General features: G+C 34.3%; 439 protein-coding genes and 5 pseudogenes (2 of these 444 running past the window's edge). 220 read left to right on the top strand and 224 right to left on the bottom strand.

Going from position 1 to position 461,373, the window contains the following annotated elements:
- The 4 genes from QLQ95_RS18520 to QLQ95_RS18505 all read left to right on the top strand — a co-directional run.
- Positions 1-843 carry the 3' portion of an exonuclease domain-containing protein gene (locus tag QLQ95_RS18520; protein WP_095927684.1) on the top strand. Its footprint begins 519 nt before the window's first position, so the window shows 843 of its 1,362 coding nt (coding positions 520-1,362); the start codon falls outside the window, past its left edge; the stop codon is at positions 841-843.
- 30 nt (positions 844-873) lie between these two features.
- Positions 874-1,713, top strand: coding sequence for an ion transporter (locus QLQ95_RS18515; protein ID WP_095927685.1), 840 nt, complete (start codon positions 874-876; stop codon positions 1,711-1,713).
- A 151-nt stretch (positions 1,714-1,864) separates the two neighbouring features.
- Entirely contained in the window at positions 1,865-2,794 is a 930-nt protein-coding gene (gene miaA, locus QLQ95_RS18510; RefSeq protein ID WP_320492646.1) for a tRNA (adenosine(37)-N6)-dimethylallyltransferase MiaA, read from the top strand.
- Between the two features lie 8 nt (positions 2,795-2,802).
- On the top strand, positions 2,803-3,549 hold the full coding sequence (locus QLQ95_RS18505) for an acyl-[acyl-carrier-protein] thioesterase (protein ID WP_482501042.1): 747 nt from the start codon (positions 2,803-2,805) through the stop codon (positions 3,547-3,549).
- Between the two features lie 242 nt (positions 3,550-3,791).
- On the opposite strand, the gene QLQ95_RS18500 is transcribed toward QLQ95_RS18505, so the two are convergent.
- The 18 genes from QLQ95_RS18500 to QLQ95_RS18415 form a co-directional block, all read right to left on the bottom strand.
- On the bottom strand, positions 3,792-4,334 hold the full coding sequence (locus QLQ95_RS18500) for a hypothetical protein (RefSeq protein ID WP_320492643.1): 543 nt from the start codon (positions 4,332-4,334) through the stop codon (positions 3,792-3,794).
- A 74-nt stretch (positions 4,335-4,408) separates the two neighbouring features.
- A complete protein-coding gene (gene prfH, locus QLQ95_RS18495) occupies positions 4,409-5,098 on the bottom strand; it encodes a peptide chain release factor H (RefSeq protein ID WP_482501041.1) in 690 nt (229 codons plus the stop codon).
- On the bottom strand, positions 5,086-5,691 hold the full coding sequence (locus tag QLQ95_RS18490; RefSeq protein ID WP_482501040.1) for a hypothetical protein: 606 nt from the start codon (positions 5,689-5,691) through the stop codon (positions 5,086-5,088). Before QLQ95_RS18490 ends, prfH begins: the two co-directional genes overlap by 13 nt.
- A gap of 12 nt (positions 5,692-5,703) precedes the next feature.
- On the bottom strand, positions 5,704-7,095 hold the full coding sequence (locus QLQ95_RS18485; RefSeq protein ID WP_482501039.1) for an RtcB family protein: 1,392 nt from the start codon (positions 7,093-7,095) through the stop codon (positions 5,704-5,706).
- On the bottom strand, positions 7,085-7,846 hold the full coding sequence (locus QLQ95_RS18480) for a hypothetical protein (protein WP_482501038.1): 762 nt from the start codon (positions 7,844-7,846) through the stop codon (positions 7,085-7,087). Before QLQ95_RS18480 ends, QLQ95_RS18485 begins: the two co-directional genes overlap by 11 nt.
- 515 nt (positions 7,847-8,361) lie before the next feature.
- Positions 8,362-9,078 carry a response regulator transcription factor gene (locus tag QLQ95_RS18475; protein ID WP_095927693.1) on the bottom strand — a complete coding sequence of 239 codons (717 nt, stop codon included), beginning with the start codon at positions 9,076-9,078 and terminating at the stop codon, positions 8,362-8,364.
- Positions 9,079-9,081: 3 nt separating this feature from the next.
- Entirely contained in the window at positions 9,082-10,668 is a 1,587-nt protein-coding gene (locus QLQ95_RS18470) for a sensor histidine kinase (protein WP_095927694.1), read from the bottom strand.
- Positions 10,669-10,727: 59 nt separating this feature from the next.
- Positions 10,728-11,324: a dephospho-CoA kinase gene (coaE, locus tag QLQ95_RS18465; protein ID WP_482501036.1), complete on the bottom strand. Its 597-nt coding sequence runs from the start codon at positions 11,322-11,324 to the stop codon at positions 10,728-10,730.
- Between the two features lie 2 nt (positions 11,325-11,326).
- A complete protein-coding gene (locus tag QLQ95_RS18460) occupies positions 11,327-12,325 on the bottom strand; it encodes a glycosyltransferase family 2 protein (protein WP_095927696.1) in 999 nt (332 codons plus the stop codon).
- A gap of 126 nt (positions 12,326-12,451) precedes the next feature.
- Entirely contained in the window at positions 12,452-13,642 is a 1,191-nt protein-coding gene (gene fabV / locus QLQ95_RS18455; RefSeq protein ID WP_095927697.1) for an enoyl-ACP reductase FabV, read from the bottom strand.
- Between the two features lie 21 nt (positions 13,643-13,663).
- Positions 13,664-14,185, bottom strand: a complete 522-nt coding sequence (locus QLQ95_RS18450) for a tetratricopeptide repeat protein (RefSeq protein WP_095927698.1) — start codon at positions 14,183-14,185, stop codon at positions 13,664-13,666.
- Positions 14,186-14,193: 8 nt separating this feature from the next.
- Positions 14,194-15,846, bottom strand: a complete 1,653-nt coding sequence (recN, locus tag QLQ95_RS18445; protein ID WP_482501035.1) for a DNA repair protein RecN — start codon at positions 15,844-15,846, stop codon at positions 14,194-14,196.
- 58 nt (positions 15,847-15,904) lie between these two features.
- Positions 15,905-16,789: a type IX secretion system protein PorD gene (porD, locus tag QLQ95_RS18440; RefSeq protein WP_320492636.1), complete on the bottom strand. Its 885-nt coding sequence runs from the start codon at positions 16,787-16,789 to the stop codon at positions 15,905-15,907.
- Positions 16,790-16,858: 69 nt separating this feature from the next.
- On the bottom strand, positions 16,859-18,073 hold the full coding sequence (gene coaBC / locus QLQ95_RS18435) for a bifunctional phosphopantothenoylcysteine decarboxylase/phosphopantothenate--cysteine ligase CoaBC (protein ID WP_482501034.1): 1,215 nt from the start codon (positions 18,071-18,073) through the stop codon (positions 16,859-16,861).
- Between the two features lie 7 nt (positions 18,074-18,080).
- On the bottom strand, positions 18,081-18,398 hold the full coding sequence (locus QLQ95_RS18430; protein WP_008463064.1) for a DNA-directed RNA polymerase subunit omega: 318 nt from the start codon (positions 18,396-18,398) through the stop codon (positions 18,081-18,083).
- A gap of 9 nt (positions 18,399-18,407) precedes the next feature.
- A complete protein-coding gene (locus tag QLQ95_RS18425; protein WP_095927702.1) occupies positions 18,408-19,202 on the bottom strand; it encodes an outer membrane protein assembly factor BamD in 795 nt (264 codons plus the stop codon).
- A 141-nt stretch (positions 19,203-19,343) separates the two neighbouring features.
- Positions 19,344-20,225, bottom strand: coding sequence for a 4-hydroxy-tetrahydrodipicolinate synthase (gene dapA / locus QLQ95_RS18420; protein ID WP_320492634.1), 882 nt, complete (start codon positions 20,223-20,225; stop codon positions 19,344-19,346).
- Positions 20,226-20,237: 12 nt separating this feature from the next.
- The gene (locus tag QLQ95_RS18415) at positions 20,238-20,750 is read right to left on the bottom strand and encodes a DUF6913 domain-containing protein (protein ID WP_320492633.1); all 513 of its coding nucleotides are present in this window, start codon (positions 20,748-20,750) and stop codon (positions 20,238-20,240) included.
- A gap of 47 nt (positions 20,751-20,797) precedes the next feature.
- Between QLQ95_RS18415 and QLQ95_RS18410 the strand changes: the two genes are divergently transcribed.
- Both QLQ95_RS18410 and QLQ95_RS18405 read left to right on the top strand, forming a co-directional pair.
- Positions 20,798-21,577: a 5'-nucleotidase C-terminal domain-containing protein gene (locus tag QLQ95_RS18410; protein ID WP_250835674.1), complete on the top strand. Its 780-nt coding sequence runs from the start codon at positions 20,798-20,800 to the stop codon at positions 21,575-21,577.
- Positions 21,578-21,623: 46 nt separating this feature from the next.
- Positions 21,624-22,535, top strand: coding sequence for a bifunctional metallophosphatase/5'-nucleotidase (locus tag QLQ95_RS18405; protein ID WP_095927706.1), 912 nt, complete (start codon positions 21,624-21,626; stop codon positions 22,533-22,535).
- On the opposite strand, the gene QLQ95_RS18400 is transcribed toward QLQ95_RS18405, so the two are convergent.
- The 9 genes from QLQ95_RS18400 to rpsF all read right to left on the bottom strand — a co-directional run bounded on the left by QLQ95_RS18400 (position 22,525) and on the right by rpsF (position 41,723).
- Entirely contained in the window at positions 22,525-23,214 is a 690-nt protein-coding gene (locus tag QLQ95_RS18400; RefSeq protein WP_095927707.1) for a hypothetical protein, read from the bottom strand. The two genes, QLQ95_RS18405 and QLQ95_RS18400, sit on opposite strands and share 11 nt — an antisense overlap.
- The gene (gene ligA, locus QLQ95_RS18395) at positions 23,204-25,207 is read right to left on the bottom strand and encodes an NAD-dependent DNA ligase LigA (RefSeq protein WP_095927708.1); all 2,004 of its coding nucleotides are present in this window, start codon (positions 25,205-25,207) and stop codon (positions 23,204-23,206) included. The genes QLQ95_RS18400 and ligA overlap by 11 nt, the downstream gene beginning before the upstream one ends.
- 243 nt (positions 25,208-25,450) lie before the next feature.
- Positions 25,451-27,388, bottom strand: coding sequence for an OmpA family protein (locus QLQ95_RS18390; protein ID WP_482501030.1), 1,938 nt, complete (start codon positions 27,386-27,388; stop codon positions 25,451-25,453).
- 11 nt (positions 27,389-27,399) lie between these two features.
- Positions 27,400-28,332: a PorP/SprF family type IX secretion system membrane protein gene (locus QLQ95_RS18385; RefSeq protein ID WP_095927710.1), complete on the bottom strand. Its 933-nt coding sequence runs from the start codon at positions 28,330-28,332 to the stop codon at positions 27,400-27,402.
- Between the two features lie 47 nt (positions 28,333-28,379).
- The gene (locus QLQ95_RS18380) at positions 28,380-38,792 is read right to left on the bottom strand and encodes an Ig-like domain-containing protein (RefSeq protein ID WP_482501028.1); all 10,413 of its coding nucleotides are present in this window, start codon (positions 38,790-38,792) and stop codon (positions 28,380-28,382) included.
- Between the two features lie 1,171 nt (positions 38,793-39,963).
- A complete protein-coding gene (locus tag QLQ95_RS18375; RefSeq protein ID WP_095927712.1) occupies positions 39,964-40,437 on the bottom strand; it encodes a DUF6495 family protein in 474 nt (157 codons plus the stop codon).
- A 133-nt stretch (positions 40,438-40,570) separates the two neighbouring features.
- Positions 40,571-41,011, bottom strand: coding sequence for a 50S ribosomal protein L9 (gene rplI / locus QLQ95_RS18370; RefSeq protein ID WP_095927713.1), 441 nt, complete (start codon positions 41,009-41,011; stop codon positions 40,571-40,573).
- 68 nt (positions 41,012-41,079) lie between these two features.
- Positions 41,080-41,376 carry a 30S ribosomal protein S18 gene (rpsR, locus tag QLQ95_RS18365; protein WP_002987043.1) on the bottom strand — a complete coding sequence of 99 codons (297 nt, stop codon included), beginning with the start codon at positions 41,374-41,376 and terminating at the stop codon, positions 41,080-41,082.
- A gap of 5 nt (positions 41,377-41,381) precedes the next feature.
- Complete coding sequence (gene rpsF, locus QLQ95_RS18360; protein ID WP_068842999.1) at positions 41,382-41,723, bottom strand: 30S ribosomal protein S6; 342 nt, start codon at positions 41,721-41,723, stop codon at positions 41,382-41,384.
- A gap of 177 nt (positions 41,724-41,900) precedes the next feature.
- Here rpsF and QLQ95_RS18355 point away from each other — a divergent pair, with 177 nt between their 5' ends.
- Complete coding sequence (locus tag QLQ95_RS18355; protein WP_008463025.1) at positions 41,901-42,599, top strand: LytR/AlgR family response regulator transcription factor; 699 nt, start codon at positions 41,901-41,903, stop codon at positions 42,597-42,599.
- A gap of 9 nt (positions 42,600-42,608) precedes the next feature.
- On the opposite strand, the gene priA is transcribed toward QLQ95_RS18355, so the two are convergent.
- From priA to nadC, 5 genes are all read right to left on the bottom strand, one after another.
- A complete protein-coding gene (priA, locus tag QLQ95_RS18350; RefSeq protein WP_428237419.1) occupies positions 42,609-45,059 on the bottom strand; it encodes a replication restart helicase PriA in 2,451 nt (816 codons plus the stop codon).
- 23 nt (positions 45,060-45,082) lie between these two features.
- Positions 45,083-45,841, bottom strand: a complete 759-nt coding sequence (gene bla-B1-FLAV, locus QLQ95_RS18345; RefSeq protein WP_482501025.1) for a subclass B1 metallo-beta-lactamase — start codon at positions 45,839-45,841, stop codon at positions 45,083-45,085.
- A 10-nt stretch (positions 45,842-45,851) separates the two neighbouring features.
- Positions 45,852-46,280, bottom strand: coding sequence for a DUF2147 domain-containing protein (locus tag QLQ95_RS18340; protein ID WP_250835664.1), 429 nt, complete (start codon positions 46,278-46,280; stop codon positions 45,852-45,854).
- Between the two features lies 1 nt (position 46,281).
- Positions 46,282-47,205, bottom strand: coding sequence for a YihY/virulence factor BrkB family protein (locus tag QLQ95_RS18335; protein WP_095927719.1), 924 nt, complete (start codon positions 47,203-47,205; stop codon positions 46,282-46,284).
- 80 nt (positions 47,206-47,285) lie between these two features.
- Positions 47,286-48,143, bottom strand: coding sequence for a carboxylating nicotinate-nucleotide diphosphorylase (gene nadC, locus QLQ95_RS18330; protein WP_095927720.1), 858 nt, complete (start codon positions 48,141-48,143; stop codon positions 47,286-47,288).
- 205 nt (positions 48,144-48,348) lie between these two features.
- Here nadC and QLQ95_RS18325 point away from each other — a divergent pair, with 205 nt between their 5' ends.
- From QLQ95_RS18325 to rlmH, 7 genes are all read left to right on the top strand, one after another.
- Positions 48,349-49,449 carry a DNA alkylation repair protein gene (locus tag QLQ95_RS18325; RefSeq protein WP_482501022.1) on the top strand — a complete coding sequence of 367 codons (1,101 nt, stop codon included), beginning with the start codon at positions 48,349-48,351 and terminating at the stop codon, positions 49,447-49,449.
- Positions 49,450-49,683: 234 nt separating this feature from the next.
- Positions 49,684-50,565 carry a pirin family protein gene (locus QLQ95_RS18320; protein ID WP_095927722.1) on the top strand — a complete coding sequence of 294 codons (882 nt, stop codon included), beginning with the start codon at positions 49,684-49,686 and terminating at the stop codon, positions 50,563-50,565.
- A gap of 2 nt (positions 50,566-50,567) precedes the next feature.
- Positions 50,568-50,963, top strand: a complete 396-nt coding sequence (locus tag QLQ95_RS18315) for an OsmC family protein (RefSeq protein WP_095927723.1) — start codon at positions 50,568-50,570, stop codon at positions 50,961-50,963.
- Between the two features lie 6 nt (positions 50,964-50,969).
- Positions 50,970-51,254: a GNAT family N-acetyltransferase gene (locus QLQ95_RS18310; protein ID WP_427873153.1), complete on the top strand. Its 285-nt coding sequence runs from the start codon at positions 50,970-50,972 to the stop codon at positions 51,252-51,254.
- A 251-nt stretch (positions 51,255-51,505) separates the two neighbouring features.
- On the top strand, positions 51,506-52,921 hold the full coding sequence (locus tag QLQ95_RS18305; protein ID WP_428237424.1) for an adenosine deaminase: 1,416 nt from the start codon (positions 51,506-51,508) through the stop codon (positions 52,919-52,921).
- 90 nt (positions 52,922-53,011) lie between these two features.
- The gene (locus tag QLQ95_RS18300) at positions 53,012-53,314 is read left to right on the top strand and encodes an antibiotic biosynthesis monooxygenase family protein (protein WP_095927726.1); all 303 of its coding nucleotides are present in this window, start codon (positions 53,012-53,014) and stop codon (positions 53,312-53,314) included.
- Positions 53,315-53,524: 210 nt separating this feature from the next.
- Positions 53,525-53,998: a 23S rRNA (pseudouridine(1915)-N(3))-methyltransferase RlmH gene (rlmH, locus tag QLQ95_RS18295; protein WP_095927727.1), complete on the top strand. Its 474-nt coding sequence runs from the start codon at positions 53,525-53,527 to the stop codon at positions 53,996-53,998.
- Positions 53,999-54,027: 29 nt separating this feature from the next.
- Here the strand turns inward: rlmH and QLQ95_RS18290 are convergent, their stop codons facing one another.
- The 3 genes from QLQ95_RS18290 to folP form a co-directional block, all read right to left on the bottom strand.
- A complete protein-coding gene (locus QLQ95_RS18290; RefSeq protein ID WP_095927728.1) occupies positions 54,028-54,660 on the bottom strand; it encodes a hypothetical protein in 633 nt (210 codons plus the stop codon).
- Complete coding sequence (locus QLQ95_RS18285; RefSeq protein ID WP_141248103.1) at positions 54,657-55,055, bottom strand: hypothetical protein; 399 nt, start codon at positions 55,053-55,055, stop codon at positions 54,657-54,659. Before QLQ95_RS18285 ends, QLQ95_RS18290 begins: the two co-directional genes overlap by 4 nt.
- 76 nt (positions 55,056-55,131) lie before the next feature.
- Positions 55,132-55,956, bottom strand: coding sequence for a dihydropteroate synthase (folP, locus tag QLQ95_RS18280; protein WP_482501020.1), 825 nt, complete (start codon positions 55,954-55,956; stop codon positions 55,132-55,134).
- 226 nt (positions 55,957-56,182) lie between these two features.
- Here folP and QLQ95_RS18275 point away from each other — a divergent pair, with 226 nt between their 5' ends.
- From QLQ95_RS18275 to QLQ95_RS18195, 17 genes are all read left to right on the top strand, one after another.
- Positions 56,183-56,725: a DUF1599 domain-containing protein gene (locus QLQ95_RS18275; RefSeq protein ID WP_482501018.1), complete on the top strand. Its 543-nt coding sequence runs from the start codon at positions 56,183-56,185 to the stop codon at positions 56,723-56,725.
- A gap of 72 nt (positions 56,726-56,797) precedes the next feature.
- Positions 56,798-57,898 (top strand): BT_3928 family protein, encoded by a 1,101-nt coding sequence (locus QLQ95_RS18270; RefSeq protein WP_320492624.1) that lies wholly within the window; start codon positions 56,798-56,800, stop codon positions 57,896-57,898.
- A 117-nt stretch (positions 57,899-58,015) separates the two neighbouring features.
- The gene (locus tag QLQ95_RS18265; protein WP_320492623.1) at positions 58,016-59,044 is read left to right on the top strand and encodes a hypothetical protein; all 1,029 of its coding nucleotides are present in this window, start codon (positions 58,016-58,018) and stop codon (positions 59,042-59,044) included.
- Between the two features lie 56 nt (positions 59,045-59,100).
- Positions 59,101-59,760: an alpha/beta hydrolase gene (locus tag QLQ95_RS18260; RefSeq protein ID WP_095927847.1), complete on the top strand. Its 660-nt coding sequence runs from the start codon at positions 59,101-59,103 to the stop codon at positions 59,758-59,760.
- A 324-nt stretch (positions 59,761-60,084) separates the two neighbouring features.
- Positions 60,085-60,582 (top strand): TlpA family protein disulfide reductase, encoded by a 498-nt coding sequence (locus QLQ95_RS18255; protein WP_320492622.1) that lies wholly within the window; start codon positions 60,085-60,087, stop codon positions 60,580-60,582.
- Positions 60,583-60,673: 91 nt separating this feature from the next.
- Positions 60,674-61,426: a triose-phosphate isomerase gene (gene tpiA, locus QLQ95_RS18250; protein WP_095927734.1), complete on the top strand. Its 753-nt coding sequence runs from the start codon at positions 60,674-60,676 to the stop codon at positions 61,424-61,426.
- 206 nt (positions 61,427-61,632) lie between these two features.
- Positions 61,633-62,466: a 50S ribosomal protein L11 methyltransferase gene (gene prmA / locus QLQ95_RS18245; RefSeq protein ID WP_095927735.1), complete on the top strand. Its 834-nt coding sequence runs from the start codon at positions 61,633-61,635 to the stop codon at positions 62,464-62,466.
- A gap of 36 nt (positions 62,467-62,502) precedes the next feature.
- Positions 62,503-62,778: an ATP-dependent Clp protease adaptor ClpS gene (locus tag QLQ95_RS18240; protein WP_095927736.1), complete on the top strand. Its 276-nt coding sequence runs from the start codon at positions 62,503-62,505 to the stop codon at positions 62,776-62,778.
- A gap of 175 nt (positions 62,779-62,953) precedes the next feature.
- Entirely contained in the window at positions 62,954-64,225 is a 1,272-nt protein-coding gene (locus QLQ95_RS18235) for a sterol desaturase family protein (protein ID WP_320492621.1), read from the top strand.
- Between the two features lie 8 nt (positions 64,226-64,233).
- Complete coding sequence (locus QLQ95_RS18230; protein WP_095927738.1) at positions 64,234-64,920, top strand: lysoplasmalogenase; 687 nt, start codon at positions 64,234-64,236, stop codon at positions 64,918-64,920.
- Positions 64,921-64,940: 20 nt separating this feature from the next.
- Positions 64,941-65,387, top strand: coding sequence for a 2-dehydro-3-deoxyphosphooctonate aldolase (locus QLQ95_RS18225; RefSeq protein ID WP_482501015.1), 447 nt, complete (start codon positions 64,941-64,943; stop codon positions 65,385-65,387).
- A gap of 21 nt (positions 65,388-65,408) precedes the next feature.
- Positions 65,409-65,741, top strand: a complete 333-nt coding sequence (locus tag QLQ95_RS18220) for a hypothetical protein (protein ID WP_482501013.1) — start codon at positions 65,409-65,411, stop codon at positions 65,739-65,741.
- Between the two features lie 239 nt (positions 65,742-65,980).
- On the top strand, positions 65,981-66,799 hold the full coding sequence (kdsA, locus tag QLQ95_RS18215) for a 3-deoxy-8-phosphooctulonate synthase (RefSeq protein ID WP_427873133.1): 819 nt from the start codon (positions 65,981-65,983) through the stop codon (positions 66,797-66,799).
- A gap of 22 nt (positions 66,800-66,821) precedes the next feature.
- On the top strand, positions 66,822-67,727 hold the full coding sequence (locus tag QLQ95_RS18210) for a hypothetical protein (RefSeq protein WP_320492617.1): 906 nt from the start codon (positions 66,822-66,824) through the stop codon (positions 67,725-67,727).
- Between the two features lie 99 nt (positions 67,728-67,826).
- Positions 67,827-68,504, top strand: coding sequence for a YiiX family permuted papain-like enzyme (locus tag QLQ95_RS18205; protein WP_482501010.1), 678 nt, complete (start codon positions 67,827-67,829; stop codon positions 68,502-68,504).
- Between the two features lie 90 nt (positions 68,505-68,594).
- Entirely contained in the window at positions 68,595-69,047 is a 453-nt protein-coding gene (locus QLQ95_RS18200) for a hypothetical protein (RefSeq protein ID WP_095927744.1), read from the top strand.
- A 5-nt stretch (positions 69,048-69,052) separates the two neighbouring features.
- The gene (locus tag QLQ95_RS18195; RefSeq protein ID WP_320492614.1) at positions 69,053-69,355 is read left to right on the top strand and encodes a hypothetical protein; all 303 of its coding nucleotides are present in this window, start codon (positions 69,053-69,055) and stop codon (positions 69,353-69,355) included.
- Positions 69,356-69,410: 55 nt separating this feature from the next.
- On the opposite strand, the gene QLQ95_RS18190 is transcribed toward QLQ95_RS18195, so the two are convergent.
- The 15 genes from QLQ95_RS18190 to corA form a co-directional block, all read right to left on the bottom strand.
- Positions 69,411-70,802 (bottom strand): M20/M25/M40 family metallo-hydrolase, encoded by a 1,392-nt coding sequence (locus QLQ95_RS18190; RefSeq protein WP_095927746.1) that lies wholly within the window; start codon positions 70,800-70,802, stop codon positions 69,411-69,413.
- 252 nt (positions 70,803-71,054) lie between these two features.
- Positions 71,055-72,215 (bottom strand): hypothetical protein, encoded by a 1,161-nt coding sequence (locus QLQ95_RS18185; protein ID WP_482501009.1) that lies wholly within the window; start codon positions 72,213-72,215, stop codon positions 71,055-71,057.
- An 11-nt stretch (positions 72,216-72,226) separates the two neighbouring features.
- The gene (locus tag QLQ95_RS18180; protein WP_482501007.1) at positions 72,227-74,326 is read right to left on the bottom strand and encodes a TIGR02594 family protein; all 2,100 of its coding nucleotides are present in this window, start codon (positions 74,324-74,326) and stop codon (positions 72,227-72,229) included.
- A 285-nt stretch (positions 74,327-74,611) separates the two neighbouring features.
- Positions 74,612-76,531 (bottom strand): discoidin domain-containing protein, encoded by a 1,920-nt coding sequence (locus QLQ95_RS18175; protein ID WP_320492612.1) that lies wholly within the window; start codon positions 76,529-76,531, stop codon positions 74,612-74,614.
- Between the two features lie 29 nt (positions 76,532-76,560).
- Positions 76,561-77,334: a glycerophosphodiester phosphodiesterase family protein gene (locus QLQ95_RS18170; RefSeq protein ID WP_482501005.1), complete on the bottom strand. Its 774-nt coding sequence runs from the start codon at positions 77,332-77,334 to the stop codon at positions 76,561-76,563.
- 91 nt (positions 77,335-77,425) lie between these two features.
- Positions 77,426-79,726, bottom strand: a complete 2,301-nt coding sequence (gene bglX / locus QLQ95_RS18165; protein ID WP_482501003.1) for a beta-glucosidase BglX — start codon at positions 79,724-79,726, stop codon at positions 77,426-77,428.
- A gap of 92 nt (positions 79,727-79,818) precedes the next feature.
- Complete coding sequence (locus QLQ95_RS18160; RefSeq protein ID WP_482501001.1) at positions 79,819-80,532, bottom strand: carboxylesterase family protein; 714 nt, start codon at positions 80,530-80,532, stop codon at positions 79,819-79,821.
- 6 nt (positions 80,533-80,538) lie between these two features.
- Positions 80,539-81,915, bottom strand: coding sequence for a glucoamylase family protein (locus QLQ95_RS18155; RefSeq protein WP_482501000.1), 1,377 nt, complete (start codon positions 81,913-81,915; stop codon positions 80,539-80,541).
- 75 nt (positions 81,916-81,990) lie between these two features.
- Entirely contained in the window at positions 81,991-83,469 is a 1,479-nt protein-coding gene (locus tag QLQ95_RS18150) for a RagB/SusD family nutrient uptake outer membrane protein (protein ID WP_095927756.1), read from the bottom strand.
- 4 nt (positions 83,470-83,473) lie between these two features.
- Positions 83,474-86,488 carry a SusC/RagA family TonB-linked outer membrane protein gene (locus QLQ95_RS18145; protein WP_320492607.1) on the bottom strand — a complete coding sequence of 1,005 codons (3,015 nt, stop codon included), beginning with the start codon at positions 86,486-86,488 and terminating at the stop codon, positions 83,474-83,476.
- Positions 86,489-86,732: 244 nt separating this feature from the next.
- Complete coding sequence (locus QLQ95_RS18140) at positions 86,733-89,477, bottom strand: helix-turn-helix and ligand-binding sensor domain-containing protein (RefSeq protein WP_482500998.1); 2,745 nt, start codon at positions 89,475-89,477, stop codon at positions 86,733-86,735.
- A 101-nt stretch (positions 89,478-89,578) separates the two neighbouring features.
- Positions 89,579-90,235 carry a hypothetical protein gene (locus QLQ95_RS18135; protein ID WP_482500996.1) on the bottom strand — a complete coding sequence of 219 codons (657 nt, stop codon included), beginning with the start codon at positions 90,233-90,235 and terminating at the stop codon, positions 89,579-89,581.
- A gap of 9 nt (positions 90,236-90,244) precedes the next feature.
- Positions 90,245-91,429, bottom strand: a complete 1,185-nt coding sequence (locus QLQ95_RS18130) for an acetate/propionate family kinase (protein WP_095927759.1) — start codon at positions 91,427-91,429, stop codon at positions 90,245-90,247.
- Between the two features lie 68 nt (positions 91,430-91,497).
- On the bottom strand, positions 91,498-93,591 hold the full coding sequence (gene pta / locus QLQ95_RS18125; RefSeq protein ID WP_482500994.1) for a phosphate acetyltransferase: 2,094 nt from the start codon (positions 93,589-93,591) through the stop codon (positions 91,498-91,500).
- 66 nt (positions 93,592-93,657) lie between these two features.
- Positions 93,658-94,731, bottom strand: coding sequence for a magnesium/cobalt transporter CorA (gene corA, locus QLQ95_RS18120; protein ID WP_320492603.1), 1,074 nt, complete (start codon positions 94,729-94,731; stop codon positions 93,658-93,660).
- 873 nt (positions 94,732-95,604) lie between these two features.
- On the opposite strand from corA, the gene QLQ95_RS18115 reads away from it, so the two are divergent.
- Entirely contained in the window at positions 95,605-96,912 is a 1,308-nt protein-coding gene (locus QLQ95_RS18115) for a site-specific integrase (protein WP_482500992.1), read from the top strand.
- Positions 96,913-96,952: 40 nt separating this feature from the next.
- Here QLQ95_RS18115 and QLQ95_RS18110 read toward each other — a convergent pair whose 3' ends face one another.
- The 22 genes from QLQ95_RS18110 to QLQ95_RS18005 all read right to left on the bottom strand — a co-directional run bounded on the left by QLQ95_RS18110 (position 96,953) and on the right by QLQ95_RS18005 (position 114,563).
- A complete protein-coding gene (locus QLQ95_RS18110) occupies positions 96,953-97,273 on the bottom strand; it encodes a hypothetical protein (protein ID WP_482500991.1) in 321 nt (106 codons plus the stop codon).
- On the bottom strand, positions 97,260-97,535 hold the full coding sequence (locus QLQ95_RS18105; RefSeq protein WP_056253946.1) for a MerR family transcriptional regulator: 276 nt from the start codon (positions 97,533-97,535) through the stop codon (positions 97,260-97,262). The genes QLQ95_RS18110 and QLQ95_RS18105 overlap by 14 nt, the downstream gene beginning before the upstream one ends.
- Positions 97,536-97,618: 83 nt before the next feature.
- Positions 97,619-97,906, bottom strand: a complete 288-nt coding sequence (locus QLQ95_RS18100) for a hypothetical protein (RefSeq protein WP_056253943.1) — start codon at positions 97,904-97,906, stop codon at positions 97,619-97,621.
- 22 nt (positions 97,907-97,928) lie between these two features.
- Positions 97,929-98,960 (bottom strand): hypothetical protein, encoded by a 1,032-nt coding sequence (locus tag QLQ95_RS18095; protein WP_482500988.1) that lies wholly within the window; start codon positions 98,958-98,960, stop codon positions 97,929-97,931.
- 27 nt (positions 98,961-98,987) lie between these two features.
- Positions 98,988-99,791 carry a hypothetical protein gene (locus QLQ95_RS18090; RefSeq protein WP_223704640.1) on the bottom strand — a complete coding sequence of 268 codons (804 nt, stop codon included), beginning with the start codon at positions 99,789-99,791 and terminating at the stop codon, positions 98,988-98,990.
- A 27-nt stretch (positions 99,792-99,818) separates the two neighbouring features.
- Positions 99,819-100,649: a conjugative transposon protein TraN gene (gene traN / locus QLQ95_RS18085; protein ID WP_482500986.1), complete on the bottom strand. Its 831-nt coding sequence runs from the start codon at positions 100,647-100,649 to the stop codon at positions 99,819-99,821.
- 17 nt (positions 100,650-100,666) lie between these two features.
- A complete protein-coding gene (gene traM / locus QLQ95_RS18080; RefSeq protein ID WP_482500985.1) occupies positions 100,667-101,953 on the bottom strand; it encodes a conjugative transposon protein TraM in 1,287 nt (428 codons plus the stop codon).
- Between the two features lie 4 nt (positions 101,954-101,957).
- On the bottom strand, positions 101,958-102,353 hold the full coding sequence (locus QLQ95_RS18075; RefSeq protein ID WP_482500983.1) for a hypothetical protein: 396 nt from the start codon (positions 102,351-102,353) through the stop codon (positions 101,958-101,960).
- Between the two features lie 53 nt (positions 102,354-102,406).
- The gene (gene traK, locus QLQ95_RS18070) at positions 102,407-103,030 is read right to left on the bottom strand and encodes a conjugative transposon protein TraK (protein ID WP_482500981.1); all 624 of its coding nucleotides are present in this window, start codon (positions 103,028-103,030) and stop codon (positions 102,407-102,409) included.
- A gap of 12 nt (positions 103,031-103,042) precedes the next feature.
- Entirely contained in the window at positions 103,043-104,209 is a 1,167-nt protein-coding gene (gene traJ, locus QLQ95_RS18065) for a conjugative transposon protein TraJ (RefSeq protein ID WP_482504068.1), read from the bottom strand.
- A 46-nt stretch (positions 104,210-104,255) separates the two neighbouring features.
- A complete protein-coding gene (locus QLQ95_RS18060; protein ID WP_482500980.1) occupies positions 104,256-104,891 on the bottom strand; it encodes a TerB family tellurite resistance protein in 636 nt (211 codons plus the stop codon).
- 11 nt (positions 104,892-104,902) lie between these two features.
- A complete protein-coding gene (locus QLQ95_RS18055) occupies positions 104,903-105,520 on the bottom strand; it encodes a hypothetical protein (protein ID WP_482500978.1) in 618 nt (205 codons plus the stop codon).
- Between the two features lie 15 nt (positions 105,521-105,535).
- A complete protein-coding gene (locus tag QLQ95_RS18050; protein ID WP_482500976.1) occupies positions 105,536-106,225 on the bottom strand; it encodes a conjugal transfer protein TraI in 690 nt (229 codons plus the stop codon).
- Between the two features lie 12 nt (positions 106,226-106,237).
- Complete coding sequence (locus tag QLQ95_RS18045) at positions 106,238-108,706, bottom strand: TraG family conjugative transposon ATPase (RefSeq protein ID WP_482500975.1); 2,469 nt, start codon at positions 108,704-108,706, stop codon at positions 106,238-106,240.
- Positions 108,687-109,337 (bottom strand): DNA cytosine methyltransferase, encoded by a 651-nt coding sequence (locus QLQ95_RS18040; protein ID WP_482500973.1) that lies wholly within the window; start codon positions 109,335-109,337, stop codon positions 108,687-108,689. The genes QLQ95_RS18045 and QLQ95_RS18040 overlap by 20 nt, the downstream gene beginning before the upstream one ends.
- A 34-nt stretch (positions 109,338-109,371) precedes the next feature.
- Positions 109,372-109,680 carry a DUF4133 domain-containing protein gene (locus tag QLQ95_RS18035; protein ID WP_482500972.1) on the bottom strand — a complete coding sequence of 103 codons (309 nt, stop codon included), beginning with the start codon at positions 109,678-109,680 and terminating at the stop codon, positions 109,372-109,374.
- Between the two features lie 11 nt (positions 109,681-109,691).
- Positions 109,692-109,955 carry a DUF4134 domain-containing protein gene (locus QLQ95_RS18030; RefSeq protein WP_281631635.1) on the bottom strand — a complete coding sequence of 88 codons (264 nt, stop codon included), beginning with the start codon at positions 109,953-109,955 and terminating at the stop codon, positions 109,692-109,694.
- Between the two features lie 203 nt (positions 109,956-110,158).
- A complete protein-coding gene (locus QLQ95_RS18025) occupies positions 110,159-110,644 on the bottom strand; it encodes a hypothetical protein (RefSeq protein ID WP_482500970.1) in 486 nt (161 codons plus the stop codon).
- Between the two features lie 242 nt (positions 110,645-110,886).
- Positions 110,887-111,453: a hypothetical protein gene (locus QLQ95_RS18020; RefSeq protein WP_482500968.1), complete on the bottom strand. Its 567-nt coding sequence runs from the start codon at positions 111,451-111,453 to the stop codon at positions 110,887-110,889.
- Positions 111,454-111,469: 16 nt separating this feature from the next.
- On the bottom strand, positions 111,470-112,672 hold the full coding sequence (locus QLQ95_RS18015) for a hypothetical protein (protein WP_482500967.1): 1,203 nt from the start codon (positions 112,670-112,672) through the stop codon (positions 111,470-111,472).
- A 29-nt stretch (positions 112,673-112,701) separates the two neighbouring features.
- Complete coding sequence (locus tag QLQ95_RS18010) at positions 112,702-113,586, bottom strand: helix-turn-helix domain-containing protein (RefSeq protein WP_482500965.1); 885 nt, start codon at positions 113,584-113,586, stop codon at positions 112,702-112,704.
- Positions 113,587-113,882: 296 nt separating this feature from the next.
- On the bottom strand, positions 113,883-114,563 hold the full coding sequence (locus tag QLQ95_RS18005; RefSeq protein ID WP_482500964.1) for a hypothetical protein: 681 nt from the start codon (positions 114,561-114,563) through the stop codon (positions 113,883-113,885).
- 315 nt (positions 114,564-114,878) lie between these two features.
- Here QLQ95_RS18005 and QLQ95_RS18000 point away from each other — a divergent pair, with 315 nt between their 5' ends.
- Positions 114,879-116,579, top strand: a complete 1,701-nt coding sequence (locus QLQ95_RS18000; RefSeq protein ID WP_482500962.1) for a helix-turn-helix domain-containing protein — start codon at positions 114,879-114,881, stop codon at positions 116,577-116,579.
- A 69-nt stretch (positions 116,580-116,648) separates the two neighbouring features.
- Positions 116,649-116,825 carry a histone H1 gene (locus tag QLQ95_RS17995; RefSeq protein ID WP_482500960.1) on the top strand — a complete coding sequence of 59 codons (177 nt, stop codon included), beginning with the start codon at positions 116,649-116,651 and terminating at the stop codon, positions 116,823-116,825.
- A gap of 103 nt (positions 116,826-116,928) precedes the next feature.
- Here the strand turns inward: QLQ95_RS17995 and QLQ95_RS17990 are convergent, their stop codons facing one another.
- The gene (locus QLQ95_RS17990) at positions 116,929-117,162 is read right to left on the bottom strand and encodes a helix-turn-helix domain-containing protein (protein WP_223704623.1); all 234 of its coding nucleotides are present in this window, start codon (positions 117,160-117,162) and stop codon (positions 116,929-116,931) included.
- 500 nt (positions 117,163-117,662) lie between these two features.
- Between QLQ95_RS17990 and QLQ95_RS17985 the strand changes: the two genes are divergently transcribed.
- Genes QLQ95_RS17985 through QLQ95_RS17975 form a run of 3 tightly spaced genes read left to right on the top strand, consistent with a single transcriptional unit; the run spans position 117,663 to position 124,761 of the window.
- Positions 117,663-120,686, top strand: coding sequence for a SusC/RagA family TonB-linked outer membrane protein (locus QLQ95_RS17985; RefSeq protein ID WP_482500958.1), 3,024 nt, complete (start codon positions 117,663-117,665; stop codon positions 120,684-120,686).
- 9 nt (positions 120,687-120,695) lie between these two features.
- Positions 120,696-122,084, top strand: coding sequence for a RagB/SusD family nutrient uptake outer membrane protein (locus QLQ95_RS17980; RefSeq protein ID WP_482500956.1), 1,389 nt, complete (start codon positions 120,696-120,698; stop codon positions 122,082-122,084).
- Positions 122,071-124,761: a S9 family peptidase gene (locus tag QLQ95_RS17975; RefSeq protein WP_482500954.1), complete on the top strand. Its 2,691-nt coding sequence runs from the start codon at positions 122,071-122,073 to the stop codon at positions 124,759-124,761. The genes QLQ95_RS17980 and QLQ95_RS17975 overlap by 14 nt, the downstream gene beginning before the upstream one ends.
- Before the next feature lie 59 nt (positions 124,762-124,820).
- Here the strand turns inward: QLQ95_RS17975 and QLQ95_RS17970 are convergent, their stop codons facing one another.
- The 3 genes from QLQ95_RS17970 to QLQ95_RS17960 form a co-directional block, all read right to left on the bottom strand.
- On the bottom strand, positions 124,821-125,099 hold the full coding sequence (locus QLQ95_RS17970) for a hypothetical protein (RefSeq protein ID WP_482500953.1): 279 nt from the start codon (positions 125,097-125,099) through the stop codon (positions 124,821-124,823).
- Between the two features lie 106 nt (positions 125,100-125,205).
- The gene (locus QLQ95_RS17965; protein WP_482504067.1) at positions 125,206-126,900 is read right to left on the bottom strand and encodes a MauE/DoxX family redox-associated membrane protein; all 1,695 of its coding nucleotides are present in this window, start codon (positions 126,898-126,900) and stop codon (positions 125,206-125,208) included.
- Positions 126,901-126,935: 35 nt separating this feature from the next.
- Entirely contained in the window at positions 126,936-127,217 is a 282-nt protein-coding gene (locus QLQ95_RS17960) for a hypothetical protein (RefSeq protein ID WP_482500951.1), read from the bottom strand.
- Positions 127,218-127,505: 288 nt separating this feature from the next.
- Between QLQ95_RS17960 and QLQ95_RS17955 the strand changes: the two genes are divergently transcribed.
- Genes QLQ95_RS17955 through mobC form a run of 3 tightly spaced genes read left to right on the top strand, consistent with a single transcriptional unit; the run spans position 127,506 to position 131,155 of the window.
- Positions 127,506-127,901, top strand: coding sequence for a plasmid mobilization protein (locus tag QLQ95_RS17955; protein WP_482500950.1), 396 nt, complete (start codon positions 127,506-127,508; stop codon positions 127,899-127,901).
- Positions 127,886-129,151: a relaxase/mobilization nuclease domain-containing protein gene (locus tag QLQ95_RS17950; protein WP_482500948.1), complete on the top strand. Its 1,266-nt coding sequence runs from the start codon at positions 127,886-127,888 to the stop codon at positions 129,149-129,151. Before QLQ95_RS17955 ends, QLQ95_RS17950 begins: the two co-directional genes overlap by 16 nt.
- Before the next feature lie 15 nt (positions 129,152-129,166).
- Positions 129,167-131,155 (top strand): conjugal transfer protein MobC, encoded by a 1,989-nt coding sequence (gene mobC / locus QLQ95_RS17945; RefSeq protein ID WP_482500946.1) that lies wholly within the window; start codon positions 129,167-129,169, stop codon positions 131,153-131,155.
- A 350-nt stretch (positions 131,156-131,505) separates the two neighbouring features.
- Here mobC and QLQ95_RS17940 read toward each other — a convergent pair whose 3' ends face one another.
- The 7 genes and pseudogenes from QLQ95_RS17940 to QLQ95_RS17910 form a co-directional block, all read right to left on the bottom strand.
- On the bottom strand, positions 131,506-131,739 hold the full coding sequence (locus tag QLQ95_RS17940) for a hypothetical protein (RefSeq protein WP_482500945.1): 234 nt from the start codon (positions 131,737-131,739) through the stop codon (positions 131,506-131,508).
- Between the two features lie 73 nt (positions 131,740-131,812).
- A complete protein-coding gene (locus QLQ95_RS17935) occupies positions 131,813-132,814 on the bottom strand; it encodes a hypothetical protein (protein WP_482500944.1) in 1,002 nt (333 codons plus the stop codon).
- 7 nt (positions 132,815-132,821) lie between these two features.
- Positions 132,822-133,307 (bottom strand): Mov34/MPN/PAD-1 family protein, encoded by a 486-nt coding sequence (locus tag QLQ95_RS17930; RefSeq protein ID WP_482500942.1) that lies wholly within the window; start codon positions 133,305-133,307, stop codon positions 132,822-132,824.
- The gene (locus QLQ95_RS17925) at positions 133,304-135,085 is read right to left on the bottom strand and encodes a ThiF family adenylyltransferase (RefSeq protein WP_482500940.1); all 1,782 of its coding nucleotides are present in this window, start codon (positions 135,083-135,085) and stop codon (positions 133,304-133,306) included. Before QLQ95_RS17925 ends, QLQ95_RS17930 begins: the two co-directional genes overlap by 4 nt.
- Positions 135,086-136,240 (bottom strand): SMODS domain-containing nucleotidyltransferase, encoded by a 1,155-nt coding sequence (locus QLQ95_RS17920; protein WP_482500938.1) that lies wholly within the window; start codon positions 136,238-136,240, stop codon positions 135,086-135,088.
- A 7-nt stretch (positions 136,241-136,247) separates the two neighbouring features.
- Positions 136,248-137,777 carry an SAVED domain-containing protein gene (locus tag QLQ95_RS17915; RefSeq protein WP_482500936.1) on the bottom strand — a complete coding sequence of 510 codons (1,530 nt, stop codon included), beginning with the start codon at positions 137,775-137,777 and terminating at the stop codon, positions 136,248-136,250.
- Positions 137,778-138,132: 355 nt separating this feature from the next.
- Positions 138,133-138,570: pseudogene (locus QLQ95_RS17910) on the bottom strand (DUF1810 domain-containing protein).
- Between the two features lie 578 nt (positions 138,571-139,148).
- Here QLQ95_RS17910 and QLQ95_RS17905 point away from each other — a divergent pair.
- From QLQ95_RS17905 to QLQ95_RS17890, 4 genes are read left to right on the top strand one after another with little or no spacing between them, the layout of a single operon-like run.
- Positions 139,149-140,378: an ATP-binding protein gene (locus QLQ95_RS17905; RefSeq protein WP_202703891.1), complete on the top strand. Its 1,230-nt coding sequence runs from the start codon at positions 139,149-139,151 to the stop codon at positions 140,376-140,378.
- Position 140,379: 1 nt separating this feature from the next.
- Entirely contained in the window at positions 140,380-141,393 is a 1,014-nt protein-coding gene (locus QLQ95_RS17900; RefSeq protein WP_202703890.1) for a hypothetical protein, read from the top strand.
- Positions 141,393-143,234, top strand: a complete 1,842-nt coding sequence (locus QLQ95_RS17895) for a metallophosphoesterase (protein WP_482500933.1) — start codon at positions 141,393-141,395, stop codon at positions 143,232-143,234. The genes QLQ95_RS17900 and QLQ95_RS17895 overlap by 1 nt, the downstream gene beginning before the upstream one ends.
- Positions 143,235-143,239: 5 nt before the next feature.
- A complete protein-coding gene (locus QLQ95_RS17890) occupies positions 143,240-143,740 on the top strand; it encodes a CinA family protein (RefSeq protein ID WP_482500931.1) in 501 nt (166 codons plus the stop codon).
- A 221-nt stretch (positions 143,741-143,961) separates the two neighbouring features.
- Here the strand turns inward: QLQ95_RS17890 and QLQ95_RS17885 are convergent, their stop codons facing one another.
- Both QLQ95_RS17885 and QLQ95_RS17880 read right to left on the bottom strand, forming a co-directional pair.
- Positions 143,962-147,543, bottom strand: coding sequence for an NACHT domain-containing protein (locus tag QLQ95_RS17885; RefSeq protein ID WP_482500929.1), 3,582 nt, complete (start codon positions 147,541-147,543; stop codon positions 143,962-143,964).
- 2 nt (positions 147,544-147,545) lie between these two features.
- The gene (locus QLQ95_RS17880) at positions 147,546-148,637 is read right to left on the bottom strand and encodes a metallophosphoesterase family protein (protein ID WP_482500927.1); all 1,092 of its coding nucleotides are present in this window, start codon (positions 148,635-148,637) and stop codon (positions 147,546-147,548) included.
- 496 nt (positions 148,638-149,133) lie between these two features.
- Between QLQ95_RS17880 and QLQ95_RS17875 the strand changes: the two genes are divergently transcribed.
- The 3 genes from QLQ95_RS17875 to QLQ95_RS17865 are packed head-to-tail and all read left to right on the top strand — an operon-like array spanning position 149,134 to position 151,386.
- The gene (locus QLQ95_RS17875; protein ID WP_482500925.1) at positions 149,134-149,460 is read left to right on the top strand and encodes a DUF3892 domain-containing protein; all 327 of its coding nucleotides are present in this window, start codon (positions 149,134-149,136) and stop codon (positions 149,458-149,460) included.
- A 46-nt stretch (positions 149,461-149,506) separates the two neighbouring features.
- Positions 149,507-150,514, top strand: a complete 1,008-nt coding sequence (locus QLQ95_RS17870; protein WP_482500924.1) for a hypothetical protein — start codon at positions 149,507-149,509, stop codon at positions 150,512-150,514.
- Positions 150,511-151,386: an S-4TM family putative pore-forming effector gene (locus tag QLQ95_RS17865; protein WP_482500922.1), complete on the top strand. Its 876-nt coding sequence runs from the start codon at positions 150,511-150,513 to the stop codon at positions 151,384-151,386. Before QLQ95_RS17870 ends, QLQ95_RS17865 begins: the two co-directional genes overlap by 4 nt.
- 693 nt (positions 151,387-152,079) lie before the next feature.
- Here the strand turns inward: QLQ95_RS17865 and QLQ95_RS17860 are convergent.
- Positions 152,080-153,555 (bottom strand): ComEC/Rec2 family competence protein, encoded by a 1,476-nt coding sequence (locus QLQ95_RS17860; protein WP_482500920.1) that lies wholly within the window; start codon positions 153,553-153,555, stop codon positions 152,080-152,082.
- A 340-nt stretch (positions 153,556-153,895) separates the two neighbouring features.
- Between QLQ95_RS17860 and QLQ95_RS17855 the strand changes: the two genes are divergently transcribed.
- From QLQ95_RS17855 to QLQ95_RS17830, 6 genes are all read left to right on the top strand, one after another.
- Positions 153,896-154,282 carry a single-stranded DNA-binding protein gene (locus QLQ95_RS17855; RefSeq protein WP_482500919.1) on the top strand — a complete coding sequence of 129 codons (387 nt, stop codon included), beginning with the start codon at positions 153,896-153,898 and terminating at the stop codon, positions 154,280-154,282.
- Positions 154,283-154,324: 42 nt separating this feature from the next.
- Entirely contained in the window at positions 154,325-154,684 is a 360-nt protein-coding gene (locus QLQ95_RS17850) for a DUF7222 domain-containing protein (protein ID WP_482500917.1), read from the top strand.
- Positions 154,685-154,710: 26 nt separating this feature from the next.
- A complete protein-coding gene (locus QLQ95_RS17845; protein ID WP_482500916.1) occupies positions 154,711-155,097 on the top strand; it encodes a PcfK-like family protein in 387 nt (128 codons plus the stop codon).
- Positions 155,094-156,416, top strand: a complete 1,323-nt coding sequence (locus QLQ95_RS17840; RefSeq protein WP_482500915.1) for a PcfJ domain-containing protein — start codon at positions 155,094-155,096, stop codon at positions 156,414-156,416. Before QLQ95_RS17845 ends, QLQ95_RS17840 begins: the two co-directional genes overlap by 4 nt.
- 160 nt (positions 156,417-156,576) lie before the next feature.
- Positions 156,577-157,368, top strand: coding sequence for a hypothetical protein (locus tag QLQ95_RS17835; RefSeq protein WP_482500913.1), 792 nt, complete (start codon positions 156,577-156,579; stop codon positions 157,366-157,368).
- Positions 157,369-157,399: 31 nt separating this feature from the next.
- Positions 157,400-158,269: a hypothetical protein gene (locus tag QLQ95_RS17830; RefSeq protein ID WP_482500912.1), complete on the top strand. Its 870-nt coding sequence runs from the start codon at positions 157,400-157,402 to the stop codon at positions 158,267-158,269.
- 577 nt (positions 158,270-158,846) lie between these two features.
- Here the strand turns inward: QLQ95_RS17830 and QLQ95_RS17825 are convergent.
- The 10 genes from QLQ95_RS17825 to QLQ95_RS17780 form a co-directional block, all read right to left on the bottom strand.
- Complete coding sequence (locus QLQ95_RS17825) at positions 158,847-159,263, bottom strand: helix-turn-helix domain-containing protein (RefSeq protein WP_482500910.1); 417 nt, start codon at positions 159,261-159,263, stop codon at positions 158,847-158,849.
- 591 nt (positions 159,264-159,854) lie between these two features.
- On the bottom strand, positions 159,855-160,223 hold the full coding sequence (locus QLQ95_RS17820; RefSeq protein ID WP_482500908.1) for a helix-turn-helix domain-containing protein: 369 nt from the start codon (positions 160,221-160,223) through the stop codon (positions 159,855-159,857).
- A 375-nt stretch (positions 160,224-160,598) separates the two neighbouring features.
- Positions 160,599-160,889, bottom strand: coding sequence for a GNAT family N-acetyltransferase (locus QLQ95_RS17815; RefSeq protein WP_482500907.1), 291 nt, complete (start codon positions 160,887-160,889; stop codon positions 160,599-160,601).
- A 61-nt stretch (positions 160,890-160,950) separates the two neighbouring features.
- A complete protein-coding gene (locus tag QLQ95_RS17810) occupies positions 160,951-161,997 on the bottom strand; it encodes a proline iminopeptidase-family hydrolase (protein ID WP_482500905.1) in 1,047 nt (348 codons plus the stop codon).
- A gap of 42 nt (positions 161,998-162,039) precedes the next feature.
- Entirely contained in the window at positions 162,040-162,978 is a 939-nt protein-coding gene (locus QLQ95_RS17805) for a ring-cleaving dioxygenase (protein ID WP_482500903.1), read from the bottom strand.
- Positions 162,979-163,150: 172 nt separating this feature from the next.
- The gene (locus QLQ95_RS17800; RefSeq protein ID WP_482500901.1) at positions 163,151-163,765 is read right to left on the bottom strand and encodes a pyridoxamine 5'-phosphate oxidase family protein; all 615 of its coding nucleotides are present in this window, start codon (positions 163,763-163,765) and stop codon (positions 163,151-163,153) included.
- Between the two features lie 23 nt (positions 163,766-163,788).
- Positions 163,789-164,772, bottom strand: a complete 984-nt coding sequence (locus QLQ95_RS17795) for a type I glyceraldehyde-3-phosphate dehydrogenase (protein ID WP_482500900.1) — start codon at positions 164,770-164,772, stop codon at positions 163,789-163,791.
- Positions 164,773-164,789: 17 nt separating this feature from the next.
- Positions 164,790-165,548, bottom strand: coding sequence for a sulfite exporter TauE/SafE family protein (locus QLQ95_RS17790; protein ID WP_482500899.1), 759 nt, complete (start codon positions 165,546-165,548; stop codon positions 164,790-164,792).
- 5 nt (positions 165,549-165,553) lie between these two features.
- Positions 165,554-166,435, bottom strand: a complete 882-nt coding sequence (locus tag QLQ95_RS17785; RefSeq protein ID WP_482500897.1) for an alpha/beta fold hydrolase — start codon at positions 166,433-166,435, stop codon at positions 165,554-165,556.
- Positions 166,436-166,810: 375 nt separating this feature from the next.
- The gene (locus tag QLQ95_RS17780) at positions 166,811-167,329 is read right to left on the bottom strand and encodes a RidA family protein (RefSeq protein WP_482500895.1); all 519 of its coding nucleotides are present in this window, start codon (positions 167,327-167,329) and stop codon (positions 166,811-166,813) included.
- A gap of 553 nt (positions 167,330-167,882) precedes the next feature.
- On the opposite strand from QLQ95_RS17780, the gene QLQ95_RS17775 reads away from it, so the two are divergent.
- The 8 genes from QLQ95_RS17775 (at position 167,883) to QLQ95_RS17740 (ending at position 174,169) form a co-directional block, all read left to right on the top strand.
- Positions 167,883-168,803: a helix-turn-helix domain-containing protein gene (locus QLQ95_RS17775; protein WP_482500893.1), complete on the top strand. Its 921-nt coding sequence runs from the start codon at positions 167,883-167,885 to the stop codon at positions 168,801-168,803.
- Between the two features lie 127 nt (positions 168,804-168,930).
- Positions 168,931-169,863 (top strand): helix-turn-helix domain-containing protein, encoded by a 933-nt coding sequence (locus tag QLQ95_RS17770; protein WP_482500891.1) that lies wholly within the window; start codon positions 168,931-168,933, stop codon positions 169,861-169,863.
- Positions 169,864-169,998: 135 nt separating this feature from the next.
- Positions 169,999-170,931, top strand: a complete 933-nt coding sequence (locus tag QLQ95_RS17765; protein WP_482500889.1) for a helix-turn-helix domain-containing protein — start codon at positions 169,999-170,001, stop codon at positions 170,929-170,931.
- Positions 170,932-171,128: 197 nt separating this feature from the next.
- Complete coding sequence (locus tag QLQ95_RS17760; RefSeq protein ID WP_482500888.1) at positions 171,129-171,710, top strand: Crp/Fnr family transcriptional regulator; 582 nt, start codon at positions 171,129-171,131, stop codon at positions 171,708-171,710.
- A gap of 83 nt (positions 171,711-171,793) precedes the next feature.
- Positions 171,794-172,219, top strand: coding sequence for a hypothetical protein (locus QLQ95_RS17755; RefSeq protein WP_482500886.1), 426 nt, complete (start codon positions 171,794-171,796; stop codon positions 172,217-172,219).
- 12 nt (positions 172,220-172,231) lie between these two features.
- Positions 172,232-172,591: a VOC family protein gene (locus tag QLQ95_RS17750; protein WP_482500884.1), complete on the top strand. Its 360-nt coding sequence runs from the start codon at positions 172,232-172,234 to the stop codon at positions 172,589-172,591.
- Between the two features lie 219 nt (positions 172,592-172,810).
- Positions 172,811-173,029 carry a hypothetical protein gene (locus tag QLQ95_RS17745; RefSeq protein WP_482500883.1) on the top strand — a complete coding sequence of 73 codons (219 nt, stop codon included), beginning with the start codon at positions 172,811-172,813 and terminating at the stop codon, positions 173,027-173,029.
- Positions 173,030-173,095: 66 nt separating this feature from the next.
- On the top strand, positions 173,096-174,169 hold the full coding sequence (locus tag QLQ95_RS17740) for a redoxin domain-containing protein (RefSeq protein WP_482500881.1): 1,074 nt from the start codon (positions 173,096-173,098) through the stop codon (positions 174,167-174,169).
- Between the two features lie 87 nt (positions 174,170-174,256).
- Here QLQ95_RS17740 and QLQ95_RS17735 read toward each other — a convergent pair whose 3' ends face one another.
- From QLQ95_RS17735 to QLQ95_RS17665, 15 genes are all read right to left on the bottom strand, one after another.
- On the bottom strand, positions 174,257-175,123 hold the full coding sequence (locus QLQ95_RS17735; RefSeq protein ID WP_482500879.1) for an alpha/beta fold hydrolase: 867 nt from the start codon (positions 175,121-175,123) through the stop codon (positions 174,257-174,259).
- A 56-nt stretch (positions 175,124-175,179) separates the two neighbouring features.
- Positions 175,180-175,593, bottom strand: a complete 414-nt coding sequence (locus QLQ95_RS17730) for a nuclear transport factor 2 family protein (RefSeq protein ID WP_482500877.1) — start codon at positions 175,591-175,593, stop codon at positions 175,180-175,182.
- Between the two features lie 407 nt (positions 175,594-176,000).
- Entirely contained in the window at positions 176,001-176,384 is a 384-nt protein-coding gene (locus QLQ95_RS17725; RefSeq protein ID WP_482500875.1) for a DoxX family protein, read from the bottom strand.
- Between the two features lie 62 nt (positions 176,385-176,446).
- Entirely contained in the window at positions 176,447-177,061 is a 615-nt protein-coding gene (locus tag QLQ95_RS17720) for a hydrolase (RefSeq protein WP_482500873.1), read from the bottom strand.
- A gap of 191 nt (positions 177,062-177,252) precedes the next feature.
- Entirely contained in the window at positions 177,253-178,224 is a 972-nt protein-coding gene (locus QLQ95_RS17715) for an alpha/beta fold hydrolase (RefSeq protein WP_482500871.1), read from the bottom strand.
- A 94-nt stretch (positions 178,225-178,318) separates the two neighbouring features.
- The gene (locus tag QLQ95_RS17710) at positions 178,319-180,121 is read right to left on the bottom strand and encodes an amidohydrolase (protein WP_482500869.1); all 1,803 of its coding nucleotides are present in this window, start codon (positions 180,119-180,121) and stop codon (positions 178,319-178,321) included.
- 147 nt (positions 180,122-180,268) lie between these two features.
- Entirely contained in the window at positions 180,269-180,928 is a 660-nt protein-coding gene (locus QLQ95_RS17705) for an alpha/beta hydrolase (protein ID WP_482504066.1), read from the bottom strand.
- Positions 180,929-181,378: 450 nt separating this feature from the next.
- Positions 181,379-182,320: an alpha/beta fold hydrolase gene (locus tag QLQ95_RS17700; protein ID WP_482500867.1), complete on the bottom strand. Its 942-nt coding sequence runs from the start codon at positions 182,318-182,320 to the stop codon at positions 181,379-181,381.
- A 49-nt stretch (positions 182,321-182,369) separates the two neighbouring features.
- The gene (locus QLQ95_RS17695) at positions 182,370-183,719 is read right to left on the bottom strand and encodes an alginate export family protein (RefSeq protein WP_482500865.1); all 1,350 of its coding nucleotides are present in this window, start codon (positions 183,717-183,719) and stop codon (positions 182,370-182,372) included.
- A 17-nt stretch (positions 183,720-183,736) separates the two neighbouring features.
- A complete protein-coding gene (locus QLQ95_RS17690) occupies positions 183,737-184,357 on the bottom strand; it encodes an SCO family protein (RefSeq protein ID WP_482500863.1) in 621 nt (206 codons plus the stop codon).
- Positions 184,335-185,756, bottom strand: a complete 1,422-nt coding sequence (locus tag QLQ95_RS17685; protein WP_482500861.1) for a tyrosinase family protein — start codon at positions 185,754-185,756, stop codon at positions 184,335-184,337. Before QLQ95_RS17685 ends, QLQ95_RS17690 begins: the two co-directional genes overlap by 23 nt.
- A 17-nt stretch (positions 185,757-185,773) precedes the next feature.
- Positions 185,774-186,223: a DoxX family protein gene (locus tag QLQ95_RS17680; RefSeq protein ID WP_482500859.1), complete on the bottom strand. Its 450-nt coding sequence runs from the start codon at positions 186,221-186,223 to the stop codon at positions 185,774-185,776.
- Positions 186,224-186,242: 19 nt separating this feature from the next.
- Positions 186,243-186,719 carry a Dps family protein gene (locus QLQ95_RS17675; protein WP_482500857.1) on the bottom strand — a complete coding sequence of 159 codons (477 nt, stop codon included), beginning with the start codon at positions 186,717-186,719 and terminating at the stop codon, positions 186,243-186,245.
- A gap of 29 nt (positions 186,720-186,748) precedes the next feature.
- Complete coding sequence (locus QLQ95_RS17670) at positions 186,749-187,168, bottom strand: hypothetical protein (protein WP_482500855.1); 420 nt, start codon at positions 187,166-187,168, stop codon at positions 186,749-186,751.
- A 56-nt stretch (positions 187,169-187,224) separates the two neighbouring features.
- The gene (locus tag QLQ95_RS17665; protein WP_482500853.1) at positions 187,225-187,524 is read right to left on the bottom strand and encodes a phosphoribosylpyrophosphate synthetase; all 300 of its coding nucleotides are present in this window, start codon (positions 187,522-187,524) and stop codon (positions 187,225-187,227) included.
- Between the two features lie 946 nt (positions 187,525-188,470).
- Here QLQ95_RS17665 and QLQ95_RS17660 point away from each other — a divergent pair.
- The 6 genes from QLQ95_RS17660 to QLQ95_RS17635 all read left to right on the top strand — a co-directional run bounded on the left by QLQ95_RS17660 (position 188,471) and on the right by QLQ95_RS17635 (position 193,031).
- The gene (locus QLQ95_RS17660) at positions 188,471-188,761 is read left to right on the top strand and encodes a GNAT family N-acetyltransferase (protein ID WP_482500851.1); all 291 of its coding nucleotides are present in this window, start codon (positions 188,471-188,473) and stop codon (positions 188,759-188,761) included.
- Positions 188,762-188,855: 94 nt separating this feature from the next.
- A complete protein-coding gene (locus QLQ95_RS17655) occupies positions 188,856-189,476 on the top strand; it encodes an alpha/beta hydrolase (protein ID WP_482500849.1) in 621 nt (206 codons plus the stop codon).
- Positions 189,473-189,832, top strand: a complete 360-nt coding sequence (locus tag QLQ95_RS17650; RefSeq protein WP_482500848.1) for a cupin domain-containing protein — start codon at positions 189,473-189,475, stop codon at positions 189,830-189,832. The genes QLQ95_RS17655 and QLQ95_RS17650 overlap by 4 nt, the downstream gene beginning before the upstream one ends.
- Before the next feature lie 272 nt (positions 189,833-190,104).
- Positions 190,105-191,046, top strand: coding sequence for a helix-turn-helix domain-containing protein (locus tag QLQ95_RS17645; RefSeq protein ID WP_482500847.1), 942 nt, complete (start codon positions 190,105-190,107; stop codon positions 191,044-191,046).
- A gap of 68 nt (positions 191,047-191,114) precedes the next feature.
- A complete protein-coding gene (locus QLQ95_RS17640; protein ID WP_482500845.1) occupies positions 191,115-192,083 on the top strand; it encodes a helix-turn-helix domain-containing protein in 969 nt (322 codons plus the stop codon).
- Positions 192,084-192,095: 12 nt separating this feature from the next.
- Positions 192,096-193,031, top strand: coding sequence for a helix-turn-helix domain-containing protein (locus QLQ95_RS17635; RefSeq protein WP_482500844.1), 936 nt, complete (start codon positions 192,096-192,098; stop codon positions 193,029-193,031).
- Positions 193,032-193,057: 26 nt separating this feature from the next.
- Here QLQ95_RS17635 and QLQ95_RS17630 read toward each other — a convergent pair whose 3' ends face one another.
- The 4 genes from QLQ95_RS17630 to QLQ95_RS17615 all read right to left on the bottom strand — a co-directional run bounded on the left by QLQ95_RS17630 (position 193,058) and on the right by QLQ95_RS17615 (position 197,159).
- A complete protein-coding gene (locus QLQ95_RS17630; RefSeq protein ID WP_482500842.1) occupies positions 193,058-194,035 on the bottom strand; it encodes an AraC family transcriptional regulator in 978 nt (325 codons plus the stop codon).
- A 171-nt stretch (positions 194,036-194,206) separates the two neighbouring features.
- Positions 194,207-195,205 carry an AraC family transcriptional regulator gene (locus QLQ95_RS17625; protein WP_482500840.1) on the bottom strand — a complete coding sequence of 333 codons (999 nt, stop codon included), beginning with the start codon at positions 195,203-195,205 and terminating at the stop codon, positions 194,207-194,209.
- A 334-nt stretch (positions 195,206-195,539) separates the two neighbouring features.
- A complete protein-coding gene (locus QLQ95_RS17620) occupies positions 195,540-196,268 on the bottom strand; it encodes a YoaK family protein (protein WP_482500838.1) in 729 nt (242 codons plus the stop codon).
- Positions 196,269-196,463: 195 nt separating this feature from the next.
- Positions 196,464-197,159, bottom strand: coding sequence for a Crp/Fnr family transcriptional regulator (locus QLQ95_RS17615; protein WP_482500837.1), 696 nt, complete (start codon positions 197,157-197,159; stop codon positions 196,464-196,466).
- A gap of 127 nt (positions 197,160-197,286) precedes the next feature.
- Between QLQ95_RS17615 and pckA the strand changes: the two genes are divergently transcribed.
- The 9 genes and pseudogenes from pckA to QLQ95_RS17570 form a co-directional block, all read left to right on the top strand.
- On the top strand, positions 197,287-198,894 hold the full coding sequence (gene pckA, locus QLQ95_RS17610; protein WP_482500835.1) for a phosphoenolpyruvate carboxykinase (ATP): 1,608 nt from the start codon (positions 197,287-197,289) through the stop codon (positions 198,892-198,894).
- 11 nt (positions 198,895-198,905) lie between these two features.
- Positions 198,906-199,121: a GDCCVxC domain-containing (seleno)protein gene (locus tag QLQ95_RS17605; protein WP_073411039.1), complete on the top strand. Its 216-nt coding sequence runs from the start codon at positions 198,906-198,908 to the stop codon at positions 199,119-199,121.
- Positions 199,122-199,124: 3 nt separating this feature from the next.
- The gene (gene gcvH / locus QLQ95_RS17600) at positions 199,125-199,505 is read left to right on the top strand and encodes a glycine cleavage system protein GcvH (protein ID WP_482500833.1); all 381 of its coding nucleotides are present in this window, start codon (positions 199,125-199,127) and stop codon (positions 199,503-199,505) included.
- A 1-nt stretch (position 199,506) separates the two neighbouring features.
- Positions 199,507-200,616: a glycine cleavage system aminomethyltransferase GcvT gene (gene gcvT, locus QLQ95_RS17595; RefSeq protein ID WP_482500831.1), complete on the top strand. Its 1,110-nt coding sequence runs from the start codon at positions 199,507-199,509 to the stop codon at positions 200,614-200,616.
- An 11-nt stretch (positions 200,617-200,627) separates the two neighbouring features.
- On the top strand, positions 200,628-200,999 hold the full coding sequence (locus QLQ95_RS17590) for a glycine cleavage system protein H (RefSeq protein ID WP_056205520.1): 372 nt from the start codon (positions 200,628-200,630) through the stop codon (positions 200,997-200,999).
- A complete protein-coding gene (locus QLQ95_RS17585; protein WP_482500830.1) occupies positions 200,996-201,592 on the top strand; it encodes a methyltransferase domain-containing protein in 597 nt (198 codons plus the stop codon). Before QLQ95_RS17590 ends, QLQ95_RS17585 begins: the two co-directional genes overlap by 4 nt.
- A gap of 179 nt (positions 201,593-201,771) precedes the next feature.
- Positions 201,772-203,022, top strand: a complete 1,251-nt coding sequence (locus QLQ95_RS17580; RefSeq protein ID WP_482500828.1) for an aminotransferase class I/II-fold pyridoxal phosphate-dependent enzyme — start codon at positions 201,772-201,774, stop codon at positions 203,020-203,022.
- Positions 203,023-203,032: 10 nt separating this feature from the next.
- Entirely contained in the window at positions 203,033-203,314 is a 282-nt protein-coding gene (locus tag QLQ95_RS17575) for a hypothetical protein (RefSeq protein ID WP_482500827.1), read from the top strand.
- Positions 203,304-204,244, top strand: a pseudogene (locus QLQ95_RS17570) (acetyl-CoA C-acyltransferase); the annotation flags it as partial. The gene QLQ95_RS17575 and the pseudogene QLQ95_RS17570, both read left to right, overlap by 11 nt.
- Positions 204,245-204,369: 125 nt before the next feature.
- Here the strand turns inward: QLQ95_RS17570 and QLQ95_RS17565 are convergent.
- The 3 genes from QLQ95_RS17565 to icd all read right to left on the bottom strand — a co-directional run bounded on the left by QLQ95_RS17565 (position 204,370) and on the right by icd (position 206,682).
- Positions 204,370-204,756 carry a DUF983 domain-containing protein gene (locus QLQ95_RS17565; protein ID WP_482500825.1) on the bottom strand — a complete coding sequence of 129 codons (387 nt, stop codon included), beginning with the start codon at positions 204,754-204,756 and terminating at the stop codon, positions 204,370-204,372.
- Between the two features lie 316 nt (positions 204,757-205,072).
- Positions 205,073-205,369 carry a DUF983 domain-containing protein gene (locus QLQ95_RS17560; protein ID WP_255357690.1) on the bottom strand — a complete coding sequence of 99 codons (297 nt, stop codon included), beginning with the start codon at positions 205,367-205,369 and terminating at the stop codon, positions 205,073-205,075.
- Between the two features lie 92 nt (positions 205,370-205,461).
- Entirely contained in the window at positions 205,462-206,682 is a 1,221-nt protein-coding gene (gene icd / locus QLQ95_RS17555) for an NADP-dependent isocitrate dehydrogenase (protein ID WP_073411031.1), read from the bottom strand.
- 181 nt (positions 206,683-206,863) lie between these two features.
- On the opposite strand from icd, the gene QLQ95_RS17550 reads away from it, so the two are divergent.
- From QLQ95_RS17550 to QLQ95_RS17540, 3 genes are all read left to right on the top strand, one after another.
- Complete coding sequence (locus tag QLQ95_RS17550) at positions 206,864-207,565, top strand: Crp/Fnr family transcriptional regulator (protein ID WP_073411030.1); 702 nt, start codon at positions 206,864-206,866, stop codon at positions 207,563-207,565.
- A gap of 170 nt (positions 207,566-207,735) precedes the next feature.
- Positions 207,736-208,209, top strand: coding sequence for a thiolase family protein (locus QLQ95_RS17545; RefSeq protein ID WP_073411028.1), 474 nt, complete (start codon positions 207,736-207,738; stop codon positions 208,207-208,209).
- Positions 208,210-208,339: 130 nt separating this feature from the next.
- Positions 208,340-208,540, top strand: a complete 201-nt coding sequence (locus QLQ95_RS17540; protein ID WP_073411026.1) for a hypothetical protein — start codon at positions 208,340-208,342, stop codon at positions 208,538-208,540.
- A gap of 205 nt (positions 208,541-208,745) precedes the next feature.
- Here the strand turns inward: QLQ95_RS17540 and QLQ95_RS17535 are convergent, their stop codons facing one another.
- The 3 genes and pseudogenes from QLQ95_RS17535 to QLQ95_RS17525 form a co-directional block, all read right to left on the bottom strand.
- Positions 208,746-209,324 carry a PhnA domain-containing protein gene (locus tag QLQ95_RS17535; RefSeq protein ID WP_073411025.1) on the bottom strand — a complete coding sequence of 193 codons (579 nt, stop codon included), beginning with the start codon at positions 209,322-209,324 and terminating at the stop codon, positions 208,746-208,748.
- A 116-nt stretch (positions 209,325-209,440) separates the two neighbouring features.
- Positions 209,441-210,037 carry a class I SAM-dependent methyltransferase gene (locus tag QLQ95_RS17530; protein WP_073411023.1) on the bottom strand — a complete coding sequence of 199 codons (597 nt, stop codon included), beginning with the start codon at positions 210,035-210,037 and terminating at the stop codon, positions 209,441-209,443.
- A 522-nt stretch (positions 210,038-210,559) separates the two neighbouring features.
- Positions 210,560-210,964 (bottom strand): annotated as a pseudogene (locus QLQ95_RS17525) (IS6 family transposase); the annotation flags it as partial.
- Positions 210,965-210,983: 19 nt separating this feature from the next.
- On the opposite strand from QLQ95_RS17525, the gene QLQ95_RS17520 reads away from it, so the two are divergent.
- Both QLQ95_RS17520 and QLQ95_RS17515 read left to right on the top strand, forming a co-directional pair.
- Positions 210,984-211,448: an IS3 family transposase gene (locus tag QLQ95_RS17520; RefSeq protein ID WP_482504065.1), complete on the top strand. Its 465-nt coding sequence runs from the start codon at positions 210,984-210,986 to the stop codon at positions 211,446-211,448.
- Between the two features lie 504 nt (positions 211,449-211,952).
- Entirely contained in the window at positions 211,953-213,386 is a 1,434-nt protein-coding gene (locus QLQ95_RS17515; protein WP_482500822.1) for a DUF1254 domain-containing protein, read from the top strand.
- 67 nt (positions 213,387-213,453) lie between these two features.
- On the opposite strand, the gene QLQ95_RS17510 is transcribed toward QLQ95_RS17515, so the two are convergent.
- Together QLQ95_RS17510 and dinD are read right to left on the bottom strand one after the other, a co-directional pair.
- On the bottom strand, positions 213,454-213,894 hold the full coding sequence (locus QLQ95_RS17510) for a hypothetical protein (protein WP_286969005.1): 441 nt from the start codon (positions 213,892-213,894) through the stop codon (positions 213,454-213,456).
- A 37-nt stretch (positions 213,895-213,931) separates the two neighbouring features.
- Complete coding sequence (gene dinD / locus QLQ95_RS17505; RefSeq protein WP_482500820.1) at positions 213,932-214,801, bottom strand: DNA damage-inducible protein D; 870 nt, start codon at positions 214,799-214,801, stop codon at positions 213,932-213,934.
- Positions 214,802-215,053: 252 nt separating this feature from the next.
- Here dinD and ppsA point away from each other — a divergent pair, with 252 nt between their 5' ends.
- The 5 genes from ppsA to QLQ95_RS17480 all read left to right on the top strand — a co-directional run bounded on the left by ppsA (position 215,054) and on the right by QLQ95_RS17480 (position 222,152).
- Positions 215,054-217,459 carry a phosphoenolpyruvate synthase gene (gene ppsA / locus QLQ95_RS17500; protein ID WP_286969002.1) on the top strand — a complete coding sequence of 802 codons (2,406 nt, stop codon included), beginning with the start codon at positions 215,054-215,056 and terminating at the stop codon, positions 217,457-217,459.
- A 115-nt stretch (positions 217,460-217,574) separates the two neighbouring features.
- Positions 217,575-218,765, top strand: a complete 1,191-nt coding sequence (locus QLQ95_RS17495) for a PAS domain-containing sensor histidine kinase (RefSeq protein WP_482500818.1) — start codon at positions 217,575-217,577, stop codon at positions 218,763-218,765.
- Positions 218,758-219,807, top strand: coding sequence for a response regulator (locus QLQ95_RS17490; RefSeq protein WP_482500816.1), 1,050 nt, complete (start codon positions 218,758-218,760; stop codon positions 219,805-219,807). Before QLQ95_RS17495 ends, QLQ95_RS17490 begins: the two co-directional genes overlap by 8 nt.
- 157 nt (positions 219,808-219,964) lie before the next feature.
- Entirely contained in the window at positions 219,965-220,795 is an 831-nt protein-coding gene (locus tag QLQ95_RS17485; protein WP_482500814.1) for a restriction endonuclease, read from the top strand.
- Position 220,796: 1 nt separating this feature from the next.
- Positions 220,797-222,152 (top strand): MBL fold metallo-hydrolase, encoded by a 1,356-nt coding sequence (locus QLQ95_RS17480; protein ID WP_482500812.1) that lies wholly within the window; start codon positions 220,797-220,799, stop codon positions 222,150-222,152.
- 8 nt (positions 222,153-222,160) lie between these two features.
- Here QLQ95_RS17480 and QLQ95_RS17475 read toward each other — a convergent pair whose 3' ends face one another.
- Positions 222,161-224,653 (bottom strand): cation-translocating P-type ATPase, encoded by a 2,493-nt coding sequence (locus tag QLQ95_RS17475; RefSeq protein ID WP_482500810.1) that lies wholly within the window; start codon positions 224,651-224,653, stop codon positions 222,161-222,163.
- Positions 224,654-224,752: 99 nt separating this feature from the next.
- The gene (locus tag QLQ95_RS17470; protein WP_482500808.1) at positions 224,753-225,190 is read right to left on the bottom strand and encodes a hypothetical protein; all 438 of its coding nucleotides are present in this window, start codon (positions 225,188-225,190) and stop codon (positions 224,753-224,755) included.
- A 258-nt stretch (positions 225,191-225,448) separates the two neighbouring features.
- Here QLQ95_RS17470 and QLQ95_RS17465 point away from each other — a divergent pair, with 258 nt between their 5' ends.
- The 6 genes from QLQ95_RS17465 (at position 225,449) to QLQ95_RS17440 (ending at position 229,342) form a co-directional block, all read left to right on the top strand.
- The gene (locus QLQ95_RS17465; RefSeq protein ID WP_286968995.1) at positions 225,449-225,976 is read left to right on the top strand and encodes a hypothetical protein; all 528 of its coding nucleotides are present in this window, start codon (positions 225,449-225,451) and stop codon (positions 225,974-225,976) included.
- A gap of 51 nt (positions 225,977-226,027) precedes the next feature.
- Positions 226,028-226,696: a BON domain-containing protein gene (locus QLQ95_RS17460; RefSeq protein ID WP_482500806.1), complete on the top strand. Its 669-nt coding sequence runs from the start codon at positions 226,028-226,030 to the stop codon at positions 226,694-226,696.
- Positions 226,697-226,911: 215 nt separating this feature from the next.
- The gene (locus QLQ95_RS17455) at positions 226,912-227,082 is read left to right on the top strand and encodes a hypothetical protein (RefSeq protein WP_157849131.1); all 171 of its coding nucleotides are present in this window, start codon (positions 226,912-226,914) and stop codon (positions 227,080-227,082) included.
- A gap of 29 nt (positions 227,083-227,111) precedes the next feature.
- On the top strand, positions 227,112-227,591 hold the full coding sequence (locus tag QLQ95_RS17450) for a hypothetical protein (RefSeq protein WP_482500804.1): 480 nt from the start codon (positions 227,112-227,114) through the stop codon (positions 227,589-227,591).
- A gap of 67 nt (positions 227,592-227,658) precedes the next feature.
- Positions 227,659-228,489 carry a universal stress protein gene (locus QLQ95_RS17445; protein ID WP_286968991.1) on the top strand — a complete coding sequence of 277 codons (831 nt, stop codon included), beginning with the start codon at positions 227,659-227,661 and terminating at the stop codon, positions 228,487-228,489.
- A 205-nt stretch (positions 228,490-228,694) separates the two neighbouring features.
- Positions 228,695-229,342, top strand: coding sequence for a hypothetical protein (locus QLQ95_RS17440; protein WP_286968989.1), 648 nt, complete (start codon positions 228,695-228,697; stop codon positions 229,340-229,342).
- Positions 229,343-229,416: 74 nt separating this feature from the next.
- Here the strand turns inward: QLQ95_RS17440 and QLQ95_RS17435 are convergent, their stop codons facing one another.
- The 3 genes from QLQ95_RS17435 to QLQ95_RS17425 are packed head-to-tail and all read right to left on the bottom strand — an operon-like array spanning position 229,417 to position 231,523.
- Positions 229,417-230,145: an LOG family protein gene (locus QLQ95_RS17435; protein WP_395414787.1), complete on the bottom strand. Its 729-nt coding sequence runs from the start codon at positions 230,143-230,145 to the stop codon at positions 229,417-229,419.
- A 20-nt stretch (positions 230,146-230,165) separates the two neighbouring features.
- Complete coding sequence (locus tag QLQ95_RS17430; protein ID WP_289058566.1) at positions 230,166-230,837, bottom strand: BON domain-containing protein; 672 nt, start codon at positions 230,835-230,837, stop codon at positions 230,166-230,168.
- 26 nt (positions 230,838-230,863) lie between these two features.
- A complete protein-coding gene (locus QLQ95_RS17425) occupies positions 230,864-231,523 on the bottom strand; it encodes a BON domain-containing protein (RefSeq protein WP_482500801.1) in 660 nt (219 codons plus the stop codon).
- Positions 231,524-231,843: 320 nt separating this feature from the next.
- Between QLQ95_RS17425 and QLQ95_RS17420 the strand changes: the two genes are divergently transcribed.
- From QLQ95_RS17420 to QLQ95_RS17375, 10 genes are all read left to right on the top strand, one after another.
- Positions 231,844-232,278: a thioredoxin family protein gene (locus tag QLQ95_RS17420; protein ID WP_286968983.1), complete on the top strand. Its 435-nt coding sequence runs from the start codon at positions 231,844-231,846 to the stop codon at positions 232,276-232,278.
- Between the two features lie 40 nt (positions 232,279-232,318).
- Positions 232,319-233,212, top strand: coding sequence for an FAD:protein FMN transferase (locus QLQ95_RS17415; RefSeq protein ID WP_395414790.1), 894 nt, complete (start codon positions 232,319-232,321; stop codon positions 233,210-233,212).
- Entirely contained in the window at positions 233,209-233,442 is a 234-nt protein-coding gene (locus QLQ95_RS17410; protein WP_056191669.1) for a DUF4266 domain-containing protein, read from the top strand. The genes QLQ95_RS17415 and QLQ95_RS17410 overlap by 4 nt, the downstream gene beginning before the upstream one ends.
- A gap of 17 nt (positions 233,443-233,459) precedes the next feature.
- Positions 233,460-234,644, top strand: a complete 1,185-nt coding sequence (locus tag QLQ95_RS17405) for a DUF3570 domain-containing protein (RefSeq protein ID WP_395362947.1) — start codon at positions 233,460-233,462, stop codon at positions 234,642-234,644.
- A gap of 153 nt (positions 234,645-234,797) precedes the next feature.
- Positions 234,798-235,256 (top strand): hypothetical protein, encoded by a 459-nt coding sequence (locus QLQ95_RS17400; protein WP_219071338.1) that lies wholly within the window; start codon positions 234,798-234,800, stop codon positions 235,254-235,256.
- A gap of 301 nt (positions 235,257-235,557) precedes the next feature.
- Positions 235,558-235,920 carry a hypothetical protein gene (locus tag QLQ95_RS17395; protein ID WP_482491161.1) on the top strand — a complete coding sequence of 121 codons (363 nt, stop codon included), beginning with the start codon at positions 235,558-235,560 and terminating at the stop codon, positions 235,918-235,920.
- Between the two features lie 432 nt (positions 235,921-236,352).
- Positions 236,353-238,146, top strand: coding sequence for a chloride channel protein (locus QLQ95_RS17390; RefSeq protein ID WP_482500798.1), 1,794 nt, complete (start codon positions 236,353-236,355; stop codon positions 238,144-238,146).
- Between the two features lie 206 nt (positions 238,147-238,352).
- The gene (locus tag QLQ95_RS17385; RefSeq protein ID WP_482500796.1) at positions 238,353-239,405 is read left to right on the top strand and encodes a M14 family metallopeptidase; all 1,053 of its coding nucleotides are present in this window, start codon (positions 238,353-238,355) and stop codon (positions 239,403-239,405) included.
- Positions 239,406-239,560: 155 nt separating this feature from the next.
- Positions 239,561-239,779: a hypothetical protein gene (locus tag QLQ95_RS17380; protein ID WP_095954559.1), complete on the top strand. Its 219-nt coding sequence runs from the start codon at positions 239,561-239,563 to the stop codon at positions 239,777-239,779.
- 107 nt (positions 239,780-239,886) lie between these two features.
- A complete protein-coding gene (locus tag QLQ95_RS17375; protein ID WP_482500794.1) occupies positions 239,887-241,197 on the top strand; it encodes a TIGR00341 family protein in 1,311 nt (436 codons plus the stop codon).
- A gap of 25 nt (positions 241,198-241,222) precedes the next feature.
- Here QLQ95_RS17375 and nhaA read toward each other — a convergent pair whose 3' ends face one another.
- On the bottom strand, positions 241,223-242,404 hold the full coding sequence (gene nhaA, locus QLQ95_RS17370) for a Na+/H+ antiporter NhaA (protein ID WP_482491158.1): 1,182 nt from the start codon (positions 242,402-242,404) through the stop codon (positions 241,223-241,225).
- Positions 242,405-242,909: 505 nt separating this feature from the next.
- Between nhaA and QLQ95_RS17365 the strand changes: the two genes are divergently transcribed.
- From QLQ95_RS17365 to QLQ95_RS17300, 14 genes are all read left to right on the top strand, one after another.
- Positions 242,910-243,299: a hypothetical protein gene (locus QLQ95_RS17365; RefSeq protein ID WP_482491157.1), complete on the top strand. Its 390-nt coding sequence runs from the start codon at positions 242,910-242,912 to the stop codon at positions 243,297-243,299.
- A gap of 158 nt (positions 243,300-243,457) precedes the next feature.
- On the top strand, positions 243,458-244,540 hold the full coding sequence (locus QLQ95_RS17360; RefSeq protein WP_095927849.1) for an efflux RND transporter periplasmic adaptor subunit: 1,083 nt from the start codon (positions 243,458-243,460) through the stop codon (positions 244,538-244,540).
- A gap of 21 nt (positions 244,541-244,561) precedes the next feature.
- Positions 244,562-247,768: an efflux RND transporter permease subunit gene (locus tag QLQ95_RS17355; protein WP_482500793.1), complete on the top strand. Its 3,207-nt coding sequence runs from the start codon at positions 244,562-244,564 to the stop codon at positions 247,766-247,768.
- Positions 247,758-249,194, top strand: coding sequence for a TolC family protein (locus QLQ95_RS17350; RefSeq protein WP_482500791.1), 1,437 nt, complete (start codon positions 247,758-247,760; stop codon positions 249,192-249,194). The genes QLQ95_RS17355 and QLQ95_RS17350 overlap by 11 nt, the downstream gene beginning before the upstream one ends.
- Positions 249,195-249,552: 358 nt before the next feature.
- Positions 249,553-249,885, top strand: a complete 333-nt coding sequence (locus QLQ95_RS17345) for an ArsR/SmtB family transcription factor (protein WP_219071321.1) — start codon at positions 249,553-249,555, stop codon at positions 249,883-249,885.
- 10 nt (positions 249,886-249,895) lie between these two features.
- Positions 249,896-250,381 (top strand): GNAT family N-acetyltransferase, encoded by a 486-nt coding sequence (locus tag QLQ95_RS17340; RefSeq protein ID WP_320492520.1) that lies wholly within the window; start codon positions 249,896-249,898, stop codon positions 250,379-250,381.
- A 31-nt stretch (positions 250,382-250,412) separates the two neighbouring features.
- Complete coding sequence (locus QLQ95_RS17335; protein WP_482500789.1) at positions 250,413-250,886, top strand: DUF6428 family protein; 474 nt, start codon at positions 250,413-250,415, stop codon at positions 250,884-250,886.
- A gap of 42 nt (positions 250,887-250,928) precedes the next feature.
- Positions 250,929-251,543 carry an arsenate-mycothiol transferase ArsC gene (locus tag QLQ95_RS17330; protein ID WP_482500787.1) on the top strand — a complete coding sequence of 205 codons (615 nt, stop codon included), beginning with the start codon at positions 250,929-250,931 and terminating at the stop codon, positions 251,541-251,543.
- Position 251,544: 1 nt separating this feature from the next.
- Entirely contained in the window at positions 251,545-252,630 is a 1,086-nt protein-coding gene (gene arsB / locus QLQ95_RS17325; RefSeq protein ID WP_482500785.1) for an ACR3 family arsenite efflux transporter, read from the top strand.
- 6 nt (positions 252,631-252,636) lie between these two features.
- Positions 252,637-252,768, top strand: a complete 132-nt coding sequence (locus QLQ95_RS17320) for a hypothetical protein (RefSeq protein WP_320492516.1) — start codon at positions 252,637-252,639, stop codon at positions 252,766-252,768.
- Positions 252,769-252,802: 34 nt separating this feature from the next.
- Complete coding sequence (locus QLQ95_RS17315; protein WP_320492515.1) at positions 252,803-253,375, top strand: Crp/Fnr family transcriptional regulator; 573 nt, start codon at positions 252,803-252,805, stop codon at positions 253,373-253,375.
- 73 nt (positions 253,376-253,448) lie between these two features.
- Entirely contained in the window at positions 253,449-254,012 is a 564-nt protein-coding gene (locus QLQ95_RS17310; RefSeq protein ID WP_482500784.1) for a hypothetical protein, read from the top strand.
- A gap of 33 nt (positions 254,013-254,045) precedes the next feature.
- The gene (gene sigZ, locus QLQ95_RS17305; protein ID WP_320492513.1) at positions 254,046-254,609 is read left to right on the top strand and encodes an RNA polymerase sigma factor SigZ; all 564 of its coding nucleotides are present in this window, start codon (positions 254,046-254,048) and stop codon (positions 254,607-254,609) included.
- Positions 254,610-254,737: 128 nt separating this feature from the next.
- Positions 254,738-254,911: a hypothetical protein gene (locus QLQ95_RS17300; protein ID WP_320492512.1), complete on the top strand. Its 174-nt coding sequence runs from the start codon at positions 254,738-254,740 to the stop codon at positions 254,909-254,911.
- Between the two features lie 768 nt (positions 254,912-255,679).
- On the opposite strand, the pseudogene QLQ95_RS17295 reads toward QLQ95_RS17300, so the two are convergent.
- From QLQ95_RS17295 to QLQ95_RS17270, 6 genes and pseudogenes are all read right to left on the bottom strand, one after another.
- Positions 255,680-255,763, bottom strand: a pseudogene (locus QLQ95_RS17295) (IS1 family transposase); the annotation flags it as partial.
- Positions 255,764-256,150: 387 nt separating this feature from the next.
- Positions 256,151-257,806 carry a S41 family peptidase gene (locus tag QLQ95_RS17290; protein ID WP_320492511.1) on the bottom strand — a complete coding sequence of 552 codons (1,656 nt, stop codon included), beginning with the start codon at positions 257,804-257,806 and terminating at the stop codon, positions 256,151-256,153.
- The gene (locus QLQ95_RS17285; protein WP_320492510.1) at positions 257,803-260,661 is read right to left on the bottom strand and encodes a lantibiotic dehydratase; all 2,859 of its coding nucleotides are present in this window, start codon (positions 260,659-260,661) and stop codon (positions 257,803-257,805) included. The genes QLQ95_RS17290 and QLQ95_RS17285 overlap by 4 nt, the downstream gene beginning before the upstream one ends.
- A gap of 46 nt (positions 260,662-260,707) precedes the next feature.
- The gene (locus QLQ95_RS17280) at positions 260,708-261,877 is read right to left on the bottom strand and encodes a lanthionine synthetase LanC family protein (RefSeq protein WP_456892018.1); all 1,170 of its coding nucleotides are present in this window, start codon (positions 261,875-261,877) and stop codon (positions 260,708-260,710) included.
- Positions 261,878-262,007: 130 nt separating this feature from the next.
- Positions 262,008-262,175 (bottom strand): TIGR04149 family rSAM-modified RiPP, encoded by a 168-nt coding sequence (locus QLQ95_RS17275; RefSeq protein WP_320492508.1) that lies wholly within the window; start codon positions 262,173-262,175, stop codon positions 262,008-262,010.
- 835 nt (positions 262,176-263,010) lie between these two features.
- Positions 263,011-263,454: a recombinase family protein gene (locus QLQ95_RS17270; RefSeq protein WP_482500781.1), complete on the bottom strand. Its 444-nt coding sequence runs from the start codon at positions 263,452-263,454 to the stop codon at positions 263,011-263,013.
- A 351-nt stretch (positions 263,455-263,805) separates the two neighbouring features.
- On the opposite strand from QLQ95_RS17270, the gene QLQ95_RS17265 reads away from it, so the two are divergent.
- The 3 genes from QLQ95_RS17265 to QLQ95_RS17255 all read left to right on the top strand — a co-directional run bounded on the left by QLQ95_RS17265 (position 263,806) and on the right by QLQ95_RS17255 (position 265,926).
- Positions 263,806-264,681, top strand: coding sequence for an AraC family transcriptional regulator (locus QLQ95_RS17265; protein ID WP_320492506.1), 876 nt, complete (start codon positions 263,806-263,808; stop codon positions 264,679-264,681).
- Between the two features lie 151 nt (positions 264,682-264,832).
- Positions 264,833-265,498, top strand: coding sequence for a hypothetical protein (locus tag QLQ95_RS17260; RefSeq protein ID WP_320492505.1), 666 nt, complete (start codon positions 264,833-264,835; stop codon positions 265,496-265,498).
- 80 nt (positions 265,499-265,578) lie between these two features.
- Entirely contained in the window at positions 265,579-265,926 is a 348-nt protein-coding gene (locus QLQ95_RS17255; protein WP_320492504.1) for a carboxypeptidase-like regulatory domain-containing protein, read from the top strand.
- A 283-nt stretch (positions 265,927-266,209) separates the two neighbouring features.
- On the opposite strand, the gene QLQ95_RS17250 is transcribed toward QLQ95_RS17255, so the two are convergent.
- On the bottom strand, positions 266,210-266,653 hold the full coding sequence (locus QLQ95_RS17250) for a nuclear transport factor 2 family protein (RefSeq protein WP_320492503.1): 444 nt from the start codon (positions 266,651-266,653) through the stop codon (positions 266,210-266,212).
- Positions 266,654-266,778: 125 nt separating this feature from the next.
- On the opposite strand from QLQ95_RS17250, the gene QLQ95_RS17245 reads away from it, so the two are divergent.
- Positions 266,779-267,141 (top strand): winged helix-turn-helix transcriptional regulator, encoded by a 363-nt coding sequence (locus QLQ95_RS17245; protein ID WP_320492502.1) that lies wholly within the window; start codon positions 266,779-266,781, stop codon positions 267,139-267,141.
- Between the two features lie 323 nt (positions 267,142-267,464).
- Here QLQ95_RS17245 and QLQ95_RS17240 read toward each other — a convergent pair whose 3' ends face one another.
- Positions 267,465-267,656 (bottom strand): cold-shock protein, encoded by a 192-nt coding sequence (locus QLQ95_RS17240; RefSeq protein ID WP_320492501.1) that lies wholly within the window; start codon positions 267,654-267,656, stop codon positions 267,465-267,467.
- A 213-nt stretch (positions 267,657-267,869) separates the two neighbouring features.
- Here QLQ95_RS17240 and QLQ95_RS17235 point away from each other — a divergent pair, with 213 nt between their 5' ends.
- A complete protein-coding gene (locus tag QLQ95_RS17235) occupies positions 267,870-269,363 on the top strand; it encodes a PAS domain-containing sensor histidine kinase (protein WP_482504064.1) in 1,494 nt (497 codons plus the stop codon).
- A gap of 467 nt (positions 269,364-269,830) precedes the next feature.
- On the opposite strand, the gene QLQ95_RS17230 is transcribed toward QLQ95_RS17235, so the two are convergent.
- Entirely contained in the window at positions 269,831-271,084 is a 1,254-nt protein-coding gene (locus QLQ95_RS17230; protein WP_482500780.1) for a S41 family peptidase, read from the bottom strand.
- Between the two features lie 216 nt (positions 271,085-271,300).
- Between QLQ95_RS17230 and QLQ95_RS17225 the strand changes: the two genes are divergently transcribed.
- Both QLQ95_RS17225 and QLQ95_RS17220 read left to right on the top strand, forming a co-directional pair.
- Complete coding sequence (locus tag QLQ95_RS17225; protein ID WP_482500778.1) at positions 271,301-272,419, top strand: sensor histidine kinase; 1,119 nt, start codon at positions 271,301-271,303, stop codon at positions 272,417-272,419.
- The gene (locus tag QLQ95_RS17220; protein ID WP_320492497.1) at positions 272,416-273,120 is read left to right on the top strand and encodes a LytR/AlgR family response regulator transcription factor; all 705 of its coding nucleotides are present in this window, start codon (positions 272,416-272,418) and stop codon (positions 273,118-273,120) included. Before QLQ95_RS17225 ends, QLQ95_RS17220 begins: the two co-directional genes overlap by 4 nt.
- On the opposite strand, the gene QLQ95_RS17215 is transcribed toward QLQ95_RS17220, so the two are convergent.
- Together QLQ95_RS17215 and QLQ95_RS17210 are read right to left on the bottom strand one after the other, a co-directional pair.
- Positions 273,115-273,819, bottom strand: a complete 705-nt coding sequence (locus QLQ95_RS17215) for a LytR/AlgR family response regulator transcription factor (protein ID WP_320492496.1) — start codon at positions 273,817-273,819, stop codon at positions 273,115-273,117. The two genes, QLQ95_RS17220 and QLQ95_RS17215, sit on opposite strands and share 6 nt — an antisense overlap.
- Positions 273,819-274,649 carry a sensor histidine kinase gene (locus QLQ95_RS17210; protein ID WP_320492495.1) on the bottom strand — a complete coding sequence of 277 codons (831 nt, stop codon included), beginning with the start codon at positions 274,647-274,649 and terminating at the stop codon, positions 273,819-273,821. The genes QLQ95_RS17215 and QLQ95_RS17210 overlap by 1 nt, the downstream gene beginning before the upstream one ends.
- Positions 274,650-274,853: 204 nt before the next feature.
- Here QLQ95_RS17210 and QLQ95_RS17205 point away from each other — a divergent pair, with 204 nt between their 5' ends.
- Entirely contained in the window at positions 274,854-275,741 is an 888-nt protein-coding gene (locus QLQ95_RS17205) for an ABC transporter ATP-binding protein (RefSeq protein WP_482500776.1), read from the top strand.
- A gap of 63 nt (positions 275,742-275,804) precedes the next feature.
- The gene (locus QLQ95_RS17200) at positions 275,805-279,113 is read left to right on the top strand and encodes an ABC transporter permease/M1 family aminopeptidase (RefSeq protein WP_482500775.1); all 3,309 of its coding nucleotides are present in this window, start codon (positions 275,805-275,807) and stop codon (positions 279,111-279,113) included.
- A gap of 491 nt (positions 279,114-279,604) precedes the next feature.
- Here QLQ95_RS17200 and QLQ95_RS17195 read toward each other — a convergent pair whose 3' ends face one another.
- The 5 genes from QLQ95_RS17195 to dnaK all read right to left on the bottom strand — a co-directional run bounded on the left by QLQ95_RS17195 (position 279,605) and on the right by dnaK (position 284,698).
- Complete coding sequence (locus QLQ95_RS17195; RefSeq protein WP_320492492.1) at positions 279,605-279,946, bottom strand: helix-turn-helix domain-containing protein; 342 nt, start codon at positions 279,944-279,946, stop codon at positions 279,605-279,607.
- Between the two features lie 107 nt (positions 279,947-280,053).
- The gene (locus QLQ95_RS17190; RefSeq protein WP_482500774.1) at positions 280,054-280,803 is read right to left on the bottom strand and encodes a hypothetical protein; all 750 of its coding nucleotides are present in this window, start codon (positions 280,801-280,803) and stop codon (positions 280,054-280,056) included.
- Positions 280,803-282,059 (bottom strand): tyrosine-type recombinase/integrase, encoded by a 1,257-nt coding sequence (locus QLQ95_RS17185; protein ID WP_482500772.1) that lies wholly within the window; start codon positions 282,057-282,059, stop codon positions 280,803-280,805. Before QLQ95_RS17185 ends, QLQ95_RS17190 begins: the two co-directional genes overlap by 1 nt.
- The gene (locus QLQ95_RS17180) at positions 282,056-282,610 is read right to left on the bottom strand and encodes a helix-turn-helix domain-containing protein (RefSeq protein WP_320492489.1); all 555 of its coding nucleotides are present in this window, start codon (positions 282,608-282,610) and stop codon (positions 282,056-282,058) included. The genes QLQ95_RS17185 and QLQ95_RS17180 overlap by 4 nt, the downstream gene beginning before the upstream one ends.
- A gap of 204 nt (positions 282,611-282,814) precedes the next feature.
- On the bottom strand, positions 282,815-284,698 hold the full coding sequence (gene dnaK, locus QLQ95_RS17175; protein WP_482500770.1) for a molecular chaperone DnaK: 1,884 nt from the start codon (positions 284,696-284,698) through the stop codon (positions 282,815-282,817).
- Positions 284,699-285,063: 365 nt separating this feature from the next.
- Here dnaK and QLQ95_RS17170 point away from each other — a divergent pair, with 365 nt between their 5' ends.
- The 5 genes from QLQ95_RS17170 to QLQ95_RS17150 all read left to right on the top strand — a co-directional run bounded on the left by QLQ95_RS17170 (position 285,064) and on the right by QLQ95_RS17150 (position 288,771).
- Positions 285,064-286,341, top strand: a complete 1,278-nt coding sequence (locus tag QLQ95_RS17170; RefSeq protein ID WP_482500769.1) for a Na+/H+ antiporter — start codon at positions 285,064-285,066, stop codon at positions 286,339-286,341.
- A 41-nt stretch (positions 286,342-286,382) separates the two neighbouring features.
- The gene (locus QLQ95_RS17165) at positions 286,383-286,850 is read left to right on the top strand and encodes a hypothetical protein (RefSeq protein WP_482500767.1); all 468 of its coding nucleotides are present in this window, start codon (positions 286,383-286,385) and stop codon (positions 286,848-286,850) included.
- A 55-nt stretch (positions 286,851-286,905) separates the two neighbouring features.
- A complete protein-coding gene (locus QLQ95_RS17160) occupies positions 286,906-287,361 on the top strand; it encodes an SRPBCC family protein (RefSeq protein WP_482500765.1) in 456 nt (151 codons plus the stop codon).
- 65 nt (positions 287,362-287,426) lie between these two features.
- On the top strand, positions 287,427-288,212 hold the full coding sequence (locus tag QLQ95_RS17155) for a TlpA disulfide reductase family protein (RefSeq protein ID WP_095927814.1): 786 nt from the start codon (positions 287,427-287,429) through the stop codon (positions 288,210-288,212).
- Positions 288,213-288,333: 121 nt separating this feature from the next.
- Positions 288,334-288,771 carry an acyl-CoA thioesterase gene (locus tag QLQ95_RS17150; protein WP_057122622.1) on the top strand — a complete coding sequence of 146 codons (438 nt, stop codon included), beginning with the start codon at positions 288,334-288,336 and terminating at the stop codon, positions 288,769-288,771.
- A 94-nt stretch (positions 288,772-288,865) separates the two neighbouring features.
- Here the strand turns inward: QLQ95_RS17150 and QLQ95_RS17145 are convergent, their stop codons facing one another.
- Positions 288,866-289,558 (bottom strand): hypothetical protein, encoded by a 693-nt coding sequence (locus tag QLQ95_RS17145; protein ID WP_250835625.1) that lies wholly within the window; start codon positions 289,556-289,558, stop codon positions 288,866-288,868.
- Positions 289,559-289,840: 282 nt separating this feature from the next.
- Between QLQ95_RS17145 and QLQ95_RS17140 the strand changes: the two genes are divergently transcribed.
- The 7 genes from QLQ95_RS17140 to QLQ95_RS17110 all read left to right on the top strand — a co-directional run bounded on the left by QLQ95_RS17140 (position 289,841) and on the right by QLQ95_RS17110 (position 295,842).
- A complete protein-coding gene (locus tag QLQ95_RS17140; protein WP_482500763.1) occupies positions 289,841-290,830 on the top strand; it encodes an alpha/beta fold hydrolase in 990 nt (329 codons plus the stop codon).
- 137 nt (positions 290,831-290,967) lie between these two features.
- The gene (locus QLQ95_RS17135) at positions 290,968-291,357 is read left to right on the top strand and encodes a DUF1398 domain-containing protein (RefSeq protein ID WP_095927817.1); all 390 of its coding nucleotides are present in this window, start codon (positions 290,968-290,970) and stop codon (positions 291,355-291,357) included.
- 14 nt (positions 291,358-291,371) lie between these two features.
- Positions 291,372-292,229, top strand: a complete 858-nt coding sequence (locus tag QLQ95_RS17130; protein WP_482500761.1) for a ThuA domain-containing protein — start codon at positions 291,372-291,374, stop codon at positions 292,227-292,229.
- 56 nt (positions 292,230-292,285) lie between these two features.
- Positions 292,286-293,086: a hypothetical protein gene (locus QLQ95_RS17125; RefSeq protein WP_482500760.1), complete on the top strand. Its 801-nt coding sequence runs from the start codon at positions 292,286-292,288 to the stop codon at positions 293,084-293,086.
- 34 nt (positions 293,087-293,120) lie between these two features.
- Complete coding sequence (locus QLQ95_RS17120; protein WP_482500758.1) at positions 293,121-293,969, top strand: sulfurtransferase; 849 nt, start codon at positions 293,121-293,123, stop codon at positions 293,967-293,969.
- Positions 293,970-293,985: 16 nt separating this feature from the next.
- A complete protein-coding gene (locus QLQ95_RS17115) occupies positions 293,986-295,209 on the top strand; it encodes an ATP-binding cassette domain-containing protein (RefSeq protein WP_482500757.1) in 1,224 nt (407 codons plus the stop codon).
- An 18-nt stretch (positions 295,210-295,227) separates the two neighbouring features.
- Positions 295,228-295,842, top strand: coding sequence for a 3-keto-alpha-glucoside-1,2-lyase-like domain-containing protein (locus tag QLQ95_RS17110; RefSeq protein WP_482500755.1), 615 nt, complete (start codon positions 295,228-295,230; stop codon positions 295,840-295,842).
- 178 nt (positions 295,843-296,020) lie between these two features.
- Here QLQ95_RS17110 and QLQ95_RS17105 read toward each other — a convergent pair whose 3' ends face one another.
- Positions 296,021-297,064, bottom strand: coding sequence for an RluA family pseudouridine synthase (locus tag QLQ95_RS17105; protein WP_095927823.1), 1,044 nt, complete (start codon positions 297,062-297,064; stop codon positions 296,021-296,023).
- Positions 297,054-297,674: a PASTA domain-containing protein gene (locus QLQ95_RS17100; RefSeq protein ID WP_095927824.1), complete on the bottom strand. Its 621-nt coding sequence runs from the start codon at positions 297,672-297,674 to the stop codon at positions 297,054-297,056. Before QLQ95_RS17100 ends, QLQ95_RS17105 begins: the two co-directional genes overlap by 11 nt.
- A gap of 428 nt (positions 297,675-298,102) precedes the next feature.
- Between QLQ95_RS17100 and QLQ95_RS17095 the strand changes: the two genes are divergently transcribed.
- The 6 genes from QLQ95_RS17095 (at position 298,103) to QLQ95_RS17070 (ending at position 302,674) form a co-directional block, all read left to right on the top strand.
- On the top strand, positions 298,103-299,074 hold the full coding sequence (locus QLQ95_RS17095; RefSeq protein ID WP_095927825.1) for a D-alanine--D-alanine ligase: 972 nt from the start codon (positions 298,103-298,105) through the stop codon (positions 299,072-299,074).
- Between the two features lie 97 nt (positions 299,075-299,171).
- The gene (locus QLQ95_RS17090) at positions 299,172-299,825 is read left to right on the top strand and encodes a zinc ribbon domain-containing protein (protein ID WP_141248108.1); all 654 of its coding nucleotides are present in this window, start codon (positions 299,172-299,174) and stop codon (positions 299,823-299,825) included.
- A 45-nt stretch (positions 299,826-299,870) separates the two neighbouring features.
- Positions 299,871-300,563 carry a DUF421 domain-containing protein gene (locus QLQ95_RS17085; protein WP_482500752.1) on the top strand — a complete coding sequence of 231 codons (693 nt, stop codon included), beginning with the start codon at positions 299,871-299,873 and terminating at the stop codon, positions 300,561-300,563.
- 128 nt (positions 300,564-300,691) lie between these two features.
- Entirely contained in the window at positions 300,692-301,150 is a 459-nt protein-coding gene (gene coaD, locus QLQ95_RS17080; RefSeq protein ID WP_026729362.1) for a pantetheine-phosphate adenylyltransferase, read from the top strand.
- 64 nt (positions 301,151-301,214) lie between these two features.
- Positions 301,215-302,006 carry a hypothetical protein gene (locus tag QLQ95_RS17075; RefSeq protein ID WP_482500750.1) on the top strand — a complete coding sequence of 264 codons (792 nt, stop codon included), beginning with the start codon at positions 301,215-301,217 and terminating at the stop codon, positions 302,004-302,006.
- Between the two features lie 89 nt (positions 302,007-302,095).
- The gene (locus tag QLQ95_RS17070; protein ID WP_095927829.1) at positions 302,096-302,674 is read left to right on the top strand and encodes a PhnA domain-containing protein; all 579 of its coding nucleotides are present in this window, start codon (positions 302,096-302,098) and stop codon (positions 302,672-302,674) included.
- A 286-nt stretch (positions 302,675-302,960) separates the two neighbouring features.
- Here the strand turns inward: QLQ95_RS17070 and QLQ95_RS17065 are convergent, their stop codons facing one another.
- Positions 302,961-303,404 (bottom strand): hypothetical protein, encoded by a 444-nt coding sequence (locus QLQ95_RS17065; RefSeq protein ID WP_095927830.1) that lies wholly within the window; start codon positions 303,402-303,404, stop codon positions 302,961-302,963.
- Between the two features lie 179 nt (positions 303,405-303,583).
- Positions 303,584-304,948, bottom strand: coding sequence for a DEAD/DEAH box helicase (locus QLQ95_RS17060; protein ID WP_482500748.1), 1,365 nt, complete (start codon positions 304,946-304,948; stop codon positions 303,584-303,586).
- A 292-nt stretch (positions 304,949-305,240) separates the two neighbouring features.
- Between QLQ95_RS17060 and QLQ95_RS17055 the strand changes: the two genes are divergently transcribed.
- Positions 305,241-306,968, top strand: coding sequence for a M14 family metallopeptidase (locus QLQ95_RS17055; protein ID WP_482500746.1), 1,728 nt, complete (start codon positions 305,241-305,243; stop codon positions 306,966-306,968).
- 161 nt (positions 306,969-307,129) lie between these two features.
- A complete protein-coding gene (locus tag QLQ95_RS17050) occupies positions 307,130-307,630 on the top strand; it encodes a hypothetical protein (protein WP_482500744.1) in 501 nt (166 codons plus the stop codon).
- 186 nt (positions 307,631-307,816) lie between these two features.
- Here the strand turns inward: QLQ95_RS17050 and QLQ95_RS17045 are convergent, their stop codons facing one another.
- Positions 307,817-308,236: a helix-turn-helix domain-containing protein gene (locus tag QLQ95_RS17045; protein WP_428238213.1), complete on the bottom strand. Its 420-nt coding sequence runs from the start codon at positions 308,234-308,236 to the stop codon at positions 307,817-307,819.
- Positions 308,237-308,460: 224 nt separating this feature from the next.
- Here QLQ95_RS17045 and QLQ95_RS17040 point away from each other — a divergent pair, with 224 nt between their 5' ends.
- The 6 genes from QLQ95_RS17040 (at position 308,461) to QLQ95_RS17015 (ending at position 313,289) form a co-directional block, all read left to right on the top strand.
- Positions 308,461-309,888: a hypothetical protein gene (locus QLQ95_RS17040; protein WP_482500742.1), complete on the top strand. Its 1,428-nt coding sequence runs from the start codon at positions 308,461-308,463 to the stop codon at positions 309,886-309,888.
- 11 nt (positions 309,889-309,899) lie between these two features.
- Positions 309,900-310,286: a hypothetical protein gene (locus QLQ95_RS17035; RefSeq protein WP_482500741.1), complete on the top strand. Its 387-nt coding sequence runs from the start codon at positions 309,900-309,902 to the stop codon at positions 310,284-310,286.
- A 303-nt stretch (positions 310,287-310,589) separates the two neighbouring features.
- On the top strand, positions 310,590-311,510 hold the full coding sequence (locus QLQ95_RS17030) for a hypothetical protein (RefSeq protein WP_482500740.1): 921 nt from the start codon (positions 310,590-310,592) through the stop codon (positions 311,508-311,510).
- A 119-nt stretch (positions 311,511-311,629) separates the two neighbouring features.
- The gene (locus QLQ95_RS17025; protein WP_095930836.1) at positions 311,630-311,860 is read left to right on the top strand and encodes a DUF4287 domain-containing protein; all 231 of its coding nucleotides are present in this window, start codon (positions 311,630-311,632) and stop codon (positions 311,858-311,860) included.
- Between the two features lie 55 nt (positions 311,861-311,915).
- Positions 311,916-312,656, top strand: coding sequence for a DUF6882 domain-containing protein (locus QLQ95_RS17020; protein ID WP_482500738.1), 741 nt, complete (start codon positions 311,916-311,918; stop codon positions 312,654-312,656).
- A 231-nt stretch (positions 312,657-312,887) separates the two neighbouring features.
- The gene (locus QLQ95_RS17015; RefSeq protein ID WP_095930839.1) at positions 312,888-313,289 is read left to right on the top strand and encodes a hypothetical protein; all 402 of its coding nucleotides are present in this window, start codon (positions 312,888-312,890) and stop codon (positions 313,287-313,289) included.
- Between the two features lie 95 nt (positions 313,290-313,384).
- Here QLQ95_RS17015 and QLQ95_RS17010 read toward each other — a convergent pair whose 3' ends face one another.
- Entirely contained in the window at positions 313,385-314,023 is a 639-nt protein-coding gene (locus tag QLQ95_RS17010; protein ID WP_095930840.1) for an NUDIX hydrolase, read from the bottom strand.
- A 7-nt stretch (positions 314,024-314,030) separates the two neighbouring features.
- On the opposite strand from QLQ95_RS17010, the gene pyrE reads away from it, so the two are divergent.
- Positions 314,031-314,675, top strand: a complete 645-nt coding sequence (gene pyrE, locus QLQ95_RS17005) for an orotate phosphoribosyltransferase (protein ID WP_095930841.1) — start codon at positions 314,031-314,033, stop codon at positions 314,673-314,675.
- A 180-nt stretch (positions 314,676-314,855) separates the two neighbouring features.
- Positions 314,856-315,248 carry an orotate phosphoribosyltransferase gene (locus QLQ95_RS17000; protein WP_095930842.1) on the top strand — a complete coding sequence of 131 codons (393 nt, stop codon included), beginning with the start codon at positions 314,856-314,858 and terminating at the stop codon, positions 315,246-315,248.
- A 195-nt stretch (positions 315,249-315,443) separates the two neighbouring features.
- Here the strand turns inward: QLQ95_RS17000 and QLQ95_RS16995 are convergent, their stop codons facing one another.
- A complete protein-coding gene (locus QLQ95_RS16995; RefSeq protein ID WP_095930843.1) occupies positions 315,444-316,172 on the bottom strand; it encodes a biotin--[acetyl-CoA-carboxylase] ligase in 729 nt (242 codons plus the stop codon).
- Between the two features lie 92 nt (positions 316,173-316,264).
- Here QLQ95_RS16995 and rsfS point away from each other — a divergent pair, with 92 nt between their 5' ends.
- The 8 genes from rsfS to QLQ95_RS16955 all read left to right on the top strand — a co-directional run bounded on the left by rsfS (position 316,265) and on the right by QLQ95_RS16955 (position 323,014).
- Positions 316,265-316,636: a ribosome silencing factor gene (rsfS, locus tag QLQ95_RS16990; protein WP_095930844.1), complete on the top strand. Its 372-nt coding sequence runs from the start codon at positions 316,265-316,267 to the stop codon at positions 316,634-316,636.
- A gap of 15 nt (positions 316,637-316,651) precedes the next feature.
- Positions 316,652-318,577 carry an ATP-dependent zinc metalloprotease FtsH gene (gene ftsH / locus QLQ95_RS16985; protein WP_095930845.1) on the top strand — a complete coding sequence of 642 codons (1,926 nt, stop codon included), beginning with the start codon at positions 316,652-316,654 and terminating at the stop codon, positions 318,575-318,577.
- Positions 318,578-318,693: 116 nt separating this feature from the next.
- Entirely contained in the window at positions 318,694-319,299 is a 606-nt protein-coding gene (locus QLQ95_RS16980) for a lactate utilization protein B/C (protein ID WP_095930846.1), read from the top strand.
- A gap of 1 nt (position 319,300) precedes the next feature.
- Positions 319,301-320,191 (top strand): phosphatidate cytidylyltransferase, encoded by an 891-nt coding sequence (locus QLQ95_RS16975; RefSeq protein ID WP_095930847.1) that lies wholly within the window; start codon positions 319,301-319,303, stop codon positions 320,189-320,191.
- Entirely contained in the window at positions 320,181-320,834 is a 654-nt protein-coding gene (locus tag QLQ95_RS16970) for a phosphatidylserine decarboxylase family protein (RefSeq protein WP_095930848.1), read from the top strand. Before QLQ95_RS16975 ends, QLQ95_RS16970 begins: the two co-directional genes overlap by 11 nt.
- Positions 320,835-321,104, top strand: a complete 270-nt coding sequence (locus QLQ95_RS16965; protein WP_095930849.1) for an acyl-CoA-binding protein — start codon at positions 320,835-320,837, stop codon at positions 321,102-321,104.
- 6 nt (positions 321,105-321,110) lie between these two features.
- Positions 321,111-321,890 (top strand): superoxide dismutase, encoded by a 780-nt coding sequence (locus QLQ95_RS16960; RefSeq protein WP_095930850.1) that lies wholly within the window; start codon positions 321,111-321,113, stop codon positions 321,888-321,890.
- Between the two features lie 65 nt (positions 321,891-321,955).
- A complete protein-coding gene (locus tag QLQ95_RS16955) occupies positions 321,956-323,014 on the top strand; it encodes a glycoside hydrolase family 130 protein (RefSeq protein ID WP_095930851.1) in 1,059 nt (352 codons plus the stop codon).
- A 172-nt stretch (positions 323,015-323,186) separates the two neighbouring features.
- Here QLQ95_RS16955 and QLQ95_RS16950 read toward each other — a convergent pair whose 3' ends face one another.
- Positions 323,187-325,058 carry an alpha-amylase family protein gene (locus QLQ95_RS16950; RefSeq protein ID WP_095930852.1) on the bottom strand — a complete coding sequence of 624 codons (1,872 nt, stop codon included), beginning with the start codon at positions 325,056-325,058 and terminating at the stop codon, positions 323,187-323,189.
- Positions 325,059-325,343: 285 nt separating this feature from the next.
- Here QLQ95_RS16950 and QLQ95_RS16945 point away from each other — a divergent pair, with 285 nt between their 5' ends.
- From QLQ95_RS16945 to QLQ95_RS16915, 7 genes are all read left to right on the top strand, one after another.
- Positions 325,344-327,023, top strand: coding sequence for an OstA-like protein (locus QLQ95_RS16945; protein ID WP_371611544.1), 1,680 nt, complete (start codon positions 325,344-325,346; stop codon positions 327,021-327,023).
- A 192-nt stretch (positions 327,024-327,215) separates the two neighbouring features.
- Positions 327,216-328,409 (top strand): aspartate aminotransferase family protein, encoded by a 1,194-nt coding sequence (locus tag QLQ95_RS16940; protein ID WP_095930853.1) that lies wholly within the window; start codon positions 327,216-327,218, stop codon positions 328,407-328,409.
- Positions 328,410-328,673: 264 nt separating this feature from the next.
- Positions 328,674-330,068 (top strand): tetratricopeptide repeat protein, encoded by a 1,395-nt coding sequence (locus tag QLQ95_RS16935; RefSeq protein WP_095930854.1) that lies wholly within the window; start codon positions 328,674-328,676, stop codon positions 330,066-330,068.
- A 2-nt stretch (positions 330,069-330,070) separates the two neighbouring features.
- A complete protein-coding gene (locus tag QLQ95_RS16930; protein WP_095930855.1) occupies positions 330,071-330,823 on the top strand; it encodes a shikimate dehydrogenase family protein in 753 nt (250 codons plus the stop codon).
- A 68-nt stretch (positions 330,824-330,891) separates the two neighbouring features.
- Positions 330,892-331,638 (top strand): lipid A phosphoethanolamine transferase, encoded by a 747-nt coding sequence (locus tag QLQ95_RS16925; RefSeq protein WP_095930856.1) that lies wholly within the window; start codon positions 330,892-330,894, stop codon positions 331,636-331,638.
- 250 nt (positions 331,639-331,888) lie between these two features.
- Complete coding sequence (locus tag QLQ95_RS16920) at positions 331,889-333,868, top strand: DUF349 domain-containing protein (RefSeq protein WP_095930857.1); 1,980 nt, start codon at positions 331,889-331,891, stop codon at positions 333,866-333,868.
- Positions 333,869-334,289: 421 nt separating this feature from the next.
- The gene (locus QLQ95_RS16915; protein WP_095930858.1) at positions 334,290-334,709 is read left to right on the top strand and encodes an OsmC family protein; all 420 of its coding nucleotides are present in this window, start codon (positions 334,290-334,292) and stop codon (positions 334,707-334,709) included.
- A gap of 63 nt (positions 334,710-334,772) precedes the next feature.
- Here the strand turns inward: QLQ95_RS16915 and QLQ95_RS16910 are convergent, their stop codons facing one another.
- Together QLQ95_RS16910 and gyrA are read right to left on the bottom strand one after the other, a co-directional pair.
- Positions 334,773-336,041, bottom strand: a complete 1,269-nt coding sequence (locus QLQ95_RS16910) for a tetratricopeptide repeat protein (protein ID WP_095930859.1) — start codon at positions 336,039-336,041, stop codon at positions 334,773-334,775.
- Between the two features lie 39 nt (positions 336,042-336,080).
- Positions 336,081-338,720: a DNA gyrase subunit A gene (gene gyrA, locus QLQ95_RS16905; protein ID WP_379801392.1), complete on the bottom strand. Its 2,640-nt coding sequence runs from the start codon at positions 338,718-338,720 to the stop codon at positions 336,081-336,083.
- A 257-nt stretch (positions 338,721-338,977) separates the two neighbouring features.
- On the opposite strand from gyrA, the gene QLQ95_RS16900 reads away from it, so the two are divergent.
- The 3 genes from QLQ95_RS16900 (at position 338,978) to QLQ95_RS16890 (ending at position 343,650) form a co-directional block, all read left to right on the top strand.
- Complete coding sequence (locus QLQ95_RS16900; RefSeq protein WP_095930861.1) at positions 338,978-341,524, top strand: ATP-dependent Clp protease ATP-binding subunit; 2,547 nt, start codon at positions 338,978-338,980, stop codon at positions 341,522-341,524.
- Positions 341,525-341,664: 140 nt separating this feature from the next.
- Positions 341,665-343,032 carry a 30S ribosomal protein S6--L-glutamate ligase gene (gene rimK, locus QLQ95_RS16895; RefSeq protein WP_095930862.1) on the top strand — a complete coding sequence of 456 codons (1,368 nt, stop codon included), beginning with the start codon at positions 341,665-341,667 and terminating at the stop codon, positions 343,030-343,032.
- Positions 343,033-343,131: 99 nt separating this feature from the next.
- Positions 343,132-343,650 carry a DUF421 domain-containing protein gene (locus QLQ95_RS16890; protein WP_320492455.1) on the top strand — a complete coding sequence of 173 codons (519 nt, stop codon included), beginning with the start codon at positions 343,132-343,134 and terminating at the stop codon, positions 343,648-343,650.
- A 13-nt stretch (positions 343,651-343,663) separates the two neighbouring features.
- On the opposite strand, the gene QLQ95_RS16885 is transcribed toward QLQ95_RS16890, so the two are convergent.
- The 4 genes from QLQ95_RS16885 to hutH form a co-directional block, all read right to left on the bottom strand.
- The gene (locus QLQ95_RS16885; protein WP_320492454.1) at positions 343,664-344,071 is read right to left on the bottom strand and encodes a hypothetical protein; all 408 of its coding nucleotides are present in this window, start codon (positions 344,069-344,071) and stop codon (positions 343,664-343,666) included.
- Between the two features lie 348 nt (positions 344,072-344,419).
- Positions 344,420-345,760 carry an inorganic phosphate transporter gene (locus tag QLQ95_RS16880; RefSeq protein ID WP_320492453.1) on the bottom strand — a complete coding sequence of 447 codons (1,341 nt, stop codon included), beginning with the start codon at positions 345,758-345,760 and terminating at the stop codon, positions 344,420-344,422.
- Positions 345,761-345,790: 30 nt separating this feature from the next.
- On the bottom strand, positions 345,791-346,435 hold the full coding sequence (locus QLQ95_RS16875) for a DUF47 domain-containing protein (protein ID WP_008462731.1): 645 nt from the start codon (positions 346,433-346,435) through the stop codon (positions 345,791-345,793).
- A gap of 49 nt (positions 346,436-346,484) precedes the next feature.
- Complete coding sequence (hutH, locus tag QLQ95_RS16870; protein ID WP_428237255.1) at positions 346,485-347,999, bottom strand: histidine ammonia-lyase; 1,515 nt, start codon at positions 347,997-347,999, stop codon at positions 346,485-346,487.
- A gap of 649 nt (positions 348,000-348,648) precedes the next feature.
- Here hutH and thrA point away from each other — a divergent pair.
- The 3 genes from thrA to thrC all read left to right on the top strand — a co-directional run bounded on the left by thrA (position 348,649) and on the right by thrC (position 353,897).
- Positions 348,649-351,096 carry a bifunctional aspartate kinase/homoserine dehydrogenase I gene (gene thrA / locus QLQ95_RS16865; protein ID WP_482500728.1) on the top strand — a complete coding sequence of 816 codons (2,448 nt, stop codon included), beginning with the start codon at positions 348,649-348,651 and terminating at the stop codon, positions 351,094-351,096.
- Positions 351,097-351,246: 150 nt separating this feature from the next.
- The gene (locus QLQ95_RS16860) at positions 351,247-352,167 is read left to right on the top strand and encodes a homoserine kinase (RefSeq protein WP_482500727.1); all 921 of its coding nucleotides are present in this window, start codon (positions 351,247-351,249) and stop codon (positions 352,165-352,167) included.
- Positions 352,168-352,607: 440 nt separating this feature from the next.
- On the top strand, positions 352,608-353,897 hold the full coding sequence (thrC, locus tag QLQ95_RS16855) for a threonine synthase (protein WP_482500725.1): 1,290 nt from the start codon (positions 352,608-352,610) through the stop codon (positions 353,895-353,897).
- Positions 353,898-353,957: 60 nt separating this feature from the next.
- On the opposite strand, the gene QLQ95_RS16850 is transcribed toward thrC, so the two are convergent.
- From QLQ95_RS16850 to QLQ95_RS16835, 4 genes are all read right to left on the bottom strand, one after another.
- Complete coding sequence (locus QLQ95_RS16850) at positions 353,958-354,521, bottom strand: hypothetical protein (RefSeq protein ID WP_482500723.1); 564 nt, start codon at positions 354,519-354,521, stop codon at positions 353,958-353,960.
- A 6-nt stretch (positions 354,522-354,527) separates the two neighbouring features.
- Entirely contained in the window at positions 354,528-355,739 is a 1,212-nt protein-coding gene (locus QLQ95_RS16845; RefSeq protein WP_482500721.1) for an AAA family ATPase, read from the bottom strand.
- Positions 355,740-355,900: 161 nt separating this feature from the next.
- Positions 355,901-357,267 (bottom strand): IS3 family transposase gene (locus QLQ95_RS16840; RefSeq protein ID WP_414655674.1). Its coding sequence is split into 2 segments (ribosomal slippage): positions 355,901-356,799 and positions 356,799-357,267, totalling 1,368 coding nucleotides; the frame shifts between segments, so codons are not numbered across the junction.
- 84 nt (positions 357,268-357,351) lie between these two features.
- On the bottom strand, positions 357,352-357,735 hold the full coding sequence (locus QLQ95_RS16835) for a helix-turn-helix domain-containing protein (protein WP_482500719.1): 384 nt from the start codon (positions 357,733-357,735) through the stop codon (positions 357,352-357,354).
- Positions 357,736-357,926: 191 nt separating this feature from the next.
- Here QLQ95_RS16835 and QLQ95_RS16830 point away from each other — a divergent pair, with 191 nt between their 5' ends.
- Together QLQ95_RS16830 and QLQ95_RS16825 are read left to right on the top strand one after the other, a co-directional pair.
- Positions 357,927-358,433, top strand: coding sequence for a GNAT family N-acetyltransferase (locus QLQ95_RS16830; RefSeq protein WP_482500717.1), 507 nt, complete (start codon positions 357,927-357,929; stop codon positions 358,431-358,433).
- Between the two features lie 247 nt (positions 358,434-358,680).
- Complete coding sequence (locus tag QLQ95_RS16825) at positions 358,681-359,229, top strand: HutD family protein (protein ID WP_482500716.1); 549 nt, start codon at positions 358,681-358,683, stop codon at positions 359,227-359,229.
- A gap of 283 nt (positions 359,230-359,512) precedes the next feature.
- Here QLQ95_RS16825 and QLQ95_RS16820 read toward each other — a convergent pair whose 3' ends face one another.
- Positions 359,513-360,085 carry a Crp/Fnr family transcriptional regulator gene (locus QLQ95_RS16820; protein WP_482500714.1) on the bottom strand — a complete coding sequence of 191 codons (573 nt, stop codon included), beginning with the start codon at positions 360,083-360,085 and terminating at the stop codon, positions 359,513-359,515.
- A gap of 238 nt (positions 360,086-360,323) precedes the next feature.
- Between QLQ95_RS16820 and QLQ95_RS16815 the strand changes: the two genes are divergently transcribed.
- Complete coding sequence (locus tag QLQ95_RS16815; RefSeq protein WP_482500712.1) at positions 360,324-361,439, top strand: pectate lyase family protein; 1,116 nt, start codon at positions 360,324-360,326, stop codon at positions 361,437-361,439.
- A 343-nt stretch (positions 361,440-361,782) separates the two neighbouring features.
- On the opposite strand, the gene QLQ95_RS16810 is transcribed toward QLQ95_RS16815, so the two are convergent.
- From QLQ95_RS16810 to QLQ95_RS16800, 3 genes are all read right to left on the bottom strand, one after another.
- Entirely contained in the window at positions 361,783-362,166 is a 384-nt protein-coding gene (locus QLQ95_RS16810) for a DUF3037 domain-containing protein (protein ID WP_248726265.1), read from the bottom strand.
- Positions 362,156-362,938 (bottom strand): HipA family kinase, encoded by a 783-nt coding sequence (locus QLQ95_RS16805; RefSeq protein ID WP_095930882.1) that lies wholly within the window; start codon positions 362,936-362,938, stop codon positions 362,156-362,158. Before QLQ95_RS16805 ends, QLQ95_RS16810 begins: the two co-directional genes overlap by 11 nt.
- Positions 362,939-363,248: 310 nt before the next feature.
- A complete protein-coding gene (locus QLQ95_RS16800; RefSeq protein ID WP_482504063.1) occupies positions 363,249-364,097 on the bottom strand; it encodes an NAD(P)H-hydrate dehydratase in 849 nt (282 codons plus the stop codon).
- Between the two features lie 280 nt (positions 364,098-364,377).
- Here QLQ95_RS16800 and gcvT (QLQ95_RS16795) point away from each other — a divergent pair, with 280 nt between their 5' ends.
- The 8 genes from gcvT (QLQ95_RS16795) to QLQ95_RS16760 all read left to right on the top strand — a co-directional run bounded on the left by gcvT (QLQ95_RS16795) (position 364,378) and on the right by QLQ95_RS16760 (position 371,236).
- On the top strand, positions 364,378-365,460 hold the full coding sequence (gene gcvT, locus QLQ95_RS16795) for a glycine cleavage system aminomethyltransferase GcvT (RefSeq protein ID WP_428237239.1): 1,083 nt from the start codon (positions 364,378-364,380) through the stop codon (positions 365,458-365,460).
- A 199-nt stretch (positions 365,461-365,659) separates the two neighbouring features.
- Entirely contained in the window at positions 365,660-367,696 is a 2,037-nt protein-coding gene (locus tag QLQ95_RS16790) for a S41 family peptidase (protein ID WP_250835565.1), read from the top strand.
- Between the two features lie 277 nt (positions 367,697-367,973).
- Positions 367,974-368,687, top strand: a complete 714-nt coding sequence (locus QLQ95_RS16785) for a YebC/PmpR family DNA-binding transcriptional regulator (protein WP_012024626.1) — start codon at positions 367,974-367,976, stop codon at positions 368,685-368,687.
- Positions 368,688-368,970: 283 nt separating this feature from the next.
- Positions 368,971-369,465: a hypothetical protein gene (locus QLQ95_RS16780; RefSeq protein WP_320492435.1), complete on the top strand. Its 495-nt coding sequence runs from the start codon at positions 368,971-368,973 to the stop codon at positions 369,463-369,465.
- A gap of 21 nt (positions 369,466-369,486) precedes the next feature.
- Positions 369,487-369,876 (top strand): hypothetical protein, encoded by a 390-nt coding sequence (locus QLQ95_RS16775; protein WP_482500711.1) that lies wholly within the window; start codon positions 369,487-369,489, stop codon positions 369,874-369,876.
- A 3-nt stretch (positions 369,877-369,879) separates the two neighbouring features.
- Complete coding sequence (locus QLQ95_RS16770) at positions 369,880-370,452, top strand: SUKH-3 domain-containing protein (RefSeq protein ID WP_482500709.1); 573 nt, start codon at positions 369,880-369,882, stop codon at positions 370,450-370,452.
- Between the two features lie 67 nt (positions 370,453-370,519).
- Entirely contained in the window at positions 370,520-370,924 is a 405-nt protein-coding gene (locus tag QLQ95_RS16765; RefSeq protein WP_482500708.1) for a hypothetical protein, read from the top strand.
- Between the two features lie 105 nt (positions 370,925-371,029).
- On the top strand, positions 371,030-371,236 hold the full coding sequence (locus QLQ95_RS16760; protein ID WP_482500706.1) for a hypothetical protein: 207 nt from the start codon (positions 371,030-371,032) through the stop codon (positions 371,234-371,236).
- A 53-nt stretch (positions 371,237-371,289) separates the two neighbouring features.
- Here QLQ95_RS16760 and QLQ95_RS16755 read toward each other — a convergent pair.
- From QLQ95_RS16755 to QLQ95_RS16735, 5 genes and pseudogenes are all read right to left on the bottom strand, one after another.
- Positions 371,290-371,834: pseudogene (locus QLQ95_RS16755) on the bottom strand (DUF6939 family protein).
- 28 nt (positions 371,835-371,862) lie between these two features.
- The gene (locus QLQ95_RS16750) at positions 371,863-372,774 is read right to left on the bottom strand and encodes a LamG domain-containing protein (RefSeq protein ID WP_482500704.1); all 912 of its coding nucleotides are present in this window, start codon (positions 372,772-372,774) and stop codon (positions 371,863-371,865) included.
- A gap of 357 nt (positions 372,775-373,131) precedes the next feature.
- On the bottom strand, positions 373,132-374,028 hold the full coding sequence (locus QLQ95_RS16745) for a LamG-like jellyroll fold domain-containing protein (RefSeq protein ID WP_482500702.1): 897 nt from the start codon (positions 374,026-374,028) through the stop codon (positions 373,132-373,134).
- 349 nt (positions 374,029-374,377) lie between these two features.
- Entirely contained in the window at positions 374,378-375,418 is a 1,041-nt protein-coding gene (capA, locus tag QLQ95_RS16740; RefSeq protein WP_095930895.1) for a cysteate synthase, read from the bottom strand.
- A gap of 72 nt (positions 375,419-375,490) precedes the next feature.
- Positions 375,491-377,551 (bottom strand): S9 family peptidase, encoded by a 2,061-nt coding sequence (locus tag QLQ95_RS16735; RefSeq protein WP_482500700.1) that lies wholly within the window; start codon positions 377,549-377,551, stop codon positions 375,491-375,493.
- 144 nt (positions 377,552-377,695) lie between these two features.
- Here QLQ95_RS16735 and QLQ95_RS16730 point away from each other — a divergent pair, with 144 nt between their 5' ends.
- On the top strand, positions 377,696-378,016 hold the full coding sequence (locus QLQ95_RS16730) for a YbaB/EbfC family nucleoid-associated protein (protein WP_095930897.1): 321 nt from the start codon (positions 377,696-377,698) through the stop codon (positions 378,014-378,016).
- 87 nt (positions 378,017-378,103) lie between these two features.
- Here the strand turns inward: QLQ95_RS16730 and QLQ95_RS16725 are convergent, their stop codons facing one another.
- Positions 378,104-379,123: a threonine aldolase family protein gene (locus QLQ95_RS16725; RefSeq protein ID WP_427872990.1), complete on the bottom strand. Its 1,020-nt coding sequence runs from the start codon at positions 379,121-379,123 to the stop codon at positions 378,104-378,106.
- Between the two features lie 151 nt (positions 379,124-379,274).
- Between QLQ95_RS16725 and prfB the strand changes: the two genes are divergently transcribed.
- The 3 genes from prfB (at position 379,275) to lpxD (ending at position 382,254) form a co-directional block, all read left to right on the top strand.
- Positions 379,275-380,373 (top strand): peptide chain release factor 2 gene (prfB, locus tag QLQ95_RS16720; protein ID WP_482500697.1). Its coding sequence is split into 2 segments (ribosomal slippage): positions 379,275-379,337 and positions 379,339-380,373, totalling 1,098 coding nucleotides; the frame shifts between segments, so codons are not numbered across the junction.
- Between the two features lie 103 nt (positions 380,374-380,476).
- Positions 380,477-380,923 carry a peptide-methionine (R)-S-oxide reductase MsrB gene (msrB, locus tag QLQ95_RS16715; protein WP_095930900.1) on the top strand — a complete coding sequence of 149 codons (447 nt, stop codon included), beginning with the start codon at positions 380,477-380,479 and terminating at the stop codon, positions 380,921-380,923.
- Between the two features lie 332 nt (positions 380,924-381,255).
- A complete protein-coding gene (lpxD, locus tag QLQ95_RS16710) occupies positions 381,256-382,254 on the top strand; it encodes a UDP-3-O-(3-hydroxymyristoyl)glucosamine N-acyltransferase (RefSeq protein WP_320492427.1) in 999 nt (332 codons plus the stop codon).
- A gap of 50 nt (positions 382,255-382,304) precedes the next feature.
- Here lpxD and QLQ95_RS16705 read toward each other — a convergent pair whose 3' ends face one another.
- From QLQ95_RS16705 to QLQ95_RS16690, 4 genes are all read right to left on the bottom strand, one after another.
- Positions 382,305-382,511, bottom strand: coding sequence for a hypothetical protein (locus tag QLQ95_RS16705; RefSeq protein WP_095930902.1), 207 nt, complete (start codon positions 382,509-382,511; stop codon positions 382,305-382,307).
- A 4-nt stretch (positions 382,512-382,515) separates the two neighbouring features.
- A complete protein-coding gene (locus tag QLQ95_RS16700; protein WP_095930903.1) occupies positions 382,516-382,827 on the bottom strand; it encodes a DUF3817 domain-containing protein in 312 nt (103 codons plus the stop codon).
- A gap of 2 nt (positions 382,828-382,829) precedes the next feature.
- Positions 382,830-383,288, bottom strand: a complete 459-nt coding sequence (locus QLQ95_RS16695; RefSeq protein WP_095930904.1) for a hypothetical protein — start codon at positions 383,286-383,288, stop codon at positions 382,830-382,832.
- Between the two features lie 69 nt (positions 383,289-383,357).
- Positions 383,358-383,948, bottom strand: coding sequence for a TetR/AcrR family transcriptional regulator (locus QLQ95_RS16690; RefSeq protein ID WP_482500694.1), 591 nt, complete (start codon positions 383,946-383,948; stop codon positions 383,358-383,360).
- A gap of 187 nt (positions 383,949-384,135) precedes the next feature.
- Between QLQ95_RS16690 and QLQ95_RS16685 the strand changes: the two genes are divergently transcribed.
- The 5 genes from QLQ95_RS16685 (at position 384,136) to hemN (ending at position 388,822) form a co-directional block, all read left to right on the top strand.
- Positions 384,136-385,764, top strand: a complete 1,629-nt coding sequence (locus tag QLQ95_RS16685; RefSeq protein WP_095930906.1) for an acyl-CoA carboxylase subunit beta — start codon at positions 384,136-384,138, stop codon at positions 385,762-385,764.
- Between the two features lie 123 nt (positions 385,765-385,887).
- Complete coding sequence (locus tag QLQ95_RS16680) at positions 385,888-386,310, top strand: DoxX family protein (RefSeq protein WP_095930907.1); 423 nt, start codon at positions 385,888-385,890, stop codon at positions 386,308-386,310.
- A 95-nt stretch (positions 386,311-386,405) separates the two neighbouring features.
- Positions 386,406-386,753, top strand: a complete 348-nt coding sequence (locus QLQ95_RS16675) for a hypothetical protein (protein ID WP_250835544.1) — start codon at positions 386,406-386,408, stop codon at positions 386,751-386,753.
- Between the two features lie 107 nt (positions 386,754-386,860).
- Positions 386,861-387,337: a hypothetical protein gene (locus QLQ95_RS16670; RefSeq protein WP_095930909.1), complete on the top strand. Its 477-nt coding sequence runs from the start codon at positions 386,861-386,863 to the stop codon at positions 387,335-387,337.
- A 120-nt stretch (positions 387,338-387,457) separates the two neighbouring features.
- The gene (gene hemN / locus QLQ95_RS16665) at positions 387,458-388,822 is read left to right on the top strand and encodes an oxygen-independent coproporphyrinogen III oxidase (RefSeq protein ID WP_320492423.1); all 1,365 of its coding nucleotides are present in this window, start codon (positions 387,458-387,460) and stop codon (positions 388,820-388,822) included.
- 20 nt (positions 388,823-388,842) lie between these two features.
- Here hemN and QLQ95_RS16660 read toward each other — a convergent pair whose 3' ends face one another.
- From QLQ95_RS16660 to QLQ95_RS16625, 8 genes are all read right to left on the bottom strand, one after another.
- Complete coding sequence (locus QLQ95_RS16660) at positions 388,843-389,544, bottom strand: sulfite exporter TauE/SafE family protein (RefSeq protein ID WP_482500692.1); 702 nt, start codon at positions 389,542-389,544, stop codon at positions 388,843-388,845.
- A gap of 6 nt (positions 389,545-389,550) precedes the next feature.
- Entirely contained in the window at positions 389,551-390,000 is a 450-nt protein-coding gene (locus tag QLQ95_RS16655) for a FixH family protein (protein ID WP_320492421.1), read from the bottom strand.
- A 12-nt stretch (positions 390,001-390,012) separates the two neighbouring features.
- Positions 390,013-391,431: a cytochrome c oxidase accessory protein CcoG gene (gene ccoG / locus QLQ95_RS16650; RefSeq protein WP_482500690.1), complete on the bottom strand. Its 1,419-nt coding sequence runs from the start codon at positions 391,429-391,431 to the stop codon at positions 390,013-390,015.
- Between the two features lie 10 nt (positions 391,432-391,441).
- Positions 391,442-392,377, bottom strand: coding sequence for a cbb3-type cytochrome c oxidase N-terminal domain-containing protein (locus tag QLQ95_RS16645; protein ID WP_482500688.1), 936 nt, complete (start codon positions 392,375-392,377; stop codon positions 391,442-391,444).
- Between the two features lie 2 nt (positions 392,378-392,379).
- On the bottom strand, positions 392,380-392,574 hold the full coding sequence (locus QLQ95_RS16640) for a cbb3-type cytochrome oxidase subunit 3 (protein ID WP_095930915.1): 195 nt from the start codon (positions 392,572-392,574) through the stop codon (positions 392,380-392,382).
- A gap of 7 nt (positions 392,575-392,581) precedes the next feature.
- Positions 392,582-394,768, bottom strand: a complete 2,187-nt coding sequence (gene ccoN, locus QLQ95_RS16635; RefSeq protein WP_482500686.1) for a cytochrome-c oxidase, cbb3-type subunit I — start codon at positions 394,766-394,768, stop codon at positions 392,582-392,584.
- Between the two features lie 2 nt (positions 394,769-394,770).
- Positions 394,771-394,962, bottom strand: a complete 192-nt coding sequence (gene ccoS / locus QLQ95_RS16630; protein WP_095930917.1) for a cbb3-type cytochrome oxidase assembly protein CcoS — start codon at positions 394,960-394,962, stop codon at positions 394,771-394,773.
- A 115-nt stretch (positions 394,963-395,077) separates the two neighbouring features.
- Positions 395,078-397,465 carry a heavy metal translocating P-type ATPase gene (locus QLQ95_RS16625; RefSeq protein WP_482500684.1) on the bottom strand — a complete coding sequence of 796 codons (2,388 nt, stop codon included), beginning with the start codon at positions 397,463-397,465 and terminating at the stop codon, positions 395,078-395,080.
- Between the two features lie 202 nt (positions 397,466-397,667).
- Here QLQ95_RS16625 and QLQ95_RS16620 point away from each other — a divergent pair, with 202 nt between their 5' ends.
- The gene (locus tag QLQ95_RS16620; RefSeq protein WP_320492417.1) at positions 397,668-398,351 is read left to right on the top strand and encodes a Crp/Fnr family transcriptional regulator; all 684 of its coding nucleotides are present in this window, start codon (positions 397,668-397,670) and stop codon (positions 398,349-398,351) included.
- Here the strand turns inward: QLQ95_RS16620 and mazG are convergent.
- The 3 genes from mazG to def form a co-directional block, all read right to left on the bottom strand.
- Positions 398,348-399,118, bottom strand: coding sequence for a nucleoside triphosphate pyrophosphohydrolase (gene mazG, locus QLQ95_RS16615; protein WP_111424177.1), 771 nt, complete (start codon positions 399,116-399,118; stop codon positions 398,348-398,350). The genes QLQ95_RS16620 and mazG overlap by 4 nt on opposite strands.
- A 99-nt stretch (positions 399,119-399,217) precedes the next feature.
- Positions 399,218-399,703, bottom strand: coding sequence for a DUF5606 family protein (locus QLQ95_RS16610; protein WP_320492416.1), 486 nt, complete (start codon positions 399,701-399,703; stop codon positions 399,218-399,220).
- Between the two features lie 60 nt (positions 399,704-399,763).
- Entirely contained in the window at positions 399,764-400,354 is a 591-nt protein-coding gene (gene def / locus QLQ95_RS16605; protein WP_482500681.1) for a peptide deformylase, read from the bottom strand.
- 199 nt (positions 400,355-400,553) lie between these two features.
- Here def and QLQ95_RS16600 point away from each other — a divergent pair, with 199 nt between their 5' ends.
- On the top strand, positions 400,554-402,776 hold the full coding sequence (locus QLQ95_RS16600) for an FUSC family protein (RefSeq protein WP_482500679.1): 2,223 nt from the start codon (positions 400,554-400,556) through the stop codon (positions 402,774-402,776).
- Between the two features lie 39 nt (positions 402,777-402,815).
- Here the strand turns inward: QLQ95_RS16600 and QLQ95_RS16595 are convergent, their stop codons facing one another.
- The 3 genes from QLQ95_RS16595 to QLQ95_RS16585 all read right to left on the bottom strand — a co-directional run bounded on the left by QLQ95_RS16595 (position 402,816) and on the right by QLQ95_RS16585 (position 405,639).
- A complete protein-coding gene (locus QLQ95_RS16595; protein WP_320492414.1) occupies positions 402,816-404,309 on the bottom strand; it encodes a malate:quinone oxidoreductase in 1,494 nt (497 codons plus the stop codon).
- 126 nt (positions 404,310-404,435) lie between these two features.
- Complete coding sequence (gene ruvX, locus QLQ95_RS16590; protein WP_482500677.1) at positions 404,436-404,849, bottom strand: Holliday junction resolvase RuvX; 414 nt, start codon at positions 404,847-404,849, stop codon at positions 404,436-404,438.
- A 157-nt stretch (positions 404,850-405,006) separates the two neighbouring features.
- Complete coding sequence (locus QLQ95_RS16585) at positions 405,007-405,639, bottom strand: PAS domain-containing protein (protein ID WP_095930926.1); 633 nt, start codon at positions 405,637-405,639, stop codon at positions 405,007-405,009.
- Between the two features lie 263 nt (positions 405,640-405,902).
- Here QLQ95_RS16585 and QLQ95_RS16580 point away from each other — a divergent pair, with 263 nt between their 5' ends.
- A complete protein-coding gene (locus QLQ95_RS16580; protein WP_248726233.1) occupies positions 405,903-406,718 on the top strand; it encodes a 2,3,4,5-tetrahydropyridine-2,6-dicarboxylate N-succinyltransferase in 816 nt (271 codons plus the stop codon).
- Between the two features lie 69 nt (positions 406,719-406,787).
- On the opposite strand, the gene QLQ95_RS16575 is transcribed toward QLQ95_RS16580, so the two are convergent.
- A complete protein-coding gene (locus QLQ95_RS16575; protein WP_320492715.1) occupies positions 406,788-407,534 on the bottom strand; it encodes a glycosyltransferase family 2 protein in 747 nt (248 codons plus the stop codon).
- A gap of 126 nt (positions 407,535-407,660) precedes the next feature.
- On the opposite strand from QLQ95_RS16575, the gene QLQ95_RS16570 reads away from it, so the two are divergent.
- Both QLQ95_RS16570 and QLQ95_RS16565 read left to right on the top strand, forming a co-directional pair.
- Positions 407,661-408,725, top strand: coding sequence for a glycosyltransferase family 9 protein (locus QLQ95_RS16570; RefSeq protein ID WP_320492411.1), 1,065 nt, complete (start codon positions 407,661-407,663; stop codon positions 408,723-408,725).
- A gap of 18 nt (positions 408,726-408,743) precedes the next feature.
- Positions 408,744-409,514 (top strand): glycosyltransferase family 2 protein, encoded by a 771-nt coding sequence (locus QLQ95_RS16565; RefSeq protein ID WP_320492410.1) that lies wholly within the window; start codon positions 408,744-408,746, stop codon positions 409,512-409,514.
- Here QLQ95_RS16565 and QLQ95_RS16560 read toward each other — a convergent pair.
- Complete coding sequence (locus QLQ95_RS16560; RefSeq protein ID WP_428237446.1) at positions 409,495-410,259, bottom strand: lipopolysaccharide kinase InaA family protein; 765 nt, start codon at positions 410,257-410,259, stop codon at positions 409,495-409,497. The genes QLQ95_RS16565 and QLQ95_RS16560 overlap by 20 nt on opposite strands.
- 121 nt (positions 410,260-410,380) lie before the next feature.
- Between QLQ95_RS16560 and QLQ95_RS16555 the strand changes: the two genes are divergently transcribed.
- Positions 410,381-411,478 (top strand): glycosyltransferase family 4 protein, encoded by a 1,098-nt coding sequence (locus tag QLQ95_RS16555; RefSeq protein WP_095930933.1) that lies wholly within the window; start codon positions 410,381-410,383, stop codon positions 411,476-411,478.
- Here QLQ95_RS16555 and QLQ95_RS16550 read toward each other — a convergent pair.
- Positions 411,475-412,260: a DUF5672 family protein gene (locus tag QLQ95_RS16550; RefSeq protein WP_320492408.1), complete on the bottom strand. Its 786-nt coding sequence runs from the start codon at positions 412,258-412,260 to the stop codon at positions 411,475-411,477. The two genes, QLQ95_RS16555 and QLQ95_RS16550, sit on opposite strands and share 4 nt — an antisense overlap.
- A gap of 174 nt (positions 412,261-412,434) precedes the next feature.
- Between QLQ95_RS16550 and QLQ95_RS16545 the strand changes: the two genes are divergently transcribed.
- On the top strand, positions 412,435-412,995 hold the full coding sequence (locus tag QLQ95_RS16545) for an L-threonylcarbamoyladenylate synthase (RefSeq protein WP_320492407.1): 561 nt from the start codon (positions 412,435-412,437) through the stop codon (positions 412,993-412,995).
- Between the two features lie 208 nt (positions 412,996-413,203).
- Here the strand turns inward: QLQ95_RS16545 and QLQ95_RS16540 are convergent, their stop codons facing one another.
- Positions 413,204-414,328 carry a cysteine desulfurase family protein gene (locus QLQ95_RS16540; protein ID WP_482500673.1) on the bottom strand — a complete coding sequence of 375 codons (1,125 nt, stop codon included), beginning with the start codon at positions 414,326-414,328 and terminating at the stop codon, positions 413,204-413,206.
- 87 nt (positions 414,329-414,415) lie between these two features.
- On the opposite strand from QLQ95_RS16540, the gene QLQ95_RS16535 reads away from it, so the two are divergent.
- On the top strand, positions 414,416-415,405 hold the full coding sequence (locus QLQ95_RS16535) for a hypothetical protein (protein WP_320492405.1): 990 nt from the start codon (positions 414,416-414,418) through the stop codon (positions 415,403-415,405).
- A gap of 149 nt (positions 415,406-415,554) precedes the next feature.
- On the opposite strand, the gene QLQ95_RS16530 is transcribed toward QLQ95_RS16535, so the two are convergent.
- Positions 415,555-416,106, bottom strand: a complete 552-nt coding sequence (locus tag QLQ95_RS16530; protein ID WP_482500671.1) for a Smr/MutS family protein — start codon at positions 416,104-416,106, stop codon at positions 415,555-415,557.
- Between the two features lies 1 nt (position 416,107).
- Positions 416,108-416,281: a hypothetical protein gene (locus tag QLQ95_RS16525; RefSeq protein WP_008462622.1), complete on the bottom strand. Its 174-nt coding sequence runs from the start codon at positions 416,279-416,281 to the stop codon at positions 416,108-416,110.
- A gap of 108 nt (positions 416,282-416,389) precedes the next feature.
- Between QLQ95_RS16525 and QLQ95_RS16520 the strand changes: the two genes are divergently transcribed.
- Positions 416,390-416,674 (top strand): DUF2752 domain-containing protein, encoded by a 285-nt coding sequence (locus QLQ95_RS16520; RefSeq protein WP_320492401.1) that lies wholly within the window; start codon positions 416,390-416,392, stop codon positions 416,672-416,674.
- Positions 416,675-416,748: 74 nt separating this feature from the next.
- On the opposite strand, the gene QLQ95_RS16515 is transcribed toward QLQ95_RS16520, so the two are convergent.
- On the bottom strand, positions 416,749-417,450 hold the full coding sequence (locus tag QLQ95_RS16515; protein WP_482500669.1) for a DUF1003 domain-containing protein: 702 nt from the start codon (positions 417,448-417,450) through the stop codon (positions 416,749-416,751).
- Between the two features lie 191 nt (positions 417,451-417,641).
- On the opposite strand from QLQ95_RS16515, the gene epsC reads away from it, so the two are divergent.
- The 3 genes from epsC (at position 417,642) to QLQ95_RS16500 (ending at position 420,411) form a co-directional block, all read left to right on the top strand.
- A complete protein-coding gene (gene epsC / locus QLQ95_RS16510) occupies positions 417,642-418,433 on the top strand; it encodes a serine O-acetyltransferase EpsC (protein ID WP_095930983.1) in 792 nt (263 codons plus the stop codon).
- 1 nt (position 418,434) lies between these two features.
- Positions 418,435-419,322: a cysteine synthase CysM gene (gene cysM, locus QLQ95_RS16505; RefSeq protein WP_095930941.1), complete on the top strand. Its 888-nt coding sequence runs from the start codon at positions 418,435-418,437 to the stop codon at positions 419,320-419,322.
- 102 nt (positions 419,323-419,424) lie between these two features.
- Complete coding sequence (locus tag QLQ95_RS16500) at positions 419,425-420,411, top strand: aldo/keto reductase (protein ID WP_482500667.1); 987 nt, start codon at positions 419,425-419,427, stop codon at positions 420,409-420,411.
- A 70-nt stretch (positions 420,412-420,481) separates the two neighbouring features.
- On the opposite strand, the gene QLQ95_RS16495 is transcribed toward QLQ95_RS16500, so the two are convergent.
- Positions 420,482-421,531, bottom strand: coding sequence for a sensor histidine kinase (locus QLQ95_RS16495; protein WP_482500665.1), 1,050 nt, complete (start codon positions 421,529-421,531; stop codon positions 420,482-420,484).
- A gap of 156 nt (positions 421,532-421,687) precedes the next feature.
- Here QLQ95_RS16495 and rlmD point away from each other — a divergent pair, with 156 nt between their 5' ends.
- Genes rlmD through QLQ95_RS16480 form a run of 3 tightly spaced genes read left to right on the top strand, consistent with a single transcriptional unit; the run spans position 421,688 to position 424,461 of the window.
- Positions 421,688-423,100 (top strand): 23S rRNA (uracil(1939)-C(5))-methyltransferase RlmD, encoded by a 1,413-nt coding sequence (rlmD, locus tag QLQ95_RS16490; protein WP_482500664.1) that lies wholly within the window; start codon positions 421,688-421,690, stop codon positions 423,098-423,100.
- Between the two features lie 7 nt (positions 423,101-423,107).
- Complete coding sequence (locus QLQ95_RS16485) at positions 423,108-423,644, top strand: DUF6452 family protein (protein WP_095930945.1); 537 nt, start codon at positions 423,108-423,110, stop codon at positions 423,642-423,644.
- The gene (locus QLQ95_RS16480) at positions 423,616-424,461 is read left to right on the top strand and encodes a DUF6048 family protein (RefSeq protein WP_095930946.1); all 846 of its coding nucleotides are present in this window, start codon (positions 423,616-423,618) and stop codon (positions 424,459-424,461) included. Before QLQ95_RS16485 ends, QLQ95_RS16480 begins: the two co-directional genes overlap by 29 nt.
- Before the next feature lie 144 nt (positions 424,462-424,605).
- On the opposite strand, the gene QLQ95_RS16475 is transcribed toward QLQ95_RS16480, so the two are convergent.
- The 3 genes from QLQ95_RS16475 to QLQ95_RS16465 form a co-directional block, all read right to left on the bottom strand.
- Positions 424,606-425,298, bottom strand: a complete 693-nt coding sequence (locus tag QLQ95_RS16475; protein WP_482500662.1) for an aspartate/glutamate racemase family protein — start codon at positions 425,296-425,298, stop codon at positions 424,606-424,608.
- 12 nt (positions 425,299-425,310) lie between these two features.
- Entirely contained in the window at positions 425,311-425,547 is a 237-nt protein-coding gene (locus QLQ95_RS16470; protein ID WP_095930948.1) for a hypothetical protein, read from the bottom strand.
- A 187-nt stretch (positions 425,548-425,734) separates the two neighbouring features.
- Positions 425,735-426,892 carry a THUMP domain-containing class I SAM-dependent RNA methyltransferase gene (locus QLQ95_RS16465; protein ID WP_095930949.1) on the bottom strand — a complete coding sequence of 386 codons (1,158 nt, stop codon included), beginning with the start codon at positions 426,890-426,892 and terminating at the stop codon, positions 425,735-425,737.
- Positions 426,893-427,029: 137 nt separating this feature from the next.
- Between QLQ95_RS16465 and QLQ95_RS16460 the strand changes: the two genes are divergently transcribed.
- Together QLQ95_RS16460 and QLQ95_RS16455 are read left to right on the top strand one after the other, a co-directional pair.
- Positions 427,030-427,794 carry a class I SAM-dependent methyltransferase gene (locus QLQ95_RS16460; RefSeq protein WP_095930950.1) on the top strand — a complete coding sequence of 255 codons (765 nt, stop codon included), beginning with the start codon at positions 427,030-427,032 and terminating at the stop codon, positions 427,792-427,794.
- 81 nt (positions 427,795-427,875) lie between these two features.
- On the top strand, positions 427,876-428,544 hold the full coding sequence (locus tag QLQ95_RS16455) for a ZIP family metal transporter (protein ID WP_095930951.1): 669 nt from the start codon (positions 427,876-427,878) through the stop codon (positions 428,542-428,544).
- A 230-nt stretch (positions 428,545-428,774) separates the two neighbouring features.
- Here the strand turns inward: QLQ95_RS16455 and QLQ95_RS16450 are convergent, their stop codons facing one another.
- Both QLQ95_RS16450 and QLQ95_RS16445 read right to left on the bottom strand, forming a co-directional pair.
- On the bottom strand, positions 428,775-431,153 hold the full coding sequence (locus QLQ95_RS16450) for a TonB-dependent receptor (RefSeq protein ID WP_482500660.1): 2,379 nt from the start codon (positions 431,151-431,153) through the stop codon (positions 428,775-428,777).
- Between the two features lie 156 nt (positions 431,154-431,309).
- On the bottom strand, positions 431,310-432,443 hold the full coding sequence (locus QLQ95_RS16445) for a helix-turn-helix domain-containing protein (protein ID WP_320495151.1): 1,134 nt from the start codon (positions 432,441-432,443) through the stop codon (positions 431,310-431,312).
- 168 nt (positions 432,444-432,611) lie between these two features.
- On the opposite strand from QLQ95_RS16445, the gene murQ reads away from it, so the two are divergent.
- From murQ to QLQ95_RS16400, 9 genes are all read left to right on the top strand, one after another.
- On the top strand, positions 432,612-433,424 hold the full coding sequence (gene murQ / locus QLQ95_RS16440; RefSeq protein WP_482500658.1) for an N-acetylmuramic acid 6-phosphate etherase: 813 nt from the start codon (positions 432,612-432,614) through the stop codon (positions 433,422-433,424).
- 181 nt (positions 433,425-433,605) lie between these two features.
- Entirely contained in the window at positions 433,606-433,827 is a 222-nt protein-coding gene (locus QLQ95_RS16435) for a DUF6095 family protein (RefSeq protein WP_095930955.1), read from the top strand.
- Between the two features lie 30 nt (positions 433,828-433,857).
- Positions 433,858-434,430: a pentapeptide repeat-containing protein gene (locus QLQ95_RS16430; RefSeq protein ID WP_095930958.1), complete on the top strand. Its 573-nt coding sequence runs from the start codon at positions 433,858-433,860 to the stop codon at positions 434,428-434,430.
- A gap of 2 nt (positions 434,431-434,432) precedes the next feature.
- Positions 434,433-435,008: a DUF1572 family protein gene (locus tag QLQ95_RS16425; RefSeq protein WP_095930959.1), complete on the top strand. Its 576-nt coding sequence runs from the start codon at positions 434,433-434,435 to the stop codon at positions 435,006-435,008.
- An 85-nt stretch (positions 435,009-435,093) separates the two neighbouring features.
- Positions 435,094-435,465 (top strand): DNA topoisomerase IV, encoded by a 372-nt coding sequence (locus tag QLQ95_RS16420; RefSeq protein WP_095930960.1) that lies wholly within the window; start codon positions 435,094-435,096, stop codon positions 435,463-435,465.
- Between the two features lie 182 nt (positions 435,466-435,647).
- Positions 435,648-437,567 carry a DUF294 nucleotidyltransferase-like domain-containing protein gene (locus QLQ95_RS16415; protein WP_482500655.1) on the top strand — a complete coding sequence of 640 codons (1,920 nt, stop codon included), beginning with the start codon at positions 435,648-435,650 and terminating at the stop codon, positions 437,565-437,567.
- 2 nt (positions 437,568-437,569) lie between these two features.
- Entirely contained in the window at positions 437,570-438,202 is a 633-nt protein-coding gene (locus tag QLQ95_RS16410) for a 3'-5' exonuclease (RefSeq protein ID WP_095930962.1), read from the top strand.
- 158 nt (positions 438,203-438,360) lie between these two features.
- Positions 438,361-439,836, top strand: a complete 1,476-nt coding sequence (locus QLQ95_RS16405; RefSeq protein ID WP_320495157.1) for a PhoX family protein — start codon at positions 438,361-438,363, stop codon at positions 439,834-439,836.
- A gap of 68 nt (positions 439,837-439,904) precedes the next feature.
- Positions 439,905-441,689 carry a cytochrome-c peroxidase gene (locus QLQ95_RS16400; protein ID WP_482500653.1) on the top strand — a complete coding sequence of 595 codons (1,785 nt, stop codon included), beginning with the start codon at positions 439,905-439,907 and terminating at the stop codon, positions 441,687-441,689.
- 67 nt (positions 441,690-441,756) lie between these two features.
- Here the strand turns inward: QLQ95_RS16400 and QLQ95_RS16395 are convergent, their stop codons facing one another.
- The 19 genes from QLQ95_RS16395 to QLQ95_RS16305 form a co-directional block, all read right to left on the bottom strand.
- The gene (locus tag QLQ95_RS16395) at positions 441,757-443,598 is read right to left on the bottom strand and encodes a type VI secretion system baseplate subunit TssF (protein ID WP_095930964.1); all 1,842 of its coding nucleotides are present in this window, start codon (positions 443,596-443,598) and stop codon (positions 441,757-441,759) included.
- A 105-nt stretch (positions 443,599-443,703) separates the two neighbouring features.
- The gene (locus tag QLQ95_RS16390) at positions 443,704-444,045 is read right to left on the bottom strand and encodes a hypothetical protein (RefSeq protein ID WP_482500651.1); all 342 of its coding nucleotides are present in this window, start codon (positions 444,043-444,045) and stop codon (positions 443,704-443,706) included.
- A 4-nt stretch (positions 444,046-444,049) separates the two neighbouring features.
- Entirely contained in the window at positions 444,050-444,880 is an 831-nt protein-coding gene (locus QLQ95_RS16385; RefSeq protein ID WP_482500649.1) for a WG repeat-containing protein, read from the bottom strand.
- Positions 444,881-444,985: 105 nt separating this feature from the next.
- The gene (locus QLQ95_RS16380; RefSeq protein WP_482500647.1) at positions 444,986-445,765 is read right to left on the bottom strand and encodes a DUF7738 domain-containing protein; all 780 of its coding nucleotides are present in this window, start codon (positions 445,763-445,765) and stop codon (positions 444,986-444,988) included.
- Positions 445,762-448,179, bottom strand: a complete 2,418-nt coding sequence (locus tag QLQ95_RS16375) for an HET-C-related protein (protein WP_482500645.1) — start codon at positions 448,177-448,179, stop codon at positions 445,762-445,764. Before QLQ95_RS16375 ends, QLQ95_RS16380 begins: the two co-directional genes overlap by 4 nt.
- Positions 448,180-448,182: 3 nt before the next feature.
- Positions 448,183-449,991 (bottom strand): type VI secretion system Vgr family protein, encoded by a 1,809-nt coding sequence (locus QLQ95_RS16370; RefSeq protein WP_482500644.1) that lies wholly within the window; start codon positions 449,989-449,991, stop codon positions 448,183-448,185.
- Between the two features lie 38 nt (positions 449,992-450,029).
- Complete coding sequence (tssD, locus tag QLQ95_RS16365) at positions 450,030-450,425, bottom strand: type VI secretion system tube protein TssD (RefSeq protein ID WP_095930969.1); 396 nt, start codon at positions 450,423-450,425, stop codon at positions 450,030-450,032.
- A 151-nt stretch (positions 450,426-450,576) separates the two neighbouring features.
- Complete coding sequence (tssD, locus tag QLQ95_RS16360; protein WP_012025247.1) at positions 450,577-450,963, bottom strand: type VI secretion system tube protein TssD; 387 nt, start codon at positions 450,961-450,963, stop codon at positions 450,577-450,579.
- Positions 450,964-451,145: 182 nt separating this feature from the next.
- Positions 451,146-451,577, bottom strand: coding sequence for a GPW/gp25 family protein (locus QLQ95_RS16355; RefSeq protein ID WP_095930970.1), 432 nt, complete (start codon positions 451,575-451,577; stop codon positions 451,146-451,148).
- A gap of 11 nt (positions 451,578-451,588) precedes the next feature.
- The gene (locus tag QLQ95_RS16350; RefSeq protein WP_482500643.1) at positions 451,589-452,302 is read right to left on the bottom strand and encodes a hypothetical protein; all 714 of its coding nucleotides are present in this window, start codon (positions 452,300-452,302) and stop codon (positions 451,589-451,591) included.
- A gap of 58 nt (positions 452,303-452,360) precedes the next feature.
- Positions 452,361-452,888 (bottom strand): hypothetical protein, encoded by a 528-nt coding sequence (locus QLQ95_RS16345; protein ID WP_095930972.1) that lies wholly within the window; start codon positions 452,886-452,888, stop codon positions 452,361-452,363.
- A gap of 97 nt (positions 452,889-452,985) precedes the next feature.
- Complete coding sequence (locus QLQ95_RS16340) at positions 452,986-454,356, bottom strand: DUF5458 family protein (protein WP_095930973.1); 1,371 nt, start codon at positions 454,354-454,356, stop codon at positions 452,986-452,988.
- A gap of 21 nt (positions 454,357-454,377) precedes the next feature.
- Positions 454,378-454,827: a hypothetical protein gene (locus QLQ95_RS16335; RefSeq protein ID WP_095930974.1), complete on the bottom strand. Its 450-nt coding sequence runs from the start codon at positions 454,825-454,827 to the stop codon at positions 454,378-454,380.
- A 51-nt stretch (positions 454,828-454,878) separates the two neighbouring features.
- A complete protein-coding gene (tssO, locus tag QLQ95_RS16330) occupies positions 454,879-455,391 on the bottom strand; it encodes a type VI secretion system TssO (RefSeq protein WP_095930975.1) in 513 nt (170 codons plus the stop codon).
- Positions 455,392-455,415: 24 nt separating this feature from the next.
- Positions 455,416-456,585 carry a hypothetical protein gene (locus QLQ95_RS16325; RefSeq protein WP_482500641.1) on the bottom strand — a complete coding sequence of 390 codons (1,170 nt, stop codon included), beginning with the start codon at positions 456,583-456,585 and terminating at the stop codon, positions 455,416-455,418.
- Between the two features lie 206 nt (positions 456,586-456,791).
- Positions 456,792-457,607: a hypothetical protein gene (locus QLQ95_RS16320; RefSeq protein WP_482500639.1), complete on the bottom strand. Its 816-nt coding sequence runs from the start codon at positions 457,605-457,607 to the stop codon at positions 456,792-456,794.
- A 191-nt stretch (positions 457,608-457,798) separates the two neighbouring features.
- Positions 457,799-458,947 (bottom strand): hypothetical protein, encoded by a 1,149-nt coding sequence (locus tag QLQ95_RS16315; RefSeq protein ID WP_482500638.1) that lies wholly within the window; start codon positions 458,945-458,947, stop codon positions 457,799-457,801.
- 288 nt (positions 458,948-459,235) lie between these two features.
- Positions 459,236-460,318 (bottom strand): hypothetical protein, encoded by a 1,083-nt coding sequence (locus QLQ95_RS16310; RefSeq protein WP_482500637.1) that lies wholly within the window; start codon positions 460,316-460,318, stop codon positions 459,236-459,238.
- A 101-nt stretch (positions 460,319-460,419) separates the two neighbouring features.
- A protein-coding gene (locus tag QLQ95_RS16305) for an SH3 domain-containing protein (protein WP_482500636.1) crosses the window boundary here: on the bottom strand, positions 460,420-461,373 show its 3' portion. 162 nt of this gene lie beyond the right edge of the window; 954 of the gene's 1,116 nt are visible here — the last part of the coding sequence; its start codon lies beyond the right edge, outside the window; its stop codon occupies positions 460,420-460,422.

Genomic DNA, 461,373 nt, shown 5'->3' with positions numbered 1-461,373 from the left:
ATAAAACTCGAAGTCGAAAAAGGAATTTCTCCAAAACTCTTAGATATCTTAAATCAAATGCCAGCCAAAACCGGCGTTTATTATATTTATAACGAAGGGGGAACTTTGATTTATATTGGCAAAAGTCAAAATATCAAAAAAAGAGTCAATCAGCATTTTACTGGAGTTACAACCAAAAGCAAAAGAATTCAGGCTGAAGTCTTTACCATAACTTACGATGAAACTGGAAGCGAATTAATCGCCCTTTTAAAAGAAAGTCAGGAAGTAAAAATAAATCGTCCGAGATACAATCGTTCGCAAAAGAAAACTGTTTTTCCTTTCGCCTTATATGCCGAAAAAGATGAAAACGGATACATCAATTTAAAACTTGAAAAAGCAGACGGACGTAAAAAAGAAATAACCTCTTTTGCTTCTTTGCAAGAAGGTAAAAATGCACTTTTTAGGTTTACAGCAAAATATCATTTGTGCCAAAAACTAACCGGTTTATATCAAACCAAAAAAGAGTGTTTTCAATACAAAATCAAAGAATGCGATGGCGCTTGCGTTGGCGAAGTTACACCAGAAGTTTACAATTTAAGAGTACAGCAGTTTATCTCCGAAAACAGTTTCGAGAATAAAAGCATGATCTTAATAGACAGAGGCCGAAATGTAAACGAAAGAAGTGCGATTTTAATAGAAAACGGAACCTATCAAGGTTATGCTTATTACGATTTGAATCATCAGATCACCAATATTGATATCCTCAAAAACATTCTTATTCCAATGCCGCACAATCGTGATGTGAAAAATATCATTCAGAATTACATCCGAAAAAGCAAATCACTAAAAATACTTCATTTTTAACAAAACAAAACTTTCATTATCTTTAGTGATATGAAAAATAAAAAATCACAATACGAAATCTTCAGGGAAAAAGTCAAAATTATTCTATATGGTACCAATACCATTTTAGGACGAATGTTCGATTTAGTATTATTGGGTTTAATCCTGCTGAGTGTTCTCCTAATAATGCTCGATACTGTTGAAGGAGTCAGTTCTAAATATCATGAACAATTATTGATATGCGAATGGATAATTACAGTTTTTTTCACCATCGAATATATACTGAGAATTATTTCTATTCAAAAACCAGTTAAATACGTTTTCAGCTTTTACGGAATCATCGATTTGCTTGCCGTATTACCCATGTATTTATCGATCTTTTTTCCTGGTGCGAGTATTCTATCCATTGTAAGAGCACTGCGTTTTCTTCGATTGTTCAAGATTTTGCATATTCCGCAAATTAATCATCAATCTTTACAATTAAAAGAAGCTATAGAAGCTAGCAAAGAAAAAATTCTAGTTTTCATTTATTTTGTCTTAATCAGCACTGTTATAATCGGCACAGTCATGTATTTGGTTGAAGGCAGAGAATCAGGATTTACAAGTATCCCAATGGGAATTTATTGGACAATTGTTACTTTAACAACCGTTGGTTATGGCGACATTTCTCCTCAAACTCCTTTAGGACAATTTATTGCAGCATTTGTAATGATTTTAGGTTACGGAATAATTGCTGTTCCAACAGGAATTGTTACAGCCGAATTTGCAAAAAGCAGCCTAAGAAGCAATTCAGTAAGCGGAAAAAAAACATGCCGAAAATGTCAGTCGCAAGTTCATTTTGACAATGCAAAATATTGTTACGAATGCGGAACAGAATTGCCAAATAATTAATTTAGAAGCTAATCCAGCTGTACATTGCAACTCCTCCTTATATTTGTAATTTTTTAAGGCATAAAAGGAGCTTCCGTTGGTCGCTCTTTTACACCAAAAAAATGCAACAAATATAAGTCCGGGGTTTCCATTTCCATCTGGGCTAAAAAATATGAAATATCTAATTACCATTGTCGGACCAACAGCTATCGGGAAAACAGCCCTGAGCATTGCTTTGGCACAGCATTTTAAATGCGAAATTGTTTCTTGCGACAGCCGTCAATTTTTTAAAGAAATGACAATTGGAACCGCTGTTCCCAGTCAGGAAGAATTAAGTGCTGCAAAACACCATTTTATTCAAAACAAATCCATTTTCGAAAATTATACCGTTGGCGATTACGAAAAAGAAGCACTTTCAAAACTAGAAGAATTATATCAAAATAATGATTTTGCAATTTTAATTGGCGGATCAGGTTTATACGTCGATGCCGTTTTAAAAGGTTTTGACGAATTTCCAGAAATTGCTCCAGAAATTCGTACCGAAGTAAATTCAAACTATGAAAAATTAGGAATCGAATATCTTCAAGAACAATTACAAAATTTAGATCCAGATTATTATCAAAAAATAACAATCCAAAATCCGCAGACCTTACAAAATCCGCAACGAATGATGCGTTTTGTAGAAGTTTGCATTGGATCGCAAAAACCCTATTCTTCATTTCTAAATTTGAAGAAAAACAACAGAAACTTCACTCCTATTTTAATTGGCTTAGATGCCGACAGAGAAATCATCTATAGCAGAATAAACCAACGTGTCGATATTATGATGGATATGGGATTATTGGAAGAAGCCAAATCACTTTATCCTAACAAAGAGTTAAATGCTTTACAAACGGTCGGTTATAGAGAATTATTTAGTTATTTTGACGGAGATTTCACTTTGCCATTCGCAATTGAAGAAATAAAAAAGAACACACGTCGATTTTCTAAAAGACAATTAACGTGGTTCAAACGAAATGAAAACACGAAATGGTTTGATTATTCGACTAATAGAAATGAGATTATTCATTACATCGAAGAAAATCTAAAATCTAAAATCTAAAATTAGCAATGCCTATATCACCAAATTTCACATCAGTTTTAAGTAAAGACTGGGAAATTAATTTTACACAATGTACGCCAAACGGTTACTTAAAATACACCGATTTATGCAATCTTTTACAGCTTACAGCTGCTGCACATTCAGAAGTTGGCGGAATCAGTTTTACAGATATGCAGGAATTTGATCAGGCTTGGGTTTTAAGCAGAATGCGTGTAGAAGTAACTGCTTTACCAAAATGGCAAGATGTTGTAACGGTAAAAACTTGGATCAATAGCCTCGAAAATTCACGTTCGGTTCGTGCACTTGAGATGTATGTAAATGGGAAAAAGATTGTTGGAAGCGAAACCTATTGGGCCGTTTTTAATACCAAAGCACGTCGTCCAGAAGCTTTAGCTTTGCCTTATGAACATTTCGAATTGTTCCCAGAAAAAAGAGCAACAACAGAAGGCTTTTCTAAAATAAATATCAACCACGAAAAAGAAGCTGTTTTCGAAAAAACAGTTTATTTATCAGATTTAGATATTGTAAACCACGTTAATAACGTAAAATACTTAGAGTGGTGTCTGGACCATGTCGATCCAAGAAGAATTATAAAACAAGAAGTAAAAAGCTTCGAAATGAATTTCATGAAAGAGCTTTCATTACAAGATAATGTGGTAATTCACGAAAGTGAAGACGACGATCGCACAACAGCAACATTCAGCATTACGAAAGATGATAAAACTTGTTTTGCTTTGGAGCTGCACTGGAAGTAAAAGAAGTTTATAAACAAGTTTTCTTTCCTATTTTCCCGCAATATTGTCATTTCGACGAAGGAGACCCGAGCGATAGCGAATAGGCGAAGCAAATCTCCACAAGAAGCTCTACAAAGATTGGACATTCGTTGCGGAGTTACTCGCGGAGATTTCTCCTTCGTCGAAATGACAAACTTTATCTAAATATTCTTCATAGAACACAAAAAAAACGATGCTAAATTGCATCGTTTTTTGTTTAAAAATTACTTTGATTTCTTTTTAGAGCCTTTCTTAGATTTATCCTCTTTCTTCTCTTTCTTCTTTTTCAACAAATCAACTTTACCTTTAATTCTTTTCTCAACTTCACTAATTCCAGAGTCATAATCATGCTGAATAGAATATAATTTTGCTTGCTTTATTTCTTTTAAAGCTTCTTCAAATTTATGTTGTACTTCTAACAGAATTGTTTTTTTGATGTAAATTTCAGACTTGTTTATTCCTTTTACAGTTAAAGCAAAATCAATTAGTTTTTGAGCTTCTTCATAATCTTCATTCACAATCAAGGTTTGCAAATAATACGGATATACTTCAAGAGCATGAATATTAATAGATAAAGCTTGCTGAAAATAAGATTTCGCCTCTTCATAATTCATTAATTGTTCTGCCTGAATTCTTCCGTATAAACACAAAACCATTGTATTCTTTGAATCATAAGAAAAAGCATAATCCAAAGATTCTATAGTTTCTTCAAGCGAATAAGGATAATTATCCAACGCTTGAAAAAGGTATTTATCAATTGTTTTCATTTTATGTGTCTATTTATTGTTTTTTTTGGTCGCATACAATTTGCATATCATCATTCTTTTCTGCGACCAAGTTTTTAATTATGCTCATTTCGTAAATCGTTTTTTAATTTCTGACGAGTCCCTTTATAACTTTTTTCCACTTTATTCTTTTTAAAATCACTTCCGGTAAAAACTCTCACTGGATTTCCTCGTTGTACATTAAGCTGATTTTCCCATTGTTGTCCCACATGATTTTTAAGCTGAATCAGTTTCTCGTCTTCTAGTTTTTTACGTAACCTTTCTGTTGCCAATTTTTTATTTTGGTGCTGCGAACGGCTGTCCATAGAAACTACTGCAATTCCGGTTGGAATATGCGTCGCTCTGATTGCCGAACTTACTTTATTTACGTGCTGACCACCCGCACCAGAACTTCTCATGGCCTGATATTGAATATCATTTTCAGAAAATAAGTTATTTTTCTGTTGTTCAATTTCAAAGATTCCAATAAACCAGTTTTTGCGTTTGTGCATTTTCCTAAACTGACTTTGGCCAATCCATTGAACTGTTCCTATCCAAGAATTCACAAACTGATCAGTGTTCTTTCCTTTTATAGCGATTGAAGCTGTTTCTACAGTTCCGTTTTCAGTTCCTGCTTCTCTTTGCAGCAAAACAGTTTCCAATTGCTGTTCTTGTGCTTCTTCAAGTACTTTTTTAAGCACTTGGGCAACTACCCAAGTGCATTCTGCAGGTCCGCGACCCGCTGTTATCTGAATTATTCTTTCCATTTTTCTAATATCTTAAGAAGCTTTTCTCTGTTTTTTGCTTCTTTAATAAATTTTGGAAGTCTTGAAACCATTGTTCCATTACTACTTCCATTATTATTTCTTTCTCTTAAGTCGGCTTTAATATATTTTTCCAAGTACATTAAATGTTCATAATTGTAAACCCAAAAAATATTTCCTTTTATTTCTTTTTGAAACCAAAGAAGCAAATTATGCCATGGCTCTCTTACTAAACCGTCTTTTTTAGCTTCTTTTCTAATTCTAGAAACTCCTGGCTTTATTCCTTCCTGAAAACTGCAATGCGGGCATTTAACCTGATAGGTTGCTGGAATCTCTTTAAAAATCTGAGATTCGTAATCGAATTTTTCAAAGCAATTACCACAATAATGCTTTCCATATGCTTTGTATTGATAAACAGGTTCATCAATCTTATAAAAACACGTTTTGCATTCGAAAGCCATTGTAGTGCATTTTCCACATTCACAATTTTCAGGCACTTCTTTTAAAACTCCTTTAGATTCACATTTGGGGCATCTTACGAAAATCTCGTTATAAAAATTTCCCAACCATTTATTTTCGTCTTGAAATCTTTCCATAATTTTTAATTTTTAGCGGTCCATCCTAACAATTTTAGGCGTAAATGTTCCTAAAACTTCAACTAATTCTGTTTGGTTAGCCATCACTTTTGTAATGTCTTTGTATGCCATTGGAGCTTCGTCAATATTACCGCCAATTAAGGTTACATCGTTCGCTTTCAGAACCTTTTTTATTTCACTTTGCGTAAAAGTACTTTTGCATTTGGCTCTCGAAAACAAACGTCCAGCACCATGCGAAGCAGAGTTTAAACTTTCAGGATTTCCTTTTCCTTTTACAATAAAACCTGGCGCTGTCATAGAACCTGGAATAATTCCCAATTGTCCTTCACCCGCAGGTGTAGCTCCTTTTCTATGTACAATACATTCCTTACCATTTACCATTTCTTTCCAAGCAAAATTGTGGTGATTTTCTATTGTTACTACAACTCTTTTTCCAATCGCTTTGGCAATTCTTCTATGAATGTCATCGTGACAAGCTTTTGCATATTCTCCAGCTAAATTCATAGCCAGCCAATATTCCTGACCATCATGTGTATTCAAGTCTAGCCAAGCTAAATGTTGCACATTTTTGGGCAACGGACATTGTTTTGTGGCCAAATAAGTGTAATGTTTCGCAATATTAGCACCCAATCCGCGGGAACCACTGTGTGATAAAACAGCAAAATATTCTCCTTTTTCCAATTTCCATTCATTCTCAGGATTATCAATTTTTGCAATTCCGAATTCTACGAAATGATTTCCTCCGCCTGAAGTTCCCAATTGTTTGTAAGCTTTTGGTAAAAGATTCTTTAACAACGGAATATCCATGAATTCACTTTTATAAAATACTTCATGATCTACTCTTGAAGCATGCGTCTCGTACATTCCGAACTTTGTATTGTCTTTCAAAATAGCTTCTAATTGATGTTCTTTTCCTTTGAAATGAGAAGCTGGCAAATCAAAAATGGAAAGACTCATTCTGCATCCAATATCAACACCAACTCCATACGGAATCACGGCATTGTCTGTTGCTAAAACGCCTCCAATAGGCAATCCATAGCCTGAATGCGCATCTGGCATTAAAGCTCCAGCAACTGATACTGGAAGTTTTAACGAATCGTACAATTGAAATTTAGCCTGTTCATCTATTTCATTCTCACCAAAAATTCTAAAAGGAGCTCTTGTATTTTTAAGCTGATGCATTCTTACCTGAACTGGTTTAATTAAACCCTCAGCTACTTTACCCCAAGTTCCATTTCCTTCATATTTTTCAGGATTTAACAATACATCCTTTGCTTCTGTCAGAATAAATTCCTTTTTTTCTCTTTTTCTATATCTGTTTATCTGCCCTAAGGCGATATTTATTGAATTGTTTTTTGGAAAACCTAATTTAATCAGGTCTTTTCCAGATAATTTATTTCCCATGATTTTCTATCATTTCATCTGCATATTGCTGATATAAAGCATGCAGACTTTTATTTTTAATTGGGCTTATCTCTTTTGGATTCTCCTTTTCATAGTAACTCCATTTATGAGAACTGCCGTGTATTAATCTATTTATTTTATCTCTCAGATTATGATTAACAACATAATTGTCAAGAAGCTGAATTTCACTTTCCAAATCCGAATCGACCATCTTAGTATGTGTTATCATATAAGGGCTTACGCGAAGAACATATCGCCATGGTTCGTTAAATACATAATGAATTTTGTATCGTTTAAAATTGCTGCACCAACGTTCCCTTTTATAAAAATGTGCTTTTTCTTTTTCGGTCAATTCTAATTTTGAACTTCTCCATTCCCATTCCGAAAATTCTTTTACAGTCTGGAGTTTTTCAACATACAGATGTCTTCTTTTTCTTTTTTTCTTTCTTTTAAAAGATTTTTCAGGAGAAAACTGCCATGTATTTATTTTTTCCAATAATTCTCTGTAAAATGGTGCTTCACTTGATCTAGCAATATCATCTCTTAATTTAAAATTACGTTGCCAGCCTTTTTGATACGGAATTTCCAAAGGAACCAATGGTAAGTCTTTACGCTTTTTCCAAAGGTCGATTTCAAGTTTTCTTAACTGGATTAATTGTTTTTCAAAATCTTCTTTTACTAATCTTTTCTTTTTTCTTTTACTTTTAAAACGAGTACATAATGAATACTCGTCTACCGTATAATTTTCCATAAAAAAATTATCGTGCATTAAATTAATAGCCCCAAAAGGCCAAACTATTTATCCTGACGGATAAATTCTAAAAATCGATTTTCGGGAAAATTTTGAAGAGTCTAGAATAAAAAAAAGCCCGAAACTTATTGTCTTCGGGCTTTTTTATATATCTAAAAATATATTTCTAGGATTGAAATAAGCCACGAAGAATTGCTTCACCAAATACGTTTGGTGTAAAGCTCTGAGATGTCAATGTAAGTACAAACATTTTTTCTTCGTTTTTAAAGGGTTATTATTTTTTTCGTGTGCAAATATTCATAATACTTTTTTGATTTTCCAAATTTATTTAAAGAAAATTCTTCAAAATAAATTTCACCAATATATTTTGAGCTTTTAAAACCAACACTATTGTTTTTAGAATCAAACAATTAAAAGCAAATCTATATCACAAAAAACAAATCAAAATATTTTAATTTAATGCATAAAAAAAGCCCTGATTTCTCAGAGCTTATCTATTTTTTTTTGCTGAATGATTATTCAGAAACTTTGCTTTTTATTACCAATCTGAAACCTTCACCGTGAATGTTTAAGATTTCAACATCCTCATCTGCTTTTAGATATTTTCTCAATTTAGCGATGTAAACGTCCATACTTCTTGATGTAAAGTAGTTATCATCTCTCCAGATTTTTGTTAAAGCTAATTCTCTTGGCATTAAATCATTTTCATGAAGAATAAGCATTTTTAACAATTCATTTTCTTTTGGAGACAATTTAATTGGCTCTTCATCTTGGAAAGTCAAGAATCTTAGTTTTGAATTTAAGTGGAATTTTCCAATATTAAACTCAAACTGTACTTGTTCTGCTTTTGTATCAGCTGATTTTCTCTGAATGATTGCTTTAATCTTCATCAAAAGCACTTCTGAATCAAAAGGTTTATTTAAATAGTCGTCTGCACCAGCTTTATAACCTTTTAACACATCTTCTTTCATAGATTTTGCTGTTAAAAAGATAATTGGCACTTCACTGTTCTTCTCTCTAATTTCTTTGGCCAAAGTATAACCATCTTTATAAGGCATCATTACGTCAAGAATACATAAATCGTACACATCTTTCTTGAACTTCTCGAAACCTTCCATACCGTTTTTAGCTAAAGTAACTTCAAAGTCATTTAACATTAGATAATCTTTAAGAACCGCCCCAAAATTTAGGTCATCTTCTACTAAAAGTATTCTTTTGTTAGTATTTTCCATATTTTAATTTATTAATGGTATTTTTATTATAAAGGTGCTACCTTTTCCTTTTTCGCTTTCTACATATACTTGACCATTGTGATCCTCTACTATTCTTTTCACGTAAGCAAGTCCTAAACCGTGTCCTTTTACATTATGAAGATCTCCAGTGTGTTCTCTGTAAAATTTCTCAAACACTCGCTTTTGAGCTATCTTACTCATTCCCAACCCATGATCTCTCACTTTTATCAAAATCATATCTTTAATATTTTCAGTAAAGATTTCGATCTCTGGTGCATCTGGAGAATATTTAATGGCGTTTTCCAAAATATTAACCAGCACGTTTGTAAAGTGAACTTCGTTTATCAAACAAGTTGTTCTTGCTGCGTTATAATGCTTTACTACAGAACCGTTTCTGTCTTCTAAAATAAGATTCACATGCTCAATAGCATCGTCAATTATATCTGTAACTACAGTTGGCTCTTTCGTTATGTCAAGTTCTCTTTTTTCTAATTTTGAAATACGAAGAACATTCTCAACTTGAGCGTGCATTCTTTTGTTTTCATCTCGAATCATTTGAAGATAACGATACACTTTTTCTTTATCTTCAATAACTTTCGGACTTCTAATAGCATCTAATGCTAGATTTATAGTTGCAATTGGAGTTTTAAACTCATGCGTCATGTTATTAATAAAATCTGTCTTGATTTCAGAAATATGTTTCTGACGCAATAATTGATTTAACGCACTTGTGTATGCAACTATTATAATTAATGTAAAAACTATTGATAAAATAGTAATACTTAATAATTCAGATAATAAGAATTTCTTTTTGTGGGGAAAAGTAACTGATAACTCATATTTGCTATTCCCTTCATTATCTGTATAAATTGGAATATCGTATGTAGATTCTTTATCAAAATGAAATCCATCGGATTTAATCTTTGTTGGAACACCACTACTATATATTCCGAATTCAAATTTGGTTTTTACACCATATTCTTCAAGCTCTTTTTTTAATAATTTATAAAGCTTCTCCTTTGATATTCTTCCTTCAATTGGAGTCAAAGACGCGATATCTTTGTATTGAATCTGCTGCTGAACTTTATTTAAAATATCTAAACTTCCTGATTTTTCAATTTTAAGATCAGGAATAATACTTTGTCCTAAACCATTATTATCAATTCCGCTGTTGTTATTATAAACTTCTGTTACTCTTTTTGAACTAAAATTTTTAAAACGTTCGCTACTGAATTTTTTGTTAAAAACTGAGCCATTAATATCGTAATCTTCCGATGTCAATGTGCTTGAATAAACGATTGTTTTATTCGTTTTTGTGTTTCTTTGTACATAAAGTACTTCTAGTAAATCTTCTTTTTTTGGAATTTTACCCGTACTGTCTTTAATACGGTTGTATTTGTCGTAGAAACTGTACTCTTCTTGTTGTTCCAGCTTATCTGCAACATTTCCAATTACTTGAGTAACGTGGTATTTAAATTGCTCTTCATTATTTTTGAACGAAGAATTGAACCAAAACACTTGCACCAGAATTATCCCTATCAAGGACAAACTCATCAATAAAACAAGTATTCTAAAAAATAATTTATTCATCGAAACAAAATTAATATTTTAACAATATACTAAATAATACATTAACCAAATATTAACATTTAAGACTGTTTTTGTTTTATATTTAAAATTTTAAGAATTTTAACAACTTCTTCTTTAGCATTTTTAAGATTATTGTTATTAATCACGAAATTGCTCTTAGAAATTCGTTTTTCATCATTCCACTGCATTTTCATTCTACTTAAAACTTCTTCGCGGGTGGTTTTATCTCGTTTTATAACCCTATCAATTCTTACCTCTTCGGGTGCTGTTACGGTTATAATTACGTCACAATCTTTATATCGGCCGCTTTCAAATAAAATAGCAGCTTCATACATTACATAATCATTATTTGTGTGCTCTTTTACCCAATCATCAAAATCTAGTTTTACCGCTGGATGCACAATCGCATTTAATTTTGCCAATTGTTCTTTATCATTAAAAACAATTTGAGCTAGTTTAGCACGATTTAAAATATCATTATCAAAAATATTGCCACCAAATGCAGCTTTTACTTCTGCCAGAATGTTTTTTGACTGCATTACTCTTTTAGCACCGTCATCGGCAATATAAACAGGAACGCCCATTTCTTGAAAATAGTTTGCAACAGTCGTTTTCCCACTGCCAATTCCTCCTGTAAGACCAATAACTTTTGTCATTCTTATAATTTAAAAAACATACGCGGAAAAGCCTCTTGTGGTTTTTTCTTTAATAAAATTACTTTAATGTAGGATTTTAAAAATCCTGTTCCGTAACCAAAAAACTGTTTCCACACTGCAATTACAGATAGATATCCAATTTTGATACTTTTATTTTGAATACTGGCTGTAAGAAAAATTATAACGAAATATACGAAATATAATTGTAATAAAATATCGATATTGAAAATTAACAATAAAAAAGCTAATAATAATCCGAGTATAAAGAAAGTCGGAAAGAAAAAAGTTAACTTATTATGTTCTGGATACCAGCTATTTAAAATCGGTCGAGCAATCCCAAATTTGTTTACTTGGATCGAAAATTTTTCCCAATCGATTCTTCTTTTATGATACACATAAGCTTCTTTAAAAAGCCTTGTCTCGAAGCCTAAATTCCATAAACGAATTGATAAATCTGGATCTTCACCCGGATGAATGTTTCCAAATCCTTTTGATGCCTCAAAAGCCTTCTTAGAAATCCCCATATTAAAACTGCGTGGCTGAAACTTGTTTATCTTCTCCGAACCACCTCTAATTCCACCTGTCGTCAAGAAAGAAGTCATAGCAAAATTGATGGCTTTTTGAATATCAGAAAAACTATCTAATGCTTTATCTGGCCCTCCAAAACAGTCTACATAATTTGCATCTAATTCTTTACGAACTTCAGTTAAATATTGTGATGGAATAATGCAATCTGAATCAAAAATGATAAAATAATCACCTCTAGCTCTCTGCATCCCAAAATTTCTAGAATCTCCAGGACCAGAGTTTTCTTTAAAATAGTATGATATATTTAATTTTCCTTGATAATTCATCACTACATCCCGACATGGAATAGAAGATCCATCTTCGACAAGAACAATTTCAAAAGCTTCATTATAATCAGATTTTGAGAGACTTTCCAAAAGCTCATCAACTTCATCAGGACGATTATACACGGGTATAATTAAAGAAAAAATCATAGCAGAATGTGCGTTATTAAAGGGTATATTTTTATTGTTTTAAAATTTTAACAAAGATATGGTATATTCACAAAAAAACCATCAACTTTTGGCTGATGGTTTTTCGTTTTACTAAGTAAAAATATATTATTTGATACTTTCAATCTCAACAACTTCGTTAGTGTCTGCGTTGTAATCAACACCAGGAACCTCGAATCCGAATAAATTTAAGAAATCACTTCTGTAACCAGCTAAATCACCAATTTCTGGTAATGTTTCAGTTGTTGCTTCCAACCAAAGTTTAGCCACTTTTTCCTGAACATCTTCACGCATTTCCCAGTCATCAATTCTGATTCTTCCTTTTTCATCAACAGGAACTTCAGAACCATTATACAATCTGTCTTGGAATAAACGTTGAATTTGCTCAATACAACCTTCGTGAATCCCTTCTTCTTTCATGATTTTATACAAAAGAGAAATATACAATGGAATTACTGGAATTGCAGAACTTGCTTGAGTAACTAAAGCTTTATTTACAGAAACATACGCTCTTCCTCCAATAGATTTTAAAGAATCTTCGATAGTAAATGCCGTAGCCTCTAAGTGATCTTTTGCACGACCTATTGTTCCTTTTCTGTAAACCGCTTCAGTTAAAGCTGGCCCGATATAAGAATAAGCAACTGTTGTAGCTCCTTCAGCTAATAAATTTTCAGCTTTCAAAGCATCAATCCACATTGCCCAATCTTCACCTCCCATTACCGCTACAGTATTTTCAATATCTTCCTCATTTGCAGGATTAATAGAAACATCTGAAACTTTTCCTGTGTGAAAATCAACAGTTTTATTCGTAAAAGTTTGTCCTATTGGTTTTAAAACTGAACGATGCGTAACTCCTGTATTTGGATTTGTACGTACTGGAGACGCTAAACTATAAATTATAAGATCTACTTGTCCTAAATCTGCTTTAATCAAATCTAAAGTTTCTCTTTTGATTTCGTTTGAAAACGCATCACCATTGATACTTTTTGCATACAAACCTGCTTTATGAGCTTCTTTTTCGAATGCTGCAGAATTATACCATCCTGGAGAAGCTGTTTTTCCTTCAACTGGTGGTTTTTCAAAAAACACTCCAATTGTTGATGCACCAGAACCAAAAGCACTAGTAATTCTTGAAGCCAATCCGAAACCTGTAGAAGCACCGATTACTAAAACTTTTTTAGCACCAGCGATTTCTCCTTTAGATTTTACGTATTCGATTTGATTTTTTACATTTTGTTCAGCTCCCGTTGGGTGGGCAGTCAAACAAATAAATCCTCTCATTCTAGGTTCTATAATCATCTTGCAATTATTTTTTTTGTATTATTTCAATTTCAGTTTTAATTTTTCAAAAATAGACATTTTATCCTTAACCCTTTTCATATTAGCCTTCATATTGTCAATAAAATTTGGGTTTAATGCATTCCTCTTTGCTTCTTTATAAAAATTAAATGCTTTAGTATATTGGCTTTCATACTCCGCCATTCTCCCTAATTCACTGTTATACGTAGAGTTATCTGCATTTTCTAAATTAGCCAATGTAAAATTAATATGTTCTTTTGCTTCTGCATATCTCCCTATATCAATGAGCAGATAGGTATAATTTAAATATGGAGCTGGATATTTAGAGTCAAACTTCATGGCCAATTTATAATGATAGATCCCTCTTTCGAAGTCACTTAATTTATTATAATAAATCCATCCCAAATGATTGTGAGCTTTACCAAAATCAGGATACTGAGATAAAATTTCTTCCAGCAGCTCTTTTGCATCTGCTGAATTTCCTTCAGAAATTAAAGCGTCTGCCTTAATAAATTGATTTTCGTAAAAACTCAAACTTTCCATTCCTTATTTTAATTCAATAATTCTTTTGCGTGATTTAATGCTGAGTCAGAGATGTTTGCTCCTGATAACATTTGAGCTATTTCTATAATTCGGTCTTCTTGCGATAAAAGTTTCAATTCCGATTGTGTGTCGTCGCCAACTGTAGACTTAGAAACTTTAAAATGAGAATCTCCTTTTGCCGCAATTTGAGGTAAATGCGTAATGGCAAATATCTGCATTGTGGCACTCATTTCTTTCATGATTTCTCCCATTCTGATCGCAATTTCTCCAGAAACTCCTGTATCGATTTCATCAAAAATTAAAGTTGGAAGTTTTGAATATTTCGCTAAAATCGCTTTCACAGCCAACATAATACGAGACATCTCTCCACCTGATGCTACTTTTTTAAGCAAGCCAAAATCGGTTCCTTTATTTGCTGAGAACAAGAATTGTAATTCATCTTTTCCGTTTTGAAAATACGTTTCAGAAGGCTGTAATTCCATATTAAAACGTGCATTAGGCATTCCTAAAGTCTCAAGAATTGAAACCAATTGCGCTGATAGCGTTGGAATTGCATCTAATCTATTTTGATGTATTTTTGATGCGTAAATATCAAGCTGTGTTGCTTTTTCCTCGATAATTTTAGTCAGCGAAGCTATTTCTTCATCCATATTATCAAGTTCAAGCAAAGAATTTCCTAAATCGGACTGAATTTGCAATAATTCGTCTACAGTATTTACCTGATGTTTTTTCTGTAAATTATAAATCGACTGCAATTTTTGGTTGATCAATTCTAATTGTGCAGGATCGTTTAATAATTTTTCTGAGCAATTTTCCAATTCTTTAGAAACATCATCAAACTCTATAGTCAAACTTGTTATTCTTTCAAACAAATTTTGGTATTCTACAGAGAAAGGAGCCACTTTTTGCAAGGCATTTTTCATTTCATTTAAACTATGAAAAACACCAAATTGCTCTTCATTGGCAATTGTCAAAGATTTATCTAGAGATTCTTTAATTATTTCGACGTTATTCAGTTTTTCGTAGTCTGCTTCTAACTCTTCCTGCTCTCCAGATTTCAATTGAGCCGCAACCAGTTCATTCAATAAAAATGTATGATATTCCTGCTCTTTCCCAGCATCACTTTGTTTTTTAAGCAAAGCATTTAACTTCGATTTATCTGACTTATAAGATTTAAGCAACTTCTGATACTCAGCAATTATGTCATTATTGTTTGCAATGGCATCAATAATTTTAAACTGAACATTTTCATCTGACAATTCTTGAGTTTGCTGCTGTGAATGAATATCAATCAAATACAAACTCAAATCTTGCAATTCTTGAAGATTTACCGGACTATCATTTATAAATGCACGAGATTTTCCAGAAGGTAAAATTTCCCTCCTAATGATCGTTTCATCTTCATAATCCAAATCATTAGCTTCAAAAAACTCCTTTAAATTATATTTTCCAATTTCAAATTGTGCCTCAATAACACATTTTTCTTCTTTATTTTTTAATGAAGTCAGATCTGCTCTTTTACCCAAAACAAGACCAATAGCCCCTAAAATAATTGACTTTCCCGCACCTGTCTCACCTGTAATTATAGAAAAACCTTTAGAAAAATCTATAGCTAGTTTTTCGATAAGAGCATAATTTTTAATTGACAGTGATGTAATCATAGGTCGATTTGTAAAATATAAGGTTAAAAAGTAGCGAAGATAAAAATGAAAAACGAGATTAGTATTTAATCTGTGACCATTTTGTAGAATTTAACGGCGAAACTCTATTTAAGACATCGGTTAAATCTGTAATTGTGATACTTGGGCCTCCAGAAAAAATAGAAACAATTTCATCTGATTTTGCATCAAAGAAAACTCGGGTTATAAAAGCATTTGGTTTAACAGAGTTTAATTTACCAATAAGCATTAATGCATTTTTGATTTTTTCCTTAGCAGCTTTTGTATCCAATGTCATTGCATCCAATCCTGTATGATATGCATAAGTAGTCTGACGCAAATCGCTATAGGTTGGAGCAATCATATCATTAATTAAATAGTATCGATTTTGAAGTCCGTCAGATTGGTTCCATCCTTTAAAACCTCCTTGTTGTGCAACATTGGCAATATTTTGCGCGGTTTGAAGATATGGATTTCCTGCTCCCATCTGAAAGGTATCAGCATCCATTCCTAAAATCACATAACAGTAGAAAGATATTACAGAAACCAAGTTTGACTCGTAAGTACTTGGGTTAAACAACAATGGTTCATACTCTGTATATCTAAAATTAAAATCTTTATCGTTGTAATTTAAAACTGGAGAAGAATAGGTTGAATTAAAAATCAATCTCGAAGACTGAACTTGAATGGTTCCCGTGAATTGATCTGAACTGTTAGATGATAAAGTAATATACATTGAACAGTTTATTCTCTCATTTTGTTTTAAAACAGAACCTGTCCAGTCTGTTTTATTCACAAACTCAGCCAAAGAAGTCTGAAGCGTTTTAAAAACCTGATTATTTGGGTTTGTTAATCGTTCTGTATTAATAGTCACTGTACAATTTAACTGCTGAGCTTGTACAAAACCAAAGCTTAAAAATACTAATAGCGTAACTATCTTCTTCATAATCGTCTAGATATTTAATTTTATAACATAAGTTGTTTCCAATTTATGTTTTCGGCGTATATTCTAAATTTATGATTTTGAAAAATGCAGAATAACTTTATTCAAAATATCAGCCGCAACAGATTCTTTTGATTTTAATTCCATAGGTTCGATTTCAAAATTTTTATCAATAAAAGTAACTTTATTGGTCTCTTTTTTAAAACCGGCACCTTTATCTTGTAAGGAATTTAAAACAATCAAATCTAAGTTTTTTTTCTGAATTTTCAGCTTAGCATTTTCAATTTCATTTTCAGTCTCTAATGCAAACCCGATTAAAAACTGATTTTTTTTGATAGCACCCAAAGAAGACAAGATATCTTTTGTTTTCTCTAAATCTATCGAAAATTCTACAGTATTCTTTTTAATCTTTTGATCTGCAACAAATTTAGGTCTGTAATCTGCAACAGCAGCAGCAGCGACTGCCGCATCAACTTCATTAAAATACAAATGACAAGCATCGTACATTTCTTGAGCCGAAACAACATCTACCACTTTTATCAGACTATTTTTTGCTTTTAAATGAGTTGGTCCCGCAATCAAGAACACTTCTGCTCCTAAGTTTGCCGCTTCATTAGCAATATCAAATCCCATTTTTCCTGACGAATGATTCCCTATAAAACGTACAGGGTCTATCGCTTCGTATGTCGGTCCTGCTGTAACTAGTATTTTTTTTCCTTTTAAAGGCAATTTACTTTCTAAATCAGCTTCTAGAAAAGTTACAATATTCTCAGGTTCAGCCATTCGGCCCTCACCTGACAAACCACTTGCCAATTCTCCGCTTTCAGCAGGAATCATAATATTTCCGTACTGTTTTAAAGCTGTAAAACTTGATAAAGTTGAAGGATGTTTGTACATATCCAAGTCCATTGCTGGTGCAAAATAAACTGGACATTTTGCCGATAAGTAGGTTGCAATTAAAAGGTTATCACAATTTCCTGTAGCCATTTTAGACAAAGTATTTGCAGTAGCAGGCGCAATCAACATAAAATCTGCCCAAAGAGCCAATTCTACGTGATTGTTCCAAACTGCCTCTTCATCATCCTGATTAAAGAAACTTGAATGTACTGGATTTTTTGATAATGTAGATAATGTAAGTGGGGTTACAAAATCCTTAGAAGCAGGTGTCATGATCACTTGGACATGTGCACCTGCTTTTATAAAAAGTCGTACTAAAGTGGCTGTTTTATACGCTGCGATTCCACCAGAAACACCCAGTAAAATCTTTTTCCCGTTTAAAACTGACATTGTACTATTATTTGTTTGAACTTCTGTGGTAAGTTTTACCGTCTAACCATTCTTGAACAGCTAAAGCGTGTGGTTTTGGTAATTTTTCGTAAAATTTAGAAACTTCAATTTGTTCTTTATTTTCAAAAACTTCTTCTAGACTATCATTGTAAGTAGCAAACTCTTCTAATTTTTCAGTCAATTCTTTTTTAATCTCTGAATTAATTTGATTTGCTCTTTTAGCCATAATGGTAATTGCCTCATACACATTTCCTGTTGGCTCTTCAATAACTGTTTTATTGTAAGTTATTGTGTTTACAGGAGCATTCGTCTTTTTTAAATCCATGACTTTATTTTATTTAGTAAATTTTTGTAAATCTGTTTCAACTCTGGCATTCATTTCTTCTGCCTCTTTTTTATATTTCGTATCGCTTTTAAACTTCAATAAGTTAGCATAACATGTTTGTGCAACATGTAAACGATCTTCCATTTTTGAAGGAACACTGTTAATTGCCAATTTATATGCAGAATCGTATTTATAGAAAAGCGCATCTTCTTTAAATGGTGTTCCAGGAAAATCAGCAATAAAGTTATCAAAAGCTATTAAAGCCGATTTGTAATCTGATATTGTATTATATCCTTTAGCATTCTCGTAAGCTTTTTTCTCCAATTTACCATTTAGCTTCTGTACCGTCTCATTTGCCTGAGGAATATATTCAGAATTTGGATAATTTTCAATAAAAGTCTGTAATTTCTCTAATGCCTTTACCGTATCTGCTTGATCTAAACTATAAACTGGCGACAACTTAGAATAACTATAAGCTCCTAAAAACGCAGCTTCCTGCACTTTTTCACTTCTTGGATACCCCGAAACAAAAGCTTCAAACTGATAACCAGCTAAATAATATTGTTTTGTTTTATAATATGATTGCGAAAACATGTAAAACAGTTTTTCTGCTTGTGGTTTTCCTCTGTATGAAGTGGCTAGTTGCTCAAAAAGACGAATCGCCTTTGTGTATTTACCAGCATCATACATTTTTGTTGCCACTTCAAATTTTGCTGCAACATCATCATTTTTCAACGCTTTTTGATATTCTCCACAAGAATAAAAAAGAGTTACAACAATTAATAGCGATACTATTTTTTTCATTTTCTTACTGTTATTACAATCTCTCAGACAATTAATTATGCCAAAGTGAAATCGCACCGAAGTTTCGGTGGCAAATTTAGTTATTAATTTAGCTACTGCAAAATAATTTTTTAGTATCTTAAAATACTAACACTTTAACAATTATTTAATGCTGTTTTTCACAAAGTCATTTAGTCTTGTTGCTAGAGATTCATCAACAGAAACTAATGGTAGACGAACAGTATTCTCAGCAATTCCAAGGGCTTGGAAGATTTGTTTGATTCCAGCTGGATTTCCCTGCTCAAAAATCATATCAATACTGTCTGACAAAAAGTAATGTGTTTTGTAAGCGTCAGCCGCTTTTTTATTTAGTCCTAAACGGATCATTTCTGAAAATTCTTTAGGAAAACCTTGTCCAATTACAGAAATAACACCTGCTCCTCCCGCCAAAACGATCGGCAAAGCCAACATATCGTCTCCAGAAATCACTAAGAAATCTTTTGGAGCATTTTTAATAATCTGCATTGCTTGAGCCATATCTCCAGCCGCTTCTTTAATAGCTACAACATTTTTAAAATCGTTAGCCAAACGCACAACTGTCGAAGGAAGCATGTTACTTGCCGTTCTTCCCGGAACATTATATAGGATTACTGGAATTGGAGAAGCTTCAGCAATTGCTTTAAAATGCTGATAAATTCCTTCCTGAGTTGGTTTATTATAATATGGAGAAACCGATAATATCGCTTCAAAAGCAGAAAAATCTCTTGTTTTTAACTCCTCAACAATCTGCATAGTATTATTTCCTCCAACTCCTAAAACTAGAGGCAATCTTCCCTTATTCACATCGATTACAGTCTTTATAACCAACTCTTTCTCATCTGCTGTAAGGGTTGCATTTTCTGCTGTTGTTCCCATCACAACAAGATACTCCACTCCGCCATCTATAGAGAAGTTTACAACTCGCTGTAAAGCCTCAATGTCAACTGAAAAATCTTTTTTAAATGGCGTCACAAGCGCAACACCAGTTCCTATCAATGATTGCATATTATTATTAATTTATTTTATATTTTTTAAATACCTAAACAACTCTGAAACGAATAGTTTATAGCTTCCTAATTCTGTACTAATCATCCAACGATTTAGCCTCTGGTCTACAGCAGAAAATCCGACTTTAAATTTAGCTTTTGACTTACTCGTGATTAACATCAAAATACTATTCTCGACATTATAATAACTCAGCAAAAGATCAAATTCTGAATTTACAAAATCATTCAAGAAACCTTCTGTAATTTCTCCGTTCCAACTGATGTGTTTTTTACCAAAAGTTGGGCGAGGATAGGCTTCTTTTTCCTTAAATTTTCCTTTGTACGCCAGAACTTTTATGTTTTCTAAAGCAATTCCGTGGAGCGTTAACTCCTTTATTAGTGCTTTCGAATATTCAAAATCGCTCTCATCTATCAATAAACCAATCGATTGGACGTTTTTAGTAAATACTTCGCTTTTTTCTTTATTTAAATTATTATTTAATGATTTTTTTACAAAAAATTCCTTTATATAATTCAAAAACATAGTACTTTTACTAGATTACAAAATTAATTATTTAAGTTGCATTTAAAATGGTAAAACTAAAAAAGTATAACGGATTTTTAAAACTTTTTGTTATATTCTTAACACTTTTTTTAATCTCTTCCTGTAGTAAGAATAACTACAATTTAACTAAAATTGAAGGAAAACAACTCCCAGTTACTGAAAAAGCTGCAGAAACTCCTGAAATTGAAAACTTTATTAAGCCTTATCGCGATCACATCAATAAAGATTTGGATAATGTATTGGCTTATTGCCCAGAAACTCTTGACAAAAGCACTGGAAAATGGCAAACTGGCATTGGAAGCTTGATGGCAGATGTTTGCGTACTAAGAGGAAACATTGTTTTTAATGCTCGCGAAAAGAAAGATATCGATTTATGTCTTTTAAATCATGGCGGTATTCGTGCTATCCTTCCAAAAGGAAATGTTACAACAAGATCGGCTTTTGAAATTATGCCTTTCGAAAACAGTTTGGTTGTTCTCGCTTTAAAAGGTGAGCAAATCTCAGAAATTGCTGCTTATATTATTAAGGAGAAAAAACCTCAGCCATTGTCTGGAATGACTTTCACAATTACAAAAGACAATAAGGCAAAAAACATCATGGTGCAAGGTAAACCGCTTGATTTAAACAAAACGTACTATGTTGCTACAAACGATTACTTGGCAAATGGCGGAGACAGCATGACTTTCTTTGCAAAAAGCACTCAAAAGTTTGACTTAAACTACAAGCTTAGAGATGTATTGATTGATTATTTTAAAGAAGTTGACACTGTTGTTGCTCCAAAAAATATCAGAATCACAGAGGAATAAAAAATTATAAAAAACAAGCAAAGCATTTCGGCAAAAAATATATAAAATGAAAAGAAGAGAGTTTATCGAAAAAACAGCAGCGAGTACTGCCCTATTAAGTTTAGGATTGTCTTTGAGCAGTTTTGAAAGTAACGAGATTAAGCATTTAACGATTCTACATACTAATGATGTGCATAGCCACATTGACCCTTTTCCTGCTGATGATCCGCGTAACCCTAACAAAGGTGGTGTTTCTCGTCGTGCAACATTAATTGAAACTATTCGTAAAGAAAATCCGAATGTGCTTTTATTGGATGCTGGTGATATTTTTCAAGGAACGCCATATTTCAATTATTACGGAGGTGAATTAGAATTCAAATTGATGAGTATGATGAAATATGATGCTTCTACAATTGGAAATCACGATTTTGATAATGGTCTTGACGGATTATATGCTCAGCTTCCGCACGCAACTTTTGACTTTATCAACTCTAACTACGATTTTAAAAACACGGTTATGGACGGACATGTGAAACCGTACAAAATCTTTAATAAAAATGGAATTAAGGTTGGTGTTTTTGGTGTCGGAATTGAATTGCAAGGTTTAGTAGACAAAAAACTATACCTTGAAACGGTTTACAATAATCCAGTTGAAGTTGCTCAGGATATGACAAAACTTTTAAAGCAAGAACAAAAATGCGATTTGGTAATTTGTCTTTCGCATTTGGGTTATAAATACAAAGATGATGCAACAAAAATTAGTGATTTGACATTTGCAGAACAAACGCAAGACATTGATTTAATTATTGGAGGACATACGCATACTTTCTTAGACAAACCTACAATTGTAAAGAATAAGGCTGGAAAAGAGGTTCTTGTTAATCAAGTTGGGTGTTACGGAATTAATTTAGGCCGTATCGATTTCTATTTTGATAAAAACAAAGCGCATACAAACCAAAGTGCAACTATTATTGTATAGTCTTTTTTTGAATTCTAGCTTTTTCTAAAAAGTATTCTACCATAAAGAAATAAGCTAGAATTTGAGTTGTATCTCGTATTAAAACTAAAACAATAGAATACGAGAAATATTCATTAAAAATATAAAAAATATCTGAGAAAATGTAACTTATAGCCATGAGCGACATCAGTAGCGCTATATGTGTTCCTTTTGTGATGTAACTTACAAAACAGAAATAGCTCAATATACTCAGAACTATTCCGTACACGGTGTATATTACAATAAATTTTCTCATACTGTCGAGCTGCAGGCTCAAAACAGAGATTAACAAATAGACGATAAAAACAACTACAATAGAAATTGGCAGAATATCGCGTTTGGTTAATCTGATTCTTTCGTGCTGTCGAATAAATATAGTGACGATTAAACTATAAACAACTAGAAAACTGAGTACTCCTCCTAATTCAGAGCTCTCAACATCCATTAAATCATAAACTTGTCCAACAAAACAGAATAAAAAAATCAATCCTTCTGTTTTCCCCATTTGAAACTCACTGCTAATTAAATAATAAATAAAAATAGCAGGGAGAACAATGGCTTTTGCATATGTCGCAAAAACATCTTGTTCTGTCCAATCAAAAATGATGGTACAAAACAAGCCGAAAAAGAACAAAATTAATGATGGTTTATTAGGCTTCATTCAATTTGTTTATAAAGTCTTCTTCTGATAATATAGTGATGTTCAACTTTGTTGCTTTCTCTAGTTTTGCTGGTCCCATATTATCTCCCGCGACTACAAAATCTGTTTTTGCAGAAATTGAGCTTCCTACTTTTCCTCCGTTATCTTCGATAGCCTTCTTTAATTCATCTCTAGAAAATTGACTAAAGACGCCAGAAACTACAAAAGTTTTTCCAACAAATTTATCAGTAGCATTTGGGTTTATTTTTTCTTCAATTTCAAATTGAATTCCATAACTTTTTAATCGTTCAATAATTTTTCTATTTTCTTCATTTTCGAAGAATTCGATAACACTTTTAGCAATTCTTTCTCCAATTTCATCAACCAAAATTAAATCCATTAAAGAAGCCTGTGCTAAAGCATCTATGTTTTTGTAATGTTTGGCTAGTTTTTTAGCCACTGTTTCTCCAACAAAACGAATTCCAAGTGCAAACAATACGCTTTCGAACGGAATTTCTTTTGATCTCTGAACTCCATTTACCAAGTTTTCAGCAGATTTTTGAGCCATTCTTTCCAAGTGCAGAATATCTTCAACTTTCAATTCATACAAATCGGCATAATTGTGCACTAGGTTATTTTTGAAAAGCAGCGCCACCGTTTCTCCTCCAAGTCCTTCAATATCCATTGCTTTTCTAGAAATGTAATGCTGAATTCTTCCAATAATCTGCGGAGGGCATCCGTAAAAATTAGGACAATAATGATTGGCCTCTCCTTCATTTCTCACCAATTCTGTCTCACATTCAGGGCAATGCGTAATATAATGCGTTTTTTCTGAATCTTCTGGTCGTTTCTCTAAATCTACTGCAATGATTTTCGGGATAATTTCTCCTCCTTTTTCAACAAAAACAGTATCATTTATTCTAATATCTAATTTTTCAATTTGATCGGCGTTATGAAGAGAAGCTCTTTTTACAATAGTTCCAGCTAGTTGAACAGGTTCTAGATTGGCAACTGGCGTTATAGCTCCAGTTCTTCCAACTTGATACGAAATTGATTTTAATTTAGTTGAAACTTGTTCTGATTTAAATTTGTAAGCAATTGCCCAACGTGGCGATTTTGCTGTATACCCCAATTCTTCCTGATGCTGAATGCTGTTGACTTTTACAACAACTCCATCTGTTTCATAAGGCAAATTATGACGGTGAACATCCCAATAATCAATGAAGTCAAAAACTTCTTGCATACTATTAACTAGTTTTGCTTCTTTTGGAACTTTAAAGCCCCAGCTTCTGGCTAATTCTAGTCCTTCATATTGTGTTTTAAAAGGCAGATTGTTTCCTGTTACAAAATAAAGCAAGCATTCTAGCGGGCGTTTGGCTACCTCAGCACTGTCTTGTAATTTTAAACTTCCCGAAGCGGTATTTCTTGGGTTTGAATATGGAGTTTCGCCAATTTCTATTAATTCTTGATTCATTTTTTCAAAACCAGCAAACGGAAGAATAATTTCTCCACGAATGTCAAACTTATCAGGATAATTTCCTTTTAAATGCAACGGAACTGATTTTATGGTTTTTATGTTGCTCGTTACCTCATCTCCTTGAAAACCATCTCCACGCGTTAAGGCCTGAACTAATTTTCCGTTTTCGTACGTAATACTTATTGAGGCTCCATCGTATTTTAATTCGCAGGTATATTGCAAGTTTACGTTTCCTAAAACTTTCTGAATGCGGTTTTCCCAATCTAAAAGATCTTCTTTAGAATAAGAATTATCCAAAGAATACATTCTGTATTGATGCGGTATGGTTTTGAAATTTTTGGTTACTGTTCCTCCTACTCGCTGAGTTGGCGAATTTTCGTCAAAAAACTCTGGGTGTTTATTTTCTAAATCCTGAAGCTCTTTTAGCTTAATATCAAAATCATAATCTGAAATTGTAGCATTGTCTAACACATAGTAATTATAGTTGTGTTGATTAAGTTCATTTCGTAATGCTTGAATGGTCTCTTGAATGCTCATAAATAGTAAAATATTGCAGATTATAATAATGTAAAACTGAATATCAAAATTAGAATTTATTTTTGTTCCAATGCAGAAAAAATAAAAGTTTTAAAAAATCAAAAATCAGACTGCAAATCCATGCAGTCTGATTTCCTCCTTGTCCATTATTCTTAAAAAAGAATTAAAAAAACCAACTTCCAAATGGTTTCGACGTTTTATATTTTTAACTGAAAATCAATACTTTACAGTACAAATATAGAACTATTTTTGAATAATGATAAAATCTGAACGTCTATTTAGCACATGCTCCTCTTCAGAACATTTTACACCATTTTTACATCTGTTGATTAATCGGGTTTCTCCGTAACCAATTGCACTTTCAATTCTAGAAGCATCTATGCCTTGAGAAAGGATATAATCTCGAGTTGATTTTGCTCTATTATCTGAAAGTTTCAAGTTGTACGAATCCTTTCCGCGTGAATCGGTATGCGATTCAATTTTGATTCTGATGTTTGGAAACTTCTGCATGATGAAGACCACTTTAGACAATTCTTCTACAGCTTTTGGTGTAATGTCATACTTGTCATAATCGAAGTAAATTGGATTTACATCCACTTTTTCAACTCCTTGTTTTTTAACAACTAAGTCATCATAATTGCTCAATTCAAAATTTACATCTTTTATTTCGCCACCATTTTCACCAGTTGTTTCTACTGTTTTATCATCACTACTGTAATTTTGTTTTGCGGCAATCATTTTTACCACTTTGTTGCAAGGAACTTCAATAGCATATTTTCCGTCAAAGTTTGTTTTGGTTTCGCCCAGAACTTCACTAAAAGAGTTATACGCCATTATCGTAACATCTGTTAAAGGCTTTTTTGTTTTATGATCGATAGCCATTCCAGAAATACTTTGGTTGCAAACTGGTTTTCCTTTTACAAAAGAGTAAATATCATCATCGCCCTTTCCTCCTGCTCTGTTGGAAGAAAAATAGCCATAAGCATCTGTTCTATCAATTATAAAAGAAAAATCATCTTTGTTACTATTGATAGGAGCTCCAAGATTTCTTGGGATAGAAAATGTTCCATCGGGTAAAAGTTTACTTTCATAAACATCTAAATCACCCCAGCCATAATGTCCATCAGACGAAAAGTATAAAACTCCGTTTTGGTAAAATGGAAATACTTCGTTACCAATCGTATTAATATTAGATCCTAGATTTTGAGGAGAACTCATGGTTCCGTCGGCCGCAATTTTCACCATGTACAAATCTGTTTCGCCTTGACCTCCAGGCATGTCTGAAGCAAAGAAAAGCAATTGTCCGTCTTCGCTTAATGATGGATGTCCAACAGAATAATCGTCGCTATCAAAAAATACTTTTTGAGGATTTTCTAATTTATTATTGACAATTGATCCTTTGACAATCTGGAAATTGTTTACTCTGGCCTCATCAACAACCAATTTATTTTTCTTTACAATATTGGTCGAATAATAAATAGTACTTCCTTTACTATCAAAACTTGCCGTAGCTTCATGATATTTGGTCATTACGTTTGGAAGAAAAACCGTCTCGTTGAATAAACTTCCGTCTGCCGGATTTCTTTCTGCAATGTACAAATTAAGAAAAGGCTGATTGTTCCAGGTATACAATTTTTCACTAAACTTTGTTGTATCACGAGCTGACGTAAATACTACATTATCTTTAAAAAATGTGGCTCCAAAATCTGATTTGCTGGTATTGATATCCAAATTTTTAATAGTGTAAAGCGGTTTTGCTTTTGCAACGCTGTCCATATATTTTTTCTGGGCAACATATTTATTAATCTCTGCTTTATCACCTTTTTTATCTAGATATTCTTTTGTGATTTTATCTGCCTCATCATAATCCATAACTGCTTTCATAGATTGAATATAACGCAGGTAGTAAATATCAGTCAGATTATTTCCTTGCACTTCATACAATTTTCTATACCATTTTAGAGCATTTCTAGAATCTGAAATAAAATAGTAGGAATCTGCCGCGTTCTTCAAAGTCTGTGCTGACGGATCTTTTATGTTTTGCAAACATTCTTCGTAAGCTTTGGAAGCATCCAAATAAGAGAAGTTTTTAAACAAAGCATCAGCTTTCTTTAAGTTAGTTTTTTGAGCGAAACTAAACGTAACGCTCAAAATTAAACATAGGATATATAGTTTTCTCATAAGTTTTGGTTTTAGAAGAATCGAGGAGATTTAATTTTGCTTTGGTTTTTCACAAATTGATAACGCAAGATGATCTCGTGTGAGCCATCATTGTATTTATTCAATTGGCTTACAGTATAATCAAAAGCATATCCAAGATAGAAACTTGGTGATATTTGAAAACCTGCCAGTATGCTTATCGAATCATCTGTTCGATACGCTCCTCCTATAACAAACTTTTCTTGAATCATGAAATTTGCTGATATATCTGCGGTAAGCGGTGCTCCACTTACTGCTTTTACTAAAAATGCCGGTTTAAATTTCAAATTTGGATTCAAATCAAAAACATATCCCCCCATTAAATAGTAGTGCAAACGATCATAGTCTATAGATTCTTTTACATCGTCATAGTAATCATTCTGAATAAAACTTGGAATAGAGAATCCTACATACCATTTTTCTGTATAGTAGTAAATACCCGCTCCTACAGCTAGTTTCATCTGATTGTTAATGTTCTGATTTAACAAAACATCATCATCATCGTAGTATCTTCCTTTAGACCAATCGATGTTTAACATTCTCGTACCGGCTTTTATACCAAAAGCTAATCTTTTTTCATATCCGAGAGGTAATGAATAAGAGAAGTTCCCATCAAGATATAGCTCATTTGAAGGTCCGATTTTATCATTTACAATACTTAGACCTACTCCCAATTTTTCATTTCTAAGAGGAGCATGAATAGAGAAAGATTGTGTTTCTGGAGCTCCAGGCATTCCGACCCATTGAGAACGATACAAAAGTGCTGCTTCTATGGTTCCGGTAGATCCAGCATACGCTGGATTTACCGCCATAGTATTATACATATACTGTGTATATTCGGGATCTTGTTGTGCCGAAGCGCAAACCGTAATAAAAGAACATATTAAAATGAAATATGTTTCTAATGATTTTATATATAGTTTCATAACGATACTTATTTAGTTTAATTAATTAGATGATTAATAGAAGTGGATTATCTCATAATAGATAACCAGCCTTTTTTAACCGTTCCATCTCCAATGGTAATCACATAAAAATAAGTACCTGTTGGCAGCATATCTCCTCTATTAACTACACCGGATACATTTGCTGTACCGTTCCAATCATTTTCATAACGTGTTTTACTATACACTAATGCTCCGTATCTGTTAAATACTTTCAGTTCGTTGTTTGGATAAGACTCAATACAGTCAATTCTGAACAAATCGTTTTTACCATCATTGTTTGGAGTAAACTCATTGTAAACAGTTAGACAAATTGGTTCTATTGTAACCGAAGCTGAATTATTTGATGCATCAACATCTAAAGGAGTCGAAGTTTCTACAGTTGCTACACTTGTATAATTACCATTTGGCAATACTTCTGCAACAATTGTCAATACTACACTCTGACCTGCATTTAGCGTTGGTATTGTCCAAAGCTGTGTTGCTGGATCATATGTTCCTGATGTAGCAGATGAACTCACTAATTGTAAACCACTAGGAAGTAAATCACTAACAAGTGTGTTAATGAAATCGCCTTCACCTACATTATTTACTGTAATCGTAAACGTTACTTTATCTCCAAAGTTCGGTGTTGGATTATCTACAGTATGCGTAATAGTTAAATCTGAACAGCTTGCAACAGTAACATCTAATGTTTTAATTGTTCTTTCGTCGCAATTATTAACATAAGCTACAGTTACTTTTCCTGGACCAATATCTGACCAAGAAACTGTTACAGAACCATCGTTTGTACCACCGCCTGAAACAATTGTACCTCCATTAATAGTCCATACATAATTAGATTTACCATTTGCAATTGAATACGTTACACCTTTGAATACACAAGGAGTATCATCTGTAGTAGCAAGCTGAACGGCAGCATCATTTTCGAATGCAATTGTAACTCCTAATCTTGGTCCGTTATCACAACCGTTAAATGTGTTGGTCAATGCTCCTGCATAATAAGTCGTTGCTGTAAGCGGAGTTGTATTTGCTAGTGCTATTCCGCCAGTTGCAGATGCGTACCAAACTACATTTGTTTCGTTTACAAAAATACTAGCCAATGTTGGCAAAGCTGATAAACAGAATGTTTGTGTAGTTCTTGGTGTTGTAATTACGCTTGGCGAATTAACATTTACCATAACAGCTAATCTAGCTGGGTTTTCGCATCCAATCGCACTTGAAACTGCACCATAATATGTACCTGTTACAAGAGCTGTTGTTGGCGCAATTGCTGTTCCACCTGTAGCTGTGCTATACCAAACAACATTTGCTTCGTTTACTTGAATATTTGCCACTGTTGGCGAATTTAAAGTACAGAAGTTTTGTGTTGTGTTAGCTGTAGTAGGTGTTGGACTTGGATTAACTAAGGTAACAGTCACCTGAAGACGAGTTGAACTTTCACATCCTGATGGATCAACTATATTTCCGAAATAAATTCCTGAAGTAAGCGCTGTTCCTGCTGGAATTACTGTTCCTCCTGTCGCTGCTGTAAACCATGTTACATTGCTTTCGTTTACCTGAATATTGGCAATAGTTGGTGCATTTGCAGAACAGAAAGTCTGTGATGTACTATTTGTCGTTGGATTTAATGTATTACCAACTGTTACAGCCACTTGCAATCTGACACTGCTTTCGCAACCTGTTACTGGATCTTTAATTGCTCCGAAATAAGTTGTTGTAGTTAGCGCAGTTGTCGCAGCCAAAGCAGTTCCTCCTGTTTGAGTTGTGTACCAAACTACATTACTCTCATTCACTTGAATATTAGCAACTGTAGGATTTGTACCTGTGCAGAAAGTTTGTGTAGCAGCAGTTGTTGTTGGTGTTGCAGGGTCAGTCACATTTATATCAACTGTTAATCTTGAAGCGCTTTCGCATCCTGTTACAGGATCTAAAATTGCTGCAAAATACTGACCTGTTGTTAAAGCTGTCGTTGGCGTAATTACTGTTCCTCCTGTTAAAGCTGTATACCAAACAATATTTGTTTGATTAAACTGAACACTTGCAAAAGTCGGTGCATTAACCAAACAGAAGTTTTGTGTTCCTGCTGTTACTAAAGTCGGTGTTCCTGGATCGTTTACAATTACATCAACTGTTAATCTTGAAGCGCTTTCGCAACCTGTTGCTGGATCTAAGATCGCTGCAAAATACTGTCCTGTTGTTAAAGCTGTAGTTGGAGCAATTACTGTCCCACCTGTTAAAGCTGTGTACCAAACAATATTAGTTTCATTAGTTTGGATACTTGCAAATGTCGGAGCATTAACCAAACAGAAGTTTTGTGTTCCTGCAGTCACCAAAGTCGGTGTTCCCGGATCGTTTACAATTACATCTACCGTTAATCTTGTACCACTCTCACAGCCTGTTGTTGGGTCTGAGATTGCTGCAAAATACTGTCCTGTTGTTAGAGCAGTTGTCGATGGAATCAATGTTCCGCCTGTTATTGCTGTATACCACACAATATTAGTTTCGTTTGTCTGAATGCTTGCAAATGTTGGAAGATCTTCTTTGCAGAAATTTTGTGTTCCTGCTGTTACTAAAGTTGGAGTTCCTGGATCGCTTACAATTACATCAACTGTTAATCTTGCAGCACTTTCACATCCTGTTGTCGGATCGCTAATCCCCGCAAAATACTGTCCTGTGGTTAAAGCTGTAGTAGATGGAATCAATGTTCCGCCTGTTAGAGCGGTGTACCAAACAATATTCGTTTGATTAAACTGAACGCTTGCAAATGTCGGAGCATTAGTCAAACAGAAGTTTTGCGTTCCTGCTGTTACTAAAGTCGGTGTTCCTGGATCGTTTACAATTACATCAACTGTTAATCTTGAAGCGCTTTCACAACCTGTTGTTGGGTCTGAGATCGCCGCAAAATACTGTCCTGTTGTTAAAGCTGTTGTTGATGGAATCAATGTTCCGCCTGTTATAGCTGTATACCAAACAATATTAGTTTCATTTGTCTGAATACTTGCAAACGTAGGAGCATTTGCCAAACAGAAGTTTTGAGTTCCTGCAGTCACCAAAGTTGGCGTTCCTGGATCATTTACAATCACATCTACCGTTAATCTCGCAGCACTTTCGCAGCCTGTCGCTGGGTCAGAGATTGCTGCAAAATATTGGCCTGTTGTCAGAGCCGTAGTAGATGGAATCAATGTTCCGCCTGTTATAGCTGTATACCACACAATGTTAGTTTCATTCGTCTGGATACTTGCAAATGTTGGAAGATCTTCTTTACAGAAAGTTTGTGTTCCTACTGTTACCAACGTTGGAGTTCCTGGATCGCTTACAATTACATCAACTGTTAATCTTGCAGCACTTTCACATCCTGTTGTCGGATCGCTAATCGCCGCAAAATATTGGCCAGTTGTCAGAGCTGTAGTAGATGGAATCAATGTTCCGCCTGTTAAAGCTGTATACCAAACGATATTTGTTTGATTAAACTGAACACTTGCAAAAGTCGGCGCATTAGCCAAACAGAAGTTTTGTGTTCCTGCTGTTACTAAAATCGGTGTTCCTGGATCGTTTACAATTACATCAACTGTTAATCTTGAAGCGCTTTCACAGCCTGTTAATGGATCTGAGATTGATGCAAAATACTGGCCAGTTGTCAGAGCCGTAGTAGCTGGAATCAATGTTCCGCCTGTTAAAGCCGTATACCAAACAATGTTAGTTTCATTCGTCTGGATGCTTGCAAACGTAGGAGCATTTGCCAAACAGAAGTTTTGCGTACCTGCTGTTACTAATGTTGGAGTTCCTGGGTCATTTACAATTACATCAACTGTTAATCTTGTAGCGCTTTCACAACCTGTTGTTGGGTCTGAGATTGCTGCAAAATACTGTCCTGTAGTTAGAGCCGTAGTAGATGGAATTAATGTTCCGCCTGTTATAGCTGTATACCACACAATGTTAGTTTCATTCGTCTGAATGCTGGCAAATGTAGGAAGATCTTCTTTACAGAAAGTTTGTGTTCCTGCTGTCACCAACGTTGGAGTTCCTGGATCGCTTACAATTACATCGACTGTTAATCTTGAAGCGCTTTCGCAACCTGTTGCTGGATCTGAGATCGCTGCAAAATACTGTCCTGTGGTTAAAGCTGTAGTAGATGGAATCAATGTTCCACCTGTTAAAGCCGTATACCAGATAATATTAGTTTCATTAGTCTGAATGCTGGCAAATGTAGGCTGATCTACCTGACAGAAATTTTGTACTCCTGCTGTTACTAATGTAGGTGTTCCTGGATCGTTTACATTTACTGTTACTTCCAATCTCACTGAACTTTCACAGCCTGTAAGTGCATCTGTAGCTGCTCCGTAGTAAATTCTGCTTACTAAAGGAGTTGTTGAGGCAATTACATTTCCACCTATCGCTGCATCATACCAAATAACATTGCTCTCGTTTACTTGAATATTTGCAACTGTAGACGCAGAAGATAAACAGAAATTCTGAGTATCGTTTGTAGTTGTTGGCGTATTTGGATCGCTAACTATAATTACTGCATCTTGTAATGTTCCTGCTAAATTTTCACACGTATTAGTGCTTGAAACCGCTACATAATAGGTTATCGGACTTACTGCTTTTGTTAAACCTGTAGCAGTTAAAATACCAGCCCCATCTATTGCATAAGTAACCCCTGCTATTACAGCGCCATTTGTAATTGGTTGCGTTTTAGCAGCGTCTAAATACCAAGTAAATACTGAGCTAGTTAATGCTGGTGCAGTCGGAGTTAATGATGCTGATAAGCCTGGGCAAACCGTTACATCATCAACCAAAATATCACTTCCTATTGAAGGAGGCAAAATTGTGAATGTGATTTGTTTTCTATCTGCTGCTGCAGTTTCACACAATTCATCTGAACTCACTCCAACGAAATAAGTATAAGTTCCCGGAGCCAATCCGTTTACTATCAACTGTGCAGTTAGTTCACCAGGAATTAACTGACTTGTTGTTCCATTAAAACTATACCAATGGTATACAGGATTTGTTAAAACAGGAGTTCCGCTTAAACCTGTTGCTAAAATTACAGTTCCAGAAGCAGAACAAATTGATGTTGCTGTTCCTCCGTTTAACGTAATATCTGTTAAAGCATTTACTGGGGCAGAAGCTTTTACTTCAACAGTAACTTCTCCTCTTGCATAATTTTCACAACCATAACGTACTGGTTGTATATAATATTTGTAAATACCTGCAGTTAAATTATCTGGTAGCGTAAAAGTAGGTCCGCTAGCCACCAAGTTCCCTCCTGTCTCTGCATCGTACCATCGATAGGTCGAACAGGCGACTTCAGGAATCTCGAGTTCAATTTCGCTGCCCGGACAGACCGTAATTTTATTCTGCGGATCTGCTCCAATAACGGTGGTGTTAGCTGTTCTTTCTACAGTATGAACTCTTAAGAAATCTAATACTCCAGCAACACCTCCTAAACGAATTCTAACTCTATCATAAATCTCTGTTGGAGAAGACACTAATACCATTGCCAAAGAATTTCCTGGCAATAATTTTATACTCAATAATGTACTTGTATTTTGAATTGGAGCACCAACTGCCACATTTCCTAAATAACGCTGAATTGAGAATCCTGTAAGCAGATTCACGCTTAAAAGACTGCCTGGTTTTGAAACCACAATTCTTAAAGTATCACTAAGAACAGAAGGTGTTTTAAATTGCACCGTTAAATCTGCTGCTGCCGCAACTCCAACTCCACTATACATTGTAGCAAAAGTTGTTACGTCATTATCAGCAACATTCCAAGCATCACTTACACCTATTAAAGCAGTTGCCGCGCCTATAGGAAGGTTTATATCTGTAGCGCCATAAAAAATATCCTGAATATCTCCTGGAGTACAAGTTACAGCAGTAACTGGTTTATTATAATGAGCTTCAAATACTTTTGTATTTTGAGCAAGACTTAAAATTGAAGAAGATACAATACGAATACCATCATAATCTTGCGGACCTGATGCATCTGAAGGAACAAAAGTAAACTCATAAGTATTGTCTCCTGAAATTAGTTTTAATAGCGATCCCGACACAGGCTGCATTGCTCCAATAAGATTACCTCCAATAGTTCCTACTACCGATAAGTTCTCTCCAACAGCCAACAAACTATATTCAGATCCTAATTTAACTGTAACAGGAGTACCTTTAGTAATAGGAGCTGACCAGGTTAAATTCTGCCATGTTGTGCCAATTCCTAAAAGTCCTAAACCTGTAGTAATTGTTGAGAATGTCTGAGGATTTCCATCAATTGCATTTGCATTGTTTGAAACACTCCCAGTAAGTATAAAGCCTTCACTTTCTCCTGATGCATAAACTCGTTCTGTCAAGTTTTGACAGCTAGTAAGATCTATCACATTGATTACCTTAGTTGCAGTAACACTACAAGTTCCTAAAGTTGCAACAGCCGTGTAGGTGTAAACTCCCGGAACATTTAAAGAACCTGTTGTAAATGGAGGACCTGCAAGCGCAACACCTTGTGGATTAAACCATGTTACAGTTCCTGTAGAAGTAGCATTTAACGCAACATCAGCTCCAACATTTACAGATTCTTGCGGATTAGTCACCACTAAAGTTGGTACCGCATTAATTGTTACGGTCACAGATTGTCTAGCTGACGGGCAAGTGCTTGTCGCGCCCTGTGCTTGTATAGAATAAATACCACTTACTGTTACATTTGCAGCAGCATCGGCGGTCATTACATTATTTAAAGGATCATAAAAAGTATAAGTAGCTGCTGAATCAAAATTAGTGATTGCATTAGCCAAATTGGCGCTACCACAGGCTACTAATGGAGTAGTGATAACCGTTAAAGGCGTTGTTGAAGGGAAATTAACCGTTACTAGTTTTAAATCTCCATTCACATTCTCACAAGTACCTCCATTAACTGCAGATATATATAAATTGTAAGGAGAATTTAAAGTTGTTAAACCAGTTAATGAAAGAACACCAGTAATAGGATCTTTTGCAAATGTTATGCTTCCATCTACACTTCCATCTACAATTTCTGTTACTTTATTTTGATCTCTATAATACTTAAACTGAACACCAGCAATATCAGAAGATGGAGTTAAAACTGCCTCTCCAGAACAAGTAGCTTCAACTGGACTTGTAATTAAAATATTTGCCGCAGTCGGAATTGGTAAAACATTAACAGTAACCGCTTGGCGTAAGCTGTTAACACAACCTCCTCGTGTTGCTTCTAAGTAGTATGTAGTTGTAGTTGTTAATGGAGCTGTTGGAGCTACGCTTACAACATTTCCTAAAGTTGGAGAATCATACCATTGAAAGGTTTCTCCTCCTGTTGAAGTTGCAGATAAATTAGCTGTTTGACCAGCACAAATTGGTACCGCTGCTCCAGTTATTGTGGCATTTGGAAATCTATAAGAAGCTCCATAAATGTTTACAGTTGTCAATAAACCAACCAATGCTCCCAATCTAATATCCACTCTATCAAATGCAGCAGTTGTTGGGTAACTAACTTTGAATTTGTTTCCTGATAATACCTGTAAGTTCAATAAACTATTGTTTACTGCAAGTCTGCCTGGGTTTTCAACTCCTGCTAAAGAAGTTCCAATGCTTACAGATCCCAGCAATGCAATATCAGCAAGACCGCCTGGTAATTCTAATTCAACATCAATAATATCCCCCGCCTGACCAGGTGTTAGAAAATTTAGTTGTTGTTGTATGTATGAATTAAGTACTCCCGCAGTTATTGTCAAAGAAGAAAATGTATTTGGATTTCCGTCAACAGCGTTAGGTCCGTTCACACCATTACATAGAACACATAATAAACCAGGGTCAACCGTTATGGCTTGTGTACTTGGTTGCAAACAAGTGCTAACTGTATTGGTTACGATCACATTTATAGCAGCTCTTGAAGTACTTCTACAATCTGATGCCGTATTTACAGCTTCAACATAAAATGTTTTATTTGCCGTTAAAACCGGATTAGGTATATAAGTATTACTACCAGAACCTTGCAAAAGATTTCCTGCTGTCGGCGCATCATACCATAAATAAGAAACTCCAGGGCTACTTACAACAGACAGCTGTACATTCTGGCCTGACTGAATAATAACGCTAGAAGATACAGGGACTGGTGCCGCTGGTCTAGGATTTACATTTACATTTACCGCTGTACGAGCACTTAAACAAGTTCCAATTACTGCTTCAATATAATAAGTAGTTGGAACAGTTAGATTTGAAGTTACAAAAGAAGTTCCTGTAAATACCAAAGTTCCTCCTGTTGCAGCATCATACCAATTATACGTTGTGCCTGCAACTGGAGATTGAATTGTTATCGTTGTCGTTTCTCCACTACATAAATTTGCAGGAACAGTAGAAATCGCGGTAGGTGCAACTGGACTATCGACTGTAACAGTAAAAGGATTTCTTACACTATTAACGCAACCATTACGAGTTAATTCAACATAATAAGTTGTATTAGCTGTCAAGGCTGGAGTTGTAAAAGAAGTTGTACTGCTTAATAAATTTCCGCCAGTTAAAGCATCATACCATCTAATAGTTTCCCCTAAAGCCAGATTAGCATTTAAAGTAGCTGTTTGTCCACTGCAAATTGTAGTATTTCCAGAAACAACTGGAGCTTTATATCTATAGGCCGCTTGGTAAATATCCAAATTAGTTAAAAGACCAAGCACACCTCCTAAACGAACTTCAACACGGTCAAAATTTGCACCAGCCGTAACGCTTGCTCTATATCTAGTACCACTTAATAACTGTAAAGTAATAAGAGGATTATTAATCGTAACTCTATCATTATTATAAGTCGCACCATTATAAGTTGCTAAACTAATCGCACTTAACAACTGAACATCTGCCAAACCTCCTGGCAATTCTAAGTCAACATCTACAATATCACCAGCTTTTCCTGGATTTGTAAATTGTAATGTTTGCTGCATAGATCCTAATACATTGGCAGGAAGAGTAAGTCTTGTTGCTGTTGCAGGATTTCCGTCTACAGAAAAATTCGGATTTGTAGCATTACACAATAAACATACACCAACTTGAGAAGTTACCTGACTGCTGGCTTCAAGACATCCGCCTAAAGCGGCTGGCTGAACCGTTACAGTAACCGGTACTCTAGTTGCACTAACACAATTTCCGTTTGGACTTTGTGCTTCAACGTAATACGTTTTAGTAGCTGTTAAAATTGGTGTTGTAAAAGTGGCTGTATTTGTTGCAACAGCTGTTCCTCCAGTTGAAGTTTCATACCAGTTTAATTGAGCTCCAACCTCTGTAGTAGATGCGTTTAACGTTGCATTCTGACCAGATTGAATAGTCACACTTTGCGTTAAAACTGTCGGAGTTATTGGAACGGCTGTAGAAACAACACTAACTGGCGTACGAGAACTAACACAGCTGCCAATAGCAGCCTCCACAAAAAATTGAGTAGTTCCTAATGGTACTGTTGGCGAATAAGTAGTTCCACTAGCTAAAGCAGGACCACCAGTTGCTGAAGAGTACCAGTTGTAAGTTGTCCCTGGCGCCACATTTACAACCGATAAAGTTGTTTGCTGAGTTGCACCTGTAGAACAAACTGTTGTTCCAACATTACTAATTCCTGGAATCAATGGATTAGAAACATTCAAGACCACAGGTACACGAACATTTCCTTCGCAGCCTGCAGCTCTAGTTATTCCTATATAATATGTTGTATTTGCTGCTAAAGCAGGAGTTGTATACGTATTTCCTACTGCCAAAGCTGTTGTAGAAAATTCAGAACTGTACCATGCCAGCGAAGTACCCGCTGCAGGTGTTGCTGTAAGAGTGGTTGGAACTCCCGCACAAACTGTTTGCGATAAACCTCCAGATACAGTTGGCTGTGCAAATTCTAGCCTAACATCATAGACTCTTAAGCTTACCAAAAGACTTAAAAGGCCTCCACCAACTTGAATTTGAATTTGGTTGGTGTCACCCGTAATAGGGAATTTTGCAACAGCAACCGTATTGCCGCTTAGCAAATTCAAATTCAAAAGCGGATTATTTAAAGCTACACTTGAACCTACATTGGCTCCAGAATTTTTAGCTTGAACTGTTGCATTTGATAACAAGGTTAAATCAAGCAATCCGTTGCCTGTACCAAAGTATATCGCAACTTGGTCACCGGCTCGAGCCGTTTGATTTAAGGTCAATGTTTCTTCTGCAAAACATCCAAGTACTGCAACACCATTTGTTAAGGTTGCATAAGTGGATAAGCCAGCGCTATCATAAGCATTGGCAGGACTATTAACATCTACTCCTAAACACAAAAGCCCTCCTCCTGCACTATTTGTCTGAGACACAGGTCTACAAATAGTCTGAGAGAATGCATTGCTGCATATAAAGAATAACGTTAAAAGTCCTAATAATCTCATTTGAGGATTGAGACTACAAAAAGTAAATTTTTTTTTCATAATTTGGAAGATTAGAAAATGGACAATAAAACACCTCTTGCAGTAAGTGCAAGCACCTACACAATTAAACAATCAGTTAAAAATCAAATAGTTAAAACAAACAATAGTAGCCTATAAAAAAAGCTGCTAAATTCTGTTTTAATAAAAAAATTATGTTGAATTCGGTATATCAAAGTATACCGTAGAACAAATTCTATCTCTGTGAGACAAAATAAGTTCTGCATTTTTAGAGGAAAAATGATTGTAATCAATTTTCCAAGAGGAGTGATTTGTTGCAGGCCTAATTTTCATAATGAAAATTTTAGTTGAAAGTAGAACTGGGGTTCTTTATATATGTTGATTCATTTTTTTCAGAAAGTTGATTAATCTTTTCTAAAATTAACTAGCTGTAAAAAACTAGTTCGAATCTATTTATATCCAATAAAATTATTCTCCCTCATAATTAGCCCGCCAAATGGGGTAATTAAAAGACAGCAAACTAAAATGTAACACTTTTGAAAAAAAATTAAGTATTGGGTAACGATCAAATTTATCGTTGAAACGAAGTAAGCGAAATAGGTTAAAAAATAAAACTAAAACAAAATGTACGATTAAAGTAAATTTGATAAAGAAAGTAATTGTCAATTCCATACGCAGACTTATTAGGTTGTGGTATAATTTCTCAATTTTCAATCTTAACAACATGGCATATAATTTTCTAACCAGTATGTCTTGAAAACCAAAAGAAAAATTTTGTTTAACTTTTGTTACCTAAAATTAGGAAAAACAAAAACATAAAACAAACATAAAATTCTTATAATTTATTCATAAAACTTTAATTTAAAAATTATAGACACATCAAAACATCAAGAAAATAGCTACTTTTAACATAATTAGCTTATAAATTTCACATTAAACAAAATATTAAACAAAATATGTTAAATCGATTTAAACAAAGAATAATCTTACATTTTAAATAATTTTATCGACAAAACTATCCGTATTGAAGACCAATTGCTACAAAACTGTTTCACGAAAATTAAAAATCTAAAAAAGATGAAGGGTTTTAAAAAAACAAGTAGAAATACGGGGTTAAAACTTTTAAAAAGATTAAACACAAGTTAAAAAACAAAAAAAAAGCAGACAATTGCTAACAACTGTCTGCCTTATTAAAAACCTTATAAAAATTATTTTAAGATTCTATAATTGTATTAATTTGATTAAACAACTGTCCGTCACTTAAAAAAGCACCTTGTTTAATCAATTCAAAGATCGAAGAATTACGTTCCTCTGTAAACACTTTCTTTCCAACTTTCATTTCAATATTGTCTGTAAACATATTATCGCTTAACCATTGAAGCCCCTCTTTAGTCAAAAAGTCTACCTCTGGAGAAAAAGTTTTCAAAACAATTGACTTAATATAAGTATCAAAACAATGAAATAGAAAAATATGGCTTTTAGAAAAATGTTCCAAATATTCTGCCCTACCTAATACGCCTTCCCAAATCAAATCTGAAAAAACATCAAGTTCCTGTTCAGCAACTTCTGGCTTATTGACCTTAAGCTCTTCCCACTCTTTTCTATCTATTGTTTGTGTTGCCAAAAAACTTGCAAATTCAGCATGTAATTCGTCAAACTGCTCTTTTGTTAATCTTGCGTATTTCATTTCTTTTTTAGGCTTTATGCTTTACGCTGTGAGCTCTAAGCCAACAGCCATAAGTCTAATTATTACTATTAATCTTGTCTTAAACAAAAAAATCCCGACTTTCATCGGGATTTTTGTATAGATCTAAAAACTATTACTTTTCAGCAACAATTTCGTAAGCTAATTCAACGATTACATCTCTGTGTAAACGAACTGTAGCATTGTATTTACCTAAACGTTTTACAACACCGCTAGTGATGAATTTTCTATCGATAGCATTACCAGATTTCTCTAAAGCTGCAGCAATATCGATGTTAGTGATAGAACCAAAAAGTTTCTCTCCACCAGCTTTTGCAGTAAGTTTAATTTCAAGAGCTTTTAAAGTTTCAGCTATTGCTTTAGCATCAGCTACAACTTTAGCTTCTTTGTGTGCTCTTTGTTTTAGGTTTTCAGCTAAAACTTTTTTAGCAGAAGGAGTTGCTAAAGTAGCAAAACCTTGAGGAATTAAAAAGTTACGACCGTAACCAGGTTTTACAGATACTACATCATCTTTAAACCCTAGGTTTTGTACGTCTTGTTTTAAAATAATTTCCATGTTGTTGTCCTTATATTTTAGAAGTTAGGTTCTGATCAAACAGAAACCAGCGACTAGATTTTTTTATACTATTTTAATAAATCGGCCACGTATGGCATTAAAGCTAAGTGACGAGCTCTTTTTACAGCTACAGAAACTTTTCTTTGGTATTTTAATGAAGTTCCAGTTAAACGACGTGGAAGAATTTTTCCTTGCTCGTTAACGAATTTCAATAAGAAATCAGCATCTTTATAATCGATGTATTTGATTCCTGATTTTTTGAAACGGCAATACTTTTTAGTTTTGTTAGTTTCAATGTTTAAAGGCGTTAAATATCTGATATCTCCGTCTTTTTTTCCTTTTGCAGATTGCTCGATTGTAGACATAATAATTACGCTTTAGTAGATTTTAATTTTGCTCTTCTTCTCTCAGCCCATGAAATAGCATGTTTGTCTAAACTTACAGTTAAGAAACGCATAACTCTTTCATCACGTCTGAATTCAGTTTCAAAAGCTAAAAGAACTTCTCCAGCTACTTTGAATTCGAATAAATGGTAAAAACCACTTTTTTTGTTTTGGATTTCGTAAGCCATTTTTTTAAGACCCCAATCCTCTTTCGATACCATTTCAGCTCCTCTACTAGTAAGAAATTCTTCAAATTTCGTTACTGTTTCCTTCACCTGAACCTCAGATAAAACGGGATTTAAAATGAAAACAGTTTCATAATGATTCATAAATAAAAATTTTATTTGTTAAAATTGGGTGCAAAAGTAAGCATTTAATTTACATATCCAACATTTTTTTTCTTTTATTCGTCATAATGCAAAAAAGATGCCTCAACCTTAGTTTTTTTTACAAAAAAATAATACATTTACTACTGCTATCCTGAATTTATTCTAAATATAAATGTTATGAAACTAAACTGTGTTGTTGTAGATGATAGTTCTATACAAAGGACAATTATTGCCAAATTGGTCAATAATCACCCAGGCTTGCATTTAATCGGGGATTTTTCTAATGCAATTGAAGCAAAAAGTTGTATCTCATTAAATAATATTGACTTAATATTTCTTGATATAGAAATGCCAGTTATTAACGGATTTGATTTTCTTGACGGATTAAAATCAAAACCGCAAATTATATTTATTACATCTAAGGCCGAATATGCCCTCAAAGCTTTCGACTATGACGCTACCGACTATCTTCAGAAACCTATTGCAGTAGATCGTTTTAATGCCTCGGTAAAGAGAGCAATTGATATGCATTTGCTTAAAAAAGATATCAAAGAAGAAGAAGGCGAACATATATTCATCAAAAGTAATCTAAAAAAACTTAAAATCTTCACTTCAAAAATAAAATGGATTGAAGCTTTTGGAGATTACGTAAGAGTAGTAACCGAAGACGACAGCAATTTGGTTCTCTCTACTATGAAGTCTTTTGAAAATGATTTATCCAAAGACAAATTTATTCGTGTTCACAAATCGTATATTATTAATATCGATAAGGTTGAACGATTCAATAGTAAATTTGCCGAAATTGGCATTACCAAAATACCGCTAAGCCGCAATAAAAAAGAAGATCTAGTAAAAGCACTTTCAACTTCTTCTTAAATTGTCGTTTTAATAAAAATCAACGTTTACTACAACTTTTATAGCTCTATATTGAGCCACAGCTTCAAAACTATTCAGCATTTTCTGAATAGTTTTTTTTGTGTTTCCTAAATGAAGATTATGCGGAATCTTTATTAAAATAGTTCTGATATATTCATTTCGTATTCTACTTATCGCTGGCTCTTCTGGCCCTAAAACAGGCATTCCTAAGTTCTGACTTAAAACCTGATACAGCCACATAGCTCCTTCCTTCAATTTATCAAAATCCTTATGCTTTAGCGTAAGCTTAATAATCCTGAAATAAGGCGGATATCTATAGATTTGCCTATCATACAACTGTTCTTTATACATACCTATATAATTATGGTTTGTAACCTGTTGAATTGTATTATGATTCGGATTATAAGTCTGAATGACAACTTTTCCTTGTTTTTCAGACCTACCTGCTCTTCCCGCAACTTGAGTCATCATTTGAAAACTACGTTCAAACGCTCTAAAATCTGGATGGTGGAGCATATTATCCGCATTCATGATTCCGACTAAACCCACATTATCAAAATCAAGTCCTTTGGCCAGCATTTGCGTACCCACCAAAATATCAATTTCGCGATTTTTAAACGTATCGATTATCTTTTCAAAACCAAATTTACCTCGAGTCGTATCTTGATCCATTCGAGCTGTTTTTGCTTTCGGAAAAAGTGAAGCCAACTCCTGCTCTATCTGCTCCGTTCCAAATCCTTTTGTAGTTAAGTCAATACTGGAGCAGTTATGGCAATTTGTAGGTTTTGCTATAGAATAACCGCAATAATGGCATCGCAATTGGTTCTTATGTTTATGATAAGTCAAACTTACATCGCATTGCTGACAATGCGGAACGTGTCCGCAAGTCAAACATTCTATTATAGGCGAATATCCTCTTCTATTTTGAAACAAAATAACTTGTTCGCCTAATGACATCGATTCTGCAATTTCTTCGATTAAAAGATCGCTAAAATGCCCCGTCATTTTTTTTCTGAAATGCTTGTCTTTTAAATCAACTAAAAGGACTTCAGGCAAACGGACATTTTTGTAACGTTCAGAAAGTGTTACCAATCTGTATTTATCATTTTGGGTATTAAAATAGGTTTCAATGCTAGGCGTTGCAGAACCCAATAACACTTTTGCTTTATGAAAATTAGCCAAAACAATTGCAGCATCTCTCGCATGGTATCTTGGTGCAGGATCTGTCTGCTTAAAAGTCTGCTCGTGTTCTTCGTCAACAATTAATAATCCTAAATCATTAAAAGGCAAAAACAAAGCCGATCTTGCTCCAATTACAATTTGTGCTTTTGGAGAGTTTTCAAGCGTTTGCCTCCAAACCTCAACTCTTTCATTATTACTGTATTTGGAATGAAAAACAGCTACTTTGTCTCCAAAATGAAAACGCAATCTCGAAACCAACTGCGTAGTAAGAGCAATTTCTGGCAACAGATACAAAACCTGTTTTCCTGTCTCTAAATACTCTTCAATTAACTTGATATAAATCTCAGTCTTTCCGCTAGAAGTTACACCATGAAGCAGACAAACCTCTTTCTCCAGAAAACTATTTTTGATTCCAGAAAAAGCACTTTCCTGAGCCTCACTAAGCTGCAATTGCTTATCTGATACTTCTCCATTAAATGTAACACGATCATGCTGCAAATAATATTCTTCGAAAATTTCTTTTTCAACTAAAACCTTTACAACTGCTGCTGTTACATTTGAAACTTCCGTAAGTTTTTTGACCGTAATAGGCTTTTTCTCCGAAGCATTCAACTGAAAATAAGTTAAAACAATTTCTTTCTGTTTATTAGCACTTTTCAGCACTTCGAGTAATTCAGCCAAGCCGTTATCCGATTCGTACTTTGAATGCAATTTAACATATCGAACCAATTTTGGTTTGTATGTTTCTTTTATTTCTTCATCCAAAAAAATAATATCTTTCGCGATTAGCTTTTGCAGAATCGGAAGTATATTCTTTTTATTTAAAATCGAAGTAATCTCCTGAATCTTTAATGAACTTTGATGATGTAACGCTTCATAAATCAAGAATTCATCATCAGAAAGTTCGCTGTCATTTACCACAACATCAGGTTTATGCGAAATGATTGTTTCACTTTCCAACAATAATCCACTCGGAAATGCGCCTCGATACACATCTCCAATTCCGCACATATAATAATTTGCAACCCAAAGCCAATGTTTAATCTGGATTTCGGTCGCAATGGGTACTTCATCTAAAATTTGATGGATTTCTTTAGCTTCGTATAATGTTGGAGCATTTTCATGAACGTCCAGAACAAGCGCTGTATATATTTTACTTTTACCAAATGGCACAGCAACACGCATTCCTTTTTTTATGAAATGAAATTCGGCTTCAGAAATTCGGTATGTAAATGTCTTAGCTAAAGAAAGCGGTAAAATAACTTCAATGAAATGCATGGATTTTTATTATAAGTCAGTTATTATTTCTGACCTGATTTAGAGGAAGTGTCATTTGAAAGATTATAATCCTGAATCAGCTTTAAAGTATGCACAACAGATTCATTTGTCGTTCCTCCATCGTGCCCCGGAATAACAAACTTCGGATTCTTAAATTTTGACTGAACTTTTTTTATGGATTTCTCCCATTCCTTAACATCAGCATCGCCTAAATACCCTAAATCTTGTGCTTCAACACTCTTTATAAAACAACCTCCATAAAGAATTTTCTCTCTCCCAAACCAAACTACAATATTATCTGGTGCATGGCCTTTACCCGGATAATACACTTCAAAATTATATTGCCCAACTGTAAAAGTCGCATCATCTGGAATTACAAATTCTGCTCTTCCTTCTTTATTCCCTTTAAGAATTTCATCTGTCAATTTACCTGAGTAGGTTTTAATTCCTTTTTTTCTATAAAAATCCAATCCACCCGCGCGATCTTCATGCGAATGCGTTGCAAAAACCATCACTACCTTTTTATTGTGTTTTGCTTCAATACTATCCAATAAAGACTGAAACTGCGTTTTATCCCATGGAGCATCAAAAAGAACAACACCTTCTTTTGTAACGACATACATAGCATTAGCAGAAATCTTTACCCCTTTGTATTCGTTAAAAGTTTTATAAACATAAAAGTCACCCGTAAGATGACTTATTTGTAATGGCGAGTTCTTAGATTGTCCAAAGCTATTTGAAACTATAACTAAGAATAAAATTATTGAAGCAATTTTTCGCATTATATTTTAATTAGTTTTTTACTCTGGTCCAATATTGCGTTCTTCCCATCAAAGAAATCCCAACATAACCGCGAAGTTTTAATTTGTCTGCAGATTCTAAAGTAACATAACATTTATACTTTTTACCACTTGTAGGATCCAAAATTGTTCCTCCATTATACTCTGAACCATCTTTCTTAAGACCATTCATGATTACCATACCTAAAATTGGCTTATTTTTTTCGGCTCCATCACACTTTACACAAACATCTTTTTTGTGGCTGTCGCGAAGGATATCTACTACTTTACCATATATTTTTCCTGATTTCTCATAGATTTCTACTATAGATTTAGCTTCTCCTGTTTCATCGTCAATTGTTTTCCATTTTCCAATTACACTTTGACTTTGCATGGTCAGCGCAAAGAAGAACACTCCGATAGTTAGCATCAAATTTTTCATATTATTTTTCTTTTTTTTGTTTTAATTTTCTGATAGAAGCATTCAATTCGAACCCTAAAAGCAGAATCATACAGTTTATCCAAATATAAAACATTAGAATTAATAATGTCCCAATTGAACCATAAAGTTCATTGTATTTTGAAAATTTTATAACCCAAATCCCAAAAAAGAATGAAGATATAACAATTAAGACCGTTGTAAAAACAGAACCAATGCTTATAAAAGGCACTTTATTGTACTGTTTTGTACCATAACGCAATAATATTGAAGATGTTATCAAAATCATTAAAACAACAAACAGATATCTTCCTAAAATGATCAACGGAATTCGATCACTCAGTACATCCTGAATTATTGTTTTTTGAATAAATACCTCAAAAACCACAATTGTTGCTACTGTTACAAACAGAATAACAGTCATAACAATAGAGATCGCTAGCGCAACTAGATATTGTCTAAAAAAACCGCGTTTATCAAAAACATGTTTGGAAGATTCAAAACCGCTTAGAATTCCATTAATACCATTTGCCATTAAGAATATCGAAAGCAAAAAACCTGACGATAACAATCCTGAGTGACTATTATTTAAGATATCGCTGATGATTTTACTAATAGCATCGAACGTATTCGGAGGAACACTCTGTTGCACAAACTGCAAAAAATCTTCCTGAAAATTGTCTATAGGAATAAACGGAATTAAGTTTAAGATAAACAGCGCAAAAGGAAATAAAGCCATAAAAAAGCTAAAAGAAACCGCACTTGCATGATACGAAAAAGCGCCATCAATAATCCCGATGGTGTACATTTCTAATAAATCGTACAATGAAAATCCTTCCAGCCAAGGCAGTTTTATTTTCTTCAAAAGTCGGGCTAAAGTCCGCACCACAGGCAGTTTCTCAATCCGATCTTCTATCTCTTGCGACATATTTTTTTGATTTTAGATTTTAGAGTTCTGATTTTAGATTTACAAAACTCATAACTTATAACTCAAAACTTATAACTTCCTTAAAACGCTTTCAAACTCAAATCCATATTATAAACAGAATGTGTTAAAGCTCCAGACGAAATATAATTTACACCGCACAAAGCATATTCGCGAACTGTTTTTTCGCTAATATTTCCTGAAGATTCTGTCTGACATTTTGTACCAATTAAAGCAACAGCCGTTTTGGTATCTTCATAATTAAAGTTATCAATTAGGATTCTATGAACACCATCACTCAATAAAATTTCTCTAATTTCATCTAGATTGCGGGCTTCAACAATAATCTTTAAATCCAGATTATTTTCCTTTAAATATTCTTTAGTTTTAGAAATAGCGCGAGTAATTCCGCCAGCAAAATCGATATGATTGTCTTTCAACATAATCATATCATACAAAGCATAACGATGATTTTCTCCTCCGCCAATTTTTACAGCCCATTTTTCTGCAACTCTAAAATTTGGAGTTGTTTTACGTGTATCTAATATTTTTGCATTTGTCCCTTCCAAAAGTTGCATTAAATGGTTTGTTTTTGTTGCAATTGCAGACATTCTCTGCATAGTATTTAAAACAACTCTTTCTGCTTTTAGTATAGATTGCGAGCTCCCAGAAACTTCAAAAACAATTTCGCCATACTCTACACGCGTTCCATCTTCGATAAAAGTTTTCACTTTCAGTTTCGGATCTACATGCTCAAATATCATTTTAGCCAATTCAACACCAGCAATTATTCCTTGATCTTTTACCAATAATTTAGCCTGACCGTGTGCTGTATCTGGAATACAGGCCAGCGAACTATAATCGCCTGGACCAACATCTTCTCTAATGGCATTACTGATTAAAAGTTTTAATTCTGCTTGAAATTGAGCTTTGCTTATCATTTTTCTGTTTTTAATAATAATGCTAAATTAGGATATATTTTATGGATTTGAAAGTTCTGACAACATGAAAAATCACATAAAACATTAAATATCTCTTTTTTAACCATTAAGATATTCCGAAAAATAAAGTTACAATTCTTAACAAAACTTAATCTACTAATAAGCGTTCAATTAAATATCTTTGAAGTTCAATCAAACAAAATTTATGGGATTAATTAAAGATATTTACTCGGTTTCTTTTTACGAAAAATTTGGTCAAGCTGTGGCCGAAGTGCATCCTTCATTCAACAAAAAGAAATTCATCGATACCATTTATGAAGGTGATTTTATTCAAAAAGAATGGAAAGAACGAATGAAACATACTACAGTTGCACTTCATCAATTCATGCCTCAAAATTTCGTAGAAGCCACTTCTTTAATTGATAAAATCATCGAAAATTTAAAGAGAAATAATTTTGCAGACAGCAATTTGGCTTTCATTTTCTTTGCCGATTATATCGAAATGTATGGTTTAGATGATTTTGAAACTTCAGCGAAAGCCTTTGTTTCCATAACACAATTTATAAGCTGCGAATTTGCCGTTCGTCCTTTTATTTTAAAATATAAAGAACAAATGATCAACGAAATGATCCAATGGTCATTGCACGAAAATCATCACGTCAGACGTTTAGCCAGCGAAGGTTCTCGCCCAAGATTACCTTGGGCAATGGCAATTCCGTTTCTTAAAAAAGACCCCTCGTCCATTCTTCCAATTTTGGAAAATTTAAAGAATGATCCCTCAGAATATGTCCGCAGAAGTGTTGCCAATAATTTAAATGATATTGCAAAAGATAATCCGCAGATTGTATTAGAAATCGCCAATAAATGGAAAGGACACAGCAAAGAAACCGACGGAATCATCAAACACGGATGCCGAACTTTATTGAAACAAGGACATCCTGAAATTTTAGGCCATTATGGTTTAGAAAGTACCAATATTGAGCTTTCTTCATTTGAAATTAAAACGCCAATTGTAAAAATTGGTGATTATTTGCAGTTTCAATTTCACTTAAATAATAAAAACGAAGAACCAAAAACAATCCGTTTAGAATATGCGGTTCATTATAAAAAAGCAAAAGGGCATTTGGCGAAAAAAGTCTTCAAAATCAGTGAGAAAATTTACCAGCCGAATCAATTAACCAAAATCGAAAGAAATCAATCTTTTAAATTAATTACGACGCGAGTTTTTCATACTGGAGCACATCAGTTGTCGATTATTATTAATGGAACTGAGAGTGAGGTTTTGGAGTTTGAATTGATTGATTAAACAAAAAAAGTATTGTGATCAGTTTTGTCAGACTGAGCGAATTCGAAGTCCCGCAAAGTGATTCAGCATGTGTGACTTCGACTTCGCTCAGTCTGACAAAAAATGCTTCACTTATCCAGCATTTTCCTTACTTTTATAATTCAAAAAAAATCAAAAACAACTTTTCTTAATCTAAATTAAGTTACAGAGACGCATCACAACTGTAATTTTGTTTTCAAATCAAATAAAAATACCATGTCAAATATCAGTTTAATTATCGAAGAACGTGCTGCCAATATTGGCAATTTTATGGTAGGGCGATTATTGCCTTTCCGTGAAAAAAGAGCTGTCGGACCATTTGTATTTATCGATCATATGGGACCTGCGCATTTAAGTGATCATGAAAATATGGATGTTCCTCCACATCCGCATATCGGACTTTCTACTCTTACGTTTTTGTTTGAAGGAAGTATTATGCACCGCGATAGTTTAGGAACAGAATTGGAAATAAAACCAGGCGCTGTAAACTGGATGACAGCGGGTAAAGGAATAGTTCACTCCGAAAGAACTCCTGAATATCTAAGACATTCAGACAAAATGCTTCACGGATTGCAAATTTGGGTTGCGCTTCCAAAAGAATTGGAGCAAATGGAACCTAATTTTACGCACGTTGAAGCAGATGATATTCCGGCTTGGGAAGAAGATGGCGTTTCATATAAATTAATTGCTGGTGAAGCTTTTGGCAAAAAATCTCCAGTTCCTGTTTATAGTCCGCTTTATTTTATTGAAATTAAAAGCAAAGAAGCGAAGAAAATCAATATTGGAGAACATTTATTTGGCGAAAGCGGTTTATATATTTTAGATGGAAGCATTAAAAATGGCGAACATACTTACGATCCAAGACAAATTCTGATTACAACTGAAGCTTCTCTTTGCGAATTCGAAATTGCTGCCAATTCAACTGTATATATCTTTGGAGGACAGCCTTTTCCTGAAGAGCATTTTATCTTTTGGAACTTCGTTTCATCTGACAAAAACCTCATCGAAAAAGCAAAAACAGATTGGACAAATCAAACTTTCCCGAAAGTTCCAGGAGAAACTGAATTTGTGCCATTACCAGAACCAAGAATCAAATAAATATGGATACAGTAAAAGCAACAATAGACACCCGAAAATATCGTACAGAAATAACTTCTAAAACAGGCAATATTCTAATTGCTGACGAACCGCAAGAAATGGGCGGAAAAAATTTAGGCTTTAGTCCGTTTGAACTCCTAGCTTCTTCGCTCGCTTCCTGTACTTTAATTACATTGCGAATGTACATTGACCGCAAAGCTTGGGATGTTTCAGAACTTACAATCTGGGTAGATTTTGAAAAGAATGAAGAACATACCGTTTCTTTATTTTCAACCAAAATCTTAATTACAGGAAATGTAGACGATGCTCAAAAACAGCGTATTTTGAAAATTGCTAACAGCTGTCCTGTTCATAAAACACTTATAAATACAATTAAAATAGAAACTTCTTTAGTATAAAACAATATGGAAATTCAACAAATAAACGATACAAGAAAAGGCTATTTTGAAGCCATAGAGGATGGAAAAGAAGCCGGAAAAATGACTTACACTTGGGCGGGAGATTCAAAATTCATCATTGACCATACCGAAGTAAGCCCAGATTTTAACGGAAAAGGCGTTGGTAAAAAATTAGTTATGGCTGCCGTAGAATATGCAAGAGCAAACAACTTAAAAATTATTCCGCTTTGTCCGTTTGCCAAAAGCGTTTTCGATAAAGTTGAGGAAATTCGTGATGTACTTTTTTCTTAAAAAGGCTAAGGTTCTGAGATTCTAAGTTTTTTTTAACCGTAAAGTTCGCGAAGGATTACGCAAAGTTCGCAAAGTTTTTTTCACAAAGCTTTGCGAACTTTTTCGCTTATATTAAGTTAAGCTTGTAATAAAACCTTGCGAACTTTGCGATAAATCTTTGCGCTTTTTGCGGTAAAACTCACCACAACAAAAAACAAATTTTCAAAATTCTCCGAAAACTCGTATATTTGCGCGTAATTTAATCTTAGAGTATGACAAGAATAATTACGCTTTTCTGTATTTTTATAGCACAAATCGGCTTTTCTCAATCGGCTGAGAGTTATTTAGAAAAAATCAGAAATAATGAAGCTCTCTTAACAGCTTTCTTTCAACAAATGCCTAAAGGAGGCGATTTACACCACCATTTTTCAGGATCAGTTTATGCAGAACCTCTTTTAGAAAGAGCTATTGCAGAAGATTTTTATTTAAATTTGGAAACTATGGCAGTTTCTAAAACCAAACCCGAAAAAGGAAACTGGGAAAACTTCTCTTCTCTTAATAACAAAGGAAAATTAGAGTATTACGAACAGCAGATCATGCAAACTTGGTCGGTAAAAGATTATAATGGTTCTGTTCCTTCGGATGATCAGTTTTTTGATTCTTTCATGAAATTTGAACCCACTATCGCGGGGCATTTTGCAGAAGGAATGCTTGAACTAAAAAAACGCGCGATTGCAGAAAACGTTACTTATATTGAAACGCAATTATCAACAATTCCATGTGATATGAATGTTTCTGACTTAGCTGATTTCAATACGAAACTTCGTCAAGCTTCAGAACAAAAAGACGAAAAAGCGGTTCTGAAACTTTTGGATGAATTGTATAAATCACTTCAGAAAAAAGAGGCTAAAAAATATGCTGACGATTTCAACAATAATTTCATTGCCAAGCTACACAAGGATTTAAAAATGGATGACGATAAATTCACGATGCGTTATCAAAACTTTGTGCTTCGTTTTATGGAACCGGTAGATTTGTTTAAAAATCTGGTTATTGCTTTTATTTCGTCAAGCGAAAGTAAATTGACTGCTGGTGTAAATATCGTTTCGCCAGAACACGGACAGACTTCTATGAAAGATTATTGGTTGCACATGGTGATGTTTAAATACTGTCATTCCAAATTTCCTGACGTAAAATATACGCTTCATGCTGGTGAATTGACTTTAGGTTTAGTTCAGCCCGAAGAATTGACTTGGCATATTAATGACGCTATTTATGTAGCAGGTGCCAACAGAATTGGCCACGGAGTTGATATCGCTTATGAAGCCAATTCTTATGATTTATTGAAATATATGGCTCAAAAAAATATTCCGATTGAAATCAATTTAGTCAGTAACGAATTTATTTTGAAAGTAAAAGAAAACAGACATCCGTTTACGCTTTACAAAGAATTTAATGTGCCAATTGTGATCAGCACAGACGATGCGGGAATTTTAAGAAGCAATATGACCGAACAATATGTTTTACTGGCAAAAAGATATCCTGATGTGAATTACGAAACAATTAAAAAATACGTTTACAATAGCATCAATTACAGTTTTATTCAAGACGCATCAGTAAAAAAACAATTAATAAAAGATTTAGATAACCGCTTTAAAACTTTTGAAGCAAAGTTCTCAAAAAACTAGTAAAAATAAAATCTATCAGATCTGCTAAATCTGCGGGAAAAATATACTCTCGCAGATTTGGCAGATTAAGCAGATAAAATTCCTTTAAATATGATACTAGAGGCAGCATTTCTTTACGTAAAACCAGACTTAGCAAATCAATTTGAAGTCGATTTTGCAAAAGCAAGTCAATACATTTCTTCAATTGATGGTTATTTAGGGCATCGATTAGAGAAATGTCTGGAAGTCGAAAACAAATATCTTTTATTGGTCGATTGGAATACATTAGAAGATCACACAGTAGGTTTTAGAACTTCTGAAGCGTATCTCGAATGGAAAAAGATTTTACATCATTATTACGAACCTTTTCCAATTGTAGAACATTTTGAAACGGTTTTTGAAAATAAAAAATAATGTTTTTATTTGCCACAGATTAAAAGTATTAAAAAGGATTTTCTATTTGCTGTTTTTGTCAGGCTGAGCGAAGTCGAAGCCTACGTCCAATTGGAACGCCCTTCGACTTCGCTCAGGGTGACAATCTAAAGAAATCATTCTAATCCTTTTAATCTGTGGCAAAAATAAATTCGTGCGAATTCGTGCAATTCGTGGCAAAAAAATTAACCAATGAACATCAAACTTATAGCAATAGGCAAAACAGATAATAAATCGCTTCAAACTTTGATTGACGATTATACCAAACGTTTGTCCTTTTACATCAAATTTGATCTGGAAATTATTCCCGATATCAAAAACGTAAAAAACTTATCTGAAAGTCAGCAAAAGGAAAAAGAAGGCGAATTAATTCTGTCTAAACTTTCAGCAACCGATCAATTGATTTTGTTGGATGAAAACGGAAAGACATTCTCAAGCGTTCGTTTTTCTGAAGAACTACAAAAGAAAATGAATTCTGGTGTTAAAACTTTAGTTTTCGTAATTGGTGGTCCTTACGGATTTTCTGAAACCGTTTATAAAAAAGCGCAAGGAAAAGTTTCGCTTTCGCTAATGACGTTCTCGCACCAAATGGTTCGTTTGTTTTTTATAGAGCAATTGTACCGCGGATTTACCATTTTACGAAATGAGCCGTATCATCATCAATAGTTTTTTTGTTTCAGGTTTAAAGTTTCAAGTTAGAAAATAAATTCTACGGGAAGTGTGTCAAGATTATAAGTCACGTCTTTTTGAAGTAGAATTTTATATTGAATATATTCTTCATAACTCATGTTCTTATCAAATAAAAATACTAGATCTGGTACTTTATCAAACTTTATACTATAAAACTGCTTTAGTATTTCTGATATTTTTATTTCCTGATTTCCCATAAAAACCTGTTTTTTACCTTTTCTAAAGTAAACCACAAAACTTCCTGCTGTAGGTTTCTCCATTTTATAAAACACTTTCGTGAAAGGCAAAAAGGCTAGATTTTTCCCAATAGAATCTGCGTAGGAATAATAATTTTCGGCATTTTCATTTTTGTGAGCACTGTCAGCTCGCTTTTTTTCCTGCATTTTGATTACCTGCGGAATTACAACTTTTAATGGCAAACGCTTGTCAATATTTAATATCCAATTGGTTGAGATAATCGCACTTTTTCTATTCAAATCGGCGATGGTATCTTTTCCTTCTTTTTTAAAGAAAATGTAAATCGGCGAATGATCTTGTACATCTTTTACAATCGAAACATTTGATTTTGGCAATAAAACGTCTTCTTTTTTTCCACAGGAGAAAAGAAGGAAAACTATAATTAGAGTAAAGTATTTCATTGCATTTTTTCTATTAATAATGAATAATATCTTTTTTCTAGTTTCATATAATCTGTTTTCCAATCTTGCATTGTTTTTTCAACGTTATATTTTTTATAATTTAGAATCAGAATTTCGTCATCCAAATCATCAAAATAATTCCACTGTTCCTCATAGTCTGTTATTTCTCCACGCCATAAGCTTATAAAATTGTTTTCAACAGTTATAAAAGATCTTTCCCCTATATATCTGTGAATTTTCCAATATAAATCAACTTTATCTGAGTATTCCAGATCGAAATTTACTTCTACAACTTCATAATGATCTACAGATTCTCCAATATTATAAGAAAAATCATTTTGATTCCAATTAGGGATATTTCCGAAATATAGTAAAATTGTTGAGTTTTCACCCATTTCAACTTTTTTGAGAATATTCAGAGTATTTAAAATGTTTGGCTTTTCCATAAATCTATCTACAATAAAATGAATTCTATTTATTCAGTTTATTAAACAAAGTAACACATTCCACCGCTTCTTTCACATCATGCACACGCAGAATTTTTGCGCCTTTTGTCAAAGCAATTGTATTCAGAAAAGTTGTTCCATTTAAGGCTTCTTGAGGCGTAATATCAAGTGTTTTATAAATCATTGATTTTCTTGAAATTCCAGCTAAAACGGGCAATTCTAAAAGATTAAAAAGTTCCATTTTTTGCATGACTTCATAATTCTGATCGGTTGTTTTGGCAAAACCGAAACCAGGGTCTAAAATCAAATCGTTGATTCCTAAAGCTCTCGCTTTTTTAACTTTTTCAGAAAAATAAAAAAGAATTTCTTTAATGATATCGTCATATTGGGTCAAACTCTGCATCGTCTGCGGGTTTCCACGCATATGCATCATAATATACGGAGCGTTATAATGCGCGATTACTTCAAACATTTTTTCGTCCAATTCGCCTGCAGCAATATCGTTTATAATAGCCGCACCACTTTCGATACTTGCTTTTACAACCTCAGCCCTAAAAGTGTCAATAGATAATAAAGTCTTTGGAAAGTGTTTTAAAATCAATTCGATTGCAGGGACAATTCGGTCAATTTCTTCTTGTTCGGTTACAAACTCAGCGCTTGGTTTGCTGGAATACGCTCCAATATCAATAAATGTTGCGCCTTCAGAAAGCATTTTATCTACTTGCGAAATTATTTCGTCTTCGTTTTTATATTTTCCTCCGTCAAAGAAAGAATTCGGCGTAACATTCAAGATTCCCATTACTTTAGGAATCGATAAATCTATAAGTTCACCTTTACAGTTAATCGTCATGCGTTTTGTTATTTTTGTTTCATGTTTCATGTTTCAAGTTGATGCAGATTGCGTAAGTTCGAAAAGTTAAAACTTGAAACCTAAAACTTGAAACATTTTTTAGTTTCAAGTTACTACTGTTAACACTTTGTTTAGAAAAAACTTGAAACAAAGAAAACCTGAAACTTGAAACTCTTTAATTTAATCCTTATTTTTGAAGAAATTTTAGCAAATATACAGCATATAAATGAAGAATACTTCCCAAGAATTTGATAATGTTATCGAGGTTTGCAGAACCTTATTCATCAATAAAATGAAAGATTATGGTAGCGCGTGGAGAATCTTAAGATTGCCATCGCTAACAGATCAAATTTTTATAAAAGCGCAACGAATCAGAAGTTTACAGGAAAATGATGTTCGTAAAGTGGATGAAGATGAAAAAGGAGAATTTATTGGAATCATCAATTATTCTATTATGGCTTTAATTCAATTGGAATTAGGCGTTGTTGATCAGCCCGATCTTGATGTTGAAAAAGCAACTGAATTATATGATGCTAAAGTAAAGTTAACCAAAGACTTAATGGAAGCTAAAAATCATGATTACGGCGAGGCTTGGCGTGATATGCGCGTGAGCTCTTTAACCGATCTAATTTTGCAGAAACTCCTTCGCGTTAAGCAAATTGAAGACAACAAAGGGAAAACAATCGTATCTGAAGGCATCGATGCCAATTATCAGGATATGATTAATTACTCTGTGTTTGCTTTAATTCTAAACCCAATTACTAAATAAAATTCCAAATTTTAAATTCCAAATTCCAATGCTAAACTTGGAGCTTGGAATTTGAATTTTTAAATATTCATTATGAAAAACATCATTACTCAATTTTCCCGATTATTTGTCGGCGTATTATTTATCATTTCCGGACTAATCAAACTAAACGATCCTGTTGGATTCTCTTATAAACTGGCTGAATATTTCAGTGAACCTGTTTTCAATATGCCGTTTTTAGAGCCATTGGCTTTAGGGTTGGCGATCTTTTTAGTGATTTTAGAAGTAGTATTAGGCGTTATGCTGTTGGTTGGCTATAAATCAAAACTAACGATTTGGGCTTTACTTTTACTAATTGTTTTCTTTACATTCCTTACTTTCTATTCTGCCTATTTTGATGTAGTAAAAGATTGTGGATGTTTTGGAGATGCTTTACATTTAACGCCTTGGCAATCATTCACAAAAGATATTGTTTTACTATTCTTTATCTTGATTTTATTCATCAACAAAAAATTAGTAAAACCTTTATTCTCTAAATTGGCAACTAACATTATCACTTTAATCAGTATTGTTTTATGTGTTTTTATGGCCGTTTGGGTTATTAACCATAATCCAATCAAAGATTTCCGTCCGTATAAAGTAGGTACAAACATCGAGAAAGGAATGGAAATTCCAGAAGGTGCTCCAAAATCGGTTGTAGAAATGATTTTTATCTACAAAGTAAATGGCGTTGACAAAGAATTTACAGAGAAAGATTTAATGAATATTCCTGAAGGTGCTGTTTTTGTGGATCGTAAAGACAAAGTAATTTCTGAAGGTTACGTTCCTCCTATTCACGATTTTACTATGACAAAAGATGATTCTGATTATAAAGAAGAATTATTAAAAGAGCCAAAATTGTTAATCTATGTAACTTACGATTTGAATTTATCAAATCCAGAAGGAATGAAAAAATTAGCAAAAGTTACTGCAGATGCAAAAGCAAAAGGCTACAAAGTAATCGGAATGACGGCTTCTGGAGCTGATGAAATTGCTAAAGCCAAAAAAGAATATACTTTAGACATTGATTTCTATTTCTGCGACGGAACAGCTTTAAAAACGGTCGAAAGAGCAAACCCAAGCATTGTTGTGGTACATGACGGAACTATCGCTCAAAAAGTGCATTACAACGATGTTGATGATTTAAAATTGTAATTATACACTATAGATATACATTTTTACCAACGCCAATTCTTCTTGTTTTAGTTGAATTGGCGTTTTGTTTTCTAAATTTTAAACCCCAAATTAAACTTTAAGATACCCTACCCTACTATGATTTCAAGAATACCACAGCAATTAACCAAAAGATTTTTTTCAAATCCTTTGCTTTTTATGTTTATTTCGGCGTTACTTGTTTACATTGTTTATGATACTTATATCAAAGCAACTTCTGGCAGTCATTTAATACCAATTAATATAATGGCCCTGATGGCTGGAGTAATTTTTGAAAGTAAAAGAATTACCAGCAGATGGGTTCTTGTAGTAATTATTGGTTTAGTATCTTTCTTTATTGCCTTCGCATTTTTAAACTTCATAAATAATGCAGATTCACACAGTAGACATGGATTAGGAGACGTTTTCACCCTTAGTATTCGAATTTGGCCTTCTATCTTCTTGGTATTGTATTTTATCTTTTCGCTTTTATTTTATAAATACAGGATCATTCCGAAACTGACAGAAGGCATTACTTTGTTACAATCCATTGCTGTTATTTATTGGGCAATCGATTATGATTTCATCACAAGCACAAATATTGTCATGCAGACATTTCTGGTAATTGGCTTGTTGTTTTCGCTGTTTTCTATTTTTCATGCGTTTACAAATACACATTTATCAAACACGCACAAGCTTATTTTGAGCATTTGGAGCTCTATTATTATGTTTCTTTTTGCAGTAGATAATCTTCATATTATTGATGAGCCAGCTCCAATCGAAATTACTGCCAACATATTAAAAATACTTTATCTCGGTCTCCAATATTTTCTATTAGGCATTTCGAGTATTTATATCATTCAGAATTTTATCATGTTGTTTCGTTTTATACCACGTCCGGGCAAATTTTTCAATTCAAAGTATTTTAATAGCGTAAGAAAACTCAAAGGCGATCATATAAATAGGTATTCACATAATCAGGTTTCGCCTTTACATTCTTTAATTTGTATCGTTTTTATAAGTACTATTTTCTTTTTAAATTACTATTATCAATTTGTTCCGAAACAATTTATAATCTGGATTGTGATTGTTACATTTCCGTTTTTTATAAATGCATTCAATTACATTTTTTTAGGAAAAAAAAGATAAGAATTATTCTGTTTTTCTATTTACTTTTATTTCATAAAAAACTACCCATGAAACTAATGCCAAAAGTATTTTCCATTGCTTTCTTTTTTCTTTTTTTAAGTTTTTCAGGTTTCAGCCAAGAAAAAACTTTTAATAGAGATCAGCGTTACATTTTCTTTTTTCATAACAAATTTGTTCAAGAAAATCCTTTAAACGCAACTCATGCCGAATATGGAAAAGCAGAATACAACGAAATTTTAGAATCATTCAGAAAAGATAATTTCATCGTTTTTAGTGAAAAAAGAAAGAAAAACACAAATTCTGCTGAGTACGCAGAAAAGATTGTAAAACAGGTAAAAGCATTAATTAAAAAAGGGGTTCCGCCAAATCATATTACCGTAATTGGAACTTCACAAGGTGGTTATATTGCCCAATATGTTTCGACTTATCTCTCTAATCCAGATGTGAATTTTGTTTTCATTGGATGCTTTAGAGATATTGATATTCAAGAAATTCCAGATATTAATTTCTGCGGCAATATTTTAACCATTTACGAAAAATCAGATATTTATGGAGTTTCTGCCATTAAAAGAAAAGAAACTTCGAAATGTAAAATAGATCATTTTAAAGAAATTGAACTTAACACAGGTCTAAAACACGGCTTTTTGTTCAAAGCTGCAGACAATTGGATTGCTCCGAGCAAAAAATGGGCAAATGGCAACTATGAATTAAATTAAGCATTGAAAAACATAAAGGAAGCCTTCAATAATTTTGATTTTATTGAAGGCTTTTTTTATTGCAATCTGACGTTTTTTTGATTAAAATCTTTTTCCAAAAATAAATTTTTTATCATTTTTTTATTTGCAAAACACATCCATTAGGAAAAAACACCATTTCCTACCTCAACTATTACGATTTCAATACTCTTTTTTCAACCAAAAAACGTCGATTTGTTACAAAATAAACGACTCTTCAAATTTTGTTAATCTACAATTGGCATTCAATTTGTTTGTTTAACTTTGTGAATTCAGTACCCTAATAAAAAATAATTTTAATCAAATATGAAACAATTAGTTCTAGTCGTAATTGCGTTTATTTCTTTTTCTTGCTCACAAGCTCAAAAAACAGCTTTTTCTAAAGAAGCTCTGTCTGAGAAATTACTAGCCACTGATGGAAGTCAGGTTACATTCAAAAACATCTTAAAAAAATACAAAGGCAAAACTTTAGTGATAGAAGTTTGGGCTTCTTGGTGTGGTGATTGTGTGAAAGCAATGCCAAAATTAAAAGAGCTACAAGCTAATAATCCTGATGTGTCTTACTTATTCATTTCTGCTGATAAAACGGCTGATAAATGGAAAGCTGGAATCGAAAAACATGAGTTAAATAAAGGCGATCATTACATGATGAATGATGGCATGAAAGGGCTTTTTGGAAAAGCTATTGACTTAGACTGGATTCCAAGATACATTGTAGTTGATAAAACTGGAAAAATCGTTTTATACAGAGCGATTGAAACTGATTTTGAGAAAATCAATTCTACTTTACAATCATTGAAATAATATTTTAATAACAATATCAATGTCAAAATTCAATTTAAATTTTGACTTCTTTCAAAACAAAAAAACAAAAAAATAATATAAAACTACCAAAATGAGAAAATCGATTGTTGCAGGAAACTGGAAAATGCATAAAAATGCTGCGCAAACTGAAGAATTATTAAACGAATTAGTGGCTAAAATTCCAGCTAAAACAAATGCACAAGTAATTGTAGCTCCAACTTTTGTAAACTTACAAGCTGCTGCTGCAAAATTAAAAAATACAACTATTGGTGTTTCTGCTCAAAACGTTCACCAAGCTGAAGGTGGTGCTTTTACAGGAGAAATTTCTGCAGATATGTTAACAAGCATTGGCGTTAACACCGTAATCTTAGGTCACTCTGAGCGTAGAGCTATTTTCCACGAAACAGATGCTTTAATTGCAAACAAAGTTGATACAGCTTTAAAACATGACATGACAGTTATTTTCTGTTTTGGAGAAGAATTAAAAGATCGTCAATCTGGTAATCACTTTAATATTGTTGAAAATCAATTACGTGATGGTGTTTTCCATATTGCTAAAGAATCTTGGTCTAAAATTGTTTTAGCTTACGAACCAGTTTGGGCTATTGGAACTGGAGAAACTGCTTCACCAGAACAAGCACAAGAAATGCATGAATTTATCAGAGAAACTATCCGTAAAGCTTTTGGAGCTGAAATCGCTGATGAAGTTTCTATTTTATACGGTGGTTCTGTAAAACCAGAAAACGCTAAAGAAATCTTCTCTAAACCAGACGTAGATGGTGGCTTAATTGGAGGTGCTGCTTTAAAAGCTGACGATTTCTTAGCTATTGTAACTGCTATCTAATTTTAGATTTTAGATTTTAGATTTTAGATTTTAGATTTTAGATTTTAGATTTTAGATTTTAGATTTTAGATTTTAGATTTTAGATTTTAGATTTTAGATTTTACAAAAAAACCATTCGCGGTGCGAATGGTTTTTTTGTATTGGAATTTGGAATTTTTGAATTGAAGTTTATAATTTAAGAATTACCTTTGCAAAAATTTTTATTTATGTCAAACATCTATTTAGGATATCATTTTACGATTGAGCCGAAAGAATTAGGATCAGAAATTTTAGTTGCTGAATTGGGCGAAAAAGCGTTTGAAAGTTTTACAGAAACAGAAAACGGAATCTCGGCTTTTGTGAAGAAAGATTTATGGGATGAGAATATTCTGGATGATATTTACATTTTACAATCTGAAGAGTTTAAAATTGAATATACCATTGAAGAAATCGATCAGGTAAACTGGAACGAAGAATGGGAAAAAAACTTCGAACCAATCGATGTTGATGGAAAATGCCACGTAAGAGCTCCTTTTCACCCAAAAACTGACGCTGAGTTTGATATTTTGATCGAACCTAAAATGAGTTTCGGTACTGGCCATCATGAAACTACTCATATGATGATTCAGCATTTATTGGAAATGGATGTAAAAGGCTTAAAAACACTTGATATGGGGTGCGGAACTGCCATTTTAGCTATTTTAGCAGAAATGAAAGGCGCTGAACCTATCGATGCCATTGATATTGACAATTGGTGTTATTTAAATTCTATTGAAAATGCCGAACGCAATAATTGTAAACATATCAGCGTTTATGAGGGCGATGCGGCTTTATTAGCGGGTAAAAGATACGATTTAATCATTGCCAATATCAACAGAAATATTTTGTTGAACGATATGCAGGCTTATGTTGATGCTTTGAACCCAAAAGGAATTATTCTTTTTAGCGGTTTTTATGAAGAAGACATTCCATTTATTGACGCTTCATGCGTTGAAAAGGGATTAACTTATGTTAAAAAGCTTCAAAGAAACAACTGGGTATCTTTAAAATACGTAAATTAGATACTGATAATCAACTCAGTACATAACCTATAAGATATGAGTACTAAAGAAAAAGTAAGAGAAAGAGTTCGCGAAAAAGAAGCCATTGCTTTTAATAACGAGATCATTGTTTATAATGATGATGTAAACACTTTTGATCACGTAATCGATACTCTTATGCGTGTTTGCGACCATACGGCTGAACAAGCTGAACAATGCTCTTTGATTGTTCATTACAACGGAAAATGCACTGTAAAAACGGGTCCGATTGAAAAGCTTAAACCTCAATGCACACAACTTTTGGAAGCTGGACTTAGCGCCGAAATTGTCTAATTGATCCATAATTTAAAAACGCATTCTGTTTTGTTCTATATTCGAATAAAATAAAATGCGTTTTTATTTGTCTTATTTTAAATCAAAATATCACATTAAAAACCGTTTAATTTAACAATAATTTAAAAAGCATTCGATTTTATTCTATATTTGAACGAAATAGAATGCTTTTTTTATGGAAGAATATGGAAAGATATTGATTATTGCAATGCCCATTTTTTTGACTTTAATTATCATTGAAAAAATATACGGCATTTATGTAAAAAACGATACGGCGCCACTTATAGACAGCGTATCGAGCATTAGTTCTGGCATTACCAATTCGGTAAAAGATGTTTTAGGACTCAGTATTACTTTTCTTTCTTATGAATGGCTAGTTTCTAAAATTGCATTACAGCACTTAGAAGCCAATGTTCTCTCCTATTTCATAGCCTTTTTTGTGATTGATTTCTACGGATATTGGAGTCATCGACTAGCGCATCAGATTAATTTTCTTTGGAACAAACATGCTATTCATCACAGCAGTGAAGAATTTAATCTTGCCTGCGCATTACGTCAGCCCATTGCTAGTTTGGTTAATCTCTTTACTTTTTTATTGATTCCTGCTGCTTTACTGGGTGTTCCTGCTTCAGTAATTGCGATAACGCTTCCTATTCACTTATTTTTGCAATTTTGGTATCATACCAAACACATCAAAAAAATGGGCTTTTTGGAGCATATTTTAGTAACTCCTTCGCATCATCGGGTGCATCATGCTATTAATTCAGAATACCTAGACAAAAACCACTCTCAGATTTTTATTTTTTGGGATAAACTTTTTGGCACTTTCCAAGAAGAATTAGACGAAGTTCCACCGGTTTTCGGAATCACAAGACCTGCCAATACCTGGAATCCTATTAAAATAAATTTTCAGCATTTGAGCTTACTTATAAAAGATGCCTGGCGCGCTCCAAAATGGAAAGACAAACTCACCATTTGGTTTAAACCAACAGGCTGGCGCCCCGAAAATTTTGAAGAAAAATATCCTGTAAACAAAATTGAAAATGTTTTTAATTTTGAGAAATACGGCACTCAAAACTCTCAAAAATTAATTTACTGGTCGGTCTTACAAGTTTTAATAACCTTACTATTTGTAAGCTATCTATTTGAAAATATTGCCAAAATTGGTCTGCCAAATATTTTTATCTACGGTTTTTTTATTTTCGTAACCATATATAGTTACACAGAGCTAATGGACAAAAGTAGATTTGCTCTCTTATGGGAAGGCATCCGACTAGCAATAGTAATTGGTATTATTGGCTATTACGGAGACTGGTTTGGGCTAAATCGTACAATTCCAATTAGTAATTACATTATTTTTACCTACCTGATTTTATCTTTTTTAACAACACTTTATTTTGTTAATTTTGACTTTAAAACCAACCAAAACCAATATACCAATTCATAACCCCTATTATGAGAAACTCATCTTTTTTTAAAATTTACGCTGCATTTAGTGTGGTTTACCTCATTATCCTGCTCACTGGGCACGAACGTTTTGATCTTTTTCTCAAACCCATTCTAATACCAATTATTGGGTTTGGCGCTTACTTTTATAGAAGTTTTCCAACGCAGAATATTTTATTAGCTGCGCTTGTGCTCTCTTGGCTTGGAGATGTTATTTTACTTTTTTCAGATCTTGGTGAAATTTATTTTATTCTAGGACTCGTATGTTTCCTATCTGCACATATCATCTACTGCATTCTTTTCAATAAGCAGAAAAGAATTAGAAAAAAGCAAAACAAACCTATTTTTATATTTGGCAGTATATTAATTGCAGTCTATTTAATCGGGATGGTTTCTGTATTAATGCCCCATTTAGGAGATCTTGAAATTCCTGTTTCTATTTACGCTTCGATAATTTCAATTATGCTTTTATTTGCTTTCAACGGATTTTTAGTGTGGGAAAAACCGGGAAATCAGCTTGTATTTTTAGGGGCAGTTTTCTTTATTATTTCTGATAGTATTTTGGCTGTAAATAAATTTTATGCTCCAATTCCTAAAAGCTCCTTTTTTATTATGCTAACTTATCTTCTGGCACAATATCTGATTGTAGTTGGTATTTTAAAACTAAATCCAAAAAAAGAACAGCAAACAGTTTAACTTTTCCAACAACCTCAATCATGAAAAAAATAGCACTTTTAATTGTTTTAGTAATCTTTGCTTCTTCTTGCGTAAGCACAAAATCGACATTAAAAAATGTTGATGATAATGCGCCTGATTTGATTTTGAAGAAGGACAATACGTTTGCTATAACGCAATTTGCTAAAGACAAAAAATACGGTTATGATCCTGATTATCCTGTTAACATATTTTTTCAAAATACAAATAGTGAGACTTTAAACGAAACTCGTTTCTTAAATGCTTTAGCTGGTCCAAATGGCGAAAAAATTACGTATACTAGATTAGAAACCTGCTGTCCGTTTCCAACAAAAAGAAGCAACATGGGCGCTGGATTTCTTAATATTTATGAATTGAAATGGGAAGGACAAAAAAAACCGGTTAAGCTTTATTTGAATATTTATGAAAAAGGAATTTTAATGGTTCCGATGGGATTAAGGCTGAAATAGAATAAGCTCACTTTTAAGATTATGCTTAATATATTACCGCTATTACTTATTATTTTACCTGTATTATCACAATTAATATGGGGAACATTTGCTATATATAAACCTGCCTCATTTAAATTCAGCCAAATTTCTTGGATCAATGTTTTGCTGCAAATTATACTTTCTTTTGTAGCTTTTAATATTGCTGATTATAATTTTTCTAAACAATACGAACAATATCCCAATCCTATGAGATGTGGTATGCCACTTGTAGGAATGGCTGTAGCATGTTTCTTTTTACTTTTTATTCTGATATTGATTCTTGTAATTCAATTTCTAATTAAGAGATGGCGAGCAAAAAGAAATAGGATATAAATCTTACTATTTCTTTCATTAAACTGTAAAGCTTTAGAACATGATAAATGTCATTTATTAGTTTCTTTTCATGCTTTAATATTGCCACGGAAAAAGCATTTAATCGTTTTAAAGAAATTTTAGCAATTCGTTAATTCTACTCAGCTCCTAGTCAGCTATTCGAGTTCTTAAAATAATCTTAAATCTTCATCTGCTATTCATAAATCATAACTACCTTTGCAGTGCAAAAAAATAATTTTATGAACTTACAACATATTCCACAAATTAAGCATACTGACAGCGGAAATTTCTTTTTATTAGCGGGGCCTTGTGCTATCGAAGGAGAAGAAATGGCGTTGCGAATTGCTGAAAAATTAGTTGGTATTACCGACAATCTTCAGATTCCTTATGTATTTAAAGGATCTTTTAAAAAAGCAAACCGTTCTAGAATTGACAGTTTTTCTGGTATCGGTGACGAAAAAGCTTTAAAAATCTTAAGAAAAGTTTCAGAAACTTTTCATGTTCCAACTGTAACAGATATCCATACCAACGAAGATGCTGACATGGCAGCTCAATACGTTGACGTTTTACAGATTCCTGCATTTTTAGTACGCCAGACCGATCTTGTTGTGGCTGCTGCCAATACCGGAAAAGTGGTAAACTTGAAAAAAGGACAATTTATGAGTCCGGAGAGCATGAAACATGCTGTTCAAAAAGTTTTAGACTGTAATAATGAGAATGTTATGGTTACAGATCGTGGTACTATGTTTGGCTACCAAGACATGATTGTTGATTTTAGAGGTATTCCTACTATGCAGCAATATGCTTCTACAGTTCTAGATGTAACACACTCTTTACAACAGCCAAATCAGACTGCTGGGGTTACAGGCGGAAGACCTGACATGATTGAAACAGTAGCAAAAGCTGGTATCGCAGTTGGTGTTGACGGTATTTTTATCGAAACACACTTTGATCCTGCAAATGCAAAAAGTGATGGTGCTAATATGCTTCATTTAGACTATTTTGAAGGTTTGATGAACAAATTAGTAGCTATTAGAAAAACGGTTAACTCATTTTAATTTTTTATAATACTTAAGTTCTTTGAAAACAAAAATTTTATTTTTCTTACTGACTTGCGTTTCTTTAAACACATTTGCTCAGGAAGAAATACCAGTACAAAAATATGCTGCCCATAATAAAGGAAAATTCTTTGTTATGTGGGGTGGTAACAGAGAAAGCTACTCAAAATCTGATGTAAACTTTAGAGGTAAAGATTACAACTTTACAGTTGAGAATATGGCTGCTCATGACAAACCAAAAGGATGGCATGTTGATTACATCAATCCTGTTAACATGACTATTCCTCAAACCAATTTGAGATTGGGTTACTTTTTTAGTGATCATTATAGTGTTACAATTGGTGTTGACCATATGAAATATGTAATGTCACAGAATCAAATCGCAAATGTTACCGGAAACATCAATTTACCTGCAGATGATCCCGCGTCAATTTACAATGGTAATTACAACAATACTCCTGTAGATATGTCTCAAGGAGGAGCGAAAGAAGGCGGTTATGGCAATGGTGAAATAAATGTAAATGGTCCAGCTTTTTTAATGTACGAACATACAGATGGTTTAAACTACATTAATACGGAAGTTGCAAGATTTGATGATGTTTCTAAATGGTTTGGATTACCAAATATTGATAAAGTTCAGATTAACTTAACCGAAGGTATTGGCGCTGGAGTTTTATATCCTAAAACAAATACTACTCTTTTAGGTAAAGAACGTCACGATGATTTTCACGTTTCTGGTTATGGTGTTTCTGCAAAAGCTGGTTTAAACGTTACTTTCTTCAAGCATTTCTATATTCAGGGAGAACTAAAAGGTGGTTACATCAATATGCAAGACATTAGAACAACTACTAGCAATGAAGATAAAGCTTCTCAGCACTTTACTTATTTTCAAAGAATTATTGCTGTTGGAGGTATTTTTAGACTCTAATATTTCGTAAAATATATTTAGAAAATAGCTATCATTTTATTTGGCAGCTATTTTTTTTATCATTTACTTTGTACTTCAAAGTACTTTAAATTTTACTTTATGAAAAACAAAAAATATTTATTTTCGATTATTACTTTTTTCTTAAGCTTTGGCTGTGCCTTATTCGTGGCTATAAAAGTTTTTCCGAATAATCCGTTTACTGGAACATCCAAAACAGAAAAAACAGCTGTTAGCAAGTTTAAAGACGGAGATCTTATTTTTCAAACATCAGAATCTAAACAGTGTGAAGCAGTTCGCATTGCGACAAATTCGAAGTTTTCTCATTGTGGAATCATTTATGACATTAACGGAAAATGGTTTGTTTTTGAAGCTGTTCAGCCTGTAAAGCTTACTCCGTTGGAAGATTGGATCCAACATGGAAAAGATCATAAATATGTTGTTAAACGACTAAAAGACGATACTGTTTTAAAACCAGAAGTTTTACAAAAAATGAAAGACTACAGCCAGCAGTTTGACGGTAAAGAATATGATGCTTATTTTGAATGGACTGATAACAGGATATATTGCTCTGAATTGATCTGGAAAATTTATAAAAATGCTGCAGGAATCGAATTGTCTCCACTTAGAGAATTGAAAGATTTTAATTTGAAAGATCCGAGGGTTCAGAAAATACTAAAAGAACGTTATGGCAACAACATACCATTAGAGGAAAAAGTCGTTGCTCCTTCTGACCTTGCCGACTCTACTATTTTAAAAACTGTAATAGACACTTATTAATATTTTAAAAAGCTAGATTGCTTTATTGTTACTAGCTTTTTTATTTATCTATTTACTTTGAAATTCAAAGAACTTTACAAAAACTAACCTATGAGAGATTATTTGATTGAAAAACTGTATGAATGTTCTAAAAAACCGTATCAAAAATATTTCAAGAAGAATCAGCCTTGGAATATTGATAAAACTAAATTAATGGATTATCCTGAAGAAAGCCTAGGATTTAGCTTGGGTAGTTTTCTTTATAAAAATCATTTTGATATACAGGAAAAACTGGAAGATCACGACATCATTCATGTTCTGACCAATACGGGAATTTCAGTTTATGAAGAAATCGGAATGCAGTATTATTTACTCGGAAATGGAAAGAAAAGCTTGTATTTGTTTATGGTCATACTAACAGGCACTATTTTTTATCCGAAACGTATGAGCTATTTCATTCAGCAATTTAAAAGAGGGAAAAAGGCAAATGCCTTTCATTACCTCGATTTTTCAAAAATGCTTTTTTTGCCAATTCAAACTATTCAGCAAACTTTTAAAATTTAAAAATCATGAAAACAATTTATAATCCTTCTGAAGAAAAACAGTCTACAGAATTAGCTATTGGCACATTTGCAATCAGTACAATTCTATTTATTCTTTACATCGTTTCAAACGGAAATGCTATGGTATTAGTTATTGCATGGCCTTTCGCTTTAGGAGCAATAATTGTAAATGCAATTATGTTTGTGCATTTGACAGATTTATTTATTCATCTCTCAGAACAGCGAAAAGATCTTGGAGTGAAGCTTCTAATCTTATTTTCAAATATTCCAATCCTCTATTTTTATTATTTAGTTGTGATGAAATCTTGACATAAAAAAAAGCCACAAGTAAAAACTTATGGCTTTTTGTATCTTATTCTGAAACTTAATTTGCTTTTTTAGTTTCAATTCCGTTTTGGTCTAATAAATACATTAATGTGGTCATTGTCGCTGCACCAAGTTCAAGCTCTCTTTTATTGATTGCATCAAATTTATCATTTGCTGCGTGGTGATAATCAAAATAACGCTGAGAATCTGGTTTTAAACCTGCTTTTACAATAGCTTGAGAAGTCAAATGACTAATATCTGAACCTGCATGGCCAATTGTGAAACTGTGTACCAAATAAGGCTCAAAAAGGTCTTTGTAACCTTGAATTTTTTTCAAATTAGCATCATCTGCTTCAATTGAAAATCCTCTTGGAGAAAATCCGCCTGAATCACTTTCTAAAGCAAAAATGTGGTTTTCTTTATTTTGTTTTGAAACCTCTTCATATTTAGCTCCACCTTTTCCGCCATTTTCTTCGTTCATAAACAATACCACACGAATCGTATTTTTTGGCTTATAATTTAAGTTTTTCAAAATACGAATTACTTCCATGCTCTGCACTACTCCTGCTCCATCATCATGAGAACCATCTGCTAAATCCCAAGAATCTAAATGTCCTCCAACAACCATAATGTTTTCTGGAGTTACACTTCCTGTCAATTCACCAATTACATTATAAGACAATGCATCTGGTAAAGTTTCGCAAGATTGTTTAAAATAAAATTTCAAAGCTGGATTTCTTTTTAAAGTTTTACTCAACAATTCTGCTCCATTTGTACTAATAGCAGCTGTTGGAATATATTGTTCTTTTGGCAAATCACCGTAGCTTTGAGTACCTGTATGAGGGAAATCGTCTAAACGTAAATTCATAGAACGAACAATTGTTCCAACCGCACCTAATTTTGCAGCTTCTTTTGCTCCAGCATATCTTTGGTCTACGCAAGCTCCATAAGACGTAAAAGTTTCAATATTTTCAGGATTCATTGGTCTGTTATAAAAAACAATTTTTCCTTTTACTTTATCTGCTCCAAGTTCATTTAGTTCTTTAATTCCTTGAACTTCGATTATTTCTGCTGTAAGACCTGTTTTTGCAGTAGCTACAGAACCCCCAAGTGCACAAATCGGCACAGTAGTTTTCACTTTTCCATCAAGAATGTAAGCCGTTTCTTTTTCGCCACGTACCCAATGAGGTACCATAACTTCTTGTAAATAAACTTTATCAAGTCCTAAGCTTTCTAATTGTCTTTTAGTATAGTCAACTGCCAGTTCTGCACCTTTAGATCCAGACAAACGAGCCCCGATATCGTTAGACAAATATTCTAACCAAGTGTAACATTTTGATTCGGTTAAAGCTTTTTTATAAAATAATTTGATGTTTTTTTCATCATTTGTCTGAGCAAAAGATGTCAATCCGCTTAAAACTAATGCAGTTAAAAGAATCGTTTTTTTCATAGTTTTGATAGTAATTTTGGAGTTTATAGTGCTTTTGGCACGTTCACAAAGGAACAAAATTATTGACAGTTCTAAGTTCTTTTTCTTAACCTTTTCTCAAAAAAAAGCTCCAATTACAAATTTTTCAATTTGCAATTAGAGCTTTTACAGATTTTTTAAATAAAGACTATTTAACTTCAATAATCTTATTTTTTGTTCCGATTCCGTTTTCGTTAAAAGACTCTAATAATTGAAAAGTAGTAAGCATAGCTTTTACATAGGCAAACCAATACCCCCATTTTTAGTATCCTCGAATAATTTTTTAAAATCAGGAATATTGTAGTAGTTGTTTCTTTTGAATTCTTCTTCAAATTTCTCATCATTCAATTTTGGAAAAAAGGAAAACATATAATTTTTGTCAATTTTTGTAGCATAATAACAATACAAAGCTTTAATTCTTGTGTCTTCACTAAAATTAAGCCCCTCAATTTTTGGCAGATCTATACTTCCTATTAAAAAATTAAGGTAATTTTCTTTGCTTTTGGTATCAGTCTGGGACATTATATCAAAAACCTCTTTATGGAAAATGTATTTGTTATCACAGGTTTTTGTGACTAGTATTTTATAAAATTCTTCCTCTTTAGATTTATCATCATTTAAGCTTCTGTCTAAAACCCATTTTAATAAATCTTTATCTTGAACATAACCAAATACCTTAACAAGACAGTCAAGAAAAAAATCATCATGGAATTTTAACCAAACCAAACTTGCTTTGTTATCATTAAAAAGATATTTGTTGCGGTTCAGTAAAGTCTCAAGATTCTCATAACGTTGTTTAACTAAGTTTTTTTCATCTTTCCAGAAATTTCTAATTACTTCACCATTGCCTTCAAATGGTTCTCCTCCATCTAAACTTTTCATTGTTTTAGGCAAGCTATTTTCATAATTGATAATATCTGGAAACTTTTTTTGGTAGTCTATAATTTGAGGCAATGCATAGCTCTCTGTAATATAATTATCATGTTTAATTACATATATGCCGAAATAATCAGAAATGTTGTTCGGATAGTAAATAAAAGTTTTATCGCATTTATCCCAAAAATTAATGTATATATATTTTGACTCCGATTTCAAATCTATAGTTCTCCCAAAAACCATTTTGATTTTAACAATAAACTCATCATTGCTTGGAAATTTAAAACCTTTAGATTTTAATTCGGCTTTAGTTATTGGTAAAATTATTGCAAGATCAGAACTGCTAAAAGCATAAGGATTATTTTCATTTGGTCGTCCATATTGTAATTGTTTTTTTAAAATTTCTTCCATTGGGATATTTTTTTTTACAACGTTACTTTCATTTTTATTTTTACTTTGGTTTTGTTTGTTGCAACTACACAAAATTGATATACATAAGAGAAAAATTTTTCTTTTCATAATTTAAATTTTTAAGATTCAGATCCTTTTTCGTTTGGATTGCCCTCATATTCTGGGAGCTTATAATCTTCGTCGAATACTTCATAATCTTTAGGGACGAGGTAAGCAAAGAACTCTGACTCCGAATATTTAGAACAGTTTAAGGCATTGTTTTGATTTCCTCCCAATATCACAATCTTATTCCCTTTTTTTCCCGCAACGAATCCAACATGACCACCTCCTGTTCGTCTTTTTACGGCAATCGCTCCATATATTGGTTTCTTAATATCAACTCCTTCTGCCCAATCTGCCCATTTTAGTGCACGAACGGCATTATATCCTTCAACTCCTTTATAACCGTATTTAGTCATAACCCAGTTGACAAATGTTGCGCACCATGATATATCGCTTTCATTTGTTGTACCATTTTTCATTGACTGTTCATACGGAGTTCCGTCAAAAAATTTTTGAATTTCCTTATTAGATCCTGTTTCTTTTAATTTTTTAGTTTCTTCTTCCCATGCTATTTTCATCCAAGGTGCTCTTTCTCCTGTATTTTCTTTTTGGTTATCTTCTTTTTTGGCATTTTCACAAACCCCTTTAAACAGTTCTTTAACTCCAGGATTATAATGCTCTTTATTTAACTCTAACATAACATCCGCAATTGTAGTTTTTCCGTTTACAAATCCCCAACGCTCTTCAAAACGTTGTCGCGTATAGACCCATTTCCTTCGTTGTGTATGTTCCTCGCCTTTCATAAATGAAGGATTTGAGGAATAGCCATATTTCGTTACCCAAGGTTCTTTTCCAATATTTATTTTTCGCTGTTCAGCGCTTGTTTGGCTTCCGTCACCATCTGGCACCGAAATGCTTTCGTCAAAGAGAACATAATCAGGATTGTTTCCATTTCCGACAGCATTAGGCTTTAAAACATGCAAATACAAGTCTACCATGTTTGCTATTTCTTGCTTTGAAGCAAAGTAGTCATGAACATAATCCATCTGTTCTATGAAAGTCATTTTTTTTAAAGCACTTCTTGTTGTGCCTAATTTTTTGGCTGAAGCATCATTAAATTGTATTAAACCAGAATAGTCAGCTCCATTATCGGCATAAGGCTTAAACATGTCTTTTTTACCCGTTTCAAGATGCATAATTGCCATTAGTTCACTTGCTTTGTCTTTCTTTTTATCTTCTCCCCAAAGTTTTGCACATACTTCGAGTACTTTTTTGCGCTCGTCACAAGTTAATTTGTTGCTCCAGTAGAAATTATTTTCTTTACAGATACAAATACCTTTTTTCTGATGCCACATAGAATCCCCAACATCAACCATCATCAAACTATTAATAAACTCTTGGTTTGGATTGAAAACAATAGTAGGCTGTATATCAACTTTCTGCTCATGATAATCATGAGCTTTTTCATCTTTTTTTGCTATTCCTCTAGTTTCTTTTTTAGAAGCGCCCTTTTGTTCTTTGGGAGATGTTTTTTGGGTTTCTGTTTCAGATGGTTTAAAAGTAGAAGTTTTTGAAAATATATCTACTTTATAATCCGGATTGATGACATTAACATCTTGGGTAGGTTTTGAAACTTTTTTGTAAAACTCAGCCGTTACATAATATTCATGAAATGCGCCTTCGTTTGACTCACCAGGTGCCGATTTTGCATTGGCAAGCCATACTTTACTAGGATCAAAAGTAAATTCTACATCGGCTTTCCCTTGCAATACATTGGCTTCTTTTGTGTCCATGACAATGTCGGAAAGGTCTTTTTTGCCTCCATCATTCTCCCATAAAGTAACATTTATGCGAAATTTTTCCATATTAAGGCAATGCACGCGAGCTGTAATGGTTTCGCCATAGCTAAATAATTTCGTGGGCTTTTTTCCTAGATTATCAAGAATTTCGATATGCAGTATTTTGCTTTCTGAATTATTTTTGGTTTTTATATCCAAAACTGCTTTTTCGCCGTTGGCATCAACAAGCATCCTGATTCCTTTGCGTTTAAGGCTGGTTTGGGTAAATGTATAGTCTACTGTTGCACCTGTCTTACTGTTTTTAGTCATTTTTGTCCATGTATCTCCCAATAATATCCAGACACTCCATTTGATATTTTCGTCAGGTATATTTTCCAATGGCTCAATGAATTTTGATGGAGCAGAACTGCCAAAAAAATCATGTATAGAGTACTATTCTTTTATCCCTATCACAGGATTGGGATTGCCATATATTTTTACTTTGCTCATAGAAAAACATTTAAAATTATAAGTAAAATCTTATTTTATAATAAACGTACGATTTTTTTTACAATAAATATTTTACATTTATTTTTTTAACAGTTATCAATTGTCAAAACATAAAAAAACCGCCTCAAAAATGAGGCGGTTTCAATACAAAACCATAAAATAAGCTGTAGACAGCTACTTTACTTCAATAATCTTATTTTTCGTTCCGATTCCGTTTTCATTAAAAGGCTCAATCGTAAAATAATATTTTGTTCCTTTATCTAAACCTCTAAAATCATAGGTATTATCACCGAAAACCATAATGCTGTTATACAATTTATCTGGTTCGATTCCGTAATAAATATTGTAACCAATTGCATCAGCTTGTTTTTTCCACGAAATCATCGCATTTCTAGAATCTGCCTTGTTTCTGTCTACTTTAAAAGAAGCAACAGCTTTTGGTTTTGCTGCCAATCCGTTTCCAAAAACTCTAAAATCTGAAATTGCAAATAAACCAGATGCATTATGAATATTCTCCATTTTAATGTAACGCGCTTTAATAGATTTTGAAAGCTCTACATAATCATGAGGTGCATCTTTATCATTTTTAGACTTATCTACAACCAAAGTCCAATTTTGAGCATCATCAGACATATAGATTTTATATTGATAATAGATATCCATTGCTTTATTAAACTGCGTTGCTTTATGATCTGCGTAGTTAATTTGTAAAGCATTAATTTCCATTTGTCTTCCTAAATCCATTTGAAGCCATTCTCCTGGATTGCTAGTTTTTGCAGACCAATAGGTTTGAATGTTTTCATCGGTAAGATTTTCTGGTCCATAACAGAATTTCTCATATACTTTTTTACCGCCATTATCCATTCTGTGTGTTTCTACTTCCATACATTCTTCTGAAGAAGAAACCGTTACGGGCTTTTTATAGGAAAGCAGCATCCATCCAGAAGAAGCTCCTTTTGTTTGATCACGTTGAGCTGTTGGCAACACAATTGGAAAATCTCCATAAGCTGTGATCGAATACATTACATCATCTTTATCAAATCCGGCAGGAAACATATCTATACGACGCTCAAAACGATCTTTAATAGAGATTTTGCACGTTCCTGTATTCCAGTAATTTCCATAATTATCTGCGAAAGTATTTCCGTGTCCTGCTCCAATTACAAATCCGCCTGGTTTATATGACATCGGATTATGTTTTTGGTACGTAAATGGCCCTAACGGATTATCTCCAACATGAACACCATTTGCGTAGCCTTTAAATTCGGTAGCAGGCGCTCCATATTGCATGTAATATTTTCCGTTATGTTTTGTCATCCAAGCTCCTTCAATAAAATTCCCCCAAGGTGCAGGTTCCATATCGTTATTTGGTCCAAAACGCTCCCATCCGTGAGCCGAAGGATCCAAAATAGCGACTTCCTTAACTTGTCCATAAACTTTCTGAATATCCTCTACTTCTGTCGCTTTATACAATTCTGCATAGTCTGCTTGATTTCCTTTTGGAAGCCAAGTATTATAATCAACCTCAACACCTACAAGTGGTAATTTTCCGCTTGAGCCGTAGTACATATATACTTTTTTGTCATCATCTTGAAAAATCGCTGGATCCCAAGTTGGCAGCATTGCTTTGTCTACGTGACGTGTCCATCTTCCCGATTTCGGATCTGCCGTTTTCCAAATCGGATGATCTCTTTTCCAAGTTGAACCTACATAAAACAAAGTATCATTTACAACCCATGCTGCTGGAGCACATTGGTCGTCATCTCCTGGCTGTCTCTGGAAACTTCCGTAAACAAAATTCCAGTCTGACATGTCTTTACTCCAAAAGAAACCAGCCTGATTGGTTGCAAATAAATAATATTCGCCTTTATAAGTAATAATTACTGGGTCCGCGCTTGAACGGCGTGATTCTGGAATTCCGTTGTGATTATGAGTCGTAAAATTGTACCCAATATTTATCGGATTACAATATGTTGTTGCTGGTCTGCTAGGGTCAAACCATTCTGTTTTACCAGAATTTTGTGCCGAAAGACTACTTCCGAAAAGCATCGAAAGCAATAAAATTGGCTTAAATTGTTTATATATATTCTTCATGGTTAGATTCTTTAGTTAAGCTTTACAACTTATTTTTTAATCTCTTTTCTTTCCTTTAAAAGTTCGGGTTCGTTTGTAGTAATGTAATTGAATTTGTGTGCAATAATCCAATCCATATCTTTAGCGTCATTAACAGTCCAAGCATTTAGAATAATTTTATTATCCTTTGCTTCTTGTATCCATTCAGGATGTTTTTGAAAAACAGAATAATGGTAATCAACACCGTTAATTTTATCCGCTTTTACCTCTTTTGGAGATTTATTCCCTTCTAAATATTGCAGAGAAGTTTTCGGATCTATTGCTCTGATTTTTTTTAGAATATCGTAATCAAAACTGATGTAGCAGGTATTTTTATCGGCTTTTAATTTTTTAATGGTTTCGACTGCTGCTACACCCGTTTTTTGTCCTCTTTCTTTACTGATTTCAGAAGGTTTAATTTCGCAAACCAAAAGTGTATGCTTATTATTTCGTATTCCTTCTGAAATATATTCATGTAGTGTTGGAAGTTTTTCTCCGTTAGAAAGTTTAAACTTTATCAAATCTACATAATTCGTTTCTTCAATAAGCAGTTTGTTGTAATGGGCATCATGATTGATTACAAGTGAATCATCTGCTGTTCTCCAAACATCAAACTCTGATCCTGGCAATTTTAAATCTATTGCATGTCTTAATGATGCAATAGAATTTTCAGGCAGATTATTCTTTTTCCATGCTCCGCGATGTGCTACTGTTGCATTCTTTTGCGCATTGCAATAGGAGAAGGCAATAAGACATACGGCACTAAATATTTTAATTTTATTCATAATAACGTAGTTAAAAAATTACAAAAAGGTTTTGTCATTTTAGAAAAAAAGCCCTCCAAACGAAGGGCTTTTCACTAATCAAATAAACCAACTATTTAGTTAACTCAAAACTAACTTTCTTATCGGCATTTGAATTTCCTCCAACGAAAATATCAAACTGTCCTGGCTCTGCTACGAATTGTAAATCAGAGTTATAAAATTTTAAATCTTCAACAGTAATATCAAAACTTACTGTCTGTTTTTCACCTTTTTTAAGTGCTATTTTTTGGAAACCTTTTAATTCTCTAACTGGTCTTGTTACTGAACCAACTAAATCTCTAATGTATAATTGAACTGTTTCTTTTCCGTCAAAATTTCCAGTATTTGTTACATCAACAGTTACTTTCAATTTTCCAGATGGATTCATTTTATCAGAAGAAATTTTCAAGTTTGAATAATCAAAAGTCGTGTAGCTTAAACCAAATCCGAATGGGAATAAAGGCTCGTTTCTTTCGTCAATATAATTTGATCTGAATTTCTCGAATTTCCCTTCTGTGTTAGAAAGTGGTCTTCCTGTATTTTTGTGTGCATAATAAATTGGTAACTGTCCAACACTTCTTGGGAAAGTTGAAGTTAATTTTCCTGAAGGATTTACTTCTCCGAATAACACATCAGCAATTGCATAACCAGCTTCTGTACCAGCAAACCAAGCATTTAAAATTGCTGGAACTGTTTTTTCTTCGTCTGTAATTACTAACGGACGTCCATCAAATAAAACTAAAACAACTGGTTTTCCAGTTTTTAATAACGCATTTAATAAATCTTTCTGCGCTTGTGGAATTTCTAAGTTTGTACGACTGCTAGATTCTCCGCTCATTTCTGCAGATTCTCCTAAAGCTGCAACAATTACATCTGACTGCTCTGCCACTTTTAAAGCTTCTGCCAATAAATCTTCTTTTGAACGAGCATCACGGTGTAAGGTTTTACCGAACATTGTCGCATTAGTTTCAAAAGTTTCATCGTAATCTAAGTTACTTCCTTTTGCATATAAAACTTTAGTTCCAGCTCCCGCTACTTCTTTAATACCTCTCAATAATGAAACGGCATTTTCCATTTTTGTAGCCACACTCCAAGTTCCTGGCATATTTTCTTTAGCATCTGCCAATGGTCCGATTAAACCAATTGTTCCAGATTTTTTAAGTGGTAAAAGCTGGTTTTGGTTTTTTAATAAAACTAAAGATTGTGCAGCAATATCACGTGCTTCTTTTCTGCTATCTGTTGTAAAAATCTCCGTTTTTGCTCTCTTCTCATCACAATATTTATACGGATCTTGGAATAATCCTAAGTCGTATTTTGCTTCTAGAATAAGTTTTACAGCATTATCGATTGTTTCGATTTTTACTTTTCCTTCGTCCAAAGATTTTTTCAAAGTTCCTAAGAAACCTTCTCCAACCATATCCATTTCAACACCAGCATTTAGAGATTGAGCAGAAACTGCTTGTAAATCTCCCATTCCGTGCTCAATCATTTCAGGAATTCCAGTAAAATCTGTTACTACAAATCCTTTAAAACCCCATTGTTTTCTTAAAACATCTGTCATTAACCATTTGTTTCCTGTTGCTGGAATTCCGTCAACTTCGTTGAAAGAAGCCATAACCGAACCTACACCAGCATCTACTGCAGCTTTGTAAGGAGGGAAATAGTCATTAAACATTCTAATGTGGCTCATATCGACAGTGTTGTAATCACGTCCGCCTTCTGGAGCTCCATATAATGCAAAGTGCTTAACACAAGCTAAAATTGAGTTGTTTTTTGAAAGATCATGCTGTTGGTAACCATTCACCATTGCTTTTGCAATCTGGCTTCCTAAGTATGGATCTTCTCCTGAACCTTCAGAAACTCTTCCCCATCTTGGATCGCGAGAAACATCAACCATTGGAGAAAATGTCCAGTTAATTCCGTCTGCACTTGCTTCTTTTGCAGCAATTTGTGCACTTCTTTCAATTAATCCCATATCCCAAGTACAAGATAAGCCTAACGGAATTGGGAATGTTGTTTCGTAACCGTGAATAACGTCCATACCAAAAAGCAACGGAATTTTTAAACGGCTTTTTTCAACCGCAATTTTCTGCACTTCTTTAATTTTTTGAACTGATTTAATGTTGAACAAACCACCCACTTTTCCTTCAGCAATATTTTTTGCCACATTTGAGCTGTTTGCCTGCCCAGTGGTAATATCACCAGATGTTGGCAAGTTTAACTGACCCAATTTCTCGTCTAAAGTCATTTTTGACATTAACTCCGCCACAAATTCAGACTTTGGTTTAATTTTCACTGTATTTTTAGCTGGCTTTTTTTGAGCATAACCCAAAACAGCGCATCCTAAAAAAAGTAAGACTAATTTGTTTTTCATGTGTATTTAATATTTGTTTTTAATCGGAACATGGAATCACTTTTCTTTGTTCAATTTTTTGTTTGAATCAAAGTGATTTCATTCTATTCTATTTATTTGTTTGTATTCGTTTTTCTTTGCTGTAACATCCAGTCATAGATCTCTTTGTTATCATAAACTCTTGTCCAGCTGTCATGATTTGCATCATCAAAAATGGTCAGCTTTACATCTTTGGCATTACATTTTTTCAATTCATTATAAATCGTGATGGCATAATTTACATTTACCACATTATCCTGTAATCCGTGGAAAATTCTGGTTGGAATATTAGCTATTTCACAAGCATGTTCTAACTGAATTAAATCTACAAAACCCGCGACAGGTACATTTGCTGCAAATAGATCCGGATGTGAAAAAGCCAAATTCCAAGAAGCCCAACCTCCTGAGCTCAAACCAGTAACATATATTCTTTCTGAATCGATTTTATTCTCTTTCTGAATTTTCACAATCAGCTGATAAATTGATTCTATATCCCAATTTTCGTCTTCTTTGCATTGCGGAGCCAAAACATAAGCGTCTAATTGGTGTGTTTTTAAATATTTTAAAGGACCATTAATTTTTACTTTCTCCAAATCGGTTCCTTTTTCTCCATCGCCCGAAATAAAAACAATCAATGGTTTTTTCTCCTTAACATTCGCTGGACGATGTAAAACATATCCCAGTTCATATTTAGACATTATAACTGTATTGATTTTTCCAGTTGTTTCACTCTGCCCAAAAACAACTATAGAAAACAACAGAAATATAAATGCTAACTTATTTTTCATAGAACCTTAAATTCCGTATTTTCCAGATTTAAATCCAAGTTTTGTTAAGCCTTGTTTTACCTCTGGAGCATTCATAAACAATTTCCACAATAATCCTGTTCTGTAATTTTCGATCATTACAACTTCTGGACCTTGATCAATTGCCAAATAGCGTTTTGCCACCCATTTATTTCCTAAACTAAGAGCATCATAAAAACCTGCATTTCCCCAAGTTTCATCTTTATGATTCTCATATAAATTGCGAATAAATGTCATTGATTCTTTTGGCGTATAAACGATTGAGCTAATTGCCGCTGTCGGAGAAATCACACCTTGATCGTTACTTGGCATATGTGCATTATATCCAATAGAACCGTCAGGATTTCTTGAATATGATGCTGTTAATCCCCAATATTCTGGTCCATAACCCGCAATTTTTTTCGGATTTTCAACACAATATTCGTAGTTAATTTTAGTCTGATTAACATTTAAACCCCAATAGTTAGCATATTTATCTGTCAACTGGTTTGGATCTAAACCTACATAAGAATAATGCGCCCAGAATAATGGACCTCCAAATTCTTCTGCACCATTATGCTTTAAAATAAGTGGGATATTGTATTTTGTTTTTGAAGAAACTATACCACCGCTTCTCGCCCATCCTTCGTGATATGCTTTCGCATCGATTGCATGCGTTGGTGAAGACGCTGCCATTACGTAAGTAATAAGACATTCGTTATATCCTTCTAATGGAAAATTCATCTCCCAAGCATAGCTCGGAGACCAGTGCCAGTACAAAACATTTTTATTATTTGTGTACCATTGCCAGTCAACACCTTTCCAAAGTGCATCAAATTTTTGTGCTACCGCTTTTTCTTTTTCAGAACCATCTTTAAGATATTCACGAACGGTAATCATTCCTGCAACCAAAAATGAAGTTTCGACTAAATCACCACCATTATCCTTGGTTCCAAAAGGTTTTACTTTTCCTGTATTTCCGTCAATCCAATGAGACCATGCTCCATGAAAACGATCTGCTTTGCCTAAAAAATCTGCAATTTTGTTAAGTCTTTCTACCCCTTGCTCTTTAGTAATATAACCTTGAGACATTCCTGAAACAAGTGCCATTAATCCGAAACCTGAACCACCTGTTGTAACGATATTCGAATCATTTTCAGGATAAACTCCGTCAGGATGATAACGTTCTCTCGCTAATCCAGAATTTGGTTCTGCATAGTCCCAGAAGTATTTAAAAGTTTGTTTTTGAACAGCATCTAAAAGCTGCTCGTCTGTTAATGCAGTAACGCCAGAAGTATTTTCCTGTACATTTTCTTTCGACTTATCGGCATTGGATCCACAACTAAAAAAAGTAAAAGCTAAAAATAAAACTGAAATTCTAACCATTATAAAAATTTAAGATTTTAATAAATAATCACTTCCCTTAGAAAATCTAAAGGGAAGTGATTTTTAAGATTTTGATTAATAACCAGGGTTTTGTGTTGTTACCCCTCCAGATTGTTGAACCACTAAAGCTGGAATTGGATATAACTCATGTTTACCCACTATAAAAGTTTTTCCGTTAGGGAAAGTAGCGCTAACATCAGCTTTCATAGCTGCTTCTGCCTGTCCTGTTCTTACAAGATCAAACCATCTGTCGTGCTCAAAAGCAAATTCTAATCTTCTTTCTTTATAAATTGCTTTTCTAACATCTGACTGACCTGTTGCTGGAGTATCACCTAATCCCGCTCTATGTCTAATTTGATTGATCAAAGGAATCGCTTCTGAAGTTTGTCCTAATTCATTTAGAGCCTCAGCCTTCATTAATATTACCTCAGCATATCTTAAATATCTAAGATTTACATCTGTAAATTCCTGATTGTAAAACGCTGATGAATATGCTTTATAATTGTACATTGGGTTAGATACAGTAGATGCCACCTCTCTACCATCATACAAAACAGAACCTCTAAAAATAATGGTTGCAGCTCTTCTTACATCTCCAGCTTCATATGCGTCAGCAAGTCCTTGAGATGGTGTATTGAAACCCCATCCCCATCCTCCAGCACCTCTAGGCGCTTGAGAAACAGTATAATTTCCTATTCCATATCCTGGAGAAGAAGTTCCTCCAATTCCATTAATTTCAAAAATTGACTCTGGACCAAACTCTCCTTCTTTCTTGTATTGTAGAGAATAGTCAGAAACTAAAGAATAACCTGTTACTTGATTGCAATTGTCAATTACTTTTTGCCAGTTTTTTTGGTATAAATTAACCTTAGCTAACAAAGCATAAGCAGCTCCTTTAGAAGCACGTGCAACGTCATTTCCACTATATGAAGATTTTAATGGCAAAGCTTCGATAGCGTCATTTAAATCTTTTTCGATAAAAGCATAAACTTCAGCTGGAGTTTTACGAGTTAACTGCATAAGTCTGTCTTCTTCATTTCCAGGAATTGGCAAACGGTCAACAATTGGAACTCCTCCATATCCTTTAACTAAAGTAAAATACATAAAAGCTCTTAAAAACTTAGCTTCTCCTTCTAATCTTGTTTTTAAAGCTGGAGATACTTGCTTAAGCTTTGGAAACATTGCTAATGCTTGATTAGCTCTGTTGATTCCTGCATAATTATAATTCCAGATACTACTAAAAGATGGTGTAGAAGAATTGAACGTTAAAGCGTCTAAAACATCTTTATCTGTACCAGTATCTCCTGGATCTGAACCTTTATCTGCGTCGTCAGTCATAATACTGCTTACCCCGTTCCAAGCAAAAGAAGACATGTCCCAAGATAAAAATATATTATAAACTGCATCAACCATTGATGTAGCCCCTGCATCGCTATCCACTAAAGCAGGATCTGCTGGAATATTTTTTGTCTGATCTACTTCCAAAAATTCATCTGAACATCCAGATACAAACAAACCAGAAAGTATAAAAAGTGATATATATAATCGTTTCATGATATTAAAATTTTAAGTTTGCACCAACTACAAATGTTTTCAATGCTGGATAAGCATCTAACTCAACTCCCTGAGTACCTTTAACTAATTCACCATCTCCTAAAACCTCAGGTGAGAATCCTGAAAATTTTTGGCTAATGAAAGGATTCATAGCATTTACGTAGATTCTACAATAGTTAATAAAACCTTCTTCTTTTAATGGAAGTTTATATCCTAATGTGATATTATTGATTCTGAAAAAATCTCCAGATTCTAAATAATAAGTTGATGCTACTGGAACCTGATTAAATGGAGCTGGATTAGATCCTGATGTGTTTGTTGGAGTCCACATGTCATTAAGTAAAGACGTTTCTACATTTTCCCCATAAAAACGCTGCGCTTTTTTTCCATTATATACTTTGGCTCCACCTGTTCCGTATCCGTCTACAGAGAAATCAACATTTTTGTAATTTAATCCTAAAGTAACCCCGTAAGTAGAAGTTGGTAAAACTGAACCTACATATTTTCTGTCTTTAGTTTGATCTAAAGCACCTTGAGCTACCTTATTTCCGTCTGCTGTATAATACAACATTTGTCCGTTTGCTGGATCAACCCCTGCATATTCGTACATATAGAAACTACCTAAAGGCTGTCCTACTGATGTATTATCAAGTATTTTTGTTACTTGACCATTTCCTAATGAACCACCATTAATTGTTGCAAGTCTTACATTTTTCAAACTAGCTAATTCATTTTTGTTATGAGAGAAATTTCCTCCTACCCAGTAACTTAAGTTATCTGTGATTTTATCATCCCAACGTAAAGCGATTTCGTACCCTTTATTAGATACCTCACCTACGTGTGTTGGAGATTCTACAGTAATTCCTGAAGTTGAATAAGGCGTAACATTTAAAATAGCATTGTTAGTATTTTTACTGTAAACATCAAACGATCCTTTCAATCTGCTATTAAATAACTCAACATCAATACCTGCAGAAGCTTCTTCTACAATTTCCCATGATAAACTTGGATCAATTTGGGAATTAATAGTTGTTCCAGAACCTCCATTATAATCTACTCCAGATGTAAATGACTGAATGTTTAATGGCACTTTTTGGTTTCCTAATTTACCCCAAGAACCTCTAACTTTTAATAAATCTAAATTTTTAATATCAGATAAGAAGCTTTCTTTTGTTACAATCCATCCAATACCTACTGATGGGAATGTTCCCCAACGGTAGTCGCTAGAGTAATTTGAAGATCCGTCACGTCTTACAGTACCTGTTAATAAATATCTATCCAATAATTTATATTGAAAACGTGCAAAATATGATGCTAATCGAGCTTGATTATCATTTACGGCTTTATATGTAGTTACACCTCCATTTTGTGCGTAATTAATACCATCAAGTCCCCAATAGTTACTATTTGGATTTACGTTTCTTATATCTGCAGTAGTTTTTGATCTAGTTCCTATTACGTTAGCCTCAATACCTGCAGTAACTTCAACATCATGAATTTCTGCAAAAACTTTGTTATAAGTAAAATAGTTCGATAAATTCCAGTTGAAATAATCATCAGTATTTCTTGTCAAAGTGTTTGTATTCAAACTCTTTTTGTCATAAGAAGCTTCTACTCTGCTTGGATCAGCTGCTAACCAAAGACCTAAATTATCAACAAAATTATATTGTTTATAAGTAAAATATTCTCCATTAAATTGAGATGTAAACTTCAATGATTTCATGATATCCCAATCTAATCTTAATCCACCTTGAAGTGTAACTGTTTTTTGTTGCTCGTTGTTATAATCTAATGCAACAACAGGGTTTCCAACTGAGTTGAATGAATCTCCCGTTTGAGAAATAACTCCATTTTGTATAAATGGCACACCATATTTTCCATTAGGAAAACGTACCGGAACTAAAGGCGATTGTCTGTAAGCAGATGTGAATGCAGACATTGGCTGTGGAGTATTTTTTATAGAACTAACACTGAAATTTTGGCTAATTTTAAGTTTCTCCGAAATTTTGTACTCATTATTACTTCTAAAAGTAGTACGCCCGTATTCAGTTCCTTTTAAGATACCCTCTTCTTCGTAATTACCAACACTAAAGAAATATTTAATATTTTCTCCTGATCCAGAAAGCGATACGTTATTTTGAGTGTAAACTCCTGTTCTTGTTATTTCATCAAACCAGTTTGTATTATACGGTTGATTTTGAGAAAATCTTCCAGCAGGAAACTGACTAATAAATGCCGCATTATTATACTGAATATATTGGTCAGCATTTGCCATTTTCACTTTCTTTAGAGGAGATCTAAAACCAGCATAGCTATCAATATCTACAGTAAGTTTTCCTTTACCTGTTTTAGTAGTAATCATGATTACCCCATTTGCACCTCTTGTTCCATAAATAGCAAGTGCAGAAGCATCTTTTAAAACCTCATAAGAAGTAATATCATTTGAGTTGATATTATTAATGTTATCAGTAGGCATACCATCCACAACATATAATGGATTTCTTCCTCCTAATGCAGTACCAACCCCTCTAATAACAATAGAAGGTGTACTTCCTGGTGCGTCTGAAGTAGCAACTTGTACCCCTGCAGCTTTACCTTGAATAGCTTGAGAAGCATTTATTACTTTCATTTTGGTAATCTCTTCGGACTTAATTGAGCTTACAGCCGAAGTATTATCAATTTTCTTTCTTGTACCGTATCCAATTACAACTACTTCTTTTAAAGCAGTATCACCCGCTTCTTTTAAGGTTATTGACATTGGTGCGGCAGTAGCCGGTACAGAAACCGAATCAAAACCCAACATAGAAACTTTTAAAATGTCTCCAGGTTTTGCATTAATTGTAAAGTTTCCGTCGAAATCTGCATCTGCAGTTGCTCTAGCATCAGCTGAAGCGATAATTGCTCCTGGAATTCCCATTCCATTACTGTCTACTACTTTTCCTTTAATTGCTTGAGCTTGCCCCATCATATAGGTAGGCAGCAGCAAGAGCGCTAAAAAGCTAAAAATAAAATTTTTCATACAGTACGTAATCGTTTAAGTTAGTAGAGCCAAATTAAGCAATTACAACGTTGTAGTACATCAAATACCACTACAACATAGCTACATCATTATGTTAAAATTTTAGCTTACAATAATGATTATCAACACTATAAATGTTAAAGAAATTCGTTTAACATAACATTATGATGTAGTAATGATGTATCGCAATTATATAAAAAATGATATAGAAAAATATAAATTCTGTAAAAAACAAAACCAAATCTTACATAGTTAATAAAAACTTTGACAGGTTTTCGTCCTGAGTAAGGTTTAGCTTCTTTCTAAGACGATATCTATGCAATTCTACACCTCTAAAAGAGATATTCATCATAGGAGCAATTTCTTTAGAAGAAAGGTTCATTTTTAGATAAACACACAGTTTTATATCCTTTGGAGTTAATTGTGGATATTTTTTAGAAAGGTTAATAATAAACTCATTGTGAATTTGATTCAGATTGGTTTCAAAAGTTTCCCATTCGTGCTTATTCACTTCATTGATCTTAATTGCTTTTCTAATTTCATTTTTAAGTTTGCCAAAATCTTTTTCGGTTTCCAAAATACCTTGAATTTTATCAATCATTTCTGTTTGTTTGGCAATTGATAAAGATTTACCCGCTACTTCTGAAGATTTTGCTTGCAATTCTAATTCCAAGATATGCTTTTCATATTCTTGAATATTAAGTTCGTTTTCTTTCTTCAACTCCATCTCAAGAATTTCTCTCTGATGTTTTAATTCTTCAGCCTGCAATTTTAATTTTTGCATATAGCGAAGTTTATTCCATTTATAATAGAAAAATAAAACTGCACCAACAACAAGAAGATATAACAGAATCATCCAAAAAGAAAAATACCACGGCTCTGCAACTTTAAATTTATAAGAAGAAACTTTATCATAAGTTGATCCATCGTGTTTGAATATTTCTACTGTATGATCACCACTGCTTAAATTATTCAAAACGATTAATCCGTCTGAAATAGAGATAAATTCTTTTTCCTTATCAAGTTTATAAAACAAATTTGGTCTGCTCGCACCATAAATTCCCGAAATGACGTTAATCTTTAATTCCGTATTGAATTTAACTTTCTCTTCGTTAGGAACTAAAATATCATTACTAAATGCTTCAATTTTTACTCCAGAATTTTGTTTGTTTTCATATTCAAGTTTAAGTGAAACAAATCCGTCATCGAGATTAAACAGATAATAATTATCTTTCTTGAAAATCCTTAAATTCTCATTGATTAATTTTCCTTTATAATATTTCTCCTGAATAATATTCCACACAAACTTGTTTCCTTCGGCATAAATATGATATAAGATTCCGTTTTGCAACACCATAAAATGATCATCGTCTATGGAAACAATATCTGTTACATTTTTAAAACTTGTATTAAACAATTCATTTTCTTCCAATTTACCAGCTATCGAATTGTAGGTATACCAAGAATTATTAATTAGAAAAAGTATTTCTTTTCTAAACTCAAAAATCTTTATCCCAAAATCGTTTTGTATTTTACTCTGCTGTGTGACATTTTCAACTTTTAGCGTGTTGTAATTATCATCTAATAAAACACGATACAAACCACGATAATTATCTGCAGCCCAAATTTCATTTTTTTTATTTTGAGCAACATATTTTATAGGTTTTGCAAGATCTTTTATGATTTTATAATGAGACATGTTTGAGGGATCGTCATAAACCAGAATACCGCTGTAAGTCGACTGAAAATAAGTATCATTAATACTGCTCTTAGACATATTCCAACCTCCACTAACACCATTTATTTTGGTCAAAGTATTATTTTCATACGAAAAAGTACCATCATTATGACCTATAATATATTTTCCATCAATGAGAGAAATATTCCAGCCCTGCCCTTGCGTATTAGGCATCATATTAAACTTTCCAGCACTATATTCAAAAATTCCATGATTGGAAGCAATTAAATAGCCTTTATTAATTGAAGCGACTGCATAAACTGATCCTAAAAGTCCAGAATTATCATAAAAGAAAGAAATAGGAGAATTAACCTCAACGTGCGCAATACCATTATCTAAACCAACCCACAAATCATTTTCTTTATCCAATCCTAAACTTAAAACCGAATTATTCATTAAGACATTATTGCGTTCAATATTTTTGAATGAATTGGTTTTTAAATCTAAAATGAAAATTCCACGATTTCCAGTTCCGATAATTAGTTTTTCATTTTTGACAAATTTAGCCACATTAATTGTAGCCGATTTTAAAACTTCATTTATTGGATGCTCCCAACTTCTTAGCCCATTTTTTTCTACAATAAATACTCCTTTTTTCTGTGTAAAGATGTAAGTCTGGTTTTGATAATTTTCTATGGCATGAACGACAGTATTTTTCAAAACATTCCATCCTTTTGGATTGGCAATATATTTACCATTCATTTTAAAGATTCCGTCTCTCACAGAAGCAACATATAAATCTTTATCTACACCAAAACAATAAGAAATAAGAAATGGAAATTTAATTTTCTTAATTGTTTTTCCATTATAAATAAAAACATCATTAAAAGATTGAAAATAAAGAGACCCGTTAAATTTGAATATTTTCCAAATTTCCTCGTTGTCCTTCTCATCAAATAATCTAAGATTTTTGGTAATAGAAACATAGTGCATTGTTCCTTCTTTTCTATACCAATAGCCAAATTCTTTATAAGAACCAGAATAGATTTTATCTCCTTCAATCAGGATAGATCGAATGATCGTTTTGTTCGGAAGTGTATATTTTTCCCATTTTACTCCGTCGTAACGAAGCAAATAGTGATTATTGGCAAAATACATCGCATTATCATTTCCTTGTGCCACATTCCAAATCTGATTATCACCCTGATAATCTGATTTGCTGTAATTTTCGACAAAGGGAAGTAATTCTTGTGCTTGAAGTTGTAAAGCGATGAAAAAGAAGATAACTGATTTAAAAAGTATCGATTTCAAAGTATTCGTTTTTAACTTCAAAGATACTCACAAATATTTAATTTTTAGGTCAAAAAAAAACTCCTCAAGCTTGAGGAGTTTTTTATACTATTTAGATAAAATCATTTTTTAAAATTAAGTAGTACTGATTGAGGAGCGTAATTAATATCAAATCCTTTTTCTAAAGATTTTTTCACTTGTTCAATATATTCTTCATTGACAGTTTTTTTATCTTTAAATTCCATCAATTCTCTTTCAGTTTTTAATTCTGTCTCATTTCTAATTTCAAATATATCCCATTCAGAATAATCTTTCGGATTGATTAAACAACAAACTGTCTGTGGCCTAATACTATTTACAAATTCATGCAAATTACAAATCCCATTCTCTAATTTATAATTCAACCAGTCTTTATCTGCAATATCAGAAACATGAAAAACATGCACTGTATTTTTTATCTTATTTAACAGTACAACTTCTGTAAAATTATATAAATGACCTATTTGGATAAAATCGCCTGAAATTTCAGATCTAAACTCTGTTTCAAAAACATCTAATTCTTCTGACGTGTTTAAAAAACTAAATGGCTTTTCAAATTCATCATCATCACCATCGATAATTAAATTTGCTGGGATTGAAAGTAGATTGTCTCCGAAAATTTTATATTTATAAATTTGTCTGAAATTTTCAGGAAACAACAAACGACTTTCGATGTCCAATTGACAATATCCAGAATAATCTTCAAGTTGCTTTTCAAGCTCAAATAGTTTATTGTCCATTTTTAAATTTTAATTTTCCAGTAATTGAAAAACCTGATTGGCAATTTCATACTCTTCATCTGTTGGAACAACTAAAACTTTTGTAGTAGCATTTTCTGAATTGATTTCTCTTAATTCTTTAGAACGAATTTGATTTTTTGCTGCGTCAATTTCAATTCCAAAATAATTCATATCTGTACAAATCAAATTACGCATGTATGATGAGTTTTCTCCAATTCCCGCAGTAAAAACAATAGCGTCAAGTCCGTTTAGAGCTGCTGCGTAAGCACCAATCGTCTTTCTGATTCTATAAGCATTCATATGTAATGCCAACTGGCAATCTTTGTTTCCTTTTTCGGCTTCAGCTTCAATATCACGCAAATCACTGTAGCCTGTAAGACCAAGCATACCGCTTTGTTTCAGTAAAACAGCATTTACTTCATCTGGAGTATATCCTAAATTTTTAATCATATAAAAGACCACAGACTGGTCAATATCTCCAGCACGAGTCCCCATGATTAAACCATTTGAAGGAGAAAACCCCATTGAAGTGTCAATACATTTTCCATTTTTAACAGCGGCCATACTGCAGCCATTTCCTAAGTGAATCGTGATTATTTTAGAATTATTTTCTAAATAATTAATGGCTTTTTCAGACACATATTTATGGCTCGTTCCATGAAAACCATAGACACGAACTTTATTTTCTGTCAAAAGATAATTTGGAATAGCATATTTATACGCTACTTCTGGCATAGTCTGATGAAAAGCGGTATCAAAAACAGCAATTTGCTCTGCTGAACTGAAAATCTCTTCTGCTACATTAATTCCTTCTAAATTTGCTGGATTATGCAAAGGCGCCAATTCAAAAAGCTGTTTGATCTTTTCTTTAACTTTCTCATCGATTTTTACGGTGTCACTAAAATCGCTTCCTCCATGCACAACACGATGTCCCACTGCCGAAATTTCTGAAGTTGATTTAATAACTCCTTTTTCAGCATCCAATAGCATATTGGCTACTTTTTGTAAACCTACTTTATGATTCGGAATCGGAAGCATTTCTTCGATTGAAGCGGTTGCTGTTTTAAAAGTTATATTTGAAGTTTCTAAACCAATTCTATCAATCATTCCAGAACAGATTACTTCGTTTTCTGGCATTACCATTAATTGATATTTAATTGAAGAACTTCCTGAGTTTATTATTAGTATTTTCATTCTTTTTAAAGGTACTAAGGTTCTAAGATGCTAAGGTTCTTAGTTTATTATTTAATTTTTAATTGAATTTACATTCCCTGCGCTTGGATTGCTGTAATAACTACCGTATTAATAATATCGTCTACAGTACAACCGCGACTTAAGTCATTTACGGGTTTATTTAAGCCTTGTAACATTGGACCAATTGCCAATGCTCCAGTTTCTCTTTGAACGGCTTTATACGTGTTATTTCCTGTATTTAAATCAGGGAAAATTAATACGCTTGCTTGCCCTGCTACTTCTGAATCTGGCATTTTGCTTTTTCCTACAGTTAAATCCACCGCAGCATCGTATTGAATTGGTCCTTCGATTTTTAAGTCTGGCCTTTTTTCTTTTACGATTGTTGTAGCCGCTCTCACTTTGTCTACTTCATCACCTTTTCCAGATGACCCAGAAGAATAAGAAAGCATCGCAATTTTTGGTTCAATTCCGAAAGCTAAACTTGATTCTGCAGAAGAAATTGCAATTTCTGCCAATTGTTCTGCCGTTGGATTTGGATTAATAGCGCAATCTCCAAAAACAGAAACTCGATCTTCTAAACACATAAAGAATACAGAAGAAACTACAGATGAATTCGGTTTTGTTTTAATGAATTGTAGTGCTGGTAAAATCGTGTGCTGTGTAGTGTGCGCCGCACCAGAAACCATTCCGTCTGCGTGTCCTTTGTACACCATCATAGTTCCAAAATACGAAACATCTTCCATTAAATCTCTTGCCATTGTAATGCTTACGTTTTTCGCCTTTCTTAGCTCATAGTACGTATTAGCATAATCTTCATACATTTCAGATCCTATCGGATTGATAATGTTTACTTTAGAAAAATCAAATGTAAGTCCGAGTTCTGCGACTTTGCTTTCAATTTGTTTTTTGTCTCCAATAATAGAAATATCAACCACATCCATATCTAATAATCTTGAAGCTGCTGCAATAATTCGGTCATCATTCCCTTCTGGCAAAACAATATGTTTTCTATGCTGTTTAGCTCTTTTAACCATGTTGTATTGAAACATTTTCGGTGTCATTCCTTCAGGCTGGAAAGTGATTACTCTTTGCGATAGCGCTTCAATTTGAACGTGCTTTTCAAATGTATTAATCGATGTTTCGATCTTATGTGTGTTATTCGCGTAAATCTCCGATTTAATCGAACCTATTTTATTGGTGATATGATAAGTTCCACCATCAACAGCAATAATTGGGACAATAGGAGAAAGTCCTTCTATAAGCTTTAAAATACTTTCCTCTGGAACAATATTTCCTGTCAGGATAATTCCTGAAATAGTTGGATAATTTGCTGATTCATTTGCTTGTAAAGCACCTAAAATAATATCAGAACGGTCTCCTGGAGTAATAACTAACGCATTGTCATGCAAATGGACCAGATAATTATGCAATTGCATCGCTCCTACACTGTAATGCCCAATTTCATTATTCAGATAATTTTCTCCAAATAGCACTTTGGCATTCAATTCATGTACAATTTCCTGCATGGTCGGATTATTCAAACTCGAAATAAGCGGAATTGTATTAATTAAAACATTTGAAGGCAAACTTTTTTGTAAACTAGTAGTAACTAATTCTATATTTTCTGGTTGCACTTTATTGGCAAAAACGGATAATACTTCAACCTCTTTTACTTTGAAAGAATCATAAACCAGATATAAACTATCTAAAAGTTCTTCTAAAGTCTTACCAACTCCTGAACCTACAATTATGGTTGGAATTCCGAGGTTTTTGGCAATCAAAACATTTAAGTCTAATTCGATAGAAGTTCCTTCCCCCGTAAAACTTGTTCCTTCAACCAAAACAAAGTCAAATCGTTCTTCCAGCTTCTTATATTTCTCAATAATTAAATCTAGAACCTCTCCTATCTTACCTTTATTCTTTTTCTTGATCAATCTGCTCTTGGTAATAGCATACGCGTCGTCAAACGCAATATCAAGGTTAAAATACGACAAAACAGTCTCGATATGATTATCTACCTCACCATCCACAAAATCTTCGATTATAGGTCTAAAATACCCTACTTTAGCCGTTTTACCAATTAAGATACTCATTAAACCGAGCGTAATAATTGATTTACCACTGTTATGGTCGCTAGTGGCTATATATATTGCTTTACTCATAATTATTTATATTTATTCTAAATAACAAAATTACATAAATACTACTTCTCTGGATTGTAACAAATGTTAAAACCAGCGTCTTTTTTTGAAATAAATGATCAGGGCGACTACGAGCAAGAACATAATCCCCATGACAACAAAATAGCCATTTTGGGTTTTAAGTTCTGGCATGTTTTCAAAGTTCATTCCGTACACTCCAACTATAAAAGTAAGCGGAATAAAGATTGCTGAAATAATCGTCAGCGTTTTCATGATTTCGTTCATTTTTCGGCTTTGTTCCGAGAAATAAAAGTTTGAGGCACTTTCCAATGCGCTCATGTCAGATTCTATCTGCTCTAAAAGCTCTAGACTTTTTTGATGAAGCCTAATAAAGAAATTAAATGTTTCTTTTTGAATTAAACCGTTTGATTCATCATCATCTTTAATCGTTTTTAGATAAAACAAAGAATCCCGAAGCGGTATAATGGAGCGTTTTAAGAAATTTAAATTATCACGGTGATTTTCAATTTTCTCTAAAATAACGGGTTTCGCTTCTTTTTTGGTCAAATTGATTAATTCTTCAATTTTATCTTCTTCGTCTTCCAATGTGATATAGAAATTCTCCATTACAGCGTCTAAAAGCAAATACAAGAGATAATCTACCTTTTTGGTTCTAACAATTCCTGCATGGGTACGCAAACGCTCACGAATATGGGTAAAGAAATCGCTTCTTTTTTCTTGAAAAGAAATTAGAATGCCTTCTTTCAGAATAAAACTGATTTGTTCCACACTAATATTATCGGAATATTCAGAGGGCAAAAGCGATTTTATATTAAAGAATAAAACATTTTGCTGTTCTTCTAACTTGGTTCTTTTGGTTGTATTTAAAATATCGGCTAAAAGAAAATCGTCAAGTTTAAAATGCGCTCCAATAGTTTTTATCAGATTAATATCGTTTAAACCATGAATATTGAGCCAATTGTTTTTAGTATAATCAAAACAAGAATTAAGGGCAAGAACTGTAAACTTATCATATTCAACAACATCATTATCATTATAAACAAAAAGCTGCATTTCTGTTTCGTGCTCTTTGTGGGTGCCAGTATACTCTAAAGTAATGTGTTGCAACTTACGTCCTTTCTTGTATTTGATCTTTCTCATCCATGAAAATTTACAATAGTAATATTACGAAAAAGAATCCGAACACGAAATGACAATTATCAGTTTATGGAAAACCTAGACTTAGACGCACTGCAGTGCATCTCTACAGTAATTTATACCCATAAAAAAACCGAGTCATTTCTGACTCGGTTTTCTATCTTAATACTTTGTACTAATTACTTAGTACTAAAGAATTATTTTACTTCTTCAAAAATAACATTCCAAGTATATCAGTACTTCACAACGTCGTGGTACAAATATGGTACAAACCTGTTATTTTATTTTACAAAACAACATATTTCCATTCTGAAAGTTAATCATTTTAAACTTCATTATAGCAGGAATAGTTTCTTAATAAAACTAAGTTTTTTAATAAGAAAGTAATTCTCCCTGATCATTAAAAAGGAAACTGGAACTCCCATTTTTTTTATCTCTTCTTAAATCTTACCGTTATATTCATTATGCTCTATCAGCGCCGAAAATATTGATGAAATAGAAAGAATGCATCATTCCAAGCAAGGCCATAATAATATTTTTAATAGGTTAAATTGATCCTCGTAGGTTTCAATACTGCTCTCCCCACGGAAAGGCCAAAAAGGCGGAAAACTTAAAGTTTTCATTCTATTTAAAAAGCCACAAAAAATGTCTGAAGACCTGCAAATTCAAGGATTTGCAGGTTTTTTTTATTTTAGGCCTGTTTTCAATATTTATAAATCCTCACAAAATTAAAGGTGCAGAATCGGTGCACTTTCCGGCGCGCTGAAAAGTGCACCAGAAACAGTAAAAATCCCTTATATCATAGGGGTTAACGAGATTAACGACTTGATTTGGCAGTAATATTATTCTACATTTATTAATTTAAAAAGTAGGATTATGTTGGAAAGCAGTTTTGGTTTGGGATTCTTTTTAAAAAGACCCAAAATAGAAAGTAAAGAATGGATCGTATATTTCAGAATAACTGTTGACGGTATCCGTAAGGAAAGTTCAACTAAGAGAAAATGGGATAATACACGATGGGATCAAAGGTTCGAAAGAGCGGTCGGCTCAAAGGAAGATGCAAAGTCGCTGAACTTCTTTTTGGATTCGCTGACTTTAAAAATCAATGAAATCAAAACCGAAATGATGTACAGCGGCAAAACCATAACCGCTGAGAAAATTATGGACGAGGTTCTGGGAAGGACAGCGCCAAAGATTAAGGTGCTCGAAGAATTTCAAAAGCATAATGATGAAATGGAGGCGCTTCTCGGAAAAGGCTATGCAAAAGGCACCCTTGACCGGTTTACCATTACTAAGAACCATTTGACTGCTTTTATAAAATTCAAGCTAAAAAAGCACGATCTTGAATTTGCGGATTTGAATCTCGAGTTTGTAAAGGACTTCGAGTTTTACCTTAGAACTGTACGCGACTGCAGCAACAACACAACCCTAAAGTATATTGCAAATTTCAAAAAGATTGTAATCCGCGCCATTGATAAAGAATTAATCACCAAGGACCCATTTAAGAACTTTAAGGGACGTAAAACAAAACTGGTAAAAAAACCACTCACCGCACAGGAATTGTACGAACTTGAAAGTCATTATTTCACAACTGACAGGCTCAATGTCGTAAGGGATGTATTTGTCTTCCAATGCTACACTGGCCTGGCTTACATAGACGCTTATCAATTAAAGAAAACTGATATCAAAGAAGGCATTGATGGAAATCTATGGATTATGTCCGAAAGGCAGAAAACAAACTCATCATTTAATGTACCTCTTCTTCCCCAAGCACTGAAAATAGTTGAAAAATATAAAGAGCACCCGCTGTGTATCCAGCGTGGAACCGTGCTTCCTGTTTCATCCAACCAGAAAATGAATGAGTATCTAAAAGAGGTGGCAGTCTTGTGCGGCTTTCCTTTTACATTAAACACGCATATGGCCCGCCGTACTTTTGGAAGCACTGTGACATTAAATAACAACGTCCCTATTAATGTAGTTAAAGAACTGCTGGGTCATGCATCGGTAAAACAGACTGAGGCATATGCTATAACTGAGCAGGCTACAATCGGTCGTGAAATGTCTATTCTGAATAAAAAGCTGAACAAAAACGCTTCCAAGATTTCAAAACCAGATTTAGCGGTTCTCGGAAGACTTGAAAAAGAAATCCAGGCAATTAAAAAGAAATACAACATAACTTCTTGAAACTTGCTTTCATATCGTAATTAAAATCAGAGAGGCTATCTCAACAATTCTGAGATAGCCTCTTTTTATATAGTTTAACTACACTTTTATAACCCGGATGATAAGACGGGCTGTATTTAATATAACCTAAATCCTGCAGCTGTTTAAAATATTTGTGATAAGTCGGCAGTGTATTTACATGCGCCATTTCCATAATTTTACTTCGGCTGACTTGTATCCTCCTACCCTGCCTCTGTCTGTAACCCAATCCTAATATTGCCGTTAAAATTGACAAATGCCACACATTAAGCTTTGGATCAGCAATATAAACTGAAAGATATTCCATGATATTGCTTTCTTTTAATTTCTTAGTCTTTTTCATCCCTAAAAAGTTTTTGAATATCTTCTCTATTGTAATAATAGGATCCAAGCACTTTCTTAAAACGTACTTTTTGGGATGTTCTAAGAGTCTGAACAGATCCGGCAGAAATGTCGAGCATCCTGCGGACAGCCTTACTTTTCAGCCACTCAGATTCCCTTTCAATATTTTCAGCATTAAAAGCTTCCGAAACCGCATTACGGATTGTATCGGTCATTAACAGTCCAAACTGCCTTAAATCGTCTTTCGTTATAAGTTCTTCCATAAAATACCGGCTTAATACGTTACAAAAAATTAAATCATATACTTAAAAAGATCATCGTCATTCCTAAAAAATTGCCGCAAAGCTTATTCCAGATAAAAATAAACACTGCTTCTTTTGTTCTTATTCTTTGTCGGGACATAAATAAGATAACCGTAATCATCTAATTCGCGCATGCATTTATGATAAGTTTTTGGAGATACGACCTTAGCGATATTCTGGATTTCAATACTGTATGCCTGTATTGGGTTTATAAAATTCCTGTTTGCCCGAAATTGAAGCAGGGCGGCAAAAATTGCAATGTGAGTTGTGCTGATTCTGAAATCATTTTCAATTGCCTGAAAAAATCCCGATAAAAGCTTAAGATTTTCCATAACTGTATAAGATAAATAAACATCACATATGATGAGATTTTTTTGCGGTCTGAGTCTCAATATTGTGCTGTGGTTTCAGCAGCGGGCTAATTTTACAGCCGCTTTTAATTTCTGCCAGACTAAGTTTCTGCATTCTGTCATTATAAAAATTCAAGGTTTTAAACCGTGGATTTGCTTCCAAAAAAACCTTCATTTCTCTCCCTTGTATCATAAGAACAACTTCTTCCCTCTTCCCCTTTTTCAAAGAATCGACCAGGGATTCGAATGTCTCATAGTCATCATTTTTAAGAGGAACAGTCCTTAAAGCATCGCTTACATTGTATCCATACGATTCTGGAAATTCATGCATTCTATAATTGTCAATAAGATCCCTGTCGTTGAAGTTAAACTGTTTCCAAGTTCCTCTTTTTAGAACTGCTCTTCCCGCAAGCATTTCGTATGCTTCAGCTGCACTAAAGTCCTCAGATTTTTCATTCTTAAAGTAGTGAACGCTGCGACTGGATGGCGATGAATCTGTATGAAGAATTGATCTGAATCCATCAAATTGATAGGCCCCTTGCGCATCTTTTACAAATTGAAGTGAATGTTCAAGCCGCTCATTTTCTGAGATGTGATAAGAAACAGGAACAGTAAAATTTAACAGCTGTTCCTGCATATTCGCCAATACTTTGCCATAAGCCTCATGAAAACCGCATTTTATCAGCTGGTCTTCCAACGTCTTTTTGTTTAATTCCAGATCTCTAAGATAATCCAGCTTATCTATCCTTTGAAAAGCGACAGCACTAAGCGCTTCATTTACAAGCCTAACAATGATATTGGGATAGACTTGATGCTTCAATTTATTATATTCATGCTTAAGAAACCTGAGAGTTATTTTTTCATCTACAGCTTTCGTCTTTTCATATTTAAAAAGCAGCATCTTAAAAAATTTCAGTTTCTCTATTCCAAAAGAGCGTTCTATCTGCGGGCTGTTCTGAAATAAAAATTTTAATTTTTCTTCCTTGGACTGCCAGACTTTTATCTCATTTTCTACTCGATTGTTTTCAGAAGACATAACTCAGTTTTAATTTATTTAAGCACCTTAAACCGATCTGCCCGCTTTTTTTGAACGGGAATTACTTTTTTTTTCTTTCTGAGAGGTCTCATCGGAATTGTCAGCCAGGTCTGCGCTCTTTCCTTTGGACTGCGACTGCTTCTCGTTCTTGCTTTCACGGTCATTTATTCTCTGCAGAGAAGAATCATAAACCTTAATAGTCTTAAACTGGGGATTAGCTTCCACAAACTGTTTTCTCTCCTCTCCTCCCACCACAAAAGTTACGGACTGCAGATTGCCTTTTTTCAGAGAGTTCATCAGATCTTCCTTGTACTGAGGTGTCAGAAGTTCTTTTATCGAATGCTTTTCCAGCGAAGCTTCCAGATCATATCCATAGTTCTGATGATAATGCTGAAGTTTAAAATTTCCACGGTCGTCACTTTCTTTGAAGTCCATACGAATCCAGCAATTATAGGCTTCACCGTCCTTATTCTTTAAATCCTTATTGACCGATCTGCCCTCCATCAAATTATACGCCTCTTTGAGAGTAATGCTGGTATTGTCATTATTAATATAAAAAGTCTGTTCCAATCCCGGCTTATTATCTTCTTTCTGGAGATTAACCTGATAGGAATTGAAAAAATACATATCGCTCTGGTCGGACTTTTTAAAATTCAGTTCAACGGTGACTGTATCTTTGTTAGGGACACCATTGTTCATAATACCAGTATGCATCAATTTAAAATCCTTATCCCCTTTCTGAATATTCTCTCTTAATTCAGCATCAAAAGTTTCTCCGAATCCAGTATATTTTAACTGGTCTTTCAGATACTGTACATTTTTCTCGTTCATGATATTCACATTTAAAATTAGTACTGATTATAGGTTACCCAGTATTTCAAGATTTACCAAGTGCCTATTTTTTATGTTAAGTTCCAGATGCCTGCCTCCATTTTTCTCAAAGACCTGCATTGTGAATTTCTTCTTTTCCGGTATCGTAAATTTAGTTATGGCAAATACTACTGTAGTTTCAGATTTATCGGAAATCCTGCTAAATTCTCCGGTGCATAAAAGCGGTGTCAATTCTATTTCCTGAGCTGCAGTTCTTTTGGATTTTTTCTGGTCTCGGATAAAAAAACGAAGCTGATCCACATCGTAATTAATTTTTGAATCATTCCCTAAAAACACTCTGAAATACATCACGTCCTGATGAATAAATATGCCGTCAACCTTAAACTCAATTTCTGCATTTTTTGAAACCAGTCCACTTACCCTATTTTTCTTTGATAGAGCAAGCAGAGCATATTCTTTTATTTCTTTCTGGTTCTCGTTCTCAAGGGAAAACAGCAGCGATTTATCGTCACCAATTCGTAACCGTGCATCCACATTTAATGTAGGACACAGATCATCAAAATTTAAAATGAAACTGTAAAGATTACCGTCGGAAGTTACAACAGTCAGGTTAGTCTGCGGAAAATTCTGCTTTCCAGCTTTAAGAAGCAGTATATTTTCCACTCCTTTAGCTTTCTGCACCAGAACATCACGGCTTCCGACATCCAGGCTTTTTACCGCATACGGAAATAAAATGCTGGTGGTTTTTGAATAGCTAAGCTGTATATTATTAAATTCGGCTTTAGCATCATACTGTGCAGAAACTGAAAAACCAGCCAGAAAAATAAATGTGATAAATAGTGTCTTTAAATTTTTCATTTTCTTTTAGTTTAAAGTTATTGTTCATTCTTTTCTTTTTCATCGTAGAGAAGCACTTTGTAACCTGCCTTGACTGCTACTTTTATCAGCTTAACTTTCCTGCTTAAAAGTGATTTGGCTGCCTCCACTCCCATTCCTGCCGCCTGAGCTCCCCAAGAATCACTGACTCCTGCCAGTCCAATACTCTGCATGGACCTGTCAGCGGATGCTTTTGCTACATCCCTGTTTATGGTTCCAGGAATGTAAATGCCTTTAATGCCGTCTATATCAAAGACGGATAGTTCAACCGGGAAAATGGAATTCTGGTATTTTATGGTATTGATCTTTATTTCAAGCCTTTCTCCCTTAAGTGACGCTGTCCCAAAAACGAAACTGTCTTTTGGAATTAGTACGCCATTGATAAAAACGTCACTTGCAAGTCTGATTTTTACAATAGAACCGTTGACAATCGTCTGCGTTTCATGAACAGCTGCCTCCACTGCGTTCTGATTTTGTTCATCGTTGATTTCACCATCAAGCGAATAAAATGAATTTGCTGACTGCTCATAATTTACTTTGTTGGTCTGAAGAGAGCTCAGGTTTTGCTCTTCAGATTTTCTGTTCACTGAAAAAACTTTTCCTTTTTGAAGCTTTGAGTTCTGACGCAGTTTTTCCTGTACACGTTCTGGGTGCTGGATATCCAGAATATTTTCCAGCATGCCGCCAAGCTGGGCAAGTTCAGGATCAGGCTCAGAAGGCGCACTCATGGCTGCCATGAGCTGTTCAAGATTATTCAACTCGGCTGATTCACCGTGAGGCATTTTCTGGTACTGAAATTCCCTCATATCCTGACCGCTCTGATATTCTTTTGGAGGTTCCGCAATAGCTTTCTGGAGCGCTTCAAGTTTCTGGTACATCTTCTTTTCATTCTCTGGTTTTAGATAGTCTGTTTTCAGTCCGTTTTGTTTATCATTCCATGCAACCTCATCCGTATCAAAAAAACGTTTTGATTCAAGATTATCATTATCTTCCGCAACAACCGAATAATTAGGATCTTTCTTTTTTTGTTCCTGCAGTTTTATCGAATCAATTGATGCCTGGTCATAATAGCTCATTTTATCCAAACTGGAATCTTCCTTTAGTTTTGGATTTGGAAGCAGCATATTAAATCCTTTTTTTTCAATTCCTGAAATTGGATTTTCTGTTCCTTTGCCTCCTCCAAGCACCCAGAAAAGCATGGTTATAAATGGAAGAACAAGCAGTGGAAGAACCAGCATCATACTGCGATTCTTTTTCTCTCTGGCTGAAAGTGTTTTATGTTCCATAATTTTATTTTTTATAGTTAGATGAATTAGTTGACTTGAGCTTCGGACTGATGCTAAAATCTTCAGCGTTGGAATTTTGATTTTTAGACAAATCGGTTAAGTCTATTGCATTTATCACACTGTCAATATATCTGCTGATATCGGATCTCTCAGCATATTTGTTAAATGGCAGATCCAGAGCATGCATATGGCCTCCCTCATCACTATAAGCAGGCTTAAGCACTTTTACTGCATCAATGTTCATTGATTTTTGACTTTCTGACAGAAAACCGCTCAATGCGTTATAAACACATAAAATCGTTCCAAGGGCCGCAAAAATGATTACTGAAAACTTAAGCTGTGAATTTGAAAGGTCTCTAGTCAGCCTATTCATTTTTGTTACCCACCAGAATGTGATCATCAGATATGACCTTGAAGACTTTACATTCTGTCTTTGTTTTCGCAACAGACTTCTCATGGCTTTCGGTTTACTGTTCCAAGATCTTTGTTCTCAAGAGTATTGAAGCGTTCAATCAGAAAACCATGCGGATTATTATCGCTCCTTGAAACATTTCGCAGCGTTCCTTCCGTAATCAGATTTCTGTTCAATATGCTTGTTGTCCTTATGATGTTCTGCCGGGCAAAGCACTTAAAGCGGTAGGGATATTCATTAATATCAAAGCTTACGCTGTCTACAATAACAGTCTGGCTGATATTTCCTGATATAATTCCCGAATAATATCCGTTTTCTTTTAGATCATCATATATGCGCTTGACAGAATTATCAGCCAAATACAAGGCCTTTGTTACATTGGCTTTGATTACCTTATCATCTGGGTCAAGGCTGAAGAAAAACTGATGGAATGTCTTAACATGATCCCTTGCTTCAACAGGTACATTATCCTTACGGTCTGATGCGTATGCCTCAAGCGCCTTTCCATTTGCGAGGATATAAACCTTGTCCTGCATCAAAGCGACGGAACTGAAACTTTTATAAAGAGCGTAACAGGTTATGGCAGCGCAGCAAAGGATAACCAACATTGTAAATCCTCTTATATGACGAAAAGCAGTATCAATATTTTTCATTTTACTAAACATAATCGGGTGCTTTTAATTTTTAGAGTTTCCCTTGAGCTTGTCGCTCATGTAATTTCCTTTTTCCTCAAAATAAGGCGACGCAGCTGCTGAAGATGACATGCTCTGGCTCATTCTACCTGCCTCATTTCCCATTGAATCCATTACCATTCCTGCTCCTGTGGCAGCACCACCTATCACCGAGGAAATCGATCCGCCAAACAGGCTTGTAACTTTCTGTCCCAATGCGCTTCCTCCAGATGCATGCACGATATAGTTGGCTACGGAGGGAACAGTAAAGTACCCCACAATTCCAATAATCATGAAAATTAAGTAGCCGATATCGGTCCTGCTGAAAAAAGTATCTCCCGCTGTATTAATCTGGGAGATATCCAGCCTGAGCATCTGTTCCTGAATCTTACCGATAATGCTGCCGAAAATGTTTGCAACAGGAAGCCAGAGATAAATGTTTATATACCTGGCAAGCCAGACCGTCAGGGTATGCTGGAATCCGTCAAAGACTGCGATTCCAAATACCAGTGGCCCTAAAATGGACAGCACTACCAGCTGGAAAGTCCTGAGTGTATCAATACACAATGAAGAAGCTTCAAAGAGAATTCTTAGAACTTCACTCACCCACTCCTTTACAGAATTCCTGAAACTATACGAAGCTTTCTCCATTGCAAATTTTACATCATTTCCAATTCCTTCCATAAGTCCTTCATCTGAAGGATCTGCCCCGTCGTGCGTGTACTTATACCATCTGTCGCGGTCGCCTGCGCCCATCACCCCAACATACATTTTCCAAGGTGCGCTTTCTTTGACTGTTTTTTCTTTTTCTCTCAGCAGCACTTCAATTGCTTTGTTTGACCCTTCAACCATAGAAGCTGTGGCAGTAACGGTTGGTTTCATGACCCCGTTTATGAGCGCCAGAACAGAAGGAAAAATCATAATGCAGAAACCGATCACAAAGGGCCTGAAGAGCGGATAAAAATCAATCGGTTCCGCATTGGCAATATGACGCCAGACCCTGGAAGCGATATAAAAAATAGCGGCAAAACCCGCCAGCCCCTGCCCGACTCCAATAAGATTGCTGCAAAGCGGCATCATCTCATCGTAAAGCTGTTCCAGAACTGTATGAAGACTGCCGATATTATCTCCGAGTCCCTGTGCAGAAACTGTTTCAGGGAACATAAAGAGCATTAATACTAATACAGCTGATTTGAAAATATTTATCATAAGGCCAGAGTTAATTTTTAAACCGATAACTGTTCCGCATCGCATTCACATCATTAGCTTCCTTAGAACGTTGCAGCGCAAGCACTGATGTTGATCCGTTAAAATCATTTAGAAACAGCACCTTCTGCTGCATATCTTCAAATATCTTATCTATAGCTGCAAGCCTTTCGTCATCACTCATTCGGAGTTTATCAGCTGTTACGATGGAAGTCAGTTCGTCTAAATTTCTGAGGCTTTCCCTGCTTAAATTAGAATACACTTTTTCAAAATACTGGATTTCCTGACGGCTGAACTTTTCATTTTTAATGATAAGGTCTATCCCTTTTCTGCTTTCCCTCATAAGTGTAAACTGATAGTCGATAATGTCCCCGACTCTTTTGTAATTCTTTACAACTGGGCTGACCTGCATCAGGGCATCCAGGAAAGTCTTATGCAGTGAAAAATTTCCCTCTGACATATCTTTGACGGCCTTATACCCTCCGCTGAGAATATCATATCCTTTTTTCATGTCGCTTAATATCTTTTTAAACTGCGACAGCTTTTCGATATTTAAAATAAGCTGCTGGATTTCAGCCGACTGTGCCTTTCCAGTAAAAGGCATAAAAAACAGAAATAGCATTGCAAAAAATATAAGTATCTTTTTCATGATTTGTTATTTTATAAGCCAAGCAGAACTTCGGCTTGTTTGACATCATTTTTTTCTCTTGCTTTTGATAATGCCAGAAGTTTAATCTCACCGCTGAATTTTTTACAGAAAGAATAATCTTCCCGCGCAGCTTCATAAAGCTTATCAATGCGTTCCATACGTTCATCATCTTTCATTTCAAGTGAAGTACTGGTTGTGATAAGAAGCAGCAAATCAAGATTGTCATCACAGCTGTCCGCCAGTCGCCTGAAAGTCCTTTCAATGTATTCAAGTTCATTTCCGTGAAACAGATCATCCTGAGGGAGGCTTGCTAAAGTATTTTTATATATCTTAAAAATTTCAATCTGAAGAGTGATTATTTCAGCCACCCTGCCGTAGTTTTTTACTTTAGGATTAACCGATACCAGTGATGTGAAATAATCGCTGTGCAGGTTCACTTCTCCCTTCTTTGCATCTGATATAAAGTTAAGTCCGCTTTTAACTGCCTTATAGCCTTTTGCCGCATACTCCACATATGTCCGCAGGGCTGCTATCTGAAGCAGCAGCATCCTTTTCTGTTTTGCCTGCTGAGCCTGAAGCTGGCATGCAGATAAAAATACAGACACAAGAAGCATTATTATCTTTTTCATTAGTTTTAGAGTTGATTACGGAATTCCGTAAAATTGTTTCACTTTATTTACGTCAGCATCTGTTTTTGCTCTCTGGAGGCTGAGCAGTACATTCTGCTGGTTGAAAAGTCTCAGATCATTGTAATTTGAATCTATCTGATCTGCTGCTGTATTTATAATTTCGAGTCTTTTCAGATCGCTCATCTGCGTGGTGAAAGATTCTATGATTAAAAATATCTGGTCGATATTTTTCATGCTTTCTCCAAGAATTCCGTCATACACTTTTTCCATGTATTCAAGTTCAGAGATCTTGAAATGGTCGTCTCTTTTAAAAAGGTTCCAGGCCTTTTCATATTCGGCAATCAAACGGGTCTGTTTTTCTGAAATTTCTTTAATTCTCTGATAGTAGGTTATAATAGATTTCACCTTCTGCAGTTCTTCGTAATAATCCTTATAGAGATCACGCTGTTTTTTTGTCCAGTCCGAAATCTCATCGAGTTTCAGTTTTGAAAGCGTGTTTTCAATCTGCTTCTGTGCATTCTGAAGCCAGATGGTCTTATTCTGCATTCTCTGGATCCCCAGATCAATTGCCTTTATTACTTTCTTGGTAACTGCTTTTACAATCTCCAATATCGGCAGTGCTGCTGTCTTTTCTGCAGGTCTTGCAGGCATGCTTACTAAAAAGAAACACATTAAAAATGTGACAGCTTTAATTTTCGTTTTCATTTTTACACTAATTTAAGTTCCGCTTCTTAATTCCTGAGCCATAGCGGCAATTCCTTTTTTGATGTCTCCTCCAAATTTCGCAGCGTAGGCATTCATTTTTACTTTCTCACTTTCCTCTGTAGTGTAGGCAAGATATTCCTCCAGAGACACTTCTGTCCTGTAAACCTTGGACAGCATTCCTCCAAGAGATATAAAAACTTCCTTGTATTTCTTGGAAGGATCATTTGCTTTGTTCACCGAAAGCACCAAAGCTTTTTCCTTGTCAGTCAGCCCAAGCAGTTCCTGAATCTGGTCAAACTTATTTTGATATTTGCTCTGGTCCAGCAGAATCTTGCAGTCGCTGTTATTAATGATGGCCTGCTTCACTACAGGCGATGAAATGATATCCTCCACCTCTTGAGTTACGACAATTGCCTCCCCGAAGAACTTACGCACAGTTTTAAAAAGATACTTGATATATTCTGACATTCCTTCCTTCGCAATGGCTTTCCATGCTTCTTCAATCAGGATCATTTTTCGTATGCCTTTCAGTTTTCTCATCTTGCTGATGAATACTTCCATGATAATGATGGTAACAACGGGAAAAAGAATCGGATGATCTTTGATGTTGTCCAGTTCAAATACAATAAAGCGCTCTTTTAGCAGATCCAGATTTTCATCAGCATTGAGCAGATAGTCAAACTCTCCTCCGCTGTAATAAGGGCGAAGCACATAAAGGAAATTATTCACATCAAAATCCTTATCTTTTACATTATCACCTTGAAGAACTGTTACAAACTCCTGTTTTAAAAACTCATAAAAAGTATTGAAACAGGGAAAGATGGATTCATCCTTATCCAATTTATCGAAATACAGCTGCAGTGCATTGGAAAGTGCCACGTACTCGCTTCTGTTAAATGTTTCATCATCTTTCTTCCACAAAGCCAGCAAAAGCGTTTTGATGCTTTCCTTTTTCTCGGTATCAAGACTGTCTCCTTCCCCGATATAAAATGGATTGAAACGAATCGGGTTCTTCTCATCATACGTAAAATAATAGCCGTTTACCATATCGCATAAGCCTTTATAGCTGTGCCCAACATCTACCAAGACAATATGAGTTCCCTGTTCGTAATAGCTTCTGACCATATGATTGGTAAAGAAGGATTTCCCGCTTCCAGAAGGCCCTAAGACAAACTTGTTTCGGTTAGTACAGATTCCCATTTTCACTGGCTCATCGCTGATATCCACGTGAACAGGCTTTCCCGTCAGGCGGTCTCCAAGACGTATTCCGCAGGGACTTAGTGAGGATCGGTAACCGGTCTCCATATTCAGAAAACAGACAGCCTGCTCGGTAAAAGTGTCAAAAGCATCATTCATCGGAAAATCTGCTGCGTTTCCGGGAATTCCCGCCCAGTAAATCTGAGGAGCTCCAACTGTCTCCTGTTTAGCCGCCGCATCCATCTGCGCGAGAGAAGATGACACTTTGTTTTTTATGTCTTTGAGTTCTTCTTTTTCGGATGTCCACGCAAGAACATTAAAATGTGCTTTAACTGGCAGCCGCTGCTGGGCGATAGCTTCGTTTAAAAAATCGTTGGTTGCATCCCTTGCAATCATATTTTCTCTGCTGTAAGCAGACAATGACTGAAGTCTTAATCTTTTGCTCTCCAGTCTCTGGATTGTTTTCTGCGCGTCTTCAATAAAAATATACTGGTTGTATATGTGATTGCAGGACAGCAGCTGACCGAGTGTTGAAGCAAATCCGATACTGAACTTTGTTTTGTCTGTTGAGTAACGGTCAAAATTGATTCTTGAACCGCAGAGCGCCGGCAGATCGGCGGCATCTCCAAGCGTAAAAAGCTGGCTGTGCTTATCCCCTATCTGCATCCCGTCTGAAAACTTGAGATCATTGTACACGAACGAATTTTCTTTTTCAGATAAAAAGCAGTACTTTTCAATAAGGCCTGTTTTTCTGCTCTGGCTTTTCAGCTCATCATTTCGAAGTCTTGTGAGCCTTATGAACCCGCTGTCTTCCATAATCCTTCTAAACTGGCCAGTACTGCCAATGAAGTCCTGAAGGGACTGCATATTGAGTGTTTCTTCAGGTACCAGATTATTTCTTATAAGATTAGAAAATATCGAACTGGAATTTTTTCTTCCTGCTGGTTTCTTGGTAATCATTATATAACATGAATGATCTAGAAAAGGCCTTTCATTGAAAAACCGCTCACTGCTTCTGGTTAAAAAACTGCTGTCTTCATTATCAAAGTCCGCTTTATAGCTGCTTTCTAAAAACCAGTCCTGTTTGTGAAAGACAGAGTACTTCGGCAGAATTTTCACTGCCTTTATCCATGACTGGTGAAACGCCTCGTATTCGTGGTCGGACATTGTGAAAATTTCCGGCAGATCAGCCTTGAAAACCACTGTTATATCACCCTGCTTTGATAAAATGCAGTCATGCTGCACGTCCATAATAGGTAAAACATCATCTAACTCCTTTTCCATTTTTCCTAGTTTTACTAATCTTCACATTTTTCATATAGAGACTTCTGGCGGTATTCAAAATATGGAGCCCAAGATTTGGGTCCACACAGTTGCGAAGCACCTGTCTTTTGTTTGAAATATTAGATCCCTTTAAGTAGAAACCTAAAGCCTCTTCAAGTTCAGGAATCTGTGCGTGACGTATTTTAATCACTGTCTTAACTTCCAATTCTGGAATCTGAAAATTGGCCCAGAAAAGATGACGCTGCAGAGCAGCATCAGGCTCGATAAGCGCAGTGTAATAAGGCTTTACATTTTCAACGACCCATAAACACTCGGAATTATGCTTCAGAAATAAAATTTCCTGATACAGCCTCATGTCAGGAAATACAGCAGGAGTGCCTCGAAATCTCACGCAGATATTCTGCCGGAAAGAGGAATGTGACTGGCACGGCGGTGATGACCAGATAAAATCAAATTCTTTGTAATGATCTAAAAGATACTGGTGTGCATCCCCTACAATCACTTTATCTTCTGGAAAGTTCTGCGCATACAATGCTGCCAGTGCAGGATCCAGCTCAACTGCCGTAACCGATACGTCATCCCAGTTTTTTCTGTTTCCGCCAATTCCGGCATATAAGTTTAATACCTTCATAAACCAACTCTATCTATATAACGTTCTAAAACTATCACTTAATAAAAACTGCCCTGCTGCGCACCTTAACACATTTAGGAATCTGCCTCGCAGCTAAAGCTTTCATCATGCCGAATTCACCATACTGCCTGCTCATTTTATAAATCTTAATTAGCATCACAGTTCCTGCCGTACCAATTAAAGCCACACAGACAAGAGAGGGAATGCCGACTATAAAAAGCACTGCAAAAACAATCATAAGTCCCACGACACCACCGCCCAAATACCATATGTACTGGGCTTTCAAGCCTTTAAATTCAATTGACTGATTGATTCCTTTGTTAATCTGATAAACACTGCTCATTTTAAAGCTGCTTATACTCCAAAGAAAGATTTGATCACAGTGGCAACTACTACGAGAAACACGCAGCTGCCAAACCATGCTGCTGCCACTTTACCTGTGTCGGGATCGCCTGCATTCCACTTCTGATATACTTTCACCGCTCCTATGAGTCCGAGTATTGCTCCTACTGCATACATAAGTTCTGTGCCGGCATCAAAATAGCTTCTCACCTTTTGATTGGCCTCATTGATTCCGGCAACACCATCCTGGGCATATCCATTCCCATTAATTATCATAACCAAAAGAATAGTGCTTATTAGTACCTTATTTGTTTTTAAAAATCGCTTTAACTTTATTCCATCGTTCAACATCGTTCATCATTTTAAAGATTAATACTAATTCAAAAAGCAGAGGAACAGCGCCGTCGCATCATCTATTTTCCTTGTCACATTTTACCATACCGCACTAGAGCGGACGGGGAAAGTTCCTCTGCTGTCATTTAATTATTTTCCTCCCATAGTTCGTCTGCCTCAGTAGAAGTGAGAAGCAGTTCCGGGTGCTTTTTCGTTTCGTAAGCAAGCAGATTATTCACATTGCTGCGTAAAGAAGAAATCTTCACATAAGGATATTCAGAGAGTATTAATCTGATGTAATTATTGAATTCCTGCTTTGGACGGCCCAGTTCGGCGCTTTCTAAAACTGCTCCTGTCAGTCTTGCTGACAGTTCTTTAACCTCATCAAGTGTAGCAAAAGATTCTTGAAATGCTTCATTGAGATTTGTAGGTTTACCATCTTTCTGGTCAGAAGAAGGCAAGCAATCATTTATTGTTTTTTTTCCTAATGATGGAAAAGCAATTTTCTTTCTGCCCGAGAGAATCTGCTTTATTTCAGAAGAATAATAGCGGAAACCTGTATACAGATACCACAAAACTAATAGAGTAACAACAGCCACTAGGTAACTGTTCCATGAAATAGAATTTAACATAGCATTTTTCATTTATCATTCAACATCATCTCATACTATGAATAAACCAGCAAGAATAATTATGGTTTATTTTACATTCCAAAGTAACTTCAGAAATAAAACTTCTACAAGTACAACTTTTTCTGTACCCCAGCTGTACCCTTGTACCTCTCAACGATATTGCGGGCTAAGCACAGGACCTTAATTTAAATGCATAAAAAAACCTCCTTAATAGGAGGCTGTTTTTTGATGTTTTTAGATATTTATTTTTCCATAATTTTCTTAAGCAGCATAAGTTCGGCATCTTTCTTCTCAATAAGCTGCCAGCCATTTTTAGAGAATATAAAATATGCTTTTTCTTTTTTTTCAGCAGGAAAGTCTGGCCATAATACTCCAAACTCATTCATGTCATATTTTACGTTGTACTCGGCTACCGCTATTCTGTTGTCATTAGTTTCCGCAGTAATGCTGATGATTTTATCAAAATTTTTTGTTCCGATCTTCACCTTCTGAATTTTAGATTCTCTTTCCTCTAAAGTTGTTTCAAGCAGAAAGTTTTTTGATAAGGCTGTAAATTCGATCAAAGGCTTATCACGATCTTTAAATTCTCTTGTATTCATTATCTTGACAAGGCCTTTTTCCTCCAGCCCTGAATCCAGCATTCTTCGTGCATGAATAGGATCACTGCAGAATACTTCAAAATCTACAGCAGATGGATATTTGTATTTTTTAATAATCATGTTTTCTGCAGTTTTAGAATCCAGTTCTTTTTTCTGGCACGAGATAAAAAGAAGCAGAACTACTAGTGCTATTTTTAATAATGTTTTCATAATCTCAAAAATTAAATTAATATTCTTTTATATGTTTGATAATTTTCTCTAATGTTTTAATCACAAATTCTTTATCCTTTTCCTCAGGATTATAAGACTTACTTCTGACTGATTGATATGATAAATTTCTTTTAAATGGTGTTGACAGATAAGGAACAATCGTTTTAAAAATCAGGCTCATTGATCTTGCTTTCAATATTCTTGTTTCATCGGTTGCTCTTAAAATCAGACCCATTTGATCAGAAGAAAGTGTACACTGGATTTTATTTTCATCACCGGGATGCGAGGGATTTCCTTTTTTTATGGAAGTTGAAATATCTTGTGCTTCAATTTCGTCTTTGTTCTGAAGAAAACTGATCTCAGATACAAACCAGTTTTCCAAAACGTCCTTGATGTTCCGATGGCTGGCATCGAACGTTATTTTCACATTTGAGTGAAGCTGTTTAAAATCCTTGAAATATAGCAGAAGCAGGTTGAGCTTTCCATTTTGTTTTTCAACATTGTAAATCTGTTCAGTCATTCTTTCTGTCAGGATCGAAATGTATTGCACCGAATTAAAGTTATGGTCGATTAAAAGTTCGTCGAGCGGAGTGAAAATGGAAGGATTTTCCAGTTCGTCATTATGCTCCTCAAGAAGCTTTAAAAGCTCCCGGAAGTAAAGGATCCGACGATAAGTAAGTTTTTTTCCGTTATCTGCTTCAATTGCATTCTGAAGTAATTTCACTACAGCTTTAATTGTCATTTTATCTTGCAGGGAGTTGAAAGTTCTTTTGTTGATTCTCTGCAGTTTTAATGATAGCTCTTTTTTACATACTATTAAGTAAGTTACCGGTACTCTTTCGTCCAGACTCAGATAGTAAGAAAATCTATCCTCGATGAAAGATATCAGATAATCCATGCTTGAAATGATAAGATCAGCAAGCTTCCTTATTTTTTCAGATTGAATAACCTTTTCCGATCGATTTTCCATTATACTGTCCAGCAGAAAAATTAGTGTGGAATGATACTGTCGGACTGTGACGCGTATATGTCGCTTCTTTTTTAATGAAAAAACTTCATTTTTTATATGCACCTGTATTTTTATAGATTCCTTGGAAATATTGTCGGTAATAACTTTTACTTCACTATCAGTCAAACTATCAATATTCGTGCTTACTGGATCAAAAGTCTGCAGTATCAAAGAATCAAACCATTCTAATGGATATTTACCGTTCATCATCTTTAGATTTTAAAATGAAACAAACGAAACTATTGATCCTTATATCTGTCAATATAAATCGCACGATATTCTGAAGGCGAATATGATGTATGTTTTTTGAAGAAAATTCCAAAGATTGAAACACTCGCAAATTCCATTTCCTCAGCGATCTCTGCAAAGGTATTTTGAGTATCTTCCAATAAAATTTTTGCTTCGCTGATAATAGCTTCGATAATTAATGCTTTTACCGAACTTCCTGTCCCCTCTTTTACTACTTTACTTAAATATTTGCTGGTTATAAAAAGTTCTCCTGCATAAAATTTAGCGTGATGCTGTTTTTTATAATGTATTGATAATATCGTTAAGAACTGGATGACCAAATTTTCCTTCCTTGTAAAGTTAACTAGCGCATTAGATGAATACTTCGCATAAATTAATTTAAGTTCATAAAGAAATAAGTTTAAACTTATCCTGTAAAGTTCATAATCAATGTCAGTCCTTTGCACTTCTAAATTAATATAATGTATGAGCTTACAAATTAGAGAAAGCACCTGATATTCTTTCTCTTCAAGTGATGCTTTTAAAGGCTCTTTCCTTATAAATAAATAAAATGAATCAACTAGTTCTCTCTTAAGACAGTTTTTTACGGCAAATTCTGAAGAGAAAATAATCAAATACAGCTGAAGTTTATTCCGAACTTCAAAAACAGTGAATGTTGTTTCCTTGGGAATCACTATAAGATCACGTGCTGATAAGTTTTGAATCATTTCCTGAAGTTTAATTTTCACGCTTCCTGATCTTATCATTAGTACTGCCAAATTTTCTGTTATAAAAGGATCAACCTGGTAACTGTTATCATATTTCTTTATAATATGAATATCGAAACCTGGAGTTGAAAGATCAAGTAAATTGGAATTAATTAGATTTTTTATCATAATTTCCTTCTTTAAATATCAGTTCGACCATTTTATTAAATTTTAAATCTTTTTTTAATCAATAGATAGAAAATAAAATATAGGTTGAATAAGCATGTGATATACAGCACATATATCTTAAAACGAAAAGGTATATATGCTGTAATTTCTGGATTTTTATAATAATCTGCCAAATGATAGTCAAATAGAAAGCCTAGAATAATAATTAGGCACACTACATTGGTTACAACCATAAGAATATTTAGAATGTTGCGAAGTTTCATATTTAGCAGATTTAAGTTAAAGCATGTCGGATGTTATAGCAGCTTTTCAAGCAATACGATTACAAGCACAAGTGAAAGTTCATTTTTCTTTAAGAAGGCTTTAGCATGTTTACTACCTACCAGAATATCCCAGTCTTTATCCTTTCGTTCCTCCTCTGAATAAAGAGAATATCTTGAAATAGATGCCACAGTTAAAATTGTCTCTGTTTCTTCAGAAGTAAAAACAGTATCAGTAAGAACCTCTGCTTCATAACCTAAAATGTAATTGTTTGTAATATTAAATTCCTCTTGTCTTCTATCAATTAGGTTCTGAAGAAAATTGATCAGATTATTTTTTGCATAAGTCTGTAAAGTGCTATTCTGAACAATCACAATTAAACTATTATCAGGATCTGACAAAATAGCTTCTACCATTTCATCAGTAAAGGGAATCAGTCTGTTTGTAAAAAGATTGTTTTTCTGGAGGCTTTGAGATATAAATCTAATCTGTTCTGCAAGCTCTGAAACAGAACTTGGTCGTTGATTACTTAGATAATAAGTTCTCAGTGCCTCGTATACTTTTTGCCCTTTTGAATCAAAAGGGTTACCATTGTTGGCAGAAGATTCATAAAAATTTGAAGAATCTAAAGCACTTTGTGAATTTTCAATATCGGAATCAGCCGAGCATGAAATGAATAAGAATGATGTAATAATACATAATAAAAAAGTTTTCATGATTTTGATGTTTGAAATGAATGAGATGATTTCTCAGTCCTTTTCATCCGGATAAGCAGAACTTTTATTCAGCACCTTGCTGAACATTTTTGCTTTTGAATTCAAGACAAAACTATTTTGCTTATTTATCTTGCGCAAGCCAATATGTGTGGGTTTTCGGCAAATCCACTATGGATTTCCACGAAATCCATAGTGCTTTTTATCGAACAAACTACTGTAATTCAAATGTTTGTATTATTTTTATATTAATAAAATGTAAAATTAATATTACATAATTCTATATGACTATCAATGCCTAAATAAATACTTAATCATATGAATAGACTAAACCTAATTTTATTTTACCTGCTGGTATTTAATTATGGATCAGCTCAAAAAGCTTCACTTCTTATCCCTGATTCTTTAAAACAAAAAAGTTATGAGTATTTAGATGATAGGCTTTATGCTCTAAAAAATGACAGCACACTCGCATCATTATATGCTTATGCTTTTCTTAATAAAGCTAAACTTGAAAAAAATCCAAAAGAAATCATGAATGGATATCAAAATTTAATGCTGATATCACCTGACCGAATTAGATGTAGATATATTGATAGCATTTTGTATACAGCCAAGAAGTCAAAATCCAATGCGCTGATTGGTTCCGCCTACCTTACTAAAGGAACGTATTTCTATGGACTTAAACAGCAGAAACTGGCAATGGATAATTATTTAACCGCCAATAGTTATCTCTCTCAAACAAATGATGAATACCAAATACATAAAGTAAAATATTGCATCGCTCTTATTAAATTTTATGTGGGGTTTTATGATGAAGCAGTTTCTCTTTTACGAGAATGCCTGGATTTTTACAAAAATGTAGAATCCAGACCATACCTCAATTCAATTCATATGCTGGGACTTTGTTACAATAAACTTGGAAACTATGGTTTATGTACACAAATGAATGCTTTAGGAATTTCTGAAAGCAAAAGATTAAAATCTACTGTTATGATCCCTTATTTCAATCATTCAGAAGGAATCAACGACTATTTTAAAAAAAATTACTCTGAATCGATAAATAAAATAGAATCTTCATTGGACGCAATAATTGAAAATAAGGACTTTGCAAATGTTGCAATCGGAAACTTCTATATCGGTAAAAGCTATTGGTCACTTAACAAAAAGGAAAGAGCTGTGGAGCATTTTCAAATCGTTGACAATATCTTTAAAGATAAAAAATATCTTAGGCCGGATCTAAGGCAGGCTTTTGAGCTCTTGATTAATTATTATAAAACAAATAATAATTTAGATAATCAGTTGTACTACATAGATCAGCTTCTAAAGGCAGATACACTTCTTGTAGAGAATAATAAGTATATAATCAGTAAAATTCACAAACAGTACGATACAAAAGAACTTGTTTCGGAAAAGGAAAAGATATTGATAGAAAAAGAAGAGATCGCAAATGCCTTGAAAAAGGAAAAATATTATGATATAATATTTGTTGTGATTATCTTTTTTTTATTCATTTTTATATTTTGGCAGACGCGGCGTCATTATCGAAAAAGAAAAGTTTACGAAAAAAATTATAAACTTCTAATGGACGAACTTGATGGAGTTAAAAATAAATCTAAGAATAAAATTGAAAAAGTACCTATAAAAGATATTAGCAGTGAAACTATAGCTCAAATTTTAAAACAGTTGGAGAAGTTTGAAAACGAAAAAAAATTTTTAGATAAAGATTGGAACTTAGTTACCTTGTCAGCTGCATTCAATTCAAATACTAAATACTTAGCAACTATACTGAATTATTATAGAGATGTGCGAATACATGAGTATATAAACGGACTGCGTATAGAATACATTATAAACCTGCTTAGAAAGGAACCTATTTATAGGAAATACACTTACGCTGCTTTGGCGGAAGAAGCCGGATTCAGTTCTACACAACGGTTTGCAAACGCTTTTCTGGCAAGAACAGGGATGCCTGTAAATTATTTTATAGACGAGATTAAAAAGACCACTTCTAATTAACAGGTATTTCTACAATGCATTGGATTTAATACTTTACATTTGCTGCCGTAATTAAAAAAACATGACAATATGAAAGATGTGATCGCAAAAATTAATGCCGAGATTGAAACATTCAAAACAGAATCTGAATCTTTATCAGAAAAAGGTGTTAAAGCTGCAGGAGCTAGAGCTCGTAAATCTTCACTGGAAATTGAAAAACTTTTAAAGGAGTTTAGAAAAGTTTCTATTGAAGAATCTAAAAAATAATACGACTTTAATTAGAAAACCCTTCAAATAAATCTGAAGGGCTTTTTTTTATCGTTATTCTATCAGTAGTTTCTAAATACAAAATAGTTAAAGAAAATAATATTCACAGACCTTTATCTGGCCAAAAATCTTTTGGGGAACAATTAAAAATTTTTGCAATGTCATTTAAATGCTGAACATTATATTTTGCTTTTTTTGAAGATTCAATATCCCCAATAAATCCCACACCCTTATCCAATTTTAGAGATAATTGCTCTTGGGTAAAGCCCTTTTCCTTTCGGATGGTTCTTACCCTATCAATTATATAATTTTCTATTTCGGATAATTTGTCATTCATAATATACAAATAGCCAACATTATTTGTTAAATTTCAATGGACTATAATCCATATTTGTTATTTTTTATTATATTTGTATTCTATTACATATATTTGCGATTCTTCAGAAAAATATTTGAAGCACTCGCTTTGAATCTCGCGTTAGGAAACTGGTAATTTTTGCAACGAGATGATAAGTAAGATGCTCACGTCCTTTGGCGTGGGCTCACTTATTGTTGCAACGGTATACCAGTGCCTCTAACGCAGTAAGATGAGTTCCACGTCTTTTTTGTTTAAACTCCCTTTCTATTCTTAGCAGTTTTGTTTTCATTTCAAGTTTCGCAACTTTCGACAAGTTGAACTTTTTAATTAATCATTGCCTGTGTATTAAACAAAAAATTACTTTATGATCGTTAAGCCGTTTACTTAATGCATAAAAAATGGCCCTCAGCTGCAGCGACCAAACTAGAGCAGAGGACCTTAGCTAATCAAAAACCTATTAACTAACCAATTCCAATATTATGAATTATTTTTCATTCTACAAGAGTGGAAAGGCGCTTTATTGCCTATTTTTTGCAGGCTTTGTTTTGTCTTTTTCAACATCATTTGGCCGGAGCTTAGATCGGCACCTTATTGCTTTTTTTCAGCAAAATCAGATACATGGAACAATAACAGATGGCTCCAGTCATCTACCTGGTGTAACTATTTCCCTAAAGGGCAAAGCCAATAGTTCGTCAATTACTGATTATAATGGACAATACATAATAAATGCTCTAGCCAGCGACACACTGATTGTTTCCTTTATTGGCTTTAAAACTAAATTTATTCCAGTAAATAACAGCACTAAAATTGACATCAAACTGGAATATGATACCACTACACTACAGGAGGTCCGGGTTAATGCTGGTTATTATTCAGTAAGGGAAAGTGACCGAACCGGGAGCATTGCTCGGATTACCTCCAAGGATATAGAAACGCAACCGGTAACGAATGTTCTTGCAGCTATGCAGGGCCGAATGGCGGGGGTCTCTGTAACACAAACGACAGGGATTCCCGGAGGAGGTTTTGAAATAAAAATTAGAGGTCAGAACAGTATCAGAAATGATGCAAATGCTCCATTGTATATTATAGACGGCGTGCCGTACTCATCGGAAAATGTCGGACATATGCAGACGGCAACACTTTTTCCCTCACCCACAAACCCTCTCAATGGAATTGATCTGAGCACAATTGAAAGTATAGAAGTGCTCAAAGATGCTGATGCAACCTCTATTTACGGCTCTAGGGGAGCAAATGGTGTCGTGCTAATCAGCACGAAAAAAAGCAAACAGGGGAAAACAAAATTTACCTTTAATGCATCTACTGGTGCAGGAAATGTTACAAGTTTTCCAAAGCTGATGAATACTCAGCAGTATCTGTCGATGCGGCGGCAGGCATATATCAATGACGGGGTTTCAGTTTATCCCCAGACGGCATACGATATAAATGGCACATGGGACCAGAACCGGTACACAGACTGGCAGGAGGTATTATTAGGGGGAACCGCTGCCATTACTGATATAGGGACAACGGTCTCAGCGGGCTCCGAGAATACCAGTTTTATGGCAGCTGGTAACTATCATACCGAGTCAACAGTTTTCATAGGCGATTTTCTCTACACAAAAGCGGCAGGGAGATTCAATATGAACCACGTTTCAAATGACAAAAGGTTTCAAATGCAGCTGTCTGCCGGTTATACTGTGCAGAATAACAAACAGCCCTCGTTTGACCCTACCGGCGAGGCTCGTATTCTATCCCCGAATGCGCCCTCTTTGTATACTGCCGACCAGAGCCTGAATTGGGCAGGCAATACCTGGCAGAATCCTTTGAGAAACCTGCCGGCAGTTTTTAAATCCAAGAGTAACGATTTGATAGGCAGTACTTCATTATCCTACAATTTGCTTAAAAATCTAACTGTCAAAAGCAGTTTTGGCTACACCAGCCTCAACCATCTGGAAACACGCATCTCGCCATCTACGATTTACAATCCCACTTTTAATGTTACAAGTGCATCCTCCGCTTTGATTGTGAACAGCTCCAATAGAAAATCATGGATCATTGAACCGCAGATAAACTGGGAAAAAGAAATCGGCAGAGGAAATTTAAATATTCTTGTCGGTGCCACATTTCAAAACCAATCATCGGCACAGCTTGTCCAATCAGGAACAGGCTTCAGCTCCAACAGTTTGATCTATAATCTAGCGGCGGCAACCCGTTTGAGAATCATAAACGACAGTGAAAACATATATAAATATCAAGCATTTTTTGGACGCATAAACTACAATTTTAGAGAAAAGTACATCTTGAATCTAAGCGGCAGACGAGATGGCTCGAGCCGGTTCGGTCCCGGAAATCAATTTGCATTTTTCGGGGCAGCAGGCTTCGCATGGCTTTTTCATAAAGAAGGATTCCTGAGCCAAATTCCATTTATTTCTTTTGGAAAAGTGAGGGGAAGCTGGGGAACCACCGGAAGTGACCAGATTGGTGACTACCAGTTCCTTGATACCTATAGCACATCGGGAATGCAGTACAACGGAACCGCCGGAATACAGCCAACTAGTCTTTATAATCCGGATTTTGCATGGGAGGTCAATAAAAAACTCGAAGCGGCAATTGAAACAGGCTTTTTTAATGACCGTATTTTTTTCACCTGTGCCTGGTATAGGAACCGGTCTTCAAATCAGCTTGTAGGAATTCCGATGCCAGCCACAACAGGATTCAATTCCCTTCAGTCAAACCTTATGGCAGAAGTTGAGAATTCGGGATGGGAATTTACGCTTCGCACTGTAAACTTAAAAAAAGGAAGCCTGCAGTGGGTCTCCAGTGTAAACTTGACCGTGGCTCAAAACAAGCTGCTGCGTTTTCCAGGCCTTGATGGGTCTACCTACAGCCAGAGATACCGCATCGGCCAGCCGCTGAATATAAAACTCCTGTATGATTACATCGGAGTAAACCCTCAGACAGGACTTTTCCAGTTTAAGGATATCAATATTGATGGCAGAATATCTTCCCCTGCAGACAAGCAGAGTATTGTGGATTTTAACCCTTCCTTTTTTGGAGGTTTTCAGAATCAGCTGAACTTTAAGAACTGGAGTTTGGATTTTCTCCTTCAGTATGTCAAGCAAAAAAACCGCACTTTCCCAGTAAGCTCTTCAGGTCAGATGTATAATCAGATCCAAGGTCTTCAGTACAGCTGGACACAGCCTGGTGACCCTGGCCCATATCAGATCTACACAGCTGGATCAAATAGTGCGGCCATCACTGCAGGGGCACAATTTGCCGAAAGTACAGCTTCAGTGACAGATGGCTCCTTTGTACGGCTTAAAAATATTTCACTGTCATACCAGCTTCCTTTACTGCTCGACGATGTTAAATGCAACATAGTTCTTCAGGGGCAGAATCTATTGACGTTCACTCCCTACAAAAATGGTGATCCGGAATTTATCAGCAGCGGATATCTGCCTCCTTTAAAAACCGTAACCGCAGGCATACAATTAACTTTTTAATCGAAAGACATGAAAAATATCAAAACCATATCGATAGTTTTTATCCTGAATATATTCTCTGTGCTTATCATCTCCAGCTGTGACTCTTTTGTTGAGGTGGATCTTCCTAAATCACAGCTTTATGCCGGAACTGTATTTCAGGAATTCGGCACCGCAGATGCTGCTATTACAAATATTTATTCAAAAATAAGGGACTCCGGTATCTTAACCGGATCAAGCAGCGGAATATATTTTCAGCTTGGTCTTTATGCAGATGAACTAACCTGGTATGGAAGTCCCGCCAGTGCATCACATAACTTTTTCGACAACTCGCTGCTTCCCAATACAAGCACAGTGGGTGAATACTGGAACAGCACTTATAATCAGATTTATGCAGCAAATGCCGTAATTGAGGGTAGCAAGGCATCATTGTCATTGTCCTTGACACAGAAAAAACAGCTTGAAGGGGAAGCGCTTTTTCTCAGGGCTTTGCTGCATTTCTATCTTGTAAATCTATATGGGAGCATTCCCTATATTACAACCACGGATTATAAATTAAATAAAGAGGTACGGAAGCTTTCACAGGACGAGATATACAGCCTCACCCGACTGGATCTGGAAAATTCTTTAGAGCTGCTGACCGACACTGATCAGAATTCTTCTAGGACAAGACCTTCAAAGTCAGCTGCAGTTGCTCTTCTCGCCCGGGTATACCTTTATTCCGGTTTATGGGCTGAAGCTTCTAATGTAGCATCGGCAGTAATAAATAAATCTGAAACTTATATTCTGGAGGATTTAAATAAAGTCTTTCTGAAAGAATCCAGAGAAACGATATGGCAGCTCCAGCCATCTGTCGCGGGCAAGAATACAGATGAGGCAGGAGCATTTGTCTTCCTGAGCGGTCCGCCGCCCTTGACCGCCTTAAGTGCAGTTCTGGTGAATACTTTCAGCCCTGGAGACAAACGCAGGAACAATTGGATCGGATCGGTATCCAATGCATCATTCAGCTGGTTTTATGCCTATAAATATAAAAAAAACAATCCAACAGCCGTTTCAACTGAGTTTCCGATTGTTCTTCGTCTAGCAGAGCAGTACCTGATTCGCGCAGAGGCACGGGCAGAGCATGGGGATCTTATAGGATCCCTAGAAGATTTAAACAAGGTGCATACCCGCGCCGGCCTGCAACCTCTTGCAAACATGGACAAAGAGAGTCTGCTGTTGCAGGTACTCCAAGAAAGAAGATTGGAATTCTTTACGGAATACGGCCACCGTTTCTTTGACCTCAAAAGGTCGGGACTTATTAACAGCGTCCTAAAACCTGTGAAAAATGGCTGGAATACGTCTGATATCCTTCTTCCTGTTCCACAGACCGAAATTGAATTAAATCCAAAACTGCTTCCTCAAAATGAAGGATATTAACCCTAACCTGCATCTTATGAAACCATCATATAGCCGGAGCCTTCATTTTTCGCTTTCGATTTCATTTATATTAGCCTTAGTTTTATTTCTCATTTTTATTTTGCCATTAGTAGCCTGCCCCTTATGGGGGCAGGAATTGCAAAAAAAACAGCTGACTGCTGCCGACTATGCACGGTTCGGGGAACTCAAAACGGGTAAAATTTCATCATCTGGTAAATGGCTCAGCTTTCAAATGATATACAAAAATGGTATGGATACACTTTTCGTAAAAAGCACTTTATCAGACAAGAAATACTGCTTCGCAGGTGCCTCCCCGATAGATTTTTTGCAGGATGATGCTTTTATTTACAAGAATAATAAAAACCTTGAGCTCTTTGATCTAAATACTGGGAAAATCCAGATTCTTGGGCCATCCGTAAATTTCTCGTATTCACCTTTCTATAACCTGCTGGTAATTTTGACAGATTTTCCACAACAAAGAAAAATAAAAATACTGGATAGGAAGGGAACATTGATCTCTCAGATTGATAATGCCCTCGATTTTAAAATGAGTCCGTGCGGCAGAAAAATCCTGTTCACCGCTAAAATGCAGCATCAGTATCAAATCAGCATTTTAGATTTAGGCCACCCTAATGCCACGGAGACAATAATAGAAAAGTCGGAATCTGGTTTTGATATGCTTACTTGGGAGCAGTCCGGAAAATCGGCTGCATTCTCTAAATCAGGTAAAAATAATCACTATCGAAGACTGTATTACTATCTGGTAAAACAAAAGAAGACCTATGAACTGGACCCGCTGAATCATCCGAGTATTCCGCATGGCATTGCAATTGATTCCTCCGGCAGGTTTCCACTGGAGATTAATTTCGACAGCGGCAGTATATTTTTTGGCGTCTGTCAGAAAAATAACAAGCTCTCAAATAGTAAGGAATACGTGGAAATCTGGAATGGAAATGCCCCATGGATCCCTGCCAAGGATCGGATCATGGGCAGATTTGGTTCAAAGCCGAAACTTGCGTCTTGGATGCCCCACACAAATGCTTTCATTCAGATATCAACTGATGAATTACCTAAAGCAATGCTTTGTGGAAACGGCAGATTTGCGCTGATCTCCAATCCGAAATCACATGAACCCCAATTTGACTATGATGGGCCGAGAGATTTTTATATTCTGGATCTCAACACTGGCCAAAAGGAGTTATTCCTTTACAAAAAACAGATGACTGCAGTGGAAACACCTCCGCTTGCATCACCCTGCGGAAAATACATCAGCTATTTTAAAGATGGCCACTGGTGGGTGTATAACATTAATTCCAAAAAGCATGTAAATATAACTTTGAAATCTTCAATTAATCTCGTAGGTCATGTAGAGAGCTTGTATAGAAGCTCTCCTTTCGGAACTGCTGGATGGACCCCTGACGACAAGGAGATTATTATTTATGATGAGTTTGATATCTGGCTGATAAAACCCGATGGATCATCATACACCCGAATTACAAAAGGACGTGAAAAGCAAATAAGAATTAGAATATCTCAGATCGAATCCAGTGGAGGTCTGATTAATAATTATGACGGATTTAGTAGTAAAACTATAAGTACAGTAGATCCCCTGCTTTTAAAAGCGCAGGGAGCGGATGGAAAAACGGGATACTTTCTCTGGCAGAAAAATAAAGGGGAAAGCCCCATAGTTTATGATGACGCTGGTAACAGCAGAATCATACATTTTGATAATTATAAAAGTTTTATATATCTTCGACAGAATTTTGACAAATCACCAAGTCTTATCCTGCAGAAGGGAAAAAATCGAGTGATTTTACAGCAGAGTAATCCTGATCAAAAAAAATATCATTGGGGAAAATCAGAGTTAATACATTATAAGAATTCGAAAGGAAAAGCGCTTAAAGGAGTCCTGTACTACCCTGCAGAATTTGACAGTGCAAAAAAATATCCGATGATCGTACATGTGTACGAGATACAGTCTCAAAAACTTCATACGTACCAAAATCCTACACTGTGGAACGAAAGTGGATACAATCTTTCGGTCCTTACCAGTCAGGGATACTTTGTATTATATCCAGATATTATTGCTGAAGAAAAAAATGAAGGGCCATCTTCTTTGGACTGTACTGTTTCGGCGGTCAAAATGGTACTTTCCCGGGGATGCATAAAGTCTGACAAGGTAGGTCTTATCGGACACTCTTTTGGTGGTTACGAGACCGATTTCATCATATCCCACACCAGTATTTTTGCCGCAGCTGTTGCTGGATCTGCCATAACCGATATCAGCAGTTATTACTTGTCTATAAATTGGAGGACCGGCAGGCCAGCAATGAATTATTTCCAGAATGACCATTTTAAGATGGTGCAGTCTCTCTATGAAATTCCAGAAATCTATAACAGGAATTCCCCAATAATTCATGCGGATAAAATCAGTACTCCGCTGCTTTCATATACAGGAAAAAAAGATGAGCACGTACCTTGGCTTCAAAGCGTGGAACTCTATCTTGCGATGCGCAGACTTGGCAAAAAACACATAATGCTGCTTTATGAAGACGAAGGTCATTCCATAAACATCCCAGACAACCAGATAGATCTTACCAACAAAATCAAGGACTGGTTTGCCTATTATCTAAAAGATGACAAAAACATCCCATGGATAAAGAATGGTGTGGAATGAAATATAAAAAACAATGCAGTTCCTTTTGGAACTGCATTGCATTTCTTTAAAGTCCCTGACTAATTGTTCGGACGATAAAGAACCTCTGCACAATCAGTATCCTTATCTCTCGCTATATCAGGAGAATCCGGATCATAGTTTGCGCGACAAAATGGCCCTGGATTAGTATCACACTGAACCTGTACACTACAAGGACCGTTTGGCCCGTCAAGATATCCAATTTTAGGTAAAACATCCTTTTTGGAACTCTGCATAGAAGTTGTTATAAATGCACCTGAAGCACCCAGTACTAGTACAGCTGCAAATGGCAAACTTCTTTTCAAAAATATTGTTTTCATAACAGTAAATTTTAAATTATAACATGATCTACTTTTTTCTACAGGTGTTCGATCTGATTCCTGATACTGGCCAGTATATCTTTATCAATAATTAGCATTCAATGTCTCAATTGTTCATTTCTTGTTTAAGGAGGCCTGAAAGCTTAAAAATTTTAAGTTTTGTGCCTGCCATTGCAAAAAGATGTGTTTTGGTCATCAGCAGATTTTTGATCTTATTGCCGTTTTCATCAGGAATTGAAAAACTGAAAAGATAGCTGTTGTTCTTTAAGCTGTATACATCAATTATCGAGGACTGTTTCCATAAATTATCACTGTCATACTGTCCTTGTACCATTGAATGCACCAGAAGAAGATGTGCCTTTGTGGCTACTGCTGAATTCACCTTATAGGCAGGTGCCGCCATTTGTCTTTCCGTACCTTGCTTCAGGTATCCTACTTTAATTTTGGCTTTGGATATAGTATCAATTGTCCTGCCCTCAGAAATTAATGAGCCATTTTTATCGGCAACAATAAACTGATTTCGGTAGTAGTATAAGTAAATAATATGCTTTAGTTCCTGGTTGTAAAGCAGAAGCCCGTCGGTATCAAAAATCCCATCAATCTGACTTTTGAGTAGATTGGACGAATAATGTCCCGACTGCTGTGTTCCGCCCTGAAAGATACCAATGATATTTGACCTATTTTTCCCTCTGTTATTTCGCACAACAATTGTATTGCTGTCAATGACCCTTGCTGCAGTGAACCCAGGGATTTTATCAATGCGTGTGGTGATTTTCCAGTCCACTACATTCCCCCTAAACACACTAGGCACTGTACCATCCATTAAATAAAAATAATCCTGATGTGTCTCTATACTGACCATTTGAAAAGGAAGATTTCTATTATGGTAAATAATCTGAATATCCTTTTTATTGCCTAGTGTATCGATCTCCAACAGATGAAGGGGATCTGTATAATTTCCCAGATAGATTTTTTCATCGGAAGACCCGCTTAAATAGTAGGAATTGAAATTCAGCTCAACTGTATGCAGGGGCTTTAACAGATAATGTGGATAGCGCCGAATTAATGGATTTTTTTTATGTATAATATCCTCCGAACTGATAAACAATAGAACAACCAGAAGGATACTTAAAAAAATTGATCCTGTAGCCAGCTTAAAATTTCTTTGACTTTGTGATGTCCATTGTCCGTTTTTTCTCAGGGCTGATTGCAGGAGTATTGCCGTTAGAGCAAGTACCACAAAAAGCAAATTAAAAATCAGATGGGCATTCCAGGTCATCTTCTCCAAAATTCCACCGCAGGAGCAAGGAATAAAAGAACTGTAATGAAGAATTATGAATATATATACAGTAAACATGGTCATAAGTGACAAAGAGATATAAAGGCCTGCAGATCTAGCACCAGGGAGCATCAAAAGTAAGACTGCTATCAGCTCTGCGATAATAACGGCACGTGAGATTATAAAAGCAAAAGCGCTCAGCAGAGGGGACTGCGCAAGCTGAACTTCGAATCGTTCAAAATCTAAAACTTTGCTCATAGCTGCATAAACAAAAAGCAAAATATACAAAAGACTTATAATTTCGATAATGATATTTTTTATTTGTGGTTTTAAGTACATTGTTAAGTCTTTTAAAATATTGATTTTTATAAACTGATTTATTCTTAAACCTATGCAAATGTAAACCCGAATTTTTAAAGAATAGACATCAAAAACACGCCAAAAAACATCAAAAACACGCCAATTTACTTTTTGAAACTCTGCAATAAAAAATGCTTTACAGATTAAATATCCATAAAGCATTTTCACTTTCTAAGTCCTTTTTTTACTTAAGACATTCAATCTTCAATAAACGTCAAAAGCTTTTGATTGAGTTCGACAAGGCCGGCCTTTTGAAGGCATTCCTGCGAGATGTTTTTTAGTTCGGTAAGTTCGTCCTCTGCTATGCTTCCCATGAGACTACCTTCATCCTTTTCCAGCAGCAATCCCCTTTCTATAAAGTGGGATAAAAGCAGTACATTTTTGCGTGAAATTTTCAGATCAATCTTCACCGGCTCACTCATTCCAGGGATGCTCAATACAGTATCAAACACCTTGGCTGCATAATTCTTTGTACTCATAATTTCAGCATTTTTAAATTAATAAATCAAAGTTTAAAGTTAGCAATGATGCATCAAAGCATCATAGGCAAAATTTACCTATGATGGGATGCATTGGATTTTCCTGCATAAATTCGTCTAAGTATTTGAAAGAAGTCTGAGTTTTTTATTCAGGCTCCGAAAGATTGCCACGTTCCTGCAATCTGCAAGATGTCCGGTTGTATCACAACCGATATCTTGCTGCCTCTCTGCTCGGAACTCGCTGGCAGTGAAAACTGGAAGATTTGTAATGTCAAATGAAAAAGAAAAATGATGAAAGACGAGAAAAAAAACAGAAACAGATGGCTTCATCTAAGGCTCAGTGAGCAGGAATATAAGATCCTTCAGAAATATTTTGCAGAGTCGCTCTGCCCAAAACTGAGTGATTTTGCCCGGAAAAATCTGCTGCGGAAACCTGTTGTTTTAAAATACAGAAACCAATCTCTTGATGAGATGATATCTGAATTAACAAGGCTCAGAACAGAACTGAATCCCATTGGAAACAACTTTAATCAGGCGGTAAAAAAACTGCACTCTCTTTCGCAGATTTCTGATTTCAAAATTTGGATTCTGGGTTTTGAAACAGATAAGAAAATACTGCTCAATTCTATTGAAGAGATTAGAATCACAATCCGAAAACTTGCAGAAAAATGGTTGCAGTCATAAATACGGGATCGTCAGTCAGAAGCATTTTCAATTACAATGAAAACAAAATAGAAGCAGGAAAAGCAGAACTTATTGGAGAAGGAAATTATCCTGCAGCAGCATGTGAACTGCATAAGGATTCAAGACTGAAACTTCTTTTAAAACAGCTCGAACTTAACACAAATGTCACACGGGGAAGCGTGCACATATCCCTCAATTTTGATTCCTCGGAAAATGATTTATCGAAAGAAAAACTTATGGAAATTGCCCAAACCTACATGGAAAAAATCGGATTTGTATCTCAGCCTTATCTAGTCTATCAGCATCATGATGCAGGACATCCGCACATTCATATTGTATCTGTAAAAGTGAAGTCCGACGGAAAGAGAATTGACATGCAGAACATAGGCCGAAACCAATCTGAAATAGCCCGCAAAGAAATTGAAAAGGCATTCAGTCTGGTTCCTGCACAGGAGTGCAATAGGGAAAAGACTCTAAATATAAAACCAGCAAAAAGCAGTGCTGTCGACTACGGAACAGCTGAAACAAAAAAAGCAATTGCTGCCGTATTGAACGCAGTAATTCCTAATTATAAGTATATCACTGCTGGGGAATTAAATGCAGTGCTGAATCTTTATAATGTTACTGCTTTGCAGGGCAGTAAGGATTCAAGAATGTTTCTCCATAAAGGTCTGGCCTACCAGATTTTGAACGATAAAAAACAGCCCGTAGGCGTTCCCTTAAAAGCCAGCAGCTTTTACATGAAACCGACCCTCAAAAATCTGGAATTAAGATTTGTTGCAAATAAGACAGGACGAAATTCCCATTTGAAGAGAGTAAAGAATGCAGTTGATCTCGCTTTTATGCAGAACAGAGTAAAGGCAGTTTCTGATCTCGACGGAATTCTGATCCAGGATGGAATCAAGACCGTTGAACGAAGAAATGAACAGGGAATTCTTTATGGATTGACCTATATAGACCATAAGACAAAATGTGTATTTAACGGAAGTGCTTTAGGAAAGCCATATGCGGTATCCGGCATTGAAGAGAGGTGCGGCATAAAAAGTTTTAGCACCGGCAGAACCGCAGTTGAAATTCTGGATGGCAATGAAGTAAATAACAAGCAGAACCATTCCTCTTTTATTTCAGCAGACCAGCTGCAGAAGATAATTGATTCGGTGCTCCAGCCCGAATTTTCTGCTGATTTTATTCCATCTCAGCTGAAAAGAAAAAAGAAAAGAAGGAAAGGAAAAGGACAATCGGATTACTAACTGAAAACTAGGACTATGCAAACAGGGGAAAATGAACAGGCGCTTAGAAAAATTTTGGATATGACAAGGCTTATCAGCATGATTTTGTTATTTCTTCATTTCTATTTTTATGGATATAATGTTTTTAGAATATGGGGACTTGCAGGCAGTTTTCCGGATAAGATATTGGCCGGTATTTTTCGCACCAGACTCTTTGATTATTTTCATCTGTCCAAGCTTTTTTCTTTGGGATTCTTATGCATTTCCCTGTTTGGGGCAAAGGGCAGAAAAAATGAAAAGCTGGCATTCAAAACTGCGTTTTGTTATATTGCTTTGGGACTGCTGGCTTATTTCTTGAGTTATTTTTTCCTGATCACACAATTTAATCTGGAACATAAACTTGTTCTTTATATGCTGTGCACAGCTGCCGGATATCTGCTCCTGCTGTCAGGCGGTACGCTTTTGTCGAGAATTATAAAAAGAAACCTCAACAATAAGGATATTTTCAACAGGGAAAACGAGACATTCCCTCAGGAAGAAAGGCTCCTTGAAAATGAATATTCCATTAACCTGCCGGCACACTATAACTTGAAAAACAAAGTCCGAAAAAGCTGGATTAACATCATCAACCCTTTTCGGGGCATCTTGGTTGCAGGTACGCCTGGTTCTGGAAAATCCTATTTTGTGATCCGTCATATAATAACCCAGCATATCCGTAAGGGTTTCTCAATGTTTGTATATGATTTCAAATTTGACGACCTCAGCATAATAGCCTATAATACTTGGCTTCAGAATAAGCATTTATACAAGGTGGAACCGAAATTCTATGTCATTAATTTTGATGATCTGAGCCGCACGCACAGATGCAATCCCCTTGATCCAAAATCAATGGACGACATTACCGATGCATCAGAATCAGCACGCACCATTCTTTTGGGTTTGAACCGTGAATGGATAAAAAAGCAGGGAGACTTTTTCGTTGAATCGCCCATCAATTTTCTTTCCGCTGTTATATGGTATCTCCGTAAATACAACAACGGTGAATTCTGCACCCTGCCTCATGTAATTGAATTGATGCAGGTCGAATACAACAGTCTTTTTACCCTGCTGAGAACTGAAAAAGAAATCGAGATTTTGATAGATCCATTTGTCAGTGCCTACCTCCAGAATGTTATGGAGCAGCTGGAGGGGCAGATAGCCTCCGCCAAGATATCTATGGCAAGGCTTTCCAGTGCACAGCTTTACTATGTGCTTTCCGGAAATGACTTCACGCTTGACATTAATAATCCCGAAGATCCCAAGATTGTATGCATGGGAAATAACCCGCTTAAGATACAGACCTATGGAGCCGTTCTCTCGCTTTACGTAAGCAGGCTCATCAAGCAGGTAAACCAAAAAGATAGGCTTAAAAGCAGTCTTATATTTGATGAATTTCCAACTATATATCTAAATAATATGGACAGCCTTATAGCCACGGCCAGAAGCAACAAGGTAAGCACCTGTCTGGGGATTCAGGACTTCAGCCAGCTGCGCAAGGATTACGGCCGAGAGCAGGCGGATGTCATACTCAATATCACCGGAAATATCATCAGCGGGCAGGTTAATGGTGATACCGCAAAACAGCTTTCTGAACGTTTTGGAAAAATAATGCAGGACCGCGAGAGTATTTCCATCAACAGCTCGGATACCTCCATCAGCAGATCAAAACAATTGGAAGCTGCCGTTCCGGCTTCTAAAATTTCCTGTTTGAGCTCGGGTGAATTTGTCGGTATTACGGCCGATAATCCTTATTGTAAAATTGAGCTAAAAACTTTCCATTCAGAAACAATCAATGATCACGAGCAGCTTAAAAAAGAAGAAGACTCATATCATGGAATAAACCCGGTGCGTATTATAAACAACACAATGATTGAACGAAATTATCTGCAGATAAAAGAAGACATATCCGAAATTGTAAATTCAGAAATGGAACGTCTTATACATGATCCTTCCCTATCCCATTTAGTAATCAAAAAGAAAAAATAGCTATGCTTTACTATTAGTAATGCTTTGCGTCATATATCCTGATGAAAATTAACGATACTTTGATAACAGTTCTTTTTTGAAGTTAGATTGAAAACTATTTACAGAAATCAGTGAAGCTCATCTTTTCGTAAAAAGCTGTTAAACTGGAATCCACGTCTATGTTGGTATTTTTCCATTTTTAAATAAGATAAAACAATAAAGATTCTACTATTTATTTCGAGATTAATGCCCCTTTACAATACGGTTCTTAAATATTCTCTTCATTAGAATCTATGGTATTCGTTGGTAAATTCTGTTTCCCTATTTTTAAAAGTGATCCGCAATAAAAACCAAAAATATTGAAATCAATTCTAATAATTACGAATTAAAAACTGACAAAGCGAACGAATTTTTAACTCAAAGCCAACAATTCTCCAGAGTAGGATAATCAATTCATAGTGAGTGATTTTTTTAGTAATTTTAAAATTCAGAAAGCCAGCATTTAACTTTACGTTTCCTTTTTTTATTCTGATTTTCAAAACGGCATCTGCTACCGGAATTCTTAAGACCCATTTTACCCTCAACTTAATTTTATTTGCTCTCATATATATAACTGATTTGAATATGATGCAAATAAAAGTGGTGATTCAATGGCGATTTTAAATCACCAAAATAACCTCAATATTCTATCAATTTTTTTAGATCTGCTTCATAGCTACCTGTGTATACTGAAAACTTACTGCTCGTGGTGCTTGGCGAAGTGTTTTCCAGTTGCTTGAAAAGGTGCAGTAGAGAAATGAAGGACGTTTTATGCTTTTTATTAATATTAAGATAGACCAGATGTATCGTCTTTCGCATAAATTCGATTGTTGTACCCGTTCGAGGAAACCTTTCGCAGCCTGCAGGCAGCTTTCCAGTTTCATAAATTTGGGTCGTGTACAACACCAGCCTTTCAAAATCAGGTTCACTCATAATCAGCGTCCGATTCCATTTTCCTGATAATGGTATCAGAATATTCCGGATCTGCTTTGAATCTTCCTCTTTTAGATGGCTTCTAACTTTCAAATCTATATTCGATTGTAGCCGACCAGCTTCCCTGTAATCATTTTTAGAAGATCTGGCCTTACCCTCCGAATTCATGTTCGAATCTGTTTCCTTAAGCCATTTCCTAGCAAATTTCACATGGCCTATGGGCGCATTGATCTCTTTCAGACCTGTTTCCAAAAAAAGCAGATCATTCTTAATCTTTTCCTTATATTTGGAATATACTAAAAGCTTGAATTCAAAATTAAAAACATTTCCCAGATAATTAAGCCATTTATTTATCCAATCAAAATACATTTCGATTACTAGAAATTTTGCAGGTCCGTTAGTTCGTATCTTGTTAGCTCTTTTACATTCGTCTGTAAGATCGATAGTATAAATGGTCTCCAGTTTATCATAGAAGCCATTAGCAAGAATATTAATAAGAGTATCAACCGCCGCGTTTACCTCCAATTTGTTGTTGGGGTCGAATTTTATCCCTGCTTTCTCAGGAACATTAATAAAAATATTGCTGTAGAGCGGAATAAATACATATCCTTGACCGTCATTAAGATGAATGTGGACACCTTTCCCATTTATAGGAAAATCATCTTTGTCCCTGTCTTCATCATTGTGTATAACCAGATTACTGTTCATCTTTATATCATTTAACATCCTTTGTAAATTGTTGCAATTTAAAAGTTTTGTTTAGATTTCGGTCAGAAATGTACACACCGAGCTTGTAATCTTGAAAATTTCCCGCAATTATAATCATTATGGGCTCTGGACAGTAGTATTTTTCACTCTTTGATATTTTACTCATCTGTTGGTAATCCTGATAGCTTGGCTCTACGGTTCCATTTGGATGATAATGCCATTCACCTAAATAATATTGGTTCCTATTCCATGCAGCGTTCAGGATCGATTTCAGCCCCTTTATCCCTCTTTCAAACCAATATCTACCGGCTCTGCTGTCTTCAGGAGGATCCATTATTTCGCTTACCGTTGCCGTCGCTGAATCCGTATAACTGCCAAGGATTATTCCTCCCGTTTCGTTTATTCCCGCAGTTTTGATGAGATTTTTCATTTTTTTTATATGATGGTCTTCTATCGCAACTTTTATCCCGGTACTCTTTAGTATAAAAATCATAGTAAAGTTTTAATTGATACACCGCCACTATCATCACGCTCTATTATGATCAGTTTGGATTGTACGGCTTCACTTAAAAATATTTCAAGCTGTCTTATTGTGCAGGCAACAAGGCCTTGAATGTCATCAATTCGTGCTGGAAAAATAGGATGCCAGCACCCTATTCCCTCCAACGGGAACTGCGGATTTGGAAATTTCTGCTTCTGCTCTTCTGACCAAGCTTTAGTTTTTTTCTTGAATTCAGAAAAGAGCTCCTGCATCGGACTTCGCATCATTAAGGCCAGCAGGCTTCTCGCCTCTATGCCAAGGGAAATCGAAAATACAATCTGTTGCTCTGTAGTACAGTGCTCCGAAAGTATACTAAGAACGCTGTCTTCAGCCGTACAGTCGATAATGAGATCAAACTGGTCTAGAAATTTAGGTTCTCGCTCCAAAACCTTTTCAATGGTTTGAATGCAGAAATCTGCTTTTATGAACGGAAAGGTGTTGTTTGCCCTCCTGGCAACTTCCTGTGCTTTATAATAGGTAAGGGACTTCATATCAAGGGTATGCCTTGAGAAATTGCCCACCTGTGCTCCGTCATCATCCACAATGGTAAGTCTTCCACAGCCCATTCTTGCTAAAAGATCGGTCAAATACGAGCCAACTGAACCCGCGCCTATTATGCAGATTTTAAAATCAGTTAGCTGCCTATTAGCCAAACCTCGCGCCGTAATCTGGTCTTTCATCCAGTTCTCGGAATGAAGCCATTTAATGCTTTGATGCTTAGCATAAATCCTTGAAAACTGGGCTTTTCTCCACTCATCGGTGTTTTTTCTGAATCCAGTCATAGATTTATGAAGACCAGGCAGCCGCACTGCAAACCAGTGCATCCGTTCAGGTTCCTGACCTATAAATGGTGCCACAGGAAAACCGATTGCCAAATATTTTGTCTTGTCCAAAAGCCTGCCTTTTACCAGCTTATCAAACAGAAATTCCCTTAAAGCCCATCCTTTCTTTTCACATAATTCAAAAAGTTCACCCCAAGTAAGTGGAATTTGCCAAGGTTCGATAACCGGTATGTCGGAAACCCGGAACCACAATGCCACCTCTGTGCCATTCTTTGAATCCGAAAGCAGGTTACCCCATTCATATCTGACAGCAGAACCATTATCATGGCTGTAGTTCAGAACCACGGCTAAATTGGCATTAAACTCAGGTTTATAGAATTCCAGTAACCCCTTGTTCCCTGAGACCTGCCAATTCTGAAACATTTCAGGGTCTTCAGAAAAAATCCAACCGGTGAATATTTTGCTCTCCTTCGGGATATGCGGAAATTCAAAAGGATCTCCAGCTACCTGAAGCCTGCTTTCAGCGGCGGCTTTGATCCATAATAGGCTTCTTTTAATGCACCACTGAAGGCGGTACGCATCAAATGGCTCCTTATTAAAATATGTACTTTTCCAAGTGCCATACTGTGTTTTAATGCAGATATCTCCTGATCTCCATAGTTTGCCAGTATCCCGATTAATGTTCATGTGAGGAAAAGTCGATGTTATGCCTCCTTGGGTTGCAGGGAAAATACACAGCGAGCCGTAAGGATAGTTCTTCGATATCAGAGCATACCACAACGTTTCAACAGGCACTCTGTCTGTTCCTTGAAAATCCCCTGAAAGCGCAAACTTAAGCACCCATTTTTTTTCCGAAACTGACCAGCTTAGGTCTTCAAGCAGTTTGTAGCTAGTAATTTGTTCACATAACCTCCTTCCGTGCAGAATGATTTCTGATGGCTCCTCCATTTATGCAAATCTAGATGAATCGGGTTCAGTAACTCCGGATCTCGGTGTAAAACCCGTCGGTCCTGAATTTTTGGTTCCTCCATTGTCGTCGTCTTCTGGAGCCAGCGGAAATTTAGGCCCGAATATTTCCTGCCATTTCTCTGTAGCCTTCGTAAGTGACTTCTCATCGTAGGCCTCCCTGGCTTTTTCCGCGTAATTTTTCATGTGGTCATAGAACTTATTAAAATCATCTTTTGTGATCCTGTGCCACACATTATGTGAAGGAACACCTCTGTCAGGAAACTCTGGTACGATTCCTGTCGCTCGGTATGCCGAGAACTTGTCTACAAATTTTTCAAAGGTAAGGACCACACCTTCAGCCATGCTTGTAATGCCGTTGGGACAGCAGTCTCCAAGCATATGCTCGATTGGGTATCCCTTAGGATATTTCAAATCTGTAATTTTTAACGTTCTCCACCATTTGAATGCCTTTACGATGTTGACGTAATAGCCATTAGTTGACTTGTTCTTATCACGTGTCCATCTGATTTGCTCCAGCGGGTGAGTTTCCTCCCAGATATCTGCCTCACGATCCGGTATCCATAAAGGCTGTAGTTTCCACTCGGCTTCCGCACGCACCGACTCAGACAATAGATTCACCGCCTTCATCAAATCAGGCTCGTTCCAACCTTTGGAAAGCCTCCAGTCATATGATCCTGTCATCAAATCTTCGAGCGTCAGATCTGTTGTCACACTTTTTGAACGAAGCCCGCTCTTGTCAACTTCAGAAGGCGCGGAAGTAACCACGATATCCAAGTCGACATAGGACAGCGAAATTCCAATCGATCTGCCCTGCTTTACCCATTTTCCTTTGTAATGTTTCTCCACAAAAGGCTCAAATTTCTCCAATGCCTCTTCGGGTGTAGTACTATCCTGGTCAAGAGTGGTAACAACAATAACGTCTACATCCGCTCTCTTTTCACCGTTTGGTCGGACTGCTGTTGATCTCCTGTAACTTCCTTGAAGAAATGTTGTAACGATGATATCCTTTAAATCATCGTCGGCCAATAACCTGTTTCGAAGTGTTGTATGGCCTCTCTTGGCATCATCTTTCTGTGTCTGTGTTAATCTGATGCCAGTTAAAAAATCTGTAAAGTAACTGTTTATATTTCCCATTTATTGTTTAAGGTAAATTAAGTGATTGAACATAAGTTCCGCTACGGATACCCTCGAAATCGTACTCGTAAAGCGAAATTCTGCCGTAACCAGATGCCTGCTGGCCAAGAAAGAAATTGAAAGAGTTTGGCGCCGAAATAAAGATGTGTATTCTCTTCCCTCTTCCTTTTGCAGTTTTCCAAGTACGTATTTTCCTGTTTAAAAATACGATATACTCCATAATATGATCAGCATTCCTGACGGCACTGAAACCGCAACCGGAAATTGCTTTGGCATGCAAAACGGCTGCCGCGTTCGGTACGTGCGATTCAACAAAGTGATCCACCTCCGCCGAAATATCGTTGCTGATGCTAATCGAGAGTACCAGATCATCCCCATCTGCATTGCCATCTCTTTCCGTATAGTCCCACTGCTCAGTCTCCTCTCCAGTAGCCTCCAGTTCAGGTTTCCAGTATACACGGCCCTTCGGGGATTTCTGAACGATGGTAATATCAGTTCCAGACTTGTTACCGATGTAATAGCCGAGTGCATATGCCGTCGAAATATGAGCATCCAGATGCAGAACTATGGGCTTTCCCAAACCGATCAGCTCCTGTGAAAATGCTTCAATGCTTGGAAGAACCTCGCTCTTCCACAAAGGTTCATTCAATATATACCGTGATTCGAAGTGCTTTAAGAGGCATAAACATTTATCTGTCTCCATTTCCATATTTTCAGCCCCTTTTCTAAATGTACGCAGTCCTGCACTAGCGAAAATCTTTTCATTCGTGGTAGTTGTAACCCATAGATCCTCTTGGGCCAGAATTGTATATAGATTATCTTTGTGAAGCCTATTTGATTTTTCCTCATGAAGACGGACAATCAGGGATGAATATGGGCTGGTGCGTTTATCGTCATGCAAAGGCTTAAGGTTTATTGCTGCTAAAGCAAAGCTTAGTGGCTCATCAAAATATTCCCCTGAAACGTGATTAGCACGAATCCTGAGCTGCCTAAGTACGATTTTCAATTCGCGATCCTCTGAGAGTCCAAGATGATCTCTCCATTTTTTTCTAATCTTGCCCATTTGTGACCTGTCGGTAGTCCCGTCAAAGAGTCTCTTGAAGATTACAGCTCCTTCATTATTGAGCAGTTTAATCAGATCATCTTTTTGGTCCACTCCCCAAGTATTTATGATATAGTAATTTGTTTTAGCGTAGTCCTCAGGGGAGGCTAAATAATTTTTGTACAATTTCTGGAGAAGCGATTCGGAAACAGCCCCAATAAAAGAGGGATCAATCAGCGCATCCACGTCAAATGCGCTGGAATGGTCAACATGGAACTTGACTTGATAACATTCCCTGCTTATGCTGTAGCCATATGTGCTTAACCTTGGTGGATCAAAAGAGACCGTTACGTCATCAAATCCGGGAACACCATCAGCTTCATACGTTACCTCTACTGCCGTTGACCCCGGTCGATATAAGGAACAGGCCTTATACCAAAAAAACTTAGCCTGAAATTCGAATCCTTTCTGGATCGCTAAAACTGAATCTGCCATTTCTATTCTTGTTTAAGTAGTTTTGCAATTTACCTCTTTTTTTAACACAATTTATTCTAATTTTTCAACATAATATACTTCATTACGCTAAAGCAAATGAATCAAATTCTACATCTGTTAAAACAGCTTATTTCATTTAGTTTTCAGAAAAGCATTTTATGAGTTGCCTCATTATGCTTAGCCACTTGTCATCAAATAACTGAATTAAAAGGCATATCAAATTACGGAAATCCATAAACTAGACTTGCATAACATTAATTTCGAAAAATCTATTTCTATTTTTTCAGTTTGCAATTTCAGCATGGATTAGGTATTTTTATTGTATAATTTCAAAAGCAACGCAGAACGGTTACCCTTACTTTCGTGGATCTGTAGCAAGAATGGCAACTGTCTTCTTATCTATCTCTCCCTGATAATATTTATCCAATACTTTTTGGAATACGGGATCCGTGTTCGACAAGAGGCTGAACAGGGTCATGCAGGATCTGAGCTTGCGCTGGTCCGGCTTTCCGAAAATCTCCAATGCGGTTTTCCCCTAAAAGTCCAGAACCGCCTGCGAAATTTTTACCAGGCGCTCACCAAGAACGGGGTTACCGAGATATTCTTTGGCTTCGTCTAGCCCCTTTAACCCATAATAGATATTGTAATCCGTAAATCCCAGACCTATGATCTGGGGAAAGACAAACCACATCCAATGGCTGGTCTTCCTGCCATTTTTTATTTCATCCAATGCCTGACGGTACACATTTTCCTGTGCCGATGCATATCTTTCGATTCCGTCCTCTAAATCCATACGCCGTCTTTTAAAATACTTCCTGATACATAAGCTGGATTGTAACCTCTTTTCTGACCTTCCCTGCTCTACAATAATGGACGACCATCTCGGCTGGAAGTTTTCGACCAAATAATGGAAAGCCTGCAGTATCTCATCGGGATTGCTTTCCAGATCGTCAGCTTTCAGTGTTAGCGTAAAATCTTCAAAATGCAGTTCCATACATCGAAAAGTACTAGATTATTAGATTACCTTCATAGGAATAAATATTCTTTTTTTTAACGAATAAATTAAACTTCAAAATTTACGGAAACCCGTAAAATTCTTTTTAAAACATTTTCTATTTTGTGCCTGCTTAAAAATATAACTAAAAAAACAGGTATCTAATTATAAACAGGTATTTATACTGTTGCCTGCTTTTTTTTTCTTTCTTTATATTAGTCAGCTCAATGTAAAATATTTACCTAAGGACTCAATTTATTGGATAATGTTAGATCACGGGATTCAATGCAACTGTTTTACATTACAGATTACAATAAAATAATTTAGAATTGCACTTATGTTAGGAAGCTTTTAAAGTTAAAAAATCTAAAAAAATAATGAAAGGAGTACCAATTTTATTGAACAATAAGGCTTTTACGCCATTCCACTTTTATTCAAGCTTCTTAGGTAGCGTCGCAAGTTTTTACAGGCAGTTTCCACAGGAAAAAATAACTTTTTTTTTAATTGGGGAAGATGAAAAAGAATCTTTTTTTCACACCTATTACTTTGATCCTATCAGCATTCCTCTATTTTTGTCACTAGCCGACCAGCTTTCTAAATTTCACAAGGAAAGTATAACACTGCAATTGTATAATACACATTCCACTAAAAAAGTGCTAGCCTTTCTAGATAGGTCAGATTTTTTTAAGATTTCTGGTGATTTTCATAAGTTCCACAAAAATATCTTATCCTTTAATAAGGATTTTTTAGGTTTTTTTGATTCAAATAAACAGAGACCTGAGCATAAAGTTCGCTTCTATTCACTAAACGAAGGAGTTATCACAAATAGTATTAGCACACTCCCTCCTGAACAGCAGAGGGATTATCTAATCGAATACTATACTTATAAAGTTAAAGACCATTTTGAAGTTATCCTGAACGAGAGCAGTAACAATAAAGAGATCGTTTTTGATTATGTGCAGATTTTATCCGAGCTAATAACAAATGGAGTTTTACATTCCAAATCGGATGTATATGCATTAATGTTCACAGATAAAGAAAGAACATGTTTTTCGATTTCAGACAATGGAATAGGGCTTTTTGAATCTTTAAAATCAAAGCAGATTCAGACAGTAAATACAAACTACAAACTTTTTGATTTATATAATGAACTTTTTGATACAATTCCTCTAAATGTGGATAAAAAGATTAAAGAGTCATTTTATTCCATCTTTGAAGCGTTATATTATTCAATCCTAAAAGACAGGAAAGGATTATTTGATCTTATGACCACTGTAGTTTTAAATTCTGATGGATACTTCAGGCTTCATAATCATAATGCCCAGATCATAATTTCCCTTAGAATGATGCGTGAACTATATGTATTGGTTAAACTTCGAGGTCAGATTTATGATTGTCATCAAAAATATATTTCTAAGGTAATTGATAGAAATGAATTTGAGGAGACTTTCAGCAAGTTAACGCTTCATGTAAGGGATGAATTTAAAAAACTGATTACAAATATAATTTCAAATTATAATTCAGATGTAAAGTATTCATCTATAAGACTTTTTGAAGTTCGATTCAAGGGAGTTCATATTGAAGTAGAAATACCTAAAAAGTATTAACATGCTAATTTCTTTAATAAAAAATGAGGAACTGATTTATTTCAATCTTCATGCAGAGCAAACCATTAGCAGCAGTTATTTCGCAGCCGAAATAGGATTATATGCAACTGAATTATTTGACAGCACCCTGCAAAGGATTAACAGCTGTTTAGATCAAATTGCAGGCAGCAGTGAACTGAATCTATATCTTGATTTTGAAAATATTGAAAATGCCAGCAAAAATTTGTTTGACGATCTGTCAAAAATCAAGAGTAAGGTAAAATCATTGGTCTTTATAAACCTTAAGCAGAATGTACTGAACCAATTATCCCTTAATGAAGAGTTTCTAAAAAACCCCAATAATCACAAGATGGAAAATGAGGAAACTTTTACAATTTTCTATTTTGGTAACGATTCTAAAGCCGTGAGATACTTAGAACCGCAAAGCCTTTTCGAAGAAGAATTACTTCATTTCATTATGCACTTTAAAAGCCCCGATTCGGAAGAGTTATTCTTACATTCATCATCTTCTGTCTATTTAACCTCATATATAGATATAAAAAAAATGATCTCACAGGGCACTAGTTTTATAATGTTCTGCCTATACAAATTAGCATTAAAGATTCATGAGGCTTGGATAGAAAATATGGACGATAAGCCTGTTCTTGTATGTCAAAATTTAAATAGCTCTTTCATTAGCTCAGTTCTTTCGAATTTCCTTCAGATGGATGTACTTATTCTGGACCATGTAGGTCCTATAAACACAAACTATAGCAGCCTGAATAGCAAAATTGAACAAGATAAAAAATACATAATAGTCTCAGATGTTGTATGTCTAGGTACAGAGGTAAAGATTACTAAAAACATTATTTCTTTTCTGGGAGGTAAGGTTATCGGTAATGTCAGCATTGTCAAACTAGATACATTAAATGAAGAGCATATTGCTAGCGAAAAGCTGAAAAACCTAAGTGTTTTTAATATTAACAAGGCTAACAATTCACAAATCAATTTTAAAATTAAAACAGCTCTAGACTAATGAATAGTGCAATTTTACATATCTCGGACTTACATGTTACAAGCAGCTTTGACCCAAACGGCGATTTGCAAGATAAATTTCATTCTTGGCTGGTAGCGGATAAAAAGCCCGAAAACGAAAGATTCATAACCTCATTCTGTGATTTTGTAAAAAAACAAGTTCCAGATACCATTCTTTATCTTGTTATATCTGGGGATCTGTCAAATTCAGCACAAGATAATGAATTTAACGAATTAGTTGAGATACTCAATTTGATCGCCAGCCAACTGGCTATAACTAAAGATAATATTTTAATAATTCCTGGTGACCATGACGTTAGTAGGAACGATGCAAATTTCGCTTTTCAAAAATTTAGAGGGACAGCTCCTGATAAAAAACTGTATGAGTACAATATTGAAAAATTTGAAAAATTTTCCCTTTTTTATCAAACTTTTTTTGAGGGTGCAAAAGTTTTCAATGCAGAAAAGGCTGTATCTGACATTCTTGTTATCGAAGAATTAAAAATAATGTATATTGGGTTAAACTCCAATTTCAAGATCGGTGCAATTTCTGGCTTAGGTTTTATTGATCCCATAATACTAGCTAAAGATTTAGAAGAAATTCCTCCACAATACTCAGAATACATAAAAATTGCAGTAATGCATCATAATTTAGTTGCTTTTTATAAAAAAGAAACTGCTGAACAATGGGATAAAGAGAATATTTCTGATATAAAAAGGATATTGGAAATTCATAAGGTAGATTGTTATATTTTTGGTAATGAACATACTCCATATTCTGAAATTAAAACTAGAATTCCTAACATAAGCATAGGTTCTTTTGGATGTAAAGATCCTGATCCTAATTTTAATCTTTTAATTCTTAAAGACCAAGATTCTCAAGTAATTCTAGAGAACAAATATTACAGAACAACAAATAATAAAATAACTGGTCAGCCAGACTATGGCGTCTGGGATATAAGTGAATCATGTGGAGAGGTTAATCAGATTGAACTTAAAATTCCTCCAAGTCAGACAACTATTCCATTCTCTGATTTTTTACCTGAAATAATTCCATCTGATGAAAATACTGAAGAAATTATACCAGAAAAAAATGCGCAGTACAGACCATTTGATAATAACAGTGTAAAACATCTTAATTTATTAAAAATTGTTAAGGAACATAATCTTTTCCATTCAGGGCATTTCCATTGGAGTGAAACCTCAAGAGCACACGGATGGATTGATGTTTCAAAATTGCTGGTGGACAGAAACCGCCTGAATAAATGTAAAAAATATATTTATGAAACTATAACAGATTCATCAATAGAATTTGATTTTGTAATAGGTCTGGGAGTTGAAGGGAATATGCTTGCTACAAGAACAGCAGTTCTGAGTTCTAAACCATATAGTTTTCTTCCGTACTCATATCGATATGACGATCATTCCAGCTTTGAAAAACAGCTGAACTTTAACAACTCGGGAGAATTTAAATCAATTTTAATCATAACGGATGTCGTTCATGATGGCAGAACTATAAGAAAACTGATTCATAAAAAGCGGAGAGAGGACGAAACATATAAATTTTTCCTTCCAGTTGAAAAAATATTTGTTGTTTCGCTATTTTACACTGGAAAAATTGATGATTCAAAACCTGATGTATGCGATTTACTCAACAAATATGAAGAAGATCAATTTTTTGACAATGAAAACGACCATCTAGAAAACCGGATCGAATTTCATTTTGTTTCTCACATTGGGGTTGAAGTTTGTCCTTATAATAAAAACAACTACAAAACCGATTGCATTATAGTTAGGGAAGGATTAGGATGCATACATAAATTTTACACAGAAAAAAAATAAAAGCAATGACAGAAGAAGAAATATTAGCATTTAACACAAAATTGAAAGATAAAAAACTAACTATTGTCTGTGCTGAAAGTATTACGGCAGGACTTCTTGCAAGTTCCATAGCCTCTGTTTCTGGTGCTTCTAGCATTTTGAAAGGGAGTGTAGTTACTTACGACAGAGAATTAAAATCCGGTATTCTCAAGGTAAATCCTGCAACAATCGATCTTTACTCAGCTGAATCAATGGAGACCACTGTTGAAATGGCTTATGGCTTAATGAAAGTTTACCCCAGCGCCGATTTGTATGTAGCCGTGACAGGAATTGCATCTCCAGGTACAATTGATTACCCAATTACAGGAGAAGTCGGTGATGTGTACATCGTAATTTATTACAAACGGGAAGAGTCAGCTAAACGTCTGAATCAATTTAAAATTCAGATTAAAAAGCCGAAAAGAAATGATATCAGAGAAGAAGCTGTAAGAGAGATATTAAAAAAGATTATTGCCATTATTGAATAAAATCGAGTGGCAAGAATTTATCATTTTCACTTTGATGTCCGCTAAATAAAACTTGGATCAAAAAACTTAAGAAATACTGCCTGCAGAAAGCAAAAGCAATTGGGTAAAATTATAAACAATATTTACCCATTGCGTTTGAGAACCTTCTCTTAACTATCTTTAAAATAGTTTGAGAACCGACCGATTATCTATCCAATAAAATTACAGCTTTTAATTTTTCACTATAGTACTATAGCTTCTACTTTATCAAATGCTTCACTGAATGATAAAGGAACTGATTTTGAATTAATATAGCTATTTGTTGAATTATCAATAAGCAGGTTAATGTTAAACAACCTTGTATCGGATTTTTCCAAAATTAATTTTTGCTTTATTTCATGTAAAACTTTCTGGGTCTCCACATACGATTTATCCGATTTTGATAAGTTAGATATGTATGCATCAAAAAATGAGGCCGCATGGCTGAAATCCGGCTTATCATTTACTTCTGTATAAATCCTGAAAAATAGAATCTGCAACCTTTCGTAATCATCAATTACCGAGTAATCCGAAAAATTAACACCATAAAAATCAAACCTTTTCATTTTTAAGTAATAATCTAAAGCCGTAATTTTATTAAAATGAAACAATACCCACATAGCGTTGGAAAGATAATAATCTTTTCTCTCACTCTCGTCCTGTTCAAGGTATTCAATTGCCTTTTCAATACAGAACTTCTGCTCTCCTAATTGTACAAGCAAAGTAATGGCTGACCAGCAGAGAGGATTGTTAACATCTGCGCAGCATTCCATCAGCAGATCAATATCACTTGTCCTCTTAAAGTACAGTTCTAATTTTTCATCTAAATTGTATCCAGGATTCTGTCTTAAAAAATACGCTCTAATCTTGGCATAAGCATCTTTTAGATTATTCTTCAAAGCGTAATCAACATGCCTATCCATTATAAACTTAAACATTTTATACTCAACAATATTTTCAATTACCTGCTTATCAAATAGCTCTTTATCATTGATTTCCTTAAAAAGGTAAGCAAAAGACTCCTCTTTTTCATTTGTATTATCAATGTCATAAAATTTCAAACTCTTCAGAAAAAACCATTTGGCTAGAGGAATATTGAAAAGTTTTTGAAATGAAATAACAATTTTAAAGGTCTGAAAATCTTTTCCATATCGAAAATTAGTTTCGTTTATAAGTACTGCAATATTATTAAAGTCAATATTTTCAGAAGTATCGATTGTCCAAACGAAAATCTTCTCTTTCTGCTCAGGAGAAACAACAAATTTTAGATTTTCCCTATTGTTGCCTTTTATACTATCTAAAATAGCCTTGAAGATAAAAATTTTGTCATCTAAAAAGGCACTTGCCTGCTTATAAGTTAAACGTCCGAAAGCATCCATTAATGACTGCAGAATTGTTAAAACACTGTCATGATAAACAGGATAATTTTTCTCTTTTCTCCAGTCGTTGCTTAGTTTAAAAACATCATCTCTTTCAAGAAATTCAGTATTATTATCATCGTAGATATTCTTGATTCCATGCAGTAATTTTTCTGTTTCAAATAGAAGATCAAAGTTAGCCTGTATGTTTTCTATTATACTTTTATTATGCTCTTCAAACTGCTTCTCATCCATAACATTAGTTTCAAATTTAAATCCTGCTTCAGTCATCATTTTTTCAAATTCGACTGCATTTTTAGTATTATAATGCGTCAAATTGTTACGGAAATAAATAATATCCTCGGAATTAATCAGTTTTGTTTTATATTGATTTTCTATAATATAGTCTAAAACCTTAACATTAGCAAAACGAGCAATAAAGCCTCTTACCTGCGAAAAATCATTATTATTAACTAAATACATAGCAGCTTCTAAATGTTTGCTACTATCATTAATTACTGAGATCAAGATATTTTCACGATTATGATAACTCGTTTTCTTGTTTATAGACGCTAAAAGTCTCACCATAAAATCATCCTCCTGCAAAGCAAAGAATAGAAATCTCTCTTGGAGATCTTCCGAATGACGGCTGTAAAAATCAACATATACATTATCAAAGAAATAATAAGAAACGATTTCAATGAAGCTGTTTGAATCTGCCAATCTTAATATAAGGTCCAAAAGTTTCCAGTCATTCCCCCTGTGAACTTCATCAAAATCCTTTCTCTTAACTATATCAGCATTTCTTAAAAACTCAGCTTTTATATACCAGAAAAGCCTATCAATATCCTTGATATAATAAATTAGATATAGTAATGCGGCATTTATCTCTTTATTGCATTCGTCTTTAAAAATTTCCATAATTTGGTCCAAATAATATGGATCATTTTCACAGATTTTCCAAGAAGTTATACAGCGCAGAATCTCCGATTTCACAGCAGGGACTATTCTTGGCAGACTAAGAAGTTCTAAAAATAATGGACGTAAAATTTCCTGTCTGCTTATAGATGGTTCGAAAAAGCTTATTAAATTCAAAGCCGAGATAATAACCCTGAAATGTTCATTTTGTTCTTTAACAAATTTAACGAGATAATTAAAGTTTTCCTCGCAGTCTCCAAATTCAGCTATTTCCTTAACGGTAAAAGCGCGGTTAGTGCTTATCCATAGTTTTTTCTCAATACACTGCCTGTTGAAATATTCCTTGAAAACATCTTCTTTAAATGACTCTGTTCGGTCTGAATCCGCCTTGAAAAGAATTTCTATCTGATTTGATATCAGCCACTCATTCAGCTTCTTAAATGTTTCAGAGTTTTTATCCAGTAGATTTACTAAAAACGTAATTGTGTTGAATAGAGAAGGATGAACAACTTCCCTTTCAATATTTTGAATTTTTATAATCTGCAGTATTTCTTCAAAATCTTTTTCAGAAAGGATTTTTGCAACAAGATATTCCTGTATTTGGCGATGGACAAAACTCCAGTGTTTTGGTTCACCGGAAAGTTCAAGAGTAAAAGGGTTTTCAATATACTCCAGATAATCTCCTGTTATCTTCTCCAGCTCTTCTGCTGTTGAATAATTTTGCTGCATTAACTCATTAGTAAATGCAACTTTTTTGATATCCTTTATAATTTTTAATTTATTAACCAGCCTTTTTTTTGTCTGTTTTTCCTCATGTTTTTCCAAAGTTTTTCTAATAAACAATTCCCACATAACAGAATCAGATACAGGCAGGGTTCCCTTCTCCAAAACATAACCTGCAAAAAGTTCCAAAAAAAAGGGAGTTTTTAGATAATTCAAATGTTTATCTCGAAGTTCAAATTTATAAATATCCACTCCATACTTATTTGCAAGAAGGCTTGCGGATTGTTCTGCTGTCAAGTCTTGCAAATAAAATGATTGAAAATCGGTTATATTAACAAGGTATTTCTCATATATATTTGTTCTACAGCTAATTACATAACCGATATTTAAATGTTTATTTTGTGATATAAACAGCTCAAAAGCTGATACAAAATCATGAATTTCAGCTATTTCATCAAGCCCGTCCAAAATAAAAGTCACTTTTACTAGTGATTTCCAATCCTGATAGATAATCAGGTCCTCGAATCTATTAATTTTTCTAAAGTTCTTTAAATTTATGGAAAAAGGAATGATCCCTGTATTATCTTTCTCTTCCCAAAGTCTTTCAAACAGCGTTTCAAGTTCTTTTGTTTTTCCAATACCAGGGTTACCTAATAAAACTATTTTGGTAGTTTCTAAAACAACTTCGAATAATGTCTTACTGTCCTTAACTTCTCCAAACCAATTAATTGTATAACCTTGCGATTGATTTATATATCTTGGCTCGTAATAATTTTTATTTTCCATAATTATGTTCTGAATTGGTCTTTAGGCAATTCAACTGTTTTAACAGTTCTTCCCTCCCTCGTTAAATTAAATCCTTTATTTGAATTTGCTGCATTCCTATCAATTCCATGTGGCGCTGTCTCAACATCATCGATGAAATTTTTTGCAGTATCCTTATTATTATATTTTCTGTAATGCACCTGCAGTATTTTATACCTTTTCAAATCAAAATCCAGAATTTGGTATCCAGGATGATACTCTGACTCTTTTTCTTCGGGTTTAAATAAAGCGGCCCTGCTTCTAAATCCGACACAGGAGCCAAATGGAGTGTAAAGCACATTGGTACTCACATTATGAAAGTGACCGTATAGGAAAAGTTCAATTTTCTTTCTTTGTAAAATACCTCTGATTGAACTTTGCTCCGCATAATCATCAACCGAATGATGAAACAGACAGATATTCATATCTGTGTTAATTCCATCTAGATACTCCAGACTTCTGTATAACTGATGGTCTCCAAAGAAAAGTTTCTCTGAATCGTTTTTAAGCTTTATGCTCTTGCATCGCCATGAATCGTTTACTAAAATAAAACCGATTTTATATCCTGACTTTTCAAAGAAAAACGTTGATTGATTTACGCCAAATTTATAATTATCATTTCCTTCATGATATACTTTCTCAAAATCTTTAAATTTTTTAATCCTATGATTATTAATAAATTCGTGATTTGTCTCTAAATAATTATTGATATTGTCAGAGGTAATCTCCCTGCACAGCATACTCTCATCATAAAGTCTAATTTCCCTTTCATCCACATCATGATTTCCTGGCACAAATAAGAATTTATGCAGTGGTATATTCAACTGTTCCGATATAGGATCAATAAAAACTTTTTTAAAAATATCGTATGGATTGCTATACTCTTTAAATTCACTCATACCAAGTAATGAATAACCGCCTTTATCTACAAGGTCACCAGTTATAATGATTAAATCTATAGCATTTGGAGAATTATAATCACTTAAATCCCGAATTAAGGCATCTCTGTAATTAAAATTGAATTCAATAAAATTGTCTTTGGATAAATGTATGTCAGAAAGATGGACTATTCTCATAGAATTATTAGTGAAATGCTAAAATAGGGTATTTTACTTAATAAAAGACAACAGCATGCAACCTTAAATTCAATTTTCAGATTTAATCCATTTGCTGAAGTAGCCTATTGAAATATTTTCATTCAAATCGGGTTAAAAGGGCAGCAAAGATAGTGTCCCCCGTATGCTGCATGCGCATAACGGCTCTGTTCCCCTCCACCGCCCTTCGGGACTTATAGCACTCGGCATCTTCCAGCGGTCCACTGATTTCTTGCTTTCTTTTTTCCCGTTTTTTCTTTCTATTTTTCCTGCTACCTAAAAGCGGTCATGCCATTAAGAATCTGAAAAAGAAAACGGTATGCACCAAAAAGCAGTATTTCTACCCGCTGTTTTGAAAAAATTAATCGATAAGTTTGGATCACCAGAAATAATATAGCGCAGTTACGGATTTCCGTAAAAAAGCTTTAGAATAAAAATAAACATTTGCACTATTGTCTAACTTTAACCAAACCAAAAAATGGCAGAATACAGAATTTCAGGAATCTGGAAAAATTCAGACGGAATCATAACCCATTATGCAGTCCATCTTAGAAGAAAAAATGCAGACGGGAAAAGCTACACCATCGAAAAACCCGTAAAAATGACTAAAGCAGCCGCCGTGGAGCTACTGCAGAAACCGGGAAATACGGCAAAAACATATATATGGAATTATACCGCCGCAGGCTGGTTTGCAGGAGGTGACGTGCACGTGGTTACAGGAAATCCCTCGTTCCTGAGAACAAACCACGACGGCACTGTCAGAGATAATCTGCTACACCTGATCAATTACGCCTGGGTGTACTAAAGGCTTGTAAGAATAAATACTACGTTGAACAATAATTCTTTTAAACATGGCAGCAACCGTGAACCAGGCATTTGAGCAGTTCCTGCACAACTATGTCAGAATAGACACTTCAAGATCGGACGTGGCTAAATCCAGCAAAAAGACACTTGTTTCCGAAATACAGAAATTCCCGGAAGATAATAAGTTTCCCCTCCTGCATCCCGATGTAAGCATCGATTACGGGTCATTTTCCAGAAAAACAAAAATCAGGCCTCTGGATGATATAGACCTCATGATAGTCCTGCATGCCGAATCAAATTACAGGACCCAATACTCAGATCATTTCAAAATTTCAGTGCCGCCGGCAGCCACAAGACAGCTCGCGCTGTGCAATGACGGCACAAATATTTTAAATTCTATCAAAGTAATCAATAGATTCATTGCAAAGCTTGAAAATGTTTCTTACTACGATAAGGCAGAAATCAAGCGCAATCAGGAAGCCGTCACACTGAGCCTGAAATCCTACGAATGGGTGTATGATATCGTTCCGTGTTTCATCACCGCTCCGCTCGCCGACCAAAGCACTTTCTACCTTATTCCAGACGGAAAAGGGAACTGGAAAGCCACAGATCCCAGGATAGATAAGAAAAGGATGGATTATATCAACAGCATACAGCAGGTGTCGGTCATTGAAGTGATCCGCATCATGAAGTACTGGACCAAACGCCCGACCATGCCCACAATGAAATCCTATTTTCTGGAAAACCTGATCCTTGATTATTACAATTCAGGAGTGGAAAGCTCGCAGTATATAGATATCGAAATTCCTAAAATACTGGCCTACATCCATAACAATATCCACCAGCCCCTTAACGACCCTAAAGGCTTTCAGGGTGATATCAACCATCTGAGCTATGAGGAACGCAATTCGGTCCAGACAAAGGCCGCCGCGGACTACCAAGCCGCAAACGAAGCCCGTCAGTTCGAAAAAGACAAGAATATAAAGGAATCCATTTCCAGGTGGGGAACCATTTTCGGAAGTGATTTTCCAAAATATACCGGGAGCCAGCCATGAATGCGATAAAAACAGCGCAGAATGCTTCGGGCACACTGAAGTATCTAAAAGCCGGCAGGGTATTATACAGCACGGCCAAATCCGCATTCGGTGTCCAGATCACCGTAACGGTCGTAATTACAATTATATTCAGTTTCCTGAAACTGATTCCAAAAGAGCGGCTGGTTTTCGATCTCAACGCCTGCATTGGGGTGGCATCACTTGCGATCGCATGTTCTGAAATTCTCTATTTCAATCTGTATGTCTCAGGACTGAGGACCTCGGGGGCTAAAGCACAGGAACTTTTTGACTGCAGTGTCTACGGAATGCCATGGAATGCAATCAACAGCGGTTCAAAACCTGAAAAATACATTATTGAAAGCAGTGCCGAGAAGTATGTCCCCGATCCAGACGCTCCGGTTGAAGACTGGTATGATATTGATCTTGAAGACCTATCCCATCAACGAGCAGTGCTTCTCTGCCAGGAAACAAATTTATTCTATGACGCAAAATTAAGGGAACACTTCAAAACGGCTAATATTCTTGTCTGTCTCGGGGTTGTGTTTTTATCGCTTCTCGTCTCAGTGCTCTCCGGCATTAAAGTAGGGAACTATATCACCACAGTGCTACTGCCGGTACTGCCCATGATCGTTCTTACCCTAAAAATTGTCATGGAAAACAGAAAGTCCCTGACAGCCTCCACCGAACTCAGAAAGATCGTCCTGCAGCTTAAGGACAGACAGATAGATCCGTCGCCGACAGAGCTGCGCTCAGTGCAGGATAAGATTTTCTGCAGCAGGAAAGACAGTGCACTGGTTCCAGACTGGTATTACAGATGGAGAAGAAAACACCTGGAAAAACTCATGAAAGCCAATGGCCGGAAAACAGAATAAAAAAAGCCGGAAATAATTTTATTTCTGGCTTCTTGAGTTCTTGAACATATCATTAAACTGCCGCTACAGGCTTTCCATATCAACCACAAAGCGGTATTTAAAACCGCCTTTCAGCAGATGCTTATTCGCAGGATCAATATCGTCCTATTTTTTAAAATGGTTACTGATTTAGCCCAGGAACGCAGAAAACTGCGTCTTAAATCCCAAAAGACACACCGGTCAGCTGCCGGCAGATCTTCAGTAAATCTTCCTGCAACTGAACATCAGCGGCTTACGGATTGCAGCGTTCGATTTTCTTATGAAAAAATACTGCCCGCTGGTACTGGCCTGTTCCTCATTCGAAACAGCAAGCCATACCAGTGTTTCATATCCTTTCTTAAGATTGTCAGGCACATTCTTTCCCCCCATTAAAACAGAGACATAAAATTACAAAAACTACTGATGCAAGTTTTATGGCAAAATCATGGCACAAACAATTTTAGGAAACGATAAACATTGAAAAATCAAGGCTTCCCAGCTTTAGGTTCGAAACTGTATACGCACATTTTAGAACAGATACCTTTGTCAGGGGAAAAAAATGCGTCTGCCTAAATTTTATTACTGCACCTAAGTTTTTTAGTTAAGATAAAAAGAAACACCGCTGATTTGGCGGTGTTCCTTCATTAATCCTTTGGTATCCCATTTAGCTGCAGACTAAAATCTTGATTCAAAAGTCTTAATTTCCCAGCTGCTATTTCCTTCATTTAAAACAGCACACAATATTTTATTTCCATCCGTGCGCACATTCACCAATCCATAAACAAATTTGTCTGCCACACGCAGTTTGGAGAGAGCTGTAGTTTTGTCCTCTGCGTTAAGCCCTCCCGATTTAGTCTGTTTATAGGAAACTTGTATTTTCTTCTCATCCAAAAGACTTATATCAAAAATACTGCCCTGATGCTGATAATCTTTATAACTGACTTTATATGGATTGCCTATTTTAAGGCTTCTTGAAATCTCTGTACTGTAGATCATTGGTGTGAGTAACTTGTCGCCTGAAATTTTTCTAAATCCTGTAGCGCCTGATGCGCCAACTATATTTGGTCTTGGATGGGCATGTGTTTCATCGTCTCCTGATGAAATGATAGTAGCCGCCGCCTGCACATACTGAAGAAAATTATAGGAGCAGTCATCGCTTCCATGGTGGCAGGACTTAACCACATCGGCCGCCAGCTCCTGGGTGCTGCCGGCAAGGGCTTCCACAATATACTGCTGGCTTTTCTGGTTCAGGTCGCCTGTAAGCAGGATCCTGCTCCTGCCGTAATCCAAACGCAGCAGCACCGAATTTCCATTAGTGTTCTGGGAAGGAGTTTTAAAATCTTTCAGCGCTGGTTTGCCCTGAATAATGGTCTCGATGGGTCCGAGTATTTTAATGGCCAATGGATTGTCGGTTCCATAACCCGGCAGGTAATCAAAGTTCTTTTTAGGGTTGTAAGAAAGTCTTTTGCAGGGTGCTTGGGTCTCCTTAATACATTTCATAAACTCCGCCCATTCACCTTGCAGTATATATTCATCTCCACTAAGCCCCTGAATAATGGAATCCCTGTCATCCAGCAGGGACTTAATATAACCATTCTCTATTTTTCCCAGGCTTCTCTCTCCATTTTTTTTCCACCATCCCGCACCGGCATGATAAAAATTCTTAATTTCAACACTAGTACAATCCAGTTCCGTATTTTCCGCGGCATTGATAAGGTCCCATAAGCCGCCGTAATGGTCCGCATCGCAATGGCTGCATATCATTTCATCAATTATGATCTTCTGCTGCTTATAATCTACGGCAAACTTCCAGTCCACAAAATCAGCCGCGCTTTTGCCATGCGGCTGCATCTTACGGGTATAGCCCCCGTCAATTAAGATATGTTTTCGCTCCGGGGTTACGATCAGTATACCATCTCCCTGTCCAACATCAATAAAATAGAGTTCCAGAAGCGGTTTATCACCTAGATATTTAGGATCAATATAACCTGATGGTGCCCATCTGCTGTGCACTTTCAAAAGACCATTCTGAGGGATAGGGTCCAAGATTTCAACACGGTCTCCCCAAAGCAGTTCAATAAGAACATCCTCGCCGTCGCTTGCCTTGTAGACTTTAGCTGTTTCTGATTTTAGATATTTAATCGTCTCCATAATTCCAACATTGGTTAAAAGATTGATTTTCAATTAAAAACACCCTCAAATCTACAGCTTTACATTTATTTTTCACTACGTATAATTACTCATTTTCAAGGAATTAGATAAAATATTTCAATTCAAAACGGGTTAAAAGGGCAGCCAAAGTAGTGCCCGCCCTTACCTGCATGCGCATAACGGCTCTTCGCCGCCCTTCGGGACTTATAGCACTCCGGCTCGGTATCCGGACACTGGTCTTCTGCTTTCTTTTTTCCCGTTTTTTCTTTTGAAAAAATTCATTTGGGCAGGTACGGGGGAAGAAAAACAAAAGATAAGTATTCACTAAAAATCCAACATCATGGAAATCACAGGACGAATTGTAAAAGATGCCTCAGTTTTTAAAGTAAAAGAAAACCGTGAGGTGGTAAACTTCTCCATAGCAGTCAACGACAGCTATAAACCCAAAGGAAGCACCGAAACCAAAAAGATTGTAACCTATATCGACTGTTCGTATTGGATGAGCGCAGGACTGGCACAGTGGCTGAAAAAAGGAACTTTGGTACAGCTCTTCGGGCGCATCGGGCTCAATGTCTATATCGGGAATGACGCTCAGGCGCACGGCTCACTGACCTTTCATACATCAGATATTAAGATACTGGTATTTGCGCAAACGGATAATAATGCCCATACACCCGCACTTAAACAGCAGAATGCATCTGATAATCCCGATGACCTGCCTTTCTAGTTTTTCAACGCCTTTAATTTTTATACGCCTAAATATTATATCATGAAAGCCTTAAAAAAATCCAATTACAGCGAGTATCGTGTAAGCGATGCCTTCAATCAGATTATTCTTCGAAGCATCATTTCTTACGACGGGAAAAGAAGGGAACAGCTGAAAGCTTTTTTTCTTGACCTACAGCAAGGAGGATGCGTGAGCGGTATGATTTCAGAATTTATCTACCACGCCGACTGCAAAGAATTTTACATCGAGCATATCGATGACCTTGAAAATATCCGAACCGAATTGGAAGAAGCTATCGGCGAACCGATTGAAAACCGTTTTCAGGCTCCCCATTACACTTTTGTGTGCTGGCTATGCTTTGAAGAATACTGCTTTGACCTCTACTCTAGGCTATACGAATAACAATTTTCAATCTTAAATATACTCTTATGAAAGCTTCTGAAAATTTTAAAAACGCCATAGAAAACTATCTGAATAATTTGGCGCAGGGCGATACCGACTTTGCACCGCACTACGCTAAAACTACCAAAAATTTGGAAAGCTGTCTGAATTACATTTTAGGTGAGGTCAAAAAAACAGGTTTGTGCGCCTTTAACAATCAGGAAATTTTTGATATGGCAATTAAGTACTATACCGATGATTCCATCGGCACGACTGCCCCAGTGGCATGCAAAGTTGTGGTGCAGACCCCTGCCTCCTCAGATCTTTTCTCTCAGCCTGAAATCCCTGCTGTGACAGTCAAAACAGAAACTGTTCCACCAGTAAAAAAAGAAGTAAAACCCTTGCAGACCGCCCTTACACTCTTTGACCTATGATACCCAAAACCCACATCGAAAAACAGCTCACGGCGTTAAGCAGTTCACTTGCGCCCATAAGACCTGAGGTATTCACTTGGGCGGAGCAGAATATCTTTCTCAAATGGGGCGTATTGTCCCGCTCCAAATTTTACTGTTTGCAGTGCACCCATGTTTGGAAACCCTCCTGCGAAAAGACCTGCGCTAAGTTCACTTCCTGCCCTGCCTGCGCGGGAAAGCTTAAAATGATGCCCTATAATCAGGTGCATTTTAAAGAAACCGAATATTTTGCCGTGATTGATAGCTGCACAGGGTTTCAGGTGGTACGAATGGTTATTGCCCACAAGCACATGAAAAAGAATTTCATGCCGACCTATTTTCATAAGGAAGTCATGCAGCATTGGATTAATCCCAAAGGCGAAGTCCGTACGCTCGCACTCAGCACCAATGTGTTTTCAAATACGCTAGATGCATGGAAATTCTATTCCCCTCTTGAAATCAAACCAAAGGATTTCTCTCGTAATGCCAAATTCTATATCAATCCTTTTAAAGTTTATCCCCAGATTAAAGTGCTTACTATTTTAAAAAGAAATGGCTTTAAAAGTTCGGTCTACGATATTACACCGCACCTGCTCTTCTCATCACTTTTATCTGACCCCATCGCAGAAACCCTCCTCAAATCACGACAGCTGAACCTCTTGCAGTACTATCTCGGCGCTTCAAGGCAGAACATCCGACGAAACTGGCAGGCTGTCAAAACGGTCATCAGAAATGGCTATAAGATTTCAGATGTACAGATTTGGGAGGATTATCTCGAACTGCTTCGTTATTTCAATAAAGACCTTTCCTGTGGTAAGTATGTATGTCCTGAAAACTTGGGAGAAGCACACGACCATCTCGTAAAGAAAAAAAGGGATTTGCTAAGAAAGAAAAAACTCCAAGACCTACGCCTTGAAATCGAAAAGGCGCAGAAAAGATATCAAAGCGATAAAAAAAGATTCTTCGGATTGTCCTTTAAGGAAAAAGAAATAACAATCGCCGTCATTGAGCATGTCAAAGACTTTATGTTAGAGGGCGATGAACTTTCCCACTGCATTTTTACCAATCAGTACTACGATAAAAGGGACTCTCTTATCCTCTCGGCGAAAGTCTGCGACAAAACTGAAGAAACCATTGAACTCTCTCTGAGCAGAATGGAAGTCCTGCAATGCAGGGGACTTAAAAACAAACCCTCAAAAAACCATGCGCAGATAATACGTCTGATGGAGCAGAACCTTTATCAAATCAAAGAGAGGATGAATAAAAGAAAAAAAACAGAAACGAATAAAGCCGATTATTAATCGGCTTTATTTTTTTTCGAGCGCAGACACTTCAAAGCAGCAGTACCCATTCGCAGCAACGCCCACGATTGCCCTCCAACAGTTTCAAACCAGTATTTATACCTGATAGTTTCCGTACTGAAAGTTATACATTTGGCTTCTCAATGTATACCGTATAAAAATGGCAGAAAATATAAGATACAGCATAAGGGTTAATGCAAAAATTCCTATTGAAAATTTTTTAGGAAACAACAATAGGACAAACCACTCCTATTTCTGGCTTGAGGATCATGATCACGGAGGAAGAGAATTTCGCTTTACGTCCTCTCTGCTTTCAAGTTTTCAAAAATCTGATGAAATAGTAATTGCCGCAGAACAGCTCGTTTCGCTCTTTCAGGGGATTTATACACTTTTGGACCGTAACAGAATCGCTGTTCATTATTTCACATTAGGTGATATTTACGACCATGAAAATGAAATTCAAATCAGGAATCCCCGCAATATAGAAATATATAAAATAGACTTGGATTTGGCATCCATTCCGTTATTGGCCGAAAACGCCCCTGTCAACCCAATTTATATTTTATTTGAAAAAATCTGCACTGACCCTTTCCTTACCAATCTTTTTTTCCTGCTGTCCAAAAAAGTGGACTACAGACTGCTTTATATGATTTACGATGATATCAGATATTTTTTAAGGCAACAGGCTGATAATGTTTTTTTGAAACCTCATAAGAGTAAATTAAACGACTTCCATCATACGGCCAACAACTATGAGGTGCTAGGATATTATGCCAGACATGGCAGGACAGCCCATGATCCTCCTTCCTCTCCGATGTCCCTCGATGATTCAAAAAACCTTATTTTCGATATTATCACTAAACTGCTCCTTGAAAAGTGCGGCATCACCTTGCCGGGTTATTGGGGTATGAATTACATCACTTTTTCACCCATGCCAAGAATTGATGGCTAAAAAACTAACATAAAACCAAAATCTAACCAAAATGGAAAAAAACCCTTTCTCCCTTTTTGATTTTCTGGGTTATTTCATACCTGGATCATTTGCATTGTTTCTTGTCTATTTTCTGCAAAACCAAGATGGACTGCAATTTTATTTTAGAAGAGGGAATATTGAAACATTGAAGACAGATATCTCGATTATCTACATGACTTTTTTTATCATTCTGGCCTATACATTGGGTCATATCTTAAGTTTTCTATCTACCTTGACTATCGAAAATTTTACAATATGGAAATTTGGTTATCCCTCTAAAAACCTCCTGGGCATCTACAGCACTAACCGATATTTCCAGAGAAAATGCAGATATCCACCGGCTGTGGACTGGATCCCCACTATCTTATCGTTTATACTTCGCTTGCTTCTGGGAGCCTTTCTTGCTCCCATATCGCTTTCATCCATTAGCATCGGAAAAATGCTAGACCTCAACAGATCGGTCTATACCAAAAAATTAGGTGAGCCTTATGTGTCCTTGATCAAGACAAAAATAATTGACCGATTTCGATTGCTCGACCCCACCCTCACCATTGACTTTACAAATCACGATTATAATAAACTGCTGATACACCACAGCTATGACGTCAATGCATCTCATCAGTCCAAGCTGATGAACTATGTCGCTTTATATGGTTTTTTACGGGTGACCTGTTTTATTCTCAATATCCTGACATTATATATGCTGCTGTATATCTGCTGGCACTTTCCTGAAGAGTTTACAATTGAACTGCATAAAAGTCTAAGTGCGGAGTTCGTTATTTTTCTTGTTTCCGGTTTTATGACTTATGTCTGTTATCTGGGCTATCTGAAATTTTACCGCAGGTATTCCCAGGAGAATCTAATGATAATGCTCTTGTAAGCAGCAGGATCATAAGACTTCAAAATCTGCCGCAGTCAATTTTATAAAAAAGGCTTACGTGGAGTTGTCTTCGAATTTGCCACAAAAAGTTAAGGCGAATTTTTACAGTTTTTTTACCAATCTAAGTTTGTGGCAAAATCGTGGCACATGGTGTTTTGGAAAAGCAGAAACTAAGCCAAATAAGACTCTAAAAAATTTAGGTTCGAAACTTTTTAAACTTACGGAAGATAAAATATTGATAGAGTATTAATTTGATTTGGGTGCAGAATCGGTGCACCTAGATTCAAGATAAAATTTAAAACACTATAAAACAACCACTTGAAAGCTTAAGTTCGAAACATTACTACATCAAAAACTGTCTCAGCTATTATGAATCAGAGATTTGTGGCACAATGTATTAAAAAAACTAGAAGTTCTGTAAAATCAACGCTTGACAAGTCTAAGTTCGAAATTACGTTATTGATTACAAATAGCAATAAAATTTATCCCTACAATAGTTTCAATCTGATAGTAGTTGGACTATTTTCTATTATTTTTAAAATGGAAAATTATATGTTTCTTTATATTTTTTTTAAAGTTAACCATAGTTATATCTCTTTTTAGGAACTTTTTTATGATCGTATTCGACTCTATACAATTTTAAATATTCGGAAGGCGGTAGACCAACTTGCTTAATAAACGCCCGGTGGCAAGTAGCCCTGCATTTGAATCCGCAGGCTATTAGCATTTTCTCGACTGTTAAATCTTTCCATTCAAAATCGTTTAATTTTTCTTTGAAATACGCGATTCTCATACTATTTATATAATTTCTAAAATTATGTTTAATTTCTGAATTAATCAGGTACGAAAGCGTATGAAGTTCAATTCCTGTTTCTTCTGCCAAATCTGGCAGAGAGAAATCACATTTAAGAAAAAGCTTTTTAGAAACTAAGGCACTCTCGACTTTGGTCAAATAAGTTTTTTTTTCGTTCTGTGTTAGTTTTTTAAAATTCATATTTTTTATTGCCAATAATATAAAAAAAGTTAGTGCCAGATAATTATCCACTAAAGATTAACATTATATCATCAATTTGAAAAAAAAGCACAAAGCTAAATTTAAGTATTTTTTTAAAGTCAAACTAGTTTTAAGTCAAGAATAGTCACTAAAATACTACGTTAAAATCTAGCAATTAAATGATATTTAAATTTTAAAAGTATAGAATGGTTAGAATCACTAATTTTAAATTATCCCATATAAAAATCAGAAAAAAACTGCAAGACTGCTCTCAAAACCTTGTTTCTCGTTTTGAAATAATACGAAGGAATCAATTATCAAGGTGACTTTGGTAAAAAAGATTCCTGGATTACTCAGCTTTAAAAAAATTAGTCCTCTGAACTTTATGGCAGAATCGTGGCACAAGGAGTTTGGAGTGAATACCTTTTTTGCCACAAAAAGCTAAGTCAGTTTTAATGATATTTAACCAATCTAAATTTTGTGGCATAATCGTGGCGTATGTAGTTTTATAAAAATAGAAATTCAGCTAAATAAAGGTCTAACGAGTTTAGGTTCGAAACTTTTAGACACTTTTTTGTTTATTATGAATCTCTACTGCGTATTTTTTAAATATTTTGATGGAGTCAACCCAACATGTTTCATAAACGCTCTGTAGCATGTAGTTCTAGATCTAAATCCCGCAGCGAGAATCATTTTATCGACAGTTAAATCTTTCCATTGAGGAGTACTAATATTTTCTTTAAAATAAGCGATTCTCTTAATATTAATATTATCTTTAAAATGAAGGTTAAATTCGTTATTAACTATAAATGATATAATATGGAGCTGAATTCCTGTTTCTTCAGCAAGGTCGAGCAGAGATAAATTAATATTTAAAAATAGCTTTTTAGAAGATAAAATGCTTTCTAATTTTGTTGAATAAAATTGCTTTTCTTCCGACGTTAATTTTTCATATCCCATTTTTCTGTGATCGTATCGTGTAAATTATTTATTTAATAGCTTGGCTTGGCTCGTTTCTTCCCTTCTAAAAATGTAAGCTAACAGCATATCATAATTAAAAACATATAAACCTAACTTTTCAAAAATAAGATTTATTTTCTAAATTACTGACATACACTTATTTTTAAAGTATTTACCTAGATAGATATCTACAAGACTATTTTGGATCTTTACATATTTCACCCGTCTTAGTTTTGTGGCAGAATCGTGGCACATGGGTATCTTGTAAAGTAGAAATCCAACAAAACCAAGGCTTGGCGAGTTTAGGTTCAAAACTGTATTAGCTCATTTATAAATACGACTTAAAATACGGATGGTAAATACATTAGTTTAAAATTATTTTTTCCAGATATCTACGTATTCATCCGGATATTTTTTGAACTGTGAACTTACGTAGGGACACACGGGCAAAACCATTAAATTATTGGTTCTTACATAAGACGTCATTTCTTTCAAAAGCTTTTTAGCGTAACCTTTCCCTTCTGCTTCAGGTTCAATTCCTGTGTGATAAACAATCAGTAAGTGAGGCCTGACCCTTACGATCATTTCACCTAGCTTTTTGTTGTCAACATACAGATTAAAAGCCCCCTGTTTTTTTTCATCTAACTCCAATTTTATTGTTTCCATGTTTATTACTATATTATCAGAGAACAACTAATCTTTAAATCTTGAATTAATCGATAAACTTTTAATTATTACTATGACCTGTATCTTTTAAAAATTTAATTAAACCTTTCATATAAGTTTGCTGATCATCATACATACTCATATGACTTCCTTTGTCACAATACAAATAGGTTCCATTTTTAACCTGTGTAGCTATCCATTTCATATGTTCCGGATTCATTGTGTCATATTTTGCACCAATTGATAATGTTGGTACTGTAATTTTAGAAAGTTCTTTTGTAACATCCCATTTTTCAAGTTTACCTGAAAGACCAAATTCACTTGGTCCCTGCATCGTAACATAAAGTGATTGGTTAATTTTACTAAAAGCACGATTAACAGGATCCGGCCACAGGTTTGCATCTAAACGTAAAATATGTTTCGAATAAAAATTAGGCACAAGTAATTCCATATATTCCGGATTTTCAAAATCCTTGTTTTTTTCGATTTCCCTGATTCTGGCTAAAACTTTTGGATCTAGTTGCTTAGCCAGTACCTCTTTGGCATACTTATCATATTCCGGAGCACTCATCATCATATTTGAAATAATAAGCCCTTTTATATTTTGTTGATATTTAAGAGCATATTGAGCTGCCAAAATTCCACCCCACGAATGACCCAATAGATAAAAATTGTCTTTATCCAGTTTTAATGCCTGACGTACCTGCTCAATTTCTTCTACAAAACGCTGTAAATCCCAAAGTGCAGGATCATTTGGATTGTCTGAATTACCCGTCCCTAGTTGATCATAATAAATAAATTCAATGCCTTCTGCCGGCAAAAAACTTTCCATACATTCAAAATATTCATGCGTTGCTCCCGGTCCTCCGTTAAGTAATAATAACTTAATCTTTGGGTTATTTCCAATTCTCTTTGTCCAGACATTAAATTTACCTTTTGGTGTAGTAATTTGCACCACCTTTACACCACCTGTTTTAATACCCGAAGTGGTGTCTGTCAGATACGTACTAACATCCGTGTTTTTATTTCCTAAGGTATTTTCTTTATTACATGCATTTAAAAAGAATGCAGCTAAGGCCAGTAAAAAAATATTTTTGTAAGCAATCATGGGCGATGTTTTAATTTATTTATTTTTATATAAAATTTTAATTTAATTAATTTTAACCAAATGTTTTTCAATACTGGACCTTTGAGATTCGTACTGCTCTGGGAGTTTTAAGTTTTGACCTAATTCTTCTAAACTTTCATCTACTGTAAACCCGGGATTATCTGTTGCGATTTCAAACAAAACTCCTCCTGGTTCTCTAAAATAGAGAGAATGGAAATATTGTCTGTCTATTTGTGGTGTAATTGACAATCCGTATGCTTCTACTTTTTCACGGAAGTGCATTAAAATTTTATCATTTTGCACACGAAAAGCAACGTGGTGAACAGATCCATTGGCAACGATACCCTTTTTTTCATCGGTCAACTCTACTAAATCAACAATGGCAGCATTTTCTACAGCAGTTGTGGCATAACGGTAGCGGTTTACGTCCTGATCAATCAATTTGTAGCCAAAAATTTCTGTTAAGATTGCAGCAGTTTCTTTTATGTTATTTAAAGTCAAAGTTATGTTATGAAAACCTTTTGTAGCTGCATCCTCTTTTACTTCATCAGTTTGCCATGCTTTTCTGTTATCTTCGGTTTTTGATTCGATTAACTCTAATTTTAAACCATCCGGATCCAGAAAAGTAAGGTATTTTTCTCCAAATTTTTCAGCTGGTTTATTATAAATTACATTGTATTTCTCAAAACGTTTCTGCCAGAAATCAAGGCTTCCTTTTGGAACAGAATATCCAATTTCGGTAGCCATTCCGGATCCTTTTACTCCTTGCTGAATTCCTTCTCCCCAAGGAAAAAAAGTTAAAATGGTTCCTGCACTTCCTATCTCATCACCAAAGTAAAAATGGTACGTTCGGGGATCGTCAAAATTCACCGTTTTTTTGATGAATCTTAATCCTAATATTTTTGAGTAAAAATTGAAATTACGTTTTGCATCACCTGCAATTGCAGTGATATGGTGCATACCTAAAATTTTATTTTCCATGGTATTTATACATTAAATTGTTGTGATTTCATTACAAATTTACTTCCCTTGATCGACGCATCCATTAATCTGGATTAAGAAATATAAAATCATATTTTACTTCCATAACCGTCAAATAATGTTTTCACATTTGTAAAAAACTTTTTAAAGCTATGGTTTTAGTAATAGAACTTTACTTTTTTGAAAGAAGTGCCTCTAAATCTTTAATTTGCTGTTCAAGATCGCTAATATGTTTTTTTTGAAGATCAAAAACTTCTTTGATTTCCGCAACTGTATATCGCGGTGTGATATGCTGCGGGCAGTTCCAATCATAAGCCTTAATTTTAAAAATCATCATTTGCTCGGGCTTAAACTTATAATCTTCAGGTTTTAGTTTCTCATATAATTCACTGTTGCCTGCAACATCTAAGATTTGAGCTTCTGCATAAATTTTTAAGCGTGCCCTGTGAGGGTAAGAAACCATTATAAGGGCTACTTTAGGATTTTTTGATATATTTCCTGCAGAAATATATTGGCGATTTCCAACAAAATCAACAATTCCGATCGTATTTGCATCTATAATTTTCACAAACCCCTGGGGTCCGCCTCGATGTTGTATGTACGGAAATTCATTTTCACCATATGAAGCCATATAAAAACTGTCCTGACTTTCTATAAATGCCATTTCCTGTTCGCTCAGGCCATCGGTATAGGTCATTTTTTCCATTCGGGCATAACTGTTCCGGCTTCCTTTTTTTTCCTGAATTTCTTTTATGGCATCGCTAAAAGCTAGTTCTTGATAATTCATTGCAAATTTCTTTTCTATTATATTTAAAGCTCCTGAATCTGTCTTATCATTTGATTTGTAAATCCCCATTCATTATCGTACCAGGCCATGACCTTCACTAAATCTCCATCGACCACTCTTGTCATTTCAAGATCAACAGTTGCAGCGTAAGTGCTTTTAATTATGTCGCTAGAAACCAATTGCTCATGGCTGACCTCAACGACTTTATTGTAGCGGGGCGTCTGAGCTTCTTCGGTTAAAATCGCATTAATTTCTTCAACTGTAGTTGCCCTTTGAGTTACGAAAGTAATATCAGATATTGAACCAATTGGTACTGGTACACGCACGGCAATACCGTCAAATTTGCCAACAAATTCAGGTAATGCTTTTGTAACGGCTAGAGCTGCACCAGTGGCAGCTGGTGCTGAATTAAGCCCAGCTGCACGTCCCATTCTGGGTTCTTTTTTAGAGGGAGCATCAACTAAAGTCTGAGAAGCCGTATAAGCATGTGTCGTATTTAAAATTGCCTTTTTTATTCCTATACGACGCCCCAGTATTTCTATGATCGGGCCAATATTATTCGTTGTACAGCTTCCGCAGGAAAAGATTTCTACTTTACCTTCCTCTGTATTTACACCGTGTACAATAGTGGGAGTATCCTTAGTAGGACCAGAAATAACTACAAATTTAGCCCCTGCCTGCAAATGCTTTTCTGCATCGGGTTTATTGGTAAAAAAACCGGTACTTTCGATTACAACATCAACACCGAGTGATTTCCACGGAAGTTCTGAAGGATCTTTTATTGTTGTATATTTAATTGCCTTTCCTTCAATAAATATAGTATCGTCTCTAAACGATACCTCTTTTTCATATTTGCCGTAAATACTGTCTCTTTGCAGTAAAAAAACAGCATTTTCTATGCTCATCAGATCATTAATCCCTACGACTTCTTGTCCGGCTGTATCGGTAATAATTTTTAAAGCGGCCCTGCCTATACGGCCAAAACCGTTAATTGCAATTCTTTTCATGTGATAGTGTATTTAATTTATAATAAGAAATATAGGGTGACTGTTGCCCCAATAACAATTGCATTTTTTTTTACCCTTTCTATATCAATTTTTTCTTTGCATGCATTTCCTAGGTAACCTCCCAAAATAGCCCCAGTTATCATTACCAGCGCAAAAGGCCAAAAAATCAACCCAGAACAAATAAAAACAAGAATTGCTATTCCATTACTGGCTCCAACTAAAAACAACGCCAATCTTTCTAGAGTGTCATTGCTTTTGATTCCATAAAAACTGTACAGGATAAAAATGATCATTCCCATCCCTGCTCCAAAATATCCTCCATAAATACCTAGTAAAAATATCGGAACTAGTTTTGTATGTGAGTACTTAAACTCTTTTCTGGTTGCAAACTCCAAATTAAAATAGTGCTGTATTCGATTATAAAAAGTAAAAAGAATCCAGGAACATAACAATAAATAAGGTGCAATACTTTCAAACACCTTATGCGAAAAGGCTATGAGCAGAAAGGCTCCTGTCACACCTCCAATTGTACAGGCTACAACCATATAATTGAAATGCCTTTTAGAAATTTCCCTTGTTTTTTTTATGGGTTTTGATGAGACAAGAAAACCGGATAAAAGAATGATGGTTGTAGTTGCCGTTCCTGTTACAGGCTGTATACCTCTAAAAATCAAACTTGGAAAAATAACAAACCAGCCTCCTCCTATAGTTGCATTAACACCACCTCCTATGATGGCCATTAAAAATAAAAAGAAAAGTTCAAGATAAGTATTCATAATAGTTAAAAGTTTAAATACCAATATGTTATTATTTCATCCGCTATCTCATTTCCAAATTCCTCAAGTGCAAAATGACCTGTAGGATAAAATATAAGTTTTGAGTCAAAAAGGTCTTTGCGTAGCATTTCCGCACCTTCCTTTTTGAATACTTCATCATGCTCTCCCCACACAATCAAAGTAACGGGTTGCAGATTTTTTAAAAAGTCCTGCCAGACAGGATAAAGCGCTACATTAGTACTATAGTCCCTCTTTAATTCCATTTGAATCTCTTTAACTCCCTCCCGCTCCATTAAGAATTGATCTAAAAAATAGGTTTCCGGACCTATATTTGAAATATCCTGCGCTCCATGGGTATACTCCCATTTGGTATACTCGAATTCAAAAAACTTTTTTAGTTTAGTATAGCTTTCAAAATCATCCTTTCGATATAATGCACTAACCTCTTTTAACACATCCCCAACTCCCTCACTATAAATATTTCCATTTTGAAAAATAAGCATCTGGATCATTCCCGGACGTTTGACGAGTAAACGCATTACTATGGGGGCACCATAGTCAAATAGATAAAAACTAGCTTTCGTTATCCTTAACTTTTCCAAAAAATGGGTAACAATAGTAGCGTAGTTTTCGAAAGTATAACTAAAGGTTTCCAAATTTGGAACATCACTGAAACCAAACGCTGGCAGATCAGGGGCAATAACATGAAAATGTTTTGATAATTTAGGTATCACATTTCGAAACATATGCGAGGAAGAAGGAAATCCATGAAGTAACAATAAAGTAGGATTTCCAGAATCTCCGGCTTCACGATAGGCGATTTTTATCCAATCTATAATAACAGCCTTATGACTTATTTTCGCTTCCCGCTTACTCCCAAAATCCATAATATCCTAAATTAAGAGGTTCATGTACCGGAAATCATTTCAGTTCCCAGTCATCTCCTGTTAAATATCCAAATCGTTTGTACTGTAATTGCTTATTTTTTTATTAACATCAATACACTTAAGCATTTCTATACCACAAACTTAGACAATGGTTTCAATTGCATTTCTGTTATATACTTACTAAAAATTATAAAAAATAAAGATATTGGAGCTCAAAATTATTTTTATAACCAGAGTTAGTCTCTAGCAGCTAAAAAGCTAAATGCACTAAAACATGGCAATCTCAACTTAAGAATTTCATAATGTGTTCTTCTAAAAGCAAAATGAACTTTGTTTATAGCTTCTATTGTTTATCAAGCAGTTTTCATTTTGTAATTATTGTGCTTTATAAACTTCCAGTTCTATCTCTATCATTAATTCAGGAAATGCCAATTCTTTTACACCAAGCCAGGAACCTGTCGGAAAGTTTTTCTTGTAGATTTCTTTTCTGTATCCTGAGATTTCAAGAAATAACGGCATATTGGTGGTAAAGATATTTTCCATCACCACATCATCAAATGTGCAGTCATAATGTTTTAATATTTTATCCAAATCTGCATAACAATTTTTCATTTGCTGAGCCAGATCACCTTTTGCAGTAGGTTTCCCTTCATCGTCAAAACTCACAGCACCTGAAATCTTAATAGTATTACCCATTTTTACTGCATGAGAATAACCATAGGACTTTTCAACTTCAGGACGAAGTAAAAAATATTCCGGCTTCTCCTTAACAATAATGGATTGCTTTTTAGTTTCATCTTCAAATTCTTTGTCCTTTTGACCACAACTTTGAATAATACATGTTAATCCAATAACTAGTAACATTACTTTTAATTTTTTTAATACGGTTTTCATAACAATAGTTTTTTATTCGCCTACTTTATCAGGGCTTCAGCTTTCCCTTTATGTATTTAATGTGCCTTAGATATAAAAAACCAAAGACAAATTTTATTCATGATTTTTTTTTGACTCATAAATACAACTCTCTTTCTTTAGAATTTCAGGCAGTGGAAATAAAGAAAATTACTAACATCTCTCCCTTTAACCATTAAAATTCATTCCTTATAAATTGGAGGAATTGTAATGGCACAGAAGATTAAAAATGAACTTCTTTACTTGCTGAAACAAAATTATACCGAATAAAAATTTCATTCTCTGTGAATAATTTGCTAATGATTATAAAAACCTAAGATTTAATTTTTTTTTCCCATTTAGATTAGTAAACCTTATTTTTCTTTAGTAAATATGCACTGTGTAAGAAACTGAAGTGTAGGATTTTATATAAAATAAAAAATAATTAACAAGCTGAGATAAACATATTCTGAATAAAAATTAACAAAAATCAACTTTTTAAAATAGATACGGTAATATTTTATCTGTTTTAAGTAGTTTTATATTAAAAAAATCAATGGAAAAGCAAATACCCATATTTAATACGTTAAAAGAGATTTGTGATTGGTTCGGGCTGCCTTCAACTGAATTAATAAGCGAAGATTTTATGCTTCAGGAAATTAACCAATGGAATAAAAATAAACTACTCAATGCCCCCGATAATTACAAAGCCAACTTTTTTACTATTTTTATAATTAATGAAGGAAGTGCAACACACCTTTATAATGATGAAGTGATAAATTTAGAATCATCCGGAATATTTATAACAAGTCCTGGTCATCATCGTAATTATAAATTCGATCACTTGGGTGAAGCCTGTTTTATCTGTTTTACAGAAAAATTTCTTGCTGACCAGTGCTTTTCTGATATCTATCAGGAGTTTCCATTTTTACTTTCCGAATCATTTATTTATACAAAAGCAGATCCGGAAAACTACCAGATAATAAAGTATAATACAAACCAGATTAAAAAAGAAATCCAGCGTAATCCCGATCAGAAAATGGTACTAATTGGCAATATGGTAGAATTTCTGCTTATCAAGATTAAAGAGCTTTTTCAAAATCAATTGTACAATTTTACTGACAATAATAATTCAGTAATCAATACCTTTTACAAAGATTTAGAACTCTACTTTAATGAAATATTGGAAGGAAAAAAGCCAAAACAATTAGGAGCCAAAGATTTTGCAGCTTTACAATTTTTAAACGAAGATTACTTCTCCGTAGTAATTAAAACAAAAACAGGAAGAACCCCAACTGCATGGATAAACAGCAGACTTCTAAGTGAAGTTAAAATGTTATTAACCGAGACAGCTGTGCCGATAGCAGAAATTGCTAACCTATTTCAATTTACCAACAGTCGTTATTTTAATTCCTATTTTAAAAACCAGACTACACTAACTCCTGCTTTTTACAGGAAAAGTCTACACAGAAGGTAGAATCTTTAAATTTTATAACTAAATGCCACTTTAAGAGTATTACTGAAATTTTCATATCTAATATCTTTGAAAAATAAAAGTTCCCAATTCATAATTTAAAAATTGTTTAACTTTATTTTCCAAAATCATGATACCACAACTAACCACAATTAGCAAATACAAAGACCAAATTGATTTTTTAAATCTTCCTTTTCATGATTACATAGACAACGATGAGTTTTCAATAGTAAAAGTTCACGAATGGGATTTAAAATTTCCCTTTCAGTCGCCAACTTTTAGATCTGATTATTATAGTTTCACCATTGTCACTAATGCAAATGGTAGTTTCACTGTGGGTGATAATAAGTTTGAATTACGTCCTAACCATGTGGTGGTAGCATGTCCTGATTCCTTTTTTAAAATTGACTGGACAGATATGGAAAAAGTTTACAATATAACATTCCAAAAATCATTCATTTTAACGTACTTTCCTGGCGGCATTAATAATATTTTAGACTTTGATGCCAAGAATGGTTATTGCTGCTGCCTTCCGCAGGAGACAATGAATTATTTTGAGCAAACCTGTCTTGAAATATATGAAGTAGCAACGTCAGATGCATGTTATAAAGAAGAGCTCATGGCAAACATGGCACTTAACCTCTTATTTTTAGTCCAGCTAGAACAGCAAAATGAAATAAATTTTAAAAAAAATAACGAAAAAAACAATAAAATTATCATTGATTTTCGTCATAATATGGAAACTAATTTTAACGAATTGATTAATAATAATTGTTCAGTACTTATGCGTATAAAGGAACACGCACGATTACTAAATTTAGATGAAAACTATTTATGTAAGATCGTAACGAGTTGTACTAAAAAAACTGTGAACGAATGGATAAACGAAAAACTTATAGATGAAATCAAGTATCTTTTAAAACATTCCGAAAAATCGATGAAAGATATCGCCTTTCTTTTTGATTTTAGTGACCTTAATTATTTTTACAGCTTTTTCAAAACTCAAACCTCATATGCTCCAGGGGCCTACAGAAAACATTATCAGAACTCATCTCCAGAGTAACGTTTATCTTAAAGCAAAAAAAATGTACATAAATATAATGCTGAATAATGATTATAGATAATTACTTGTCATATTCAAAGGATATAAATCCAGCCTAAAATTAAATTATCAACAGAGTCTTACATTTTAAAAAAGATGGCTAAAATAAAAAATAAGGAAACATATGATTTTTACGATAATGTAAAAATCATGGGAAGCAATTTCTCTGAGGGACATATAGGCGACGATGATTTTTCATTAATAATCTCAAAAATAGTACACCCAAAAGAAAGACTTCCATGGACCTATCCACCGCATCGCGCAGCCCATTTTATAATGGGAATCGTTATCGATTCCTATGGTTCAATACAATACGAAGATTTAACGGCAAAAATTGAACCCAATATGTTATTTATACATAAACCCGGAACCCTGCAAGAGTTAACATTTAATGAGGTAACTGAAACCTATGGTTTATTATTTTCTGAAGATTTTATTGTAAAATATGCCGGAATTTCAATATATAAAACGTTTCCTTTTTTGTTGTTTGAAAGGCATTTACCACTACATACCACTCCCGAATTTCAACAAGAGCTAAGAACAATCATTCAACTGATTTATCAAGAACTAAAAAAGGATACATCGCTCAAAAATAAATTATGTGCAAATCTCCTTACCCGAATTTTACTTAAGATAAAACAAGAATTCTGGGAAGGTTATAGTATACATAATGTACAATCTCGAAATCCAGATATTCTAAACGATTTTATACAAAATCTGGAGTTCCACTATGATCAGCTGCTAAAAGGTAAAGTTAAGCATATTCTTCATATAAAAGATTATGCCGAGATGCAGCAGCTTCATGAAAACTATCTGTCAACCATCATAAAGGAAAAAACTGGAAAAACAGCTGGTCAGTTAATCTCTGAAAAAACGCTCTCTGCAGCAAAGATTTTAATTCAGGATCCTCGATACACTATGAAAGAAATTGGCTACATGTTAGGATTTACCTACACCTCCTATTTTAGTATTTTCTTTAAAAAACATACAGGAATAACTCCTTTAGAATACCGAAAAAAAAATTTATAACATTAGCCTTCAATTGGGACAACAGTCAAAAATGAATAATTATTTAAAGTCCAGAATCATACGATAACATGACTTGGGAAATAAAAAAAGCATGGAGTTCGAGCCTATAGACACGTTGCTAACGTAAGATCTGCATTAAAATAAATCTTAAAAAAACTTTACTTTTAATTTTGATAAAAAATAAACCAATTGAGATAATGTTTGCACAAATTAATACAGCCATTTCAAGATATGTAAGCTTCACACAAGAGGAGCTTGAAATATTTAATTCTTTATTGTCATTCAAACAAATCAAAAAAAAAACCATAATGCTTCAAAAAGGTGAAAAGTGTACTTTCGATGCATTTGTAGTTAGTGGTTGTATCCGGAAATATTATATAGATGAAAACGGATTTGAGGTAATCTTGCAATTTGCAGTCGAAAATTCTTGGATCAGCGATGTTTCATTTAGCAGTTACGAAACCGAACCCAGCCATGTTTTTATTGAAACACTGGAGAACTGTGATCTTCTAATTTTTAACCCCGAAACCAAAGAGCAGCTTTTTGAGCGGGCGCCAAGGTTTGAGAGAGCTTTCAGAATTTTGATGCAGCGCCATTTAGCCGTCACTCAAAATCGCCTTCTTCATAATATTACCTGCACGGCAGAACAAAAATATGATGAATTTCTTCACACATACCCCACTATACCACTACGTGTGCCGCAGCACTATATTGCGTCTTATTTGGGTATTTCTCCAGAATTTTTATCAAAAATCCGGGGCCGAAAACTTAAATCCTGACTTTTTACATAAATCTTGTTCTAGTTCAATGCACAGATTTCATTTATGATAGAAATTTGCTACGAACCCAAACACGCAAAACTATGGATAGGAAAGATTTTATCAAAAAAGGACTTTTAGGAACAGGAATGTTTGTTGCTTCGGCAGCAGTTGCCAATATAATGAAGATTGATATTGACGAAATAAAACCACTAGCCCCCGTAGATTTTAATCATTTACCCTCCCTTGACACGGTACTAACAGGAAATAGTGTTTTACATAAGGCAGAATCAAGAGGCTATTCCAATCATGGATGGCTTGATACACATCAAACTTTTAGTTTTGCCTCTTACTACAATCCGGACAGAATGCATTTTGGTGTCCTCAGAGTTCTCAATGATGATATGGTAGACGGTACTCTTCTTAACGAAAAGGACGGAATGGGAAACTGGGATCTCACTTCTCTAGAAATAATTTCTCAATCAGCTGCTTCTGAAATGCTTTTGATGGAAGTTCCAATGACTATGTAAAATTACCTTATTATGCACATTCGACTATTAGTTTTACGAACAGCTAATCCTAAAAGACTGGCCGATTTTTATAACTTATTTGGATTGATATTTGAATATCATAAACATGGAAATTCGCCTTTTCATTATACCGCTTCGATGGGGCAGACGATTCTGGAGATCTATCCCTTGGCAAAGGATCAATTGGAACCTGATGCAAATTTGCGTTTAGGTTTTGAGGTTGTCAACTTTGGTGAAATCACTCACAAGTTAAAGGACCACGAGGTACGTTTTATATCCGAACCCGCTATAACAGATTTCGGATTTATGGCGATTATCGCTGATCCTGACGGCAGAAAAATTGAGCTTTATGATCAACATACTGTCTTTTGAAATTCAGGTAAACTAAACTTCAGGCAATTTTCAGCATAGCAATATAGCAGTATTCATTATGTTCTACAGCTATAGTTTATTTGTCATAATATGTATAATAAAATCTGCCTTAAGTTATTCTTTAGACAGAATGCAAAAAAAGAAAACCTGAAAAACCAATAATTGTTTTAATGCAAGAGCAGCGGGTTTTGGTTGATCATTTTCCAAAATGACCCTATTATGAAGAAGTTTGAAATAAAAAATACAAATGATGGCAAATGGATCGTTTTACACCATGAATTCCCCAAATTTACATGCATTTTTGAAGATCAAAAATTTAATTACAGCCTGAAAATTGTTGGGCTTTCTGATCCTGGAGGTAATCCTTCAGAAGTTAAGTTATTACAAAAAATGGAAAAGTGGCTAACAGAATACCATAAAGACAAAATAAATGGCTAAGCACAGCTAAAATGCAAGCTAGCAATAGCATTCCTAATTCACCGTTAATTAAAAATTTAAAACCAAATGATTAAAATCAAATTAAAACCACTAAAGTGGGCATTATCCATTTTTATTTTAGCAACTGCAGGCCTATACAGCCAAAATGTTTTAAAAAACAATCTAAGCAAGTTTAAAATTCATGGAAGTATTAAGGGAGATATTGCTGATAACTTTGCTTATTTATATTATAATAACGTAGAAGACAGTGTGAAAATTATCAATAATAATTTTGAATTTACAGGCGTACTTAATGATACAGTACGTGCTCAGATTTATATAAAATCTGCTGAGAATGCTCCTCAATTTTATTTGGAGAATAGTAATATTGACATTCAAATCAGTGTAAATAAGGTTAATAAAGATGGAAAATCTGTGGAAACCATGCATATTGACAGGATTAAAGGATCTCATTCTTCACAAATACAGGAAGAATATCTAAATTTTTATCAACTGAATGCAGGAAAAAAAGACTTTAAAAAGCTTCTATATTCGAAATTAACCGTCTTTTTAAAAAAGCATCGCAGTCATCCCTTTAGCGGAGCAATATTGGCTGAGTTGGCAATGGTAAATCCTATACTTAGCAAAAAGGAATTAAATACACTTTACTCCGTTTTAGATATTACGAAACAAACTGATCAAGACCTCAATTTTTTTAAAAAAGGAATTGACAGGTTAGGTACTTTTGCCGTTGGAAAACCTTTCTTAGATTTTGAATTACCAGACCAAAATGGTTCTCTGGTTCATTTAAATAAATTTAATGGAAAAATTATCCTTATTGATTTTTGGGCTTCATGGTGTGCACCCTGCAGAAAAAAAAGTCCTGAGCTTATTGCTTTAAAGCAACAATATTCGGGCACTAATTTTGAAATAATTGGAATTTCGAGAGATAAAAACAGTAAACAGTGGACTGCTGCGATAGAAAAAGATAAGTTAGATTGGATAAATCTACTAGATCAGGATCAAAAAATAGAAAACAGTATCGGAATAGAAAACATTCCTTACAATTATCTTATTGATGAAAAAGGTATTATTATAGGAATTAATCTTTCCCCAACAGAAATAAGTAAAATTTTATCTGCCAATACAAAAAAAACATAAAATTTCTATAATCTGAAACCTGTACACCTATAAAATCAAAAATAAAGGGGTCGTTAAAACCACCCCTTCATTTTTTTGATTACTTAATTATTTCCCTGTTTTTCTCAAAAGGAAATCTTTGATAAGTGCCCCCATTTCACTACCAAAACTTTCAAGTGCAAAGTGTCCTGTGCTGAACAAATGAAACTCTAAATTTTTCACGTCTTTTTTGAAAGCTTCAGCTCCCACGCCTGGAAAAATATAATCATCTTTTCCGTATACAATCAACATTTCAGGATTGGATTTTCTGAAATATTCCTGCCATTCCGGATACAAGGGCACATTGGTTCTGTAATCATAAAAAAGTGCCAATTGAATATCACCATTTTCTGGGCGTTCTAAGTGTCTTAAATCAATTTCCCAGTTGTCCGGCGAAATTACCGAAGTATCTGGAACATTGTGTGTATATTGCCATTTCAGTCCGTCAGGAGCATGAAAAGTACTTAATGTAGCTGCCGCTTCTTTGTCATTTCTATCTTTCCAAAGTGCTCTAAATGGATCCCAGAAAGTCTCAAGACCTTCTTCATAAGCACAACCATTTTGTACAATCAGCGTCTCTATGCTGTCAGGATTTCTGCTGGCAATTCTAAAACCAACTGGTGCACCGTAATCCATTAAATAAAGACTGAATTTTTTAATTTCCAATTCATCCAATAATGTTTTTACAATAGTGCTGAAATTTTCAAATGTATAAGCAAAATCCGCCAATGGTGGTTGCTCACTTCTGCCATAACCCGGATAATCAGGTGCTATTAAATGAAAATCATCAGACAGATCATTTATTAAATTTCGAAACATGTGTGACGATGTTGGATATCCGTGAAGCAACACTAGTGTTGGCTTGTTTTTATCTCCGGCTTCTCTGTAAAAAATCTCTACTCCATTGATTTTTCTTGTATGGTAACTTGTTTTCATAATACTGCTTTTTTAAATTAAATTTTTACTTTTTTTAAACTCTATTTTTAAATTGATTATATAAATTTTCTGTCACTTCCTTCAATGGGCAAATCATTGATACAAGCGAATCTTCTCTGCATTAATCCCTCTTCATTAAATTCCCAGTTTTCATTTCCATATGCCCTAAACCATTGTCCCTCTTCATTATGATACTCATATTCAAAACGAACAGCTATTCGATTATCCGTATGTGCCCAATATTCTTTTTTAAGCTTGTAATCAAGTTCTCTTGACCATTTCCCAGTTAAAAATGTTATAATTTCTTCGGTACCGTTTATAAATAGATGACGGTTTCTCCATTCACTGTCAGCTGTATATGCCTGAGAAACTCTGTAGGGATCTCTACTGTTCCAGGCATCTTCTGCCAATTGAATTTTCTCAATTGCGGTCTCCAATGTAAAGGGCGGAATTGGATATCTCTTTACCATGATTTATATTTTTAAGTATTTCTATACCACAAACTTAGGTATTGAATTCAATTACATTTCTGTTATATTCTTACCAAAAATTATAATAAATAAAGATATTGGAGTCCAGTTCTTTATTCAGGAAATTAGAAAGAACTAAGTTGTCAAATCATATACAAAAACCTATTTTTAAAAAAGTATTTCGCTTACTAAAAAGCATCCTAGATTTCAACTTTATTTAGAATTTTAACCCGTATGACATAGCCCAAAATAAAAAGCAGCATCCAATTGAATGCTGCTAATTTAAAAAGCGAATTAATTTATTAACACTGCTGGTTTTTGAGCTTAATCATAACCTTGCATTTTTAATTGGAAAATGTAATCATTACTTAAAAGATTACAGTCGTGATGCTAAACATCCTAAATTTTTATTCACTTCCCCTGCTGATATAATGATCCATCGAATATTTACCTGCACCCACAAAGCATATTAGTAAAAAACAAAGACTATAAATTAAGGGAACATCTTTTACCAGAGCCGGATCGTTAAAATGTAATACAAAATAACCTGTGAGAGTAACCGCTAAAATAGGTAAAGTGGCTATACGTGTCATTAAACCGAGTATGATAAAAATGGGCATGACAAGATTTGCAGTTGTTGCAAAAGCTTGATTTAATGCCTCCGGAAGACCTAAAGGATTAGGAACAACCTCGGCAAGTGCCGTCCCAATCCCTATTTTTTTTAACCCATGCGCATACATCAGTTCGCATGAAATGGCGATCCTAAAGAAGAGCAAAACAATGTTATTCAATTTGGTTCCTAAATTTGAACGTAATAGAGAATGTCTATATATCATTATTTCTATTTTTTCTATTAGTGTTTAAGCATTGCTCTGCCATATTGAACACCTATCCCATATGAACCGCCATATTTTTGAACTAAATCTGTCACGGCTGTATAAGTTTCTGATCTCGACCAGTCACGTTGCAATTCTAATAAATATTGCATTGATGTAATAGGTCTTGCCCCGGCCTGAACCATACGGGTTACTGCCTGATTATGAGCTTCATCTGTCACATCTCCACTTGCATCTGTGATTACGTAAACAGTGTATCCCTCATTTATGGCTGACAATGCAGGTCCTACAATACAAACCGAAGTCCATAAGCCGCCCATTACTATTGTTTTATTTCCTTTACCTACAACCTCTTTGTAAGCATTAACATCTTCCCAGAAATTCATAGTGGTTCTGTCAAAATACTTAGTGCTTGATTTAGGATAAAACTCCAGAACTTCAGGAAAAACCGGCCCGCTAAAAGACTCTTCAGCTACCGTTGTAATAACAGTTGGCACTTTAAAAATCTTAGATGCGCCTGCAACCAGGGCAGTATTAGTTCTTAGCTGATCCACTGGCATATTACCCACTGCAAATGCCATCTGGCTTTCATGATCTACCAAAATCAAAGTATGATTTTTTGGGTTTAACAATTGTGGACTTGGTTTTTGTGCAAAGGCAGTTAGTGATGAAAATGCAGCTACTGTTGCTAAAATTAAATTTTTCATAATAATTCAGATTTAATGATTAAGTTTTTTTTAAAAATATATTTGATTTTGATACTCCTGTTTTGATAAAAAATTATGGATGAATTTTTAAATTGGTCGTCTATTGCTGATTTCTTCTATTTAACTTTTGTACTCAAAAAGTTTATAATCAGCTTAGAAATTTCCAAATGGTGCTCTTCTAATGCAAAATGACCTCCGTTTAATAAATGAACTTCAGCATTTGGATTGTCTTTTTTATATGCATTTGCCCCCGACGCAGTAAAAAACTGATCGTTTTTACCCCAAATAATTAGCATGGGTGGCTTGTATTTGGCAAAATACTGATGCCATTTTTCATATAGCGCTATATTAGATCCATAGTCGCGAAACAGCGCCAGCTGGATAACATCATTTCCTTCTCTGTCCAAATAATACTGATCGATGCTATAGCTGTCGGGTGCTATTTTTTCAGGGGATTCCGCACCCGTTATATATTGCCATTTCGTAGCATCAACGGTAAGAAAAAAACGTGCTGCCTTTTCAGTTTCGGCATTCTGATTTTCAATATATGCTGTTAAAGGTTTTAGAATTTCACCTAATCCCTCAACGTAGGCATTTGCATTTTGGATAATAAGTGACTGAATCAGTTCAGGTCTTCTTGCCGCTATTCTCATTCCAACGGGTCCTCCATAATCCTGAATGTAAAGACTTGTTTTTTTGATTTTTAATTTATCAATAAAATGTTCCATTGTTATGGACAAGTTATCAAATGTGTATTGATACTGTTGAGGAGTTGGAGCACTGCTTTGCCCAAAACCAGGATAATCAGGAGCAATTACATGATAATTAGAAGCAAGTTCATTTATCAGATTTCGGTACATGTGTGACGAAGACGGAAATCCATGTAATAAAATAATGGTAGGTTTAGTTCTTTCGCCCGCTTCACGGTAGAAAATTTTTAAACTATCAACGAGAATTGTTTTGTATTCGACAGCTTTGTAAACGGTACGCTGTGAGGCCACCTTTTTCTCTACAGCGTGTTTTGCATACGATTTAAAGCATGTTAAAAACATAATCGTTAAGACGGACATAATAAGTTTTGTCTTCATTTTATTTGTTTTAGTTTTTTAATAAATGGTCTGTCGTATGTTTCCCAGACAGGGAAATTATGTCAAACTGCCTGCTTTAAGTACAGTGTCGGAATTATCTTTTTTGATATCCTCCATAAAAATTGACCGGGGACCACTCTGGAATTGCTTTTTCAATTTCAGGACTTAGTTTGGCAAACTCTTTGTCACCGAAGACAACATTACCACCAACTACTGATAAAACAGCCGATAAATCTTTGATTTTACTTTCTGGTACGCTGAAATAATCATCTGATAATAGTATAAAATCGGCAAACATTCCTTTTTCTAAAGTACCTTTTACAGCTTCTTCTTTGGAAACCCACGCACTACCCTTTGTATATAAAAAAAGTGCTTCTTCGCGTGTAAGAAGATTGTCAGGAGCACTCAACTGCAGCCCTCCCACTGTTTTGCCAGAAACCATCCAGTATAATGCAGGCCATGGATTATAACTGGCAACTCTCGTTCCATCAGTGCCTGCCCCGACAGGGATTCCCATTTTCATCATTAATTTTAAAGGCGGTGCATATTTTGCTTTAGCTGCCCCATATCTTTCAACAAAATATTCTCCGGCGTACGCGAGTCTGGATTGAATCGCAATACCTCCGTTTAGTGCTTTAACTCTTTTTAGCTGCTGTTCAGTAATGGTTTCTGCGTGATCAAACAACCATCTTTCTTTTGCTAATTTTCCATTAGTTTCTTTATTAACTTCTTCAATAACATCTAATAAATTAGCAATGGTTTCTCCATAGGTTGCATGAATTCTAAACGGCCAACCACTATCAACATGTAAACGAATCACCTTTTTGATATCATTTCTCCACGACGGTCTGTCTTCTAACATAGGCTGCGGTGCCAGAAAATTTTCAAAATCACCCGCGCTCCATGTAAGAAATTCTCCTCCTCCTTCTAATTCATACCCATGTTCCAGATGAATTTCTCCATTATTACCTACTTTATTGGTTTCAATCCAGTTTTGAAATTCCTCAAACTCCTTTCCTTTATTCTGAGGAAATAAGTAATAAGACAATCGTATGGGCATTTCTCCCTGATTAGCAAGTAATTTTGTCGCACCATAGTCTTTAGGAAAAGCATGCCCGCCACCCCCTGCATCAATACCACTTGTTACACCATATCTATTGAGTTCTCTGTAAAATTGTTTTGTAGAATTCAACATCTGCTGATCGGTCATCGGCGGCAATGCTCCTATTGCAGCATATAGAATGGTCGGATTTGGTTCTGCCAATAGTACACCGGTCAATTTACCGTCCGCACCTTTTTCATATGAACTCCCTTCAGGTGGTTTGGTGTTTTCATCTATTTTAAGCAGCTTTAAACCACTTTTATTCATCCACCCCCGACTGTACAGAAATAGTACGAATGCCGGAACATCTCCTGTCGCTTCGTTAATTTCCTCGGTTGTTGGAAATCTTTTTTCTTCAAACTGAAAGGGACTCCAGCCGCCTACTACCCTCACCCACTGACCTTTTGGAGTTCTGGCAGCCTGCTCTTTTAACATTTTTAATGCCGTTTTCAGCGAGGTTACACCATCCCATCTTAATTCCGCATTATAAAAACGTCCTCCCCTGGTTAAATGTAAATGAGAATCATTCAATCCTGGAATAATGGTACGTCCATTAGCATCAATAACTTTTGTTTGCTTCCCTTTTAGCTTTAGAATCTCTGCATTAGTTCCAAACGCTAATACTTTCCCATTTTTTACTGCTATCGCTTCACTAATTGAATTGTTTTTATTCATAATGGCTATTTTACCATTCATAACAATTAAATCTGCTGTCGCATCTTCAATTTCCTTTTTGTCTTTTTGAAAGGAACTGAATACTATCATTAGTAATACTAAGAATATTGAATTTCTCATTGTGCCTGTTTTTATTTATTATTAATTGTGAATGCCATCTTAACCGTTTACACTTTAGTTAGTAGCTTAATTACCCGAATAAAATCACCAGTTAAACCTTATTTTAAAGCGATTAAAATGGTCATTTTTAGAACTTAGTTCTTAAAATTAATCTATTCCTGAAGCTGATATAATTACCTCTGCCACCAATTCAGGCTGGGATATATAAACTGCATGGCTTCCTTTTACATACGTGGCAATTGTTTTGGAACGTTTGTACATTGCTTCCTGGATTTCAGGCGGAATACTCTTGTCTTCGGTTGCAATTACGCCGTATGCAGGTTTTGATTTCCAGGCCGCATTTTTAATTGGTGTTACAAATCCTTTCGCATAAAATGCACCTTGCGAAGCATACATAAAACCGGCATCTTCTACACTTAGATCAGCACACATTCCCATATGGTATTTATCTTTGTCATAATAAATAATACCATTTTCATCCGGAGGCAGGACTCCGCTCTCTGGTGCCGGCGGAGCGGTTTGTATCCACTGTAAAGCTGTTTCACCATCTCCTGGCTGAAATGCTGCTACATATACTAATGCTGCTACATTGGGGTGGTTACCAGCCTCAGTAATTATAGCTCCACCATAGGAATGCCCTACAAGAACAGCGCTTTGATCGAGTTTGTCTAAAGCTATATTTACAGCCTGAATACCGTCTTCAAGTGATGTTAGCGGGTTATGTACTACGGTAACATCATAACCGCTGTTATTAAGTATGTCATATATACCTCTCCATCCTGAGCCATCTGCAAATGCACCATGCATAAGCACTATATTCTTAATTGTTTTCATGCTTTAATTTTTTAGAGATTATATAGTTATTATTGTTGTGCATTCTAATGACAGAAATAGTACCGGTCATTTCGTTACCTTTAAGATTATGAATCACACCTTAATAATTATAGAATGTGGTGTCTGATAAAAATGAATCCCTTTACTTGTTGAAACAAAATTACATCTAATCAAAGCGTGCTTTTCTGTGAATAATTCACTAAAAATTATAATAAACTAAGATTTAAAAAATTTTATCACTTACCGTGTTAGACCTTATTTTGTTTTGTACCACATCTAAGGCGCGACATAGTAATAACACTGAAAAAGAGCTGATTAAAAACACTTTACCAAAAAAAATCTGTTAATCATATTAAATATGACTAACAGAAGTTTCCATAGTTTTTTTGATTTTACTATAATATTATTCCAATTATCGTAATTTTATTTTGCTTCCTTATGTAATATAGATGCAAGAGCGGCCGGTTGTGAGAAAAACGGTGTATGACTGGTAGGTAAAGAATAAGTCTTTGTTATATTAGCCTTTTTTGCCATACTTTTTTGCAATGTCAAACCTATAGCGTGATCATATTCAGTAAAAATATATACCTTATCTATTTTACCGAAATTAGCATCTGTAAGTACAACCGGAGTTGCCATTGGACCCATTGGCTCTGGCTTAAAATTAGCAACCAGAACATCAGCTATTTTTTTAGGTGCATCAGCAGCAAAAAAATCTAAAATACCTTCTTTAGCAATTCCTACTACACCTGATTTTTCATCAGGTTGTATATATTGCCCGATATGCGTTTCTTTATCCGCCGCTGAAATGGAAAAAAGGCTTTCACCGTTATTTGGCAAATATGCGCAGAGATAAATCAGTTTTTTGATTTGTCCTGGAATTTGCTCCGCCGTCTCGCTAATGACCATTCCTCCAAAACTATGCCCTACAAGAATAATATTTTTCCTTTTTCCAATTGCTGTTTTAACAGCATCTACATAGCCTTGCATTGTTAATGATCCAACAGGTGTATTGTCGGATCCATGCCCCGGCAAATTTACTGTTATCACTTCATTACCACTCTTTTTAAGTTCTGCTTCGACATACTTAAAATCCGCAGCTGAGGACCATGCTCCATGCACTATGACAATTGTGTTTGGGCTAACCGTGCTAGCCTGAATTTGTGCTCCGAAAGTGGTCATTAAAATCACCGCCGCTGTTGTAATTGATTTTCTCATCTTTAAAAAATTTATAGTTATATTAATTGTGTTATTCCGATTTGCCTTCAATTCTAAATGAAATGATATCCTTTTATTGTTTTCCCAATTTGTTTGCTGAGAATTATTGATCGTATATTTAATTTGCTTTTGTTCTTCAATATCCATTTCGTCTCCATATATTGCAGATGTGACATAAAATGCAATGAAATTATTTTCAAAAAATTAAAGTCAAAGTACTGGCCGTAAACAGAATATCTTTACCATTACTAACATCCTGAATAAAAGTTCCACTGTTAAACCATGTTCCTTCCAAGGTGAAATTCAGGTATTTATTAAAAGTATATTCAAATGAAGCTCCTAATTGATTTCCTATTTTTTTTGAAGTCGAATTTGAGCTAGCGAATAATATTGCACCATTTGGCTGATATATAGCATCATTTTCTGAAGCCCTCCAGAACATATCATAATCGACATAAAAGTTTAATTTTTGTGTTAACTGACATTCCAGAAACGGATGGATATCAATCAGGTTTGAAGGACCTATCAAAGCAGCTAAACCAAAGTAGGCCCCTCGTGGAAAAAGAGGATTAAATGTTTCCATAGAACCATCATTTTGATTTTTATCCCCAGAAATATATTCTGTTTTAAAACCTATTTTTTGAATTCTTTTATTTATCATATAATTAAAAGAATTATTAATTGAAAATGTCCAGGCGTAAATGCTTTTCCTGTCAAATTTCCCAAATTGATATGCAGTTTCTATATCATAGTTCCAATTAGAATGTGAGCCCCAAATTCTTGAACCCACTGTATTTCTGTTTTCCTGTCCCGAAAAAGTATTGAACGTGCTTTCTGATTTTCGTATGTTAAAAAAATAAGCTTCTATAGTATTGAAAAGTTTAACTCCTTTCATGCTGGTATACAATCCAAAAAGTTTTGTATTTGAATCAATCCTGTCATTAAAATTTCCAAACCTGTTTTTGACATAATAACTGTAAAAAACATCTGCCGCTAAATTTTTTCTTTGGTACATGATTTTTATAGCATCAAATGCCTGTCTGCTGTTTGGTCCCTCCCGGACTGAAATCAATCTTTGTGAACCATAATATAATTCCTGTCTTCCCACTCTCAAGTTTAAATTCTTAACCCTAACATCAAAAAACAACTGATGGAGATCTAATGGGTTTTCCTCTAAAGGATTAGGGTCTAATCTGCTAATCGAACAGCTGCTTTGTATTTGGCTAAATAAACGAAATGAATTCCCAATTTTTAAATCACTGTAAAACAGTGCCCTGTTGAGTATAAAACCATTATCATCCCTATTGGCTTCGTCCCAATTTTCATTTTCAAAATATTGGTATTGAGTCCTGTTTTCCCCTCCGAAATAAAGAAAGGAATTATACCTTTCAGATATCTCTATTTGCTTGATTTTATAATAAAATTTTTGATTTGTACTGTCAATTGAAATAACATCATTATATCGCAGAAATGCGAATTCATTTATTTGTTGTGAATAAACAGCTGAACTAAATACAACTATAAAAATTAGGCAATATTTTTTCATCTGTTTAAAAATTATTTTTAATCAACCTCTTTAATAAGCCTATTAATATCAACAATTAGACGTTTTGTATCACTTACATTTAAACCATCGTAATAGCCTCTTATTCTCCTTTTTCCATCAACTAATACAAATGTGCCATCATGAATTATGTTTCTTTGATTAACACTACCATCATCAAAGGCTAGTACTTTATAATTTTTAGCAAGTTCAAAAACTCCATCGCTTTCACTTGTTAAGAATGTCCACTTATTATTATTTATTTTATACCTTTCTGAATACTGTTTTAACGTTTCAGGGCTATCATTTTTATAATCTATACTATACGAAACAATAACTACTTCATTAATTTTTTCAAAGGCCTTCTCTACTAACTTTAAGTGCTTTGTCATTTTAGGACAAATCGTAGGGCAGCTGGTAAAAAAGAAATCGACAACCTGTATTTTGTTTTCAAAGTCCAAGTGGGTTACTTCATGATTAAATTGATTTTTTAATCGAAATTCCGGTGCCTGATACTGTCTGCTTTCTCCGGTTAATGGGTCAATTGATAATTCACCTAAAACAGGAAGTTTATCAGTCTTTGTGCATCCTGCAAAAATCAATGTCAAGAGTAAAACTCTAAATGTTACTTCTATTTTCATAATCTTTATAAAGTGAAATATTTTCTAACTTTAAAATTTCATCCGGGATATTTCTGTTTGGTAACGGAACAGGTTGAAAAATTACATCAATTTTAATTTTCTGATCTACGGCCTCAGCAATATCTTTTTCTATTTCAATCTGAAGAAAAACTCCGTTTTGCAACAGAACTGAATCTATATCCAAAATGGGTAAAATCGTAAAAGTACCGGTATACTTACTTTGTTTCCTGCCGTTCAGCATATACTCAAAAAATACTCTTGCACAATAGGGCTGATAGGGAAGCTGTGCTCTTTCAAAGTGGAGTATAACGTGGGATCTCTCTTTGTCAGCAAAGTCCTTGCTTATAGAATTCGTATCTGACGTTTTTAGATTTAAAGGTGCAATACAATCCCTTTTCGATTCATTCCTCTTTGGTTTATCTTTTTCCGCATAGGGATTACAAAAATTAGGATTGAGATCTAAATCAGCAAAACGATAACCCAGGTCTTCTGTATTTAATACTTCTTTTATTTTAAAATCTACCGGACGTCCATTACCATCTGTTGCATATAATTTTTTTTCTAACCACTCTTCACTATCAGGTAATTTATTATTTGGACTATACGCAAGCCATGAATCCCAAATACGATCGCAATTTCCATGATGACCATAAAAAATCGGTTCAAAACCAGATTCCACAAAAGTGGCCATCTGTCCCCCAATCCAATTGTGTATATTGTTATGAAAAGACTGTTCTGCCATACCATCAAGCTGCGCGTCACCATATTTTTTTATAGCGGGATACCCTCCAAATGTTTTATAATCTTTTGTTCTAAAGACCGCACCTACATTGATGAAGTCATTTGGTATTTTGTCCTTCGGCCCAACAAACCTCGAAGCATTGAATAATGGATTACTTTCGTCTCCCCAGTAATGTTCTGGGATAAAATTACTTTTTGTCCAGTCCCAGTAATGCAATGCTAATTTGGGTTCAGATACTGCTTTTTGCAGTTTTTGCTCTAGCGACCACAAGTATAATCTATGCCAGGGCCAAACATACCAATTGTAGTGTACCTGATTAGAATACATACTTGTAGCGCAAAATGCAGTATGTAACAATGCATTTGCCTGCCAGCCCATTGGATCTAATGGTGATATTTTCGAACGTTTTTTTAATATTCCTACCGCATCTTTAAACAACTTTATTTCTGCATCATCAACAGGAATATCAGCAATATTCTTTCTTACCACGATATTTGAATATGCTTTCTTTTCATAGCTCCCATTGTCTGGCTTTATTTTGTCGTCTTTACACCCAATTAGCGATGAAGAAACTAATGGTAAGCCGGCAAAACCAACAGAAGCCATACCAAGTTTTTTTAAAAATGACCTTCTCTTATTATCATCGATATTTTCCATATTTATTGTTTTATTTTTTAATTATTCTTTTCAGTAAAAATTTGGTCGATTGCGTATTTGCCTCCACCTAAAATAAATAAGGCAATAGCCATTCCAATCCAAAGAATAAAGTATTCGTAGCCTTCTCCCTTTAATGTTCCGAACCAATTCATAAAAAAACCATTTTTAAGATGTGTAGTGAATATCATTCCTAATGGAAGAATTATATAGGAAAATGCAATAACTCTCGTTAATGTTCCTGTAATTAGTGCAACCGCCCCAACAGTTTCCAACAAGATTACTAAAAAGCCCATGATCCAAGGTAGTCCCACCGATTCGGTAAAGAATAGCATAGTTTTGGAAAAACCAAGGCCTCCAAAGCAACCAAATAATTTTTGCATGCCGTGCATCAATACAACAAATCCCAGGATAACTCTTAAAATCAAAGGTGCATACGATCCGCTCGTTTCAAATATTTTATTTTTCATAATGTTGTTATATAGTGGTTTAATTTTTTATATATGCTGAATACATCCACACCATTTTTTCCTGTTCTCGAATGTAATCACTCATTAAACTATTAGTCCCTGTATCCTCTATTACGGCAGATAAATCAAGGATCAATCTTTGTTTATTTAATAGTATTCCAAGAGATTCTACAACTTTACCAACAGAATGCTGTCCATCAATTACTTCATTTGTTTCCAGAATTGATGCTGTTTTAAAATATTCGGTAAAATTGTGATTTGGTCTGTAACCTAATGTTAATATTCTTTCAGCAACCTCATCAATTTTTAAAAACAGATTATTATACAGGTCCTCAAATTTTTGATGCAATACAAAGAAGTCATCACCTTTAATATTCCAATGATATCCTCTCGCATTTTGATAAAATATTGAATAATTAGAAAGTAAATTATTCAATTGATTTGCTAACTCTTTACTTTTTGCAGCATTCAATCCTATGGCATTTAAATCGTTCATTGTTTTATTTTTAAAATGTTATGAATAAATTATACATCTAATAATCTTGAGTCCACTATAATACGCTTCCAGTTTAAAAATGGCATTGCGTATGATTTTAAAGTTTTATAAATCAAAAACGAAGCACTTACCTGAGCTTTTATATTTTTAGTTTTCTTTACTTCTCTAACTGTTTCCCCTATTAGAAATGTGCCACCAGAAAAAAAATCGTTTTCTATGCCGGATGATGTTTCAATTTCACGGCCAAGAACTACCACATAGTGTCCTTCAGCCGAAACTTGTAAATTATAGTCATAATTCGCAATGACTTTTCTGAAAATGGAATTATCTGCTCCTAGCTGATTGGATACAAATCCTATTTCTCCTTTATCTTTTAGTTCAGTAATGGTGCTTCCAAAATGTTTCCGTACTTTATTTTCTGACTGTATTCTTTTTATAGTAAAATCCATATTTTATAAATTTTTTATTTCTACTTAATTTCAGTTCTGGTTATATATGTAATAATTTACCTAATCTTCAATTTCTGGATCATTGCTGCATTTAAATTATCACTATAAGCTCCATAAGCATCTACCAATAGTCCTTTTATACCATATTCTGTACTTATTGCGTAAAGTATTGAGGAATCGTCCGGATTAGAATCTCCTTCAAATCGATAAAATGCATCAACATTGAATTCAGTAGAATCAAATGTTCTATTTAACTTTTTACAATCTAATGTTGAGTTACTAAGATTAAAATCAAAAGTATATCCCTCCCCTTGTTTTACATTTATCGCCTCTGTTAGTGTATCGTAATTTGTCATATTCTTAAGTTTTTTTTATATTCTATATTTATTAATAGATCCTAATTGTTCAACATTTTATTTTTGTAAATAGATTTACAGATTTGTAAATTATATTTTGTGTTTTTAAACCTTCTCATACTTTCCTGTCGTTATAATATGTTGTAGTTTGAAAATTGATCTAAAAACCATAATGAGTATATTTCGTTTTCGTTATAGCAAAATTAATTCTAAAGTCAACGGCGGTTTCTATGGAATAGTTCTCAAAACTTATAAATATTAAAGATTTATGGAACTATTATAGATTTAGTAAAATAGTATCTGATCTGCGGTAGTCGTGTCTGCCAGAAAAAAACATGATTACTTAACTATTAAAGGTTTAACTACCAATTTACACAACGATTAAAACAGTACTATCATCGGTCAGACGCTGACTAATTAATCCTTAAATAAAATCCTCTTGACTGCATCTCCTATTTATAGTCCTGTATTGATGAAATAAACAAAGTATCCTGCTTTGGAATTTTGGATAGCCGCGATGTAAAACAGACAATTACATACAGATTAATTGTAAGGGCGTTGAAATAATCAGGCAGAACAGCCTGATTGGAACGAGGAATATTTTATACCCTGATATCCGCCATCGCAGTACATCAAGATTTTTTTTCTTAATCTAGGTTAATGGAAAGGCTTTCTATGCTTTCGTAATTTTGTAAAAGAAATTTATCATGAATTATTAAATCAAATTTAATTCTTATAAAATTTGATTTTGCGTCGCTGCAGGACGTCTTACAGATTATAGGTTTTGATTTCTTTAAGGAGCATCAATTATAATTTGTTATCTCTATCACCGTAACAAGCCAGCCGGAAATAGATTAAAACTGCCGATTTATTATAATAGATTATCTGAAGAGATGAAAATTAATTGTCTTTTACCTGCAAAAAGCAATGATGAAATTTAAAATATATGGAAATAATAAAACTAGAATTAGATGAAAAAAAACATGGTGCTTTTAATCTATATATTGATGATAAAAAACTAAGTGAAATGATGGTAAGCATAAAAGATGATTTACTTATTGTATACCATACAGGAGTTGATCCGGATGCCGAAGGAAAAGGTTATGCTAAAAAATTGATGGACGAAATAGCATCCTATGTTCATACTAATAATTTAATGGTCTTATCTCTTTACCCTTACCGACACGCACAATTCAAAAAACATATCGATGAATATCTGGATATCGCGAAAAAATAAATTCTTCCTTTTTTTCTATAATTATTAAAATATAGCTACATATCTATGATTAAAAATAACAACCATTTAGTATAAAACTTAAAAAATAAAACTTATGAACACAGAAATCATAACAGAGGGCTTGTCCTTAAATAAAGCTAAAAAGGCATTGATTATGATTCATGGACGTGGTGCAGACGCCCATGATATCATCGCCGTCGCAAGATATCTAAAGGTCGATGATTTTGCATTAGTTGCACCTCAGGCTGAAAACAGAACCTGGTATCCGCATTCTTTTTTAGTACCGATTCAACAGAATGAACCTTTCTTTTCAAAATCATTAGATGCTATTCAAAATGTTGTTGTGGCAATTCAGCAAAACGGGATCAAAAAAGAGAATATCTATTTTCTTGGATTTTCACAGGGAGCTTGTCTTGCTTTGGAATTTACAGCACGAAATGCTACAAAATATGGCGGTATTGTAGCTTTTACTGGCGGACTTATTGGTGATAAGGTTTATGAAAATCATTATAGTGGTAATTTCGAAAACACACCTGTTTTCATCGGTACAAGTGATCCTGATTTTCATGTTCCTGTTGAAAGAGTAAATGAAACAGAAGCACTTCTTCAAAAAATGGGTGCATCAGTGACTAAAAAGATTTACGAAAATATGGGACATACCATAAGTCAGGACGAGGTAGATTTGGTCAACGAACTTATTTTTTCAAAAAAATGATACAGATAACACGAATATACAGCGATAAAAATGGCGAAAGCCACTTTGAAGACTTCCAGGTTCCTTTGACGAACAATGGTGATATCGGATTTTTATCTGATGATGAACCTGTGAAATCAATCGTTTTCAGAGAAGTTAATCCTTCTTACGATTACGATTTTCATAATGCACCAGACCGCCAGTATATTGTTTTACTCGAAGGTGGTGTAGAAATCGAAACTTCGTTAGGAGAAAAAAGAAGATTTGAAACAGGATCGATTCTATTGGTAGAAGATACCACAGGTAAAGGACACAAAACAAAAAACATTGAATCAAAACTTCGAAAATCAATATTTATAAAAACTGGTTTGGTTTAAACTCATACAAATTCTATGCTGCCACTGGGTCCTATGTAAATGAATTACTACAGCAGCGCAAAAATGTTAAAACCAAACTTAGAACTCAATTAAAGACCACACAATGAACACCTTATACGTTTTTGTAAAGAAAAAGAGGCATAAAACTAAAATCTTTAAATATTATAATTTTTAGTCAGGATTTGAAACTTGTAACATTACAATTTTGCGCAATTTTGAAAAATCAAATCTACAGACACATAAGCTATATTACTAAATATACGTAAATTAAGATGAAACCCGTATTAACCACTTTAAGTAAAATTACTGAATGTCTGGCTTTTATGAATCTACCAATCTCCACTTACAATAGTGAAGATTTTAGTTTTATAAAACTACATGAAATAGGAATAAAATTACCTTTCCAGTCACCAACATTCCGACCTGACTTTTTTAATTTGTTCGTAATAATCGACGGATGTGGGAGTTATGCTATTGGGAATAAAGAATTTGATTTTAGTTCCAACCAAATTATAATTTCCCGTCCAGAATCATTTTCATCCAGTTATTGGACAAAAATTAAAAAAGTTTACGCAATCAGTTTTCGAAAAAGTTTTCTCCAACAATATTTCCCTGCTGGTATTGATACTGTTCTGGAGTTAGGAGGAGAAAATGGATATTCCTGTGATCTTACTGAGAAAAGTTGGAAATATTTTGAGCAGACTTCCCAGGAGATTTACGATTTATCGATTTCAACAATGGCATATAAGGATGAACTTATAGCAAATCTTATTCTTAATCTTCTATTTTTAATGCAATTACATCACAATGGCGATTCAAATTTGAAACTGGAAAGTGAAAAACAGGCCACTATTGTGAGCGCTTTTCGTCAAAATATGGAAAATAATTTTAGCAGGCTTATTCGTGGTGAGGACACTTCACTAATGCGAACGAAAGAACATTCCAGATTATTGAATGTTAACGAAAATTATTTTTCAAAAGTAATAAGTAATTGTACAGGAAAAACGATCAATGAATGGATTAATGAGAAGCTTATTGATGAAATTAAATACCTGCTGAAACATTCAGATAAATCAATGAAAGAGATCGCCGCATTATTTGCTTTTAACGATCTAAATTATTTCTGTAGCTATTTTAAAACGCAAACTTTAAATGCACCTAACGCTTTGAGAAAAGAGTTTAACAACGCTGACAAAAATCAGAATTATGTGTAATCCTCAATTTTCAAATCGTCAAACTTTAAGTAAATAATAAAGGAAATAGGACTTATAAATATTTGGAAATGGATAACAGTAAAAAAATTAAATTCACAGATTTCTTTGATACCGTCAAAATAATGGGTCAGGATTTGTCTTACGTCGATTTAGATCGCGTCGATATGTCTCATGGACATTTGGGAGATGCTGACTTCTCCTTTGTCAACTCCAAAATACTTCATCCCGACGACCAGCTTCCTTTTGTAACACCTCCCTTTTTTACTACATTTTTCTCAATAGGTTTTGTTCTGGACGCTTACGGCAAAATTATAGTCGATAAGCTACCGTTCAACATTAAACCTGGAATGTTATTTGTCAATAAACCCGGCGAGCTTCAGCAGTTAACATGGGATGTTATGAATGAGTCTTACGGAATACTTTTTTCTGAGAATTTTATCTCCAAATATGCAGGTATTTCTATTTATAAAACATTTCCGTTTTTGCTTTTTGAAAGACAAATTCCATTAAAAACCACAGAAGAATTTCAAAAAGAGCTGAAAAAAATTCTTTTGCTTATTGTTGATGAACTTATAAATGATTCGCCCTTAAAAAACCAAATTTGCGCGAACTTATTGACCCGATTTTTGCTAAAAATAAAACAGGAATATTGGGAAGGTTATGTGATTAATAATCCAGAAACAAAACATCCGGATATCGTGAATGATTTTTTCCAGAATCTTGAATTCCATTATGACCAATTGCTAAAAGGTAAAGTGCAAAGAACGTTGTACATAAAAGATTATGCAGAAATGCAGCAACTACATGAAAATTATCTCTCAAGTATTTTAAAGGCTAAAACCGGAAAAACAGGCGGACAACTGATAGCGGAAAAAACTCTGACTGCGGCAAAAATTCTTATTGAAGATCCCAGATTATCATTAAAAGAGATTGCTTACATGCTGGGATTCACTTATTTGTCTTATTTTAGTATCTTTTTTAAAAAACATATAGGGTTATCGCCAGTTAATTATCGCAAAAAAAATCTTCAATTGTAGAATTATTTGAAAATGAAAGAGCGCCGAAGAATTCAATTCAGTGATTTTCTTGAATCTGTAAATCTAATAGATAGTGATCTCTCGCATGGACTGATTGGAGATGATGAGCTTTGTTTTGTCGACTCAAAAATATTGCACCCCGAACATACTCTTCCATGGTCTACTCCACTTTTTTACACTGAATTTTTTTCAATTGGATTTGTAGTGGAGGCGCAGGGAACAATTATTGTTGATAAGGATCCACATAGTATTAAACCAAAAATGTTGTTTATAAATAAACCACATGAACTTCAGCAATTGACCTGGGAGAGTGTAACTGAATCTTACGGCCTATGGTTTACCGAAAGTTTTATCAATAAATATGCAGGAATTTCTATTTATGAAACGTTTCCATTTTTATTATTTGAAAGACATCTTCCGTTAAATATTTCAGAAGAATTTCAACAGGAATTAAAAAAAACAATTTTTCAGATTGTTAAGGAACTTCAGAGAGATTGCCCTTTGCAAAAGAAAATATGTGCTAATTTACTTGCCAGATTCCTGCTTAAAATTAAAAAAGAATACTGGGAAGGATACAAACTTCAAACGCCGCTAAATCGAAATCCCAACATTATACAGGATTTTATGCAAAATCTGGAACATCATTATGATCAAGTACTAAAAGGAAAGATCAACATCGTAATGACTATAAAAGATTATGCCGAAATGCAACAGCTTCATAAAAATTATCTTTCAAGTGTTCTAAAGGAAAAAACAGGAAAAACAGGCAGCCAGATGATCATTGAAAAAACATTAAGTGTTGCAAAAAGCCTAATGAAAGATTCCCGTCTTTCTATAAAAGAAATTGCTTACATCTTAGGTTTTTCCTATCTGACTTATTTTAATATTTTCTTTAAGAAACATACCGGTCAATCACCGGGAAATTACCGCAAAAAATATATGGATTAAAGTAAGATGATAAAAAAATAAAGAGCCTACCAGGTCGCTCTTATGTTTACAACATCTCCACGATACACATGAGCGCGATCAATGTCAGACGCATTAAAATCTTTTCGTACTGAACTTGGCGTATTTTTGGTATTCTTTTTAAAAAATTTATAAAAATATTTAGGGTCACTAAAAGCAAACATTTCTGAAATTTCAGGAATTGGCTTATTTGTATTTTTTAGCAAATAGTTGATTTCATCAATTAGCCTGTCATTAATCCACTGGTTAATAGTTTTACCAGAGGCCTTACTAATTACTTTAGAAAAATACGTTTCCGTCAGATTTAAAAGTTTTGCATGTTCTTTTGTACGCAGTAATGTCGTTGTTTCACCTGAAATTAACAGGTTAAAATTCTGATCTATGTTTTTGAGGAATGACGTAACAAATACGGCATTTTTTTCGTCCTGAATGTCTACTATTTTTGTATTCTGATGTTGTTGAATAAGTAATAGGATATTTATAAGAAGATTTGAGATGATCTCATATTTACAATTTGAAACAGAAATGGCTTCGCTATAGATTTCGGTACAAATTTCTTCAAATTGACTAAAATCACTTTTAATTAAATAATAATTAAGTGCATTTGCATTGCTTTTGAATGGAAGATCGCCAATACCGTCGGGAAAGTATTTCTCGAAAAAAACTCGAGTAAATGAAATGCTATATCCAACTGGCGATTCTGTCCAGCCACTTGAAAAATAGAGATCTGGCTGTTTCATAAATAAATGTTGAGGACCAAGTTCGTAAATATGATCACCAACAACAAAAGTGCCTTTGCCACCTTGTATTATAGTTAAAGTATAATAATCAGGTCTATAGATTGGGGTTAGATAAGGCATTTTCAGTCCCATATCGTGTAATTTTATTATGGCAAAATCATCGTTGTCAATATAAGAAAAGACAGGCAGATTCATAAAGGCCAATATATCTCTAAACTTTTTTAAAGAGGTTAACTCTGGTTTCATTTCAGATAAGCTTAAATTCTAATTACCACATTGATTTGTCAATCAAATTTTGCGAAATAAAAACAATTGTTGTACTTAGATATAGATCCAGTTCAGAATGCTGTTTCAATAATATATCAAATATTCAAAGCTTTTATATATTGATTATTAAATATCTATTCAGCCTGCAGCTTACCAATTCGTCCTTATCTTTACAACCTCACCGCGATACACATGAGTGCGATCAGAATCCGAAGCGTTAAAATCATTTCTTACTGCACTTGGAGTAGTTTTAGTATTCCTTTTAAAAAATGTGTAAAAATAGCCAAGATCAGTAAAAGCAAACAGTTGTGCAATTTCAGGAATTGGTCTATGCGTATTTTTCAGTAAATAGCTGATTTCGTCAATAAGTCTGTCATTTATCCATTGATTGATTGTTCTGCCTGAAGTTTTACTAATTACTTTAGAGAGAAAAGTTTCATTAACATTTAACAATTTAGAATGTTCTTTTGTACGAAGAACGGTTGCACTCTCACCAGACAAAAGCATGTTGAAATTCTGATCAACATTTTTAAAAAACGATGCCAGGATTAGGGCATTTTTTTCATTCTGAATCTCTAATTTAATCTTATTTTGATGTTGTTGGACTAGTAACAAAAAATGAATAAGAAGATTTGCAATCATTTCATATCTATTTTTTGAAGAAGAAATGGCTTCATTGTACATTTCAGCGCAAATGTCATCAAATGGTTTATAATCATCATCGCTAAGTCCGTAATTAAATGCGTTTGTTATGTCCTTTACAGGAATTTCATCTAGTCCATCAGGAAAGTATTTAGTTAGAAATTCTTCCGTAAATGAAATGTTATATCCAACCGGTGATTCTGTCCAGCCACTGGATAAATAACTATCAGGATATTTCATAAACACATGCTGTGGACCAAGTTCAAATACATGATCACCTGCCATAAAAGTACCTTTTCCTTCACTTACAATTATTAAAGTATAAAAATCCGGTCTGAAGGTGGGTGTAATATAGGGCATCTTTAATCCCATTTCATGAATTTTTATAATAGCAAAATCGTCGTTATCAATATAAGAGAAGACGGGTAAGTTCATATATGCAATCATATCTCTGAACTTTCTTAAAGTGGTTATCTCCGGTTTCATATTTTTACTTACTTGATTCACGATAGCTAAAATTAACTTGGAGAGTAAATTTAGTGAAATTAAAAAAAAAAAAGGCTTAATAAGCTACTTTATTTAGTAGCTACTATTAGGTTAGTAAATTTAATTTAAATTAGTAAGGGACCATAAATTATAGTACTGTAATTTAACCTGAACTTTGTACAGAGCCATGTGGAATTGCCCGCTAATTTGCCACAAAAACCTAAGGCAGTTTTTAAAGATATTTCACTCCTCTAAGTTTTGTGGCAGAATCGTGGCACGTAGTGTTTTTGAATAATAGAAATCTAGCAAAATCAACAGCTAAGAAGTTTAGGTTCGAAACTTTTAGAACCCTTATTTATCTAGCTCGCCTGTATTTTCTGCCGAGCATCACCATCCTAAACTTTACAGTGTCATAGATCAAACCTGATAGTAAAACCCCAACCCCTATAAATAGAACGTGCAATCCGATATTGGAATAAAAAATGCCCCCGGTAATACCTCCGGTAAAAAAAAAGCCGATAATAGTTGCTCGCAGTTTTATAGAAACAAACAGTTTTTTTCTAAAAATGGATTCCCGATAAAAAAACAACTGCGACAATTCAATTCCAAGATCCGTAAAAAGCCCCGTAAGATGAGTCGTTCTCACCGTAGCATTTGAAATTCTTGTTACCAGCGAATTTTGCAGCCCCATGGCAAAAAGCAGACAATAGGCTATAAAATCTGGGTTTTCTAATATCAATTTTTCTCCAAAAAACCCCATTAATAAAAGAATAAGACTCTCAATAGCTGTTGGAATGACATAAACATATTTTTCGCTTCTTCTCAAAAGAAATTCTACCAGCAAACTTGAAAAAAAAGACCCAAGAAAAAAGAAAAAAATGTATAAAAAATAAACAAACCCCTGTTTAAAGTTAAGTTTAAAAACTTCATCTACAAAAAAAGCAAAATGCCCCGTTACGTTTGTCGTTAGCCTGGCAACGGCTAAAAAACCTGCTACATTTACCATCCCAGCAACAAACGATAAAAGTGAAGCAATTTTTAGATTATGTTTTAAGTTTCTTTTTTTTCCCTGGTGTTTGAACATGCTAAATAATCCTTTTTTAAGTTTGTATAATCTTTAACTACCAAAGCATTATATTCTTAAAATCTTTCTTTTATGAATTATGTACCCTTTCTTTTGATCTTTTAACTGTTTTTCTAGCAAACAAAGTCCTACCGGGACTTCAAATAAAATTTGACTTTTTGCAAGTCAGATCATCTAATTTTTAAAGTATTTTTATCAATAAAAATTGGCTATATGGATTAATTGCTGAAAATTTATTAGTTGTATTTTACGTCCCTCCATCCAAATAAGATTTTCATTCTTAAAATCATGAAGCACCCTTGCCAGAGTTTCATTTACAGTACCCACCATCTTGGCCAAATCTCCCCTGGAAAGCGTAATAAAAATATCTCTTTGGTCATCACTTGTTTTATATTTATCGTGCAAGATTAACAAACTAAGGGCTACACGCTCTCGTACAGTGCGCTGCGATAAGACAGCCATCAAGTTTGCCACTACACTAAACTCATGGCTGAGACATTTTAAAAGCAAACGTGAAAATACTACCGAATTATTAAGGACATTAAAAAAGTCCTCTTTTGCAATAAATGAAATAACTGAGTTTTCAATAACCACGGCGGTATCGCCATATGCTTCCTCACTTAGTACAGCGGTATACCCAAAAAACTCTCCGGAATTGTAGATATAAATGATTTGTTCCCTTCCATCATTATCAACCTTATATTTTTTGACTTTACCGTTTTGAATATAAAAAATACCTGTAGGCAAGGTCCCTTCGGTAAATACAGTCTGGTTTTTAACATATTTTTTACTTTGCATTACCCTTTCAAGCAGATCCTTATCACACTGAGGTAACTCGTTTAAAATATACTGATTATTGAAGATAAATTTTGAAATCATAGCTAATTCCAAAGTTACAATATTTTTTCCATGTCTTTTTAAAACTTGATTTAAATCAAGTTTTATATACCGCTATAGTCGTCTAATTTGATTTCAAATCTCTCTATGTTTGTACCACTTAAAATAAAATTTTACCAAAATGAGAATCATAAAACATATAGAACAACTCAAGAGTATTGGAATTAATGCCTCTAAAAAAATCCATTGGAATTTATCTGAACTTATATTAGTCACGCAAACGGTAAACAGACAGCAGGGAGTTTTAACCAGTTCAGGTGCATTAGCCTGCGACACAGGTGAATTTACAGGGCGTTCCCCTAAAGATAAATATATTGTAAAAGATGAAAAAACAGCAGATTCTGTTTGGTGGGGAGATATAAACCATCCTTTCGCTCCCGAGGATTTTGATAATCTCTACAATCGTGTCACAGATTTTCTTTCCAGTGAAGAGCTATATGTAAAGGATGTATATGCCTGTGCAAAGAAAGAATATCAATTAAAAGCCAGAGTAATTACTCAAACCCCATGGCAGAGCTTATTTGCCCATAATCTTTTTTTAAGACCATCCGAAAAAGAACTGGAAAGTTTTGAGCATGAATGGTTAATACTTGCTGCACCTGAATTTAAAGCTGATCCTATAATCGATAAAACACGTCAGCATAATTTTACAATAATTAACTTTACTAAAAAAATAATCCTTATCGGGGGCAGTGCTTATACAGGAGAAATAAAAAAGGGAATTTTTACAGTCCTAAATTATATACTTCCTCACCAAAAAAAGGTACTTTCCATGCACTGTTCTGCCAATATTGGCAAGCAAGGAGATACCGCCGTATTTTTTGGTTTGTCAGGAACGGGAAAAACTACACTCTCAGCTGATCCGTCCCGTGGCTTAATTGGTGATGATGAGCATGGCTGGGATCATGAAAATGTATTTAATTTTGAAGGTGGGTGTTATGCTAAATGCGTGAACCTTAGTCAGGAAAAAGAACCTCAAATCTTTTCTGCAGTACGATTTGGAACACTTCTTGAAAACGTAAGATTCTTAGAAGCAACCGATATTGTTGACTATGATAATGTATCAGTAACTGAAAATACCAGAGCCGCTTATCCAATTGATTTTATTGATAACGCCGTAAATCCTTCCATTGGTGGCATCCCAAAAAATATTTTTTTCCTGACCTGTGATGCCTTTGGGGTTTTACCTCCTATTTCCAAGCTTACCGTTGGCCAGGCCATGTATCATTTTATCTCAGGATATACAGCAAAAGTGGCTGGCACTGAAGCTGGGATAACCGAACCCCAAACCACTTTTTCGGCATGCTTTGGCAAACCCTTTTTACCGCTGCATCCGGCAAAATATGCAGAATTACTAGGAAGCAAATTAAAAGAAAACAATGTTAATGTCTGGCTGATCAATACTGGCTGGTCTGGCGGAGCATATGGGACTGGAGAGCGTATAAAACTTTCTTACACCAGGGCAATGATTACGGCAGTATTGGAAAAAAAACTCGAGAAAACAGATTTTGCAGAGCATGCTGTATTTGGATTACAAATGCCTGTTTCCTGCCCCGGTGTTCCTCCTGAGATTTTAAATCCGAAAAATACCTGGAATGATAAAACAGCATATGATACAATGGCACAGCATCTTGCAGATCAGTTTGTAGCGAATTTTAAAACTTTTGAAGATTTTGCCAATGAAGAAATTCGCAACGGAGCACCTATTATCCTTCAATATAATTTATAAACAAGCTGAAATTGAATAGTATCATCGTCACTAAAGCCATACTGCAGTGTCCAGAATGTGGCTCTAAATATACAGAGAGGATACCGCTCAAAGGTAAAATATTAAGCAGCAGATGTGTGTTCTGCAGTGCAGTTTTTGAAATAACCCAGCCAGAGCAATGCTGCATCTATTGCGCGTATGGCAATGTGCCGTGTCCGGAAAAACAAAACGAAATTAAAAAACAATAAAAAATGGAAATACCTAAAAACCTTTTATACACACAAGACCACGAATGGGTAAAAATCGAAAATGATACAGCCTATATTGGAATTACTGATTTTGCACAGCATGAATTAGGGGATATTGTATATGCTGAAATCGAAACCCTTGGAGAAAAATTAAGCCAGCATGAGGTATTTGGTACAGTAGAAGCCGTAAAAACAGTCTCTGACCTTTTCCTTCCGCTTACAGGGGAAATTCTGGAATTGAATCCTAAATTAGAAACAAATCCTGAATTGGTCAATTCCGACCCTTATGGTGAGGGTTGGATGATTAAAATAAAAATTGAAAACAATACAGAGATTGAAGCACTTTTGAAATCTGATGCATATGCATCATTAATAGGTTTATGATATGGAAACTCAAGACGCAAATATCAAAAAAACAGCATTAAATGCAGTTCATCATGACCTTGGCGGAAAAATGACCCCATTTGCCGGTTATGAAATGCCAGTCCAATACGCAGGTGTAAACCATGAACATGAAACTGTTAGAAATGCTGTAGGTATTTTTGATGTTTCCCATATGGGAGAGATTCTGGTACAGGGGAAAGATGCCTTGGCACTCATTCAGAAGATAAGCTCAAACGATGCCGCAACGCTTTTCCCGGGAAAGGTACAATACAGCTGTATGCCAAACCATACAGGGGGGATTGTTGATGATTTACTGATTTATATGATCAGTAAAGATGATTATTTACTGGTGGTAAATGCTTCTAATATCCAAAAAGACTGGGATTGGATAAGTGCTATAGCTCTGGATTATTTAAATGTTACCTTAACCAATATTTCCGACACAATTTCATTATTGGCTGTTCAGGGGCCAATGGCTGCAAAATCCCTGCAGAAATTGACAAGCATCAATTTGACCGATATGAAATATTACACTTTTGAAATAGGGGAATTTGCAGTTATTCCAAATACCATCATATCTGCAACGGGATATACCGGGGCTGGCGGATTTGAAATATATGTACAGAACAAGTATGCAAAGCTATTATGGGATGCTATTTTCGAAGCAGGAAAAGAGTTTAACATTGAGCCTATTGGTCTAGCGGCCAGAGACACACTTCGATTGGAAATGGGTTACTGCTTGTACGGCAGCGATATCAATGACACGACTTCGCCATTAGAAGCCGGTTTGGGCTGGATTACAAAATTTACTAAAAAATTTGTTCAGAGTGATCTTCTCAAAATTCAAAAAGAGAATGGGGTAACAAGGAAATTAGTTGGATTTGAAATGATTGATAAAGGTATTCCCCGTCATGATTATGAAATCTGGGATGAAAACCAGCAAATTATAGGTATTGTTACCTCAGGTACTATGTCACCTACTTTAAAAAAGGCCATAGGAATGGGATACGTTCCTCTTGAAAAATCAAATCCTGGAAGTGAATTTTTTATCAATATCAGAAACAAACCTATTAAGGCAACTGTTGTTCAGACTCCTTTTGTTCAAATCTAAATCTTCGAGATATGTTTATTCCCAGAGCACTATATTATACTAAAAATCACTTGTGGTTAAGACAGATTGGATTATATGATTATTTTGTAGGTATCACTGATTTTGCCCAGAAAGAAATAGGTGAAATCAGTTTAATTGAACTGGAATTAAACGGCCAGCACATCAAAAAAGAAATACTTTGGGGAAACATCTACGGCCTTAATCAAACTTTTTCTCTCCTTGCCCCTTTTGATTGCAAGGTTATGGCCACGAACATCATTTTAGATACCAACCCTTCAAGTATCAATCGAGATCCATACAATCATTGGTTATTAAGGGTTGCAACAGTTACCAGTACTTATGGATTATTAACCAATGAAGAATATACAGCACTTATTCCATGATATTTAAATTCCTTAAATTAAATATAACGGTTGAGGATAATGACTTCAATGAGCTATATCCCACCAAGATAAAAAGACTCGCAGCCCGCCATTGGACTCCTGTTGCAGTAGCCAAATTTGCATCTGAGTTTTTAGTTGATAAGCCTCACAAAAAAGTATTAGATATCGGTTCCGGGGTGGGTAAATTTTGCCTGGTAGGGGCAGCCTCTACTAAAGGTATATTTTATGGTGTCGAGCAAAGGGAATCACTTATTAAGTTATCAAAAAAAATTGCTGACAAGTACGATGTAACGAATGTAGAATTTATTCATTCCAATATCAATAAAATTAATTTCTCTGACTATGAGGCCTTCTATTTTTATAATTCTTTTTATGAAAATATTGATTCTTCATGTTCAATTGATAAAACAATAGCCCCTGAGAGAGAATTATTTTATTCCTATTCCAAATATGTAAAAGAACAGCTTGAGAAAACACCAATCGGCACCCGGTTAGTTACCTATTGGAGTAATTGGGAAGAAATACCAGATAGTTTCAAACTGGAATACGCAGCTTGTGGAGGTGTGTTGGTTTTTTGGCAGAAAACATCTTAAAGAATAACGAAATAAATCTATCAATATTAAAAAGCAGAGCAATACTGCTGTAAAAGTCTAAATCCTTTTGCAAAACATTTTACTTAATATAATTACCCTTTAGATTACTAAAAAACAAAAGCTGCAAGACAACAAGATTTTTTAAAAATAAAAATATAACAATTCAATCTGAAAAATATATGACTATAATGGATAAAATAAGCACGCGTCTCGGCCCATTAGGCGATCATGCTCATTATGCACATGGATATTATGCCTACCCGAGATTGGAAGGAGAGATTAGCAATACAATGCTTTTTAATGGTGAGAAAAAATTGGTATGGAGCCTGAACAACTATTTGGGATTAGCCAATCATCCTGAAGTCAGGGAAGCCGATAATGAAGGCACTAGACGATATGGACTTGCTTATCCAATGGGAGCCCGAATGATGAGCGGAAATACTAAACTCCATGAAGAGTTTGAAGAGAAAATAGCAGACTATGTTCAAAAAGAAGATGCTTTTTTACTAAACTACGGTTATCAGGGAATGGTATCTATCATTGACAGCCTGGCAGATCGAAAAGATGTTATCGTTTATGATGCAGAATCGCATGCCTGCATCATAGATGGAATGCGATTGCATCTGGGTAAACGCTTTGTTTTCAAGCACAATGATATTGAAGATTGTGAAAAACAGCTACAGCGTGCTAAAAAGATAGTGGAAGAAACTAAAGGCGCAATCCTGGTCATAACAGAAGGTGTTTTTGGTATGCGCGGTGATCAGGGTAAATTAAAAGAAATTGTAGCCCTTAAAGAGAAATATAATTTTTCACTCCTGGTTGATGATGCTCACGGGATTGGCTGTATGGGCAAAACCGGTGCAGGAACCGGTGAAGAACAAGGGATTCAAGGTGGTATTGATTTTTATTTTGGAACATTCGCAAAATCTTTTGCAGGAATTGGCGCTTTTGTTGCCAGTACTAAAAAGGCAATATTATTTCTAAAATATAATATGCGCTCACAAATATTTGCAAAAGCATTGCCAATGCCAATGGTTTTTGGAGCTTTAAAACGATTGGAATTAATGCGCACCAGACCTGAACTCAGGGAAAAGCTTTGGGAGATTACCCACAGCCTGCAAAATGGCCTTACCGATGCAGGTTTTGATATCGGCAATACCGATTCTCCAGTTACCCCTGTTTACCTCAATGGTACCCTGGGTGAAGCAACCGCTTTGGTCAGTGACCTGCGCGAAAACCACCAGGTTTTCTGTTCCGTAGTAGTATATCCTGTTGTACCAAAGGGAATGATTATACTGCGATTGATCCCCACTGCAGTGCACACCTTGGAAGATGTTCAAAGAACCATAACTGTGTTTAAAGAAATCAGGTCTAGTCTGAATTCGGGACAGTACAAAAAAGAAGAAGAACAAGAAGAGGCGACAGTTTAAATCTTAAGATATGAAAACAGATCAATTTATAACGCGCCACAGCGGTGTTAACAAAAAAGACTCAAAAGAAATGCTGGATATTATAGGCGTTTCTTCACTCGAAGCATTAATTGACAAAATAGTTCCATCTGACATTCGTTTAGCAAGACCATTGAACATTGCAGGCGGATTATCTGAATACGAATACCAAAAGCATTTAAGAAGTATTGCAGGTAAAAATAAATTATTTCAATCCTATATTGGCTTAGGCTATTACAATACAATTCTGCCCCCTGTAATGTACAACGATTAACAAAGTATGTGCCTTTGGAATGAAAGCAATTTCAATAGCCACACAAAGTATCCTCTGTGGTGATGCCGATGTGGTAGTTGTCGGCGGTATGAAGAACATGAGCCAGGTTCCTTTTTATTCCACGGATACCCGCTGGGGAAATAAATATGGAAACGCGGTTATGACCAATGGTATTGCCAAAGATGGCTTAACCGATGTTTATCACAATTACCTTATGGGTAATGCTTCCGATTTATGCGCCAAAGAATACAATATCTCAAGAGAAGAACAGGATGCCTTTGCCATTGAATCTTACAAACGATCTCAAATAGCATGGGAAAATAGAAAATTCGACGATGAGATCGTACCAGTAGAAATACCACAGCACAAAGGTGGCTCAATTATTTTTAAGGAAGACCAAGAATATAAAAATGTTAAATTTGATAAAATAGCAGGTCTAAAACCTGCGTTTTCACAAACAGGAACCGCCACCGCAGCTAATTCCTCTACAATGAACAATGGCGTTGCGGCGCTTTTATTGATCAGTAAAGAAAAAGCTGTACAATTGAATATTAAACCAATTGCAATTATCCGCTCCTATGCCGACGCCGAACAGGCACCAGAATGGTTCACTACCTCCCCCGCCTTGTCCATAACTAAGGCCCTGCATAAAGCAGGACTCAAAATAGAGGATATTGATTATTTTGAATTAAACGAAACTTTTTCCACAGTTCGATTAGTGAACACTCAAAAACTAAAATTGGATCCTAAAAAAGTAAATGCAAATGGAGGTGCTGTTTCTTTAGGGCATCCATTAGGCTGTTCAGGTGCACGTATAGTAGTTAACTCATAAATGTACTTAAACAGAACAATGGTAAATATGGTATAGCAAGTATCTGCAATGGAGGCGGCGGTGCAAGTGCTATAGTTCTAGAACTTGCCAATGACTAATATCAATAGTACACTATCATAAATTCAAAAAACTAAAGAATATCCCCCAATGTTCTGATGACTAATTTTTAAAAGGGAAGAGTAATTAAAGACTCTCCCTTTTCTAAGTTAGGTGTTTTTTTTAACTAATTCTCTTTTATAGCTGCTTTTGGATCATAGGAGATAAACATATTAATGTAAATATTTCTGGATAATCGTAGTAATACTGGAAATAAAATAATCAGTACTACAATAATTGCAATAAACGATGTTTTTATACTGGACTCAAAAATATGATATGAAATGATGAAAGTTGCAATTCCTACACCAACATTCAATCCATAACTTACATACATTGCGCCAAAAAAGAAAGAAGGCTCTATTTGATATCTTAGTCCGCAATGGCTGCATTTCTCGTGCATTTTTAAAACCGAACCTAAATGCAGTAGATTTTTATCCAAATACATATTCTCATTCTGACATTTAGGGCAACTCCCTGTTACAATACTATTTAATTTAGATCCTTTTTTCATCTAATGATAATCGATTTTAAGCTCAGGTGCATGAGCTGTAGTTTAATTTTAAAACTTATTTATATACTAAGCAAACCTGCAAGGCTTACCTCTTTAAAAGACGAAGGAACTTTAAGCAGAACCATAAAATCCTCCGTTTTAGTTTAACTGACCAATATTTACCTGACATAACTGTTTTATTGCTTTTGAGCGTCACTAACTCTGCCTGCCTATCCTTTTTAATAGGTTCTCTTAATCAAAAAGATGCTTTTATTTCTGAATAATCTTTTTGAACTCTTTCCCGTAATATATAATAGTTTACAATTTTTGAGTAAAATTATCCTTTTTTGTGCCCTCCAAAATATTTAAAAGTTAAATGAAGCAAAATTGCCCTGGATATTCGCATTATTGGGATTTGCAATAAAAAACATAAAATCAGGAAAATCGGCAGTATTACCTTTAAAGAAATTTCATAATTCTCATTTAAATATAACCCGAAAAATAGCAGAGGTACAAAAACAATCAGTACTATTGGGAAACCAATCCATAAGGCACTTGAATAAAATTCAGGTTCTATCCTAAAATCTTGATTACATTTTTTGCACCTTTCGGGCATTTTAAAAAATCCTCTCATGACAAACAGTCCCGGATTAGTAAATAAATTCCCGTTATGACATCTGGGACATTTAAGTTTAAATATATAATATAACTCTATTCTTAAATTCATTACATATTATTTATAATGGCCTGACCAAATTCAGAGCATTTAAGTAAAGTAGCCCCATCCATCAAACGTTCAAAATCATAAGTTACCGTCTTTTTATTAATTGCACCATTAATTCCTTTTACAATTAAATCAGCAGCATCCTGCCAGCCAAGATATTCCAGCATCATAACTCCTGAAAGAATTTCCGAAGAAGGATTCACTTTATCCTGATCTTTATATTTAGGAGCAGTTCCGTGTGTAGCTTCAAATATGGAAACCCCGGTTGTGTAATTAATGTTCGCTCCCGGAGCGATCCCTATTCCCCCAACTATAGCAGCCAAAGCATCAGAGATATAATCCCCGTTAAGATTTAGTGTAGCTATTACATCATACTGCTCGGGCCTTAAAATAATTTGCTGCAGAAAAGCATCGGCTATTACATCTTTTACAATTACTTGATGCCCATATTTTTCAATAACCTGCCAAGGTCCGCCCTCGTAATCTTTAGCTCCAAACTCATCTTTGGCCAATTGATACCCCCACTCCTTAAATTTACCTTCAGTGAATTTCATGATGTTCCCTTTATGTACTATAGTTACAGAGTTTTTCTTGTTTTCCACAGCATATTTAAGAGCTTCTCTAACAAGGCGTTCTGTACCTTCTTTTGAAACTGGTTTTATCCCTATTGAAGTAGTATCAGGGAATCGAATATCTTTAACCCCCATCTCATTGATTAAAAAATTCTTAACCTTCTCTAATTCTGGTGTACCAGCCATCCATTCTATACCAGCATAGATATCTTCAGTGTTTTCCCTGAAAATAATCATATCTACTTTTTCTGGTTCTTTTACCGGAGACGGAACTCCCTGGTACCATCTTACAGGTCTGACACAGGCATATAAATCAAGTTTTTGTCTCAAAGCAACATTAAGGGATCTCATTCCTCCCCCAACTGGTGTTGTAAGCGGTCCTTTTATAGCTACTAAATATTCTTTGATATCTTCAATTGTTTCATCTGGCAGCCAGCTTCCTGTTTTTTCAAAAGCTTTTTCCCCTGCATATATTTCTTTCCATTGAATCCTTCTGTCTCCACCATAAGCCTTCTCTACGGCTGCATCAAAAACTAGTTTTGAGGCTTTCCAAATGTCCGCTCCTATCCCATCTCCTTCAATGAAAGGAATTATAGGATGTGATGGGACATATAATCTTCCATTTTGAATGCTGATCTTATTTTCTGTCATAATTTTATTTACTTATATAGTTACTTTTTTAATCTATTTCCGTTTTTAGTTTTTCTTCTAGTAAAAAAAACAATTCTATCATAATTTCAATAAAATCAGCCTTTTTATATTTTCAACAAATATATAACATTTGTTATAAATAATACTATTATATGTTATTCTTATTTGTTACATTTGCCGTATGAAAGATTTTTTTGCCCAATTTGATTTTCAGAGCAACCTGCTTTTCCAAGGATTAACCCCTGAGGAAAACAAATCAGTATGCAGTGTTATGGAACCCCTTACCATCAAAAAAGGGAATACGCTTTTTTACGAACAGGGAATCCCTACCGGTATTTTCCAAATAAGAAAGGGTAAAGCCAAAAAATTTAAACGTGGCTTTAGCGGAGATGAGCAGATTTTTTACATCTATACTGATGGCGATGTACTGGGATACCATGCATTGCTGGGTGAAGAGCGATATCAGGACTCTTGTGAGGCATTAGAAGATTTAGAAGTAAACTTCATTGCTAAGGATGATTTTTTAAAATTATTAAAAGATATTCCTTCTCTGCAGCAAACTTTTATAAAAAACATTGGTCACGAGTTTGGCGTTCTTGCCAATACAATTGCTGTACTGGCACAAAAAAATCAAAATACCAGATTAGCAATATTTTTACTTCTTCTGGAAAACAGATTCAATCAAAATTCTGAAAAACCCAAGGGAATTGATCTAACCCGTGATGATTTGGCAAATATTATCGGCACATCACAGGAAAGTCTGGGAAGAAGCCTTAAACAATTTAAAGCAGACGGAATTATTGAAATTGACAAACGAAGGATTTACATAAAAAACAGATATCCTTTATTGGAATTTTTAGACCTCAAAGTAACCGATTTATAATAAGAAAAAGGCATTATTAAATCATAATGTTTCTCTCATTGGTTAAATCTGTACCTGTGGTTTCTTTTTTTGAGTTAAAAAAACCTAATGTATTAACAATGTGTAATGGTGCCTTTTCTTTCAGTTAACAGTTGATTTATTTTAAATATATACAAGCTACATTTTAATTTATGGAAGAAGTATTTATAGTAGCTGCTAAAAGAACTCCTATCGGAGGATTTCTTGGGAATCTGTCCGATTTTTCAGCTTCTCAGCTAGGGCAAATTGCTATTAATGGCGCTCTAAACGAAACAAGTTTAACTTCAAGAGATATTGACTCTGTCTATATGGGTAATTTATTTCCTGTCAATCTTGATGAGTCCTCTGCAGGACAAGCATCCGAATCCTCAGGGATTTCAAGTAAATTAAACTGCATAAAAATTGACAAAGTCTGTACTTCAGGAATGAAAGCTGTAATGCTGGGCATTGAACAGATTCAATCAGGAATAGAAAACATCGTGATTACAGGCAGTACAGAAAGCATGAGTAATGTATCCCCTTCCTCTTTGAAAAGAAATAAAAATAAGTCAGAACACACTAATCTTACTGACAAGCTGCTCAATGACCAGCATATTAATACCTACAATGATCAGATACTTCACTGATTTTTATTCCATTATTTGATACCAAAGACTGGAATCAGATTGTAATTTATATTCAGAAGTTTATTTATAACAGCAGTGCAGTAATAATAGTTTTAGATGTGGAAGGACAAATAATGGCAGATTACCAGCCATGGAAAAAATACATTCGATTGAACAGAGTACTCCCAATCAATTTACATTTAAGAAGAAACAAACAATTGAGAAAGATTTTTTGGTTCAGCAAAGCCTTATGCTGATAGACGCAGAAGGCTGGAGACATTTGGTTAATACAAAAAGTTCATGGTTATCTGATATTCCTTCAACATTGATTATTGCAGACGAAAAAAAATAAAAACTTCCAAAATAAATTCATCCCTATATAATAAATATTCCTAATTAATACAGGGATGAATTCTTTAATCAAATCTTAAACCTTTTCCATTTCTATATATTAATTCTAATATCATCTTATGAAAAAGTGCTGATGCAGAACAATTTTAATATACAAGGGTTTATAATCATTTATGTTATAGCAAACCTATAAACATATAATAATATTATTTCTTCACAAATTTAGTTAGAATTACTATTACCTGCCCGTCTATTTTTCCTTCAATTTGCTCATGATTGTCATGAACTAAACGAATATTTCGCACCGCTGTACCAACTTTTGCATTTAAAGATGAGCCTTTTACATCCAAATCTTTGATAAGAGTTACCGTATCGCCGTTTTGCAGGATATTACCATTGCTGTCTTTATGGAAATTAATAGATCCGTCACCAGTATGGTCTCCGGTTGCTTTTGCCCATTCCAGATTTTCATCCTCTAAATACATCATATCCAGCGCATCAGCAGCCCAGCTTTCATTACGAAAACGGTTAAGCAGACGCCATGAAACCACCTGTACGGCCGGTACTTCACTCCACATAGATGTAAATAGAAAATTTTTCCAGAAAACATCATCCAACTCCTCTTTCTTTTCAATTTGATTAAAGCATTTTTCATTGATTAAAATCCAGCTGTCGGCTCCTTTATTTTGAGCAGGCGGGACTTCATAAGCTATTAGATTTTCACTGCTGCCGCTTAATTCACATACATTTCCACTTCTCTTTTTTAGTAATTCTTCTAATTTCATTTTATTTATAAATAAAGTTTAAAGACTTCTCAGAACATATTCTAAATTCATATATTCTTCACCGTCCATATTTTAATTAATTTTATTCAGTAGGCTTATAGATTTCATGCTCCAATTTAAGCCGTTTTTCTCCAGAAGCTTAATACCCCGCTGTGCGAAATGGATTCTAAGCTGAAACTTTTTGGAACCTCTCTGCAATTGCTCCAGTAGGTAACCAGTTTTGTGCCAATGGGAGTTTTCTCCAGCTGGTCTTTAAGATAAGCTGTATATAGATTATATAGTTCCTCACTTGGATCAATTGATTTGTCAATACGGGCCGTCAGATCTATATTTTCCTGAAATGAATTGAAAAAATAGAAAGCGTCATAATCCAAAAAAGATATCTCCATAATATTTGAGTGTACGAATTCTACATTATCAATCTTATATTTTTTGGCAATTTTTCGCGATAATTTTATAAGCGATTCCCTTTGTTCCACCCCATAAAAAATTCCATCTGTTAAAGCGGCCCCCACAAGGCAGAATTTTCCAGCCCCCGAGCCTATATCCAATACTCTTTTATTGGGTTTGTCCACCAAAAAACCAGCTGCTTTTCTGGCTATTTTTACGGGGGTCCAATGGCGGGAGGCGAGCTTCTTTATCCTAATAGGGTACACTTGGTTAAACTCGTTATCATCAATAGATTTATTTTGCTTGAGATGTTCAAAAATCATTTTATAAATACTTTTGCATTTGCTGCAGTTGGCTTAATTTTCCTTGCTAAATGGAATAATTTAACAGGTGGTAAAAATATAGAGAGTCCCAATATATTTAACTGATTAATATCTTTCTAAAATTTGATTTAAATCAAGAATTCCGTTCAAAGGATTCTGATTTCAATTATAAATCAGGAACGACATAAGAGCTGCCTAAATTATGGCGCCAAAACGCAAAGCATCTTCTCAATCAAAATGAAGTAGGATCCTATAGTAGCCATTACTTTTTTCCTGCCCTGAATCTTTAAGATCTTTTTTGCTTTTTTTTCTGTTTTCGCTTATAAAAATCTTTATCCTTTATTAAGCCCACTGACATTCCCACACACCCTTCACCTTATATTTATATTGCACGCATTCTCCACATATGCATCTTGATTGGTTCTGTCGCATCTGTCGGAATCAAATATAAGAATTTAAGTAATTTAAAAGTTAGTCTGCTAATTTAGAGAATGATTTAAACATAGTTGTCCCATGTCCAATCATCTGATTCTTTCTCAGCATATGCACAACTTCAATTCCACTCAATGTTCGTCTTGCTGATTCAAAGCTTTTAAAGCCTAACCCGTTTTGTATCCTCCATTTTATAAATCGATGGTCCTGTTCTACAATATTGTTGAGATATTTACACTGCCGAATTTTAATCTTTGAGAACGAACGCTTGTTATAGACTTTGATCGCTGCGGTATTAGAACCGCTTTTATCAATGTTTATTACTCTTGGTATGCAGTTATTACTAATTGCTTTAATTAGAAAAGACTGAGCGCTCATTCTTTGTCTTCTTCTGGTCAAAAGAAAGTCTACTGTATTGCCTAGTTTATCTACTGCTCTATATAAATAACACCAAATACCTTTTACTTTGATATAGGTTTCATCCAATCTCCAACTTGTACCTACTTTAACCTACATCGAAACAGATGAAGGCTGGATCTATCTCACTGTGGTGATAGACCTTTTTGACCGTAAAGTGATCGGCTGGTCAATCAGCGAAACAATGAGAGCAAAAGATACAAGCATCACCTCTTTAACGAAAGCTCTTTTAAATCGTCCATTGCAGAACAATCAGGAACTACTCTTTCACTCAGACCAAGGAAAGCAATATGCCTGCCGTGAGTTTATTGCTTTATTAGCCACAAATAAAATAACCCAAAGCATGAGCCGAAAAGGAAACTGCTATGATAACGCGATAGCAGAAAGCTTCTTCAAGACATTAAAGGTAGAGCTGGTATACCAAAATAAATATAAGACTAAAGAGAAAGCAGAAAAATCAATAACCGATTATATCGAGAACTTTTACAACACCTGCAGAAGACATTCTGCACTCGGAAACTTAACCATCGAAGAGTTTCAGAATCAGCAGGCAATTAAATAATAGCTTTTCTTAGTATGCTAGAGTTAAACTGGGTGCACAATCGATGCATTTAGATTTAACAAGAACTGATAATACTGTATTAAAACAATTTGAAGGCTCAAGTTCGAAACATTACTAACACTAATGTCTGGAGAGTTTAGGTTCGAAACTTTTAGAGTTCAAATATTTCAACAAATTGACCGGATACTTAGCAGGGATAATTTATATATTACTTTTCAATCATTATAATTTTGCATTTCAATTTACAATACAATTAGTAACTCTTATAATTGTATAGAATGTAAATTCCAAGTATTGAAATCTTTTTTGGTTTCATCTTATAATTTGAAACCACTTTAGAATGTTTTTCAAATATTAAAATTTTGCAATTTTATAATTTTATCCTTATCAAATTTGAAGATATACAGTAACTACAATTGTATGGTATTAATTTAAGTTTTTATGTCATGATAATCAAACGAACCTTAATCAAATCCTTATTTTTTTTTTCTGACAATTTCTCCTTTGTTTGCCCAGAAATACAAAACAGATGTACCTGCATCACTAGTGATTCCTAGCAAGATAGAATCTCGTATTGGAACATTGAACTTTAAAGATGGTTTTCCTGATGATAAAACCGTTGAAAAAGTCTATGATAACCTCGATTTTAGCAGGGCTCTTATCGCTTTTATGAATACCATGCCCGGAGCCTCGCAGGTAGCACAACGTAAAGGTATTCGTGAATTTGGACCTGATAATGGTACCGTTATTATTTTTGAAAACTTAATGGATTCAAGATCGCTTTTTTTAACAGCAAATACAGAGAGCATGTACGCCCTTGGCTGGCTAAACTTAAAAGACGGACCTGTTGTGGTAGAATCTCCTCCCAATACCCTTGGACTAGTGGATGATTTTTGGTTTCATTATGTAACAGATCTTGGACTTGCGGGACCAGATAAGGGAAAAGGCGGGAAATTTATTTTTGTACCGCCAGGTTACAAAGGTAAAATTCCAACAGGTTATTTTGTATTTAAACCCAAGACCTATAATCTTTTATTTGGAACCAGAGGATTTGTAGTCAATGGTGATACAAAATCAACTGCAGAGAACATTAAGAAAAACTTGCGCATATATCCACTTTCAAAAGCTGTCAATCCGTCCAAAACGAATTTTGTCAATGTATCGGGAAAATCTTTCAGCACCATCCACTCTATGGATTATAATTTCTTCAAAGAAATTAACGAAGTAGTTCAGGAAGAGTCAAACGACGCCATGGATTCCGAAACCTTGGGACTGCTGGCTTCGATCGGTATTGAAAAAGGAAAACCTTTTAACCCTGATGAAAGAATGAAAAAAATACTCACTGAAGCGGCTTCGGTAGGTAATGCCACGGCAAGAGCCAGTGCTTACCGTTCGCGCCTGACAGATTCTTTCTTTTTCCCAAACAGTGCCTGGGGTACCTGTTTTATAGGAGGCAGTTATCTTTTTGAACATGAAGGTGTCCGTATGCTCGATGCTCGCTCTTATATGTTTTTCTATGCCACAGGCATCACCCCTGCTATGGCTATCCAAAAAGTGGGTGCCGGTTCAGCATATGCTGCCGCATTTGTCGATGCCCAAAAGAAACCCTTTGACGGCGGTAAGACTTATCACCTGCATTTACCTCCCAATATTCCGGCAAAACAGTTTTGGTCAGTAGTTTTGTATGACAATCAGACTCGATCTATGCTTCAGACCGATCAGCTGTTTCCGAGTATCAGCAGTCAGAAAAAAGAAACTCAGGTGAATGCTGACGGTTCTGTAGATTTGTACTTTGGACCTAAATCACCTGCAGGAAAAGAAAATAACTGGGTACAAACAATACCAGATAAAGGATGGAGCATTATCCTGCGTCTTTACGGTCCGCAGCAGTCATGGTTTGATAAGACTTGGAAACCCGGAGAAATTGAAGAAATATAATAATTTGTTAAGACGAGGAAGTTCCCTTCTATTAATTTCTAATTTAAAATATTTTTGATAATTCACATTATTTCAACTCTTTTAATGCATCTTCCAGTTTATATTTTTCTCGAACATAATCTTCCTCTAATGAGTCAATAGTCTGTTGTAAAGATGGATCATAGTGCTTAATATCCCCTGCAAATTGTTTAGTAAATTTTACTTTTTCCTTTAATAGGTTAAGTTGCTTCTGAGCGTCTTCTATGCACGTATTCATGTATTCCCGCTCGTCTTGAGGGTGCAATTCTACTTGCTCTCTCTGCTGATCAATAATCTGTTGTGACGATTTAATGATACTGTCTGATTCTTTGTTCAATGCAAACCACTTTCTCAGAAGATTATCATTAATACCAGAGACCTCATCTAAATCTGTCTCTAAGCCATTTTCATTTGAACTCGTCCAATCTTTTTGCTGGCAGCAATATAACAGTATAGCAATACCAGCCAGTATGTAAAACTTTGTTTTCATATAATTTCTTATTTAATTTCTCTTGTGATATTTTCAATTACAAAACAGTTTTATTCTTACTGCTTTTTCTGGTTTTCAATTCTTTGTCTTTGTTGTTTGCCAATTTGATAGTACTAGCAACAGGAAAATTTTCTGGTAAAATCAAAATTGTTTCTTCAATTACTTTACGAGTTTTTAATCCAACAGCAAAATGAATACTATTGGCTTCAACAATATCATTGACTTTGTCGTTTTTGAGCTTTTCTGTGGTTTGAGTAACACGAAATAAATTCATTGCCAATTCTGTATTGTCCATATGGTCGAGAATGTTTTCATCAGGATTAAGACCTCTAATCTCGCGTATGGCTTTTACATCCAGACCTCCATAAAGTCCTCTATATCCATGGTTTTGAAAAAAGGCATAATCTGCAGGGGTAACAATACCAGCTTTTCGTGCGGCTCCTGCTAGCTGAAGATTTCTCTTAGCTAGTTCTTTACGAAGAAAATATCTTCGCTCTTTTACTATTTTAAAATTTTTACTTTTTTGCTGTTGGTTCAATTCCTGCAGACGAGCTTGTGTTGCAAAATAGGCTTGTCCAAGCGCTACCGGTTTTAAAGCAGGATCTGCATTTTGAATTATAAGATAACAGCCATATCGTGATAATTTTGCATCACCCCCATTCCTTTGTAAATCACTCTCAACTGATTTTATTGCACTAAAATCTTTAAAATGTAATGCTGTCTCCTGACCTGTATTAATACAGGAAGCCTTTGCCTTATCCAGCACTTCAATAAATGAACTATACCTGGAATACCCTAGCAATTTTGCAAGATCCTTGGCACTCCAATACTCATTGCCAGCCTTATCTGTTTTTTTGAGTTTCTCAAATATCGATATGCTTTTGCTTTGTGATTTATTTGCTTTCATTGTACTTTTTATTTAAAATCTGAGATTATTTTCTAAACTTATTTTAAATTAAAATTATCCTCAATACATCTTAGCTAGACTCTAAGACAGCAAATATCATTTAATATTTTAAGCAGAAAAATGATTTGTATCACCTTATAAAAAAGCTATAAATATCAAAAGATGATCACAATCATTTTTAATTTTTACGTGTCCAACTATCTTTAAAATAAAATTAAAAGCCATAAAAAGAGAGATTAAAAAGAAATGAAAATGGAAAAATATATTTTAAAGTTTAGTGAGATCGGAATTAACGATATTAATAAAGTAGGTGGCAAAAATGCTTCTCTGGGAGAGATGTACAATAATCTTAGTCCTCATGGTATTAGAGTTTCCAATGGTTTTGCCATAACAACAACTGCCTACAAAGATTTTATAGAATACAATCATTTAAGTTTTGCTCTAAACGAATTAATGCAACTTTTGGATAAGAAAGACTTTATCAACTTAACTGAAATTGGTGAGAAAGCGAGAAAGCTGCTACTTGATGCAAAATTTCCCTTAGATCTTCAAACCGAAATTTCAGACGCCTACTCCTGTTTATGTGAAGACAAAGATCTGGCAGTTGCCGTTAGAAGTAGTGCCACTGCAGAAGATCTTGTCAATGCAAGCTTTGCTGGACAACACGATTCATTTCTAAATATTAAAGGTACAATGCCGCTGATTTATGCCGTAAAATGCTGTTTTGCGTCACTCTATACAGACAGAGCCATTAAATACAGATTTGACAAAGGTTTTGATCACGACAAAATATTTCTTTCTGTTGGTATTCAGCAAATGGTCCGCTCTGATTTAGCTTGTTCCGGTATCGGATTTACACTGGAACCCGAATCGGGATTCCTTGATGTGATTCATATTGCAGGGACCTGGGGTCTAGGTGAAACAATCGTACAAGGTATCGTAACTCCTGATGAATTTCTAGTATTTAAAAGATCCATTAAAAACAATAAAAAGGCTATTTTGCAGAAAAATCTCGGAGCAAAAAATAAGATGCTCATTTACAATGATAATTCTTCCGGTACTAATTCAACTGTTCTAAAAATTACGCCCCGAAAATGGTGCAACAAATTTGTCCTTGACGACTCCGAAATTGAAAAACTCGCCAGATGGGCCCTTATTATAGAAGAACATTATAATAAACCAATGGATTTTGAATGGGCGAAGGATGGCTTAAATGGAGAGCTTTATATTATTCAGGCCAGACCGGAAACGGTACATTCCCTCTTAAAACCACTATCAATTACTACTTATAAATTAGAAAAAAAAGGAGTAGCACTTGTTCAGGGCGAGGCTGTTGGAAACCGTATAATTTGTGGTACTGCAAGAATTCTTGTATCGCCAAAAGACGCTTCAAAACTCCAAAGTGAAGAAATTCTGGTTACTAATTTTACCAGTCCGGATTGGGATCCTATCCTAAAAAAAGTGGCTGGAATCATTACCAATAAAGGCGGACGAACAAGTCATGCCTCTATAGTAGCCAGAGAAATGGGAACACCAGCCATTGTGGGAATCGGTAATGCCACTGAAATTATTAAAGATGGGGATCTTATTACCCTGAGCTGTGCAGAAGGAAAAACCGGTTATGTCTATAAAGGCAAATTAAAATACCTGCAAACAACTGTGCCACTCAACAAAATAAAGCTCCCTCAAAAACCAAAAGTCCAGCTGATAGTTTCTGAACCCGAGAAAGCATTTGATTTATCATTTTATCCAAATGATGGCGTAGGCTTACTCAGACTTGAATTTATTATAAGCCACAACGTGAAGATACATCCCATGGCGCTCATTCATCCGGAAAAAGTACTTGATGCTGATCAAAGTTTAGCGATAGCAGCACTCACACAAAACTATAGTAGTAAGCCAAATTACCTCATCGAAAAACTCTCACAAGGTGTAGCCACAATAGCGGCAGCCTTTTATCCCAAAGAAGTCATCGTCAGAATGAGTGATTTTAAAAGCAATGAATATTCCGAGCTTCTCGGAGGCTCTTTTTTTGAGCCTCACGAAGAAAATCCAATGCTTGGTTTTCGTGGCGCTTCCCGTTACTATCATGAAAAATATCGCGAAGGATTCAGGCTTGAATGTGAAGCGATGAAAATAGTTCGGGATGAAATGGGACTTACCAATGTAAAACTCATGATTCCATTTTGTCGTACGCCCGAAGAAGGAAAAAAAGTGATCGCTCTAATGGAAGAATACGGTTTAAAACAGCGTAATAATGGTCTTGAAATATATGTTATGGCAGAGCTTCCATCAAACATATTACTGGCTCAAGAGTTTGCTGAAATTTTTGATGGTTTTTCTATCGGTTCCAATGATCTAACACAGCTTACTTTAGGCATCGACAGAGATTCTGAATTAATTGCAGATCTTTTTGATGAACAAAATCCAGCTTCAAAACAATTCATACTCCAAATGATAAATACCGCTGTGAAAATGGGTAAGAAAATTGGCCTTTGCGGACAGGCGCCTAGTGATTCAGCAGATTTTACAAAATTTTTAGTTACGGCAGGAATCGATAGTATTTCTTTTAATGCTGATGCTCTAATAAATGGTATTAAAAATATCAATACATCAACACTTTCTCTAAAATTCAAAAGAGGTGCTTCTATACATTAAGAGAACTTTTTGAATCATAAATTAAAGAATGAAACCAGTAGATAAAAACAACAAGACAAAACATTGATTATCAAAAACATTTACCGAAATTTGTTTAAAAAAAATCGATTGCAAAATGAAAAACCAGGCACTTTTAAATGCAATTATTGAAAATGCAATCGATGGCATAATCACAATTAACGAAAGAGGAATTGTTGAATCTATTAATCCTTCTGCATGCCGTCTTTTTCTGTATAATCCTGATGAAGTTATTGGCAAAAACATTTCACTTTTAATGCCTTCTCCAGATAGAGAAAAACACGATTCTTATATACAAAACTATAAATCTTCTGGAATTCCGCATATTATTGGACATGACAGGGATGTGCTTGGGAGGAAAAAAGACGGAAACATATTTCCTTTTAGGCTTGGAGTAAGTGAAGTTAAATTTGAGGGAGAAAGAATTTTTGCAGGTTTCATTCATGATATGAGCCACCAAAAAGAAGCGGAAAACCGTTTAATGCAATACACTCAGCATTTAGAAGAACTAGTAAAAGACCGTACGCAGACGTTAAACGAAACTATTGAAGCCTTAACCGCCACACAAGAAGAGGTGAGCAACACCCTCGAAAAAGAGAAAGAACTTAATAAAATTAAAAGCCGCCTCTTATCGATGGCCTCCCATGAATTTAGAACACCTTTAAGCACCATTCAGCTTTCCACTGCCCTACTGCAGCGTTATGTAGAAAATATAGCTAATCCAAAAATTGAAACCCATATACGGAAGATCAAAAGCGCCATTGTAAACCTGACTACAATTTTGAATGATTTTTTACTTCTTGAAAAAGCAGAATCGAATAAAATTACTCTCGAAATATCAACTTTTAATCTACAGGATTTTATCAAAGAAATTATAGGAGAATTGAAGCTCCTTACAAAAAAGAGACAAAAGATAATTAGCATACCCAATACTGAAATTATTTTGGTAAAGCTGGACAAAAACTTACTCAAAAATTGCATCATCAATCTTGTATCCAATGCTATAAAATATTCAGGAGAGGAAACCGAAATCGAACTATCGACTTCAATCACGGATACTATGATAACCATCAATGTTAAAGATAATGGCATTGGCATTCCTGAGGAAGATCATAAACATTTGTTTGAAGCTTTCTTTAGAGCGCATAATACAGGAAATATTCCAGGGACGGGTCTGGGACTTCATATTGTTTCACGCTATGTATCACTAATGAATGGAACCATTTCATTTAAAAGCGCCATTGATAAAGGAACTTTATTTACTATTGAATTGCCACGTTATGACTAAAATACTTATCATTGAAGATAATGACAATATCAGAGAAAATGTTGTTGAAATACTTGAACTCTCCGGTTATGAGGTTTTTGCAGCAGCTAATGGAAAAACAGGAGTGGAAACAGCACTTAAAATATTGCCTGATCTAATACTATGTGATATTATGATGCCTGAACTTGATGGATATGGCGTTTTACATATTCTTCATAAACATCCTGAAACACAAGCAACATCTATTATATTTTTGACTGCCAAAGCGGAAAGAGCCGATATTCGTAAAGGAATGGAGCTGGGAGTTGATGATTATCTTACCAAGCCATTTGATGATATTGAGCTCCTTAAGGCAATAGAAGCCAGATTGAAGAAAAAAGAACTGCAACAACTTTTTTATGGACAGAGTGCCGAAAACCTCAACGCAGTTATTTCTAAAGAAGACGGACTCGTAAAACTAAAAGAAATCATGCTTGATCGCAGCACCCGACATTATAAAAAAAATCAATATATTCATTACGAAGGCGATCATGTACTAGGAATCTATTATATCATAAGCGGAAAAGTTAAGACGGTAAAACTTACTCAGGAAGGACGTGAACTTATTACTGGCGTTTATAAAGAAAATGATTATCTGGATATCAGTATACTGTTTTCAAATGATACTTATAACGATACCACTATTGCACTGGAAGAAACAGTTTTAAGCTTTTTGCCAACAGAACAGCTTGATAAACTTCTTTTTCTGTATCCTGATGTTGGTGCTAAATTCATCAAAATTCTCGCCAATGATATGCGAGAAAAAGAAGAACGACTGCTGCAGATTGCTTATATGTCAGTACGCAAAAGAATTGCCCAAGGTATTGTACACCTAGCAAAGGAGCACAGCTCTGATGGCAATAGTATTAAATTCTCCAGAGATGATCTGGCCGCTTTTTCTGGAACATCACCTGAAACTGTCAGCCGTACTTTAAGCGATTTTAAGGAAGAAGGATTAATAGAAAAAACCTCAAGTACTATACATATCCTTAATTTAGATAAACTAAGCAGGATAAAAAACTAAAAAATCAATTTATGATGAAGATCATATTCGCAAATGATTTTCATCATCTGTCCGCAACATAATCTACTGTAATTTTGGTTGCACTATTTCATAAAACAAAATCTATCTGATCTGTTTTTTCGAACTAGTCTAAAACTTTAGTAAAAAAAGTTGAATAATGAAAGTAATTAAACACTCAGGTCATGTTGTCCCGTTCGACATCGAAAAATTAAAACTTTCTCTTCAAAAATCTGGAGCTGATGCTGATCTTATAAGAGAATGCCTTGTACAGATAAAAAATCAAATGTATGAAGGCATAACTACCAAGCAAATATATAAACTGGCATTTGCGATCTTAAAAAAAGCGTCAAACGGACATGCCGCGCGATATAACCTGCGCTACGCATTGCAAATGCTTGGTCCGGCAGGTTTTTTCTTTGAAAAATTTATATCCAGACTTTATGCCGCCGAAGGTTACAAAACAAGAACAAATCTAACCCTGCAGGGAAAATGTGTATCGCATGAAGTAGATGTGGCACTGAAAAAAGAAAACAAGCTGTCGATGGTTGAATGTAAATTTCATAGCAGCAGAGAAGGAGCTTCAGATGTAAAAGTACCAATGTATATTCTGTCCCGATTTAATGATCTCAAAGCTAAACAGCATACTATTTTTAGCGGAAGCGAAAACATAGATTCCTGTATAATAGTAACAAACAACCGATTTACTAAAGATGCTGAAACTTTTGCCATTTGCAGTGGAATAACTCTTTTAAGCTGGGATTATCCTAAAAATAACAGCATTAAAAATAAAATAGATAAAGGAGGACTTTACCCGATTACATGTCTCACAACGCTGTCAATGGTCGAAAAAGAAAAATTGCTTATTCTCGATCAAATACTTGTAAAAGATCTTATTAATGATTCGAAAAGTCTTCATAAAATAGGAATTAGTGAAAACCGGATCAGAAATGTATTAAAAGAAGCTTCACAAATTTGTAAACTTATTTAAGATGAAAATAAAATTTATTGGAGGCGCCGGAACCGTAACAGGCTCAAAGACACTCATAGAAAGTAATGGTATAAGAATATTGATTGATTGTGGGCTTTTTCAAGGGCTTAAGGCGCTCAGACAACTTAACTGGGAGCCTTTGCCAGTTTTGCCCTCAACAATAGATTATGTGCTACTAACACACGGTCACCTGGATCATTGCGGATGGCTTCCAAGATTGGTTGCACAGGGATTCACAGGTAAAATATATTGCACCTCTCCTACTAGAGATGTGGCCAAACTTGTTCTTTTAGACAGCGCTAAAATTCAGGAAGAAGAAGCCAACAAAGCCAACAAAGAACATTATTCTAAACATGAAAAGGCAGAACCACTCTATACTTTAGAGCAAGCTGAAGCTGTTCTTCCCTATTTTAAAATCTTACAACCAGATACTTCAACAGACATTTCTTCTGATATTACTGCTACTTATACTGGTGCAGGACATATTATTGGTGCCTGCACTATTACACTAATACTTGAAGGCAAAACTTTGGTTTTTTCAGGTGACATAGGACGTGATGATGATGTCTTGATGTTTCCGCCAACAAAACCCATACTAGGTGATTATCTTTTTTTAGAAAGTACTTATGGTAACCGTATTCATCCGGATCTGGATGCAAAAAAAGAGCTTGAAAACTATATCAATACCACTATAGAACAAAAAGGAACTGTTATTATTCCAGGATTTGCTGTAGAAAGAGCACAATCTATAATGTACTTAATATGGCAACTTAAAATTGAAGGCAGAATTCCAGATGTTCCCTACATTCTCGATACTCCGATGGGCGCCAGTGTCCTGGATATTTTTTTACAGAATATGCAATGGCACAAACTCTCTGCTAATGACTGTCATGAAATGTGCAAAATGTTTAAAATAGTTTCTGAATACGAACAGACTATGCGAATCATTGAAGATCCTCAGCCCAAGGTAATCATTGCTGCTAGCGGAATGGCCACAGGAGGTCGAGTATTATCCTATTTCGAGCATTATATAGACCTGGAGAAAACTACTGTTGTAATGGTAGGCTATCAGGCAGAGGGCACTCGTGGAAGAAGACTTCTTGAAGGTGCCGATGAAATTAAAATATACGGAAACTACTACAACGTAGAAGCTAAAATAGTTCAGATTGAAGGACTCTCTGCTCACGGAGATCAGGAAGATCTTGTAAACTGGCTTTCAGCTCTTAAAAATGTTCCCAAATGCATTTACTTAGTACATGGAGAAAATCTTCCGGCAGATGAACTTCGAATTAAAATTCAGGATAGATATGGTTTTAAGTGTAGTGTTCCGATCATAGGAAGCGAAATAGAAATCTAGAAGATTTTTCATTTCCTTCTAAAATATTTTGGAACCTCAAACCATAATACGGATACTGATCCTGCCAATACACATACAATAAGCTGAAAAACTGTAGGCATTTCAAAATTAAATAAAGAACGTAAAAAAGGTACTGCAAATAATAGTATAACCAAAAGCACCGTAATGCCTATTAAAAGCGAAACCATAAAATTTTTATAGTGAACTGTTACCCATAATGAATAATAAAAAGATCGGTTTACCAGTGTGAGTAGAACATTAGCCGAAATCAAAGTCAAAAAAACCAAACTTCGCGTGCTGTCTTCATTCCATTGATTATACACTGACCACTGATATATTCCTAATACTCCTATGGTAATAACAACTCCCTGCAAAATACTTGTTATCAATTCTTTTACCTTAAAAAAAGTAGACGTTAATGCTCTTGGTCCTCTTTGCATGGTATCGGCTTCAGTAGGTTCATTCTCATAGAGTATTGAACAGGTTGGTCCCATAATTAGTTCTAGCAGAATTACATGGAGCGGACTGAATATATTGGGATAAATCCATCCTAAAGCAAGTGGAATAAAAACGATCAGAATTATGGGAATATGTATTGATATAATATATTGAATTGCCTTTTTCAGATTCGTATAAATTCTTCTTCCCATTGCGACGGCCTCTACCATTTTAGAAAGATCATCTTCCACCAGAATCAACGAAGCAGCATCTTTCGCTATAGCTGTTCCTTTTTTTCCCATGGCAATACCTATGTGAGCTGCTTTAAGTGAAGGTCCGTCATTTACACCGTCACCGGTCATGGCTACAATTTGTCCATTTGCTTTGAGAGCGCTTACAATTCTTAGTTTGGCTTCGGGAAACATTCGGCTAAACAAATTGATATCCGTTACTTTACTTTGTAATTCTGAATCACTCAACTTCATTAGCTCATCGCCTGTAATGGCTTTATCAAATCCCTTAAAACCGATCTGCTGAGCAATTGCGTTTGTTGTACGGGCATTATCTCCTGTAATAATCTTCACCCCAATTCCTGCTTTATAAAAAGACTGTAATACCTCTGAAATATTATCCTTAGGCGGATCATAAAAAGCAACTAAGCCTTTAAATATAAATGGAATTTCCTGCTGTTTTTCAGGATAATTATTTCCTTCCAAAGAGCCTTGAGCAACTCCAAGAACCCTGTATCCTTTTCCTGTTAGTTTATCCATAGCCAATAGGACAATTTCTCTGGTTTCGTTTGTAAGATGGCAAACTTCAAAAATTGCTTCAGGTGCTCCTTTTGCAGCAATAATTCGATTTCCTCCATCATCTTCAAAAATATGAGTCATCATTGGCGGCCTACCTGATAACGGATATTCATGAATCATTTTAAAGTTGGCAGTCAAATCTTTAGCTGTAAACTTTTTATAAGTATTATGAAGTGCTATTTCCATCGGATCAAAAGGTATGGGTTCACTTGCCCACATAGCTGTCGTTATAAGATCCTCAGTTTCTTTTGATTCTCCAAAAGTATTAACTTCTGCGTCTAATCCAGAGGGCAAGTAAAGACTCGCTAATTCCATTTTATTCTGAGTTATGGTTCCCGTTTTGTCTGTACAAATAATGGTGGCGCTGCCTAGTGTTTCAACTGTTTTCATTTGTTTGACTACGATGCCCATTTTCATTAACCTGCGCGCTCCCAATGCCATAAATGTTGTAAAAGCAACCGGAATCTCCTCTGGTAATATACTCATTGCTAAGGTGAGCGCTACCAAAAGACTTCCCAAAACATTACCCAATCTGACATAATTGATAGCCCAGACCAGAATAAAAATCAGAACTCCAACAAAAACCATCTTTTTTATAAAATTCCCAATCTGAAGTTCTAATGGCGTCTTTTCTTCGGCAATAGCTTCCAGGCTTCTTCCTATTTTACCCAGCCTTGTTTCATTTCCTATTTCTGTTACTTTAATTATGGCCAATCCGCTGACAACGGTAGTTCCCGTAAACACTTTGTGATCTTCTTTATCTTTATCTTTAAAAACACTCATCGACTCACCGGTAAGTATCGATTCGTTTACTGAAAAATCATTTGAACTAATGATAACTCCGTCAGCAGGGACCAATCCCCCTTCCTCTACAATTACCAGGTCACTAACGACAATATCTTGTGTTTTAACATTTTGCTGTTTACCCTCACGAATAACTTTGCACAAAGGTTCTGTAAATTCCTGTAATTTTGCCAAAGCATTTTGGCTTCTTTTTTCCTGATAAAGTGATATGGCTGCAATTAGTAAAATTGAAACGGTAAGAAATACTGCGTCGCTATATTGACTATTGATAAAATAAATTCCTGCGGCAACGAGTAATAAAAGAATCATTGGTTCTGCAAAGATGCTTTTTAGAAAAGCTAAGAACCTGTTCTCCTTTTTGTAATTATACTTATTGATTCCATATTTTGCTCTAAAGTCAAGTACTTCTTCAATATTTAGTCCCTGTAATTCTTGTTCCTTATTATTCATAGCTTGTACATAAATTAGCATCGCCGTATACTATCTTAAAGATACAAAATAAGTTTTGCTTTAAACAGCGGCTTCAAGTATTGAAAAAGTATAGCTTTTTTATTCCAGACTAACCGATGGAAAGATGTGCAGTCGTACTTTTAAGGCCTTTAAAACCAAACAATGTTCTTTACAAATTGAGAAAATTTTCAATGTTTTGTTGATCATTTTACTTTCCTCAATAACAGCCATAGGTCTTAGAACAATATCAGTTATCTCTGAAAATTCATCTGATAGTAGTATAGACGCACGGGCGCTACTTTTGAATCTTTTAAATTTTAATCCTTTATGTCTGGCTGTATTAAAAAATGCAGTCATATAAGAACTTTCTACGGCGGCGAGAAATAGATGTTCTGCTGACCACACATTTTCATCGAGATTTTTTAAACAGGAATAAGATGATACTTCTATATCATTATTAAAGATAACGGCACTTACTTTTGCAGTTCCATTTAGCTGACATTCCAAATCTACCTGATATTCCTGTGAAGTTTTCATAATAACTAAATTAGTTAGTTCTTCATTAGTAATAAATGATATCCAACATATCTTTTATCTGGCACTAAATTAAAAACTAAAAACAGAAGTGCTAAAAGTCATTATTACAAATGATTCAGATCATTTTTATTCTTTGTGCTTTAATGCAATTTTACATAGCAAAAGGAATTAACGGTAAATTTTAGATTTAAGAGTTGCACAAGCTTCTAATTTCTAAAAACCTAATAAAATCTTATACTAACCCAAAAAAAGATAGCCATGGAAAATCAACATTTATTCGTAGCACATTATAAATCACTGCAGCAGGCTGAGGATGCAATCAAAAAATTAAAAAAAAGTGGTTACGACATTACAAAACTTTCAATAATTGGTAAAGATTGCTATACGGAACAAAATGTTCTTGGATACTTTAACATTTACGATAAAATGGAAAAATGGAGTACTACCGGATTATTTGCCATAGGGCTATGCGGGTTATTGTTTGGATTACTATTTATTTTCAACCTCACTGCCAATCTTCCCTACTTTAGAATACCCATCATATATGCCTGTGTCGCCGTACTTCTAGGAGCTACGTTGCCATTAATAGGTATGGGATTTTCAAAAGACAAAACCATAAAATATAAAACCGAAGTAAAAGCCCGTAAATATGTGCTGCTTGCTCAGGAAACAAATGCCAACATTGAAATTATGAGAACCACACTTAATACTCATATTCCTAAAGAAAATTCAATAGAGGAAAAAGAGAACCGCGCTCTATTAGAGAACGAAGCTTTTCACCTCTAACAAATAAAACACTATAAACTCAAATTAAGCAACTATCTAAATGAAAATAATATGAAAACAAATGAAGAATTACAAAGAGATGTTCAAGACGCCATTAAATGGGAACCACAGCTGCATGCCGCAGAAATTGGTGTAACTGCAAAAGATGGTGTAGTAACCCTAATGGGAACTGTAGACGCTTATTATAAAAAAATTGAGGCTGAAAATGCCGCCAAAAATGTTGATGGCGTCAAAGCGGTTGTTGAGGAAATAGAAATCAAATATTCCAGCAATAAAAAGTCTGATGAAGATATTGCCAACGATGTCTTGAAGGCTTTAACAGATAACTGGAATGTACCTCAGGAAAAGATTCAGATTAAAGTTGAAAAAGGCTGGGTTACGCTTGAGGGTCAGGTAACCTGGAATTATCAAAAAGAAGCCGCCAATAAATCCGTCGGCCATCTTACAGGTGTGAAAGGCGTAACCAACCGTATCAAAATAAAATCTGAAATACAGGATGAAATTGAGAAAAAAAATATTGTAAAAGCCTTAGAAAGCAATTGGACACTGCACTCTGAGAACATATTCATTAAAGTCGATGGTACAACCGTGACATTGACAGGAGCTGTTTCTTCACTTTTTCAAAAAGATCTTGCAGAAAAAATAGTTTGGAAAACCCCGGGAATCTGGTCCGTCAATAATCAGCTTGTTGTGGAACATAAGTATGCCATATCAGAATAACTTTAAAAGGGAGATGAAGTTTTCCCTTTTATCCCAGTTTTTTAAAATGCATAAAGAGGTTCATTTTGATAGTTTTTCCTAAAAAAATTATTTTTAAAATTAAAAATTATGAAAACAATAATAACCTTAATGACAATTACAGCAATCACTGCTGTAATTCTGATTAGTAACATAAGACAAAACCAAAAAAAAACTAACTCTTAAATAGCAATATCATGGAACCAAGCTGGATCATATTAACATTTATGAGCATCGTCATTTTAATTGTGATGATTTACATCTTTATACAAAACAATAAAGATCGCAAACAATATGAAAAAGATTTAAACACACCTTCAAATCTGTATGAAGAAGAATCTGAAGTAAATGACTTAGATAAATTTTAATTTTTTTATCCTATTAACAATATGAAAATATGAAAACTACAATACTGTATACTCTGTTTCTCATAGCTGCTACACTTACGCTAGTGAATCGTTATACTCCATTATATATCAATAATTCAATACTTCATTTTATCATCCTTTTTATTGCAGCTTTAACTTTTGTACTTATAGCAAGCCAGTTATTTGGAAAATTAAAAAGATCAAAATCACAGTTACTGGCATTCATTATTGTTGGAGTTTTATGTTTTATTAAATCCTTCCTTACTTGGGGTGGTGACTGGAAAACACAAACAATTTTATACAAGAACGTGACGAATGATAATAAGAATATAGAGTTTCAAATGCGTGGGGATCGCTTTTCATTCGGATATAAAAAACGCGTTGTAAACAGGTTAAAATTATTTCCCGGATTTGACTGGACTACTGATATTGATACCGCGACAATCGATCACAAGCACTGGAAAAAAATGAATCTTTATGTTAATGAAATGAAGTTTGTTTCAAAATAATAATAAACCGAATTCGTCATTAATTAAAACAATTAGGGCTTCGTACCCGATCAAAAATCTAGAAAGCATGAAAAAAATACTTGTTACAACCGACTTATCTCATAGCTCCAAAGTAGCTGTACGTTTTGCTATTCAGCTGGCATCTCAAATAGGTTATGAACTTACATTTCTATATGTAAATACGTCATTTATTATTGATCCTTTTTCAGCTGTTACTTTTGTAGGTCTTCCGGAGCCAGATAACAAAAAACAGGAACAAGCTCTTATAAAATTTGTACATACGCTCTACAGACAAACCAATAAACAACCAGGTAAAACAACTTATATTGCGGAAAATAAACTTGATGTAAGCGAAGCCATTCTAAATTGTGCCAAAAGAATTAAAGCCGATTATATCTGTATGAGTACAAGAGGCGGTGGTCTTGTAAATAAGCTATTGGGAAGTCATACGACCAGAATCTTACATGACTCTCCGATCCCACTTCTGGTTGTTCCAAGACATTACAGAATAAAAAAATTAAGTACTATTTTATACCCGTCAGATTTAGAAAAAATAGAAACTGAAATGCCGCTGATTAAAAAATTCGGGGCCTCGTTTGATGCTTCGATCGCTGTATACCATTATGATTATTTTACACAGGAAGAAGAAGTCCACAAAAAACTCAATAAAATAGAGCATAAATTTAAGTCTGACAAAGTATCTTTTCATTTCAAAAAGTTAGATCCGGAAGTATCTCTATTACGACACTTACAGATTGATATTATGACAATAAAACCATCTATCATAACCATGTTTGCCAAAGAAAACCGAAACTGGTTGGAGCAATTATTTCAACCGCTTAAAACTTCTGAAAAAGGTTTTAATACCAGAACTCCAATGCTGGTATTTAAAAAATAATAATTGGCAGGAAAATCAGATATACGATTTAACCTGCCAATACTTTATATCTTAAAAAATCCTGCTTTTTCGTAATAGCACTAGTATCTTTTAATGGTTCACAATCTCTGAATATTACTTTTTAAAAAGCGTCTTTATTTTCAACCAAGATTGAAATCATAATCTTACGCTATAATAGAATTTGGGTAATCAAAAAACAATTACAATGAAAAGAAGTATATGGTTCATTATAGTATTATCTGTTTTTTTAGTTCAATGCTCCAGCTCAACTATAATTAGTTCATGGCAGGCCTCGGAGAAGCTAAATTTAAAAACTGGTCGTATCGTCGTAGTTGGATTGATAAAAGAATCAGACAAATCGCTTCAGTGGCAAATGGAAAATCATCTTGCTGACGATCTTTGCAATCTTGGTTATGATGCCGTTCCATCTATTGAACTTTATGGCATTGAAGCATTTAAAGGAAAAGATGAAAAAGAGATCATAAAACAATTAGAGCAAGATGATATAGCTGCCGTTTTAACGATTGTATTGCTTAATAAACAAAAAGAAAAGTACTATGCTCTAAAAAGCATGTATGATTTGACAGACCCATATAATGATAATGACTTCTCTATTTACTATAACGCTATTTACACTAAAATCTACCAGGAAGGATATTATGTCAATGATACCTATTATTTTTGGGAAAGTAATCTATTTACAATGCCAGATCAAAAATTAGAATATTCCGTACAGACACAATCCTTTAATCCCTTAAACACCACTAGTCTTGCACATGCATATGGAAAACTAATTATACAGGATATGCTTAGCAATAATATAATTCATAATAGTCATAAACAGAAAGAATAGGGCCATTTGGCTTAAAAAAGATTTCAAAAGACTAAAATTTTAAATTACAAATGTAAAATGAAAAGCTAAAAACCTTAAATCCATTGAATGGGCGTACGGTGAAATTTTGGTTTTAATCCATAATTTTTAATGCTATGCTCAATTATAAAAAGCCTTGCCTGTTCAATATCATCTGTAATCATGAATAATTTCGAATCAGCATCATTAATGGTTCCCTCACTTTTCATGAGATTAATATGCTCAATAAGCGCTTTATGGTATTGTGTATTGAAAATTATTATTGGAAAGTTTTTAATCTTGCCTGTCTGTATAAGTGTAAGTGCTTCAAAATATTCATCTAATGTTCCAAAACCTCCAGGCATAACTACAAAGGCAAAAGAATATTTTACCAAAAGTATTTTACGAATAAAAAAATGTTTTGCCTCTACCCATTTATCGAGATAAGAATTAGGCATTTGATCAACCGGCAGTTTAATATTACATCCAACAGTCTTCCCACCCACTTCTTTTGCTCCGCGATTAGCGGCTTCCATAAGACCTGGTCCTCCGCCTGTCATTATTGTAAAACCAAGTTTGGCAAATTCACCTGCAGCCTTTTTGGTAAATTCATAATAAACGTGATCTTCCTTAAAACGAGAAGATCCAAAAAAAGTGATACAAGGACCAATGTAATAGAGTTTACGAAAGGATTTAATCAGTTCCCATAAAATAATAATTATAAATTTCAGTTCAGCAAATCTCGACTGTGGCCCTTCTAAAAACTTAATTTCTGACTTATCACTTTGAGTTTCTTGCTCTGTCATAATTTCAATCGATTAATTATTTAACACAAATAAGGCTGTTCAAGGTTCACTTTTAAATGATTGATAACTTTGATTACCCCCGGCGTTTTATACGCAATCCTTTCAGCTTCTTCTTTTTGAAAAATTGACCCAACGATTCCAGATAACTGTACAGTTGCACCAGCAACCTCAACATCGATCTCATCTGTATCAAACGCCCAATGTCTTTGTAATGCCTTTTCCAGTAATTCTTTCTCTACCTGATCGAATACTTCTCTTTTAAGTTTAATGTTATTGGTAACTTCCCTTACTCCCTTCTGGTTTCTAATTAATTCCAGAGCGAGCTCTCTTTGAAAATTCCATGGTAAAATACCTTCTGCAGTTACACAGCCTTTTTCTACAATGATATCAACCGTATTTTGCGGAACGACCTGATTCTCTTTCAATTTTGTGACAATTTGAGTTGCAATTTCCTGATCAGTGGTATAGGAAGTTTTTTCAAGTATAACCTGAATTTCATCTACAATTGCTGCTACACCTTTAATTTTTTTTGCAGCATGCAGGGCTTCTGTTTTTTTAACAAGCATGTCAACATTTCCTGTTAAGGTAACTACACCTTCTTTTACAATAACTCCAATCTCGGCTGCATGCAGCAAAGGCTCGAATTTGAGCGCTTCCTGAATTTCTCTTTGCAAAATATCATTACTTTTCATATTTTTTTATTTAAGGTTTGCATAAATCAATCAAATTCGACTAAAAGTTCATTATCTACATACCATACACCAGGTGTATTCCATGCAATTCTTTCTGCTTCCTCTTTCTGAAATAGTGAACTCACAATACCACTGAGAGTAATAGTTTTATTATCGACTCTAACTCGTATATTATCAATATCAAGCAACCAGCTGCGACGAAGCGCTTTTTCAACAAACTCCTTTTCTAGTTCATTTTTTATTTCGGCCTCAATTTTTATTTTATCAATTACTCCCCTAACACCTTCTAAATAACGAATAGCATTCTCTGCTGCTTTTCTTTGAAAATTCCAGTGCAAAATCCCTTCAAGTGTTACCCATCCATTCTCTACTGTTACTTTGAGCAGATGGTCAGGAACGGCCCAGTTTTCACGCAATACCTTAACAACTGATGCAGCTATATCGGTATCACTTTTAATTGCTGAAAAATATAGATCAACTTTTACATCGTCGACAACTGCTTTTACACCAGCAATATTTTTAACAGTTTGCTCCGCCTCTTTTTTCTGCGTATAATTATCTACCGTACCTCCAAGGGTTACAATACCATCATTAACGCTAACATCTATCTCGTTAGAATTTAAAATAGGCTCCCATTTGATCGCTTCTTTTACTTCTTTAAGTAAAACATCATTATTTTTTTTCATGGCAAAAAAATTTAAAAATTATAGCTTTGAATGATAATAAACAAAGCATTATCCTTTTTTATAGTTAGGTAAAATTCAAAAAAGCAGATTGGAAAACAAATGATCCCCATCAATCTCAAAAGTGATGTAAGTCATTATCCGTAAATAAGAGATTTAATACATTTACTCGAAGAAGTAAGACAATATTAAAAATTAATTGAACACCTTAAAAAGATTTGTTTTTTCGTCCAGTAAAAATTAATCTAATCTTAAGCAAATAAAAAAAAATAAGATATACAACAATTCGTTATTTCGTAAAGACCTTAAAACAAGACTTTAAAATGAAACTAATTACCTTATTCCTTTTATTGACAGTAATTCCTATAAATTGGGAACCTGACTTTAATAATGCGAAAAAAATTGCAAAGGAAAAACATGAACTGATTCTGCTCAATTTCTCAGGATCGGATTGGTGTGGTCCGTGTATTGTTCTTCGCAGGGATTATTTAGAGAGCCAGGTATTTAGTGATATGGCAAACTCAAATTTAGTATTGGTAAATGCTGATTTTCCAAGAAAGAAGAAAAATATTGGTACACCCGAACAAGTAAAACGTAATGAAGATTTAGCCGAAATTTATAACAAAGAAGGAAGTTTTCCTCTTACCCTTCTTCTGGATGCCGACGGAAAAGTTATCAAAACCTGGCACGGCAAACCTGAAACTACACCTGATGAGTGGACTGCAGAAATAAAAGCAATCTGTGATAGCAAAAAGTAACATATTAAAAAATCAAAAATATTCGCAATCCCTAAAACTCATGGGAAACAACTTTACTATTACAGTTGTAGCCGGAAATGCGAAAACGGGAAATGAGAATATCAATCTTGCCATTGAAGAAATCAGAAGGATCGAAAAACTGTTCACTACTTATAAAGAGGACAGTCAAACCAATCTGATAAATCAAAATGCAGGAATAGAGCCTGTCAAAGTAGATCAGGAGGTCTTTAATCTTATTGAAAGAGCTACGGGAATTTCGAAAATTACACAAGGAGCTTTTGATATTTCGTATGGAAGTCTTGACAAAAGTCTGTGGAATTTTGACAAAACAATGACCAGTCTTCCTAACCCTCAGACAGCAAAAAAAATGATTCACCTTATTGATTACCGAAATATTATTCTTGACAAACAGAATTGTACTGTTTTTCTAAAAGAAAAAGGAATGCGAATTGGTTTTGGTGGTATCGGAAAAGGTTATGCCGCAGAAATGGCTAAACAAGTACTGCTTAAAAATAATGTTCATAGTGGTATTATAAATGCCAGTGGAGATCTCTGTGCCTGGGGACTACAGCCAAACGGTCAAAAATGGACTATTGGTGTAGCCAATCCTGATGCCCCAAATACTGCTTTTTCTTATATGGAGATATCTAATAAGGCAGTTGCCACTTCTGGAAATTATGAAAAATTCGTAACCATCAACGGAAAAAAATATTCGCATACTATTGATCCCAAAACGGGACTTCCAATAACCGGAATAAAAAGTGTTACCATTATCGCTTCAAATGCTGAATTTGCTGATGCAATGGCCACTCCAATAGCGGTTATGGGAATTAAGGCAGGATTGTTTCTAATTGACCAGATTCCGGATCTATATTGTATTATTATCGACGACAACAATAAAATTTACACTTCAAAAAACATCAATCTGAAATGAAAAAGCCAAAACAAAAAGCGCTCGTATTATTATGTAGTATTGCTTTTACAGGCATTCTACTCACCTCCTGTACTTCGGTAAAAGAATACCAAAAAGGAAAAATCAACGATTCTGAAATGGTACTTTCTAACAGGAAAATCGAAAAGACAGAACTCAGCTTTCAATCCTACCGTGAAGGAGCTTCCGGAGCAAATTCAGGAAAAAGCGGCGGCGGCTGCGGTTGTAACTAATTTTCATAAAATTAAAAATGAAAAGAATATTCATAACAGGATTTGCTTTATTGGCATTATTTCAATCAAGAGCGCAAAACGTTCCTACTGATTCTACCAGTTATAAAAGCAAAAAATTAAAATTGGAAGAAGTAAATCTGGTTTCGAGTTATTATAGCCAGGACGGGAACAATTCAGCTGTTACAGGAGGGATTGGTTCTGAGCATCTTACTGACATCGCCAATACTATTGATGTTAAGTTAGTCAAGTACGGAGAAACGGGTATAAAGCATACCTTTGATATTGAAGCAGGTATTGACCACTATACCTCTGCCTCATCAGATATGATTGATTTGAGTGCCAATTCATCTGCATCCTCTTCAGACAACCGCTTCTACCCTTCTCTAACTTATCTGAGAGAAAACGAAGAAAAAGGAAGAACACTGGGAATTGGCGTTTCATCATCGACCGAATTTGATTACCAGTCTTTTGGAGGAAACATTAGTTTTTCACAAAAAACAAAAGACAAAAACGGAGAATTTACAGCTAAGTTTCAAACCTTTATCGATCAGTTAAAACTAATTGAACCGGTTGAACTGCGTCCACCAGGCCAAGAAGGTTATGGCAGTGCCAACCGAAATACTTTTGCAGGAACTTTGAGTTACTCGCAGGTTATAAACAAAGACCTGCAGATAATGCTTGTAGGAGATGTTATCAGTCAAAATGGTTATTTGAGTCTTCCATTTCACAGGGTTTATTTTGAAGATGGTTCTGTTCATCAGGAAAAAATGCCCGATACCAGACTTAAAATTCCACTGGGAATCAGAGCCAGTTATTTTTTCGGAGATAATGTAATTATTCGCGCCTATTACAGATATTATACCGATGATTGGAGCTTAAAGGCCCATACCGCTGATCTTGAAATTCCGGTAAAATTAACGCAGGCATTTTCAGTGAGTCCGTTTTATAGATATTATACTCAAACCGGAACGAAGTATTTCAAACCATATGGTGAACATACCCCAGCCGATGAATACTACACCAGTAATTATGATTTGTCAAAGTTTGACAGTAGTTTCTTTGGAATGGGCATGAAGTTTACGCCGTTAAATGGAGTCTTTGGACTTAAACATTGGAATACGCTGGAACTTCGTTATGGTCATTATACTAGAACTACAAATATGACTTCGGATATTATTAGTATTAACATTAAATACAAATAAAATTAATTAAAAAAAAACACAAAGCCCAATTGAATTGGGCTTTGTGTTTGAATAACATCACAGCAGCAAGAGGAAATTGTTCCAGTACAAAAGAACAGATAAGAATCTCTGATAAAAAACCATTACCTTTAAATCAGAGAACAGCAATCGAAAATGAATAAAATTATTGAAAAATTGACCCGTCATCTAGCAAAAAATCCCAGAAGACTATTCTTAATTGACTCTGTGGGGGCTCTGCTTAATTCTGTGCTGCTCTCTGCCGTGCTTTCAAATCTAAGCCCCTATTTTGGGATGCCCAAGACAACATTAACTCTACTCTTCTCAATAGCGGCTTGTTTATGCTTTTACTCCGCTGTATGCTTTTTATTTTTAAAAACAAAATGGACGCTTTACATCAGAATAATAAGTTCTGCCAATTTACTGTACTGTGCGCTGACCACTGCCTTTTTATTTATTCATTACAGCAAGCTTACAGCTTTTGATCTGATGTACTTTTCACTTGAAACAGCAATTATCTGCCTGCTTGTTTATACAGAGCTTACCGTATCTGCTAAAATTCTAAACAGCAGTAAGGGCAGTCAAAATATCTCGCGCAGTAAACCCCGCCTTTAAAATCAGCATTACATTAACGTTTGATTTTTCCCATTAACCCCTTTGAAGAGGCAGCTTTGTATTTCTAGTATACAACTTAGCAAAAAATTCAAAAAATAATTCGTAAAGGCCAAAAACCTGCTGATCCGGGACAGGAAAAATTAACCATGAAAAAATTAAAATTCAGCACAAAGAACCCGTACAAAAAAAAATAAAGCTTTTAGGTCATTTAATAATTCTTCTTTTTCAAAATCAGTATATTTGCATCACTTATATTGTTACACTTTCTTTCTGGAGAAATACAATCCCTGCAGGTTCCCTAATGAAGCATTTAAACTTACTATACGTTTTTCTAATATCGCTGCTTGCCTTCACAGCTGACAGCGCATCAGGCAGATCACCTGAGCCATCTTGCGCTGGGCACTTAAAAACTGGCTTTATCTCTTTTGACAATACTTTAATCACTTCTGCATTCGTAATAAAATATAAAGAGCTGGATGTCCATTTTAAATTTAAAAGTAAAGTAAAATACCGTGCAACTGCTTCGGAAAGCGATGCTTTAAATATTCCTTACAGCACTAAATCAGCACTTTTTACAATCTTTAAAAACAGCTTAATTTACGGTATTGAAGTTATTTACCAAATTCAGCGTCATAATTACCTGCACCTCTACCAGCTTTTCTAAAAGCGGGCTTTCCTTATTTAAGTAAAAAATTCTCTGCGTAATCCTATAGCTTACAAAACTGTAAAAAACAGAAAGATATAAGAAATATGCAGTTAAGCCAGACAAGCTGTTTCTAAGACTGAAACTCTCAGCCAAGAACACTGTTCTTTCAGTATTAGTTCAGCTGTTTTTAAGAAAAATCCAATTTAAAGAAATCTTCAATTCATGCCGCAGCGATATCTTTGAACAATTGGGAACTCTTTAGTATTTGTATTTACAAGTCTAAAAACCAAATTGCAGCATATTACTGCACAAATAAATTCTTGCAGCAGTAAACAATAGCACCAGATACCCTTGTTCACTGCAACATAAAAATATTGAGACATAACACATTCAAACAGCTCCAGCAGGTAAAAAATTAATCCTTCATGAGCTTTACAACGCTGCTTACAAATGATAAAAATAGTCCTAAAACACCTTTTAAAAGCCAAACATATCCTTATTGAAGGACAGAGAAAATTAACCCGCAAACAGTTCATTTTTCTCTCCAGCGTACTGATTGGAATTACTGTTGCCTTTGCTGTAATATTTTTAAAGGCCTTTGCCCATTGGGTCTTTTCCTTTGCAGCTTATATCAACGCAATAGTAAAATTAAGTTTCATTAACAGTGTGCTTCCCGTTATCGGGATCGTATTGACTGTATTTGTGGTGAAAAGGATCTTAGGGGGAAGCCTGGAGAAAGGGACTTCTCAAATCCTGTACACCGTCGCGCGAAAAGCCAGCATTATCCCTAAAAAACAAATGTACGCCCAGATCATGACCAGTTCCCTTACCGTGGGGCTCGGGGGCTCGGCCGGACTGGAGAGTCCGATTGTCATCACCGGGGCGGCCTTTGGTTCCAATTTTGCCCAGCAGTTCAAATTAAGCTATCAGGAACGGACGCTGCTCATAGGATGCGGGGTTGCAGCCGGTATAGCGGCCGCTTTTAACGCTCCTATAGCCGGTGTGCTTTTTGCTGTCGAGGTGCTGCTGGTAGATGTTACAATCGCGGCTTTTACCCCTATTATGATTGCTGCGGCAACAGGCGCGCTTGTCTCAGCGGTCGTCTTAAATGAAAATATACTGCTGGTTTTTAGAGAAAAGCAGACATTCGACTATCATAATATTCCATTTTACGTGCTGCTGGGGCTTTTTACTGGTCTTACAGCAGTTTTCTACGCCAGGAAATTTCTAAAAACAGAACATTTTTTCGCCCATTTAAAATTTGGCCCCTATAAAAAAGCCCTGATTGGAGGAGCGGTATTGGGAATTCTTATTTTTGTTTTCCCTGCCCTATTTGGTGAAGGTTATGAAAGCATCAAAATCCTGGCCGATAAGAACCCAGGAGCACTTTTAAAAAACACACTCTTTGAGCAATACAGCAGCAGCAGCTGGGTGCTGCTGGCCTTTGTGGGATTTTCCATGTTCCTAAAAGCTTTTGCTTCCGGGATAACGCTTGGAAGCGGCGGGAACGGCGGGAACTTTGCCCCTTCTTTATTTCTGGGTTCCTATGCAGGATACTTCTTTTCAAAACTCCTAAATCTGACCGGCTTAACGGATCTTCCGATAAGCAACTTTACCCTTGTAGGGATGGCAGGAATTCTCAGCGGGCTGTTTCATGCCCCGCTGACAGCGATTTTTCTTATTGCAGAAATAACCGGAGGCTACGATCTGATGATACCCCTTATGATCGTCGCTTCGGTGAGCTTTGCTGTTTCAAAACGTTTTGAAAAACATTCTCTCGATGTAAAAAACCTTGCCCGAAAAGGAAATGCCTTCACCAGCAATAAAGACAGCAATATTTTATGCACGCTCAATATTGAGGATCTGGTAAAAAAAGATTATTTGACCCTTACAGCAGATCAGGATATGGAAAAGATTTCCGATCTGCTGGCACACTGCGATCAGGTGGTTTTTGGAGTAGTGAGCCCGGAGAATGAGCTCGAGGGACTGGTTTATTTTGATGACATCAGAGAAATCATTTTTGATACTTCTCAAATTAAAAATACAATGGTCAAAGATATAATGTTAAAGCCGGTTCAAACTATCTATCTCTTTGACAGCATGGAAACCGTCATGAATAAATTTGAGAAAAGCAGTAAAATATTTCTCCCTGTGGAAAAAAACGGCAGGTATTATGGTTTTATGGCTAAATCAGATATTTTGGAATCCTACCGAAACAGGCTTAAATCCATGGCATTTGAATAATAACTTTTAGGGATTATTACAATGGTACATTTTTGTTCCAGCTAATAAAAAAAATGCAGACCGCAGCAAATTTTAAAAAAAGGTAAAGAGCCGTTCGATCAGCTTTTGTTTTTCTCCCTGCAGCAAATTGAATCCCGAGCTATTATTTTGAATTTAAATCAACTAAACAATAATATATTAAGCGCTATAGCCGCTTTAAGATACGCATGAAAAATTTACTCTTTTTTTTATTTTCTATACTACTAGTTCAAACAGCACAGTCTCAAAAAAATTCTTTAAAAAAGATCTTAGCCCAGCTCCAGCCAGGTGTCAAAGACACCATATTTCATTTAAGCACCTTGGATTCCATTACGGCAGATCTTCCCGCAACTCTAATTAAAGGGAGCCAGAGCGGTCCCACTTTTACAATAACGGCAGGTATTCACGGAATGGAATATCCCTCCATAGCCTCTTTGCTGCAGCTTCGCAGGGAAATAAATCCTCAAAAACTTAAAGGAAATTTAATCATTATTCCCATTATGAACCTGCAGTCCTTCTACCAGAGAACTCCTTTTGTAAACCCCTCGGACAACCTGAACTTAAACCGCGTTTTTCCAGGCAGCAGAACAGGAAGTATCACCGAGGTAATTGCTGATTTTATAACCACTCAGGTTTTTGACGCCACGGACGTGTTTCTGGATCTGCATGGCGGGGATGTCAATGAAGATCTCATACCCTTTATCTGTTATTACGATAACAAGGAATTCAAAGAGCAGACCCGGCTGGTTTCCCGTCTTAGTGAAAACAGCGGTTTTTCCACCATTGTGAGTTATCCCTATGCCATTGCCGAAGGCCAGCCGGCGATGTATGCCTTTAAGCAGGCCGTAAGGCTGGGCATCCCGGCGCTGAGCATTGAAATTGGAAAGCTTGGCAGCTGCGAGAAGTCAGATGTTTCCTTTACTAAAAATGCAGTTTATCGCATGCTCAAAGAGCTGCAAATGTATGAAAGCAAAAAAGTGATACCAGGTGCTCCTGCAAAAAACAAATATAACAGGCAGGCCTATGTTCCGGGACCCGGCCAGGGATTATTTTACAGCAGTTTTAAAGCAGGAAGCAGAGTGATAAAAGAAGAGGAAATTGGCTATATCACAGATGTTTTTGGCCGTAATGTGAAAATAATCACCGCGCCCCAAAGCGGCACAATTCTCTATAAAGCAGGAAGACTGCCGGTAAACGAAGGCGAAACATTATTCTGTATCGGCTATAAGGCTGTGGATTAATTTTATATCAATACCGAAAGCTCCAAGATCCTGCCGCTTTGAAAAGTTTTTATCTCCATGAACAATACTGCCTGCTGTCAGCCGTTTACAATAGTTCGGTGCCTGCCTATCATAACAGTACTATAATTAAAGCACTCAGACAAATTTAAACTCCTATGAAAAAATTTCAAATAAAAAAAACAGAGCACGGAAAATGGCTTGTATCTCACAACGAAGTTCCCAAATTCAGCTGTATTTTTGAAGATAAGAAATTCAATTACGACAGAACAATCATCGGCCTTTTAGATCCAGCAGGTGATCCAGAGGAAATTCAGCTTTTGCAAAAAATGGAAAAATGGCTCAAACAATACCACAAGGATAAAATCAATGGATAATAAACGGTTCACTTTACTAATAATCTTTTCGAACTCCATCCCTGTTATTAAAATAAATCTTATCTTTAAATACAGCGATCACAGCAGTAACCCTAATGTAGACACTCATGAGAAAAATTACTGATATTCTGAATCTTAGAGAAGGAGAAGACGACAGGGAAAAAACACTGCAGACCGTTAAAAAAAACATTTCCTTTAAAGGAGCCAATCTTTGGATACTGGCCTGCGCCATAATTGTGGCCTCGGTGGGGCTTAATGTAAACTCAACAGCTGTTATCATCGGAGCGATGCTCATCTCCCCTCTGATGGGGCCTATTGTAGGGGCCGGTTTTGCCCTGGGCATTTATGACTTTTCACTGCTTAAAAAATCACTCAAAAACCTGCTCAATGCAACGGTTGTGAGTCTGGTGGTCTCCACGCTTTATTTTTACCTGAGTCCTTTCAAGGACGTTCAGTCGGAGCTTCTGGCGAGAACCTCCCCGAACATTTACGATATTCTTATCGCTTTTTTTGGCGGTGTTGTCGGGGTCATTGCCGTTACGCGGTCAGAGAAAGGAAATCCTATTCCCGGAGTAGCTATTGCAACGGCTTTAATGCCTCCTTTATGCACCGCAGGATACGGGATTGCAACTGCCCAGTGGAGCTTTTTTCTAGGAGCTTTCTACCTTTATTGCATCAACTGCGTTTTTATAGGTATCGCCATTTTTCTAATCATAAAATACCTGAATTATCCTGCTGTTAAACAGGTGGATGAAAAGCAGCAGCAAAAAGTTAAGTATATTATTGCTTTTCTCATTACTGCAATGCTCGTTCCCAGCAGTTATCTCGCCTACTCTCTATACAGGGAACAGCAGTTTAAAAAAAATATAGAGCTTTTTGTTCACAGTGAGTTCAGCAGCAAGGGTTATACGGTGGTTTATAAAAAGACGGATTTTAACGCGAAGCAGAAAAAACTCGAACTTGCTTTCTTATCGAAACGATTTTCCGATAAGGAGATTCAGAGCCTTAAAAGCAGACTCAACAGCAATAAGTACCTTGCCGGCACCAGCCTTCGCATCAGACAGGACAGCACCGACCGCTTTAACGACATAAAAGGCGATATCTTAAATCAGATCAAGAGCAGCGAGAATGAAATGAATGTAAAGGATGTTAAAATAATCCAGCTGGAAAAAGAGCTGGCAAAAAACAAATTTGACAACAAACAGCTTTTAAAAGAAATAAGAACCTTATTTCCTGATGTCCATTCGCTTTCCATTGCCAAAAACACTTTAGTGAATTATAAAGACAGCACCTCAACGATCACCGCTGTAATTTACGATGCCTCAAAAAACCTAACGGCAGAGGAAAGTGAAAAACTGACCAAATGGCTCAATGAACGTCTTTTAGTGAAAGATGCCGTATTGTTTAAAAGACAGTAAGCCCTTAAGAAGAATCAACAAAAAACTACTGTTCCCGTTTCTTTTTATTATACCAGCTCAGTAGCATAAAGCCTGATACCCCAGCCAGTATAGAAGCAGTAAGTATCGCAAATTTCGCCTCATTCTGATAGGCCTGTTCCTTAAAAGACAATAGCGCTATAAATATGGACATGGTAAAGCCGATTCCGCCTAAAAGCCCCAGTCCAAGTACATGAGTCCATGTCGTCTGAGCAGGCAGATCAGCAGCCCTGATCTTCACCGAGAACCATGACATTACAAAGATGCCAATGGGTTTGCCCAGGAAAAGCCCCAGAATAATTCCAAGTCCGAGATTACCGGTAAGTCCCTGCAGCATTTCAGATTCAAAAGCAATGTTAGTATTGGCCAGTGCAAAAACAGGCATGATGATAAAGTTTACCGGACGAGCCAAAGCATGTTCCAGCTTTTCCAAAGGGGAATCCGTTTCTTCTTCGTTAGTGGGAAGCGTTAAGGCCGTAAGCACTCCGGCTATCGTGGCATGAATGCCTGAATGGTGTATAAAATACCACATCACCGCACCGGGCAGGAGATAAAAAAACAAATTCTTTACCCCCAAACGGTTAAAAATCATAAGCAGTACAAATATACCCCCTGCATAAACCAGATACAGAAAATGAAGTTCCGAGGAATAAAAAACCGCGATAACCAAAATAGCAATCAGATCATCCACAATGGCCAGCGCGGCAAGAAAAATTTTAAGCCCCGAGGGAACCTTATCTCCTAAAAGGGAAAGTATTCCAAGCGCAAAAGCAATATCGGTTGCCATTGGGATTCCCCATCCTTTGGCAGTATCAGGACTTTGTCCGTTAAAAAGAAAGTAAATCAATGCGGGAACCATGACCCCTCCTACAGCTGCCAGCACCGGCAGGGCCGCATGGCGAAGAGATGAAAGCTCACCTTCTATCACTTCCCTCTTGATTTCAAGGCCTACCAGCAGAAAAAAAACAGCCATCAAACCATCGTTGATCCACAGCAGGATCGGATACCGCAGCTGCAGGCCCGCTGCTTCAAATCCCAAAGGATACCCCAGCAAATCATTAAAATGTACTCCGAGCCCCGTATTGGCCATTATAAGAGAAACCAGCACACAAATTAAAAGCAGAATCCCTCCTGCTGCGGAAGATTGGAAAAAATGCGCGAAAATTTTGAGATTTATAAGTTTTGCCATTGGACAAAAATAGGCATTAGGGCTTAAAATGCCAAGAAGATCCATGCATAAAAATGAACCAGCACCCGGTATTATTAATAATGCCAGTTAGGACCATTCACGTAAGTAAGATTATTTTGCAAAGGCACACTAATTAGCACTCTACTGTTAACGGGCACCGGCTGGGTATCCCGTTCATTTTATCCGGTCTCTTCATCATCAGCCCTTATATAAAAAAGCCTGCTTTTAAGAGCTGATATGCAAAAGGCATTGATAAGACCTGGGCTGGAACCATACTTCATATTAGGAATTGGTGCCCAGCTTTTCATTTTCTTTAAAACGGCCGGCTTTTGATAAAAAAAGACAAGGCATAATCTCTATTTATTTGCCAATTCATAATATGAGGGCTAAAAATAAATGATTTTTTTAATAAATCGTCTAAAAAATCCCAAATTACCATTTGCCATAAATTAGTAAATTACAGTGATTGTTTTTATAAAATTCTTTATCTAAATTTGTATTTCCTATGAAAAAATGGTTTGCTAGTTTTACCCTGTCACTTGTTGTCCTGTTAATGGGATATGGCAGTGTATATACAAGCAGCAGCCAATTCTCAGAGAAAAAACCGCACCCTGCAGCACTTCAGGAAATAAAGTCCGATATGGGAGCTTATCTGGCTAAAAGACATTCTGTTGAAACCTTCAAAAGAAAATGCTGTCTTTTAGATAATGAAGAAAATGAAGAAAATTTTTCCACCATTCAAAAACAGCTTGTAAAAAGCAGCTGCTTTTTACATTTCCTGCGCCGCAATAAATTTGCAGTGTGTCCTGCCTTTAACAAAAAGGCTAATAACTTTAAAATTTTCGCCTTACTTTCTAATAAAGTATACCTTCGATTTCAAGTTTTCAGAATTTGATTTTTTATCCTAAGTAGTCACAAACTATTTCCAATTTACCGTTTTATCCTTTGCCAGCAGATGATTTCTATAAGCCGGCAAACGGATGCGGAATACTTCAGCCTTATTTAAGGCTGTTAAAAAAATCAAAATCATTACGTTTTAATTCTGAAATTATTATGAAAAGAATTTTCATGCTCATGTCTTTATGTGCATTAGTTTTTGCAGGCTGCAACTCTAAAAAAGAAGGAGAAAAAGAGCAAAAAACCAAATTTCTGGTTACGAATCCAATTGAAAAAGATACTACCATTACAAAAGATTATGTATCGCAGATACACTCTATTCAACATATCGAAATAAGAGCGCAAGAGCGCGGTTACCTTGAAAAAATTTATGTAGATGAAGGACAAATGGTTAAAAAAGGCCAGCTGTTGTTTAAAATTATGCCTGCGCTTTATGAAGCCGAATTAAAAAAATCTAAAGCAGAAGTAAGTTTCAGCTCAATAGAATACCAAAATGCTAAAAAATTAGCTGACGAAAAAGTGGTTTCTCCAAATGAACTGGCAATGGCAAAAGCCAAACTGGAAAAAGCAAATGCTGAAATGGCCTTAAGCAAAGTTCATCTTCAGTTTACAGAAATCAGAGCGCCTTTTGACGGAATAATCGATAAATTTCATGTCCGTCAGGGAAGTTTAGTTGATGAAGGCGAACTGCTTACAGAATTGGCAGACAACAGTTCAATGTGGGTATATTATAATGTACCGGAATCTGAATATTTAGATTATCAGGAAAAAGCAGGAAAAAATGGTAAAATGAAAGTTTATTTATTGATGGCCAACAATAAAAAATTCCAATATCCCGGAGTTGTAGAAACCATTGAAGCCGATTTTGATAATGAAACAGGAAATATTCCTTTTAGAGCTGTTTTTCCAAATCCAAAAAGATTGTTACGACACGGGGAAACCGGAAGCATCCAGATGCCGATAGAACTGAAAAATGCTATGCTGATACCTCAGAAAGCAACTTTTGAGGTTTTAGACAAAAAATATGTATATGTAATTGATAAAAACAATGCAGTAAAATCGAGAGAGGTTGTTATTGCTGCCGAAATGCCTCACCTATTTGTAATAAAAGAAGGTTTGTCGATTCATGATAAAATACTTTTAGAGGGACTTCGTCTTGTAAAAGAAAATCAAAAAATAGACTACGAAGTTTTAAAACCCGAATCGGTTATGTCCAACTTAGAACTGTATGCGGAATAACCGAATCTAAAAGAAAAAGAAATGTTTAATAAATTTATACATAGACCCGTTTTTGCAATTATAATTTCGATTATAATTGTATTTATAGGCACGCTGTCGATCAAACAGCTACCTATTTCGCAATTCCCTCAAATTGCGCCCACAACTGTAAATATCTTTATTGCTTATCCGGGAGCAAGTGCCGATGTATTGGTAAAATCTACTTTAATCACCTTAGAGAATTCGCTTAACGGTACACAAGGTGTGCGTTATATGGCGACAGATGCCACAAGTGCTGGAGAAGCAACACTTAGAATCATTTTTGAACCAGGAACCGATCCTAATGAAGCTGTAATCAGAGTCAAAACAAGGGTCGATCAGGTAATGCCATTATTACCTGAACTGGTTCAGCGTGAAGGAGTTGTTATTACCCCTATTCAGCCCAGCATGCTGATGTATGTGAATCTTTATTCGAAAAGCAAAAGCATGGATGAAAAATTCCTTTACAACTACGCTGATGTAAAAATGATTCCGGAAATCAGCCGTGTTAAAGGTGTTGCGAGAACTCAAATTTTAGGAAGCCGTAAATATGCCATGCGTGTTTGGTTGAATCCTGACCGAATGCGAGCTTACAAAATTTCTGTTGAAGAAGTGATGGAAGCTTTACAAGAACAAAGTATTATTGGCCGTCCGGGACGATTAGGACAAAGTTCTGGTATTGCAGCACAATCTTTAGAATATGTATTGACTTATAAAGGAAGATACGACGAGCCAAAACAATACGAAAATGTAATTGTCCGTGCGAATTCTGAAGGTGAAAGCATTCGCTTAAAAGACATTGCAAAAGTAGAATTAGGAAGTGAATTCTTTGATATTTACTCCAATCTAGATGGTCATCCTTCTGCCGCAATTGTATTAAAACAAAACTACGGAAGTAATGCAAGCGACGTAATCAATGACGTTAAAGCGAAACTGGAAGAAATGAAAGCAAGTTTTCCTCCAGGAATGGATTATAAAATCAGTTATGACGTTTCGCAATTCTTAGATGCTTCTATCGATCAGGTGGTTCATACTTTGAGAGATGCCTTTATTTTGGTTGCCTTAGTTGTATTTATATTTTTAGGAGATTGGCGCTCCACTTTAATTCCAATTATTGCCGTTCCAGTTTCTTTGGTTGGAGCTTTCTTTGTGATCCAGATGTTTGGAATGTCAATCAACTTGGTAACCCTATTTTCATTGGTATTAGCGATAGGAATTGTAGTTGATAACGCGATTGTCGTTGTCGAGGCCGTCCATGCCAAGTTTGAAGAATTTCCGCATATTACGCCTTACCATGCTGTAAAATTAGTTTTGGGTGAAATTGGAGGTGCGATTATCGCCATTACAGCCGTTATGGTTTCGGTTTTTATCCCCGTTTCGTTTATGTCGGGTCCGGTTGGAACTTTTTATAGACAATTTTCGGTTACCATGTCAAGCTCGATTATTATTTCAGCAATCGTGGCTTTAACCCTTACTCCTGTTCTTTGTGCGATTCTTTTGAAAAACAATCACGGAAAAGAGAAAAAAGGAAATATCTTGACGAAGTCTCTTGATGCTTTTAACAGATGGTTTGAAAGACTTACAGGCCGTTATGTTGTCGTTCTAAAAACAATTGTGAGCCGAAGAGTTCTAACTTTCGGAATTTTAATTGCGTTCTGTGCTTTCATTTTTATAGAAAATCAAGTTTTACCTTCTGGATTTATTCCGAGTGAGGATCAGGGAACTATTTACGGAATCATTCAAACACCACCGGGTGCAACTTTAGAAAGAACCAATCAGGTAGCGCAGAAACTGCAGAAAATCTGTGAAAAGGTTGAAGGTGTTGAATCGGTTTCTTCTTTGGCGGGTTACGAAATCATGACGGAAGGCCGTGGTTCTAATGCTGGAACGTGTTTGATTAACTTGAAATCATGGTCGGACAGAAAACATTCTGTTACAGAAATCATGGAAGAGTTAGAAAAGAAATCTAAAGATCTGGGTGCTGTTGTAGAGTTTTTTGAACCGCCTGCAATTCCAGGATTTGGTTCTTCTGGAGGTTTTTCTATGCGTTTGTTAGACAAAACAACCAATACCAATTATCAGGACTTTGACAAAATCAACAAGCAGTTTATGGCCGAATTAGGCAAACGTAAAGAGCTTTCTGGTTTGTTTACATTCTTCGCAGCCAATTATCCGCAGTATGAATTAGAGATCAACAATGATTTAGCGATGCAGAAAGGAGTTTCTATTGGTAAAGCGATGGAAAACCTCAACATTCTAATCGGAAGTACCTACGAACAAGGATTCATCAAATTTGGACGTTTCTTTAAATTATACGTGCAGTCTGATCCAAAATTCAGAAGACTTCCGTCAGATATATTGAATCTCTATGTAAAAAATGATCATGGAGAAATGGTGCCTTATTCTGCTTTTATGACGCTTAAAAAAACACAGGGACCTAATGAGATCACGCGTTACAACATGTATAATTCTGCTGCTATTCAGGGTCAGCCTGCAAAAGGATACACCACTGCTGATGCCATTAAAGCAGTACAGGAAACAGCGCTTAATACATTGCCTAAAGGATATGATATTGCATGGGAAGGTCTTTCTTATGATGAAGCTGGACGAGGTAACGAATCACTTTACATCTTTTTAGTCGTATTGGCTTTCGTTTATTTTGTGTTAGCTGCGCAATATGAGAGTTTTATTATTCCGTTTTCAGTGATTTTATCGATTCCTGTTGGAATTTTAGGTTCGTTTGTCATTCTTCAAATGATGGGCTTACAAAACGATATTTATGCGCAAATCGGATTAATTATGTTGGTCGGACTGCTCGGTAAAAATGCCGTATTGATAGTCGAATTTGCCGTCCTCAAACACCAGCAGGGCGCTACCATTCTCGAAGCCGCTATTGAAGGCGCTAAGGTTCGTTTCAGACCAATCTTAATGACATCATTTGCCTTTATTGCAGGATTGATTCCGTTGATTTTCGCTTCTGGAGCGGGTGCAATCGGTAACAGAACTATTGGAGGATCCGCGCTTGGCGGAATGCTTTTCGGAACCATTTTCGGAGTAATTATTGTTCCCGGGCTATACTACATTTTTGGTTCATTGGCTCAAGGCCGAAAACTAATTAAAGGAGAAGAAGAAAGTTCATTATCTGATGATTTTATGCATCATGTACATGATTTTTCAACAAACAATCAAACGGAGGAAAATGAAGAATAACAGAAATATAAAATACGCAGGTCTTGCCTGCGTATTACTCACCATAGCGGGTTGTAAAACGACAACTATTGTAGAAAAAACAGAAAACAAAACACTGCCAGAAAACTATGCTGACACTGGCTTAGACACTCTAAATACCGGAAAAGTAAAATGGAGAAGTTATTTTACAGACGAAAATTTAGAAAATCTGATTGATATCGCTTTAAAAAACAATCAGGAATTAAACATCACACTTCAGGAAATTGAAATTGCCAGAAGCGAAGTAAAAGCACGAAAAGGAGAATACCTGCCTTTTGTAGGTTTTAGCGCCGGTGCAGATGTAACGAAGTCAGGAAGATACACAAGCACAGGTTCTGGTGAAGCTACAACAGAAATTATGCCTGGGAAAGAAACACCAGATCCGCTTCCTAATTATCGTTTTGCGCTGACTTCAAGTTGGGAAATCGATATTTGGAACAAACTGCATAATGCTAAAAAAGCAGCTTTAAACCGTTATTTAGGTTCTATTGAAGGAAAGAATTTTGTAGTTACCAATTTGATTGCAGAAATAGCCGATTCGTATTACGAACTTTTAGCGTTGGATAATCAATTGAAAATCATCATGCAAAATATTGACATTCAGACCAATGCATTAAAAGTCGTAAAAATACAAAAAGAAGCGGCAAGGGTAAACGAACTGGCTGTACGCCGGTTTGAGGCTCAGATTTTAAGCACGCAAAGCATTCAGTTTGACATACAGCAGCAGATAACCGAAACAGAAAATAAAATCAATTTCCTGTTGGGGCGTTTTCCTCAAAAAATTGCCAGAAACAGCAATACATTCAGTTCTATAACTCCTGCAGATATTCATGCCGGAGTGCCTTCTCAGCTTCTGGAGAATCGTCCCGACATTAAAAAAGCAGAAATGGAACTAATCGCTGCAAAACTCGACATTAAGGCCGCTAAAGCTAAATTTTATCCATCGCTGGGCATTTCAGCAGGAATTGGTTATGAAGCTTTCAATGCCAAGTATCTGCTGACTTCTCCAGAATCTCTATTGTATTCCATAGCCGGAGATTTGGTTGCTCCTCTGATCAACAGAAATGCTATTAAGGCAAGTTATCTTACTGCAAGCGCCAAACAAATTCAGGCAGTTTACAATTATGAAAGAACTTTGGTAAACGCTTATGTTGAAGTTGCGAATCAGCTTTCTAAAATTCAAAATACAGCAAAAAGCTATGATTTGAAGTCAAAACAAGTTGATGCTTTAAACGAATCTGTTCAGATATCCAATAACTTATTTAGTTCTGCCAGGGCAGATTATATGGAAGTTTTACTGACCCAGAAAGATGCTTTAGAATCTAAGTTTGAACTTATCGAAACCAAAAAACAGCAGATGAATGCTTTTGTTAATGTTTATAAAGCCTTAGGCGGCGGCTGGAATTAGTAGTTTTCATTTTTATTTTTTTTTAAAGGAGCCCTGTTTTTTAACAGGGCTCCTTTTCTGCTTACCACCTAATCCCGGATCAAATCTAAAACTAATCCAGCTGTATAATTCCTAAGCGTATGCCCCTCAGGCAATAGAGTCTGTCCGCAATCTTCCGCCGCACCTATGATTTTATAAGCTCTGCCTCATTTTCAGCTGCCGTTAAAAAATAATTCAGGTACTGCTTTCCTTCTTTACCGCGGCTATGGACAATCTGGGCGCCCTCTGCGGATCATGCATCTTACCCAGCAAAAGAAAAACATAAAATCTTTTTTTCTTTAAATTGTATATCGTAATATTGCAATATAAATATAAGACGATGGGAACAACAAAAACAGATCACTTTACAGAAAGCCAGAATGAGCTGGCTGTTTTAGCCAAAGCATTAGGCCATCCTGCGCGTATTGCTATTATGGAATACTTATTAAAAGTGGATGCCTGCATCTGCGGAGATATTGTAAACGAACTTCCCCTTTCGCAGCCGACAGTTTCACAGCATTTGAAAGAATTGAAAAATGCAGGTCTGATTAAAGGAAGCATCGAAGGAAATTCTATCTGCTACTGCATCAATGAACCCGGACTGGAAAAGATAAAAGGCTTTTTTGAGCATATATCAGCAAATCTTGCAAAAAAGAGAAGCGAATGCTGTTAATCTAAAAGATATGGAAATCAGAAAACTTTCGGACAAACACTGGGATCAGGTAAAAATAATCTACCAAAAAGGAATCGACACCGGCAATGCCACCTTCCAGACCAGCGCCCCTTCATGGGAAGACTGGGACCAGTCCCATCTGGCATCCTGCAGAATTACAATGCAGGAAGATGGCAAAGTGATTGGCTGGGCTGCCCTTACCCCTGTTTCTTCCCGCTGCGTTTATGCGGGAGTTGCAGAAGTGAGTGTATACGTGGATCCTGCACATTCGGGAAAGGGAATTGGGCTTACCCTCTTAAATGAACTTGTCCGACAGAGCGAAGCGGAAGGAATCTGGACGCTTCAGGCAGGGATCTTTCCCGAGAATACAGCAAGCCTGCGCATCCATGAAAAAGCAGGCTTCAGGATACTTGGAACAAGGGAGAAAATCGGAAAACAGAATGGTATCTGGAGGGATACTGCGCTTCTTGAAAGAAGAAGCTCCCTAATTATTTAATAAAAAATATAGTCTAACTAAATATAAAAATATGAAACTTTCAGAAATTAAAGAAGTGCTTAAAACAGTGGAAGCTGTAAATTTTGAACTGCCCAACGGCACATTTGTACCGGAATATTTTCACGTAACCGAAGTAGGCTTAGTTACCAAAAACTTCATCGACTGCGGAGGAACAGTAAGAAAAGAAACTGCTGTAAACTTCCAGCTTTGGGATGCCAACGACTACGAGCACAGGCTTAAACCCGGAAAGCTGATTCACATCATTGAGCTTTCAGAAAAAGTATTGGGAATTGAAGACAACGAAATTGAAGTGGAATACCAGAACACTACTATCGGTAAATACGATTTGGATTTTAACGGTAAAAACTTCACTTTACTAAATAAACAGACAGCCTGTCTTGCTCAGGAGCAATGCGGTATTCCATCTGATAAGCCTAAAGTAAAATTATCTCAGCTAAATACTGACAATGCTAATTCATGCACTCCGGGCGGAGGATGCTGCTAATCATTAAACAGATAATTAACAAACCTTTACAGCCAAAAAACTATGTTATATCCAGAAATTGAGAATACCGTTAAAGCATTTGATTTTAAGCAGATCTCCGAAGATCGCAAAGCAGTCCTGCAGCCGTTAATCGACTTCATTCAGACCAAAGCGGACAGTAAGCTGGAAACCAGACTAAACCTAATCTGCACGCACAATTCCAGAAGAAGCCACCTCTCGCAGGTTTGGGCGCAGACTGCGGCTGCCTATTACGGCATCAAAAACGTTTCATGCTATTCAGGAGGAACAGAGGCTACTGCCCTTTTCCCAATGGCAGCGGAGACTTTGAAGGACTCAGGATTTAGCATAAAAACGCTTTCAGAGGGATCAAACCCGGTTTATTCCATAAAATATGCAGCTGACGCGCTTCCTGTCATAGGCTTTTCCAAAACCTATGATGATGACTTCAATCCTGAAAGCGGATTTGCCGCAATAATGACCTGCTCGCAGGCTGACGGCGGATGCCCGTTTATAGCAGGCGCTGAGAAAAGAATCCCAATCACTTTTGAAGATCCTAAAATTTCTGACGGAACGCCTCAGCAGAAAGAAACTTATCTGGAGCGCAGCCTGGAGATAGGAACTGAAATGTTTTACGTATTCTCACAAATAAAAAAATAAAATGGCAGCAAATAATTGTGCACCAGCCGTCGGACGCAAAAAGTTAAGCTTCCTTGACCGCTTCTTGACCCTTTGGATTTTCCTTGCTATGGCGATAGGCGTGGCAATAGGATACTTTATTCCTTCCAGCGGAGATTTCATCAATTCTTTCTCCAGCGGAACAACAAACATTCCATTGGCAATAGGGCTTATCCTGATGATGTATCCGCCTCTGGCAAAAGTAAAATATGAGCAGATGGGACAGGTTTTCAAAAACACAAAAGTCTTGGGTGCCTCTTTATTCCTGAACTGGATTGTAGGCCCCGTTTTGATGTTTTTGTTGGCGCTCCTGTTTTTAAGCGGATATCCTGAATACATGATTGGAGTGATTCTGATCGGCCTGGCTCGCTGTATTGCAATGGTTGTGGTATGGAACGATCTGGCCGACGGAAACCGTGAGTATGCAGCTGGACTTATTGCCCTGAACAGTATTTTTCAGGTGCTGCTTTACAGTGTATACGCGTACATCTTTATTACCATTCTTCCTCCCTATTTTGGATATGACGGTTTCGAGGTGAATATTAGTATTGCCCAGATTGCCGAGAGTGTCGGCATCTATCTAGGTATTCCTTTTGCTCTTGGAATCATAAGCCGTTATGCACTTATTGTGCTGAAAGGCTATGAATGGTTCGAAACTAGGTATGTGCCGTTGATCTCACCGATTACTCTAATTTCATTGCTTTTTACGATCATTGTAATGTTCAGCCTGAAAGGGGAACTGATCGTTCAGATCCCAATGGACGTTGTGCGTATTGCAATACCGCTGGCGATTTACTTTACTTTGATGTTTGTCATCAGCTTTTTTACAGGGAAATATTTTGGTGCCGACTATTCAAAAGCCACCTCTATCGCTTTTACAGCAACCGGAAATAATTTTGAATTGGCAATTGCTGTTGCAATCGGAGTTTTTGGAATAAACAGCGGCCAGGCCTTTGCAGGTGTTATCGGGCCTTTGGTGGAAGTGCCTGCTCTTATTGCACTGGTAAACCTTGCATTCTGGTTCAGAAAGAAATATTTCACAAAACAGTTGCCAGCAGAAACTGCTTAAAAGAATATGAGAATTGCAATAATATCGGATATGCATGCAAACCTCCACGCATTGGAGCAGACTTTAAAAAGTATTGAAGAGCAGAATAGAGCAATTGAAGAGAGTTCTTTTCCCGATGTTTATTCGCTTATGGTTTGAAAAGCACATTAATACATTGAAAAAAAAGCCTGTTATGGAAAATTTTAAATTATTTTTACAGAACGTAGTGCCTCTAAGCGATCAGGAATTTGAAAACTACAGCCCGTATTTCAAAACAAGGACATTACCTAGAAACAGTTTTTTTGCAGAATTAGGCAAAACCTCACATGAAGCCGCTTTTATTAAAAAAGGACTGCTCAGAACTTACTATATAAATGAAAAATCCGAAGAAGTGACTTCGTGTTTCTGCGCAGAAAATAATTTGACAGCTTCCTACAAGAGCTTTATTTCGCAGCAGCCTTCAGAACTTTGCATTCAGGCTGTAGAAGATACGGAACTTATAACAATCAGTTTTAATGACCTGCAGATTCTCTATCAAAAGAGTCCTCTCTGGCAGAATATCGGAAGAACAATTGCCGAGCAGCAGTATATGGTGATGGAACAGTATGCAAGTGTTTTGTGCAATGAAAGCGCAAAGGAAAAATACATGCGCATGCTTAAGGAACAGCCTGCAGTTGTAAACAAGGCTTCAGTAAATGATATTGCAAGCTATCTAGGGATTACACGAAGGACGCTGAGCAGGATCAGAAAAGAAATTGCCCAGTAAATTCGAGGACATTTGTCCTTTTTGCTAATTATACTTTCCAATAGTTTTGCTTTTATAATCAATTATAAATAAAATGGAAACAGCAATTATCATTTCATCCTTCTTTCTTGTCCTTTTTGCAGTCTTGGCCTTGTATGACGGCTTTTATCTGCATATTTTCAAATACCAGCTCCACAATCGGGAAGAAAGTAAAACCGAGCACATTACCCATACTTTGAGAGCTCTTTTCTTTCCAGCCATCCTTTATTTTTTGTTCTTGAAACAAGATAATCATACTAGTTTTGTAATAGGCTTAATCATTGTCCTTTTAGATATAATGGTACTCGGCTACGACGCTTTTATAGAAAAAGACAGCAGACAGTTTATGGGAGGCCTGCCACGCTGGGAATATATTGTCCATTTATTCGTAAATGGCTTTCATTTTGCGTCAATTGCAGTGTACCTCTCCATCAGATTTACTTTTGAAAATGGGGAATTAATGATTTCTAATATAAATCAATCTCCAAACTTTTTTAATTTATTAATTATAAATCTTTTGCCGGGAGCTAGCATAATGGCAATTCTTCATGTTTTCTTATGCATGCCAAAAAGAGCCCATATCTGGAATAATTTAAGAAGTAAAATCAATTGTTGTTAATCTAACTTTCTGTATAGACAGAGCATAAAATCTATGAGTTTGGAAATAAATACTATTCACAATCAGTTTTACATCATCTTGGGCAAATATATTAAGGCCCGTATAAATGATACGGGCGATGCATCTGATGTCTTGCAGGAAGTTTTTATAAAGATAAACGAGAATTTAGGTTCACTGACTGATGAAAGCAAATTAAAAAGCTGGATTTTCACCATCACAAGAAATTCCATTATTGACTATTACCGAAAAAATTCCAATCAAAAGAAATCAGAACTGACCGAATGCATCATGCAAAAAATAATGCATGAAACAGATTTTGATAATACAGAAAGTCTGGACTGTTGTCTAATAAAATTCATTGAGCGGCTGCCGGAAGACTATCGGGATATTATCATGGATAGTGAAATACATGGAATCAAACAGAAAGATTTAACAGAAAAATACAGCCTTGCTTATCCGTCCATAAGATCTAGGGTGCAGAGAGGCAGATCCAGATTAAAGGAAATGCTGCTGGACTGCTGCAGTATTGAATTAGACCGCCGTGGAAATGTTATGAATGTTACCTCTAAAAAATCATGCAGCGGAGGAAAATGCTGATATCCAAGAATCATTTATGGAAGCTTCCTATATACAAAATTCAGGCTGTTAGAAAAAAAATCAGCAAAGCTTGCATCATTTTTAGATTAGTACGTCTTAAGTAATATTAATCATTAAAAATTAAAATTATGAAAAACAAAATGTACCTTACTCTTGCAGCATTGGTATTGTCTGCTGGAAGCATCTTCGCTTATGCGAACTTATCAAAAACTGATACTAAGAAAAGCTGCACTGAAAAATGTTCAACGCATTGCTGTAATGACAATTCGGGTACTTGTGCTCCGAAAGATTGCAAAAAGTAACTTTTCTATTTTACTGCTCAAAAGACAACTTTTCAAGTTGTCTTTTTTTTACTTAATCATTGATAATTTTGACTTTTACCTTTCCTGAAATTGTTGAAAATTGTAAAAAACAAAATAATAAGAATCAAAATTTATCTTCGACAAATTTTGATATGAATATTTTCAAAATTATAATTTAAATTTATCTGTAAAAATTTGATTTTTTGTTCATTTTTTAGTGTTCATCAAAATTAATGAATTTTAACATTTGACCCTTACGATATATACAAACCGCTTTATAATTAAAATTTAAAGTAAATATCTAACAAACTAACTTGAAAATAGACTAATTTCTCTAAATCGTTCATAAAATGATTTGTAAATTGTTCAGTCGAGGTCACTGTGTGTTCTGAAAGAAGGCAAACCAAATTTAAGCCTTAGTCGAGCTGCATCTTGCAAATGAGATTACAATCCGCATAAAAAATCAAAGTAAAAATAAAGAGATGGAGAAAACTAAAAAATCTCTTTTGCAAGGGATAAAACTCTAACCATTTCTTGCAAAATCTTATGAAACCGTCAGAAATCGAATAACTATCAAATACATCTGCCAGTAAAATCAACCGCACTCTTTTCCCAACTCCCCTCTCACCAGCCAAAATAAAGATAAAAAAAATCTTAAACTAACTAACTAACTAACTAACTAACTAACTAAAGCTTAAAAGAGAATTTAATAATCTGCTCTTTAAATAAAGTGACGTTCCAGCCCTATCGCCCATCACCATTCAAAACGCAACATTTGCAACGTTTATTTCCGTTAGATTGAAATCCATTTTTTATGCATTTCCCATTGCAGAAATTACATCTTATTTTCATGACCCGAATTGAAACGCTAAGGAAAGGCAAAAGCATTTTAAAGCGCATTAAAAGACAAAAATGAAAGAGACGATCTGTTGAACGTCTCTTTATCTATTCAATAATTAAAATTTAATCTTCTTTTTCAGTCAGTCAATCGTTTAAACTATAAAAATACCTAATCCACAACATTACCCAATTTGAGATAAACGGTCTGCAAAATAATAGCGTTGGGATAACAATGACCTTTGGTATTCATTTAATATATTTCAAGGCCTAAAGATAATGGTTATGCAACTGATGCGACAGAATCAGCATGTAAATTTATAAACTCAACCATTTCGCTATAAATTTAGTGCGGTACATTATGTGGTCATAACATAAAGACATTCTGTAATCAATTTATCATCATTTTTTATCCTTAATAAAAAGAATGGCACGGTCTAAAATTTCATCCTTACCATTTTGAATACCCAAAACTGTACGCTCAACTTTAATATCAGGAACAATTCCAATCCTTTGAGTTTCTCTCCCATCTGGATAGTAAACGCCAATTCCTGAAAAAGGAGCATCGTAATCTTTAACAAAATCAATATGGCTCGTATTACCATCTGCACCTGACGTCTGACTTCCAATTACGGTGGCATCATCTGCCGTTTGAAAACACATTGTAGCCCATTCAGATTGGCTTACTGAGTTTTCGTTGACCAGTACAATTACTTTTCCTTTATAGTTATCTTTATTTTGGGCACCACAAAAATGCAGTTCTTTCTGCCAGTAAAACTTACCAGGATAGCTAAGGTCGGGAATAGTATATTTCGCAAAAGCTTTGGATGTGGAATTTAGAAAATTTGAAATTTCAAAATTTGCTCCTTTAGGATAGTTTCTAGAATCTAAAATTATAGCCTGTGTGCCTCTAAATTTAGCGAACATATCGGCAACATCAGAAATCTTAAGCTTGCTCATATTTACGTAACCAATATTATCTTCTAATAAATAATATTTTTCGCTTTTTGATTTTTTAAATTCGTTACTATGTGATAAATTATAATCAGAACATTCAATCCTTTTATTAGTTATAATTTTGTTACGTGAGATTTCTAAATCCATAAAATCATTATAACTAGAAGAAATTTCTGAAACTAGATTTCGAAGATATGCAGACTCGTTAGAAGCACTTATATAATCTCTTTCATTTTCCATTATTTGCGAGATAGTTTTATTATCTACTTTGGTTATAACATCTCCAATCTTAATATCATAATGTTTAGCCAAAGTATCACTTAAAATCTCAGTTACCACCATTTTCTTATCCAAAATTATACACTTCATAGGCAGAAATTTTCTAATTTTTCCGCTGTTTTTAGATAATGTGAAATAAAAACTTGAATGGGTATCATTAATCCTAACAACTAATTTCAGCATTGCTATTTTGAAATCGTCTTCATTTTTAAAGTTTAAAAAATTAGGCAGCATCTGTTCTAATGTTTTACTCCAATTATTATCCATCAAATATTTATATGGGTAAAAATACTCGATGACATTCCAATATCTAAAAAGTGCTAAAAGACGCAGATCTTGCTTCTGCCAGTTAAAGCCGGAAATATCTTCATTCATTAAAAATACGTTGCCTGCTTCCGTTTGACCAACATAAAAGGGCTTGCCTTGATACCTGTTCTTCTCTATAAACTTAAGCTTACGGGAAAGATCGTTCGAGAAGATCTTATTTTCACTTATCCAAGACAGATCAAAATTTTTGTCAAAATAGGCAACATCTTTCAAAAAAATAATATTTTCTTCTCTTACTGTTCCCAATGAGTCTACCAAATCTTCAATGATTTTTGAGAATTGATTTGCTGTCTGCACCTTTTCAATTTGAGGTAGCATCTGTAACAATTCTTTATCCCAATTTTTGCTTCCGTCTGCAACATTTGGATGATAGTATTTTAAAAAACCCCAAACCTTTGCTGTTAATGCTAACTTTTCAACCTCACTAACTTTATCTTGAGAATATCCAAATTGGAAAAAGAAAACACATGCTATAAATAATATTTTCTTCATCATGCGTTTTTTGTAAATTTAATTTGGTTTAAATAGGCTTTAGCTAAATAATAGGTTTTAAATTCATTAAATCTATGATTATCTTCAAAATGTCTGTTCATACTCATATGTATCAAAATTGAAACGTAACGCTGCCTGTACGATTTTTTAATTTCTAATTCTGTTTCGATATTTCTTTTTATGCAATCGCTACTCAAATAGCTATTGAAAGCAAAATTATTTATTTGAGATTTTAAATTTAAAAAATCTTTATTCAGTGATTTTCTTAAATCTGCTGTTAAATCAAATTCATTTTCGAAAAATTTAATTGATTGCTCGCAATATTCAATCATCTCATCTATTGAAAAATCAAATAGTTCAAGGTAACTTTTTATTTTAAGTATAGCCCCTATTTTAACATCTTCATCCGATAATTCTCCTTCAGTTAGCATCATTATAGCATTTTTGCTATCCAGTGAAAAGATTGTTTCGGCTAATTCCATTAATTTAATCCCACCATATCTCTGAATTTCCTGATCATATAATTTTATATGATAATTACTTATAAGATTTATATTTTTAAGATGGTGAATTTTATTAATTATATCTTCTTTACATTTTTGCGAATTAGTTTTGAATCTTAATCTGATACATCTATCAGGATTATGGTAATTAACAAAAAAGAATAAATATATTTCTTTATTTATTAGAATATTATTACTAACGTATTTTAAAATATCTTTACTAGAATACGAATTTGTAAATAACTCCAAATAAAGCCAATCTGAAACTATGGGAATTGTTTGGTCACAGTTGGACAATTCCTCAATACTTTCATACGAAATGTCGCTTCTAAAATATTCATTGTTTTTAACGCTTATAACTAATTCATGTGCATAATTTGAATCTGCCTTATCTCTAATTTCCGGATAAAAAGAATCATATAAGGATTCAGCTATATAAATAAAGTTCTTCTCCTTGACTTTTTCAAAAATGATTTTAATGTCATCTTCATTTTCTGTATCAAGCACAAGTTGACCACTGCCTTCAGATAAATTAATTAGTGTTGAGAATTTATAATCCTTGATATTTTCTGAAAAATAAATTTTAAACTCCTCAAAAGTATAATCTCTATCTACCAATAAAAGTTGTGCCGGATAAAGCAACACATCCTTTTCAAGATAGATTCTTGGAACAAAAGGTTTAAAATAACTATACGAATTAAAATCAAAATTAATCCCATAAATTTCCTGGTTATAAAATTCGAAATCATATAAAAATTTATATACTTCAGAATCAGATAGATTAGGATTTAGTGAGGAAGTAATTTTTGGCAGAATCTGTTTTTTATACTTTTTAGATACGAGTCGCATTTCTCCTCCATTTAAATGTAGAAAAATATCAGACATTAAAATAGAATTTACCTCATTAACAGACGTGTTAATAGGTATTGAAAAGTCATAAAATTGCTTTTTAGCCGAAACATTTATACTTCTAAATGTACCTATGCAATTGATGTCAGCTACTATCTTCCCTTCATTGATTTCTTTCTCAAAACTAACAATTTCTTGACACAGATCATTTGTTATGTCACTAAAACGAGCCACTAAATTCAAAGCTGAAGTAGAACCTAATGACTTAATATATAAAATTTCTTTATTCGTCTTTTTACAAACTAGTATTTCAGCCATAATACTAAAGCTAGCGGGAAGTTTGGTCGTCTTTTTTCCGATATTGGGATCAATAGGCAGATCCATATAGATATTGTTTTCGGTTTCAGCCAATATTTTCCCTAGTACTTTTCTATCTAATTTTAACTCATATTGTGTAGCTAAAGAGGTATAATCTAAACCTGAATATGGATTAAATATCTTACTCATCGCTATAAATCCATCATTGTAACGTTCAGAAATTTTGCTGCTAAATTTGTTTAGCAAATCATTCCTGTGCGTGGAGTGCGAGTTATACTGAATAGCAAAATCAATATAACGCTTAATTTTTTCTTTAAAATGAAAATCTAAAGTCCCCAACTCCCTATCAAATGAATTAACCGCATGAGAATATTTTACACCTGAATTGTTAGATTTGAAAAAAGCATCTTGCTCAAGTAGATATTGTTTCGAAAAATCATTAATTTCGCTTGTATTGTGCAATAGATGAAAATCTTTTTTTATAAGGTCTGAAGGCAAATAGAAATTAGGTTTTGATAATTTTTCTGCATAGGGAGAAAAAAGAAAACATTCAATGATTAATCCGCAGTCAATAATGTTTTTTAAATAATGCTCTACCTCATCTCTCTGAAAGCCATCTAAAATTATCTCGTTTAGTATCTCTTCAAGCAAAACGGCTTTTTTAAATCTATTTACTACCCATTCTAAATTATCGTCATAATCAATTTCCACATATTTTAGCTCTACTTTGTCCCCCTTTTCAACATCCGATTTATAAAAGCTAATTCTCGTACTATTTAAAAAATGTATTGAAGGGTTTAAACAATAACTTTTATTTAACCAATCTGCCGCAGAATCTGAATGGATATGACCTGATAAGAACAGGCTGTCATATTTAACAGATAATGCCAATGCTTCTTGTTTTTTTATCGAAGTGGAGCTACCCCAATTCAGCACGCCAACACTATTAAATACTCCAAATGGAGTGGGATTAAAATGTGCCCTGATAAAATATTTAGATAGAGATTTCTTAACTTTTGTATCCTTACTTTTATTGACATCTTCATATAAAGATCTTGAAGAAATTAAAATCGAAAGTCTGAATAATTGATTATTCTTAAAAAAATCAACTCTATTTTTTCTATTTTCATTATGAGATTGGACTGAAAAATTTGCAACTCTTTTTACTATATTATCAAAAAAAATCATTCTTTACGTAGGTTTACTTTGTTTTTTAATCAGGGAATAATTGACATTAATGTAAATTAAATATATTTAGCCATTGGGATGAAATGTGTTTTTTTAAGGTAAGCTCTCCCATACCTACACCTGCCAAGCCCGTTATTAGATTAGTTTCTTTCACGTATGAACCATTATGATAGGTTAAAAATTCATTAAAATCGTTTGTTTGAATAGATAGAATGTTTCTCCATTTATTTATTGAATAATTGAAATCGGTATCAGAAACTTGAGAGATCAGATCATATTGAAGGATAATTCCGATCGAACCGTGGCACATCGTATAATCTTTTACACCAGAATCAATTAGTGAAATATCTTCTAAATTTCTAATTAATTCTAGCGCTTCCTCAGAAATAGAATTTTCATTAAGATATAATCCTAAATTAAATAATGCATTAGAAATACCCAAATCTCCCTGACACCAGCTAATCAATGGATCAAACTGTGAATTATCTTCTAAAATAATTAAATTCGGGTAAAATTGTTTTGAGCCATTTGTCCTTTTATAATTGTTTAAAAAAACTTTTATAGCTTTTAATGGTATTTCGATGTCGTCCTCTATTTCAGGAACATTTCTTTTTAAATCAATTAAAAAATTTATATACCCTGCTGCACCGTGTGCCAAACCAAAATAATAGCAATGCTTGTTTGAAAAAACGGACTGAACTACTACATCATCAAAACTATAATTAATTTTTTCTATAAGTTCTTTTGTAAATTTGCTCAAGATTTCAAGTGCTAGAGAATCCTTGGTCGATTTGTAACGCTCTATAAAATATTTTGCAATCCCCATTGAACCATGTAAATAATCATAATTATTATCTACTGTTTGCTCATTAAGTTCTTCTTGCAACAATAAATCTATAGCTTCAAAATATTCTTTATCGACATTGATAATATTATTTTTTATTCTTAAAAGCATTATGCCATATCCTGCTATTCCGCTACAGAGAGTCATTGAAGTATTCTCCTCTTGAATGAGGTTATTAATTTTTTCGACAATACTTAAAAGCTTATCATGATGCTCTTCATTTCCAAAAACTTCAAATAGACTATTATAAAAAAGAGCTATTCCCGAAAGACCATCCATTAAACCTATTTTTCCTTCGTCATGAAAACTCTCCCAAATTTTTTGCTCTATCTTTAAAAATATTTCATCCATATCATAAAACTCTACAAGCAATTTTATTTATCTTTTTTATAAATATTTATATATATAAGAAAGAGCAATTTCCATTTAATTATGAAAATTACTCTTATCTAATACAATTGTTTATTTAACAATAGTGAATAAACAAAGTATTCTGAAATAATTAGTTAGTAGTACAATTCCATGCTCTTGATGTACATTTTACTGGCCACACAGAATCTTGATTACATTGACCAGATGTCTGCGCAGGTATATTTCCTCCTTTTACTGTAGCCAATTCTTCCTTATTCAATTTCTTTACTGTCAAATTTTTTAATTCTAATTTTTTCATTGTTAATTTTGTTAAAGGTTATTATTAATTTTGATGACATTAAAATTGCTCAATTCTATCAGTTTTTAACTACGTGCACTTAGTTCTTTCTATTAAGAATTGAATCAGTTTAATCAAAAGTATTTTTATTAAATCAGATATCCTTACGGTTTCCCACATTGTCAGATTTTTTTTTCAGCACTGAACATTTATTTCAGTTTCATTGTAAAATCTTGGTCCATTTCAATTTGGGGTGGACCTTTTTCAAACAAATAACTAAGGTGAATTTTAAGATTTTCTCCTCTCAAAGTTTTGTGGCAGAATCGTGGCACATTGGCTTTTGGAAAATTCTAAATCCAATAAAATCAATTGCTGACGAAATTAGGTTCGAAACTGTATTAAATCCCTGCTCCAAAATAATATCAACAATTCTTTCACGACATATTTCACAAAGCAGCCAAAATATTAAAATAAAAAGCCACTCCAACAATCCCCACTTTCACCGGCCAAAACAAAAATTAAAAACAATCAAAAAGAAAACAAGAACTAACTAACTAACTAACTAACTAACTAACTAACTAACTAACTAACTAACTAACTAACTAACTAACTAACTAACTAACTAACTAACTAACTAACTAACTAACTAACTAACTAACTAACTAACTAACTAACTAACTAACTAACTAACTAACTAACTAACTAACTAACTAACTAATCTTTACGGTAGAAGCTTCAAATCTCCAGTAAAAAGTAATGGTTCGAATCCCGTCAAGGTCCAAGAACATCCTGTACCCGATAAAATAATCCCTCACTGATTATTGGCTCATGCTGCCCATTGCCCCATCTCTCCTCTTCATCTCTCCTCTTCATCTCTGTACTTAGGAACAACAATCTTTCCGCAATAAAGTGGATTTCTTATAATAAGCCACAAGTTATTCTTAGAAATAGCAAAACCTTTTTCTTTGGCCATTTGATAAATAGATTCCGTACTAAAAATATTTTTTGCAATCTGTTCAAAAATCCAAATAACCTTTACAGCTTTATCCGGTACAATGGCAATATACTTTTTTCCATCCTCCGTTATTTTATTAGCGTATCCATAAGCAGCCATTCCCATATGCCTACCCTCTTTCTTTCCACGTCTAAGCCCTTGAAATGTATTTAGTGCTCTTCTGTCATTTTCAACCTCAGGTGCAGCCAAATAAAAAGCCAGCATCATTTTGTTTTCCGGAACACTGAGGTCAGGCTGTTCAATAGCCTGCGGCTCTACACCCAGTTTCCTTAAAACATTTATCATTTACCCTTTTAGCACACTTTTACCGGGAAGCAGACAGGCATACATGACCTATACTTTGTTTTTAAGAGAGCGAGCAAAGGCCTTTTTGATTACGACTGGTCGAAGTTCACCAAATAAGTTACGATGAATTTCTCGGTTATGCTTCTGGGATAAAAAACGTAGATTTATGAATAGCTGCTCTCAAAACCTGGATAGGTGCAAACTTGGAATGCAAACCTATCGCATAATTTGCGTTTAAATAACTATTTTTACCGGCTTGCATTGGATTTGTATCGATGATCGTTAGCAAAATGAGATGGTCAATCTTACAATTTAAATATCCGCATCTAACTAATGAGAAAAACGTTAAAAATGAAGAGATTTAAATTCTTAAAAAATAAATATAATGTTGAGCTCCTAATTGATATTGGCACGTATAAAGACATCCCCCATTATTTTTTTGAAAGTGAGCTTCATCATACCGATTTTTATGAACTTATATTTTTCTCTAAAGGAAACGGCTGTTTAGAACTGGACCAGCAGAGAATTGAAATTTCAGATAATACAGTCATTTTTATTTCCCCATTTCAAAAAAGAAGATGGTTTTTGGACAAGAATAAGATCGAATGTTATTTCCTCTTTTTCCAGGACAGCTTCCTATCTAATTTCTTCTCAGATAAACTCTTCTCTTTCAGGCTGCAGTTTTTCTACAACAAAACCAAACCGCTCTATCTAAAGGTTAATGATGACTTCTTTAAACAGTTAACGAATATAATTCAGGAGCTGCTCAGTGAGATCAAAACATTTAGATCCGACAGCGAACATATTATAAGGGCACTGCTGTACTTTATACTAATCAAACTCAACCGGGCCTATGCAGAGCATTACCTTCTGTCTTCAGAAACAGAAAATAACAGCATTGCATTTATGTTTAAAGAGATTCTGCAAAATGAAGTCCGCACGACAAGAAATATAGACCATTACGCGCAGCAGTTAGGTATCAGCAGGGTAACATTAAACAAATGCATCAAAAAGCAGTTCGGGGTTACCGTTTCTGAAATGGTAAATGAATTTATTCTTTTTGAAATAAAGTCCCTGCTGTCTTATACCAACCTTAATATAAATGAAATTTCATACCTATTGCAATTCTCCCAAGCCAATCATCTGACACGTTTCTTCAAGGCACAGACAGGGATCTCACCAAAAGAATTCAGAAATGCTTATCAAAATGGTAGTTCTGTTATCTAACTGGTAACTATTCTATTTTACATGTATGATATATTTGTACATGAGAATATCTTTATCAAAAGACAGCAAGCATCCTTATCGAAATCACTAGTAAATATGGTCTATTCTCAGTAGGACACTTAAACTAGCAGACAATTAAAATAGCATTTCAATGAAAAAGCAAATCAAATTTAGCTCTATTTTCACTTTGATATTACTCCCCTGCTTTTTATTGGGCCAACGACAACAAACCCTCGAACTCGCGAGCCTGTACAAAAAAGGAAAGCTAAAATCAGTAAATAGAGAGATCAAAATCGTTTCCAGTGACAGCGGCGCTTATCTAAAAATAATGGAAAGTAAAAAGGAAGGCATAGTTTGGCTGCCTGTCCGGGACTTTAAAAACGGCACAATTGAAATCGAAATGCGGGGACAGGATGTTTTCCAGCGAAGTTTTATTGGGATTGCCTTTCATGGTGTCGATGATATTAATTATGATGCTGTTTACTGCCGTCCTTTCAATTTTTTTGCTAAAGATTCTGTCCGGAGAATTCATGCTGTGCAATACATCTCGCATCCCGATTTTACCTGGGAAAAATTAAGAAAGGAAAGCAATGCGGTTTTTGAGAAAGAAATCATCAATCCACCAAACCCTAATGATTGGTTTATCATGAAATTAGTAATTGACAGAACAACTGTTAAAGCATATATAAACAATGCAACCGACCCTTCGCTGATGGTTGAAAAACTAAACAATCGAACACCTGGAAAAATAGGGCTGTTTACAGCAGACAGCAGCGGAGGAGACTTTAAAATCATTAAGATAAATTATAAAAAATAAAACCATTACCTAATCTCTAATCATAGAGTTTCGCTTTCGTATAAAAACTCTTTATCAACTGTTTTAACCCCTATAATGTTATGCTGAAAAGAATACTTTTCATTATCTTGCTTTCTATTCCCCTTTTTGCTGCTCCATCACTGAAGGAAACTTTTAACATCTGGGGAAGGATTGTAGATAGTGGATTTAGTCCTATTGAATCATTCTCGATTAAGGTTTTTGAACTTAATACTTTTACAAATCAAAAAAAAATAATCCAAGATTTTAAAGCCAGAGATGATAATGGAGAATTTTTAATAAAAAACCTTAACTCAGGAACTTATCTTATTGAAGTTACAGTTGAAAATTATACAAGGTACAGCATTATAAAAACAGTTGGAAATAAAAACGAATCAGTCGGAGAAATCGTTTTACAAAATACCTGGTAAAATTATAAAACCAAGGATTACTGGAAAAATATTGGGGAAATTAAAAATTTTAAATATATTTTTTTGGCGCCTAATTACTTTTTTTAAATTCCCTATAAATATTGCTGGCCTTATTTAAAAAATTAAAGATTGTCAGGATGGTGCACTGGATAATACGTGAAAGAGAAAATGCGCACCTTTTGAGCCGGCACGCACGCTTTTTTTTCTTCATTAGCACAAAATCAAACTCTGAAACTTTTTTTCTTTAAAAATTAGCAGGCATAACATGCAGTTTTTAGATAAGTCAGGATTTTTTCTCAATAACAAATGCCTTGAGTTCGGCTATTTTACCATTATCAAACCGCCAGATGTCACAATAGGAATAGTGATCATACTCTCCATTTACATTTTTGAGGGCAATGCTGCCTGTCGCCGTTACAAAGTCGCCCTGTTCTATGGCTTTTTCCATATCAAATACCGGCGGTGCAAGGTAAAAATCTTTTATATACTGCCTAACTGCTTCTTTTCCTAAAAGGGTCCTTTCCCCTACAAATTCCCATTTGGTATCTTCAGTGAGATACGATAGATACGCTTCGTACTCTCCTTTTCTTACATGCTGGTTTGCATTAACTAATAAAGCTGTGTTTTTCATGTTCGTTGTCTTTTTTAATTTCAGGTTTTCATTTTGAGAATAAATGCTGAGTACCCCCGTCAATAATAAAATAGTTGTGAAGCCTTTTTTCATCATTGCCTTTTTTGATTTAATTTTGAACTTTATATTATTTAATTAAAATAGTGCTGCAAAGCTATAACATAAAAGCCATAGCGGCTGTATGGACAGCCAATTGTAAGGTACTATCAAAAATGTAAGTTATGTCGAAAGTTAAGGTGACAAGCACCAATTTTGAAAATAAGAAAATCCTGGGAGAAGAGTGTTCAGAGGTCTACGCGGCAAACATAATTGGCGGCCAGTGGTCACTTGTAATCTGTTCCTGGCTGCTGCAGGGCAAAATGCGTTTTAGCGAATTAAGAAAATCCATACCCAATATAACAGAGCGTATGCTGACCCTGCAGCTGCGAAAACTGGAACAGGATCATATCATTAAGAGGAAGGCATATGCCCAGATCCCTGCTAAAGTAGAATATGAGCTGACAGAAATCGGCTGTGAATTAAAACCGATAATCCAGCAGATGGAACAGTGGGGAAAACGCCACAAATCTTTATATGCTGAATGAATTCTAAAATAAGGCCCCATAGGCCTTTAGCCCCGATTGCTTCGCCAGTTCGCTTCGCTTGTGTGCAATGGAAATCCTTTTGTGCCGGGGTTCGGCGCAAAAGATTGCAGCGAATAGCGGGAAAAAGCTCCTAAAAAATAATATTACATACAATTGACCCGAGGCTGGGCAAAAGATTGCTTCGCCAGTTCGCTGTCGCTCGGGTGCATCTTACAGCGGGAAGAGCTCCTGAAAAATAAATACTAATAATATATACACCACATCCATAAAACAAAAAAGGCACCTGATTAGAGGTGCCTTTATAAGTTAACTATGATAGTATATTATGCTACAACTACGTTTACTGCGTTTGGACCTTTACGGCCTTCTTCGATGTCATATCTTACTTCGTCGTTTTGACGAATGTTTTCTGATAGACCTGAAGCATGAACAAAAACTTCGTCCCCTCCATTATTAGGAGTTATGAATCCGAAACCTTTTTCTTCATTGAAAAATTTTACTGTACCTTCTTGCATTTTAATGTATTTAATTGCTTAAAGATAGCTTATTTAATCGGAACTTACTGAAATTGAGATTTTTATTTTTAAAACCAAATAATATACAATTGAATAGTTTTAATATTTTAATTGAAATTGTGAAACACTTTAAAAATGTAATGTAAAGATTCTTTAAAAAATTCTAGTTAGATTCGCAGGTACCAAAACAAAATCGCTATGTACCAAAATCCGATGCTTTTGAATAATATAGTTGATTCCCTTCCCCTGCCTGTTGCAGTGTATGTGGGAAATAATTTAACCATTGAGATTGCCAATCCTGCCATGATTAAGACCTGGGGTAAAGGAGATCAGGTAATTGGAAAAAACTATCTTGATATAGTCCCTGAAATTAAGGATCAGCAAATTTTTGATCAGGCGCTGACTGTGCTGAAAACCGGCATTGCATTTCATGCCAAAAATAAAAAAGTGGACCTTATTATCGAGGGTATCATGACCGAACACTATTTTAATTACTGTTTTATTCCCCTATTTAATGAAAAGGGAGAAGTATACGGTGTACTCAATACAGGAACCGATGTAACAGATCTTAATAAGGCTAAAGAAGAGGTGAAAAGTTCAAATGAAAAACTTACCATGGCAATTGACGCTTCGGGTATAGGAACCTACGAAATTGACCTGGCCACAAAAAAAATTAAAACTTCCGGGAATTTTAATGCCATCTGCTCTATTGATAAAGAAATAAGCACTGATGAACTGATTTCCCGACTGCATCCCGATGATCTGCCTGTACGGGAAAAGGCGCATAAGGAGGCTCTGAATACCGGAGAAATAAGCTATGAAGCCAGAATTATAAGCAATAATCAATCTGCAAAATGGGTCAAAATTAGCGGTAAAATCATAAATAATGAAAACGGCATTCCCAAAACTATTATCGGTGTCATTCAGGATATTCAAGAACACCGAGCATTTGAAGAAGAGCTAAAAAAACAGGTTGAAAATCAGACAGAAGAGCTGACACGCTCCAATAATGATCTTCTTCATTTTGCAGGAATTGTCAGCCATGATCTCCGGGAGCCTGTTCGAAAAATTAAAATTTTCAATACGCTGCTTAGTGATGAGAGCAAATCTGGTTTTTATAGAAATTCAGAAAAATATACATTAAAAATTGATCAGTCCGCAAAGAGAATGGAAAATATAATAGAAGGCATTTTAACCTATTCTACTCTTGACAAAACTAGTCAGCCCTTCGAGAAAATTGACCTCAATCAAATTATTGAAAATATTAAAACGGATCTTGAACTTGTCATTAAAGAAAAAGATGCTATTTTAATTACTTGTGAACTCCCTGAAATGGAAGGGGCCCCTATTCTCATCAGCCAGCTTTTTTACAACCTGATGCAAAACGCCTTAAAATTTTCAAAAGCAGACCAGCCCCCAAGGGTAATCATTTCTTCAGCACTAATCGATCATAAAGGAATAAAATCTGTAGAGATCAAAATTAAGGACAATGGTATCGGGCTTGATCCGGCATTTAGTGAAAGAATATTTACTCCATTTGAACGTCTCCATTCCAAAGACCAATACGAGGGCAATGGTCTGGGGCTTGCATTGTGCCAAAAAATAGTAAAAAGACACAATGGAAGAATTAGTGCATCTGGCGAAAAAGACAGTGGGGCTGAATTTACCGTGATACTCCCTTTAATACATGCAAAGCATACTATTTAAAGCTATAGTTATCAAAGCCTGCCGTCACTGCTGTAATGGAAATAAAATAACGCTGTTATAAATGTCTCAGAAATAAAACAACAACATAAATCAAACATACCAATTAGAATATACAAGGACGTACTTTCAATAGCACTGGGAATATTTATGAAATCTAAATACATTTGACAGATCAATAATATGAATTTCTTTATTTATCCGGACGTGGACGATTAGTCCTTAAAAATATTGTCATACTTTGAGCCTCATTAATTACAGTGAGCCAGTCAGCATCAAATTGCCCAAGCCACTGAAAGTCACGCCCTACCAGTAGTACGCCAATTTCCGCAAATCTTCCATAAAATTTATAGAAATTTGTCCGTTCCTGCCACTATAGCCAAATGGCGCCGATTGAAGACAATTGGCGCCATTTTTTATATATTTTTTGGATTAATACATTCATCTTACTTTTGTTTATAGATTTCGTATCACTTCATACTTTCTAATTTCTGAATCATTGCTTTTGTTGATTCTGAATTAGGATCTAATTCTAAAACTTTTTTATACGATTTCAATGCGTTCTCTTTATCCTGATTTAGAAAATACGCTTCACCTAAACTATCCCAGGAATTGGAATCATTTGGAAATAATTTTACATTCTCCTGAAATACAATCAGTGCGTTATCCATTTGTTTATCTTGTAAAAACGCATAGCCAATTTTGTTCAATACAGTACTCTTATTTTTTTTCATTGTTTTTTTTACAGCATCTATATACGCATAGACAAAGGCTTCTTTTTCACTAGTTTCTATATCGGGCTGAACACCTTTTGCTTCCCAGTTTGTTTTTGTAACCGGATTAATCGACCGCAGGTAAGGCACTGATATTGTGAATCCGTCATTCAAATTAATTCGTTTAGTTCTATTGGCACCACCTTTGGTAACTTCGCCAACTACAATAGCTTTATCCAAATGTTTTAAAGTATAAGTAAATGCTTCTGCCGCCGAAAAAGTGTGCTTACTGGTTAGAATATAAAGCGGCTTGTTTGCACTTCGTTTTCCGTTTACATTTTCAAACGAATATAGCTGTGTTTTTTGATTGGTTTCCCGTTCATAAAAATCACTTAATAAAACAGGTTTTTCTTCAAAGAAGTAACTCGATAATAACTGCATCATATTTGGAACACCTCCTCCATTAGCGCGCAGGTCGATAATGAATGCGTTGGTATTGCTTAAAAAATTCATTGCAGCTGTTGCTGTTTCTTCTGCATATTTTATATCTGCAAATTGGTTTAAATTTAAATAGCCAATATTTCCGTCCAATATTTTTACCTCTGTAAATCCGTAATTAATTTCGGCCATTTGCAAAGCCATTCTTTTCTCCATTTCTAATTGCGCTTCCTGAGAAATAACATTCTTTTCCCTGGCAATATGCTCAGGTTCAAATCGAACTTTTAGATGTAAATCTTTGCTGATACGTTGTAAATCTTGGGTTAGTATTTTAGAGAACTCAACAGGACTTGTAATTTCTTTATATTTATTAGACTTTAAATTTTTATCCAGTTCAATTGTCATTCTTTTTGACAAATCTAAATCGATATAAGATTTTTCAATATGAGTTTTTACTGCCGATACAATGGCCTTTTTATCTTTTGTATCCAATAGCCGTTTACTGTCTTGTGCCATTGCGTTTTGTACAATTAAAAGCAGCATTAGCAGCATCATTTTAAAATGGTTTTTCATAATGTTTTATTTTTAAATATTTATAATTTACAGCAAACCTATCTGCAGACTAAAATGGTTTAAAACTTTTTTCATGAACCTTTAAATAGTTAGCACATACAATTAATTTGCATAATCAAATCTAGTTGAAGTCGAAAATATTAGTGTTTATGTCTCATTTTAGTGAATTGATGCACATTGAAGAGAAAAAAAGTCAATTTTTGTTAATTTTGACTCATGGCTGAATTTCTTAAAAAGTACAAAGCTTTTATATATGGATTGGTGATCCAAAGGATAATAGTGGTTGTTTTGTTATATTTTCATTTTATTTACATTGATAATACCGCCCTATTGTCCAACACACTGAGTTTCATTTTTAGCTGGCTGATAATCTCACTGCCTATTCATTATTATTCATTTTTAAAACAGCATAAAGCCACTAGCTTAAAGCTGCTTATCTTGATTGCCTTTTTTTGGGCAATCATTATAAACGACATGAATTCCAAAATAATTGATAATCCGGTAACATTTATAGGATTAGTTGGTATTGGATTATCTTTTTTTTCCATTATAGCGCCTTCCTATTTTAAGAAGCATGCATTGATTGTACTCGGTTTTTATGTTCTGGCTCTAGGCTACTTCTACTATATAAGGGTTCATACTAATTTTAATAATTATTTTCAGCAGGAAAAAGAGATTAAAATTATCCTGACTGCTCCCTTTTTCGTGTTACTTTTAATTTGGTTCTATCAGCAATGGAAATGGCTCAAAACAATTGAGTCAAAAAAAGCCAAAGCAGAGTTATCGTTACTCAAAAGCCAAATCAATCCGCACTTTTTTTTCAATACTTTAAATAATCTATATGGTCTAATAATAGAGAAATCCGAGGATGCTCCATATGTTGTTTTAAAATTATCTGAAATAATGCGCTATACCATTTATATGGGAAAAGAAGATATCATACCATTAAAGGATGAAATAGAATATTTAAGGAATTACATTGAGCTGCATAAAATAAGATATCAAAAAAAGGTCGATATTACTTTTAGTCATGATGGGCAGTCTGACTATAAAATTGCGCCTTTACTTTTTATTATTCCCTTAGAAAATGCCTTTAAACATGGAGTAGAGCGTTTAACGGAATATGCTTATATTCACATTAATCTAAAAACTTATAATAATCTAATCTGTTTTGACATTGAGAATAACTTTGAATCGCGGGAATCTCAAACTCCCGGTATTGGATTAAACAATTTGAGACAGCGTTTAAAACTATTATATCCTAACAAACACCAAATGAAAATTGACATTACAGATTCTATTTATAAATTACATCTAAAAATAGAAATGACATGATACACTATTTAATTATAGATGATGAACCTATTGCGCATCGTATTATTGAAAACTATTGTGAAAACTTGCACCATTTGGAAAAGAAAGGAAATTGCTATAATGCCTTTGAAGCTATGGAATTCTTAAATGAAAATGCAGTAGACTTGCTATTTTTAGATATCAATATGCCCAAATTATCCGGTTTCGATTTTTTAAAAACATTACCCAATCCACCTAAAATAATAGTGACAACAGCCTATAAAGAATTTGCTTTAGAGGGTTATGAACTTAATGTTTCTGATTATTTACTAAAGCCCTTTAGCTTTGACCGATTTCTAAAAGCCATTAACAAGACATTTGATAGTGCTCAAAATAAAAAAAGTAGTGTTGCATTGCCGCCAAACGAAATAGAACCAAATATAAATAGCTTTTTTTTAAGAGGTGATAAAAAGCACCATCAAATTCATTTTGACGATTTACTGTTTATAGAAGCTTATGGACATTACTGTAAAGTATATCTAAAAAATGACATGATTATAAGCCATCAGAAAATTTCAGATTTTGAACAGCTTCTTCCAAAATTTAATTTTATAAGAACCCATAAATCTTTTATTGCTGCAAAAGATAAAATTAAACAGATTGAAGGTAACAGGATGTTAATTGATAAATATAAAGTACCTATTGGACAAACTTATAAAGAAAACATTATGATGCTTTTATAATTTTGAATTTAATAACCCATTTACATTTATCTTATACAGTTTACCAATAGGAATTGTAAAATCACCGATTTTGATCCTGTTTCCTTCCACACTTTTAATATGTTTAATGGCAACAGCAAAGGATTTATGTACCTGCATAAAATCATTTTTAGGCAGTAATTCCATCAAATCAGAGAGTTTTTCTCTAACAAGTATTGAATTGTCATTTTTGGTAATTACTTTAACGTAGTTTCCCGATGCTTCGACATATAAGATCATACCAATAAAAATCTGTATGTGTTTTTTATCTGCACGTAAAAAAATGCTTCTTGAATATTCATCCTGCCCAGGATTGATACTTACTTTAGAAGTCAAACTGGAAATTTTGTTTATCGCTTTTAAAAAACGTTCAAAACCAAATGGTTTTAAGAGGTAGTCAATAATATTTAGTTCATAACCTTCAATTGCGTACTCCTGGTAAGCCGTCGTAACAATAATTTTGGGTGCAGATGCCAGTGTTTTTAAAAAATCAAATCCCTTTAATTTGGGCATATTTAGATCTAAGAAAATTAAATCTACAGTATGATTTCTTAAATAATCAAGGGCCTCTAAGGCATCATAACAATTCTTTTTTAACTGCATATTGGGAAGCATGCTGCAGTACTCCTCAATAATAGCATGGGCTATATGTTCATCATCTATAATTAAATACCTGATCATTACACTTTTAAGATTAAATTTGCTTTGTATATAGTATCATTTTTTGAAACCCAGAACTCATGCTTTTTTGGATAAGCCAATTCTAATCTTCTTTTCAAATTCTTAATACCGATACCAGATGATTGACTTACTAAATCCGTATCATAGTTATTCTCTACTTTAAAAGATATAGTATTATTATTTGAACTAAGTTTAATAGTAACAAATGCATTTTCTCTTAAATTTTCGACACCGTGTTTAAATGCATTCTCCAAAAGCATTATATAAAGTAAAGGAATTATTTTAAGCTGATCATCCTCCACAGTAGTTTCAAAATTTACGTTTATCTTTTTGTGATAGCGTAAAGTATGCAAGTCGATGTAGTTTTTTAAATAGGCAATTTCCTCTCCTATCGTAACAAAATCCTTCCGGCCTTCATAAATACTGTAACGCATCATATCGGAAAGTTTCAAAATTAACTCCTGTGCTTTTTTTTGATCCTTTGCCACCCAGCCGTACAAATTATTGAGCATATTAAAAAAGAAATGGGGATTTACCTGATTCTGCAGATGCAGCAGTTCCATTTTTCCGTTTTCGTTTTTTAATTTAATAATAAACAAAATTTGTTTTACCAGCCAATAAATGCCAAAGCAAAATAATGCCAGATAGAGCAGGAAATAAAAACTGATAATCGGAATGCTGACTTTTGGACTATAGTTTTCAAAAAGTACTACAGAATCCTTATTCGAGGTAATTACTATAAAAAATATTACCACTATTGGAACTCCTGCTAAAACTAAAGCAATTGCCCCGATGATATTCCTCTTGTTATTGTTAGTTGTTAAAATCATAATCACAAATGTAAATTAATAAAAATTATTGATAAAATAAGTTGACAAACAATGCGCACAGCCCTTTCAACGGCCAGAAATAAGTGATGAAAACACTTTATGAGCACCCTGTATATTTGTATCACAAAACACACTGGTTCATCACATTTACTTTATTGATATCAGCTAAGAAAATACGTTTGTTTAAAATTTAAACTCAAACAAATGAACAGTCTTAGTATTTCCAATCTCTCCAAAACCTATTCTAATGGTGTAAACGCACTGCAAAACATAACGCTGGATATTCCGGTAGGCATGTTTGGCCTTTTAGGTCCCAATGGTGCAGGAAAATCAACTTTAATGAGAACAATCGCCACATTACAAGAGGCAGACTCCGGCAGCGTGAAACTCGGAGATATAGATGCCCTTACGCAGAAACATGAACTAAGAAAAGTATTGGGATACCTGCCCCAGCAATTTGGTTTGTACCCTAAAATTTCTGCTGAAGTTCTCCTGCACCACTTAGCGGTGTTAAAAGGAATTACTAATCAAAAAGAACGCCGCGAAATAGTGGATGCGCTATTGCATAAGACTAATTTATATGAGGTAAAAAACCAAAACCTCAGCGGATTTTCAGGCGGAATGAAACAGCGTTTTGGCATCGCGCAGGCATTACTCAATAACCCAAAATTACTTATTGTTGATGAGCCCACTGCCGGACTCGATCCTGTTGAAAGAAACCGGTTTTATAACATCTTAAGCGAGCTTAGTGAAAACACAGTGGTAATACTATCAACACATATCGTGGATGATGTAAAGGAATTGTGCACCAACATGGCCATCATCAATAAGGGAGAAGTGCTTCTTAAAGGAAATCCTTTGGAACTAATAAACCAGACTGAAGGAAAAATATATCAAAAAACAATTCATAAAAATGAATTGGAAGAGTATAAGAAAGAATACAACGTAATTGCAGAAAAATTATTTCTTGGAAAACCTATAATTCATGTCATCAGTGAAAACAATCCGAAAAATGGTTTTATCTCAGTAAATGCCGGTTTAGAAGATGTGTACTTTTCGCAGATTCTTGCCAGTTCTAAAAAGAAACTTTAATTCTCCTGAATACTTAATCAAGTAAAATTTTCTATTCTAATCTATTAAAATTAACGATTAACCATGTGGTACGACATATTTAAATTCGAAATCCAATACAGAATAAAACGCCCTGACACCTATATCTTTTTTATTTTTATATTCTTCTTCTCCCTTGCGGGTGTGGACTTTGTCTTTCAAGGGATTGATATGGGTTCCGTAAAAACAAATGCGCCTATAGTAATAGCTAAAGCAATGGCTGCTGTTGCCGCAATTTTAATGATGGTGACTTCTTTGATTATGGGTGTTTCAGTATTGCGGGACTATCAATACAATGTAGAATCCCTATTATTTGTTAATCCAATCCAAAAGCGGGATTATTTAGCAGGCCGGTTTCTAGGCTCTTTTGCAGTATTATTGTTTGTATTTACAGGGCTTTTATTAGGATTTGCTTTGGGAGAATTTATGCCTTGGCGTTATCCGGAAAATTTAATGCCTTTTAACTTTTCAGCTTACATTCAGCCCTTTATAATTATAGTGCTGCCCATGCTGTTTTTTGGATCGTCATTGTTTTTTGTTAGTGGCGCTTTAAGCAGAAACTTAATGGTAGTCTATACACAGGGAGTACTTCTTTTTGTTCCCTTTCTATTGACAAAATCTATAAAGAACGATTTCCTGCAAGCCCTTTTAGATCCTTTTTCCCTGACAACGCTCACTGATATGAATGCCTTGTTTACAGCGGCAGAACGCAATTCAACACTTGTTCCTTTTACTGGTGTGCTTCTATACAATAAATTATTCTGGGTTTTTCTAGGAATGCTTATTTTAATAGTAGGGTACTTCAAGTTTAATTTTAGTATAGCAAAAAACAAAAAACCTAAAGAGAAAAAAATAAAGACTATCCATGACTTAACTACTGCCGCTAACGAGAATCTCAAAATCCCCATAGTATTAATACAGTATAATTTTAAATCACAATTTGTTCAGCTATTACAACTTACATGGTTTTATTTTATATCCATTTGTAAGCAGGTATCATTCTGGGCTATTATCATCTGTGCATTAATTATCATTTTAATAAACTCTATTAATCTGAATACTGCATATGATGCTGCCAGTTATCCTACAACCTATCTTGTTATAAAAGAATTAAAAGAATTATCGCTATATTTTTTTGTAATAATACTAATCTTCTATTCTGGCGAGCTCATTTGGAAAGAAAGAGAAATTAAGCTGGATTTAATCTATGACGCAACATCCATATCAGGTATTATAAGCCTGCTGAGCAAATTCCTGGGCCTTTTATTGATTTATATCGTACTTATACTCTCGCTAATTATATTTGGGATTACCTTTCAAACGGCAAACGGCTGGTATCACTATGAACTGGATATTTATTTCTATGGCTTTTTTATTGAGTTTTTTCCCTTTCTGGTTTTGTACACTTTTATATCTTTTTTCTTTCAGGCGCTGACAAATAATAAATTCACAGGCTTTATTTTAGTAATGTTTTTTGTTATCCTAAATACTGTTTCGGATTTTTTTGGTTTCGAGCACGATCTTTACAAATTTGGCGGGAGCGGTCTGGGTTCCTATTCAGACATGAATGGTTACGGTCACTTTCTAGTATCCTATTTGTGGATTAAGGCATATTGGATTGCATTTGGCATTCTCTTGCTAATCCTCGCTTCGATTCTCTCTGTCAGGGGCACTGAAACCAGTTTAAAAAAACGCATCGAGCTGGGTATGCAGCGATTTACAAAACCGTTGCTCCAATTTGTATTGTCAGTATTACTGGTATTTGCTTTGCTGGGAAGTTATATTTTCTACAATACCAATATCCTTAACCAATATCAAAACACGGCTGAAGGATTAAAATTTAAGGCAGATTATGAAAAAACGCTCAAAAGGTTTGAATATCTGCCGCAGCCTAAAATTACCGATGTTAAGCTGCAAGTTGAGCTGTATCCAAAAACCAGAGCTTATACCGTTCAAGGTTATTACATCCTTAGCAATACCTTAAAAGAACCTATTTATAAAATCTATCTGCAAAAACCGTTGGGCTCGGAAATAAATCTAGAAGAAGTAAATTTTGGACGGGAAGTTTTTTTAGATAAACACTATAAACAATACGGTTTTTACATCTACACCTTAAAGAAAGCATTACAGGGGGGGGAAGCCGTTAAAATGAAATTTAAACAGACCTATACAACAAAAGGTTTCAAAGAAAATGATTCTAACAGCAGTGTACTTCAAAACGGTACATTCTTGACAAATAAAGCATTTCCAACTTTGGGCTACAGCAAAGAATACGAGCTTGATGATACTAGAATCAGGGCAGAATTTGAACTTCCGGCTGCAAAAGGAATGGCCAAAAGAAACGATAAAACGGAATTAACTTATGCAGGTACCGGAGGCAGCGCTGATTTAATCAATTTTGAAGTTACTATCGGGACAGAAAAAAGGCAAAAGGCAATTTCCTCAGGCACTTTACAAAAGAGATGGACATTAGGCAGTCGTTCCTATTTCCATTATAAAACAGATAACCCCATAGTAAATCAGTATGCGATAATATCGGCAGATTATGAAGTTTCCAAAAGCAGATGGCACCCTAAAAATAATAGTTCGGCAGTCCCCGTAGATTTGGAAATCTATTATCAAAAAGGACATCAATATAACGTGGAGAGAATGATCCAGGCTTTCAAATTATCTTTTGATTATTTTTCTGCAAATTACGGCCCTTATCAGCACAGCAATATTCGAATCATAGAAACTCCTGCTTACACCCAGCAAGCAGAGTCGTTCTCCGGTGCAGTGACATTTTCGGAATCCAATGAGTTTATGCTCAATATTGATGACCAATCAGATGTGGATATTATTCTCTACAGAACAGCGCATGAATTAGCACACCAATGGTGGGGAATGCAGCTGCAGGCGGCTAATGTTCAAGGAAAAAATATGATTTTGGAGACCCTGGCCCAATATGCTGCCTTAGTGGTGATGAAAAAGAAATACTCCAAAGAAAAAATAGAGCAGCTTCTGCAAAAAGAACAAGAAGTCTATCTGCAGGCAAAAAAGAGATATACTAATCAAGAAGCACCATTAGAATTAGTTGAAAAACAAGATTATATATTCAATGCAAAAGGAATTTTAGTTATGTACGCTCTTCAGAATTATATTGGGGAAGAAAAGGTTAATCTTGCTTTAAAAAGGTTTATTCGTGATTGGAACAATTCTAACGGAAAATTGAAATCAAAAACTCCTAATTATCCAACATCAAAAGAACTGCTGACTTATTTTATTGAAGTCACCCCTGTTTCTTTGCGTCATAAAGTGTATAGTTTGTTTGAAAAAACGGAATTCGATAGCAATATTATTTTTAGCGATAAATGATTCCTATTTTATTAATTATTCGCAGTAAAAAAATAAAATAATAATGGCTAAAATTTATGCTGGAATTATTTTCATAACAATACTTGCCTGTACATTTTCGGGCAAGTATTTTGAAAATTAAAGGTAGAGCTAATACTTTTTTTGTGGCTAAAAGTTAAGTCTGCAGCCAGCAGAAATCAATCATTACAAATTTTGGCATGAAATGCAACTCATTTCCTGCTTCATGAAATTTGGATCAATGTTAATGGGGATTTTAAAAGCTGGGTTAATTTAGTTTAGAATCCAGTATTTTTAATAAATTTCTAACAAAAACATACCACCGTTAATCAGTTAGTTAACGTTAAACAGAAGCTGCATTGAAAGCGGTTTCGGGCTTAAGGTTCAATCCTGCTCTTGGAACGGTTCAAATCGTGTTAAAGCACAAAATACTAAAAAGAAGCTGTATTTTTCTTTTTGAGGATGTAATCGAGCGGCAAAGGTATTCCTGCCGGCTATTTCTTCCGGTTATGATTCAATTTCATCGCTTCTGTTTCGATTTCCTCTACGGTTTTCCTTTTCCCTTTAGAAATCCATTCTAAAAGCTCTTCTTCAAAAAAATACAGCTTTTTGCCATATTTATAGCAGGGAATTTTTCTCTGCTGCACAAGAGCGTAAATTGTAGGCTTCGCTTTCCCTATCAGCCGGCTTGCTTCATGAATGCCGATTGGAATGCTTTTTTCTTTAGATTCATATACCTGCACATTCTGAATCAGAACTTTGATCTCGGCAATTTCTTTCACTAAGTGCGCTACTGCTTTGGGCAGGTTCTCAAAAGAGATTTCGTTTGTGTCCATAACTGTCGTTTTTAATAGTTATGTTGCAAATGAAAAAAGTGTTTCTGCTGTGTCCTTCTTCACAGGAGAAACACCTGAAAAACACAGTGATTTACAAGTATCGGCATTTAAAAATATGTAAGATCTTCAACAATCTTTAAAAGACCTTTCTGTTCATCATCTTTCAGATGCGTTTTAATGCTTTTCTGCTCAACATCTTTTAAAGCGTCGGCAAAAGTCAATTTTAAAAATTGTGCGGCTCTGTCCTGCCTGCTGGCTTTAAAACAATTCCAGATATTCCAGCCAAAATGATAAAGATCCAGATTGGACAGATCTTTTACTTTTACCGGCTTAATATTTTCGAAATTTATGCCTTCAGCATATATGATTATATTCCTTCCCAATTGTTCCAGATCTTCATCCGAAACGTACAGCGCAAACTCCCGCTTTGCATAACGGATGGCTGTATCAATCCTTTCCTGTTTTTGATTTCTGACTGCATTTTGACGCTCCTCCCTTATCTTCTCAATATCAAGGGCTGAATTTTTATTTTCAGGCATTTCGGGCTTAATTAAACTATTCTGAAGCCCTTCTTCTATTTTTACAAGGTCCTCACTTGTAATGAGGCTTTCAGGCGATTGCTTTTTTTCAGCCTTCAAAAAACGATTCAGTATTCCTGCAGCCAATTCGTTTAGAAACAGGCTTAGAATTGCAAACATTAAAACTCCAAATCCAGTGCTGATCCAAAAAAAAACACCGGCCGTATATTCATCCGCACCTTTTTCCAAGAGCACCAGTCTTCCGATTGCACCGACAAAAAAACAGACTAAAAAAACAGACAGGTAAACTGTAATATATTCGAAGTACTTTATTTTCATTACGCTCTTTTCTTTAAAGATTCCAATTGTATTGCCTGCGAAGCTCTGTTTTTCTTCTCATCTATTACTTTGGCGTAGATTTGAGTAGTTTTTACGTTGGTATGCCCCAGCATTTTGCTGACCGTATAGATGTCTGTCCCGCTGGACAGCTGCAGTGTTGCAAATGTATGGCGGAAGCAGTGGAAGGTAATGTTTTTTTTAATGCCGGCAGATTCAACCCATTTTTTCAGAGGTCTTGAAATCCACGACGGGTCCGGCAGATCCTCAAAAACAAGCTGCCCGGGAAGCCTTGGCTCTCCACAGAGCTGCAAAGCCTGCTCAGAAATAGGCATATATTCGACACCCCTTGTTTTTTTCTGGGTGAAATGCAGTTTGGCCATGCCGTCTTCCAAGCTTATCTCTTTCCAGCGGAGTTTCTGAATGTCGGAATGACGCAGGCCGGTAAGCGCTGAGAAAAGCGCGGCTCTTTTAAGGACATCTTTTTCGCAGGGCTTTTCAGCCAGCACGTTCAATTCTTTAATGGTAAGATATTCGCGTCTTGATTCCTGCTCAGGTATGCCTTTTATTTTTGAAGACAAATCAACGGTTAGATATCCGTCGATAAAGGCCTGTTTTAAAGCCGCTTTAAATATGGAAAAATACCTTGCTGCAGTGTTGCGGGAAAGTATTCCTTTTTTGCCTCCTCCGAGCGGCGCAGCCAGCAGAAACAGCTTAAAATCTTCCGCCATTCTGCTGTCAATCTGGGAAAACACCAGCCTGCCTTTGGAATAGCTTTTTAAAAACTCTATGGTCCGCTCCCAATTGATCATAATGGATTTTGAGCTTCGGGCATGCCTTTTTGCTGCCACAGAGGCAATGTATTTGATAAAATCCTCTTTTGCTTTTTCTTTCTGTTCAGCCAATAGGTTCTCAGCATCACTGTACAGATCTGTATTATCATATTCTTTCTGCCTGATTTTACGCACTCCGTCGGCATAGAGCATAATTTCACGGTCGGTTTCGCTTCTGGTGATTATTATTCCGTTATCGCTGCGTCTGGGCTTATAGGATTTTATGCCCTGCGCATCTGTACGGGCGGTTCTCTGCTTGTCCCACTCCACGGTTTTTACGGTTCTGTTTAAGTATTCACGGATTCTCTGTGGCGTTTTCTTTCCGGAAACCTCAACAGGATAGCTTTCTATGTAGACATACCATTCCTCTCGGTCTTCTGCTTTTCGAAGACGCACAGTCACCTTGGTTTTTGCTAATTGTTTCATATAAAATCATTTCCGTTATACAAGTTATCAATTTCGCTTTTTGGAGCATATACATGCTTTCCGATCTGCCTGGTAGGTATTGAATATTTCCTGATATGGCTGTAGACAGAACCTTCAGATATCTGAAATCTTTCAGCTATTTCACCGATGGAATAGCAGTCTTCTTTTTCAAGGCTGTATAATTTTTTCTTCGGTTGGCTTTCAACCTGCGGCAGGCTGCGGGCAGGGCCGAACATCCCTTCCATTACTCTGCGGTCGATCCTTACAAGGCGGGTTCCAAGATTAACTGACGGAATTTTTCCCTGCCCCACAAGCCTGTAGAGGGTTCTTTTGGCAATTCCAAAAAGCATGCCAGCCTCAGAGACGGAAAGAAATGCCCTATCCTGCGGTATTTTCTCTATCATCGCTTTGATATCAGCTTCATTTTTAAGCTGCTTCACCTTCTGCTTGTATGCTTTTTTACTGCATTTTGGCGAGCAGTAGACAGAAGTTACGGTCTTGGGCAGAAACACTTCCGCGCATACAAGACATTGTTTGTTTATTCTTTTCATCGCCTTTATCCCCAATTTAAGTGCCATAAGTATACATAAGTGCCACATTATCGCCTTTTAAGTGCCGGTACAAATATGGTACAAATATATGATAAAAAACGACTAAAAAACAGCATAAACGAAAAAGAACAAAAAAGAAAAACCGCTGTAAACATTTCGTTTACAGCGGTTTAATAACTATTGTTAACTGATGTTAATCAGTACTTATTTGACCTCTTCGAATTCAACGTCTTCAACGTTATCTCCAGAAGACTGCTCTTGTTGTGGAGCAGCTTGCTGTCCTTCACCACCTTGAGCGTACATTGCTTCTGTAGCTGTTTTCCAAGCTGCATTTACATTGTCTAATCCTTTTTGGATTGCGTCAAGATCTTGAGATTGGTGAGCCATTCTCAATTCAGTTAAAGCGTATTCAATAGCTGTTTTTTGATCGTCTGTCAATTTATCTCCTAACTCTTTCAATTGAGATTCAGTTTGGAAAATAGTACTGTCAGCTTCGTTCAATTTCTCAGCTCTTTCTTTTGCAATTCTGTCAGCATCAGCGTTAGCTTCAGCATCTTTTTTCATTTTTTCGATTTCTTCAGCTGTTAATCCAGAAGAAGCTTCGATACGGATATCGTGAGATTTTCCAGTTCCTTTATCAGTTGCAGAAACTTTGATGATACCATTAGCATCGATATCGAAAGTTACTTCGATTTGAGGAACTCCTCTTGGTGCTGGCGGAATACCATCTAAGTGGAAACGACCGATAGTTTTGTTATCAGCAGCCATTGCTCTTTCTCCTTGTAATACGTGGATTTCAACAGATGGTTGAGAATCAGCAGCAGTAGAGAATACTTGAGATTTTTTAGTTGGGATAGTTGTGTTAGACTCGATTAATTTAGTCAATACACCACCCATAGTTTCGATACCTAAAGAAAGAGGAGTTACGTCAAGTAACAATACATCTTTTACATCTCCAGATAAAACTCCACCTTGAATAGCAGCTCCAATAGCAACAACCTCATCAGGGTTAACACCTTTAGAAGCTTTTTTACCAAAGAATTTTTCAACTTCGTCAGCGATTCTTGGCATACGAGTAGAACCTCCTACAAGGATTACTTCGTCGATATCAGATGTAGATAAACCTGCATCTTTTAATGCTTTAGCAACTGGCTCCATAGAACGTTTTACTAAAGTATCAGATAATTGCTCAAATTTAGCTCTAGATAATTTTTTCACTAAGTGTTTTGGTCCAGAAGCAGTAGCAGTTACATAAGGCAAGTTGATTTCAGTTTCAGCAGAAGATGATAATTCAATCTTAGCTTTCTCAGCAGCTTCTTTCAAACGCTGTAATGACATTGGGTCTAAACGTAAGTCAATACCTTCTTCAGTTTTGAATTCGTCAGCTAACCAGTCAATAATAACTTGGTCAAAATCATCACCCCCTAAGTGAGTATCACCATTTGTAGATAATACTTCAAATACACCGTCTCCTAATTCAAGAACAGAGATATCAAAAGTACCTCCACCTAAATCGTAAACAGCAATTTTTTGATCATTTCCTTTTTTATCTAATCCGTAAGCAAGTGCAGCAGCAGTTGGCTCATTGATGATACGCATAACTTTAAGACCAGCGATTTCTCCAGCTTCTTTTGTAGCTTGACGCTGAGCATCGTTAAAGTATGCAGGAACAGTGATAACTGCCTCAGTTACTGTTTGACCTAAATAGTCTTCAGCAGTTTTTTTCATTTTTTGAAGTGTCATAGCAGACAATTCTTGAGCAGTGTATAAACGACCGTCAATATCCACACGTGGAGTATTGTTGTCACCTTTTACAACACTGTAAGGAACTCTTTTTGCTTCTTCTGTAGTTTCAGCAAAAGTGTGTCCCATAAAACGTTTAATAGAAGCAATCGTTTTTGTAGGATTCGTTACTGCTTGTCTTTTTGCAGGATCACCTACTTTAATCTCTCCACCTTCAACAAAAGCGATGATAGATGGTGTAGTTCTTTTTCCTTCTGCGTTAGGGATAACAACTGCTTCGTTACCTTCCATTACAGAAACACAAGAGTTCGTCGTACCTAAGTCAATTCCGATTATTTTACCCATTTTTTATATATTTAATTTTTGATTTAATTTTATAACTCAGGTGGCATAAGTCAATCTTTGTGCCAATATAAAAAACTAAATAAAATTGTCAGTTTTAGCGTCAGTGCCCTAAAAATCATCTGACAACATGACATTTTTAAAACCTGACATTCGTGGCACGACATATTTTTTTCATGTCATTATGAAGCTATTATGAAGCTGTTTCCCGCTATCCGCTCTATCTTTTATGCCGAACCCCGGCACAAAAGGATGCCGCTTCTATCGGGGCTAGGGCATCCGTTTTCATAAGAACTTATTTTTATAAAATTTAGGATACTTTCACTAAGTCGAAATTAATTACATTAGCATTTCTCAAAATTAAAAGAATGGAAAATTACAGCATTATCATCTTTATACTTACAATCGTAATAGGACTATCAGCTTTTGCAGACAAAGCCAAACTTCCCTACCCGATTCTGCTTGTAATTGTGGGAGTGGCCATCGGATTTATCCCTACCATGCAGGAGATAGAAATCAATCCAGAAATTATTTTCCTGATTTTTCTTCCGCCATTGTTATATGATGCTTCTTTCAATATTTCCCCAAAACATTTTAAAACGAATCTTAGTACTATTAGCACATTAGCAATTCCGCTTGTATTTCTTACTACTTTTTGGATTGCAGTTGTTTCTCACTACATGATTCCAGGCATGACATGGCCTTTGGCTTTTGTACTAGGCGCCATTCTCTCTGCGACAGACGCTGTTGCAGCAATAAACATTACAAAAGGTCTTGGTTTACCCGAAAAAACACTTACAATATTAGAAGGCGAAAGTCTTATAAATGATGCCTCTGCTCTTGTTGCTTATCGTTTTGCAGTTGCTGCTGTTATGGGTGCTACTTTTATAATCTGGAAAGCCGCTTTTCAATTTGTTTTCTTATTGGGAGGAGGTTTTTTGGTTGGTGCGATAATGGGCAAAATATTAGGAATCATACTAAGGACGGTTAGAAATAACATTAATGTCGTTGTAAGTTTTATGCTTTTAATGCCATTTGTAACCTATCTTGTCGCAGAGCACCTAAATGTTTCTGGAGTAATTGCAGTTGTTATTCTAGGTTTGGCAATGGCGCGTTTAAGCAATAAAGTTTTTCCTGAGCGCTTAAAAAACAGTTCTAAAAGTCTTTGGGATGTTATTATCTTCTTACTCAATGGATTGATTTTCATCTTAATCGGACTCAATTTTCGATATATATTAAAAGACATCGACGACGGAATGATTTTACCCTATATTGGCTATGCCATAATAATTACAATCGTTGCATTATTAACTAGAATGGCAAGAGTGTTTTTTCAAAAGAAAAACCTGCAAAAAGCCTTTCAGAAGAATAAAAACGGAAAAAGAAAAGTAAGCGAAAATGCTCTTCTCGATTTTGGAAACAGCTTAATTATAAGCTGGTCTGGAATGCGAGGCATAGTATCGCTAGCCATAGCCATTGGACTTCCTAAATTCCTAGAAGACGGAACTCCTTTTCCGCTCAGAAATGCTATTATATTTATCTCTGTTGCAGTTGTATTATTGACATTAATCGGGCAAGGATTAACACTGCCGTGGATTGTCAAAAAAATAAATGAAATTGAAGAAAAAAAACAGCTAAACCAATAAATCTCCAATTATACTAACTAACCCAATTTAAACCAAAAACTATGGAACATGAACTAAAAGGCCACTTCGACGAATTTGATAAACCGGAAGTAATAAGACGCAAACTTCTTCCTTGGTGGATAAAAGTTTTCTGTTGGATTTTTATGCTCATGGGAGTTTGTGCAATAGGTTCTCTAATTATAAATCTTTTTGTTCCGAATGTAAATTTATCACTTTACGGGTTTTCAACCGACACCGCTTATTCTGGAACTGGAATTTTTATAATTTCTATTATGCTTTTAAAAGCATTTGCAGCATTTTCCCTCTGGTTCGAAAAACCTAATGCCATTATGATTGCCAAAATAGATGCACTTGTGGGTATTGCAATATGTGTTGCTTCTTTGTTTATACTTCCTTTTAGTGCAGGAAAAGACCATTTTTCTTTTAGATTAGAAATTCTACTCCTTATCCCTTATTATATGAAAATCAATAAAATTGAATATGAGTGGGATAATCTTGAAAGCATCTAAAAAATAACGTAATTTTATAACTGTTCATTTTTGTTTCATTTAAATCTATCAAAAAATGACTTCAGATATTCTCACTACAACATCAGATTCAGAAATTGTAACCACACGTGTTCTGAATTTTCCGCAAGAGCTTGTTTTTAAAGCGTGGAGCACACCTGAGCATTTAAAAAATTGGTGGGGACCAAAAGGCTTTACCAATACTTTCCGTGAGTTTAACTTTTGCGAAGGTGGAAAATGGAGCTTCATTATGCATGGTCCAGAAGTTGGAAATTATGCCAATGAATGCGAATTCATCAAAATAGACAAACCCAATCTTATTGCTTGGAAACGCCATTCGAAACCACTTTTTCAAATCTTAACCACTTTTGAAACTATTGCCGAAAATCAAACCAAAGTAATTTTTAAAATGCTTTTTGAAACTGAAGCAGAATGCCAGAAATTAAAACCTTATGTTGTCGATAAAAACGAAGAAAACTTTGACAAACTGGAAGTTGAATTATCTAAAATGTAATTATGAAAACTTAATTCCGTATTTTTACCTTATCATCAATCATTAAACAATCAAAAATCAATCACATGAAAAAAATTATCCTTCTAGCAATTTTTCTAATTGCTCAATCCTTTTATGCGCAAAACCAAGTCGCAAAAAAACCTGAAACTGTTATTATTATCAACAACGAAATTGCCACAATGGATCAAGTGATGAAATATGGCAATGAGGGTTATGTCAAATCAATGAATAAAGGCGTTAGTGAAGAAAAGCGAAACGAACTAGCAAAAAAATTTGGCGATAAAATTGGCGATAGAGAATTTATAGTAGTTGTAGAAGTTTTTACCGAACAAGAAAAAATCGAAAACGATAAAAAGACTAAAGACAGTGCCTTAGATCCAAAACCTCAAGTCGAACAAAAACAATTTCTCTTAAATGTAAACGACAAAGCCAAAGACTTTACCTTAAAACTTGTCGACGGCAAAGAGGTAAAACTTTCTGACTTAAAAGGAAAAGTGGTACTGGTTAATTTCTGGGCAACCTGGTGTGCACCTTGCTTACAAGAGTTTTACGATATTCCATCAAAAATTCTCGAACCTTTTAAAAATGATAATTTTGTCTTTTTAGCAATCTCAAGCGGAGAAAAAGAAACTGCAGTGGCTAAAAAAGTAGTGAAGTTAAAAAATGATGGTCTTAATTTTAATTTCGGCATTGATCCAAATAATATAATATGGAATCAATATGCTACAAATGCAATTCCGAAAAACTTCTTAATCGATCAAAACGGAATTATACAATATGTGGCAGTAGGAAATGCGGAAGGAAACCTAGATAAGATAGCAAGCGAAATTAAAAAACTGCTTTCAAAATAGATTATTGGACCGCTATTTATAAAGTGAAAATGAAAAAAAATTATGCATGCATAGTAATTTTGTGCTATTCGTTTGTTTTTTATTTGTAATTTCGGTTTTTCAATAAAATACAATATTAAAAATGGCTTCATTTACAAAAGAAATATCTTTCCGTTGGTCAGATCTTGATCCTAATTTTCACGTTCGTCACAGCGCTTATTATGATTTTGGTGCGCAACATCGTATCGAAATTTTAGAAGAATTGGGTTTAACATTAAAAGTAATGCAAACGCAAGGTTTTGGTCCTGTTTTATTTAGAGAAGAATGCGTTTTTAGAAAAGAATTAAAACTTTCTGATAAAATATTCATTCATACTAAAACTTCAAAAATGAAAGCCGATGCTTCTCGCTGGTCAATCATTCATGAATTTAGAAGAGAAGACGATACACTTTGCGCAACAATCACGGTTGATGGTGCGTGGATGGATACAAAACTGAGAAAACTAGCTTCTCCAACGCCAGAAATCGCGATTCAGGCTCTGAGTATTTTCCCAAAAAGTGATGATTTTGTTGGACTATAAACCAGCAAATTGTAATCTTATAAAAAATCCCAAAAACAATTTTAAATATTGTTTTTGGGATTTTTCTCTTAACCAAACTGTATTTTTAATTTCGTTATTCAAACTTTAATCCAAAGTTTACTTTTTCAAAAGTAGTACTGCACGAAAAGGCAAATCGTCCGACATTAACAGTTCCGAAAATTCCGCCAACTGAATGTCCAGAATAAAATCCACCAGCAGAAAATCGGCGAACCTGATATTTTAAAGCAATATCATTTACCCTCGAACTCAACTGCCCAAAAGCAATTACATGCGGGATAATTTCATAACTCCCAAAAACTTTGGGAACCAGTTTTTTGTAATAATCAAAACTTTCATCAGTTTCATAATCAATAATTGACGAATGCAAATTTTCAAGATTTCCGCCAATATAGGTGTTTTCAGAAAAATGCCATGAGATACTGAAACCTGTAAAAGTTCCCTCATAACCGCTTCTAGAATCTACATAACCGATACCAATTGTAGCTCTAAATTTTTCGCAAATTTTCCCTATGTAACCCACATAAGTGCGATCGATTTCGGATTTGTCAATTCCAGCACCAAAAATGATATCGTCTTCACACATGGTAAGAGCATACTGAAAATAAGCTGAATATTGATCTTGATTTGCCGCGACGACACTCCGGCCTTTATCGAGATCTATATTGGGAGAAATTAAGGTTGAGTTTATAACGGCGAAATCAAAAGTATTGAGTTCTTGGGCAAATGTGGGGACAGTGAGCAGGAGCAAAAGTAGTGTCTTTTTCATAATACTATTTTTTTAAGGCTTACAACATTCTGATACTAAATTACATACATTTTTCCTGTTAATAAAAGAAGTTCTTTGAAGTGCTACATTACTCGTCAAAATACATTATTTTCATAATCAGCTTCATTTAATCGATAAAAACTCAATAAATCATCGATTATTAACACTAAAAACAATGAAAACATTTTGAAAGCTTTTTTTCTGATAACTTTAAGATATTACGCTTTGTTTTAAAAATGGTTCGGTTTAATTTTATAAGTCGTAATAACAAATGCCATTAAAATGAAAATACTCAAACTCCTCCTTACACTAATTCCTTTCTTAAGTTTTGGCCAGCAAGGAAATATAAAAGCACTGGATATTAATTTAAGTAATTATGAATATCCATTCCCTGTTCAATTTATCGAATTGAGCAGTCAGCGCCAATACATGAAAATGAGCTACATGGATATCATTCCAGAAAACTACAATCAAAAAAACATTGTTTTACTCCACGGAAAAAATTTCAATGGCGCTTATTGGGAAACTACTATTAAAGCCTTGACAAAAGAAGGTTATCGTGTAATTGTTCCCGACCAGATTGGATTTGGGAAATCGACAAAACCAGACCATTTTCAATACACTTTTCAGCAGTTAGCCGAAAACACCAAGAAACTTTTAGATCATTTGGGAATTCAAAAAACCACGATTTTGGGACATTCTATGGGCGGAATGCTGGCGACACGTTTTGCATTGATGTATCCTGAAACAACAGAAAAATTAGTTTTAGAAAATCCGATTGGTTTGGAAGACTGGAAATTAGTTGTTCCGTACAAACCTGTTGATTGGTGGTACGAGTCGGAATTGAAACAGAATTACGAAGGCATCAAGCAATATCAAATGGCAAATTATTATGATGGAAAGTGGAATGCCAATTATCAAAAATGGGCAGAACTGGGCGCAGGATGGACAACGGCACCAGACTATGATCGCGTTGCTTGGAATTCTGCTCTGTTATACGATATGATTTTTACACAACCTGTTTTGTACGAATTTAAAAATATTAAATGTCCAACGCTATTACTTATAGGAACGAGAGATAAAACCGCTTTAGGAAAGCCACTAGTTTCTGAAGAAGTGCGAAAAAAAATGGGGAATTATGCGGAATTGGGTAAAAAAACACAGAAAGAAATTCCAAATGCAAAACTCGTAGAAATTCCAAATACAGGGCATTTGCCACATATCGAATCTTTTGATTCGTTTATAAAATCATTAATCGTATTTTTGAAATAATTTATCAGCTATGAATTAATTTTTCTTTTAATTAAAATAAAATTAGTGTCAATACGTGTAATTGCTTCGCCTGTTCGCTATCGCTCGGGTCTTGGCAAAATCTAAAATCTAAAATCAACAATCTAAAATTAAAAAATATGTTTACAATCGAACAAATAAAAGAAGCACATGGAAAAGTAAAAAGTGGTGCAGATTTTCCAAATTATATCCAGGATTTAATCATTTTAGGCGTAAAAGGATATGATACTTACGTTCACGACGGAAGCACTGTTTACTACGGATTAAATAATTATACCGCCGCAGCCGAAGAAAAATATCCAGAAATTAAAGTTGCTGATTCTCCAAACAAAGAACTTTTTATAGAAAATCTGGTAAAACATCAGCATGGCGAAACCGATTATATGACTTTCTGCAATCATTGTGCACAAGCTGGAATTGCAAAATGGCGCGTTGATATTATTGAAATGACTTGCACTTATTTTGATAAATCTGAACATGAAATTTTAATCGAAAAAATTCCTGTTTAATTGCTTCAATATTCATGACTATTTTCAACCAAAACCACCAAACCATATTCAAAAAAAGCATTTTACTTTTAGCTTTAATAGTTTCTTTCTTTGGCTTTTCTCAAAACAAAAAAGAACATTCAAAATTTAAAGTCATCGCTTTTTATACGGCTAAAAACGATCAGGCACATATTAGTTTTGTGCACGAAGCCAATAAATACTTTCCAAAATTAGCTGCAGAAAATCATTTTCAATACGATTCTACAAGCAATTGGGATAATTTAAATGCTAAGTTTTTAGCGAAATATCAGGTCGTTTTATTTTTAGATACAAGACCTGAGAAAAAAGAACAGCGAGAAGCTTTTCAAAAGTATATGGAAAATGACGGCGGTTTTATTGGATTTCACTTCTCTGCATTCGCTTTAAATGATTCTAGCTATAATCAAGATTGGAACTGGTATCACAACACCTTCTTAGGTTCTGGTGAATACGGAAGCAATACTTGGAAACCAACTTCGGCAGTTTTAAGAGTAGAAAATGAGCACCCTGTGACTAAAAATTTGCCTAAAACCTTCTCTTCTGCTCCAAATGAATGGTACAGATGGTCGAATGATTTAACCAAAAATCCAGATATTGAAATTTTAGTAGCTATTGACGAATCTAGTTTTCCACTCGGAACTGGTCCAAAAACCCACGAAATCTGGCATAGCGGTTACTATCCTGTGGTTTGGACAAACAAAAAATACAAAATGCTGTACGTAAATATGGGACATAATGATATTGATTATGAAGGCGGAACAAACAAAACATTATCATATACTTTTGAAAACAAAACACAAAGTCAATTAATTTTAAATGCCTTGCTTTGGCTTGGAAATTCAAAGAAAAAATAAATTGTACAAACAACCAAAATTAAACCATTTACAATACCCAAAAACATTATTCTTTTATGAAAAACCAAATTGCTTTCGTTCTTATTACACTAGCTTTATTTTCCTGTAATTCCAAACAGCAAGAGAAAAATAATCCTAAAAAAGGAATTGTACAAGAAAGCAGTAAAGCAAATAAAACTGAGAATACTGCAAATACAGCTCATTATCAAATCTCGGTTTATGATGATCCTCAATTTACAGACAGAATTTTACACACTCGAGAAAGCTTAAAACAACTTTCTAACGAAAAGCTTTTCTCAAATATTAGTGCTAAGTTGACAGCAAAACTAGATGAAAAACAGCATCAATTTTTCAAAACAAACGCAGATTACGAACTGCTTTCTTTTGCAAAAGGCAGTATATTTCAAAATAACAGTAAAGATTATATTTTTATAGTTTATGATGCAAAAAATAATAGAACCAAAATTTTATTGTTTAATGCCACAACAAATACATATGCAGAGCTTTATAAGGATATAAAAGTTGAAAATGGCTTAGAAAATGCCGATTGCGGCAGTTATTCTTTTGGAACGCTAGATTATCAATTTGCTGTCGAGCATTTAATTACAAATGAAGACGCTATTAGAATAAATCCCGAATACTATTTAGAGTCACCACCAGTTAAGATTACTGATATATCAAAAGACGAAAATTTTGCATTGAAAGATGGATGTTTTTCAAAGAAAGCTTCCAAAAAAAACTTCGAAAACACACTTTGTATTTCGACAAGCCCTGTTTACAATAATTGGAATTGTCTGAAGTATAATAGAACAACTAATACTTTTCTAATTTTTTACAGTCAGGCATTTGCTGACTAATCAACTGAAAATAAACCATGAAAACAATTTCAACATGTCTACTACATTTTCACCTATTATAAACATTGAGGAATTATTAAAGATTCAAGATTCAATTATCTTAATTGATGCTCGGGCTGGCACGAATACTTTTGAAAACTATCAAAAAGAGCATTTAAAAGGCGCTCGTTTTGTCGATTTAAATCGTGATTTGGCCGCAATTCCAGAAAATCCTGCAAATGGCGGAAGACACCCCTTGCCTTCTCCTGAACAATTTGCAAAAACCCTTTCTGCATTAGGAATTGCACCTTCCGATCATATTGTGGTTTACGATGATAAAAATGGCTCTAATTTCGCTGCACGTTTCTGGTGGATGATGCGTGCGATTGGACATGAAAAGATTCAGGTTTTAAATGGCGGTTATCAAGCTGCGATTCAAGCTGGTTTTTCAACCAATTCTGGAAATGAGACTTTTGAAAAAACAGACTATCCTTCTCAAGAATGGAAATTGGCTTTAGCAGATATTGAAGAGGTCGAAAAAGCTCGTAAAAACGATCAAAATATCGTAATCGATGTTCGTGACAAAAACCGTTACGATGGCTTAAAAGAACCTCTGGATTTAATTGCTGGACATATTCCTGGAGCCATCAACGTTCCCTTAAGTGATAATTTGGACGAAAACGGATTGTTTAAATCTGCCGAAGAATTGGCCGAAAAATACAAAGCTGTTCTTAAAGATATAAAACCAGAAAATACAATTGTCCATTGCGGCTCTGGTGTTACAGCCTGTCATACGTTATTGGCGATGGATTACGCTGGACTTCCAATTCCGAAATTATATGCAGGTTCTTGGAGCGAGTGGTCAAGAAACGATCGCGAAATGGCGTTGAAAGAAAATAAATAATACTTACAAAAATATAATGCAACACTGGGATATACTTTTATCAAATCAGGTAAATAAAAAGAAATTAATAGACAATATATTAAATGGCGAAGCAACGGGCGAATTAGCCGTTTTTAACCATCAAAAAGGAATACTGTTTTCTGATATTGCCATCGAAAAATTCATCGAAAAAGAATTTCAATATGACAGCGTAGAAGCTTCTCCAGATTCGCACAGACAACTTCGCACTTTTTCGTCTGGCGAACGTAAAAAAGAGTTTTTAAAATACTGTATCAATCAAAAACCAGATTACATTATTTTCGATAATCCTTTTGATCATTTGGATCAGGCTTCGCGAGTAATTTTAGCCGATTCGTTAAAAGATCTAACCAACGATATTGCAATTATTCAGCTTTTAAATCGTACTGTTGATGTGCTTGAATTTGTGCCCAATAAAGCTCAAATTAAAGACAATACATTCGAATTGCATCCATTTAAAAAAGCCAAAAATCATTTCAAAACATTAAATACAACTGCAATTCCTAAAGCAACAGAAACTCATACTTTTCCAGAAGATGAACTAATCAGACTTGAAAATGTTTCGGTAAGTTATGACGAAAGAAAGATTCTCGACAACATTTCCTGGACAATCAAACAAGGCGAATTCTGGCAGTTAATTGGCCCAAATGGTTCTGGAAAAAGCACAATTTTATCTTTGATTACAGGAGATAACCCGAAAGGGTTTGGGCAGAATTTGTTTTTGTTTGGAAGAAAAAAAGGAACTGGTGAAAGTGTTTGGGATATTAAAAAACAAATCGGGATTTACACTACTTCTATGATGGATCTGTTTCAGAAAGGCCACACGGTGGAACAGATGATATTATCGGGATTCTTTGACCAAATCGGATTGTATACAGAACCTACAACACATCAGAAAAATATCGTAACGCAATGGCTCGAAGTGATTGAAATGACGCATTTAAGAAAAAAGCGTTTTATAGATCTTTCTATCGGGCAGCAGCGTGTGGCGTTAATTGTTCGCGCCGTTTTAAAACATCCGCCATTATTGATTCTAGACGAACCTGTAGAAGGTTTAGACGACGAAAATGTAGATTTGGTAATTCAGCTTATCAACACCATAAAACAAGAAACCAATGTTTCTATACTTTATGTTTCACACCGAATCGAACAAGGCCTTGCTCCTACTTCTGTTTTCGAACTTTTGCCATCAGAAACGGGATCAACCGGAAAAATAAAATAGCAATCAGAATTAAATTAAATGAAAATAAAATTTGCAGTATTTCTCCTTTTGCAGTTCATCTTGATTTCGTGTTCTAGCACCATTTCTACAGTAAAAAAAGAATATACTTTAAACCATTCAAAAAAAATAAAATCAAATTGGACAATCGATTCTAAAGAATGGGTTTTAAAAAATGATACCCTTACAGGAAACGGTTCTCTTTCGCCTTGGGGAGTTTTGGTTTCAAAAAAACAGCTTCCAAAGAATTATGAAATTGATTTTAAAGTCAACATGACAAATTCATCTTTATTCGAAATCATGCTCAATTTGGATAAAGGAAAATACATTAGAACCTACTTATACCAAATTGATCAAAACATTGTAATTGGTGACGGGATCTATGATAAAAAAGACGATTCATATGGCAAACGAGGCGGAAAAACCTTATTCAAAAAACCAATGAAATTAGAAAACAACAAGTGGTATGCTGTAAAAATTAAAGTTTTAAAAAATCAACTATTCTTTTCTGTAGACGATAAAACAACTTTAGAATGTTCGCTCGAAAAAAGCAATCTAAATCAAAAAGGAAAACTAGGTTTCATAACCAACGGAGAAGTTAAAATAACCGATTTAGCAATTAAATCTCTACAATGATTAAATTAATGGAAACAAATATGCCATTAATATTCTAACACAAAGCATATCCGTAGAGGCGCACTGCAGTGGGTCTCCGCAGAATATTGGAACGATAATAAAATTACGTTAAAACAAAAAAGCTCCTTTAACGGAGCTTTTTCTATATTCTTTAATCTATTCTCTATTTTCTAAAGAACTAATTCTCATCTTCCGTGTTATGCGACTTCACATAAACACGCCATTTCTCAATACAATCCTGAAAATCCTGAGGCAATTCTGTATCAAAACGCATTAATTCTCCCGTATTTGGGTGAACAAATCCAAGCGTTTTTGCATGCAGCGCCTGACGTGGTAAAGCTTTAAAACAATTCTCAATAAACTGTTTGTATTTTGTAAAAGTCGTTCCTTTCAAAATCAAATGCCCACCGTAACGCTCATCATTAAACAACGGATGTCCGATGTGTTTCATATGCGCACGAATCTGGTGCGTTCTACCTGTTTCTAATTTACAAGAAATTAAAGTTACATAACCAAAACGCTCCAAAACTTTATAATGCGTAATAGCTGGTTTTCCAATTTCTGGATCATCAAAAACCGCCATTTGCATACGGTCTTTTAAATGTCTCGCTAGATTTCCTTCAATTGTACCGCTCTCGGCCGCAACATTCCCCCAAACTAAAGCAATATACTCACGTTCGGTAGTTTTAGCCTCAAATTGTTTTGCTAAATGCGTCATTGCAGCTTCTGTTTTGGCCACAACCAAAAGACCGGAAGTATCCTTGTCGATTCTATGAACCAAACCTGGACGCTCGCTGCTATTCATTGGCAAATTATCAAAATGATGCGCCAAAGCATTTACCAAAGTTCCGGTATAATTTCCGTGACCCGGGTGCACAACCATTCCAGGCTCTTTATTAATCAATAAAAGAGCATCGTCTTCATAGACAATATTCAGCGGAATATCTTCAGGAAGAATATGATTTTCAAACGGAGGATGCGACAACATAACCGTAATCACATCAAAAGGTTTTACTTTGTAATTTGATTTTACTGGAATCTCATTCACAAAAATGTTTCCATTAGTTGCCGCATTCTGAATTTTATTTCGTGTGGCATTCGGAATCAAATACATTAAATATTTGTCAATACGCAAAAACGCTTGACCTTTTGGGACTTCAAATCTGTAGTGCTCAAATAATTCGTCTTCCAGATCTAAATTTTCTTCAATATTATTGTTCATCACTTGGGGTTTCTACAGGCGCTGCAGTACTATCTGTTGCCTGACTTTCATCTACATAACTTGCTTTTCCGTCTCCTAAAACCAAATCGATTTTAGACGCTTTCAAAACGCGATCTCCTACTTTTAAGTTTCTTCCTTTTAAACGCATTTCCAAAACCATATCTTTTCCAAGATTCGGAATATACGTAATCGTTCCTGGCTCAAGACCTAACGCTTTCAACGTTGGCACAGCTTCACGATATGTTTTTTCGATTAAATCTGGAATTTTCACAGAAGAAAAACCAGATGCATTAATCTTAATATAAATTTTTCTACCCACTTTTACCATCGTTCCAGGCAGTGGATCTTGCTCTACAACGCTATATTTTGGGTATTCACTTCTGTAATCAACACTGTCCAAAAGAACATAATCTAAATCCAGTTCATCCAATTTATTTTCAACTTGCTCTTCAGTTAGTTTAGACAAATTCGGCACCGCAATTTCGTGACCGTGATCTGTTGTAAAAGTTAACCAATGCATGAATAAATAACCAATAACCGCAATAATAGCTGCGGCCGCAAGCAATTGCAAGAAAAAAACTCGGCTTGTTAAATACTGACGTAAACTCATAAATTTATTTTTAATAGCGACAAAGATAAAGTATTTCGTTTCAAAAAAAATGATAATTTTGTTTAAAACAAGAAAGTCCCGAGATTGTCATCCTGAGTAAAGACTAAGGATAATTTTCAGGAGCTATTTCCCGCTTTCGCCTATATCTTTTTGTCTGCAGAAAAAGCAGCCAAAAAGGATACCGGCTCTATCGGGGCTAGGACACTCGGTTTCATAAGAACGTTTTCTTGTTGTCAGACTGAGCGAAGTCGAAGTCATACAAAGTGATTCAGCACGCGGGACTTCGACTTCGCTCAGTCTGACAATCAAAACGAATAAAAAAACGTTTAAGAAAATTAGTTCACCCGCTCCGTCTTTTAGCTATAGCTTAGATTGTGGCAAAAACTTGAAACATTAAACTTGAAACAATTAAAAAATAAAAATATACAATGAAAAACATTGCCATCATCATGGGCGGCTATTCCAGCGAATACAAAATATCTTTAATCAGCGGGAATGTCGTGTATCAATATCTTGACAAAACAAAATACAACGGATTTCGTATTCACATTTTTAAGGAAAAATGGGTTTATGTTGATCCAAATGATGCCGAATTCCCAATCGATAGAAATGATTTTTCAGTTACCGTAAACGGCGAGAAAATTACTTTTGACTGTGTTTTCAACGCCATTCACGGAACTCCAGGCGAAGACGGATTAATGCAAGCCTATTTCGAATTAATTGGTCTGCCACAATCTTCTTGCGATTATTACCAATCGGCACTAACATTCAATAAAAGAGATTTATTGTCTGTTTTAAAACCATACGGAATCAAAACAGCTATTTCTTATTACTTAAACAAAGGGGACGAAATCAACACAGCAGAAATCGTTAAAAAAGTTGGGCTTCCTTGTTTCGTAAAACCAAACAAAGCAGGTTCAAGTTTCGGGATCTCAAAAGTAAAAACCGAAGCTGAATTGCCAATCGCGATTGAAGTTGCATATAAAGAAGACAACGAAATCATTATCGAAAGTTTCCTTGACGGAACCGAAGTTTCTGTTGGAGTAATTAATTATCAAGGAGAAATTAAAGTATTGCCAATTACAGAAATTGTATCAGACAATGATTTCTTTGATTACGAAGCAAAATACGAAGGAAAATCGCAGGAAATCACGCCAGCGAGAATCTCTGACGAAATGACTAGAAAAGTTAGCGAAACAGCAAAACGTGCCTATGAAGTTTTAAAAATGAAAGGTTTCTCTAGAAGCGAATTCATTATCGTAAACGACGAGCCTCATATGCTTGAAATGAATACCATTCCAGGTTTAACAACAGAAAGTTTAATTCCACAGCAAGCAAAAGCAGCCGGAATTTCTCTGGAAGATTTATTCACAAATGCGATTGAGTTAGCTTTGAAATAAGATGCTAAGATACTAAGGTGCTAAGATTCTAAGATTTTAGCACCTTTGTTTTTTATAAAACAATTTAATTTTTTGCCTCTCTGAACCTTAATAAAATATGCTCTTTCTAGTCGGAACTCGAGATTCAAATGTGAAAAATGGGATAATTTCAAATGAAAAATGTCCCAAATGCGAGATTAAAAACACACTGCATTTTAGTATATACAAAACGTATACTCATATTACTATGATTCCTCTTTTTCCCGTCGGGAAATATGTAAATGTACAATGTGGTAACTGTGAAATTTTATTTGATTACAATGATTTATCTTCCAACGCACAAGAAAAATTACGAAATCAAAAATTAGAAAGTTCAGTTTGGATGTTTTCTGGAAGCATTATAATGCTTTTAGCCATTATTTATAGTATAAATACTTATATTAACAACAATAACAAAACAGCAATTTTAATAAAAAAACCTCAGGTAGGTGATGTTTATAATTTAAAGTTTTCAAACGGTTATTATTCATCTTTTAAAATAGATAGAATAACAACCGACAGCATTTTTACAACACATAATGATTTTGATGCTTATATGCCTTACGAATTAGATGATTTAGATAAAAATGAAAACTATTCAGATCGAAAAGTATCTTATTCAAAAAAAGCAATCATTGAACTTTATGATAATAATGAAATAATAAAAATCAAACGAGCTAAATACCCATTAGAAGCGAAAGAACTTGAATACAAAATTCCAGCAACAAAATAAAAACTTAGAATCTCAGCAACTTAGAACCTTAGCACCTTAAAAAAAATGAAAGAAATCTTCGAATGGAATAGACTGTTTTTTAACGAATTGCCAGAAGTTTTTCTTTTGGAAGTAATATTTCGTTCGACAGTAATGTTCACCATTTTACTGTTAACGCTTAAACTGGCTGGTAAACGAGGTGTTAAACAATTATCAATTTTCGAAACTGTAATCATAATTGCATTAGGTTCTGCTGCTGGCGATCCTATGTTTTATGAAGATGTCGGAATCGTTCCGGCAGCAATTGTCTTTTTGGTCATTATTATTTTGTACCGTTCTGTGACATGGCTTACTGGAAAAAGCAAAAAATTCGAAGAGTTTATAGAAGGCAAAACGGAATGTTTAATTAATGATGGGAAATTTTCTATATCGAGTTTTAAAAAAGAAACTTTGGCACAAGACGAATTTTTCTCAGAACTTCGTGTAAAATCAATAGAACATTTAGGACAAGTAAAACATGCTTTTATAGAACCAAGTGGTGAAATAAGTGTTTTTTACTATCCCGACGAAAATGTAAAATACGGACTCCCTATTTTGCCTTCATTGTTTAATGCTAAGAACAAATTCATTCCAACCGACGGAATCTATGCTTGTTCTTTCTGCGGACACACACAAGAAGTTAAAAAAGGAACAGCAAAGTGTGACGTATGTAAAAGAGAAGAATGGGTCGAAGCGATAAATACCCTTAGAATAACTTAAAATAAATTCAAAAAAAGAAAAATTCCAAATTCAAAAACAAAGAAAAACTAAGATTCAGCACCATCCAAATAAAACTTAGTCCCGATAGCTATCGGGATAGCATCCCACAACCTTAGAAACTTAAAGAAATGCGAAAAGCCATATTTCCAGGATCATTTGACCCAATTACGTTAGGACATGAAGACATTATCAAAAGAGGAATTCCTCTATTTGACGAAATTGTGATTGCCATTGGTGTTAATGCCGAAAAAAAATACATGTTTTCACTAGAAGAAAGAAAACGCTTTATTGAAGAAACTTTCAAAGACGAACCAAAAGTTTCCGTAATTACTTATGAAGGACTAACAATTGATTTGGCTAAAAAAGAAAAAGCCAATTTCATCTTAAGAGGCCTACGTAATCCAGCCGATTTCGAATTCGAAAAAGCCATTGCACATACCAACAGAAAACTGTCTAAAATAGAAACTGTTTTCTTATTGACAGCTGCAAGTACCTCATTTATCAGTTCGAGCATTGTGCGTGATGTATTGCGCCATGGTGGCGAATATGAGATGCTGGTTCCAGATGCGGTTAGAGTGAAAAAATAATTGAATTAAATTTTACAATTTCTATTTTCCTAGGAAACCGATTATTCTTTTTATTTAAACAATTATGAAGTCAAATACTTTGCACTATAATTTTTATGCTATATCTCTTTTTAGGATAAAAGATAAATTACTGCAATGGGACTACAGTACAGTAGAAGGAACTGGTGTCGTAGCAAAATTTTCAGGAAGAGGTAAATATGCCCATGTTGAATTATCTATATCAAATTCACCAACCAACACAAATGAAGTAATTTGGAATATTACTGAGGAACAAATTCCAAACAATTTTGGGCATAAACCATATATTGAAGAGGCATTAAGTTTTTTTTTAGCTCATGTTTCTGCCCTTACAGGGAATAGAGTTTATTTAAAATTTGACATTAATTTCATTAGTTTTCATATTACTGATAGTCATCCTCGCGATTTTTTAGAAGCTACTATGAATGCAATAGTAAATAGTTTCGACCCTACTGCTTTTCCTTTCGATAAAAATCAAGTAGAAAGAATAATTCAAACTACTTATAATTATCAAAAAGAAAATAATATGCTGAAAAAAGATATTATTGAATCTTTAAAAAATGAAGTGGTGACGGAAAAGTTTTCAAAAATAATTAGTCAAAAAAATATTGATTCAAGAATGCTCAATGGCATTCATTTCAATAGTTATACTATTGATCTTTTTGAAAATAGGAAAGCATTACTCAGTGAAGATGAAAGAAAATATCTCCAAACACAAAATGCAATTGATTATTATGAAAGGCTTACAAATATTGGTAAAGCTCATATCGCAAAAACACTAAATGATTATTATGATTTAAACTATCATTTTGATATACAAAAAGAAGATTATCAATAAAAAAACTATTTTATTTATTCTTCACTTTATAAACTTGCCAGCGAAGCAAATTATAAGTAATTTCGCATTTTTAAAACAAACAATAAATAATGAGCATCGAAAGAGAATTAAGCAAACGAAGCGGATCTAAATGTGAACTTTGCGGTAATGAAGAGAATTTAAAAGTTTATCAAGTCCTGCCAACCAAAAAAGGCGGAATTGATGAAGCTGTATTAGCCTGTAACACTTGTATTGACCAAATTGAAAATCCAGACAACGTTGATTTAAATCACTGGAGATGTCTTAACGACAGTATGTGGAACGAAAATATTCCTGTACAAGTTGTAGCTTGGAGAATGTTAAGCCGTATGCGCGCTGCAGGATGGCCACAAGAATTGCTAGATATGATGTACCTAGATGAAGATATATTAGAATGGGCAAAAGCAACAGGAGAAGGCGAAGACGACGAAAATAAACTAGTTCACCGCGACAGCAACGGCGTGGTACTACAACATGGAGATTCTGTAGTTTTAATTAAAGATCTTAAGGTAAAAGGTTCTAGCATGGTTGCCAAACAAGGAACTGCTGTTAGAAACATCCGTTTAGACCACGAAAACGCCGAATACATTGAAGGAAAAGTAGATGGTCAACAGATTGTGATTATTACACAGTATGTGAAGAAGATTTAGATAAAGTTGCTAAGGTTCTGAGGTGCTAAGATTCTAAGTTTTTTTTAGAATACTAACTATTTAACCGCAAAGCACACAATGATTTACGCAAAGTTCGCAAAGTTTTATCCACAAAGTTTTGCTAACTTTGCGCTTTTATAAAGCCTAAAATTAGAAAAAAAACTTAGCGAGCTTTGCGGTAAATTCAAAGACAAGGTATATCAACTTAAAATCTGAAACTTTAAACAAAAAAAGCCCGTCCATAAAACTGAACGGGCTTTTTAAATATATTGTTTTTAATCGAAAATTATTTTTGAAATAATTTATTGATCTGATCTTTTACGAATGGCTCAGAAACGTTGTTTGTTGCTGCGTCTCTTTCTTTACCAGAAACCATAAACTGAACTGTAGCTTTGTCTGGAACCACATTTCCTGTGTAGTGTAACCAAATGTAGTTGTTAGGTAACTCTAATTTGATATCGTACAACGGAGAAGCTGTAAATCCGCCCATGATAATGTTGTATAAAGCGTTATAAGCATTATCGATGTTCTTAAATGAAAATTTTCTCAAAGTCGAATCGTCATCACTTTGAACAATAGTGTAATACACAGTGTATTCGTCACCAATTTTCTGAATGTAGTTGTTATTTACTTTTCCTAATTTTTCTACAGGAACCGTTTCTAGAACCTTAACCTGTGCAAACGAAATAAAAGTAAAAAACAATGCGGCAAGAGTAATAATCTTTTTCATATAGTATTTGGGGTTACAATTTTACGAACACAAAAAAACACAGAAATATTGAAAAAACACCTATCAATTCGTTATTTTTTTAACATAAAATTGTAAAACTTAGCCAAGCAATCCTAAACTATTGAAATACAATAAAATAAATATTGTAAATTCCAAAATTCAAAATCCAAAATCAGAAATCAATACTTCCCTCTCTTCTCCTCTTCTTCTTTCTTGATGACATTACGAGCGACTTCTATTTTAAACTTCTTCCCTTTCATTTTTTCATCCTTAATATTCTTCAGAAGATCTTTTACTTTATTGTATTTTACCGCTGCAAACGAAACAAAATCTTTTACTTCAATCAAACCTAAATCGTCTTTTTCTAGTTTTCCCTTTTGCGAAAAGAATCCAACAATATCAAATTTGTTCAGTTTGGTCTTTTTACCGCCGCTGATATAAATAGTCTGAAATTGAGGCGGATTTGGCAAAGAAACTTTACCTTCAACATCCAAAACCTCCATTTCGTAATCAATGTAGTCTAATTGTTTTTCACTTTCGTGAATAATTACATACGCCGTTCCTGTTGCCTGCATACGCGCTGTACGTCCGTTACGGTGTGTAAACTCGTCTTCTTTTAAAGGCAGATGATAATGAATAACATGTTTCATTTCTGGAATATCCAAACCTCTCGCAGCCAAATCGGTTGTAACCAAATACGTAACACTTCCGTTTCGAAACTGAATTAAGGCACGCTCACGTTCTTCCTGATCCATTCCGCCATGATAATACACCGAATAGATTCCTTTTCCGTTTAAAGTATCACTAATGCGTTCTGCAGCATCACGATGATTACAGAAAATAATTGCCGATTCTGATTTTAAAGAACAAATCAAATTGAATAAACTTTGCAGTTTATCTTTTGCTGGCGAAATCACCATTTTCATCGAAAGATTGGTTTTCTCTTCTTCCTCTGGAATAAAGTCCAAAACAACCGGATTTACAACTCGCGTATATTTCGGAATTTCAATATCAGAAGTCGCCGAAACCAAAACTCTTTTGTTTACTTTCGATAATCTTCCAATGATAAAAGACATCTGTTCGTGAAACCCTAATTGAAGCGATTTATCAAATTCATCCAAAATTAAAGTCTGAATTTTATCGGTTCTAAAAGTTTCTCTTTCAATATGATCGGCGATTCTTCCAGGCGTTCCAATTAAAACCGCTGGAGGATTGCTTAAATTCTTGATTTCAGTTTCTATTGAATGCCCGCCATAACAAATATTGACTTTGTACTGCGTTCCCATTTTTTTCCAAACCTGTTCAATTTGAAGTCCCAATTCGCGTGACGGAACCAAAATCAAACATTGAACAGACAACACTTCTGGCTGCAACAATTCCAATATCGGAAGTAGGAAAGCCAATGTTTTTCCAGATCCTGTTGGAGAAAGTAATAAAGTATTGTTTTCGTTTAAAATAGCATCATGTGCCATTTCCTGCATTTCGTTTAGGCTTTTAATCCCTAAATTCGAAAGTATATCGTTGGAATGGTGTTTTTTATTCATTTTGCAAAAGTAGGGAAAAAAGTTGTTTCAAGTTTTTTCTTGTTTCAAGTTTCAAGTTTCAAGTTTGATATACTTTGTCTATAATTTTTAACGCAAAGAACGCTAAGTTTTTTTCATGTGAGGCTTTATAATAATGCAAAGTTCGCAAAGCTATGTTTTTAAAACTTTGCGAACCTTTGCGTAGACCTTTGCGCTCTTTGCGGTAAAACTACACACAAAGTATATCAAACTTGAAACCTGAAACTTGAAACAAATAAAACTACTATATTTGATTTCTATTAAAACCAAAACCATGAAACTTTTTACCATTCTATTTTCACTTTTCACCATTACTCTTTTTGCTCAAAACAATAAAAAATACGATACTTTTTTTGAGAAAGGAAACGGAAACCAATCGGCAACTTATCAAGAAACAATTACGTATTTCAAAATGCTCGCTGCCGATTTTCCGACTATTCAAATGAAAGAAATGGGACTAACCGATTCTGGTGAACCTTTACACATGATTACCTTCAATCCTGACAAGGAATTTGATTTTGACAAAATCCAAAAAACCAAAGCTGTTCTATTTGTAAATAACGGAATCCACGCTGGAGAACCAGACGGTATCGATGCAACCATGCAGTTTTACAGAGATTTGGCAACAGGAAAAATAAAAGCGCCTAAAAACACTGTTTTGGTTACCATTCCGGTTTATAATATTGGCGGGTCTTTAAACCGAAATTCGACAACGCGCGCCAATCAGGACGGACCTGAGATTTATGGTTTTAGAGGAAATGCGAGAAACTACGATTTGAATCGTGATTTAATGAAATCGGATACGCGAAATACAAAGAGTTTTGTGGAGATTTTTCAGAAAATAAACGCCGATGTTTTTATCGATAATCACGTAAGCAATGGTTCTGATTATCAATACAAATTGACGTACATTATGACGCAGCATAACAAACTGGGAACTGTTTTGGGTGATTTTATGAATAATGAAATGATGCCGGCTTTGGTAAAAGACCTTCAGAAAAAGAAAATCGAAACTACGCCTTATGTCGATTCGTTTAAAGATACTCCAGATAAAGGTTTTGGGCAATTTGTGGATAGTCCGCGATATACAACGGGGTATACTTCGCTATTTAATACGATTGGTTTTGTGGTCGAAACACACATGCTTAAAAAATATGCCGAACGTGTAAAAATGACCTACGAATACATGAAATCGACTTTGGATTTTACCGATGCGAATTATCAAAAAATAAAAGATTTAAGAGTAAAAAACTTAGAGCAATATCAGCCAAAAAAATCATACACTTTAAAATGGGAAATGGACAGTACAAAAGCTACCACTTTTTCGTTTTTAGGTTATGAAGCCGGTTACAAAAAAAGCGACGCTACAACAGGAAATCGTTTGTATTATGACCGAAGCAAACCGTATAAAAAAGATGTTCCGTACATTAAAGAATTTAAATCGGTTAAAGAAGTGGCGATTCCTACGGCTTATATTGTACCGAGAGGATATTGGAATATTATTGATCTTTTGAAAAACAATAATATCTCGTTTAAACCAATTAAAAACGATACGATTATAGAAGTCGAAAGCTATAGAATTGCCGACTTTAAAACGGTTCCATCTGCTTACGAAGGGCATTATTTGCACAGAAATACAAGTGTAACTTCTAAAATCGTTAAAATGGCTTTCGCCAAAGGAGATTACATCGTTCCAACAAACCAAAAAGGCGTAAAATATCTTCTAGAGGCTTTTGAACCAGAAGGCGTTGATTCGTTCTTTAATTGGAATTTCTTCGATCCAATTTTGCAGCAAAAAGAACATTACTCAGAATATATTTTTGAAGATACTGCTGGACAACTATTAAAAGAAAACCCGTCTCTTAAAGCAGAATTAGAAACTAAAAAACAAAACGATCACGAGTTTGCTAAAAACTCTCAAGCGCAACTGGATTGGATTTACAAACATTCTGTTTATTATGAAAAGGCGCATATGCAGTATCCTGTTTATCGGGTTTTGTAGATTTTTTATTGCTTTTTTTTAACGCAAAGTGCGCTAAGATTTTTTGATTTTGAGGGTCTTGAAAAACGTTAAGATCACAAAGCTTTCGCGATTAAAACTTTACCAACGTTTCGAACTTTGACAAATATTAAACTATGAATTAATTAAACTATATGTAGACTATGAACACGAAATACATTTTAGTAATATTATTATTTATTACATCATTTACAAACGCCCAGGATTACAATAGTTATATAACTAAAGCAAAGCAAGAAATTGAGTCTGGAAACTTAAGAAAAGCTTATGGCAGTGTAACTAAAGTAATTGAAATAGATAGCACAAGTATCGATGCTCGTGAAACCCGAATTAAAGCATCTTTGACTACATCAGCACCAAAAGAGCATTTAGAAACAGCAATAATTGACCTCAATTACTTAATAAGTCATGATGTTGACCAAGCTATTAATTATAGTATGTTAGGAGTAGCTGAAAGCGAACTGGCTTATTATATATATCGATATGATCGTACAAAGTCAAACCACTATGATATAGCAGTATTACATTATGAAAATGCTTTGAAGGCTTTTGATAAAGCTATTAGTATAATTCCCGAATTTGCTGAAGGTTTGGCAGATCGAATAAAAAATGTAAAAGAGAAAATTGCCGACATAAAATCCTAACCAACTTTGCTAGTGCTACAAAAGGAAACCGATAAACCCTCCTAGCGCGAGCGTCCCGCTCGTGAACGAAATCTAAGTCAAAACTAAAAGGAGCACGACTCTAGCGCCAGCGACAATAAACAAATTAAAAAGCCTACTAAAAACAATTTTATTAGGCTTTTCAATTTCAAAAAAGAACAAAAAATCTTATTTATCCTTCAATATTTTTTCTAAATACTCCACTTTATCTTTTTCAGCTTGAACCAAACGTTCGTAAAGCTTTTTATTTTCTTCGTAAGCTTCAATCAATTTCTCTAAAGGATTAAAAGTAAGATTATTGCAAGAGTTATTTAATATTTGTCCTTGTGCGCTATTATCGTAGAAATTATTGAAATAATTAATCGCCGCTTCCTCTGAAAAGTTTTTCAGCGCTTCAACATTTACTCCCAAAGCTTTTGCAATCTGTTTTAGCTTTTCATCATCTATCGTTTCACTATTTTCTAAAGCAGAAATCGCCTGTTGGTTTGTTCCTAAAGCCTGCGCCAAAGCTTCTTGCTTCATGTCACGAAGTTCACGAATTCGGCTAATTTTTCTTCCTATATGGCTTGGTTTTGTAAATGTGCTCATAATTGTAATGTATTGCTTATTAAACAAAAGTACGATTTTTGAGACATGAAATACTTAAAAATAAAAAATTACTAAATATCTATGGTTTTCTTTTAAACATGGCCGTTCTCGTCAATTTGTTTTTTTGTCTACTTTAAAAAAAGTAATATTTTTCTTAAAAATATAAAAATGTAATAAAAAACTTATATATTGGCTTTTTTAATAACCTTAAAACCAATCTAATTATGAGCCGAATTACAAATTATCTAACAGGTGCCTTTTTATTATTTTTAATGCTGTCTTGTACAAACGAAGAGAATGATAAGATAGAAAAGAAAGACAGTCTAAGCCAGCTAAAAGAGGAGCTGCGTCTTGAGAAATTTAGCAATGTTAATATTGCAGAAAATATTGAGGTTAACTGGAATGATGTCTTAAAGACAGAAAACAAGAATGCTGCAATATTAGAATTTGATGTAAAAGAGAAATTTCCTAGTAAACTGCAAAGCAGCTTTCTACAAGCTGAAGTAAATTATCAATTAATCTCAATTGAGTCAGAAGGCGAACAAAAAAACTATTTCATTGAAATTTTTAGTTACAATGATAGTAATGCCTATTCTAAAACAATCACAAAGCTGGATAAATTTAGAGGAATTTTTAATGTATTTTCATTAGATGGGCAAAATCTGGGTTCTATTGCAATTGATCACGGAAATGCCAGAAATATTTCTGAGAACCATACTTTAGACTTTTTAACTGAAACAATAAGCTCGATTTATGTTTCGTCAAACATTACCAAAAAAATACCGTTGTGCGACGGGACATATACTCAAGTCGTAGAACAAACTCAAGACCGTTGGCGAATAGTGAGTCTAGGTCCAAAAATTTTATCTGTTGAATATTTAGGCGTTAAGGTTACAAGAACGACTACTATCTTGCCCTACCCTTGCGATGGATCAGGAGATAGAGATGCTATAATATTACAGCGCACGGCTCATTATTATACAAGTGACGGAAAGAGCTATGCAGGCACAAGTAATTTATTAGAGACAATTATTACTGATTCTTCTTTTTTAAATAATCCTTGTTTGTTTTCTGTGTTTGAAAAATTAGGTGGATCGCCAACATTTCAAACCTATTTAAAAAAATTTGATAGTGAATTTTCTGTTGCCAATTTAAAATTAACTGCCGGGAATGTTGGACTAGAAGGCTTCAATGCTAAAACATTTCCGCCAGTAAATTCTGAAATAGTAATTGCATTTAACGATAAAGAGCTGAATAGACCTATGTTAGATATTGCTAGAACTTTTATGCATGAAATAATCCATGCTGAGATGCTTAGACAGCTTTTTGATCTAGCCAGAACGGATGGGGTTATAGACAAGAAAGAATTGGCGAATATAGCGAACTCTTCAAATAGAAATGAATTACTAGAATATTATTTAAAATATAAAGGAGGAGCTCAACATGAATTTATGGCTTTAAAATATAGAGATGTTCTTGTATCGTTTTTAAAAGAAGTTGATAAAAACTTAACAGAAAAGCAATATCAATCAATTGTTTGGATTGGTTTAGAAGAAACAAGTATGTGGGATAAAATGACTCCGAATGAAAAAGCTGATATTGAAAATACATATGAAGCATGGAGAAAAAGTGTTCCAAATAACTGCAATTAAAAATGTTATAAATGAAAGCAATAGTTTTAACAATCATTATGCTGACAAGTTTAAAAATGCTCGCACAACAAACTTCTAGTCAATTGAAAAATATTAAAAATCCTGTTTATGTTTTTAAGTATGATAAAAAGATTGATGGAATCTTATATAAAAAATACGCAGATAAAGATACAATTGTAGGTTTTGAAATAGTATTAAACAAAACAAAAGTGACTTTTATTTCTTTTCGGATTAATAAAAATCTTAAACTAAAAGTTAATACAACTAGGAAACAATTGGAAGAGATTGTAAAAAATGATAACATTAACAAACAGCCTAATTATTACATTTATGTAAAGAAAAAAGGTATCTTTTATCCAGTAGACCACATAGTTTTTAGAACAATATATTGTAATTAAAAAAGATGAAAGCAAAGTTTTTAATAGTCATATGTTGGCAAATTTTAAAGTGATTAAGTAACAGCCCTAATAACACGAGCGTCCCGCTCGTTAATACAATCAAAATTAAAAGCCTAATAAAAAACAATTTTATTAGGCTTTTCTATATCCTAGAAAAAATAAAAGATCTCCTTCTATTCTTCGAAGTCTTATTTAAACTGTTATCAAGAAATTTTGCTGCTTTACTATCGATTTCATTTAAGGATTAAGCGCAACCTTTTCATATTTTTTTTACTTAAGTGTATAACTTAAAAGATAAAAAAAATGAAAAAATTTATTTTGTTTTTACTAGGGTTTACAGCTGTTTCCTGTGTAAACGATGAGGTAATTGGCAACGAAACCAGTAATAGTCTGTCAACTATTAAGGTAAATGAGTATCGAGATGATGTTTTTCTTTATTCTAAGATCATGCATTTTTCTAATGATAAACTAACAAATTTTACGTATTCTGGCAACGGAAGTGAAGAAAATTATGAGAATTACAGTTACAATAGCAAAGGACTACTTTCTAAAGCAGTACGTTATCAATACCCCGAAAATCTCTACACTGTAACTACTTTTTATTATGATAACGAAGAACGAATTGTTGAAATTAACAGCCAAAGAGACCTACCAAATAGCGAAACCAATAATCTCGATGATAAATTTACTTTTATGTACCTGACTGATAAAATTGTTTCTTCTGTTTATTACAAGAATAATTTCATGAATTCTTCAGAGTTTTTACTAAACTCAAACCAAGAACCCAAAAGAATCAATAAACCAAGTTCCTATTCGAAAGAATACAACTATGATAATGGCAATATAGTAAGTTCTACATCATTTGATCCCGATATGTCTTCAAATACAACAACTTACTCTTACAGCTCGTTAAAAAACGAATATGACTACAGTAAATTTTTATATGGAGAAAAATGGAAACTTAATAAATACTTTATTGGGTATACAGTTGGGCTTACAACTGGCGAAGGGGACGCATTATTTAGCTTTTCTAAAAACCTGATATCAGAATACAGAACTATTTCTGTACCCAGTAATCCTGGGTTACATAATAATCATATTAAATATGATTATGTGATAAATGACAAAAATCTTTTAGAGAAAAAAACTATTACAAATGTGCGCTACAGCACAAAATATAGCCCCTTAACAGTTAGAACTGAATATCTATATACTTATAAGTGATAAAAAAGTTCCAAACACCATTTGCTTGACAAAGTTGAGCTAAAGAAATTTTGAAAAGCGAATACTAATCTTACTTTAATTTGTACATTCGTCTTGCTTAACTATTTAAATTCTATTTTATGTCATTTCAAGGATATCTAAAAACGATTAAAGAAAAAACAGGAAATGGTCCAGCTGAATTTAGAACTCTCGCGGAACAAAAAGGATTTACCTCAAACGGAGAATTAAAAGCAGAAGTAAAAGCCGGAGATATTGTAAACTGGCTTAAAAATGATTTTGCTTTAGGACAAGGGCATGCAATGGCCATTTATGCTCTCCTAAAAGGCATTAAAAATGAGGATAGTGAATAAAATTTAGCTAGAAAATCAAGAATTTTAATTTTATAATTATACAAGCCACAAAAAAATGGGACTATTCAATAATCTTTTTAAAAAGAAAGAAGAAAATACAGAATCAAATACAAATCAGCTAAATATTGCTAAGCATTTTACCTCTGAAAATGATTTTTTAGAAAAATATGGAGCTTTAGCTTTAGAAAAACAAAGAAATCTATATAATGTAACGGGTGGACTTTCTTGGAATGTTGACATGAACAAGGAAGAAATTACTTTTGGAGACCATCTTACTTTTCCAATGCAGGTTTTGGGGTCGTTTTCTCATTCGTCAGAAACTTGGCTATGGCTTTGGGAAAATAAAGCGGGCGGTTATGCCGAATCTGTTATGCAACAGGCGCTTTTATTAAAGCAATATGGCGAAGAAAATAATATAGAATTATTAAGCGTTGGAAAATTTGATGCTGTACAAAACGATTTGCATTTAATAGGAATGATTGCCACTGAAATGTTTAATTTGAGCGGTTATTATCTTGGAAATTACAGTCAAGGAACAATGGTGGTTACGATAAAAGATGATGCAATTGACAGCTCTGAAAGTGAGGAATTGTCTAGGATTCTGACTGTTTTCCCAGAATTGATTTCGATATTTGAAATTCAAAACCACAAAAATGCTTTTACCAATTATCTTTCTCAAAAAGGTTACGAATTGACTCCAAACGGAAATGAAGTTAAAGCAGAAAAAGACGGAAATATCATTAATGCCGTTTTTAACGAAAATAATCTTTTGACAAGCTTAAATGGTAATTCTTAAACTTCGAATAACTAAATAATCTTTAAGGCTGATTGCCCGCGTGAGGGATAGAGCCAATCCTCCGCGGCGGAAGCGAAAGCCCGACAGCAATAAAAAAAGACCCAATGAACGCAAAGTTTATTGGGTCTTTTTTTTATTGGTGGCACGCCATAACATTAACAATTTTGCTTTCTAGACGCAACCTTTTACAATATATTTTACTGATAGTATAGAACTTTAAACAAAAGTAAAATGAAAAAATTATCTATAGTATTTGCCACAATTTTCATTGTTTCATGTTCGAATGATGAAAAAGATGAAGCAATCAGTAAATTTAGCACACCTTCTAACTTACAGGGAACTTACTGTTACATTTCTGGTAGTACAGTTTTTTTTGACAAGGACAATAATGCAAGTTGTATTGCAAAGCCAAAATCTACTTTGACTTTTAAATACAATAGCTCATTAAATGCTACGACCATTCAGTGGAGTATTGAAGCACAGCCAGCTGGAAGTATAATTGTAAACGGAAACACTAACCAAGAAACGATAAGTCTAACTTTTAAAGCTGATTTTGAGAAAGGATCGATTAATTCTATTGGTGAGAGCGAAAAAGGAATCTGCGGACCTACTTTATTTATTACAAACAGATAAAGTAAGTTCTTTTAGAATTCCTCTATCATTTTATGATATTAAAAAAGCCCAATAATTTGTTACTGGGCTTTTTGATGTTATTTCAGAAATCTAAATTAAGATTCTAAATTTTCCTTTTTTGACTTTAGATCTACAGGAGCACTTTTATCTTCTTCAAATAACAATTTAATGTTTTCGTAGGAATTTTTTAGTGCTTCTTTGATTTGTTCTGGATTTAACCAGGCAACTTTTTCTATTCCTTCTTCGATTTGTCCGTGTGGGGTTCCTTCAAAATCAGACTGCATTTCGAACCAATGCGTGATTTTGAGTTTGTATTTTCCGTTGCGTTTAAAGATATGATAGGTTTTTTGAAGTTTATTCGTAATACGAAGCTGGTTTACTCCTGTCTCCTCCTCTACCTCACGCATAGCCGTCGCTTCAATGTCTTCCCCTTTCTCGATTCCGCCTTTTGGCAGATCCCATTTTCCGTTTCTAAAGATAAACAAGACTTCGCCTTTCTTATTGTAGACAAAGCCTCCGCCCGCTTTATTTACCGGAATCTTGGCTTTAAGGGTTTTCATGATCTCACTTTCGTCGGGATGATATAGAATGGCTTTTTGAATTTTATTTTGAAAAATTTTTATAATAAGCTGTTCGATATCAATACTCTCCAACAAGAACAATTGGAAATCTGTTTCGCGCGAGATTTCATTTGTCAAAAAAAGTGGTTTGTCGTTTACAAAAACTTTATACATTTGTACTATGATTTTTAATAAAGATACTGCCGAAAAAACAGCCGAATTGCTTTTGCAAATAAATGCAATTAAATTGAATCCCGAAAATCCTTTTACATGGGCTTCTGGTTGGAAATCTCCTATTTATTGCGATAATAGGTTAATTCTTTCATTTCCGAGCATCAGAAACTATGTTCGTGATGAGTTTGCTAAGAACATCGAAAAACAATTTGGAAAACCTGATGTGATTGCTGGTGTTGCTACTGGAGCCATTGGGGTGGGAATTTTGGTCGCCGAAAGTTTAGGTCTTCCATTCGTATATGTGCGTCCGGAGCCAAAAAAACACGGTAGACAAAACCAAGTGGAAGGTTTTTTGCAAAAAGGACAAAATGTTGTAGTTGTCGAAGATTTAATTAGTACTGGAAAAAGCAGTTTGATGGCTGTTGAAGCTTTAAGAAGCGAAGGTGCAAACATTAAAGGTATGGCGGCTGTCTTTACTTACGGTTTTGGCGTTGCAGAAGAAAACTTCAAAGAAGCTAATGTTGATTTATTCACCTTAAGCAACTACGAGAACCTATTAGACTTAGCAGTTCAAAAACAATACATTACAGAAGATCAGCAATCTACTCTTCAAGAATGGAGCGTTAGCCCATCTACTTGGGGACAGGAGTAAGATTTTAGATTTTAGATTTTAAAGTCGCTTTGCCCCTTTTGGAATTTGGGATTTAAAAAAATTGGAATTTTATTTAAAATTTCAGCTTTGCGAACTTAAATAAAGTCAAAGTATATAAAAAAACCTTGCGCCCTTTGCGGTAAAAAAACATTTGCAGTAAAAAACAAAACAAAAAACAATATGAACTTAGAAAGTCCAAAAGTTACTGTTCAGAAATCAGCACAGGATTTATTTGATCAACTGACTGACGTAAAGAATTTTGAAAAATTAATGCCAGACAATATCGCTAAATTTGAAGTGACTGGCGAAGACGCTTTTATTTTTGGATTGAAAGGGATGCCTGAAATCAAATTGAAAATGAAAGATAAAGTAGCTCCAAACAAAATTGTTTTGGGTGCTGCAAGTGATAAACTTCCGTTTACACTAACTTCAAACATTGATACTATTTCTGATTCAGAAAGTGCTGTTCAATTGTTCTTTGAAGGAGAATTCAACGCTATGATGGCGATGATGGTTAAAGGTCCAATCAGTAAGTTTATTGAAACTTTAGCAAACAATATGCACAAGCTTTAATAATGGTAAATTATTAATTGTGAATTATAAATGAAAATGTCCGACTTTTGTTGGGCATTTTTTTTATGCTCTCGCAAAGCTGCAGAGACGCAAAGATTTTTTTTTAAGATAAAACATTAATAACTTAGCGCCTTTGCGACTTTGCGAGATTAAAATAAAAAACTTAAAATCTTAGCATCTCAGAACCTTAGCAACTTAGTAAAGCATTTTAACCTCTTTAATCTCAAACTCTGCAACAGAATCATCTTCCAACAAAACCTGCAGTTTTCCCATTAGAGAAACGCCTTGAATGATTCCCATAAAATCTTGGTTATTATTGTCTCTAAATGCAGTTGGAATTCCTTTTTTAAATAAAAAATTAAAATAGTCATCCCAGAAAGTCTGCGATGAGGTGTTCCAAGATTGAATTTTTTCTTTTAGTTTTTCAACGATTAAGATTGCCAACTCTTCCTTGTCAAAAGTTTTTCCTGAAATTACTGCCAACGAAGAAGCATTTGGCAATTCGTCAAAATCGGTTTGATTGACATTGATTCCGATTCCGACAACTGACACGATTCTGCCATCGCTTTTTAAGGTATTTTCGATTAATATGCCAACCAACTTCTTATTGTATGACAGAATGTCGTTTGGCCATTTAATGCATATATTAGGAATATTTAACGATTTTAAAACCTCTGCAACCGATAAAGAAACCAAGACGCTTAAATTAAAAACTTCGTCGTTATTAAACAGAAAATCTTTCACCAAGACACTCATAGTTAAGTTCTTACCAGCTTCAGTCTTCCATAAGCCTCCAACTTGCCCCTTCCCTTTTGTCTGATTTTCAGCTGTTACCGTTGTAAAATTCTCCAGTTCATCCTGACTTGACAAAGCTTTTAAGAAGTCATTTGTAGAATCTATGGCATCGAGTTTGATTAGTTTCATTAAATAATTTAAATATCTTAATTTAATATTTTGTTAAGGTTCAAAAATAATCACAAAATTTGGTAACTTTACAAATTCATATAAAATAATTCATGGCGAAAAAGACTATTAATAATGATGTTCTACTGGCGAACATAATCAAAGGGATTGAGGAAGTAAAAGGAAATGATATCGATATTCTTGACTTAAGAGAAATAGATACAGCTGTATGCGACTATTTTGTTATTTGCAATGGTAGCTCAAACACCCAAGTTAACGCCATCGTAAACTCAATTCAAAAAATTGTATCAAAAGACTTAAAAGATAAACCTTGGCACGTAGAAGGAACAGATAATGCAGAATGGGTTCTTATGGACTATGTACACATTGTGGTACACGTTTTCCAGAAGCACATTCGCGAATATTACAACATCGAAAGCCTTTGGGGCGATGCCAAAATAACTTCAATCGAGAACAAATACTAAAGAAACTTTCATTAAATGGCTAAAGATAATAATCCAAATCCGAATAAATTTAAAATAAGTCCTTGGTTAATATATACCGCAATACTTTTAGTTTTTTTATTCATAAGTTTTGCTACAGGAGGATCAAGCCTAAGCGAACCTGCTCAATTAACATCTTCTAAGTTCAATACGCTTTTGGAAAAAGGCCAGATTGAAAAAGTAATTGTTTACAACAAAGCAGAAGCTGAGGTATATTTAAATGCTGCGGCTCTTAAAGACCCAGCAAACAAAAAAGTAGCTGAAGATATTTTCAAACAACCAAACAAAGGTCCACATTATACTTTGGAAATTGGTAACGATCAAATCTTTCAAACTAAATTAGAAAAAGCAGTTACTGAGGGGAAACTGAAAGATTTCAACTTCCTTCAAAAAAATAACTGGAGCGATATTTTAATCAGCTTACTTCCTATCATCATCATTGTTGGTGTATGGATCTTTATTATGCGTAAAATGTCTGGCGGAGGCGCTGGAGGTGGCGGACAGATTTTCAATATCGGAAAATCTAAAGCGAAACTTTTTGACGAAAAAACAGATATCAAAACTACGTTTAAAGATGTGGCTGGTTTAGAAGGTGCTAAGGAAGAAATTCAGGAAATTGTTGAATTCCTTAAAAACCCTGAAAAATACACGAATCTTGGAGGTAAAATTCCAAAAGGAGCTTTATTGGTAGGACCTCCGGGAACTGGTAAAACTTTATTGGCAAAAGCTGTTGCTGGTGAAGCGCAAGTACCGTTCTTCTCTTTATCAGGTTCAGATTTCGTTGAGATGTTTGTTGGAGTTGGTGCTTCACGTGTACGTGACTTATTCAAACAAGCAAAAGAAAAATCTCCTGCTATTATCTTTATTGATGAGATTGATGCTGTTGGTAGAGCAAGAGGAAAAAGCAATATGTCTGGCGGAAACGACGAGAGAGAAAACACTTTAAACCAATTACTAACAGAAATGGATGGTTTTGGTACAAACTCTAACGTAATTGTTTTGGCAGCAACAAACAGAGCTGACGTTTTAGACAAAGCTTTAATGCGTGCAGGACGTTTTGACAGACAAATTTTTGTTGACTTACCAGACATTCGCGAAAGAGCAGAAATCTTCAAAGTACACTTAGCTCCTATCAAAAAAGTTGAAGGTCTTGATTTAGATTTCTTAGCAAAACAAACTCCAGGTTTCTCTGGTGCTGATATTGCTAATGTTTGTAACGAAGCTGCACTTATCGCTGCTCGTAACAACAAAGCGGCTGTTGACAGACAAGACTTCCTTGATGCTGTAGATAGAATTATTGGTGGTCTTGAGAAGAAAAACAAAATCATTACTCCAGACGAAAAAAGAGCAATCGCAATTCACGAAGCTGGTCACGCTACTGTAAGTTGGATGTTAGAGCATGCTGCTCCACTTATTAAAGTTACAATTGTTCCTCGTGGGCAAAGTTTAGGAGCTGCATGGTATTTACCAGAAGAAAGACAAATCGTAAGAACAGATCAAATGTTAGACGAGATGTGTGCAACTATGGGCGGTAGAGCGGCTGAAAAAGTAACTTTCGATAGAATTTCGACTGGTGCTTTAAGCGACTTAGAAAAAGTAACACGCCAAGCCCGTGCAATGGTAACTATTTACGGATTGAACGATAAAATTGGAAACGTTACGTATTACGATTCAACTGGACAAAATGAATACAATTTCTCTAAACCGTATTCTGATGAAACTGCAAAAATTATTGATAAAGAAATTTCAGAGTTAATCGAAGGTCAATATCAAAGAGCGATTCAGATTTTAGAGGAAAACAAAGACAAGTTAAACCAACTTGCTGATATTCTGATTGAAAAAGAAGTAATCTTTAAAGATGACTTAGAAAACATATTCGGAAAACGTACTTTTGACAAAAATTTAGAAGAAGTAGTTTCATAAATAATTACGAAAAACGTAATAAATTTTTAAAATCTTAATTCAAAAGTCCCTTTTGAATTAAGATTTTTTTATCTTTGAACGTTTTCAACTAACATGTAAAGCATTTCATATAAAAAATGAATTTTTTCAAAAAAATATTTGGCTCTAGTGAAGCCGCTTCTGACGAAGAGAACGAAAGCGAATATGCAGGTTCATCTGCGCAGAACAGTCATTTATCTTTAGACGAGCAATTTATTTTCAACTTCAAAAAAAATGGAGGAAAGTTCTTGTATTGCGAAAACATGGGAGAAGTTGCTGAACAGTTTGAAAACATTTTAGAAGAAAACGACTGGTTCGAGAATGAAGTTTTATGCTATGAGCAAGGCTTATTTGGCCTACTGGAAGAAAATAAATTATTTTATATCGCTCCAACTAACCCAAAATTTTTATTGGCTAGCTGCGAAAACCTTATAGCCGATGAAGGTTCTATCTTATTTTCATCAAAACAAATCAGACAAAATAAACCAAACGAATTACCTGCAAATATTGTTATTATAGCAACCACAAGCCAAATCCTTCCAATGAAAAGCGACGGATTAAGCGCTATAAAACGAAAATACGAAAGAGACTATCCTACTAATATCACTACAATAAAATATTTCGAAAAAGCGAAAGACGAAGATTTTACACAATACGGAAGTGTTGCGAAAAACCTTTATTTACTGCTTTTAGAAGATCTTTAAGATGAACGAAACACTGAAGAGGGCCATTTCTGGTGCTGTTTATATCGCTTTATTACTAACTTCGATATTGTTTTCTACCGAAAGCTTCATTACTCTTTTTGGCGTTTTCTTAATTATCACGATATACGAGTTTTCTAATATCGTAAACTTAAACAAAGTGTTCTCTATTCTTTTTGGAACTTTAGTTTATGCTTCAATTGTTTTGATAAGTCATTACAACAAACAGACAACCAAGTTTCTTAACGATACCTTTAACACTAACATTAGCTTAGAAACCAATATTAAACAGCTCGATTTAATTCTTCTGGCTATAACTATTGTCGTTTCAATAAAATGCATCATATTCTTATTTTACGATTCGGTTCAAAAAGTTAGCACTTCTTCAAAATACCTATATCTGCTTGGATATATTACGCTTCCTTTTGTATTTATTGTAAAAATCTCTTTTGGAACAAATGATTATAATCCGAAAATTATTATTGGTTTATTTGTTTTAATCTGGACCAATGATACTTTTGCTTATTTAGTTGGAAAATCAATGGGAAAACACAAATTATTTGAGCGAGTTTCTCCTAAAAAAACAATTGAAGGTTTTCTGGGTGGTGTTGTCTTTGCTGCTTTTGCCGGTTTTTTGATTTCTAAACTCTATATTCAGCCTAAACCTGAATTTAGCAACACATCAATCTTAATCTGGACTATTATTGCATTAATTGTCAGCATTTTTGGAACTATTGGAGACTTAATAGAATCCAAATTTAAGCGAATTGCAGGTATAAAAGACAGCGGTTCGATAATGCCTGGTCACGGAGGTATTCTAGATCGATTAGATAGTGTTATATTTGTAGCACCAATTATATTTTTATTTTATCAAATTTTATATTATGTTTCATAAAGAGGGAGGCCCGTCCATTTTATTAGGTACTGTATTTACTGTAGCTGTACTTTTAATTGCTGATAAATTCATTGATATTGCTTGGCTGAGAATGCTTGTGCAATTTGCAGCGCTTGTAATTTTAATTATTATTTTACAATTCTTCAGAAATCCGAAAAGAATTGCAATTAGAAACAGTGATCATATCCTTGCTCCAGTAGATGGAAAAGTGGTGGTTATTGAAGAAGTTTATGAAGGAGAATATTTTAAAGATAAACGTTTACAGGTTTCTATCTTTATGTCGCCAATCAATGTGCACGTAACACGTTACGCAATGGATGGAATCATTAAATTTAGCAAATACCACCCTGGAAAATTCCTTGTTGCTTGGCACCCTAAGGCAAGTGAAGAAAACGAAAGAACTACAGTAGTAATTGAAAATGAAACTTTCGGCGCGATTTTATATAGACAAATTGCTGGTGCATTGGCTCGTAGAATTGTAAATTATGCTAAAGAGGGAATGCAGGTTGTTCAAGGAACTGACGCTGGTTTCATTAAATTTGGATCAAGAGTCGATTTATTTTTACCTTTAGGTACATCAATCAATGTGGAGTTAAATCAAAAAGCAATTGGTGGAAAAACAATTATTGCTACAAAAGCATAAATGACTGATAAAGATTTAGATATTCGCTTTGCTGAAGCTGTAGAAGTTGCATTGACTATGACTCAGGCTTCGCTGCCGCAAGACGTGCAGTTAAGACTTTACGCTTTTTACAAACAGGCTACTTTTGGAACAGCAGTTTATAATCAATCTGAAAATTTTGATTTAAGAGATGCTTTTAAAACCAATGCTTGGATGCAAATTAGCCACATGTCTGTAGATGAAGCCAAAGAAAATTATATCGAGATCATCAATTCATTAACATCAAAATAAAACATTATGAAGAAAAACGTTGTTATTTTAAGCACTTTAACTTCATTTTTACTATTATTTTCTTGTAAAGAAGATAAACTGACAGAAGTAGTTGAAGTTCCTCTTCCAACAAAAGAAGAAAAAATTACTATTGGTTCACCAAATGATGTTAAAGCCGATCCTGGCTCTTTTGAAATGACAAAACTGCCATTTAATTATGACGGTCTTGCTCCCGACATTAGAACCTTAACTTTAGAAACACATTATTCAAAACATTACCTGTCGTACACCAACGCTTTTAATAAAGAGATTGTTTCGACTGAGTTTGAAAATATGCCTATTGAAGACATTTTAAAAAAAATGCCTCTTACGAATTTAAAACTCCGTCAGAATGCTGGAGGATATTACAATCATACGCTTTATTTTAATATTCTGACACCAAAAGAGCAGACTCCAAAAGATACGCTTGCAGGTTCTATTAATAAAGAATTTGGTTCTTTTAACAATCTGACCAATCAATTTAAAGCACAGTCAGAAAAGCAGTTTGGTTCTGGATGGGTTTGGCTGGTTGTAGACCGATATGGTAAATTACAAATTACCACAACAGACAATCAAGATAATCCATTGATGAAGAATGCTTTGATTCCTGGAACTCCGATTATGGGAATTGATCTTTGGGAACATGCATATTATTTAGATTATCAAAACCGAAAAGGCAGTTATATTGACGCTTTTTACAATCATATAAATTGGGAAAAAGTGAACGAATATTACGTTGAAGCACTCAAAAAGGTTAAAAAAGTATAGAAAAAAAGCTGATGCAATTAAGTATCAGCTTTTTTTTATACCTTTTAGGTACTTAAACGAAGATCATGAAAGACATTGCCAATCGTTTTACCGAAAACCCAATATTATCGCCGTCGGATATACCGCCAAGCAGAGAAGGTCTCGAAATTACCTGTCTATTGAATCCGGGCGTATTTGAGTTTCAAAACAAAATCTGGCTAGCGGTGCGTGTCGCCGAAAGACCAAAACAAATTGAAAACATTATTTCTTTTCCGATATTAACAGAAGCAGGAACCATTCAGATTATTGAAATTTTAAAAGATCATCCTGAACTTATCGCAACAGATGCACGCGTCATTAATTATCAAGGAATAGATTATTTAACCACTTTATCGCACATTCGATTATTATGCAGCGAAGACGGAAAACGATTTTATGAACCTGAAGATTATCCGCATTTGGTTGGCGAAGGAATATTAGAAACGTTCGGAATTGAAGATTGCAGGGTTTCTTTCATTGAAGGAAAATATTACCTCACTTTTACATCTGTTTCTCCTAGCGGCGTGGGCGTTGGCTTAAGAACCACAACCGATTGGAAGAATTTCGAAAAACATGGACTGATATTTCCTCCTCACAATAAAGACTGTGCCATTTTTGAAGAAAAAATAAACGGCTTGTTTTATGCCCTTCATCGCCCTAGTAGTGTAGACATTGGCGGAAATTACATTTGGATTGCTTCTTCTCCAGATGGAATTCATTGGGGAAATCATAAATGCATTGTCAAAACCAGAAAAGATAGTTGGGACAGCAAAAGAGTTGGCGCTGGAGCGGCACCGATAAAAACAGAATTAGGCTGGCTCGAAATTTATCATGGAGCCAACGAATTTCACCAATATTCTTTAGGTGCTTTTTTATTGGATTTAGAAGATCCTACAAAAGTGATTTCGAGAACCGAAACCCCTATTATGTTTCCTAAAACAAGTTATGAGCTAAGCGGTTTCTTTGGAAATGTTGTTTTTACAAACGGCCATATAGTGGAACCAGATGGCGATACACTAACTGTTTATTATGGCGCTTCTGATGAATTTGTATGCGGTGCAACATTTTCTATTAAAGAGATTCTTTCGTTGCTTAAAAAGATTTAAAAACAAAAAAATATTTAACACATAGAAACATAGATTTTATACTAAAAAAAGAATACGAAAGAAACTAGTTTCCACACATAAACTATGTGCATTTAAACTAGTGAAACGCCTTTTTCAAGCTTTCTAAGCTATGTTTCTATGTGTTAAAAATCAACTCAAAAGATGAGCTAGTTTATTTTAATTCCAAAATCAAAGATTCTGAAGGCTGAATAGAAACTTTGGCTACTCCTTCTCCATTTTGCACTTTCAATACCAATGTTTTGTTTTGATACAGTTGCTCTTTCAATTGATATTCTCCATCTTTTAAATTCCATTTTGAAATAAGCGATGACGGAACTTTCAAATTGAATTCATTTCCTTTCTCAGAAGAAAAATTAGCAATTACGATCAGTTTTTGATTTTCAGACCAACGTGCGTAAGAATACAACAGCGCATCGTAACCTTCATTATTTTGTCTATTTGCAGATTGAATCTCTTCAAAACTTCCCATTAAAGCACTGCTTTTGATTGTAAAATTCAATAAACGTTTATAAAAATCACGTAATTCTTTTTCTGAGTCAGAAAGCTTTCCTCCGTCAAATTTACCTTCATTCATCCAGCGCTGATGATTTGGAACTCCGATATAATCAAAAATCGAGGTTCTCGAGCGTTTTCCGAAACCTGCATCTTCATTTCCTGCCTCTCCTACTTCTTGCCCAAAATAAATCATTGTTGGCGAAGTGCTAATTGTTGCCGAAACTACCATTAAAGGCTTTCCTCTTTCTGGAGTTCCTGCAAATTCTGGACTTGCTAAACGCTGTTCGTCATGATTATCTAGGAAATGAAGCATGTGATGCTCAATATCCGACATTCCGTTTTGGATTTTTGTTAATTCATCCGGTGAAGATTTTCCGCGAATAACATCTTTCAGCTTATCGTACGTTTCTACTTTATCATACAGATAATCCATTTTTCCTAAGCGAATATAATTTCGGTATTCATTTGGATTATAGACTTCAGCCAACAAAAATGCATTTGGATTTTTCATTTTAATCGAAGAGTTCATATAACTCCAGAATTCATACGGAACCATTTCGGCCATATCGTAACGAAATCCATCAACACCTTTTGCTGTCCAGTATAACGCGATGTCTCTAAACTTTTTCCAAGAATCGGGAACCTCTTTGTCTTGCCAAAAAGCAAAATGTTCCTGATAGGATTTCTGGTCAAAGCCAGCAGGAAGTTCAGGAAAATCTTTACTTCCGTCTGGACGCACTCCGTAATTTACTTTTACCGTTTCGTACCAGTCGTTTTGATCAGGTTTAATTTTACGAGAACCATTCCCTGTCCATTTTGCCGGATTTTCATCAAAAAAACCATCAATCATTGGATTTTTTTCTCCGTTTAAAGGAATATCTCCGTCGGGAATTTCAAAATGTTGCTGCGGAATGTAGTAAAAATTATTATCTCGTTTATATTCAACCGTAAAATTATCATCTGCTCCAAAATCTTTTATACCTTCTGGATTCGATTTTCCTTCATATTTTCTAGCGATATGATTGGGTACAATATCAATTAATACTTTCAGATTGGCATTATGAGTTCGTTTTATTAAAGCTTCAAATTCTTCTAATCGCTTTGCTGGATTTACAGCCAAATCTGGATTTACATTATAATAATCTTTGACGGCATAAGGAGAACCAGCACGCCCTTTTACCACTTCTGGATCATCATTTGAAATTCCGTATGCCGTATAATCACGTACTAAAGCATGATGCGGAACTCCCGTATACCAAATGTAAGTAACCCCTAAATCTTTTATTTCATGAAGGGCTTTATCCGTAAAATCATTAAACTTTCCAACACCGTTCTCCTCAATAGTTCCCCACGGTTTATTGGTTGTATTTTTATTTCCAAATAGGCGTGTAAATACTTGATAGACTACAACTTTTTTATCGGTTGTAGCATTTTCGTTTGCAGTACTCATTTTTAAATCTTTTGTTTTACAGGCTGAAAAAAGTACAGTTAATGTAATTCCGACTGCGATTATTTTTTTGCTTATCATATTTTTTTGGCTATTCTTATCCTATCTCTTTGGTTTCATCTTTAAAAAGCATGAAAACAATTTTCTAAAAATAGCTCATTTTTTAAAACTTCGAAAACGATTTATCTAATTTACACCGTTTTCAGCTCAAAACACAACTACTACAACGTGAGAGTTTGCTATTTTGTTGAAAAATTAAATAATGCCTAAATTCAACTTTAGACTGTTAATGACTAATTATAAATTAATGCTAATAACCGCCACAGGTTCTATCCTTTTTTATAAATTTGACAAAAATTTAATCAGTTGAAGAAATCACTCTTTTTCATATTTACTTGTCTGTCTTTTTTAAGCGTTCAATTCACTTTCGCGCAAGCAAAAAAACCTGCTCAATCTCCGAAAACAATTGTTATCGAGAATGCCGACTTTTCTGATGTGGATCAAGTTAATGTACCTGATGCGCTTTTACTTACTGGAAATGTAAAAGTGAATCATGATGGTGTTGTGCTAACTTGCAACAAAGCTTACTTTTTTCAAAAAGAAAATTATTTAAAAGCATTCGGAAATGTACAATTAGTACAAGGAGATACTTTATTCTTGAATAGTAAATATGCAGAATATAGCGGAAATGAAAAGAAAGCTTTTGCTACAGGAAATGCGGTTTTAACTTCTCCTGATGCCACTTTGCAAACTGATACCATTAATTTTGACAGAAATGTTCAAGAAGCATTTTACAATACAAAAGGTACGATTGTAAACAAAGACAATACTTTGGTGAGTAAATCTGGAAGGTATTATGTAAAAGAAAAGAAATTTCAGTTCTTGACTGAAGTTACGATTACGAATCCGAAATATGTGATTAAATCAAACCATTTGGATTATTACAGTAATTCTGGACATACGTATCTTCTTGGCCCTTCAACCATTACAAGTAAAGCCAATTACATTTATACTGAAAAAGGTTTTTACGATACAAAGAAAAACTTAGCCCATTTTCTGCGAAGGTCCTACATTAAGTACGATGACCGACTTATAGAAGGCGATAGTTTGTATTATAATCGAAATATTGAATTTGCATCGGCAACGCGGAATGTAAAAATTACCGATTCGATTAACAAAGGAATCGTAAAAGGCCATTATGCAGAGCTTTACAAACTCAAGGATTCGATGTTTGTAACCAAAAGAGCTGTTGCCATCAATTTGGTTGAAAATGACTCGGTTTACATTCACGGAAAAAAATTAATGGTAACAGGAAAAGAAGGCGAACGAATTCTGCGCGCTTTTAACAATGTCCGTTTTTATAAAACAGATATGAGCGGTAAGTGCGATTCTATACATTCAGATTCTAAAAGCGCTTTGACAAAACTTATAGGAAATCCGATTCTTTGGAATGGCGACAACCAAATTACGGGCGATGTAATGCACTTAATTGGCGACAATAAAACGAGGAAAATTGATTCTTTGAAGGTGCTAAATAATACTTTTGTCCTCTCCAAGGACACGCTCGGAACAGGTTTCAATCAGGTCAAGGGAATTAATTTGTTTGGAAAATTCCGGGATGGAAAACTGCATGATGTTGATGTCATTAAAAACACCGAAGTCATTTATTACATGAGAAATGATGCCAACGAATTAATTGGTATCAATAAAAATGTCAGCAGTAAAATCAACATGATATTGGAAAATAATGCGATCGAAACCATTACTTTCTTTAATAAAGTGGACGGTGATATTTTTCCTGAAGATGAACTTCCAGAAAATGCTCGAAAACTTCGAGGAATGAAATGGCGAGGCGATGAAAGAATAAAATCTAAAGAGGATATTTTTTCTGCAGAAGATAATGAACTCAATGAAAAACTGATTAAAGAAGGAAAAGATCAAGAGGAAAAAGGCAAAAACGTTCCACTGAAAATTAGGAAAGAAACCTTGAATTACGACAAGAAGAAACCAGCTGCCAAAGCGGAACCGAAGCCTAAAATTAAGTAGTTTTCATTCACAGTCATAGTTTACAGTGGTTTGAGAATAATTAGTTCATGAACGATAACCTGAAGTGTAAAGTTTAAAAACCTTAGAACCTCAGTACCTTTACAACTTTGAACGTCTAAAAAAAGTTAACTTAAGCGTAAAGTTAAAAAAACTTAGAATCATAGTATCTCAGTACCTTAGCAACTTAAAAAAATGAATCCAGATTTTATAAAATACCAAGCGCAAACCTCTCCTTACCCACTCGGAATGGAAGTTTCGCATGCCATTGGCTCTTACATATACGACACAAACGATAAAAAATATTTAGATTTTGTTGCTGGAGTTTCAGCTTGTACTTTAGGACATCAGCATCCACGAGTAAATCAGGCGATAAAAGATCAATTAGACAAATATTCTCATGTAATGGTTTACGGAGAATACTCTCAGAGTCCAGCCGTTCAATATTGCAAATTAATGGCCTCTCTACTTCCAGAATCTTTAAACAAAACCTATTTGGTCAATTCTGGTACAGAAGCGATTGAAGGCTCTTTAAAATTAGCCAAACGAGTTACAGGACGCAGTCAGCTTATTTCATGTCATAATGCGTATCACGGAAACACCATGGGTTCGATGAGCGTTATGGGATTTGAAGAAAGAAAACAAGCTTTCAGACCTTTGCTTCCAGATGTTGATTTTATTACTTTCAATAACGAAGAAGATCTGCAAAAAATCACTACAAGAACGGCAGCCATTCTTTTAGAAACTATTCAAGGAGGCGCTGGTTTTATTCAGCCAGAAGATAATTTCCTTCAAAAAGTCCGTAAACGCTGTGATGAAGTTGGAGCCTTAATGATTGTAGATGAAATTCAGCCCGGTTTTGGAAGAACAGGAAAACTTTTTGGCTTCCAAAATTATGATGTTGTTCCAGATATTGTGGTTATGGGTAAAGGAATGGGCGGCGGAATGCCGGTTGGTGCTTTTACTGCTTCTGCCGAAAAAATGGATCTTTTAACAGAAAATCCAAAACTGGGACATATTACCACTTTTGGAGGTCACCCTGTCATTGCGTCAGCTTGCTTGGCTACTTTGCAAGAATTAACTGAAACAAATTTAATGGCAGAAACGTTGGAGAAGGAAAAACTCTTCAGATCGCTTTTGGTACATCCTTTGATTAAAGAAGTTAGAGGAAAAGGATTAATGCTTGCCGCTATGACAGAATCGGCAGATATTACAAACGAAGTCATTTTAACCTGTCAAGACAGAGGACTTATTTTATTCTGGCTTTTATTTGAAGGATGCGCGATACGAATTACACCTCCTTTGACTATTTCTGAATACGAAATTAGAGAAGGTTGTGCCATTATTTTAGACGTAATGGACGAAATAATGCAGAAGAGCAATAACTAAAATACAAAACTATTTGGAGCGCTGTTTTAATAAAACTGACAGAAATTAAATCTCCATTTCTATTTCAAAAAAGTCTTCTGCTACAAATAAAAAAATGACAAAACCGAAGCTAATCCCTTGACAACAAAAGAGATTTCTTCCCAAAACAGAATAAAAAACGCCATATATTGTTAATTAAATTGTTCAAAACAATTAATTTCTTATCCTTACAGCGATTATATGGTTGCCTAAATTTATAACAGGCTAATTTCAAATATACGAAGTATGCAATTAAGCAACGAAGAAGAAGATTATAACCTATCCCTATCCAAATTTGAGTCGATGTTAAAAACTAACAAAGTGCTCTTTTTTGATTCTGAAGAATTCGAAGAAATTATTCTTCATTACTTAGACATAGGTAAGGCTAATTTAGCAAAAAAGGCCTTAAAACTTGCATTAGACCAGCATCCAAAATCTACAGGCTTAAAGTTAGTACAAGTAGAAATGCTGGTTTATGATGACAAACTCGACATTGCTGAAAAGCTTTTGAATGAGTTATACGCAATTGAACCCAACAACGAGGAAATCTACATCCAGAAAGCCAATATCTGCTCAAAAAGAGATCAGCACGAAAAAGCGGTTGAACTGTTAAAAATCGCACTTCAATATACTGATGATTACGCTGATGTGTACAATTTGATCGGAATGGAATATCTTTTTATGGATAACCTTGAGCTTGCAAAGGACAGTTTTATCAAATGTCTTGAAGAAGACTTAGAAGATCAATCTGCTCTCTATAACGTAGTGTATTGCTTTGAGTTTTTAGACCAAAATCAAGAAGCTATTATTTATCTAAACGATTATATCAACAGAAACCCTTACAGCGAAATCGCTTGGCATCAGCTTGGACGCCTTCATTATGGCATAAAAGAATATGAAGCAGCAATTCGTGCATTTGATTATGCAACTCTGATTGATGATGAATTTTTAGGCGCTTTTATGGAAAAAGCAAAAGCTTACGAGCGTCTAAAAAAATACAATGAAGCAATTGAAAGTTATAACAGAACCATCGAATTGGACGATGCGACTTCGTATGCCCTTCTTCGAATTGGAAAATGTTATGAAAAACTTGGAAATTTAGCGAAAGCAATTCAATATTATAACCAAACTGTACATGAAGATCCGCTTTTAGACAAAGGCTGGATTGCGATTACAGATTTTCACCTTCGCCAGAAAAACTATCAAAAAGCATTATTTTTTGTGAATAAAGCTTTAGCGATTGACAATCAGAATCGTTTGTACTGGAAAAGATATGCTACAATCAACAAACAAATGAATTTCTTTGAAGAAGCCGAATTTGGTTTTAGAAAAGCGGTTGAATTTGGAGATTATGCATTAGACACTTGGCTGTACTGGGTTGATATTCTTCAGTTTTTAGGAGAATTTGAAACGGCTATTCAAACTTTATTGCAAGCTTCAGAATATTTCCCTGAAGAAAACGAAATTGAATATCGTTTGGCTGGATTGTATTTTATGATTCAAGACAATACAAAAGCTAAATTTCACTTAAGCAATGGCTTACGTCTAAATTTTGATAATTATATCTTAATTGAAGACTTATTCCCTGTTGTTTGGGCAAAAAAAACAGTAAAAAATTATATAGAAAAACATCGTAAATAAGAATGGTTGATATTTTATTAAGAAGACGTTTTGGATTATTAGGACGCAACATAAGCTACTCTTTTTCAAAAGGTTATTTTACAGAAAAATTTAATAATGAAGTTTTTGCTGGTAACAGCTATGAGAATTTTGACATTTCGGAGATTAATTACTTCACAGAATTAATTAAAAACAATCCTGATTTAAAGGGTTTAAATGTTACTATTCCGTACAAAGAACAAGTTATTCCATTCTTAGATAAATTATCAAAAAAAGCCACTTTAATTGGCGCTGTTAATACCATTAAATTTACCAAAAACGGCAAATTAAAAGGCTACAATACCGATTATTACGGATTCAAAAAGTCTCTTAAGCCATTATTAGAGCCGCATCACAAAAAAGCGCTTATTTTAGGAACAGGAGGCGCTTCGAAAGGCGTAGCTTTTGCTTTGGACGAATTGGATATTCCGTACACTTTTGTTTCTAGAGAAGCAAAAGAAAACATCATTGACTATGATTTGATTAATGCTACTACTTTTGACAATTTTCAAATTATAATCAACTGTACGCCAGTTGGAACAAGCCCGAATATTGAAGCTTGTCCGAATTTGCCATACGAGTATTTCACAGAAAAACACATTGCCTACGATTTAATCTACAATCCAGCAGAAACCACTTTCTTACGAAAAGCAAAAGAAATGGGCGCTGTAATTAAAAATGGTCACGATATGCTTATTTTTCAAGCTGAAAAAGCATGGAAAATCTGGAACAAATAAAATAAGTATCAAAAAATAAAATGTTAACGTATTTTTTGTATTTTTAATCCACTAACTAACAAGTGGTTATGAAGAAAATACAATTACTTAGCATTTTATTTTTTTTATTACACAACCTACTTTCAGCTCAAAACGCAGACACTCTCAAAAGTCCGTTATCTGAGCCTCGTTACCATTATTTTCTTAAAACAATTCTGTTTTACAATGAGTATCTAGATACCGATAAAGGTTCTTTTAACACCACACAGGTTCGATTTTTACTGCCAATTGGCAATAAAGCCTGGAATCTACGTTTTGATCTTCCTTTGGTTTCTACCAACACAACTTCAACCAACAAGACAGCCATTGGCGATGTTGGAGGCGGAATCAGTTTTATTCCTTACTTAAGAAATAACAATGGTATTGCGGTAAGAACCAGAGTTTATTCTAACACAGCCGAAGATCCAAATTTTGGAACCGGAAAATGGGTTGTCATGCCTGCTATGGTTTACGGAAGATACTTCAATCAAAAAAAGTTTCTGCTATTAACTACCGTTGAATATCAGCAGAGTTTTGCTGGAAATAGTGATCGTTCCGACATTAGTACTGCACTTTTAGAAAATCTGTTAATGCATTTTTTTGGAAAAAACTGGATTTCTGGAGATGTAGCACTTCGATATAATACCGTTATTGAAGGTTTTCAAAATAATACTTTTGTTGAATTTGGACGAAAAATTACCCCCTCAAATCTTGTTTACATACACCCCAGCGCTGGTTTCGGCCCTAACAGAACCTATAATTGGGGAATGGAAGTTGGAGTCTTGATTCTTTTTTAATTTTAAAGAAATAGCAATATAAGTCCCAAAAAAATGGATTATTAAGAGTCTATTTTAGATACAATGCCAATTTTGAATTTATATATCCTTCAGTAATTCACTAAAAACAGATTCAACATACTAGAAAACTTTCGGAAAGAATAGGAATTTCGTCGTAAAATACCGTATAAACAAGTGATTTATTTTGTAGTTAGAAACACCTTTACTATCTTTCGCATTGTTTAAAATAAAAACCTTATACATTTTAAAGATGTTAGAAGAAAAGAATGATAACCTGCATGAAGCAGACGGAAAATCTGGAATCGAAATAAATGATTCTGTAGCAAATGATGCAATCGAAACATCAGATTCTGAAACTTTGACCGAAGATTTGGTCTCAGAAACTGAAAATGAAGTAGAAAAACAAGAAAATGATCATCAAGAAGCATTAGATGTCATTACAAATTCAAATGCTGCTGAAAGTGAAGACGAAACTTTAAAGGATCGTCATGACATTCCTATGCAGGATTACAACACTTTCTCACTTGACGCTCTTGTTGATGAACTTAAAAAACTGGTTAATATAGACAAAGTAATGTCTGTAAAAGATCATATTGAAGAAATCAAAAAAGCTTTTTTACTACAGTATCACCATCTTATAGAGGAGAAAAAAGAAGAATTTTTAGCTTCTAATCCAGATCCTAGTGAAGAATTTGAATATCACCTTCCTTTAAAATCAAAATTTGACGAATATTATAATGTTTTTAGAGATAAAAGAAATGCTCATTTTAAACATTTACAGACCAATCTAAAAAGCAATTTAGAGAATCGTCTGGCTATTGTTGAAGAATTAAAGGAATTAATCAATCCGCAAGAAAACATCAAAGACACTCTTAAGCATTTTAATGAATTAAGAGAAAGATGGAAAAATGCTGGAGCAATTCCAAAAGACAAATACAATCACGTTTGGAACAATTACCATTTTCATGTAGAAAACTTCTACGATTATCTACACTTAGATCGCGAGGCTAGAGATTTAGACTTTAAACATAATTTAGAACTAAAACAAAAGATTATAGCGCGCGTTGAAGAATTGGTAAATGATACCGATGTAAGTAAATCTTTCCGCGAATTACAGGATTTACACAGAATCTGGAAAGAAGAAATCGGACCAGTTTCTAAAGAGCACCGTGATGCCATCTGGAATCAATTTAGCGAATTGACTAAAAAAATACACGATAAAAGAGAACTTTTATTTGAAAGCCAAAGAGCAAACGAGCAAAAAAATCTTGAAACTAAAAAAGAAATTATTGCTAAAATTGAAGCGCTTGGAAGCGAAAAAGTAAATTCTCATTCGCAATGGCTTATTCAGATTCAGAAAGTAGAAGAATTAAGAAACGAGTTTTTTGCTGCAGGAAAAGTTCCTTCTGAAGTAAATGAAGAAACTTGGGCTACTTTTAAAACTGCTGTTCGAAACTTCAACGCTTTCAAAAATTCTTTCTATAAGGATATCAAAAAAGACCAAAACGATAATTTAAATAAAAAATTGGCTCTTGTTGCAAAAGCTAAAGAATTACAGGAAAGCACTGATTTCTCAGCTACAACTCCAGTAATGAAACAGATTCAGGAAGAATGGAAACAAATTGGCCATGTTCCTAAAAAATATTCCGATAAAATCTGGAAAGAATTTAAGGATGCCTGCAACCATTATTTTGATAAATTAAAAGAGCATAAATCGGAAGAAAACAGTGAAGAAGTTGCTGCTTTTGACAACAAAAAAGCATACTTAGACACTTTAAGATCTTTCCAATTAACTGGAGATCACAAAACAGATTTGGATGCCATAAAAGCACATATTGAAACTTGGAAAGGATTTGGTAAAGTTCCTTTCTCTAGAAGGCATATCGAAGGGAAGTTCAATAAAATCTTAGATGCTCTTTTTGAGAAACTAAGCTTAAGCAAAAAAGAATCTGAAATGATGCGTTTTGCAAACCGAATTGATTCTTTATCTGACAGCAATGATACGCGTAAATTAGACAATGAAAAAATCTTTATTATGCGTAAAATTGAAGAAGTTCAAAATGAAATCTTCCAGTTAGAAAACAACATTCAGTTCTTTACCAATACTAAAAATGCTAAAAAAGAGAATTCAATAGTTACAGAGGTTCGTAAAAACATTGCCATTCACAAAGAAAGCCTTGAAGTTTGGAAAGATAAATTGAAACAATTAAGAAACTTGGGACAAGAATAAATACTTGAAATTCCAATTTTTTAAATTCCAAATTCCAATTGGCAACGCTTAATTGGAATTTGGAATTTTATTTTCTTTATAATTTAAAAGATGCAATGATACTCATTGCATCTTTTTTTTTAAACCACAAAGTTCGCAAAATGCTGTTTTAATTATGATACAAAACTTTGTCAAAGTTTTAAACTTTGACAAAGTTTACAAAACCTCGAACAAACTTAAAACTTTGCGTGATTTGCGTTCCCGATAACTATCGGGATTGCGCATTTACGGTTAAAAATCACTCCAGCCTAAAACCCAAAACTTAACAATACAATTAAATTTCATAAAACTATTCTGCAAAATATTGATTATATTTGAGTTACCACTATTAACTGGCAATCAAACAAATAACATTTAATACTAATTTTTAAATAAGGAGAATATGAAATTTACAAGAAAAGCACACGCCAACTGGCAAGGAACCGGTATGGAAGGAAAAGGAACAATAAGCACGCAAAGCACCACTTTAGATAATGCACAACTATCTTTTAAAACAAGATTTGCTGATGGCGTTGGTACAAATCCAGAAGAATTGGTTGCAGCAGCGCATTCGGGCTGTTTTACCATGCAATTAAGTTTTTTATTGAACGAAGCAGGCTTTACAGCCGATGATTTAACCACAGAAGCGACAGTAACTTTTGAAGACGGATCTATCACTTTAATTCATTTAGATTTAAAAGGAAAAGTTCCTTCAATCTCTGCAGAAGAGTTTGCATCAACGGCAGCCAAAGCAAAAGAAATCTGTCCGATTTCAAAACTATTAAATACCACCATTACTTTATCCGCTGAATTAATCAGCTAAAAGCATAAAAAAAAAACCATTCACTGCGGTGAATGGTTTTTTTTTATTTTAAAAAGCTTGTAATTACATTTTTGCTTTCAAAGCTTTAGCTTCTGCAGTCATTTCAAGAGCGTTGTAAACTCCTAATAATGTTTTAGAAACATCCTCGTTTTTAGGATCTAATTCGTTAGCTTTTTTAAGGTAAGGAATAACTCCTTTGAAAACAGCTTCTCTTTGTGCTTTTAAAACATCGTAACGTTTCATGTCTTTAGCAGAAGTACCTAATTTATTCATCTCGTCGATGATTGGTTTTTCAGCTTCTAATTTTAAAGCAGCAAGATTTAAGTAAGCATTTGTATACTCAGGGTTGATTTCAATTGCTTTTAAGTAATATTTCTCTGCGTCAGCATTGTTTTTAGCTCCAGAGCTAATTACTCCTAAATTGAATACTAAATCAGCATTTTTTGGGTCTTTTTCTAAAGCTTCACCAACTAATTTTTTGTATGTCTCGTAATCTTTGCTTTCTAAGTATAAATTCGCTTCAGTTAGAATTAAAGAAGAATCTTCTGGGTTTGCTTTTCTAGCATCAGAGATTGCTTTTTTAGCATCTTCAGTACGTCCTTTTTGAACCAAAATTAAAGCTAAGTTTTTGTAGATTTCACCTCTTTTAGAAGGAATAGCTTCGGTTTTAGGTTTTTCGTGAGTTCCTAATTTAACTGCTAAATCTCTTTCTTTAGCATTAGCAAAGTTATCTTCGCTTCCGTTAGCTTTGTTTACAGCTAAGTATAAAGTTCCTTTTCCAGAAAAGTTTAATTTTTTCAACTCTTCATACATTGGCAAAGCAAGATCGTAATCTTGTGAATTTACAGCTGTAGAAGCCGCATAATACAAGTTGATTGTATCTTTCTTGTCTAACTCGTATGCCTCAAACAATTTTTTTGCACCTTCAGCATGTTTGTTTACTTGCGTGTCAGCAATTGCAGAATTAATTAATAATCCTTTAATGTTAGTAATTGACGCTGCTGCTTGTGTAGAATATTTTTGTTTTCCTGAAGCTTTTTCTACATCAATTAATTTCTTGTAGCTGTCTGCTGCTGCTAATAAGTTTTTACCTTCTTCAACCTTTTTGTTTGCAAGGTCAAGAAAAGCATTTCCTTGAACGAAATAGTATTGTGCCTGTTCTGTATCTTTAGCATTTGCAATTAAGTTCTCTGCATCTTTCAATTGAGCAAGAGCACCTTGTGCATCTCCGCCTTTTAATGCCTTTTCAGCATTCTTAATTTGATCTTTCTGAGCAAACGTAGCTACAGAGATCAGTAATGCTGATGCAAGTATTACATATTTACTTTTCATAATGGTATTATTTGTTTGTATTTAATTTTCTGTTTTTACTTATTCTTCAGACTCTTCGTCTTCTGCTTCAGCATCGTCTTCCTCTTCTACTTCATCATCAGAGTCGTCTTCCTCTTCTACAGATCCGTCATCTTCTAGAACCTCCAAATCTGGTTTAACTCTCTCAATTGCACCGATTACATTTCCATCTTCATCCAATTCTACTTCTTCGGCATCATCTTTCATTACAGTTGTTACAGCAGCGATAGAATCTTTTCCTTTAAGATTAATCAATCGAACACCTTGAGTTGCACGTCCCATAACACGTAAATCTTCGATTGCCATTCTAATCGTTAATCCAGATTTATTAATAATCATTAAGTCATCTGCATCAGTAACAGCGTTGATCGAGATCAATTTACCTGTTTTATCCGTGATATTAAGTGTTTTAACCCCTTTACCTCCACGGTTTGTAATTCTGTACACGTCTTCTCCGTCGTCGTCAACCAATTTAGTACGTTTTCCGTATCCGTTCTCCGTTACAACTAAGATTTGAGATGTAGAAATATCGTTTTTATCTACAGTAACCATTCCGATTACCTCGTCAGTTTCATCTTTTAAAGTAATTCCACGAACTCCAGAAGCTGTTCTTCCCATCGGACGTGTTTTAGTTTCCTCAAAACGAACTAATTTACCAGATTTAACCGCTAAGATAATTTGGCTTTCTCCGTTTGTCAACTGAGCTCCAATTAATTCATCTCCTTCTTTAATTGTAATGGCAGCAACTCCATTTGCTCTTGGTTTAGAATATTTCTCTAAAGAAGTTTTCTTCACCTGACCCTGTTTGGTAACCATTACAAGATTATGCGTATTGATATAATCTTTGTCTTTTAAATCTTGTGTACAAATGAAAGCTTTTACTTTATCATCACTTTCAATGTTTACCAAGTTCTGAATTGCTCTACCTTTTGCTGTTTTACTTCCTTCTGGAATTTCATAAACACGCATCCAGAAACATTTTCCTTTTTGGGTAAAGAACATCATATATTGGTGGTTTGTTGCCACGAACATGTGCTCTAAGAAATCTTGATCTCTTGTTCCAGCACTTTTCTGCCCAACTCCACCTCTATTTTGCGTTTTGTATTCTGTAAGGTTTGTACGTTTGATGTACCCTGCGTGTGAAATTGTAATAACTACATTTTCGTCAGCAATTAAATCTTCGATACTCACATCTCCTCCAGAATACTCGATTTGAGAACGTCTTTCGTCACCGTATTTATCACGAATTTCTGTAAGCTCTTCTTTAATCAAATCTGTTCTCAAATTAACATCTGCCAATAAAGCTTTCAAATGCTCAATTAACTTCATTAATTCTTCAAACTCAGCTCTTAATTTATCTTGCTCCAGACCTGTTAACTGACGTAAACGCATTTCAACAATAGCACGAGCTTGAATATCTGATAATTTAAATCTTTCGATTAATTTTTCTCTAGCTTCATCTGTGTTTTTAGATCCTCTAATTAACGCAATTACTTCGTCGATATTATCAGAAGCAATAATTAACCCTTCTAAGATATGAGCTCTCTCTTCTGCCTTACGTAATTCAAACTGTGTTCTTCTAACTACAACTTCGTGGCGGTGCTCAATAAAATAATGAATCATATCTTTCAGATTCAACATTTGCGGACGGCCTTTTACTAATGCAATATTATTTACACTAAAAGAAGATTGTAATGACGTATACTTGTATAAGGTATTTAAAACTACGTTTGGTGTAGCATCACGTTTCAAGATGTAAACGATACGCATACCATTTCTATCAGATTCGTCACGAATATTGGCAATACCTTCGATTTTTTTCTCGTTAACCAAATCAGCCGTACGTTTGATCATTTCGGCTTTGTTAACCTGATATGGAATTTCAGTAACAATGATGCACTCTCTTCCGTCCACTTCTTCAAAACCAACTTTAGCACGCATTACAATACGCCCTCTCCCCGTTTTAAAAGCTTCGCGAACGCCTTCATAACCATATATTACACCTCCCGTTGGAAAATCAGGAGCTTTAATATGTGTCATTAATTCGTCAACCTCAATATCATTATTATCTAAGTATGCTAAAGTACCATTGATAACCTCTGTTAAATTGTGTGGTGGCATATTAGTCGCCATACCAACAGCAATACCAGTTGCTCCATTTACTAATAAAGTAGGAACTCGTGTAGGCATTACTTTTGGCTCATATAAAGTATCGTCAAAGTTCAGCTGAAAATCAACTGTTTCTTTTTCGATATCTGCCATAATATCTTCTGAGATTTTACGCATTCTGGCCTCAGTATAACGCATTGCTGCAGGACTGTCTCCATCGACAGAACCAAAGTTACCCTGACCATCAACTAATAAATAACGCATGCTCCATTCCTGAGCCATACGCACCATTGCATCATATACAGAAGTATCTCCGTGCGGGTGGTACTTACCCAGAACCTCCCCTACAATTCTCGCAGACTTTTTGTGGGCAGATCTTGATGTTACACCTAAATCATACATTCCGTAAAGAACTCTTCGATGCACTGGTTTCAAGCCATCTCTAACATCAGGAAGCGCTCTCGATACAATTACTGACATCGAATAATCGATGTAAGCTGATTTCATTTCATCTTCAATGTTAATAGGAATTAACTTTTCTCCTTCAGACATAAGTTGTTATGTTTTAATAATTACATTAGTTTCAAAGCGTGCCAAGATACGTTTTTTTAAAATTTTTTCAGCTATTTCCTTACACTTATTTAAATGATTTATTAACAACTTTATTTCGGCTTTTAGTTAATAAATTAAGCGTTTTTTAACTCTTTTATTCTCTTTTTTTTCGTCTATTAGCTGACAGTAGTTCTTGAAGGTACGGTTTTTGTTTTTAAAACAGTAATTCACTAAATTTACAATACCAATTATATATTATGGATGATAATTTTTCACCAAGAGTAAAAGATGTAATTACGTACAGTAAGGAAGAAGCTCTTCGTTTAGGGCACGACTTTATTGGCACAGAACATCTTATGCTAGGTATTTTAAGAGATGGTAACGGAAAAGCTATTCATATACTTAATAACCTAGCTGTCGATTTAGATCATTTACGCAGAAAAGTAGAAGTACTTAGCCCTGCCAACTTGAGCGTTGAAGTAAATGCAGAAAAGAAAAACCTTCATCTTACCCGACAGGCAGAAAGAGCCCTGAAGACCACTTTTCTTGAAGCAAAAGTATTTCAAAGTTCATCGATAAGCACGGCACATTTGCTGTTATGTATCTTGAGAAACGAAAACGATCCAACAACCAAGCTATTGAATAAACTAAAAATAGATTATGACGTAGCTAAAGAACAGTATTTAAATATGACTCCAAACGAAGAAGAATTCTTAGAAAACTTGCCAAGAAACGAATCATATAATGATGATTCAGGACAAGATGACAGTCTTAAAGAAAGCAGCTTTAATAATCCCGCCAATAAGTCAAACAAAAAATCTAAGACTCCGGTTTTAGATAATTTTGGGAGAGATTTAACAGAAATGGCCGAAGAAGGAAAATTAGACCCTGTTGTAGGACGTGAAAAAGAAATTGAGCGTGTATCGCAAATTTTAAGCCGTAGAAAAAAGAACAATCCGCTTCTTATTGGAGAACCTGGAGTTGGTAAATCTGCTATTGCAGAAGGACTGGCGCTACGTATTATCCAAAAGAAAGTATCGCGTATCCTTTTCCACAAACGTGTTGTAACTCTTGACCTTGCAAGCTTAGTTGCGGGTACAAAATACAGAGGACAATTTGAGGAAAGAATGAAAGCCGTAATGAACGAGCTGGAGAAAAACGACGATATTATTCTTTTTATTGACGAAATCCACACTATTGTAGGCGCTGGTGGAGCAACAGGTTCGCTTGATGCTTCAAACATGTTCAAACCTGCTTTAGCTAGAGGAGAAATTCAATGTATTGGCGCTACTACTCTTGATGAGTACAGACAATATATTGAAAAAGATGGTGCTTTAGAAAGACGTTTTCAAAAAGTAATTGTGGAGCCAACTTCTGTTGAAGAAACAATCGCGATTTTGAACAACGTAAAAGATAAATACGAAGATCACCACAACGTAACTTATACTCCAGAAGCAATCGAGGCTTGTGTTAAGCTAACAAACAGATATATGTCTGAGCGTTTCTTACCAGACAAAGCGATCGATGCGATGGACGAAGCAGGTTCACGTGTACACATCACTAACATCGATGTTCCAAAACAAATTTTGGATTTAGAACGTCAGTTAGAAGAAGTTCGCGAAATGAAAAATATGGTTGTTAAAAAGCAAAAATATGAAGAAGCAGCCAAACTTCGCGATGATGAAAAACGTATTGAAAAAGATCTTGCTACAGCACAAGAACAATGGGAAGAAGATTCTAAAAACAACAGAATTGAAGTTACAGAAGATAATGTAGCCGATGTTGTTTCTATGATGACTGGAATTCCTGTTAACAGAATTGCTCAAACAGAAAGCAACAAATTGGCTCAATTGCCTGAATTGATTCAAAATAAAGTAATTGGTCAAAATGAAGCTGTTTTAAAAATCGCTCGTTCTATTCAACGTAACAGAGCTGGACTTAAAGATCCGAACAAACCAATTGGTTCATTCATTTTCTTAGGTCAGACTGGTGTTGGTAAAACACAGTTGGCTAAAGTATTAGCAAAAGAATTATTTGATTCTGAAGATGCTTTGGTTCGTATTGATATGAGTGAATACATGGAGAAATTTGCGATTTCTCGTTTAGTTGGAGCGCCTCCAGGATACGTAGGATACGAAGAAGGTGGTCAATTGACTGAGAAAGTTCGTAGAAAACCATACTGTGTGGTTCTTTTAGATGAGATCGAAAAAGCGCACCCAGATGTATTCAACATGATGCTTCAAGTTTTAGATGACGGATATTTAACAGATAGTTTAGGTCGTAAAATTGACTTTAAAAACACTATCATTATCATGACTTCTAACGTTGGTGCTCGTCAGTTGAAAGATTTCGGACAAGGTGTTGGATTTGGTACAGCTGCAAGAACAGCTCAGGCCGATGAAAACTCAAAAAGCATTATCGAAAACGCTTTGAAGAAAACTTTTGCTCCTGAGTTCTTAAACAGAATTGATGATGTAATTGTATTTAATGCATTAGAAAAAGCTGATATTGATTTGATTATCGAAATCGAATTGAAAAAACTGTATTCTCGCATTGCAGAGTTAGGCTACAAATTAAGCCTAACTGATAAAGCAAAAGCGTTTATCGCTGAAAAAGGTTTTGACAAACAATTTGGAGCAAGACCGTTAAAAAGAGCCATTCAGAAATACGTTGAAGATTTGCTGGCTGAAGAAATCATCACTTCAAAAATACATTCTGGTGATGAAATTATGATGGACTTAAAAGAAGACTCTCAAGAATTATCAGTTGAGATTCATAAAGCCGAAGAGCCAACGAATCAATAAATTAGTCAAAATTTATAACATTCATAATATGCCCGTTACGTTTTCATAACATAACGGGTATTTTTTTTATCAAAAATCACTATCTTTAGTAAAAGCAAATAGCTATTTTTGAATTTAAATTCTATAATAAAAAACAAAATATGCTTCAAAACAAAGTCATTTTAGGTAGCGAAGAATGGTGCTCATTTCCAGAACTTGGAATCCCGACAATTAAGGCTCGTGTCGATTCTGGTGCCAAAACTTCGGCAATGCACGCTTTAAACATAGCTCCTTTTATAAAAAATGATGCCAATTGGGTTAAATTCGACATTAATCCGATTCAGAATAATATCAAAACCATTATTCATTGTGAAGCGCCTTTGGTTGATAAACGAATTGTAAAAAGTTCGAGCGGATTTAGAGAACATCGTTATGTGATCCAAACCAACTTAAAAATTGGAGATGCCAAATGGCCAATCGAAATGACTTTGACCAATCGCGATTCTATGGGCTTTAGAATGCTTTTAGGACGCGAAGCTATGAGCGGCAGGGTTTTAGTCGATCCCGAGCAAAAATATCTTTTAGGACAGCCAACAGCAGAATCTTTAAAAGAATTGTACCAAAACTCAGAAAAAGCAACTACAGGCCTACGAATTGGTCTTTTAGCTAGCAATCCAGAGCTTTACAGTAATAAAAGAATTATGGAAGCCGGGGAAATGCGCGGGCATGAAATGCATTTCTTAAACATCAAGGAATGCTACATGAAATTGGATGCAAAAAAACCTGAAATTCATTACCGCGGCGGAAAAATCCTAAACGAATTTGATGCTATTATTCCGAGAATTCGCCCAAGTATCACTTTTTATGGTTGCGCCTTGACACGTCAATTTGAAGCTTTAAAAGTCTTTGTTTTAAATTCGGCTACAGCCATAACGCAATCACGAGATAAGCTATATTCTTTACAATTATTACTGAATAGCGGAATCGATATTCCGACTACCGGATTTGCCAATTCTCCGCTTGATACAGACAACTTAATTAAAATGGTTGGCGGATCACCACTAATTGTAAAATTATTAGAAGGAACGCAAGGAAAAGGCGTTGTCTTGGCCGAAACGAAAAAGGCGGCAGAAAGTGTAATCAATGCTTTTAAAAGTTTAAATGCCAATATATTAGTTCAAGAATTTATTAAGGAAGCTAACGGAAAAGATATTCGTTGTTTTGTAATTGACGGAAAAGTCGTTGCCGCAATTCAGCGCGAAGCGATGCCAGGCGAGTTTAGAGCTAATATTCACCTTGGCGGAACTGCATCTGTAATCAAAGTAACTGCCGAAGAGAAAAAAATAGCCATTAAAGCAGCAAAAGCAATGGATTTGAAAGTTGCTGGAGTTGATATTATCCGTTCGTCTAAAGGTCCGTTATTGCTTGAAGTAAACTCTTCTCCAGGTTTGGAAGGAATTGAAGGTGCAACTAATAAAGATGTGGCAGGAGAAATGATTAGAGCTATTGAGAAAAATTTTAAATTATAATTAAGTTCATTTAAACTTAATTTCCCATAAATAATTTAGAAGCTTTGCCGAACTTTAAAACTTGGCAAAGCTTTTTTATTTAACTTTAAAATAAAAAACATGACTTTTCCTTATTTAGATATAATTATTCGGAGTGTTGCCGTTTATTTCTTCATGACAATTGCTTTACGCGTATTCGGCAAAAAAGAACTTTCACAATTAAATACTGCCGATATTATTCTTATTTTATTAATAAGCAACTCTGTTCAGAATGCAATGGTTGGTCCTGACACCAGTCTTATTGGAGGTCTAGTCGCAGCTTTAGTTTTGTTTACCATAAACTTTGCTATCAAAAAACTGACAAAGAGATTCAAAACCCTCGGCGACTTATTGCTCGACAAACCAGAAATATTAATTCACGACGGTGTGTTAGATTTTAAAACTTTGAGCCGATTAGATGTTTCGCACGAAGAATTAAAAGAAGCTGCGCGTGAACATGGTTTAGAACATTTAACTGATATTAAACTCGCCATGCTTGAAATTGACGGCACCATAAGCATCATTTCTAAAGATCAAAAACACCTTAAACAGACACATTACAAACGCAAGCATAACCATAAAAACCTTCAAAAATTTTAATCGCAAAAAAAAATTATCTTTTATTTTTAAATGAACTTTTTGACTTTCCATAAAAAGATAGAAGTAAATCTTCATTTGCAAACTTTCCATCAAGATCATACTGTAAAGGAGTTTTTACCAGTAATGTACTAAAATTCCCTTCCACATCAATATAAATCTTTTTCATGTTGTAACTTTCAGAAGTTAAAAAACAGTCATTAATTACAAATAGCAATTTCTTCCGTGAAGACTTTTCAATTCCTATCATATCAGTAACTTTAACTATTACCAAGATCGTATCATTTCTTTCTACTGAATAATATTTTAACTTACCTGTATCTATCCCTTTTAAAGACCTGCTGATTGATTCTTTAATAAAATATGAAATTAAATCTGACTCTTCATTTGGACTACTCGTTACCTTCTTTTGATCTACTTGCAAACGAATTCTTCTTATATCATGTTCTTGGCAAGAAAACAATGAAAAAACAATAATTAAGCAATAGAATCTCGAACTTATAATATTTTTTATACTGAACATTCCTTTTGAAATTTGCTGTTGCTCAGAGCTGTTTCAATAACTTTTTCTAATGAAACATACCATGAATAATTGCGCAAATATCAATCTATAGAATACTAACAATTGCTAGTAAAAATTAAAAAAATGTTATTTGAAGACATTTTTTTATTAATCTGACCCAACAAAAAAGCCGATCTCAAATTGAAATCGGCTTTTTAAATATTTAGATAAAATGCAATTTACATCTCACATTTTACAATCATCATTTTATTACATAAATACACTTAGAATAAAATAAACCAAACCTGCCAAAATAGCCGAAATTGGAATAGTTAAGATCCAAGCCCAGATTAAACTTACCGTAACTCCCCATCTTACTGCAGATACACGTTTTGTTAATCCAACACCAATGATAGATCCTGTAATGGTATGCGTTGTACTTACTGGAATTTTTAAGTGTTCTGTAAAGTAAAGTGTCAAAGCACCTGCAGTTTCAGCAGCAACACCTTCAAACGAACTTACTTTAGTGATCTTAGAACCCATTGTTTTAACGATTTTCCATCCACCGCTCAAAGTTCCTGCAGCAATAGCAGAATAACACGCAAGAGGAATCCAACTTGGCATTACACCTTTAATACCTGCGTCATCGTTTGGAAGCACAACATCTAACCAAGCATCCATATGAACACCAGGATTTGTATTAATATAAACCGCTACAGCAGCAGCAATAATACCCATTACTTTTTGAGAATCGTTTCCTCCGTGACCTAAACTAAATGCCGCAGAAGATAATAACTGCATTTTCTTTAAAGCAGCATCTGCTTGATGAAGATTCAAACTGCTGAATATTAAACAAAATGCGCTTACTGTTAAGATAATGAAGGCTACTAAGAACCATTTAATATTATGAGAATCGAATACAACGCTCCAGAAATGAGATTCGAAACGAGGTTTTCCGTGCTCTAAAATCTCTTCATAAGAAACCATTTGAACGTAAACAAACCAAATAGTTGCAAGCATTAAAGCAACAGTAAAGATTTTTGGTCCGATACTTTTACGTGAAGCATTTAACAGCCAAATCGAAATTAAGTAAGATGCAATAACTCCTAAAAGCGGCGCTAATACGATAAAAGCAATAATAATGAGGACTCCCGAGGGCATTCCGCCATCTTTACCAGCCTTATACCAGCTTACAATTTCATACCAGTAGTGAGTTGCTCCATCTTCTCCAACATAACCAGAGAAACCATGAACGGCAATAGCGTGCGCTACAGCTGCTCCTGCGAAACCTCCAATTAAGGTATGCGAAGAACTTGAAGGGATTCCTAACCACCAAGTCAATAAATTCCAACAGATTGCTGCAATTACTCCGGCTAGGATAACCACAAGGTTAATTTCCATTGTGTGCGCTGTTTTAGCAACAGTATCCGCAACACCAAATCCAAAAACCCAATAAGCCAGAAAGTTAAAAAATGCTGCCCAGACAACCGCCTGAAAAGGTGTCAAAACCTTTGTTGCAACAACAGTCGCTATAGCATTTGCCGCATCATGAAAACCATTGATGTAATCAAAAATTAAGGCTAATACTATAATTAATATAAGTAGCGTCATAAAATTATAACTTCAGATTGAAAAATTGAATTAAGAATGTTTTACAGAAATAGATTCTAGTATGTTCGCAACACTCTTACATTTGTCTGTTGCTGATTCTAAAACAGATAACACCTCTTTATATTTAATGATATTTTTAGCGTCTGTTTCGTTTTCAAAAATTTCAAAAACTGCTTTGTTATATACGTTATCAGACTTGTTTTCTAGTTTGTTGATTCTAGCACAAGCGTCTTTAATAACTTTAAAATTTTGTAAATTTCTCAACTCTTTTACCGCACTGTCAATGTTTTGACAAGCTTCAAGGTTGATTTCTGTCATCTTTCTGATAGATTTTGTAATCTTATCAACTTGATACAATCTCATACGGCTAGATGCACCATGAAGGTAATCGGCAACGTTGTCAATTGAAGTAATTAACGTGTGAATGTCTTCTCTATCAAATGGAGTAATAAAGTTTCTGCTTAACTCAAGGTTAGTCTGACGTGTAATGTCTTCTCCTTTTTGTTCTAATTCGTCAATCTTTTGAAAAAGAATTTCTCTTTCTTTTAATGGTAAATTTACAGCTTCGTGTAAGTTAGAAGCTAATTCAATTAAATTGCTAGAAGCCTCTTCAAAAAGTGGAAAGAATTTTTTGTCTTTCGGCACTAAAAATTGGAAAATACTGTTTATTGACATTGTTTTATTTTTGATAGTGCAAAATTACCTTCAATAACACGTTTCAGTGTTAAGCCATTGTTAACAAATCGTTTTCAATTTGAAAACTCTCAAGGAATAACACTGTGTTTTCTATGTCATTATGTAAGATCCTGTCTTCTTTTACCAAAGGCACAACTTCTCTATAACTATTTAAGAACATTTCGATAAAATCACTTGATTTTAGAGGCTCTCTATAAGCAATAGCCTGTGAAGCATTTAATAATTCAATTGCCAAAATGCGCTCTAAATTATCTAAAATACGTAAGGCTTTTGTTGCTCCATTTGCTCCCATGCTCACATGATCTTCCTGACCGTTGCTTGAAACAATGCTGTCGATACTCGCTGGAGTTGCCAATTGTTTGTTCTGACTGGCAATACTAGCAGCCGTATATTGCGGAATCATGAAACCTGAATTTAATCCTGGATTATCAACCAAAAATGCTGGAAGATTACGCAATCCTGAAATTAACTGATAAGTTCTTCTTTCTGAAATACTTCCTAATTCGGCCAAAGCAATTGCCATAAAATCTAAAGCTAAAGCTAAAGGCTGTCCGTGGAAATTTCCGCCAGAAATAATCTGATCGGCTTCTATAAATATGTTAGGATTATCGGTAACAGAGTTGATTTCTGTTTTGAATACTTTGCGAACATAATCGATCGCATCTTTTGAAGCTCCGTGAACCTGTGGCATACAACGGAAAGAATACGGATCTTGAACGTGTTTCTTCTCTTGAGTAATGATTTCGCTTCCGTCCAAAAATTCTGTAATTCTTTGTGCCGTTACGATTTGTCCTTTGTGCGGACGTATATAATGTATCAATTCGTTGAATGGCTCGATTCTTCCATCAAAACCTTCCAAAGAAATGGTTCCAATTAAATCTGCCAAATACGAATATTTATACGCTTTAATTAAAATATGAGCTCCGTAAGCACTCATAAACTGCGTTCCGTTCAGTAAAGCCAAACCTTCTTTTGATTGAAGTACAATTGGTTCCCAGTTGAAATGCTTTAAAACCTCAGCAGAAGCCACTTTTTTTCCTTCAAACAATACAATTCCTTCTCCAATTAAAGGCAAAGACAAATGCGCCAGAGGAGCTAAATCTCCTGAAGCCCCAAGCGAACCTTGCGTATAAATAATAGGCAGAATATCATTATTGTAAAAGTCAACCAGACGTTGCAATGTGATTAGCTGAATTCCAGAATGTCCGTAGCTTAAAGATTGAATTTTTAGCAAAAGCATCATTTTCACGATTTCCGTAGGAACTTCGTCTCCTGTTCCACAGGCGTGCGATTTTACTAAATTCTCCTGAAGTTTAGATAAGTTTTCATTTGAGATTTTTACACTATATAAAGATCCAAAACCTGTATTGATTCCGTAAATTGGCGCCGTATGCGATGCCATTTTTTTATCTAAATAATCACGGCATTTCTGAACATTTACTTTAGCTTCTTCAGATAATTCAAGTATTTTATTTTGGCTTAAAATTTCTTGTAGTGTTTCTAAAGTGATGGTTTCTGAACTTATATAATGGATCTCTCTCATGATGATTTTAAATTTTAAACGCCAAAATTCAACAAATCAATATTAAAAAGCAACATTTTATCACAATAATTAAAATTTCTATAAGAACTCTTAACATACATTTAATTGCTTTTCAAATCAAAATATCCAGCGATATCCCGTTTTTAAGTTCTTTTGGGGCTAAACATCAATCTCTTGCGCGGGTTAAATCTTAAAAAAACGCTGTCTTAAATATATTAAAACATCAATTTAACATCTGCAATTTTAACAAATACTCAATATTGATTTATAGAGATTTGAATTATTAAAATATTCGTAAAAAAGCCTTTTAAGTTTTTAACTCTTATAAAAAGCTGTACTTTTGAAAAATCAAAAATGAAAAGTAACAGCATAAAATATCAATCTACAATTATTACAGCTCAAACGAGAGTTGCAATTGCTGCTACCATTATTTCTACTACAACAACTACTACCCCTTAGGGGTATACATTTTTACATATCATCCTAGGTTACCTATACTTTTTTCTTGAAAGAAGAGAGTTATTGGATACATAAAAAACATTTACAAAGAAAAAAAATAGTTGCAGTTTTCAGTTTCAGTTCGCAGTTGATAACCTTTGAACATTTGTTACTCAAAATCTTTGCACCTTATTAAAAAATATCAAACAAAATGAAAGTATTAAAATTTGGCGGAACTTCGGTTGCCAATGCTCAAAATATAAAACTCGTTCTCGAAATTGTTAACCAAAAAGCAAAGCAAGACCAATTGGTTGTTGTGGTTTCTGCGTTAAGCAAAGTGACAGATTTACTGCAATTGGCAGCGGCAAAAGCAGCTGCAAACGACGAAAGCTTTAGAGAAGTGGTTGCCGAAATAGAGAAAAAACACCTTGATACATTAAAAGAACTTATTCCAGTAAGCGAGCAAAGCAGTTTGTTAAGTCATGTAAAAAGAATCATTAACCATTTAGAAACTTTACTAGACGGATGTTTCTTATTAGGTGAATTATCTCCAAGAACTGCCGATACCATTTTGAGTTTTGGAGAATTGCTTTCTTCCTTTATCATTGCTCAGGCATTTCAGCAAACTGAAAAAGATGCGGTTTACAAAGACAGCCGTGAATTGATTAAAACGGATAGTAACTTCGGAAAAGCTGTGGTAAACTTTGAAGTTTCGAATCAGTTAATTCAGGAATATTTCGCTTCGAATAAATCAAAAATAAATATTCTTCCAGGATTTATTGCGCAAACTTTAGACGGAATCACTTCGACTTTAGGGCGCGGCGGATCTGATTATACTGCGGCCATTATCGCGGGAGCAATCGATGCTGAACAACTGGAAATCTGGACTGATGTAAACGGAATGTTTACTGCAAATCCAAAAATTGTAAAACAAGCACAGCCAATTGCAAACATTTCGTATCAGGAAGCGATGGAATTGTCGCATTTTGGTGCAAAAGTGTTGTATCCGCCAACCATTCAGCCTGTTTTAAGAAAAAATATTCCAATTTTAATCAAAAATACTTTTGAGCCAGAAGCTGAGGGAACTTTAATTTCTAGTCATGTTCAATCTAAAGATACTGTCGTTAAAGGAATCAGCCATATCGATCATATTTCGCTTCTTACACTTGAAGGTCCAGGAATGATTGGAGTTGCAGGTTCTTCTAGACGTTTGTTTGAAGTATTGTCTCAAGAAAAAATCAACGTAATTTTTATTACTCAGGCTTCTTCTGAGCATTCAATTTGTATCGGAATCTTGAATTCGGATGCTGATAATGCTGAAATTGCGATTAACAGAGCTTTTGAAATCGAAATTTCGCAGAACAAAATCGATCCTTGTTATGTAGAAAAAGATCTTTGCATTATTGCTTTGGTGGGTGAAAACATGAAAAACCACCAAGGTTTAAGCGGAAGAATGTTCTCTACTTTAGGAAAAAACAACGTAAACATTCGTGCCATTGCGCAAGGTGCTTCAGAGAGAAATATTTCGACTGTAATTAACGAAAGAGACGTTAAAAAAGCATTGAATACTTTACACGAGAATTTCTTCGAAGAAAACACAAAACAACTGAACCTATTTGTAATGGGAGTTGGAAATGTGGGAGAAAAATTCATCGAGCAGATTCACAATCAGAGAAAGTTCTTAAAAGATAATTTAAAGATCAACGTTCGCGTAATTGCTTTATCAAACTCAAGAAAAATGATTTTTGATGAAGATGGAATTTCTTTAAAAAATTGGGATGCCGCTTTAAGCGAAGGTCAACCAGCAAGTATTGAAGAATTCATCAAAAAAGCCAAAGAACTGAATTTACGTAACAGTATTTTTGTGGATATTACAGCAAATGCAACGGTTTCTGAAGCTTACGAAAAGTTCTTAAAAGAAAGTATTGCAGTTGTAACTTGCAATAAAATTGCTTGTTCTTCTGCTTACGACAATTATAAAAAATTAAAAAGCTTATCTCGCCAATACAATGCTCCTTTCTTGTTTGAAACGAATGTTGGTGCGGGATTGCCAATTATTGATACAGTAAAAAATCTAATTGCATCTGGAGATAAAGTGCATAAAATTCAAGCGGTTTTATCTGGAAGTTTGAACTTTATTTTCAACAATTTTGACGAAAATAATTCTTTCCACGATGTGGTAAAAGAAGCTGGAGTTCAAGGTTTCACAGAACCAGATCCAAAAATTGACTTAAGCGGAATCGACGTAGCGCGTAAAATTCTAATCTTAATTCGCGAAAGCGGTTACGAAATGGATATTGACGCCATTGCAAACGAATCGTTCCTGCCAGCAGAGTGTTTAGCAACAACAAACAACGAAGACTTTTTTGCATCGTTAATCAAACACTCTGCTCATTTTGAAGGTATTTATAAAGAAGCTTTAGCCAAAGATTCAAGATTGAAATACGTAGCGCAATTCGAAAACGGAAAAGCAAGCGTAGGTCTGCAATTCATTCCAAAAGATCATCCTTTCTACAATTTAGAAGGAAAAGACAATATCGTGTTATTCTACACAGATCGTTACGTAGATCAGCCTTTATTGATCAAAGGAGCCGGTGCAGGAGCAGCAGTAACAGCTTCGGGAATTTTTGCAGATGTAATTAGAATAGGGAATATTTAAAGGTGCTAAGGTTCTAAGATGCTAAGGTTCTGAGTTTTTTTCAAAACTAATCTTAGCCTCTTAGAATCTCGAAACCTTAGAAACTAAAAAATAAAAAGTTGCTATAGAAACCTTAGAATCTTAGCATCTTAGAACCTCAGAACCTTAGAAATGGAAATTAAACTTTTTTGCCCAGCAACTATTGCCAACCTCTCATGCGGATTTGACGTACTCGGACTTTGCTTAGACAATGCGGGCGATGAAATGATTGTTCGAAAAGTCGATCAAAAAGGAGTTCGAATCACTAAAATTGTCGGTGCCGATTTGCCTTTAGAAACCGAGAAAAACGTTTCTGGAGTTGCGGCTTTGGCAATGCTTGAAACCTTAGACGAACTGGACTTCGGATTTGAAATCGAAATTTACAAACATATAAAAGCGGGAAGCGGAATCGGAAGCAGTGCTGCAAGTTCTGCTGGAGCGGTTTTCGGAATTAATGAATTATTAGGAAGACCATATTCTCGTAAAGATTTGGTTCAGTTTGCCATGCAAGGCGAAAAATTGGCCAGCGGAAACGCGCATGCCGACAACGTTGCTCCTGCCCTTTTAGGCGGATTTACTTTGGTAAGAAGTTATGCACCGCTTGATATTATCAGAATTGACAGTCCAGAGGAATTATACGCAACGGTGGTTCACCCGCAAATTGAGTTGAAAACATCTGACGCTCGTTCGGTTTTAAAACAAAATGTTTCCCTAAAAAGCGCCATTATGCAATGGGGAAATGTGGGCGGATTAGTTGCAGGTCTTTACACTAAAGATTACGAATTAATCGGGCGTTCGCTTCATGACGAAATTGTTGAGCCTTTAAGAAGTGTTTTAATTCCAGGTTTTGATCAAATTAAACAAACGGCTTACGAAAACGGCGCTTTAGGTTCTGGAATTTCAGGTTCTGGCCCGTCAATTTTCGCTTTAAGCAGAGGAAAAGAAACCGCCGACCAAATCGCAAAAGCCATGAGCGACGTTTACGAAAAAATGAATTTACCGTATGAAATTCACGTTTCGAAGATAAACCCTGATGGTGTAAGAATTTTGTAGAAGAGTATTAAGTACAAAGAATTAAGTATTAAGACAAAGTTTGTCAGGCTGAGCCCTTCGTTCCTCAGGATAAACTCCGTCGAAGCCCACGCAAAGTATGGCACACAAATAAAAACACAACGTTTGTCAGGCTGAGCGAAGTCGACAAAGATTGGAATAACGTTACGGAGTTACTTGCGAAGATTTGCTTCGCCTGTTCGCTAACGCTCGGGTCTCCTAACGTCGAAATGACAAAAATGCTTAAAAATAACTATTGAAATAAAAAAACAATTTAAATAACCACAAAGCTTTGCGAACTCTGCGTTTTCAAAAGAAACCAATTCCTTGCGCTCTTTGCGGTTAAAAACACAAACCATTGGATTTTGGAATTTTAGCATTGGTATTTACTCTCCAAAAAATCTAAAATCTAAAATCTAAAATCTAAAATTTAAAATTTAGAAATGAAATACTACAGTTTAAACCATAATGCCCCAAAAGTTTCTTTTCAAGAAGCTGTTATACAAGGATTAGCAACTGACAAAGGATTATATTTCCCAGAAAGCATTACACCGCTTGATCCTTCCTTTTTTGATAAAATTGAAAGTTTTAGCCACGAAGAAATCGCTTTTGAAGCGATTAAGCAATTCGTTGGCGACGAAATACCAGCAGAAAAACTAAAAGAAATTATTGCCGAAACTTTAGTTTTTGATTTTCCGGTTGTGAAAGTCGAAAATGGAATCTATTCGCTAGAATTATTTCACGGGCCAACAATGGCGTTTAAAGACGTTGGAGCACGTTTTATGTCGCGTTGTTTGGGTTATTTTAATAAAGACAAAAAAGACGCTAAAAACACCGTTTTAGTAGCTACTTCTGGAGATACAGGCGGAGCCGTTGCCAGCGGATTTCTTGGCGTTGACGGCGTTGATGTTGTCATTTTGTATCCGTCAGGAAAAGTGAGCGATATTCAGGAAAAACAATTGACGACTTTAGGGCAAAATATTAAAGCACTTGAAGTAGACGGTGTTTTTGACGATTGTCAGGATATGGTAAAAAAAGCGTTTTTAGATGAAACTTTAGCGCACAAAAACCTGACTTCGGCAAACTCTATTAATATTGCGCGCTGGTTACCGCAAATGTTTTATTTCTTCTTTGCTTACAAAGCATTGAAAAGCCAAAACAAACCTTTAGTTTTCTCTTGCCCAAGCGGAAACTTCGGGAATATCTGCGCCGGAATTATGGCAAAGAAATTAGGTTTGCCAATTGAACATTTTGTTGCGTCTACAAACGTAAACGACACGGTGCCAAGATTCTTAGAAAACGGAAAATACGATCCAAAACCTTCTAAAGCAACAATCTCTAACGCAATGGATGTTGGAAACCCAAGTAACTTTATTAGAATTCAGGAATTATACAATAATGACTTAAAAGCTTTCGAAAAAGACTTTTCTTCTTATAGTTATACTGATGAAGAAACACTTGAAGCGCTAAAGAAAATCTACAATACAGACGGTTATATCGCAGAACCACACGGCGCTGTTGGTTATTTAGGTTTGAAAAAAGAACTGGAAAAACACCCTAACGCAATTGGTATTTTCTTAGAAACAGCGCATCCTATTAAATTCTTAGATGTTGTTGAACCTGCTTTAGGAATTACGCTTCCTATTCCTGCTCAAATTGAGAGTGTTATTAATGAGGAGAAAGTTAGTGTAAAGATTAGGACTTATGAGGAGTTGAAGGATTTTTTGGGGTAAATTAACAAAAAAGCATCTGAGTTTCCTTCAGATGCTTTTTATAAAAAATTTTGCAGACAACTATGCATGCAAAGCTATTTCTTTATCAAGTTTTTTTATAAATATCTCAAAGTATTTACAAGTCAAAGTTTTTTCAAAATCTAATAAATCAAAAATTTGTGGATTATGAGACTCATTATATTTTTTTGAAGCATTTTTTAAATATTCTTTCGGTTCGGAAATTAACATAACATTCTCTACTTCTTCTAAATTTGAATCATAAATATTATTAAATGTTTCAACATCAGTTAAGATTAAAGCTTCAATCTCATAAATATGTAATAAAGGAATTCCTTTTTTGTCAACTACACTGTTTGAACCAGTAAAATAATCCTTTCTCTCATATAACTTTTTAATATTAGGTAAAATAGAATCCAAATCCCTAATAAATATTACAATATCTGGCTTTTGTACCTCATATTCAATTCTTAAAAATCTTTTAGTTTTTTGACTATCTAAATTTGCTCCATTCGTACGCTGCAACATAAAGACAAATTCAAACTTATCCGAAATATATTTTTTAGATAATAAATTTTTTATTGATTGTGTATCATTTGGAGCTTCTCCTACTAAACCTATTTTCATACAGATCTATTTTTCTAAATCAGAGTAAAGCCAATAATCACTCAAAAAATCTTCCTTAATGTAAGCTCTTGCTTTAACTAGTTCTTGTTCTGTAAGATGTCTAAGTTTAGTTCCTTCTTTTGAATTTAATGAAAATGCAATAATTATTCTATTAAATTCATCTTCATTGAGTGAATCTAAGGCTTGCGGTGAATGAGTCGTAATAATTATTTGCTTTTGCAAAGATTGCTCCTTTAAAAATTCCATTAATTTATGAAATTGATGAGGATGTATCCCTAATTCAGGCTCTTCTATTAAAACTATTCGACTAATTTCAGATTGACGATAATAATTATAGCCAATTGATGATCTTACATTGAATGCCTTATATTCAGAAAGTTCCGAAATAATATAAAACAATCTTTTTGTACCATCCGATAAACTAGAAAAAGGTAACCAACTTCCATCAATCTTAAACTCTAAAAATAAATTATTTAATAAATAACTTTCCTTATCCTCTTCTATAAATATATTATAATTCTCACTAAATCTCAAGTCTTGAATAGGAGAATATAAACTTAATATATTTTTTAATGATTCAATTTTTTCGAATATAGAATCATATTGTCCTTTAATAGAATCAATGTCAAAATCTTCAAGATAATATGTAGCAAAAATAATGTCAATTGCAACACATTTTAAAAAATAAGGGGTTCTAAAATCTCTAATTATACTTAAAATTTCACTACTAAGTAATTTTTTTTCTATTCTAAATGAAAATGGTTTATCTACTATTAAATAATTGGAGGGAATTCCATGACAAAGAAAAGTGCTTTCAAGTGCAATATTTTTATCTTTTAGTTTTTTATAAATAGGCGTTTGAGCATCTTTCTTATCCTTGATTTCTTTTCCAGAAATTTTTAAAATTGTTTTAACATTTGAACTCGTGCTGTCATTATTAAAAATTTCTTTGATATTAATACTTCTCTGAGCAATAAGTGAAATTGGTTTGCCATTTTGAAAAAGCAAATTAGCCGAAAAATTACTAAGTTCACTATAATCCAAAGATAAGACACTGCTTAAAAATTTTAAAAAATTTGTCTTTCCAGCTGCATTTTTACCAATTATAATATTTAATCCTTTTTGAAAATCTATATCAACTTCAGAAATTGATTTATATCCAGAAAGACTGACTTTATTCAAAAATAAAGATTCATTATGTTTAGTCGTTTTTGCCATAAAATAAATATTACTACAAATATATGATATTCGAATAATTAATAAACACATAAACTTTAATCTTATCCATAATAAAATTCTAATTCCTATTACACTATTATCATGAATAAAAAAAGAGACCTCATCATAGACTGCACCCAAAAGTTTAGACAAATTAATAATTAAGTTTTATAATAATGAGCTCGATATTGTATCGGGCTCATTCCTTTTAGATTAAGTTTAATTCTGTCATTATTATAATAATTTATATACTCGATAATCTCTTTTTTCAATTGATTAATGGAAGTGTATTTTTTAAGATAAAACAACTCTGATTTTAATATTCCAAAGAAGTTTTCAATTATTGCATTATCAAGACAATTACCTTTTCTGGACATGCTTTGCATAATTCCTTTTTTCTTTAATAAATGCTGATATTGTGTCATTTGATACTGCCATCCTTGGTCAGAATGCAGAGTCAGATTAGTATTGTCCGGTATTTTTTTAAATGCTTTTTCAAGCATATTTAAAACTTGATTAAACACTGGTCTTTGCGATAAGTCATAGCTGATTATCTCTCCATTAAACAGATCGATTATCGGCGATAAGTATAATTTATTGCCAGAAACATTAAATTCAGTGACATCGGTTGCCCATTTCTGGTTAGGTATATCAGCCTTAAAATTGCGCTGTAGCAGATTAGGGGCTATCTTTCCCTGCTCTCCTTTATACGATCTGTACTTCTTGATTCTGATTAGACTTTTTAATCCTAAAAATTTCATCAATCGAAGCACTGTTTTGTGATTAATTAAAATCCCCTCTTTTTTGAGTAATAGAGTAATACGTCTATATCCTAATCTGCCCTTATGATAATTGTAAATCTGTTTAATTAAATCTTTTATCTCTTGATATTTATCGATTACCTGACCTTTCTTTTCATAGTAATAATACGTGCTTCTAACCATGTTCATACAATTTAGTAAAAGATCTAAATCATACTTATGCCTTAATTCCATTATGGTTTGAGCTTTTTGTTTTGATTGGCTTGCTCGGCTTGAACTAAGGCGTTGAACTTTTTTAGAATTTCGTTCTCAGCGCGCAGGTACTCTAACTCCTTTAAGAGTTCCTCTTCCCTGGTTAAAGGTTTGTCTGTTTTTCGTTGCTTTCTCTTAAAATTCATAACTGCTGGTCTGCCACGTGATTTAAGTTCTAAGCCTGCCAAATCATCTTTTGCATATTTTCTTTGCCAGCTTATTATGGTTGACTGCGCTGGAATTTTGAAAATCAAGCAGGCTTCATCCAAAGATAATGACTTATTTTGAATGGTTTGTATCACTTTTAATTTAAAGTCTACAGTATAAACTTTATTTTTCTGCCTTGGTAAAAGACCTTCAATTCCAAATTCATTATAGCGGCTAATCCAGCATGTAAGGTTGCTTTCAGCTATCTTGTTTGCTCTAGCTGTGCCTTTAACCGAGTTATGCCTTTTCATAACTTCTTCTACACAACGAAGTTTAAATTCACAATTGTACTTGACTTTTCTTTCCATAAAAATGCCCCCAAATAGTGTCTAACTTTTTGGGGGCAGTTCATCAAAGGTCTCTTTTCAATTTAATATATCTTCAAAAAACGGTTATTTCCCGTTCAATAATTTCTCCAAATACTCCACTTTATCTTTTTCAGCTTGCACCAAACGTTCGTAAAGTTCAACAACTTTGTCTAAAGGATTAAAAGTACAATTGCAATTGTAAATTGCACTTTGATCTTGAAAAGTATTTCCAATAATATTAAAAACTGCTTCTTCCGAAAAGTTTTTAATTGCTTCAACAGAAACATCAAGAGCTTTTGCCACCTCAATTAATCTTTGCTCGTCAACCGTTTCGCTGTTTTCAATATTCGAAACCATCTGCTGGCTTATGCCTAAAGCCAGTGCCAGTGCTTCCTGTTTCATATCTTTAAGCTCTCTGATACGGCTTATATTTCTGCCGATATGTTTTGGTTTTATTGCTGTACTCATAATTCAAAGATATTTAAAATTCTTAAACGAAAATAAATTTAGGTAAAAAACAAAGTTGTTTTTGTAAGATACATCTTTTGTAATTTGTACGAATTGACAATTTTAACTTTACTCAAAAAATACAAAACATTAGGCTAAAGTCATTTTCTAATGTAATTTTACATTTCTCATCGCACATTTTACAACAATATATGATTACAAAAGCATCACTCGAAGATATTCCAGCATTAACAACCTTAATAAACTCCGCTTACAGAGGCGAAACCTCAAAAAAAGGCTGGACAACCGAAGCACATTTACTAGAAGGAAAAAGAACCGACGAACAGGAAATGACCGAAATCTTTCTTGATTCAAAAAATACAATTCTGAAATTTACAGAAAATGACAAGATCATCGGTTCGGTTTTATTGGTTGAAAAAGATCATCAATTGTATTTAGGAATGTTAACCGTTTCGCCAGAACTTCAAAACAGCGGAATCGGGAAAAAACTGTTGGCAGAAGCCGAAAATCAAGCAAAATCTTTGGGATTGTCAAGTATAATTATGACGGTTATTTCGGTACGTGAAGAGCTTGTAGCATGGTACAAACGACATGGTTATGTAGATACTGGAAAACGTGAGGCTTTTCCTGAGAGTGAAATTCATACTACAGTTTCTGCTGAACCTTTGGAGTTTATTTATTTGGAGAAAAGTATTTAAGTTTTTGTTTAGCCACGAAGGCGCTAAGACACGAAGTTTTTTTAATCTCGCAATCCCGATAGCTATCGGGAGCAGAGACGCAAAGTTTTTTTTTATAAAGCTTCTATACGGTTTGTCTTCCTGAGCGAAGTCGAAGGATCGCCAAGCTATTCAGCAAAGTTTTTTTTCTTTGTCGAGCTACTTATAATCCTTCGACTTCGCTCAGGAGGACAAAAAAAGAGAATAAAATTTTTAAAATATTCAATAAATGAACGTACAGCATTTCTCTAAAAAAAATACTAAACCCTCTATTTGGAGCGGCGGATTGACATATGAATATATGATCTTTCCGAAAATGGCAAATTATGCCAATAGAGATTTTGGGTTCAGGATAAGCAGTGCTACAATAGAGGAAGTGCCTTCAGAGTTTACCAAATTTGAAGGCTATTACCGATATCTGGTTATGCTCGATAACGACTTAGATGTTGAGGTAAACAAAGAAAAAAAGGCATATGAGAAGTATGAAATCATGGAATTTAACTCCGATGATGAGGTAACTTCTTATACAAAAGGCACTGATTTTAATTGGATGATTTCTGAAAAAATATCCCATCATAAACTGGAAATAGCCAATAGTAACCAGAATTGTAATGCTGACGTAGTAATTATATTTTCTTTAGATACAACAGTTATTACAATTAATGAAAAGACACACCATTTACAACCTTATGATGTATTGGTTATTGAAAATGAAGAAAAGGAAAATGTAATGCTTCATTTTTCTACTGAATGTCTTTTTGGAGTGTTGAATTTTTAATACTTGCCACGAAGGCACAAAGACTCGAAGTTTTTTAATCGCGCAATTCTGATAGCTATTAAGAGCAGAGGCGCAAAGATTTTTCACGCAGATTTAAAAAGATTTAAGCAGATTTAAAATAGATCATTTATTAAATTAAATCTGCTTAATCTGCAAAATCTGCGTGAAACAAAAATCATTTTAATCTCTTTAATCTGTGGCAAATACCTAGACGCACCGCAGTGCGTCTATACAGAAAAACCTTTGTCACTTTGTTACTCTGCATCTTTGAACCTAAAAAAAATCAAGAAACTGTCCTTTTTATCTTCGAAAGAAACTCATGCGAAACGCCCAAATACGACGAAAGATTCTTATTGTTTATAGAACTTACCTTTTGCGGGTAACGCTCTTTAAAATCCAAATAACGCTGTTTTGAGGTTTTGTTGAGAACGTCTAAAAGCCGTTGCTGAATGGCAACATTGGCTCGTTCGATCATTAGAACATGAAACTTAATAAGTTTCGGAATTACAGCAAACAAATACGCTTTTTGCATTTTATTGATGACTACTATTTCACTGTCTTCAATGGCTCTAATGTTGTACGTTGTGGGCTTTTGGTGGTAGAAACTTTCTAGATCACACATCCATTCGTTCTCGAAAGAAAAGAAAATAACCGTTTCTGTTCCGTTTTCGTTTAGAATGTAGGTTTTAAATGATCCTTTTAAAATGAATCCCTCATAACTATTCTGAGAATTTTGAATTTGCAAAAACTGATTCTTTTTCAGCTTTATCAATTCGGCTTTAGAGACAATAATATCCCATTCTTCATCCGTGAGCGGAATTTTCCTTTCAATGTTTTTTCTTAGTAGGTTGTACATTTTTTTTGTGGTTTTTGTTTAAGGAATAAGTTTGTTATCGCTTCATCATTAATTAGGGGCTTAACCAATGTAATCGATTACGTAAAAATACGCTATTTGTGCATTTTTGTAAATTTACAAGTGTTAAAAAAACACATTTCGTAGATTTTTTTGTAAAAGTTTGAACTTGTTCAACTTTTTTCCTACAAATAATACTGAGTTTTGCGCTGTTAAACTTTTTTAAATAACCAAACTTATTATGAACTTAAAATCAAAACTTTCAATGTTCGCTGCAGCATTGATTTTCGGATTTACAGCATGTAATTCTGAAGAAATTGCTTCAAACACAGAAGCAGGGATTCAAAGCAATGAAACAACCGTTGAAACAGCTGCAACCAACCCAACGGGTAAAATTGGAAACTGCGCTGAGGTTCCAGGATGGGCTTCTCAAAACGGAGGCACAACAGGTGGTGGCTCTGCTGCCGAAACTACAGTTACGACTTACGCTCAGTTGAAATCGGCTATTGAGAACACTTCTGTAAAAGTGATTAAAGTCTCTGGAACCATTACAATTACAACAAGATTGTCTTTTCAAGATCAAACAGGAAAAACAATTTATGGAGTAAGTGGAGCAAAATTGGTTTCGACGAATCAAACCAAAGATGGTTCTGGAATCATCAATATTAAAAGATGTAAAAACATCATCATCAGAAACTTGATTTTTGAAGGTCCAGGCGCTTATGACACTGACGGATGGGATAATGCAATCCTTGACGAATGTACAAACGTTTGGGTAGATCACTGCGAATTTAGAGATGGTGTTGATGGAAACTTCGACATCAAAAACAAATCAGATTATATCTCGGTTACGTATTCTAAATTCCACTACCTAAAACCTCCAAAAGCAGGTGGTTCTGGAGGATCAGATGACCATAGATATTCAAATTTAATTGGTTCAAGTGATGGTGCAACTGGTGATCGCGGTAAATTGAGAATTACTTTTGCAAGATGCTGGTGGGCTCCAGGCTGTAAAGAAAGAATGCCAAGAGTTCGTTTTGGAAAAGTGCATATTGTAAACAGTTTATTTAACAGCACCGTAAGCAACAAATGTGTTGCAGCAGGTTTTGAAGCTAATATTCGCGTAGAAAGCAATGTTTTTGAAGGTGTAAAAAATCCAATCGATTTAATGTCTGGTTTTACTGCCGTTACTTCTACTGATAACGTATTTACAAATGTAACAGGAACTCAGGCTGGAAGCGGTACTGCTTTTACTCCGCCTTACTCCATCGTAAAATTGGCTAAAACTGCGGTTAAAGCTGATATTTCTGCAAATGCAGGACCTACTTTAGGTGGGAATGTTTGTGGCTCTTTTTAAATTGAATTAGAATAAAAAGTAAGTTAGTTTTTAGTTAGAACCACGGATTGCATTTATTGCAATTCGTGGTTTTTTATTTTTTTTCTTTTGCCACGAAGACACGAAGGCACAAAGTTTTTTTTAATCTCGCAAAGTCGCAGAGTCGCAAAGTTTTTTTTCTCTTTACCATATAAGTTATATAAGATAATCTAAGCTATACCTAAAATGAACTTATATGACTTACATGGTTAAATTACTTTGCGACTTCGCGCCTTTGCGAGATTTTTTTACACAATGTAAAACGCACTGTGCGTCTCTACAGAAAACCTTAGAACCTTAGCATCTTAGAACCTCAGTCCCTTTTTTAAAGCACCAACTCCTCAAACAATCTCTGAATAGTTTTCTCCAAATCCTGACTCAAACCTGGATGAGGTCTTGAAGTTTGAATGGCCGAACTTCTAATTGCGGTTAACCATCTAAAACGCTCTGGAATCTCAAACTCAGCAATTGGACCGCCGTCTTTTGCTCCGTTGGCGATTTTTACTAAAGAAGTCAGGTTACATTCTAATTGTTCGATGTCAAAATCAGAAGAAAGGGCTTGTATTTTTTCTTTATTTAAATGAAAAAGAACCTTTATAAATTTGGCTTTTTTGCAAAACAAAATGATTCCGATATTCAGGAATTCTTCGCGTTCTACCCTTGGCACAACACGAATCACAGCATATTCGTATAAGTGGTTATCTTGCATTTTGAGCCTGATTTACAAATATTTCTGAATTCTCTAATCTTGTTTTTAAAAACTGCAAATAAACATTTCGCAATCCTTCAGGAGTTTCGTCTGCATCTTCCCATTGCAACCAGTCAAGCGGAATTGTATTGACAATTTCTTCTAAAACTTCTGGGGTTAAAATGGCTTTAAACTCGGCATCGACTTCTTTTAAAAGTGAAGCCTGTGGCAATAAAACGTGATCTTTTATCAGCGCAAACGGACTTTTAGCATGCTGTTCCCAATTGTTCCAAGAATGATGAAAATACAAACATGCACCGTGATCAATCAGCCATAATTCTTTATGCCAGATTAGCATATTGGTATTTTTGAAAGTTCTATCTACGTTTGTAATATAAGCGTCTAGCCAAACAATCTGTGAAGCCAATTTAGCGTCGACAGTGGTCACAGCAGGATCAAAAGTAATGGCGCCAGATAAGAAATGAAGTGCCAAATTTAATCCTTGGCTTCCTTGCAGTAAATCCTGAATTTCTTCATCGGCTTCGGTTCTTCCGAAAGCTTCGTCAAGATTGGCGAATACTAATTCTGGCAATTGTAATTTTAAGGCTTTTGCTATTTGTCCGCCAACTAATTCGGCTATTAAGGCTTTTACGCCGTGTCCGGCACCTCTAAATTTTAATACGTATTTAAAATCGTCATCGGCTTCTGCCAAAGCGGGTAAAGAACCGCCTTCGCGCAGTGGCGTTATATATCGCATGACGTTTACCGTTCTGAGATCGAAGTTGTTTTTCATTTTTTAAAGATTCTAAGATGCTAAGAAACTAAGTTGCTAAGTCTCTAATCTTGGATGTTACAAACTTAATGATTTTTGATTTTAGATTTTTCCTTTCACGCAGATTCAAAAAGATTTGAGCAGATCTTGGCAGATTTACTCTCATTTTTTGTCATCCTGAGGAACGAAGGATCACACTAGGAGCTCGACAAAGATTGGCAAATTACTTTATGGCTACTGTGCGGAGTTTCTGGTGTGATCCTTCGTTCCTCAGGATGACAAAACGTACAACTAATTATCTAATTGACACATTCTCTAATTCTCTAATTCTCTAATTCTCTAATTCTAAAAAAGCTTTTCCTAAGTATTTAATAATAGTAGAAGCTGTAAAAGACTCATAACCTGTTTTGGACAAAGCTAAATCGGCTGTTAGTCCGTGGAGGTAGACACCAAATTTTGAGGCGTATTTGGGTTCGTAGCCTTGTGCTAGAAGACTGGTGAGGATTCCGGTTAAGGTGTCTCCGCTTCCTGCGGTTGCTAAAGCTGCGTTTCCTGTTGTATTTTCATATACCGAAGTTCTGTTGATAATGTAGGTTGGTGCGCCCTTCATAACCACAATGACTTTATATTTTTCTGAAAAAGCGATTGTTTTTTGAAATTTCTCAGCTTCTGAATTCCATTTTCCAATCAAACGTTCTAATTCTTTTGGGTGAGGTGTCAGAATCGTGTCTTCTGGAACTAATTCTAACCAAGATAAATTTTCTGAAATAATATTCAACGCATCGGCATCGAGAACTAAAGGGGCTTTATTGACTCTTAAAAACTCAAATAAAGCTTTTTGTGTTCCGAGCTCCTTTCCTATTCCTGGGCCGAATCCAACTGCTTGCGGAATTAATGGCAGATGAATATTGGTTATAAAATTCACATTTTCATCAGTTGCCACCATCACTTCTGGAATGGAAATTTGAAGTATTTGATAACCGCATTTGGGTACAAAAGTTGTTACGAGTCCGCAGCCTGTTTTTAGGCAGGCTTTTGAAGCTAAAACCGCTGCTCCTATTTTGCCATAACTTCCGGCAATAATCACCGCATGACCTTGTATTCCTTTATGTGCTTTGGAATCTATTGGTTTGTATAATTTCAGAATCTCTTCTTTTGTAATTAAATACGATGATTTCATTTGAATACTTTTATATAATAAAATTACATAAAAAATCGAAATCATGATTGTTCTTTTGAAACTGTTAGCCCTAGCCCTGATTACTTCACCATATTTTTATTTTTATAGGAGTTCAGTGAACTTCGTTTGTAGCGATATCCTTTTTGTTTTTTCTTTAAAAACAAAAAGATATAGCGGATAGCAGGAAATAGCTCCTAATTATTGCGAAATTTATAATTTAAGACATTCAAATTTGATATTTTTTGAATAGATTTGCAAAACAATTTTATAAAACAACACAATGAAAAATACTGCGCTTACGCACATACATGAAGGTTTAGGAGCGAAAATGCTTCCTTTTGCTGGTTATAATATGCCTATTACTTATGAAGGGGTTAATGCTGAACACGAAACGGTTCGTAACAGCGTAGGAGTTTTTGACGTTTCGCATATGGGTGAATTTTTGTTGACAGGTCCAAATGCTTTGGCTTTGATTCAGAAAGTGACTTCAAACGATGCATCTACTTTGACAATTGGAAGAGCGCAATATTCTTGTCTTCCAAATAATGAAGGCGGAATTGTTGATGATTTGATTATTTATAAAATGAAAGAAGAGCAGTATTTACTAGTTGTAAATGCTTCGAATATTGAAAAAGACTGGAACTGGATTTCTTCTCACAATGATTTGGGAGTTGATATGAAGAATATTTCCGAAGACTATTCTTTATTGGCGATTCAAGGTCCAAAAGCGGTTGAAGCTATGCAGGCTTTGACTTCTGTAAATTTATCTGAAATTGCTTATTATCATTTTGAAGTTGGTGATTTTGCTGGAATCGAACATGTAATTATTTCTGCTACAGGATATACTGGTTCTGGAGGATTTGAAATTTATTGCAAAAACAGCGAAGTAGAGCAAATCTGGAATAAGGTTTTTGAAGCGGGTGCTTCTTATGGAATTAAGCCAATTGGTCTTGCGGCTCGTGATACTTTACGTCTTGAAATGGGATTCTGTCTTTACGGAAATGATATTAACGACACAACTTCTCCACTTGAAGCTGGTTTAGGATGGATTACGAAATTCACAAAAGATTTTACCAATTCTGAAGCGCTTAAAAAACAAAAAGAAGCTGGTGTTACAAGAAAATTAGTTGCTTTTGAAATGCAGGAGCGTGCTGTGCCAAGACATGATTACGAAATTGTTGATGGTTCTGGAGCAGTAATCGGAATTGTAACTTCTGGAACTATGTCTCCTTCTATGAATAAAGGAATTGGTTTAGGATATGTAACCGTTGCAAATAGTGCGGTTGACAGCGATATTTTTATTAGAATTAGAAAAAATGATGTTCCTGCAAAAGTGGTTAAATTACCGTTTTACAAGAAATAAGTTTTGACTTTATAGTTTAAAAATGCGTTACGATTGTAACGCATTTTTTTTTGTTCAAAATAGGCAAATTCTAGTTAATTTATTTGGTGTGCGTTCGTTTAACGATTAAAAACTTTTCATTGTCGATATTTTGCTAAAAAACCTACAATTTGTAAAAAAATTAGTGTAACTTTAATCATGAACCCATGAATTTCCATTTATGAAAAAGATTTCACTACTCCTTTTTTTGCTGACATCAACTATATCCATTGGTCAGAACAGCGCAGAAACTTGTGAAATATTAAACAAAATAAATGCGCTTATTCAGGCAGAACACTTAAGGCCAAAACCTGTTGATGACAGTCTTTCTGTGTTTGTTTTTGACAATCTTATTAACGAACTCGATCCTTCACGCAATATCTTCTTCAAGAGCGAATATGACGAATTGGCTCAGAAATACCGTTACAATCTCGACAATTTAATTTTAAAGAACGACTGCAGTTTTCTTACCGATATTAAAGCTACTTACATCAACGGCCTTTTACGTACTAAAAAAGTTTTAGAAAAAATTCAGACCATTCCGATTGATTATACGAAGAAAGATACCATCCGTTTTTACAAAAAATCTTTTGCTTTTTATTTGAAAAAAGAAGACTTAGAAAAGGTTTGGGTAAAAAAACTGCGTTATCAAATCTTGGATGATATTGTTGAAACGAGCGATAATCTCGATTCTTTAAAAACCAATTTTAAATCTATTGAACAGGCTTCTAAAAATCAAATCCTTACAAATGAAATCTGTCGTTTTAATTCGCTAATAGACTCTAATACGAAACAGGAAGAAAAACTATACAATTTCTTCTGTACCTATTTTGACCCTCATACGGCTTATTTTAGCGATGATTCTAAAACGAGTTTTGTTGCTTCTTTGTCTAAAGAACATTTATCACTTGGAATGACGGTAAACCTCAACGAGAAAAACGAAATTATAATCGATGAGGTAGATCCAAACGGACCGGCTTATCAAACAGGACAGATAAAAAAAGGCGATCAGATTATTTCGATTTCCAATCAGAAAGAAACACTTCAGGTTTCTTGTGCTTCTTTGGAGTCTATATCGTCCATGATTTTATCTGAAAACAACAAGCATATTACGCTTACTTTAAAACGCAATTCGGGCAAAAATTTTGATGTTTATATTGAAAAACAAATGATGAAAGATGAAGAAAATTCTGTTTTCAGTTTCATCATTGGCAAAGACAGTAAAATTGGATATATAAAAATTCCGAGTTTCTATGCCGACCTTGATGGCAATAGCAGAAAAGGCTGTGCAGATGATGTGGCGCGCGAGGTTATTAAACTGCAAAGAGATAGCATACAAGGACTTGTTATTGATCTTATAGACAATGGCGGCGGCTCTATGGAAGAAGCTATAAAACTGGCAGGAATGTTTGTAGATTACGGTCCGCTTTCTATTGTAATAGATAATAAAAAAGAGAAATCTGTAATTAACGATCCGTTTAAAGGTGTTATTTATAGAGGCCCAATTGTAGTTTTGGTAAATAGCAATACGGCTTCAGCAAGCGAGTTTTTTGCTTCTATTATGCAAGATTATAACCGTGCGCTTTTGCTAGGAAGCAATACCCTCGGAAAAGCCACAATGCAGACTATTCTTCCGCTTGAAGAAGATAAAAACACCGATTTCTTAAAAATTACAATCAATAAATTTTACAGGATTACGGGCAAAAGTCATCAATATATCGGCGTAAAGCCAGATGTTGTGCTACCTGAATTTTACGAAGATATTTACCAAAAAGAAAGCGACTTTCCTACGGCGATAAAAAACGACAGCATCGAACCGTTCTTAAAATACAAGACGTATGTAAAGCGAAATTTGATAGACAAAATTGCTAAAAACAGCTCGGCGAGATTATCAGACAATTATTTTTTCAATAACATTAAAAAGATTAATCTTAAAATAGATCAGATTGTGAATGCTCCTAAAGCCGAAATTCCAATGACATTAGATTCGGTTTTCAAGCAGAAAAAGACATTAGGTGCACTTTGGACAGAGATCAATACTTTTAATGATGAAAATAATCCGCTTGATGTGTACAATTCTAGCGTTAATCAGTTTCTTCTAGGCGCTTATCCAAATGATAAAACGATTAATCAATATCAAATGGACAATCTTAAAACAAATCCGTACCTCAACGAAGCCGTAAATATCATTAATGAGTTTAATGGAATTAGTAAATAATGGTTTTGTTTCAGGTTTCAGGTTTAACCGCAAAGTGCGCTAAGGTTTACGCAAGGTTCGCAAGGTTTTATTTATATAGCTTTGTGAACTTTTTTTATTTTATAACTTAACTTAAAAATTTCTTTGTGTGCTTTGCGTAAACCTTTGCGCACTTTGCGGTTAAATTCAACACAAACTAAATAACTTGAAACCTGAAACCTGAAACAAAAAAGAACAATTTTGTTTTTGTAAAAATTAGGAAAACCTTATTTTTGCATCACAAAACTAAAAATTAGAAATGGGAAGAGCGTTCGAATTTAGAAAAGGAAGAAAAATGAAACGTTGGTCTGCAATGGCCAAAACGTTTACCAGAATTGGTAAAGATATCGTAATGGCTGTTAAAGAAGGTGGACCAAACCCAGATGCCAATTCTAGATTAAGAGCTGTTATACAAAATGCGAAAGCTGCCAACATGCCTAAAGACAATGTGGAGCGCGCGATTAAAAATGCAAGTAATAAAGATACTGCTAACTATAAAGAAATTTTGTTTGAAGGATACGCTCCTCACGGAATTGCAATCTTAATTGAAACTGCTTCTGATAACAATAACAGAACTGTAGCCAATATTCGTAGTTATTTCAACAAATGCAACGGAACAATGGGAACTCAAGGTTCTGTTGAGTTTATGTTTGACCATACTTGCAACTTCAGAATTGCAAAAGACGGTATCGACGCTGAGGAATTAGAATTAGAACTTATCGATTTTGGTGCTGAAGAGGTTTTTGAAGACGAAGACGGAATCTTAATCTATGCTCCTTTTGGAAGTTTTGGTGCTTTACAGAAAGAATTAGAAAATAGAGGTTTAGAAATTTTATCTTCTGGTTTTGAGCGTATTCCGCAAATCACTAAAGAATTAACGGAAGCCCAAATTGCTGATGTTGAGAAATTAATCGAGAAAATCGAAGAAGATGATGACGTTATGAACGTTTATCATACCATGAAAGAAGAATAGTCTTTCTATCAAATATATTAAAAAAGCTCTAGATTTTTCTGGAGCTTTTTTATTTTAGGAAATTTACCTCTAATTCAAATAAAAAATTATATTTGCTACTATCAGATATAAACTAACTTAAATCTTCAATTATGCAATCATCAAAATTTATGAAATTTGCTGTAATAGCACTTGTAATCTTATTTATTGTGATTAGTGTCATTAGCTAAAAAAAAATATAAGTCTTTTGATTTTCAGAAGACTTTTTTATTTCAACTTTTTTATTTCAAGACAAATTCCCTAAATGAAACTAATAGAAAACTTCTACTGCATTCAATCTGTAAATTTTGAAAACGATATTGAAGGAATAAGTTCAATAAAAACAGAATTAATAAGACCTTCCATAAAAATATTAGAAGTAGAATATTCAGAGAAAAAAAACTATAGAAAAAGGTTAGTTGGCGATTTATCTGGAGATTCTCATGAATATTTTTCATTAGAAGAATTATTGTTTTTATCCAAAACATACGGATTTGAAATCGAAGAGAGCATCTATTCTAAAGGATATTATTACAGCGTTTTAAAAATACATAAACTATATGATGTTCCAGGCTATATTACTTTAATGGAATTGGATGAAAAAGAATATCTAATGATTGAATTTAACCGTTGGCAATTTGATTATCAGCCTAGAGGAGCCGGAGAAGATAGTTTGGGAGAAGATGTAACTTATATTCTTGGCATTTGGGAATCTCCATTACTGACAGATGAAATAATTGCAAAAATAAAAAGGCGATAATTAAAAGTCAGGCTACTCATTATGACCAAAATTTCAATTATAAAAAAAATACAATTAGGTGGCGAAAGATCGTTTCCAATTGAATCTCCTGATTCTGAAGTATATTTTAATTTCTACTGCGGAAACGGAGGAATAAAGCATGAAGCTATTGTTTCTTTTAAAAACTCTAATTTTTTAAGCTCATTAATCGAAACTGGTCTGATAACAAATCATGATTTAGCCCAAAACAATATAGTTAAACTAGAATATTTGGAGGATCAAAACGCAGTATTTTCATTTAGGTATCAGATTTGTAATTTTAAAGATTGCCAGAACACTTATCTTTTAATTTTTGATGTTCATGAAAATAGAGGTTATTATGGCTTTTTTATACATGGAGTTTTACAGATAGAAAAAATAATTATTGAATAGTTTATGGATAAAAAAGAGCTTTTTAAAGACGCACTTATCAATGCAGGATGGTATGAAGGAAGAAACATAAAAGACGAAATTGAAAATAATCCTCTATATAAAATACTTCCTCCTAAGATTCAAGATTTTTACTGTGAATTTGGCGGTTTGACGCTTCATGCTGAAAACAGACTAGAAACAATGACTATCTATATAGATCATTTTAGAAATGAAAAAGTTGTAGAATGCAATAATTTTGAAACTTACAGAATAAATGATGAAATTGATTTTGAAAAAGATGATTTGGAGTATTATTATTCAACATTAATTGGTACACAATTGTATTATGTTGCCGGATTAATCGAAAATAACACAGTCCATATGGATGAAAATGGCGATTTTTATATCATAGACTTTATACCCCAATTTACCTGGGTTTCAGATAATGCTTTTGAGGCTCTTGCCAAAATAGTAATAGGTTCAGCATATATGTACATTTTTAATGAGCATACTATGAAATGGATGCCTCCTGTTGGAAAAGAATTACCTCACCCTCTGCCTATTAACCCATTGTTTAAAGATAATCCTTGGGGTTAAAAACTTTTGAATATGAATAAGATTCGTTTACATTCGAAAAAATTATAAAATACCTCATCGCAGAACAATGAATTTAAAAAACGAATTAGAAAAAACTTTCAATTACCTTTTTTTTGACGGCTTAAAACTGTATAAAGTAGCCAATCAATACTATGATTGGTTTAGTTCTGATGATTACGCTATTTGGAGTAATTCGTATGTAGAACTAAACAATAAAAGAATTTATATTATTAAAGAAAATGTGAAGGTATTATCGACCTTTAGATTCTATACTAAGGAAGAACTCGAATCAATATCTTCAAAATATAATTTTCAAATAAAAGAAGAAAATGGATTTTATTATGCTTTTACAGAAACTCACAACTCTAGACAATTTGAAATTTCAGAAAACGATGAGCTAATTGTTATTTACTGTACCAATGGAAGTTATGCGCCTGAAAGCATTTTCATTTATGGAGTTTATGAAAAATAAAAAATGATCATAAATTATTTGAACTCATTTTAAACTAGGCCTAAAGATAGCTAAGGGTAACATTTCGATTATATTTGCAATACCTCAAATAATTAAAACTAAAAAATGCAAACATCAAAAATCACCCGAATTGCTGTCGTAGCACTAGTCCTTTTATTCTTAGTATTAAGTGTAATTAGCTGCAGTACACATACACACGTTCATAACCACCCTGCTCCATCTGGTAAAAAAATACCACCAGGACAAGCCAAAAAAATGCATGGAGATAAAAGTGCAAAAGCTTACGCTCCAGGCCAGCAGAAAAAGAGATAATACACAAAAGCCTTCTAAAAATTTTAGAAGGCTTTTTTTATATTAATATAGTTTTAATTATTCTCTATAAAACTTTTAATAAGACCTGCATGAGATAGCGGCTTACTTATGTTTGTTAAATCAGTATTCGTCTCATAATCTAATAATACTAGTGTTTTAGTCGCAGAAATTGATTTTAATTCTATTATTAAATCACTTAAATGATTTTTCAATACAAACTCATAAGAAGGAACATATATATTGATTCTAGCATTGTAATAGTCTAAAAGTTCTGCTGAAGTGCCAAGTCCTTTTTGATGACCTAAAACACCTCCATATTTCTAACCGTTCTTTTTAAGTTTTTCATATTTGTTATCAAAAACTTAGACTCATCAATACCGTAATCTTTAAACACTTTTAGCCCTTGCCAAATTCCTTCAATAGATTCGCTAAAACGATTCTCTGTAAAAGGAATTGGAATATTTCCGATTGGATAAAAAGGACTGAATTTTACGTAATCATCCGTCGCTTTTGATGTTACATCTATTATTTGACAATTCGGATATTCTTTTTCTATATTCTGAATTGATTTTCTTCTATTACAAACAACAATTGGCATTTTGATTCTTTTATATTGAATTATCACACTATTTTTTCCCTGCCGAATTAATAACCTTAATCAAATAAGTTCCTTCGGGCAAATCAGTTATATTAGAGGCATTGGCACTCATTATTTGCTTTCCTTGTGAGAAGACCTCAATGGTTTTACCACTTTTATTAGTTTCAGCTGAAGCCGCGGGAGCTGCAGTCTTTACAGGCATAGCTGTTGCAACAGCTTTTTTTGATGTAATTGAAGTTGTAGGACTTGAGACAGGTATACTTTCGGTTACTGGAGCACCAGTTGGTTTGGAACTATTATACGCTTCCCTCACTTGTTCATCTGTCATGGCAACACTATACAATCTTAAATCATCAATATCTGCATTGATGCTCGTTGAGGTATTCAGTTTTCCAAGATTTAAAATATAACCTTTTGCTGCACGCTGAATTCCTTCTGCAGATTTTAGCAATTCGCCATTTCGGTAGATTTTAGAAATATTTCCATCATAAGTAATACTATAAAAATACCAAGTTTCTTTTACTAAAGGCACAGAAACAATTACATTATTTGCGTCTCCCCATCCTACCAAACTTACATCTGCACTAGATCCTACTGCTGGCTGCTGAACTAATCCAAAGTATTGCCCGTTTACGGCATTACCATATCCTAAAATATAATTAGGAATGTTGACCGCATTAAATTTTACCCAAACCGATATTGTTTTTGGTTTATTATCTTGTGGAAGCTCTCCTACCACAGCCTGATACCCCTTATTTACAAGTCGTAAAGCACTTTTAGGACTTCCCATTCTATCGTTTACAAAAAGCGGTGTGCCTAAAAATGAAATGGAGTTATCAGCACTGTTTAAATTTCCATTGAAATTAAACTCCTGCACCGGATTTTGTGCATTGGCAGTTAAAAAATTTACAAACAATAAAGTGAGTAATATTTTTTTCATAGTAGTAGCTTTATCAGATAGTTTTGGTTTAAGGCAAATAGCAACTTACTGTAAAATTTAAATTCTTTAGATTTTACAGTTCTAAAATTTCGTTTATTATTTTTATAAAATTTGTTAAAACTATAATTAAAATTCAGCATCTCCAAACAATTCCTACATACAAATGCAGAATTCTCACAAAAATACTTTTAACCATCAAACACCTTTCTTTTACAGAATATTTGAAGCCCAATGGAGCTTACCTATCGAACAAATTAAAAAAAGCCTTCTGAACACAGAAAGCTTTCCTTACTATTCCAAAAACCCAATTGCTTGCGCAATAAAAAAACTAACTAACATTTAAAAACTAAAAAACCTTTATTTAGAAGTAATTTTCTTTGACGGAGTGCTGGTAATTTTTAATAAATAAGTCCCTTCTGGAAGATTGCTAATATTTGCCGCATTACTTCCTACTATTTTTTGTCCTTGCGAATAAATTTCAACTGTCTTAGATGCACCACTTATATCGCTTGAACTAATAATCGTCTCATTTGCAGTTTTTGCTTTTACGGCCGTTTTTGCCGTTTTTGTTTCTACAGAAACCGCAACCAAAGTAGTTGCTTTTTCGCTTTCATATAATCCTGTTACCTGCTCTGGCGTTAAAGCTACATCGTAAATCTTTAAGTCATCTATATCAGCATTTATTCCAACCATTGTATTTATTTCGCCCAATCTAAAAATAGTACCATTAGTAGATCTGGCCATACCTTCTAAATATTTCAATAATTTGCCATCTCGGTATATTTTAGAGGTAGTTCCTTCATAAGTAATGGTATAATTGTACCAAACACTTTTTTCTAGAGATGTAGACACAATAACATCATTAGAAGCTCCCCAAGCTGCTAAACTCAAATCGGAGTTAGAAGTAGTGGTTGCTTGATGTAATAAGCCACAGTATTGAGCATTTAACGGATTTCCGTACCCCCAAATATAGTTTGCGTTTGAAATATCATTGAACTTAACCCAAATACTAACTGTTCTTGAGCTTTTTCCTTGAGGCAGATTGTCAATTACAGCTTCTAGAGCTTTATTATTCAATCGCTGAGCTCCTTTTAAAACTCCACCTCTGTCTGCTACGAAATTGTTGGTACCGATAAACGAAGTGGTGTTTGCAGTATTATTTAAAGTACCATTAAAGTTAAATTCCTGAATCGGTGTTTGCGCATTCACATTCAAATAACTTACAAACAATACTGTTAGTAGTAATTTTTTCATAATAGTAGATTTTAGGGATTAAACAACTATGTTATTTTAATACCCCTAAACTATATTATTATGGTCTCGAGCTAAAATATTTCCGACAACTTACCTAAATACTCGTTAAAATAACGTTTTTTAAGCATTTTATCTATAAAAAGTCATTTTTTAAAACTCAAAAATTTTATTAAAACTTTAAATTAAATTTATTAATCTTAATAATTTCCTACGTATAAATACGGTATAATCAACAAAATAATAAATTTTAACTTTTACACTTTTGTTCACTTACGGAAAAAGAAGCCAACAAAAAAAAACTCCATTCGAAAGTTACGAATGGAGTTTCTATATTAATATAAAGTATATACTACTTTACGAATTCAATTTTTTGAGCTTCTTCTTCATTAACACTATCAAAGAAACCTTGCTCGTTCATCCAATCATCGCTGAATACTTTACTCATGTAACGAGAACCATGATCTGGGAAGATAGCAATAATATTACTTTCTTTTGTAAATTCTCCTTCTTCAGCATATTGTTTAATAGCTTGCATTACTGCTCCAGAAGTATATCCAACAAATAAACCTTCTTTTCTAGTAATCTCTCTAGCAGAGTGAGCACTTTCTTCGTCGGTTACTTTCATGAACTTATCAATAATATCAAAATCTGTAGCCGATGGAATTAAGTTTTTACCAAGACCTTCTATACGGTAAGGGTAAATTTCTTTGCTATCGAATTCTTTTGTCTCATGGTATTTTTTCAATACAGAACCAAAAGCATCAACTCCTAAAATTCTAATATTTGGATTTTTTTCTTTTAAGAATTTTGCAGTTCCAGAGATAGTTCCTCCTGTTCCGCTGCAAGCAACTAAGTGCGTAATTTGTCCTTTTGTTTGTTCCCAAATCTCAGGACCTGTAGTGTTGTAGTGAGCATCAATATTTAATTGATTGAAATATTGATTAATGTAGACTGAACCTTTTGTCTCTTCGTGCAAACGTTTTGCTACATTATAATAAGATCTTTCATCATCTGCAGAAACGTGAGCCGGACAGACATACACTTTGGCGCCTAAACTTCTCAACATGTCAATTTTATCTTTAGATGATTTTGAACTTACAGCCAAAATACAATTGTAACCTTTAATAATGCTTACCATTGCTAAACTAAATCCTGTGTTACCAGATGTTGTTTCGATAATGGTATCTCCCGGAGATAGAATTCCTTTTCTTTCGGCTTCTTCAATAATATATAGTGCTATTCTATCTTTTGAGGAATGACCTGGGTTGAAAGCTTCTACCTTTGCGTAGAAATTTCCTTCTAACTCTTCGGTAATTTTATTTAGCTTAATAAGGGGGGTGTTTCCTATTAACTCTAAAACATTATTATAAGCAGTTATTTCTTCTTTCATAAAAAAATAGTTAATCAAAGGTCTTTTCTAAATTAACCTTGATAGGTTGCAAATTTAACAAAAAATTTCTAATTAGCTTTTAATTTTTTCTAAATCTAATAAAAAACTAAATTCTTTTGCTAAGTCTTTTAAAGCCTCAAAACGTCCCGAAGCCCCGCCATGACCTGCATCCATGTTGGTATCTAAAAACAAAAGTTTATTATTTGTTTTCAAATCTCGCAATTTCGCAACCCATTTAGCTGGCTCCCAATATTGTACCTGCGAATCATGAAGACCAGTAGACACATACATATTAGGATATTCTTGTGCTTTTACGTTATCGTAAGGCGAATACGACAACATATAATCGTAATATTCTTTCTTGTTTGGGTTCCCCCATTCGTCATACTCTCCAGTTGTAAGCGGAATACTGTCGTCCAACATCGTGGTAATTACGTCTACAAAAGGCACCTGAGCGATAACGCCATTATACAATTCAGGAGCTTCATTTACAATCACTCCCATTAAAAGTCCTCCAGCAGATCCTCCCTCAGCATAAAGATGTTCAGGAGAAGTATACTTTTGGTCTATTACAAATTTAGAGCAATCGATGAAATCTGTAAAGGTATTTTTCTTTTTTAACAGTTTTCCGTCTTCATACCATTGTCTTCCTAAGTCCTCGCCTCCTCTGATATGCGCAATAGCATAAACAAATCCGCGGTCTAAAAGTGATAATCTTGTTGAAGAAAAGTACGTATCCATCGTAATTCCGTATGAACCGTATGCATAAAGCAACAACGGATTTTTGCCATTTTTCTCCAACCCTTTTCTGTAAACCATCGAAATAGGCACCTTTACACCATCTCTGGCTGTTGCCCAAACTCTTTCTTCTATATAATTGTTCTTATCAAATTTCCCTCCTAAAACCTCTTGTTCTTTCAAGATTTCTTTGGTTTTAGTCTTCATATTAAAATCAATTACAGAAGACGGAGTTGCCAATGATTGATAACTGTAACGCAAAATATCGGTATCAAAATCAACATTGGTTGTGGTGTACGCATTATACGTTTCACTGCCAAAAGGAAGATAATAATCTGGCTCATCGCCCCAAGGCATGATTCTGATATGATTTAATCCGTTAGAACGTTCTTCTACGACTAAATAATTCTTAAAGATTTCAATATCTTCCAACAAGACATCTTCTCTATGCGGAATAAGATCTACCCAGTTTTTCTTTCCTGTTTTACCTTCAGGCGTTTTCATCAATTTAAAATTGGTCGCCTTATCTTTATTGGTTAGAATATAAAAAGAATCTTCGTAATGAGAAATACTGTATTCTAACCCGCGTACACGAGGCTGAAAGACTGTAAATTCTCCATCTGGATTACTTGAGTTTAGAATTCTATATTCTGTCGTCAAAGTACTCCCAGAACCAATTACAATATATTTTCTTGATTTTTCTTTACTGATCGACACATTAAAAGTATCATCAGTTTCATCAAAAACCAAAACATCATTTTCAGATGCAGTATTTAATTTATGTCTAAAAACCTTATCGGCTCTCAACGTAACTTGATCTTGTCTCACATAAAAAATAGTACTGTTGTCATTTGCCCAAACTGAAGCTCCTGTAACATTTTCTATTTTATCCGCCAAGATTTCACCAGTCTCTAAGTTTTTTACTTGAATCGTATAAATTCTTCTTCCAACAATATCTACTCCAAAACTAGCAAATTTGTTATCTGGACTAATGCTTAAACCACCTAATTTGAAATAAGCGTGTCCTTTTGCCATTTCGTTACAATTAAAAAGAATTTCTTCTTCGGCAGAAAGGCTTCCTTTTTTTCTAGCAAAAATTGGATAATCCTGCCCTGTTTCGAAACGTGTAATATAAAAATATCCGTTATAGAAATAAGGAACAGAAGAATCGTCTTCTTTAATCCTTGCTTTCATCTCTTCAAACAGACTATCTTTTAAATTTCGGGTATGAAAAGTCATGCTTTGGTAATAAGCATTCTCCTTATTTAGATAATCAATTACTTCAGAATCCTCTCGGTCATTAAGCCAGAAATAGTTGTCAATTCTAGCTTCTTTATGTTTTTTTAATGTCTTTGGAATTATTTTAGCCTTTGGGGCCGATATATCATTTTGCATTTATTGAGCATTAATTTTTAAATATGAAGACGCAAAAATAGCACAAACCCAACAGAACAGAATTAATTTTTTCTTAAATTATTCTATTGAATTCACACAGCAATATAGTAATTTTGTCTGAAATAATTTAAAAAATCAACAAAAATGGATTTAATGGGAATGATGGGCAAACTTAAAGAAACCCAGCAAAAAATTGAAGATACTAAAAAGCGTTTAGATACTGTTTTGATTGATGAACAAAGCGCTGACGGATTATTAAAAGTTACTATCACTGCAAGCAGAAAAATAAAATCGCTTTCTATTGATGATTCTCTTTTAGAAGATAAAGAGCAATTAGAAGACTATTTAATTGTAACGTTAAATAAAGCTATAGAAAAAGCAACAAGTGTAAACGAAAAAGAATTAGACGCTGTAGCTAGAATGGATATGCCGTCTATTCCTGGAATGGATAATTTGTTTAAATAAGATTCTAAGAAACTAAGATTCTAAGTTTCTGAGTTTTCCCTATTGAAGACTTAGAAACTTAGAATCTTAAAAACTTAGTAACTTTCTCTAAAACTTCGAAAGCGTATCTATTACATACGTATGCATCACTTCTTTATAATCTAAATGTGTTACAATACGAAGTTTGTTATGCCCTAGCGAACTTATCAATATATTTTTCTGTTTTAATTTTTCGATTAGCAATTGGTCGCTGTAACCTTCTGCAAGCGAAAAAATCAAAATATTGGTTTCAACGGGTTCAATAGATGCAATCCAAGGTTTTGTGCTTAAAATCTTTGCAATTTCTTTCGCTCTGCGATGATCTTCTGCCAATCTTTCGATATTATGAGCCAAAGCATATAATCCTGCCGCAGCCAAATAACCAACTTGACGCATTCCTCCACCCAATATCTTCCTGATTCTCAACGCTCTGTGAATATCAGCTTTACTTCCAAGCAGTACAGAACCAATTGGAGCACCTAATCCTTTAGACAAACAAACTGAAATTGTATCGAAAATTGCTCCAAATTCTCTGGGATTCTGTCTTTTAGCCACTAATGCATTCCAAATTCGAGCACCATCTAAATGAAACTTCAAATTATGAGCATCACAGACTTTTTTTATCTCTCTTAAATCTTCTAATTCGTAACAAGCGCCACCACCTTTATTAGTTGTATTTTCTACACAAACCAAACTCGTAAGCGGACTATGATAAAACTCTGGATCGTTTATTGCGGCTTTTACTTGCGCAGCAGTTATCATTCCGCGATTTCCATCCAATAAACAGCAAGAAACACCGCTATTAAAAGAAACTCCTCCACCTTCATAATGATAAACGTGAGCATATTTATCTGCAATTAATTGTTCTCCAGGCTGCGTGTGCAGTTTAATTGCAGTCTGGTTTGCCATAGTTCCAGACGGAAAAAAAAGTCCAGCTTCCATACCAAAAAACTCCGCTGTTCTATTTTCTAATTCAATCACCGTTGGGTCCTGTTTGTATACATCATCGCCGACATGAGCGTTAAACATATACTGAAGCATCTCATAAGTAGGCTTTGTTATGGTATCGCTGATTAAATTTATTTCCATATTCTAAAAACTATATCTTATTTTTGTATGCAAAATTACGTATTACAAATAGTTATTCTGGGCAAGTTTAATAAAATTTAACTCGCTCGTTTCTATAGACCAAATTAACGTAATAATTCTAAAAAACATATAAAAACCTATTAATTAATTTATGACAACAGCCGAACAAGTAAAAGGTATTGTGGAGCGCCTTGGTGCGTTGAGGAGGTATCTTTGACGTCGATGCTAAACTAATCGAGATTGCAAACGAAGAAGAAAAAACTTTCGCTCCTGATTTTTGGAACAATCCAAAAGAAGCAGAGAACATTGTAAAGAACCTTCGAAACAAGAAAAAATGGATTGAAGATTATGACAAAGCCGTATCACTTACAGAAGAATTACAGCTGGCTTATGATTTTTACAAAGAAGGAGAGCTTACTGTAGAGGAACTAGATGAACAATATGAAGCGGCACAAGCACATATTGAAAATATCGAGTTCAAAAACATGCTTTCTGATGAAGGCGACAGTTTAAGTGCGGTAGTTCAAATTACTGCAGGAGCTGGTGGAACTGAAAGTTGCGATTGGGCAGGAATGCTGATGCGTATGTACATGATGTGGGGAGAAAGCTATGGCTACAAAATCAAAGAGCTTAACTTTCAAGAAGGCGACGTGGCTGGAATTAAAACCGTAACTTTAGAATTCGATGGAGATTATTCTTTTGGATATTTAAAAGGAGAAAATGGTGTTCACCGTTTGGTTCGTATTTCGCCTTTTGACAGTAATGCAAAACGTCATACTTCTTTCGTATCGGTTTATGTTTATCCATTAGTTGATGATAGTATCGAAATCGACATTAATCCTGCCGATATCGAAATCACAACTTCTCGTTCGAGTGGTGCTGGTGGACAGAATGTAAATAAAGTTGAAACTAAAGTTCAGTTAGTTCACAAACCAACTGGAATTCAGATTCAATGTTCTGAAACCAGATCTCAGCAAGACAACAGACAACGTGCCATGCAAATGCTTCGTTCTCAATTGTATGAAATCGAATTGAAGAAACAGCAAGCGCAACGTGCTGATATTGAAGCTGGAAAAATGAAAATCGAATGGGGTTCGCAAATTCGTAATTACGTTATGCAACCTTATAAATTGGTAAAAGACGTTCGTACAGGTTACGAAACCAGCGATGTGGACGGTGTAATGAACGGAAATATCGATCCATTCCTTAAAGCCTATCTAATGATGATGGGACAGAAGGAAGAGGAATAGTATTCAGTGGTCAGTGTTCAGTGTTCAGTTTTTTTTTTAGTGGTCAGTTGCAGTAAACTTGAAACCTGAAACTTTAAACTTTAAACTTTAAAACAAAAAAGTTATGATAAAATGGGCAGATGTAATTCATTTTACAAATAAAGGAAATCCAACTCCAGACAAAAGAGTGGAGAAAACGGATGAAGAATGGAAACAAATTCTAACTCCAGAAGAATTTCAGGTTACACGTTTAAAGGGAACTGAAAGATCTTTTAGCTCAGAAATGTGCAGTTTATTTGAACCTGGAATTTACGAATGTAAATGCTGCGGCACTTTATTGTTTGATGCCAGCGAAAAGTTCGAATCTGGAACAGGATGGCCCTCTTTTACACAACCCGTAAAAGAAAATGCGGTTGGATATCACGCCGATAGATCTCACGGAATGATCCGTGTTGAAGTAACCTGTAATGTTTGCGATTCGCATTTAGGCCACATTTTTCCTGATGGTCCGCCTCCAAGTGGCTTACGCTACTGCATTAACGCAGTTTCTTTATCAAAAATCAAAGAATAATACATCAAAAAGCGGTTCATTAAAACGAATCGCTTTTTTTATTAAACCCTCACTATAAATGATTTAACAAAACAAATGTAAGCGATAACCTAACAATTAAATTATTTATTTTCTATACTCACTTTTCAATTATTCTACACAAAATACCCAAGCGTCTATTACTCAATTTATTAAAAAACCCTCATTAAATTAATACACTGAATGTTAATTTTGTAAAAATTACCATCTTATTTTAAACATTTATTAAGAAACGTGAAAAAATAATTAGGTAATTAAAATCTAATTCATTTTATTTGGCAAAAAATAACCCTTTAGTCGATTAAAATTTGTCAATGAGATCCTATTCAATTCAAGAAATTAGCGAAGTTATTAATGGTGTAATTTACGGCAGTACTTCACAAAGCGTAACTGCAACAGAACAATTAGAAAAAGCAACGACTTCGGAAATCTCATTTATCGGAAATAAAAAATACGAAAAATACTGGTCGACATCTAATGCTTCCATTGCAGTTGTAAACGAAGATATTTCAATAGAGCCTGGAGAGAACCGCGCTTTTATAAAAGTAAAAAATGCCGATTTGGCAATGTCACAAATCCTTGCCCTTTTTGCTCCCCCTGCCCCAATCTTTCATAACAACATTCATAAAACAGCCACTATAGACGAAACCGCTATAATTGGTGAAGGCGTTAAAATTGGCGCTGGCTGCTACATTGGCCCAAAAGTAGAAATTGGCGCTAACACCGTAATTTATCCTAACGTGACCATTTTAGACGAATGTACAATCGGAAGAAACACGATTATCTGGTCTGGAACCGTTATTCGTGAACGTTGTCATATCGGAAGCGAATGCATCATTCATCCAAATGCAACAATTGGTGCAGATGGTTTTGGATTTCGTCCTTGCACAGAAAAAGGATTGGTAAAGATTCCGCAAATTGGAAATGTTATCATTGGAAATGGAGTTGAAATTGGCGCAAATTCTTGTGTTGACCGAGGAAAATTCAGCTCTACAATTCTTGGCGACGGATGCAAAATTGACAATTTAGTTCAGATTGGACATAATAGCAAATTAGGCAAGTTCTGCATTATGGCTGGAAACAGTGGTTTAGCAGGTTCTGTAACCTTAGGAAACGGAGTTATTATTGGCGGAAGCGCTTCTATAAAAGACCACACTACAATTGGAGATGGTGCCATAATTGGTGCCGGATCTGGCGTTACTGGAGATGTTCCTGCAGGAAAAACAATGTTGGGATACCCTGCCGTTGAAGCTCGTGATGCTTTAAAACAATGGGCTTTGCTTAAACAAATGGTTTGCATTCCTAAAAAATAATTCAATTTTATTTATAAAAAAACATCCGCAAAAGCGGATGTTTTTTTGTTTTATAAAGCTTCACATTCAAAGCCAATAACTTTCATCAGGAAAATTACTTTTTCGATGATATCATCTTTACATTCAAATCTGAGAATATTATCACGATCTTCAAGATCAAAATTCCATTTTGAATCTGGAAACAAGCGATTCAGTTTTGGCGTAACTTTCTTCACTTTCGAAATGCTGTCAACATTTGTTTTGAATACAAAAATCATGATTTTACCCGTTTTTAATCTTACTTAAAATTTTAGAATCAATATAAAAAGTACCAAAGGGAATTATACAAGCTAAAAGCACTTTCCATGTTGTAGTTGCAAACTTCCAGTTCTGCTCTACTCCAACGCTTATTGTATTAAATACAAAAAGTAGAAATAAAGCTCCATGAATGGTTCCTACTGGCCTGGTCAAAAATGGCATTTCAAAAATATATTTCATGGGCATTGCTATAAAAAGCAAAATCAAAAGTGAAGTTCCTTCGAGAAATCCAATAATTCGTAAACGTCCGGTATTGGTGTGAAATAAATTTTTCATAATTATCTAAAATAAGGTCGGTTAGCAAGAGGTGAAAATGGCCACGGAATGGCAATAAAAATTATTATTAAAGCGATAGAAAACCAAATAAGCATGGTTTTAAATTTCTCTTTGTCAGAAAGTTTTCTTTTGGCTAAAGCAGATCCAATTGTTATAAAAATAATCGCTACAAGCATTAAAGTAATATGAATAATTCCGAAGAAAGAAGCATCCAGATTTTGAACAGCATCTTTATAATTTCTCCAAAAATATTTCACAATTGGACTTTGCACATATACCAATATTCCAAAGAGAAGCTGAATATGAGCAATTGTGGCTGTCCAGTGTCTGAGGAGATTATCCTTTTTGGTAAAAGGAAGTTTTTGAGAATAACCTTTGTAAGCAATAAAAATAGAATACAATAAGCTTACTAATACAAGCCACCTCACAAATGAATGGCCTTCTAAAAGTGTTTGATACATTGTTTTTTGATTTAGACAATGCAAATATATTCAAAAACATACTAATTGGTATGTTTTTGAATATTAATTTTATTTCAAACCATTCAAATAAACATTAAGTTCCTTTAAATAAACTAGATAAGAAGAATTATCGTTCTGAAGTTTCCCGAAATTTCGTATTCCCCAATAACCAGATAAGATAAAAAATGCTACTTGTTCACCAACGACATCTTTACGAATTAAACCTGCTTCTTTTCCTTTTTCAATTGAATTGATGATGGTTGCCTTCCATAAATCAACCAATTCGGCTAAAGCTTCACTGAATTTAGTATTCCATGGCGTCATTTCCTGAGTAAGATTTCCAACTGGACAGCCGTATTTTACCTGCAGGAAAGGGTCTTCAAGCAACAAATATGAAATCATATTATAAAAATCTTCAATAGGATTTTGCGAGGCTTCTGTGGGCTTTATGAAATGTTCCTGCATCGTTGGTTTTAGAATTTCTTCAATAATTGCAACTCCCATTTCATCTTTCGTTTTAAAATGATAGTAGAAAGCACCTTTTGTTACTTGAGTTGTCGCAATAATTTCATCAATACTAGTGGTTTGATACCCTTTGGTATAAATCAATTCAAATGCTTTATGTAGAATTGAAAGTCGTGTATTTGCCGCTTTTGACATAAAAAATACTAATTAGTATGAAATAACAAATTAAAGAAAAATAATTGAGTAATCCTTCTCGCCCTACTTTTGAAAAATACAATGAAAAAACATTTGCAAGCTATTTCTTAAATTCGTGAAGCTACTCATTTATTTCAATTGATTTTGTAAATTAGCCAACACTATTTTATCAAATCAATACTACATCATGGATTTAAACTTCAATAAAAACGAAGATCACAATAAATTACTTCTTTCTGAACTAAAACAAAAATTCGCCAAAGTAAAATTAGGCGGAGGCGAAAAAAGAATCGAAAAACTGCATGCTGAAGGTAAAATGACCGCTCGCGAAAGAATTGCTTATTTATTGGATGAAAATTCTAAAAGTATTGAGATTGGAGGGTTTGCTGGAGAAGGAATGTACCCAGAACATGGTGGCTGCCCTTCTGGAGGTGTTGTGGTGAAAATTGGCTACATCAAAGGCAAACAATGTATTGTAGTTGCCAATGATGCAACTGTAAAAGCCGGAGCTTGGTTTCCGATTACAGGAAAGAAAAATCTTCGTGCGCAGGAAATTGCGATGGAAAACCGACTTCCTATAATTTATCTTGTAGACAGTGCAGGAGTTTATCTGCCAATGCAAGATGAAATTTTTCCAGACAAAGAACATTTTGGACGTATTTTTAGAAACAACGCTCAAATGAGCAGCATGGGCATTACCCAAATTGCTGCCGTTATGGGAAGCTGTGTTGCTGGCGGAGCTTATCTGCCAATTATGAGTGACGAAGCTCTAATCGTTGACAAAACGGGAAGTATTTTCCTTGCTGGAAGCTATTTAGTAAAAGCTGCTATTGGAGAAACAATAGACAATGAAACTTTAGGTGGTGCGACAACACATTGCGAAATTTCAGGCGTTACCGATTATAAAGCCAAAGACGATAAAGATGCTTTAGATAAAATCAAAAATATTGTAGATAAAATTGGTGATTTTGATAAAGCAGGCTATAGCCGAATCAAATCGGAAAAACCGGCATTAGAACCAAATGACATTTACGGAATCCTTCCAAAAGCCAGAACCGAACAATACGATATGATGGAAATCATTAAGCGTCTGGTTGATAATTCAGAATTTGAAGCTTACAAAGAAGGTTACGGACAATCTCTAATTACAGGTTATGCCAGAATTGATGGCTGGGCTGTAGGTATTATCGCCAACCAAAGAAAAGTGGTGAAAACCAAAAAAGGAGAAATGCAGTTTGGCGGTGTTATTTATTCTGACAGTGCCGATAAAGCTACTCGTTTTATTGCCAATTGCAACCAGAAAAAAATTCCATTGGTGTTTTTACAAGATGTTACTGGTTTCATGGTAGGTTCAAAATCTGAACATGGCGGAATTATTAAAGACGGTGCCAAAATGGTAAATGCTGTAAGCAATTCAGTTGTTCCAAAATTTACAGTTATTGTCGGAAATTCATACGGAGCAGGAAACTATGCTATGTGCGGAAAAGCTTATGATCCTCGATTAATATTTGCATGGCCAAGCGCAGAACTTGCTGTAATGGGTGGAACTCAAGCGGCAAAAGTATTAGCACAAATTGAAGCTTCTTCGCTTAAAGCAAAAGGAGAGAAAGTCGATGAAGCCAAAGAAACAGAGCTATTCAATAAAATAAAAGCACGTTACGACGAGCAGACTTCTCCTTATTATGCAGCCTCAAGATTGTGGACAGACGCAATTATTGATCCATTAGAAACCCGCAATTGGATTTCAATGGGAATTGAAGCTGCAAACCACGCTCCTATTCAAAAACCATTCAATTTGGGAGTCATTCAAGTTTAGTAATTTAAGAATTCTTAAAGAAACATTAAATTAAAAGCAAGAAGCTTATTTTCAATATGTTAAAAATAAATATTTAATTAAAAATTAGTAACTTAGTAATGTAATTTTTAATCACACAACATCATGGAAAATGTAAAAAGTTTGAATAAATGGGCAAATTCGCACACTTATTTACCAGTTGATTTAGTACGTATTGTTTTGGGTGGATTTTTATTTATGAAAGGTGTCTCTTTCGTCACCAATATTCAATATCTGCATGATTTGATTTCCCCTATCGATAAGTATGGCGGAGGTATGTTTATGCTACATTACATTGCTCCTGCCCACATGATTGGTGGTATAATGATTATTTTTGGACTTTTAACCAGATGGGCAATTGCAGCTCAATTACCAATTTTATTCGGAGCCGTTCTCATTAACTTTATGGGACAAATGCACTCCGAAAGTTTAGTTTTAGCATTAATCATTTTATTTGTCTGCATCTTCTTCCTATTCTATGGAAGCGGTAAACACTCGGCAGATTACTATTTTAAAATGCAACAATAACTCTTAAGCCCCCATTTTATTGGGGTCTTTTTTTTGAGTGTTAATTAATTCTATAAAATTTCTTTAATTGCGTTTTATGACTTAAATTCGCCGGCATGAATTGGATTCGTAAAACCGTTATTTTCATTACGCTTTTGCTAGCGGGATTGTTTGCTTATCAGGCAGACCAAGCTTCTGCACGCATAATCGAAACAGAAAAATCGGATACCAATTTCTGTAAAGACGTTTTAGATTCTTCTGCATTTATACAACCACAGGGAAGTTATCAGTTTGCGGCAAACATCAAAACAAATCCTAGCGGAATTATTAAATGTTTTGACACGCTATTACCGTTAATCCCACAGCATCAAACCGTTACTTATAACACAGCATATACTAAACTCTTTACTACTCAAAGTAAAAAGGTCTCAGTCATACTTTATGCTTTCCATTTTTTCTGGTAAATAAATACTTGATTTTTCCCTAGAAGATTATTCTTCTAGCACTTAATTAGCCGTTTTCAAACTGAAAACCGCTTTGTATATCATTTATTTATTTCATTAAAAACATCATGGAAACTACTACCACCATTATGGGTATTGTGATTCTGATTATTGTCGCTATCCCAGTATATTTTTCTGCGCGCTCATCTGCAGCTAGTAAATCAAGAATTTTAAACATCAAGAAAAGATTCAATCCAAATCATCCAGAAGATTTTGATTTGACAGAATCAATCAATAATAAGACTTTAACGATTGATCAGAAAAACAATAAATTCATTTTGATGAATTTCAATCCAAATCAACAGGAATCAACCTATGTCGACTTAAATACAATTGCTTCCAGCAAATTAATTCCGACAACAGATGCTGGTTCAGATACAATTATCAAAATTGATTTCGAGTTTCAAGAAAAAGAAACATCCAAAAAAATATTAATTCCATTCTATGATTTTGATGATGACCGCATCAAACAGATTAGTGTCTATCAAGATCATCAGTTTGCGAAAAAATGGCTTAAAATCATCCAAGATTCTATATCACGTTAGTTATTTAATTCAGTAAAGAGACTCAATTTTGGGTCTCTTTTTTTTTACAAGTTATATGATATTTGTCATTTTATGTCTTCGCCTTAAGTTTTAATTTTGATGAAAACTAAATCCGTCGTTATGAAAATTTCTTTGACACAAAAGTACAATGTCCCAGGTCCAAGATATACTAGTTATCCCACAGTTCCATATTGGAACGAAGCTGACTTTACATCAGAAAAATGGATTACTACTTTAAAACAATCATTCTCAGAAAGCAATTCAAAGAACGGAATCAGTTTATACATTCACCTGCCTTTTTGCGAAAGCATGTGCACTTTCTGCGGATGCAACAAACGTATTACTAAAAATCATTCAGTAGAAGAGAAATACATTCAGGCAGTTCTTAAAGAATGGAAAATGTATTGTGATTTACTTCCAGAAAAGCCCGTTATTAAAGAAATACATTTAGGCGGAGGAACTCCAACATTCTTTTCAAAAGAAAATCTGGAGAGCCTTATAAACGGAATTTTTAAAAATGCTGTGAAAGCAGCAAATCACGAATTTAGTTTTGAAGGACACCCAAACAATACAACTTACGAACAGCTTAAAAAACTTTACGAATTAGGCTTTCGCCGAGTAAGTTTTGGAGTTCAAGATTACTCTGCAACTGTTCAAAAAGCTATAAATAGAATTCAGCCATTTCATAATGTTGCCAAAGTAACTTTTTGGGCAAAAGAAATTGGCTACACATCAATTGGACACGATATTATCTTTGGACTTCCGTTTCAAACTATTGAAGATGTAATCGATACAGTTGAAAAAACCAACTCATTAAAACCAGACAGACTAGCATTTTACAGTTATGCGCACGTACCTTGGATAAAAGGGAATGGACAACGTGGTTTTAATGACGAAAATCTACCTAAAGATTCGGAAAAAAGAAAACTGTATGAAATTGGTAAAAAACTTTTAATTCAAAACGGTTATCATGAAATTGGCATGGACCATTTTGCTTTAACAGACGATAGTTTATATAAAGCCGCACATAATGGAAATCTGCACAGAAACTTCATGGGCTATAGTGCTTCTAAAACGCAGGTTATGATTGGACTTGGCGTATCTTCTATTAGCGACAGCTGGTATAGTTTTGCACAAAATACCAAAAGTCTAGAGGAATATTACGAGATTTTAGAGTCTGACCAACTTCCTGTTGTAAAAGGTCATATTTTGAGCGCTGAAGATCTAATCATTAGAAAACACATTCTGAATTTAACCTGTGAATTGGAGACTTCCTGGAGTGGAGAATCTCTAAATTTTGCCGAACTTCCTGAGGTTATAATTGCTTTAAAAGAAATTGAAAACGATAATTTAATTGTTGTTGAAAGTAATAAAATCAAAATTACAGAAGAAGGAAGACCTTTTGTACGTAATATTTGTATGGCTTTTGATTTACATCTAAAAAGAAAGTCACCGGAAACAAATTTGTTTTCGATGACCGTATAAAATCTTTTTAAAATATCTTTTTAGTGGCAGTTTGGAGTCTGCCGCACAAATAAACTCATGTTTGAAGGAGAAATATAAGGAATACCCAATCCTAATCCGCGAAGGATAAATAAAACTCCAATTATAACTGCTACATACGGAATTGCCTTTTGAATTTTGTTTCTGAAAGGCAGTTTAAGCAATGTATTTACATAAACTACAATAGTCATCAAAGGAATTGTTCCGATTCCAAACAAAAGCATATAAAGCACACCAAAACCTGCACTCTGCATGGCAATTGCTCCAAACAAAGCAACATAAACCATTCCGCAAGGCAAAAATCCGTTTAGAAGACCAATTGTAAAAAGAGATTTATAACTCTTGTTTTTAAACTGACTTCCTAAATTCGCTTTAATTTTAGAAATGATTTTATATACTGGCTTAGAAAAATTGTATTGCGCAAATTTCTTCTCAGGAATCAAAACCACGACAATCATAATTACACCAATAATTATTGACATTTTCTGCTGTAATCCTGCGAGAAAAAAACCTCTTCCGAGCAATCCAAAAATCAACCCAATTGCTGAATACGCAGTTAATCGACCAAAATGATATGTCATAATCTGTGTTACTCTTTTGGCTTCATTTTGCCTATCTACAGGAAGCATCATAGCAATTGGTCCACACATTCCAACACAATGCAGACTACTTATTAAACCTAAAAAGAAAGCAGAGAATAACATTTTATTTTAGTTTACGTAAATAACTTCTTTAGTGAGATATTTTTTACCCTCATACTGCCACTCCATATTAACATCCCAGCGTCCTTTCAATAATTTTTTCTGTGGAATAATAATTTCTGAATTAGTTAAAGCAATTTGAGTATTAAAATCGAATTTTTTGTTTGAAGGTCTATACAATTGAATATTCCCTTTCACTTTGTCACTTTCAAATCCTGCAGGAAAAATTACCGCTACACCATCTTCAGTATATTTTATTAATGGCTTATGCTGTAAATCGTGTGCATTTTGAATCCTTGCCATTTCGTCCTGAAAGTGCGTATCGTGTTTGTAATATTCTTCAACTACCAGATCGTTATCGTATTTAGAATTTGACTGCACTTCAAAAACAAAATATAAAATGAATGTCATAAACAATCCGAATGCAATGACAATTCCAGTTCCCCAATTAAATTTCATAATACTATATTTTTAATTAAAACTACGCGGTCCTAAGAAATTTGTTGTTGTCGTTTCTATGAGTTCAGAACCATTATAAACCCCTATTTTTACTTTTGTTTTATCGCTTTCCAATAAAACTTCATCGATTTCGATGAATAATGTTCCTTGAGAAATTCCTTCTTTTGCAACTTTAAAATGCCTTTTTCCAACATTTTTAATTTCTCCTTTCTGGTCTATTAATTCAAAATGAATATCGTTGTAATCTTTCATCGTTTTGTTTACAATTTTATACGTGTAAACATTACTAATTTTTTCTCCATTATGCTGGAACAACTGACCAGGCAAACGTAAAACTACCGCTTGAACATCCGTTCTTAAAAATAGCATTCCAACAAAAATACTCAATAAAATAAAGAGAACAGCTGTATAACCTTTCATTCTTGCTGTAAACTTAAAAGGTTCTTTTTTGGCAATTTCATCTTCCGAAGCATAGCGGATAAGGCCTTTTGGCAGTCCAACAGATTCCATAATATGATCACACTCATCGATACAAGCTGTACAGTTTGTACATTCTAACTGAGTTCCGTTTCTGATGTCAATTCCCATAGGGCAAACATGAACACATTGAAGACAATCAATACAATCTCCTTTTCCAGTTAATGCTCTGTCTTCATTTTTCTTGAATTTTGCACGTCCTTCTTCTTTTTCACCACGAACAAAGTCATAAGCAACATTTATAGATTTATTATCTAAAAGAACACCTTGTAATCTTCCGTACGGGCAAGCAATAATACAAACCTGTTCACGAAACCAGACAAAAACAAAATAGAAAACTCCAGTAAATATTAGTAACGCTATAAAATTGCTCGCCTGTTTTATCGGACCTTGCTCAATCATTAAAAACAATGTGTCGCTTCCTACCAAATAAGCAAGAAAGACATTAGCAATAAGGAAAGAGATCAAAAAGAAAATAGTCCACTTAATCAGTCTTTTTCTAATTTTTTCTGCATTCCATTCTTGTTTTGCTAAACGAGTTTGCGCTCCGCGATCTCCATCAATCCAATATTCTATTCGACGGAAAACCAATTCAAGAAAAATAGTCTGCGGACAAATCCATCCACAAAAAATTCTTCCAAAAACAACAGTAAATAAAAGTATAAATACAACGCCGATCAGCATTGAAATTACGAAGAGATAAAAATCCTGTGGCCAAAAAGGGAATCCAAAAATATTAAAACGACGTTCGATAATATTGAACATCATAAACTGATTCCCATTAACCTTGACAAAAGGATTTATGAATAAAATTGCCAACAAAACATAGCTGACAATTTTTCTATAATCATAAAATTTACCAGACGGTTTTTTAGGAAATATAAATTTTCGTTTTCCACCTTCATCTATTGTTCCAATGGTATCTCTAAAAGCTTCGTCTGGTAAATTTGACATGATATTCTAATTATTTTTTAACTTGTGTGGTATCTTTTGGTGCTGCAGCGGCATCTGTTTTGGGAGCACTATCATCTACCCAAACTTCTCCTTCAGCTTCTTTTGGGTCTTTAGGATTACTTCCTTGTAAAGAAAGAATATAACTTGCCACTTTTTGTATTTCTTTTGGTTTAAGGGTTCCTTTCCAAGCAATCATCCCTTTACCATCTCTACCTCCATTTGTAATAGTGTGGAATAGATTTTTAATTCCTCCTCCTAAAATCCATTTATTATCTGTAAGGTTTGGACCAATCTGACCTCCAGCATCTGCACGGTGGCATGCGGCACAATTGGTTGTAAAGATTGTTTTTCCTTCATCCAAACTTGGTGCATCAGTTAGTAAAACAACTGTTTTTTCATCCATTAAATCTGGTGCTGTTTTCATGTATTCTGCAACATCAATCTTTGCTTGAGCTAATTCTTTTTTCAGCTCCATTTCTTGATCGTCGGCTCCTAAAACATCGTAACGAACTACATAGATTACTCCAAAAATGATACAGATGTAGAATAAATATACCCACCATGGTGGTAAATTATTATCTAATTCTTTGATTCCGTCATAATCATGATCCATCAATAAATCAGCTTCTTTCTCAATCGGTTCTGTTTTAGTCAATTTATGCATAAGGTTTTTAAACCAAGTGCTTTCTTTGAAGCTTAAACTTTCTTCAAGTTCTTTTTGCGCTTTTTCTTCTGGTGACAGCAATTGATACATCACTCGATTTACAGCGCTAAGCGTAATTTCGATTGCAATCAGAATAAACAAAAAGACAAATAAAAACAGGGCTACCATTGGGAACTTTACAAAAGCTGGCTTATCGCCTGAGTCTATAAAATATTCCATCAAAGCAAATACGATGAAGAAAATCAACGGTACTCTAACATATACTGGGAAAAACTTTTTCATTTTTATCTATCTTTTGTAATTACACTAAGTCCTTCATCTAAAGGTATATTACTCATTTCTTGAATTTTTTCTTTTCTATAAGAGAATACCCAAACGCCTAATCCTACAAAGAATAAGAAGAAAATTAAGAGGGAAATAATCGGGTAAACTTCTATACCCGATATTGTTTCCATATTGTGTTTTATTTGTTCAAACATAATGCTGTTATTTTGAAGTTTCTTTTACTTTAATATCAGTACCAAGTCTTTGAATATAAGCGATCAAAGCAACGATTTCTCTTTCGTTCATTGGAATGAATTTCTCGCCTTTTGCTTCAGCTTTTTTACGGCTATCTTCATAACTCTTAACGAAATCAGGATCGCTTTCTAAGTTTTTTTCTATCTTAACAGCCTGCTCTCTTAATGTTCTTTGCGCATTTTCAACCTCTTCTGGAGTATATGGTACCCCTAAAGAAATCATTGCCTGCATTTTCTTCTGAGTTAATGAAATGTCCATCGGTTTGTTATCAAACAACCATTTGTAACCTGGCATAATTGATCCCGCAGATGTACTTTGCGGATTCCACATGTGGTTAAAATGCCAATTGTCATTATACTTACCACCTACTCTTAACAAATCTGGTCCAGTACGTTTTGACCCCCATAAGAATGGATGGTCATAAACAAACTCACCCGCTTTTGACTGAACTCCATAACGTTCAACCTCACTTCTGAACGGACGAACGGACTGAGAGTGACATCCAACACAACCTTCTCTGATATATAAATCACGTCCTTCAAGCTCTAACGGCGTATATGGTTTTACACTTGAAATAGTTGGAATATTTGATTTTACCATTATTGTTGGAACAATCTGAATAATACCTCCAATTAAAATTGCAATAGTTGCTAAAATGGTTAACTGGATTGGTTTTCTTTCTAACCATGAGTGGAATTTCTCTCCACTTAATCTACTGCTTTTTATTGTCTGTAAAGCTGGAGCCTGAGCCAATTCATCTTCAATTGTATTACCAGCTTTTACAGTCATAATAATATTATAAACCAAGGTCAGCATACCTGTTAGATACAAACTACCTCCAATAGCTCTCATCCAATACATTGGCATAATAGCCGTTACGGTTTCAAGGAAGTTACCATAAGTTAAAGTACCATCTGGATTAAATTGTTTCCACATTGATGCTTGTTGGAAACCAGCCACATATAACGGAATTGTATACACAATAATACCTAAAGTCCCAATCCAGAAATGGAAGTTTGCTAATTTCTTAGAGAATAGCTCTGACTTTGTCATTCTTGGAATCAGCCAATAGATAATACCAAATGACATGAAACCATTCCAAGCTAAAGCCCCTACGTGTACGTGTGCTACGATCCAGTCCGTATAATGCGCAATAGCATTTACGTTTTTTAAAGATAACATCGGACCTTCAAAAGTTGCCATACCGTAACCTGTAATTGCCACTACGAAGAATTTTAAAACGGGTTCTTCACGAACTTTATCCCAAGCTCCTCTTAACGTAAGAAGACCATTGATCATACCTCCCCAAGATGGAGCAATTAACATTACTGAGAATGCAACCCCTAAATTCTGAGCCCAGTTTGGCAATGCAGAATATAATAAGTGATGAGGTCCTGCCCAGATATATATAAAGATTAAAGACCAAAAGTGAATAATAGATAATCTATAAGAATAAACAGGTCTGTTTGCAATTTTTGGAACGAAATAGTACATTAATCCCAAGAAAGGGGTTGTAAGGAAGAATGCCACCGCATTATGCCCGTACCACCATTGCACAAGTGCATCCTGAACACCTGCATATACAGAGTAGCTTTTTAAAGCTGAAACCGGAATTTCTATATTATTAAAGATATGAAGTACTGCTACCGTTACAAATGTTGCTAAATAAAACCAGATTGCAACATACAAGTGACGCTCTCTACGACGCAGCATGGTTCCAATCATATTGATTCCCATTACCACCCAAATTAAAGCGATTGCAATGTCAATTGGCCACTCTAGCTCTGCATATTCTTTAGAAGAAGTATAACCTAACGGAAGTGTAATTGCGGCTGCTACAATAATTAACTGCCATCCCCAGAAATGAAGATTACTTAAAAAATCACTAAACATTCTGGCTTTTAGCAATCTTTGTAGCGAGTAGTACATACCAGCAAAGAAAGCATTACCCACAAAGGCAAAAATAACTGCATTGGTGTGTAACGGTCTCAAACGGCCGTAACTAAGCCACGAAATCCCATCTGTAATGTTGGGAAAAAGGTACATTACCGCAAGGGTAAGTCCCACTAACATACCCACAACACCAAATAGTATTGTGGCGTAAATGAATTTTTTTACAATTTTGTTGTCGTAATAAAACTGTTCCATTTCCATAATTATACTTGTTTTTCTTCGATTGGTGAATTATTATTTTGGGAATTAATTTTGGTTTCGTCATCAAAAAGAATTCTGACTGAAGGGGTATAATCATCATCGTACTGTCCAGACTTGACAGCTGCGATAAAGGCAATAAAGAAACAGATTGCCACAAAAATACTTACTGAAATTAATAGATAAATAACACTCATACCTTAGATTTATATTAACAAAATTACTTCGTTAAGGGCGCATAAAATATGATAATTATCATAAACAAAAAGATATGTTAAATTTATAAAAAAAATCTTATTATATAATTTATAATCATTCTAAATTTCTGTTACTGAAATAGTTAGACATAAAAGTGACAAAACTTACAATAGTAATTGTACTCAACGGCATAATGATCGCAGCAACCAATGGAAGTAGGTTTCCTGTAACCGCAAATGCGAGCCCGACAACGTTGTAAAGCAATGAAAGTCCGAAACTCATTTTAATAATAGAAATCGCTTTGTGTGAGAGCTTTAAAAAGTAGTTTAAACGTGAAAATTCTGTTGCATCTAGAATTGCATCGCATGCAGGTGAAAAGACATTTACATTCTCTGAAATAGAGATCCCGACGTTGCTTTGCGCCAGCGCTCCAGCATCATTCAGCCCGTCACCAACCATCATTACATTTTGCCCATTTTCCTGAAGTTTTTTTATGTATTCGAGTTTTTGCTCTGGTTTCTGATTAAAAATCAGCTCAGTTCCTTTTGGAAGAATCGCTTCTAAATTAGCTCTCTCACCATCATTATCTCCAGAAAGCACTTTGATTTTATAAGCTTTACTCAGATCTTCAAAAAGTTTTTCTAAACCTTCACGATATTGATTTTGAAAAGTAAATTTCCCAAAATAACTCCCTCCTATTTTGATATGCAATGCTGTTTTTTCAATTTCCGAACCATCTACAACTATATCATTTACAAATTGTCCTGAACCAATTTTAATTTCTTTTTCGTCAACAATTGCCAAAATTCCTTTTCCTGTAATCTCTTGAAATTCTTCTACAGCGACACGTTTAGCTTCTGGCAGAAAATCATACAGCATTCTGCTTAATGGATGATTTGATCCTCGCAATACATTTTTAATCAATACAATATCTGAATCCGAAATAGCATTTCCTTCATACATTATATTCGATTTTTTATTCGTTGTAATTGTTCCTGTTTTATCAAAAACAATCGTATCCACCTTAGCAAGTTGTTCGATTACAATCGCGTTTTTCAGATAAAATTTCTTTTTTCCTAAAATTCGCAATATATTTCCAAAAGTAAACGGAGCCGTAAGAGCCAATGCACAAGGGCAAGCTACAATTAATACGGCTGTAAAAACATTAAAAGCAGTATTGGCATCAATAAAAATCCAATAACCAAAACCACCAAATGCAATTAGTAATAAAATAGGGGTAAAATATCGGCTTATTGCATCTGTTATGGTTTTGTGTTTCTGATCTACTTTCTTCTGAAAAATTTCGTTACTCCATAACTGAGTCAGATAACTTTGTGAAACAGAATGCAATACTTCCATTTCTATTACTTTTCCAATCTGTTTCCCTCCTGCAAATATTTTATCTCCAGACTTTTTAGTAATTGGCACTGCTTCTCCTGTAACAAAACTATAATCTATCTCTGCACTTTCGCTAATTAAAATTCCATCAACGGGTATAAGCTCTTGATTTCTAATCAATAATCGATCTCCTTTTAAAACATCATAAATAGCGACATTATCTTCGGTAGCATCTTTATTAATTTTAGTAACAGCAATCGGAAAATACGATTTAAAATCTCTTTCAAAGCTTAAAAAACTATACGTTTTAATTTGAAACATTTTACCAAGAAGCATAAAAAATACTAAACTGGCTAAACTGTCAAAAAATCCTGGACCGTGATCCATTAGCATGTCGTATGTACTTCGAATAAACATCACGATAATACCTAAAGCAATCGGAATATCAATGTTAAGCATTCTAGTTCTAATGCTATGATAGGCAGAAATATAATACCCGCTTGCCGAATACAAGAAACTTGGTAATGCTAAAAGAAAAATCAGTAATCTGAAAAACGGCTTGTAACTATCCAACCAGAATTCTTTCATTTCGAAATATTCTGGAAATGAAAGCAGCATAATATTTCCAAAACAAAAAAATGCGACTCCAAGTTTATACGTTAAACTCCTGTCTACCTTTGCCTTTGCTGTTCCGTAATTTTCTAGACTTATATAAGGTTCGTAACCAATAGAACTTAAACGATAAACAATTTCTTTTAAAGAAACGACATCTGAATTAAACGTAATTCTAACTTTCTTTTCGTGAAAGTTAACTTGAGAAGTACTAATTCCTGGCTGAAGACGATTTAGGTTTTCTAAAATCCAGATACAAGAACTGCAATGGATATGCGGAATATTGAGCGAAACAATCGAAGTGTTTCCTTCCTGAAATTCCAAAACCTTTGCTAGTATGGTTTCATTTTCTAAAAAATCATATTTTCCTTTGATGTCTTGCGGAGTGGCGCCTGGAGACTTTTCAAAATCATAATAAGATGTTAGGTCATTGATGCTGAAAATTTCGTAAACTGTTTTACAGCCTGTGCAACAAAACTTTTTATCATCAAAATCAATTTCTTCATTTTGTTCAATAGTTAAACCACAATGAAAACAACTTTGCTCCCTCATAAACTTGTTTTTATTTGTTGCAAATTTCCAATTAAAGCGTAATTTTTAAGATGACAATTATCATGTTATTTTGAAATCGGATTCCTAAATTTATAAAATAAAAAGCTCCAACGAGAGTAAACCCTAATTTATAATAATTTTACCTTATTATGGTGGTTAAAACCCTTAAATATGCTTATTTTTGCAGCAAACAAATATTGTCATGAACAAATGTGATCAATGCATTGTACGTCAGCTAAGCTCATTAAAAGCCCTTAACAAAGAAGAAGTTATTAAATTAGCCAGCAGTAAAACCTCTTACAAGATTAAAAAAGGTGAAGCCATTTTTGAAGAAGGCGAAGTAACCAATGGCGTTTTTTGTATAAAAGATGGTGTTGGTAAGCTTTCAAAATTGAGTGCAAACGGAAAAGATCAAATTGTAAAACTAGTTAAATCTGGTGAACTACTTGGACAGCGCTCGATGATTAGTAACGAGCCGGCAAATTTGACTGCAAAAGCGATTGCCGACATGGAGGTTTGTTTTATTCCTAAAACTGAAATCATCAATTTCTTTAATAGCAACAATCAGTTTTCATTAAATCTGATGCAGTCTGTGTGCGAAGATTTAAAAGAATCTGAAAACGAAAAAATTGCTTTAGTACAGAAAACCGTTAAACAGCGACTTGCCGAAACTTTATTGCAATTACATGACGAGTTTGGAGAAGATACTGATAAAACACTTAAAGTTCAGCTAACAAGAGAAGAACTTGCAGGAATTATTGGTACGGCAACAGAAAGCTGCATTCGTTTATTATCTGATTTTAATAAATTGGGGCTAATAGAATTAGTTGGTAAAAAAATTATGCTTAAAGACGTTCGCGCTTTAAAGAAATTAGCCGACAACTAGAGTTTTTTAGCTTCATTCCAGAAAACGTCCATTTCTGTAAGTGTCATATCCATTAATGGCTTACCTAATTCGTTTGCTTTACTTTCTAAGTATTGAAAACGCTTAATAAACTTTTTATTGGTTCTTTCTAACGCGTCTTCTGGATTTACATTTAAGAATCTTGCGTAATTAATCATAGAAAACAAAACATCTCCGAATTCGTCTTCGATTTTATCTTGGTTTCCAGATTTTACCTCGTCTTGCAATTCTTGTAATTCTTCTTGAACTTTATCCCAAACCTGATGAGGTTCTTCCCAATCAAAGCCCACACCTTTAACTTTATCTTGAATTCGGCTTGCTTTCACTAAAGCAGGAAGACTTCTTGGCACACCTTCTAAAACAGATTTTTTACCTTCTTTCAGTTTTAGTTTTTCCCAATTTTGTTTTACTTCTTCTTCATTTTCTACTTTTACATCTCCATAAATATGAGGATGACGGTGAATTAGTTTCTCGCAGATTTCATTACAGACATCAGCAATATCAAAATCATTGGTTTCGCTACCTATTTTGGCATAAAAAACAATATGAAGCAGTAAATCTCCCAATTCTTTTTTAACTTCATTTAAATCATTATCCAGAATAGCATCGCCCAGCTCGTAGGTTTCTTCGATTGTGAGATGTCTCAATGTCTGCAAAGTTTGCTTTTTATCCCATGGACATTGCTCACGAAGTTCATCCATGATATTCAATAATCTCTCAAATGCTTTTAACTGGTTTTCTCTGCTCATTTTGAAGTTTTCTTTTGATTTAAACTCGATTCTGTAAAATTAAAAAATCCTGTCAAGAAAACATCTTAACAGGATTATTTTATGTTTAAAGAAAAACTATTATTCTTCTTTTTTAGCTTTTGCTTTTTTAGCTACTGGAGCTTTTTTTGGTTTCTCTGCAGCAACTGGAGCTTCTTCTTTTGGTTCTTCAACTGCAGGAGCTAAGTCTGTAACTAATCCTTTTGCTTGAAGCGTATTGTACCAATTTAATACTTTTTTGATATCTGATGGATAAACTCTTTCTTCGTCGTAATCTGGAAGAATTTGTTTGAAATAAGCAGACAAAGTAGCGTTATCTTCTTTATGAGAAATAGCTTGTCCTTTATTTTCTTTAACGGCAATCTGCTGCATTACTTCAGTTAACGGTTTTTCACCTTCATAAGTATAAATCGAAATTTCAGACAATAAACTTACATTGCTTTTTAGATTTACAGTAATCTTCTTCCCATCAATTAATGATTCCGCCACAAAACCTGTACGAGTTTGTACTTTTAATTCGTATAAACCTGGTTTTCCTGAAATGGCTAAAATTTTCGTTAAATTCATTTTTATTAAAATTAGTATTAAGAATTTGATTTATTTTTTGTTTCTAACTATTTAGAAAACTTACCTTGCTTTTTTAGCTGCGAAAAATTTCATTCTATATTCCTGAGACGTTTTTCCCTCAGTAATATTTTTCAATTTCTTTTGGATTAAACGCTTCTTAAGAGATGATATTTTATCTGTAAACAAAATTCCTTCAATATGATCGTATTCGTGTTGGATAACTCTTGCGATTAATCCGTCAAATACTTCCGTTTTCATTACAAAATCTTCTTCACAATATTCGATTGTAACAGTTGGTTTTCTGTAAACGTCTTCACGCACATCTGGAATACTTAAACAGCCTTCATTAAATCCCCACTCTTCTCCTTCTTCTTTAACGATTTTAGCATTGATAAAAGTCTTCTTAAAGCCTTTCAAATCTTTTTGTTCCTCTGAAGGAAGATCCTCATCATCACTAAAAGGCGTTGTGTCTATAACAAACAAACGAATTGGAAGCCCAACCTGCGGTGCAGCAAGTCCAACTCCATACGCATTGTACATCGTCTCGTACATATTTGCGATCGTTTCTTTTAGGTTTGGATATTCTGATGTAACGTCCTGCCCTACTTTTCTTAAAACAGGATCACCGTATCCTACAATTGGTAAAATCATTTGTTTTTATTTATATTTAATATGCTGCAAAAACAGAATTAAAGTTATGCTATTTCAGCTGGCAAAAATAGTAAAAAATAGTCAAGAATGATTCTAATAATCTATTATATCGCATTTTTTACAAGCTGTTAAAAATCTCATCCATAATTATGCCAAAATCACTCCTACAATTCTTACCTTTGTTAGTAAACCTCTTTTTATGATTGATAAGATTTCAAAATTTACAAACAGCACTTCTTTTTTCAATGCTTCCAAAGTAACTATTGCTTCTGTTGTTCCTGTTTTAGTTTTAAATTTTTTAGGTCATTTTGAAATTGGGTTCACCATCGCACTTGGAGCTTTTTACACCTATCCCAGCGATATTCCAAGTTCTCTTAGCCATAAAATAAAAGGATTAATTGCGGCCTCATTTATTGTTTCAGGTGTTAATCTGCTGGTAAATCTCGTTTATCCATATCCTTTTCTTTTTTATATCTTTTTAGGATTTCTATTGTTTTTATGCTCTATGATTTCGGTTTACGGGCAGCGAGCAACCCTGATTTCTTTCTCGGCTTTATTATCTATTTCTCTTTCTTTTGGACATTTACATGAAGGTTGGGAAGCTTTTGAATATTCTGGCTTTATTTTTATCGGAGGAATTCTGTATTTGGTAGTATCTCTTGTTTTTCATTTTGTACAGCCCTATAAATATGTAGAATTACAAATCGCTGAAGGAATAAAACTTACTGCCAAATATCTAAAACTAAGAGGTGATTTATGGAGCCCTGAAGCCAATAGAAAAGCTATAATCGAGAAACAACTAGCTGTACAGGTAGAATTGAATCTTATTCATGAAGATTTAAGAAAAATGCTGATTGGAAACCAGAATGCATCTGGAATTACAAGTCAGAATCGAAAAATGCTTTTAGTCTTTATTACTTTAGTCGAAATTCAAGAATTGGCGCTGTACACTTCTTTTGATCATAGCAAACTTCATGAAAAATTCGCCAAACATCCCGATGTTTTAAGAACGTATCAAAATGTTGCCTATAAACTGGCTTCAACCCTTAAGAAGCTTTCAAAAAATGTCCGTCATATTAGTGTTTATGTTGATAAACATGATTTGAAAAACGAATTGGATGCTCTTGAATTTGCCATTTTTGATTATGAAAAAATATTAGGTAAAGAAGAAGCCGCAGAAGGTGTTTTAATGCTAACCAATATGTTGAAATATGCTAAAAATCAGGTTGGAAAAATCAAAACCATTCAGCGCGCACTTTCTCTAGCCATGCAGTCTTATAAACTAAAAGACAAAGACAAGGAGCTTGAAAAATTCCTTACGCCACAATATTATCCGTTGCGAACTTTAATCGAAAATTTAAGCTATTCTTCTTCGATTTTCAGACATTCGATACGATTAACCATTACTATTTTAATCGGTTTCTTTCTCGGACAAGTGCTTCCATTTCAAAACGTATATTGGATTCTGCTTACGATTGTAGTAATCATGCGCCCTGGTTACGGCTTAACAAAGGAACGATCTTACAACAGGATGTTCGGAACTGTTTTGGGAGGATTTATAGCTTTCGGAATTGTATCGGTTATTCAGAATCACGTAGCATTAAGCATTTTCTCTATTGTTTGTATGCTTTTGGGAATTTCATTTACCCAAATCAACTATAAGATAAGTGCGACATTTGTTACGATGTATGTCGTTTTTATTTACGGAATTCTTACCCCAGATATCAATGAAGTAATCCAATACAGAATCTTAGATTCGCTTGCCGGAGCTATTTTAGCCTTTATTGCCAATCAGTTTTTATGGCCTGCGTGGGAATTTATCAATACGCCTATTCATATCGAAAACACGATTCGAGCGAACAGGAATTATCTCAAAGAAATTGCAGATTTTTATAACAAAAAAGGAGAAGTTCCTACTTCTTACCGTCTTGCAAGAAAAAATGCTTTTGTTGAAATAGGCAATTTAATGACTTCTTTCCAGCGCATGATGCAAGAGCCAAAATCGAAACAGAAGACCATGCCTTTGGTTAACAAATTGGTAGTTTTAAACCACTCTTTATTATCTGCTTTGGCTTCATTGTCAACTTATATTCAGTCACACCAAACCACTTCTGCATCAGATTCTTTTAATTATATCATCAAAACAATTTTAGCCAATTTGGATCATTCTATTTCTGTTTTAAGAAATGAAGTTATTATAAAGGATACTTTTTTTGAAAAAGAAGATGTGACTTTGCAATTTGAAGAATTAAAGCGAAGGCATTTTACGCGCTTAGCCGAAGATGATGATTTGGATAAAGAAACGCGTCAAGCCAAAATGCAGGAAGCACAAATGGTAATTGAACAATTGATCTGGATGAGTAATCTGGCTGAAAAAATTCTAAAAAACACAACCGACCTAAAAAAAACAAATCCAGATTAATTCATCTGGATTTGTGTTTTATTCAATATAAGGAAAAGCTTAATTTAATTTTAAAACTTCTGCTGTTTGTTTTCTAAGCTCTTCTAAAAGTTCTGGCTTATCATTTAAAGTCTGACCATAAGAAGGAATCATTGTTTTTAATTTTGCTTGCCATTCTGGTGTTTTAATTTGATGTGTAAAACATCTGCTGATCAAATCAACCATAATTGCTACAGCTGTAGAAGCACCTGGAGATGCACCTAATAAAACCGCCAACGTTCCGTCATGCGTATTAATTACTTCGGTACCAAATTCTAAAACTCCGCCATCTTTTTCATCTTTTTTGATAACCTGAACACGCTGTCCTGCTTTTTCCAATTTCCAATCTTTTGAACGAGCTGTTGGAAGATATTCGCGTAAAGCTTTCATTCTATCTTTTGGCGACTGGCGAACTTGCTCGATCAAATATTTTGTTAATGGAATATTATGATATCCTGCAGCCAGCATCGGAATTAAATTGTTAGGCTTAATAGATAACGGTAAATCTAAATAAGAACCATTTTTCAAGAAACGAGTTGAAAATCCTGCAAATGGACCAAAAAGAAGTGCTTTTTCTCCATCAATTACACGAGTATCAATATGGGGAACAGACATTGGAGGAGCTCCAACACTTGCTTTTCCGTAAACTTTTGCTTGGTGTTTTGCAATTACCTCAGGATTTGTACATTTTAGCCATTGTCCGCTTACAGGAAAACCTCCATATCCATTTCCTTCAGGAACATTTGCTTTTTCTAATAAAGGAAGAGAACCTCCACCCGCACCAATAAATACAAATTTAGTATAGGCTTTACGAGTTTTTCCTGTCGACAAATCTTTAATTTTAATTCTCCAAGATTTATCTTCACGCTGTTTTAGTTTTTTAACCTCATGATTAAAATACAAAGAAACACCATCTAATTTTTCTAAGTAATTGAACATACTTCTTGTTAAAGCACCAAAGTTAACATCGGTACCAATTTCCATATGTGTTGCTGCTAATTTTTCGTCAGCAGTTCTGCCTTCCATTACCAATGGCATCCATTTTTGAAGTTGCTCAAAATCGGTACTGAAAGTCATATCAGAGAAAATTGGATTGCTTTGAAGCGCCTCAAATCTCTTTTTTAAATAATCTACGTTTTTATCTCCCCATACAAAACTCATATGAGGTACGCTTTTAATAAAATTATCCGGAGACGGCACTTTATTTTGTTGCACTAAATAAGACCAAAACTGGCGAGAAATCTCAAATGATTCTGCGATGCTTATTGCTTTTTTAGGATCGATGCTACCGTCTGCCTTTTCTGGAGTATAATTTAATTCACAAAAAGCAGAGTGTCCCGTTCCTGCATTATTCCAAGCATCAGAACTTTCAGCTGCTGCAACATCTAATCTTTCGTAAATTTCAATTTTTATATCTGGTTGTAATTCTTTCAAAATTACTCCAAGAGTGGCACTCATTATTCCAGCGCCAATGAGTACTACATCACTATTTGAACGTATGGTTTCGTCAGGCATAACAGTATTTTTATTTAAAGTGCAAAGGTACTTTTTTAATTGCAAAAAAAAACTAATTTTTAGATGATAAAAGTTAGGATTTTCTAAAAACCATTAAATTATAAATAAAAAATACGACGAACAGCGTTATTTTTTTGCGGAAAGATAATCTTGAAGCAGAATTGTAGCAGAAATTTCGTCTATCAAACCTTTGTTCTGACGTTGCTTTTTATTTAAACCGCTGTCGATCATGGTTTGAAATGCCATTTTTGAAGTAAAACGTTCATCAACACGAATTACTTTCATATCGGGGAAAATATTCGAAAAATGAGTTACAAAGCCATTAATGACAGAAGCACTTTCAGACGGAAGACCGTTCATTTGTTTGGGTTCGCCAATTAAAACCGCTTCGACTTTTTCTTTAACAAAATAATCTTTCAAAAAGTCAATCAAAGTATGAGTCGGAATTGTAGTTAATCCCGAAGCAATAATCTGCATTTCGTCTGTGACAGCTATTCCTGTGCGTTTTTGTCCGTAATCTATTGAAAGGATTCTTGGCATGTTGTAATTTTTCAGCAAATTTAGTTTAAAATATTTTTGTATTTTTCCATTTCACTCAAAATAAACTTTTTCCAAGATTGCTTTCAATAAAAAAATCCGCCTTGAAAATTCAAGACGGACTTTTATCCAAATATTCAAACCTAAAAAATAACTCAATTTATCTTCCAAACAATCGGCCAAAAAAACCTCTGTGTTCTTCTTCCTCTCCTGCATCCTCTTCTTCACTGTAATTAGCAAACTTAGATTGTGATTTTTCGTGTTCGTAAATCAGCTCCTTAATATATTCAACATACGTTCTCTTTTTCTCTTCTAAGAATCCTATTAAATACTTTTCGCTAAATTCAACTCCGCTTGCGGCTTCAATCTGCAATAACTTTTTATATAAAGGTTCAATATGCATCGCAATAACTTCCTGCGGTACAGCTTGTCTTCTTCCGAAATAATTTACAATAACGTCGTTTTCGTCGCGGGCGATTTCAAAATCTGTAATTACCCAATAGTATCTTCCAGACTTTGCAAGGTTTTTTACAATAGCGTGAAAATTTTTCCCGTTTTTAAGATTTTCCCAAAGCACTTTAAAGATTACTTTTGGCATATCAGGGTGACGTATGATATTATGAGGCTGCCCCATTAATTCATAGTCTTCGTAACCACAAACATCTACAAACACTTCGTTGGCATATTCTATAATACCAAAAGCATTTGTTTTACTCATAATAACCTGAGTTTTATCCCAGCTTACTTCTTTGTCAATGATTACTCTGTTTTGAAGGTGATTTTCTTGATTCATATTTTACTGCTTATATGATTTATTTATGGAATGGAATTGTTGATCAACACTGCGAAATTAAAGCGAAGAAAAAGCAGAAACCCTGACTTTTGTCATATTTTGATACAAAAAAAACTTCTAGTGGTAGCAGTATTAGTAAAAAATACATATCGCTTCATTAACCTTACAAATAAGAAACAAAAAGTTAAATCTGTAACATTTTCAAACCGTTTTACTTTTTTGCATTTCTACAAATACCTTATCTTTGCCAAAAAATTAAACGTATGAATTCTTTACAGACTATAATTGAACAAGCTTGGGAAAATAGAGCTTTATTACAAGAAACCGCAACAACTGATGCTATTAGAGAAGTTATCGAATTAGTAGATGCTGGAAAATTACGTGTTGCTGAACCAGTTGGTGACAAATGGCAGGTAAACGAATGGGTTAAGAAAGCGGTTGTGATGTATTTCCCGATTCAAAAAATGGAAACATGGGAATCTGGTATTTTTGAGTACCACGACAAAATGTTGCTAAAAAGAAATTATGCTGAAAAAGGAATTCGTGTAGTACCAAATGCTGTTGCTCGTTATGGAGCTTACATCTCAAGCGGTGTAATCTTAATGCCAAGTTACGTAAACATTGGTGCCTATGTTGACGAAGGAACAATGGTTGACACTTGGGCAACTGTAGGAAGCTGTGCTCAAATTGGTAAAAATGTACACTTAAGCGGTGGTGTTGGTATTGGTGGTGTTTTGGAGCCATTACAAGCTGCTCCAGTTATTATCGAAGACGGTGCTTTTATCGGTTCTCGTTGTATCGTGGTTGAAGGTGTTCACGTTGGTAAAGAAGCAGTTCTTGGAGCTAACGTATGTTTGACGGCATCTACAAAAATTATCGATGTTACAGGTGATGAGCCAGTTGAAATGAAAGGTTATGTACCTGCTCGTTCTGTAGTTATTCCTGGAAGCTACACTAAGAAATTCGCAGCTGGAGAATTCCAAGTTCCTTGTGCATTAATCATTGGAACTCGTAAACCATCTACAGATTTAAAAACTTCTTTAAACAATGCACTTCGTGAATACGATGTTGCTGTATAAGCTTTAAAAAGTCTAAATATTTAAAATCCAAATTCCAATAGATTATTACTGGAATTTGGATTTTTTTTATTACTTATTTTTTTGAAGTTTAATAAGTTTAGCATATTTCATATAAGAGAAAAAAGCCTGAATCATTGCGATGGTCAATCCGTCAAGACCGTTGAAGATTCCTTTTTTAAAGAAATAACATCGAACAAAAGCTACAGTTCCGTTCAAAACAGGTTTAAAGGCATTAATTCTTTTTCCTTGATCATATAACTGCTGCGCATGCCATCCAGAATATTGATTCTTTTTAGCAATAATCTGATCAAAAGAATCCCATCCGTAATGCAAAATGTGCACGGCAACTTTTTTCTCATTTTGAGCTACAATTTTCTGATGCACTTTAGAATCAGAAGGATGAGCAGTCTGTTTATTAAAAAAACGAACTTTATGATCTGGATACCATCCTGAAAAATCAATTAGTTTATCGGCCAAAAAGTTTTTTACTCTAAAACTTAAAGCATCATGATTTCCTTCCAAATATTTTTTCTTTAGAATAAAATCTTCTGCGTCTTTGTCTAAAAACTCATCTGCATCAAGGTTTAAAATCCAGTCATTTTTACAAAAAGGCAAACCGTGCGTACGCTGCGGACCATCTCCTAAAAATGCCTGTTGAACAACCTGCGCTCCTTTTTCTTTAGCTATTTCTACTGTGCGATCTTTACTGAAAGAGTCTACAATAATAACTTCATCACAAACTTTAAATAAGGCATCTATACATTTTCCAATGTTTTTTTCTTCATTGAAAGTAATAACCAAACCGCTAATTCCCATTATAAATTTTAATTTGTTGACCACAAAAATATAACTTTTTAATTTAGTTTAATCTTATTACCGCCATCACTTGTGCACTTCATAAAATAGTTTGTACTTTAGCTTTCAAATTGAATAAAAAACCAGATGAGAATATTAGTTATCCAACAAAAAAGAATTGGAGACGTTTTAACAAGCACAATTATTTGCAATAACTTGAAGAGCAAGTTTCCTGACTCTACAATTGACTATATGTGTTATCCCAATTCGATTGATGTTCTAAAAGAAAATCCGAATATCGATAACATCATTCCGGTGACTAATAAAATCCGAAAATCGACTTTTGGATTCCTTAAATTCATTTTTGAGATCCGAAGAAAAAAATATGATGCCGTAATAGACGTTTACAGCAAATTAGGAACTAGTTTAATTACGTTTTTTTCTGGAGCAAAATATAAAGTTTCGTATCATAAATGGTATTCTAATATCTTTTACAATTATAGTTACGAACGTTTTGATGCCATAAAATCAGAATATGGATTGGCAATTGAAAACAGGTTGTTGCTCCTTAAACCATTTTTTACTGAAAAGATAACGAATGTAAAACCGAAAATCTTTTTAAAAGAATCTGAAATTGCAGAAGCAAAAAGCATTTTAAAAAGCTACAATATTGATCCTGAAAAACCCCTTATTATGTTTGGAATTTTAGGAAGCGAGCACTACAAAACCTATCCGCTTGACGGAATGGCAAAAATTATCGATTTTACTGTAGCAAAAACAAACGCTACTATTCTCTTTAATTATATTCCGAACCAGAAAGAGGAAGCTTTGGAGGTTTACAACCATTGTTCTGAAGAAACAAAAAAGCATATTATTTTCGATTTGTACGCTACAGATTTACGTCAGTTTTTAGCAATACTTTCTCAATGCGAGATGTTGATAGGAAACGAAGGAGGAGCTGTAAATATGGCCAAAGCACTAGAAATACCAACTTTCTCTATTTTTACTCCTTCTGTTAGAAAAGAAACTTGGCAGTTGTTTGAAAATGAAGCAAAAAATGCTTCAATTCATTTAAAAGATTTAAAACCTGAGATTTACGAGAAGCACACCGAACAATACATAAAAGAACACACTTTTGAATATTATGCTGAATATCCGTTGGAACTTATGCTTAAAAAACTAGAGACTTATTTTCAGGAATATAAAAATTGAAAAAGCAAAGCATCACCAATGAATAGCGAAAAGCAAAAATTATCAGTATTGATTATTACGCTTAATGAAGAACATCATATAAAATCACTTCTTGAAGACATTGATTTTGCAGATGAAATAATTGTTGTTGATTCTTACAGCACCGATAAAACGGTACCTATTGTCGAGTCTTTCAAAAACGTAAAATTAATTCAGAATCCTTTTATTGATTATACCTCTCAGCGAAATTTTGCCTTAGAGCAAGCCGAAAACTCATGGGTTTTATTTATTGATGCTGACGAAAGATTAACACCCGAATTAAAATCTGAAATCGTTACTGCAATTAATGCTGAAAACGCCGCAAGCGCTTATTTTATCTATCGCATTTTTATGTTTAAGGAGCACCGACTAAACTTCAGCGGCTGGCAAACCGACAAGATTTTTAGGCTTTTTAATAAATCAAAATGCAGATACAACGAAGAAAGAACCGTTCACGAAAAACTGATTGTAAACGGACCAATCGCTACTTTAAAAAATAAAATTATACATTTCTCCTACTCTTCTTATGAGGATTATAAATCGAAAATGTACAATTATGGAATTCTTAAAGCCAATGAAAAATTTGCAAAAGGAATAAAACCTTATTTCCTACTGCTATTTCTTCATCCTTTATACACTTTTTTGTACCAATTTATAATCCGATTGGGTTTTCTGGACGGAGGAAAAGGCGTAACAATCTGCTATCTTAATGCGTACAGCGTTTTTGTTCGCTATAAAGAGTTAAGAAGAATTACTTCTTCCAGAATTTAAGTTTCTTTTTCAGACGTTTTTTTCGATAAAACTTTTCTTGAAAATCTGAAGTATCTTTCCATAAAGTATTAAAAATCTTCTCTTCAGGTTCGCTATAATATTTAGCATATTCGTTACTCATTGTTGCCACCATTTCTTTTAATGGAGTCAAACGGCATAAGTTTTTCATACGCGTTTCAAAAGACATTGTAGTATGAAATTCCATTCTGTTCAAATCAACTAGAAAAAAATCATAATTTCCGTTCGCATTCTTTTTTATTAAAGTGTTTCCTGGAGAATGATCCAAAAATTCAATTCCCTTTTCATGAAGATCGAAACTGAATTTGGTAAATTGTCTTAGAATATTATCACGATCTGGATAATCAGGCACTTCTACAAGCTCTCTATACGTCAAGTCACACAAAAGATGCTCACTTACATAATAGCTGTTTTCTAAACCTAATAAAGACGAAAACTCTACAAATGCAATAGGTTCTGGTGTTCCAACACCCAATTCTATAAGCTTGTTTGCATATTCAAAAGATCGTCTGGCTTTTGATTTTCTAAAATATTTATATGCTATTTTATTAATAAAATGAGGAATCTTGAAAGATTTCACGTTTACAATCTTCCCATTTAGATCAAATAATTTTATTTTATTTCGATCGCCATTTCCAAAAAGTTCACCAGAAGAATCAAAACTGCTGATAATTTGTTGTATTGAATGTTCTTCGGACTTAAATTTTTTGCTTATTTCAAATGACATAATGGGTATCTATACTTTTAAAATTCAAAAATAACTAAATGCTTTCATAGAAATAAAAAAAGAAAAGAATATTTTTACAAAAAGTAATCCTTTTCTCATATATTTGCAAAAATTTAAAGCAATGAAAATACTAAATGTTACCTCGATGATTGACTTTCGAGGTGGCGATTCGCAAATGTATACAATCTACAAGCTATTAGCTGATAAAATGGATCTAAAACAATACATTTTATGTCCAGATAAAGCTGTTTTAGCGGCTATCTGCAAAAATGACAATGCTAATTTTTTTACTTACCCAACAAACCGATTCAAATTATTCAGTCTGATTTTATCTATTATTAAAATCTGCAAAAAAGAATCGATAACCGTATTGCATATACATGATTCGTCTTCTTTGACTGCTGCGCTTATTGCTTTAAAATTTTTAAACAAATCAATTACCTTAATATTTAGCAGAAAAAGAAACAATAAAATTAAAGACAAATTTTTAAACAGGTATAAATATTCGCATCCTAGAATTCATAAAATTATATGCGTTTCTAAGGCTGTTGAAGCTATTTTTGAAAAAATTGTAGATCAAAACCGTCTTATAACAATTTATGACGCTATCGATGTTGAACAATTTGCTCAAAAGACAAATCAAAATCTGCTTCATAAAGAGTTTAATTTTGCACCAGAAACCAAAATAGTGGGAAATATAGCCGCTCTTACAAGTCAAAAAGACATACACACTTTTATTGACACAGCTAAACTAATTAAGCTAAAAACCAACACTTCTGACTCCATAAAATTTATTGTAATTGGAGACGGCCCTCTTAAAGAAGAGTTAGTAAATTATACTATTGAAAATAATTTAGAGCATGATTTATTCTTTACCGGATATCGAAATACTGCCGATTTACTTCCAGAATTTAATGTTTTTCTATTAACTTCTGTAACTGAAGGACTTCCATTGACTATCTATGAAGCTTTTGCCTGTAAAATTCCTGTGGTATGTACTAAAGCCGGCGGAACACCAGAGGTCATTACAAACGGTGAAACGGGATTTCTAGCCGATTTAAAAGATACCGAAACGTTATCCAATAGCGTACTTAAAATTATAAACAATCCAGCTTTACAGGAAAAAATAAAAACCAATGCCTTTCAGCTCGTTAGTCAAAATCATAATCTTAGCATAATGCAAAAAAACTATTATGATTTTTACAAAAGCTTAAATTAATATTGATCTAAAATTGGTTTCCAGAACTTATTCACTTTAGGTTTGTTAATGGCATGACAGCCAAAAGGAAGTTTGTTACCCGCTATTTTCATAGCAATTTCTGGTTTTCTATCTATGGCAAAAAGCACACCTTCTTTATAATCCGGAATTTTAAAATTTGAATCAAATTCGGGAGCTTTTAAAGACCAAAAAACGTCTTCTGTAGCATAAATTGGCTTTTTATCTGCTTTTAAAAAGTCTGATATAAATTGGCTTTTTTCTTTTGCAATAGCAAAATGCGAAGCCACTTTACGTAATGAAAATCCGCCATTACCTACTTTATAAAAAATCTGTTCACGCTCTTTTTTCTTAGCCGATCTGAAATTTTTAGTAATTGTGTTTAATATTTTCTTTCCAAAAGTATCTACAGGAGTTGCAATCCAGGGAGCACCAATATAATCATAACCTTTCTGGCACCATTCTGCTAATTCATTTCTAAAAACGAATGCATCAAGCTGATAAATCAATATATATTCTGAATCTAAAAAAGGCTCGTAAAATTCTGGCAATAGCAAAAGCTCATTATAACCATCTATAGTAGCAAAATGATGTTTAGGAAAACTTTTGAAAGTTAAATTCTCATATTTTTCAGTCAAATAAGAACAATTTAATCCTTCTGGATGCGCAATTACAATTTCATAATCTTTTAAAATTTTGCAGCCTTGTAAAAATGATTTTTCTTCTAATTCTCCAAAATATTCCTTGTATACAGGAATAACTACTTTTGCTAATACTTTATTCATATGGTTTTTGGTTAAAGCAAAACTGCTTACGGCTTGGATTTTTTGCTATTTGGTATTCTAACTTTAAGTGCAAAAATAATCTTATAAATTACAAAAACTTAATTATTGCCAAGTAAATTTGATTTTTTTACCAAATAAAAAAATTAATTTTGCACTTTACATATTCCATTTATAATGAACGAAGAAATTATCAACGCATACGAAGTAATTAAGGAAGGCGGTATCATTTTATATCCAACAGATACGGTTTGGGGAATTGGCTGTGACGCTACAAACCCAGAAGCTGTTGCTAAAATCTACAAGTTAAAACAGCGTGCAGAAACACAAAGCATGATTGTTTTAATGAATGGCGAAAAGATGCTGTACAATGTATTTAAAGAGATTCCTGAAGTTGCATGGCAAATCTGGGATTTATCGGAGAAACCCACTACTTTAATTCTTGATGATGCTAGAAATGTTGCTCCAAATATTATTGCTGCGGACAAATCGCTAGGGGTTAGATTGGTAAAAGAACCTTTCTGCTTCAAATTGATGGAGAGAATGAAAAAGCCTTTGGTTTCCACTTCTGCTAATATTTCTGGACAACCAACACCAATAGCTTTCAAGGACATTAGCCCGGAAATTATTAACGGTGTTGATTATGTGGTGAAATTAAACCAAGACAAAATAAACGGGAAATCTTCTACGATCATCAAATTAACCAAAGATTCTCAGGTAAAAGTAATTCGCAAATAGTTTTTTGTTTCAAGTTTCAGGTTTCAGGTTTCAGGTTTCAAAAACTTTGAGTGTAGTTTTTACCGCAAAGTACGCAAAGAAGCTTTTATTGAGAATCTAAATAGAATTTAAAAAGTTCGCAAAGCTTTATCAAAACAAGCTTTGCGAACTTTTTCATTTTAATGGCTCTAAAAAACTTAGAATCTCAGAACCTTAGTATCTTAGCAACTTAGACTGTTTTCAGACTTTCAATTAACCAATCGATATCTTCTTTGGTGTTGTAATGACTAAATGAAATTCGGAGATTTGGCAATTTTAAATCGGTTTCCGAAAGCATTTCGTTTAAAACGTGAGAGGGTTTAATACTTCCAGACTGGCAAGCGCTTCCTCTAGAAACTGCAATTCCTTTCATATCTAAACTAAAAAGCAGCATCGGAGTTTTGTCTGATGAAAACGGCAGAATGATATTGATAATGTTATAGAAATCTTCTTTTTTTCCGTTAATTCTGAAATTTGGAAAATGAATTTCTAATTGTTCTATCAGATAATTTTTCAAACCTAAAATATAAAGCCTTTCTTCTTCTAATTTTTCATACGAAATAGACAAAGCTTTTGCCATACCAGCAATCTGATGCACGGCTTCGGTTCCTGCGCGAAGGCCTTTTTCTTGTTCTCCTCCAAAAAGCAAGGGTTGTAAACCAGAATTTTTTCGAATAAAAGCAAATCCAATACCTTTTGGACCGTGAAATTTATGTGCACTCGCCAAAATAAAATCAATAGGCGTTTTTTGCAGATCGATTTCCGTTTTCCCGACAGATTGAACTGTATCCGAATGGAACAAAGCGCTATACTGCTTGCAAATCAAACTTACACGATCTAAATCTAAAATTGTCCCCGTTTCGTTATTGACATGCATTAAACTAACCAAAGTCTTTTTTTCTTCGGCCAGTAAATTAGACAAATGCGTTAGATCTAAGCTACCGTCTGCATTTACATTTACATAATCAACTTGAATATTGTATTCTTCCTGAAGTGCCCAAACAGTATGCAAAACAGCATGATGTTCAATTTTTGAAGTAATAATTCTCTCCACCTTCAAATCTTCAACAGCAGAGCGCAAAATCCAGTTGTCAGCTTCTGTTCCGCCAGAGGTGAAAATTATTTCTTGAGCAGTGCAATTTAAGTGTTTTGCGATACTCTTTCTAGAAAGTTCTAATATGGTCTTACCGTTTCGACCAAAACTGTGTGTAGACGATGGGTTTCCGTAATCCTCAAGCATTATTTTTGTCATTTCCTGAATTACTTCAGGACGCATGGCAGTTGTTGAGGCATTATCTAGATATACTTTTTTCATTGCTGCAAAGTTAAGAAATATCAATTGTCAAATCTTAAATATCATTTGGCAATTTTTTCACTATTTTTGACCCAAATAAATTTTACGATGAAAAAATATGCTGCCCTCCTATTGTTCGCTCTTTTCTTGAACGGATGCGATGATGGAGATTTAACTGTAGACGAAATAGATTTTGCTGATGTACAGGAATCATCAGCCTGCGATCCGTTAACAAATACTTTAATTTATAAACTAAAATCTCAGGAAGCGCTTTTGCTTCAATTGCCTCAGGGAGCAATCATTAATGATCAAGGAACCTACACGTATACTATTGACGCAAATGGAAAAGGATCATACCGTGTCGTTTATAGAGCTTATGACGGAACTGTAGCAAAAGATAATATTTGTGGTGCAATACCTCCTACCACTCCAAAAGTAACAGAAGAATGGAATGCAGTTGAAGGTTTGATTGAAGTTGCAACAACTCAACTAGTAGATTCAAGTGCAACTGACGGAAGCACAAGAATAAAGGGTTATGAACATAGTATTATTTTTAGAAATATAACATTTGCAAAACCAGCAGGAAATCAAACAGAAGCTGAATTTGTGTTTGGAACATACAACACAACTATAACTAAAGCCGATTTGACTTTCAAAACTAATCCGAATGGTTCGGCTTATGAATGTGACAACAAAACTTACAATTACAACAATTCATTTTATTTATCGATCGAAGATATCGATCCTGCTTTGATCGTAAATGTACCTACAACTAGCAATCAACCTCGTACAAGTTTAATAACAGCAACACAAAACAAAGTATTTTACAGAACCGCATTGGCAGAAACTGGATCTATTACACCAGCTTTTATTTGCGCTAAAGTACAACCAAGTTCTCCTGCAATCGATGAAACATGGACAGGCCAACTTGGTGTAGCAAACGTAAGTGGAATTATTGAAGTAACGACTACGCGAACGGGGCAAGTTTATGAACACACGATTGTTCTTAAAAACGTAATTTTACAAAAAGGAAAAAGCAACTTTAAACTTGGAAGCAGTTTCGTTCTTGGAAAAGTTACCAGAGATGCAACCGACTAAAAACTTAGATTTCTAAAAAGAAATCTACCGAAATAATTCTTACAAAAAAAAACGTCTATTTTTTGTCTTGATTTAAGTATAAATCTTTTCAAAAAACAGACGTTTTTTTATGCTTTGCAATTTATCTTTTCCCTTAAAAAAAAGCGGTTTTATTTATTGTTTTGTTTTATATAAACTTCAGTTGCTCCAAGTCCGTATTTTTGATAATTGGCATCTTGGAAATCAATTCCGTCATAACGGCCTAATAAAAAATCAAGTTCTGCTTTCAAAATTCCTTCGCCCACGCCATGAATAAAAACGATTTTCGGAATGCGATTTCTAATCGCAAATTCGATATGTCTTTTTGCTGTTTCGGTCTGTAATGTCAAAATATCATAGTTAGACATTCCGCGTTTATTTGGAACCAGTTTTTCGATATGCAAATCAAATTCTGGAACACCAACATCACGTTTATCTTTCTTTTCTTTAACAAAACTTCTCGGTTTTGGCTCTGTTTTCTCTTTTGAAACTTCATCTAAATCAATTCTTTTAATAGAATTCATTAAATTACTGGTTTCTTGTATTTTAATTAGTTCGTTGACTAAAAATGTCATCATGAATCCGTCCTCACTTTCAATTAAAACTTCATTGTTTTTAACCGAAATCACCGTTCCGTTTATAGCTTCATCAAGTACAGAAACCTTATCTCCTTTTGCCAGCATTCTACTCTTCTTTATCGTTATTTTTACTTGGTGTTTTAGCACTAAGCTGCATCATTCCGAACATGAAAACTACAATTGCAGCAATCATGATATAGATGTTTTTTTCCTCTGAAACTTGCTCATAAAGCGCAACCGAAATCGCAAGAATCATTATTATAATTTTAAAAGTTTTCATCCTTCCTGTATTTTAAGATTTCAAAAGTATAAAACTTTCAAGTACTTGTTCTATACCACTCCAAACGTTTGTCATATTTTTTTAGTAAAATTGCAAAAAAGATTCACCATGAGCTTAGAGAAATACATGATCCCTTGCCTATTCAAAACCTTCTTTGGTTATGACTGTTTAGGGTGTGGATTTCAGCGTTCTCTATTCTTACTTTTTCAAGGTGATTTTTCAGCCGCTTTTAAAATGTATCCGGCCATTTATACTTGTCTTTTACTCTTCATTTTTATCACGTTTCATTTCTTAGATAAATCTAGAAATTATAAAAAAATCATTTGGAACATTGCCGTGGTAAATTTCATTTTTATGCTCGGTGGCTATTATTTCAAACACTTTTATTTTTAGATTTTAGATTTTCTAAAAAGTCGCTTCGTTTCTTTTGGAATTTGGGATTTAAAAATTGGAATTTTAAGAAACTTCTATTTCTTAATCTGATCCAAAATATCATTCATCATCTCGATTTGCACTTTCTGAATTTCGATTAATTCTTGCTGCTGATGCATAATTAAATGATCAATTTTATCATGAATTAATCTAATCTCCAATTCCGATTTCAGGTTGATCATAAAATCTTTTTTAGCGCGATTACGATCTTTTTCTTCCTGACGGTTTTGACTCATCATAATAACCGGCGCCTGCAAAGCTGCAACGCAAGAAAGTATTAAATTTAAAAGAATGAATGGATAGGGATCAAAACCTTTGTTTAGAAAAATATAAACATTTGAAGCAATCCAAATCGTAATGAAAACAACAAACGAAATAATAAAAGTCCAGCTCCCACCAAAATCAGCTACTTTATCGGCCACTTTTTGTCCTAAGTTTCTAGCTTCTTCCTCCTCTTCTACAATGCTTACAATCGATTTATCTTCTTTTAGTGAAGAAATGACATTTTTTTCCATTGCCGAAAGTGCTCCTATTTCGGTAGAGAGATAATTCGAAATGTATTTCTGGCGGTAGACATTCAATTCATTTATAGAAATGCAATCTTCAGCATTAAAATTGGGATATTCCTTTTTAATCAATCCCAAAATAGGATCATGAATTGCTCTTCCATAAATTTTCTCATTTTCATTAAAAGAAATCCCAGAAATTGCACTCGTAAATGTTGGCTTATTTTTCATTTTTAGTATATTTTGAAAGCTAATTTACGCAATTAACTTCTTAAGAATTGTATAAATAAGAACCGTTTAGAATTTGCTTTTTATCACAAATCAAACCTTTCAAAGTAAATTTCTTTCGTTAAATCGTGATTTTATTTCCAAAAAACGCCTTACTTTTAACGTTCCAAAATTATTCATTCATTTTTACCATTGTGACAAAAGACAATATCATACAAAATATAAGAGCTTTAAAGAGCCACTCACACATAAATTACGGTATTAAAACCAAAACAGAAGACTTTACAGAAAAGCTTTTTTACACGCTTTTTGATTCGAATGCGGCACTTGACGAAAGCATTGATGAACTAGAGTTTCGCTTTAAAGAAATTGCGGTTTTGGCTTGTAAAAAACCTCAAAATTTATGCGAATCTATCTGGGATCGCTTTTTGGAGAAACTTCCTGGAGTTTTAGAAAAATTAAATCAAGATGCCGAATATATTCTTGAAAACGATCCTGCATCAAACAGTATTGATGAAGTCTACTTGGGTTACCCAGGCTTTTATGCCATTGCAATTTACAGACTTAGTCACGAATTATATCATTTAGATTTATTGTTATTCTCTCGATTAATGAGCGAATACGCACATAGAATTACAGGTACAGATATTCACGCAGGAGCCGATATCGCATCGCCATTTTTTATTGATCACGCGACCGGTATTGTAATTGGTGAAACTACAGTTATCAAAAAACATGTAAAAATCTATCAAGGTGTTACGCTTGGTGCATTAAGCGTAAGCAAAGACATGAAAAATGCAAAAAGGCATCCGACCGTTGAAGCCAATGTCTGCATTTATGCCAATGCAACAATTCTGGGCGGAGAAACTGTAATTGGAAAAAACAGTGTTGTTGGAGGAAATGCATGGGTTACCAAATCTATTCCAGAAGATTCTATCGTTTTAAACACCACTACGACTGACGTTAAAATAAAAGAAAAAAAATAACATGAATTCACATAAATTATTAAACCTAATTGGCAATACTCCTTTGATGGAAACGGTCAATCTAGTTAAAAATAAAAATGTAAAACTTTTACTGAAACTAGAAGGAAATAATCCTGGAGGAAGCGTAAAAGATAGAGCGGCATACAATATGATTGCTGCAGCATTAGAAAGAGGCGATATCAAAAAAGGAGATAAATTAATTGAAGCAACCAGCGGAAATACTGGAATTGCGCTTGCTATGATTGCTCAGTTATTTGGCATTGAAATCGAACTGGTTTTACCCGAAGATTCTACCAAAGAACGTACTCAAACTATGCGTGCTTATGGCGCTACAGTTATTCTTACGCCTGCAAGCGAAGGAATTATTGGTTCTAGAGATTATGCCGATAAAAAAGTAGCGCAAGGAGGCTATTTAATGCTGAACCAGTTTGCTAATGATGATAACTGGAAAGCGCATTACAAAACAACAGGGCCTGAAATTTGGAATGATACTGACGGAACGGTAACGCATTTCGTTTCGGCAATGGGAACAACAGGAACTATTATCGGGACTTCTACTTATTTGAAAGAAAAAAATCCAAATGTTCAGATCGTTGGCGCACAGCCAAGTGATGGTTCTCAGATTCCTGGAATCCGTAAATGGCCACAGGAATATCTTCCTAAAATATTTGATGCTTCTAAAGTGGATACTGTTGTAGATGTGAGCGAAGAAGAAGCACGAGAAATGACCAAAAGATTAGCGCTAGAAGAAGGTGTTTTTGCAGGAATGAGCAGCGGAGGTTCTGTTGCAGTTGCCTTAAAAATTGCAGAACAATTAGAATCTGGAGTTGTGGTTGCCGTTATCTGCGACCGTGGTGATCGTTATTTGTCTTCGGATTTATTTGACTAAAAAAGGGACAAAGGTACAGAGGCACAAAGAGACAAAGCCTCTAAACTTTCCCTAAAAAAAACTTTGTCTCTTTGTATCTCTGAAACTTTGCAACTAAAAAAAATGAACTACAGAAAACTAGGAAAAACAAACTTTAATATCTCTGAAATTTCGCTTGGCACTTGGCAAGTTGGCGGAAAATGGGGATCGGGTTTTGATGATAAAACTGCCGATGAACTTTTGAATACTGCTATTGATAATGGCGTAAACTTTATTGATACGGCCGATGTTTACGAAAATGGATTAAGCGAAACTGCTGTTGGAAGAGTGGTTCGTTCTCGTTCTGAACGTATTTTTGTTGCCACAAAATGCGGACGCCAAATTAATCCGCATGTTAATGCAGGATATACGCCAAAAGTACTTCAAAAATTTGTTGAAGACAGTTTAAAAAGAACGGGATTAGAAACACTTGATTTAATTCAGCTGCATTGTCCGCCGACTGAAGTTTACTATCGTCCAGAAATATTTGAACTTTTTGATAGACTAAAAGATCAGGGAAAAATTCTTAACCTCGGTGTAAGCGTTGAAAAAGTCGAAGAAGCTTTAAAAGCCATTGAATACTCAAACGTAACAACGGTTCAGATTATCTTCAATTTGTTTCGTCAGCGACCTTCTGAATTGTTTTTCACGGAAGCTAAAAAGAAAGATATCGGAATTATTGCCCGAGTTCCATTAGCCAGCGGACTTTTAACAGGCAAATTTGACGCAAAAACAACTTTTGACCCTCAGGATCACCGAAATTTTAATCGTAACGGAGAAGCGTTTGATAAAGGCGAAACTTTTTCTGGAATTGATTATGAATTAGGATTAAAAGCTGTTGAAGAATTAAAAGCTTTATTTCCAGAATCAAAAAATCTAGCCGCAATAGCCTTACAATGGATTTTGAGTTTTAATGAAGTAAGCTGTATTATTCCTGGAGCATCCAAAACAGAACATGTTTTATCAAATTTATCGGTTTATGACACTCCAAAATTAACTTCAGAGCAGATTTTAGAAATGAACAAAATCTATAATGACCTTATCAAATCTTCTGTTCATCAGCTTTGGTAAGTCATTACTATTAAAATATAAAATAAGGCTGTCAAGAATAAAATCTTACAGCCTTATTTTTTTTTAGAGTCTAAACGTCGAATTCTATCTTAAATTCTGCACCTTTATTTTTTCCTTCGCTAGATGCGGTCAATCGACCTTTGTTTCTTTCTATGATTTTTTTGCACAAATACAATCCGATTCCTGTCGAACCTTCGTTTGCGGTTCCTAAACGGCTCATTTTCGTGAATTTTTTAAATAATTCCTCAATCTGATTTCGATCAAACCCCATTCCGTAATCTTTTACCGTCATAATCAATTTTGAATCTGTAGAAAAGATTCTGACTTTAATTTCGCTATCAAAATAAGAGAACTTAACGGCGTTGCTTATTAGATTTACCAACACTTGAACCAAAAGCCCCTCGTCTATTTTCAGTTTTGCTTCATTACATTCCAAAACCAAATCCATTTTTATATTTTTATCTAACAAACGCTGTTCAACTTGTTCGTTAATAAAAGGTACAATATTCGAAAACAAAACCGCCTTTACTTCTGGGTTTACTTTTACAACATCGTCTTGTTCTTTTAGCAATTTGATGAAATTTTCAATGTATCTAAATTGCAGTTCAGTCGATTCGCAAATCAGCTCGGCCATATTTTTAACCGATTCTGATGGTTCCTCGCTTATAATAAGTTTAGCCAAACCTTGCGGATTTCCTGCAAAATTTTTCAAATCATGCGAAAGCATATAAACCAAATCCTGTTTTTCGTTTATAAAATTTTCTGCTTCATTAATAGATTCCTGTATGTTACACAAAAGCAGACCTGCTTCGTCTGTATAATCTGTTGGCAAAGCAGCTATTTTTCTTGAATCTCTATAGTCATCTAATGCTTTTGAGGCTATAGCGATTGGCTTTATCAGTTTATTTAAAACCAAAAGCGTTATTGCCGTTGCCAGCAATGTCATAATTAAAGAAAAAATAAGAATAGAAGCTGATGATACTTCATGCTCAAAAAATAGAACAAAAAACAAGATTCCGATTAAGGGAATATGGATACCGATAAAAGCAACAAATAAAAATTTAAAAGCATAACTTTTTTTAAGAAAGCTGATTTTTGAAAGTTTGTGATACAACTTCATAAAAAGATAAAAATAGCAGGTTAATATGTAATTTTATTGGGATTATTACGAAAACAAAATTAGCTTTTATCCCCAATTAAACTAATATTTTGAAGAATTTCTAAATTTTTTCTAAAATTAAATTTGTAAAAGTTTTCAAAGGCTTATTTTTGCGCTATGGGAAGAAAAAATACAGACAAAATTGTCTTTCATCAAATTCAAGTTCTTGATGCTGGTGCAAAAGGGGTTTCAGTAGCCAAAGCACCTGACGGAAAAGTTATCTTTATTCCGAATGTGGTACCTGGAGATGTTGTAGACGTACAGACACTAAAAAAAAGAAAAGCGTATTACGAAGGTAAAGCGGTAAAATTTCACGAATTATCTGAATATAGAGTTGAGCCAATATGCGAACATTTTGGTGTATGTGGAGGTTGCAAATGGCAAAATATGAAATACAGCCAGCAACTTGCATTTAAACAAAATGAGGTTAAAAATCACTTACAAAGAATAGGAAAAATCGAACTTCCAGAATTTGAAGATATTTTAGGTTCTGAGAAACAGTTTTTCTACAGAAATAAAATGGAATTTTCTTTTTCTAACAGCCGTTGGTTAACTGAAAAAGAAATTGGAAGCACTGAAGATTTAGGGAACAGAAACGCTTTAGGTTTTCATATTCCTAAAATGTGGGATAAAATCTTAGACATCAACAAATGTCATTTACAAGAAGATCCTTCAAATGCCATTCGTAACGAAATTAGAGCTTTTGCAAACGAACATAATTTAGCTTTTTTTAATCCGAGAGAACATTCTGGATTATTAAGAACGGTTATGATTCGTACGGTTTCTACTGGAGAAATCATGGTTTTGATTCAGTTTTTTGAAGAAGACAAAGAAAACCGAGAATTAATTCTTGACCATTTATACGAGAAATTCCCTCAAATTACTTCATTACAATATGTTGTAAACGGAAAACCAAACGATACAATTTACGATCAGGATGTAATCCTTTACAAAGGAAGAAACTACATTTTGGAAGAAATGGAAGGTTTAAAATTCAGCATTAATGCTAAATCATTCTACCAAACCAACTCTGACCAAGCTTACGAATTATATAAAATAACACGAGATTTTGCTGGGCTTACAGGAAATGAAGTGGTTTATGACTTATATACAGGAACTGGAACCATTGCACAGTTCGTTTCTAAAAAAGCAAAAAAAGTAATTGGAGTAGAAAGTGTTCCTGAAGCTATTATTGATGCTAAAGCCAATGCAGAACGCAATAATATTACAAATTGCGAGTTTTTTGTTGGTGACATGAAGGTAGTCTTTAATGAAGCTTTTATTGCACAGCACGGAAAACCAGACGTTATTATTACAGACCCGCCTCGTGACGGAATGCATAAAGATGTTGTAGAACAAATCTTAAAAATTGCTCCTGAAAAAGTGGTTTATGTAAGCTGTAATTCTGCAACTCAAGCGCGCGATCTAGCTTTAATGGATGAAAAATACAAAGTAACTCGTGTGCGCCCTGTAGATATGTTTCCGCAGACGCATCATGTTGAAAATGTTGTACTTTTAGAACTTCGATAAAAAATACATGAAAAAATTAATCTCTCTTTTACTGCTCTTCACTTTCGGCTTATCTAGCTGCGAGAAAGATGATATCTGCGATGCCAATACACCAACTACACCAAGATTGGTTATGACATTTTATGATATTTCTAGTCCGACGAAAACAAAAAATGTTACCAACTTAAAAGTTATTGGTGACGGAATGGAAGAAGGGATTGTTTTTAATGAAAGTCTCGCAGAAGATGATTCATTGAGATATGTAACCAGCGGAAGTACTGTATCAATTCCGTTAAAGGTAAATGACACTACAGCAACCTTTAAGTTTATTTACAGCTCTTTAAGCACCACAGCTATCAATACTGATGTTATTAAATTTAACTATAACACACAAAATGTATACGTTTCGAGAGCTTGTGGCTTTAAAACTATTTTTCAGCTAAAAAACATTCTGCCTTTTGTACATACTGATCCAGACGGAGATACGTTTTGGATGACCGAAGTTGATTTAGAAAACCCTAACATTGAATCTGAAAATGAAACACACATTAAAGTTTATTTCTAGTCTTTCATTATTGTTTTCAATGTTTTTAGGTTATGCGCAGGATGTTCCTGAGATTTCTAAAAATTTGAAGGACACAATAGCGACTAAAAAGCCAAAAACAGAAACTGTAAAAACGGCAAAACCAGAAATTCAGGAAGCTCAAGCTCCAATAGATAGCGTTATAAAAACAGACCGTTACGGACTTCGTGTTGGTGTTGATTTGTACAAACTTACTCGTGGCCTTTATGACAAAGATTATAAAGGAGTAGAATTTGTTGGAGACTGGCGATTAACCAAAAAGTATTTCTTAGCGGCAGAATTAGGCTACGAAGATAAAACTACAGAAGATGACCGTTTGACTTCTTCTGCTAACGGAACTTATATAAAAGCAGGTTTTGACTATAATTTTTATCAAAACTGGCTTGATATGGAAAACCTTATCACAATAGGAATGCGTGGCGGATTTAGTAGTTTTGCGCAAGAATTGCATAGCTATAAGATCTATAACCCGAATCCGTATTGGGGAGAATTACCTCCAATAGCAACAGACAATAAATATAGCGGACTTACCGCTACTTGGATTGAAGTTGCATTAGGACTAAAAGCCCAAGTTGTGAAAAATGTATTTGTTGGTTTCGGTGTTCAGCTTAAACTTCTGACTTCTAATAAAGAACCAAATAATTTCGAAAACCTTTATATTCCAGGTTTTAACAGAACTTATGACGGAAGTTTTGGAATTGGTTTCAACTACACAGTTTCCTACTTTATTCCGATTTATAAGAAAAAAACAATGGCATCTGAAACAGTAAAAAAAGAAGAACCTAAGAAGAAAAAATAGTTTTTTTTTAAGGTTCTAAGATGCTAAGACTCTAAGATACTAAGTTTAAAAAAAAGCGGTAAATTCAAGTTGAATTTACCGCTTTTTTATGTTGTTAAGATTAAAAACTTAGAACCTTAGTATCTCAGAATCTTAGCATCTTTTTTAAGTTAACTGAAAATTAATCGCTGCTTGTGTATGTATTAAAGTTGTATCAAAAATAGGGACAATTAAATCTCCTTCTTTTATTACTAGCGGAATTTCGGTGCATCCTAAAATAATTCCTTCTGCTCCATTTTTGATTAATTCATTTGCAATTTCAAGATAACGCTTTTTCGTTTCTTCAGTTGCAATTCCCCTTCCCAATTCTTCGAAGATGGTGTAATGAATAAAATCTTTGTCAGCTTCTCTTATTGGTATTATTGCTTCAATTCCTTTTTCAGCAAGTTTATCTTTAAAGAAATCCAATTCCATTGTGAATTTTGTTCCCAGTAAACCTACTTTTTTCAAGTCTTTTTTCTGAATTTCAATCGCTGTTTCTTCGGCAATATGAATAAGCGGAAGTCCAATAGCTTGCTGCAGTTTGTCTGCAATTAAATGCATTGTATTGGCACATAAAACAATAGCTTCTGCCCCGCCTGATTTTAAAACTTCTGCCGCTTTTAAAAGCATATTAAAAGTAGAATCCCAGTCGTTGGCATCGTTATTCTTTTTAATATCGGCATAATTAAAAGAGTAGATTAGACATTCAGAGAAATTTAGTCCGCCGAGTTTTTCATTAATTCCTTTATTAATTAAAGTATAATAATCAGATGTAGAAACCCAGCTGATTCCGCCAATAAGTCCAATTTTCCTCATATATTTTTCAAATTATCCGATTTCTTTAATTCCTTTTATAAAAAGCCACTTCATAAAAAGCTTTTCACCGTCTTTAGTTCTTACCGCTTGAAATTTAGGCCCAATAATAGTTCCAATTACAAATGCCGTCATCGGAATCCAAATTCCAGTTAATCCCGTGTAAGCCGCAATCAAATATCTAAATAAAAGAAATAAAATTGCAAAAGCAGCCAATTGGTATAAAAAAGCGCGTAGTTGTAGTTTTGACATTTTTTTTGAATTGCTAAGGTTCTGAGAGGCTAAGAGGCTAAGTTTTTTTCCTTGCAACTTATATATTCTTTAGAACCTTAATATTTATTTAAAATTATTCTTTTTCCCATTTTACTAAAACTCTTAGCATCTTAGAATCTTAGAGACTTAGTATCTCAGAATCTTAGAATCTTAGTATCTTAGAGACTTAGACTTGAAACTTCGTTCTCTTACTTCCTTCGTACATTTCGTATTTTACCAAACGTGCTTCAAGGCTTCCGTTAAAAAGTTTGATTTTTCTAGAAGGTTTTAATCCTACGAATTTTAAGGCTTCAAGGTTGGCTGTAATAAACCAAGCGTTTGTTCCTGGATAATTCTTCTTTAAAGTATCTCCAATACTAGCGTAGAATTTTTCCATATGAATATCCAAACGCTCATCGTAAGGCGGATTGAAAACAATATGCAGTTTACCTTCTGTTTCTTTTTCTGTATCAAAAAAGTTCTCTTCGTAAATTTTAATGTAATCTTCTAAATTAGCATTTCTAATATTGTCTTTCGCTTTGCTTACAGCACTTGGCGCTTTATCAAAACCTTTAATTGTATAATGAAACTCTCTAGTTTTTTTCATTAAACTATCAACAATCATATCAAACAAATCATTATCCCAATCTTTCCATTTTTCAAAAGCAAACTCTTTTCTGTTAATATTTGCTGGAATATTGCAGGCAATCATAGCTGCTTCTGCCAAGAAAGTTCCAGAACCGCACATAGGATCCAAGAAATCACTTTGTCCATCCCAACCAGACAATAAAAGAATTCCAGCTGCCAAAACCTCATTAATAGGGGCAATATTGGTAGCCGTTCTGTAACCACGCTGATGAAGCGACGCTCCAGAAGTATCTAAAGAAACAGAAACCTGATCTTTGTCAATATGAATATTAATACGCAAATCTGGATACTGTTTATCAATACTTGGACGCTGTCCCGTTCTTTCTCTAAACTGATCTACGATCGCATCTTTACATTTCTGAGAAATAAATTCAGAATGATTGAAATAAGTCGAATGCACCGTGCTATCAATCACAAAAGTCTGATTCGCATTTAAGTATTTAGACCAGTTTATCCCCAAAATTCCTTTGTACAAAGCCTGTTCATTATTAGCTCTAAAAGAATAAATTGGTTTTAAAACTTTAAGCGCAGTACGCAAAGACAAATTGGCTTTGTACATAAAACCTTTGTCTCCTTTAAAGCTTACCATCCTCACACCTTTTTCAACATCTTGAGCGCCAAGTGTGCGTAATTCTTTTTCTAATATTTCTTCAAAGCCAAAAAAACATTTGGCAATCATTTTAAAATTTTCTTCCATTTCTTTTTCAATTAAAAAAAGCTAATCGCTATAACATTTTATTATACTGTTATAAATAGGTATCGAAGCGAAATAGTTATTTTTCGGCAAAAATACACTAAATTTGCCGGACTTTTGAATTAATTGAAATAGAATAAATGTCTGTAAAACATAACGCACCAATCCAAAATCAAGAAGATGACAATCAAAACTGGTATTCTTCGTGGTTTGACACGCCATATTATCATATTCTTTACAAGGATCGTAATTATCGTGAAGCTCAGGTTTTCATGGACAATTTAACACATTATCTTAACCTGCCAGAGAAAGCCAAAGTATTGGATTTAGCGTGCGGAAAAGGCCGTCATTCTATTTATTTGAATCAATTAGGCTACGATGTTTTAGGCGCAGATTTGTCTGAAAACAGCATCGCCGAAGCTAGTAAAAACAGTAATGAAACCCTTCATTTTAAAGTGCACGACATGCGCGAGCCTTTTGAAGAAAAGTTTGATGCTATTTTCAATCTTTTTACCAGTTTTGGCTATTTTGAAAGCGACGAAGACAATCTGACCACTTTAAAAGCAATTAAAGAAAGCTTATCAGAATACGGTTTTGCTGTAATCGATTTCATGAATGTACCAAACGTTATTGAAAATCTTGTTCCCGAAGAAGTAAAAACAGTTGACGAAATAGATTTTCACATCAAAAGATACGTTGAAGACGGACATATTTTTAAAGAAATTGATTTTGAAGACCAAGGCAGAAAATATCATTTTACAGAAAAAGTAAAAGCCCTAACTTTGAAAGACTTTCAGGATTTAATGGACGAGGCTGGAATTTTTCTTTTAGACATTTTTGGAGACTACAAACTCAAAAAATTCCATAAAACCGAAAGCGAAAGATTAATCATGATTTTTAAGTAAATTAGTTAATCGTTTATTTGTTGAACCGTTTAATAGGTAAGCAAAAAACGATTAAACAAATCAACGGTTAAACAAATACAAATGAACTATTTATTACCCTTATTTTCTGTACTTTTAGGATATGGCGTGGCTTTATTTATAAAACCAGAAAACAAAAATAATTTAAAATTACTACTCGCATTTAGCGGTTCTTTTTTATTATCGTTAACCGTAATGCATCTTCTTCCAGATGTTTACGAATCGCACAATCATAATATCGGAATCTTTATAATGGTCGGAATTTTATTCCAGATCGTACTTGAATTTTTCTCAAAAGGTGCCGAACATGGACACGTTCACGGACACGCAAAAATGTCTCAAATTCCATGGCTTTTATTTATCAGCCTTTGCATTCACGCCTTTTTAGAAGGATTTCCTGTAAGCCACCATCATGGTTTAGCAGTAGGAATTGCCATTCATCATCTGCCAATTGCGGTTATCTTAACCACATTTTTCATCAATGCAGATTTAAACAAAAAAGCCATTTTTGCCTTCATGCTGACCTTTGCCATCATGACCCCACTCGGAACTGTAGCTTCAGAATATTTGCCCTTCTTAAGTAAATATTACACCGAAATAACAGCAATCGTAATAGGTATTTTATTCCACATTTCCTCAACCATCATTTTTGAAAGCAGCGAAGGACACAAATTCAACATTGCCAAAGTTTCTATGATCGTTCTAGGAATTTTATTGGCATTCTTTTTATAATCTGGGCGTGCCCAAATTTCCAAAAGGCGCAATTTAACAAACCGCTTATGTGCGCCTTTCGCAAATTCGGTCGGGCTATCCGCATTACTTCGGTAATTTGCTCCTATCCCTCACGCAAGAAAAAGTTTCAAGTTTCAGGTTTCAAGTTTTACTCTCGCGTGTCAGGCTGAGCGAAGTCGAAGCCCAGTGAAAAATTATCTAATTATCAAATTGACTAATTATCTAATTCCTTAATTCCCCACCCTCTTCTTCTCGTCCTGATTTCCGAAAGCACGTTCTTTCACATTAATCTTTTTATTTCCGAAATTGTAAACCAAAGACAAACGCACAAAACGATTACTTTCATTTTGGCTATAAACCTGTTTTACGCCATTTACAACCGAAGTGAAATCTTTCAAATAAGAAGTATTAAAAATATCATTAGCCAAAAATGCAATCTGAAGCGTTTTATTCAACAAATCCTGTTTAAAACCAATATCAAAACTTGATGCATAACCAATCTCATACAAACCACTTTTAAAAGGTGAACTATAATTAAAATCAATTTGAAGTTTACTGCTTTTCCCTAGTATAAAAGTATTATTCGTCGTAAAATCAATCTGTAAACTATTTGATGGCGTTGCATTAATATCTTTTACAAACTCCGTCTTAGCGCCTAAAAAGTACAAAGTATTTTCACTCTGCCACCAATCTGCAAAACTTGCAGAATAACTTTCTCCCAAACCGTAATTCAAACCTTTATAATAGTTCTCGCGGGTTACAATCTGCGTATTCGTTTCTGGGTTTGAAGTAAAAACAACTCCATATCCATTTGTAATCGCATTTACAAAAATGCTTGTTCTTAAAACCTCTTTATAAGAATGCGCCAATTCAAAATTATCACTAAATGAAGGCTTTAAAAACGGATTTCCTTCAGAATAACTGTTACTATTAATATAAACTCTAAATGGATTCAGCAAATCAAAACGTGGTCGGTTGATTCTTTTTCCATAATTCAGACTAAAAGTATTGTTCTCATTTTTCTTGTACGAAGCATAAAAAGTTGTAAACAACTTCAAATAATCATTTACATTTTCCTGATTCATGGTTTCAGAGAATCCGCTTGTTTGTGTGTTCTCCAATCGTAAACCCATTTGCAGATTCCATTTTTCATTTAGCTTTTTATCTCCATTAATATAAAACGCCTGATTATTTTCAGTGTATTTAAATTGGTTTGACTGACTAGGATCTAATTCTGGAGTTCCAGTTATAGTATTGTAAAAAACCACATCGCTTATGCTGTTTGTAAAACTCATTTTCGCACCATAAGACAAATTAAAAGTTTCAAACGGATGTTCCATATCTGCCTTAAAACTCCAGTTATCAATATCTTGATTGGAAATATTTCTTCCCGCCTGATTGACATCAATAAATTCCATATCTGGATTATAATTGTTCGCTATAAAATCTCTATCAAATTTTGAGCTGTAATTGAAATAATCCACATCAAAAGATAATTTCTTTTTTGAATCAAATTTAGTGATCAAATGCGCATTATAAGTCTGATTTTTAGAACCTTTATCTGTAAAACTTTTATTCAATGTAACCTGCTCCAACTCGTTTTGGGTATTGTACTTTTCAATTCTAATATCCGATCCAAAATCAGGATTATTTCTGTCATTCATAAACTGAAAACCAATCGTTGAGCGTTCAGACAAATCATAGTCTAATGCCAATTTTCCTGAAAAATTCTCATTTTTAACTTTTGTATCGGCGTACATTGTAGAAAGTCCATTAGGAAAATACATATCTAAATTCTCTTTAGAGTTTTTATAACCCGTTTTACCATTCACGCTTGCCGAAAATCTAAACTTATTTTTGCTATAGAAGAAATTATCTCTCAAAGTGTAAATTCCATATTTATTCTGATCGTAAGAAACTGTAGTCGAATTTTTCCACGAATCGCGAACTCCCTTTTTCATAATAATATTAATCAGCCCTCCAGTTCCATCTGCTTCATATTTTGCGGGCGGATTGCTTATAACTTCAATGTTTTTAATATCTGCTGCCGAAATTGATTTCAAGAAATTGTTCAGTTCTTCGCCAGTCAATTCAATTAAACGTCCATCGATCATGACGCGCGAAGTTCCCTTTCCTAAAATGGTTATCACATCATTTTTCACTACAACTCCAGGCGCAGTATTAATTGCGCTTAAAGCGTCTCCTCCAACATTTGTGACATTGTTTTCTAGGTTATAAACCAAACGATCTGTTTTCTGCTCAATAGTTTTCTTTTTAGACTGAACCACAACTTCAACTAATTTGGTTTCGGTTTCTTTTAGAATTATAGTTCCTAAATCGGTGTTTTTTTCTAGTAAAATTTCTTTTTCATAATCGGCAAAACCCAAAAGACTGATTTCAATTTTATAAGAACCATTTTTAAGGCTGATATCAAAAGAACCATCTTCTTTAGTTGTAGTTCCATCAATAATTTTCCCTTCTTTATTTAATATTGAAATTTCAGCCCATTCTAAAGATTTGGTTTCACTAGCGACTCTTCCTTTTAGTGTTAATTGTGCTAAACAAAATAAAGGCAATAGTAAAAAGACTAGGAGATTTAATTTTTTCATGATTTCTAATTTTAACTTGTTCGATTAATTTGAAGCAAAGTTGCCTTAGAAAATCTTCCTATGCGACCGACAAAAAAAGTCGAACCATTTTCTCAAATAGAAATTGGTTCGACTTTATATAGGCAAGGCGTTCGACTTTTTACAAACCCTTTATTTTTAACTATTTCTGTAAGCTGTTGGGGTTAAATTGGTATATTTTTTAAATGAAGTATTAAAAGAAGATTTGGAGTTAAAACCAACTTCGTACAATATTTCTAGAACAGTTAATTGATTTTTTGATTGATCTCTTAAAATTTGCATGGCTTTTTGAATGCGATATTCATTCACAAAATCAAAAAAATGCTGATCGATATGATGATTTATTAAAATAGATAAATCGCGAACAGGAATACTAATCTGATTGGCCAATTCCTGAATAGTAAGTGATGGATCGAGAAATGGTTCTTTCTCAGTCATATATTGTTTTAAAGTACTAATTTGTGTATTGATCAAATCATTTTGCTGATTTACAGCTTCTGGCTTTTCATCAATTTCTGGCAGAATATCTTTTGTTAATACTAACTTAGAATTTACACCTCTAAAAAGTTCTGGATATTTTAAAGCTTTCATGATAAACCAGCACGTTATAAATAAAGCTATAGTTCCAACAAGGACATTTGCCCACAAAAACACTTCTTTGAAACCGCTGTACCTCAATATGTTTTTTAAAAGTACAATAGAATGTGCAACAAGAAACACGCATGTCATTTGAAAAAGCCATTTATAAGTAGAAACGCTCGGATTGGTGTAGTTTTCTAGATAAATTTCTTTGTATTTCTTCAAGATCAAAAATACACTTACGATATAAAAAACGTACTGAAATTCTATTAAAATCTGTATAAAATAGATCTCAGACATTTCATTTAAAGGACCTATAAAGTTGCCATTTACAATACTTAAATATATTCTTGGTATAAAAATTAAATTGACTATTACAAAAGGAAGCAAATGAATGAGATGTTTCCATTTTAACTTAAAGTCTGAATAACATACAGATAAAACATACAAATAAAATGATGGCATTCCCAGTAAACAGAAAGTTGCTCTAAAAATTTCTAAATTTCTGTGATCTTCTGTATACAGATAAATAAAAAAACCGCTAAGATCAATTGCCGAAAAAATAAAGAACAAAGCAAATAAGCGGTTAGCCAGTTTATTTTCTGTTTTAACGGTTAGCAGAAAAAATGCCATTAATAAGGAAACGAAAACAGAAATTCGAGCAATTCCCTGTAGTAAATCTAATTGATCCATCTATCTTTTTATATTAGACAAATATAATATTTTCGTTTTTGTAACAAAGCCACAATAAAACCGTCTTTAGAGAGAAAAAATAGAAGAAAAAAATTGATTTTAAATCTCTGAGACTTTGCAAGATTGAAATAAAATATATTAATTTTGACGAGTCTAAATAACGATAAAATGACATTTACGAAAACTACTGAACAAGCCTCAAAATATGAACATTTAGAGAAGATGTCTGTTCATGAATTGTTATCTAATATAAACCAGGAAGATAAAACTGTGCCTTATGCAGTCGAAAAAGCTTTACCACAAATAGAAGCTTTGATTCCGCAGATAGTCGACAAATTAAAACTTGGCGGCAGATTGTTTTATATTGGAGCAGGAACTTCTGGCCGACTTGGTGTTGTTGATGCTTCTGAATGTCCGCCCACTTTTGGCGTTCCTTTCGACTTAGTAAATGGCATTATTGCAGGTGGCGACACAGCGATTAGACGCGCAGTAGAAAACGCAGAAGATAACCCTACACAAGCTTGGATTGATCTTCAAAACCATAAAATCGATTCTAATGATGTTGTAATCGGAATTGCTGCTTCGGGAACAACTCCGTATGTTATTGGTGGATTAGAAACTTGTAACCAAAACAATATTATCACCGGTTGTATTACTTGTAATGCTGGAAGTCCATTGGCATTGACGGCGCAATTTCCTATTGAGGTCGTAGTTGGGCCAGAATTTGTAACTGGAAGCTCTAGAATGAAAGCTGGAACTGCGCAGAAACTGGTTTTAAACATGATTTCGACTGCAGCTATGATTAAGTTAGGAAAAGTAAGGGGAAACAAAATGGTCGATATGCAGTTAAGCAATGTAAAACTGGTTGATCGTGGTGTAAAAATGATTATGGACGAGATTTCGGTTTCGTATGACGAAGCTTCTGAATTATTGAAAAAATATGGCAGCGTAAGAAATGCTGTCGACAATTATAAAAAATAAAAAGGCTTCTGAGTGGTTGTTTAACCGCAAAGTACGCTAAGATTTATGCAAGGTTCGCAAGGTTTTTGTCCAAAACTTTGCGAACTTTGTCATTATAAAAATATATCATATAAAAAACTTAGCGTACTTTGCGATTAAATACAAGCCAACAGCTTACAACCTTAAAATTGAAACAAAAAAGATGGCAACGAATAAAGAATTACTAAAAAAAGGAGTGAAATATTTATCAGGCGCTCTGCCTTTAATGTTTCTTGGCCCAACATTGATTTATAATGCTTTTATGAATCAGCATACCAACTGGCATTATCTTGTTTTAGGAATTGGAATTGTGGCTTGCCTAAGTTCTATGCTTTTGATCTTTTTGGGATTGAAAATTATTATGAAAGGTATATTTAACGATTAAGAACTGAAAACTTAAATTTCTAAAATACTTATGGAAGCTCTAATTCACATTCAGAAAACATTTGAGAAAGTTGTTTATATTGATAAGAAAATAAACAATCGCGAGTTTGAAGATTGTGTTTTTAAAAACTGCGACTTTTCTAACAGCAATTTCAATTCTAATACTTTTCTTGACTGCGAGTTTATTGACTGCAATTTATCAATGACAAGTTTGGCAGGAACGAGTTTAAAGAACGTCACTTTCAAAAACTGTAAACTTCTCGGAATTGCATTTAACGAATGTGACGATTTTCTATTCCAGGTTTATTTTGATGAATGCGTTCTTGATTATGCATTGTTTTCCAATAAAAAAATGCCAAAAACTAAGTTCGTTAATTCTTCTGTTCGCGAAGTAACTTTTGTTGGAACCAATTTAACGAGTTCTGTTTTTGATAATTGCGATCTTGATGGCGCTATTTTTAATGAAACACAATTAGCATCGGTCAATTTTAAAACGGCTTACAATTACAAAATCGATCCTGAATTTAATCCGATGAAAAAAGCACAATTTTCTACTGAAGGAATTGTCGGATTATTAGATAAGTATGATATCAAAATTGTTTAGTTATGAGTGCCAATGAATCTTATCTAGAAAGTGTCAGAAAGCAGTTTTTGTATTATAAAATGCTTGGCGAAAAAGCCATTGACCAACTTGAACCTCAACAGCTTTTTATTTCGGTAAATGAAGACACCAACAGCATTGCTACAATAATAAAACATATTTCGGGCAATATGCTGTCTCGATGGACTGATTTTCTTACTACCGATGGTGAAAAAGAATGGCGCAACAGAGATTCTGAATTTGAAAATGATTTACAATCTAAAGACGAAGTTCTTGAACTGTGGAATAAAGGATGGAATTGTCTCGAAAATGCTCTTGAAAGCTTAAAACCAGAACAGCTTTCAGATATTATTTATATAAGAAATGAAGGCCATACGGTTATAGAAGCTATAAATCGACAATTGGCACATTATCCGTATCATGTAGGGCAGATTGTTTTTTATGCCAAACAGCTTAAAAACAGCGAATGGAATAGTTTATCGATTCCGAAAAACAAATCGGGAAATTATAACGCCGAAAAGTTTGCCAAAGAAAAAGAAATCAAGAACTTTACCGATGATGAGTTAAAAAGATTGAAATGACCCGTTTGTCAGTCTGAGCGTAGTCGAAGACCTTTTTGTGGCATAAAAATGAAATCTCTAGCTCTAAAAAAACAACTTAATTAAAATGAAAAAAATAGTATTCTTATTCCCTTTTCTAGCTTTAGTTTCATGCTATAATGCAGAACACAATTGCAAGGATTTTAAAACAGGGAAATTCAAATTTGAAACAGATGTCAATGGCGTAAAAAAAACAACTTATTTTGAGCGTAAAGACAATATCGAAATTGAAACTTACGAAGGAAAAACCGATACTGCTACAATACGCTGGGTAAGTGACTGTGAGTACGTGCTGCAAAAGAAACATCCTAAAAATATGGCTGAAGAAAAAGCGATCAGCATGAAGATTTTAAACACTTCTAAAGATTCTTATACTTTCGAATTTGGCTTGGTTGGTTCTGAAGAAAAACAGCGAGGAACAGTTTATAAAGTTGATTAAATAATAAAGGCTCCATTTGGGAGCTTTTTTTTTGCCACAAAGACACAAAGTCTCCAAATTTTTTTATTCTCATTTTTTAAACTTTGCAACTCTGAATCTTTGTCCCTTTGTAACTAAAAAAACAAACGTGTTTCTTTTACATTTCTATTTTAAATAGTACATTAGAACTCTAATCTAACCAAATGAAAAATACCATTTCGCAGAGAGTTGCTGATTTTTTAAAAAATTATCCGCCGTTTAATTTTCTTCACCAGAGAGATTTAGAAAAGCTTTCTGAACAGATTTCTATTATTTATAAAGAAAAAGATGCCGTCATTTTTGCTGAAAATGACAAAACCCACGATTCTTTTTACGTGGTTCATAAAGGCGCTGTTGCACTTAAAAAAAACATTAAAAATACCGTTTTAGATATGTGCGATGAGGGCGATATTTTTGGATTGCGTCCGTTATTGGCACAAGAAAATTATATCATGGAAGCGGTCGCTCACGAAGAAAGCATTTTGTACGCCATTCCTATTGCGGTTTTTAAACCTTATGCGCTCGAGAATAGAAATGTTGGTAATTTCTTGATTGAAAGTTATGCTTCGAATACTCGAAATCCTTATTCCGATATTCATAAAGATAAATTATATGGTGATGATCAGTTAAATGAAAATCTGCATTCGAGCAATCATTCTTTTGATTTAGCGCCCATAAAATATTCAAAAAAAATAGTTACCTGTAGTCCGTCAACCACTGTTAAGGAAGTGGCGAAGATTATGAATAAAAAGAAAGTCGGTGCTATTTTGATTGTTGATGAAATGCTTCCGATTGGTATTTTGACAGATAAAGATCTTCGAAATAAAATCGTTACAGGAGATTTTCCTATTACAACCACTGCCGAAACGATAATGACCAAACCTGTTATTACGTATCCTAAAAAAATGACGGTTACTGAGGCGCAAATGGCCATGATGAAAAGTAATATCAGTCATTTGTGTTTAACGAAAGATGGAACGGTAAACACAAAAGCGGTTGGAATTTTATCGAAACACGACGTTATGGTTGCGCTCGGAAACAATCCTGCGGTTTTAATTAAAGCCTTAAAACGAACTAAAAAAATTAAGGAAATAAAACCTATTCGCAATCGTATTATGCAGTTGTTGCAAGGTTATTTGGATCAAAATATCCCAATGACTTTGATTACGAAAATCATTACCGAACTTAACGAAGCCTGCACCAATCGTGTTATTGAGATTTGCTTAGAAAAAATGAGCAGTCCGCCGCCCGTTAAATTTGCTTGGCTCGCACTCGGAAGTCAAGGCCGCGGCGAGCAAATGTTGCATACAGATCAAGATAATGCCATTGTTTATGAAAATGTGAATGAAGTTTTTAGAGAGGAAACTAAAATCTATTTTCTAAAATTTGCCGGACTTGTCAATAAAGGGCTTTTTGAAATTGGATACGATTATTGTCCTGCCGAAATGATGGCTTCGAACCCAAAATGGTGTATGAGTGTGGACGAATGGAAAAACAATGTGCATCATTGGATTACAAATCCAGGTAAAAATGAGGTCTTATTGTCCTTTATTTTCTTTGATTATAGTTTAACTTACGGAGATACCGAAGTAGCAAATCAATTGTCTGATTATATTTTTGAAGATTTAAAAGCAAATCCTATTTTTTATATGCATTTGGTGAGTGGTGCTCTGCAAAGCCCTTCTCCTACTGGTTTCTTTAGACAATTTTTGGTGGAGCAAGATGGCGCTAACAAAGATAATTTTGATATTAAACGAAGAGCTTTAATGCCGTTAACCGATGCTGCGCGTGTTTTAATTTTATCTCATTCAGTAAAATCGATTAGCAATACAGCAGAGCGCTTTGAGAAATTAGCAGAACTGGAACCTAACAATAGAGAATTGTATTTATCGTGCTCTTATTCTTTCAAAGCTTTATTAAAATTTAGAACCAAGCAGGGTCTTTTGCATCATGATTCTGGTCAGTTTATCGAATTGGAGTCTTTGACCAAAATGGAAAAAATTAAGCTCAAACGCACTTTTAAAACCATTAAGGAACTTCAGGAACTTATTTCAGTACGTTTTAATATCTCAAATTTGGTATAATCATGAGTTTATTCAATTTTTGGAAAAAAGAAGAAACTAATCTATTCGATGAAAATATTACAATCGAAGAAACTCGTTTTGTGGTTTTGGATACCGAAACAACTGGTTTTGATTACGAAAATGACCGTATTCTCTGCATAGGCGCACTAGTTCTTCAAAACGGAATTATTAATGTTCAGGAAAGCTTTGAAGTATATTTAGAACAAGATCATTACGATAAATCGACCGCTCAAATTCATGGTATTTTAAAAGATTTACTGATTAAACGTCCTACTGAATTGGAGGCATTACAGCAGTTTCTAGATTTTCTAGGAGACTCCATTATCATTGCGCATCACACTATTTTTGATGTTACAATGATTAATAAAGCTTTAGAAAGAAACGGACTTCCTCATTTAACGAATAAAACCTTAGACACGGCTTATTTGTATAAAAAGACTTTAATTCAATCTCATTTATTTGAACGAAAGGATCATTACACCTTAGATGATCTTGCAGACAAATTTGATATTTCCAAGAAAGATCGCCACACAGCACTGGGGGATGCCTACATCACTGCCATTGCTTTTCTTAAGATTGTAAAGAAATTGAGAGAGAAAAAAGCAATTAGTTTAAATCAGCTTTTCAAACCTTAAGATTTTTTTATGAATCTTAACTTTACATTTCAACTCCATAATTTACCATTTAGTAATACTAGACTTATAAAAATTAGCAAAAAAGAAAAATAGCCATAACCTGTATTTTGTTTTTGAAAGATAGCTTTGTCGTAATCAAAAAAAACACAAAAACAATTATGAAAGCTAACTTTTTAAAATCAATTACCTTGCTTGGAATTGCAGGCCTTTCTGTAATAAGCTGCCAAAATGATGACAAAGATTCGAATAGCGTAAATGCTAGTATCGATTTTACTTCGCATTCAAAAGTGCCACCTTTTGTTTATCCAATGACAGGTTTTGAAAATCTAAAAATCAGTACTTTAATTGCTAGTACAGATGTTCTTCCAGAATCTCCTTCTTTTGTTTATGGTGCACAACCTGATGGAGCTGGATTAATGAAAGATCCAAATGGTAATGGATATATCTTGATTACCAACCACGAAATTCTGCAATCTGTATCAAGAGTTTATTTAGACAAAACTTTCAAACCAGTAAAAGGTGATTATATTGTTGATGGCGTTGGTGGTTTAACTCGTTTATGTTCTGCTACATTGGCAACTCCAGAAATTCACGGATTTGGACCAATCTTCTTAACTGCTGGAGAAAGCGGACAAGAAAGTATGGTGCACGGAATCAATCCGTTGGGACAATCTTCAGATAAAGCAAGAAAAGATAGAGTTTTACCAGCTTTAGGAAAAGCGAGTATGGAAAACGCTGTTCCGCTTCCTAAAGAAGCTTATCCAGGAAAAACCGTAATTCTAATTGGTGAAGATCAATCTTACGCAACTTCACACGTAAGTGCTGGACAATTAATTATGTATGTGAGTACTGTTGGCGATTTGTCTAACGGAAAATTATATGCCTTAAAAAGAACTGATGGAAATCAAGTTGAAACGGATATCAAATTAAATAGCAGTTATCCTGTTGAATTTGTTGAAATTCCAAATGCAAAAAATCTTACCGGGGCTGTTATCAATACAACTGTTAACGACTTAAAAGCAATTCGTTTTTCTAGAGTTGAAGACGTAGATTATAGAAAAGGAAGTGCAAACAACAATAGAGAAATTTATTTTACTGCTACAGGTCAAGCAACCAACAATGCTCCTGTTGACGGTTATACAATGTGGGGAAGAGTTTACAAAGTGAAACTAGATGCTACAAATCCGTTAAAAGGAACTTTAGAATTAGCTGTTGAAGGTGACAGTACTCCAGGAACTGGAATTATTAACCCAGATAACTTATGTGTAACAGAGAACTACGTTTACATTCAAGAAGATGGTGACAGCTACTACGCCGACGCTAAACACGATTCATATATCTGGCAATATAGCATTGCGACAAAGCAAAATAAAGCTTGGTTAAACATGAACCACAAAAGAACCGATGCAGCCTGGAATGCTTTATATAATCAAACTGGCGAAATGAGATTAGGAAGCTGGGAGTTTGGTGCTATGGAAGATATTTCGGACATCATTGGTGTTCCAGATACTTTTACCGTAAACATTCACCCGCACACATGGCAAAGTGATGCATTCAAAAATGCAGACGGTTCAGGAACTCAAACCAACAAAGAGGGAGGACAAACTGTAATTATCAGAAACGTACAGAGATAATAATTTCAGTCAAAATCTATTAACAACCCTTATTTTTCGATAAGGGTTGTTGCTATTAAAACACTATTATGAAATTACAATATTTTTCATTTCTATTTTTAGCTCTTTGTTTGTTCTTTTCGTGTCAAAAAAATGAAACTTCTAAAACAACAATCAAACAGAATCTTCTTGTTGACTTAAACAAATTAAGCAATGAAATTACCCAATTTCAAAAGCTGGTAGATAGCAATGCTTCTCCAAAAGAAATTGTAGAACAGTTTAAAAAATCACGTTTATTCTATAAAAAAGTGGAATGGGCAATTGAATATTTTATTCCCGAAACGGCTCGTTTTATGAATGGTCCAGCCTTGGATGAAATGGAATTGGAAGAAAATAGATCTTTTGAGCCACATGGGTTTCAAGTAATCGAAGAAATCATTTATCCTGAATATAAAATCGAGGATAAAGAAAATGTCATAAGAGAATTGAATATTTTTCAATCTAACATAAAGCAGCTGAAAACCACATTTGAAGTAATCACTATTTCTGACGATTATGTTTTGGATGCAATGGAACAGAATATATTTCGTGTTATTGCTTTAGGAATTACAGGTTTTGATAGTCCAATTTTACAGTCTTCAATTTCTGAAGCGGGAGAAAGTTTATTATCAATTTCTAAACCTCTTGAAATCATTAATTCCGATAATAAAACACTAGCCGATTTAAAGAAATTAATCGCAGAAGCACAGCAATATTGTAAAGAAAACAATAATTTCAATGCTTTTGACCGAGCCTTTTTTATAACAGAATATTTGAATCCGATTTCGAAAAAAATTAAAACTTTTCAGAAAGAAGAGAATATTAAAAACGTAAAGAAAACAAGCCCATTAAAACCAGAAATTGAAACTTTGTTTGATAAAGATGCTTTTGATGTAAATGCGTTTGTACTTTCTAAAGATTACAATTACACCATAGATAAAGCTAAACTGGGAGAAAAACTGTTTTATGATACCAGCCTTTCAAAAAATAATGACAGAAGCTGTGCAAGTTGCCATCATCCAGAAAAAGCATTTACAGATGGTTTAAAAACAAACGTTTCCTTAACAGGATCTAATCTTGCACGAAACACACCTACTCTTACCTATGCTTCTTTACAAAATGCTCAATTTTGGGATATGCGTCAGTTAGACTTAGAAAAGCAGAGTGTAGACGTAATTCAGAATAAAGAGGAAATGCATGGTTCAATGGATGCTATTCATGCTAAAATTCTATTGAATAAAGAATACATCAGCCTTTTCAAAAAAGCATACCCAAAAACTTCAAAACCCGAAGCCTGGCAAATTCAAAATGTCATTGCGAGTTATGTGCGTTCTTTAAATGCTTTCGATTCAAGATTTGACGAATACATGAGAGGGAATAAAAATGCTCTGAACAATCAGGAAATAGAGGGAATGAATCTCTTTATGGGAAAAGCAAAATGTGCAACCTGTCACTTTACGCCTTTGTTTAACGGAACCGTTCCTCCGAGTTATTCTAAAAGCGAACATGAAGTTATCGGAACTCCTCAAGATGCTTCCGGTAAGAAATTAAGCATAGATCAAGGGCGATATTTATACAATAAAATGCCTCAATTGGTTGGCGCTTTCAAAACTCCAACAGTTCGAAATGCAGCTGTAACAGCTCCTTACATGCACAATGGTGTTTTTAAAACTTTAGAAGAAGTCGTTGATTTTTACAACAAAGGAGGCGGCCAAGGTTTAGGCTACGAAGTCGAAAATCAAACGCTACCCTTTGATGAACTAAAGCTGACTAAGATTGAAGAAAAAGCACTCGTAGCTTTTATGAAAACACTTACGGATAAGAAATACCAATAAAAACCAAAATAGATTTCAGTAAATCAAAAACGCCAGAACTTTAAGTTTCTGGCGTTTCTCTTTATTTTTATTCGTTTTCTATAAAAAGACGATATGGAAATACATTTGAGGATCTATTTTTTAAGTTCTTCATAAAACTCTCACACAAATAATCCCATTCTGTTGCCGATAGATACTCTTTCTCAATCGGATTTACTTTTAAATGAATATCGACCGTTCGGCTAAAACCTGCTTTTACCGAAATCTCTTTTCGAGTTCCTTTCTCTATTTTAATATCTAAAATACAGCTTTTAAAATGATTAAATCCAAACGCTTTTATATCTGCAAACGTCACAATTCGACCACGCGTTAGCAAAGCGTTACGGTATGCTAAGATCCTATCTTTATTATTTTGTTTGTTCATTCCGCCAACTGTATTGGTAATCAATACGGCTTCTTTACTCACAAACTGCATATCTTCTTTGGTTTCTAAAACAGTTCCTGCTTTTATATCATTCCCCTCTTCTGCACAAGTAGACCAATAATGTATTGAAAATGATTTCCCTAAAGATTCATCAAACTTAGGTTTTATCATTAAATAAGGATCATTATTTTTAGAAAAGCTACTTTCTTTAGCCTGCTGCTCTACAGAAGCCAAAAGCTGATTAATTTCAACCAAAGAACTATTCATAAAGTCTTTTCCTAAACCTGCAAAAGAAGAACTTTCGTCTTTTAAAAGATCTAATACGTTTTGAAGCAGTTCTGATGCACTTCTAGAATCAAATCTTGAAACTCCACCCGTTCTTAATACTGCATTTCCTTCTTCAATAACACCATCTTTAAATTCTTTTATTTCGTAATGATTATTGAATCCATCGACAACAGTATCAACATCCAAATAGATATTATTGTCTGTTTCCAACGCAATGTACGACAAGAAATTACCAAGTGTTTTATTTATAATGTGCTTCTTTTTGTTAATTACCGGAAAGCAATTTGCGGTAAAAGAAACATTATCTAATATTTGAGGAATTAAAGATTCTGGAAAAACCATTTTTACCCAAATGATAGGATTGTCATTTCTATTTGTTATCGCTTCAAAACATTTGTATTCTTCGCCATATTCACTAATAGGCTTATGGTTTAATGCTCCTTTTAGCGTGTAAAAGTTATCAAAATAAAACTCATTTACTTCCTGCATTATCTCGCTCAAATGCGTGTAATTGCGGTTTATAATGCTTTCTATATCAATGTTATTTATAGGAACATTATATCCCTCTTCTACCGTGATTTGTACATCATCCTGAAAACACTTCATTTGCTTCAGGTAGTAATGAAACATCTCTTTCTGATGCGTGTTTTTAATATCGATGTACAACATTAAATCTTCCAAATCCAACACTTTTGGATTTTTTAATTCGATTCCCATAAACACAATACCAGAAGGAAGAGAATGTTTATAATCACGAATAGCATCTTTATAAAAAAGATTCGAAATTTCGAATAAGTTTCTCTCGTAAGCAATATACTTTACCTCAGCAGACGCTAATTTTACTTCTAATGTCGGCGACAGTGCAATTTCTTTGGTTATTGGAGCTAAAGGATTGTAAATATTATGAATTCTTCTACTTGCCGACATTTGATTCTGCAATGAAACTTTCATATTATTATCTATTGGCAAAGCATGCAAAATAGCTCTTGCCGGCTTTACTCCCGCCGTAACTTCTGGAAACATAATTTCCAAAACCCTTTCTACAACTCTTGTTTTAGAGTCTTCAAGTTCATGAGCTACTTTCTCCAGTTCGTAAGACAATGCATTAAGCATCATTGACACCACAGGATCGAAAGATGTTTCCATCTCAACATCTGAAAAGCCCCATGACCTAGCTGCTCTTTTTAGCACTCTGTCTTTTATTCGATCTTGTCTCATTGTCTTGTTTTAATTCTATTTTTGTAATCAACATAATATTTTCAAAAAATACTTCTCAGTAAACTGTATCCCTTATAAAAATCTTATTTCAACTAATTCAGTTATTTAGTTTTTTACAACATCAATTCTTCCTGTTTCAGAATCGATCTTTGCTAAATATGCTAAGTGAGGATTTTCAACCCCTCTCTTATCTAAAATAGTGGCATAGCCAATATAATATGATTTTCCTTGAATATAGATTACTTTATTATAATGCTTAAAAAAATCTTCATTTATTTTTAATTTCATTAATTTTTCAAAATTTTCGTCATAAAGCTTATTGGCCATATCAACTTTTATTGAAAAATTTGCTTCAATATCTTTAAAATTTGAATCATTAGGATAATACTTTTTATTATTACACCCCAGAAATGAAAATATCCCAATTAGAATAATTATTTTTTTCATTAATCTATTTTAACGGATCGTCTTTTTTTTCTAAGATATACTTCTTTATTAACTTGCCATCAAGTGCAAAATGATAATAATATTCATCTTTCTTAGCAAAAAGATATTCATCTAATCTAGAATATCTTAAAATATCATATTCAATTGGTAAAATAGTTTTCATACTAAAATCAATCATGCCCCATTTTTTGTCTTTTTTTACAATAATTGAATTACTGACAACCCTTATCATTTCTATTGATTTGATAGGTTTTATGAGATAGTTATAATCATCATCAATAACCCCATATTTACCATTCTTCTCAACAACAGCATATCTTTTACCGTTACGGTGTACAACAGAAAAATCAGAAATAAAATCATACAGAAATGGAACCAAAAGATTATTATTACAATCTAGAATACCGTACTTTTCATTTTGCATAGCTATAATAATTCCTTCACTATCCAGACTTAGCTCACTATATTTTATTGGAACAATAACTTCTTTAGCATCATTAATTATTCCATAATAGTTGTTTTTTTTAACAACTATTATTCCATTTTTTACATCAAAAAAATCAAAATCATTATCTAGGTTAATAACATATTTTCCCTCTCTGTTTAGCAAGGCATATCGAGTATTATTTAAGCTATCAATTTTAGTTACGATATAATATCCATCAATATCATATGATCCTGAACTAAATTGTGGCTCAACTATTATAGTGCCATCTTTAAGAGCATACCCCACTCCTTTACCTTTTTGGCGAATAATATTTAACTCTGTCTTATTCTGTGCACAAACAGAGCTAACTGTAAATACAAGAATTATCAGATAAATGTATTTTATCATTACTTCCTTTTTAATGTCATAATTTCGATTTTTATTGCACTCACCTCCTCCGAACCCTAAATTCTATTTGATATCCCAATATAGATCGTTTCTTAGATACAAAAATTAAAATTTAAAATATTCTTGTCCTTTATCATGTACAATACGGATGTATTCTATTTCTCCTTCTGTCTGACGATACATAATATTATAAAAATCAGCTTTAGACTGCTCCTCAGGGCTGCTAAAACCGTTAAAAGCGGTAAAATAACCATTTGAAAGGGTAGTTGTAGAGCCATCTTCATGCTTGTTATTCATGTCGGCATCCCAATATTTAATGACAGGCAAATCTACATCGTTTCTTTTTTTATTAATATCCAATACTTTCATACCAGCTTTTACTTCTGCTCCTTCTATGTTTAAGGGGGTTGAATAAATTTTAAAGGGATAAATGAAGTTCTTTGGAGCATCAGAACCCGTAGCTACTCGTTTTTCCATCTCTGCATAATCTTCATCCGAAGTAAACCATCCAGTTTTTTTGTCTTTTGCCTTTATAAATGCTACAGATACTCTTCCTCTGGCCTCTTCCAGTTTTCCCATCTGGCCCAAAGGACTGTCGAGATTCATAAAAAAGATGTGAAGTTCATCAATTTCTGAATTCTTTTGTGTTGAATTTATCGATATACCTAAAGAGTCCCAAACATATCGTTCATAAGGTATCTTTCTATCATATTCACCAAAAACCTTTACCCATTCGGCTAAAGGTTTACCAAAAGGTAATTCTTGTTTTTTGTAAGTAATATTATGTTCGCTGATGTAGAAATCGGTTTCTGGCATAGATTCTTTTTTTGAGGTTTGACATTGCATAAAAAAACTACTCAATATTAATATTACGAATTGTTTCATTTAAAATAATTTAAAATTTCCTGCACCTTTTTGTTGCTTATAGTTCTTTGTGTAACCTTCTCAGCATGCTCATATGGAGTAGAACTCTGAAGCCTCTGTAGAATATCTTTATTATCATTAATCCATTTATTAACTGCTTCGTTAGCCCAATCTGTAACCTGATAAACGGGATGCAAAGTATATTTATTTATCACATATTTAGCAAGCTCTTCTCCTGTAGGATCACTCCCCGTTTTCCAGATATCCAGAATTCTTGTGGCGACATCTTTTACTGCTATTTTGGCAAGCTCGGACGCAAGTGGGTTTAATGGATGGTTAAGAGCATCTTTGGCTACTTGTGTATGCGTTGGGTCGGTGCCATAATTTTTATTGCTATTTTCTGTTTGTTCTATTTTTACATCATCATCTACTGACCCCAAGAGCAAATTGTAAGCAATATTATTAAAAGTTGTTAAGGAATCTCCCATATAACTTAACCCTTTGTCTATTGTTCTTCCTAACCAGCCAGTATATTCTACTGCTGCGGCTTTGGTATCAAGCAGTTTTAAATAATTTTTATACATAGCAAGCAAGTCCGAACTCTTCATCCCCATATAAACAGGATCTTTCTCTAGGCCATCTGTCTGTTGTCCAGCAGATAAATCTTCTAAAGTGGTAAGTATAAAAGCATCCTGAAAAGTTCTATCCCCAGGTTTTCGCTGTACATAATCCTGTATACCAACTGGAAACATTTTTTCACCCGCTTTAGGCAACACACTTGCCATAGTATCATCTAATAAAAACTTGCCTGTTATTATAGGTATCGTACTATAATCCTGCCCCTGCATACCTTGCACCCAAGGGTAAACCAAAACTAATTCTTTGCCTAAGGTACTATTCTCGTTTTTGTCAAGAAGCATACTTCCTGCCTTTATTAAAGTTATTTCTACAAAATTAGTGTGTGAGAAAAAATCTTCAAGTACATGAAATGCTGCTCCCAAATGTCTAAAACCATCTTTATTTCTACCGTACTGTACCGCAAGTTTTAGCTGTTGAGTCATATATGCATCAGATGTTGGTCTTTCAGGATCTGTTGCTCTACCACCTTTTGTAGCTATATAATTTTTTACGTTCAGTTCGTTTATTGCAAGTGATTTAGCATCTTCTCCTGCATACAACTTTCTAGTAACAAAGCTTCCTTTGGCATGTTCGTATTGAAAAGAAACACTTAAACTGCTAAAATCTTTCAGACCTTTCGGATTGTCTATATGTTCTTCTGGTCGGTATATACCTAAAATATCTTTAGTAAGCACTCCATACTCTTTTTGAAAAGTCCTAACATGGTTTTTATAATTAGGAGTAAATTTATCAGATCCAAATACAAATTCTTTGGCAGCCAATATTTCCAAAAGCTTTACCAAACCCTCGTGAGACATTTTGTATGGATTCATTTTTAACAGCCCATTAAGATGCTCAATTCCGCTCTTTTTTATTTTATCAATATCCGGTTTTTCAAGTCGTATTGTACTTTCTAATATAATTTGAGAATAATCACGTAGCCAGTTTCCATAATAGATTTGATTAACTTCTAGAGGAGTTAAATTTAATCCTATTAATGCCTCTTTTTCTATCCCTCCATGCATTCCGGCCTCAAACCCTGCACCAAAACCTTCCTCATCTTCTTTTGGGTTGGCATCATATTGTTTATCCTCACCTACATACTCTTTTACTTGTGTATGAAGCTCAGAAAAATCTATTATTAAATCTCCTGTAAAGTTTGGGGTTTCTGCTTTGGCAAAACAAAGCTGTGTTTCTTTAAAAATATCGAAATTAAATAAAGCATAGGTAAACTTAGCACCTTCGTCTATATAATCTGTATCTTCCTTGCCATTAGTTGCGAGTTCTGTTCTTAACAGATTATCAATATGATGACCATATTCTTCCACCAAAGCCGACATTAATTCTGCCCTTGCATCGTTGTCTTTTACAGCTAGATCGATAAAATGTTCCCATACCAGTATTTTTTTCCTACTATTGCTGTAATTGGCTTTTCTACCTCTAGCAGGAAATTTTGTAACTACAATTTCTGGTGAAATTATAGACTTATCACTAAGTCCTCTGTATAATTTACTTAATGCACTGGCTTCAATTTCTTCACCAAAAACTCCAACCATAAAAAACATAAAAGGCAATTCATCTAATTGTTTTGCCAAAGCTGAAAGCTGTTCATGTGCATATATACTTTCAAGTTTATATTTGCTCTCAACAATTTCTTGTCTTGGAGGAGCTTTCGGCTCTCCATAACTAATACCTACATCACTTGTTAAACTAACTGACGTACCAGAATTATAAACAATATTCCCTTCTGAATAAATATTATGATCTCCTCCTGTAGTTTTTGTTATAGTACCTCCAACTATTCTTACTCTACTCATACCTTAGTGTGATTTAGATTTTTCCGCACTATTAACCTGTATTTCTTTTTTAGAGTGTTTATTTATTCCGCCTTCACTACTATTATCAATTCCTTTAACTCCAATTTCCTGTCTCTCTTTTGCAGTATGTGACTCCAAATTACCTTCAATATTTTCCATGAAGTTTCCTGTAACTGATAACATACTATCACCACCAACTGTTGTATTAAGCATCATACCTACAACACTAGTTTTGTCAGCACCAGCACTTTCTGTAATATTCATTCCAGCACTTACACTAATATTTTGAGAAGCATTAAAATTGATGTTTTGTGCATTAAGATCAATCGTATTGTTTGCTGTAATACTGATATTACCACCAACAGTATCCATTATTATCTCGTTACCATTTTTATCGGCAATTATGATGCTTTCGTCTTCCGTAAATTTTATTACGTGTCCGCTTCTGGTATGAATTGCTTTTATATTATTCTGGGCATCAGCATAACCGCTTGAGTCTTGTCCGTTGTATTGCGCACCAATTACATAAGGATTTTGGACATTATTGCCTTCAAAACCAATTAAAACTTCTTCTCCGATTTCGGGAACAAAGTAAAATCCTTTTCCTGGTCCAGAATAAGGCTGTACCATTCTTATCCAATCTGTAACTGCTGTACCGCTTGCTCCATAAAATTCTACTTGTACACGTCCTAATCCTTCAGGATCATTATTATCTTTTACCTGTGCAGGCTGTGTTTCTGCTTTACCGTATACAAAAACATCTGTATAATGTGGAGCCGATACATCGGCAGGAATTGCTTTAAATTCGCAAGAATAATTTCCGTGAACCTGAGAATGGTGTACAACTTCTATAGCAATTAGCTCATGCACTACAGTTTGGTTTACTATTGTAAAAACCTGCCCAAGACCAATTGGAAAATAAGAAATCCCGCTGTAATATACACTGTTGGCATCACTACCCGCAGTTTGCAGTTTTACCATTTCCTCTAGTTCTTCTTTATTTGTAGCATTTGCAGTATACGCACCATTATTTAAATCAGAATTTGCAACCGTTCCCTGATTATAACCTACAATAGCGGCAAAACTATCTTTACTTCCAGAGGAAGTCTTAGCGGCAGCATCACGAAAGGTTGCTACATTTTCATAATTATAACCATTCAGCGAAATTTTATGCGAGCTCATATTAGCTTGTATCTTAAAACTATGTAATGAAGCCCCGTTAATTAACTTGGTCTGACTACTTTTTGTTTGTCCAAACTGCATACGCATTCCGTCAAAATAAAACCATTGCCCATAACGCTTAGCAATTCTTTTTAAGAACTCAAAGCTAGTCTCGTTATATTGCAAAAGATTTCTAAATTCTTTAAGATAGGTTGATTTAATAGAATCTCTTTGATAAAATTCTCCAGGTCCTTCAGCAAAAATTCCCAGTACGATATCATCCATACTGCGATCTTTAAATGTTCTTGACTTTTTCATATCGTCAATTACAATACTGTGGCTTACGCCAGAAACGTGTAATCCAGCCGGACTTCCATCAAGATCAATAGAAGAAAGTTCCGTAATGATTCCTTTACTCATTAATCTTATTCCAGTAAGACTTTTAAAGGTAAAAATCACCTCATCACCAAGATAGGTTCTAAGCGCTTTTGCTTGATCTGCCGGATTAATTACTGCTCTACCTGTGTATTGCCAAACAAACGAAAAATGATGATGATCGGCCATCTTTTGAGATAGCTTTAAATCATAATAAACAACGTTTTGGGTAAAACCTCCTATAGTTATATGTACTTGTTCTGAAAAATGTGCCATAATAATGTGTCCTTGTTTTTTAATGAGCTTTTAAACAATTAATCTAACGCAATCCAATTATTTGAGAATTTAGCGTCTCCAAAAGTCAATTCTTTTGCCACTAATTCCATAGTAATTCTCATTGGGATTTCGGTAGTGCTTGTAAATTGCTCATCGTAACCAATACAAAATGCTTTAGTAAACGAAAGCTCTTTCATTTTACTTAATGCATCTCTTCTATAAAAAACAATTTTGCCGTCTTTGGTTAAATCTCCGTTTAACATCCAAGACAAAAAATGACTGTTCTGACTTGCTTCGATAATCATTTTTATAACTCCGCCTTTAGCGTTTCCTGTAGGCTTACTTGTTGTGTCAATTTCTTGTTTGAAACCAATATTAAATTCAAGAACATTATATTCTTCGCCGTCTATATGTAATTTAGATAAAAAACTCATTTGTAGATTTGTTTAGATAATTAATTTAGGAAGTGCGAAAATCCAGCTAATCGGGAATTGAAAACCAGATATTCTAAAAAAGAAAACAAAAAAGGAAGTCCACTTATCGGACTTCCTTTTAGTTTAATTAAGATTGATAAAGTCCAAAGGATTATACCCAAGCATTATCAAATTCTCCTCCACCCATCGAAATTTTACGAGCAGAAATCATAAAAGTTTCAGTTAATGGATTTTCACTGTTATGATCAAAGTTTTCTTTGTACTTAACCATGTAAGCTTCTGTAAACTTTAGCTCTTTTAAAGTAGCATTTGAATCACGTTTGATGAATTTTACTGACCCGTCTTTTCTTTCGAAATTGTTAGTCATCCATTCAAACAATTCAGTACTTCCAGTTGATTCAACCTCGATCATGATTCTTCCTCCACGTGTTACTGTAGATGGACGCCCAGAAGCATCTGTTTCTTGAGCTAAATCATAACTAACGTTTAATACTTTGTAATCTTTTCCTGCTACTGTTAATGATGTTAAAAACGACATAATGAAAAATTTTTAATTATTAATTTATTTATTTATGCTGTAAATATATAAATAAAATCTTATTATAATAATTTATTTAATAAAACTTTATTTACAATATATAATTATCAAGTTATCAGATATTTAAAAACTAAAAAACATACTTTTTTAGCCTATTGAAATAAAAATAGTACTAAAAAAAGCTATTTATAGGATAGCGGTCCAACAAAAAAGTACCCTCTAAAGTCAAAATCACGATTGGTACTTTTAATTGTTGCTTCAATTATTATATCGACTTTCTTTTTTGATCTGCTCACATCATCAACAAAATAGATCGTCTCAGATAATTCAACTTTAAGCTCGTTTACTTTTATTCTCTTTTCATGAAAAGCCAAAGACTGTTTCATTGTTTTTGAAATGATTTCTTTTAACGTATTTTCATTCATAAGCAAATCAAAGTCGATTTCCCAGATTTTTGAACCAAACGTTTCATCAAACTTGCACTCACCAAATGTAGTAGTAGCTAGTAAAATGATCTGTTGGGCGATAGAATGCTCAATCGAGGTTTTTTCTAACTCTTTTTTTTGCATTACGCTATTAAAATCTATTGGAAGTTTGTAAAATGCTCCTTTCATAATTTTGCTTCTTAAATATAAATCAACTTATTAGCTTGGCCTTTTTTATCTGTTTCCATTTCTTTAGAAACTCGTCTGCGTTTGATAATATGCAGTTTAACCGATGGTGTCAGCTTTAGAAATTTTTCTCTGTATAGTATATCGCCAATGAATCTTTGTCCTTTTTTCTCATCAACAATTACAAAATAGCTTATGCCCTTCTCTACTTTTAGCGTATTAATATCACCAGCAAAAAGCTGAATATTTTGTTCTCCTTTCTGAAAACTATAAGTCAGTTTATCTTCATGTAGCTTTCTGTATTTTGAAATATCATAGGTTTCCATTTCTTCTTTTAAAGGTTCGAATGGGATATTTTCAAAAAGAAAATTATTGGGAGCTAAGAATTTTAAACCCAAAAAGCTCCATAATCCTTTTTTCTTTGTTTGCTGTTTATAGAAAAAAGTATCGCGGGTAACTTTATATATTTCTTTTTCGTTTGTTTTATCATCTGCAACAATCATTTGATAAACAGGAATTTCAATTTCAGCAGGAATTTCGACATCTTTTAAATGTGTATTCAAATAAACTGATCCAACCTCTTGTTCTGAAATTGTTATATTGATACTATGCTTTTTTAAAGCAGAATCTGTTTTTACAATCACTTTTCCTTCTCCGCTTCCTGCATAGAAAACAGAACCGTCGTTATCTGTAAGTCCTAATGAAAGGTTCAATTCTGGAAATGGCATATCTTGATTTTTTATTAGAGATTATATTTAAGTTGTGTCAAATTCTGTCAATCGAATTCTATTTTTTCTTTCTCACTTTATAAAGCTTTAAACAGTGCAGATAGAACCTTATATTTTGATTATCAACTTCTGTGGGACTAAATTCATAGTCTTTTTTAAGTGTGAAAAATTTAATTGTATTGATACTATTTGACATTAATTTCTTGATGTCTCTCCGTGAAAGTTCAAGAGCTGCAGTTCCATCACAATTTACCTTGAAAGTATTTTTAAGAATATACATTTCTCCATTTTTAAAATAGAGTTCCAGCGGCTGCTCTTGTTTTACACAAACATTATCTGTAAAAATTTTAAAGTATAAATAAATGCTGCCTCTTCTTTTTCCTAACTGAAAAACAGCGTATTCATAATCTTCGTTGTAAACACGAAGTAAAATTGGGGTCGCACTTGCAAATAACTTTCCTGAAAGCAATAAATCGTTTTGCGTAATAGGGCAACTTAAAGTATCAATTTGTTTTACTTTTTGTGCTTTAATCGAACTTGATATGGAAAACAAACCGACTAAAAGTAAAATTTTAAGTACGTTCATGAATTTGAATTATTTGTTTTGATCATTCAAAAGATCAATGTTTTGTTGAAAAAGGAAGCACAATTTTATGTGCTTCCTTTTTTTATTTACTGTACAATTATTTTTGCTCGTAATCTGTATCCCATTCTGTTCCGTCATCTCCTTTGTGTCCATCCATTTTAATAAGGAAGTTTTTAGCAGGGAAATAAGGTTTCATGTGGATATCCATATAAATTCTGTCTTTTTGAATTGGATCTTGCTCGAATCTGCGGATTTCAAAATTCTCGATCAATTTATCTGGACCTGTGATTCCGTCAAGGAAAGCCACAATCTGATTCATAATCTCTTTACGTGTTTTAGCAGTAAAGTTTTCGAAAGCACGACGATTAAGGAAATCCATTAATACTTTAGTTACATAATCAAAAACACGAACTACAGAATAAGTCTGTAAACCTAAGTTATCACCACTGAATAATGTTTTAGCAGAAAATGCCATAACTTTTCCGTACTCGTTTACCATTGGAACCAAACCTAAGTTTTCAAGATTTGCGATTTCACTTTTCTTAAGATCAAATTTTACTCCGTCAACTTCATTAATTCCTCCAAATTTCTTACCTGCAGTAACTTGCGACATTAATGTTTTGTAAATTTTTCCTGCCAATGCTGCAGAAGGCGCAACGTGTAAATCTTCGCTTTCTCCAATTTGATCAAATCTGCCACGTCCAACAAGCCAGTTACACGTCATGATTACGTTAGAACGGTAAACATCTCCTCCAGTTAAAGAAGCAGCATCAAACATTTCCATTACATCATCCGGTTCATCTAAGTGTTCGAAATCTGTAACCAGCATTACTTTATTTTCATGCGCAATTTTTGCCCATTTTTCAATCACTTTATTAGAACCTAAATATCCAGGAATTACCAAAATTCCGTAGTTATTTTTAAGGTCTAGACGATCATAATTATCCACTAATTCTGAGTGAATTGCATCGATAAAACGTGTGTTGTCAAGATCTTTTAACTGATCAAGTTCAGCATTTACAATCGTAACATTTTTTACTTTATCTGTTTCTGTATTTTTAAAGAATAAAGCTAAAGTTCTGTAAGCCGCTTCAATCTCTCTTGTATCTTCAACAGCTTTTGCAAGGTTTTTTTGTAGCAAAGCTTCAGATTCTTTGCATTTGTCTTCACTTTGCGCTACCATGTCAGTCAAAGCTTCATTATTGCTTAAGACCGAAGTCCAAAGTTCTAATGTTTTCAAAAGCGTTTCTCTTTCTTTTGCTTTGTTTACTTCACCTAAAAAGATTTTTCTTCTTGCTTTTCTCTCTGGATTAAGATTTTGAACTCCTTCAATCGACATTTCCAGTAAATCAAAACCACCGTATTTAGCTAGTTTTTCAACATTTTTTTCAATCGAAATTCCTTTTACTGCTTTAGGTTCCAATACCGCTGTATCAAGATCTCCTTTATATGCTTCTTTATTTGACATATCTAAAATATTTTAAGATTCTTATTTGTTCTCTTTTAACTCATTGATCAATGCTCCAAGACTTTCTAGTAAAGCTTGTTTTGCTTCTCCGTCTTCTAAAGCCGCTTTTAAAATCTTATTTGATTTTAACTGACGGATAATTTTTTGATATTGATCCTTTTCTGTCTCAAGATCAGATAAAAAACTACTCTGTGTAGTAATTCCTTTTATTCCAAAATCTCCTAAATTTTTAAAGTTTAAAGCTTCTACTTTAGTAGCTCCGTCAACAGTTTCAAAATTTACTTTTACTTCTGGTTTAAAGTGTTCAAATGCTTTTTCGATGCTTGTAATTCCTTCTACCAATTCTGGTTTTACAGGAGCATCAACTGTTAACTTCTGAGCAACAAGTGTTCTGTTTTGAGGGATTGCAGTGATTGCTTCATCTGCATCTATTTTTACTTCGTTACCTCCAATTCCATAATTTGACAACATAATTTGAATTTTTTAAATGATTGGTTTATTATTTTTTACTCTTATTTCTGTTTATTGATTTTGATAAATCTGACGACATACATCTAAATCTCTGCTTACTTTTTCTAATTCTTCTTTGTATGTTTTAGCCGATTGGTTCAAACTGTCTATTAAGTGAGAATTGTGCGTAAGGCTTCTGATCTGCTTTTTGTAATCAATAATATTCTTGTAGGCCAGAATAACATTGTTGTATAATTTTTTATTCTCAGTCGTATCTTTTGGTACTTTCTGATAAATATTCGCAATCATAACATTTGCCAGACGCTGCTGAAAATCATTATCTACTTTTGGCGAATTAATAGAATCGATTGTCATTCTAATACTATCGATTTTAACCGAAAAGTTAGTTTGATAATCGTATTCTCTTTTCATCATTTCATTCTCTGCTTTCAGCATTTTATTTTCTGCTACTGGCATATAAAAGTTGAATGAAACGGCAAGCAGCATAACGCAAAAAGTTAGGATAAAGGCAATTAAAAAAGCGATAAAGGCTTTCTGGCGTTCTTGTTTATTTAATACTTCCATAATTTATTATTACTATTTTACTTTTTAATCTTTGATAAAGAAACCGTGACGTTTTGGGTTATGAACGATATCTTTTTTATCTGTTTCAGCAACAAACAATTCAATGTTTTCTTTCTTCTTGCCTATGTAATCCAGTTTGTTTAATGTTTCAAACAACTTCTCTATTCTCGCCAAAGCGTTCATTACCAATGAAGCTGTTTTATCGATATGCACGTGATCGTAACCTGCATTAATAAGAGTGGTAAACATGATCTCTAAATCTCCCTGTGAAATATCGCACCACTCGGCAAAATAATTCAACAACTCTTCTTTTCCTGCTCCCGATTTCGAGTCGATAAAATTCTTCATCACTCTCGCAAACGATACTACCGAGCCTAGCATTGAAGCTGGGTGCTGATGCAGTGAAAACCAACGAAATTGTGTTAGAGTACTTCCCAAATAATACCCGGTATTGTCTGCCAGCTGCATTACAGTCTGCGGTAAAACTCCTGCCTGTTGCCCTCTGTTTATTTTTTGGGAAATCTGAACAGCATAAATTTCAATCTGTCCAAACGAACGGGCGATCTGTGCCTGCATGTCAACTAATTTTGGATGACAAGCCACTGTCACTGATGGCGGAATATAATCTTCATCTAAAACTGTAGTGTCTCCAATAAGGACTTTACCAATTGCCAAGTAAAAACCTCCATACCCAATTCCTGAACGGAATTCTTCGGCTTTAATTAAATGAAGTTTGTATTCTGGCTGTGTATACGGATATCTTGGCGGAACCTCATCTGGATCTGGCTCTCCAAAAGGAATTCTCTTTTTAGAATTAACCGATATACAGGCTAATAAAACCAATTGTTCTCCGTCTTTTATTTCATAAGTATCTTCTGGATACGGAACCTGAAGATCTAATGTATCGGTATTACTTTTACTGATTTCGATTCTTGATCCGTTGGGCGTTATAGCGTGGCACTCTTCTACTCGAACACGAAGCAGTTTGTGATTATCGATTCCTAAAGTAATTTTTGTGGTTTCTTTATTTTGGTTTCCAGAATCCAACAACCCATAACTTATTGGTGTAGTATGAATACCAATTGCATCGTTTACCAACTCAGAAACGTTGTCCTGAATCGATAAAAAATGACTCTTATTTATCTTCATTCCATCAATCCAGTTTACGGGAAAATGACCTAATTTTTCTATCATAATTCTATTAGTTTTTATTTTGAAATGAGAATTTTTAACTCCTCTTTTTTTTGGTTAGATTTTGATTATTACTGTTAGCTTTATTATTATAACAAGATTTTACGGGTTAAATAGATACAATTGCGCGCAGTGAGCAAGATTTTCAACTTCCCTCTTGGATTTATAATTTAGATTTAAAAAAGCTCAAGGCTATAAACCATCTAATATTAAAGATTACTTAAATCATTATTTTTGTCTCCAAATTGTTCAATAACACTATCAAAATTGAACTCCTTAAGAGACACTTCAATTTGTTTAGTACTTTTTTCTTCTCCAGTTGGTAAACTTTTAAAATATGTAGCTGAGCTCGAAACCCAATCTTCTCCTTTTTTATAAAATTCTAGATCAATTGAATTATATCCACTTATAATAGTCAATGGAAATCCTGTTGTTTTTATATGTCGAATTTTTACAGTACAATTTTCAAAACATCTTTCAAAGATTAAATTTTCTTTTTGGTCCAATAATGATATACAATTATCATCCTCCACTAAAAGAAGATTTCCATCATGAAGCGTAAAAGAATCATTAACCGAATCACTTACATCATCATTAGAGATACAATCAGCTTTTGTGCCTTTTATTTTTTTTATTTTATCAGCATTAACCTCATTTATAAAATATTTAATAACAATTGGTAAATCATTATTTTTAACTTCCCATTTGGCAAGACCTTTTTCTTTATTTACAAATAAAAATTTATAATATGATTTATCTGTTTTATCTGTAAACAATGATACTCCTGTTTCATCTTCTTTTATATGATCAATTTTTGCTTTAGTACTTTCCATTATACCATTCTCAAAGATTGAATCATTAATAATTTTTATATTTTCGCCTTGATATCCACAATCAATGATTAAAAATTCATTACCTCTTTTTTGTACCTCTATCCATGTACCTTTAAAATCTTCTTTACTATCCTGAGATTTACATGATAACAATAAACTTAATAGTACTAGACCAAAAACTTTTTTTCTCATATTTATTCTATTTTATTTATCCCTCAGGTAACAAAGACATTGCGCTTTTGCTAGCTAGGGCTTTTCTTTTCAATATGTCAAGGAGCTTAAATATATTTTTTAATTACTTTTTGGGTTTACATCATTAAAGTTCAAAATATTAATACCCTAATTCCTTATACTTTTTAAATAAATCAATATCTTACTTATATTTAATCGCATTTTTCTAATAACACTGGATTTTTACCTCCATTTTCCCTTATTAGTGAGAAATCTTTCCCTACAAATTCCAGTTTTTTCTTTTTCATATTATATAATCCTATCCAATTCAATAATGCTTTGCCATCTTTTTGTATAACCATCTTCCCTATGATTTTATCTTCTGAAATTTCGCCTTCATTAATTTTTAGCTCATCTTCATAATAATTTTGTTGTGAACCAATTCCTGCATATTTTAAAATATATTCCTTTTCTTTACTTGATTTCTCTACTTTTAGATTAATAAAAATGGCATTAACACTATTTAGAGATAAATATCCTTCATTATTATCAACACTCAACTCTGTAAATTTATTTCCGCAACCTGTTTGCCAATAACCTTTTAAATCAGAAGGATAAGTTTCTTCTAATTGTTCTGTAATTATTTTTTTCTCTTTTTCAATAACATTAGATGCTATTGCCTCTGATTTTATAGTAAGCAACTTTAATTTTCTTATTTCCTTAGCTTCATTTTGAATATAAAGATTATGTTGAGATTCATTATATATAAATTTACCTTTAAAAGAATCAGAACTATCATCTTCAAATTCTCCTAAATATGCTATAGTTTTTTTTGAATATTTATATAGATAATATGTTTTATATTGCTCTGAAGTAGATGGGAACATTAAATAACCATCTGATTGATTTTTATATATAAGAAGATGAATATCCTTTACGGCATCTTCAAACGAGTTATTATAAAAGAAATTGAAGTTAATAACTTCCCAAGAAGACGGTTCTTGTTGGTTAATAGCTCCAACATTTAAATACGCATTTTCACCTATAGTTCGAAGTAAAAAATTTATTGAAGAAGATGTGATTTCTATTTTTTTTACTATATCGCTTTCATTTAAATCGGATTCGAATTTAATTGAATTATTAACTTCGGTATATACTATTTCAGACTCATTGTTTGTAGATTTGCATTTTCCATCTTCTTCAATTTTATTTAAAGAAGGAGATTGTTTGCATGATGATATAATCAAACAAACTATATATACCGTGAATCTTATATGTTTTTTCATTTTAATATTTTTTTCATCTAATCCCTCAGCTAACAAAAGCATTTTGCTTTTGCTAGCTATGGCTTTTCTTTTCAATATGTCAAGGAGCTTAAATATATTTTTATTTAATTTTTTAGGTTTACATTATCAAAGTTCATATTCTGAAAATCCTTAATTTCCTAGTTTTTTTTGAAGAAATCAAAAAAACACACTTTGAATCTTAATTAATTGAATCTCCACCTGTACATAACTTTTAAGGATATGATTTTGAAATAAATATTCCTTTATCAAACTTTCTTTATCATTCTACAGAACCTTCAGGAGAAATATATCAATTATCATTTCTTAATCCATGATATAAGTACCTTCAAGGCCACAATACAATTAAAGCTTAGCTTTTACACAATTTTTATCTCTTTTAGATAAAATGCTTAACAGTTCATGTATTGATTTATTTAGATTAAAGTCTATGTCGGTTATAGTACAGGTTTCTTTATAGCCATCTTGCCACGACGTTGAAAATGTTTCTAGAGTTTTTAAAATAAATGTATTGTTTTTAAATACTATATGATAATTTTCTTCATAACTGCCTCTGTCAGGAAATAAAGTAGTTATATTAAATCCTTCCTCGGTTTCTATTATATCTGATATTTGATTGCCTCCATCTGCTGAAAAATTTATAGTTTTTAGTACCAATCTAAAATTAATACCGTCTTCACCTAAAAATATCAGTAGTTCATCTCCTTGATATGGATTATTGCTAACGATTTTATCTTTAATTCCATCTTTATTTATATCAAATGTCTTAATAAAGTAATCTTTATTATTTAGATATTGATTAATGTTATTGGATGCTATATTGTTTTCAGAAGCATTATTCTTTTTTGTTTCAAGTTTAGTAGAAATTTCGTAATTTTTATCATACAAAAATTTATCCCCTAAATAGAATTTACATTTTAAACTATTTATATTTTTTAATATTTCTACTTTAGGAAATTTAAACCCTTTCTTTTCAGGCTCATCCTGCTTATAAGATAATGTTTCATCAATATCAACTATATTTGTTAATTTATTATCTAAATAATACACTCCTAAAATACTACTATAGTAATCTCGCCCTTCAATTATAATAACAAAATTATCAAAACTTGACTTATAAAGGTGGAATACAATTTCAGGAGTTTCATAATAAAATTTCAACACTTTTGAAATTTCTACATTTCCCTTTTTAAAGATAAGTTCTTGATTAGATGCGTTTGAATTAATTGAAATTGAATAATCATTATAAATTGTTTTATATAACGGCTCTTCTGGTTTATTGATTGGTTTTACTAAGCTAAAAAATTCTTTAGTTTCAGCACTCTTTATTGTTTTGAGTGTTTCAGGTTCTTTTGCTTCGTTTTTTTTACAACTAATAAAAAAACTAACTAAAAATAAAAGCATAAAACCATTAATGTTTCGAATCATAATTTTTATTTTAAAATTCCCTCAGCTAACAAAAGTCTACAACTTTTGCTAGCTGGGGCTTTTTTTTTCAATATGTCAAGGAGCTTTGTTTTTATTTTCTTTTATTCCGATTTTATTTTAGTGTTATAAACATATCCTTTAATACCTGATTTAGCCTGAATAAACCACCAATTTCCCGAATCATCTAATACGTCTATTTCTTCACCAGATTTAACTTTCCCAACTATTTCTGAGCTACTATTTTTATCTTTCCTTATATTAGAGTAACCATCCGAATCTTGGATATAATATTTTTTTATTTCTGAATTTTGATCATTATTATTTTTTATAGTATGGAATACTTTTATAAAAAAAGCTAAGTCTTTATATCCGTAATAATTTATTTTTTCGAAAGAACTAACAATTTTAGGGTAAGAAACAAGAAGATTATTTAAAAGTCTATATGACATATCATTATCTGTATCTATATCAGCATTTGATCTGCCTTCAAGCCCAAGATTTAATAGAGAAGCAATAGCTTCATCAATTTTTTCTGTCGATAATTTATTGGCATTTATTATATTCTTTCTATTATCAGCTAAATAAAAAGCTATGTGATATATAAGCTCTTGTTTTTTTGAAAGGTATTTCAGGAATTTTTTTCTAATAGTATGATCTCTATTATAAAAGACAAGTGATAATTTGAAATTATTTGAAAAATCATCCCAATCTCCAATATTATCAGAAACTTTCTTTATTAAAGATTCATTTTTTTCGTAATTAAATAAAACAACCACATCTCTTGCTAAATCAATATCCTTTAGACTAGTTTCTAAAGTAGAAGTATTATCATTTAAATATAAAATTTTATTTAAATTTATTAGAGATTTCATATATGGATAACTTATAAGCTTGTCTTCTTTAATGTTATATATATCTGGTAAAATGTCTTCTCCTATTTTAATATATTTTCCTTCTTTACATATTTGATAATCTATAGATTCGCCAAGAATATTAATATTATTATAACCTTCTTTCAAATCACGAGTCTCAATACCAATAATGTCTTTATTAAC

The sequence above is a fragment of the Flavobacterium sp. B330r genome (genome assembly GCF_056824325.1).
Note: the sequence above shows the minus strand (reverse complement) of the source record. Positions and strands in the feature narration are given on the sequence as shown.

Excerpts from the sequence above, each read along its gene's own strand:
- QLQ95_RS17630 (WP_482500842.1), bottom strand. The coding sequence starts at position 194,035 with ATGAAACCAGAGTTAACCTCTTTAAAAAAGTTTAGAGATATATTGGCC.
- QLQ95_RS18100 (WP_056253943.1), bottom strand. The coding sequence starts at position 97,906 with ATGGAAAATCTTAAGCTTTTATCGGGATTTTTTCAGGCAATTGAAAAT.
- QLQ95_RS17155 (WP_095927814.1), top strand. The coding sequence starts at position 287,427 with ATGAAAAAAATTATCCTTCTAGCAATTTTTCTAATTGCTCAATCCTTT.
- QLQ95_RS16760 (WP_482500706.1), top strand. The coding sequence starts at position 371,030 with ATGCAAACATCAAAAATCACCCGAATTGCTGTCGTAGCACTAGTCCTT.
- QLQ95_RS17685 (WP_482500861.1), bottom strand. The coding sequence starts at position 185,756 with ATGGAAAATATCGATGATAATAAGAGAAGGTCATTTTTAAAAAAACTT.
- QLQ95_RS17940 (WP_482500945.1), bottom strand. The coding sequence starts at position 131,739 with ATGAGAGCAAATAAAATTAAGTTGAGGGTAAAATGGGTCTTAAGAATT.
- QLQ95_RS17445 (WP_286968991.1), top strand. The coding sequence starts at position 227,659 with ATGAAAAAAATACTTGTTACAACCGACTTATCTCATAGCTCCAAAGTA.
- QLQ95_RS18335 (WP_095927719.1), bottom strand. The coding sequence starts at position 47,205 with ATGTCGCAAGAGATAGAAGATCGGATTGAGAAACTGCCTGTGGTGCGG.
- QLQ95_RS17075 (WP_482500750.1), top strand. The coding sequence starts at position 301,215 with ATGAAGTCAAATACTTTGCACTATAATTTTTATGCTATATCTCTTTTT.
- QLQ95_RS18135 (WP_482500996.1), bottom strand. The coding sequence starts at position 90,235 with ATGGACAATAAACTATTTGAGCTTGAAAAGCAACTTGAAGATTATTCT.
- QLQ95_RS16950 (WP_095930852.1), bottom strand. The coding sequence starts at position 325,058 with ATGATAAGCAAAAAAATAATCGCAGTCGGAATTACATTAACTGTACTT.
- QLQ95_RS16545 (WP_320492407.1), top strand. The coding sequence starts at position 412,435 with ATGAACGAAGAAATTATCAACGCATACGAAGTAATTAAGGAAGGCGGT.
- QLQ95_RS16400 (WP_482500653.1), top strand. The coding sequence starts at position 439,905 with ATGAAATTACAATATTTTTCATTTCTATTTTTAGCTCTTTGTTTGTTC.
- cysM (WP_095930941.1), top strand. The coding sequence starts at position 418,435 with ATGAATTCACATAAATTATTAAACCTAATTGGCAATACTCCTTTGATG.
- QLQ95_RS17020 (WP_482500738.1), top strand. The coding sequence starts at position 311,916 with ATGGGACTATTCAATAATCTTTTTAAAAAGAAAGAAGAAAATACAGAA.
- dnaK (WP_482500770.1), bottom strand. The coding sequence starts at position 284,698 with ATGGGTAAAATAATCGGAATTGACTTAGGTACGACGAACTCTTGTGTT.
- QLQ95_RS18270 (WP_320492624.1), top strand. The coding sequence starts at position 56,798 with ATGAAAAACATCATTACTCAATTTTCCCGATTATTTGTCGGCGTATTA.
- QLQ95_RS18490 (WP_482501040.1), bottom strand. The coding sequence starts at position 5,691 with ATGGAAAGATTTCAAGACGAAAATAAATGGTTGGGAAATTTTTATAAC.
- QLQ95_RS17315 (WP_320492515.1), top strand. The coding sequence starts at position 252,803 with ATGGAAAATTTTAAATTATTTTTACAGAACGTAGTGCCTCTAAGCGAT.
- rpsF (WP_068842999.1), bottom strand. The coding sequence starts at position 41,723 with ATGAATCATTATGAAACTGTTTTCATTTTAAATCCCGTTTTATCTGAG.
- QLQ95_RS17000 (WP_095930842.1), top strand. The coding sequence starts at position 314,856 with ATGAACTTAGAAAGTCCAAAAGTTACTGTTCAGAAATCAGCACAGGAT.
- QLQ95_RS18035 (WP_482500972.1), bottom strand. The coding sequence starts at position 109,680 with ATGAGCAGTGTTTATCAGATTAACAAAGGAATCAATCAGTCAATTGAA.
- QLQ95_RS18030 (WP_281631635.1), bottom strand. The coding sequence starts at position 109,955 with ATGATAATTAATGGGAATGGATATGCCCAGGATGGTGTTGCCGGAATC.
- QLQ95_RS18325 (WP_482501022.1), top strand. The coding sequence starts at position 48,349 with ATGGGATTAATTAAAGATATTTACTCGGTTTCTTTTTACGAAAAATTT.
- QLQ95_RS16535 (WP_320492405.1), top strand. The coding sequence starts at position 414,416 with ATGAAAAAATATGCTGCCCTCCTATTGTTCGCTCTTTTCTTGAACGGA.
- QLQ95_RS18025 (WP_482500970.1), bottom strand. The coding sequence starts at position 110,644 with ATGTTAAATTCTATTTCATGGAACAGTTACCTAGTGGCTGTTGTTACT.
- QLQ95_RS17385 (WP_482500796.1), top strand. The coding sequence starts at position 238,353 with ATGAAAAATTTACTCTTTTTTTTATTTTCTATACTACTAGTTCAAACA.
- QLQ95_RS17230 (WP_482500780.1), bottom strand. The coding sequence starts at position 271,084 with ATGAAAAACCATTTTAAAATGATGCTGCTAATGCTGCTTTTAATTGTA.
- QLQ95_RS16470 (WP_095930948.1), bottom strand. The coding sequence starts at position 425,547 with ATGTCAAAACTACAACTACGCGCTTTTTTATACCAATTGGCTGCTTTT.
- QLQ95_RS17780 (WP_482500895.1), bottom strand. The coding sequence starts at position 167,329 with ATGAAAACCGTATTAAAAAAATTAAAAGTAATGTTACTAGTTATTGGA.
- QLQ95_RS17470 (WP_482500808.1), bottom strand. The coding sequence starts at position 225,190 with ATGAAAACTTCACAGGAATATCAGGTAGATTTGGAATGTCAGCTAAAT.
- QLQ95_RS17165 (WP_482500767.1), top strand. The coding sequence starts at position 286,383 with ATGGAACATGAACTAAAAGGCCACTTCGACGAATTTGATAAACCGGAA.
- corA (WP_320492603.1), bottom strand. The coding sequence starts at position 94,731 with ATGAGAAAGATCAAATACAAGAAAGGACGTAAGTTGCAACACATTACT.
- QLQ95_RS18185 (WP_482501009.1), bottom strand. The coding sequence starts at position 72,215 with ATGAAAAGAAAAATTTTTCTCTTATGTATATCAATTTTGTGTAGTTGC.
- QLQ95_RS16835 (WP_482500719.1), bottom strand. The coding sequence starts at position 357,735 with ATGAGTACAGCAATAAAACCAAAACATATCGGCAGAAATATAAGCCGT.
- QLQ95_RS17475 (WP_482500810.1), bottom strand. The coding sequence starts at position 224,653 with ATGAATAATAAGGAACAAGAATTACAGGGACTAAATATTGAAGAAGTA.
- QLQ95_RS18285 (WP_141248103.1), bottom strand. The coding sequence starts at position 55,055 with ATGGGTGAAAACTCAACAATTTTACTATATTTCGGAAATATCCCTAAT.
- QLQ95_RS18290 (WP_095927728.1), bottom strand. The coding sequence starts at position 54,660 with ATGAAATACTTTACTCTAATTATAGTTTTCCTTCTTTTCTCCTGTGGA.
- QLQ95_RS18260 (WP_095927847.1), top strand. The coding sequence starts at position 59,101 with ATGCCAAAAGTATTTTCCATTGCTTTCTTTTTTCTTTTTTTAAGTTTT.
- QLQ95_RS17205 (WP_482500776.1), top strand. The coding sequence starts at position 274,854 with ATGAACAGTCTTAGTATTTCCAATCTCTCCAAAACCTATTCTAATGGT.
- rsfS (WP_095930844.1), top strand. The coding sequence starts at position 316,265 with ATGGCGAAAAAGACTATTAATAATGATGTTCTACTGGCGAACATAATC.
- QLQ95_RS16475 (WP_482500662.1), bottom strand. The coding sequence starts at position 425,298 with ATGAGGAAAATTGGACTTATTGGCGGAATCAGCTGGGTTTCTACATCT.
- QLQ95_RS16890 (WP_320492455.1), top strand. The coding sequence starts at position 343,132 with ATGACTTTTCCTTATTTAGATATAATTATTCGGAGTGTTGCCGTTTAT.
- QLQ95_RS17680 (WP_482500859.1), bottom strand. The coding sequence starts at position 186,223 with ATGAAAAATAAAATATTTGAAACGAGCGGATCGTATGCACCTTTGATT.
- QLQ95_RS18355 (WP_008463025.1), top strand. The coding sequence starts at position 41,901 with ATGAAACTAAACTGTGTTGTTGTAGATGATAGTTCTATACAAAGGACA.
- QLQ95_RS16965 (WP_095930849.1), top strand. The coding sequence starts at position 320,835 with ATGACTGATAAAGATTTAGATATTCGCTTTGCTGAAGCTGTAGAAGTT.
- QLQ95_RS16570 (WP_320492411.1), top strand. The coding sequence starts at position 407,661 with ATGAGAATATTAGTTATCCAACAAAAAAGAATTGGAGACGTTTTAACA.
- QLQ95_RS17310 (WP_482500784.1), top strand. The coding sequence starts at position 253,449 with ATGGAAACAGCAATTATCATTTCATCCTTCTTTCTTGTCCTTTTTGCA.
- QLQ95_RS16815 (WP_482500712.1), top strand. The coding sequence starts at position 360,324 with ATGAACTTAAAATCAAAACTTTCAATGTTCGCTGCAGCATTGATTTTC.
- QLQ95_RS16580 (WP_248726233.1), top strand. The coding sequence starts at position 405,903 with ATGAATTCTTTACAGACTATAATTGAACAAGCTTGGGAAAATAGAGCT.
- capA (WP_095930895.1), bottom strand. The coding sequence starts at position 375,418 with ATGAAAGAAGAAATAACTGCTTATAATAATGTTTTAGAGTTAATAGGA.
- nhaA (WP_482491158.1), bottom strand. The coding sequence starts at position 242,404 with ATGGCAAAACTTATAAATCTCAAAATTTTCGCGCATTTTTTCCAATCT.
- sigZ (WP_320492513.1), top strand. The coding sequence starts at position 254,046 with ATGAGTTTGGAAATAAATACTATTCACAATCAGTTTTACATCATCTTG.
- QLQ95_RS17565 (WP_482500825.1), bottom strand. The coding sequence starts at position 204,756 with ATGAAAAAAGGATCTAAATTAAATAGTATTGTAACAGGGAGTTGCCCT.
- QLQ95_RS16695 (WP_095930904.1), bottom strand. The coding sequence starts at position 383,288 with ATGTATCAAACACTTTTAGAAGGCCATTCATTTGTGAGGTGGCTTGTA.
- QLQ95_RS16410 (WP_095930962.1), top strand. The coding sequence starts at position 437,570 with ATGAGTTTATTCAATTTTTGGAAAAAAGAAGAAACTAATCTATTCGAT.
- QLQ95_RS17745 (WP_482500883.1), top strand. The coding sequence starts at position 172,811 with ATGAAGAAGTTTGAAATAAAAAATACAAATGATGGCAAATGGATCGTT.
- QLQ95_RS17950 (WP_482500948.1), top strand. The coding sequence starts at position 127,886 with ATGGTTGCAGTCATAAATACGGGATCGTCAGTCAGAAGCATTTTCAAT.
- prfH (WP_482501041.1), bottom strand. The coding sequence starts at position 5,098 with ATGGAAAGAATAATTCAGATAACAGCGGGTCGCGGACCTGCAGAATGC.
- QLQ95_RS18390 (WP_482501030.1), bottom strand. The coding sequence starts at position 27,388 with ATGAGAAAACTATATATCCTATGTTTAATTTTGAGCGTTACGTTTAGT.
- mobC (WP_482500946.1), top strand. The coding sequence starts at position 129,167 with ATGCAAACAGGGGAAAATGAACAGGCGCTTAGAAAAATTTTGGATATG.
- QLQ95_RS16880 (WP_320492453.1), bottom strand. The coding sequence starts at position 345,760 with ATGACGCTACTTATATTAATTATAGTATTAGCCTTAATTTTTGATTAC.
- QLQ95_RS17635 (WP_482500844.1), top strand. The coding sequence starts at position 192,096 with ATGAAAGAGCGCCGAAGAATTCAATTCAGTGATTTTCTTGAATCTGTA.
- QLQ95_RS17160 (WP_482500765.1), top strand. The coding sequence starts at position 286,906 with ATGACTTCAGATATTCTCACTACAACATCAGATTCAGAAATTGTAACC.
- QLQ95_RS18230 (WP_095927738.1), top strand. The coding sequence starts at position 64,234 with ATGAGAAACTCATCTTTTTTTAAAATTTACGCTGCATTTAGTGTGGTT.
- QLQ95_RS16575 (WP_320492715.1), bottom strand. The coding sequence starts at position 407,534 with ATGGGAATTAGCGGTTTGGTTATTACTTTCAATGAAGAAAAAAACATT.
- QLQ95_RS16610 (WP_320492416.1), bottom strand. The coding sequence starts at position 399,703 with ATGAATTTAACGAAAATTTTAGCCATTTCAGGAAAACCAGGTTTATAC.
- QLQ95_RS17535 (WP_073411025.1), bottom strand. The coding sequence starts at position 209,324 with ATGAAATTAGAAGAATTACTAAAAAAGAGAAGTGGAAATGTATGTGAA.
- QLQ95_RS17240 (WP_320492501.1), bottom strand. The coding sequence starts at position 267,656 with ATGCAAGAAGGTACAGTAAAATTTTTCAATGAAGAAAAAGGTTTCGGA.
- QLQ95_RS17870 (WP_482500924.1), top strand. The coding sequence starts at position 149,507 with ATGGCAGCAACCGTGAACCAGGCATTTGAGCAGTTCCTGCACAACTAT.
- QLQ95_RS17695 (WP_482500865.1), bottom strand. The coding sequence starts at position 183,719 with ATGAAAAAATATTGCCTAATTTTTATAGTTGTATTTAGTTCAGCTGTT.
- QLQ95_RS17465 (WP_286968995.1), top strand. The coding sequence starts at position 225,449 with ATGGAAAATCAACATTTATTCGTAGCACATTATAAATCACTGCAGCAG.
- QLQ95_RS18155 (WP_482501000.1), bottom strand. The coding sequence starts at position 81,915 with ATGGTTAGAATTTCAGTTTTATTTTTAGCTTTTACTTTTTTTAGTTGT.
- QLQ95_RS17790 (WP_482500899.1), bottom strand. The coding sequence starts at position 165,548 with ATGAATACTTATCTTGAACTTTTCTTTTTATTTTTAATGGCCATCATA.
- QLQ95_RS17955 (WP_482500950.1), top strand. The coding sequence starts at position 127,506 with ATGATGAAAGACGAGAAAAAAAACAGAAACAGATGGCTTCATCTAAGG.
- QLQ95_RS18470 (WP_095927694.1), bottom strand. The coding sequence starts at position 10,668 with ATGAATAAATTATTTTTTAGAATACTTGTTTTATTGATGAGTTTGTCC.
- QLQ95_RS17710 (WP_482500869.1), bottom strand. The coding sequence starts at position 180,121 with ATGAGAAATTCAATATTCTTAGTATTACTAATGATAGTATTCAGTTCC.
- QLQ95_RS17640 (WP_482500845.1), top strand. The coding sequence starts at position 191,115 with ATGGATAACAGTAAAAAAATTAAATTCACAGATTTCTTTGATACCGTC.
- QLQ95_RS17210 (WP_320492495.1), bottom strand. The coding sequence starts at position 274,649 with ATGATTTTAACAACTAACAATAACAAGAGGAATATCATCGGGGCAATT.
- QLQ95_RS17915 (WP_482500936.1), bottom strand. The coding sequence starts at position 137,777 with ATGGCAGATTCAGTTTTAGCGATCCAGAAAGGATTCGAATTTCAGGCT.
- QLQ95_RS16445 (WP_320495151.1), bottom strand. The coding sequence starts at position 432,443 with ATGGATCAATTAGATTTACTACAGGGAATTGCTCGAATTTCTGTTTTC.
- QLQ95_RS17150 (WP_057122622.1), top strand. The coding sequence starts at position 288,334 with ATGGCTTCATTTACAAAAGAAATATCTTTCCGTTGGTCAGATCTTGAT.
- QLQ95_RS17400 (WP_219071338.1), top strand. The coding sequence starts at position 234,798 with ATGAATAAAATTATTGAAAAATTGACCCGTCATCTAGCAAAAAATCCC.
- thrA (WP_482500728.1), top strand. The coding sequence starts at position 348,649 with ATGAAAGTATTAAAATTTGGCGGAACTTCGGTTGCCAATGCTCAAAAT.
- QLQ95_RS17810 (WP_482500905.1), bottom strand. The coding sequence starts at position 161,997 with ATGATTGCTTACAAAAATATTTTTTTACTGGCCTTAGCTGCATTCTTT.
- QLQ95_RS18320 (WP_095927722.1), top strand. The coding sequence starts at position 49,684 with ATGTCAAATATCAGTTTAATTATCGAAGAACGTGCTGCCAATATTGGC.
- QLQ95_RS17885 (WP_482500929.1), bottom strand. The coding sequence starts at position 147,543 with ATGGAAAATAAAAATTATTACGAGCCAAGATATATAAATCAATCGCAA.
- QLQ95_RS16375 (WP_482500645.1), bottom strand. The coding sequence starts at position 448,179 with ATGAGTAGAGTAAGAATAGTTGGAGGTACTATAACAAAAACTACAGGA.
- QLQ95_RS18300 (WP_095927726.1), top strand. The coding sequence starts at position 53,012 with ATGATACTAGAGGCAGCATTTCTTTACGTAAAACCAGACTTAGCAAAT.
- QLQ95_RS16525 (WP_008462622.1), bottom strand. The coding sequence starts at position 416,281 with ATGAAAACTTTTAAAATTATAATAATGATTCTTGCGATTTCGGTTGCG.
- ftsH (WP_095930845.1), top strand. The coding sequence starts at position 316,652 with ATGGCTAAAGATAATAATCCAAATCCGAATAAATTTAAAATAAGTCCT.
- QLQ95_RS18000 (WP_482500962.1), top strand. The coding sequence starts at position 114,879 with ATGAATAGACTAAACCTAATTTTATTTTACCTGCTGGTATTTAATTAT.
- QLQ95_RS17690 (WP_482500863.1), bottom strand. The coding sequence starts at position 184,357 with ATGAAAATAGAAGTAACATTTAGAGTTTTACTCTTGACATTGATTTTT.
- QLQ95_RS16395 (WP_095930964.1), bottom strand. The coding sequence starts at position 443,598 with ATGAGACAAGATCGAATAAAAGACAGAGTGCTAAAAAGAGCAGCTAGG.
- QLQ95_RS16790 (WP_250835565.1), top strand. The coding sequence starts at position 365,660 with ATGAAAAAGATTTCACTACTCCTTTTTTTGCTGACATCAACTATATCC.
- QLQ95_RS16655 (WP_320492421.1), bottom strand. The coding sequence starts at position 390,000 with ATGAAATTTAATTGGGGAACTGGAATTGTCATTGCATTCGGATTGTTT.
- QLQ95_RS16775 (WP_482500711.1), top strand. The coding sequence starts at position 369,487 with ATGACCAAAATTTCAATTATAAAAAAAATACAATTAGGTGGCGAAAGA.
- coaBC (WP_482501034.1), bottom strand. The coding sequence starts at position 18,073 with ATGTCAGTTTTAAACGGGAAAAAGATTTTACTGGGTGTTTCTGGTGGA.
- QLQ95_RS17730 (WP_482500877.1), bottom strand. The coding sequence starts at position 175,593 with ATGGTAAAGAGATATCCAATTCCGCCCTTTACATTGGAGACCGCAATT.
- rpsR (WP_002987043.1), bottom strand. The coding sequence starts at position 41,376 with ATGTCTACAATCGAGCAATCTGCAAAAGGAAAAAAAGACGGAGATATC.
- QLQ95_RS18505 (WP_482501042.1), top strand. The coding sequence starts at position 2,803 with ATGCCTATATCACCAAATTTCACATCAGTTTTAAGTAAAGACTGGGAA.
- QLQ95_RS17900 (WP_202703890.1), top strand. The coding sequence starts at position 140,380 with ATGCTAATTTCTTTAATAAAAAATGAGGAACTGATTTATTTCAATCTT.
- QLQ95_RS17375 (WP_482500794.1), top strand. The coding sequence starts at position 239,887 with ATGAGAAAAATTACTGATATTCTGAATCTTAGAGAAGGAGAAGACGAC.
- QLQ95_RS16670 (WP_095930909.1), top strand. The coding sequence starts at position 386,861 with ATGGAAACTACTACCACCATTATGGGTATTGTGATTCTGATTATTGTC.
- traM (WP_482500985.1), bottom strand. The coding sequence starts at position 101,953 with ATGGAACATAAAACACTTTCAGCCAGAGAGAAAAAGAATCGCAGTATG.
- pckA (WP_482500835.1), top strand. The coding sequence starts at position 197,287 with ATGAGAATCATAAAACATATAGAACAACTCAAGAGTATTGGAATTAAT.
- arsB (WP_482500785.1), top strand. The coding sequence starts at position 251,545 with ATGGCAGCAAATAATTGTGCACCAGCCGTCGGACGCAAAAAGTTAAGC.
- QLQ95_RS17700 (WP_482500867.1), bottom strand. The coding sequence starts at position 182,320 with ATGGATATTGAAGAACAAAAGCAAATTAAATATACGATCAATAATTCT.
- QLQ95_RS16960 (WP_095930850.1), top strand. The coding sequence starts at position 321,111 with ATGAAGAAAAACGTTGTTATTTTAAGCACTTTAACTTCATTTTTACTA.
- QLQ95_RS17050 (WP_482500744.1), top strand. The coding sequence starts at position 307,130 with ATGAACACGAAATACATTTTAGTAATATTATTATTTATTACATCATTT.
- msrB (WP_095930900.1), top strand. The coding sequence starts at position 380,477 with ATGATAAAATGGGCAGATGTAATTCATTTTACAAATAAAGGAAATCCA.
- QLQ95_RS17420 (WP_286968983.1), top strand. The coding sequence starts at position 231,844 with ATGAAACTAATTACCTTATTCCTTTTATTGACAGTAATTCCTATAAAT.
- QLQ95_RS17895 (WP_482500933.1), top strand. The coding sequence starts at position 141,393 with ATGAATAGTGCAATTTTACATATCTCGGACTTACATGTTACAAGCAGC.
- ppsA (WP_286969002.1), top strand. The coding sequence starts at position 215,054 with ATGGAAAAATATATTTTAAAGTTTAGTGAGATCGGAATTAACGATATT.
- QLQ95_RS16780 (WP_320492435.1), top strand. The coding sequence starts at position 368,971 with ATGAAACTAATAGAAAACTTCTACTGCATTCAATCTGTAAATTTTGAA.
- QLQ95_RS16700 (WP_095930903.1), bottom strand. The coding sequence starts at position 382,827 with ATGAAAAATTTATTTCACACCAATACCGGACGTTTACGAATTATTGGA.
- QLQ95_RS17350 (WP_482500791.1), top strand. The coding sequence starts at position 247,758 with ATGAAGAATAACAGAAATATAAAATACGCAGGTCTTGCCTGCGTATTA.
- QLQ95_RS18305 (WP_428237424.1), top strand. The coding sequence starts at position 51,506 with ATGACAAGAATAATTACGCTTTTCTGTATTTTTATAGCACAAATCGGC.
- QLQ95_RS17490 (WP_482500816.1), top strand. The coding sequence starts at position 218,758 with ATGACTAAAATACTTATCATTGAAGATAATGACAATATCAGAGAAAAT.
- QLQ95_RS17665 (WP_482500853.1), bottom strand. The coding sequence starts at position 187,524 with ATGACAAATTACGATACACTAACAGAGGCGATAAATGTAAAACAAGGG.
- QLQ95_RS16925 (WP_095930856.1), top strand. The coding sequence starts at position 330,892 with ATGAAGAAAATACAATTACTTAGCATTTTATTTTTTTTATTACACAAC.
- QLQ95_RS17705 (WP_482504066.1), bottom strand. The coding sequence starts at position 180,928 with ATGCATGGTGCATTTGCAGATGGCTCAGGATGGAGAGGTATATATGAC.
- QLQ95_RS17065 (WP_095927830.1), bottom strand. The coding sequence starts at position 303,404 with ATGAAAAAGATTATTACTCTTGCCGCATTGTTTTTTACTTTTATTTCG.
- QLQ95_RS17135 (WP_095927817.1), top strand. The coding sequence starts at position 290,968 with ATGTTTACAATCGAACAAATAAAAGAAGCACATGGAAAAGTAAAAAGT.
- porD (WP_320492636.1), bottom strand. The coding sequence starts at position 16,789 with ATGAAGAAGATAGTTACGCTATTAGTATTTTTAAGCTTTGGTTTTGTA.
- QLQ95_RS16325 (WP_482500641.1), bottom strand. The coding sequence starts at position 456,585 with ATGATAGAAAAATTAGGTCATTTTCCCGTAAACTGGATTGATGGAATG.
- rlmH (WP_095927727.1), top strand. The coding sequence starts at position 53,525 with ATGAACATCAAACTTATAGCAATAGGCAAAACAGATAATAAATCGCTT.
- QLQ95_RS17785 (WP_482500897.1), bottom strand. The coding sequence starts at position 166,435 with ATGGATTTTGGGAGTAAGCGGGAAGCGAAAATAAGTCATAAGGCTGTT.
- QLQ95_RS16435 (WP_095930955.1), top strand. The coding sequence starts at position 433,606 with ATGGCAACGAATAAAGAATTACTAAAAAAAGGAGTGAAATATTTATCA.
- QLQ95_RS18145 (WP_320492607.1), bottom strand. The coding sequence starts at position 86,488 with ATGAAAAATTTTATTTTTAGCTTTTTAGCGCTCTTGCTGCTGCCTACC.
- QLQ95_RS18005 (WP_482500964.1), bottom strand. The coding sequence starts at position 114,563 with ATGAAAACTTTTTTATTATGTATTATTACATCATTCTTATTCATTTCA.
- QLQ95_RS17100 (WP_095927824.1), bottom strand. The coding sequence starts at position 297,674 with ATGAGTTTACGTCAGTATTTAACAAGCCGAGTTTTTTTCTTGCAATTG.
- QLQ95_RS17825 (WP_482500910.1), bottom strand. The coding sequence starts at position 159,263 with ATGAATTTTAAAAAACTAACACAGAACGAAAAAAAAACTTATTTGACC.
- traJ (WP_482504068.1), bottom strand. The coding sequence starts at position 104,209 with ATGCTCTTTATGTTCCCTGAAACAGTTTCTGCACAGGGACTCGGAGAT.
- QLQ95_RS17495 (WP_482500818.1), top strand. The coding sequence starts at position 217,575 with ATGAAAAACCAGGCACTTTTAAATGCAATTATTGAAAATGCAATCGAT.
- QLQ95_RS17290 (WP_320492511.1), bottom strand. The coding sequence starts at position 257,806 with ATGATGAAGAAAATATTATTTATAGCATGTGTTTTCTTTTTCCAATTT.
- QLQ95_RS17430 (WP_289058566.1), bottom strand. The coding sequence starts at position 230,837 with ATGAAAAGTAATGATATTTTGCAAAGAGAAATTCAGGAAGCGCTCAAA.
- QLQ95_RS17880 (WP_482500927.1), bottom strand. The coding sequence starts at position 148,637 with ATGAGAATAGTCCATCTTTCTGACATACATTTATCCAAAGACAATTTT.
- kdsA (WP_427873133.1), top strand. The coding sequence starts at position 65,981 with ATGAACTTACAACATATTCCACAAATTAAGCATACTGACAGCGGAAAT.
- mazG (WP_111424177.1), bottom strand. The coding sequence starts at position 399,118 with ATGAGCAGAGAAAACCAGTTAAAAGCATTTGAGAGATTATTGAATATC.
- coaD (WP_026729362.1), top strand. The coding sequence starts at position 300,692 with ATGCGAAAAGCCATATTTCCAGGATCATTTGACCCAATTACGTTAGGA.
- QLQ95_RS17070 (WP_095927829.1), top strand. The coding sequence starts at position 302,096 with ATGAGCATCGAAAGAGAATTAAGCAAACGAAGCGGATCTAAATGTGAA.
- QLQ95_RS17905 (WP_202703891.1), top strand. The coding sequence starts at position 139,149 with ATGAAAGGAGTACCAATTTTATTGAACAATAAGGCTTTTACGCCATTC.
- QLQ95_RS16765 (WP_482500708.1), top strand. The coding sequence starts at position 370,520 with ATGAATTTAAAAAACGAATTAGAAAAAACTTTCAATTACCTTTTTTTT.
- QLQ95_RS18405 (WP_095927706.1), top strand. The coding sequence starts at position 21,624 with ATGAAAAGAAGAGAGTTTATCGAAAAAACAGCAGCGAGTACTGCCCTA.
- dinD (WP_482500820.1), bottom strand. The coding sequence starts at position 214,801 with ATGAAAGCAAATAAATCACAAAGCAAAAGCATATCGATATTTGAGAAA.
- QLQ95_RS17285 (WP_320492510.1), bottom strand. The coding sequence starts at position 260,661 with ATGATTTTTTTTGATAATATAGTAAAAAGAGTTGCAAATTTTTCAGTC.
- QLQ95_RS17755 (WP_482500886.1), top strand. The coding sequence starts at position 171,794 with ATGGATAGGAAAGATTTTATCAAAAAAGGACTTTTAGGAACAGGAATG.
- QLQ95_RS17200 (WP_482500775.1), top strand. The coding sequence starts at position 275,805 with ATGTGGTACGACATATTTAAATTCGAAATCCAATACAGAATAAAACGC.
- QLQ95_RS17275 (WP_320492508.1), bottom strand. The coding sequence starts at position 262,175 with ATGAAAAAATTAGAATTAAAAAATTTGACAGTAAAGAAATTGAATAAG.
- QLQ95_RS17220 (WP_320492497.1), top strand. The coding sequence starts at position 272,416 with ATGATACACTATTTAATTATAGATGATGAACCTATTGCGCATCGTATT.
- ligA (WP_095927708.1), bottom strand. The coding sequence starts at position 25,207 with ATGAGCATTCAAGAGACCATTCAAGCATTACGAAATGAACTTAATCAA.
- QLQ95_RS17550 (WP_073411030.1), top strand. The coding sequence starts at position 206,864 with ATGAAAGATTTTTTTGCCCAATTTGATTTTCAGAGCAACCTGCTTTTC.
- hemN (WP_320492423.1), top strand. The coding sequence starts at position 387,458 with ATGAAAATTTCTTTGACACAAAAGTACAATGTCCCAGGTCCAAGATAT.
- QLQ95_RS18340 (WP_250835664.1), bottom strand. The coding sequence starts at position 46,280 with ATGAAAAATTTGATGCTAACTATCGGAGTGTTCTTCTTTGCGCTGACC.
- QLQ95_RS17670 (WP_482500855.1), bottom strand. The coding sequence starts at position 187,168 with ATGGATTTTACTATAAAAAGAATACAGTCAGAAAATAAAGTACGGAAA.
- QLQ95_RS17180 (WP_320492489.1), bottom strand. The coding sequence starts at position 282,610 with ATGAAAAGAATAAACAAACAATGTCTTGTATGCGCGGAAGTGTTTCTG.
- QLQ95_RS17970 (WP_482500953.1), bottom strand. The coding sequence starts at position 125,099 with ATGAAAACAATATTTTTGAAAAGAAGTTTGCCATTTGCAGCTGTACTA.
- QLQ95_RS16430 (WP_095930958.1), top strand. The coding sequence starts at position 433,858 with ATGGAAGCTCTAATTCACATTCAGAAAACATTTGAGAAAGTTGTTTAT.
- QLQ95_RS18175 (WP_320492612.1), bottom strand. The coding sequence starts at position 76,531 with ATGAAGAATATATATAAACAATTTAAGCCAATTTTATTGCTTTCGATG.
- QLQ95_RS16800 (WP_482504063.1), bottom strand. The coding sequence starts at position 364,097 with ATGAAATCATCGTATTTAATTACAAAAGAAGAGATTCTGAAATTATAC.
- QLQ95_RS18130 (WP_095927759.1), bottom strand. The coding sequence starts at position 91,429 with ATGAAAATACTAATAATAAACTCAGGAAGTTCTTCAATTAAATATCAA.
- QLQ95_RS17935 (WP_482500944.1), bottom strand. The coding sequence starts at position 132,814 with ATGAACAGTAATCTGGTTATACACAATGATGAAGACAGGGACAAAGAT.
- QLQ95_RS17185 (WP_482500772.1), bottom strand. The coding sequence starts at position 282,059 with ATGAAACAATTAGCAAAAACCAAGGTGACTGTGCGTCTTCGAAAAGCA.
- QLQ95_RS18220 (WP_482501013.1), top strand. The coding sequence starts at position 65,409 with ATGCTTAATATATTACCGCTATTACTTATTATTTTACCTGTATTATCA.
- ccoS (WP_095930917.1), bottom strand. The coding sequence starts at position 394,962 with ATGAGTGTTATTTATCTATTAATTTCAGTAAGTATTTTTGTGGCAATC.
- QLQ95_RS17830 (WP_482500912.1), top strand. The coding sequence starts at position 157,400 with ATGGAAAAAAACCCTTTCTCCCTTTTTGATTTTCTGGGTTATTTCATA.
- traK (WP_482500981.1), bottom strand. The coding sequence starts at position 103,030 with ATGTTTAGTAAAATGAAAAATATTGATACTGCTTTTCGTCATATAAGA.
- prmA (WP_095927735.1), top strand. The coding sequence starts at position 61,633 with ATGTCAAACATCTATTTAGGATATCATTTTACGATTGAGCCGAAAGAA.
- QLQ95_RS16455 (WP_095930951.1), top strand. The coding sequence starts at position 427,876 with ATGAACTATTTATTACCCTTATTTTCTGTACTTTTAGGATATGGCGTG.
- QLQ95_RS17090 (WP_141248108.1), top strand. The coding sequence starts at position 299,172 with ATGCTCTTTCTAGTCGGAACTCGAGATTCAAATGTGAAAAATGGGATA.
- QLQ95_RS16875 (WP_008462731.1), bottom strand. The coding sequence starts at position 346,435 with ATGTCAATAAACAGTATTTTCCAATTTTTAGTGCCGAAAGACAAAAAA.
- QLQ95_RS18195 (WP_320492614.1), top strand. The coding sequence starts at position 69,053 with ATGAAAACAATTTATAATCCTTCTGAAGAAAAACAGTCTACAGAATTA.
- gcvT (WP_428237239.1), top strand. The coding sequence starts at position 364,378 with ATGAAAAATACTGCGCTTACGCACATACATGAAGGTTTAGGAGCGAAA.
- QLQ95_RS18315 (WP_095927723.1), top strand. The coding sequence starts at position 50,568 with ATGGATACAGTAAAAGCAACAATAGACACCCGAAAATATCGTACAGAA.
- QLQ95_RS18205 (WP_482501010.1), top strand. The coding sequence starts at position 67,827 with ATGAAAAACAAAAAATATTTATTTTCGATTATTACTTTTTTCTTAAGC.
- QLQ95_RS16425 (WP_095930959.1), top strand. The coding sequence starts at position 434,433 with ATGAGTGCCAATGAATCTTATCTAGAAAGTGTCAGAAAGCAGTTTTTG.
- QLQ95_RS16930 (WP_095930855.1), top strand. The coding sequence starts at position 330,071 with ATGGTTGATATTTTATTAAGAAGACGTTTTGGATTATTAGGACGCAAC.
- QLQ95_RS17190 (WP_482500774.1), bottom strand. The coding sequence starts at position 280,803 with ATGAAAATAAAGTACTTCGAATATATTACAGTTTACCTGTCTGTTTTT.
- QLQ95_RS17040 (WP_482500742.1), top strand. The coding sequence starts at position 308,461 with ATGAGCCGAATTACAAATTATCTAACAGGTGCCTTTTTATTATTTTTA.
- QLQ95_RS17215 (WP_320492496.1), bottom strand. The coding sequence starts at position 273,819 with ATGATCAGGTATTTAATTATAGATGATGAACATATAGCCCATGCTATT.
- QLQ95_RS17015 (WP_095930839.1), top strand. The coding sequence starts at position 312,888 with ATGAAAAAATTATCTATAGTATTTGCCACAATTTTCATTGTTTCATGT.
- QLQ95_RS16620 (WP_320492417.1), top strand. The coding sequence starts at position 397,668 with ATGAACAAATGTGATCAATGCATTGTACGTCAGCTAAGCTCATTAAAA.
- folP (WP_482501020.1), bottom strand. The coding sequence starts at position 55,956 with ATGACGATTAACTGTAAAGGTGAACTTATAGATTTATCGATTCCTAAA.
- QLQ95_RS17855 (WP_482500919.1), top strand. The coding sequence starts at position 153,896 with ATGGAAATCACAGGACGAATTGTAAAAGATGCCTCAGTTTTTAAAGTA.
- QLQ95_RS17760 (WP_482500888.1), top strand. The coding sequence starts at position 171,129 with ATGTTTGCACAAATTAATACAGCCATTTCAAGATATGTAAGCTTCACA.
- QLQ95_RS17590 (WP_056205520.1), top strand. The coding sequence starts at position 200,628 with ATGTTTATTCCCAGAGCACTATATTATACTAAAAATCACTTGTGGTTA.
- QLQ95_RS18055 (WP_482500978.1), bottom strand. The coding sequence starts at position 105,520 with ATGAAAAAGATAATAATGCTTCTTGTGTCTGTATTTTTATCTGCATGC.
- QLQ95_RS16705 (WP_095930902.1), bottom strand. The coding sequence starts at position 382,511 with ATGATTTTTGTATTCAAAACAAATGTTGACAGCATTTCGAAAGTGAAG.
- QLQ95_RS17675 (WP_482500857.1), bottom strand. The coding sequence starts at position 186,719 with ATGAACGATTTAAATGCCATAGGATTGAATGCTGCAAAAAGTAAAGAG.
- QLQ95_RS17865 (WP_482500922.1), top strand. The coding sequence starts at position 150,511 with ATGAATGCGATAAAAACAGCGCAGAATGCTTCGGGCACACTGAAGTAT.
- hutH (WP_428237255.1), bottom strand. The coding sequence starts at position 347,999 with ATGAGAGAGATCCATTATATAAGTTCAGAAACCATCACTTTAGAAACA.
- QLQ95_RS16915 (WP_095930858.1), top strand. The coding sequence starts at position 334,290 with ATGAAATTTACAAGAAAAGCACACGCCAACTGGCAAGGAACCGGTATG.
- QLQ95_RS16900 (WP_095930861.1), top strand. The coding sequence starts at position 338,978 with ATGGATGATAATTTTTCACCAAGAGTAAAAGATGTAATTACGTACAGT.
- QLQ95_RS17260 (WP_320492505.1), top strand. The coding sequence starts at position 264,833 with ATGAAAAAGCAAATCAAATTTAGCTCTATTTTCACTTTGATATTACTC.
- QLQ95_RS16520 (WP_320492401.1), top strand. The coding sequence starts at position 416,390 with ATGAGCTTAGAGAAATACATGATCCCTTGCCTATTCAAAACCTTCTTT.
- QLQ95_RS18160 (WP_482501001.1), bottom strand. The coding sequence starts at position 80,532 with ATGAAAAATAAGTTAGCATTTATATTTCTGTTGTTTTCTATAGTTGTT.
- QLQ95_RS17415 (WP_395414790.1), top strand. The coding sequence starts at position 232,319 with ATGGGAAACAACTTTACTATTACAGTTGTAGCCGGAAATGCGAAAACG.
- QLQ95_RS16405 (WP_320495157.1), top strand. The coding sequence starts at position 438,361 with ATGAAAGCTAACTTTTTAAAATCAATTACCTTGCTTGGAATTGCAGGC.
- rimK (WP_095930862.1), top strand. The coding sequence starts at position 341,665 with ATGCTTCAAAACAAAGTCATTTTAGGTAGCGAAGAATGGTGCTCATTT.
- QLQ95_RS17820 (WP_482500908.1), bottom strand. The coding sequence starts at position 160,223 with ATGGGATATGAAAAATTAACGTCGGAAGAAAAGCAATTTTATTCAACA.
- QLQ95_RS17455 (WP_157849131.1), top strand. The coding sequence starts at position 226,912 with ATGGAACCAAGCTGGATCATATTAACATTTATGAGCATCGTCATTTTA.
- QLQ95_RS16345 (WP_095930972.1), bottom strand. The coding sequence starts at position 452,888 with ATGAACGTACTTAAAATTTTACTTTTAGTCGGTTTGTTTTCCATATCA.
- QLQ95_RS17110 (WP_482500755.1), top strand. The coding sequence starts at position 295,228 with ATGAAAATAAAATTTGCAGTATTTCTCCTTTTGCAGTTCATCTTGATT.
- QLQ95_RS17035 (WP_482500741.1), top strand. The coding sequence starts at position 309,900 with ATGAAAGCAATAGTTTTAACAATCATTATGCTGACAAGTTTAAAAATG.
- QLQ95_RS16725 (WP_427872990.1), bottom strand. The coding sequence starts at position 379,123 with ATGGAAATAAATTTAATCAGCGATACCATAACAAAGCCTACTTATGAG.
- QLQ95_RS17530 (WP_073411023.1), bottom strand. The coding sequence starts at position 210,037 with ATGATTTTTGAACATCTCAAGCAAAATAAATCTATTGATGATAACGAG.
- QLQ95_RS16310 (WP_482500637.1), bottom strand. The coding sequence starts at position 460,318 with ATGATTCGAAACATTAATGGTTTTATGCTTTTATTTTTAGTTAGTTTT.
- QLQ95_RS17345 (WP_219071321.1), top strand. The coding sequence starts at position 249,553 with ATGGGAACAACAAAAACAGATCACTTTACAGAAAGCCAGAATGAGCTG.
- QLQ95_RS17270 (WP_482500781.1), bottom strand. The coding sequence starts at position 263,454 with ATGATAAATGTTTTAAGGAAACTGGGTGTAGAGCCGCAGGCTATTGAA.
- QLQ95_RS18450 (WP_095927698.1), bottom strand. The coding sequence starts at position 14,185 with ATGGAAAGTTTGAGTTTTTACGAAAATCAATTTATTAAGGCAGACGCT.
- QLQ95_RS18310 (WP_427873153.1), top strand. The coding sequence starts at position 50,970 with ATGGAAATTCAACAAATAAACGATACAAGAAAAGGCTATTTTGAAGCC.
- QLQ95_RS18115 (WP_482500992.1), top strand. The coding sequence starts at position 95,605 with ATGTTGGAAAGCAGTTTTGGTTTGGGATTCTTTTTAAAAAGACCCAAA.
- QLQ95_RS17300 (WP_320492512.1), top strand. The coding sequence starts at position 254,738 with ATGAAAAACAAAATGTACCTTACTCTTGCAGCATTGGTATTGTCTGCT.
- QLQ95_RS17085 (WP_482500752.1), top strand. The coding sequence starts at position 299,871 with ATGAAAGAAATCTTCGAATGGAATAGACTGTTTTTTAACGAATTGCCA.
- QLQ95_RS18460 (WP_095927696.1), bottom strand. The coding sequence starts at position 12,325 with ATGATTTTTTCTTTAATTATACCCGTGTATAATCGTCCTGATGAAGTT.
- QLQ95_RS16820 (WP_482500714.1), bottom strand. The coding sequence starts at position 360,085 with ATGTACAACCTACTAAGAAAAAACATTGAAAGGAAAATTCCGCTCACG.
- QLQ95_RS16540 (WP_482500673.1), bottom strand. The coding sequence starts at position 414,328 with ATGAAAAAAGTATATCTAGATAATGCCTCAACAACTGCCATGCGTCCT.
- pta (WP_482500994.1), bottom strand. The coding sequence starts at position 93,591 with ATGAGTAAAGCAATATATATAGCCACTAGCGACCATAACAGTGGTAAA.
- QLQ95_RS16730 (WP_095930897.1), top strand. The coding sequence starts at position 377,696 with ATGGATTTAATGGGAATGATGGGCAAACTTAAAGAAACCCAGCAAAAA.
- QLQ95_RS16805 (WP_095930882.1), bottom strand. The coding sequence starts at position 362,938 with ATGAAAAACAACTTCGATCTCAGAACGGTAAACGTCATGCGATATATA.
- QLQ95_RS18400 (WP_095927707.1), bottom strand. The coding sequence starts at position 23,214 with ATGAAGCCTAATAAACCATCATTAATTTTGTTCTTTTTCGGCTTGTTT.
- QLQ95_RS16385 (WP_482500649.1), bottom strand. The coding sequence starts at position 444,880 with ATGATAAAATACATTTATCTGATAATTCTTGTATTTACAGTTAGCTCT.
- QLQ95_RS17060 (WP_482500748.1), bottom strand. The coding sequence starts at position 304,948 with ATGAATAAAAAACACCATTCCAACGATATACTTTCGAATTTAGGGATT.
- QLQ95_RS18275 (WP_482501018.1), top strand. The coding sequence starts at position 56,183 with ATGAAGAATACTTCCCAAGAATTTGATAATGTTATCGAGGTTTGCAGA.
- QLQ95_RS16600 (WP_482500679.1), top strand. The coding sequence starts at position 400,554 with ATGATTGATAAGATTTCAAAATTTACAAACAGCACTTCTTTTTTCAAT.
- QLQ95_RS17920 (WP_482500938.1), bottom strand. The coding sequence starts at position 136,240 with ATGGGAAATATAAACAGTTACTTTACAGATTTTTTAACTGGCATCAGA.
- QLQ95_RS16910 (WP_095930859.1), bottom strand. The coding sequence starts at position 336,041 with ATGAAAAGTAAATATGTAATACTTGCATCAGCATTACTGATCTCTGTA.
- QLQ95_RS17450 (WP_482500804.1), top strand. The coding sequence starts at position 227,112 with ATGAAAACTACAATACTGTATACTCTGTTTCTCATAGCTGCTACACTT.
- QLQ95_RS16595 (WP_320492414.1), bottom strand. The coding sequence starts at position 404,309 with ATGCCTGACGAAACCATACGTTCAAATAGTGATGTAGTACTCATTGGC.
- QLQ95_RS16460 (WP_095930950.1), top strand. The coding sequence starts at position 427,030 with ATGTCTGTAAAACATAACGCACCAATCCAAAATCAAGAAGATGACAAT.
- QLQ95_RS16560 (WP_428237446.1), bottom strand. The coding sequence starts at position 410,259 with ATGTCATTTGAAATAAGCAAAAAATTTAAGTCCGAAGAACATTCAATA.
- QLQ95_RS18255 (WP_320492622.1), top strand. The coding sequence starts at position 60,085 with ATGAAACAATTAGTTCTAGTCGTAATTGCGTTTATTTCTTTTTCTTGC.
- QLQ95_RS17795 (WP_482500900.1), bottom strand. The coding sequence starts at position 164,772 with ATGAAAAGAATTGCAATTAACGGTTTTGGCCGTATAGGCAGGGCCGCT.
- QLQ95_RS18105 (WP_056253946.1), bottom strand. The coding sequence starts at position 97,535 with ATGGAAGAACTTATAACGAAAGACGATTTAAGGCAGTTTGGACTGTTA.
- QLQ95_RS18240 (WP_095927736.1), top strand. The coding sequence starts at position 62,503 with ATGAGTACTAAAGAAAAAGTAAGAGAAAGAGTTCGCGAAAAAGAAGCC.
- QLQ95_RS18375 (WP_095927712.1), bottom strand. The coding sequence starts at position 40,437 with ATGAAATACGCAAGATTAACAAAAGAGCAGTTTGACGAATTACATGCT.
- QLQ95_RS17225 (WP_482500778.1), top strand. The coding sequence starts at position 271,301 with ATGGCTGAATTTCTTAAAAAGTACAAAGCTTTTATATATGGATTGGTG.
- QLQ95_RS17985 (WP_482500958.1), top strand. The coding sequence starts at position 117,663 with ATGAATTATTTTTCATTCTACAAGAGTGGAAAGGCGCTTTATTGCCTA.
- QLQ95_RS18235 (WP_320492621.1), top strand. The coding sequence starts at position 62,954 with ATGGAAGAATATGGAAAGATATTGATTATTGCAATGCCCATTTTTTTG.
- QLQ95_RS16530 (WP_482500671.1), bottom strand. The coding sequence starts at position 416,106 with ATGCTGGCAAAAGGAGATAAGGTTTCTGTACTTGATGAAGCTATAAAC.
- QLQ95_RS18060 (WP_482500980.1), bottom strand. The coding sequence starts at position 104,891 with ATGAAAAAGATACTTATATTTTTTGCAATGCTATTTCTGTTTTTTATG.
- QLQ95_RS17235 (WP_482504064.1), top strand. The coding sequence starts at position 267,870 with ATGCTTTTGAATAATATAGTTGATTCCCTTCCCCTGCCTGTTGCAGTG.
- QLQ95_RS16565 (WP_320492410.1), top strand. The coding sequence starts at position 408,744 with ATGAATAGCGAAAAGCAAAAATTATCAGTATTGATTATTACGCTTAAT.
- QLQ95_RS18015 (WP_482500967.1), bottom strand. The coding sequence starts at position 112,672 with ATGATGAACGGTAAATATCCATTAGAATGGTTTGATTCTTTGATACTG.
- QLQ95_RS16860 (WP_482500727.1), top strand. The coding sequence starts at position 351,247 with ATGGAAATTAAACTTTTTTGCCCAGCAACTATTGCCAACCTCTCATGC.
- QLQ95_RS18415 (WP_320492633.1), bottom strand. The coding sequence starts at position 20,750 with ATGTTTTTGAATTATATAAAGGAATTTTTTGTAAAAAAATCATTAAAT.
- QLQ95_RS17510 (WP_286969005.1), bottom strand. The coding sequence starts at position 213,894 with ATGAAAACAAAGTTTTACATACTGGCTGGTATTGCTATACTGTTATAT.
- priA (WP_428237419.1), bottom strand. The coding sequence starts at position 45,059 with ATGCATTTCATTGAAGTTATTTTACCGCTTTCTTTAGCTAAGACATTT.
- QLQ95_RS17380 (WP_095954559.1), top strand. The coding sequence starts at position 239,561 with ATGAAAAAATTTCAAATAAAAAAAACAGAGCACGGAAAATGGCTTGTA.
- QLQ95_RS18190 (WP_095927746.1), bottom strand. The coding sequence starts at position 70,802 with ATGAAAAAAACGATTCTTTTAACTGCATTAGTTTTAAGCGGATTGACA.
- QLQ95_RS17425 (WP_482500801.1), bottom strand. The coding sequence starts at position 231,523 with ATGAAAAAAAATAATGATGTTTTACTTAAAGAAGTAAAAGAAGCGATC.
- rlmD (WP_482500664.1), top strand. The coding sequence starts at position 421,688 with ATGGGAAGAAAAAATACAGACAAAATTGTCTTTCATCAAATTCAAGTT.
- QLQ95_RS16515 (WP_482500669.1), bottom strand. The coding sequence starts at position 417,450 with ATGAAAAATAAGCCAACATTTACGAGTGCAATTTCTGGGATTTCTTTT.
- QLQ95_RS16675 (WP_250835544.1), top strand. The coding sequence starts at position 386,406 with ATGAATTGGATTCGTAAAACCGTTATTTTCATTACGCTTTTGCTAGCG.
- QLQ95_RS17770 (WP_482500891.1), top strand. The coding sequence starts at position 168,931 with ATGATACCACAACTAACCACAATTAGCAAATACAAAGACCAAATTGAT.
- QLQ95_RS17545 (WP_073411028.1), top strand. The coding sequence starts at position 207,736 with ATGGAAGAAGTATTTATAGTAGCTGCTAAAAGAACTCCTATCGGAGGA.
- bglX (WP_482501003.1), bottom strand. The coding sequence starts at position 79,726 with ATGAAAAACAAATTAGTCTTACTTTTTTTAGGATGCGCTGTTTTGGGT.
- recN (WP_482501035.1), bottom strand. The coding sequence starts at position 15,846 with ATGATTACATCACTGTCAATTAAAAATTATGCTCTTATCGAAAAACTA.
- QLQ95_RS17115 (WP_482500757.1), top strand. The coding sequence starts at position 293,986 with ATGCAACACTGGGATATACTTTTATCAAATCAGGTAAATAAAAAGAAA.
- ccoN (WP_482500686.1), bottom strand. The coding sequence starts at position 394,768 with ATGGAAATGGAACAGTTTTATTACGACAACAAAATTGTAAAAAAATTC.
- QLQ95_RS16690 (WP_482500694.1), bottom strand. The coding sequence starts at position 383,948 with ATGTCAAAAGCGGCAAATACACGACTTTCAATTCTACATAAAGCATTT.
- QLQ95_RS18430 (WP_008463064.1), bottom strand. The coding sequence starts at position 18,398 with ATGGATTTAAAAAAGACGAATGCTCCTGTAAACACAATAACTTACAAT.
- QLQ95_RS16735 (WP_482500700.1), bottom strand. The coding sequence starts at position 377,551 with ATGCAAAATGATATATCGGCCCCAAAGGCTAAAATAATTCCAAAGACA.
- QLQ95_RS17580 (WP_482500828.1), top strand. The coding sequence starts at position 201,772 with ATGACTATAATGGATAAAATAAGCACGCGTCTCGGCCCATTAGGCGAT.
- QLQ95_RS17255 (WP_320492504.1), top strand. The coding sequence starts at position 265,579 with ATGCTGAAAAGAATACTTTTCATTATCTTGCTTTCTATTCCCCTTTTT.
- QLQ95_RS17170 (WP_482500769.1), top strand. The coding sequence starts at position 285,064 with ATGGAAAATTACAGCATTATCATCTTTATACTTACAATCGTAATAGGA.
- QLQ95_RS17030 (WP_482500740.1), top strand. The coding sequence starts at position 310,590 with ATGAAAAAATTTATTTTGTTTTTACTAGGGTTTACAGCTGTTTCCTGT.
- QLQ95_RS17995 (WP_482500960.1), top strand. The coding sequence starts at position 116,649 with ATGAAAGATGTGATCGCAAAAATTAATGCCGAGATTGAAACATTCAAA.
- QLQ95_RS17585 (WP_482500830.1), top strand. The coding sequence starts at position 200,996 with ATGATATTTAAATTCCTTAAATTAAATATAACGGTTGAGGATAATGAC.
- rplI (WP_095927713.1), bottom strand. The coding sequence starts at position 41,011 with ATGGAAATTATTTTAAAACAAGACGTACAAAACCTAGGGTTTAAAGAT.
- QLQ95_RS16355 (WP_095930970.1), bottom strand. The coding sequence starts at position 451,577 with ATGAAAGGAGCATTTTACAAACTTCCAATAGATTTTAATAGCGTAATG.
- QLQ95_RS17335 (WP_482500789.1), top strand. The coding sequence starts at position 250,413 with ATGAAACTTTCAGAAATTAAAGAAGTGCTTAAAACAGTGGAAGCTGTA.
- QLQ95_RS17125 (WP_482500760.1), top strand. The coding sequence starts at position 292,286 with ATGAAAAACCAAATTGCTTTCGTTCTTATTACACTAGCTTTATTTTCC.
- QLQ95_RS18150 (WP_095927756.1), bottom strand. The coding sequence starts at position 83,469 with ATGAAACGATTATATATATCACTTTTTATACTTTCTGGTTTGTTTGTA.
- QLQ95_RS18425 (WP_095927702.1), bottom strand. The coding sequence starts at position 19,202 with ATGAAAAAAATAGTATCGCTATTAATTGTTGTAACTCTTTTTTATTCT.
- QLQ95_RS18485 (WP_482501039.1), bottom strand. The coding sequence starts at position 7,095 with ATGGGAAATAAATTATCTGGAAAAGACCTGATTAAATTAGGTTTTCCA.
- QLQ95_RS16745 (WP_482500702.1), bottom strand. The coding sequence starts at position 374,028 with ATGAAAAAATTACTACTAACAGTATTGTTTGTAAGTTATTTGAATGTG.
- QLQ95_RS16935 (WP_095930854.1), top strand. The coding sequence starts at position 328,674 with ATGCAATTAAGCAACGAAGAAGAAGATTATAACCTATCCCTATCCAAA.
- QLQ95_RS16995 (WP_095930843.1), bottom strand. The coding sequence starts at position 316,172 with ATGAAACTAATCAAACTCGATGCCATAGATTCTACAAATGACTTCTTA.
- QLQ95_RS16555 (WP_095930933.1), top strand. The coding sequence starts at position 410,381 with ATGAAAATACTAAATGTTACCTCGATGATTGACTTTCGAGGTGGCGAT.
- QLQ95_RS16850 (WP_482500723.1), bottom strand. The coding sequence starts at position 354,521 with ATGAAAATAGGTTTAGTAGGAGAAGCTCCAAATGATACACAATCAATA.
- QLQ95_RS18200 (WP_095927744.1), top strand. The coding sequence starts at position 68,595 with ATGAGAGATTATTTGATTGAAAAACTGTATGAATGTTCTAAAAAACCG.
- QLQ95_RS17105 (WP_095927823.1), bottom strand. The coding sequence starts at position 297,064 with ATGAACAATAATATTGAAGAAAATTTAGATCTGGAAGACGAATTATTT.
- QLQ95_RS17340 (WP_320492520.1), top strand. The coding sequence starts at position 249,896 with ATGGAAATCAGAAAACTTTCGGACAAACACTGGGATCAGGTAAAAATA.
- QLQ95_RS16785 (WP_012024626.1), top strand. The coding sequence starts at position 367,974 with ATGGGAAGAGCGTTCGAATTTAGAAAAGGAAGAAAAATGAAACGTTGG.
- QLQ95_RS17775 (WP_482500893.1), top strand. The coding sequence starts at position 167,883 with ATGGAAAAGCAAATACCCATATTTAATACGTTAAAAGAGATTTGTGAT.
- QLQ95_RS17660 (WP_482500851.1), top strand. The coding sequence starts at position 188,471 with ATGGAAATAATAAAACTAGAATTAGATGAAAAAAAACATGGTGCTTTT.
- QLQ95_RS18075 (WP_482500983.1), bottom strand. The coding sequence starts at position 102,353 with ATGATCACATTCTGGTGGGTAACAAAAATGAATAGGCTGACTAGAGAC.
- QLQ95_RS17925 (WP_482500940.1), bottom strand. The coding sequence starts at position 135,085 with ATGGAGGAGCCATCAGAAATCATTCTGCACGGAAGGAGGTTATGTGAA.
- QLQ95_RS18500 (WP_320492643.1), bottom strand. The coding sequence starts at position 4,334 with ATGAAAACAATTGATAAATACCTTTTTCAAGCGTTGGATAATTATCCT.
- QLQ95_RS18170 (WP_482501005.1), bottom strand. The coding sequence starts at position 77,334 with ATGAATAAAATTAAAATATTTAGTGCCGTATGTCTTATTGCCTTCTCC.
- QLQ95_RS18475 (WP_095927693.1), bottom strand. The coding sequence starts at position 9,078 with ATGGAAAATACTAACAAAAGAATACTTTTAGTAGAAGATGACCTAAAT.
- QLQ95_RS17320 (WP_320492516.1), top strand. The coding sequence starts at position 252,637 with ATGAGAATTGCAATAATATCGGATATGCATGCAAACCTCCACGCATTG.
- QLQ95_RS16380 (WP_482500647.1), bottom strand. The coding sequence starts at position 445,765 with ATGAAACAATTCGTAATATTAATATTGAGTAGTTTTTTTATGCAATGT.
- QLQ95_RS17055 (WP_482500746.1), top strand. The coding sequence starts at position 305,241 with ATGAAACTTTTTACCATTCTATTTTCACTTTTCACCATTACTCTTTTT.
- QLQ95_RS17800 (WP_482500901.1), bottom strand. The coding sequence starts at position 163,765 with ATGAATTATCAAGAACTAGCTTTTAGCGATGCCATAAAAGAAATTCAG.
- QLQ95_RS17395 (WP_482491161.1), top strand. The coding sequence starts at position 235,558 with ATGAAGCATTTAAACTTACTATACGTTTTTCTAATATCGCTGCTTGCC.
- QLQ95_RS17965 (WP_482504067.1), bottom strand. The coding sequence starts at position 126,900 with ATGCTTTATGGATATTTAATCTGTAAAGCATTTTTTATTGCAGAGTTT.
- gcvT (WP_482500831.1), top strand. The coding sequence starts at position 199,507 with ATGGAAACTCAAGACGCAAATATCAAAAAAACAGCATTAAATGCAGTT.
- QLQ95_RS17265 (WP_320492506.1), top strand. The coding sequence starts at position 263,806 with ATGAAGAGATTTAAATTCTTAAAAAATAAATATAATGTTGAGCTCCTA.
- icd (WP_073411031.1), bottom strand. The coding sequence starts at position 206,682 with ATGACAGAAAATAAGATCAGCATTCAAAATGGAAGATTATATGTCCCA.
- pyrE (WP_095930841.1), top strand. The coding sequence starts at position 314,031 with ATGATTTTTAATAAAGATACTGCCGAAAAAACAGCCGAATTGCTTTTG.
- QLQ95_RS16485 (WP_095930945.1), top strand. The coding sequence starts at position 423,108 with ATGAAAAAATTAATCTCTCTTTTACTGCTCTTCACTTTCGGCTTATCT.
- fabV (WP_095927697.1), bottom strand. The coding sequence starts at position 13,642 with ATGATTATAGAACCTAGAATGAGAGGATTTATTTGTTTGACTGCCCAC.
- QLQ95_RS16750 (WP_482500704.1), bottom strand. The coding sequence starts at position 372,774 with ATGAAAAAAATATTACTCACTTTATTGTTTGTAAATTTTTTAACTGCC.
- QLQ95_RS16465 (WP_095930949.1), bottom strand. The coding sequence starts at position 426,892 with ATGGAAGAAAATTTTAAAATGATTGCCAAATGTTTTTTTGGCTTTGAA.
- tpiA (WP_095927734.1), top strand. The coding sequence starts at position 60,674 with ATGAGAAAATCGATTGTTGCAGGAAACTGGAAAATGCATAAAAATGCT.
- QLQ95_RS17145 (WP_250835625.1), bottom strand. The coding sequence starts at position 289,558 with ATGAAAAAGACACTACTTTTGCTCCTGCTCACTGTCCCCACATTTGCC.
- QLQ95_RS16340 (WP_095930973.1), bottom strand. The coding sequence starts at position 454,356 with ATGTCAAATAAAGAAGCATATAAAGGAGATCTTGATACAGCGGTATTG.
- QLQ95_RS18385 (WP_095927710.1), bottom strand. The coding sequence starts at position 28,332 with ATGAAACTATATATAAAATCATTAGAAACATATTTCATTTTAATATGT.
- QLQ95_RS16825 (WP_482500716.1), top strand. The coding sequence starts at position 358,681 with ATGAACGTACAGCATTTCTCTAAAAAAAATACTAAACCCTCTATTTGG.
- QLQ95_RS17355 (WP_482500793.1), top strand. The coding sequence starts at position 244,562 with ATGTTTAATAAATTTATACATAGACCCGTTTTTGCAATTATAATTTCG.
- QLQ95_RS17975 (WP_482500954.1), top strand. The coding sequence starts at position 122,071 with ATGAAGGATATTAACCCTAACCTGCATCTTATGAAACCATCATATAGC.
- QLQ95_RS16970 (WP_095930848.1), top strand. The coding sequence starts at position 320,181 with ATGTTTCATAAAGAGGGAGGCCCGTCCATTTTATTAGGTACTGTATTT.
- QLQ95_RS16685 (WP_095930906.1), top strand. The coding sequence starts at position 384,136 with ATGGATTTAAACTTCAATAAAAACGAAGATCACAATAAATTACTTCTT.
- QLQ95_RS17845 (WP_482500916.1), top strand. The coding sequence starts at position 154,711 with ATGAAAGCTTCTGAAAATTTTAAAAACGCCATAGAAAACTATCTGAAT.
- QLQ95_RS17850 (WP_482500917.1), top strand. The coding sequence starts at position 154,325 with ATGAAAGCCTTAAAAAAATCCAATTACAGCGAGTATCGTGTAAGCGAT.
- QLQ95_RS17860 (WP_482500920.1), bottom strand. The coding sequence starts at position 153,555 with ATGGAGACGATTAAATATCTAAAATCAGAAACAGCTAAAGTCTACAAG.
- QLQ95_RS18380 (WP_482501028.1), bottom strand. The coding sequence starts at position 38,792 with ATGAAAAAAAAATTTACTTTTTGTAGTCTCAATCCTCAAATGAGATTA.
- lpxD (WP_320492427.1), top strand. The coding sequence starts at position 381,256 with ATGAGATCCTATTCAATTCAAGAAATTAGCGAAGTTATTAATGGTGTA.
- QLQ95_RS17875 (WP_482500925.1), top strand. The coding sequence starts at position 149,134 with ATGGCAGAATACAGAATTTCAGGAATCTGGAAAAATTCAGACGGAATC.
- QLQ95_RS16320 (WP_482500639.1), bottom strand. The coding sequence starts at position 457,607 with ATGAGAAAAAAAGTTTTTGGTCTAGTACTATTAAGTTTATTGTTATCA.
- QLQ95_RS18010 (WP_482500965.1), bottom strand. The coding sequence starts at position 113,586 with ATGATAAAAAATCTAATTAATTCCAATTTACTTGATCTTTCAACTCCA.
- ruvX (WP_482500677.1), bottom strand. The coding sequence starts at position 404,849 with ATGCCAAGAATCCTTTCAATAGATTACGGACAAAAACGCACAGGAATA.
- QLQ95_RS17195 (WP_320492492.1), bottom strand. The coding sequence starts at position 279,946 with ATGGACACAAACGAAATCTCTTTTGAGAACCTGCCCAAAGCAGTAGCG.
- QLQ95_RS18045 (WP_482500975.1), bottom strand. The coding sequence starts at position 108,706 with ATGGAAAAGGAGTTAGATGATGTTTTACCTATTATGGACGTGCAGCAT.
- QLQ95_RS17390 (WP_482500798.1), top strand. The coding sequence starts at position 236,353 with ATGATAAAAATAGTCCTAAAACACCTTTTAAAAGCCAAACATATCCTT.
- QLQ95_RS17025 (WP_095930836.1), top strand. The coding sequence starts at position 311,630 with ATGTCATTTCAAGGATATCTAAAAACGATTAAAGAAAAAACAGGAAAT.
- QLQ95_RS17740 (WP_482500881.1), top strand. The coding sequence starts at position 173,096 with ATGATTAAAATCAAATTAAAACCACTAAAGTGGGCATTATCCATTTTT.
- QLQ95_RS18095 (WP_482500988.1), bottom strand. The coding sequence starts at position 98,960 with ATGTCTTCTGAAAACAATCGAGTAGAAAATGAGATAAAAGTCTGGCAG.
- QLQ95_RS17485 (WP_482500814.1), top strand. The coding sequence starts at position 219,965 with ATGAAAGTAATTAAACACTCAGGTCATGTTGTCCCGTTCGACATCGAA.
- QLQ95_RS16955 (WP_095930851.1), top strand. The coding sequence starts at position 321,956 with ATGAAAGACATTGCCAATCGTTTTACCGAAAACCCAATATTATCGCCG.
- QLQ95_RS17440 (WP_286968989.1), top strand. The coding sequence starts at position 228,695 with ATGAAAAGAAGTATATGGTTCATTATAGTATTATCTGTTTTTTTAGTT.
- tssO (WP_095930975.1), bottom strand. The coding sequence starts at position 455,391 with ATGGAAGTATTAAATAAACAAGAACGCCAGAAAGCCTTTATCGCTTTT.
- QLQ95_RS18480 (WP_482501038.1), bottom strand. The coding sequence starts at position 7,846 with ATGGAAAATTATACGGTAGACGAGTATTCATTATGTACTCGTTTTAAA.
- QLQ95_RS17250 (WP_320492503.1), bottom strand. The coding sequence starts at position 266,653 with ATGATGAAAAAAGGCTTCACAACTATTTTATTATTGACGGGGGTACTC.
- miaA (WP_320492646.1), top strand. The coding sequence starts at position 1,865 with ATGAAATATCTAATTACCATTGTCGGACCAACAGCTATCGGGAAAACA.
- QLQ95_RS16660 (WP_482500692.1), bottom strand. The coding sequence starts at position 389,544 with ATGTTATTCTCTGCTTTCTTTTTAGGTTTAATAAGTAGTCTGCATTGT.
- QLQ95_RS17130 (WP_482500761.1), top strand. The coding sequence starts at position 291,372 with ATGACTATTTTCAACCAAAACCACCAAACCATATTCAAAAAAAGCATT.
- QLQ95_RS18110 (WP_482500991.1), bottom strand. The coding sequence starts at position 97,273 with ATGAAAAAGACTAAGAAATTAAAAGAAAGCAATATCATGGAATATCTT.
- tssD (WP_095930969.1), bottom strand. The coding sequence starts at position 450,425 with ATGAGTTTTTTATCTAAATTACATATAGACGGCGAAGAATATAATGTT.
- coaE (WP_482501036.1), bottom strand. The coding sequence starts at position 11,324 with ATGACAAAAGTTATTGGTCTTACAGGAGGAATTGGCAGTGGGAAAACG.
- QLQ95_RS17575 (WP_482500827.1), top strand. The coding sequence starts at position 203,033 with ATGAAAACAGATCAATTTATAACGCGCCACAGCGGTGTTAACAAAAAA.
- QLQ95_RS16415 (WP_482500655.1), top strand. The coding sequence starts at position 435,648 with ATGAAAAATACCATTTCGCAGAGAGTTGCTGATTTTTTAAAAAATTAT.
- QLQ95_RS17410 (WP_056191669.1), top strand. The coding sequence starts at position 233,209 with ATGAAAAAGCCAAAACAAAAAGCGCTCGTATTATTATGTAGTATTGCT.
- QLQ95_RS17815 (WP_482500907.1), bottom strand. The coding sequence starts at position 160,889 with ATGGAAACAATAAAATTGGAGTTAGATGAAAAAAAACAGGGGGCTTTT.
- QLQ95_RS17120 (WP_482500758.1), top strand. The coding sequence starts at position 293,121 with ATGTCTACTACATTTTCACCTATTATAAACATTGAGGAATTATTAAAG.
- def (WP_482500681.1), bottom strand. The coding sequence starts at position 400,354 with ATGATTTTACCAATTGTAGGATACGGTGATCCTGTTTTAAGAAAAGTA.
- QLQ95_RS17245 (WP_320492502.1), top strand. The coding sequence starts at position 266,779 with ATGTCGAAAGTTAAGGTGACAAGCACCAATTTTGAAAATAAGAAAATC.
- QLQ95_RS16350 (WP_482500643.1), bottom strand. The coding sequence starts at position 452,302 with ATGCCATTTCCAGAATTGAACCTTTCATTAGGACTTACAGATAACGAC.
- QLQ95_RS16770 (WP_482500709.1), top strand. The coding sequence starts at position 369,880 with ATGGATAAAAAAGAGCTTTTTAAAGACGCACTTATCAATGCAGGATGG.
- QLQ95_RS17645 (WP_482500847.1), top strand. The coding sequence starts at position 190,105 with ATGAAACCCGTATTAACCACTTTAAGTAAAATTACTGAATGTCTGGCT.
- QLQ95_RS17840 (WP_482500915.1), top strand. The coding sequence starts at position 155,094 with ATGATACCCAAAACCCACATCGAAAAACAGCTCACGGCGTTAAGCAGT.
- QLQ95_RS16450 (WP_482500660.1), bottom strand. The coding sequence starts at position 431,153 with ATGAAAAAATTAAATCTCCTAGTCTTTTTACTATTGCCTTTATTTTGT.
- QLQ95_RS17990 (WP_223704623.1), bottom strand. The coding sequence starts at position 117,162 with ATGAATGACAAATTATCCGAAATAGAAAATTATATAATTGATAGGGTA.
- QLQ95_RS17045 (WP_428238213.1), bottom strand. The coding sequence starts at position 308,236 with ATGAGCACATTTACAAAACCAAGCCATATAGGAAGAAAAATTAGCCGA.
- QLQ95_RS16420 (WP_095930960.1), top strand. The coding sequence starts at position 435,094 with ATGAAAAAAATAGTATTCTTATTCCCTTTTCTAGCTTTAGTTTCATGC.
- QLQ95_RS16370 (WP_482500644.1), bottom strand. The coding sequence starts at position 449,991 with ATGGCACATTTTTCAGAACAAGTACATATAACTATAGGAGGTTTTACC.
- QLQ95_RS16550 (WP_320492408.1), bottom strand. The coding sequence starts at position 412,260 with ATGAATAAAGTATTAGCAAAAGTAGTTATTCCTGTATACAAGGAATAT.
- QLQ95_RS18515 (WP_095927685.1), top strand. The coding sequence starts at position 874 with ATGAAAAATAAAAAATCACAATACGAAATCTTCAGGGAAAAAGTCAAA.
- QLQ95_RS18050 (WP_482500976.1), bottom strand. The coding sequence starts at position 106,225 with ATGAAAACGAAAATTAAAGCTGTCACATTTTTAATGTGTTTCTTTTTA.
- gcvH (WP_482500833.1), top strand. The coding sequence starts at position 199,125 with ATGGAAATACCTAAAAACCTTTTATACACACAAGACCACGAATGGGTA.
- QLQ95_RS16625 (WP_482500684.1), bottom strand. The coding sequence starts at position 397,465 with ATGAGGGAGCAAAGTTGTTTTCATTGTGGTTTAACTATTGAACAAAAT.
- QLQ95_RS17715 (WP_482500871.1), bottom strand. The coding sequence starts at position 178,224 with ATGAAGACAAAACTTATTATGTCCGTCTTAACGATTATGTTTTTAACA.
- QLQ95_RS17010 (WP_095930840.1), bottom strand. The coding sequence starts at position 314,023 with ATGTATAAAGTTTTTGTAAACGACAAACCACTTTTTTTGACAAATGAA.
- QLQ95_RS17480 (WP_482500812.1), top strand. The coding sequence starts at position 220,797 with ATGAAAATAAAATTTATTGGAGGCGCCGGAACCGTAACAGGCTCAAAG.
- QLQ95_RS17805 (WP_482500903.1), bottom strand. The coding sequence starts at position 162,978 with ATGGAAAATAAAATTTTAGGTATGCACCATATCACTGCAATTGCAGGT.
- QLQ95_RS17980 (WP_482500956.1), top strand. The coding sequence starts at position 120,696 with ATGAAAAATATCAAAACCATATCGATAGTTTTTATCCTGAATATATTC.
- QLQ95_RS17140 (WP_482500763.1), top strand. The coding sequence starts at position 289,841 with ATGAAAATACTCAAACTCCTCCTTACACTAATTCCTTTCTTAAGTTTT.
- murQ (WP_482500658.1), top strand. The coding sequence starts at position 432,612 with ATGACATTTACGAAAACTACTGAACAAGCCTCAAAATATGAACATTTA.
- QLQ95_RS16810 (WP_248726265.1), bottom strand. The coding sequence starts at position 362,166 with ATGCAAGATAACCACTTATACGAATATGCTGTGATTCGTGTTGTGCCA.
- QLQ95_RS18225 (WP_482501015.1), top strand. The coding sequence starts at position 64,941 with ATGAAAAAAATAGCACTTTTAATTGTTTTAGTAATCTTTGCTTCTTCT.
- QLQ95_RS17460 (WP_482500806.1), top strand. The coding sequence starts at position 226,028 with ATGAAAACAAATGAAGAATTACAAAGAGATGTTCAAGACGCCATTAAA.
- QLQ95_RS16645 (WP_482500688.1), bottom strand. The coding sequence starts at position 392,377 with ATGAAAAAGTTTTTCCCAGTATATGTTAGAGTACCGTTGATTTTCTTC.
- QLQ95_RS17360 (WP_095927849.1), top strand. The coding sequence starts at position 243,458 with ATGAAAAGAATTTTCATGCTCATGTCTTTATGTGCATTAGTTTTTGCA.
- dapA (WP_320492634.1), bottom strand. The coding sequence starts at position 20,225 with ATGCAATCATTGATAGGAACTGGTGTTGCGCTTGTGACGCCATTTAAA.
- QLQ95_RS16830 (WP_482500717.1), top strand. The coding sequence starts at position 357,927 with ATGATTACAAAAGCATCACTCGAAGATATTCCAGCATTAACAACCTTA.
- QLQ95_RS17560 (WP_255357690.1), bottom strand. The coding sequence starts at position 205,369 with ATGAGAGGATTTTTTAAAATGCCCGAAAGGTGCAAAAAATGTAATCAA.
- QLQ95_RS16980 (WP_095930846.1), top strand. The coding sequence starts at position 318,694 with ATGAATTTTTTCAAAAAAATATTTGGCTCTAGTGAAGCCGCTTCTGAC.
- QLQ95_RS16680 (WP_095930907.1), top strand. The coding sequence starts at position 385,888 with ATGGAAAATGTAAAAAGTTTGAATAAATGGGCAAATTCGCACACTTAT.
- QLQ95_RS16940 (WP_095930853.1), top strand. The coding sequence starts at position 327,216 with ATGAATCCAGATTTTATAAAATACCAAGCGCAAACCTCTCCTTACCCA.
- QLQ95_RS16845 (WP_482500721.1), bottom strand. The coding sequence starts at position 355,739 with ATGGCAAAAACGACTAAACATAATGAATCTTTATTTTTGAATAAAGTC.
- thrC (WP_482500725.1), top strand. The coding sequence starts at position 352,608 with ATGAAATACTACAGTTTAAACCATAATGCCCCAAAAGTTTCTTTTCAA.
- QLQ95_RS16335 (WP_095930974.1), bottom strand. The coding sequence starts at position 454,827 with ATGTTGTCAAATTATGGAATTGGAGGTAACGAAGTAAAAATAGATGCA.
- QLQ95_RS16480 (WP_095930946.1), top strand. The coding sequence starts at position 423,616 with ATGAAACACACATTAAAGTTTATTTCTAGTCTTTCATTATTGTTTTCA.
- QLQ95_RS17405 (WP_395362947.1), top strand. The coding sequence starts at position 233,460 with ATGAAAAGAATATTCATAACAGGATTTGCTTTATTGGCATTATTTCAA.
- QLQ95_RS18265 (WP_320492623.1), top strand. The coding sequence starts at position 58,016 with ATGATTTCAAGAATACCACAGCAATTAACCAAAAGATTTTTTTCAAAT.
- QLQ95_RS18020 (WP_482500968.1), bottom strand. The coding sequence starts at position 111,453 with ATGAAAACATTATTAAAAATAGCACTAGTAGTTCTGCTTCTTTTTATC.
- QLQ95_RS17365 (WP_482491157.1), top strand. The coding sequence starts at position 242,910 with ATGAAAAAATGGTTTGCTAGTTTTACCCTGTCACTTGTTGTCCTGTTA.
- bla-B1-FLAV (WP_482501025.1), bottom strand. The coding sequence starts at position 45,841 with ATGCGAAAAATTGCTTCAATAATTTTATTCTTAGTTATAGTTTCAAAT.
- QLQ95_RS16495 (WP_482500665.1), bottom strand. The coding sequence starts at position 421,531 with ATGAAGTTGTATCACAAACTTTCAAAAATCAGCTTTCTTAAAAAAAGT.
- QLQ95_RS16390 (WP_482500651.1), bottom strand. The coding sequence starts at position 444,045 with ATGAAAAAAATAATTATTCTAATTGGGATATTTTCATTTCTGGGGTGT.
- QLQ95_RS16920 (WP_095930857.1), top strand. The coding sequence starts at position 331,889 with ATGTTAGAAGAAAAGAATGATAACCTGCATGAAGCAGACGGAAAATCT.
- QLQ95_RS18040 (WP_482500973.1), bottom strand. The coding sequence starts at position 109,337 with ATGAAGGTATTAAACTTATATGCCGGAATTGGCGGAAACAGAAAAAAC.
- traN (WP_482500986.1), bottom strand. The coding sequence starts at position 100,649 with ATGAAAAATTTAAAGACACTATTTATCACATTTATTTTTCTGGCTGGT.
- QLQ95_RS18410 (WP_250835674.1), top strand. The coding sequence starts at position 20,798 with ATGGTAAAACTAAAAAAGTATAACGGATTTTTAAAACTTTTTGTTATA.
- ccoG (WP_482500690.1), bottom strand. The coding sequence starts at position 391,431 with ATGTCAAATTTACCAGACGAAGCTTTTAGAGATACCATTGGAACAATA.
- QLQ95_RS17750 (WP_482500884.1), top strand. The coding sequence starts at position 172,232 with ATGCACATTCGACTATTAGTTTTACGAACAGCTAATCCTAAAAGACTG.
- QLQ95_RS17540 (WP_073411026.1), top strand. The coding sequence starts at position 208,340 with ATGGAAAAAATACATTCGATTGAACAGAGTACTCCCAATCAATTTACA.
- gyrA (WP_379801392.1), bottom strand. The coding sequence starts at position 338,720 with ATGTCTGAAGGAGAAAAGTTAATTCCTATTAACATTGAAGATGAAATG.
- tssD (WP_012025247.1), bottom strand. The coding sequence starts at position 450,963 with ATGTCGTTTTTAACATCATTAACAGTAGCAGGAAAAGATTACAAAGTA.
- QLQ95_RS17095 (WP_095927825.1), top strand. The coding sequence starts at position 298,103 with ATGAAAAACATTGCCATCATCATGGGCGGCTATTCCAGCGAATACAAA.
- QLQ95_RS17765 (WP_482500889.1), top strand. The coding sequence starts at position 169,999 with ATGGCTAAAATAAAAAATAAGGAAACATATGATTTTTACGATAATGTA.
- QLQ95_RS18090 (WP_223704640.1), bottom strand. The coding sequence starts at position 99,791 with ATGAACGAGAAAAATGTACAGTATCTGAAAGACCAGTTAAAATATACT.
- QLQ95_RS16500 (WP_482500667.1), top strand. The coding sequence starts at position 419,425 with ATGAACTACAGAAAACTAGGAAAAACAAACTTTAATATCTCTGAAATT.
- QLQ95_RS17620 (WP_482500838.1), bottom strand. The coding sequence starts at position 196,268 with ATGTTCAAACACCAGGGAAAAAAAAGAAACTTAAAACATAATCTAAAA.
- QLQ95_RS16640 (WP_095930915.1), bottom strand. The coding sequence starts at position 392,574 with ATGTTTGAACAAATAAAACACAATATGGAAACAATATCGGGTATAGAA.
- QLQ95_RS16585 (WP_095930926.1), bottom strand. The coding sequence starts at position 405,639 with ATGAATCAAGAAAATCACCTTCAAAACAGAGTAATCATTGACAAAGAA.
- QLQ95_RS17435 (WP_395414787.1), bottom strand. The coding sequence starts at position 230,145 with ATGACAGAGCAAGAAACTCAAAGTGATAAGTCAGAAATTAAGTTTTTA.
- QLQ95_RS17835 (WP_482500913.1), top strand. The coding sequence starts at position 156,577 with ATGGCAGAAAATATAAGATACAGCATAAGGGTTAATGCAAAAATTCCT.
- QLQ95_RS17930 (WP_482500942.1), bottom strand. The coding sequence starts at position 133,307 with ATGATTTTTATACTAAAGAGTACCGGGATAAAAGTTGCGATAGAAGAC.
- QLQ95_RS16975 (WP_095930847.1), top strand. The coding sequence starts at position 319,301 with ATGAACGAAACACTGAAGAGGGCCATTTCTGGTGCTGTTTATATCGCT.
- QLQ95_RS17890 (WP_482500931.1), top strand. The coding sequence starts at position 143,240 with ATGACAGAAGAAGAAATATTAGCATTTAACACAAAATTGAAAGATAAA.
- QLQ95_RS17650 (WP_482500848.1), top strand. The coding sequence starts at position 189,473 with ATGATACAGATAACACGAATATACAGCGATAAAAATGGCGAAAGCCAC.
- QLQ95_RS17735 (WP_482500879.1), bottom strand. The coding sequence starts at position 175,123 with ATGAAAACAAGTTACCATACAAGAAAAATCAATGGAGTAGAGATTTTT.
- QLQ95_RS17655 (WP_482500849.1), top strand. The coding sequence starts at position 188,856 with ATGAACACAGAAATCATAACAGAGGGCTTGTCCTTAAATAAAGCTAAA.
- nadC (WP_095927720.1), bottom strand. The coding sequence starts at position 48,143 with ATGATAAGCAAAGCTCAATTTCAAGCAGAATTAAAACTTTTAATCAGT.
- QLQ95_RS17960 (WP_482500951.1), bottom strand. The coding sequence starts at position 127,217 with ATGAGTACAAAGAATTATGCAGCCAAGGTGTTTGATACTGTATTGAGC.
- QLQ95_RS17330 (WP_482500787.1), top strand. The coding sequence starts at position 250,929 with ATGTTATATCCAGAAATTGAGAATACCGTTAAAGCATTTGATTTTAAG.